Raw genomic sequence first — 345790 nt, forward strand, 5'->3', positions numbered from 1 at the left:
CACCAGCGCGGCTTCGTCGCCAGATTGATCATGTTGGCGATGGTCGGCTTCGGCGGGGCCGAGAGGCCGTTACGGATGTCCTTGTGGCGCTGGCCGAGGATCTGCAGGTCGAGCGTCAGCACTAGCGCCGAGCAGCCGGCGGCCTTGGCGCGCTGGATCAGCCGGGCGATGAAGTCGCGGTCGCGCATCACATAGAGCTGGAACCAGAAGGGCGAGCCGACATGGTTGGCGATGTCCTCCAGCGAGCAGATGCTCATCGTGGAGAGCGTGAAGGGGACGCCGGCCTTGTGTGCGGCACGGGCGGCGAGGATCTCGCCATCGGCATGCTGCATGCCGGTCAGGCCGGTCGGGGCCAGCGCGACCGGCATCGAGACGGGCTGGCCGATCATGGTCGAGGCCAAGGTGCGGTTGGTCATGTCGACCGCGACCCGCTGGCGCAGCTTGACCTTGGCGAAGTCGGTCTCGTTGGCGCGGTAGGTGCCCTCGGTCCAGGCCCCTGAATCGGCGTAGTCGTAGAACATGCGCGGCACGCGGCGCTTCGCCTGGATACGCAGGTCTTCGATGGTCAAGAGCTGGGCCATGGTCGCCTCATCCCGCATTGTCGTCGCCCCGCTCGGTCGCATGGAATGTCGCGGGAGGCAACCGCAGCGTCATGTCACGCCGAGATAGCGGCCCGGCTTGTGGTTGATCGCGAGGTTGAGATTGAGCACGAAGGCGCCGACCAGCGACAGTGCCACCTTGTCCAGCGGCAGCACGAAAGCAGCGGCGGCGAGGATCGCGGCATCGATGCCGAGTTGGACCCAGCCGGCGCGCAGGCCGTGGCGCTCCTGCAGATAGGCGGCGAGCACGTTGACGCCGCCGAGCCCGGTGCGATGCCGGAACAGCACCAGCATGCCGATGCCCATCAGCGAGCCGCCGGCGATCGCGGCATAGAAGGGCTCGACCTGCTCGATCCGGATCAGTTGCGGCGTCGCCCAGCTCAGGCCCGAGACCAGCGCGACGGCGAGGAAGGTCCGTAGCGTGTAGGCGCGGCCCATGCGCAGCAGGGCAAGCCAGTAGAAGGGCAGGTTCAAGAGGAAGAAGCCGGCGGAGAAGGAGGGGCCGCCCGCCGCCTCGACCAGGAGCGCGAGGCCGGCGAGGCCGCCGGTGACCAGCGTCGCCTTGGCGTAGAGCGCGACGCCGAGGCTGACCAGCATGGCGCCGAGCAGCATCGCTATTGCGTCTTCATAAAAGCGGTGCCGATTCGCCGTGCCGATCGTCATCTCTGCCACCCGTCGACGCGTCGCGCTTCAGCTTCCGTTCATGGCCCGGCGGCGAAGCAATGGTTGAGCCATCCGCGCCGATCCTGTACCGGGCGCCCGACCTTCCGAGCAAGCACAAGGCTTCGACATGATTCTGCGGCTCTTTGCTGCACTCCTGACCTGCGGCTTCGCCACCATCGCCTTCGCTCAGCAGGGGGTCGGCTGGAAAACCGGCCCCGAGGCCGCCGCGATCGAGCGCAAGGTCGATGCGCTCATCGGCAAGATGACGCTGGAGGAGAAGGTCGGCCAGCTCCACCTCTCCGGCCGCGGCGAGGGCTTCGACATCAATCAGGTCAAGGCCGGCCGGATGGGCGCGGTGATGAACTTCGTCGTGCCGCAGGAGGTCCGGCAGGTCCAGGAAGCGGTGCGCCAGTCGCGGCTGAAGATCCCGTTGATCATCGGGCTCGACGCGGTCCACGGCTTCTCGACCTATTTTCCGCTGCCGCTCGGCCAGGCGGCGAGCTGGAACCCGCAACTGATCGAGCAGGCGGCCTATTGGACCGGGCGTGAGGCGAGCGCCGCCGGCATCAACTGGACCTTCGCGCCGATGGTCGACATGTCGCGCGATCCGCGCTGGGGCCGGGTGTTGGAAGGCGCCGGCGAGGACGTCCATCTCGCCAGCGTCGTCGCGGCGGCGCGCACAAGCGGCTATCAGCGCGGCGGGGTGGCGGCGAGCGTCAAGCATTTCGTCGGCTATGGCGCGGGCGAGGCCGGGCGCGACTACAACTCGACTTGGATCCCACTGAGCCAGCTGCATGATCTGCATCTGCCGCCCTTCAAAGCCGCCTTCCAGGCGGGGGCGATGACGGCGATGGCGGCCTTCAACGCGCTGAACAGCATGCCGGCCACGGCCCATCGCGGCATGTTGACCGATCTCCTGCGCGGCAAATGGGGCTTTCGCGGTTTCGTCACCTCGGATTTCGGCTCGATCACCGAGCTGCGCCTGCACGGCATCGCCAAGGACGATGCCGAGGCGGCGCGCAAGGCGCTGCTCGCCGGCATCGACATGGACATGATGGGCGACGTCTTTCACAAGCACCTCGCCAATGAGGTGAAAGCCGGACGGGTGCCGGTGAAGGCCCTCGACGAGGCGGTGCGACGCGTTCTCCGGGTCAAGTACCATCTCGGCCTATTCGAGCGCGGCGATGTCGACGTCGCTGCAGCGCCCTCGCTGATGCAGACGGAAGAGGCCCGCAAGGTTGCGCGGCAGGCGGCGCGCGAGGGCGTCATCCTGCTCAAGAACGACAAGGCGACGCTGCCGATCGCGCCTTCGGTGAAGTCGGTCGCGGTGATCGGCGCTATGGCGGTACCTGAGGATGAGCGGGTCTGGACCGATCCGGCCGGTCTCGGCCGCCGCCTGGTCCAGCCGCTGCCGGATGCGCTGCGCGAGCAGCTGCCGGCCGATGTCACGGTCGCTTACGAACCCGCCTTCACCAGGAATTGCGGCACCGAGTTCAAGGACAAGGAGGCGGCCGTGAAGGCTGCTGCCGCCGTCGACCTCGTCGTCGCCATGCTCGGCGAGGATTGCGAGTTCATGGGCGAGGGCGCCTCGCGCACCGATCTCGGCCTGCCGGGCGTGCAGCAGGAGCTGCTCGGGGCGCTGGTCGAGACCGGCAAGCCGGTGGTGCTGGTCCTGGCGACGGGGCGGCCGCTGGTCCTCACCTGGGCCGACAAGCATGTCGCGGCGATCGTCCAGACCTTCCATGGCGGCACCGAGGGGCGCGCGGCCATCGCCGAGGTGCTGGCCGGCAAGGTCAATCCCGCCGGACGGGTGCCGATGAGCTTCCCGCGCTCGGTCGGGCAGATCCCGGTCTATTACGACCAGTTGCCCACCGGCCGGCCGCAGAAGATCCGCCAGCGCTATGAATCGATCTTCATGGACGAGGCCAATGAGGCGCTCTACCCGTTCGGCTTCGGCCTGTCCTATAGCCGCTTCACCTATGCCAACCCGCGTGTCTCGCGCGAGAAGGTGGCGATGGACGGCGCCGTCGAGATCGCCGTCGAGGTGACCAACAGGAGCGAGCGCGACGGGCAGGAGGTGGCTCAGCTCTATGTTCGCCAGCCTGTGGCCGAGCGGTCGCGGCCGCTGCGGCAGCTCAAGGGCTTCGAGAAGGTCTTCCTGAAGGCCGGTGAGACGAAGACGGTGACCTTCCGGCTCGAGGCCGGCACGCTCGGCGCCCATGACGACGCCGGCCGTTACCGGATCGATCCCGGGTTGGTCGAAGTCTATCTCGGCGGCTCGTCTCTGGCCGAGGCTAAGACCCGGTTCGAACTCACGAAACCCTGAAGGGGGTCCACTTTAATTGCCAATGCTTTGATCTCGACAAGCATTCGTTTTCGGTCAATTCTCGATTGGCGCGGCCCCTGGAGAGCAAGTCTCCAGGGGGCTTCGCGAGACCATGGATGCTCCAAAGGATGCGGCGATGGCGACCGGAACCGTGAAGTGGTTCAATACCGAGAAAGGCTTTGGCTTCATTCAGCCCTCTGATGGCGGCAAGGACGTGTTCGTGCACGTCACGGCCGTCAAGGAAGCGGGGATGTTGACGCTGACCGAAGGACAAAAAGTCTCGTTCGAGCTCAAGACCGAACGGGGCAAAACAGCGGCCGGCGCGCTCAAGCTGCTCTGACCGGCTGGCCCATGAGAACGGCGAGGCCCCCGCCGCCCCGGCCGCGATGACGGCCGTGCTCGCAAGCGGCAGGCTTGCGGCAGTCCTACGGACGGTGCAGGCGGCGCGCTTCGGTGCGGCCTTCATCACGGCGCCCGTCCGTCACATCGATCTCGATCATCATGGCATCCCCGGCAGCCGCCATTATGGCGCGCTTCGTCGCGCCGGGGCGCGCGAGCCCTGGCTGCCGTGCGGAATGCTATTGCGCAACGATCGCCAGCTGTCGGCGCTGTGTCCGGACGAGCTCGCCGAGGTCGCCGCTGCGCTCGCAATCGAAGCGCTGCCGCCGCAATGGCTCGGCGGCAACCTCCTGGTCGAGGGGCTGCCGGGGTTTTCGCGGATCATGCCTGGCAGTCGCCTCGCGATCGGCGGCGCCTGGGGCGGCAAGGGGCGCTTCGACGGCACGGCTGTGCTTCGGGTCGAGGCCTATAACGCGCCCTGCCGGCTGTCGGGACGAGCCGTCGCGGCTGCCGCCGGCAGGCCGGAGTTGGAGTTCGCCTTCGTCAAGGCGGCGGCGCGCCTGCGCGGTCTCGTGCTCTCCGTCGATCTGCCGGGGCAGATTGCGCCCGGCGATCCGGTCGTCCTGCTGAAGCCGGTGCAGGGCTGAACGGGGCCGGCGCTATCGCGCGAAGCGCCTTGCGCCGGCGACGCAGGCCACCACGGCGATCGAGGTTGCCACCATCTGCCAGCCCACGGTTTCGCCGAGCAGCAAAGCCGCCAGCAAAAGTCCGAAGAAGGGTTGCAGCAACTGCAGTTGGCCGACCGCGGCGATGCCGCCCTGGACCAGGCCGCGATACCAGAAGACGAAGCCGATCAGCATGCTGAACAGCGAGACATAGGCGAGGCCGAGCCAGGCCGGGATGCCCGCCTGCGCGAAGGAGGCCGGCAGCGTCAGCAATGTGAGCCCGGCCATGATCGGCAGAGACAGGACCAGCGCCCAGGATATCACCTGCCAGCCGCCGAGATGGCGCGAAAGGCGGGCGCCCTCGGCATAGCCGAGGCCGCAGGCGATGATGGCGGCGAGCATCAGGAGATCGCCGACGGGCGAGGCGGCGAAGCCTTGCGTCCAGGCGAAGCCGACGACGCAGAGGCTGCCGAAGCCGGCGAAGACCCAGAAGGCCGGTCGCGGACGCTCGCCGCCGCGCAGCACGCCGAAGATCGCCGTCGCGAGCGGCAGCAGCCCGACGAAGACGATCGAATGGGCGGAGGTGACGTGCTGGAGGGCGAGCGCTGTCAGGAGCGGGAAGCAGACGACGACGCAGAGCGCGACCACCGCGAGCGGCAGCAGGTCGGCAGGCTCCGGCCGCTTCTGCCTGAGCACGAGCAGGAGGGCGAGGCCGAGCAACCCGGCGATGGCGGCGCGCGCGACGGTCAGGAAGATCGGATCGAAATCGGCGACGGCGACGCGGGTCGCCGGCAGCGAGCCGCTGAAGATGATGACGCCGATGAAGCCGTTGAGCAGTCCGTTCGCAGTTCGATCCATGATGCCTCCTGAGGCCGGTCCGCTCTCCTCGAGCCTCTTTCGAGACGCGATCTGCGATCGCTCCTCAGGCTGAGGACTGTGGAAAGGCAGGTGGCCATTTTCGCCATCCTGCATCGCGTGAGATGCCGCAGATTTCCAGAGACAGTCCAATACAGTTCAGGCAAACTGTCCTGATGCTGGAAGCCGTACAGATTAAGGACCCGGTCGCCGGAGACACGCTGGTCGGGCGCGTCATGGCGACGATCCGGCAGCGGATCGCCGGGCGGACATTGGCGCCGGGCGCGAAGCTTCCCTCGATCCGCGGGCTCGCGGAGAGCATGGGCGTGTCGAAATCGACAGTGGTCGAGGCCTATGAACGGCTGGCGGCCGAAGGGGCGGTCCAGGCGAGGCGCGGCTCCGGCTTCTATGTCCGGCGCCTGCCGCCGCTCTCGCTTGCGGATGTCGCGCCGAGGCTCGACCGGGCCGTCGATCCGCTGTGGATCTCCAGGCAGTCGCTCGATGCCGGGGCAGATGATCTGCGGCCCGGTTGCGGCTGGCTGCCGGCCGACTGGATGCCGGAAGCATCGTTGCGCCGCGGGCTGCGCAAGCTCGGAAGCGCCGAGGTCGCGACACTGGCCGAATATGGCACGCCGCTCGGCCTGCCCGCGCTGCGCCAACTGCTCGCTCATCGCCTCGCCGAGCGCGGCGTCGAGGCGGCGCCCGAGCAGATCGTTCTGGCGGAGTCCGGTACGCAGGCGATCGACCTCGTCTGCCGTTTCCTGCTCGAGCCCGGCGATACCGTACTGGTCGACGACCCCTGCTATTTCAATTTCCAGGCATTGCTGCGGGCTCATCGCGCCCGGATCGTCAGCGTGCCCTATACGCCGGCCGGGCCCGACCTTGCCCTGTTCGCGCAGGCGCTGGCCGAGCACCGGCCGCGGCTCTACATCACCAATTCCGCCCTGCACAATCCAACCGGCGCGACGCTCTCGGCCGCGACCGCGCATCGCCTGCTCAAGCTCGCCGAGCAGGCCGGGTTGACCATCGTCGAGGACGACATCTTCGCCGATCTCGAGCCGGAGTTCGCGCCGCGGCTCGCCGGGCTCGACGGGCTGGAGCGGGTGATCCAGATCGGCAGCTTCTCGAAGACGCTGTCGGCCTCGATGCGCTGCGGCTATATCGCGGCGAGGCCCGATTGGATCGAGGGGCTGACCGATCTCAAGGTCGCGCTCTCCTTCGGAGGCGGGCGGCTCGCGGCCGAACTGGTGCTCGGTCTCCTGAAAGACGGCAGCTATCGCCGGCATGTCGAGGGGCTGCGCCAGCGGCTCGTCCGAGCCATGGCGGAGACGGCCGGCCGGCTCGCCGGGCTCGGCATCGAGCCCTGGCTCATGCCGCGCGGTGGATTGTTCCTGTGGTGCCGATTGCCGAGCGAGCTCGATGCCGGCGCGATCGCCCGGCATGCGCTCGCCGAGGGGATCGTGCTCGCGCCGGGTAACGCCTTCAGCCTGTCGCAGACGGCAAGGCATTTCATGCGCTTCAACGTGGCGCAGTCTGCCGATCCGCGAATCTACGGCGTGCTCCGAGAGGCGATGCAGGCAGCGGCATCACGCCAGCCTGCGTAGGCGAAGTGTGCCGAGCCTGTCCAATGTGGCGGAGGAGCTCCCGCGTTTGTTTGATCCGTCGGTGCCGACTGGAATATCGGACAATCAGGCTTGCATCTTCTTCGTGGTTGACATAAAGATATCTTTATATCTTTCACAGATATTCGAGGTGCTCGCCGGTGACTCGCCGCTTCCGCCATTCGCTGCCGATCCTTCTGGCCTCGCTGCGTGCGGCCGGCGAGGAGACACGCCTGCGGATCCTGGCGCTGCTGGCGGAAGGCGAGCTCTCGGTCTCCGATCTCACCGACATTCTCGGCCAGTCGCAGCCGCGCATCTCGCGACATCTCAAGCTGATGGCCGAGGCCGGCTTGCTGCGGCGCTCGCGCGAAGGGGCCTTCGCCTTCTTCCGGCTCGATGACGCGACGCCGGGTGGCGCGCTTGCGCTCTCGCTCGCACGCGATCTCGATCCCGCCGATCCGGTTCTCGCGGCTGATCGCGAGCGCCTGGCGGCGGTGCGGGCCAGCCGGGCCGCGGCGGCGCAATCCTATTTCGCCAATGTCGCGCGTGAATGGGACCAGCTGCGCTCGCTGCACGTTCCCGATGCCGCGGTCGAGGCGGCGGTCGAGGCGGCGGTCGGCGAGCAGCCTCTGCAGGCGCTGCTCGATCTCGGCACCGGTACCGGGCGCATGCTGGAGCGGTTGGCGCCGAAGGCGGCGCGTGCCGTCGGCGTCGATGCGAGCCATGCCATGCTGGCGGTGGCGCGCGCCAATCTGGAGAAGGCGGGGCTGTCGCGGGTCGAGCTCCGGCAGGGCGATATCTATGCTCTGCCCTTCGCGCGCGGCTCCTTCGATCTCGTGATCGTGCATCAGGTGCTGCATTTCCTCGACGATCCCGCGCGCGCCTTGCGCGAGGCGGCTGCGCTGCTTTCTCCGGGGGGGCGGCTGATCCTGGTCGACTTCGCGCCGCACGAGATGGAGTTCCTGCGCACCGAGCATGCGCATCGCCGGCTCGGCTTCGAGAAGGACGAGATCCTCGCCTGGTTCGCCGAGGCCGGGCTCGAATGCGATCTCGCCGAGGAAATCACGGCTGCCGACGGCGGAAGCGGCCAGCTCGGTGTCATGCTCTGGCGCGGCCGCGATCGGCGCCTCCAGGGCGATTTTCCCCTTCGTCAGTTCGATCGTGAGGTTGCGTGATGAACGCTTTCCGCCCCAGCCGGCACGGCTCGCGCCGCCCGCGCGTTTCCTTCGAGTTCTTCCCGCCGAAGAACGAGGAGATGGAAGTCAGCCTCTGGGAGAGCGTGCGCCGGCTCGAGCCGCTCGGGCCGGCCTTCGTCTCGGTGACCTATGGTGCCGGGGGCTCGACGCGCGAGCGCACCCACAACACCGTCAAGCGCATGGTCGACGAGACGGCCTTGAAGCCGGCGGCGCATCTGACCTGCGTCTCGGCCTCCTGCGGCGAGGTCGATGAGGTCATCCGCGCCTATTGGGAGGCCGGGGTACGCCATATCGTGGCGCTGCGGGGCGATCCGGCGGGCGGGCTCGGCACGGTCTATGAGCCGCATCCAGAGGGCTATCACCAGACTTCGGACCTCGTCACCGGCATCCGCAAGGTCGGCGATTTCGAGGTGACGGTATCCGCCTATCCGGAAAAGCACCCGGAAGCGGCCTCGCTGGACGCCGATATCGACGCGCTGAAGAAGAAGGTCGATGCCGGCGCGACCCGTGCGATCACCCAGTTCTTCTTCGATAACGACGTCTATTTCCGTTATCTCGACAAGGTCCGGGCCCGCGGCATCGAAATCCCGATCCTGCCCGGCATCGTGCCGGTGCAGAATTTCAGGCAGACGGCAGGCTTCGCCCGCAAGACCGGCGCCAGCGTGCCGCAATGGCTGGCCGACCGCTTCGAGGGACTGGAGGACGATCCGGCGACACGTCGTCTCGTCGCCGCGGCCGTCTGCGCCGAGCAGGTGCTCGACCTTGTCGACCGCGGCGTCTCCGACCTGCATTTCTACACGATGAACAAGGCCGACCTGGTCTATGCGATCTGCCATCTCGTCGGCCTGAAGCCGGAGAAGGTGCAGGCGCAGCAGGTGGCGGCGGAGTGATTTCGCCATTGCGAGCGTAGGTGCGGCAATCCAGGGGCGGCAGAACCCTACCTCTCTGGATTGCTTCGTCGCTCCGCTCCTCGCAATGACGGGAAGGGCGCTAGCAGCGCCGCAAAGAACCGAGACGAAAGCGTTCCCGATGTCCGACTACAAGCCCACTCCCGCCGACGGCGCCGAGATCGAGCGCGCCCTGCGTCAGGCCGCTTCCGAGCGCATCCTCGTGCTCGACGGCGCGATGGGCACGCAGATCCAGAACCTGAAGCTCTCCGAGGCCGATTTCCGCGGCGAGCGCTTCAAGGGCTGGAACCACGACCTCAAGGGCAATAACGACCTGATCGCGCTGACCCAGGCGGATGCGCTGCGCGACATCCATCTCGCCTATTATCGCGCCGGTGCCGACATCGTCGAGACCAATACCTTCTCCGGCACATCGATCGCCCAGGCCGATTACGGCATGGAGGCTCTGGTCTATGAGCTGAACGTCGAATGCGCCCGCCTTGCGCGCGAGGCCGCCGAGATCGCGCGCAAGGAGGATGGCCGCCGCCGCTTCGTCGCCGGCGCGATCGGCCCGACCAACCGCACGCTCTCGATCTCGCCCGACGTCAACAATCCCGGCTTCCGCGCCGTCAGCTTCGACCAGGTCCGCGATGCCTATGCCGAACAGGTGCGCGGGCTGCTCGATGGTGGCTCGGAACTCCTGCTGATCGAGACGATCTTCGACACGCTCAACGCCAAGGCGGCGATCGTGGCGATCGAGCAGGTCTATCGCGAGCGCGGTGTCCGCCTGCCGGTGATGATCTCCGGCACGATCACCGATCTTTCCGGCCGCACACTCTCCGGCCAGACGGTCGAGGCGTTCTGGAATGCGGTGCGCCATGCCAATCCCTTGACCATCGGCCTCAACTGCGCGCTCGGCGCGCGCGAGATGCGCGCCCATATCAAGGAGATGTCGCGGATCGCCGGGACGCTGGTCTGCGCCTATCCGAATGCCGGCCTGCCCAACGAGTTCGGCCTCTATGACGAGCGGCCGGAGGCGACGGCGGGGATGCTGGCCGAGTTCGCCGATGCCGGCCTGGTCAACATGGTCGGCGGCTGCTGCGGCACCACCCCTGACCATATCCGCGCCATCGCCGAGGCGGTCGCCGGCAAGGCGCCGCGCGCCGTCCCCGCGCCGAAGCGCTATCTGCGCCTGTCGGGGCTCGAGCCGTTCACGCTCGACGAGACCATCCCCTTCGTCAATGTCGGCGAGCGCACCAACGTCACCGGTTCGGCCAAGTTCCGCAAGCTCGTCACCAATGGCGACTATGCGGCGGCGCTCGACGTGGCACGCGAACAGGTCGCCAACGGCGCCCAGGTCATCGACATCAACATGGATGAGGGCCTGCTCGATTCCGAGAAGGCGATGACCGAGTTCTGCAACCTGATCGCCTCGGAGCCTGACATCTCCCGCGTGCCGATCATGGTCGATTCCTCGAAATTCCACGTCATCGAGGCCGGGCTCAAGACGATCCAGGGCAAGCCGATCGTCAATTCGATCTCGATGAAGGAGGGTGAGGAGGCCTTCCTCGAACAGGCCCGCATCTGCCGGCAATACGGCGCCGCCGTCGTGGTCATGGCCTTCGACGAGAAGGGCCAGGCCGACACCTATGAGCGCAAGATCGAGATCTGCACCCGCGCCTACAAGCTCCTGACCGAAGAGGCCGGCTTCCAGCCCGAGGACATCATCTTCGATCCGAATATTTTCGCGATCGCGACCGGCATCGAGGAGCACGACAACTACGGCAACGACTTTATCGAGGCGACGCGCACCATCCGCGAGACCCTGCCATACGCCCATGTCTCCGGCGGCGTCTCGAACCTGTCCTTCTCGTTCCGTGGCAACGAGAAAGTCCGCGAGGCGATGCACTCGGTCTTTCTCTACCATTGCATCAAGGTCGGGATGGACATGGGCATCGTCAATGCCGGCCAGCTCGGCTCCTATGACGGGCTCGATCCGGAATTGCGCGAGCTCTGCGAGGATGTCGTCCTCAACCGCCGCAAGGATGCGACGGAGCGTCTGCTCGAAGCGGCGCCGCGCTTCAAGGGCGATGGCAGCGCCGCCGTCTCGACCAAGGACCTCGCCTGGCGCGATGACGATGTCGAGAAGCGCCTGGAATACGCGCTGGTCAACGGCATCACCGAATTCATCGAGCGCGATACCGAGGAGGCGAGGGCGCAGGCGGCGCGGCCGCTCGACGTCATCGAAGGTCCGCTGATGGCCGGGATGAGCGTGGTCGGCGATCTGTTCGGCGCCGGCAAGATGTTCCTGCCGCAGGTGGTGAAATCAGCCCGCGTCATGAAGCAGGCCGTGGCCTATCTCATGCCCTTCATGGAGGAGGAGAAGCGCCTCAATGGCGGCTCCGTGCGCTCGGCGGCCGGCAAGGTGCTGATGGCGACGGTGAAGGGCGATGTCCACGATATCGGCAAGAACATCGTCGGCGTCGTGCTGCAGTGCAACAACTACGAGGTCATCGACCTCGGCGTGATGGTGCCGGCGCAGAAGATCCTCGATACCGCGCGCAAGGAGAATGTCGATATCATCGGCCTGTCGGGCCTGATCACGCCCTCGCTCGACGAGATGGTCACCGTCGCTGCCGAGATGGAGCGCGAGGGCTTCGACATTCCGCTGCTGATCGGCGGGGCCACGACGAGCCGCGTCCACACCGCGGTGAAGATCCACCCTGCCTATGAGCGCGGTCAGACGGTCTATGTCACCGATGCCTCGCGGGCGGTCGGCGTCGTCTCCAGCCTGCTCTCGCAGGAGCAGAAGGGGCCGTATGTCGAGAACATCCAGGCCGAATACGCCAAGGTCGCGGCGGCGCATCGTCGCTCCGAGGCCGAGAAGCAGCGTCTGCCGCTCAGCAAGGCGCGCGCCAATGCCTTCGCTCCCGACTGGGCCGGCTATCAGCCGCCGAAGCCGAGCTTTCTCGGCACCCGCGTCCTCCAGAGCTATGATCTCGCCGACATCGTGCCGCTGATCGACTGGACGCCGTTCTTCCAGACCTGGGAGCTGAAGGGCCGCTTCCCGGCGATCCTCGAGGACGAGAAGCAGGGCGAGGCGGCGCGCGCGCTCTGGGACGATGCCCAGGCCATGCTGAAGCGCATCGTCGAGGAGCGCTGGTTCAACCCGAAGGCGGTGGTCGGCTTCTGGCCGGCCAATGCGGTCGGCGACGACATCCGGCTCTACACCGGCGAGAGCCGGCAGGAGAAGCTCGCGACCTTCCATGGCCTGCGCCAGCAGTTGCTGCGCCGCGACGGCAAGCCGAATCTGTGCCTTTCGGACTTTATCGCGCCGGAAGGGGCGGTGGCCGACTATATCGGCGGTTTCGTGGTTACGGCGGGCGCCGAGGAGGAGCGCATTTCGGAGCGCTTCGCCCGCGACAATGACGATTACCGCTCGATCATGGTCAAGGCTCTGGCCGACCGTGTCGCCGAAGCCCTGGCCGAGCGCATGCACCAGCGCGTGCGCACCGAGTTCTGGGCCTATGCGCCGGAGGAGAATCTCAGCAACGATGCGCTGATCCGCGAGGAGTACAAGGGCATCCGGCCGGCGCCCGGCTACCCGGCCCAGCCCGACCATACCGAGAAGGCGACGCTGTTCGAGTTGCTCCAGGCCGAGCGCCGCGTCGGCGTCAAGCTGACCGAGAGCTACGCGATGTGGCCGGGCTCCTCGGTTTCGGGGCTCTACCTCTCGCACCCCGATTCCTATTATTTCGGGGTGGCCAAGGTGGAGCGCGACCAGGTCGAGGACTATGCCGCGCGCAAGGGCATGGATATTCGCGAGGTCGAGCGCTGGCTGGCGCCGATCCTGAACTACGACAGCAGCGCCTACGCCCTCGAAGCGGCGGAATGACGGGACCGAAGATCGACGGGCGCCGGCCGGATCGGCAGGCGCTCTCTCCTTCGCCGTCTGGTCGGGGATGAGCCGCGCTGGCCGGCGCTTCGGCTCAGCAAACGTGCAGGACCTCGCGGCTCCCGGGCGGGGTTGCATCGGCTGCGGCGTGGTCCAGCGCCGCGCCGAACAGATGCAGCTGCCCGCGTCCGGCGGCCTTGGCGACGTAGAGAGCGGAGTCCGCTTCGGCGAAGAGCTGCTCCGGGTCGTGATGCCGGCCGGGCCGGATCAGGGTTGCGCCGATCGTCGCGCTGACGTCGATTGCCCGGCCTTTCCAGCGGACCGGGCGGCGTAGCGCGTTCAGAGTCTGTATCAACCGCTGCTTCAGAGGCAGAAGCCCGGCCGTGGAGCAGAGCAGGGCGGCGAACTCGTCGCCGCCGATCCGGGCGATCAGCGGCTCGCCGGGGAGCGTCGCCTCGAGCCGAGCTGCGACCTGGCGCAGGCATTCATCGCCGGCGGCATGGCCGAGCTCGTCATTGATCTGCTTGAACAGGTCGAGATCGATGAGGGCCAGCATGCCGAGCGCCGGGCCGGTTTCGGCATGGCCGCGCAATTCGCGCATCTCCGCCTCGAAAGCGCGGCGATTGGCCAGTCCGGTGAGCGGGTCGCTATAGGCCAGACGTCGCAGCCCCTGCCACATCTCCTTCTCGCGCGTGACGTTCTGCTTCGTGCCGTAGATCCGGTCGGGCCGGCCATGCAGGAAGGAGGCTTCCGCGGTCAGCCGCATCCAGCGCTCCTCGCCGCAGACGCTGCGGATGCGCGCATCGAGCACGAAGCTGCCACCCGAGCGGATGATGCCGGCGCGCAGCCGCTCCATCTCGCGGCGTGACTCGCCGTGATAGAGGTCGACGGTCGAGGGCCGGTGCAGCGTCGAGCCGCGCGGCAGGCCGAAGAGGTCGTAGACGCCGTCCGTCCAGCACAGCCGCGTGGTCGCAAGCTCGCACTCCCAGGCGCCGAGATTCGCCAGCAGAGCAGCCTGGTCGTAGAGGCGTCTGGCCTCGCTGTCGGTGAGCAGATTTCGGGTCAACGACTGTCTCGCGTGGCATGGCGCGGCAGGGCGTCGTTCCCCTTCGCGCTGTGCCAAGACGCTAGGCGGAAATGGTTAATGCATGCCTGCCCCGGACATGGCCGGGCGCATTATTCACGTCGCAGCGCCTCGATGGGGTCGAGACGCGCCGCTTGCCGCGCCGGGTAGAAGCCGAAGAAGACGCCGATCAGCCCGGAGACGCCGACCGCGATCAGGATGGTCTGCACCGAGATCACGAAGGGCCAGCCGGCGAAGCGGGCGATCGCCGTCGCGGCGCCGACGCCGAGGGCGATGCCGACGGCGCCGCCGATGGTGGCGAGCGTCGTCGCCTCGATCAGGAATTGCGAGAGCACGTCGCGCTGGCGGGCGCCGACGGCCAAACGCAGGCCGATCTCGCGGGTGCGCTCGGTCACCGAGACCAGCATGATGTTCATGATGCCGATGCCGCCGACCAGCAGCGAGACGCCGGCGACGGCGGCGAGCAGCCAGGAGAGGGTGCTGGCGGCGGCGGTGGCGGTGTTGGCGATCTCGGTCAGGTTGCGGACGATGAAGTCGTCGTCCTGGTCCTCGGTGAGGCGATGGCGCTGGCGCAGCAAGGCGCGGGTCTGCTCGATGCCGGGATTGATCGCCTCCTCGCTGGCGAACTTGACCATGATGGTCTGGACCGAGCGGTCCCGGGCATAGTTGCGGCCGACGATGCGGCGCCGGCCGGTGTCGAGCGGCACGAAGATCACGTCGTCCTGATCCTGGCCGAGGGCCGACTGGCCCTTGCCCGCCATCACGCCGATGACCTTGAAGGGCACGTTGCGGATACGGAACATCTGGTCGAGCGGGTCGGAGTCGCCGAACAGGTTGCGCGCCACGGTCTGGCCGATGATGGCGACGATCTCGCCGCGGCGAATCTCCTCAGGCTCGAACAGCCGGCCCTCGGCGAGGCCCCATTCGCGGGCGGTGAAGAAATCGAGATCGGTCGCGGTGATCATCGTCGACCAGTTGGTCCCGGCATAGACCGCCTGGGCGCGGGTGGTGATCACCGGGGCGGCCGCGACGACGTCCTCGACCTCGTTGACGACGGCGCGGGCATCCTCGTCGGTCAGGGTCGAGGAGGCACCGGCGCCGAGCCGGACGCCGCCCTGCGTGACGTTGCCCGACTGGATGATGGCGAGATTGGCACCGAGCGATTTGATCTGGCTGTCGACGCGTTCGCGGGCGCCCGAGCCGATCGCGACCATGGCGATCACCGCGGCGACGCCGATGATGATGCCGAGCATGGTCAGGGCCGAGCGCAGCGCATTGGCGCCGATGGCGGAGAGGGCGGAGCGGATGGCTTCCAGCAGGCTCATTCAGCGGCCTCCGGCATGGGGGCGGCGGCGCTGTCATGCGTAGCGAGCGCGGCGCGGGCGTCGGCCGGCTCCTGTCTGATGTCGGCGATGACATGGCCGTCGCGGAAGCGCACCACCCGGCGGGCGTGCCTTGCGACCTCGGCATCATGCGTCACCAGCACGACGGTGACGCCCTCGCGGTTGAGGTCCTGGAAGAGAGCGAGAATCTCGAGCGCGGTGCGGCTGTCGAGCGCGCCGGTCGGCTCGTCGGCGAGCAGCAGGCGCGGCTGGTTGACGAGGGCGCGGGCGATCGCGACCCGCTGCTGCTGACCGCCGGAAAGCTGCATCGGCCGGTGATGGGCGCGCTCGGCGAGGCCGACCCGGCCGAGCGCGGCGAGCGCCCGCTCGCGGCGTGCCTTGCGGTCGACTCCGGCATAGACCATCGGCAATTCGACATTGGCGCAGGCATCGACGCGCGGCAAAAGGTTGAACTGCTGGAAGACGAAGCCAAGCTTGCGGTTGCGCAGTTCGGCGAGTCCGTCGCCGGACAGCGTCTCGACCTCGACGCCGTCGAGCCGGTACTGGCCACCGGTCGGACGGTCGAGGCAGCCGATCAGGTTCATGAAGGTCGATTTTCCGGAGCCCGAGGGGCCCATCACCGCGACGAGCTCGCCCGCCTCGATGTCGAGGCTGACCCGGTCGAGCGCGGTGACGCGGCCGGAATCGAGGTCGTAGACCCGGGAGAGCGCGCGTGCCTCGATCAGGGGCATAGCCGGCGCCTCAGAACAGCCGCGGGCCGCGAGGGGCGGGGCCGCGGCTCGCCGGCGCGGGCTCGGTGCCGCGTGGACCGCCGCCGACCACGACCTGCGTGTTCTCGGTGATCTCGGCGGCGGGCACGATCTGGGTGAACGCGCCGTCGCTCGGGCCGAGCCGGACCGCGACCGGCTTGGGCTGGCCGTTGCCGTCGAGGATATAGACGCGGCCGGGTGCGAAGTCCTGCGCAGTCGGGCGGCCTTCCTGCATCAGCGCCTCGAACTTGGCGCGGCGCTCGGGGTCGAGCACGGCGGCGATCTTGCTGCGCATCTCCTCGCGGGCAGCGCGGAAGGCGGCGCGGCGCTCTTCCTCCGAGAGACCGGCGGTCGGGCGCCGGCTTTCGCCGCGCCGCTCGGCGAAGATCGCCGCGATCGCCTGCTTCTGCTCCGGCGTCGGCTGCACCTCCTCCTCGATGCGCTCGCGCAGCGCGCCAGCGGCGCGGTTTCCGCCGCCGCGCGCAGCCGGCGCCTTGGCGGGAAGCGCCGTCGGGCCGCCGAGCGGGCGGAAACGCAGCGCCGCGTTGGGCACGCGCAGCACGTCCTGCCTGTCGTCGGTGACGATCTGGACATTGGCGGTCATGCCCGGCAGCAGCGCGAGGTCACGGTTCTGGACCCGGACGACGCCGGTATAGGTGACGACGTTCTGGATGGTCTGGGCGCCGAGCCTCACCATCTCGACGCGCCCCTGGAAGCTGCGGTTCGGATAGGCGTTGACGCTGAAGGAGACGGTCTGCCCGGCCTTGAGGCGGCCGACATCGGCCTCGTCGATATTCGCGTAGATATCGATGACGTGCAGATCCTGCGCGATCTGGAACAGCTCCGGCGCCGAGAGCGAGGCGGCGACGGTCTGACCGAGATTGACCTGGCGCTGGACGACGACGCCGTCGACCGGCGAGCGGATATCGGTGCGCTCGAGATCGATCAGGATGTCCTTCAGCTTGGCCTCGCGCTGGGAGATCAGCGCCTCGCCGGACTGGACCTGGCCTTCGGCGAGCGAGATATCGGCATCGAGCCCGCCGATCTCGGCCTTGAGCGAGGCGATCTGGGCTTCGTTGGAGGCGAGCGTCGCGGTCTGGATCTCGACCTGGGTGCGGGCGCTGTCGAGGCCCTGCTGGGCGCCGGCGCCGCGCGTGAAGAGCTCGTTCTGGCGATCGAAGGTGCGCTTGGCATCAGCAAGCTGTGCCCTGGTGCGGTCGCGCTGGGCTTCCAGGTCCTTGACGGTGGAGTCGGCCTTGGTGCGGGCGACCTTGGCGCGTTCCAGCTGGGCGCGCTTGACGACGAGATCGGCCTTGGCCTGGGAGAGGTCGGCGGCGGCGGCGTCGCGGCGGGTCTTGATCTGGTCGCTGTTCAGGCGGGCAACGATCTGACCGGCCTTTACCTGCGAATTATAGTCGGCGAGGATCTCGACGACCTGGCCGGACAGCATCGAGCCGACGACGACGGTGGTGACCGGGGTCAGGGTGCCGGTGGCGCGCACGGAGGCGGTGATCTGGCCGCGGTCGATCGCAGCCGTGCGATAGGCGGCGTCGCTCGCGGCGCCTCCTGTCGGCCGCAGGGCCAAATAGCCGGCGGCGAGCGCTGCCGCTCCGATACCGGCCCCGATCATCCAGAGACGCAAGGTTCATCCTCCTCCGGCAGCACAGCGCGGTCGTTCTGCCATGGCCGCAGCATGCCAGAAGCGGCCGGCGCAGACGAGTTAACTCGCGGCAATGTTCGCGGAGCGCCGCGGCTCTACGCCGTCCGCGCTTCCTGCGTCAGTGCCAGCAGATCGCGCAGGGTCGTGATCGTCGAGCCGTCGGCGACGCCGTCGACCTTCTGTGGCCGCCAATGGCGCTGGAAGGCGGCGACGACCGCCTCCAGGCGCTCGTCATAGACCCCGTCCACCGAAACGCCGTAGCCGAGCATGGCGAACATCGCCTGCAGCGCCTCGACCGGCGGGCCGGCATCGCCGCGGGCGAAGAAGCGGCCACCCTTGATCGGCGCCGGCTCGAGCCAGAGGCCGACGCCGCCCTCGGCGAAGCGACGCCAGGGAAACTTCTCGCCGGGATCGATCTTGCGGCCGGGCGCGATGTCGGAATGGGCGAGCACGCGCTCGGGCGGAATGCGCCAGCGCTCGCAAATGTCGCGGCAGAGGTTCAGCGTCGCGGCGAGCTGCTCCTCCGGGAAATCGGGAAGGCCGCCGGGATGGCCGGGATTGGCGATCTCGATGCCGATCGAGGCGGAGTTGAGATCGGTCTCGCCGGCCCAGTGCGAGGCGCCGGCATGCCAGGCGCGGCGTTCCTCCGGCACGAGCTGGAGGATGTGGCCGTTCTCGAAGACGAAGTAGTGGCAGGAGACCTGGGCGATCGGGTTGCACAGCCATTGCAGCGCCTCGCCGGTGTCGGGCATGCCGGTATAGTGCAGGATCAGCGCGTCCGGACGGCGATCGGTCGAGCCGTCGCGGAACTTGCGCTCGCCATGATTGGGCGAGGGGAAGACCTTGGCGGCGAAGCGGCTGTCGGGCTTCGTCGAAACGCTCATGCCGGCGCCGCCAGCCGGCTGGCGAGGCCGCGCTCCTTCTGGATCGCGTCCCAGGCGGCGTTGATCGCGGCCAGCCGGCGCGTCGCGATGCAGATGGCCTCCTCGGGCAGGCCGCGGGCGATCTCGCGATCGGGGTGGTTCTCGACCACCAGGGCGCGATGCAGCTTGCGGATCTCGGCGTCGCTCATCTCGCGGCTGGCGCCGAGCACGAGATAGGGGTCGTCGCGGCGGCGGACATGGCGCGCCTCGATGCGGGCGAAGCCGGCCTCGTCGATGCCGAAGATCATCGCGACGTCGTGCAGATAGTCGTGCTCACGCTCATGGATGGCGCCGTCGGCGGCGGCGATCAGGAAGAGCCCGTCGAGCACGTCCTCGAGCAGGGCCGGCTCCTCGCGGAAGCTCTCGGCGATCTGGCTGGCATAGGCCTCAAAGCCGGCGCTGGTCTGCTTGGCGAGGTCGAACAGGCGCTCGATATGGCCCTGTTCCTCGGCCGGCACGGTGACGATGCGGCGGAAGGCGGCGACCTCGTCGCGCGTCACGACGCCGTCGGCGCGCGCCATCTTGGCGGCGAGGGCGACGAGGCCGGTGGTGAAGATGAGCTGCCGCGGCGCTGGCCCGAAGGGCGCGCCCTCGCGGTCGACCAGGACATGACCGGCGAGCGCGCCGACCAGCGCTCCGAGCGGGCCGCCGAGCGCAAAGCCGAGGCCTCCGCCCCCCAAAGCGCCCCAGTGGAATGATTTCATCGATCGATCGGCCCTAGAGCGGGATGCGAAAAAGTGGAAACCGGCCTTTCTCCATGCAAGCTGCCCGCGCGCCTCGATACCTGGCGGAAGCGAAGTTCGGGCGGCCGCGCTACGCGCTTCCGCCCGAATATGTCTGGTTCCGCCGGGTGGGCCGAAGCCTATCCGAGCTGCCGATGTGCTCAGCGGCAGTAGAGCCGGCCGTAACGGTCGCGATAATAGCCGTAAGGGCAACCGTCATAATAGCCGTCATCATAGGGCGACGTTGCCGCACCCACGATCGCGCCGCCTGCGGCACCGATGAGGCCGCCTGCGACGGCGCCGCCGGCGCGGCCGGTGGCGAGCCCGCCGATCACGGCACCGGTGGCGGCACCGATCGCAGCGCCTCCGCCGACGCGCTGTTCATGCGGCGTGCAGGCCGCCGCGCCAAGAGCGAGCCCGAGGGCCGCGACTGCCAGCAGTTTATTCATTTCATTCCCCCGTCTCGGGGTCGAACCCGCGCAGCAAGGTGCCTTCAGCGTCGACCCAGCCCATAGCGGCCGTCAATTGCGGTCGCAATGCGGCGATGATTTGGCTCTTTGCCTTGACTGCGTCAACGCCGTGAGGCCCGAATCGTTCCATGCCTCAATACATGATGATTACTTTTGAATGATCTGACCATAAATAATCGATCTTCCGCAATGGAATATAGAATTGCTGAGTGATGTGCCGGATTGTCGTCACATTCATCTATCATTTGGCCCGCCGTTCAATTCGATCAATGTGACATGGGGCTCCCCAATATGATCCGGATCTATGGCAGCGGCTGCGCCGCCTTTGCGATTTGCCTGGGCCTACTGCAACCGGCTGCTGCCGAGATCAACGCCGAGACCGATGCACGCGCCTTCATCGTGCGCGAGGCCGAGATCAAGCGGGCACAGGAGGCGCCGGAAACCGGCCGGCAGCAGGCGCGACATGCGCCGGATGGCGCGGGGGAGATGGTGTCGCCTGCCGCCCAGAAGTCCGCCGCCAAGCCGAACCGAGCGGAAAAGCCGCGCCGTCAGGTGCTGGCTGCGCCGGCCGGCAGCGAGAACCTGCGGGCCCTGGTGGCGCGCCATGCGGCGGCCAATGGTCTGCCCTTTTCGCTGGCCGATGCGGTGGTGCGGATCGAGAGCCGCTACAACCCGCGCGCAGCCAATGCCGGCAATTACGGCCTGATGCAGATCCGCCATCAGACGGCGCGCGGCGTCGGCTACAGCGGCGGCGCGGCCGGGCTGCTCGATGCCGAGACCAATGCCCGCTACGGCATGAAATATCTGGCGCAGGCCTACCGACTCGCCGGTGGCGATACCTGCCGCACCGTGATGATGTACCAGAGCGGCCACATGGCGAAGCGCATGAGCGGCGCGAACCGCGTCTATTGCTCCAAGGTACGCACCATCATCGCCAGCAACTGAGCCGACGCTTGACGCCGGCGGCGCAAGGGCGCACAGGCGATCCCGCCAGTCGGCCGGACGGCCGCTCTCGCTTGCGGGGGAGGAAAGTCCGGGCTCCACGGAAACACGGTGCCGGATAACGTCCGGCGGGGGCGACCCCAGGGAAAGCGCCACAGAGATCGAACCGCCTCCGGCTTCGGCCAGGGGTAAGGGTGAAAAGGTGCGGTAAGAGCGCACCGCGGGCCCGGCAACGGGAACGGCATGGCAAGCCCCACCGGGAGCAAAACCAAATAGGGACGATGCTTTCCGCGCAAGCGGGGAGGGGCCTGTTTCCTGGCCTGGTCGTCCGGGTTGGTTGCTCGAGGCGCGCAGCAATGCGCGTCCCAGAGGAATGGCCGTCACGTCGGAGGAGAGATCCTCCGGCCATCCAGAACCCGGCTTACAGGCCGGCTGGCACCTCAGAACCTTGCGAAGATGCGAAAATGGGCCGGGATCGCTCCCGGCCCTTTCGTCGTCCAATGACCGATCAGAGTGTGTAGCTCCACTCCGCCGGAACGAAGCGAAAGGCCGTGCCGGCCTTCAGCACCTTGCCGAAGCCGGGGAAGGGCATATGCGCGCCGCTGATCAGCAGCTGGTCAGCCGCCGCCATGTCGAGCACGCGCCGGCGCGAGGCGGCCGCCTGCGCGCCATCGGCATCGAAGACGAAGGCGACCTCGGGCCGAGCTGTCTGGATCACCGCATTGTGGATGCAGTCGCCGACCAGCAGCGCCTGCTCCTTTCCGGAGGCGATGCGCAGCAGGCTGTGGCCCGGCGTGTGGCCGGGCGCGTGTTCGAGGCTGAGGCCCGGCGCGATCTCGCCCGGCTTCACCTTGCGGGTGCGGGCGGCATAGGGCGCGAGCGTGCCGCGGGCCGAGGCGAAGAACGGCTTCATCGCCTCCGGCGCCTGGTTGAGGATGCCGTCATCATGCCAGAAGGCGTATTCGGTCTCGTTGATGATCACTTCGGCATTCGGGAAGCGCGCCGCCTTCTCGGCGGTGATCAGGCCCTCGGCATGGTCGGGATGGGCGTGGGTCAGGATCACCGCGTCGATCTGTGCAGGCTCGATGCCGGCGGCGCGCAGATTGGCGTCGAGCCGGCCCATGGTCGGGCCGAAGGCGGTGTTGGCGCCGGTGCCGGTGTCGAGCAGATAGGTCCTGTCCTTGGCGTTGACCACGAAGGCGTTGACCGAGGTCGGCAGCTTCTCATCCTGGCCGGCATTGGCCAGAGCCTGGCGAACGGCGTCGGGGTCGCTGCTGAGGAAGGCCTTGGCGTCGAGCGGGATATAGCCGTCGAGGATCGCGGTGATCTCGATGTCGCCGAGCTTGCGGCGATAGATCCCTGCGACTTGGGTCGAGGCTTGCGGAGCCCGGGCGAAAGCGGGGAGGGCGGGTGCCAGTACGGCCGCGGCGAGGCCGGTGAGAAGATGGCGGCGGTCGATCATGCTGTGTTCCAGAGGCTAGGGGCGAAGGGCTTCCGGAAACGATGCCCGCGCCTCGCGATGCGGGACCTAATCGTCTCACGGTCGGGTCAAGGCCGGCCGTGAGGAGCAGATGGGTGGCCTTGCGTCAGGCCGCAACCGTCAGCTGGACGTCGATATTGCCCCGGGTCGCGTCCGAATACGGGCAGACGATATGGGCCTTCTGGACGAGGTCCTCGAGCTTGGCCTTTTCGATGCCGGGCGCCGCGATCGTCAGCTTGACGGCGATGCCGAACCCCTTGCCGTCGTCGCGCGGACCGATGCCGACATCGGCGCTGACGCGCGCATCGTCCGGGATCTTCACGCCTTCCTTGCCGGCGGCGAATTTCAGCGCGCCGAGAAAGCAGGCCGAATAGCCCATGGCGAAGAGCTGTTCGGGATTGGTGCCGTCGCCGCCGCCGCCGCCGAGCTCCTTGGGCGTGTTCAGCACGAGCTTGACGTTGCCGGTGTCGGTCGCGGCCTGGCCTTCGCGGCCGCCGGTGGCCGAACCATGGGCGGTGTAGAGGATCTTCATGACTGCTCTCCTTGTCGGGCTGGTTTCCGTCGTGGTCGATGGAAATTAAATTGTGCACAATCTAATTGTTGGCAATTCAAGTTTCCGTGAACGGGCGGCGCTCGGGGCGATGAATGCGTATCTTGGTGTCAGCATAGGGGAGACTGTTCCGCGGGCGGGTTGTTCCAATCCGCCCGGACTGTTTCCCCGCTGAGGATCCGTGATGCGGGCAGCTGACGGCAAGGCCATGACGAAGGATGCGAAGGCGCAGCCGGTGCGCGGGCTCGACGAGCAGATCTGCTTTGCGGTCTATTCGGCCGCCCATGCCTTCAACCGGGCCTATCGGCCGTTCCTGGCCGAGCTCGGTCTGACCTATCCGCAATATCTGGTCATGCTGGTGCTGTGGGAGCAGGACGGCCAGAGCGTGAAGGCGATCGGCGAGCGACTGATGCTCGATTCCGGCACGCTGACGCCGCTGCTCAAGCGCCTCGAAGGCAATGGCCTGATCCTGCGCAAGCGCGGCCGCGAGGATGAACGGCAGGTGCTGGTCGAGCTGACCGAGGCGGGACGTGTCCTGCACGAGAAGGCAGGGCGCTCCGCCAATCCGGTGCCCTGCGCGGTCGAGGATAGCGGCGTCCCGCCGGCGCGCCTGTTGGAAGAGGTCCGGGCCCTGCGCGAGGCCTTGCTGCGTCGCGCCGCTGCGGAGGACTAGGCTCGCCGGGGCGAGGTCGGTGGCCTCAAAAATATTTCTCCGCGGGCAGGCTGGTGGGCCCGGCTCGGTGGTCCCATTGCGCTCGCGTCCGCGAGCCCGAAATCGACGTTTTTACGGATAGTTAACCTTAACGGGCTGTGATGTTCGCAGGCTGGCGCCGGGTCGTGTCCGGCTCCCTGAATCCGTTGACGCCCATAACATCCCATGGTATCCCAAATCATCCCGTCGAAACCGACAGGCAAGCGACAGGTCGGGGTCCGTGTGCCGCGCGGATTCAGGCTGAGGGCTTCGCTTTGTCGGGTTCGACGGGAGTATCCGCGGCCGGTTCTGGCCGGCCCGCTCCGCACCGTGGAAACCTGGCCGGGAGGCGGCGTTGACGGACCGCTTCGTCTCCCATTTCACCAACAAGCTCGATGCCAAGGGCAGGGTCTCGATCCCTGCGACCTTCCGCGCCGTCTTGGCGAAGGATGGCTACGAGGGGCTCTACGTCCATCCGGCGCTCGACCAGGCCAGCCTCGATTGCGGCGGGCATGCGCTGCGCGCGACGATCGACGACATTCTCTCGCGCTTCTCGCCGTTTTCGGAGGAGTGGGATTCGCTCTCCACGGCGCTGAACGGAACCTCGGAAGTGTTGAAGGTCGATCCGGAGGGGCGCATCGTGCTGAGCGAGGCGCTGAAGGCCCATGCCGGGATCGGCGACGCCGTCGCCTTCGTCGGACAGGGGCACAAATTCCAGATCTGGGAGCCGGAGCGCTTCCGGGTCCATCTCGATCAGGCGCGGGCGAAATTGCGGGACGTCCGGCGCGCGCTCGGCGCAGGGGTGACCTCGTGAAGCCGGCCGAAGGGGAGGTTGCCGTGCCGCATGTGCCGGTGCTGATGGAGGAGGCGCTCGACGCGCTCGCGCTGAAGCCGGGCGGCCGCTATCTCGACGGCACCTTCGGCGCTGGTGGCTATTCCCGCGCGCTGCTGATGCGTGAGCCGCAGGCGGAGCTTCTGGCGCTCGACCGCGATCCCAATGCGATTGCCGGCGGGGCCGGGCTCGTCGCCGCCATGGCTGGTCGGCTGACCCTGGCACAGGCCCGTTTCGGCGCTCTCGCCGAGGAGGCCGAGCGCTTCGGCATGCTGCCGCTCGACGGGGTGGTGCTCGATATCGGCGTCTCGTCGATGCAGCTCGACCAGGCCCAGCGCGGCTTCTCGTTCCGCTTCGACGGGCCGCTCGACATGCGCATGGAGGCCGATGGTCAGAGCGCCGCCGAGCTCGTCAACGAGGCTGATGAGGGCGTGCTCGCCAACATCATCTACCATTATGGCGAGGAGCGGCGCTCGCGCGCCATCGCCCGCGCCATCGTCGAAGCGCGCCGCAAGGCGCCGCTCAGCACGACCAAGCAATTGGCCGATCTCGTCGCCGGCATCGTCCGGGCCGATCCCAACGGTCCGCATCCGGCGACGCGGACATTCCAGGCGCTCCGGATCGCGATCAATGACGAACTCGGCGAGCTCGTCCGGGCGTTGCACGCCGCCGAGGCGGCGCTGGCGCCGGGCGGGCGGCTCGCCGTCGTGACCTTCCATTCGCTCGAGGACCGCATCGTCAAGCTGTTCTTCGCGCAGCGTTCCGGGAAGGCTCCCGCCGCTTCGCGCCATGCGCCGGCGGCAATGGCGCCTGCCGCGACGTTTCGCCCGGTGACGAAGGGGGCGGTGGCGCCGTCCGAGGCCGAGATGCGCGCCAATCCGCGCGCCCGTTCGGCGAAACTGCGTGCCGCCGAGCGGACCGAGGCCGCAGCGCGCGCGCCCGAGGCCGAACTGGTCACACTCGCGGTCGTGCCCGCCCCGCAAACCCGCCGGAGGAGCTGAGCTTGATCAAGCTGCTGCACGTCATCGCCATCGGGGCGCTGGTCTCCTCGGCGCTCTACGCCTACTCGATCAAATACGAGACCACGCTCGAGGCCGAGCAGCTGCAGAAGCTGAAGGCCAAGGCCCAGCGCGAGCGCGACGCGATCGCCGTGCTGAAGGCCGAATGGCAGTTCCTCAACCGGCCCGACCGCCTGCAGGCGCTGGCCGACCGGCATCTCGATCTGCAGCCGCTGGCGATCAACCAGATCGTCCGGCTCTCCGACATTCCCAATCGCGGGCCCAAGGTCGATTCGATCGGCCGCAAGCTCGAGGATCTCGGCCTCGGCCTGCCGACCGAGACGCCGCGCAACGTCAAGAGCAATAGCTCCACCACGCCGGGAGGCCGCCCATGACGCCCGAGCCAGTCGCGCCAGCCGTCGTCGCCGCGCCGGTGGTCGAGAAGCCGCGCCGGCCGAGCCTGCGCGCCGGCCTGTTGCGCGACATCTTCCGGATGAGCGGGGAGAAGAGCGAGCCGCGGGTCGGTCTCGTCATCCTCGGCTTCAGCGCGCTCTTCCTGGCGATCACCGGCCGGCTGGTGGCGCTCGCCGCCTTCCCGAACGACCAGGTCGGCCTGCGCCGGGCGACCTCGAACGCGATCTCGGCGGCGCGGCCCGACATCGTCGACCGCAATGGCGTGCCGCTCGCCACCGATATCCGGACCGTCTCGGTCTTTGCCGAGCCGCGCAAGATCCTCGACAAGGACGAGGCGACCGAGCTGCTCACCGCGGTGCTGCCCGACCTCAACGCCAAGGATCTGCGCGACAAGCTCGGCACCAAGCGCGGCTTCGTCTGGGTCAAGCGCGAGATCACGCCGCGCCAGCAGGCCGAGGTGCACCGGCTCGGCATTCCCGGCGTCGGCTTCGTGCCCGAGAACAAGCGCGTCTATCCGAACGGCCCGGCCGCCGCGCATGTGCTCGGCTTCGCCAATGTCGACAATGTCGGCATCGCCGGCATCGAGAAATACATCGACTCGCAGGGGCTGCAGGATCTCAACGGCGCCGGTCTGGCGGTGCAGGCCTCCGACCTCAAGCCGGTCGCGCTGTCGATCGACCTGCGGGTCCAGCACCTGCTGCGCGGCGAGCTGGTCAAGGGCATCGAGAAGTATCGGGCCATCGCCGCGGCCGGCGCGATCATGGACGTGAACACGGGCGAGATCATCGCCTCGGTCTCGCTGCCCGATTTCGACCCGAGCAATCCGGTCGATGCGCTCGAGAAGGACCGGATCAACCGGATCAATGTCGGCGTCTACGAGATGGGCTCGACCTTCAAGGCGCTGACCGTCGCGATGGCGCTCGATACCGGCAAGGCCAACATCAATTCGAGCTATTCGACCGCCGGCGGCATGATGCGCTTCGGTCGGCAGGTCATCCGTGAGTACCGGGGCGGCACCGGCCGCACGCTGACCGTGCCGGAAGTGTTCGTCCACTCGTCGAACATGGGCACGGTCAAGATGGCGCTTTCGGTCGGCGTCGAGGGACACAAGGCCTTCCTGCGCAAGATGGTCCAGCTCGACCGCTTGCAGACCGAGCTGCCGGAAAGCGCGGCCCCGATCGTGCCGCAGCGCTGGGGCGAGCTCAACACCGCCACGATCGCCTTCGGCCACGGCCTCGCCGTCGCCCCGATCCAGGCGCTGGCGGCCGTCGCGGCGCTGGTCAATGGCGGCAAGCTGATGACGCCGACCTTCATCAAGCGCTCGGTCGAGGAAGCGGAAGCGGTCAGCACCCGCGTCATCAAGCCCGAGACCTCGGAGGCGATGCGCTACATCATGCGCCTCAACGGCGAGCGCGGCTCGGCCCGCAAAGCCGATGTCGCCGGCTATTTCGTCGGCGGCAAGACCGGCACGGCCGAGAAGGTGATCAACGGCCGCTACGCCAAGAACAAGAATTTCACGACCTTCATGGCGATCGTTCCGGCCGACAAGCCGCGATATCTGTTCCTTTCGATTTATGACGAGCCTAAAGGCTATGCCGAAAGCGGCGGCTATTCGACGGCCGCCTGGAATGCCGGCATCACCACCGGCAAGGTCATCGAGCGGGCGGCGCCGATTCTCGGCCTGCCTCCGCGCTTCGAGCCGCCGGTCGCGCCCTTCCCGTTGATGGCGAGGCTCGGCGCCTGGGGTACACGCTAGAGCCGGATCCGATCAGATCGAAGCGGTCTGATCGGTGAATCCGTCTCTGAACATGAGTGAGAGACCGTTTTTGCCGATTGGCTTGCGAAGCAAGCAGATCGGAACGGGCTCTAGGCGGAAGAAGAGATGGACAATACCGGTTTCAGCCTCGGCCAGCTCTTTCCCGGGGCGTTTCCGGACGATGCCGAGCGTCGCGTCACGGGCCTCGCCTTCGACAGCCGCAAGATCGCGCCGGGCGAGGCCTTCGTCGCACTCGCCGGCGCCAAGGCCGACGGCGCGCAGTTCATCGCCGATGCTGCGGCGCGCGGCGCGGCGGCGATCGTCTCCGGCCAGCCCCGGCCAGCTGGCCTCGCGCCCGGCATCGCCTTCGCCGAGGTCGCCGATCCGCGCCGGGCGCTGGCGCTCGCCGCGGCGAAAGTGCATCCGCGCCAGCCGGCGACCATCGTCGCGGTGACCGGCACCAGCGGCAAATCCTCCGTCGCGGAATTCACCCGCCAGATCTTCATGGCGCTGGGGCGCGAGGCGGCGAGCCTCGGCACGATCGGCATCGTCACCGCGGCCGGTGCCGATTATGGCTCGCTGACCACGCCCGATCCGCTCTCTCTGCATGCCTCGCTCGACCGGCTTGCCGGGCAGGGCGTCAGCCATGTCGCGATGGAAGCCTCCTCGCACGGGCTCGACCAGCGCCGGCTCGACGGCGTGCGGCTGACGGCCGGCGCCTTCCTCAATCTCGGCCGTGACCATCTCGACTACCACCCGAGCGTCGAGGACTATCTCGCCGCCAAGCTCCGGCTCTGGGAGCTGCTTCCTGCCGGGGTGCCGGTGGTGATCAACCGCGACGAGCCCTACGCGACCGAGGCGGCACAGGCCGCTGCGGCCGGCGGACACCCGGTGATCGGGATCGGCTGGGGCGGGGACCGGCTCAGGCTGCTTTCGGTCGCGCGCGAGGGCTTCTCGCAACGCCTGCGCGTTGCCGTCGACGGACAGGATGTCGAGGTCGTGCTGCCCCTGGTCGGCGATTTCATGGCCGGCAATGCGCTGGTTGCCGCCGGGCTCGCCATCGCGGCGGGCGAGGAGCCGAAGGCGGCGGTCGCGGCTCTTTCCGGCCTCAAGGGCGTGCCGGGCCGGCTGGAGCGCGTGGCCGAGCAGAATGGCAGCCTCGTCGTCGTCGACTATGCCCACAAGCCCGATGCGCTGGCGGCGGTGCTGCGCACCCTGCGCCCCTATGCCAGCGGCCGGCTGATCTGCGTCTTCGGCTGCGGCGGCGACCGCGACCGCGGCAAGCGCCCGCTGATGGGCAGGATCGCGGCCGACGGCGCCGACATCGCCATCGTCACCGACGACAATCCGCGCAGCGAAGACCCGGCCGCGATCCGCGCCGAAATCCTCGCCGCCGCGCCGGGCCTCCGCGAAATCGGCGACCGGGCAAGGGCGATCGCTGCAGGTGTCGCCGAATTGCAGCCGGGCGATCTTCTGGTCGTCGCCGGCAAGGGCCATGAAACCGGCCAGATCGTCGGCGACCGGACCCTGCCGTTCTCCGACCATGAGACGGTGCGCCAGGCGATCGCCGAGATCAGCGGAGGAAGATGAGCATGACGGCTGCGCCGCTCTGGACCGGGGGCCGCCTGATCGAGGCGATGAAGGCGCGGGCGCAAGGCCCGCAGCCAGCCGCGATCGGCGGGGCCTCGATCGATACCCGCACGCTCGAGCCGGGCGACGCCTTCTTCGCCATCCAGGGCGAGAAGCGTGACGGCCATGATTTCGTCGCCGCCGCGCTCGAGAAGGGCGCGGCGCTCGCCGTCGTCGACGAGGCGCATGCCGGAGACTTCCCGGCGGACGCGCCGCTGGCCGTGGTTCCGGACGTGCTGCGCGCCATGGAGCAGGCCGGCATGGCGCGGCGCGCCGAGCTGCATGCCGGCGTCGTCGCGGTCACCGGCTCGGTCGGCAAGACCGGGACGAAGGAGGCGCTGCGCCTCGTGCTCTCGCGCCAGGGCAAGACGCATGCGCCGGTCGCCTCCTATAACAACCATTGGGGCGTGCCGCTGACGCTGACCCGGACGCCGGCGGATGTGCGCTACGGCGTTTACGAGATCGGCATGAACAGCCCCGGCGAAATCCTGCCGCTGGCGAAAATGGTCTCGCCCGATGTGGCGATCGTCACCACGGTGCAGCCGGTGCATCTTGCCGCCTTCGAATCGATCGAGGGCATCGCCCGCGAGAAGGCTGCGATCTTCAGCGGGCTGAAGCCCGGCGGCACGGCGATCATCAATGCCGACATCGCCCAGGCCGGCCTGCTGCGCGAACTCGCCGAGGCGAGCCCTGCCGGTCGCATCATCATCTTCGGCGAGAGCGCTTCGGCGGATGTCCGCCTGCTCGGCTGCTCGCTCAAGCCCGAGATCTCGACGGTCGAGGCCAATGTGCGCGGCCGGCCGGTGACCTACAAGCTCGGCAGTCCCGGCAAGCACATCGTGATGAATTCTCTGGCGGTGCTCGCGGCGGTCGACGCGCTCGATGCCGACCTTGCCCTGGCGGCGCTGGCGCTGGCCGAGCTGAAGCCGCCGGCCGGGCGGGGCGCGCGCCAGATGCTGCACGCGCCTTCCGGCCCGTTCATGCTGATCGACGAGAGCTATAACGGCAACCCCGCCTCGATGCGGGCGGCGATCGAGAATCTCGGGCGGATCGAGGCGCAAGGCCGCGGAAGGCGGATCGCCGTGCTCGGCGACATGCTGGAGCTCGGCGAAAGCGGCCCAGCGCTGCACAAGGGGCTGGCCGAGGCGGTCACCGGCAACGGGGTCGATCTCGTCTTCGCCTGCGGACCCCTGATGCGCTCTCTCTACGACGCCTTGCCTTCACGCCAGCGCGGTGCTTATGCCGCCCAGGCCAGCGGCCTCGAGCCGCTGCTGCTCGATGTGCTGCGTGCCGGCGACGTCGTCACGGTCAAGGGCTCGCTCGGATCGCGCATGGGCTCGATCGTGAAGGCGATGACCGCCCGTTTCCCGGTCGTCACGGCCGACGACTAGCGCGCCTTCCGTTCGACCGGAGCCGGTCGAACGGAAGGCGCGCGGACTCAATCTGTTGGCGCATGTTCCGCCTCGCAGAAGTGGTCTCCACTTCTGCAGAGCATGCGCCAGGACAAGGAACAGGTTTCAATGCTGGTCTGGCTAGCCGATTTCGCGGTTCACTTTCCGATCCTGAACGTCTTCCGTTACATCACCTTCCGGGCCGGCGGGGCGACCGCGACCGCGCTGCTCTTCGTCTTCTTCTTCGGCCCGGCCGCGATCTCCTGGCTCAGGATCAAACAGGGCAAGGGCCAGCCGATCCGCACCGACGGGCCGGAATCGCATCTCGCCAAGCGCGGCACGCCGACCATGGGCGGGCTGATGATCCTGACCGGGTTGTTCGTCGCGACGCTGCTCTGGGGCAATCTGCGCAATCCCTATGTCTGGATCGTGCTCGGCGTGACCGCGAGCTATGGCGCGATCGGCTTCTACGACGATTATCTCAAGGTGACGAAGCAGTCGCATAAGGGCTTCTCCAGCAAGGCGCGCCTCGGGCTCGAGATCGTCATCGCGCTTGCCGCCTGCACGGCGATCATGCTGGTCAGCCCACCCTCGATCGCCAGCGGCTTCGCGCTGCCGTTCCTGAAGGAATGGATGATCCCGCTCGGCATCCTGTTCCCGGTCGTCACCGCCTTCGTCGTGGTCGGCGCCGGCAATTCGGTGAACCTGACCGACGGGCTCGACGGGCTCGCCATCGTGCCGGTGATGATCGCGGCCGGCACTTTCGGCTTCATCGCCTATCTCGCGGGTAACGCGATCTTCGCCAACTACCTGCAGATCCACCATGTGCCCGGCGTCGGCGAGCTCGCCGTGATCTGCGGCGCGATGATGGGCGCGGGGCTCGGCTTCCTCTGGTTCAACGCGCCGCCGGCGCAGATCTTCATGGGCGACACCGGCTCGCTCGGTCTCGGCGGCATGCTCGGCACCATCGCGGTCGCGATCAAGCATGAGATCGTGCTCGCCATCGTCGGCGGCCTGTTCGTGGTCGAGGCGCTCTCGGTGATCATTCAGGTCGCGGTGTTCAAGCGCACCGGCAAGCGCGTCTTCCTGATGGCGCCGATCCACCATCATTTCGAGAAGCTGGGCTGGACCGAGCCGCAGGTGGTGATCCGCTTCTGGATCATCTCGGTGGTGCTGGCGCTGGTCGGCCTCGCCACGCTGAAGCTGCGTTGAGCCGATGACACCGGTTACCGTTTTCGCTGGCGAGACCCTCGCCCTGTTCGGCCTCGGCGGCTCCGGTCTCGCGACCGCCCGGGCGCTCCGCGCCGGTGGCACCGAAGTCGCCTGCTGGGACGACAATCAGGCGAGCCGCGACAAGGCGGCCGCCGAGGGGCTCGCCATCGTCGATCTCGCCAATGCCGACTGGTCGCGCTTCGCCGCCTTCGTGCTCTCGCCCGGCGTGCCGCTGACCCATCCCGCACCGCACTGGACGGTCGAGAAGGCCAAGGCCGCGAATGTCCCGGTGATCGGCGATATCGAGCTGTTCTTCCTCGAGCGCGCGAAGCTCGCGCCGGATGCGCCGGTGATCTGCATCACCGGCACCAACGGCAAGTCGACGACCACGGCCCTGATCGCCCATGTCCTGGCTGCTGCCGGCCGCGACGTGCAGATGGGCGGCAATATCGGCACCGCCGTGCTGGCTCTGGAGTCGCCGGCTCTCAATCGCATCCATGTCGTCGAGTGCTCGACTTTCCAGATCGATCTTGCGCCCTCGATCAAGCCGACAGTCGGTATCCAGATGAACCTGACGCCGGATCATCTCGACCGGCACGGCACCTTCGAAGCCTATGGCGCGATCAAGGAGCGGCTGGTCGCCGCCTCCGACCTCGCTGTGATCGGCGTCGACGACGAGCCCTCGAAGCAGATGGCGCGGCGGCGCGCCGCTTCGGGCAAGCCTCTGGTCAAGATCAGCGGCGAGCAGCCGCTCGACGAGGGCGTCTTCGCCGGCGTCACCGCCAATCAGGGCAAGCTCGATACGCGCATCGTCGAGGTCAGGGACGGCAAGCCCAGGGTTGTCGCCAATCTTGCCGGCATCGGCTCCTTGCGCGGCGCCCACAACGCCCAGAATGCCGCAGCCGCCTTCGCCGCCTGCGCCGCGGTCGGGCTCACGGCCGAGGAGATCGCAGCGGGATTCAAGAGCTATCCGGGCCTGAAGCACCGGATGGAGGAACTCGGGCGGATCGGCCGTGTCGTCTTCATCAACGATTCCAAGGCGACGAATGCCGACTCGACCGAGAAGGCGCTGACCTCCTTCCGCGCGATCTTCTGGATCCTCGGCGGCAAGGCCAAGGAGGGCGGGATCGAGTCGCTGCGGCGCTATTTCCCGAACATCGCCCATGCCTATCTGATCGGCGCGGCGAGTGATCTCTTCGCCGCGACCTTCGACGCCGACGGCCGGGTTTCCTATGAGCGCAGCGGTACGCTCGACGTTGCGGTCGCAGCCGCGACCGAGGCCGCGCTGGCGGCACCGGGGGAGGGCGAGATCGCGGTGCTGCTTTCGCCAGCTTGCGCCTCCTATGACCAGTTCCCGAATTTCGAGGTCCGCGGCGATGCCTTCCGGGCGCTGGTCGAGGCGTTGCCGGGGTTCGAGGCGGCAGGAGCCGCTTCCGCTTGAAGGAGCAATTCCCCGTTCCAGACCTCATCCTGCGGAGCCGCGTCAGCGGCGTCTCGAACGATGAGGTCGGGCGGGAAGCCGGAGAGCTCGAACTGGAATCAATCGGTTAACCATTCATTGACAGAGTGATTCGCCGGAACGGGTGACCACGATCTGCCTGTTCGCTGACGGAGCCCACATAGATGACCTCGCGCGCAGAACCCAGCCTGAGCGGCCGCTGGTGGTGGTCGATCGACCGCGTCATCCTCTCGACCATGGTGGCGCTGATGGTCTCCGGCGTCGTGCTGCTAATGGCGGGGGGGCCGCCGGTCGCCGAGCGCCTCGGCCTGCCGACCTTCCATTTCGTCAACCGCCAGGCGGTCTATCTGCTGGCGGCGCTCGCCGTCTTCCTCGCCACCTCGCTGCTGACGCCGCGCCAGGTGCGTCGTGCCGCGCTGATCGTCTTCGCCGTCTCGCTGGCGGGCGTGGTCGGCACGCTCTATTTCGGGGTCGAGGTCAAGGGCGCCAGGCGCTGGCTGACGCTCGGCCCACTCGGCTCGGTGCAGCCTTCGGAGTTCCTCAAGCCGGCCTTTGTGGTCATGGCGGCCTGGGCCTTCGCCGAGGGCGGGCGCCGGCCCGATCTGCCGGGCACGATCATCGCTTTCCTGCTCCTGCCGCTGACCATCGTGCCGCTCGTCCTGCAGCCTGATTTCGGCCAGACGGTGCTGGTCACGCTGGTCTGGGCCGGCTTGTTCTTCGTCGCCGGGCTGCACTGGTTCTGGGTGATGGGGCTCGGCGGCGCCGGGGCCTTCGGCCTGCTGATCGCCTACCAGCTCGTGCCGCATGTCCGCGGCCGCATCGAGCGCTTCATGGACAAGGGCTCGGGCGACACCTTCCAGGTCGACACCGCGCTGGAGAGTTTCGCGCAGGGCGGCTGGCTCGGCAAAGGGCCGGGCGAGGGCACGGTCAAGCGCATCCTGCCCGACGCCCATACCGATTTCATCTTCGCGGTGACGGCCGAGGAGTTCGGCGTCGTCGTCTGCATGGTCCTGGTCGCGATGTTCGCGATCATTGTGCTGCGCGCGCTCTTCGTGGCGCAGCGTGCCGAAGACCCGTTCGTGCGCCTAGCGGTGACCGGTCTCGCCTTGCTGTTCGGCATCCAGGCGGCGATCAACATGATGGTCAACCTGCACATGATGCCGGCCAAGGGCATGACCTTGCCCTTCATCTCCTATGGCGGCTCCTCGCTGATCTCGCTGGCGCTCGGCACCGGCTTCCTGCTGGCGCTGACACGCAAACGGCCAAGGGCCGAGAACTTCGGCCAGACGGGACGCCGGCAGTGACAGCGGGAGCGCAGGCGCCTCTCATCGTGCTCGCCGCGGGCGGCACAGGCGGGCATCTCTTTCCGGCCGAGGCGCTGAGCCATGCGCTGCATGCGCGCGGCCTGCGGGTCGCCCTGATCACCGATACCCGCGCCGCCGAATATGCCGGCAGCTTCCCGGCGGAATCGATCCATGCCGTGCCGGCGGCGACGCCGTCCGGCCGCTCGCCGCTGAAGATGCTGCAGGCGGCGCTGGTTCTGGCAAAAGGCGCCTTCGCGGCGCGCCGTGCGATCAAGGTCTTGCAGCCGGCACTCGTCGTCGGCTTCGGTGGCTATCCGACCGTGCCGCCGGTCTTCGCCGCGGCGCTGATGGGCGTGCCGACCTTGGTCCATGAGCAGAATGCCGTGGCCGGCCGGGCGAACCGCTTTCTCGCCGGACGGGTGAAGGTGATCGCCACCGGCTTCGCCGAAGTCGGCGGGCTCTCCGCGGCGCAGGCGGCGAAGTGCCGCCTGGTCGGCAATCCCGTGCGGCCGGCGGTCCTCCAGGCCGCCTCGCCCTATCCCTCGCTCGATGGCGGGGTGAACCTGCTCGTCTTCGGCGGCAGCCAGGGCGCGCGCGTCATGGCCGATATCGTGCCTCCCGCGATCCAGCTGCTCAGCCCCGAGGAACGGGCGAGGATCTCCGTCGTCCAGCAGGCGAGGGCCGAGGATGGCGAGCGGGTGCGCGGCATCTATGCCGGGCTCGGCGTCAAGGCCGAGATCGCGCCCTTCTTCAAGGACCTTCCGGCGCGGATGGCTGCCTCTCACCTTGTCGTCGCGCGCTCCGGCGCTTCGACCATCGCGGAGCTCTCCGTGATCGGCCGGCCGGCGCTGCTGGTGCCGTTGCCGGGCTCGCTCGACCAGGACCAGGCGGCCAATGCCGCAGTGCTCGAAAAGGCGGGCGGGGCCATCCGGATCATGCAGCCGGACTTCACGCCGCGCCGGCTCGCCGGGGAGCTTTCGGGACTGCTCGCCGACCCCTCGCGCTTGACTGCGATGGCTGCGAGCGCCAAGAGCGCCGGAATCCCGGACGCCGCCGACCGGCTGGCGCGCCTGATCGCCGAAACCGCCCAGATCTGAATTTTCCAGAAGAGTACCGCACCATGAAGCTGCCGCCGAAGCTCGGCTCCATCCATTTCGTCGGTATCGGCGGCATCGGAATGTCGGGGATCGCCGAGGTGCTGCACAATCTCGGCTACAAGGTCCAGGGCTCGGATGCCTCGGACAACGCCAATGTCCGGCGCCTCGCCGAGAAGGGCATCACGACCTTCGTCGGCCACGCCGCGGCCAATCTCGGCGAGGCCGAGGTCGTCGTCGTCTCGACCGCGATCAAGCGCGACAATCCGGAACTGATGGCGGCGCGCGAGAAGCGCCTGCCGGTGGTGCGGCGGGCCGAGATGCTGGCCGAGCTGATGCGGCTGAAGAGCTGCGTCGCCATCGCCGGTACCCATGGCAAGACCACCACGACCTCGCTGGTCGCGACCCTGCTGGACAAGGGCGGGCTCGATCCGACCGTGATCAATGGCGGCATCATCAACGCCTATGGCACCAATGCCCGCATGGGCGAGAGCGACTGGATGGTGGTCGAGGCCGACGAATCGGACGGCACCTTCCTGAAGCTGCCGGCCGATGTCGCGATCATCACCAATATCGATCCCGAGCATCTCGACCATTTCGGCACCTTCGACGCGATCAAGGGAGCCTTCCGCTCCTTCGTCGAGAATCTGCCCTTCTACGGCTTCGCGGTGATGTGCATCGACCATCCGACCGTGCAGGAGCTGGTCGGCCAGATCGAAGATCGCCGGGTCATCACCTATGGCGAGAACCCGCAGGCGGATTTCCGCCTCGTCGACATCGATCTCTCCGGCGGCCAGGCCCGCTTCACCCTCTTGATCCGCGACCGCAAGAACGGACGCGAGGAGGTGATCCGCGACCTCGTCATGCCAATGCCGGGCCATCACAATGCGCTGAACGCCACGGCCGCGATCGCCGTCGCCTATGATCTCGGCGTGCCGGTCGAGACGATCCGCCAGGGGCTCGCCGGCTTCGGCGGCGTCAAGCGCCGCTTCACCCGTACCGGCGAATGGAACGGTGCCCAGATCTTCGACGATTACGGCCACCATCCGGTCGAGATCGCCGCCGTGCTCAGGGCGGCGCGCGCCTCGACCAAGGGCAAGGTCGTCGCCGTGGTGCAGCCGCACCGCTACACGCGGCTCGCCAGCCTGTTCAACGACTTCGCCTCCTGCTTCAACGACGCCGACACGGTGATCGTCGCCGAGACCTATGCGGCCGGCGAGCAGCCGATCCCCGGCGCCGATCGCGACGGGCTGGTCGCGGCGATCAAGGCGCGCGGCCATCGCCATGCGCTGCCACTGTCATCCTCCGAGAAGCTCGCCGGCATGGTCGCGACGCTGGCTGGACCGGGCGACTATGTCGTCTGCCTCGGCGCCGGCAACATCACACAATGGGCCTATGCCCTGCCGGGCGAACTCGCGGCGCTGGGGGGCGGCAAGTGAGCTTCCCGGACATCACGCCCGCTCTCCATGCCGCCGCGCCCGAGCTGCGCGGGCGCCTCGTCGCCAATCAGGAGATGGCGGGGCTGACCTGGTTCCGCGTCGGTGGGCCGGCGCAGGTGCTGTTCACACCGGCTGACGAGGCCGATCTCGCCTATTTCCTCTCACGCCTGCCCGCCGAGATCCCGGTGACGGTGGTGGGGCTCGGCTCCAACCTGATCGTGCGCGATGGCGGCATTCCCGGCGTGGTCATCCGCCTCGGTGGCAAGGCCTTCGGTGAGATCGTCCGCGAGGACGGCGACAGGCTCCGCGCCGGTACCGCGACGCCCGACGTCAAGCTGGCCCGGGCGGCGGCCGATGCCTCGCTCGACGGGCTCGCCTTCTATCGCGGCATTCCCGGCTGCATCGGCGGGGCGCTGCGGATGAATGCCGGGGCGCATGGCGGCGAAACCACCGACGTGCTGGTCGAGGCGCGCGGCGTGACGCGGGCCGGCGAGATCATTACCTTCTCGCATGCCGATATGGGCTTCAGCTACCGCAACGCGACGGTGCCGAGCGACGTCATCTTCACCTCGGCGCTGTTCCAGGGCCGGCCCGGTGATCAGGCCGCGATCCTCGCCGAGATGGACCGCGTCACCTCGGCACGCGAGGCGGCCCAGCCGATCAAGGAGCGCACCGGCGGCTCGACCTTCAAGAACCCCGAGGGCGGCAAGGCCTGGCAACTGATCGATGCTGCCGGCTGCCGCGGCCTGCGCATCGGCGGAGCCCAGGTCTCGGAGATGCACTGCAACTTCCTGATCAACACCGGCGGTGCCAGCGCCGCCGATATCGAGGGGCTGGGCGAAGAGGTTCGGCGCCGGGTCAAGGACAATTCCGGCTACGAGCTGCACTGGGAGATCAAGCGCTTCGGCGTCGCCGCCTGAGCGGATCCGGCCGGGACGGGCTCCTCGGCTATGGCGTCGATTGCCAGCGTGACAGGCGCGCTTCGCCCGCGCTGGCCTGCCGACACGACAAGGCCCGGCTTACGAGCCTTCGCAGATCCAGTGGCGGCTCCCGCCTCGCCAGCCGTGCTGGCAGGGCGAGCTCCGCGCATGTCCTCGAAGCAATGTGCGCGTGTCGGCGCGAGGCTCGCCGGACATCTTTCGCCGGTGCCGGAAACAGGTGATGCGCCGCCGCCACAGCCGGCTCTGCATTAACCGGGAGCGCGACTTCTTAACGCGTCGTTAACCATATCTGGCCAGTTTCGCCGCAGGTGCGGAGCTTGGAGCCAGCATGAGCAAACATGTCGCAGTTCTGATGGGCGGATGGTCCGTGGAGCGCGAGGTCAGCCTGAATTCCGGTGCCGGCTGTGCCGCCGCGCTGGAGCAGGCCGGTTTCCGCGTCACCCGGGTCGACGTCCAGCGGGACGTCGCGGCGGTGCTCGACAAGCTCCGGCCCGACGTCGCCTTCAACGGGCTGCATGGCCGCTTCGGCGAGGATGGCACCATCCAGGGTCTGCTCGAGATCATGGGCATCCCCTATACCCATTCCGGCGTGCTCGCCTCGGCGCTCGCCATCCGCAAGGACAAGGCCAAGATGGTGGTCGCCGCGGCCGGTGTTCCGGTCGCGCATGGCGTCAACGTCTCGCGCTTCGAGGCTGCCAAGCGCCATGTGCTTCAGCCGCCCTATGTGCTCAAGCCGATCGACGAGGGATCCTCGGTCGGGGTCGTGATCGTTAAGAAAGGCCGCGAGCATCCACCCCAGGAAATCGCCCGGCCGGACTGGCCCTGCGGGGACATGCTGCTGGCCGAAAACTTCATCGCCGGACGCGAGCTGACCTGTGCCGTGATGGACGGCAAGTCATTGGGGGTGACGGAGATTCGGGCGGCGACGGGCGAGTTTTACGACTACGACGCAAAATATGCGAAAGGCGGTTCGTTCCATATCTGCCCCGCTCAAATTTTACCGAATATTTACCAGCGGATCGAAGAGTGTGCGTTAACGGCGCATCAAGCAATCGGGTGCCGCGGCGTCAGTCGTTCCGACTTCCGATATGACGACGAGACCGACACTCTCGTCTGGCTGGAAGTGAACACGCAGCCCGGCATGACCGAAACCAGCCTGGTACCCGAACTGGCCGCCCACGCGGGCATGAATTTCAGTGAGCTCGTCACATGGATGGTGGAGGACGCCTCCTTAAATCGGTGAATGCGGTGCTGGCCGGTGCTGGTCCGATGAAGCCGATGCACGCTGCGGGGCCTCAGCTCCTCGTCGGCGAGCGCTCGCGCCGCTGGTTTCGCGGCTCGCGGCGCAGCGCTTTCGCGCTGCCCCTGGCGCAGCGCCTGCCGCGTGGCCTGGGCTCCTGGCTGGCGGTCGGTTTCCTGGCGCTCTCGGCGACGACGGGTGCTGCACTTGGCGGCCATTTCGAGACGCTGCGCGAGACCTATGGCGAACCCAAGCATGCGCTGGCACGGCTGATCGGCCTCGGCATCGACCGCGTGACGATTTCCGGCCTGACCGAGCTTTCCGAGATCGAGGTGCTGGTCGCCGCCGGCATCGATCCGAAGATCTCGCTCGCCTTCTTCGACGCCGATGAGGCGCGCCGGCGGCTCGAATCGACGCCGCTGATCCGCGAGGCCTCGGTCCGCAAGCTCTATCCCGGGGAGATCGCGATCAACCTCGTCGAGCGCGAGCCTTTCGCGCTCTGGCAGTCGAAGGGCGATCTCTTCCTGATCGCGGCCGACGGCACGGTGATCGATCGCATGGATGACGGCCGCTTCGCCCATCTTCCGCTGGTCGTCGGGGTCGACGCCAATCTGCGCGCTCGCGACTATGTCGCCCTGCTCGCCGCGGCCGGCCCGTTCGCCTCGCGCATCCGCGCCGGCAGCCTGGTTGCCGGCCGCCGCTGGAATCTCAAGCTCGACACCGGCATCGACATCCGCTTGCCCGAAACCGAAACCGGCGCTGCGCTGAAGCGGCTGGTCGGCCTCGAGCAGGATTTTCGGATCAGCGAGAAGGACCTTATCGCCATCGACCTGCGCCAGCCCGACCGCGTGACCATGCGCCTGACCGAGGAGGGCGCGGCCGCAAGGGCCGAGCTGCTCAAGAACAAGGGCAAGAAGAAGGGAGGCGAGGCATGAGCCTGACCTCCCAGGGCCTGACGCCGCGGATGCGGCCGCTTTCCTCGCGCAAGAGCGCGACGCTGTCGATCCTGGACATCGGCACGAGCAAGGTCGTCTGCCTGATCGCCGAGCTCAATCCGGCGGAAGCGAACGAGCGCCTGCGCGGCCGTACCCATGTCGCCCGCATCGTCGGCATCGGCCATCAGCGCTCGCTCGGCCTGAAGGGCGGTGCGATCATCGATCTCGACAGCGCCGAGCGCGCCATCCGGGCCGCGGTCGACGCCGCCGAGCGGATGGCCAAGGTCGAGGTGCAGTCGGTCATCGTCAATCTGACCGGCGGCCGGCTGAACTCGCAGCACTACCAGGCCAGCGTTGAGCTGCGCGGCGGTTCCGTCGGCGATTCCGACGTGAAGCGCGTGCTCGCGGCCGCGGCCAACCATGCGATCCGCCCGGGCAAGGCGGTGCTGCATGCCTTGCCGACGGGCTATGCCCTCGACGGTTCGCCCGGTGTGCTCGATCCGCGCGGCCTGATCGGTGGCTCACTCTCGGTCGACATGCATGTCGTCGCCTCCGAGGCGGCCGCGGCGCGCAACGTCATGCTCGCGGTCGAGCGCTGCCATCTCGAGGTCGAAGCCGTGGTCGCGACGCCTTATGCGGCCGGGCTCTCCGTGCTGGTCGACGACGAGGCCGAGATGGGCGTCGTCGTGGTCGACATGGGCGGCGGCACGACCTCGCTCGGCGTCTTCGGCGGCGGTCACCTGACCCATGCCGACGCCATTGCGGTCGGCGGCAACCACATCACCATGGACGTGGCGCGCGGGCTTTCGACCCGGGTCTCGGCGGCCGAGCGACTGAAGACGCTGCACGGCTCGGCGATCTCGAGCCCGTCCGACGATCGCGACACCATCGCAGTGCCGCAGGTCGACGACGATGAGCGCGACATGCCCAACCATCTGGCGAAGTCGCATCTGGTGCGGATCATCAAGCCGCGCGTCGAGGAGATCCTCGAACTGGTGCGCGACCGGCTCAAGGCCGCAGGCTTCTCGGCCGAGGCCGGAAGGCGCGTCGTCCTGACCGGCGGCGCCTGCCAGCTCACCGGCATGCCGGAGGTCGCGCGGCGCGTGCTCGGCGGCCAGGTCCGTACCGGGCGGCCGCTCGGCATCCGCGGCTTGCCCGAAGCGGGCAAGGGCCCGTCCTTCGCCGCTGCGGTCGGCCTTCTGGTCTATCCGCAGGTCGCCCATGTCGAGCATTTCGAGCCGCGGGCCGGCGCATCCTACTTCGCCCATGCTGCCGACGGGTATTTCTCGCGCGTCGGCCGCTGGCTGAAGGAGAGTTTCTGAGTGTTGCGATCCGCATGGCCATCCGGCCGGGCGGAGCGGAGTGAGTTCTTGAGAAACGGGGCCGCGGCCCCTGGCGTGGAATACGGGACGGCGCCCGCCAGGGACCGGACGGAAATTTGAAAGAGGCAATCATGGCGATGAATCTGCAAGCCCCGGACATCCGGGAACTGAAGCCCCGAATCACCGTGTTCGGCGTCGGCGGCGCCGGCGGCAACGCGGTGAACAACATGATCGAGGCCGGCCTCGACGGGGTCGATTTCGTCTGTGCCAACACCGATGCCCAGGCCCTGGCGCTGTCGCGCGCGCCGCGCATCATCCAGATGGGCCTGCAGGTCACCGAAGGCCTCGGCGCCGGCTCGCAGCCGGAGGTCGGGCGCGCGGCGGCCGAGGAGGTTGCCGACGAGATCCGCGATCACCTCGCCGGCGCCCATATGGTCTTCATCACCGCCGGCATGGGCGGCGGTACCGGCACCGGCGCGGCCCCGGCCATCGCCCGTGTCGCCCGCGATATGGGGATCCTCACCGTTGGCGTCGTCACCAAGCCGTTCCAGTTCGAAGGTCACCGCCGCATGCGCATGGCGGAGGCCGGCATCGGCGAGCTCAACGAAGCCGTCGACACGCTGATCGTCATCCCGAACCAGAACCTGTTCCGTGTCGCCAACGAGAACACCGGTTTTGCCGACGCCTTCGGCATGGCCGACCAGGTGCTCTATTCGGGCGTCGCCTGCATCACCGACCTGATGGTCCGTCCCGGCCTGATCAATCTCGACTTCGCCGACGTCCGCGCCGTGATGCGCGGCATGGGCAAGGCGATGATGGGTACCGGCGAGGCGCAGGGCGAGAAGCGCGCGCTGTCCGCCGCCCAGGCCGCGATCAACAACCCGCTGCTCGACGATGTCTCGATGAAGGGTGCGCGGGGCCTGCTGATCTCGATCACCGGCGGCCGCGACATGAAGCTCTACGAGGTCGACGAGGCCGCCACCCGCATCCGCGAGGAGGTCGATTCCGAGGCCAACATCATCGTCGGCGCGACTTTCGACGAGGCGCTCGAAGGCACCGTCCGCGTCTCGGTCGTCGCGACCGGGATCGACAAGCCGGTGAGCTCGCAGGCCGAGGTCGATGCGACCGAGGCGCGCATCGCCGAAGTGGCCGAGCGGCTGAAGGCCGAGGCGCGCCTGCGCTCTGCGGTTCCCAATATCCGCACGAACGCTGTCCCGATGCCGGCCGCCGTGCCGCAGCCGGAGCCGGCCCCGGAACTTCGCCTGCCGCTGGCGCCGGAACCGGTTCGTCAGGCCGCGCCGAGCTTCGCTGCCGATGTCCGCATCGAGCCGGTGCAGCCGCGCCAGGCTGTGGTCGCGCCGCCCATGCCCGCCCCGGCGCCGATCGAGGCCGAGTTGCCGCATCTGGAAGACAGCTTCATTCCGCCCGCGCCGGAGCGCGCCGTGATCCGGCCGACCCGCATGCCGCGGATTGAGGACCTGCCGCTGCCGGCGCAGAATCAGATCGCGCAGACCCGCGCCGCCGTGGCCGCGCCGCCGCCGGCCGTCTCCGCCGACCAGAAGCGGATGTCGCTGATGCAGCGCCTGGCCTCCGTCGGCTTCGGCCGCAAGGAGGAGGAGGTCGCCGAGGCTCCGGCGCCAGCACCGCGTCCGGTGCCGCCGGCGCCGGTGGCGCCGCCGAGCGCGGCTCATGCCGAGTTCATGCGCCGTCCGGCCGCGCCGCAGGCCTCTCGCCCGGCTCAGGGCCAGCTCGATCCGCTCGGCCGCGCCGCTCCGAGCCGTCCCGCCGAGGACGATCATCTGGAGATCCCGGCCTTCCTGCGTCGCCAGTCGAGCTGAGCTCGCGCTGGTCTCGGGACCGGTTTTAAACAACGAGCCCGGCGCAAGCTTGCGCCGGGCTTTTTTTAACGTCAAAAAAACCATGTACATCAATTGGATGGTTAGGTTTTTGGCGCTCCTTGAATCCTGTTACAGAGCGAAAGAAAGCGTGATTTTGAAGCCCCGCCTCCTGCGCTTATCTTGCAGGGCAACACCGGGGAAGACGGATTCGGGGCCATGCTCTGGATCCCTCGTTTCAAGGGAACCGCGATCGATCACCAGATTGGTGGCGCCGCTAGGCGCCGGGCCTGATCGTCGCGCTAAGGATCGGATAAGAGTATGATGGCTGACCGGCAGACGACCCTTCGCTCGCCCGTGACCCTTGAGGGCATCGGCGTTCATTCGGGAGCTCCCGCCTGCCTGTGCCTGCGCCCCTCTGCCGCCAATACCGGTGTCGTCTTCCTCCGCAAGGGGCTCGAAGGCGGTCATGAGCAGTTGATCCACGCCCGCCACAACAAGGTCAGCGCCACCGAACTCTGCACCGTGGTCGGCGAGCAGGCTTCCGGTTCGGTCGCCACCATCGAGCATCTGATGTCGGCCTGCGCCGGTCTGGGGCTGGACAATGTCCTGGTCGAGATCGACGGTCCGGAAATGCCGATCATGGACGGCAGTGCCTCCGAGTTCGTCAAGGCGATCGAGGCGGCCGGAATCGTCGCGCTCGGCGCTGCCCGCCGCTATCTCAAGGTGCTGCGTACGGTCCGCGTCGAGAACGGCCGCGCCTTCGCCGAGCTGTCGCCCGCCGAATCGGGTTTCCGGCTCGATGTCGAGATCGATTTCGACACCACCGCCATCGGCCGTCAGCGCAAGATCTTCGATCTCGATCCGCAGGCCTATGCCAGCGAGATCTCCCGCGCCCGCACCTTCGGCTTCATGCGTGATGTCGAGCAGCTCTGGAAGGCCGGCTTCGCGCTCGGCGCCTCGCTCGACAACACCGTCGCCATCGGCGACGACAAGGTGATCAATCCTGAAGGCCTGCGCTATGCCGACGAGTTCGTGCGCCACAAGGTGCTCGACGCGGTGGGCGATCTCTCTTTGGCCGGCTACCCGATGCTCGGCGAGTTCCGCTCCTATTGCGGCGGCCACCGGATGAACATCCGTATCCTCGAGGCACTCTTTGCCGATCGCGCCAATTACGCGATCGTCGAGGCCGAGCCGGTCTACGCGCCGCGCGCCGTCCAGATGGCGGCCAGCGTGCCGATGCCGGCGGCTCTTGCGCCCGATCTGCACTGAAAATCGGCGACTGAACGACGCCACGCCTTGCATTCGCCGGTTTCCTGTCGGAAGCACGGCGCCGATTGCATTGCATGAAGCGCCCTTCATGGTTGGCGAAATGGCGACTTCTGGAGTAAAGCCATTTTCGCCCGCCCTCGAAAGCGGCGCTGAAGGACGGATGAAGTGAGCGTCATGCGGCTGAAGACATTCAATACCGGCGAAATGGCGGGCGGCGGCAAGCGGCTCGCGCTCGTGTTCTCGCTGGCGGCCGCGCTCGGCGGCTGCGACACGCTGAGCTCGATCAATCCGTTCGACCGCCCGGAAGTCTACAAGCCCGAAGTGCTGCCGACGGTGCCGGCTGACAAACTCTACAATGAGGGCCTGGCGCGACTCCAGAACGGCGACAGCGAAGGCGCCAGCAAGAAGTTCGAGGAGATCGACAAGCAGGCGCCGTTCTCGCCCTATTCGCGCAAGGGTCTGATTCTCACCGCCTATTCGAACTATCAGGCGAGCCGCTGGGACGACGCGATCACCGCTTCCAAGCGCTTCCTGGCGCAGAACCCGGCGAGCCCGGACGCAGCTTACGCGCAGTACATCCTGGCGATGTCCTATTTCAACCAGATCCCGGATGCGACGCGTGACCAGGAGCGGACGGAGCAGGCGCTGCGGGCGATGCAGGAGTTGCTCGACCGCTATCCGAAGTCCGAATACGTCGTCGACGTGCGCGAGAAGATGCTGGTCGCGCGCGACCAGCTCGCCGGCAAGGAGATGAATGTCGGCCGCTTCTATCTCGAGAAGCGCAATTATGCCGGCGCCGTGAACCGTTTCCGCGACGTCATCACCAAGTACCAGACGACGCGCCATGTCGAGGAGGCGCTGATGCGCCTGACCGAAGCCTATATGGCGCTCGGCATCACCAATGAGGCGCAGACGGCTGCGGCGGTGCTGGGGCATAATTTCCCCGACAGCCCCTGGTACAAGGACGCCTATTCGCTCCTCGAAAGCGGCGGATTGCAGCCGCGCGAAGATCGCGGCTCCTATATCAGCCGGCTGTTCAGCGGTTTCAGCCGCACCGTCACCGGCCTGATCCGCTGAACCCGCGGGCGCGCGGAAACGGCCTTGCCGTGCACGCCCCGTCGGCCCGGCTTTCGCTACGGTCCGCTTCCGGCGGCCGCGCCCCGCATCTGCGCACCGGCTGAGTCCGCATCATGCTCGCCCAGCTCTCGATCCGCGACATCGTTCTGATCGACCGGCTCGATCTGGCCTTTCATGACGGGCTCAGCGTGCTCACCGGCGAGACCGGCGCTGGCAAATCGATCCTGCTCGACGGTTTCTCGCTCGCCCTCGGCGGGCGCGGCGATGGCGGCCTCGTCCGCCATGGCGAGACGCAGGGCCAGGTCAGTGCCGTCTTCGATCTGCCGCTCAGTCATCCCGCGCGGGCGCTGGCGCAGGCGCAGGAGATCGACACCGATGGCGATCTGATCCTGCGCCGTGTGCAATATGCCGACGGGCGGACCCGGGCTTTCATCAATGACCAGCCGGTCAGCGTCCAGATCCTGCGCATGGTCGGCGCGGCATTGGTCGAGATCCATGGCCAGCATGACGACCGGGCGCTGACCGACCCGGCCCAGCACCGATCGATCCTCGACGGTTTCGGCGAGCTGACGCGGCAGGCCGGCGAGGTCGCGCAGGCCAGCGACGTGCTGAAGCGTGCCCGCCAGGCCTTGCAGAGTCAGCGCATGCGGGTCGAGACCGCGCGCAAGGAAGCGGATTTCCTGCGCCACGCCGTCGCCGAGCTCGGCAAGCTCGCGCCAGAGCCGGGTGAGGAGGAGGCTCTGGCGGCTCAGCGGCAGGGCATGATGCAGGCCGAGAAGGTCGCGCGCGATATCGCCGAGGCTTATGAGGCGGTCGGCGGTGGCGCCTCGCCGGTTCCGGGCCTGTCCGGCGTGCTGCGCCGGCTCGAGCGCCGCGCCGTGCAGGCGCCGGGCCTGATCGATCCCTCGACCGCGGCGCTGAACACCGCGATCGTGGCGCTGGAGGAGGCGGGCGAGGCGCTCGCGGTGGCGATGCGCGCGGCCGAATATGATCCGCGCGTGCTCGAACGGGTCGAAGAGCGCTTGTTCGCCCTGCGCGCCGCGGCGCGGAAGTTCGACGTGCCGGTCGATGCCTTGCCGGCGCTGGCCGAGACCATGGCCGCCGATCTTGCCGCCCTCGACGAGAGCGAGGGCTCGCTGAAGCGGCTCGAGGCGGAACTGGCCGAAGCGGAAGCCGCCTATATCGCCGGGGCGACCGCGTTGTCTGCCGGTCGGGTTCGTGCCGCCTCCGCACTTGATGCAGCCGTCAAGATCGAGCTGCCGCCGCTGAAGCTGGAGCGCGCCCGCTTCATCACCCAGATCGACAGCGATCCCGAAGCGCGCGGGCCGGAAGGTTTCGACCGCGTCGAGTTCTGGGTCGAGACCAATCCCGGCACGCGGCCGGGCCCGATGATGAAGCTCGCCTCCGGCGGCGAGCTCTCGCGCTTCATGCTGGCGCTGAAGGTCGTGCTGGCCGAGCGCGGCTCGGCGCCGACCCTGGTCTTCGACGAGATCGATACGGGTGTCGGTGGCGCCGTCGCCGATGCGATCGGCGAAAGGCTGGCGCGGCTGGCGGCCCGGGTGCAGGTGGTCTCGGTGACGCATGCGCCGCAGGTCGCGGCCAAGGCGGGACGACATTTCCTGATCGCCAAATCGGCGCAGGCGGGCAAGGACGCCAAGGAGCGCACGGTCACCCGCGTCACGCCGCTGGAAGTGGAGACGCGCCGCGAGGAAATCGCCCGCATGCTCGCCGGGGCGTCGATCACCGAGGAGGCGAGGGCGGCGGCGGCAAGGCTGCTCGCCGCTGCCGGGATACGCGGCTGAGGTCTTCAGGCCGGGACCAAGTCGTATCCGGGCTTCTTTTCGACGACACGCCTGAAACCTTCGATATGACCGCCTGAGACGATCCAGGCTTCGCGCGCGGCGCGTGCGAGGATCGCGCCGCGGGAGGCACGGGCAGTGGCGGCGTCGAAGTCGTAGATGAAGCCGATATCTGGATCGCTGGCCTGCAGATCGGAGAGATGCAGCGCATCGCCCCAGAGCAGCAGGCTCTCCTCGCCCTCGATCAGATAGCCGCTATGGCCGGCGGTGTGGCCGGGGAGAGGGATCAGCGTGATGCCGGGCCGCACGCTGCCTGCCGGGACGGAATGGATGCGGCCGCCATAGTGCCTCTTCACCGCTGCGGTGATTGCAAAGCCTCCCTGCCGGTTCTGTGGTGTCTGCGCGCGATAGCCTTCGTCTCCGAAGAAGACGAAATCCGCCTCGGGCACGATGATCTCGGCTTTCGGAAAACGGGCGCGTTCGCCGTCGAACAGGCCGAGCGTGTGGTCGCCGTGAAGATGCGTGATCAGGACACGCTCGACCTGTTCGGGAACGATGCCTGCCTTGGCCATGGCGGCGGGCGCATGACCCATCGCCTCGCCCCAGGAAGGGCCGGCGCCGGCATCGATCAGCGTGATGCCGTCGGCGCCCTTCAGGGCGAAGCAGTTGACGGGGATGCGGACCTTCGGCTTGGCCCAGCGCGTCACGGCTCCGTCGCGAGCGGCTTCGCCTCCCGCATGGATCAGGACATCGAGCGGCGCCTCGAAGACGCCATCGTCTAGGATGAGCACGTCATAGGGGCCGAAACGCCGCCAAGTCTCGCTCATGTTCACTGGCCCCCTCCGATGCATTCTGCTTAGATCACGTGGCTCTCGCCGCCGACAGCGGCGCTGTCGGCATGGCCGGTCTCCGCGGCCGCATACGGGATGAGCCGATGCTGCATTCCCTTTTCCCGCGATTTCCTCTATGTGCAGCGCAATATCGCGGTGCCGCGTCCGGCGCCGCCCCTCGTTCTGCGTGCTGCCCACCCGCCAGCTGCAATCTAAGGCCTGACATCGATGTCCTTCATCTCCACGAGTGCGCCGCTCGCGCGTGCGCTCGCCGAACGCAATTACAGCGAGCCGACGCCGGTCCAGAACGCGGTTCTCGAAGCCGCGGCGGCCGGGCGCGACCTGCTCGTCTCCTCGCAGACCGGCTCGGGCAAGACCGTGGCCTATGGGCTCGCCATCGGCGAGACGCTGCTTGAGGGCGCCGAGACGCTCGGCCGCGCCGGCAAGCCGCTGGCACTGATCATCGCGCCGACGCGCGAGCTGGCGCTCCAGGTCCAGCGTGAGCTGAACTGGCTCTACCAGCAGGCCAATGCCCGCGTGATCTCCTGCGTCGGCGGCATGGATCCGCGCCGCGAGGCCGCCTTGCTCGACGAGGGTGCTCATATCGTGGTCGGCACGCCCGGCCGCCTGCGCGATCATATCGAGCGGGGGCGGCTCGACGTCTCCGAGCTGCGCGCGGTCGTGCTCGACGAGGCCGACGAGATGCTCGATCTCGGCTTCCGCGATGATCTCGAATTCATCCTGAAGACCGCTCCCGAGGACCGGCGCAGCCTGCTGTTCTCGGCGACGCTGCCCAAGGCGATCATCGCGCTCGCCAAGAGCTATCAGCGCGACGCTCTGCGCATCGAGGTCGCCGGAGCCGATCGTGGCCATGCCGACATCGAATACAAGGCGGTCCGGGTCTATCCGAAGGAGGCCGAGCTCGCGGTCGTCAACCTGCTGCGCTTCCATGACGCTGCCTGCGCGCTGGTGTTCTGCAACACCCGCAATGCGGTGCGCCATCTCGAGGCCGCATTGCTCGAGCGCGGTTTCGCGGCGGTCTCGCTTTCGGGCGAACTCGGCCAGAGCGAACGCAACTCGGCGCTGCAGGCGCTGCGCGATGGGCGTGCCCGCGTCTGCGTCGCGACCGACGTCGCGGCGCGCGGCATCGACCTGCCGGGGCTGACCCTGGTGATCCATGCCGAGCTGCCGAACGATCCCGAGGTGATGCAGCACCGCAGCGGCCGCACGGGGCGCGCCGGGCGCAAAGGCACGAGCGTGCTGCTGGTGCCGCCTTCGCGCCGTCGCAAGGCCGAGATGCTGCTCGGCGCCGCCGGGGTGCAGGCTCTCTGGGGCGGCCCGCCGAGCCAGGACGAGATCCGCGCGCTCGACCAGGAGCGCCTGCTGCAGGATCCGCTGCTCTCCGGCGAGCCGGGCGAGGACGATGCCGGGATGATCGAGGCGCTGCTCGCCGGGCGTTCGGCCAATGAGCTCGCCGCGGCGCTGGTCAGGGTCTATCGCTCGCGCCTGCCGGCGACCGAGGAAGTCGGCGACCCCGGTTTCGGCCGCGAGGCCGGGCGCGCGCTGCGTGCGCCCGAGGACTATGCTAGGCCGCGCGACCGCGCCGGGCCGCGTTTCGACAATGCCGACCCGGATGCTCCGCGCAAGGCCGGGCCGCGTGGCGACACGGTCTGGTTCCGCCTCAATGTCGGCCGCAAGGACGGCGCCGATCCGCGCCAGCTGCTGCCGATGCTGTGCCGGCGCGGCAAGATCACCCGCGACGAGGTCGGCGCGATCCGGATCTTCGACAAGGAGACCAAGGTCGAGATCGATGCTGATGTCGCGGAGCGTTTCGCCTCGCTGACGAGCGCTCCCGACCGCGACAGGGTCGTGATCGAGCTGGTCACGGGCGAGGAAGAGCGCCGGCCGGCAAAGCCTTTCGCCGAGAAGGCGCACCACGGCAAGGCGCAGCGGCGTGACGATGCGCCGGCTGAGCGCGGCTTCCGCAAGCCTTATGAAGGCAAGGGCAAGCCGTTCGGCCGGGAGAATACTCGCGAAACCTACGATCCGGTCAGTCGCGATCGCGAGCCGCCGGCCGATGCGGCGGAGTTCCCGCGCGGCGGCAAGCCGTTCGCCGGCAAGCCGAAGCATGGCGAGCGGGATTTCGGCGGCGCGAAGCCGTTCGGAGCCAAGAAGGCGTTTGGCGAGAAGAAGCCCTTCGCCGACAAGAAGCCCTTCGGCGCGAAAAAGCCGTTCGCGGGCAAGAAGCCGCGTCGCGACGATCGTTGAGCCGTTTCGTCCTAGTCCTTCCCAGTCTCCAGATCGCCGAGCGTCCTATCGGACGCGCGCGGGCGATCTAGAGGCCGCAGGAAGCGGATTCCACTTTCGGTCCGGTGCTCAGCGCAGGCCGAGGAAGGACAGGATCGCGAGGACGACGACGACAAGACCGACGATGTAGATGATGTTGTTCATGGCGGAACCCCCCGTTGGTTGCGTCAAGCCGCTCCGGCGCGGCATCAGGCTGCGGCGTGCCTGCCGCAGCCGTTAGAGAACGCGCTTTCGCGCGCCATTGTTCCCCGCCCGTAGAGCGAGCGCGCCTCGCCTGATGCAATTTGTCGCCGTGCTTTCGTCACCCGATGGCTCGAAGTTCGTGGCGGAGTGGCCGCTCGTTGGTCGCTCCGCTGTCCTTGGCGCAGGAGATGTCGATGCGAACTCAATCCATGGCCGCGGGCGCGCTGCTCGCCTTTGCTCTCGCGGTCGGTCCGGCCGTCGCCGCCCCTCCTTCGAACGCCAAGCCCCTGTCCCAGATCGTCGCCGGCATCGAGGCCGTCAGCGGTTTTGCGAGCATCAAGGAGGTGGATTGGGACAGCAACGGCTACTGGGAGATCGAGTACTTCAAGACCGACGGCTCGAAGGTCGAGGTCAAGATCGACCCCGTGACCGGTTCGCCGCGGCGATGACCGGCTGAGCGTCGGCCGCCGAACCTTTTTGCAAATAAGAGGCGGCCGTCGCCCCGGCGCACGCTCTCGAAGGACCGGGTTCCGATCCTTCCCGATTGCCTGCGCGCTCGGGGACGACGCTAGCGCGGCACGACCTTGCGGTAGATGTGCCAGCTCGCATGGCCGAGGATCGGCATCACCACCATCAGCCCGACCAGCACCGGCAAGGTGCCGAGCACCAGCAGCGCGGTGATCGTCAGGCCCCAGCACATCATCGCGCGCGGGCTCGCCTCGACCGCAGCGATCGAAGTCCGCACGGCGGTGCCGATGTCGACATGCCGGTCCAGCATCAGCGGGAAGGAGACGACGGTCAGCGAGAAGGCGGTGATGGCGAAGAGCAGGCCGAGCGCATTGCCGACGATGATCAGCGTCCAGCCGTTCACGGTGGTGAAGAGCGGCACCAGGAAGCTCTCGGCCGAGGTCAGCGGCACGCTGCCCATCAGCCAGCGATAGAGCAGCCAGGCGCTGAGCAGCCAGGCGATGAACAGTCCGGTCAGCAGGCCGCCGAGCGTCGCGATCGGCCGGATCGCCGGGGATTTCAGCACGGCGAAGGCATGTAGCCAGGACGAGTTGATGTGGAGCTCGCGGCGGCGGCTGATTTCATAGAGACCGACCGCGGCGAAGGGCCCGAGCAGGGCGAAGCCGCCGAGCAGCGGGAAGAGCAGCGGGAAGATGTTGTAGCTCACCGTCAGCCGGGCGATGACGATGCCGGCCACCGGATAGATCAGGGCGAGGAAGAGCAGATGGCTTGGCTGTGCCATGAAGTCGGTATAGCCGCGCCGCAACGCGTCGCCGATGTCGCCGAGCGTCAGGGCACGGACGGGCAAAGCCTCGGCGGGCCCGGTGGCGTGCATGGAACTCATATTGGGGTGCGGGTGGGTGCTGTTGATATCGGCCATGGCGATCATTCCGGTTCCAGCCCGGTTCGCCTCGGTGGCCCTGACGTAATCCCTGGTTCGAGAGCCTTGAGGCGTCGAGCATCCAATTGTCAGCGCGGCAAGCTTACACCCGGTGGGCTCCTGTCACAAATCGACGAGCGGAAACGTGACAAGGGGAGCTTCGCAGGGGATGGCCCCTGCTCTAGAACAGCGCCATGGCTGCCAATGTTCCCACCCCCGTCGAAGACCTGACGCCCGAAGCGGCGCGTGCCGAGCACAAGCTGCTCGCCGCCGAGATCGCCGCGGCCGATCGCGCCTATTTCCAGGACGATGCCCCGATCCTGGACGACGCCGTCTATGACGAGAAGCGCCGGCGGCTCGATGCGCTGGAAGGTGCCTTTCCCGAGCTGAAGGGTGCCGAGGCGCTCTCGGACAAGGTCGGTGCCAGACCGTCAGGCAAGTTCGCCAAGATCCGCCATCGCGTGCCGATGCTCTCGCTCGGCAATGCCTTCTCCGACGAGGACGTCGGCGATTTCGTCACGCGGGTGCGCAGCTTCCTAGGCCGAAAGGACGACCAGCCGATCGCCTTCACCGCCGAGCCCAAGATCGACGGGCTTTCGCTCTCCCTGCGCTATGAGAAGGGCGAGCTCGTCAGCGCTGCGACGCGTGGCGATGGCGAGGAGGGCGAGGACGTCACGGCGAACGCCCGCACGATCGTCGAGATTCCGCAGCGGTTGAAGGGCAACGACGTTCCGGAAGTCGCGGAGGTGCGCGGCGAGGTCTATCTCGGCCATGCCGACTTCGCCGCGATCAACCAGCGCCAGCGCGAGAAGGAGGAACGGGAGTTCGCCAATCCGCGCAATGCCGCCGCCGGCTCTCTTCGCCAGCTCGATGTCTCGATCACCGCCTCGCGCCCCTTGCGCTTCTTCGCCTATGCCTGGGGCGAGATGCCGGTCCTGCCGGCGGAGACCCAGCTCGGCATGGTCGGGACCTTCGCGCGCTGGGGATTTCGCACCAATCCGTTGATGGTCCGCTGCGAGAGCGTGGACGAGTTGCTGGCGCATTACCGGCTGATCGAGGCGCAGCGGGCGACGCTCGGCTACGATATCGACGGCGTGGTCTACAAGGTCGACGAACTGGCACTGCAGGCGCGGCTCGGCTTCGTCGCGCGCGCGCCGCGCTGGGCGATCGCGCACAAGTTTCCGGCCGAACTCGCGACCACGGTGCTGGAAGCCATCGACATCCAGGTCGGCCGGACCGGGGCGCTTTCGCCGGTGGCGCGGCTGAAGCCGGTCACGGTCGGCGGCGTCGTGGTCACCAATGCGACGCTGCACAACGAGGACTACATCCGCGGCTTCGATTCGAAGGGCGAGACGATCCGCGGCGGCAGCGATATCCGCATCGGCGACACCGTCACGGTGAAGCGGGCTGGCGACGTGATCCCGCGTGTCGAGGCGGTCGATCTTTCGAAGCGTCCGGCCGATGCGAAGCCTTATGAGTTTCCGACGAGCTGCCCGGTCTGCGGCTCGGATGCGGTGCGCGAGCATAATCCGCGCTCGGGCAAGGAGGATGCGGTGCGCCGCTGCACCGGCGGGCTGATCTGCGCGGCGCAGGCGGTCGAGCGTCTCAAGCATTTCGTCTCGCGCGACGCGCTCGACATCGACGGGCTCGGCGACAAGCAGATCGAGTTCTTCCACGCCGATCCCGATCTGCCAGTGAAGGAACCGGCCGATATCTTCACGCTGGCGCAACGCGATCAGGCGAACCTGAAGAAGCTCAAGGACAAGGAAGGCTTCGGCACGACCAGCACGAAGAAGCTGTTCGAGGCGATCGAGGACCGGCGCAAGCCACCGCTCAACCGCTTCATCTTCGGGCTCGGCATCCGCCATATCGGCGAGACCAATGCGCGGCTTCTGGCGCGAAATTACGGTTCCTTCGAAGCCCTGCAGGCCGCCTGCCTCGCCGCCGAGGCCCCCGAAAGCGAGGAGCGCGCGGCACTCGACGCGATCGACGGCGTCGGCCCGACCGTGGTCGAGGCGCTGCTGCAATTCTTCGCCGAAGCCCATAATCAGGAGATGCTGGCGCGGCTCCTGACGCAGGTCGCGCCGCAGCCGCTGGAAGAGGTCGCCTCCTCGAGCCCGGTCGCCGGCCAGATCGTCGTCTTCACCGGGGCGCTGGAGCGGATGACCCGCGACGAGGCCAAGGCGATGGCCGAACGGCTCGGCGCCAAGGTCGCCGGCTCGGTCTCCTCGAAGACGAATTTGCTGGTGGCGGGGCCGGGCGCCGGCTCGAAGCTCAAGGATGCCGCCAAGCACGGGGTCAAGGTGATCGACGAGGCCGGCTGGTTCGAGCTGGTGGGAGGGTAAAGCGGCCGTCATGCTCGCCCTCGTGGCGAGCATCCACGTCTTGAACACCGCGCTGCCCGAATGAAGACGTGGATGATCGGGACAAGCCCGACCATGACGGGAAATGCCGCCTAACCGCGCCCCGCCGCCAGCGAGCAGATCATCCGCGCGACCTCGTAGGACTTCTCGAAGGCCGGGACCGGCAGAAATTCGTAGCGCGAGTGGAAATTATAGGCGCCGGTGAAGAAGTTCGGCGTCGGCAGGCCGCGCGTCGAGAGCGCGGCGCCATCGGTGCCGCCGCGCATCGGGATCTGCTTCTTCCGGATCTGTAACGCCTCCAGCGCGGAAAACAGCAGCGCGACCGGGCGCTCGTCCTGCCCGAGGCTGTCATGGATGTTGCCATAGGTGTCGGTGATCAGGCACTCGACGCGGCCGGTCGGATAGAGTGCGGCGATCTCGGCCGCGACCGTGCCGATCCGGCGCTTGCGTGCCGCGAAGCCCTCCTTGTCGAAGTCGCGGATCAGCGCGCCCAGCTTCGCCTCGCTCGGATTGGCGGTGATGCTGTTGAACCAGACATAGCCCTCGCGGCCTTCGGTGTTCTCCGGCGTCTCCTCCCGGTCGAAACGGGCGATGAAGTCCTGCGCCATCAGCACGGGGTTCACCAGCACGCCCTTGGCCGACATCGGATGGGCGCTGACGCCGGTGAGGGTGATCTCGGCGGCGGCGGCGTTGAAATTCTCGATCACGACCTCGCCGAGCTCGCAGCTGTCGATCGTATAGGCGAAGTCGCAGGCGAAACGCGACAGGTCGAGCGCCTTGGCGCCGCGCAGGCCGATCTCCTCGTCGGGCACGAAGGCGACGAGGATGTCGCCATGGGCGTCCTGCGGGCCAAGATTGGCGAGCAGAGTCATGATCACCGCGATCGCCGCCTTGTTGTCGGCGCCGAGCACGCTGGTGCCGTCGCCGACGACGATGTCGGCACCGACCCAGTCGCGCAATTGCGGGTGCTCGGCGACGCGCAGCCGGATGTCCTGCTCGCGGTTGAGGCAGAGGTCCTCGCCTTCGAAGCGCAGGATCTGCGGCCGGATCTCGGGCGAGAGCCCGGCATCGAAGGTGTCGAGATGGGCGATGAAGCCGATCTTCGGCGCATCGGCTATGGTACCGGGCTTTCGCGCCGTGACGGTGGCGTGCCGGTCGAGGACGACGTCTTCGAGGCCGAGCGTGCGCAATTCGCCGGTGAGCAGCTCGGCGAGGCGCTGCTGGCCCGGCGTGCTCGGCAGCGTCACCGCCTTGGCGTCGCTCTGGCTCGCGACGGAGAGATAGCGGAAGAAGCGATCGATCAGCTGCTGGCGAATGCTCATGGTCGTCGGTACTCGTTCGCGGCCCTTCGGATCATGTCCGTCATTGCGAGCGTAAGCGAAGCGATCCAGGAGCGGCAGTGCTCTATGCTTCCCTGGACTGCTCTGTCGCTTCGCTCTTCGCAATGACGGGCAACCCTCCGGCAGGGGAGGCTTCGATCGGCCGCGTCGCGGGGATCGGCGGCTCGGCATGGCGGAAATGGCTCGGCGGCTTGCCGATGACCCGCTTGAAGGCGCGGCTGAACGAGGCTTCCGAATCATAGCCGAGACGGCGGGCGACCACCGCGATCTTCATTCGGTCGCGCACCAGCCATTGCCTCGCCTGATGCATCCTGACCTGGGCGACATAACGGCCCGGCGTCTCGCCAACGATAACAGCGAAACGCTCGGCGAAGGCCGAGCGCGAGGCGTGCATCACTTTGGCCAGCGCATCGACCGTCCAGTCCTCGCTCGGATTGAGATGGATCGCGGCGAGGACGCGCCCGATATCGGGATCGCGGGCGGCAGCGACCCAGCCGGTGGCGCTGCCGCAGCCGCGCTCGACCCAGGAGCGGATCAGCGCCGCGGCGACGACATCGGCAAGGCGCGTCAGGATGCCGCCGGCGCCGACCCGCTCGAGCGTGAGCTCGCAGGCCATGGTGGTCAGGAGCGGCGGAATGGCCGGCTCGTGCACCGCCATTTCGTGCACCCACATCAGCTCCGGCATCATCCTGAGCATCGGGTGCTGGGCGTCGACGTTGAAGCAGAGGCTGGCGCTGAAGAACAGTGTCGCTTCGCTGTCGGCGCTTGCTTCGGCGCCGCCGCCCCGCGCCTCGGCGATCTCGCCGCAGCATGGCCGGAAGGTGCAGTGTCCGAGCGGCGTCGCCGAGGCGTCGGGCGCGCTGGCGAGCACATGCTCAGCGCCGCGGGGCATCAGCACGGCATCACCCTGCTCGAGCCTGACCCAGTCGCCCTCGGGCGTGCGCAGCCAGCAGCCATGCTCGGCCATGAAATGGAAGCGCGCAGCGGCCTGTGCGGGAAACAGCAGGCACCAGGGGGTGGTCATCTGATAGCGGGCGTAGTCGACACCTTCGAGCCGCAAGCCGCGCAGCATCTCGGTCAACGGATCGGCCGATAGGGTTCTGGACGAATGGTCAAGCATTGTGGATTTCCTAACATGGAAGCTCCAGGTCGTCACGCCTAACTCCGGTGTCCGATCTTTCCGGAGCGACCCATGTCGGATTCCTTGTCAGCCACAGCCGATCCCCAACTCGTCGGCATCGCGCCCGATGAACGCAGCATTGCTGCCTGGCCCGCGGTCTTCGCGCTCGGCATGGGCGTCTTCGCCCTGGTCAGCGCCGAGTTCCTGCCGGCCAGCGTCCTGACCTCGATTGCGGCCGATCTGTCGATCAGCGTCGGCGCAGCCGGGCAGACCGTCACGGTGACCTCGCTGGTCGGCGTCGTCGCCGCGATCTTCACGCCGATCGTCACCAGCCGTTTCGACCGGCGCCTCGTCCTGTGGGCGCTGATGTTCCTTTTAGCGCTGTCCAGCCTGACCACCGCCTTGGCCAATGGCTATGCGATGCTGCTGGCGGCGCGCTTTCTGCTCGGCCTCAGCCTCGGTGGATTCTGGTCGATGGCTCCGGCGCTGTCGCTGCGGCTCGTGCCGGCAAGGTCCGTGCCGCGGGCGCTGGCGATCATTTCGGCCGGCGTCTCGGCAGCCTTCATCGGGGCAGGGCCGCTCGGGGCCTATCTCGACGCGCTGCTCGGCTGGCGGATGGTGTTCGTGCTTTCTGCCGGACTTGCCGGCGTCGCGCTGCTGGCGCTGCTGACGACCATGCCGCGGCTGCCGTCGCAGACGGTGCCGCGGCTGGAGACGCTGGCGGTGCTGCTCGCGCGGCCGAGCGTGCGCCTGATGCTGATCTCCGTCCTGGTGACGATCTCGGGTCAGTTCACCGGCTTCACCTATATCCGGCCGTTCCTCGAACAGGTTCCACAGCTCGGCGTCACGGCGATCACCTTCGTCCTGCTCGGCTATGGCTTCGGCAACGTCATCGGCAATTTCGCGGGCGGGGCGGTCGTGGCGCGGGGCGTCAAGCTTGCCATCGTCTCCTTCGCGCTGGCGACGGCTGTCCTGGCGCTGGCCATGCTCCTGTTCGGATCTTCGCCCATTGTCGCGGGCATCGCGGTGGCTCTCTGGGGCTTCGCCTTCGGCTTCGCGCCGGTCGGCTTCCAGAGCTGGATGGTGCGCACGGCGGCCGACCATGCCGAAGCGGCGAGTGGGCTTCTGACCGCCGCCTTCCTGGTCGCGATCGCGAGCGGCGCCGTCCTCGGCGGACTGCTGGTCGACCATGTCGGCGGCTGGGGGCCGATCGGCTACATGGCGGCCGCGACGCTCGCCGGTGCGGTGCTGGTGCTCGTCGCGGGCAAGGAGCCGCCGCGTCCCTGAACAACCGGCGAGGCAAAGCGAGGATGGCGACGCTCGCGTGATCGTCGCCATCACTTTTCTTCAAGACACGGAAGCCGGCATACGCTCTATCTTGCGGCATGGATCTGATCACACAGGGCGAGGCGCTGGAACAGAGCCCGCTCCAGGCGGGGGAGCGGGCGCATCTGTTCACGGCGCGTCGCTTCGACGGGCTGGAGTTCCTGTCGGCGACTTTCCGCACCCACGCCTATGCCCCGCATGTCCACGACACCTATGCGATCGGCACGATCGAGATCGGCTGCGAGATCTGGCATGCGCGCGGCCGCAAGCTCTATGCCGGCCCTGGCGACATCGTCTTCAATCAGCCGCTCGACGTCCATGACGGCTCTCCCAGCGAGGGCGGCTATCGCTACCGGATGAGCTATCCGACGGTCGAGCTGATGCGCGAGGTCGCGGCCTCGCTGACCGGCCGCAACGATATCGGCACGCCGTTCTTTCCCGAGCCGACCGTGTGGGACCCGGAAGGGGCGGCGCTCTTCGGCGCCGCTCACCGCGTGCTGGAAGAAGGCGGCGACGCGCTCGCCGGCGAGGAAGGGCTGCTGCGCGCCTATGGCTGGTGCCTCGCCCGTCATGCCGATCTGACGGTGCGCGGGGTCGGGCGGGAGAGCGGGCCGATCGCGCAGGCGCGGGAGATGCTGGAGCAGCGTTATGACGAAGACCTCTCGCTGGCCGAGCTGGCGAGACGCTCGGGCCTGACGCGCCATCACCTGATCCGTGCCTTCCGCCGCGAGACCGGGCTGACGCCGCATGCCTATCTCGTCGACATCCGCGTCCGGCGCGCCCGCGAGCGCCTGCGCCGCGGCGATGCGCCGGGAGCGGTTGCCGCCGCCACCGGCTTCTGCGACCAGGCCCATCTGACGCGCGCCTTCAAGGCGCGGCTCGGCGTGACGCCGGGCGCTTTCCGCGCCGCCCATCTCGCCTGAACGGATTCCAAAGCAATGTCCTGGACCGATGAAGCCCGCGCAGGGCTCAGCGATATCTGGCCGGCGGCGCTGGCCGCGGTGCCGATCGGCTTCCTGTTCGGCGCGCTCGCGGCCGGCAAGGGCCTGTCGCCGCTCGAGGTCTTCGCGATGAGCGCGCTGGTCTTCGCCGGGGGCGCCCAGTTCGCCGCGGTCGAGCTCTGGGCGAGCCCGGCGCCGATCCTGGCGCTGGTGTTCTCGACGGCGCTGATCAATGCCCGCCATATCCTGATGAGCGCGTCGCTGGCGCCAAAACTCTCCGGCTTCTCGCGGACGCAGACCTTCATCGGGCTCTACTACATGGCCGACGAGAACTGGGCGCTGGCCGAGAAGCGGGCGCGCAGCCACCCGATCACGCCGGTCTACTGGTTCGCGATGGCGATCCCCTTCGTCTGCCTGTGGCTGCTGACCTCGACCGCCGGTGCGATCATCGGCGCCGCGCTCGGCGACCCCAAGCGCTATGGCGCCGATTTCGCCTTCACCGCGCTGTTCATCGCGCTGGTCGCCGCCTTCTGGAAGGGGCGGGTGACAGCCTGGACGGTGGCTTCGGCCGGCATCGCCTCGGCGCTGGCCTATCGCTTCGCCGGTCCGCCCTGGCATGTGTTGGCTGGCGCGCTCAGCGGCCTTGCTGCCGCCTGGATCGCCGCCGGCAGCGAAAGCGCTGCACAACCCCTCGAAAGCCCGGCCGAATGAGCCTCGACCCGATCAATCTCGCCGCCTTTCTCGGCATGGCGCTGGTGACCTATCTCACCCGCATCGCCGGGCTCGCCCTGGTCGGCCGGCTGAACCTGACGCCGCGGGCGCAGGCCGCTTTCGACGCGATTCCGCCGGCCGTGCTGATCGCGGTGATCGCGCCGAGCGCGCTGGCGACCGGCTGGATCGAGACGGTGGCGGCGCTGGTCTCGGGCCTCGCGGCGACGCGGCTGCCGCTGCTCGGCGTCGTCGCCGTGGGCGTCGCGACCGTGGTGGGCTTAAGGGCGTTGTTCTGAGGCAGGCCGTCAGAGCGGCCGGCAGGCCTGCTCCAGCCAGGCCTTCGTCTCGCCTTCGACCAGCGGGCCGATCCTCGCCCAGACCTCGCCGTGATAGGCGTCGATCCAGGCGCGCTCGCCTGCGTCGAGCAGCGCCGGCTCAATCAAAGCGCGCTCATAGGGGCACCAGGTGATCGTCTCGAAGCCGTAGATGGTGCGGTCGCCGCCAGGAATTGAGCGCTCCTCGACCACGATCAGGTTCTCGATCCGGATGCCGTAGGCGCCTTCCTTGTAGTAGCCCGGCTCGTTCGAGAGGATCATGCCGGGCTCGAGCGGCGTGGTGCCGAGCTTGGAGAGGCGCTGCGGGCCTTCGTGGACCGAGAGATAGCTGCCGACGCCATGGCCGGTGCCATGGTCGAAATCGAGCCCGGCCTGCCAGAGCGGCAGGCGTGCGAGCGCGTCGAGCTGCGCACCCGAAGTACCTTTGACGAAGACCGCGCGCGAGATCGCGACATGGCCCTTGAGCACGCGGGTGTAGCGGTCGCGCATTTCCGGGCTGGGCTCGCCGACCGCCATGGTGCGGGTGATATCGGTGGTGCCGTCCTCGTATTGGCCCCCCGAATCGACCAGGAAGATGCCGGGCTCGATCGCCCGGTTGCTCGAATCGGTGACGCGATAATGCGGCAGGGCGGCGTTCGGTCCCGCGCCGGCGATGGTGGTGAAGGAGACGTCCTTGAGCAGGCCGGTGCCGCGGCGCTCGGCCTCCAGCGCCGCGACCGCGTCGATCTCGGTGAGGCCGCCCTTCGGCGCCTCGCGCGCCAGCCAGGAGAGGAAGCGGGCCATGGCGGCGCCGTCGCGCAGATGCGCCGCGCGGGCGCCGTCGAGTTCCGCCTCGTTCTTGCGGGCCTTCATCAGCGCGACCGGATCGGCACCGGCTTCCGGCGTGCCGCCGGCCTCGCGGATCAGAGTCGCAAGCGCCGCCGCGGCCGTCGCCGCATCGAGGCGGACCTTGGCCTTGCCCGCGCCGAGCGCCTTGAGCTGCTCCTCCAGCGCCTGGGGTGGAGCGATCTCGCCGAGCGCGCCGATGGCGTCGCCGGCCTCGTTGGTGATCTTCTCCGGCGAAAGGAAAACGGTCGGCCGGCCCTCGCGCGGCACGATGGCGTAGCCGAGCGGCAGCGGCGTGTGCTCGACATCGCCGCCGCGGATGTTGAAGGTCCAGGCCAGCGCGTGCGGATCCGAGAGGACGAGCGCATCGACCTTGTCCTTGCCGAGCGCCTCCTGGATTCGGGCGAGCTTGCTCGCGGCGCTCTCGCCGGCATAAGCGGCGGGGTGAGCCTTCACCGGCGCCGAGGGCGGGGCAGGGCGGTCGCTCCAGAGTGCATCGATCGGATTCGGTGTCACCGCGACGAGCTCGCCGCCGGCGGCCGCCACCGCCTTTTCCAGTTTCGCGACGCCGTCGACCGTGTGCAGCCAGGGATCGTAGCCGAGCCTGCCGCCGGCAGGCAGGTTCGCCGCGACCCATTTGTCGAGCGGCGTCTCCTCCATCCTGACCGGGGTGATCACGGCGGTGTCGGTCTGCTCGGCGGACTGGATGGTGTAGCGGCCATCGACGATCAGCGCCGCCTTGTCGGCCAGAACTACCACATTGCCGGCCGAGCCGGTGAAGCCGCTGAGCCAGGCGAGGCGCGCCATATGGGCAGGAACGTATTCGCCTTGGTGTTCGTCGGCGCGCGGCACGACGAAGCCCGCCAGCCCCTGGCGCGCGAGGGCCGCACGCAGGGCCGCGACCCGGGGCGCGACCTGCGAGGGATCGCTCGGCTCGGAAAAGGACTGGAAATGGGGAGCGGAGGCCTTGGCGGGGATCGAGGCGGTCATGTCGGGTCCGGAAGCTGCGATATCCGGCCATGCTGGCGTGCCGGCCAGTCAAAAGCCAGTGCAAATCCGGCATTTTCGCCGCGCCCATGCGGCAGGCTCCGGCTGACTTCCGATTGGGCGCTCTGTCGGTTTGTTATGCAATATTTTGCAATGATTAACGGCTCCCAGATTTTGTTATGCGCTTTTTGCATGTTGTGCATATGCGAACATATCTTCTCGCAAGTGCGAAGAGGGCCCATCTTGCTGTCATAAGAGAACGAGGAAGCGACCGGGACTGTCCTTCGTTTTGCTGAGGAGATGGACCCTATGACCTATGTGCTGAACACCACCACGGACCTGCCGGTAGCCACGCGCACCGAGGTAACCAAGAAGGCCACCGGCCCGAGCTTCTGGCAGCGCCTCTACGCCGCCATGATCGAAAGCCGCCGCCGCTCGGCGATGCGCGAGCTGCGCGCCTATTCGTACCTCGCCCGCGAGTCCGAGCTGATCCTTGGCGGCTATCCGAAAGCTTCGCTGCAGAACGACGCAGAGCTGCCGTTCAACCGCTGAAGTTCCGCCCGCTGAATCCTGGCGCGCAGGCTGCGATACGCGCCGCGCCCTGATCGAGGAGAAAGACCATGATCGCTGTGATCAAGTACGTTTACGAGAGCATTGCCGATGCCGCCAAGTTCGCGGCCGCCGTCTGGCACGATGCGCGTGTCATGCAGGCACAGGCGGAAGAGAAGTACGGCCATATCGACTTCTGAGCGCGACAGCGCTCGAAGCAGACGGCCTAACGGAGGCGGCGTGGCCTGGCGGCTGCGCCGCCTCTTTTCATGACCAGTGTCGCCCAGCCCTCGCGCGAGGAGCGCCGGGCGAGGGCGATGCCCTGGTGGCGATAGGCCGAAACCACGCCGGCGACATCCATTTCGAGCAGGCCCGAGAGGATGACGACGCCGTCATCGGAAAGAACCGCGGCGATCGAGGGCGCGAGCTTGCGCAGCGGCCCGGCCAGGATGTTGGCGAAGACCAGATCGAAGCGCCGGGACCGGTTCGCCTTGGCATGGCGCAGCCCGGGCGCGACATAAAGGTCGAGCGCCTGCGGGGCATTGTTGAGACGTGCATTGCGCGCCGCGACCTCGACGGCGACGGCGTCGATATCGCCGGCGACGACCTTGCGCTTGATCTGCTTGGCCAGCGCGAGCGCCAGGATGCCGGTGCCGGTACCGACATCGATGGCGTTTCGCGGGCGCCGCTTCCTCAATTCGGCATCGAGAGCGAGCAGGCAGCCCGAGGTGGTGCCGTGATGGCCGGTGCCGAAGGCGAGCGCGGCCTCGATCTCGATCGCGACATCGTTGATGCGCACGGTGTCGCGGTCATGGGCGCCGTGGACCAGGACGCGGCCAGCGCGTACCGGCTTCAGCCCCTCGAGGCTGTTGGCGACCCAGTCCTGCTGGCTGACCGTGGTGAACGGGGTGCCGTCGATGACCGTGCCGACGATCGGTCGCAGCAGGTCGCGCACTGCTTCTTCATCCGGATGGCTCGAGAAGTAGATCTCGACCTTCCAGGGCTCGTTCAGCGACAGGGTGGTGACGCCGCTCTCGACCTCGAAGGCGGAGATCGCGGTCTCCGTCGGGTCGAAGATCTCGCCGAGCAGTTCGGTCAGGGCGCGCGCCTGCTCGCCGCTGGTCGAGAGTTCGAGAACGGTCGTGACCGTCGAGGGGAGGAGGCCTTCACGCATGGCGCGGGCTTATAGCATTGGACCGAAAAGTGGAATCCACTTTTCGGAAAACTCCGATGCGATAACAAAAAGATAGATCGCCATAACCGGGTCCGTACGGACGCGCGGCGATCTCGCAGCCCATCGGTGGCTTGTCATGCAGCCGCGCACTCGGAGACGTGTCAGGCGCCTCGCTTGGTCGCCAGCAGCAGGAAGCCGGCGAGCCCGGCTGCGGCGCAGACGAGGAAGCCGAGGTCGAAGCGGCCGGTCGCGGCGACGAGCAGCGCGAAGGACGAGGGACCCACGACATAGCCGAGGAAGACGACGATGGTCGCGCCCGAGGCCGCTTCGCGGATCAGCCCGCTCGGCGAGCGCCGGGCGATCTCGGCGATCTGCACGCCGTTCCAGCTGGAGACCGTGATGCCGGCTACCGCCGCCAGCGCATAGAGCAGCCAGGACGGCCAGGCGGGTGTCGCCAGCATCAGCAGGAGCGAGGTTGCGCCGGAAGCGAGGCAGACGATGGCGAGCAGGCGCGTCGCGTCGCGCATCCGGTCGGCGATCCAGCCGAGCAGCACGCGGCCGAACACCCCGGTCGCTTGCATAACGGCGAAGGCGAGGCCGGCGGCGCGCAGGTCGTAGCCGAGCTCGGACACCGCGAAGGTGATGAGATAGGCGAACCAGATGCCCTGGCCGAGGGCGAGGCAGGCGCCGACAGCGGCGATCCGCATCACCGAGGTCGAGCCACGCAGCGCCCGCAGCGGTTCCAGCACATTGCCGAGCGAGAAGAAGGCGCGCGGCGCCAGTGACTGCCCCAGATCGCGTCCGGCATCGAGACGGCGGCGCATCGGCTGCACGACCAGGATGACGGCCACCACCAGTGCGGCCGAGAACAGCAGCGAGGCGCGCCAGCCATAGGCGGTGACCAGCGGCGGCAAAGCGAGGCCGGCGACGATGCCGCCGGCCGGAACCCCGGCCTGCTTCAGCGAGAAGATCAGGCTGCGATGCCGGGGCGGGGCGATGCGGTGGAGGACGTCGCTGCCAGCCGGCGAGGATGGGCCATAGCCGAGCCCGATCAGGAAGGCCCCTGCCATTGCCACCGGCAGCAAGGGCGGCAGCAGGAAGCAGAGCCCGAAAATGCCGAGGGCGAGGCCGAGCTGCAGGGCGCGGATCGAGCCGAAGCGCCTCATGATCGGCGCGCCCATCACCAGAAAGGCGATCGAGCCGACCGTGCTGATGCTCGAGAGATAGCCGATCACGGCGTCGGACCAGCCGAGCTCCGCCGACATGGCTGGCGCGATGGTCGGCGTCACCCGCGTCAGGAAGGCGGTTGCCATCTGCACGACGATCATCGCCGTGAGGGCGCTGACCCAGCCCGGTGTCGCTGGAGGCTCCTTCATGGTCGCGTCATGTCTGCCGGGTCATGTCTGCCGGGGCTCGGCTGTCGGACTTTGGCGGTCTCACGGCGACGCGGCCGGCAGGATCTTGCCGGGGTTGAGGATGTTGTCGGGGTCGAGGCTCTGCTTGATCCGGCGCATCACCGCGACCGCCTCGTCGCCATATTCCCGGCGCAGGAATTTCGACTTGCCATAGCCGACGCCGTGTTCGCCGGTGCAGGTGCCGCCGAGATCGATGGCGCGGTTGACCAGCAGGGCGTTGAACCGCTCGGCCTCGGCGATCTCCGCGGGTGAATCCATCCTGATCAGGAAGCCCATATGGAAATTACCGTCGCCGACATGGCCGAGCGCCGGCACCGGGAAGGGCGCGTCCTTGGTATGCGCCCTCATCTCGGTGATGCAGGTGGCGAGCTCGGAGATCGGCACGCAGGCATCTGTGCCCCAGCTGCTGGCGCCGGGGCGCAGAGCGAGCAGGGCGTAGTGGAGATTGTGGCGGGCCTGCCAGAGCTTGGTCCGTTCCTCGGCGCTGGCGGCATGGCGCCAGCCGCTGCCGCCATGGCCTTCGGCGATGGCGTGCATCGCCGTCGATTGCTGCTCGACGCCGGCCTGCGTGCCGTGGAATTCGATGAACAGCGTCGCGGTCTCGGGATAGCTCAGCCCGTTATGCAGGTTGATGGCGCGCATGCAGGTCTCGTCGAGCAGCTCGACGCGGGCGACCTGGATGCCGCTCTGGATGGTCTCGATGGCGCAGGATACGGCGGCGCCGACATCCGGGAAGGAGCAGACCGCGACCGAGCTCGCCTCGGGGATGCCGTAGAGCTTCAGGGTGATCTCGGTGATCACGCCGAGCGTGCCCTCCGAGCCGACGAAGAGCCGCGTCAGATCGTAGCCGGCCGAGGATTTGCGGGCGCGCCCGCCGGTCTTCAGCACGGTACCGTCGGCGAGCACCACGGTGAGCGCCAGGACATTGTCCTTCATCGTGCCGTAGCGCACGGCATTGGTGCCCGACGCGCGCGTCGCCGTCATGCCGCCGAGCGTCGCATCGGCGCCGGGATCGACCGGAAAGAACAGGCCTGTGTCGCGCAAATGCTCGTTGAGCTGCTTGCGGGTCACCCCCGGCTCGATGACGCAGTCGAGATCCTCGGTGTTGACCGCGACGATGCGCTGCATGCGCGAAAGGTCGAGGCAGACGCCGCCATGCAGCGCGGCGACATGGCCCTCCAGTGAGGTGCCGGCGCCGAAAGGAATGACCGGCACCTTCGCTTGATGGCAGAGGGCAAGGATGCGGCTGACCTCTTGTGTGGTCTGGGCATAACAGACGACATCGGGCGCCTTGGTCGGGTGATAGGATTCGCCATGGCCGTGATGCTCGCGCTCGGATTCCGAGGTCGAGCAGCGCGGGCCGAGCAACTCGCGCAGAGCGGCGGTCAGGCTCTCGAGTTCCGGGTGGCGCGAGGAGGCGGTCTCGGCGGCAGGGGCGTTCATATTGTCCTCAACTTCCGAGCCTGTTGCCGGTGTGGCGCTGCGGCAATTTCGACCGGCTTTTCACGTTCGGCCACAGTCGATGCAGCATGAGCGCTCTGCATCGGGAGGGGAAGTGTCCGACTACAATCGGTTTGCTTCCCTCGGCCCTCATTGAGGAGCCGCGCAGCGGCGTCTCGAAGGATGGACCAGCGGTGTCCGAACCTCCTTCAGCATCCTTCGAGACGCGTTCCTTCTGAGCGCTCCTCAGGATGAGGGGGCGGGTGGGTGAGTGGTTCAGCCCGACTGGTCGCGCCCGGCCAGGCCGAGCAGATATTGCCCGTAGCCGCTCTTCGCCAGCGCCTGGCCGAGCGCGCGCAATTGCTCGCGGTCGATCCAGCCATTCTCGAAGGCGATCTCCTCCGGGCAGGCGATGCGGAAGCCCTGGCGGCGCTCCAGCGTGCGCACGAATTCCGAGGCCTCGACCAGCGAATCCGGGGTGCCTGTGTCGAGCCAGGCGTAGCCGCGCCCGAGCCGTTCGACATTGAGCGCGCCGCGCTCGAGATAGGCGAGGTTGACATCGGTGATCTCGAGCTCGCCGCGGGCCGATGGCTGCAGCCGCCGGGCGATCTCGACCACCTGTTCGTCGTAGAAATAGAGGCCGGTCACCGCCCAGTGCGAGCGCGGCATCTTCGGCTTCTCCTCGATCGAGAGCGCCTTGCCGGCGGCATCGAACGAGACGACGCCATAGCGCTCGGGATCGCTGACGCGATAGGCGAAGACGGTGGCGCCCTGCCGGCGCGCGGCGGCGCGGCGCAGCACCTCGGTCAGCCCGTCGCCGTAGTAGAGGTTGTCGCCGAGGATCAGGGCGGAAGGGCCGCCGGCGACGAAGTCGGCGCCGATCTGGTAGGCCTGCGCCAGCCCTTCCGGCTTCGGCTGTACGGCATAGGAGAGCTTCAGCCCCCAGCGTTCGCCGGTGCCGAACAGCGCCTCGAAGCGCGGCGCGTCCTCGGGGGTCGCGATGATCAGGATCTCCCGGATGCCGGCGAGCATCAGCGTCGACAGCGGATAGTAGATCATCGGCTTGTCGTAGATCGGCAGGAGCTGCTTCGACGTCACCATGGTCATCGGGTGAAGCCTGGTGCCGCTGCCGCCGGCGAGGATGATGCCTTTCACGCGCGTTTCCTTCAGCATTCGGAGCCGGTGAGCAGCCGGGCCACGCAGTCCTCGACGGAGACCTGCCAGGGCGGCAGGCGCAAGCCGTAGCGCGCTGCGAGCAGCCCGCAATCGAGCCGGGAATTAGCGGGCCGGCGGGCCGGGGTCGGGTATTCGGCTGTCGCGATCGGCCTGACCCGCGCGGAAGGGCCGCCGAGCCTCGCCGAGGCCGCGAAGACCGCTTCGGCGAGGCCAGCCCAGCTCGTCTCGCCGCTGCCGGCGACATGGAAGACGCCGCGCAGCCCGGCATCCCGGGGTTCGGCGGCAAGACGGCGTGCAATTGCGATCACGGCGTCGGCAAGGGCCGGTGCATAGGTCGGCGTGCCCAACTGGTCGGCGACGATGCCGAGCTCCTCGCGGCTTTCGGCGAGCCGCAGCATGGTCTTCACGAAATTCCCGCCATAGGGGCTGTGGACCCAGGCCGTGCGCAGGATGGCGTGGTTGTCACCTGCCGCTGCGACGGCCTGTTCGCCGGCGAGCTTGGAGCGGCCATAGGCGCCGAGCGGGCTGGTTGCGTCATCCTCGCGCCAGGGACGGGAGAGGGCGCCGTCGAAGACATAGTCGGTGGAGATCTGGACCAGCGGCAGCCGAAGCGCTGCCGCGGCCGCGGCGACGGCACCCGCACCGGCGGCGTTGATCGCCATTGCCAGCTCCGGCTCGCTCTCGGCCTTGTCGACCGCGGTATAGGCGGCGGCATTGACGATGCAGTCGGGCCGGGCTTGCTCGAGGGTCTTGTGGATCTCGTCGGGGCGCGTCAGGTCGAGCTTGGGCCGGCCGATGGCGACGACTTCGACCTTCGCCGAAGGGGCCATGGCGATCAGGGATCGAACGAGCTGTCCGGTGGTGCCGGTCACGGCAATGCGCATCGTGCCTTCGCCATCTGGAGTGCCGGGCGGCTTCGTTTAGAGCAAGGCTCGGCCGGCCTCAACCGCCGGCCTCCGCCTCGAAGCGGGCCGCTTCCGCGCGCAGCCAGCCGACCAGCGCCTCGATGCCGGGGCCGGGCTGGCCGCGCGGATTGAGGGTCATCCAGCAGCCGACGGCGCTGTCAAAGCCGAGACCGAGCGGATTGACGAGCGCGCCGGACGCCAGCTCCTCCGCGACATAGCAGCGTGGCGCCAGTGCGACGCCGAGCCCGGCCACTGCGGCGCGGATGATCACCGAATAATAGCCATAGCGCACGGTGTGGGCCGGGACCGCGCCGCGCAGCCCATGCGCCTCGGTGAACTCGGCCCAGAAGGCCGGCATCTGGAAATGCTGCAGCAGGGTCATTTTCTGGATATCCGCCGCACGGCTGAAGCCGCCCATCCGCTCCAGCAGGGCCGGGGCTGCGACGAGCGCGACCTGCCGGCCGAACAGATAATGCGCCTCGCGATCCGGCCAGGGACCGGCGCCGTGAACGATGTCGATATCGGGGTCTTCGGTCTCGTTCTCGCTGACGAAATTGGTGAACTGCACGTCGATCTCGGGATGGGCCTGGGCGAAGCTCGGAAAACGCTCCATCAGCCAGCGCTCGCCGGCGATGGCGACGAGATGCAGCCGGATCGGGCGTCCGAGCGCGGTTCGCTCGGCGAGGCGCCGGGCGCCGCGCGCCATCTGCTCGATCGCCGCTTCGGCATAGGGCCGGTAGATCGTGCCGGCCTCCGTCGCCTTCAGCCCGGCCGGGCTACGCTCGAAAAGCGCGATGCCGAGATGCTCCTCCAGCGCCTGGATCTGCTTGGAGACCGCGCTCTGGGTCAGGTGCACGGCTGAAGCGGCCTTCGCCGTCGATCCCAGCCGCGCTACGGCAAGGAAGACCCGAAGCGCCGTGGTCGAGGGCGGGAGATTCGGGCTGGCCAATCAGATATTCCTTTTGCGACTATCCTGCCGGAGATCGTTTCGTTTGCCGGGTTCGCGGTCAAGGGGACAGTGTCGCATCAAGGGGAGACCATCAGCATGAATCAGACCACGCGCCTCTGGGGTGGCCGCTTCCGCAAGCCGCCGGACCCGCGGATGATGCGGCTATCCAGCGCGGCCGGCGCCTATTCGCGCCTCGCGCCCCAGGATATCGCCGGCGGCAAGGCCCATGCGGCCGAGCTGGAGCGGGCCGGGTTGCTGAGCGCCGACGAGACGAAGCTGATCGTGGCGACACTCGACGCCATCGCCGGCGAATTCGCCGCCGGGACGCTGGTCCCCGGGCCCGAGGACGAGGATATCCACACCTTCATCGAGCGCGTGCTGACGGCGCGGATCGGCGCGACCGGTGCCAAGCTCAGGGCCGGTCGCTCGCGCAACGACCAGGCCGCCAACAACCTCAAGCTCTATCTGCGCGAGCAGTCGCGGCTGATCGGCGCAATGCTGGCCGAATTGCTGGAGGCGCTGGCCGGCCAGGCCGAGCGGCATTCTGCGTCCGTCTGCCCCGGCTTCACCCATCTGCAGAGCGCCCAGCCGGTGACCTTCGGCCATTGGCTGATGGCGCATGGTCAGGCGCTGTCGCGCGATGCGACGCGCCTGCAGGACTGGGACAGGCGCTCGACCCAGTCGCCACTCGGGGCGGCGGCGCTGGCCGGCTCGGCGATCGCCCTGACCCCCGAACTGAGCGCGCAGGCGCTCGGCTATGACGGTCCCTGCGAGAACTCGGTCGACGCCGTCGGCGCACGCGACCATGTCGCGGAGTTCCTGTTCGTCGCCGCCATGCTGGCGACCAATCTCTCCCGGCTGGCGGAGGAGGTGACGCTCTGGACCTCGCGCCAGTTCGGCTGGGTCGTGCTCGACGATGCCTTTGCTACCGGCTCCTCGATCATGCCGCAGAAGAAGAACCCGGATATCGCCGAGCTTTCGCGCGGGCGGGCGGCGCGGCTCACCGGCGATCTCGTCGCCATGCTCGGCGCGCTGAAGGGGCTGCCGCTGGCCTATAATCGCGATCTCGCCGAAGATAAGCGCTCCGCCTTCGATGCGGTCGACGTGCTTGGCGAGGTGCTGCCGGCCTTCGCCGGCATGATCGAGACGATGGAAGCGCGGCCGGAGGTGATGCGGGCCCAGGCCGGCGCCGGCTTCGCGCTCGCCACCGAGGTTGCCGATTATCTGGCGCGCAAGGGCGTGCCCTTCGCCGAGGCACATGAGATCTCCGGATCGCTGGTGCGCTATTGCGAGGAAATGGGGCGCGAGCTGGAGCAACTCGAGGCGGTCGAGCTCGGCGCCATTGATCCACGCCTTACGGAGGATGTAAGGGCCTGTCTCACCCTTGATGCTGCGGTGGCCGCCCGCAGCGGTTTCGGCGGCACGGCGCCAGTGCGCGTGGCCGAGCAGATCGCCCGTTTCCGCCTCTGGCTCGCAGCTTTTGAAGATTGGACGCGCGGAGCGCAGAAATGACCAGCGCAGTCGGAATTGGAATAGGGCGGGATATCGCCGGGATCGCCGGCCTGAAGCTCGTGCCGCGCCGCTATTATGGACGCTGGGTCGCGGCCGCGCTGATCATCCTGGTGCTCGCCTGGATCATCAAGGCCTTCGCCGAAGGGCAGATCGACTGGAAGGTGGTCGGGCAGTTCTTCACGGCGCCCGCCATTCTCAGCGGCCTCGTCAACACCATCATCATGACGGTTTGTGCCATGGCGCTCGGCATCGCGCTCGGCGTGATCTTCGCGATCATGTACATGTCGCCGAATCCGGTGCTGCGCGGCGTCGCGCTGTTCTACATCTGGTTCTTCCGCGGCACGCCGCTGCTGCTGCAACTCCTGCTCTGGTTCAACCTGGCACTGGTCTTCCCGACGATCGGCATTCCCGGCGTTATCGAATGGCGCACCATCGACGTGATCGGGCCATTCATGGCGACCTTGCTCGGGCTCGGCATGAACCAGGGGGCCTATACGGCGGAAGTCGTGCGCGGCGGCATCCTCTCGGTCGATGTCGGCCAGACGGAAGCCGCCAAGTCGATCGGCATGACTCGCCTGACGACGCTGCGCCGGATCGTGCTGCCGCAGGCGATGCGGGTGATCATCCCGCCGGTCGGCAACGAGGTGATCAGCATGGTCAAGCTGACCTCGATCGCCAGCGTGATCCAGTTCTCCGAGATCCTGCGCAATGCGCAGACGATCTATTATGCCAATGCCCGTGTCATCGAGCTGCTGATCGTCGCCGCCGGCTGGTATCTGATCGTCGTCACGCTCCTGCAGATCGGCCAGTTCTTCCTGGAGCGCCATTTCTCCAAGGGCCGCGGTGGCCGCCGCGCCAAAGCCCAGGTTGCCGAGGAGGCCGGGGCATGAGCGCTGCCGCCAAGGAGGCCATTGTCACCGCCGCCAACGTCACCAAGCGCTTCGGCGAGTTGCGGGCGCTGAACGATGTCTCGCTGACCATCGCGCCGGGGGCCGTGCAGTGCATCATCGGGCCGTCCGGCTCCGGCAAGAGCACGCTGCTGCGCTGCATCAACCAGCTCGAGAAGATCGACCAGGGCGCGATCTGGGTCGATGGCGAGCTGATCGGATACCGGATCAAGGGCAATGAGCTGCACGAGCTGAGCGATGCCGAGATCGCGCGGCAGCGTCTTACGACCGGCATGGTCTTCCAGCGCTTCAACCTGTTCAACCATATGACGGTGCTCGAGAACATCATCGAGGGCCCGGTCACGGTGCTGAAGCGGCCGCGACAGGAAGCGGTGGCGGAGGCCGAGAAGCTGCTCGCCCGCGTCGGCCTCTCGGAGAAGCGCAATTCCTACCCGATCGAGCTTTCGGGCGGCCAGCAGCAGCGCATCGCGATCGCAAGGGCGCTCGCCATGAAGCCGAAGCTGATGCTGTTCGACGAGCCGACCTCGGCGCTCGATCCAGAGCTCGTCGGCGAGGTGCTCGCGGTGATGCGCGATCTCGCCGCGAGCGGCATGACAATGATCGTCGTCACCCATGAGCTCGGCTTCGCCCGCGAGGTCGCCAGCGACGTCGTCTTCATGGACAAGGGCGAGATCGTCGAGCGTGGCCATCCGCAGCAGGTACTGGTTGCGCCGAGCCAGGCCAGGACCCGCGACTTCATCGCCGCCGTCCTCAAGTGAGTTCAAGCCAGGCCAGTTCAGCCTGAGAAAACAGGGAGATCACCATGCTTCGTCTTTCGCTCGCCGCCGCGCTCCTCGCCGGCACCGCGCTCGCCGCCCAGGCCCAGGCCCTGCCGGACCGCATCAAGAACGCCGGCAAGATCGTCATCGCCACCCAGCCGAACTACGCGCCGATCGTCTACAAGGACCCGGCGACCAACACGATGACCGGCTTCGATTACGAGCTCGGCGAGGCGATCGCCAAGGAACTGGGCGTCAAGGCCGAGTGGCAGGAGACCGCCTTCGCCCAGATGCTGCCTTCGCTGCAGACCGGCCGTGTCGACATGGTGATGGCCGGGATGAGCGACCTGCCGGCCCGCCGCGAGACCGCCGATTTCGTCAACTACCTGGTCTCGGGTGCGCAGTTCTACACGGTGACGGCGCTCGCTGGCTCGATCAAGACGCCCGAGGACCTCTGCGGCAAGACCGTCGGCGCCAGCCGCTCGACCAACTGGCCCCGTCAGATCGGCGAGTGGAGCGAGGCCAACTGCGTCGCCAAGGGCAAGCCGGCGATCAACGTGGTCGGGACGGAAGGCTCGGTCGATGCGCGTACCCAGCTCAAGACGCAGCGCCTGCAAGGCGGCGTCCAGGGCAGCGAGACGATGAGCCACAACCAGAAGCTCGAGCCCAACACCTATGTGGTGCTCGGCACGCCCTTCACCCGTTCGCTCGCCGGCATTCCGTTCCCGAAGACGGCCGAGGGCGGCCAGCTGCGCGATGCGGTCAAGGGCGCGCTGGAGCGGCTGCAGGCGAACGGCACCTATGATGCGCTGATCGCCAAATACGGCCTGCCCGACAACGCCCTGAAGCCGATTTCGGTCAACAAGGGCGAGTGAGCGGACGCGCTGCGCCGGTTTGGGCAGCGCGATCGAAAGAGCTCTCTGACTTTCGCCGCTTCCGACGCGAGTGGCAAACGATATCGCGGCCCGGAACGGTGCAGGACTGGCGCCGTTCCGGGCCGTACTGTTTGGGGCGCCGGCAGGTCAGACGTCCCTGACGAGGCTTGCGCTCGAGACGTTGGGCGCCGAGGAGGGGACGCTGACGTGTTCGCGACAGCGCTGGGAGGAGTAAGGGAATGAAGATGCCGATCTGGGTCGAGGCCGCGATCAACGGTCCCTGGGGCAAGGAGCGCCAGCCCGGCATCCCGATCGCGATCGAGGAGATCGTCGCTGACGGGATCGCGGCCGTCGAGGCCGGGGCGGCGATTGTCCATCTGCATGTCTACGACGTTGAGACCGGCCGTCAGCGCGACGACTGGGGGCTCTATGCCCGGGCGATAGAAGGCATACGGGCGAAGGTCGATGCCATCGTCTATCCGACCATCCCGATCATGGGCTCTGGTTACGCTGGCGACATGCACGGTTCCGGCCGCTACACGCATCTCGAGGAGCTTGCGAAGCGTGGGCTCGTCGAATGGGGCGTGCTCGATCCCGGCTCCTGCAACTGGATGACCTATGCCGGCATGCCCGAGGGCGAGGCCGGCTTCATCTACCAGAATCCGGGCGAGCATATCCGCGAGGGTATGGAGGTGGCGCAGCGCCACAAGGTCCATCCGAGCTTCGCGATCTACGAGCCGGGCTTCACCCGGCTCGGTGCCGGGCTGGCCAAGGCCTATCCGGGCATGCCGATGCCGATCTACCGGCTGATGTTCTCCGATGCCTTCGCCTGGGGCTTTCCGCCGAAGCTCTTCGGACTCGAAGCGCATCTTGCCTTGCTCGACGAATGTGCGCCCGGCGCTCCGGTGATGATCGCCGGGCTCGGCGTCGAGCTCGGCGAGCTGATCCCGCACGCGGTGGCGCGCGGTGTTCATGTCCGCGCCGGGCTGGAGGATGCGCATTTCGGCGAGACGCGCAGCAATCGCGCGTTGATCGCCGAGCTGGTCGCCCGCGTCGAGGCGGCGGGAGGCCGGCCGGCGAGCACTGCCGAAGTGCGCGCCGACCTCAAGGCGCGCGGCTGAACGCCTCGACAAGTTCGGCCAGGATTGCGACGCCGCGCTCGATCTCCTGCGGCTCGACGCTGGCATAACCGATGACGAGGCCGGCCATGTCCGGCCGGGCGGCGGTTTCGGGGGACATGTAGAGCGGGCCGATCGGGTAGACGCCGATGCCGCGCTCGCGCCCCCGCGCGACGAAGGCGAGTTCATCCGCGGCCCCGATGTCGCGGAACCAGAGGACGACATGCAGGCCGGCATCGGCGCCGGAGACGACGATGCGGTCACCGAGCCGGCGGGAGAGCGCAGCGAGCAGGGTGGCCCGCCGCTCGGCATTGCGCCGCCGGCTGCGGCGGATATGGCGCTCATAGGCCCCGCTTTCGAGCAGGATCGTCAGCGCCTGCTGCTCGAGTCCGGGCGCGTGACGATCGGCCAACGCCTTGGCGGTGGTGAAGATGGGGGCGAGGGCCGGCGGCAGGACGAGATAGCCGAGCCGGATCGTCGGCGAGAGCGCCTTGGAGACGGTGCCGAGATAGATGATCTCGCTGCCCTCGGCGAGCGCGTGGAGCGGCGGAACCGGGGCGATATCGTAACGGTATTCGCTGTCGTAATCGTCCTCGACGATACAGGCGCCGCAGCGGCGAGCCCAGGCGAGCAGTTCGAGCCGGCGGGCGACCGGCATCACCCCGCCGAGCGGATACTGGTGCGAGGGCGTGACATAGGCGAGCCGGGCGGAAAGTGAGGCGAGCCGGTCGGTCCGGAGCCCGTCCTGATCGGCCTCGACCGGAATCGCGACGCCACCCGCCGCGGCGAAGACCTGCCGCGCCATGCCATAGCAGGGATCCTCGACGACGAAGCTCTCGCCGGGTTCGAGCAGAAGCCGGGCGCAAAGGTCGAGCCCCTGCTGCGAGCCGTTGACGATGACGATCTGCTCCATCTCGCAGCGCAGGCTGCGGGCCCGCCAGAGATAGCCCTGAAGGGCCTGGCGCAGTTCTTCCGCGCCCGCCGGGGCGTCATAGCTCAGCCGCTGTGGCCGACGGCTCGCCGCCATGGCGACGGCCCGTTTCCAGATATCGGCTGGGAAGTCGGTGGAGGCGAGGTCGCCATAGCGGAAATCGGCGACGAGCCCGGCCGACCCTGGTGGGCGCGCTGGCAGGGCCATCGCCGCGATGCGTTCGCCGAAGCGGGAGAGGGCCGGCCTTGCCGCGTTCACGCCATCGCCGGGCGTTTCCGGCTTGGCTGCTGCGGGCATGGCTGCGACACGGGCGCGAGCGCCCTGGCGGCCGGTGATGAAGCCTTCCGAATGGAGCTGCTCATAGGCGGCCGTCACGGTGGTACGGGATACGCCGAGCTCGGTGGCGAGCGTGCGGGTCGAGGGCAGGCAGGCGCCGGGGCGATAGACGCCGGTGCCGATCTGCGCCTTCAGCGCGGCGTAGATGTCCCGCGCGCGCTGGGGCCGAGCCGAGATCACATCGCCACCTTGTCAACTGGACCAGGTAAAAATCTATAAACTGGACGTTTCATGCGGTCCAGTATCTTCCTATCCTGCGCCTGTTCGACAGGATCAGTCATGTACACACCGCCAGCCTTCCGCGAAGACGATACCGCCGCCCTGCACGCTCTGATGCGCGCCGCCCGCCTCTGCAATTTTGTCACGGCGACGGCGGAGGGGCCGATGGCGACGCCGTTGCCGCTGTTTCTCGACGAGAGCGAGGGGGCTTTCGGCACGCTTTATGGACATATCGCCAGGCCCAACCCGCAATGGCAGGTACCGGTTCTGGGCGAGGCCATGGCGATTTTCATGGGGCCGGACGCCTATGTCACGCCGAGCTGGTATGCGGCCAAGCGCGAGCACGGCAAGGTCGTGCCGACCTGGAATTACATCGCGGTGCAGGCCTCGGGACCGGTCGAGTTCTTCGAGGATCCGGAGCGGCTGCGCGCGGCGGTCACGCGCCTGACGAATCTGTACGAGCGGCCCCGGATCGAAGCCTGGGCGGTGTCGGATGCGCCGGAGCCCTTCATCGCGGCGCAGCTGCGCGGCATCGTCGGGCTGCGCATGCCGATCACGCGGCTCGTGGGCAAGCGCAAGATGAGCCAGAACCGCAGCGCCGAGGACCGCTCCGGCGTCGTCGCCGGCCTGCGCCAGGGCGAGCGCGCTAGCGACCATGTCGTGGCCGAGCTGGTGGCTGAAGGAGGCGTGGCATGAACATCGTCGCATCGGTTTCGGGGGAGCTCGAAGCCCGCTTCGGCTCCGATCCCGAGACCATGTTCAGGCAGAATCTCGCCGCTGTCCGCGAGCGCATTGCCGCGGCCTGCCGGCGTGCCGGGCGCGATCCGGATTCGGTGCGGCTGCTGCCGATCAGCAAGACCGTGCCGGCGCAGATGCTGCGCCATGCCTTCGCCGCCGGCCTCGACCGGTTCGGCGAGAACAAGATCCAGGAGGCGCAGGGCAAGCAGGAGGCGCTCGCCGACCTGCCGGTGGCGTGGAGCATCGTCGGTCATCTGCAGAGCAACAAGGTCCGCAACCTGACCCATTTTGCCGTCGAGTTTCATGCTCTGGACAGCCTGAAGCTCGCGGCGCTGCTCGACGCCCGGCTGGCGGCGGAAGGGCGCAGCCTCGACGTCTATGTCCAGGTCAATACCTCGGGCGAGGAGAGCAAATACGGGCTGCATCCCGATGCCTTGCGCGATTTCGTCGCGGCGCTGCCGGACTTCCCCAGGCTCAGGCCGCGCGGGCTGATGACCTTGGCGCTGTTCAGCGACGAGATGGAGCGGGTGCGACCCTGTTTTCGCCTGCTGCGCCGGCTCCGCGACGAGGCGGTGCAGCTGCATCCGGGCCTCGGCGAGCTCTCCATGGGCATGTCCGGCGATTTCGAAGCGGCGATCGAGGAAGGCGCCGACGTGGTCAGGGTCGGGCAGGCGATCTTCGGCAAGCGCCCGACGGCGAACGGGCATTACTGGCCGGGGCTGGCGCCGGGCTGAGCCGGCTCTGGGGGCGACGAGGGCTGGAGCTTGGCCGGGGCGCCACCTACATTGGCCGGACAAGCCCGCTCAGGCCCAGCGAGACCCGATGTCCGAACGCGATAGCGAAGCCAACCGATTTTCCGCCCGCGCCGCGCGCTATGCCCGCGTCGGCGCCAATGTCGGCGGGGTTGCGGCGCGGATCGCCGGCACGAAGCTGTTCGGGCTCGAAGGCCGCAACGCGACCAATGCCGAGGCGCTGGCCAAGGCGCTCGGCGGCCTGAAGGGGCCGCTGATGAAGGTGGCGCAGCTCGTCGCGACGATTCCGGACGTCGTGCCGCCCGAATACGCCGCCGAGCTGCAGAAGCTGCAATCGGAGGCGCCCCCAATGGGCGCGGCCTTCGTCAAGCGCCGCATGCAGGCCGAACTCGGGGCTAACTGGCGCGAGCGCTTCGGCGCGTTCGAGCTGAAGCCGGCGGCGGCAGCCTCGCTCGGCCAGGTGCACCGCGCCACCTCGCTCGATGGAGCGCCTCTGGCCTGCAAGCTGCAGTATCCCGACATGGAATCGGCGGTCGAGGCCGATATCGCCCAGCTCGAAATCCTGTTCGGCCTGCACCGGCGCATGGGCGCGGTGATCGACACCAGCGAGATCGCCAAGGAGATCAGCGCCCGCGTTCGCGAGGAACTCGACTACCGGCGCGAGGCCAGGCACGTCGCCCTCTACCAGCGCATGCTCGCCGAAACGCCGGAGGTGCGGGTGCCGGGCGTGGTCGCCGAATTGTCGACGCGGCGGCTGCTGACCATGCACTGGCTCGATGGCGACAAGATCCTCGCCCACAAGCAGGCGAGCCAGGCGGTTCGGGACCGGATTTCGACTGCGATGTTCCGGGCCTGGTGGCGGCCCTTCAGCCACCACGGCGTCATCCATGGCGACCCGCATCTCGGGAACTACACCGTCTTCCAGGAAGGCGGCGAGCCTGAAGGCATCAACCTGCTCGATTATGGCTGCATCCGGATCTTTCCGCCGAGCTTCGTCGGCGGCGTCGTCGACCTCTATCGCGGCCTGCTCGAAGGTGACGAGGCGCGTGTCGTGCATGCCTACGAGGTCTGGGGCTTCAAGGCACTGACCAAGGAGCTGATCGACACGCTGAACATCTGGGCGCGCTTCATCTATGGGCCGCTGCTGGAGGATCGCACGCGCCGGATCGCCGAGGGCGTCAGCCCGGCCGAATATGGCCGCAAGCAGGCCTTCCAGGTCCACAGCGCGCTGAAGGCGCGCGGGCCGGTGACGGTGCCGCGCGAATTCGTCTTCATGGACCGCGCCGCGATCGGGCTCGGCGGCGTCTTCCTGCATCTCGACGCAGAGCTGAATTTCCACCGGCTGTTCGAGCAGGAGATCGAGAATTTCAGCGTGGCGCGGGTCGCCGGCGCGCAGGGCGCGGCCCTTTCCGCGGCGGGGCTGGCCGCAGCCTGAGCACCTGCGCCATATTGCCTCATGCCGGCACAAGGCTCGTGCAGTGCGGCAGGGGGCGGACATGGCCAGGCAGGGCGCGGAGGCCGAGGCGAAGACGGGCGGCGAGCGCCGCCGCTACGAATTGTTCGTGCGGCGCGGCCCGGGCGGTTTCGTGCTGAAGCAGAGCGATGAAGGCGTCGGGCTGGACGGTGATCTCCTGTTCTGGAGCACGCCGCAAGGCGAGGTCGCCAGGCCGTTCTCCGAGATCTCCGGCGTGCATCTGTCGACGGTGCATATCGCCCGGCAGGGCGATTTCGGCACCTGTTTGATCGCGTTCTCGGGGGCGCCGCCGCTGATCGTCAGCTCCAATACCGCCTATGGCTATGCCGACGAGGAGCGTAACCAGACCTACCGCGCCTTCCTGGAGGACCTGCACGCGACGCTCGCCATGCGCCTGCCCGGCAAGGTCCGCTATTCCTCCGGGGTCAGCGAGGCGCGCATCGCCTTCATCCAGGTGATGCTGATCGTCATGGGGCTGCTGATGGTCGCTCTGCCGCTCGTGCTGCTGGCGATGACCGGCGAATTGAGCATGCTCTGGGTCATCTTCGTCGGCTTCGCCTTCGTCTCGGGCTATTTCCGCTGGGTCCAGAGGAACGCGCCCCGGACCTATGAGCCGGCCAGGATTCCCGCCGATCTGCTGCCTTGAAGCAAGGTGCGGCGAAGCTTTCCGGCGGCACCCCCTGACGTCACGTCGCTTTCCCCGGTGATTGCCTAGGGATGAGGCAAACGGCATGGTGTCATGCGTTGCCATCGGCCGCGCCAGTGCGCTACAGGGCAACAGGATTTTTATCGAGCAGGGACCATTTTTCATGGCCGACCACGGACAGCACGCCGCCGACATTCCGCAGATGGACTATGCGGAGCACGAGGGCACCTATCATGGCTTCGTGCGCTTCGCCGAGATCGCCACGATCGCCTGCCTAGCCATCGTCACGGCGCTGGCCGTCGGCGGCACCAAGCATGCCTGGGGCACCGCGATCATCGGCACGCTGCTGACGCTGATCAGCACCGGTATCGGCATCGCCGCGCCGTCGGTGGGCTGGCGCGCGCCTGCCGTTCCGTTCGGTCTGATGCTGCTCGCGCTCCTCCTCCTGTAAAGCCTGAAAGGCCCGGCCTCCCATGCGCATTGCTGTCCCCGCGGAAACGCAAGGGGCGGAGACCCGCGTCGCCGCGACGCCGGAAACCGTCCGTAAGTTCATCGGCCTCGGTGCCGAGGTCGTGGTTGAGAAAGGTGCCGGCGCTGCTTCCGGCATCAGCGATGCGGACTATGAGGCGGCTGGCGCAAAAACCGCGGCAGGCGCGGCCGAAACGCTCGCCGGCGCGACGATCGTGCTGAAGGTGCGCCGTCCGGCCGAGGCCGAGATCGCCGGACTGCCCGCCGGTGCGCTCGTGGTCGGCATCATGGATCCCTATGGCAGCGAAGCGCAGGTCGAGGCTCTGGCCAAGGCCAATGTCGCCGCCTTCGCCATGGAGTTCATGCCGCGCATCACGCGTGCGCAGGTGATGGACGTTCTGTCCTCGCAGGCGAACCTCGCCGGCTACCGCGCCGTTGTCGACGCCGCGGCCGAGTATGGCCGGGCGCTGCCGATGATGATGACCGCTGCAGGCACCGTGCCGGCGGCGAAGATCTTCATCATGGGCGTCGGCGTCGCCGGCCTGCAGGCGATCGCCACCGCGCGCCGCATGGGCGCGATCGTCACCGCGACCGACGTCCGGCCGGCGACCAAGGAACAGGTCGAATCGCTCGGCGCCAAGTTCCTCGCTGTCGAGGACGAGGAGTTCAAGCAGGCGCAGACCGCCGGCGGCTACGCCAAGGAGATGTCCAAGGAGTATCAGGCCAAGCAGGCCGAGCTGACGGCGAGCCATATCGCCAAGCAGGACATCGTCATCACCACCGCGCTGATTCCCGGACGGCCGGCGCCGAAGCTGATTTCGGCCGCGATGGTCGAGAGCATGAAGGCGGGCTCGGTGATCGTCGACCTCGCGGTCGAGCGCGGCGGCAATTGCGAGCTTGCCAAGCCCGGCGAGACGGTGACGACCGCCAATGGCGTCAAGATCGTCGGCCATCTCAACGTGCCGGGCCGGCTGCCGGCGACCTCGTCCAGCCTCTACGCCAAGAACCTCTTCGCCTTCGTCGAGACCCTGATCGACAAGAAGGAGAGGAAGCTTGCGGTGAACTGGGATGACGAACTCGTCAAGGCGACCTGCCTGACCAGGGACGGCGCCGTCATCCATCCGAATTTCGCGGCCAAGGCCTGAGCGGTCGACGAGGGAGTGTCAAACCATGGCTAATCCGACCCCCGAACAGGCGCTCGAACAGGCCCGCTCAGCCGCTGCGCTTGCCAAGCAGGCCGCCGAGCTCGCCGAGAAGTACGCCGAGCAGGCGGCGCACGCCGCCGGCGCCGCGACCGGCGTCGACCCGACGGTCTTCCGCCTCGCCATCTTCGTCCTCGCCGTCTTCGTCGGCTACTACGTGGTCTGGTCGGTGACACCGGCCCTGCACACGCCGCTGATGTCGGTCACCAACGCGATCTCCTCGGTCATCGTCGTCGGCGCGCTGCTCGCGGTCGGCGTCCAGGCTGCGCCCGCTTTGGGCGACGGCCCGCTCTGGGCCAAGGTATTCGGCTTCGTCGCCCTCGTGCTCGCCTCCGTGAACATCTTCGGCGGCTTCCTCGTCACAGAGCGTATGCTCGCGATGTACAAGAAGAAGGGCTGAGCGCATGGCCGCGAACCTCTCCGCCCTGCTCTACGTCGTCTCGGGCGTCCTCTTCATCATGGCCCTGCGCGGGCTGTCGCATCCGACGACCTCGCGCCAGGGCAATCTCTACGGCATGGTCGGCATGGCGATCGCCGTGCTGACCACGGTGATCTTCTATCCGCCGGCCGGCTTCTCCGGCTGGCTGCTCGTCATCCTCGGCATCGCCATCGGCGGCGGCATCGGCGCCTTCATGGCCAAGCGCGTGCAGATGACCCAGATGCCGCAGCTCGTCGCCTTCTTCCACTCGCTGGTCGGCCTCGCCGCCGTGCTGGTGGCAGCCGCCGCGCTCTATGCGCCCGAAGCCTTCGGCATCGGCCAGGTCGGCAAGATCAAGGGCGCCAGCCTGTTCGAGATGGGGCTCGGCGTCGCCATCGGCGCGATCACCTTCACCGGTTCGATCATCGCCTTCCTCAAGCTCGACGGGCGCATGAGCGGCAAGCCGATCATGCTGCCGCAACGCCATGCCATCAATATCGGCCTCGGCATCGCGCTCGTGGTGATGCTGCTGATCTTCCTGCAGACGGAAAGCCATGTCCTGTTCTGGCTGATCGTGCTGGTCTCCTTCGCCCTCGGCATCCTGCTGATCATCCCGATCGGCGGCGCGGACATGCCGGTCGTCGTCTCGATGCTGAACTCCTATTCGGGTTGGGCGGCGGCGGGCATCGGCTTCACGCTCGGCAACATGGCGCTGATCATCACCGGCGCGCTGGTCGGCTCCTCCGGCGCGATCCTGTCCTACATCATGTGCAAGGCGATGAACCGGAGCTTCATCTCCGTCATCCTCGGCGGCTTCGGCGGCGACGATGCCGCGGCCGGTCCGGGTGGCGCGGTGGAAGCGCGCCCGGTCAAGCAGGGCTCGCCCGACGATGCCGCCTACATCATGAAGAATGCCGGCAAGGTCCTGATCGTTCCGGGCTATGGCATGGCGGTGGCGCAGGCCCAGCACGCGCTGCGCGAGATGGCGGACCTCCTCAAGAAGGAGGGCGTCGAGGTCAAGTACGCGATCCATCCGGTGGCGGGCCGCATGCCCGGCCATATGAACGTGCTGCTGGCGGAAGCCAATGTGCCCTATGACGAGGTCTTCGAGCTCGAGGACATCAACTCCGAGTTCGGCCAAGCCGACGTCGCCTTCGTCATCGGTGCCAACGACGTTACCAACCCGGCTGCCAAGACCGACAAGTCCTCGCCGATCTATGGCATGCCGATCCTCGACGTCGAGAAGGCCAAGACCGTGCTGTTCATCAAGCGCGGCATGGCGGCCGGCTATGCCGGCGTCGAGAACGAGCTGTTCTTCCGCCCCAATACGATGATGCTGTTCGGCGACGCCAAGAAGGTCACCGACGAGATCGTCAAGGCGATGGCGCACTGAGCGCCCGCCATAGCAATGACGCAAAGGGCCGGCTTCCATGCCGGCCCTTTTTTTGTTGGAAGCTCCATGCCTGAACTGCCGATCCGCTCTTTCGAACCGCAGGACCGCGAGGCGGTCATCGCCTTGCACTGGGAACTCAACCGCCATGAGCAGACCGTCTCCGGCGACCGTGCGCTCGAGCGGGAAGATGCCGAGGCCTGCCTCGCCGATGACGAGAAGCAGATGGCCAGCCGCGGCGGTGTGGCGCTGGTCGCGCTGATTGACGGCGCGGTCGCCGGCTATGTCTGTTGCGTCCTGACCAATGGCGGGCCGTTCCTGCGCGCCGAGCTGCGGCGGCAGGCCTATGTCACCACTCTGGTGGTCGGCGAGCCCTATCGCGGACGCCGCGTCGCTGCGGCGCTTCTGGGCGAGGCGGAGCGCTACGCGCGCGGGCAGGGCGTCGCGGCGCTGGGTGTCGGCGTGCTCGCCGGCAATGCGGGCGCTGAGCGGCTCTACCAGCGCTTCGGCTTCGCGCCGCATGCCGTCGAAATGGTCAAGCGGCTGCGATGAGGCGCCTCCTCGCCATCGTCGCGGTCGCCCTGGCCTGCGCCTATGCCGGCGTGCTGGGCCTGCTCTACGTCAAGCAGCGCGATCTGCTCTATCCGCGCAATCCGGCGCGCGCCGAAATCGCCGCGGCCAATCTGCCCGGCGTCGAGGAGGTCCGGCTGACCGCGGCCGATGGCGAGACGCTGATCGCCTGGGTGGTGCCGCCGCGCGAGGGCAAGCCCGTGTTGCTGTTCTTCCATGGCAATGCCGGGAATTTCGGCGGGCCGGGACGGCAGGCACGCTTTCGGGCGCTGACCCAGGACGGAACCGGGCTGTTCGCGGTGAACTATCGCGGCTATGGCGGCTCGACGGGCGCGCCGAGCGAGGCGGGGCTTGAGCAGGACGCGCTCGCCGCCTATGACGCCGCCATGGCCCGCTTCGGCGCCGACAGGCTGGTCGGATATGGCGAATCGCTCGGTACCGGGGTGATTCTCAAGCTCGCCGCCAGCAAAGCGCTCAGGGCCGTGATCCTCGAGGCGCCCTATATGTCGACGGCCGCTGTGGCACAGCAGATCTATCCCTATGTGCCGGTCGCCCTGCTGATGCACGACCAGTTCCGCTCGGACCTGGCGATCGGCAAGGTGCGTGGGCCGGTGCTGGTCCTGCATGGCGTGCGCGACACCGTGATCCCCTATAGCCAGGGCGAGACGCTGTTTGCGCTGGCGAATGCGCCGAAGCGTTTCGTCCGCTTCCCGGAAGGAAACCATGGAAATCTGGTTTCGCAGGGCTCGGTGCCGGAAATCCGGCGCTTCCTGGCCGATGCCGCGGCCGGTGCGCTGACCGGAAGCGAGATTCTGGTCGCCGCGACGCCTTAGATCGCCGCGCGTCCGTTCGGACGCGGTCACGGCGATCTATCTCAGTGTTGTCGCATCGGAGCTTTCCGAAAGGTGGATTCCACTTTTCGGTCCGATGCTATAGGCCGGCGGCGGCCGACCTGGTGCCGCTACATCCGGAACAGGCCGCCGCCGCCGAGACGGCTCTGGCCGGCGCGGGCGGTCTGGTTGTTGCCGTCGAGGCCGAGCGCGCGCTGATAGGCCTCGCTGGCCTCCGTCTTCTTGCCGAGTTTCTCGAAGGCGAAGCCGCGGCCGGCCCAAGCGTCGGCGTTGCGGTTGTCGACGTTCAGCGCGGCGGTGAAGTCCTCGAGCGCCGATTCATACTTTCCGAGCGCGTTCAGGCTCTGGCCGCGCGCGATATAGGGCGGTGCGTTGTAAGGGTTGCGGTCGATCACCGAGTCGAAATCGGTGACGGCATGCTGGTGCTGACCCTCCTTCTGGTAGACCAGCCCGCGCGCATGGAACGCCTCGGCCGATTCCGGATTGAGGCGGATCGCGGTGTTCAGATCGGCCAACGCCTGCTGGCTGTTGCCCTGAGCGCGCAGCAGATTGGCGCGGCCGATATAGGCCGGGCTGTAATTCGGATTAGCGGTGGTGGCGCGGTTGAAATCCTGCAGGGCGCCGTCGTTGCGGCCGGTCTGGCGCAGGGCCAGCGCGCGATTGGTGAAGGCCGGCGCGAAGTTCGGGTCGAGCTGGGTCGCCTTGCCGAAATCGGAGATCGCGTCCGAATAGCGGCCGATGCGAGCATAGGCGGCGCCCCGGGTATTATACGCCTGCGGATCGTTCGGGTTGCGGTTGATGACTTCGGTCAGCGAGCCGATGTTGACGCTTGCCGTTTCCGTGTTCTCGGTCTGCAGCTCGGCGATCCCGGCGCCGGAGTTCATGCTGACCGTGTCGCAGCCGGCCAGTGCGGTGGCGAGGCCCATAGCGACCAGCCAGTTCCGGCCTCGGAAGATGCTCTGTCTCATCACTCTCGGCTCATGTCCCTTCTTGTGCCGCCCGCTCCCGGCGCAGCGCTGATCCGCGATCAAACGCCGAAAGCGTGACAACTTTTGGTTAACGCGGCTCGAAAAAGCAACAACGCCCGCGAAAGCGGGCGAAGGTCGGATGACGGATCAGGACTGTTCCGGCCGCAGCCGGTGCCGGATGTTGGGGCCGCTCAGGGGCGCTTCGGCTTCACCGGCGCGGGCAGCAGGCCCTCGCGCTGGAGCTTCTTGCGGATCAGTTTGCGGGCGCGGCGGACGGCCTCGGCCTGCTCGCGTGCCTTCTTCTCGGAGGGCTTCTCGTAGTGGCCGCGGAGCTTCATCTCGCGGAAGATGCCTTCGCGCTGCATCTTCTTCTTCAGCGCGCGCAGCGCCTGGTCGACATTATTGTCCCGAACGAGAACCTGCACGTCTTTGGTCCGTGGTTATTGGGTTGGCCGGAATAGTGGGCGGCTGGCCTTCGACGAAAACCTGCCAGAACGGCCGTGCCGATATCAGAATTCCTAGACCCTGTCCACGCCGCAACGCCACGGAAATCGGATGATGACGCCGGATTATCGGGCCTTTCCGAGGCCGTTCAATCGACCGCGGGCATGATGCGCGTGACATGCCCCATCTTGCGGCCCGGCCGTGCCTCGCGCTTGCCATAAAGGTGCAGATGCGCGTTCGGCTCGGCCAAAATGGCGCGCCAGTCATGGACCCGGTCGCCGATCAGGTTCTCCATCGTGACATGGCCGCGCCGCGTTGTGGCGCCGAGCGGGAAGCCGCAGACGGCGCGGATATGCTGGTGGAATTGCGAGGTCTGCGCGCCCTCGCTGGTCCAGTGGCCGGAATTATGGACGCGCGGGGCGATCTCGTTGACCACGACCTGCTCGCCGGAGCTGGTCTCGACGAGGAAGAACTCGACGGCGAAGACGCCGACATAGCCGAGGGCCTCGCCGATCCGCCTGGCTGCATCGATCGCGGTTGCGGCTGCTGCGGTGCCGAGGCGCGCCGGTACGCTGGTCAGCGCCAGGATGTGATCGCGGTGCTCGTTCTCGCAGACATCGAAGGCGGCGAAGCTGCCGTCGAGCCCGCGGGCCGCGACGACCGAGACCTCGCGGACGAAGCTGACGAAGCCTTCGAGAATGGCCGGGAAATGCCCGATCTCTTCCCAGGCCTGAGCGAGATCGGTGTCGGCGCCGATCTTGACCTGGCCCTTGCCGTCATAGCCGAAGCGGCGCGTCTTCAGCACGCTCGGCCGGCCGAGCGCAGCGACGGCCTGCTCGAGCTCGGCCAGCGAATCGACCGGGCGGAAAGGCGCGACGGCGAGCCCGAGCTCAGAGACGAAGCGCTTCTCGCTGAGGCGGTCCTGCGTCACCGCGAGCGCCCGGGCGCCGGGGTGCAGCGGGGTGCGCGCCGCGAGGAAGGCGGCGGTGGCCGCCGGAACGTTCTCGAACTCGTAGGTCACCACATCGACCGCGTCGGCGAAGGTCGCCAGAGCCGCTTCGTCCTCATAGGCGCCGATGGTGTGGCGGGCCGCGACCTCATAGGCCGGGCTGTCAGGCTCGGGTGCGAAGATATGGGCGCGGACGCCGAGATCGGCCGCGGCCAGCGCCAGCATCCGGGCGAGCTGGCCGCCGCCGAGGATGCCGAGCACGGCGCCGGGGGCAAGTCCGCTGGAATTGGGGCGTTTCATTGGCCGTCCACCGGCTGGAGCGCGACGGCCTCGCTCTGGCGCCGGCGCCAGGCATCGAGGCGCTCGGCTAGAGCGCTGTCGCTCAGCGCGAGAACGGCGGCGGCGAGGAGGGCGGCGTTGACGGCGCCGGCGCGACCGATGGCGAGCGTTCCGACGGGGATGCCGGCCGGCATCTGTACGATCGAGAGCAGGCTGTCCTGCCCGGAAAGCGCCTTGGATTCGACAGGCACGCCGAAAACGGGCAGCGGCGTCAGCGAAGCCGCCATGCCGGGCAGGTGGGCGGCGCCGCCGGCACCGGCGATCACGACCTTGTAGCCCCTGGCCTTGGCGCCCTTGGCGAAGTCGAACAGGCGCTCCGGCGTGCGATGTGCCGAGACGATCAGCGCCTCATGCCCGATCTCGAGCGCGGAAAGCGTCTCGGCGGCGTGACGCATGGTCGCCCAGTCGGACTGGCTGCCCATGATGATGGCGACGGGAGGGGTCGGATCGGCCATGAAATGCTCGCTTCCCGGAAGGGAGGGGAAGGGGGCGATCTAGACCGGCGGGGCCGCTGCAAGCAAGGGCGGAATCGGCGGCAGAGCCGAATCCTTCCAGCTCAGGCGATGATGTCGGGGGTGAGCTGGTCCTCGAGATGGGCGATGCGGTCGCGCAGATAGAGCTTGCGCTTCTTCAGGCGCTGGACCTGGATCTGGTTGATGGCGCCAAGCCGTTCCAGCGCGTCGATGGCGCTGTCGAGGTCGCGGTGCTCGTCGCGCAGCCGCACCAGCTCGGCCATCAGGACCTCGATCTCCTCGGCGCTCAACTCGAATCCCATAAGCCGTCTCAACATCGCCGCGATCGCTGCCGACTATGCGCAGGCCGGAGCGGCGCGGCAAGAGCGCCGCGACGGTGACGCAGGGTGGTCCGCTTCGAATCATCGGCTTTGGAAGAAGCCAGGAAGGGATCACGAAAACTCATGTTGCGCTGCACGGCTGCCCCGCAGACGTGAAGCCGGCTCTGTGTCAGAGTTGTCTTGCCAGAACGCTCATCAGGAGGATCCAGATGTCGCTGCAGACCCATCTCGCCGAGCTCGAACGCAAGCATCGCCAGCTCGAGGAGGCCATCGCCCAGGCGGTCGCCAGTCCCTCGTCCGACGATCTCGGCGTGGCCGAACTCAAGCGAAAGAAGCTGCTGCTGAAGGATGAGATCGAGCGCGTGCGGCAAACCATGCCGACACCGACGTTGCATTGAATTCCGGGCGGGCCGCCGGTCCGCATCAATCCCGCGCTCAGGCGCGATCACCGGCCCCGCAAGGGGCCGGCTTTTTTGTGCGGGCGGGCTGTCCGGTCGGCTCCGGGCCTCACAAGGCGTCCGCTCTGCCTGACGTCGTCAGAGCGCCCGCGCCATCTCGCGCAGCTTGAATTTCTGGATCTTGCCGGTCGAGGTCTTCGGGACTTCGGTGAAGACCACGGTGCGCGGGCATTTGAACGAGGCGAGCAGGGTCTTGCACCAGGCGACGATCTCGTCCTGCGTGGCCGTTTGCCCCGGCTTCAGCTCAACGAAGGCGCAGGGCGTCTCGCCCCATTTCTCGTCGGGGCGGGCGACGACGGCGGCGGCCTGCACAGCCGGGTGCTTGTAGAGTGCGTCCTCGACCTCGATCGAGGAGATGTTCTCGCCGCCGGAGATGATGATGTCCTTGGAGCGGTCCTTGAGCTGGATATAGCCGTCGGGATGGACGACGCCGAGATCGCCGGAGTGGAACCAGCCACCCTCGAAGGCGGCCTTGGTCGATTTAGGGTTCTTCAGATAGCCCTTCATCACGACATTGCCGCGGAACATCACCTCGCCGAGGCTCTGGCCGTCGCGCGGGACCGGCTTCATCGTCTCGGGGTCGAGCACGTCGAGGCCCTCCAGCGCAGGATAGCGCACGCCCTGGCGTGCCTTGAGGGCCGCTTGCTCGGAGCCGGGCAGTGCGTCCCAGGCGTCGTTCCACTCGTTGACCACGGCGGGGCCGTAGACTTCGGTCAGCCCGTAGAGATGGACGACCTGGAAGCCCGCCTGCGCCATGCCGGCGAGCACCGCCTCCGGCGGCGGCGCGGCGGCGGTGAAGAAGTTCACCTTCTGGGGGAAGCTGCGGCGCTCGGCATCGGGCGCGTTCAGCAGCGTCGACATCACGATTGGCGCGCCGCACATATGGGTGACGCCATGGTCGGCGAGCGCGTCATACATCGCCTTGGCCCGGACCTGACGCAGGCAGACATGGGTGCCGGCGAGCAGCGAGATCGTCCAGGGGAAGCACCAGCCATTGCAGTGGAACATCGGCAAGGTCCAGAGATAGACCGGATGCCGGCCCATGCCGCCGGTGAGCACGTTCGAGGTCGCCAAGAGATTGGCGCCGCGATGGTGGTAGACCACGCCCTTGGGGTCGCCGGTGGTGCCGGAGGTGTAGTTCAGCGCGATCGCGTCCCATTCGTCCCCCGGCATCAGCCAGTCGAAATCGGGATCGCCCTTGGCGAGGAAGTCCTCGTATTCGACGCTACCGAGGCGCTCGCCCGGGCCGTCAAAGACCGGGTCGTCATAGTCGATCACCAGCGGCTTGACCTTGCAGAGCGCCAGCGCCTCCCTGACCGTCTTCGAGAATTCCCGGTCGGCGATCAACACCTTGGCGCCGCCATGATCGAGCGAGAAGGCGATGATCGCCGCGTCGAGCCTGGTGTTCAGCGTGTTGAGGACGGCGCCGCACATCGGCACCCCGTAATGGCATTCGAGCATGGCCGGGGTGTTCGGCAGCATCGCCGCGACGGTGTCGTTCTTGCCGATGCCGTGCTGCGCCAGCGCTGAGGCGAGCCGGCGGGTGCGGGCATAGAGCTCTGCATAATTGCGGCGCAGCGTGCCGTGGATCACGGCGATCTGCTGCGGGAAGACGGCGGCGGCGCGCTCGAGGAAGGGCAATGGCGAGAGCGGCTGGAAATTCGCGGGGTTGCGGTCGAGATCGGTATCGTAGGGCGATGCGGTCATCGGGGCGCTCTTCTGCCGGAATGTTGCCGCAGCTTTAACCATCGAGGCGCGGCCCTGTAATTCATCCCTTTTGCCGATGCGGCGCAATGTCCGGCCGGGAAGGGGGCGGGCGCGGCTCAGCCGAGGAGCGGCCGCAGCCCCTCATAGATCAGCTTCAGCCCGACTGCGACCAGCAGCCAGTAGATCAGCGTGTAGAAGCGCTCGGCCGGGACGCGCCGCACCAACCAGACGCCGGCGAGCGTTGAGAGGATCGCGACCGGGAAGAGCACGGCCGAGGCGGTGAGGTTCTGCGGGCTGAACTGGCCGAGGATGAAATAGGGCAGCACCTTGATCCAGTTCATCAACGCGAAGAACAGCGCACCGGTGCCGACGAAGACGGCCGGCGGCAGGCGCTGCGGCATCACATAGATCTGGAAGGGCGGCCCGCCGGCATGGGCGATCATGCTGGTGAAGCCGCAGGCCACGCCCCAGAAGGTGCCGGCCGAATAGTTCGCCTTGGTCACCGGGGCCGCGGTGGCTTTGCCGCCGAGCAGGCGGCGCAGCGCGAAGCCGATCGAGATCACCCCGACCGCGAACCCGACCGCGGCGTCGGAGACCTTCGCCGCCAGGAGATAGCCGGCGAGCACGCCGAGCAGCATGCCGGGGATCAGCGTCGCCAGGTTCCGCCGATCGAATTCTTGGCGATAGGACCAGACGGTGACGACATCCTGCACGATCAGGATCGGCAGCATGATCGCCGCCGCCTGCACCGGCGAGACGATCAGCGCCATCAGCGGCAGGGAGAGCAGGCCGAGCCCCGAGAATCCGCCCTTGGAGAGACCCATCAGCACGACGGCCGGGACCATGACGGCAAAGAAGGTGAGATCGAAATTCATGGCCCATCACGGCTGCGGCCCGGCGGCCGGCGGGTGCGGCGCCTCCCATACGGGCTGCGCTGAAAGTCTGACATGCGGACGCTTGCGCCGAAGGGGAGAGAGTGGGCACGATCCGACGCGCCAAATCCGGCCCCCAGACGGCCCGCCCGGAGCCAAGCTCTAGGCCGAAAATCCGGCGAAGAGGAACGCATTTCATGACTGCCAGCCATGCAAGCCGCTACAGCGAAACCTATTCCGCCTGGCGGCGCGATCCGGAAGCCTATTGGGGCGAGATCGCTGGGGGTATCGAGTGGATCAGGCCACCGCAGCGGATCTTCGACGGAGAGGCCGGCATTTATGGGCGCTGGTTCCCCGATGCGAGCTGCAACACCTGCTTCAATGCGCTCGACCGGCATGTCCGCGATGGCAGGGGTGAGCAGGCGGCGCTGATCTACGACAGCCCGGTCACCGGCACCAAGGCGGCTTACAGCTACGCGCAAATGCTCGACGAGGTCGCGACGCTCGCCGCCGTGCTGCAGGAATTCGGCGTCGGCAAGGGTGACCGCGTCATCATCTACATGCCGATGATCCCGGAGGCGGCCTTCGCCATGCTGGCCTGCGCCCGCATCGGGGCCGTGCATTCGGTGGTGTTCGGAGGCTTTGCCGCCAAGGAATTGGCGACGCGGATCGACGACGCCAAGCCGAAGCTGATCCTGACCGCGTCCTGCGGCATCGAGCCGAGCCGCATCGTCGAGTACAAGCCGCTGCTCGATGGCGCGATCGATCTCGCCAGCCACAAGCCGCAGGCCTGCCTCGTGCTACAGCGGCCGCAGGCCGAGGCCTCGATGCATGCCACGCGTGACCGCAACTGGCGCGCCATGGTCGGCGCCGCCCGGGCCAATGGCCGCAAGGCGGAGTGCGTCGAGGTCGCGGCGACCGATCCGCTCTATGTGCTCTACACCTCGGGCACGACCGGCAAGCCCAAGGGTGTGGTCCGCGACAATGGCGGCCACATGGTCGCGCTGCTCGCGACGATGAGCCAGCTCTACGATATCCGCCCGGGCGAGGTGATGTTCACCGCTTCCGATGTCGGCTGGGTCGTCGGCCACAGCTACATCGTCTACGGACCGCTGATCCAGGGTGCGACCTCGATTCTCTATGAGGGCAAGCCGGTCGGCACGCCCGATCCCGGTGCCTTCTGGCGGGTGATCTCGGAATACAAGGCGGTGGCGATGTTCACCGCGCCGACGGCGTTTCGCGCGATCCGCAAGGAGGATCCGGAGGCGAAGCATCTTGCCGCCTATGACCTCTCGCATTTCCGCACATTATTCCTCGCGGGCGAGCGGGCTGATCCCGATACGCTGAAATGGGCGGAAGATGTGTTGAAGGTGCCGGTGGTCGACCATTGGTGGCAGACCGAGACCGGCTCCTGCATCGTCGGCAATCCGGTCGGCCTCGGCCTGCTGCCGATCAAGCACGGTTCGCCAAGCGTGCCGCTGCCGGGCTATGACGTGCAGTGCCTCGACGAGGGCGGAAGGCCGGTCGCGGCGGGGACGATGGGCGCGATCGTGCTGAAGCTGCCGCTGCCACCCGGCGCCCTGCCGACGCTGTGGAACGACGATGCCCGGTTCCGCAGCGCATATCTCGAGGCCTATCCCGGCTACTACAACACTTCGGATGCGGGCTTCATCGACGAGGACGGCTACGTCTTCATCATGGGGCGCACCGACGACATCATCAATGTCGCCGGCCACCGGCTCTCGACCGGCGGCATGGAGGAGGTGCTGGCCTCGCATCCGGCCGTCGCCGAATGCGCGGTCGTCGGCATCAAGGACGCCCTCAAGGGCGAGCAGCCCTGCGGCTTCGTCGTGCTCAAGGCCGGGGTGACGCAGGCGCCGGACCAGGTCGAGAAGGAGCTGGTCGGGCTGGTGCGCGACAAGATCGGCCCGGTCGCCGCCTTCAAGATCGCGATCACCGTCGGGCGCCTGCCGAAGACGCGCTCCGGCAAGATCCTGCGCGCGACGATGAAGAAGATCGCCGATGGCGAGGACTACGCGGTGCCGGCGACGATCGAGGACATCGCGGTGCTGGGCGAGATCGGCATTGCGCTGAAGGGCAGGGGGCTGGGCTGACGCCGCGCCGAAAAATCTGGATCGTAGACGCTCTCGTCATTCCGGCCACAGTGCAGCGGAGCGCCGGAATCCATCGTAGGGAACGGCGCTCTATGGTGGATTCCGGGTCTGCGCCACGTCCGCGGCTAGCCTGGAATGACGGAGAACTTGCCAGTCGCGAGTGATCAAAAGCCGATCGTCGCGCCGTTCCAGCGCAGCAGGCGGCCGGGCAGTTCCAGCCGCATCAGATCCTCGCCGATGATCAGCGGGCCGGCATAGCCGCCGGCACGGATCTCGTCGGCGAGGGCGGCTGTGTCGGCGCTGGGCGGGACGAGATGGGTCAGGGCCAGGGCCCCGGCGCCGGAGCGCAGCGCGAGCCCTGCCACGATCGCCGGGGTCATGTGATAGCTCTGCACCGAAGCGACGGTTTGCGCCGAGCGCACCCCGGCGACGACCGGCATCTGGCTGTCGATGAAGACCTCGCAGACCAGGAGGTCGCAGCCTTGCGCCGCCCGCTCCAGCGAAGGCGTCAGGCGGGTATCGCCGGAGAAGACGATGCGGCTGCCATTGGCCGACAGTTCGAGCCCGAAGGCGGGTTCGACCGGGCGGTGATCGACGAGGAAGGCCTTGACTTGGAGGGCGTCCAGTCCGGCGACAGGACCCTCGTGCAACTCCTCAAAGACGACTTCCAGGCCCGTGGCGTCGGGCCGCTTCTCGAAGGCGACACGCAGGGCGCGCTCGCGGGCGAAGGCCTCGTACTGCCCACGCATATTGGCGAGCGCCGGGGCAGGGGCCAGCACGCGCCAGGGGCGGTCTCGGCCCTGATGCCAGGAGGAGACGACGAGCTGATAGAAGTCCACGAGATGGTCGGAATGTTCATGTGTGACGATCAGCGCGTCGATCCTGGCGCCGGCACGGCCGGCGGCGACGAGGCGCTGGCTGACGCCCGAGCCGCAATCGATCAGGACGCTGGTGCCGCCCGCCTCGACGAGATGCGCCGGGCCGGCCCGGCGCAGGCTGACCGGCGGCGCACCGGTCCCCAGGAAGGTGAAGGCGAGATCGGCTGCGGACGGCGTCATCGCCGGAGATTGGCAAAGCGAAGGGGCGTCGGCAAGCCGGACGGGGCCGGGTTTCCGGTCGCGGTCGGTGCTTTGTTGATTGGTATTTGCGCAGTTTAAATACTATAAGTATTCCAATTGTGATTTCTATAAATACGCTAGAATTACTTATTTCATGATCCTATTCTGTGGTCTCTTCGCAGGAAAGGAATTTGCTCATGAATGCCAGTCGCAGGGACCTTGTTCTCGCTTCGGCCGGACTCCTCGCAGCCACGGTCCTGCCGCGGGCGACGGCGGCCGCCGAGCCGCACGCGGCGGCGGTGGATGCCGGTCTCGCCTATTTCCGCAAGCGCAACGCCGAGCAGAAGCCGCTGGTGGCGGCGCTGACCAAAGCCCTGTCGGGCAGCGATCGCGCGGCTGCCGAGGCGGCCTATGTCGCCTCCCGCGCGCCCTACGAGGAGATCGAGGTGCTGGCGGCGAATTTCGAGGAGATCGACAAGGACATCGACTCCCGCGCCTATGCTCATGATCTCGGCGATACCGATCCGGGCTTCAAGGGCTTCCACAAGATCGAGGCGTTGTTGTTCGGCGAGGGGGATCTTGCGGCGGCGCTGCCGCTGGCACGTGGGCTGGAAGCCTCTGTCGCAGCGCTCGACAAGGCGCTGAACGAGCGTGAGCGCTTCTCGGCCAAGGATAGTTTCAAGGGCATGATCGCGCTCGCGAACGAGATCGGTGCCAAGAAGATCTCGGGCGAGGAGGAAACCTGGTCGGACCGCAGCCTGCTGATCTTCCGCTACAATTTTGCGGGCATCGAAAGCCAGTACCGTCCCTTCGCCGTGAGCGTTGCGGCGAAGAAGCCGGCGCTGGCGCAGGAGATCGACAAGAGCTTGGCTGCGGCGAAGGCGGTGGTCGATGCGCTCTATGGTGGCGAGCCCGGCGGGGCCGCCTATAGCCGGATCGGCGCGCGCGAGCGCCGGGGCATCGTCAAGTCGTCCGTCGCCGTGCGCGACGGTCTGATTGCTGCAAGCGAGGAACTCGGGGCGGCCTGACGACCGCTCCGATCCTGTCCCGGCGCCGGGGAGGGCGACTCAGAACTCGTCGTCCTCTTCGACCGGGCGCTTCATCTGCTTGAGCTTGGCGAAGACGGAGTCGACGTCGATCGCCGCCTCTTCCTCGCGCTTCGGCTTGCTCATATCGGCGAAGGGCTGGCTGGCCGGTACGGGCTCCGGAGCCGTGGTCTCCTCGGCCGAGAGCAGGGTCGAGCCGGTCTCCGCCGCGAGCGCGGCCGGGCGATCCTTGGCGGCGCGGGCGACTTCGAAATCGAGGTCGATCTGCGAGGAGAGGCCGAGGCTGACCGGGTCGACCGGCGTCAGGGTCTGAGTGTTCCAGTGGGTGCGATCGCGGATCTGCGCGATGGTCGACTTGGTGGTGCCGACGAGGCGGATGATCTGCGCGTCCTTGAGCTCGGGATGATTGCGCAGCAGCCAGAGGATGGCGTTCGGCCGGTCCTGGCGCTTCGACACCGGGGTGTAGCGCGGCCCCTTGGCACGCTTGATCTCCGGTACCTTGACCTTGCGCTCGGCGAGCCTGAGATGGTGGTTCGAGTTCTTGGCGGCGCGCTCGAGTTCCTCGCGGGTGAGCTGGCCGGAGGTGATCGGGTCGAGCCCCTTGATGCCGGCTGCGACTTCGCCATCGGCGATGCCACGCACCTCGAGCGGGTGGAGTTTGCAGAACTCGGCGATCTGCTCGAAGGTCAGCGAGGTGTTTTCGACCAGCCAGACCGCGGTGGCCTTCGGCATCAGCGGCGATGTTGACACGGGCTCGTCTCCTGAAGTGTCGCGGGCAAAAGCTCTCATGCGCCGACCGGCCGCCCCGGCCGGTCATCCAAATCATCGACGATGAGGAGGATCGCGGCGTTATAGGCGAACAGCCGGCGACTGTCCACGGCGAGCCGCTTTCTTCTGCTGTTTTCGATCGACCGCCCGGTCTATCGTTTCAGCCTGCGGTCGACTGAGAGCGAGCCCGGTCCTCCCGACATGATCGCGAGCGCCATGGCTGCCCAGGTCAGATGCAGCGGCCAGCCATCGGGGATGGTCAGCTGAATGATCGCGGTCATCAAAAGCAGGCAGAAGGCCGCGAAGCGTGTCGCGAGACCAAGGACGAGCAGACAGGGCAGCGCCAGCTCGGCGATTCCCGAGAGAATCGCCATGAGCACCGGCGCCGGGAACGGATAGGGGCCGCCCGGCAGGTGAAGCATGAATTCGTCGGTGAAGAGCGTGACGGCCGTGTCGCCGATCTGGAGGAAGCCGTCCCATTTCAGCATGCCGGAACGCCAGAACGGTACGGCGAGGGCAAGGCGCAGGGTCAATTGCACGAGAACATGGGGTGCCATTGCGCGGATCGCCGCATTGGCCATCTCGTTCAGAGCTGGGCTGCGTCCGGTTCCCGTGCCGATGGGCTTCGGCTCCGGCAAAGAGGTCATCGGGCGTCTCCGGGAGATAGGGCGGTGACGGCGCCAGCCTCGACGATGCCGGTAAGGGCCGCGGCGATGTCGAAGTCGGGGACGGAAGCGAGGACGGTCGCCATCGCCTCGCCGAGCGTGAGGCCGGTGGCCAAGGCCTCGATCAACGATACGCCGCCGGCTGGAAGGCGTGTGACGATCACGTCGAGGTCCGGCCGGGTTATCAGCCCTTCTTCCGCTCCGGCGGCGTTGATCACCCCGACCGGTTCGGGGGAGCGGTTGGCGGCGAAGATCGTGAGCGCCGCGTAGCGCGAGCGCACCACCCGTGTCGACGGGTGAAGCGCGACCGAAACATCAGCCAGGCTTTCGGCCGGGATGGAGGCGAAGGCGCCCGGCGGCAGGGGCTCGGCATCTGCCGCGTGGTAGGCATCGAGCCAGGCCCGCTCGACGCGGGCCGTGTCGGCCAGCCAGGGCATCGCTTCCGCATATGCGTAACCTGCGATGAAGTCGGGGAAATCGCGGCCGTAATCGAAGAGGAGCGGCGATTTCGGTGGTGTCTGCCGGATGTGGAAGCGCGCCATGGCGCGGAAGAACTCGTCCCCGGTGATGCGCCGTATTGCGGGGTAGATCGCGGCCAGTGCGTCGATCAGGCCGACGGTCACGTTGTTGCGATAGACATTGTAGCGTTTGACCGCCTTCTTGCCGCCCGGACCGGAAACTAGCGCCGGGGTCTGGCGCTCGGGATCGTTCAAGCCGGGCGCGAAGGCCGACGCGTAGGAGCCGTCGCTCCCGGCGGCCGGGCCGATGCGGATATCAGACCGCATGGCGCAAGCTCGCCTGGCCGGCATGGCGATCCAGCAGACGCTGGGCCGCCATCGCCTCGGCCTTGAGTATGGGCCAATCCGGGATCTTGCTGTCCCACTCGATCAGCGTCGGGCGCGGGCCGCAACGACCGAGCACGATCTCGTAGAGCCGCCAGACGCCGTCGGGCACCGGCCCGTCATGGCTGTCGATCAGCAGCAGGGCGTTCTCGTCGTCGCTCTGCTCGGCATGGCCGGCGAGATGGATCTCGCCGACATGGGCGAGCGGAAAATCGGCGAGATAGTCCAGCGCCGACGTGCCGCGATTGGTCGCCGAGACGAACACGTTGCTGACGTCGAGCAACAGGCCGCAGCCGGTGCGCGCGACGATCGCCCGGATGAACTCGGTCTCGCTCATCGTCGACTCCGGGAAAATCAGATAGGTCGACGGGTTTTCGAGCAGGATCGTCCGGCCGATAGCCTCCTGCATCTGGTCGATATGATCGCAGACCCAGGCCAGGCTGCCCGCCGTGTAGGGCAGCGGCAGGAGGTCGTTGAAGAACGTCGCCTCATGGGTCGACCAGGCGAGATGCTCCGATACGAGCGCAGGCTCGTAGCGCTCTACCAGCGATCTGAAGCGCGCCAGATGCTCCCGATCGAGCGGCTCGGGGCCGCCGAGCGACATGCAGACGCCGTGCAGAGACAATGGGTTGTCCCTGCGTATGGCTTCCAGGGCGCGGTGCGGCGGCCCGCCCGCGCCCATATAGTTCTCGGCGTGGACTTCGAAGAAGCCCCTTGGCCCGCTTTCGCTCAGGATGCTGCGAAGATGCTCGGGTTTGAAGCTCGTCCCCGCCAGGCCGGAGACGCCGTGTTCCGGAAAGCGGAGAGGGTGGGCCGCGGGTGCGGGCCCGGATGCGAGATCTGCCGTCATGATGTCCTCTGCGCTTTCCGGTTCGTGGAGACAGCGATCAGAGCGGCTTCAGCGAGCCCTGCTTGCCGTTCGGCAGGGTGATCGAGGCGCAGGTGCCGCCGCGGACGAATTTCCAGGCATTGCCCTGGAAATCGACGGTCGAGGAGCCCTGGCAGGTAGTTCCGGGGCCGGCGGCACAGTCATTCTGGCCCTTCAGGGCGACGCCGTAGCACTTCTCCTTCTTGGCCGCGACGGCGGCCTCGCCTTCGGCCTTGCTCAGCGGTGCGGCACTCGCAAGCGAGGCCAGCGCCGTCGCCATGGCGCTGGCGAGAAGGGCGGAGCTGACGGCAGACTTGACGGACATGGGAATTCTCCGACTAGAGTTGCAATCGTGCCCATGGAGCCGGACACAAAGCCTATACGCAGGTCGGAGACCGGCTGTTACAGCGCCGGGAGCTTTTCTGATTGCGTGCTCCGCAATCTCGGCCGGGTGACAAATCGGGCGCGCGCGGACGAGCGCTTTCGGGCCCCGGGCTGCGACGGACCCGGCCATATGCGACCGATCCAGGCGGGCGCCGTCGGCGAGGGATGTAACAAGTTGCGATCCTGCTTCGTAGGAAGCGGAGAATGAACTTGTCGCTGCGCGAAAATGACTGGGCCATGTGGCTCCGCTTGGCCATGGCTGGCGATGCGGATGCCTATCGACGTTTTCTGCAGGCAATCGCCCCGTTCGTCAGAACGGTCGTCCGTTCCGGCTGCCGTGGCTCGGGAAACGAAAGCGAGATCGAGGACGTCGTGCAGGAAGCGTTGCTGGCCATCCATCTCAAGCGCGGGACCTGGGATCCCGCGCGGCCGGTCGTGCCTTGGATCGCAGCGATCGCCCGGCACAAGCTCATCGATGCGATGCGCAGGCGAGGGCGGCATGTCAGCGTTCCGATCGAGGATGTCGCGGATCGTCTGCCGCTCGACGACACTGCGCCGGAGTTCAGTGCGAGTGAGATCGACAGGCTGCTTGCAGAGCTCAAGCCGGCGCAGGAAGAGATTGTCCGGTCGATATCGATCGAGGGCGTCTCCATCCGGGAAACGGCCGGACGCTTGCGAATGACGGAAGGGGCGGTCCGCGTCGCCCTGCATCGCGCGCTCAAGACGCTGGGCGCGCTTTACCGGGATCGCTCACGTGAAGACTGATGATCTCATCGCAATGCTGGCGAACGATGCCGGCCCGATCCGGCCGTTCCGCTCCGTCCTGGCGCTATCGTTCGGCGCTGCGGTCGTCGCGGCGGCGATCCTGTTCTTCGTCGCGATCGGTGTGCGGCCCGATTTTCAGGAGGCGATGCAGAGCGGGCGTTTCCTGTTCAAATTCGTCGTCACGGCCGCGCTGGCGAGCACGGCCCTGTGGAGCGTGTTCCGGTTGAGCCGCCCTGGCCTCGCCCGGTCCTATCCGGGGCTCCTGATGATGCTCGCGCCGGCGCTGCTTCTCGGCGCCGTGGCCGTCGAGCTGACGTGGCTTCCCGAAGAGCAGTGGCTGCCCAGCCTGATCGGCGAGAACGCAATGTTCTGTCTGACCCTGATCCCGCTGCTCTCCGCGGGGCCGCTCGCCTGCATACTTGCCGGCTTGCGGCAGGGCGCACCGTCTGATCCGGGTCTGGCAGGCGCCCTGGCGGGACTTGTGGCGAGCGGTATCGGAGCGAGCTTCTATGCGGCGAACTGCACCGACGACAGCCCGCTCTTTGTGCTGGCCTGGTATCCGATCGCGGCTTCGATCGTGACCGGCGCCGGTTTTCTGATCGGGCGAAGGCTGCTGCGCTGGTGAGGCTTTCCAGGCAGGCGAGGATCGCGCCGGCCGTTCAGATCGTCAGCACGATCTTGCCGATATGGGCGTTGCTCTCCATCAGCGCGTGCGCCTCCGCCGCCTGCGCCAGCGGGAAGCGGGCATGGATCACCGGCTTGCAGCGCCCCTGCGCCAGCAGGGGCCAGACCTTGGCTTCCAGTTCGGCTGCGATCGCAGCCTTCTCGGCGATGGTCCGCGGGCGCAGCGTCGAGCCGGTATGGGTCAGGCGCTTCATCATCAGACGGCGGAAATCGACCTCGGCCTTCGGCCCGTTGAGGAAGGCGATCTGGACGATGCGGCCGCTCTCGGCCGCGGCCTCGTAATTGCGCGCGATATAGTCGCCGCCGACCATGTCGAGGATCAGATCGACGCCGCGCTTGCCCGTCGCGACCTTGGCGGCGGCGACGAAATCCTCGCTGCGGTAGTTGATGGCGTGGTCGGCACCGAGATCGCGGCAGGCCCGGCATTTTTCGTCCGATCCCGCGGTCGCCAGGACCGTCGCGCCGAAGGCCTTGGCGAGTTGGATCGCCGTGGTGCCGATGCCGGATGTGCCGCCATGAACCATGAAGCTCTCGCCGCTCTTCAAGGCGCCGCGCTGGAAGACGTTGCTCCAGACGGTGAAATAGGTCTCCGGAATGGCGCCGGCCTCTTCCAGCGAAAGGCCGGCGGGAATCGGCAGGGCATTGCTCTCGTGGACGACGAGGTATTCGGCATAGCCGCCACCGGCGACGAGGCCGCAGATCTGCTCGCCCTGCCGGTAGCGCGAGACGCCTTCGCCGAGGCCGACCACGGTGCCGGCGAATTCGAGGCCCGGAATATCGGAAGCGCCGGGCGGAGGCGCATAGCCGCCCATGCGCTGCAGCACGTCCGGCCGGTTGATGCCGGCGAAGGCGACCGCGACCAGCACCTCGCCCGGGCCGGGCCGCGGCACCGGCCGCTGCTGCGGCTGCAGGACTTCGGGACCGCCGGGGGCCTCGAAACCGATCGCGGTCATGGTCTGGGGCAGGGTGGTCATGGCGCTCTCCTGGCGAGGGGCGGTCGGCGCGCGGCTGTGACCACCGAACCGGCATCCACTTTTCCGGACGATGCTTTAGTCTGCCCGCCGCAACCGTTGCAAGGCGAGGCTGCCATGGCTGGATTTATCGAGGACGATCGCCCGGCGCCCAAGCGCGCCCATGAGATCGGGCAGGATCTTTCGCAGCTTTCCGTGGCGGAGATCGACGAGCGGGTGGCCCTGCTGGAGGCCGAGATCGCCAGGCTGGGCGAGGCGCGCCTCAAGAAGACCGCTTCGCGCTCGGCGGCCGACGCCTTCTTCCGGAAGCGGGATTGAGCGGGCGCGCGACGCGGCGGCGTTTCGCCGTCGCTGTCTCCGGCGCTGAGGGCGCTTCGTTCCGATATCTGACGATACTGTGCGGGATTGGTCAGTCGCTGTCAGGTGTGCGCGCCAGCCGCCCGCGGACGGGCAGCGACGGCATGAAGGTCAGGTGCTCGCAACGCTACGGCTGAGATCGCCGGAAACAGGCCTCGTCCTGGCGATGGCGGGCGCGTTTCGCGGCGGGCCCGGCGTTCCGTTCCGGCCAGGCTCGCGCTTGATGTCAGCCGCGGCGCCGGACGCCGCGGCCCGTCCCGGGGCGGATTTGACAGGGCGCGTGCCAGTTTCGGCGCGCACTTCGCCCACCGAGCAAAATACGGGAGGAATCAATGCCCTCGGACGCCGCGTTAACGGGCTCTTAACGATTCTAAATTATGAATCTGATCGTCCAGTTTGTCTGGATGTCGAGTGGCTCCTGCCCACTCTGTTTGACGCCTCCCTGTTGACCTTCGAGCCGCCTCGGGCGGCTCTTTTTTTGGTTCGGAGGAGGTCCGCGGCGCGATCCGCCTCGGCGCCGTCAACCTGCCATTATTAAGGTTAACGAAGCCTTGCCGCGGCGACGACAATGCTATGGCTTTATCTTTGCGGGGCTTCCGGCATGAAACGGCGCTGCGTCTCGCACACGCACGCCCTTGTGCCGAATGGAGACGTGCGATGAGCGATTTTCCGACGCTGAGGCTGGCGGTCGAGGACGGTGCGATCTCGTTCGCGCGTACCTTCGTCAAGTCGGAGGCCTTCATGCAGCTCTTTCGCGAAGGCATGGGCCTGGTCGAGCTGACCGCGAATTATCTCGACGGCGAAGGGCGCTCGGAATCGGCGGCGCTGCCGCGCGAGGTTTCGCTGGTCTATGCGACTGAAAGCATGCGCCTGACCACACGGCTGATGCAGATCGCCTCCTGGCTGCTGGTGCAGCGCGCCGTGGCCGAGGGCGAAATGACGGCGGAGCAGGCGCGTGCCGAGAAGAACAAGGTCCGCATCGCCGAGCCGATGCTGCAGCCGACCAGCGCCGAGGCGGCCCGCCTGCCCCTGCGCCTGCGTGAGCTGATCGCCCATTCGATCCGGCTGCAGGAGCGGATCGGCCATCTCGAGAACCAGATGTCGCAGGCTTTCGCCCCGGTCGCCGCCGTCAATCCGGTACGCGGGCAGCTCGCGAACCTGCAGGCGCGGCTCGGCGCCCTGGCCTGATCGGGGAGGGCTCTGCCCCATGCCGGGGCCGGAGCGCCAGCGCGGCCTGCGGTCGTGGCAGAGCCGGCCGCGGCGCCGCTCCTTGTGAGCGATCGCTCCTGAAAACGCAGTATTCTTCCGCGGCCATTCGTCGCCGCGATGCAAAAAGCCCGGCCGTGAGGCCGGGCTTTTCGATTTCGGGCATCCGGCCCCGTAGGGCCCGAAAAGCCGGGAATTACTTCTTGCCGAGGGCGCCGAGCGCGCCGAAGCGCGAATTGAAGCGCGAGACGCGGCCGCCGCGGTCCAGCATGTGCTGGGTGCCGCCGGTCCAGGCCGGGTGGGTCTTCGGGTCGATGTCGAGGTTCAGCGTGTCGCCCTCCTTGCCGAGGGTCGAACGCGTGAAGTATTCGGTGCCATCGGTCATGACGACCTTGATGGTGTGGTAATCGGGATGAATGCCGGTCTTCATGGCGAATTCCTCAAGTTTCGAAAAGCGGGCGGCCGGAACGCGGCGCGCATCGCCGGCTCTTCGAACAATTCGTACGAGCCTGTCGTGAAGTCGCGTGGCCATAGCGCAGCCTTGGCTGCGGTGCAAGCTTTTCGGGATATGTGAGAGTGGCGAAAGAACTGGTGGAAGACCGCAAGCAGCGCCCGGATTTCAGCGCGCTGCGCTCGTTCTGGCCCTATGCAAAGGCGCAGAAGCGGCGGATCGCCTTCGCTCTGCTGGCTTTGGTCGTCGCATCGGGTGCGACCCTGGCGCTGCCTCTGGCGGTGCGCCGGGTCATCGATGCCGGTTTCTCCGGTGGCGAACAGCAGCTCGCCAACTCCTATTTCGCCCTGCTGATCGGCGTTGTCGCCGTGCTGGCGCTGGCGAGCTCGGCGCGATTCTATCTCGTCATGACGGTTGGCGAGCGCATCGTCTCGAATCTGCGCGCCGATGTGTTCGGCCATCTGACCCGGCTCGAACCGGCCTTCTTCGACGCCAGCCGGGCGGGCGATCTCGTCTCGCGGCTGACCGCTGACACCACCCAGATCAAGTCGACCTTCGCCTCGACGGCCTCGATCGCGCTGCGCAACGCCATCATGTTCCTCGGCGCGCTCGCCATGATGGTGGCGACCAGCCCGCGCCTGTCGGCGATCGTGATCGGCGCGATCCCGCTGGTCGTGCTGCCGCTGGTGTTCTCGGGCCGCAGCGTGCGCAAGCGCTCGCGGGCGGCGCAGGACCGGTTGGCTGACGCCTCGGCCTTCGCCTCGGAAGCGGTCGGTGCGATTCGCACCATGCAGTCCTTCGGGGCCGAGCGCGACACGGCGCGGCGCTTCCAGAATGCCTCCGAGGAGGCCTATGCCGCCTCGCGCGACGCGACGCGCTCGCGCGCCTGGCTCTCGGGCTTTGCGATCTTCCTGGTCAGCGCCAGCGTCGTCATGGTTCTGTGGGCCGGTGCGACCGAGGTCTTCGCCGGGCGGATGAGCGGCGGGCGGCTGTCGCAGTTCGTGCTCTATGCGGTGCTGGCGGCGAGCTCGCTCGGCCAGCTCTCCGAGGTCTATGGCGACATCTCGGCCGCGGCGGGCGCGGCCGGGCGGCTCGGCGAGATCCTGGCGACGAAGCCGGCGATCGCGGCTCCCGCCCATCCCAGGCCGATGCCGCAGCCGGCAGCCGGAGCGTTGTCCTTCGAGAACGTCTCTTTCCGCTATCCCGGGCGGACGAATCTCGCCTTGGCCGATCTCGACATCGCCGTCCGGCCCGGCGAGCGCATCGCGCTGGTCGGCCCCTCCGGTGCCGGCAAGAGCACGGTGCTGCAACTGGCGCTGCGCTTCTACGATCCCTTCGCCGGGCGCGTCGTTGTCGACGGCGTCGCCGGGCCGGAGGCCGATCCGACCGACTGGCGCAGTCGCTTCGCGCTGGTGCCGCAGGAGCCGACCGTGTTCGGCGTCTCGGTCGCCGACAACATCGCCTATGGCCGCCCCGGCGCCAGCCGGGCCGAGATCGAGGAGGCGGCGAAGCTCGCCGCCGCCGATGATTTCATCCGCGCCCTGCCGGAGGGCTACGACACGGTGATCGGCGAGCGCGGCGTGACGCTCTCCGGCGGCCAGCGCCAGCGCCTCGCCATCGCGCGGGCGGTGCTGAAGGACGCGCCGATCCTGCTGCTCGACGAGGCGACCTCGGCGCTCGATTCCGAGAGCGAGCGGGCGGTGCAGGACGCGCTCGACCGGCTGATGCAGGGCCGCACCACTTTGGTCGTCGCCCACCGGCTCGCGACCATCCTCTCGGCCGACCGCATCCTGGTGATGGAAGAGGGCCGCGTCGTCGAGGAGGGCACCCATGCCGCCCTCGTCGCCAAGGGCGGGCTCTATGCCAGGCTGGCGGCGCTGCAATTCGGGCGCGAGGCGGCGTAGGGGCGGTCTCGATCTGACCGGACCGATACAGTCATCAGCGCTTGTCCCGGGCGAGCGCCGCGAAGCCCGGGACCCATGTCTGCGCCTTGATCCGCAAAGGTCAGGCATGGGGCCAAAGCGGGCCTTCAGCCGTGGCTTGCCCCCAGGACGGCTAGCAATCGGTCGCTCAGCCTTGCGGGCGGTGTGACGCGGCCTGAGGCGGCGCAGCGGAAACGGGGTGTTCAGCAATTGCTGCCATGCCGACAGGCATGACTGCTTCCATGCGCAGGATCGTCGTCAAGGCGTCGATCGCGACCGTTCTTTCCATCGCCGCTTCGCTGGGACTCGCCATGAGCGTCGTTCCGCTATTGGGGGGCGTGGTGGACGGCAACGCCTGGCTGATGACGGTGCTATGCCCGCTGCTGATCGCCTTTCCGGCAAGTGCCTATCAATTCTGGCAGCACGAGCGGCTGCGCGCGGCCCGTGACGAGATTGGCCGGCTGCATGGTGAACTGACGAGCGCCCATGCCGCCCTGGCCCAGCGGGCGCGGCGTGACGGTATGACGGGCCTGCTGAACCGGGAGAGTTTCTTCGGCGATGCTTCGCGCCTGTCCGCACAGGACGGAGGTGGCGCGCTGCTGGTCGTCGATGCGGATCACTTCAAGACGATCAATGACCGGTTCGGCCATCCGGTGGGCGATGCTGCATTGCTCGCGATCACCGCGGCGATGAAAGGCGTGCTGCGCAAGGGCGATCTCTGTGGCCGGATCGGCGGCGAGGAGTTCGCGATCTACCTTCCCGGCACGACCGACGCTGAGACGCGGGTGATCGCGGAAAGGCTGCGCGCGGCCGTCGCAGCCGTCCAGTTCGAGGCGCCGGACGGCACCAAGGTTCCCTTGAGTATCAGCATCGGCGGTGCGCCGGCCGGTCCGGGGCGCAATTTCGAACAGGTGATGACCGAGGCGGACCGGCTACTCTACAAGGCGAAGCGGCGCGGCCGCGACCGGGTGGCGTTCGCGGGCCGGGTGGCGCAGGCCGCCTGAGGGCGGCGAACCGCGCCTGTCATTTCGTGGCGGCGCGCGCGAACAATCACTGGTGGACAGGTCTAGGACCCGGTCGACATCGCCGCGACAAGGCGTGCGTTCCGGGGCGGGCCTGCGGCTGGGCCCGAGGGCTCCAGCCGGAATGACGGCGTGGTGGATGTGGCTCTCTACCCCGCCTTCTGCACAAAGCTATCCAGCACCATCTTCCGCCCGGCCTTGTCGAAATCCACCGTCAGCTTGTTGCCGTCGACGCTGGCGACCGAGCCCGGACCGAACTTGACGTGGAAGACGCGGGCGCCGGCCTCATAGGCCGAGCCGCCGGTCGATTTCGCGGTGAGCTCGCCCTCGATCATCAGCGGGCCGCGCTTGCTGCCGCCGAATCCGCGCTGGCCGGAATCGGAGAAGCCCGAGCCTCCGCCCGAATTCAACCTGGCCTTGTTCTCCTGCGCCCGCTGCCAACCCGGCGTCTGGTAGGAGGAGCCGAAGCTCTCCATGCGCTCGAAGCGCGAGGCACCATAGCCGCCCTGGCTGTAGGCGGTCGGCGCCTGAACGACCTCGACATGGTCCTCCGGCAATTCGTCGATGAAGCGCGAGGGCAGGCTCGACTGCCAGAGACCGTGGATGCGCCGGTTCGAGGCGAAATAGAGTTTCAGCCGCTTGCGGGCGCGGGTCAGACCGACATGGGCGAGGCGGCGTTCCTCCTCCAGACCGGCGCGGCCGCTCTCGTCGAGGGCGCGCTGGTTCGGGAAAAGCCCTTCCTCCCAGCCGGGCAGGAAGACCGTGTCGAACTCCAGCCCCTTGGCGGCGTGCAGCGTCATGATCGAGACGCGCGCGCCGGATTCGCCGCCATCGGCGTCCATGACCAGCGAGACGTGCTCGAGGAAGGCCGGAAGATCGGGGAACTCGTCGAGCGAACGGACCAGTTCCTTCAGGTTCTCGAGCCGCCCGGCGGCGTCGGCCGAGCGGTCCTTCTGCCACATCTCGGTGTAGCCGCTCTCCTCCAGCACCAGCTCCGCGAGTTCGCCCTGCCGCATGCTCTCGGTCCGCGCCGACCAGCGGGCGAAGGCCTCGACCAGTTCGCGGAGCGCGGTTCGGGCCTTGGGCTTCAGCTCCTCGGTCTCGACCACGGCCCGCGCCGACTGCATCAGCGAGAAGCCGGTGGCCCTCGCATGGTTGTGCAGGAGCTGGATGGTAGCGTCGCCGAGGCCGCGCTTCGGGACATTGACGATGCGCTCGAAGGCGAGGTCGTCGGTGGCTGAGACGACGCAGCGCAGATAGGCCATGGCGTCGCGGATCTCGGCGCGCTCGTAGAAGCGCGGGCCGCCGATGACGCGATAGGGCACGCCGACATGGATCAGCCGCTCCTCGATCTCGCGCATCTGTGCGGAGATGCGCACCAGGATCGCGACCTCGCCGAGATTTTCGCCCTTGGACTGCATCGCCTCGATCTCGTCCGAGATCAGGCGCGCCTCCTCCTGGCTGTCCCAGGCGCCGGTGATGGTGACCTTCTCGCCGGCCTCGTCCTCGGTGCGCAAGGTCTTGCCGAGCCGGCCCTCATTGCGGGCGATCAGCTTGGCGGCGGTGGCGAGGATATGGCCGGTCGAGCGGTAATTGCGTTCGAGGCGCACCACGACAGCGCCTGGAAAATCGTTCTCGAAACGCAGGATGTTGTCGACCTCGGCGCCGCGCCAGCCATAGATCGACTGGTCGTCGTCGCCGACGCAGGCGATGTTGCGGCGGCCCTGCGCCAGCAGGCGCAGCCAGAGATACTGGGCGACGTTGGTGTCCTGGTACTCGTCGACGAGGATATAGCGGAAGCGCTCGTGATAGCTCGCGAGCACGTCGGGATGTTCGCGGAACAGCGTCAGGCAGTGCAGCAGGAGATCGCCGAAATCGACGGCGTTCAGCGTCTTCAGCCGGTCCTGATAGGCGCCATAGAGCTTGCCGCCCTTGCCATTGGCGAAGACGCCGGCCTCGCCGGGCGGCACGTCCTTGGGGCTGAGGCCGCGGTTCTTCCATGAGTCGATGAAGCCCGCCAGCATGCGGCCGGGCCAGCGCTTCTCGTCGATGCCCTCGGCCTGGATCACCTGCTTCATCAGGCGGATCTGGTCGTCGGTGTCGAGGATGGTGAAGTCCGAGTGCAGGTCGAGCAGCTCGGCATGGCGGCGCAGAAGCTTGGCCGAGATCGAGTGGAAGGTGCCGAGCCAGGGCATGCCTTCGGCGACCGGGCCGACGAGGTTCGCGACACGCTCCTTCATCTCGCGCGCCGCCTTGTTGGTGAAGGTCACCGACAGGATCTGCGAGGGAAAGGCGCGGCCGGTCGCGATCAGATGGGCGATGCGGGTGGTCAGAACACGGGTCTTGCCGGTGCCGGCGCCGGCGAGCACCAGCACGGGCCCGTCGGTCGCCTCGACCGCCTGGCGCTGCTCCGGGTTGAGGCCTTGCAGATAGCCGGCCGCAGGCTGCGCGGCGGCGCGCGCGGCGAGGCCGCCGGGGCGGGGCAGGGGGGCAGAGGTGAATTGGTCTGACAAGGGGCTGGCTTGGGTTTTCTGCGTGATCGTGATTCGTTCACTGTCAATATAGGGGCAGGCGTCCTCAATTGCTCGCCGTCGCGGTCGGTTTTCCGCGACGGCGTCCGGACACCGTAAACCCTCCCGTTCAGCGCGCTGGCAGGAGATGTTTCAGGCCTTGCGTGAAGCCGCGCGGCGCGACTGAGAGATGATCCTCGTCGTCGAGGACCACCGATTTCAGGCTCAGATTGGGGTATTTTCGGCCGCGCAGCGTCGTCTCCAAGGTCCGGTTGTCGGCGACCATGTCGACGCTCTGGCTGTAGCGTCGATCGCCTCTGCGCAGCGCTTCGTATTCGCCGACATAGAGGAAGACCTTGGCCGGCAGGTCGCGTTTCCCGGCGGCGTAGCTCGCCTCCAGGCCCAAAGCGTGACGCTTGTCGTACCAGAGCGACGGGCTGCCGAGGATGTAGCCGCTGAACAGGCCGGGCTCGGTGAAGAGAATCTGCGTCCCCAGCAATGACCCGTAGGAATGGCCGAGGAAAACCGCCCGGGCCGGATCGGCACGATAACGGGCGGCGATGAAGGGCTTCACCTGATCGCGCAGATAAATCTGGTAGGCCCGTCCCTGGCCATGGATCGCGCTGGCGGGCGAAGTGGTCGGCCCGTTCGGTGTCGGCGTGTAGTCGCGCCGGCGGCTGACCGCACCATCCTCGCCCTTGGCGTAGGACAGGCCGACCAGGATGAACTCCTCGACTCTGGGCCCCTCGATGTTCAGGCGGCGACTGATCTGCCGGATGATCGGGAAGGCATAGTCGGCATCGGTGACGTAGAGCACCGGGTAACGCCGCTGCGGCTCCCTGGCATAGGAGGGCGGCAGGGCGACGAAGACCTGATAGCCACGGCCGGAGACCGGATCGGGCACGTCCCAGACCTCGCTGTCGGCGACCTCATAGGGCCGGCCTTCGCCCGGCTGTACCTTCACGGCCGATCGGGGCTGGGCCTTTGCCGGAATGGCGGCGAGGACGAAGCCGGCGGCAAAGGTGACGATCAGGGTACTCAGGGCGCGTCGCAGCACGTCAAGGCTCACTCATAGGCCCGCGCCGGTGATGGCGCGCGCGGCGAGGTGCCGGGTAAACTCGGGCGGCAATCGGGCAGGCTCGCAATTCCGGGGCGCCGGCATAATCTGGTGGTTAATCACGGGGCGGTTCGCGGATCGGAAGGGAAGGCCATGGCCCAGGCATCGCACGCCCACCAGGTCACCAATCAGGTGCCGCCGCTGGCCGATTATGACGCCTATGCCGCCGATCCCGTGTTGAAGGCGGCGGTCAGGGCTTTCGACGCCGGCTGGGCCGATGAGCGGCTGCACGAGGCCGGGCGGACGGTCGGTGCGGCCGAGACGATCGAGATGGCGCGGCTCGCCAACCGGTACGGGCCGGAATTGCGCAGCCATGACCGCTTCGGCAACCGCATCGACGAGATCGCGTTCCATCCGGCCTGGCATGCGCTGATGGCCCGCGCCATCGGCCAGGAGACGCATGCGCTGGCCTGGAACAGGCCCGGCCCGGGGGCGCAGGTGGCGCGGGCGGGTCTGCAATATCTCTGGTATGGCTGCGAGAGCGGCATCTGCTGCCCGATCTCGATGACCTATTCCGCCATTCCCGTGCTCAGGCAGGACCGGGCGCGCTGGGCGGAATGGGGCGGGCTGATCTCCTCGAAAAGCTATGATGGCAGGCAAGGGCCGGCGGCGGGCAAGACGGGCGCCACCGTCGGCATGGCGATGACCGAGACGCAGGGCGGCTCGGATCTGCGCCAGACCCAGACCATCGCCTATGACAATCGCGACGGTACCTATTCGCTGCATGGCAGCAAATGGTTCTTCTCGGTGCCGCATTCCGACGTCTTCCTGACGCTGGCGAAGACGGAGGAGAGGATTTCCTGCTTCGTGGTGCCGGGCTGGCTGCCCGATGGCGCGCGCAACGGCATCGCGATCCAGCGCCTCAAGGACAAATGCGGCAACCGCTCGAATGCCTCCTCCGAGGTCGAGTTCCGCGGCGCCATCGGCCATATGCTCGGCGACCCCGGCCGGGGCCTGCGGACCGGGCTTTCGATGAACCACAATACAAGGCTCGACATCGCCGCCGCCTCCGCCGGTTTGATGCGGCAGGCGGTTGCGCTCGCCGCGCATCATGCCCGGCACCGCAGCGCCTTCCAGCGCCTCTTGATCGACCAGCCGATCATGCAGAACGTCATCGCCGACCTCGCGATCGAGGCGGAAGCCGCCGCTTGGCTCGCCTTCCGGCTGTTCGCGGCGGTCGACCGGCAGGAGCGTTCGGAGAGCGAGAAGCTGCTGGCGCGGATCGGCGCGCCCCTGGCCAAATACTGGGTGGCGAAACGCACGCCGGCGGTCGTGGTCGAGGCGCTGGAGTGCCATGGCGGCAACGGCTTCATCGAGGAGAACCCGATGGCGCGGCATTATCGGGAGGCGCCGCTCAACTCGGTCTGGGAGGGATCGGGCAATGTCATATGCCTGGACGTGCTGCGCTCTCTCGAACGCGAGCCCGGCTCGCTGCAGGCGCTACGGGCGGAGCTGCACGCGGTCTCCGGCCAGGATCGGCGCTACGACGCGGCGCTGCAGGCGCTGGACAGCGACCTGCATGAGCTCATCCGCCATGAGGGACAGGCACGCCTGTTGACCGAGCGGCTGGCGCTGATGCTGCAGGGCGCGCTGCTGATCCGCCATGCGCCGCATGCGGTGGCGGACGCCTTCGTTGCGACGCGGCTCGGCGGGCACTGGTCCGGCCATTTCGGCGGTCTGCCGCATGGCGTCGACGCGGCGGCGCTGGCGCGACGGGCGGTGCCGGAACTGGCCTAGCCTCATCCGTCATGCTCGCCCTTGTGGCGAGCATCCACGTCTTGAACACCGCATTGCAGGAGGGAAGACGTGGATGGTCGGGACAAGCCCGACCATGACGATGACTGCGTTCAACCCGCTTCCGGCGCAAAATCCATCGCGACGCCGTTGATGCAGTAGCGCAGGCCGGTCGGGGGCGGGCCGTCGGGGAAGACATGGCCGAGATGGCCGCCGCAATTGGCGCAGTGGACCTCGACCCGATGCATGCCGAAGCTGTAATCCTCGCTGGTCTCGACGGCGCCTTGCAGCGGCTGGTCGAAGCTCGGCCAGCCGGTGCCGCTCTCGAACTTCTTGTGCGAGCGGAACAGGGGCTGGTCGCAGCCGACGCAGGAGAAGGTTCCGGCACGCTTCTCGAAATTCAGGGCACAGGAGCCGGCGCGCTCGGTGCCGTGGTTGCGCAGCACGTGATACTGCTCCGGCGTCAGTTTCGCCCGCCATTCCGCGTCGGAGAGCTGGAACGGGAAGTCGTGATCCTGCTTCTTCTGCTTGGCGAACATGCTCGTCAGGCCCATGGCGATGCTCCTTTCTGCGCGGCTTGCTCAGGACCGCCGGTATATGGCGATCGGCGAGGGCGATTGCAGCCTGCGGCAAACCTACTCCCGATCACAAAGGCGTCGAGAGGCGGTGGCGCCGCAGCCTTGCCGCGTCACCCAACCGTCACGCGACTCCTCTAGTCGGCTCGCCATCGCAATCATGACATCGAGGCAGGCGTGACGCAGACGGTCAGGGCGGTCAAGCGCAACACCAGCCTCGGGCTCAACAACGCGGTCCATCGCAGCAAGGCGCTGTCGCGCGCCGGTCTGCTGGAGCGGATGTTCACGCTCGCCTTCTCCGGCCTGGTCTATCCGCAGATCTGGGAGGATCCGGTCGTCGACATGGAGGCGCTGGCGCTGCAGCCGGGCGACCATCTGGTCGCTATCGCCTCGGGCTCCTGCAACATCCTGTCCTATCTCACCGCCGACCCGGCGAGGATCAGCGCCGTCGATCTCAACGGTGCCCATATCGCGCTCGGTCATCTCAAGCTCGCGGCGCTGGCCGAGATCGAAGACCAGCCGACCTTCCGGCGCTTCTTCGGCGAGGCGCAATCGCGGGCGAATGTCGAGACCTATGACCGGCTGATCGCGCCCCGGCTCGATGCGCTCTCGCGCGCCTACTGGGAAGGGCGGAGCCTGATCGGGCGGCGGCGGATCGAGGCCTTCGCCCGCAATTTCTACCGCCACGGCCTGCTCGGCCGCTTCATCGGTGCCGGGCATTTCCTCGGGCGCCGGTTCGGTTGCGATCCGCGGATCATGCTGCAGGCGAAGACGATGGAGGAGCAGCGGGCATTGTTCGATGCTCATCTCGCGCCGGTCTTCGAGAAGAAGCTGGTGCGCTGGCTGGTGCGCCAGCCGGCCTCGCTCTACGGGCTCGGCATCCCACCGGCGCAATACGAGGCTCTGGCGGCCGATGGCGATGCCGGAATTCTCGGCGTGCTGCGCCACCGGCTGGAACGGCTGGCCTGCGGTTTCGACCTGCAATCCAATTATTTCGCCTGGCAGGCCTTCGGCCGCGGCTACGGCCCCGGTCCCGAGGCTTCCGTGCCGCCCTATCTCGAGCCGCGCCATTTCGAGACGGTGCGGGCACGTGCCGGCCGGGTCGGTTACCATCAGGGCTCGTCACGGCCTATCTCGCGCAGCAGCCCGCGGCGAGCTGCCATGGCTATGTCCTGCTCGATGCGCAGGACTGGATGAACGATGCCGAGCTGACGGCGCTGTGGACGCAGATCACCCGGACGGCAGTGCCCGGGGCCCGCGTGATCTTCCGCACCGCCGCCGATGAGCGCCTGCTGCCGGGGCGGGTGCCGGAGGCGATTCTGGCGCAATGGCAGTACCATGAAGCCCGCAGCCGCGAGCTAGGCGCGCGCGACCGCTCCTCGATCTACGGCGCCTTCCACCTCTACACGCAGGGCGGGGTTAAGGCGTGAGCGAGGTCCGGCAGAGCGATGATGCCGCCGGGCTGATGGACCGGATGTACCGCTTCCAGCGGCACATCTACGACGCCACCCGGAAATTCTACCTGCTCGGTCGTGATGGGCTGGTCGACGGCCTGCAGCCGCCGACGGGCGGCGCCGTGCTCGAGGTCGGCTGCGGGACGGGGCGAAACCTGATCAAGATTGCGCGCGCCTATCCGCAGGCGCGCTGCTACGGGCTCGACGTCTCCGAGGAGATGCTGGCGACGGCGCGCCGGGCGGTGGCCAAGGCCGGGCTTTCCGGCCGCATCACCCTGAAGCAGGCGGATGCGACCAGTTTCGAGCCGGAAGCCCTGTTCGGCCGGCTCGATTTCGACCGGGTCGTGATCTCCTACGCCCTGTCGATGATCCCGCCCTGGCGCGCCGTGCTGGCGCGGGCGCTCGCGACGCTGGCGCCGGGCGGCTCGCTTCATATCGTCGACTTCGGCGATCAGGCGCATCTGCCGGGGCCGTTCCGGGCTGTGCTCAATCGCTGGCTGGCGCTGTTCCAGGTCACGCCACGGCCGGAGCTCGGAGCCGAACTGGAGCGGCTCTGCGCCGAAGCCGAGGCGAGCAGCGGCACGCGCCGGCTCTATGGCGGCTATGCTGTGCAAGGGCTCGCAACCCGGCGAGGCTGAGCCATCTGGACGGCGCGGCCCTTCGGCTGATACGCCATCCAGATGAGCGAAACGCAGGATCAGGCCGGACCGTCGGAGCGTTTCGAGCGCACCTGCGATCGCCTGCGCCAGCTCTATCACGGCCGCACCCCGGCGGCGCTGCGCTTCCAGTTCGCAACCCTGATCGTCGATCTTCTGATCATCGGTTTCTTCATCGCGACGCCGCTACTGCGCGACCGGCCGGCCTTTCTCTGGCTCGACTATACGGTCGCCACCATCGTGCTGATCGAGATCGTCGCGCGGACGCTGGCCGCCTCCAACATCCCGCGGCTGTTGCGGCAGCCGAGCATGCTGCTCGACCTCTTCATCCTGGCGACGCTGCTGGCGCCGCAATGGCTGGAGAATTTCGGCTTCCTGCGCATCCTGCGGCTCTGGTCGCTGTCACAGCGCGGGCTGATCTGGTCGCAGCTGCGCGAGACCCGCTATCGCGAATGGGAGAATGTCGCGAGGGCGCTGATCAACCTCGTGACCTTCCTCTTCGTGGTCACCGGCTTCGTCTACACCTTCTTCTTCATGGGCCGGCCCGGCATCGACGGCTATGTCGAGGCGCTCTATTTCACCGTCGCGACGGTGACGACGACCGGCTTCGGTGACATCACCCTGCCGGGCATCGGCGGCAAGCTGACCTCGATCGTGGTGATGATCGTCGGCATCTCGCTGTTCGTGCGGCTGGCCCAGGCGGTGTTCCGGCCGCAGAAGGTGACCTTTCCCTGCCCGCAATGCGCACTCCAGCGCCATGAGCCGGACGCCGTGCACTGCAAGGCCTGCGGCCATATCCTGAAAATCCCGGACCACGACGACTGAGGCGTCGGCTGCCCCTGTTCATGTTCCTGTTCCTGGCCCGGCCGGTGCGGCAGCAACGGGGCAGGGCGGCGGCCTCTACCGCGGTGCGAATGTCGAGGTCAGAAGCTCGCTCAGACCCGACCACAGGATCTGCACGCCGAGACAGAACAGGATGAAGGCGGAGAGCCGGACGGCGATTTCCGTGCCGCCTCTCCCGAGCAGTTTCTGTACGCGCACGGCATAGGCGAAGCAGAACCAGATGCTGAGCGCGATCACGAAGATCGCCAGCAGGCTCGCCAGCACGAAGAGGAGCTCGCCGGAGCCGCCGGTGAAGGTCACGCGCGAGAGCCCGATGCTGATCGTGACGGCGATCGTGCCGGGGCCCGTCGTCAGCGGCAGGGTCAGCGGGTAGAAGGCCTGGGACGTCAGGTCGGTGCGGGCGACATCGCCGGCGGACGTCTCGATATCCTTCTGGCTGCCTTCGTTGAGCAGTTTCCAGCCGGACACGGCGACGATCAGCCCGCCGGCCACGCGCAGGATGGGGATCGAGATTCCGTAGAACTGGAGCACGAGCGAGCCGAGAAGGAACGAGCCCATCAGCACGAAGAGCGAGTTCACGGCGATGCGGCGGGCGAGAACGCGCCTGGTTTCGGCCGTCGCGCCCCGCGTCAGCCCGAGGAAGACGAGGGCGGAGCCCGGTGGGTTGACCACGGGAAAAATGGCCGCGAGCACGATCAGGAATGTGTTGACCGCAGCCGGCATGCGAACCTGCCCAAGATCGACAATCCCGGGATTATTGCACGCCGGGAGCGTCCTGCCGAATTCCCGGTCGCGCCCGTCGAGCGAGAGCGACGAGCGCCTGTCGAAAGCTCACGGCTAGTGGCGCGTCTCCCGCTCGCGCTCGCCGCTCATCGCCTCGACCGTGATCGCGGTCTTCACCGGCATGCCGATCATCCGGCCGACGATGGCCGGCAACGGCATGCGGGCATGGGCGGCCTTCATCAAGGCGAGGCCGGCGAGGATATCGGCCGGGAAGGGCGTGACCTTGCGGCTCGCCATGTCGACATGCAGCGAGAGGTTTTCGGAGGTCGCCGCCAGCCAGCCCTCGCTGGCATGGCGCATCTCGAGATAGAAGTGCAGCCGCTTCTGGTCGAAGGCGATCAACTGGGCGGTGACGCGAACCTGGTCGCTCTCGGTCAGCTCGCGCTTGTAGAGGATGTGGCACTCGGCCGCGAAGACCGAGGCATTGCGCGTCTCGACATAGTCCTGGTTGAGGCCGATGAGCGAGAACAACTCGTCCACGGCCCGGTCGAACAGGACGTGGTAATAGGCCATGTTGAGATGGCCGTTGTAATCGATCCATTGCGGCTCGACCCGCATGTTCGACGAGACAAAGGGCGCGAAGAAAAGGGCGGTCGTGCGGGGTTCGTCATGCATGGGCGCCTCCTCTTGCTCTCGCTTCGTCACTCGCGAGTCCGCCCCGGAGCCCTGCGTCACAGACCTGCCCGGCTTCGCAGCTTGGCACTTGCCGTCGCTCACGGCGCGCGGGAAAACAGCGCCATGGCGGCTGCTCGAAAGCCGAACGATTCCAGACTAGGCGATCCTTTCAGGTTATGACAATGCACTCTCCCGACGCGATGGCTCAGACCCCCCCTGTCCCTGCCGCAGAGCTGCCGCCTTCAGCGCAGGCGATAGCCGCCGTCACCCAGGATCTCGCTGCCCGCTTCGGTAACCGTCTGGTAACTAGCCTGGCAGTTCGTCAGCAGCACGGGCACACGCTGACCTGGATTCCGAACCAGCCGCCGGACGCGGTGGTCTTCCCGCAGAGCACCGAAGAGGTGTCCGCCATCGTGAAACTTTGTGCGGCGCACGGTGTTCCGGTGATCGCGTTCGGAACCGGCACCTCGCTCGAAGGCCATGTCAACGCGCCCTATGGCGGCGTCTGCATCGACATGAGCCAGATGAAGAAGGTCGTGGCTGTCCATGCCGAGGATCTCGACTGCGTCGTCGAGGCGGGCGTGACGCGCAAGGAACTGAACGAGCATCTGCGCGACCAGGGCCTGTTCTTCCCGATCGATCCCGGCGCCGACGCCTCGATCGGTGGCATGGCGGCGACGCGCGCCTCCGGTACGAACGCCGTGCGCTACGGCACGATGAAGGATAATGTGGTCGCCCTGACGGCGGTGATGGCCGATGGCGCGATCGTGAAGACGTCGAGCCGGGCCCGCAAGACCTCGGCCGGCTACGATCTGACGCGGCTGCTCGTCGGCTCGGAAGGTACGCTCGGCATCATCACCGAGGTGACGCTGAAGCTGCACGGCATCCCCGAGGCGATCTCGGCCGGCGTCTGCCCGTTCCCGTCGGTCAAGGCGGCGTGCGATGCGACCATCGTCACCATCCAGTCCGGCTTGCCGGTGGCGCGGATCGAGCTCGTCGACGACGTGATGATGCGCGGCGTCAACCTGCACTCCAAGCTCGGCCTGCCGGAGACGACGATGCTGTTCGTCGAGTTCCACGGCTCGGACGAGGGCGTGAAGGAGCAGGCCGAGCGCTTCGGCGAGATCGCCGCCGAGTTCGGCGGCGGACCGTTCGACTGGGCGACCAAGGCGGAGGATCGCACCAAGCTCTGGCAGGCACGGCACGACGCCTACTGGGCGGCGCGCACGCTCCGGCCGGGTGCTGAATCGGTCGCGACCGATGTCTGCGTGCCGATCTCGCGGTTGGCGGACTGCGTCGAGGAGACCAAGCGCGACATCGAGGCGCTCGGGCTGATCGCGCCGATCGTCGGCCATGTCGGCGACGGCAATTTCCATACCCAGCCGATGGTCGACCTTTCCAATCCCGAGGAGGTGGCGGTCTGCCAGGACTTCATCGACCGTCTGGTCAAGCGCGCTCTTGCCATGGGCGGCACCTGCACCGGCGAGCATGGCGTCGGCCAGAAGAAGATGAAGTACCTCGAGGCCGAGCATGGCGCGCCCGCGCTCGCCGTCATGCGCCTGCTGAAGCGCTCGCTCGACCCGCAGAACATCCTCAATCCCGGCAAGATCGTCACGCTGTGAGGTTATCTTTGGCGGCAGGAGGGTTATCTCTTCAGGGAGGTCGTGATCCCGCCGCGACTTGGGTGCATGATCACGCGCGTGATGAACCGAATGTTGCAAGAGCGTGCGTGAGGCCCTGACCTTCCTGGCCGGGCTTTTGGTGGCGGCGTTGCTGGCGGCGCTGCTCGGGCCCGGCTTTGTCGATTGGCGGGAGTATCGTGGCCATTTCGAGCAGCGCATCGGCGCCGCGCTCGGGCTGGAGACGCGCATTGCCGGCGATATCGGCCTGCGCCTGCTGCCTTCGCCGCGCCTGACCCTGCGGGCGGTGAAGCTCGGTACGGCCGATGGTGAAAGCAGCGCCGCGACGATCGAGCGCCTGACTGTCGAGCTCGCCCTGGCGGCGCTGGCGCGCGGCGATTTCCGCCTGACCGAGGCGGAAGCCGACGGCATGGCCCTGACCTTGATCGGCGATGCCGACGGGGCGGTGTCGATGCCGCCACGCCACGGTACGGGGTTGCCGGCGGCGACGGCGATCGACCGTTTCGCGATCCGTCGCTCGGCGATCATCTGGCGCGAGGCCGGCAAGCCAGCGAAGGTGCTCGCGCCGATTTCGGTCGATCTCGCCGCCGCCGGCCTCGGCGGCCCCTGGCGGATCGAGGGCGAGGTGGCGGGAGCTTCGCTGCGGTTCGCCACCGGCGAGGCCGAGGCCGATGGCCGCCTGCGTGCCAAGATCTTCGTCACCGGCGAGCAGAACCAGCTGTCCTTCGATGGCGCGCTCTCCCTGCCAATGGCCGGGGGGCGGTTGCAGCCGTCGCTCCAGGGGGCCTTCACGCTGACGCCGGGCGGTGCGCTCAGCCTGTCCGGTACGGTCGGCGGGGGGGCTCGGCAGCTCGATTTCAGCGGCCTCGCGATCGAGATTGCCGGCGGGGCCGCCCGGCTCGAGGGCGAGGGCCACGTGCTTCCGGCGACGGGCTCCGGCGGGTTTCAATTGCGCGCGCGCCGCCTCGACGCCGACGCGCTGATCGAGGCGCTGGATCAGCGCCCGGGCTTCGAGCGCGCGCTGCAGGCCCTGCCTGGCGCCCTCGACCTCTCGCTCGATCTCGACCAGATCGCCTGGCGTGGCGAGGATCTCAGCGGCTTTTCCTTGCGCGGTCGCCTGGACCAGTCCGGTGTTTCGGGCGCGCGTGCCGGCCTCCGCATCGCCAATGCGACGCTGCAGGCGAGCGGCGACCTCGGTGAGGCCGGTTTTCGTGGAGAGCTTTCGCTGAAGGCCCCGGATGCACGGCGGGCGGCGCTGGCCCTGGCCCGGCTCGGCGTCGAGCCGGCGCTGGCAGATGGCTTCGCCGCCTTCCGCGAGTTCGAAGGCGCCGCGACGCTCGACTGGCGCAGCGGGCAGCTCGGCGTCGAGCGCCTGTCGGTCAAGACCGGCTCCGGCCAGCGCCTCGAGGGCTCGGCGGCGGTCACTCCCGGCAAGCTCGAAGCGAAGCTGCGGCTCGACGGGCTCGACCTCGCCAATCTGCCGCCGGGCGAGAGCCTGACCCGCCTCGCCGGCGGCCGCGATCTTGCGCTCGACCTGACGCTCGGCGGCGTGAGCTACCGGGCCACGGCGCCGGGTTCGGCCCGGCTCGCCTTGACGCGACGGGGCAGCGACTGGCGGCTCAGCCGTTTGTCGGTCGAGGGCTTCGGCGGCGTGCGTGTCGAGGGCCAGGGCGCCCTGCTGCCGGATGGCGGCGAGATCAGCGGCCGGGTGCGTGCGCCACGTTTTGCTGCGCTGGCCGCTCTGGCCGGCGCGCTGCTGCCCGACCAGGCCCGGCGCATCCTGCCGCGCATCGAGGACGGGCTGGCCGGGCTCGACAGCAGCTTCAGATTGACCCGCGCCAGCAGCGGCGAGACCGGCCTCGTCGCGGAGGGAACGGCGCAGGCCGGAAAGCTCAGCCTGAACGCCGGTCTCGATCGGGCAGGAGCCTGGACCGGCGGCGAGCTGCGCCTGGCGCTCGATGATCGCCGCCGGGCTTTTGCCGCCTTCGGCCTGCCGCGGCCGGCGCAGGGCGGGCCGGGCGAACTCAGGCTCGATTTCGGCGCCGGCGGCCCGGCCGGTTCGCTGAGCGGCCCCGGGCTGGCCATGGTTCTGGAAGGAGCGGGGGAAGGCGTGAGGCTGAACCTGCAGGCCGAGGCACCCGGGCTGCTGATGCCCGAAGGGCTGGCGCGCCTGTTGCCCCCTGGCGTGATCGACGCTTCCGGAAAAATCCGGTTCGGCGAGGAGAGTATGCTCGAAGATCTCGTCGTCAACAGCGGCGGGCGCACGGCGCGCGGTGCGCTGGCGCTCGGCGCCGACGGCGCGATCGGCGGCAAGCTGGCGCTGCCGGCTTTCGCCTTGCAGCCGCTGCTGGCGGCCACGCTCGGCAGCGCGTCGCCGGTACCGGGCAGCGTTTGGTCGCCGGCGCGCTTCCAGGCGGCGCCCGGGCTCGGAGAGATCAGGCTTGCGATTACGACGGAGCGGCTCGCGGTGAGCGAGCAGCTCGCGCTCGACAAGGCCGCGTTCCAGCTCGCGACCGGGATTGATGGGCTCTCGATCAGCGATCTGAGCGGGCGCCATGCCGGCGGCGAGGTCAGCGGTGGGCTCTTGATCCGCCGCGAAGGCGGGCTGGCACAGCTCTCGGGCCGGCTCGGGCTGGCGGGACTCGACCTGGCGACGCTGACCGGGGGGGCGCTCACCGGCAAGCTCTCGGGCCGGTTCGAGGCCGGCGGCTCGGGCGAAAGCCCGGCGCGCCTGATCGCCGGGCTCGGCGGTGCCGGCTCGATCAGCGTCAGCGGTGCCGGGATGAGCCGCTTCGACCCGGCTGCTTTGTCTCGGGTGATCGCAGCGACGGGGGAGGACGCGTCCGAAAGCGAGACCGAACGGTTGCAGGACCGGATCGCGACGGCGCTGGAGCAGGCGAACTGGCCGCTCGGCGATGTGACGGTGCCGTTCACCCAGGCGGGTGGCGTGCTGCGTGTCCAGCCGGTCACCTTCGAGCGGGCCGGGCTACGCGCCGAGGCGAGCGGTACGGTCGACTGGCGGGCGATGAATCTCGACCTCAGACTGGCATTGCGTCCGCTTTCCGCGCCGCCGAAGGACTGGCCGCAGCAATTGCCGCAGGTCGGCTTCGCCTGGCGCGGCCCGATCGCGGCGCCACGCCGCGAGGCCGATGTCGCGGCCTTGTCGAATGTCGTCGCGGCGCGGGCGCTGGCCAAGGAGATCGAACGGGTCGAGGCCTTCGAGGCCGATCAGCGCGAGCGTGCCTTCTTCTCGCGGCGGCTCCGGGCCGAGCGCGAGATGCGCGAGAACGAGCGCAAGCTCGCCGAGTTCCTGAAAGCCGAGGAGGAGCGGCGGCTCGCCGAGGAGAAGCGGGCCGAGGAGGCACGCAAGCTCGAGGAAGCCCGGCTCGCCGAAGAAGCCCGCAAGGCCGAACTCGCAAGACGCGCCGAAGAGGCGCGGCAGGCCGAGGAGGCACGCCGGGCCGAGACCGCGCGCAGGCTGGAAGAGGCACGGCTCGCGGAGGAGGCGCGCAAGCTGGAGTTGACGAAGCGACAGGAGGAAGCGCGCAAGGTCGAGGAAGAGCGACGCAGGGTCGAGGCCGAGGAACGGGCCAGGCAAGCGGCGATCCGGGCCGCGATCGAAGGCCGGTCCGGGCCGATGATCCTGCAGGGAGCGCCGCCCTCCTATATTCCGGGTGATCCCTATGTCAGGCCGCGTGGCGAAGCGCCGCCGCTCGCGCCACCGCTGGAGATCCAGCCGGTGCCGCGGCCGCTGTCGCGCTCGCCATTGCCGAACTGATCCGACGCGGTGGCAAATCGATTCAAGTGGGTGCGGCGTCGATTTTGTCACTCAGTGCAAGCTGTTGAATAAAAAGCGCTGTTGCGTTTGCTTCTTGGCTCGTACGGACGCTTCCATGTGAGCCCTCATCCTGAGGAAGCCGCGTCAGCGGCTGTCTCGAAGGATGCTCCGGAACCACCGGTGCATCCTTCGAGACGCGTTCCTTCAGAGCGCTCCTCAGGATGAGGGCTCGTATTGGCAAGGCAGGCCGATCAGACGCCCCGCAGCAGTTTGAAGGCGATCGCCCACATGGTGGCCGCGACGATGCCGTCGAGAATGCGCCAGGCCGCCGGGTTGGCGAAGAGCGGGCGCAGCCAGCGCGCGCCATAGCCGAGCCCGAAGAAGAACAGGAAGGAGGCGGTCATCGCGCCGGCGGCGAAGATCAGTTCCTGCCCGGGAAACTGGCTGGCGATGCTGCCGATCAGCAGGACCGTGTCGAGATAGACATGCGGGTTGAGCCAGGTCAGGGCGGCGCAGGTCGCGAGGCTCGCCGACAGGCTGGCGCCGCCGGCGGTGCCGACCGCCAGGGCCTCGGACGAACGCAAGGCCGAAAGCAGGCTGCGGGCGCCGTACCAGATCAGGAAGGCGGCGCCGCCATAGCGCAGGGCCGGCTCGAGCAAAGGCAGCATCGCCGTTGCCTGCCGCAGGCCGATGACGCCGAGGAGGATCAGCACCGCATCGGAGAGGGCGCAGGTCAGGCAGACCGCGAAGACGTGCTCGTTGCGCAGGCCCTGGCGCAGCACGAAGCTGTTCTGGGCGCCGATGGCGACGATCAGGCTGAGGCCCATGGTGAAGCCGGTGACATAGACGGAGAGGGGCATCGGCGCGGTTTCCGGTTGGTGAGGTTCCGCCTAGGCTCGATACCGGCATTAGTGTAGTTAAATTTGATTATGCGAATTAAGTTCAGCTAAGGTCATGCTCGATTATCCGGCCATGCAGGCCGTATCCCTGGTGGTGCGGACCGGCAGTTTCGAGAAGGCTGCGCAGGCCCTGAACGTCACGCCCTCTGCCGTCTCGCAGCGCGTCAAGCTGCTCGAGGAGCGGATGGGCACCGTGCTGGTCATCAGGGGGCAGCCCTGCACCGCGACCGATAGGGGCGAATGGCTCTGCCGCCATATGGAGCAGCTCGGTCTGCTCGAAGAGGAGCTGATGGCCCGGCTACCCGCGCTGGCTGAGCCGGACCAACCCCAGCGACGCGCCACGCTGCGGATCGCCACCAATGCCGACAGCCTCGGGACCTGGTTCCTCGGCGCGGTCGCGGCCTTCGCCCGGCGCAGCAAGCATCTTCTCGACATCGCCGTCGACGATCAGGATCATACGGCCGAGTGGCTGCGGCGGGGGCGCGTGCTCGCCGCGGTCACGGCGCTGGCCAAGCCCATTCAAGGCTGCCGCGTCACACCGCTCGGCTCGCTGCGCTATCTGGCGACGGCGAGCCCGGATTTTGTCGCGCGGCATTTCCCCGGGGGCGTGACGCTGGAGGCGCTCTCACAGGCGCCCTCGCTGGTCTTCAACCAGAAGGACCGGCTGCAGCGCCAGTGGATGCAGCTCGCCTTCGGTGCGAGTCCGGATCACCCCGTCCACTGGGTTCCTTCGACACAGGGCTTCGTCGATGCGAGCCTTCTGGGCATCGGCTGGTGCGTCAATCCCGAACTGCTGGTGCGGGACCATATCGCGGCCGGACGGCTGCGTGAGCTCGTGCCCGGCACATCGCTCGACATTCCGCTGTTCTGGCAGGTCAACCGGATCGGGTCGGACCGGCTCGCGGACCTGACGCACGCCATGGTCGAGACGGCGCGCCAGGTTCTCGTCAATCCGCAGGGCTGAGCGGCACAGCTCCTGCGCGGGCGCGGTAATGTGCGAGGACATGCAGGCGCAGGGCGGAGGAGAGATTGGCTTCGCCGCGGGCGAGATCGATCTCGGCGACCAGGCCGGCGAGCGGCCGGCCTTCGGCAGCGGCGATCTCCTTCAGCGCTTCCCAGAACGGTTCTTCGAGAGAGACGCTGGTTCGATGGCCGGCAATGGCGAGCGAGCGCTTGTGCAGGCCGCTCATGCCTCGCCCTTGTCGTCCTTCGTCGCGTCGAGGCGGTGCCCGTCGAGACGGGTCGCCTGCAACGTCTTTTCCGCCGCTGTCAGTTTGCGCTCGGCCTTGGTGCGGCCGAATTCGATCCGGTTCTGTGCGGCCTGCGCCTCGGCCGTCGCACGGTCGCGGGCCTTGCGGGCGCGCCGGAGATTGATGATCTCCGCCATGCCTCAGGCCGGGCCGAGCATGTGTCCGGGCACGACCGTACGGTCGAACAGCGCCGCCTCGACGCCGGCGCGCAGAGCCTCCTCGCGCAGCGTCGTGCCGTTGTGGTGGGCCGCCTTGGCGATGGCGGCGGCCTTGTCATAGCCGATCGCCGGGGCGAGCGCGGTGACCAGCATCAGCGAGCGCGAGAGCAGTTCTTCCAGCCGCTCGCGATTGGGCTCGATGCCCTCGACGCAGTTGAGGCGGAAGCTCTCGGCTGCGTCCGCCAGAAGGCGCGCCGATTGCAGAAAGGCCTGCGCGATCACCGGCTTGAAGACGTTGAGCTCGAAATGACCCTGGCTGGCGGCGAAGGCGATGGTCGCCTGGTTGCCGTGCACGCGGGTCGCGACCATGGTCAAGGCCTCGGCCTGGGTCGGGTTGACCTTGCCCGGCATGATCGAGGAGCCCGGCTCGTTCTCGGGCAGGCTGAGCTCGCCGAGGCCCGAGCGCGGGCCCGAGCCCATCAGGCGGATGTCGTTGGCGATCTTGAACAGATCCATGGCGAGCGCGGTCAGCGCGCCATGGCTGTAGGTCATGGCACCATGGCTCGCCAGCGCCTCGAAGAGATTGTCGGCGGTGCGGAAGGGCAGGCCGGTCAGACGAGCGATCTCGGCCGAGAAGGCCTTGGCGAAATCGGGATGGGCGTTGAGGCCGGTGCCGACCGCAGTGCCGCCCTGGGCGAGAGCCAGCAGGCCGGGCAGGGTCTGCTCGATGCGGGCGATGCCGAGCGCGATCTGGGCGACGTAGCCGGAGAATTCCTGGCCGAGCGTGACCGGGGTCGCATCCTGGAGATGGGTGCGGCCGATCTTGACGAGGTCGGCATAGGCCTTGGCCTTGGCGTCGAGCGCGTCCTTCAGCCGGGTCAGTGCCGGCAGCAGGTCCCGCGAGACCGCGAGTGCCGCGGCGATATGGATCGCCGTCGGGAAACTGTCATTGGAGGACTGGCCCTTGTTGACGTGGTCATTGGGGTGCACCGGGCTCTTGGCCCCGAGGCCCGCGCCGAGGATCTCGTTGGCGCGGTTGGCCAGGACCTCGTTGGCGTTCATGTTGGACTGGGTGCCGGAGCCGGTCTGCCAGACCACCAGCGGGAAATGGTCGTCGAAGCGGCCGGAGAGCGCTTCGTCGGCCGCCTGGACGATGGCGGCCTCGAGCTTGTGATCGAGCAGGCCGAGGCGGGCGTTGACGATGGCGGCGGCCTTCTTGACCAGCACAAGCGCGTGCACGAGCGGCAAGGGCAGGCGCTCGGCCGGGCCGCCGATGCGGAAATTCTTGAGGGAGCGCTGGGTCTGCGCCGCCCAGTAGCGGTCGGCAGCGACGGAAATCGGACCGAAGGAATCGGTTTCGCTGCGATATTCGGTCATGGCCGGCTCAGGTCTTCTTGCGGAAGGCGTCGAGGCTGAGAACCTGCGCGCCACCTTCCCCCTCGGCCTCGGCTTCCTTGTCTTCGGCCTGCGCCTCGCCGGTTTCGCTGCCGGGCTTCGCGACGGGGGCCGGCTTCGGCTTGCCGGCGAGCGCCAGGGCTGCCGGGGCGGCGTTCGGCTCGGTGCCGACGGCGCGCGGCCCCTTCGGCGCCTCCTGGGCGTCCGGCGCGGCCTCGGCCTGCGCGTCCTGGGTCTCGAATTTCAGGCCGAACTGCACCGAGGGATCGAAGAAGGTGGTGATCGCATCATAGGGGATCAGCAGCCGCTCAGGCACGCCCGAGAAAGACAGCCCGACCTCGAAGGCGTGCTCGCTGACGTTCAGGTCCCAGAACTGGTGCTGAAGCACGATCGTCATCTCGTCCGGGTGCTTCTCGCGCAGGCGCTGCGACAGGCGCACGCCCGGCGCCGTGGTCCGGAAGGTGATGTAGAAATGATGATCGCCCGGCAAACCGTCGCGGCCGGCCTCGGACAGGATCTTGCGTACCACGCCCTTGAGCGCGTCCTGTACCATCAGGTCGTAGCGGAGAATGTCCTTCGTCATCGCGTCCGGATTCCGTTTCGATCATGTCCTGCATGCCCGGACGCCGGGCATCCGGCACATGCATAAGAGGGCATGCCGCCCTTCATCAAAAAAAGTGGAGGCTTCTGTTGCCAGGCGCCTCCGAGCCCCGCCTTACGCGGCTAAGCGCAAGGGCTTTGGTTTGGGAACCAGCACCGCTTACGCGGCGACAGCAACCCGAGCATTGTTGTCGTTGGCAACTATGCTTTGGCCCGATAACGGCGGAACCATGCCGAGCAAAAGAACGACCTTTACACCCTCGTCGATCCTATTTCGCCCCCGCCGCAGCCCTGCAGCTTCGAGGCTGCAAGTTTCCTGCTGCTCGCGCCGCAGGGCTGGGGTGGAGGCGCCGGGTACCGCCCCCGGGTCCGAAAGGCTTATTCCGACGTCCGTTTATCGCCATAGCCGTTCTTGCGAGCGGCATGGCGAATATAGGCACTGTGATCGCGGGGGGAAAGAGAGCAGGAGGGTTTTCCGGCTCAATAATCGCCCGGCGGCACAAACATGGCCAAATGAAGCGCAACCTGCCGGAAAATCGGCGGAAATGGGCTCAGCGCAGCAGCGTTCCGTCATGCGCATTGATGTCGATGACGCGCTCGTCGCCCGAGCGGTCGCGTCCGGCGAGCTCCCATCGGCCTTCGAGCAGCGCGATTTCCTCGACATGGACGAGGCCGGTATCGAAGGCGATGGCGCGGGCCTGCGCCTCGCTGATCCCCTCCATGGTGATGATCCTGGTTTCCCGTGGTTCGGCGGCGGCGCCAAGCGCCCCGCTGGCCATGAAGGCCGCGACGGCCGCGGCAGCCAGCAACTTCGTTCTGCTCATGATTCAATCCTCATCAGCACGGGCCGATTTTGCGCAGGCCCGAAGCGCCCCTTGTCCTTCATCGGGCTCTCAGATTGGGGCGCGGGTCCGGCAATGCAGCGGGGCAGGGCGTCACAGACGATGCCGTTTTCGTGAGCGCCTGCGCGGGGCTGCGGGGCGGCATGCGCAAACGTCTCTGGACGGCGCCGCCACGGCTCTTTTGGAGCGGGCTCGAATCCGGCTAGATGCCGGCATGCGCCAGTATCACGATCTCCTGAAACGCGTTCTCGACGAGGGTGTCCGCAAGGACGACCGCACCGGTACCGGCACGCTCGCCGTGTTCGGCCATCAGATGCGCTTCGACCTCTCCGCTGGCTTCCCGCTGGTGACGACCAAGAAGCTGCACCTGAAGTCGATCATCCATGAGCTGATCTGGTTCCTGCGTGGCGACACCAATGTCCGCTATCTCCAGGAGAACGGCGTCACGATCTGGGACGAGTGGGCCGATGCGAACGGCGATCTTGGCCCGGTCTATGGCCGGCAGTGGCGCTCCTGGCCGGCGCCCGACGGGCAGACCATCGACCAGATCGCCTGGCTGGTGAACGAGATCCGCCGCAACCCGGATTCACGCCGCCTGATCGTCTCGGCCTGGAACCCGGCGGACATCCCGAAGATGGCGCTGGCGCCCTGCCATTGCCTGTTCCAGTTCTTCGTCGCAAACGGGAAGCTCTCCTGCCAGCTTTACCAGCGCTCGGCGGACGTCTTCCTCGGCGTGCCGTTCAATGTCGCGAGCTATGCGCTTTTGACCCATATGGTGGCGCAGGTCACGGGGCTCGGCGTCGGCGAGTTCGTCCACTCCTTCGGCGACACCCATCTCTATGTGAACCATCTCGACCAGGCGAAGCTGCAGCTCTCGCGCGAGCCGCGGGCGCTGCCGACGCTGAAGCTCAATCCCGCGGTGACCAAGCTCGAGGAGTTCCGTTTCGAGGACATCGTGATCGAAGGCTACGATCCGCATCCCGGCATCAAGGCGCCGATCGCGGTATGACGCTCTCCATTCGCCCGGCCCGGCCCGGCGAGGCCGGTCTCGTGCTCGGCTTCATCCGCGAGCTCGCCGAATACGAGAAGCTGCTGCACGAGGTGGTGGCGAGCGAGGCCGACATCGCCAGGGCGCTGTTCGAGCCCGAACCCAAGGTCTTCTGCGACATCGCCGAATGGGACGGGAAGCCCGCCGGCTTCGCGATCTGGTTCTACACTTATTCGACCTTCACTGGCCGGCACGGCATCTGGCTCGAGGACCTCTATGTGCAGCCCGAGCATCGCGGCCGGGGCATCGGCAAGGCGCTGATGGTCCGCCTCGCCCGGCGCTGCGTCGACGAGGGGCTGTCGCGCTTCGCCTGGTGGGTGCTGAACTGGAACGAGCCTTCGCGGGTGTTCTATCGCTCGATCGGCGCCGTCGCGCAGGATGAGTGGACGGTGAAGCGGCTCGACGGCGAGGCGCTGGCGAGGCTGGCGCAAGGTGGCTGAGCCGATGTCCGCAGACGCAGCGCAGCTGCCCGTCGTCCTGGTCGCGGCGATCGCCGATAATGGCGTGATCGGCCGCGAGAACAGCCTGATCTGGCGGCTGAAGACCGATCTGCGACGTTTCCGCGCGCTGACCATGGGCTGCCCGATCATCATGGGCCGCAAGACCTTCCTTTCGATCGGCAAGCCGCTGCCGGGCCGCGAGACGGTGGTGCTGACGCGGGATCCGGACTTCCGGGCCGAAGGCGTCGCGGTCGCGACCTCGCTGGAGGAGGCGCTCGCGATCGCGCAGCGGCTCGGGGCGCAGAAGGGCGCCGGTGCCGTGATCATCGGCGGTGGCAGCGAGATCTACGCTCTCGCCCTGCCGCTGGTCGACCGGATGGAACTCACCTTCGTCCATGCTGACCCGGCAGGCGACGCGGTGTTTCCGCCCTGGGACCGTGCCGCCTTCAGCGAGACTGCGCGCAGCGAGCATCCCGCCTCGGCCGATGACGAGCATGCCTTCAGCTTTGCCAGCTTCGAGCGGCGCATTTGAGTCCATTCGAGTGCCCACGCGACAAATGACTTACGTCGAAAGGGGCTTGCGTCGTTGACGAATCCGTGGCCGATGCCCAAGTCACAGCCCATCGCGCCGCCCGGCGCTGACAATGAACTGCCGTTCGGTTATTGCACGGTCGGTATTTAAAGTGAGGAACGGCTGAAGAATGCCTTGGAGCAACCAGAGCGGCGGTAGCGGGGGAAGCGGCGGCGGAGGTGGTCCCTGGGGCCAGCGCGGCGGCGGCAATGGCGGCGGTCCCTGGGGCGGCGGTCCATCGGGCGGCAATACGCCCCCCGATCTCGAGGAGATCATCCGGCGCGGCCAGGACCGGCTGAAGAATTTCATGCCCGGCGGCAATCTCGGCGGCCGTGGCGCGCTCCTGATCGGCCTCGGGCTGGTTCTGGTCTGGCTCGCCACCGGCGTCTATACGGTGCGCCCCAACGAGGTCGGCCTCAACCTGATCTTCGGCAAATATGTCGGCAAGACGGGCCAGGGCCTGAACTACAACCTGCCTTATCCGATCGGCAGCGTGATCAAGCCGCAGGTCACCAACGTCATCACCACCGAGGTCGGCTTCCGGACCGTCGAATCCGTGCGCGCCTCGCGCCAGAGCGACGTGCCCGAGGAAAGCCTGATGCTGACCGGCGACGAGAACATCGTCGACATCGACGTGATCGTGCAGTGGCAGATCGACCCCGGCGCGCCGGAGGCCTTCGTCTTCAACATCCAGGATCCGCCGGGAACCGTTAAGGCGGTGGCCGAGAGCGCGATGCGCGAGGTCATCGGCCGGCGCAACATCCAGCCGGTGCTGACCACCGACCGCGCCCAGATCGAGACCGAGGTGCGCCAGCTGATGCAGGACACGCTCAACTCCTATCGGGCGGGCGTGCAGATCAGGCTGGTTCAGCTACAGAAGGTCGACCCGCCGCAGCAGGTCATCGACGCTTTCCGCGACGTCCAGGCGGCGCGCGCCGACCAGGAGCGTCTGCGCAACGAGGCCGAGACCTATGCCAATCGGGTCGTGCCGGAATCGCGCGGTCGCTCGGCGCAGCTGATCCAGTCCGCCGAAGCCTTCAAGGACCAGACGGTCAATGAGGCGCTCGGCCAGATCAGCCGCTTCACCGCTGTCTACGAGCAGTACAAGAACGCACCGGACGTGACCCGCGAGCGTCTCTTCATCGAAACCATGGAGCGTGTCCTCGGGGGCATGGACAAGATCATCCTCGATCAGAACAAGTCCGGCAGCGGCGTCGTGCCCTATCTGCCTCTCTCCGAACTCGGTCAGGTGCGCCGTCCGGCCGGCCAGGCCCAGCAGCAGGGAGCGTCGCGATGAACGGCTTCCTTCGCGTCGGCGCGCTCGCGCTGATCGGCATCGCGGCGGTCGTGTTCTATGTCGCGACCTTCGTGGTGCAGCAGACCCAGTCGGCCATCGTGCTGCGCTTCGGCGCGGTGCGCAGCGTCGTCACCGCGCCCGGCCTCTATTTCAAGCTGCCGGCGCCGTTCGAGCAGGTGGTCTATCTCGACAACCGCATCCTCGACCTCGACCTGCCGGCGCAGGAAATCATCGCCGCCGACCAGAAGCGTCTCGTGGTCGATGCCTTCACGCGCTACCGGATCTCCGACCCGCTGCGCTTCTACCAGGCGGTCAACAACATCCCGCGCGCCAATTCGCAGCTGGCCTCGATCGTCAACGGTAACGTCCGTTCGGTGCTGGCCGAAGCGACCTTCACCTCGATGGTCCGCAATGACCGCTCGCGGCTGATGAACCGCATCCGTGACGACGTGAACCGCGAGGCGGCGCGCTTCGGCATGACCGTGGTCGATGTCCGCTTGCGCCGGGTCGACCTGCCGCAGGCCAACTCGCAGGCGGTGTTCCAGCGCATGCAGACCGAGCGTCAGCGCGAGGCTGCCGAAGCCCGCGCGCTCGGTGCCCAGCAGGCGCAGGAGATCCGGGCCCGGGCCGAGCGCGAGGCGACGATCATCGTCGCCGAGGCGCAGCGCAAGTCGGACGAGATCCGCGGCCAGGGCGAAGGCGAACGCAACCGCATCTTCGCCGAAGGCTTCGGCAAGGATCCGGAGTTCTTCGCCTTCTACCGCTCGATGCAGGCCTATGAAGCAAGCCTGAAGGCGGGCGATACGCGCATGCTGCTCTCGCCGGATTCGCCGTTCTTCCGCTTCTTCAACGATCCGGCCGGCGGCAAGCAGGGAGCGGCGCCTGCCGCTTCGGGCGCTGCTCCGGCGGCCGGCGCGGCCCGGCCCTGATCTCAAGCGGGCGTCGGGGCGGCATGACGGATTTCCTCGCGGCATTGGGCCTGGTCTTCGCCATCGAGGGGATATTGTTCGCCGCGATCCCGCATCTCGCCAAGGACGCGCTGCGCAGTGCCGCCGAGACGCCGCCGGATCGGATGCGCCTGATCGGCATCGTCTCGGCGATCATCGGCGTGCTGCTGGTCTGGCTGGTGCGCGGTTAGCGCCGGCAAGGCCGTCTTACCGATCGGGCCGGCTCGGCCCGATCGTTTTTTCCGGGGCTGCCCTGCGCCCGCAGCTTTCCGCAGCGACGAGAAGCGGCGCCGGCCTCGCCGATCACGCGATCGCGTGATCTTGCGTCGCCCTTCCGCCGTATTTTGGCGTTCTGAGTTGCGTTCGGATTTCGGCTGCGCTGCAATGCCGGCAAGGCGCGACCTTCTCACGAGGACATCGATGGCAAGCAAATTCTCCCATGCCTCCCGCCTGACGCGTATCGCGCTCGTCGCCGGCGTTGCGCTCGGCGTTCCGCTTGCGGCGCCGGCTCTCGGCCAGGCGGCCTCGCCGCAGGTCCAGGGGCAGATCTCGCTGGCCGATCTCGCCGAGCGGGTGATGCCGGCCGTGGTCAACATCGCGGCGGTGACGACGAGCGAGACCCGCGGGCGCACGCTGCCGCAATTGCCGCAGCTCGGTCCCGACACCCCGTTCGGCGATCTGTTCGAGGAATTTTTCAACCGCCGCGGCCAGGGCGGGCAGCAGGGCGAGCGTCAGGCGCCGCAGCAGCGCCGCTCGCAATCGGCTGGCTCGGGCTTCGTGATCGATCCGTCGGGCATCGTCGTCACCAATAATCACGTGATCGGCGACGCCAACGAGATCACGGTGGTGTTCGGCGACGGGCTGCGCCTCAAGGCCGAAGTGGTCGGCAAGGACACCAAGGTCGACCTCGCCGTGCTGCGTGTGAAGCACGACAAGCCGTTGCCCTTCGTCAAGTTCGGCGATTCCGACAAGATGCGGATCGGCGACCCGGTGATGGCGATCGGCAACCCGTTCGGCCTCGGCGGCTCGGTCTCGTCGGGCATCGTCTCGGCTCGCAACCGCGACATCAACCAGGGCCCCTACGACACCTATATCCAGACCGACGCAGCCATCAACAAGGGCAATTCGGGCGGTCCGCTGTTCAACATGGCCGGTGAAGTTATCGGCATCAACACCGCGATCCTGTCGCCGACCGGCGGCTCGGTCGGCATCGGCTTCGCCGTGCCGTCCTCGCTGGCGATGAACGTCGTCGACCAGCTCAAGGAGTTCGGCGAGACCCGCCGCGGCTGGCTCGGCGTCCGCATCCAGAATGTCGACGAGGCGACCGCCGAGGCGCTCGGCCTCGGCACGGCGCGCGGCGCGCTCGTCGCCGGCGTCGACGACAAGGGCCCGGCCAAGCCGGCGGGCCTCGAGATCGGCGACGTGATCGTCAAGTTCGACGGCAAGGACGTCAAGGATTCGCGCGACCTGCCGCGCATCGTCGCGGCGACGCCGGTCGGCAAGGACGTGCCGATGCAGGTGATGCGCAAGGGCAAGGAAGTCACCAAGACGGTCAAGCTCGGCCGGCTCGAGGATGGCGAGAAGGTCCAGCAGGCCTCGGCCAACAACAAGCCGGCCGAAGCCGCCAAGCCCGCCGTGACCTCGGCGCTCGGCCTCGAGCTTTCGGCCCAGAGCGAGGAGCTGCGCAAGCGCTACTCGATCAAGGACGGGCTCAAGGGCGTGGTGATCACCAAGGTCGACAGCAACTCGAACGCCGCCGACAAGCGCATCCTGGTCGGCGAGCTCGTGGTCGAGGTCGGCCAGGAGGCGGTGAACTCGCCCGAGGACGTGACCAAGCGCCTCGACGCCCTCAAGAAAGAGGGCAAGAAGTCGGCTCTGCTGCTGGTCTCGAACGCCCAGGGCGAAGTCCGCTTCGTCGCGGTCTCGATGAACTGATCACGGCCATCGCCGGAAAGTCGCAAAGGGGCGGGCGGAAGTCCGCCCCTTTTGCTTGGCCGGCCGGTGCGATCGCCCTATTGCAATGGTGCCGGGCGCGGGCAGAGGCGGAGATTCCGGCCGCGGCGGGAGGAACATGGCATGCGGATGAGCGAAATCCCCTTCGGGACGACCGACTGGTCGGACATCGAACCGGAATACCATGCCGGGGAGCAGGGCCAGGCGAGCTGGCGAACCCGCCGCTTCGGGCCGCAGGACAATGCGATCCGGGTGCGGATGGTCGAGTATTCGCCGGGCTATGTCTCCGACCATTGGTGCGAGAAGGGGCATATCCTGCTCTGCCTCGAGGGTGAGCTCGAGACCACGTTGGCGGACGGGCGCGTCATGCTGCTGCGCGCCGGCATGAGCTATCAGGTCGCGGACAATGCCGAGCCGCATCGCTCGCGGGCGCCGAAGGGCGCGCGGCTCTTCATCGTCGATTAGCGCTGATCGATTTCGCGCGGCAGTTCCGCGTCATTCCGGGGCGGCCGGCAGGGCCGAGCCCGGAACCCATGAACATCACGCGCGTCCAGCGGAGCGCTGCATCTGCGGCACTCTGACCGGCTTGTTCAGTGTTTATGGGTTCCGGGCTCTTCGCATCGCGAAGCCCCGGAAAGACGGCGTGTTCAGCCGCCTTCAGTCCCTGACGATCTCATCGCCGCGATAGCCCTGGGCGTAGAGCAGGGCGGAGAGGTCGGCATGGTCGAGCCGGGCATCGGCCGCGGCGGCGACGGCCGGCTTGGCGCGATAGGCGGCACCGAGCCCGGCCTCGCCGAGCATGGCGAGGTCGTTGGCACCGTCGCCGACGGCGAGCGTCGCCTCATCGGGCAGGCCGAAGCGGCTGCGCAGCTCGACCAGCGTGTCGAGCTTGGCCTGCTTGCCGAGGATCGGCTCGGCGACCGCTCCGCTCAGCGCCGCGCCGCTGCTGAGCAAGGTGTTGGACCGGTCCTCGTTGAAGCCGATCATGCGGCCGATCGGGCCGGTGAAGACGGTGAAGCCACCGGAGACCAGTGCCGTGTAATGGCCCTGGGCTCGCATCGTCCGCACCAGGGCGCTGCCGCCCGGGGTCAGCGTGATGCGTTCGCGGATGATCTCGTCGACGACGGCGAGCGGAATCCCCTTGAGCAGCGCGACACGCTCGCGCAGCGCCGGCTCGAATTCGAGCTCGCCGCGCATGGCCCGCTCGGTGATGGCCGAGACCTTCTCCTTCAGCCCGACATAGGCGGCGAGCTCGTCGATGCATTCCTGGCCGATCATCGTCGAATCCATGTCGGCGAGGAACAGGCGCTTGCGGCGCGTCGCCGCCGGCTGGACGATAATGTCGACCGGGGCGCCGTCGAGCGCGGGGCGCAGCGCGGCTTCGAGCTTGCGCGCATCGTCCGCTTCCGCGAAGAGATCGGCCGCGATCTCGCCATCCAGGCGTTCGATCCGGGCCGGGGCGGGGGCGGCGTCGCGCAGGCGGGCGAGCAGCGCCTCGCCGAGCAGGGCCTGACCATGGGCGGAGACGAAGGTGGCAACGAGCGTCATGAGGGAGCCGGGCAGGAGGTGAGGTACAGCGCGGTGCTCATCGCAGGTCCGACGGCAAGCGGCAAGTCGGCACTGGCCGTCGCGCTGGCGCAGCGCTTCGGCGGTGTCGTGATCAATGCCGATTCGATGCAGGTCTATCGCGACCTCTCTGTGATCACGGCGCGGCCGACCCGGGAGGAGATGGGATACGTCCCGCACGATCTCTACGGCCATGTCGACGGCGCCAGGAACCATTCGGTCGCGGTCTATGTCGCCGAGGCGGCGGCGCTGCTCGCGGAGTTGGCGCCACAGGGCCGCTTGCCCGTGTTGGTCGGCGGCACCGGCCTCTATTTCAAGGCACTGACCGAAGGCCTGTCCGCAATTCCGCCGGTTCCCGAGGCGGTCCGTGCCGATTTCCGGGCCCATGCCGCCGAGCGTACGACCGGAGAATTGCACGCCGAGCTCGCGGCGCGGGACCCCGAGATGGCAGCAAGGCTGCGCCCCAGCGACCGGCTGCGGGTGATGCGGGCCCTGGAAGTGCTGGCCGCGACCGGCCGCTCGCTCTCAAGCTTTCAGGGCGAGCGCCAGCCGGGGCCGCTCGCAGGTCAAAACCTGTTGCAGATATTCCTGGCTCCGGAACGTGAGCTGGTGCGGGAGCGGATCGACCGGCGCTTCGACGCGATGATGGCGGCAGGCGCGCTGGACGAGGTCTCGGCGTTGCGGGAAAGGCGGCTCGATCCGCTGTTGCCGGTGATGCGCGCCCATGGCGTGCCCGGGCTGATCGCTTATCTCGACGGCCAGCTTTCGCTCGCCGAGGCCGTGGTGCGCGGCAAGGCGGATACGCGCGCCTATGCCAAGCGGCAGGTGACCTGGTTCCGCCATCAAATGGCGGGCTGGCACGCCGTCGCGCCGGAGGCCGGCCTCGCCTTCGCTTTGGCCGAGCTGGCCCTTCGGGACTGAGTTGCGCTCAAGCGGCGGCCGCAATCTCGTCCTCGGCGCAGCGAATGCAGTCCCGGCCTTCGTCCTTGGCCCGGTAGAGCTGCTTGTCGGCGCGAGCGACCAGAGCGCCGAAATCCTCGTCGGCGCGGCGCGTGGCGACGCCGATGCTGGCCGTCACCTGGAGATCGAGCGTCTCGGAGACCGGCAGATGGCTGCGGCGCAGACATTTATGCAGGCGCTCGGCGAAGCGCCGCGCCTCTCTGGCGCCCGTGCGTGGCAGCAGCACGGCGAACTCCTCGCCGCCGAGCCGGCCGACGAGATCGTGCCCGGCGCGCATCTGTCCGAGCAGCAGATCGGCGAAGGCGCGGATGACGGCGTCGCCGGCCGGATGGCCATGCGTGTCGTTGACCCGCTTGAAATGGTCGATGTCGATGATGAAGAGCGAGGTCTCGTGCCCTGAGGCGGCAGCGGCCCGGATTTCGGCGTTGGCCTTCTCGATCATCGAGCGGCGGTTGAGCAGGGTGGTCAGCGGATCGGTCTCGGCGAGCCGACGCAGCTCCTGCTCGCGCTCCTCGCGCTGGCCGAGCTCGTGCGAGAGGGCCCGCCGGGTCGCGCGTTCCTTGCCTATCTCCAGGGCCAGCGTCGCGGCCCGGCTCTGCAGGGTGAGGTTGGCAAGCTTGAGCTCGGTGATGTCGGTCAGCGTCATCACGAGTCCGTCGCCGAGGGGAGCCAGCGCGACCTGCAGCCAGAGATCGCGCCCGTCGACGGTGTAGGACGCCTCGAACATATCGTTGCGGCGGAGTTCCATGACATAGAGGCAGCGGCGCCAGATCGTCTCGTCGGCCAGGAAGGGAAGCGCCTGGCGGCCCTCGCGGTCGACCAGCGCATCTCCGGCCAGGCCGGCCATGGCGGCGGCGCGCCGGTTGGCGGTGATGATGACGGTGCGGTCGATATTGCCGTCCTCGTCGCGCAGGGCGCGCAGGGCGACGATGCCCGCCGGCGAGGTGTCGAGCACGGTCGTCAGAAGTTCTTCGTGAAATTGCAAGGGCTTGCTGAAGACGATCAGCCGGCGCTGGCCATCGGCGCAGGTGGTCGGCAGCACCAGCCGCTCCCACAGGCTGACGCGGACGGTCTTGACGGCGCGATGGATGGAATAGAGCGGCTTGCCGCTGGAGAGAGCCTCGTCATAGCAGGCGATGGTGAAGCGAGCGACCGCCGGGCGCATCTGGGTGACGTGACCGCCGGTGCGGTCGCAGCCGACAAAGCGGATGATGTCTTGGCCGAAATGCTCGTAGCGGTAGTCGCCCGTTCCGGTCGGCGCCATGATCATCAGGTCACGGGCGCAGAAGGAGAGAAGCTCGCTGCTCAGCGCTTCGAAGGAGGCACCGGCGAAGTCGGGCAGCGCTCTGCGATCGAACCGGCCCAGCAGGTCGGCGACTTCGGGCGCGTAGGCTCGCTCGACGATGTTGTGGGTATGGACTTCCTGATGCATCGGGCCCGGCTTCCGTCTCCGGGATCGCTATCAGCCTGATCTTGAGAAAGTGTTCCCTTGGGGCAACAAATCCGCTGGCAATTGCCCGGCGGCCCGAAAATCCGTAGCGCAATCTGCTTGACCGGCCGGCGGCGCTCGTCTAGCGTCCGCCAAATTCTTTCACTGCAAGGGCGCGACATGCGCAAGCTCATTCTCGTAAAGGTGCGCTGGTAGGGGCCGGTTTAACAAACCGGGTGTCCCCAACGCCAGCGCACGCCCAGGCCCCTCAGAGGGCCTTTTTTATTGCCTTTTTTCCAGCTGAACTCGAAAAGACAGATCGCGCAGGAGACCGTTATGAGCGAGATGATGACTGGCGCCGAAATGGTCGTTCGCGCCCTTCAGGATCAGGGCGTCGAGCATCTCTTCGGCTATCCCGGCGGTGCGGTGCTGCCGATTTATGACGCGCTCTTCCAGCAGGAGAAGGTCAAGCATGTGCTCGTCCGGCACGAGCAGGGCGCGGTCCATGCGGCCGAGGGCTATGCCCGCTCCGGCGCCGGCAAAGTCGGCTGCGTCCTCGTCACTTCGGGGCCTGGGGCGACCAATGCGGTCACCGGCCTGACCGATGCGCTGCTCGACTCGATCCCGCTGGTCGTCATCACCGGCCAGGTCCCGACCCATCTGATCGGCTCGGACGCCTTCCAGGAATGCGACACGGTCGGCATCACCCGCTCCTGCACCAAGCACAACTATCTGGTGAAGAGCATCGCCGACCTGCCGCGCATCCTGCACGAGGCCTTCTATGTCGCGGCAAACGGTCGGCCTGGCCCGGTCGTGATCGACATCCCCAAGGACATCCAGTTCGCGACGGGCGCTTATAGCCGGCCGCGCGACAACCAGCACAAGACCTATCGGCCGACGGTCAAGGGCGACCTCGGCAAGATCAAGGCTGCGGTCGAGCTGATCGCCAAGGCCAAGAAGCCGGTGTTCTATACCGGCGGCGGCGTCATCAATTCCGGCCCGCACGCCTCGGCGCTGCTGCGCGAGCTGGCGCGGCTGACCGGCTATCCGGTGACCTCGACGCTGATGGGCCTCGGCGCCTTCCCGGCGGCCGACAAGCAGTGGCTCGGCATGCTCGGCATGCACGGCACCTACGAAGCCAATCTCGCCATGCATGACTGCGATGTCATGATCAATATCGGTGCGCGCTTCGACGACCGCATCACCGGCCGGCTCGATGCCTTCTCGCCGCGCTCGAAGAAGATCCATATCGATATCGACCCGTCCTCGATCAACAAGAACGTCAAGGTCGATATCGGCATCGTCGGCGACTGCGCCCATGTGCTCGAAGACATGGTCCGGATCTGGCGCGAGACCTCGCCGCAGATCGACAAGACGGCGCTGACCGCCTGGTGGACGCAGATCGATGGCTGGCGCGCGCGTAACAGCCTCGGCTACAAGCAGTCCGGCTCGGTGATCAAGCCGCAATATGCGATCGAGCGCCTCTATGAACTGACCAAGGATCGCAACACCTACATCACCACCGAAGTCGGCCAGCATCAGATGTGGGCGGCCCAGTATTTCCGCTTCCAGGAGCCGAACCGCTGGATGACCTCGGGCGGGCTCGGCACCATGGGCTATGGCCTGCCGGCGGCGATCGGCGCGCAGATGAAGAACCCGGACGCGCTCGTCATCGACATCGCCGGCGAGGCTTCGATCCTGATGAACATGCAGGAGATGTCGACCGCGGTTCAGTACCGGCTGCCGGTCAAGATCTTCATCCTCAACAACGAGTACATGGGCATGGTGCGCCAGTGGCAGGAACTGCTGCATGGCGGGCGCTATTCGGAGAGCTACTCCGCTTCGCTGCCGGACTTTGTCAAGCTGGCGGAGGCCTATGGTGGCAAGGGCATCCGCTGCTCCGACCCGGCCGAGCTCGACGCCGCGATCATGCAGATGATCGAGACGCCCGGCCCGGTGATCTTCGACTGCCTCGTTGCCAAGGAGGAGAACTGCTTCCCGATGATCCCATCCGGCAAGGCGCATAACGAGATGATCCTGCCCGATTTCGAGGGCGACACCGGCGACATCATCGACGCCAAGGGCAAGCAGCTGGTTTGATGATGCATCGTCATGCTCGGGCCTGGCCCGAGCATCTCAGGCAGGGAGAGGCGCCGACCAGCGCCTTCTCGCCGGGAGATTCTCGGGTATGCGCTTCGCCGCGCCCGAGAATGACGGCGTCGGCACGATAGGGGGGACCACATGGCGACCATCGGCCTGATCGGCGGGATGAGCTGGGAATCGACGGCGGTCTATTACCGGCTGCTGAACGAGGGGGTGCGGCGGCGCCAAGGCGGGCTGCACTCGGCCGATATCCTCCTGCATTCGGTCGATTTCTCGCCGATCGCCGAAATGCAGGCGGCCGGGGATTGGGCGTCTGCCGGTGCGGCGATGGCCAACAGCGCGCGTCGCCTCGAAAGCGGTGGTGCCTCCTGCATCGTGCTGGCGACCAACACCATGCACAAGCTCGCCGACCAGATCACCCAGGCGACGAACCTGCCTTTCCTGCATCTCGCCGACGTCACCGCCAAGGCGATCCGCAAGACGCAGAGTCGCCGGCCGCTGCTGCTGGCGACGTGCTTCACCATGGAGCAGCGCTTCTATCGCGATAGGCTCGCCGCCTTCGGCGTCGAGGCACTGGTGCCGGACGAGACGGAGCGGGGTGAGGTCCATCGCATCATCTATGAGGAACTCTGTCGCGGCCGGATCGAGCCGGGATCGAAGGCGCGTTATCGCGAGATCGTCGATCGGGTGGTCCAGGAGGAGGGCGCCGACGGCGTGATCCTGGGCTGCACCGAGATCACGCTGCTGCTCTCACAGTCCGATTTCGCCCAACCGGTGTTCGACACGACGGCGCTGCACGTCGATGCCGCTCTCGATTTCGCTGCCGACCTGTCGGAGCAGGTCGCGGCATGAAACTGGTCATCGCCAACAAGAACTACTCGTCCTGGTCGCTGCGGCCCTGGCTGCTGCTGACCGAACTCGGCATCCCCTTCGAGGAGGTCCTGATCCCGTTCGGGCAGACCTTCGACGATCCCGAATGGAAGCGCGCGATCTCGGCCTTCACCCCGGCCGGCAAGGTGCCGGCGCTGCTCGACGGTGAGATCCAGGTCTGGGAATCGCTGGCGATCATGGACCACCTAGCCGAGCTCAGGCCCGAGCAGCCGGTCTGGCCGCGCGAGCGGGCGGCACGCGCTATGGCGCGCTCGATCGCAGCCGAGATGCATGCCGGCTTCGCGGCCCTGCGCGGTGCCTGCCCGATGAACCTCGCCCGCCGGTTCCATCCGCGCGATCGCGGCGCCAAGGTCGCTGCCGATGTGGCGCGCATCACTGTGATCTGGCGGGACGCCAGGGCTCGGTTCGGCGAAGGCGGACCCTTCCTGTTCGGTGCCTTCGGCGCTGCGGATGCGATGTTCGCGCCGGTCGTGGCGCGCTTCGCCGGCTACGGCATCGGGCTCGACCCCGTCAGCGCCGCCTATGCCGAGGCGGTACAGGCGACGCGCGGCTACAAGTCCTGGCGCACGGCCGCGCTCGCCGAACCCTGGATCATCGAGGAGGACGAGGCCGACGAGCCGGTCCTCGAGGATTTTCGCCCCCATCTCAGCCGCAGTAAGGCCCAATGATGAACACGACGCATTATCCGACCGCCCCGACCGCCCAGCCGATCGCCCGTCACACGCTGGCGGTGATCGTCGACAACGAACCCGGCGTCCTGGCCCGGATCGCCGGGCTGTTCTCCGGCCGTGGCTACAATATCGAGAGCCTGACCGTCTCCGAGACCGAGCATGAGAAGCACATCTCGCGTATCACGGTGGTGACCTCCGGCACGGCGAGCGTCATCGACCAGATCAAGGCGCATCTCGACCGGCTGGTGCCGGTGCACCGCGTCGTCGACCTGACCCTGCAGGGCGAGGCGCTGGAGCGCGAGCTCTGCCTGCTCAAGGTCGTCGGCAAGGGCGATCACCGCGTCGAGGCGATGCGTCTCGCCTCGGCCTTCGGCGCCCGCACCCTCGATGCCTCGCTGACCTCCTTCGTCTTCGAGCTGACCGGAACCACCGAGGAAATCGAGCGCTTCATCAAGCTGATGACCGTGGTCGGCCTGACCGAGGTGTCGCGCACCGGCATCGCCGCGATGAGCCGCGGCCCGGACGCGATGTGAGATCGGCCAGCGCGATGAAGGGGCCCTGCATGGTTGATGGATTCGGCCTTTCGGCCTTCGCGGCCGGGAGGGTTGGCGCATGATGATGGGGTTGGAACAGTTCGCGCTCGGCCTCGGCATCCTCGGCCTCGCCTGCTTTACCTGGCCGATCCTGCAGCGGCTTTCGGGCCGGGCCCAGCCCGAGCCTCTCGGCAGCGGCAGGAGCCTGCGCTCGCCGCTGTGGTGGGCCGGGTTCGGTCTGACCGTGATCGCGATCTTCCTGCAGCGGCTTGCGGCTCAGCAGGGCGGCGGCTGAGCCGCGACAAGTAGCCCTTGATCGTGCGCGGCGTTCGGCGGCAAATGGGCCGCATGATCCCTCGCCGGTGCGCAAGCGATGTCGATCCAACTCGAAATCCGCAGCTATCGTGGCGCCGACCGCCATAGCCACGACTACGCTCAGATTCTGCTGCCCATGCAGGGTGCGATGCGGCTCGATGTCGAGGGGCACCGCAGTGTCGTCTCGAGCAATTGCGTCGCGGTCATTCCGCGCGACCACGCGCATGATTTCGAGCCGACCGCCGATTGCAGCATGCTCATCCTCGATGTCGAGGCGAACGCGTTCGCGGGCGAGGCCGCTCCGGCGCTGCTGCGCGACCCCGCGCCGTCGCTGACGCGGGTCGAGCCCTGGCTGTGGCGGATGTTCCGCCAGCTCGGCGCCGAGGTCGAGGCAGGGGCCTGCCGGGCAGGCGATGCGGCGCGCATGGCGTTGGCAGGGCTGCAATTGCTCGAGCCGCAGACATTTTCGCGGCCGTTGTCACGCGCGGAAGGCCGCGTGCTCGAGGTCGCTCATGAGACGCGGCCAGGAAACGTCTCGCAGATGGCGAAGGCGGCGGGCCTCGGTCAGAGCCGCTTCCACGAGCTGTTCCGGGCGACGACCGGGCAGTCGCCGAGACAGGCGCAATTGACGCGGCTGTTCGACGAGGCGGCCGACCGGCTGGTTACGACGGCGCTGCCGATCTCCGAGATCGCCTACGGGCTCGGCTATCAGAACGCCTCCTCCTTCAATCGGCAGTTCAGGCGGCGCTTCGGCCTGACGCCATCGGAGTTCCGCGCGGCGACCCGGCGAGGCGGCTAGTCCCTCACAGCCCTCATCCTGAGGAGCAGCCGTCAGGCTGCATCTCGAAGGATGCTTCAGCTGTCTCAGGAGCCTCCTGGATCATCCTTCGAGGCGGCCGCTCACGCGGCCTCCTCAGGATGAGGACCTGGGAGAGCGGATAAGGAAGTGCAGTTTCGGTCAAGCCGTTCGGAGCTTCGGCTCATCACGGGGTTCCGGGCGCTCGCTATGGTCGACGCGACCCAAGGCCATGAGGAGCACCCGCGATGAAACTCACCGATTTCAAGGTCCTGACCTTCGATTGCTACGGCACACTGATCGACTGGGAGACCGGCATCTGGAACGCGCTGCAGCCGCTGATCAGCGCCGGCCGGCTCGACCTCGGACGCGAAGACGCGCTGGCGCGCTTCAGTCGTATCGAGAGCGAGCTCGAGGAGGCGGCGCCGTCGCTGCGCTATTCGACGTTGCTCGCGGCGGTCCAAGCCCGTCTCGCCAAAGATCTGGGCGTCGCCATCCACGCCGATCTGAACGAGCGCTTCGGCGGCTCGGTGCCGGACTGGCCGGCCTTCCCGGATTCCGCCGGGGCGCTCGCCTATCTCAAGCGGCATTACCGGCTGGTGATCCTCTCCAATGTCGACCGGGCGAGCTTCGCCGCCAGCAATCGCAAGCTCGGCGCCGCATTCGACGCGATCTACACTGCCGAGGATATCGGCTCCTACAAGCCCGATCCACGCAACTTCGCCCATCTGCTCGCGCATCTGGAGGCCGATCTCGGCCTTGAGGCCGGCGAGGTGCTGCACACTGCGCAGAGCCTGTTCCACGATCATGTCCCGGCGGAGCGGGCCGGGCTGGCGCGCGCCTGGATCGACCGGCGCTTCGGCATGGTGGGCAGCGGCGCGACGCAAGATCCCGCGACGCGGCCGCATGTCGATTTCCATTTCAAGAGCCTGGCCGAGCTGGCGCAGGCGCATCGCGAGGAGATGGGCGGCTGAGCTTCAGCCGCTGAAGCCGCCATCGTCGAGGAAGCGCCGCTCCTCGGCCGAGCTCTGCCGGCCGAGGACGGGGTTACGATGCGGAAAACGGCCAAAATCGCGGATGATGTCGCGATGGATCTCGGCGAATTTCACGCCTTCCGGGTCGTCGGCCGCCTCGCAGAGCGCGATGCAGCGCTGCTGGTCGGCGAGGTCCTCCGAATGCATGAACGGCATGTAGATGAAGCGTCGTTCCGGGTTCTCGAAAGCCTGGTCGAAGCCGCGCGCTATGGCGCGCTCGGCCACTGCGAGAGCTAGCGGGTCGGCGGCGAAGGCCTGCGACGAGCCGCGATAGAGATTGCGTGGGAACTGGTCGAGCAGGAGCAGCAGGGCATAGACGCCTTCCGGCGTCTCTTCCCAGGCGTTCAGCTCGCCGCGGGCGGCAGCCTCGACCTCGGCGAGGAAGCGCCGGCGGATCAGCGCGTCGAAGGCATCGTCCTTGGCGAACCATTTCTCCGGGCCGGCCTCGCGCCAGAAATCGAGGATCGCGGTGGCGGCGGGCGGGGTCATCGGCAGGCTCCGTCGGGTTTCGGCAATGTGGTTGGCTCTGCGCCTATATAGGCCGTGCCGCGCCGCAGGGTAGGCCGGCATCCCCCCGCCGCTTTCCGCTTGCACGCCCGCGGGCCCTGGGATAGATCACGGAACCGTAACGTACGGTACTGTTCCGGACCATGGTCGATTCCGCCACCGAAAACCAGGCAGAGGCTCTGACACCGCGACAGCTCGCGGTGCTCGATGCCGTGCTCGGGCTGATGGTGGAGAAGGGCGACCAGCTGACCATGGCCGCCGTGGCGCGGCGGGCGAGCTGCTCGAAGGAGACGCTCTACAAATGGTTCGGCGACCGCGACGGCCTCCTGACCGCGACGGTGCAATGGCAGGCCTCCAAGGTCCGCGCCGGCAATTACGACCGCCAGAAGCTCGACGCGCTGTCGCTGCGCGACAGCCTGATCAGCTTCGCCGCCAACTGGCTGCAAGTGATTTCGAGCCCGACCTCGATCGCCCTCAACCGGCTCGCCATCAGCCATGCCGCGACGCATGAGAGCAATCTCGGCGGCATCGTGCTCGCCAATGGGCGTTTCGCGATCGGCGAGCGGCTGCGGCCGTTGCTGGAGGACGGGCGTGCGACCGGACTGCTCGATTTCGACGATGCCGAGACGGCATTCCGGACCTTTTTCGGCCTGGTCGGCCGCGATGTGCAGATTCGCCTGCTGCTCGGCGACGCGTTGAAGCTCAGCGCCACCGAGATCGAGCGCGATGCGGCGCGTGCCGCCGACCAGTTCCTCGCACTTCACGGGCGGGCGAAACCCGCACCGAAAGCCTGAAGCAAAGAACCCAACCCAAGGAAGGACGCATCCAATGCGCGTTTATTACGACCGTGACGCCGACATCAATCTGATCAAGGGCAAGAAGGTCTGCATCGTCGGCTATGGCTCGCAGGGCCATGCGCACGCGCTCAACCTGCGCGATTCCGGCGTCAAGGAGATCATCATCGCCCTGAAGGCCGGCTCGGCCACCCGCAAGAAGGCCGAGGATGCCGGCTTCAAGGTCATGACCCCGTCCGAGGCCGCCAAGGTCTCCGACATCATGATGATGCTGACCCCCGACGAGCTGCAGGGCGACATCTATCGCGACGAGCTGCATGGCAACATGAAGGAAGGCGCCGCCCTTCTGTTCGCGCACGGCCTCAACGTCCATTTCAACCTGATCGAGCCGCGCAAGGACCTCGACGTGCTGATGGTCGCCCCGAAGGGCCCCGGCCACACAGTCCGTTCCGAGTATCAGCGCGGCGGCGGCGTGCCGACCCTGATCGCGATCCACCAGGACGCGACCGGCAACGCCCATGACCTCGGCCTCTCCTACGCCTCGGCCAATGGCGGCGGCCGCGCCGGCATCATCGAGACCACCTTCAAGGAAGAGTGCGAGACCGACCTGTTCGGTGAGCAGGTCGTGCTCTGCGGCGGCCTGGTCGAGCTGATCAAGGCTGGCTACGAGACCCTGACCGAGGCCGGCTACGCCCCGGAAATGGCCTATTTCGAGTGCCTCCACGAAGTGAAGCTGATCGTCGACCTCATCTACGAGGGCGGCATCGCGAACATGAACTACTCGATCTCGAACACCGCCGAATATGGCGAGTACGTCACCGGCCCGCGGATCATCACCGACGAGACCAAGGCCGAGATGAAGCGCGTGCTGGCCGACATCCAGTCGGGCAAGTTCACCCGCGACTGGATGCTGGAGAACAAGGTCAACCAGACCTCGTTCAAGGCGACCCGCGCCCGCTATGCCGCGCATCCGATCGAGGAAGTCGGCGCCAAGCTCCGCGACATGATGCCGTGGATCAAGGCCAAGGCCCTGGTCGACAAGACCAAGAACTGATCTGGAGGAGGGTGGCGGGGCCGACCGCGGCTTCGTCTCCAGCCCATGGAAAATCAGGAACGGGCGCCCGCGAGGGTGCCCGTTTTACGTTTCGGGAGCGTCTCTGGAACCGGGCTGCCTCGCCGGCGTTGATGCTGCAGTCACAACAGCAGGAGCGTCCGATGATCCACGAGGAGACGCTGACGCAGCGGGCCGTCAGGCACGGCCGCCGACACCACCATGCGGGCCATGGGAGTTCTCATGCCGCCCATCCGATCTCGCGGCAGGAGCGGTTTTTTCTCGCTCTGCTCGGCGGCTGTCTCGGGCTCACACTGCTCGCGAGCGCGATGTTGCAACTGGTGAACGGCTGAATGCGTCCCGGCTGATCGCGGCCTTCGGGCCGCAGAGAAGGGAGACGGCGATGGAACAGGATGTCAGGGAGCGCGAGGCCCGGATTCCGAGGGAAGGCGGCCAGCCGATCCCGCCGATGCGGGCCGATACGCATTCCGATACCGATCCGGCGGTGGAAACGCCGATCGAAGCGCGCCAGGGGTTCCTCGGCAGGCCGGTGCTGATGGTGCTGGTCTGGGGACTGATCCTCGCGGTCGTCGCCTGGATCGCGGTCGAGATGATCGCATACTGAGACGGCGCGGCCGGCGCGGCTTCAGAAAAGAACGGAGATACGGCGAACGAAACGGCTTTCAACAGATGGAGGCGACCATGGAACCGGTGAGAACGCTGCATGAGTCACATGGCCTTCAACTCGGCCTTTCGCATCGGCGCTGGGCGCCTCTTTCGCCCTGCTCGTGATGATCGTGATCGGTCTGCTGTAGAAGGCCAACTCTCCGGCATAGGAGAACTACGAGGCCGGCCGCTTTCGCAGCGGCCGGCCTCGCTCAGTTTCAGAAAGTGATCTTGTCCTTGATGTCGGCCTCGACATTGGCCGGCAGGACGTTGCGCTTCACCAGATCGTCGAAATTCTTGAACTTCGCCTTGGCGCGCTCCTCGATGATCTTCTTCGAGCGAGCCTCGCCAATGCCCTTCAGCGTGTCGAGCTCGGCGGCGCTGGCGGTGTTGATGTTGATCTTCTTGGCGTGGGCCTGCGTCGCGGCGGGCGCTGCGGGTTTCGCGGCCGGAGCGGCGGGCGTCGTCATCGGGGCCGCCGGCTTGGCCGGGGTCGCAGGTTGGGTCGCGGTCTGCGCGAGGGCCGGGGCGGCGGCGAGGGCGACCGCGGCGAGGCCGGTGGCGAAGCGGGAGAGGGTCATGGCATGGACTCCTGTTAAGTCCTGCCCGGAGGATTTCGAGCCGCGCGGATGCCGGGCCGTCCGCGCCGCCGCGTCGGTTGCGAACCGGGTAGGCCGGTCTCGACGCGATGCCCGGACTTTCGGCCGGACAGCCTGAACGGGGTCTGAGACCTCCGTTCAGCTGGCGTTGTGTTTCGGCGGAAGGCTCGGAGGGGCGCCGTCGCTATTTACCGGTGAACTGCATCATCATCTCCGTCGCGCGTCCGGCGCCATAGAGCAGGCCGAAGCCCCAGGCGAAGGAGGCGACGAAATTGGCGAGCTGGAAGAGCCAGAACGGCATCTGCACGATGCCGGCGACAAGCGCGATCACCGCCCGCAGGGGCCCGACGAAGTGGCCGATGATGATGCCGAGAAAACCCCATTTCTCGAAGAAGTCATGGCCCTTGCGCAGCAGATTGGGATTGTCGCGCAGCGGCCAGTAGTCGTCGACACGCGGGCCGAGCAGGAGGCCGACCCAGTAGGACAGCCAGAAGCCGAAGGCCGCACCGAGCGAGGCGGCGAACGAAAGCGGGATCAGGTCGAGGCCGGAGGCGCCGGCGACCGCGCCGAAGGCGGTGAAGAAGAGCGTGGCCGGGACCAGCCAGGAAAAGATCGCGACGCATTCGGCGAAGGCGACGAAGAAGACGATCGGCAGCGCCCATTGCTGGTTGGTGCGCATGAACTCGACGAGAGTCTGAATCCATAGGTCGAGTTGCGCGGTCACCGGCCGGTCTCCTTCAAGGGAATGCAGCGATACAACAGAAGCTTCGGCGTTTCGCTAGCCGGCCGGCGTTAAAAAAGCTGCCGCGGCGCTCTGCTATCGTACGGGTTGCCTTCGTCGGATGATCGCCTACTCTCGCCGCGGACGGGAAAAATCGACCGGGGCAGCCGGCGCCTGCAGGCGCGGCGCTGTACTCGGCGGGGGAAACGACACTGATGCAGTCTGAAGACAGCCCGCCGGATGTGGCGGGCGCGGGGAGTGCCGCCTCGGCACCAGCGGTTCGCCTGAGCGGGCTGGACATCACCTTCCATCTCAAGGGCGGGACGCGCTACCAGGCGGTGAAGGCGATCGACCTCAGTGTCGCCAGCGGCGAGTTCGTCTCGGTGGTCGGACCGACCGGCTGCGGCAAGTCGACCCTGCTCAACGCAGCTGCCGGGCTGCTGACCCCCTCCGCCGGCAAGGTCGACATCTTCGGCAAGCCGCTCGTCGGGCTCAACCGGCGCGCCGGCTATCTCTTCCAGCAGGACGCGCTGATGCCGTGGAAGACGGCGCTCGACAACGTCAAGGTGGCGCTGGAGCCGATGGGCGTCTCCGACGCCGAGGCCGACAAGCGGGCCCGCGACTGGCTGGCACGCGTCGGCCTGCGCGCCTTCACCGAGCGCTACCCGCACATGTTGTCGGGTGGCCAGCGCAAGCGCGTGGCGCTGGCGCAGATGCTGATCCGCGACCCCGAGATCCTCTTGATGGACGAGCCGTTCGGCCCGCTCGATGCGCAGACCCGCCAGATCATGGGCAATCTCCTGCTCGACCTCTGGTCGAGGGATCGCAAGGCGCTGATCTTCGTCACCCATGATCTCGAGGAGGCGATCGCGCTTTCCGACCGGGTCGTGGTGATGTCGGCCGGCCCTGCCGCCGGCATCGTTGCTGACTACAAGGTGCCGCTGCCGCGCCCGCGCGACATCGCCGAGATCAGGCTGGAGAAGGCCTTCCATGAGATCCATCGCGACATCTGGTCGTCGCTGAGGATCGAGGTGCAGAAGGCCTATGCCATGGGCGAGGGCAAGGAACTTGTCGGGGAGGGAAGCCCGTGAGCCGGCTCAAGCTGCTCTTGCTGCAGATCCTGGTGATGGTCGTCGTCCTGGCGATCTGGCACGTGATCAGCAATTTCCCGATCTTCGGCGACGTCAAGACGATCCGCTTCTTCTTTTCGACGCCGTTCGACGTGCTGGCGCGGACCTGGAAGCAGCTCACCGGCGCCGAGATCTACTGGCATCTCAGCATCACCCTGACCGAGACCGTGCTCGCCTTCGTCATCGGCTCGGCCGCCGGCGTCTTCTTCGGCTTCGCCTTCGCCAGGAATGCGCTGCTGGCGGCGGTGTTCGATCCCTATATCAAGGCGGCGAACGCCCTGCCGCGCGTCGTGCTGGCACCGATCTTCGCGCTCTGGTTCGGGCTCGGCATCTGGTCGAAGGTGGCGCTCGGCTTCACGCTGGTGTTCTTCATCGTCTTCTTCAACGTCTATCAGGGCGTGAAGGAGGTCTCACCGACCGTGCTCGCCAATGCCCGCATGCTCGGCATGAACGAGCGCCAGCTCTTCCGCCATGTCTATTGGCCCTCGGCCCTGACCTGGATGTTCTCCTCCCTGCACACTTCGGTCGGCTTCGCGCTGGTCGGCGCGGTGGTCGGCGAATATCTCGGCTCCTCGGCCGGGCTCGGCTACAAGATCCACGAGGCCGAAAGCGTCTTCGACGTTACCGGGGTGTTCTCGGGCATGCTGATCCTGGCGCTGTTCGTGATCCTGATCGACTCGCTGGTGACCATGGTCGAGAACCGGCTCCTGGTCTGGCGCCCCGGGCAGAGCTCGACGACGACCTGAACGGAGACGGGAGGCGAGACGAAGGGCCGGTGGCCTTCGGGAATTGCACGCTGCGTGACCGCGGCCTAGGTTTTGGACAAGGGGCGGGGTCGCAAAAAGCTCCGGCCGGACAATAAGATTTGGCAGGGAAGGAAACCAAATGAACCGCAGACATCTGATCGCTGCCGGCCTGGCACTGGCGGTATTCTCCACGCCGGCCTTCGCCCAGAACGCCGAGAAGCCGAAGCTGACGCTCGGCGTCGGCGGCAAGCCGCTGCTCTATTATCTGCCGCTGACGGTCGCCGAGAAGAAGGGCTACTTCAAGGAGCAGGGGCTCGACGTCGAGATCAATGATTTCGGCGGCGGTGCCAAGTCGCTGCAGGCCCTGGTCGGCGGCTCGGTCGACGTCGTCACCGGCGCCTATGAACACACCATCCGGATGCAGGCCAAGGGCCAGGACATCCGCGCGGTGATCGAGCTCGGCCGCTTCCCGGGCATCGTCATCGCGGCGCGCAAGGACCTGGCCGGCAAGGTCAAGTCGGCCGCTGATTTCAAGGGCCTGAAGATCGGCGTCACCGCGCCGGGGTCCTCGACGGCGCTGACCGCGCAATACGCCATGGTCAAGGCCGGGCTGAAGGCGACGGATGCGCCGATCATCGGTGTCGGCGGTGGTGCCAGCGCGGTCGCGGCGATGAAGCAGGGACAGGTCGACCTGATCTCGCATCTCGACCCGGTCATCTCCAAGCTGGAGGCCGATGGCGACATCACGACGCTGATCGATACGCGCACCGAGGCAGGCACAAAGGGCCTGTTCGGCGGCGCCAATCCGGCCGCCGTGCTCTATCTCAAGGCCGACTTTGCCGAGAAGAACCCGGTGACCACGCAGAAGCTGGTCAACGCGCTGATGAAGTCGCTGAAATGGCTGGAGACGGCCAAGCCCGAGGACGTCGCCGATCTCGTCCCGGCCGAATACCATCTCGGCGACAAGCCGCTCTATCTGCGCGCGGTCAAGAACTCGCTGGAGAGCTATTCGCGCACCGGCATCTCTACGCCCGATGCGATGAAGAGCATGTATGATTCGCTCAAGCTGCTCGATCCCGAGCTGGCGAAGTCGGATGTCGACCTGAACAAGACCTTCATCGACACCTTCGCCAAGAAGGCCGGGGCGGGTTCCTGATCCGATAGGCATCGTCACCGGCGGCGAGCGGCAAGTCGCTTGCCGCCGGTCACGCGATGCTTTCAATAGGGAAGAAGCTCTCCCTTCGGTGACGCAGGTCGCCACTCCAGGTGATATTTGAACAGCGGTACGCGGTTTCTCGATGGTGGCGGCGCGATGGCGGTGGCCATCGCAGCTCATGACTGGACGACGACGCTCGGGCCGCCGGAGAACTGGCCCGCCGCATTGCGGGTGGCGGTCGGGATGATGGTCAATTCGCATTTCCCGAAATGCATCGTCTGGGGTCCCGACCTCATCACCATCCACAACGATGCCTTCCGACCGATCCTCGGCGACAAGCAGGCGCTCGGCCGACCGTTCAGCGAGGTCTGGGCCGAGGTCTGGCCGGAGATCGGTCCGCTCGTCGAGAAAGCCCTCGCCGGCGAGGCGACCTTCATCGAGGATTTCCCGCTCGTCATCGACCGTTATGGTCATCCCGAGCGCGCCTGGTTCACCTTCTGCTACAGCCCGATCCGCGACGAGAACGGCGCTGTCCTCGGGATGATCGATACGGTCGTCGAGACCACCGCCAAGATGCAGTCGGAGCGCAATTCGCGCCTGCTCAACGCCGAGCTGGCTCACCGGATGAAGAATGTGCTGGCGATGATCGGTGCGGTCGCCAACCAGACCTTCCGCTCGGCGAGCTCGCTCGACGAGGCGCAGGTAACCTTCGGCGAGCGGGTCGCCGCGCTCGGCGAAGCGCATACGATCCTGACCCAGTCGAGCTGGAGCGGCGCGCCGATCCGCGCGGTGATCGAAGGCGCCCTGGCGCCGCACCGCATCGCTGCAGGGCGCGTCCTGCTCAGCGGCCCGGCCCTGGAGCTCGGGGCCAAGCAATCCCTGACGCTGGCGCTGGCGATCAACGAACTCGCGACAAATGCGATCAAATATGGTGCGCTGTCGGGTGAGGGCGGCCAGGTCGCGATCTCCTGGCGAATCGGTTCGCCGGAAAGCGAGGAGCTTTTCGCCTTCGGGTGGAGCGAGAGCGGCGGGCCGCCGGTGAGCGCGCCGGCACGCAAGGGCTTCGGGTCGCGTCTGCTCGAGCGGGTCGTGGCGCTGGATTTCCAGGGCAGGGTCTCGCTGTCCTATCGGCAGGAGGGCCTGCGCTACGCGCTGGAGACGACGATGTCGGCGATCGCAAATGCCGAGCCGGTCCACGCGAACTGAGCGCGTGGCGGCGCTGTCCCGGCGCGAGACCGGAAACTGGACTCTCCGAGGCGCGCAGACCACAGTATCGTCCAGACGTTTGGGAATGTGCCATGGGCGAGCACGCCGCCGTCGCCGAACTGATCAGAAGCGCTTACGCGGCCCGCCATCGCGGCGACCTCGATGAGCTGATGGGCTATTTCCATGAGCAGTGCAGCTATCGCCTCGCGGGCGGCCCCACCGCTTCCGACGTCTTCGTCCAGCCGCAGGGGCATGCCGCCGTGCGTGCGCAGATGGCCGCGCTGATCGCCACCTATGTCTTCAGTAACATCGAGGAACTCGCGCTGATGGTCGATGGCGATCGGGCAACGCTGCACTGGCGGGCCGATGTCCGATGCCTTCCGAGCGGCCGCAGCGGCTCCTTCGAGGTCATCGACCTGTTCACTTTCGCCGACGGCAAGCTGACCAGCGTGACGCAGTTCACCGACACGGCCGGCGTGGCCAGATTGTCGGCGTGAGGGGCGTGCAGGCACCCGCAAGATCGCTTTCGATTTGCGACGGGGCCGGGGAAGGCGCTAGACCATGCCCTCCTGCCACGAACCTGTCGTGCCCATGAACATCCTCTCGATCCAGTCGCACGTCGCCTATGGCCATGTCGGCAACGCCTCCGCCGCCTTCTGCATGCAGCGCCTCGGCGTCGAGGTCTGGCCGATTCATACCGTGCAGTTCTCGAACCATACCGGCTATGGCGACTGGAAGGGCCGGGTCTTCGATGGCGGCATGATCGACGAGGTGGTCGAGGGAATCGCCGAGCGCGGCGTGCTGCCTACCTGCGATGGTGTGCTCTCCGGCTATATGGGCTCGGCCGATATCGGCCATGCCATCCTCTCGGCCGTCGAGCGCGTGCGGCTCGCCAATCCCAAGGCGATGTATTGCTGCGATCCGGTGATCGGCGATGTCGGGCGCGGCATCTTCGTGCGGCCGGGGATTCCCGAATTCATGCGCGAGCAGGCTGTGCCGGCCGCCGATATCGTGACCCCGAACCAGTTCGAGCTGGAATTGCTGACCGATGTCGAGGTTCGCAATATCGGCGACGCCCACCGTGCCGTCGAGGCGCTGCGCGATGCCGGGCCGAAGGTCGTGCTGGTCACCTCGCTGATTACCGACGAGACACCGGACGATGCGATCGACCTGATGGCCGCCGATGCGCAGGGCGCGTTCCGGGTGCGCACGCCGAAGATCGACATCAGCGTCAACGGCGCCGGCGATGCCATCGCGGCCTTGTTCTATGTCCACTATCTGCGCGACGGTTCGGCGGCGAGCGCGCTCGCCAAGGCCTCATCCTCGATCTACGGGCTGCTCAAGCGCACCAAGGATGCCGGCTCGCGCGAGATCCTGACAGTCGCGGCGCAGGACGAGTTCGTGGCGCCCTCGCACCAGTTCACGCCCGAGGCGGTCTGAACGCATGCGGCTTCGCCTCGGCACCTTCAACGTCGAGAACCTGCTGACGCGCCACCGCTTCGAGGCCGGCGGCCGCACCGAGACGGCGGCGGCGATGTCCTTGTTCAATTTCCCGCGTGCCGAAGAGCGCGATGCGGTCGAGCGTTCGCTCGCGGTCGCGCTGGAAGACGACAAGCGCCAGATGACGGCGCTCGCCCTCGCCGAGGCCAATGCCGATCTCTGGATGCTGCAGGAGGTCGATTCGCTCGCCAGCCTGCAGGCCTTCTTCGCCAACTATGTCCACCGCATCGCCGATCATCGCTATGGGCATTTCACGCTGATCGACGGCAATGACCGCCGCAGCATCGATATCGGCTTCGCCGCCCGGCGCGACCTGCTGGCGCCTTCGCAGGTCTCTGTCCACTCCTATCGCGAGCTCAGCTTCGCCGAGGCCGGGGCCTTTTCGCCGGCGGTCGCGGCTTTCGGCATCCGCCCGGGCGATCGGGTCTTCGCGCGCGATTGCCTGGTGATCGCGCTCGATTTCGGCGACCGCGAACTGACCCTGTTCGGCTGCCATTTCAAGTCGATGAACAATGGCCGCGACGATGGCAGGCAAGCGACGCTGCCGATCCGCCGGGCTGAAGCGCTGGCAGTGCGGCGCCTCGTGCAGGAGCGTTTCGGCGCCGGCTGGCGGCAGGCGAACTGGGCGATCCTCGGCGATCTCAACGGGTATCGCATCGGGCTCGGGCCTTTGGCGGAGCCGGTCGACGAGGGCGATAGCGGTCTCGAGCCGCTGCTGGACGATTTCGCCGTCGATCCGATGACGAGCCTGCCCGAGCATGAGCGCTGGACGCATTTCCGGCGCTACTGGTCGGATACGCAGCAGAAGCTGCTCGAGAGCCACATGCCACTCGACCATATCCTGCTGTCGCCGGCCTTGGCCGCGGCCAATCCTAAGCCCGTCATCCAGCTGATCCGGCGCGGCCTGCCTTATCGTGTGCCGCTCGATCCGCGCGAGGCCGATCGTTCGATGGGCAAGCTGGCCCTGACCAATGATCGCTATCCGCGCGTCGGCTGGGACCGGCCCAAGGCCTCGGATCATTGTCCCCTGACGATCGAGCTGACGATCCCAAAAGCGCAAGGAAGGTCATGATGCAGCGCCGCTTCGTCACGCTCGACGTCTTCGCTGCTCGCCCGCATGCCGGCAATCCGCTGGCGGTCGTGCTCGACGCCGACGGACTCGACGTCGCGGCGATGCAGGCGATCGCGCGCGAGTTCAATCTTTCGGAGACGGTCTTCGTCCTGCCGCCGACCGATCCTGCGCACCGGGCTGCGCTGCGCATCTTCACGCCGGAGCGCGAGCTGCCCTTCGCCGGACATCCGACCGTCGGCACCGCGGTGCTGCTGGCCCTGCGTGACGCTGCCGAGGGCCGACCCGCGGCGCTGCTCGTTCTGGAGGAGGAGGTCGGCGTCGTGCCCTGCGCCGTGGGCTGCGGCACGGCGCGCTCGGGCTATGCCACCTTCACCTTGCCGCGCCTGCCAGAGGAGGTCGAGCCGGCCGCGGCCCTGCCGCTGCTCGCCGGAGCGCTGGGGCTCGACCGGCGCGATATCGGCTTCGACGCGCATGTGCCCAGTGTGTTCTCGGCCGGGCTCGGCTTCACGTTGGTGCCGGTGGCGACCCGCAAGGCGCTCGCGGAAATCCGCCTCGATACCAGCCTCTGGTCGCAGGCGATGCGACCGGTGGGCCAAGAGAACGCCTTCGCCTATTGCCGCGAGACGGCCGAAGCGGGCCATCATTTCCATGCGCGCATGTTCGCACCAGGCATGGGGGTCGTCGAGGATCCGGCCACCGGCTCGGCCGTCGCCGCATTCGCAGGGGCGGTGATGCGCTTCGAGAGGCCGGGGGATGGCGAGCATCGCCTGGTGATCGAGCAGGGCTATGAGATCGGCCGACCCTCGCAGATTGAGCTCGGGTTGAGGGTGGTCGACGGCACGCTGGTCTCGGCGACGATCGGCGGGATGGCGGTGGTGATGAGCGAGGGACATCTGCTGTGAGGAGACCGGGGCGGTGAACGGCGTTGAGGATGGCAATATTATCGCGCTCCGGGGGGTCGAAGCCCGGGTGGAGCCCTATGAATGGAGCTTCGCCAGCGAGCGAGCCGCCGAGATCGCCGAGCATTGGCGCAGTCTGACCGCGGACAAGCCGGCGATGTTCAACGGCCGCGTCCTGCTGCAGCATCGCGGCGCGATCGAGGACGGGGTCTTCCATGCCGGCTATTTCGGTGCCGATTATGCGGCGCTCCTGGCCTGGCGGAGCTTCGGACTGCCGCCTCCGGCGGTCCGCAACGGTTTCGGCATGGCGGCGCTGCGCGCGGCCGATGGCGGCTTCCTCCTCGGCCGGATGGGCGAGCACACCGCCAATGCCGGCAAGGTCTACTTCGCTGCCGGCACGCCCGATGCGGACGATATCCTGCCCGATGGCACGCTCGATCTCGCCGGCAGCGTCACCCGCGAACTCTGCGAGGAGACCGGGCTTTCGCTCGACGAGATCGCGGTGGCGGAGAGCTGGGACGCGGTGATCGTGCCCGGCCGCGTCGCCTTCATGCGCCCGGTTCGGATCGATCTGCCGGCCGAGGCGGCGCGGGCGCTGATCTTGGAGCGCATCGCCGCGCAGCAGGAGCCGGAGCTCGCCGACATGGTGATCGTCCGCGAACTGGCCGATTGCGGCGAGCATGACATGCCCCCCTTCATGATCGCCTATCTCGCCCATATCTTCGGGCGGGACTGATCCGCCCGGGCGCGGCCCTGCCGCGCCCGGGCGAGCTTTCCTTTCGATCGATGCAGAAGCGCTGAAAGACCCGTTCATGACCGCATCCGAAGCCCTGAACCTGCCGGCCGGCAATCCCTTCGCGCAGGTCTGGGAGACGCCTTTCGGTTTGCCGCCCTTCGCCGAGATCCGCCCGGAACATATCCATGAGGCCTATCCGGCGGCGCTGGACAGGCACCGGGCTGAGATCGAGGCGATCAAGGCCGAGAAGGCAGAGCCCGATTTCGCCAACACGATCGAGGCGCTGGAGCGTTCGGCTCGCGGGCTGAGTCGGCTCGGCGGCGTCTTCTACAATCTCGCCGGGGCGGACACGAACGAGGCTTTGCAGGCGATCGAACGCGAGATGTCGCCGGTGATGTCGCGTCACTGGTCCATGATCATGATGGACGAGGGGCTGTTCGCGCGGGTCGAGGCGGTTTTCCTTCGACGCGAGAGCCTCGGCCTCGACGCCGAGCAGATGCGCTTGCTGGAGCGCACGCATCGCGGCTTCGTCCGCGCCGGCGCGCAGCTCGGGCCCGAGGACAAGGCGCGGCTCGCGGCGATCAACGAGCGGCTCGCCATGCTGGGCACCAGCTTCGGCCAGAACCTGCTCAAGGACGAGGCGGGCTATGCGCTGGTGCTGGAGAACGAGGCCGATCTCGTCGGTCTGCCGCCCTTCGTCGTCGCGGCGATGGCCCGGGCCGCGACAGATCGCGGCGAGGCAGGCAAGCATGCGGTGACCTTGTCGCGTTCGGTGATCGAGCCTTTCCTGACCTTCTCGAAGCGACGTGATCTGCGCGAGGAGAGCTTCGCCGCCTGGAGCAGGCGCGGCGAGAATGGCGGCGAGACCGACAACCGCGCCATCGTCGCCGAGATGGTCAAGCTGCGGGCCGCGAAGGCGCGCCTGCTCGGCTTTGCCACCTTCGCCGATTTCAAGCTCGACGACAGCATGGCGAAGACGCCGGCGCGCGTGCGCGAACTGCTGGAGCTGGTCTGGAAACCGGCCAAGGCGCGCGCCGCGCAGGAGGCCGCCGACCTCGCGGCGCTCGCCCGGGAGGAGGGCGAGAACGGCCCGATCCGCCCCTCGGACTGGCGCTATTACTCGGAGAAGGTGCGGCAGAAGACCTATGCGCTCGACGAGGCGGTGCTGAAACCCTATCTCCAGCTCGACCGCATCATCGCCGCGGCCTTCGACACCGCCGGCAAGCTCTTCGGGCTCGCCTTCGCCGAGCGCAAGGACCTCGCCGGCTACCATCCCGACGTCCGTATCTGGGATGTCACGGAGGCGGCGAGCGGCCGGCATATCGGGCTCTTCCTCGGCGATTATTTCGCCCGCGCCTCGAAGCGTTCGGGCGCCTGGATGAGCGCCTATCGCGGCCAGCGCAATCTCGACGGCGAGGTCCGGCCGATCATCGTCAACGTCTGCAATTTCGCCAAGCCGGCGGAGGGCAAGCCGGCGCTGCTCTCGATCGACGACGCCCGCACGCTGTTCCACGAGTTCGGGCACGCTTTGCACGGCCTGCTCTCGGACGTGACCTATGGCTCGCTGGCGGGCACCTCGGTCTCCCGCGATTTCGTCGAACTGCCCTCGCAGCTCTATGAGCATTGGTTCCTGACCAGAGAGGTGATGCAGCGCTTCTGCCTGCATGCCGAGACCGGCGAGCCGATCCCCGACGCGCTGATCGAAAGGATCCGGAAGGCTCAAACCTTCAACCAGGGCTTCGCCACGGTGGAATACACCTCGTCGGCGCTGGTCGACCTCGCCTTCCACTCGCTGGAGCTGCCGGCAGAGGTCGACCCGCTCGCCTTCGAGGCGGCAGAGCTTGCCCGGATCGGCATGCCCGGCGAGATCACCATGCGCCACCGCACCCCGCATTTCAGCCATGTCTTCTCGGGCGACGGCTATTCTGCGGGCTATTACAGCTATCTCTGGTCCGAGGTGATGGACGCTGACGCCTTCAACGCCTTCATCGAGGCGGGCGATGTCTTCGCGCCGGAAGTGGCCGGGAAGCTGCGGCGCTACATCTATTCGGCCGGCGATACGCGCGACCCGGCCGAGGCCTACACGCTGTTCCGGGGCCGGCTGCCGACGCCGGACGCCCTGCTCGAGAAGCGCGGACTGGCGGGGTAGTCGGGAACTCGGGGCGTCATGCTCGGGCTTGTCCCGACCATCCGCGTCTTTGCTGGTCGCGTGTCGCTACCCAAGACGTCATGCTCGCCGCACGGGCGAGCATGACGGCGGTTGTTCTCACGGATAGCCGAATTTCGACTTGGTCGCGCGCAGCTGGGACAGCGCCCCGGCCTCGTTGCCGCCCGAACAGGTGGCGCGCGCCTTCTCGATCTCGGCGCTGACGCGGACATGGACGTTGCGGGTGGTGTGGCCGGTCTGGACGTCGTTGTCGACCACCGCCTGGAAGCGCTCGATCTCGCCGCCGCAGCCGCTGCCGGTCGGCATGCGGAAGGTGTTCGGGGTCACGCCGGTCGGCGCCTGCTCCGGCGAGGGGGCCGGCGGCGGGCCGGCGCTCTGGCAGGCGGCGAGCGCTAGGCAAAGGGCGGTTGCGAGAAGTCCAGCGCGCATGGTCGGCTCCGAAGCGGGATCGGCCACGAGCATGACCGATTCCGTGCCGCCAGCCAATCATGAGCAGCCTGTGGACACAGTCTCGTCACCGGATTGCCGGATGCTGCCGCCATGACCATCGAAGCCCAGATCGTGCTCGCCGTCTTCGCCGACTATTTCCAGTTCTTCGTCCAGGACGAGGCGGCCAATGAGGATTTCGGTCCACTCTGGACCGATGAGGCGGTCGAGCGCCTGATCGCCGCCGGCGATTGCAGCGTCGGGATCGGGACGGTGCGCAACATGTCAGTACCGGTCGCGCTGACGATCCACCCGGACGAGCCGGAGGATGATTTCCATGAGTGGGACCTGGTCAACGAATGCTCCTTCACGGTGCGTTCGGGCCGGATCGCGATTCTCGGCTGTACGGATGCGTTGCCGGAGGCGGCGCGGATTTCGCTCGCGCCCGGCCCCTATCGGCTGCGGGTCTCATATTCGGGCCTCGACAGCCTGAGCGAGGACGGGCTCGACGGCGACGATTTCTACCGGCTGCAGCTCTGGCCGGCTCCGCTGGCCGGATTGCGGACCTTGAAGGAGAAGGCTGGCGCGAGCCGCTGATCGCGTCTTGCACAGCGGCCCGGTAATCGGTTACACAGCCTCATTCGAAGAGGAACGCCCGTGGCCGCATCCGCCACCCATGCCCTGAAGACCGACCGCGCGACCGCGCGGAGCGACGGCATGCGCGCTTCCCTCGTTCTTGGTCAGCTTCTTCTCCTTATCAGCCCCTGAGGGCCGGCCGGGCATGCATGCCTGGGCGCTCAGGGGAGTGACGAGAACCGAAATCCAGACCCTCCGCGCCGGATATCTCGCATAGCGGCGCGTTCCGAGCCAAGGAACAGCAGCATGACCGTCTCCAATAATGCTTCGTCGAAGGATCGCGTCCTGATCTTCGACACCACCCTGCGCGATGGCGAGCAGTGCCCCGGCGCGACCATGACCTTCGAGGAGAAGCTCGAGGTTGCCGACGTGCTGGACGCGATGGGCGTCGACGTGATCGAGGCCGGCTTCCCGATCGCCTCCGACGGCGATTTCGAGGCGGTCTCCGAGATCGCCCGGCGGATCAAGCGCGCCACCGTGGCCGGGCTCGCCCGCGCCATCACCGCCGACATCGCCCGCGCCGGCGAGGCGGTGCGCCATGCTGTGAAGCCGCGCATCCACACCTTCGTCTCGACCTCGCCGATCCATCTGCAGCACCAGATGCGCAAGACCGAGGACGAGGTGCTGGAGATCATCACCAAGACGGTGACGCAGGCCCGCAACCTGGTCGAGGATGTCGAATGGTCGGGCATGGACGCAACCCGTACGCCGATCGACTATCTGTGCCGGGCGGTCGAGACGGCGATCAAGGCCGGCGCGACGACGATCAACCTGCCGGACACGGTCGGCTATGCGACGCCGGACGAATACCGCGACATGTTCCGCCAGATCCGCGAGCGCGTGCCGAACGCCGACAAGGCGATCTTTTCGGCGCATTGCCACAATGATCTCGGCCTCGCCGTCGCCAATTCGCTGGCGGCGATCGAGGGCGGTGCCCGCCAGGTCGAATGCACCATCAACGGCATCGGCGAACGTGCCGGCAATGCCGCGCTGGAGGAGATCGTCATGGCGCTGCGGGTGCGCGGCGACGTGCTGCCCTACGATACCGGCATCGAGGCGAGCATGCTGACCCGCGCCTCCAAGGCGGTCTCGACCGCCTGCTCCTTCCCGGTGCAGTACAACAAGGCGATCGTCGGCCGGAACGCCTTCGCCCATGAGAGCGGCATCCATCAGGACGGCATGCTGAAGCATCAGCAGACCTACGAGATCATGACGCCGGAATCGGTCGGCGTGACCAAGACCTCGCTGGTGATGGGCAAGCACTCCGGCCGTGCCGCCTTCCGCTCCAAGCTGAAGGAGATGGGCTACGATCTGGGCGATAACCAGATGGAAGACGCCTTCACCCGCTTCAAGGCGCTGGCCGACCGCAAGAAGCATGTCTACGACGAGGATATCGAGGCGCTGGTCGACGAGAACATCGCCACCGCCCATGATCGCGTGAAGCTGCTCTCTTTGACCGTCATCGCCGGGACGCGCGGGCCGCAGCGCGCGCTGATGAAGCTCGATGTCGAAGGTCGCGCCGTCACCGAGGAGGCCGAGGGCAACGGGCCGATCGACGCCGTCTTCAATGCGATCAAGGCGATCGTGCCGCATGAGGCGCGCCTGGAGCTCTATGATGTCCACGCCGTGACCGAGGGCACGGATGCGCAGGCCGAGGTCTCGGTGCGGCTGTCGCAGGACGGCGCTTCCGTCACCGGTCGCGGCGCCGATCCCGATACGCTGGTCGCCTCGGCCAAGGCCTATCTGGTGGCGTTGAACAAGCTGATCGCGCGCGGCGCGCGGACGCACGCGCAGGCCGCGGCCGAATAGGCCGCCCCGCCGAGGGCATGCTCTCAGGGCCGGTGTGCCGCGCTGTGACCGGCGCGGCACACCGGCCTTTTTTCTGGCCGGGACCGGGAACAAATTCTGGATTCGCGAAACGGATGCCGCTCTCATGCTGCGGGGGGCCATCGCGAGACCTAGTTGCCCATGACGTCGCGACGCCTTGTTCTCTTGGGCGCGCTCGCCCTGTTTCAGGCCGCTCCGGCAACGGCCCATACGGCGTTGCCGCCGGCATCCCCGGTCGCGCAGTCCGAGGAATATGCGCAGATCTGCATGGGCGAGATCGAGGCGCCGGACGCGGAGCGCCGCAGCGCCTGCGATGCTGCCCTGCAGGTCGAGTTAGGCCGTGCCGAGCGGGCGGATCTGCTCGCCAGCCGCGGCTGGCTGGAGCAGGGGCGAGGCCGCAGGCAAGCGGCGTTGCGCGCTTTCGAAACCGCGCTGCGGATCAACGCCGGCCATCTCGCCGCGCTGCGCGGGCGGGCGGCGGTGCTCTCCGAGCTCGGCCGGCATCGCGAGGCCGAGGCAATACTCGCCTCAGGTCTCGATGCTGGTCAGGCGACCGCCAGCCTGCTGGTCGACCGGGCCAATCTGCGCGAGCGACGCGGAGACCTTGCCGGGGCGCGCAAGGATCTCGATCACGGCCTGCGGCTCGATCCATCCAGCGCCTGGGCGCGGCTGGCGCGGGCGCGGCTCCTGCAGCGCATCGGTGAGGACGAAGGTGCTCTGGAGGATCTCGACATGGCGCTCGAGATCGAGCCCGCGGTCGCCTCGCATCACTATCGCCGCGGTCTGTCCTTGTCCGCACTGGGGCGTCCGGCCGAGGCGGTCCAGGCGTTCGAGCGCGCCCTGCGTCTCGAGCCGGCGGTGGCGCGGGGCTGGGTCGAGCGCGGCCGGGCCTTCGAATCCCTGCGGCAGATGGAGGCGGCGCTCGCGAATTATGAGCAGGCGCTGCGGCTCGAGCCGCGCAACGAGACCGCCCTGGCGCGTCGCGCTCTGGTGCTGCAACGCAGCGGCAGGCCGCTCCAGGCGATCTCGGCCTATGGCACGCTGATCGCCGCCTATCCGGAGACGGTCTTCGCCTTCAACAACCGCGCTCTGCTGCTGATCGAGCAGGGGCGGCAGGCCGAGGCGCTGGCCGATCTCGATCGGGCGCTGGTGCTGGCGCCGCGAGATGGCAACGGCCTGCGCAATCGCGCCCGCCTGCTGCTGTCGCTCGGTCGCAATGCCGAAGCGCTGCGCGATCTCGATCTGGCCGGCCCCGGTCCCGATGCTTCCGGCTGGAACGCGCTGCGCGCCGATGCGCTGCTGGCGTCGGGGCGGGCGGAGTCGGCCAGGAAAGCCTATGAGGCCGCCTTGCGCGCGGATCCGAAGGACGTGGCGCTGCGCTTTGGCCTGGCGCTGACCGAGGAGATGCTCGGCGAGAGGCTGGTGGCGCTGGCGGCCTATGGCGCGGTGCTGGCGCTCGACCCGTCGCATGAAGGCGCGATCGCGCGGCGGGAGGCGCTGCTTCCGGCGCTCGGACGTTCCATCGAGGCCTGGCCGATGCGCCTGGTCGCCTTTGTCCATGCGGCCAAGATCCAGTTCGGGCGGGAACGCGAGGCCTTCTGGCTCGCCTACAGCGCCGCCCGCACGCCGCCCGGCCCATCCGGCCGGAACGAGCTTGCCGAGCTCGATGCGGCTCTGGCGGTCGACGGGCTCGACCTGCAGCGCCTCGTGCGCCGCGCGCAATTCGGTATCGGCCAGCCACAACGCGAAGCGCAGGCGCGGGAGGATGTCGCGACGGCGCTCGGGCTCGACCCCGGCCACCCCGTCGCATTGATACTGCGGGCGCGGCTGCGTTTCCGCGAGGGTGCCTTCGCGGAGGCCCTCGCCGACGCCGAGACGGCGCTGTTGCGGGCGCCGCGCTCGGTCGAGGCGCTGTTCCAGCGGGCCCGTGCATTGGAGGCGCGCGGGCAGGGCGCGGCGGCCTTGAAAGCCTATGACGATGTGCTCGCGGTTGCGCCCGCCAATCATGCCGCACTGCTCAATCGCGGCCAGCTCCTGCAGCGTTCTCGCCAGTTCCAGCGCGCGCTCGGCGATTTCGACGCGGCGCTCCGGATCGACCGCAGCGATGCCGATGGCTGGCTCTCGCGGGCCGGGATCCGGGTGGCGCTCGGCGAGCCCGAGGCCGCGATCGCCGATTACCGCGAAGCGCTGGCGCTGGCGCCGAACCGCATCGATGTCGCGCTCGGCCTGACCCAGGCGCTGGTCAGCGCCGAGCAGCCGAGCCTGGCCATCGACGAGCTCGGCCGGCTGATCAAGCGCTATCCTGAGCAGGCCGGTTTCTGGAACATGCGCTGCCTGATCCGCGCGGTCAGCGGGCAGGTGGCAGGTGCCCTGCCGGATTGCGAGGAGGCGCTGCGACTTGCGCCGAACCAGAGCGGCGTCCTGCATACGCGCGCGCTGGTCCAGCTCAAGCGCGGCGATCTCGACGGCGCCATCGCCGATTATGACCGGGCGCTCTCGCTGGACGCCCGATTGGGACAGGCCTGGTATGGCCGGGCGATCGCGCATCAGCGCCGCGGTGACGAGGCCGAGGCGGCGTCCGATTTCGCCCGAGCGCGCGCGCTCGATGGCAGCGCCGGCGAGCGTTATCGCGCCTATGGTGTGACGCCCTGAGACGGCGCCGGGTGCGGGCCGCCTCTCAGATCGGCCAGCCGCGATCTGGCTTGATCGTCGCCAGCACGAAGGAGGAGCGCATATCGGCGACGCCGGGAAGCGTCAGCAGACGCTGCATGGCGAATTCGCCATAGGCTTCGATGTCGCTGGCGACGATGTGGACGAGCAGGTCGCATTCGCCGGTCATCGCCTGGCAGGAGATGACCTCGTCGAAAGCCTGCAGCTGCTCGATCAGCTTGGTACGCCAATCCGGATCGGATTGGGCGAGCTTGACCAGGGCATAGGCCTCGACGCCGTGGCCGAGCCTGCGGCGGTCGATCAGCGCCCGATAGCCGGCGATCACGCCGTCTTCTTCCAGCGCCCTCAGGCGACGCAGGCAAGGCGAGGGGGCCATGCCGATCTCCTCGGCGAGCGCGGCATTGCTCAGCCGTCCATTGCGCTGCAAGGCGCGCAGGATGCGCCGGTCGGTCGCGTCGAGGCGTGACGAGAAATTCGTCGGATGGGGCATGATCGGACCTCTTGGCGAAGTCGGCGCGCATATTCTGACGCATCTTCGCGCTGACGCGCAACAGAAAGTCAGGATGTGACTGGAGGAGCGGCGCAGTATGGGACAGCATTGGGAGGTGCGCCATGACAACCGACCCGCTCAGCCGCTCGGGCTTGAGGCCTGACCAGGTTCCGGCCGATTTCGTCGTCGACCAGGGCTTCGACCGCTACAGCGGCGCCGACCACGGCACCTGGGGCCGGCTCTACAGGCGCCAGCATGATCTGCTTCAGGACCGGGTCTGCGAGCCGTTCTTCGCCGGGCTCACGGCACTTGGCATCGCCGCCGATGCGATCCCGGATTTCCGCGAGATCAACCGCGTCCTCAAGGCAGCGACCGGCTGGGAGGTGGTCGCGGTGCCGGGCTTGGTACCAGACCGGGTCTTCTTCACCCATCTCGCCGCACGCCGGTTTCCGGCGGGGTTCTGGATCAGGCGGCCGGAGGAGTTCGACTATATCGAGGAGCCGGACATCTTCCACGACATCTTCGGCCATGTGCCGCTGCTGATGAACCGCTCCTACGCCGATTTCGTCGCGGCCTATGGTGCGGCCGGTTTGCGCTATGCCGATCCGGCCGATCTGGCGCGGCTGGCGCGGCTCTACTGGTACAGCGTCGAGTTCGGGCTGATCGAGACGGAGGCGGGCCTGCGCATCTTCGGCGCCGGCATCGCCTCCTCGCCCGGCGAAACGCTCTATGCGCTGGAGAGCGCCAAACCCAACCGCATCCGTTTCGATCCGGTCCGGGTGATGCGGACGCGCTACAAGATCGACGACTTCCAGCAGAGCTATTTCGTCCTGCCGGGCTTCGAGGCGATGCCCGACCTCGCCCCGGAGCCGCTGGAGCAGGCGATGGTGCAAGCGCGGGCACTGCCCGATCTCGAGGCTGATGCCGTTATCGCAGGCGACAGGCTGGTCACGGCCGATGATCGGCAAAGGCGGCCGGCGGCCTGATCAGCAATGGCGTTATTCGGAGTGCCCGACCGGGCAGTCGAGCGGGGGCTCCCTTCGATCTGCGCCGTCACTCCGGCGGGAGCGAAGCGGAACGCCGGAAACCATCGCAAGGCTCGGTGCTCTGCGATGGCTTCCGGATTTGCGCCGCTGCGCGGCTTGCCCGCAATGACGACAGGGCCGAAGCGGATCTGCGCTCGCTGAAGCAGCCTTTGAGCCGGCGCCCTCGGAGCTCTCCCGGGAGGAGACCGGGTTTTCGGCTGGTTTTGTAACAATGCGCCCTGTTTGCGGTGGACGGCGCCGGCCACTCGCTTGGCGCCGGCCTGATTCTTGCCACTATTGCCTCCCGGTGCGCGCGGGCGCGATGGCTGGGAGCGGGCGAGATGGCTGGCTATTTTCCGAACTGGACTTTGAAGACCTCCGGCGACGTGATGCCGGACGAGCGCCTGCCGACCGGGCAGACCGTGATCGCCGGCTTGCAGCATGTCGTCGCCATGTTCGGCTCGACGGTGCTGGCGCCGATCCTGATGGGGTTCGACCCCAATGTCGCGATCTTCTTCTCGGGCATCGCGACGCTGCTATTCTTCGTCATCACCGGTGGGCGGCTGCCGAGCTATCTCGGCTCCTCCTTCGCCTTCATCGGCGTCGTCATCGCCGCCACCGGCTATTCCGGCTCCGGTCCCAATCTCAACCTGCCCGTGGCGCTCGGCGGCATCATCGCCTGCGGCGCCGTCTATGCGCTGATCGGCCTGATCGTGCAGGGGGTCGGCACGCGCTGGATCGAGAAGCTGCTGCCGCCGGTCGTCACCGGCGCGGTGGTCGCCGCGATCGGTCTCAATCTGACCGCGGTCGCGATCAACATGATCTCGGCCAGCCCCTACACCAAATGGATCGCGCTGTTCACCGTGGTCGCGGTCGCCATGATCGCCGTCTATGGTCGCGGCCTGGCCCAGCGGCTGCCCGTTCTGATCGGCGGCCTTGCCGCCTATATCCTCTATTCTGCGACGGCTTCCGCCTTCGGCGCGCCGCCGATCGATTTCGGCAAGGTCGCTGCCGCCGCCTGGTTCGGGCTGCCGAACTTCGTCGCGCCGGTCTTCGAGCCCAAGGCGATCGCCCTGATCGTGCCGGTCGCGATCATTCTGGTCGCCGAGAACCTCGGGCACATCAAAGGCATCTCGGTGATGACCGGGCGCAATCTCGACAATCTGATCGGGCGCGGCTTCTTCGCCGATGGCGTCGGCACGATGATCGCAGGCTCGGGCGGCGGCACCGGCGTCACCACCTATGCCGAGAACATGGGCGTGATGGCGGTGACGCGGGTCTACTCGACGCTGGTCTTCGTCGCTGCCGGCGTGATTGCGCTGCTGCTCGGCTTCTCGCCGAAGTTCGGCGCGGTGATCGGCACGATCCCCGTCGCGGTGCTGGGGGGACTCGCGGTCGTCGTTTTCGGCCTGATCGCGGCGACTGCCGGCCGGATCTGGGTCGAGAACAAGGTGAACTTCGCCGATCCGAAGAATCTGCTCACCGTCGCGACCGCACTGATTCTCGGTGCCGGCGACCTGAAGCTGCCGATCTTCGGCTATGAGCTCGGTGGCATCGGCACGGCGACCTTCGCGGCCATCGCGCTCTATCATCTTCTGGATCGCCGGAAGACTGCCTGATCACTGAGAAAGCAGCCGAAAACGGCCTAAAAATCGCTCCGGCGTGCCATCTGGCGGATTTGTCCCCAAGGCGTGCCGGAGCTCTTCAAAGAAGTTTGCATATTTCTGTCGTAGACGGGTGGACAGGGCAGGGGGTGTTTGCTACATCGCCGCCTGTCGGGACGCGGTCCACGCCTCGCCGACGACGTCTTCGTGGCGTATGGGTGATTAGCTCAGTTGGTAGAGCAGCTGACTCTTAATCAGCGGGTCGTAGGTTCGAGCCCTACATCACCCACCACGATCTCAAAGGCTTAGACGGCTGGGGCCGTCTGGCGTTTTCAAGAAGCATTGCATTCGTGGCGTGACGCTCGGTATCTGTGCGCCGCCTTCTCTGCTTCGTCCGATCCTCCGTGAAATCCAAAAAGCGCCGGCGGTTGTCGTGCAGGGAAGCCGGGCTGCAGATGGCGGCGCGGGTCTGGCTGCGTGGAAGCGCTATTGCCTTGCGATACCCGATTTTGTCTTCTGATTGTCGGAAGCATCCATTCGTCAGATCGGGACAACACCATGCGCCTTATTGCCGTCGTGCTCATGGCGATTGCGAGTGGTGGCGCTGCTGCCGCCAGCTTCAAGGGCTATCAATGTTCCTCTGACTGCTCCGAGCATCAGGCAGGCTATAACTGGGCATACAATAAGGGGCTCCGAAAGAGCGCCGAATGCCCGGTGATCGTCTGGAGGCAGTCGTTTTATGAAGGCTGCTTGGCGGCCGTAAAGGAGAAGGCATCACGGAGCCGCCGTCCGAAGGGACCCTGAAACCGCGACATGGACGGCTGGATCGCCAGTTCGCCTCCGAGAGGATGCGCGGCGTTTCCGTGTGGGCAGGTCTCTCGCCCGCCGGCGCGCCGGTTATTTCCGCGACGCCAGGAGGCTTGCAAGCCAGCCGCTTTCGGATGTCCGCCCGTCCTGCGGGGTGAACTCGGCAGGGGGCTCGGTCGGAACGCGACACAATATGTCGATCTCCTCGATCGACAGATCGAGGAAGACGAGCAGCATCGGATTGGGAGCGAACACGCCTCCCGCCTTCGGCCCCATCTGATCGTTCAACAGCTTCAGCTTTCGGCATGCCTCATCCCTTTAGGGCCTGCGGCAATCGCCGCAGCAACCCCCATTCGGGTGATGAACGCCAGCGCCGACGGAAAGCGCCGCCGATGGCCGGGCCCGTGACGGCCACCCTGCGGACGGACTCCCGACAAGACGGCGAGTCTCGTGCCGCCCTCTCGCCTGTGCGGAGGCTCGCTGCGCGCCAGCCTCCACGATTCAGCGCTCCTATGGCGCTGGCCTGATGGCACGGCAGCGACTTGTCGTCAGGGCAAGACGGAGGGGTGTAAAAGACTCGATCTCCAATCGAGACGTGGCGGCGTCATTGTTGTTTTCTTGAGTGTCGCTATTTTATTGATGTAACTTCAGTTTAGATGTTGTGGGGTCAAGTATAATCAGGTTTGACAGTCGAAATCTTCCTGTGCGATCTTTTGTTCATGGCGGCGCCGGGCGAGCTTGATCCGGATGCCAGTCATGGCCTTTCGGGAGACTGATCGATGGCGAGTTCGCTGCCTCGGGTGACCTATTCCAATATCGGCGTGGATTTCAGCGCGGTGTTCGCGCGACTCTCCACCAGTATCGAGACGGCGCTGGCAGCGCCGGCGGAACTCCATCCCAACCTGATCGGCGGCGCATGGGACCAGGCCGGTACGCAATACGAGGCGCGCAGCCCGATCGACGGCAAGTTGCTGGGCCGCTTCGTCGAGGCTGGACCGGCAGAGGTCGGTCGGGCCGTGGGAGCGGCACGCCAGGCCTGTCGCGGCTGGGCCGCGACGCCATGGCAGGAGCGTGTGGCTCTGCTCCGGCGCGTCGCGGAGCGGCTGGAGGCCCATAAGTTCGCGGTCGCTGCCGCCTGCCTGCGCGAGGTCGGAAAATCCTTTGGCGAGGCGATGGGCGAGGTCGAGGAAGCCGTCGATCTCGTGAGCTATTATTGCGACGAGATGGAGCGCAATGACGGTTTCCGGCGGCCATTGCAGCGGGCCGTCGCGATCGAGGAAACCTCGGATGTGCTGCGCCCCTACGGCGTCTTCGCGGTCATCGTGCCGTTCAACTTCCCGGTTGCGCTCGGCATCGGCATGCTGACCGGGGCCTTGGTCGCCGGCAATGCGGTCGTGCTCAAGCCGAGCCCATTTGCGGGATTGACCGGCGGCTGGCTCGCCCGGCTGTGCGAGGAGGCCGGGCTTCCCGCCGGGGTGCTCAACCTCGTCTGCGGCGGGGCCGTCACCGGCCAGGCTTTGGTCGATCATCCGGATGTCGCCGGCTATGCCTTCATCGGCTCGCATGCGGTGGGAACGAAAATCCTGCGCAGCGTCGCGGCCGGGCCGTTCAACCGTCCGGTGATCATCGAGATGGGCGGCAAGAATCCGAGTTATGTGACTGCCAGCGCCGATCTGGATGTTGCGGCCGAAGGCGTGATGCGTTCGGCCTTCGGGCTGCAGGGCCAGAAATGCTCGTCGGGCTCCAAGGTCTATGTCGCGCGGGCTGTCTATGACGACTTCATGCGGCGGCTGGTCGAGCGCACGGCCGCCCTGAAGATCGCCCCGCCGCTGCAGCCTGAGGTGTTCATGGGGCCGGTGATCGACGAGAACGCCGCGATGCGCTACCGGAAAGCCTGCGAGGAAGCCGGGCGCGACGGAAAGATCCGCTTCGGCGGGACGCGGCTCTCCGGCGGTGTCCATGATGGCGGCGCCTATCTGCAGCCGACGATCGTCGAAGGGCTCGCCCCGGGCCACAGGCTGAACAAGGACGAGCTGTTCCTGCCCTTCCTCTCGGTGCAGCCCTATGACCGGTTGGAGGATGCGATCGCCGACGGCAATGACGTCCTCTACGGCCTGACGGCGGGAGCCTATGCCACCGACGAGGCGGAGCTCGAGCTCTTCCTCGATCGGGCCGAGGCGGGAGCGCTCTATGCCAACCGCGCCAGCGGCGCGACGACCGGCGCCTGGCCCGGCGTGCAGACCTTCTGCGGCTGGAAGGGCTCGGGTGTCGCCGGCAAGGGCGGGCTCGGCCCCTATTATGTGCCGCAGTTCATGCGCGAACAGAGCCGGACCATCATGCGCTCCGGCAGCGGCAAATGACGGGCTAGATCGCCGCGCGTCCGTTCGGACGCGGTCACGGTGATCTATCTTTTTGTTGTTGCATCGGAGTTTCCCGAAAAGTGGATTCCACTGTTCGGTCCGATGCTAAAAGGGCGCGGCCGCCGATCTGGCGGCTCGCGCCCGCGAGCCGATGGCTCACTGCTTCTTGCCGTCCTTGCCGAACTGCTTGAGGAAGGCCGTCAGATCGCCGATCTCCTTGTCGTTCTTGATGCCGGCGAAGACCATCTTGGTGCCGGGGATCTTGGCCTTGGGGTCCTTGATGTATTCGGCGAAGATCGCCTCGTTCCAGGTGATGTCGGCGCTCTTGTTGGCGGTGGAGTAGCTGTAGCCTTCGACGGCGCCGGTATGCCGGCCGAACAGCCCGTTGAGATGCGGTCCAACGCCGTTCTTCGCGGTCTCGCCGATCTGGTGGCAGGCGCGGCACTTGTTCCAGGAACGCTCGCCGGCGGCGATGTCCTGGGCGTTCGCGGAGGTCGCGGCGAATGCCGCGGCAATCAGGGTCGCGCTGGTCAGAAATCGCATGCTTTGTCCTTGTCTCCGGGGGCTGGAAAAAAGAGGCCGCGCGGGGCGCGGCCTTCAGTCCGGCGCTGCGCGGGAGGTCGCTGCGCAGGTGTTCCTCGTCAGCTGAACATGTCGGCGGTGATGCCGGCATACCAGCCCATGTTTTCGGCCTGGTTCTCCTTGCGCAGCTCGGCGCTTTCGCCGGGCTTGGAGACGAAGGTCTCGGTCGCCGCGATCTTGCCGTCCTTGGGCTCGTAGCGGCCGCCGACCTTGATGGTGTCGTCGGGCGCGACCAGCGACCAGCAGGTGTTGACGTAGCGGGCCGGGAAGGTGCGGGCATTGGTCAGCTCGCCGCGGATCGTCATCGCCGCGACCTTGGCCTGGCTGTTGGCCGAGAAGGCGGATTTCGGCATGTCGCCGGCGATGCAGGCGTCGCCGAGCACGAAGATGTTCGGGTCGACGGTCGATTTCATCGTCGCGGCATCGATGGCGCAATAGCCGCCGGCCGGCGCCAGCCCGGCGCTGCGGGCGATCTCGCCGGCCATCTGCGCCGGGATAACGTTGACGAAGGCGCAGTCCTTGTAGGTCTCGAAGCCGGTGACGACAGTGTTGGTCTTCGGATCGACCGATTTGATCCCGTCATGGATCTTGGGGCCGAGCCATTCGATCATCGACCGGTAGCGCTTCTCCCAATCGGCCTGGAAGACGCCCTGCTTGGAGAAGCTCTCCTTGGGGTCGAGGATGATGATCTTGGCGTCCTTCTTGCCGGCCTGCTGCAGCACATGCGCGAACATCGAGGCGCGCTCATAGGGGCCGGGCGGGCAGCGATAGGGGTTTGGCGGGGCGATCATCACGATGGTGCCGCCATTGGGCACGGCATCGAGCCGCTGCTTGATCAGCTGGGTCTGGCGGCCGGGCTTCCAGCCATGCGGCATCTGCTCCTCGACCTCCTTCGACCAGCCGGGAACGGAATCGTATTTCAGGTCGATGCCGGGCGAGACGACGAGGCGGTCATAGGGCAGGCGCTGCCCGGTCGAGAGTACGACCTCCTTCTTGTCGCGGTCGATCTGGGTCGCCCGCGCCCGTGCCAGCGTGATGCCGTGGTTCTTCGTCAGCGCATCGTAGCCGTGGACGATCTCCTCGTATTTGCGGAAGCCGCCGACATAGAGATTGGAGTGGAAGCAGGTCTGATAGCTCTCGTTCTCCTCGACCAGCGTCACCGCGATGGCGCCCTGGCTGTCCTTGGCGATGTAGCGCGCCGCCGTAGCGCCGCCGGCGCCGCCGCCGATCACCACGACGCGGGGCTTGGCCTGGCCGAGAACGCCCGGTGCTCCCAATGCGAAAGTTCCGGCTGCCGACAGGCCGGTCAGGACGACGGAGCGGCGATTGATCTGCATGTCTCTCTCCCCAGTGCTCGTTCGATCGACATCGTCCTGCGACATCGTCTTGTCGGTAGTCCCGGCGGCCTCTTGCGGACCTGACCGATCTTCATCCGCCCCAGCCGCGGCGCGCAATCGCACGCTCAACGGCTCGGCTTCAGGCTTTCATAATAGGCGGCGAGCGCATCCATCTCCTCGCGCGTCAGGCGTCCGGCGATGGTCTGCATCACCTGGTTGTCGCGCTGCTTGTCGCGATAGGTGATCATCAGCGCGATGAACTGGTCGGCCGGGTGGCCGATAATGGCCGGGATGCCGCCGACCTGCCGGCCGCTGCTCTGATGGCAGGTCGTGCATTCGGAGGAGAGATATTCTCCCAGGGCCTTGTCGCCTGTGGCGCTGGCCGGACCGGCCGACAGCGCGAGCGCCGTCGCGACCGAGCCGAGCCAGGCCGGAACCGGAAAGGTGCCCGCCATCAGTCGACCTTCGGCGCCGATTTCGAATCGGGCGTCACGTCCAGGACCACGGCGCGCCCCGTGATCTTCGCCTCGGTCTTGCAGTTCGTCATGCAGGGCTCCTTGCCCCAGAACGCCTTCTCGGTGGTCTCGCGATCATCGTCGTAGAATGCGGCGGCGTTGGGCAGCTTCACCGAGGTGAAGTTCTTGTCCGTGAGCTCGAACTCCTCATCCTTCACGATGTCGTTCAGGTAGAGCAGATAGGCCGTCAGGGCGTAGATCTCGTCGGGGCTCAACGACTGGGCGTTGCCATAGGGCATGGCGCGCCGGATGTAGTCGTACACCGTCGAGAGATCGGGCCAGAACGAGCCGATGGTCTTCTCGGGCCGGTCGGCCTTGAGCGAGCCCTGGCCGCCGGCGAGCACCGGCCAGCGGCCATTGCCCTGGCCGAACTCGCCATGGCAGCTCGCACATTGCGCCTGGAAGATCTCGTCGCCCTGCTTCACCGTGCCCTTGCCGGGCGGCAGGCCCTTGCCATCGGGACGCACGGCGATGTCCCAGGCCTTGATTTCCTCCGGCAGAGCCGGGCGGCCGAGGCCGAGCGCCGGCGTCTTGGCGGGCGAGGCGTGAGCAGGCGTGGCGGCAGGAGCCTGCGGTTTGGCGGTCTGGGCGATCAGCGGGCCGGCGCCGATAATGGCGAGACCGGCCAGGCCTGCGAGGAGAACCGGCTTAAGCGATCTCGACATTCTCGGTCTCCCCGTTCGCCTTCACATGCCAGGTCTGGATGCCGTTATTGTGGTAGATGGAGTTGACGCCCCGGACCTTGCGCAGTTCCTCCTTGGTCGGCTGAACATAGCCGGTGGAATCGATGGCCCGCGACTGGATCAGCAGCTCCTGGCCGGCCCAGTCGAAATCGACATAGAAGCGGGTCAGCGACTTATCGAGCACGGGCCCGTCGATCCTGGCCGATTGCCAGTTCCTGCCACCGTCGAGCGTGACGTCGACGCGCTTGATCGTGCCGCGCCCCGACCAGGCGAGGCCGGTGAGGACGTTGCGGCCCTTGTGCTTGAGCGGGGCCTGCGGCGAGGGATTGGTCACCACCGACTTGGCGTCCATGATGAAGGTGTAGCGGCGCGAGCGGCCATCGGCGAGCAGGTCGGTGTATTTCGAGGTCTCCTCGCGGGCCTGCCAGGGCATGTCGCCGACCTCGATCCGGCGCAGCCACTTCACCCAGATATTGCCTTCCCAGCCGGGCACCACGGCGCGCAGCGGGTAGCCCTGCTCGGGGCGCAGCGCCTCGCCGTTCATGGCGAAGGCGATCAGCACGTCGTCGAGTGCCTTCATCACCGGCAGGGAGCGGTTCATGCCGGAGGAATCGGCGCCTTCGAGCATCAGCCATTTGGCATTGGGCTTGAGCCCGGCCTCGGCGAGCAGCAGCTTCAGCGGCACGCCGGTGTACATGACGTTATGGATCATGCCGTGGGTGAACTGGCAGCCATTGAGCTGCGCCCCGCGCCATTCCATGCCGGAATTGGCGGCGCATTCCAGGAAGTGGACATGGTTCTGGCGTGGCATGCGCCTGAGGTCTTCCATGGTGAAGACCAGCGGCTTTTCGACCAGCCCATGGATCATCAGCCGGTGATTGGCCGGATCGATATCGGCGATGCCGCCATGATGGCGCTCGAAGCACAGCCCGGAAGGGGTGATGATGCCGTCGAGCTCGTGCAGCGGCGTGAAGTTGACCGAGGATTCGGGAGAGGCCGTCAGCCAGGAGACGTCGCGGCGCATGACATGCTTCTCGAAGCGCGAGGGCGTGCCATAGGGGCGCTTGTCGACGCCTTCGCCGAGATAGCGGTTCCAGTCCTGGACCTCGGTGATCAGCGGATCGGGAGCGGGCGCCTGGGCGCGCGCGGGCAGAGTGCTGGCGGCTAGGCCCGCGCCGGCCACCCCGGCTGCGCCGAGGAAGCGGCGGCGGCTGAGCGGCCCGGCCTGGTTTTCAGAGCTCATGGGCATACGTCCTGGTTGGGCGAGGGCAGGCGGCTCGAAAGACCGCGTCAGGCCCCGGTGACTTTGACGGCGTCGTTCGGCTTGATGGTGATCGTCTTGGTCGCGGCGACATGGTCGCGGACCACGTCCCAGATCGGCGGCCCCTGCGTGCCTTCGTTGACGCTGGCCCAGCCGGAGACGACGTATTTCTTCGCGGCCTCGATCGGCTGGCCGGACTTCAGATGCGTCAGGCCGGAGATGCGGCTGCCCATCGGCTTGCCGACATCGATCGCGTAGCCCATGCCGCCGACCCGGACCATGTCGCCGCCGCCCTGGAAATAGGGGTCCGGGTGGAAGATGTTGTCGGCGACGTCCTCGAGGATCTCCTTGAGCTGGGCGCCGGTCATCTCCATGCGGTAGCAGTTGGGATAGGTGATCGCGGTGGCGTTGGTGACCGCCTCCCAGGTGATGGCGTCGCCCGGCAGCAGGCTGCCGCCCCAGCGGAAGCCCGGCGAGAGCGCGATCTCGGCGTCGCGTTGGCTCAGCATCGCGTCGCAGATCAGATCGTCGAAGGAGCCGTTGAAATTGCCGCGCCGGTAGAGCAGCGACTCCGTCCGGCCGATCTCCCTGGCGAGATCGGCGGCGTAGGGCTCGCGGACCTTCCTGATCAGCGCCGCCATCTCGGCATCCGGGGCGATGGCGTCGGAGAAGACCGGCATCAGCTTGAAGCGGATATCGGAGACCTTGCCGTCCTTCACCGCGATGTCGAGCCGCGACAGGAATTTGCCATGCGAGCCGGAGGCGACGAGCACGGTGTCGCCGACGCGGATCATGCCCGGCATCGCATCATGGGTGTGGGCGGTCAGGATGATGTCGAGGCCCTTGACCCGCGAAGCCAGCTTCTTGTCGACGTCGAAGCCGTCATGGGAGAGCAGCACGACGATGGCGGCGCCCTCGGCGCGGGCTTCCTCGACCTGCTTCTGGATTTCCTCCTCGCGGATGCCGAACTCCCAGTCCGGGAACATCCAGCGCGGATTGGCGATCGCGGTCCGGGGCAGGGCCTGGCCGATCACGGCGATCTTGACGCCGCCCCTCTCGAAGACCTTGCGCGGCGGGAAGACCGGCTCGTTCCATTCCTTGTCGCGGATGTTCTGGGCAAGGAAGGCGAAGGAGGCGCTCTCGGCGATCTCCTTGACGCGCTCGGCCCCGAGGGTGAACTCCCAATGGCCGACCATGGCGTCGGTCTTCAGCGCCGACATCACCTCCACCATGTCCTGGCCCTTGCTCTGGAGCGAGCTCCAGCTGCCCTGCCAGGTGTCGCCGCCGTCGAGCAGCAGCACCTTGTCGTCGCCGCGCTCGGCCCGGATCGCCTTGGCGAGGGTCGCGACGCGGTCGAGCCCGCCCATCCGGCCATAGGTCCTGGCCAGGCTGGTGAAATCATCGGAGGTCAGCGCGAAGGCGTCGGCCGAGCCGGCGGCGATCTTGAAATGCGCACGGAACTCGGCATCGACGAGATGCGGAGGCTGGCCCTTGGCCGGGCCGACGCCGAGATTGACCGAGGGCTCGCGGAAATGCAGCGGCATCAGCTGGGCGTGGATGTCGGTGACATAGAGAAGCGTCACCGTGCCCAGCGGGTCGAAGCGCAGGATATCGGCCTGGGAGAGCTTCTGCTGCGCGGCTGCCCGGCCGAGCGGGCCGAGGCCGGAGGCCGTGGCAATCGCCGCCGCGGCCGCCGTGGCCTGAAGGAATTCGCGTCTCGAGATCATGACTCATCCTTTGGATGCGCGCACATCGCGATCCATGGGCTCTTCAAGTGGCGCTTGGGCCGTCATTGCGAGGAGCGAGGCGACGAAGCAATCCAGGAGCGACAGAGCTCTGAGAGACTGGATTGCTTCGCTAGCGCTCGCAATGACGAGAGGGCTCAGCCGACCGTCAGCTTGTTCTTGGCGGTGTATTCGGAGCCGTCATCATCCTTCCAGGTGAAGGTGAACTCGCCGGATTCCGTCGCCTTGAAGAAGAAGGACTGGTAGGGGTTGGCGGAAATCGCCGGCTGCCAGTCGGCCGAGAAGACCGGCTTGCCGTTGAAGCTCGCGCTGAACTTGTTCAGGATCTTGCGCGGGATCGTCTTGCCCTGCGAATCCTTGCGCTGGCCCGATTCCATCTCGTGCGAAATCAGGGTCTTGATCTCGATCAGCTCGCCGGCGGCGGCCTTGGCCGGCACGCGCACGCGCGGGGTGGGCTTGGTGGTCATGGGGGCATCCTCACCTTGAAGCGTCGTTGTTCTCGTTGAAGCGGCGGCGAAATCAGCCGCCGCAGCCGCCGATCGTGACCTTGATGTTGGCTTTTGCCATGTGCAGCGAGCCGTTCGACATCTCGGCGACGCAGATGATGTTCTGGGTCTGGGCGAGGCGCATGCGGGTGGCGGCCGAGGCCTTGCCGCAGGCCGGCGTGAACGTGTAGCTCACAATGCCCGGCAGCGGGTTGCCGTCGGCATAGATGTGGACGGCCTTGACGTAGTCGGCCTCGGTCATCGGGCTCTCGACCTCGACGTTCACGGGCACGACCAAGCCGTTCTCGGCGATCTCAGGCACGTCGAGCTTGATCTTGCCTTCGCCCAGCTTCTTGTCGCCGTAGAGCTTCTTGATCTCGGCCTCGACGGCCTTCTCATCGGCGAAGGCGAGGCGCGAGCCCAGCAGGCTGGCGAAGGCGGCAATGGCGCCGGCCGTGATCGTGCTGCGGCGCGTAAGCCCTGAAGACATCGGGTTTCCTCCTTTGAAATGTTCTTGTTTCGCTCTTGACGGCGGGGCCGGCTCGCGATCATTCTCACGTATCGTGATATTGTTTTTTGTGAATGTAAAGCCCCTCCAAAGAGAGAGGCGTACAGCACGGGCCGCGAAAACGCGGTTGCGAGAGGGAACGAAAGGGCAAGGGATGAAGCTCCCCATGATCGGGGCGGCCGTGCTGGCTGCCGCCATGACAATGGCCGCAGGCCATCTGACCGCGCAGTCGCCACCGCTCGACGATAGCGAAAAGGAAATCGAGCGCTATCGCCAGATGCTGTCGGACCCGTTCTCCAATCCGGGCTTCCTGGCGGTCGACCGCGGCGAGGTGCTCTGGGCGGAGAAACGCGGCACTAAGAACGCTTCGCTGGAGGCCTGCGATCTCGGCGAGGGGCCGGGCAAGCTCGAAGGCGCCTTTGCCAAGCTGCCGCGCTATTTCGCCGATGCCGACAAGGTGATGGACACCGAGCAGCGCCTGCTCTGGTGCATGGACAAGCTCCAGGGCCTCGACACCAAGGAGGTGGTGATGCGGCGCTTCTCCGGCCCGGCCCGGGCTTCCGACATGGAGGATCTCGTCGCCTTCATCGCCAACAAGTCGAGCGATATGAAGATCCAGCCGCAGCTTTCCCATGCCAAGGAAAAGGAGATGGCGGCGGTCGGCGAAGCACTGTTCTACACCCGCGGCGGCGTCAACGATTTCTCCTGCGCCACCTGCCATGCCGAGGAAGGCAAGCGCATCCGCCTGCAGGGGCTGCCGAACCTTTCGGTGAAGGGAAAGCCCGCGCAGGAGACGATGGCTTCCTGGCCGACCTATCGCGTCTCGCAGAGCGCGCTGCGCACCATGCAGCACCGGCTCTGGGACTGCTATCGCCAGCAGCGCTGGCCGGTGCCCGGCTATGGCACCGACGCGCTGACCGCTCTCACCGTCTTCCTGCAGAAGCAGGCCGAAGGCGGCGAGATCAAGGTTCCGTCGATCAAGCGCTGAAGGGGCACGACATGATGAAGCACATCTTCGCCGGTGCCGCGCTGCTGCTTTCGGCCGGCGCGGCACTTGCCGACGAGCGGCCGAGCCAGGCCGTGATCGACGCTTACCTTGCCGCGACCTTCGGCAAGGCGCCGCCGGAATGGCAGGCCCGGATCAAGCCGGACGAGTCGCTCGCCGTCTGCAACACGACCCGCAACAGCCCGTCCTCGGCGCAGTCCGAGGCGATGTTGAAGCGCGAATCGGCGCGCGTCTCCTATCCCGCCGACGGAAAATTCCTCGGCGACTGGAAGAAGGGCTATCAGGTCGCCAATAACGGGCGCGGCGGCCAGTTCTCCGACGCGCCGAACACCGTCTCCGGCGGCAACTGCTTCGCATGCCACCAGCTCGACCCGAAAGAGGTCAGCTATGGCACGCTCGGCCCGAGTCTCGCCGCCTATGGCAAGGACCGGAAATACGATCCGGAGACGATCAAGGACGCCTATACCAAGATCTACAACTCGATGGCGGTGGTGCCCTGCTCGAACATGCCGCGCTTCGGCATCAACAAGGTGCTCGACGAGCAGCAGATCAAGGATGTGATGGCCTATCTGTTCGACCCGGAATCGCCGGTGAACAAGTAGCGACAAAGGTGCAGGCGGGGGCGATCCGCTCTTGCGGCCGGGAAGACGGTGAAGGCGGGTCGCATCTGCGGCCCGCCTTCTTCGTTTCGGCTCAGCCCGACTTCACCGGATTACGCTTCAGCCAGTCGGGGAAGGGCGCGCTGTCATAACCCTTCTCGCGGACATAGCGGAACATCGCCAGGAATTGCGGCGGCTCGAGCAGGCCGGGCATGCGTGCGACCTCGCGGGCTTGTGGCTTGCGATCCTTCAGCCCGTCCGCATGTTCGGGCAGGAACTGGATCGTCGGGGTGAATCTGACCCCGTAGCGCTCGCCGAGCTGCTTCTCGCCGAGCTTGCCGCCGTCGAAATCGGTGACCTCGCGCGCGCCGATATGGTTGAGGTGCAGCACCTCGAAATTCGCCTTGATGTAGCCTTCGATGGCGGGGTCGGCGAGATGGACCTCGTGCATGCGGCGGCAGGCCGGGCAGCCCTTCAGCCCCCACATGATGGCGAGCCGCTTGCCGTTGGCGGTCGCGCCCTGCAGGTCCTCGGCGAGGTCGAGGAAGCTCTCGAGATACCAGTCGAGATGGTAGAGCCCGTCCTCGCCCAGGATGGCGGCGGCCGCCGCCGGTTTGGCGAGCGTTGCCGCGAGGGCGGTGCCCAGCAGGATTCTGCGCGTCAGCATCAGCCTCTCCCTATCCGATCGTGCCGAGGGCCGGAAATGTCTGGAGCAGCCAGCCGGCCAGCACCGGCATGGTGCCGGTCATGAACAGCAGGCCGGTGACGACGAGGGCCGCGCCCATGGTCTTCTCGACCACCGGCATGTGGCGGCGGAACCGCGCCATCAGATTGAGGAACGGGCCGGCAAACACGGCCGCGAGCAGGAAGGGCACGCCGATCCCCAGCGAATAGGCGGCGAGCAGGGTGGCGCCGCGGGCAGCGGTCCCTTCCGCCCCGGCGACCATCAGCACCGTCGCCAGCACCGGCCCGACGCAAGGGGTCCAGCCGAAGGCGAAGGCGAGGCCGACGAGATAGGCTCCGATCATGCTCGCCGGCTTGCGCTCGGTCTGGAAGCGCGCCTCGCGATAGAGCAGGGGGATCCGCAGCCAGCCGAGGAAATGCAGGCCCATGATCAGGATCAGCGCGCCGGCGATGATCGAAAGCGTTTCGAAATAGGCGGTGACGACGGTGCCGATGGTCGAAGCGGTGGCGCCGAGCGCAACGAAGACGGTGGTGAAGCCGAGCACGAAGGCGCCGGCCATCATCACGATCCGGCGCGACTGGCGGGCCTCGAGCCTGCCGCTGGAACCGGATAATTCGCCGATGCCGACCCCGGCCAGGAAGCAGAGATAGGGCGGCACCAAAGGCAGCACGCAGGGGCTGAGGAAGGAGAGCAGCCCGGCCATGAAGGCACCTGCGATCGAGATGTCGAACACGCCCTGATCCTGCCTCTGGTTTATATATCTGAATACGACTATGTTAACGGGATGAATGCAACCGCCAATGTCATGCGTGCTTTGCTTGTCGCCTCTGCGCTGCTGCTGCCGGCCATGGCGGCGCGCGGCGCGGAGCTCCTGATGTTCGAGCGCGCGGGCTGCGTCTGGTGCGAGCGCTGGGACCGCGAGGTCGCCCCTGGCTACGACAATACGGCGGAGGGGCGGGCGGCACCGCTGCGGCGGATCGACCTCGGCAAGGGCGGCGCGCCTGAGACTGGCCTCGCCAAGCCGGTGCGCTACACGCCGACCTTCGTGCTGGTTTCTGAGGGGCGCGAGATCGGCCGGATCACCGGCTATCTCAGCAACGACACGTTCTGGGGTTTGCTTGGCAAGATGCTAGCTGACATAGAAAAGACGATAGAGCGAACGAGCGGCCTGTCCGCGACAATGGAAAAGCAATGAGCGCGATCGTTTCCAAGGCTCTCGAGACCGAGCTGCGCGACGGCGAGGAGTTCTCGCCCGAGCTCGATGTCCTGATGCGCAAGGCGCGCAAGGCGAGCGATTTCCTCAAGGCGCTCTCGCATGAGAACCGCTTGCTCCTGCTCTGCCTGCTCGCAGAACGCGAGCGCACGGTGACCGAGCTGGAGCATATCCTTTCGCTGCGTCAGCCCATGGTGTCTCAGCAATTGGCGCGGCTGCGGCTCGACCAGCTGGTGACGACGCGAAGGGATGGCAAGGCGATCTATTACAGCCTCGCCAACGACGATGTCAGGCGCGTGATCTCGGTGATCTACGACATTTTCTGCGGACCGCAGAAGCCGGCGAAAGAGGATTGACGACCAAAATGGTTCCCTCGCCTGTGCGCTGAGCCGTGGCGCCGCTCTCCCCTTGGGCTGTGACGCTGGTCGGCGTCGGGATCGGCGCCGCATGCGGCTTCACCGTGCGACGGGCGCGACTCTGCTCTTTCGGGGCGGTCGAGGATTTCTGGATCGGCGGCGATACCCGCCGGCTGCGGATATTCGGGCTGGCGCTCGCCATTGCGCTGTTCGGCACGCAGCTGATGATCTGGCGCGGCGATCTCTCGCCCGCGTTCTCGACCTATGTGCCGGGCGCGCTCGCCTGGTTCTCGATCCTCCTCGGCAGCACCTTGTTCGGCATCGGCATGGCGCTGGTCGGCACCTGCAGCTTCGGCTCGCTGATCCGGCTCGGTGCCGGCGATCTGCGCAGCCTGATCGTGATGATGGTCTTCGGCGCAGTGGCCTATGCGACGCTGCGCGGCATCCTGGCGCCGTTGCGGATCGACGTTCTGGAGCAGGTTGCGGTCGCCGTGCCGGGCTCGGTCCAGGGCGATCTGCCCTCGGTGCTGGAATGGCTGGGGCTCGGGGATCTGCGGCTCGCGCTCGGCATCGTTGCGCCGGCCTTGCTGATCGGCGCGGTCGTGATCGACCGGCGGCTGCGGCGCTCGCCACGCCTGTTGCTCGCGGGGGCGACGCTCGGGCTCGGTGTGGTCCTGGGGTGGTGGGCGACCGGAGTCGCCATCGACGAGTTCGCCCTCAACCCGCGCACGCAGAGCCTGACCTTCGTGTCGCCGGTCGGCCGCGCGCTCTATGCGGTGCTGACCACCCCGGTCGGGCTGTTCGATTTCGGCGTCGGCACGATCGTCGGCGTGATCTGCGGTTCCTTCGTCTCGGCGCTGTTCGACGCGGAGTTCCGCTGGGAGGCCTTCGACGACCATTACGAGATGCGCCGGCATCTCCTCGGCGCGGCGTTGATGGGTGGTGGCGGCGTGCTCGCCGGCGGCTGCACGATCGGGCAAGGCATCTCGGCGGGCTCGATGATGGCGCTGTCCTGGCCGCTGGCGATCGGCGGCATGATGATCGGCGCCAGACTCGGCATCGCCTTCCTGATGGAAGGTTCGATCCGTAACCTCTTCATCTTCCGGCGCTGAGCGGAGCACGTTCGGCGTAACCCTGCGGCGATACGCGCCAGCAGTGCATTCCAGGCGGCTGAAAGCTGCGGCGATCCGGCGCGCCGTGCTGGCGACATGCAGGGCGGAGGGCCCGAAAGTCCGGAAATCGCTGTCTTGTTTGATCGACATCATCGAACGGCTGCTCGATGGCTCGCACAATCATGGTCACGGACCAGCCATGCCGCATAGCGGCCCTATTGACATCCTATAATTCATATATATGAATATAAATATGTTATAACCATGGAGCGGGTCGATGAATGTCGGTGTCCTTGATCGCTGGGTGCGTTTCGTCGTCGGTATCGTGCTTGTCATGGCGGCCTTCGTCTCGCCGCTCGCCGAACTGGTCGCCGGCTGGGGCGCCTGGAAATACGCGCTGACGGTCTGGGGGGTGGTCATGCTGGCGACGGCGCTGTTCCGCTTCTGCCCGGCCTACACGCTGCTCGGCATCCGCACCTGCCCGCACCAGCCGCGCTGAGCGGCGCGGGCATAGCCGAGAACCGGTGAGGGATATCCGCATGAAACGCGAGATCGCCATCCTGTCGGCCATCGTCATGGCCGCCGCAATCTCTTCCGCCTCGGCGCAGGCTCCAGCTGCCCCCGGCGCCGCGCCGGCGGCAGCCTCGGCCCAGGCTCAGGCCACCATCCCCAAGGCCAAGCAGACCTCGCTCGGCCTCTATATGCGGCCGCGCGAGGCGGCCGAGACGATGAGCCGGGAGGGGGCACGCACCTTGTTCGTCGATGTGCGGACCCGGGCGGAGATGATGTTCACCGGCTGGGCACCGATGATCGACGGTCACGTCCCCTTCGTCGAGGTCACCGAGTTCTGGGACTGGGACGACAAGGAAGGGCGCTACAAGCTCGATGCCAACCCGGTCTTCAGCCGAGACGTCGAGCGGCTGCTGGCCGCCAAGGGCCTCACCAAGAACGATCGCGTCATCCTGATGTGCCGCTCCGGCGACCGTTCGGCCCGCGCCGTCGACAAGCTGGCAGAAGCCGGGTTCACCCAGGTCTACAGCCAGTATGAGGGCTTCGAGGGGGATGCTTCCCCTTACGGCCAGCGCACGGTCAATGGCTGGAAGAATGCCGGGCTGGCCTGGACCTACAAGCCCGACAAGGCGAAGTTCTACGCTGCGGGACGCTGAATTCGGGCGGCGCGCCGGCGAGACCGGCGTTGCCGCATGGTCCCGTCGTGCTCAGCCGCCAGAGACGAAGCGATAGGCGTTGCCGTCGCGCTCGACGCGGCCGATGGCGCCATCGAGATGATAGCCGATCACCCGCGCCTTCTCGTTCGCGGCGCGGTCGAGCAGCCTGCGCCGAGTGGCGACGGCGAGATCGGGGTCATGGTCGGAGGCCGGACGCCATTCCGGATGGGCGAAGGAGGCGATCCTGTGCGTCAGCGCATCGCCGAGAACGAAGACCGGGCCGCTCGCATCCTTGAGCTCAAAGGAGACGTGGCCGGGTGTATGGCCGGCCGTGTCGAAGGCGGCGACGCCCGGCACCCATTCCGAGCCGGCATCGTGCAGCTCCAGCGATTCTCCGAGCGCCTTGACGATGCGCTGCGCCCCGGCGGCGAAAGCGTGCCGGTCCTCGGGCAGCTTCTCGTAGACCTTGGCGTCGGTCCAGAAGGCGACCTCGCGCTTGTCGGCATGCCAGCGGGCGTTCGGAAAGAGCGGCGTGTCGAAATCGTCGAGCGCCCCCCAGAAATGGTCGGGGTGGAGATGGGTGAAGAGCACATGGGTGACGCTGTCGGGCGCGATGCCGGCGGATTCCAGGCTGGCGGCGAGCTTGCCGGTTCCAGGCAGGAAGTTGGCGCCCGAGCCGCAATCGAAAACGACGACCTGATCGCCCTGCCTGAAGCAGGTGACGTTGAGCACGCTGACGGTCGGGCCGCTCGCCTTGGTCGCCTGGGCAATCGCGTCGAGCGGGACATCGCGCGCCAGCATCGATTGCGGCATCTCGAAGCTACCGTCGCTGAGGATCGAGATCGCCCGCTCGCCCTGTTTGGCCGTGGCGACCACCTGGGAAACGGCGCCCGAAGCGGAGCCGGCCAGTGCAGCGGCCGTGCCGCCGAGCAGGATGTCGCGACGGTTCAGCATATGACCTCCCCATGATCTTGTTAGATGTATCTTTATCTTTGAATATATCGCCTTTCCGGAGGCGAGCAAGTCAGGCTGCGGCCCTTGTCGCCGGGCGAGCTGCGTCCGGTTGGCTTCCGGCCCGCAGCCGGCCGCATTGACGTTGCTCCGGCCACGGAAGATGGTCCGCGCCGCATCGGAAGGCTGTGGCCGCGGCGGCTGCGCCCTGGAGGCTGGAATGTCGAAGGCGACACGGGCGACGAAAGTGCTGGAGCAGGCGGGCGTCGCCTTCACCGTCCACAGCTATGATTACGATCCCGGGGCCGACAAGGTCGGCCTGCAGGCGGCGGAGGCGCTGGGCGAGCCGCCGCAGCGCGTGCTCAAGACGCTGATGGCGCTGGTCGACGGCAAGCCGGTCTGTGTGATCCTGCCCTCCGATCGCGAAGTCTCGATGAAGAAGCTCGCCGCGGCCTTCGGCGGCAAGTCGGCCCAGATGATGAAGCCGCCCGAGGCCGAGCGGCTGACCGGCTACAAGGTCGGCGGAATCAGTCCTTTCGGCCAGATCCGCCGGATTGCGACCGCGCTCGAGGAGCAGGCGCTGGTGCATGAGCTGGTCTATCTCAATGGCGGCCAGCGCGGATTGCAGCTTAGGATGCGGCCGACCGATCTGGTCTCGGCGCTGAACGCCATCACGGCGCCGGTGATCGCCTGAAGCAGCCGAAATCCGCGCTGTCCCAGCCCCATACGGGGGGAGCGGATAGCTGCGCGCCGGGCTTGAGCACGGCCCGGATGCCAAGCATAGCCAATATCTATTTGCCAGCCACGCCCGTGCCTCAAACAATCACGGGCATATCTAGAAAACCGCATAGAGGGGTAAGAACCATGAAATTCGTCGGAATGACCGCGTTGGCGAAGGTCGCCGCGGTCCTCGGCTGTTTCGCCGCCGTGCCGGCCATGGCGCAGAACAAGGTCCAGATCCGGCTCGGCCATGTGCTGGCCGAGAGCCACAGCTGGAATGTCGCGGCCAAGGGCTTCGCCGAGGACGTCGCCAAGGCGACTGAGGGGCGCGTCACCATCCAGGTCTTCCCGTCGGGCCAGCTCGGCACCGAGAAGGACGTCGTCGAAGGCCTGCAGATCGGCACCATGCAGGGCGGCGTCATCGGCAGCGGCTCCTTCCAGCCGATCGAGCCGCGCATGGGCATCGTCGAGCTTCCCTATGCCTGGCCGACCCGCGAGAAGGCCTTCGCTGCCTTCGACGGCGAGATGGGCACCGAGCTCGCCAAACTGCTCGCGGCCAAGAACATCGTCGTGCTGTCCTGGTGGGAGAACGGCTATCGCCACATCACCACCAAGAAGGCGCCGGTCAACAAGCCGGAAGACCTGAAGGGCGTGAAGATCCGCGTGACGCCCGACAAGGTCCGGCTCGACACCTTCCGCGCCCTCGGCGCCGAGCCGGCACCGCTGGCCTTCGGCGAGCTCTATTCGGCGCTGCAGCAGGGCGTGTTCGACGCGCAGGAGAACCCGCTCTCGATCATCGATTCCTCGTCCTTCGCGGACGTCCAGAAATACGCCGCCCTGACCGGCCATGTCTGGGGTGCCGCCTGCCTCGTCGTCAGCAAGCGGATCTGGGATCAGGTCGGTCCGGCCGACAAGGAGGCCGTGCTGGCCGCCGCCGCGAAATGGCGCGACGAGCAGCGCAAGATGGTCACCGCCTCCGACCAGCAGCTGGTCGAGAAGCTGACCGCCAAGGGCATGACCGTCAACAAGGTCGATCCGACGCCGTTCATCGCCGCGGTCCAGCCGGTCTGGAAGTCGCAGGAGGCCGTTTATGGCCCGGCCCTGATGGCGCTGCTCGACAAGTACCGCAAGTAAGTCCGCAATCGCGGACCGGCAGGACGCCGCCAGGCGAAGGCCTGGCGGCGTCTCGCCTTCCGGCGATCCCATTCCCGCCGAGGAGAGGCTCTCATGACCCCCGACTCATCGCCTGCCGCGTCAAAAGGCGCGCTCGCCCGTGTGGTCGACCTTGTCGACCGGCTGACGTTGGGCGTGTCCTCCCTCGGCGTCGCGCTCTTCAGCGCCGTCGTGGTCTATGTCGCCCTCGGGCGCTATGTTTTCGGCACCACGCCCTATTGGTCCGAGGAGCTGCCGCGCAGCCTGCTGATCTGGAGCGTCTTCATCGGCCTCGTGCCGGCGACGGTGCGTGCCAGCCATCTCAATGCCGGCCTCTTGCCCCTGCTGGTGCGCAATGAACGCCGGCGGCGCGGGCTGGAGCTGGTTGCCCGGCTGTTGACGGCGCTGTTCTTCGTCATCCTCGCCTATACCGGCTGGCAGCTCACCGAAGCCGGCCTCGACAGCCTGACGACCGCGCTGCAGATCCCCAATGCCGTAGTCTACGTCGCGCTGCCGATCGGAGCCGGCCTCTCGGCCATCGTCATCCTTCTGCCCCTGTTCAAGGAGCGCGCCCCGTGACGCTCGGACTTGCCCTGCTGCTCGCCAGCTTCACCGTGCTGGTGGCGCTGGACGCACCGATCGCGGTCGCGCTCGGCCTCGCCTCTGTCGTCTATCTGCTCGTATCCGATCTTGCGCCGCTGATCGTCGTGGCGCAGCGCGTCATCGCCGGCATCGATTCCTTTACCCTGCTCGCGATCCCGCTCTTCCTGCTCGCCGGCCTTTTGCTGCTGCACGGCGATCTGACGCCGCGCATCATCCGGCTCTGCAGCGCCCTGGTCGGGCGCGCCCGCGGCGGACTCGCCATCGTGATGGTGATGGGCTGCATGCTGTTCGGCGCGCTGTCCGGCTCCGGCGTCGCCGATGTCGTGGCGATCGGCACGATGATGCTGCCGGCGATGAAGGAGCGCGGCTACGATACCGGCTTCTCCTGCTCGCTGCTCGGCTGCGCCGGTTCGCTCGGCACGGTGATTCCGCCCAGCATCGTGCTGATCGTCTACGGCACCGCGACCAACACCTCGATCGGCGCGCTCTTCGTCGCGGCCATCATCCCCGGCATTCTGACCGGCCTCGGCCTGATGATCGTCGCCTATATCATCGCACGCCGGAACGACTGGCGCGGCGGCGAGGCCTTCAACTGGGGCGAACTCTGGCTGGCGCTGAAGGATTCCGCGCTTGCTCTGCTCGGCCCGGTGATCATCATCGGTGGCATTCGCGGCGGCATCTTCACGGCGACGGAAGCCGCCGGAATCGGCGTGCTCTATGCGCTGGTCGTTGGCGGGCTGGTCTATCGCAAACTCACCGTCCCGCTGGTCTGGAATCTGGTGAAGCAGACGGCGGAAGGCTCGGCCTCGATCCTGTTCGTCATCGCCTGCGCCAGCATCTTCGGCTGGATCCTGGCGGCCGAGCAGGTGCCGCAGCTGATCGTCAACGCGATCTCCTCGGCGACCAGCAGCGCTACTGTCGCACTCCTCATGATGATGGCCGTGCTGCTGGTCCTCGGCACCTTCATGGAGACGATTGCGATCATCCTGATCCTGGCGCCTGTCTTCATCCCGATCCTGCGCGCCTACCAGATCGACCCGGTGTTCTTCGGCGTGCTGCTGACGGTGAACCTCGCCATCGGCGCCAACACGCCGCCGCTCGGCATCGACCTGATGGCAGCCTGCCGGGTCGGCGGCATCCCGATGTCGGCCTCGTTCCGCTATCTGCTGCCGTTCATCGGCTCGATGGTGGCGGTGCTGCTGCTGATGGTGCTGTTCCCCGGCATCGTGCTCGGCCCGGCGCGACTGTTCGGCCACTGAGAATTTCGAGATAGTCAGGAGAGTGTGATGGCACTGCCAGCGTCTGCGCGCGTCGATATCGAGCGCTATTGGGCGACCCTCGAGCGTTCGGCCGAGATCGGCCTCGGGCGGCCGGGCGGCCTCTCGCGTCTCGCGCTCGGCGATGCCGACAAGCAGATGCGCGACGAATTCGTCGGCTGGTGCCGCGAGGCCGGGCTGACGGTCCGCATCGACGGCATGGGCAATATCTTCGCCCGCCGCTCTGGCCTCGACGACAGCCTGCCGCCGGTGGTGATGGGCAGCCATCTCGACACCCAGGTCAATGGCGGCCGCTTCGACGGCATCGCCGGCGTGCTCGGCGGGCTCGAGGTCTGCCGGGCGCTCGACGCGCTCGGCCACCGCACCCGTCGGCCGCTCGAAGTGGTCAACTGGACCAATGAGGAAGGCAGCCGCTTCTCGCCGCCGATGGTCGGCTCCGGCTGCTTCGTCGGCGCCTACGGGCTCGACTGGGCGCGCGAGCGCCGCGACGACGACGGCAAGTCGATCGGCGAGGAGCTGGCGCGGATCGGCTATCTCGGCGAGATGGAAGAGAAGCCGCACGCCTTCGATGCCTATTTCGAGTTCCATATCGAGCAGGGCTATTATCTCGATCGCGACGGCATGCAGGTCGGTGTCGTCACCGGCGGCTTCCCGAGCACCGGCATGCTGGTCGAGTTCCGCGGCGAGACCGCCCATACCGGTCCCTGGCCGATGGAGCGGCGTAAGAACGCGCTGATCGCCGGCGCGCGCCTGCTGGTCGCCGTCGACGAGCTCGGCTGGGAATATGCCGGCAGCGGCGGCAAGGCGACGGCGGCGCGGCTGATCGCCTGGCCGAACAAGCCCGGCATTCTCTCCGACTGGGCCCAGACCGTCTGTGACGTCCGCCATCCCGACCCGGAAACCGCGCTGGTGATGGCCGAGCGGATGCGCCGTGCGGTCGGCGAGGCAGCTGCGCGGGCAGGCTGCACTGCCGAAATCCTCGACGTCTGGAACTGGGGTGGGGCGATCTTCGCACCGGAGCTGGTCGACCAGGTGCGCAGCGCCTCGCTGGCCATGGGTTACCGGACGCAGGATATCCTGAGCCAGGCCGGGCACGACGCCTATTTCGTCGCGCGCCATGCGCCGACGACGATGATCTTCGCGCCCTGCAAGGGCGGCATCACCCACAACAATGAGGAAAACTGCGACCGGGACGATCTCGAGCCCGGCCTCAATGTGCTGCTCCAGGCGGTGGTCGCGCGCGCCGACCGCTAGAGCCTCGGTCCGAAAAGCGGAGTCCGCTTTTCGGATGAATACGGTGCCATGAGACAGAGATGGATCGCCGTGCGTCCGGAAGGACATGCGGCGATCTGAGTTCGTTGTCGCTCCCGCCGCATGGTCATTCCGGCCCCGAGGGCTCGAGCCGGAATGCCGCGCTTCTCGGGGCAAGCCTCCTCAGTCGAAGGCGAGCTGCACCTTCATCGCCTTCGACTTGTCGGCGGCGAGGTCGAAGGCCTCGACGGCACGCGCGATCGGGATCGAGGCGGTGAGCAGCGGCGAGAGGTCGATCCGGCCCGATGCGATCAGCGCCACCGCCCAGTCGAATTCCTCATGGAAGCGGAAGGAGCCGCGCAGCTCGAACTCCTTGGCGACGACGACGTTCATCGGCAGGGTGAAATTGCCGCCGACGCCGATCTGCACGATGACGCCACCGGGGCGGACGACATCGAAGGCGCCAGTCAGGGCGTGCTGGTTGCCGGAGGCCTCGAACATCACGTCGAAGCTGCCCTTGTCGGCGCCGTAGTCGGCCTTGAGCCGGTCCGGCTCGGACATGACGTTGATCGCGGTGGTCGCGCCCATCTTGAGGGCGATCGGCAGCGGTCCGTCGACCACGTCGGTGACGACGATCTCGCCGGCGCCGGCGGCGCGGACCGCGACGACGGTCAGCACGCCGATCGGCCCCGAGCCGGTGACCAGCACGCGCTTGCCGAGCAGCGGGCCGGCGCGCTTGGCTGCATGCAGGCAGACCGCGAGTGGCTCGGCGAAGGCCGCTTGCGCTGCGCCGATATGGGCGGGGAGCTTCACCGCCTGGCGCTCCTCGATGACCAACTGCTCGCGGAAGCCGCCCTGGACATGGGGAAAGCGCATGGCGCTGCCATAGAACAGCATATCGAGGCAGTGCTGCTGTTGGCCGGTCTGGCAATAGCGGCAGCGCCCGCAGGAGCGGCTCGGATTGACCGCGACGAGATCGCCTGGAGCGACGCGCGAGACCTCGGCGCCGACCGCCTCGACGATGCCGGCGATCTCGTGGCCGAGGATCATCGGCTCACGCACGCGGATCGTGCCGAAACCGCCATGCAGGTAGTAATGCAGGTCGGAGCCGCAGATGCCGCCCGCCTTGATCCGCACGCGCACATCAAGCGGGCCGAGCTCGGGAGTCCTGGTCTCCTCGACGCGGAGATCCTTCTCGGCATGAATGACGACGGCGCGCATGGAAGCTCTCCCTGGGGGACCAGCGGCTATGCGGTCCCGGCGATTGTCTAATCGTTTTAAAACGCTTACCCAAGCCGGGACGAGGTGCCAAGCCACGAGACCGGGAGGATAGGATGTCGCTCAATCTGTTCAAGCTCGATGGGCGTATCGCCCTGGTCACGGGCTCCGGCCAGGGCATCGGCCTCGCCATGGCCGAGGGCTTGGCGGCGGCCGGAGCGCATGTCGTCCTGAACGGACGCGACAAGGCCAAGCTCGAGGCGGCGCAGGGCGCGATCGCCGCCGCCGGGCACAAGGTTTCCATCGCTCCTTTCGACGTCACCGACCAGAAGGCGGTCGAGGCCGGCGTCGCGGCGATCGAGGCCGAAATCGGGCCGATCGACATCCTGATCAACAATGCCGGCACGCAGAAGCGCGGCGCCTTCGTCGACTTCCCGGCGGAGGACTGGCATTTCCTCGTCGCCACCAACCTGCACTCGGTGTTCTACGTCACTCAGGCGGTGGCGAAGCGCATGGCGCCGCGCAATCGCGGCAAGATCGTCAGCATCGGCTCGGTGATGAGCAAGCTCGGTCGGCCGACCATCGTGCCCTATACCGCGACCAAGGGCGCGGTCGCGCTGATGACGCAGGGCCTCGCCGCCGAGCTCGGCAAGCACAACATCCAGGTCAACGCGATCGGCCCAGGCTATATCGTCACCGAGCTCAACAAGGCCCTGATCGCCGACGAGACCTTCTCGAACTGGGTCAAGAGCCGCACGCCGGTCGGGCGCTGGGGTGAGACCAGAGAGCTGATCGGCGCGGCGATCTTCCTGTCCTCGGAAGCCTCGGATTATGTCAGCGGCCATCTGCTGATGGTCGATGGCGGCCTGACCAGCGTGGTGTGAGCGGGCGCAGCAGCGCCGTCAGCGCCGCGCAGCCACATAGGGCACGAGCTCCGTCAGCGCCGAAATGGTGAGATCGGCGGGCTCGCCGAGCTGTTCCGGCTGCATGCGCAGCGCCTTGAACATCGCCGCCGGGCCGATCGCGCCGCTCGTGAGTTCGGCACGCAGCGCGGCGGGCGTGATCCGCTCGATGCGGGCGACGGTGAGGCCATAGGCCTTGGCGCCAGCGATGTCGAAGCCGTTGGAGGAGACGAACAGGATCTCCTCGCGGGAGAGGTCGAGCCTGTCCTCGACGAGGCGGTAGCCGCGCGGATCGGGCTTGTAGGCCCTGATCTCGTCGACGCTGATCACCGTCTCAAGCAGGCCGTCGATCCCCGCCTGCCTGGTGAGGTTGGTCAGCATGGACGGGCTGCCATTGGAGAAGATGGCGAGCCGTGTCGGCGCGAGGCCTTTCAGCGCGTCCAGCGCTTCCGGGTAGAGGGCGAGCGCGTCATAGGCGGCGGCGATGCGGACGATGAGCTCGGGCGTCGCTTCGAGCCCGAGCGTCTTCAGCGTGAAGTCGAGCGATGCCCGGGTGACGCTCCAGAAATCCTCGTAGCGGCCCATCAGCGAGCGCAGCCAGGTGTATTCGAGCTGCTTCAGCCGCCAGATCTGGGTGATCGTGCCGCCATGGCCGGGAAAGGCCGCCTCGGTCAGTCCGGCGACGGACTGCACATCGAAGAGCGTGCCATAGGCATCGAACACCACTGCCTTGATCGTCATACGCGCTCTCCTCCCTCCGCTTGCGCCACCTTAGCGCTCGCCTTGGCCGCGCGGAGCGTGATATCCGCACAAGCACCTTTTCGCAGATGCACAGGTTGCCAAGATGTCCAGCCGTCCCGTCATGCTGATGATCCTCGATGGCTGGGGCTGGCGCGACGACGCGAACAACAATGCGGTTCGTCTGGCGAAGACGCCGAATTTTGACCGGTTCTGGACGTCCTCGCCGCATGCCTTCCTGCGCACCAGCGGGCTCGATGTCGGCCTGCCCGAGGGCCAGATGGGTAATTCCGAGGTCGGCCATCTCAATCTCGGCGCCGGGCGCGTCGTGATGCAGGATCTGCCGCGCATCAACCAGGCGATCACCGACGGCACGCTGAAGCAGGCGCTCGCGGCGAGCGGCCTCGTCGCGAAGCTGAAGGCGAGCGGCGGCACCTGCCATCTCATCGGTCTGGTCTCGCCCGGCGGCGTGCATGCCCATCAGGACCATGCCGTGGCGCTGGCGAAGCTGCTGGTCGAGGCCGGCATTCCGGCCGTGATCCATGTCTTCACCGATGGCCGCGATACGCCGCCGCGTTCGGCCGGTGACTATGTCGCGGCGCTTCAGGCGGCCTTGCCGGAGCAGGTCAAGGTCGCGACCCTGTCCGGGCGCTATTACGCCATGGACCGCGACAACCGCTGGGAGCGGGTCGAACTCGCCTGGAAGGCGATGGCGCTCGGCGAGGGCGAACAGATGCCCGGCGCGGCCGCGGCGATCGAGGCGGCCTATGCCGCCAATGTCAGCGACGAATTCATCAAGCCGGCGGTGATCGCGGGATTCGGCGGCATGAAGGATGGTGACGGACTGCTCAGCTTCAATTTCCGGGCCGACCGCATCCGCGAAATTCTCGCGCCGCTGCTCTTCGCCGAGTTCAGCGGATTCCCGCGGCCGAAGGCGCCGAAGCTCGTCGCTGCGGTCGGCATGACCTCCTACAGTTCCGAGCTCGATCCGCTGATGCCGGCGCTGTTTTCCCCGCAGAGCCTGGCGAACGGGCTCGGCGAGACCGTCGCCAGGGCGGGGCTGAAGCAGATCCGCTTCGCCGAGACCGAGAAGTACCCGCACGTCACCTATTTCTTCAATGGCGGGCGCGAGGAGCCTTATGAAGGCGAGGCGCGCAGCATGACGCCGTCGCCCAAGGTCGCGACCTATGACCTCCAGCCGGAGATGTCGGCGCCGGAGCTGACGGAGAAGGTGGTCGCCGCCATCGAGAGCGGGACCTATGACCTGTTCGTGCTGAACTTCGCCAATCCCGACATGGTCGGCCATACCGGCGTGCTCTCGGCCGCGGTCAAGGCGGTCGAGACCGTCGATGCCGGCCTCGGCAAGATCGCGGACGCGATCCTCGCCAAGGGCGGCGCGCTCTTCGTGACGGCCGACCACGGCAATTGCGAGCTGATGGTCGATCCGGTGACCGGCAATCCGCATACCGCCCACACCACCTTCCCGGTGCCGGCGATGGTGATCGGCAGCGGTGCCAAGGCGCTGGCCGAGGGGCGCCTCGCCGATGTCGCGCCGACGCTGCTCGCCTTGCTCGGACTGAAGCAGCCGGCGGAGATGACGGGCTCGTCGCTGCTGCGCTGAAGGCCTGGATCGCCGCGCCTCCGTTCGGCCGCAGTCACGGTGATCTATCTCATTGTTATCGCATCGGAATCAGCCGGGAGTACCGGCCGCCGTATCCGGGTGGCCGCCCTGATCCTGGAAGAATGAAGCCTGGGCAGCGAGGGCGCGGCTCGCAGCGCGCAGCGATTCCGCCTCGCCGCGCCCTGCCTCGTCGAGGCGGCTCGCGAGTTCGTCCAGGGCCTGCACCGCTCTGCCGGGCTGCTCTGCCGCATTGGCGATGCGCGCCAGTGCCAGCCTGATCGCGTGCGCCGTGGCCGGGGCGAGATCGGTTTCCGCTAGCATGGCGCGCAGGCGCAGCACCGCCATGCCGACCGCGAACACGGCGATGCCGCCATCCTCCTGCGTGCCCGTCCGCTCGCCCGCCTGTTGCGACAGGCGCACCAGCCGCAGCAGCCGGTGATTGAGCCGGGCCCGCCAGGTCGCGGCGCGCAGCGCCGCCTCGGGCGCGCTACAGAGATCCTGCAACTCCCTCAGCATCATGCCGGCGAGCACCTGCAGGCGCTGGCGTGCATCGGTCGGGAAGATGGTGCGGAAGGCGATCAGGGTCAGGAGCGGCGCCGACACGACGGCGAGCGCGGTGAAGACGGTGCCGGCGAGATCCCCCTTGAGCGGCAAGGCGGGCTGCGACAGCAGCAGCAGGGCCATGCAATAGTCGATCGAGCCGAGCATCGTGCGGCGATGGGCCATCGGCAGGGCGCCGAGCATGATGAAGGGCATCAGCATCAGGACGAGCTCGAGCTCGCTCGTCGCATGCGGCCAGACCAGCCAGCGGCAGGCGAGCGCTGCGAGGGCGCCGCAGGCCTGGCCGACCAGCACCTTGCGCATGATCAGCGCCGGGTTCTCCCAGGTCGAGAACAGCGTCACCATCACCGAAGTTCCGAGCAGCAGCAACGCGCCTGCCTGCCAGCCGGTGACCACCCAGAGCGTGCCCAGCCCCAGCATGATGCCGCCGGCGCGCAGGGCGGCCTGCCGGGCGCCGACCCAGTCGCGATGCAGGATGACCGGATGCTCGATGCGCGCCGGTCGGATTTCGCCGTCGCTGACGCCGATCCGCTCCTTCGCGGCGGCCTCCAGGCGCAGGATCGCATCCCGCAGGGGCGGGTGCTCGCTCGCGAGATCGGCCGCCTGTTCGAGCAGGGGCAGAATCTCGGTAACCGGCGCCGCGCCTTCCAGGGCGTCGGCCGCCTGTTCGAGCAGTTTTCCGACCGGCTCGACGCGCAGCGTTTCCGGCGCGGTCCTGAGCCAGACCAGGGCCGAGACCAGCGCCGAGATCAGGCTGCGTATGCTGCGGGCCGAGCGGCGCGAGCGGAGCGAGCCGGCGCCGTGAGGTTCGAGCGCCTCGTCGAGCAAGGCGAGCTGTCGCAAGGTCTGCCGCTGCTCCTCGGCGCCGGGCCGCGTCCCCGAAAGCAGGCTCGTGAGCTGCCGCAGCACGCGGATGGCCAGTTGCCGCGCTTCGCCGGCGACGGCGTCCTCGCCCTCCTTCGGTGCGAAGAGAAGCCCGACGACCAGGGCCGTTACGATCCCGGTCAGCACGGTCAGCAACCGGTCCACAGCCAGAAGGAGAACATGGTCGGGGTGGCCGATGTCGAGCAGCACCACCATTGCCGCCGAGAAACCGGCGATGAGGGCGCCATAGGAGACGAAGCCGCGCAGCAGATTGCCGGCAAAGGCGCAGAGCCCGACCCAGAGCGCCAGCCCGAGCATGACCGGCAGCGGCAGGCCGCCGGAAAGCAGCATCAGGACGACGCCGACCGCCGTGCCGGAGAGCGTGCCGACGCCGCGGAAGAAGGCCTTTTCCAGGAGCATGTTGCGGGCCGGCTGGGCCGAGGCGAAGACGGTCATCGCCGACCATTGCGGGTGCTCAAGCCCGAGCGCCCAGGCGGCCAGCAGCGCGAGGCAGGCGGCGAAGCAGGTGCGCAGCGTGAAGCCGAGGCGCCCGGTGTCGAAACCGAGCCTGGCGAGGGCGGGAAGCGGGTTCATGTGAGTTTTTATCAGATCGCGCGTGCCGCGGCGTGCGGCACGGTCCGCAGTGAGGCTTCTACCATCGCAGCCCGTTTGTCATCGCATGGCGGGGAAAGTCGGATTCATATTGCCGAGCGCGGGGTCAGAAATTGTAGGCGGCTTTCAGCTTCACCAGATGCTGGCTGAAATTGCTGATGTCGAGATCGCCGGGCTGGCCCTTGGCCTTGCCGGCGAGTTGGACATTGTAGGCTGCCGAGATGGCGAGCGCCTTCGTCGCCTGCCAGTAGACGCCGGGGCCGGCGAAGGTGGCGTAACCGAGATTGTCGCCGAGGCCGAGTTCGTTCTGACGGCGCTGATGGCGGATCTCGCCGCTGAGATAGAGCCCGTCGGCGACCTGCCAGGCGAGCGAGCCGGCGAGCGTCAGGGTCGATGAGCGCTGATAGGGGCTCGGGCCGGTCCAGGTCAGATCCTGCGAAAGGTTGAGGGCGGCATAGAGCTTGCCCCGGATGAGCGCCGTGTCGGCATAGAGGCGCAGGCCGGTGTTGTAGGTGGTGAAGGGGCCGGCACCGGTCGGGTCGGTGCGATTGAAGCTGGGATCGACGACGATGGTGAGGCCGAGGCCGTGCAGGTCGCGGCCGAGCAGGCGGTATTTCATCTCCAGGCCCGCGCCGAGCCCGCGCGCATCGGCCTTCATGCCGGCGATGGTCGCGTCGGTGTAGCCGCCGAGCAGGTAAGGGCCGATCTCGATGCAAGGCCAGAGGCCGTAGGAGCCCTGCAATTGCAGTCCGTGCACGGACTGCCGGCCGTCGCGAGCGCCGAAGCCGCCGCCATAGCTCAGGCTGGCGCCGAAGGAGCCGGGGTCGGCGACCTCCGAGCCGGTGGTGAAGCCGAAGGCGTCGATCGGGATGCTGTCGCTTTCGGTGCAGGCCGAGAGCGCAGGCGGGGCGGCCGGTGCCGGCTTCCGAGCGGGCAGGTCGGCGGCTGGTGCGGGCGCCAGGGCGGCCGAAGCGGCGAGGGCGAGGAGAGCGAGCCGGAGCGGCATGCGGCGGGCGCTTTCGAAAGGGCGGCGAACCGGGCCAGCATGCGCCCGCGCATTCGCTGCCGCGAGAGGCCGGCCGGCGCGATTGCTGCATTGCGCCGGATAGTTGCCGCTGCGCAACATCGGCTCGCGCAGGGCGGCCTCGTGGCGGCCCCGAACTCAGGCGGTCTCGGCCAGCCCCTGCAGCCGCGCGAAAGCGACCGGAGCGATCTCCGCCAGCTCCGCGACCGGTTTCCACGCCGCGGCATGAACCTCCTCCTCCTGCGCGACCAGCGGCAAAGCGGGGTCGGCCAGGAAGAGATATTGCAGGTCGTGATGGATATGGGCGGGTTCGCCGCGCGAGGGCTTGCCGGGAACCTCATGGCTGTCGATGGCGAAGGGCAGGTCGCCGCTGCGATGCCAGGGGTGCAGGGAAAGTCCGGCGACGCCGGTTTCCTCCACCGCCTCGCGGGCCGCCGATTCGTGGAAGCGCGGCGCCGGTTCGTAATGCCCGCCGGGCTGGAGCCAGCGGCCGATCACGACATGGTCGATCAGCAGGATGCGGGCGTGGTCCGGCGAGAGCACGAAGGCGCTGGTGGTGACGTGCCCGGGAAAGGTGTCGCGCTCGGCGAGGGCATGACGCTCGCCGATCTGCCAGCGCAACAAGGCCAGATGCTCGCGGGGCCCGGCGACCTCGGAGCGATAACGCGTCACCAGCGGCTCGAGCCGGCCGAGAAAATCGTGGACGGACATCGGGAGACCTCAGGGCAGCGGCAGGCGGTAGCGCTCGAAGCCGCCATTCTTGGCGCCGTCATAGCCGACGATGACATCGAGTCGGTTGCCACGCTGGCCGAGGATCGTCACTGCCTCCGCCTTCAGGCCGGGGCGGGCCGGCAGGTCGCCGAGCAGCCTGGTGGCCTCGGGTTTGATCGGGTCGACCAGCAGGAGCGAATAGGCGAGCGACTGCTCGGCAGCCGGCCCGACCAGGACCAGAAGCCGGCCGTCAGGCAGGGCGGCGAGGTCACGGATGCCGCGGTCGCGGTCGGCGGGAATGGCGATCACGGTCGGCGCGACCGTTGCCGGATCGTGGCCGGGGGCGAACAGGGCGTCGACCGGCGCACCGACCAGGAAGGCCTTGCCCGCGATCGAGGGCGCGCGCAGGCCGGCCCAGAGGATCGGGCCGGTGACGGCGACGCCTTCGAGATTCATCCCGTTCTCGTCATTGAGGGCCTTGCCGAAATAGGGCGCGGCGTCTCCGGCCTGGCGCAGCATGTCGCTCAGGCGATAGGTGAGCTCGATTTTCCCGGACGGAGAGCCGGCTTCGTCGACCCGGAGCCGGGCGAGATGGAAGGCCGAAAGCCGGAACTCGCCCTTGTGACGCGAGCAGCCATGCGAGCCGGCGACGTAGAAGGCTCCGGCGGAGAAGGTGACGGCCTCGCCGTCGAGTTCCGCGAATGCGCCGGCTTCCCTGCAGATGCCGCCGGGCGGCGTGCCGAGCGTGGCGCTGGAGGCCTCGTCGCCGATCAGGGGCACGGTCGCGCCAGGGGTGACGCGGTTCTCGGCGATCTGGGCGAACTGCGCGAAGGAGCCTTCGTCATTGATCACGAGGCAGCGCAGCGTGCCGGTCGCCGACGGCATGCAGGCGAGGCCGCTGAGATCGACCGCGGTCTTGCCGGGCTTCTTGCCGGCGAAGTCGCCATTGCTGCGCAGGCGCTGCTCGGGCGTGAGCGTGTTGGCGGCCGCCGCGGCAGGGCTGAGCAGGGCAGTGGCGAGCAGAATGGCGAGCAGGCGAGACGGCATGGCAAATCCAGGCGGCGAATCGAGCGGGCCGGACTGGCGGACGCCCGAAATTAGCTGACCCGCAGCCTCGCCGATTGCAAGGCTGCGGGTCAGCTTAGAATGAATGCAGCGCTGCGGCGAGCCGCCGAATCCGGGTCATGCTGTCGAAAAAGGCCCGGTTCTCCACGATGCGTCATTAGCGTTGCCGTGGCCGGCCTGCGGGCCGGCTGTGCTAGCCGGGCTTGCGGCTCCAGTCCTCATAGAGCCCGGCCTCGTCGGCGGGGCGCAAGGGTCGCAGCGGGATGGACTGGGCCTGCGGATCCCTGGCCATCTCGGCATAGACCTTGGCGGTGGACAGGCCGAATTCCTCACCATCCTCGTTCGAATAGGCGAAGAAAGCCGCCTTGACGCCGGTCAGGTGCATGGCGGCGATGCACATCGGGCAGGGATGGCCGCTGGCATAGATGGTCGCGCCGTCGAGGCGCGGCGTGCCGAGCTCCGCGCTCGCCTGACGGATCGCTTCGAGCTCGGCATGGGCGGTCGGGTCGTTCGTCTCGTGGGTGCGATTGACGGCGCGGGCGAGAATCTTGCCGTCGCGCACCAGCACGGCGCCGAAGGGGCGTCCGCCCTGTCCGATATTGTCGCGGGCGAGCGCCACCGCCTCGCGCATGAAGCTCTCGTCGGACATGGGCTGCCTCCGATCATCATGGCCCCGGGCCGGGGACGAGCCCGGCCCGGGGCCTTTGTCAACTTACCGGCAGGCGCCAAGATGGCGGTGCCTGTCGCGGGCTTCAGCCGAGCTTGCCATAGGCGGGGACGGTGAGGAAATCCTCGAATTCCGGCGCGAGCGAGAGCTTGGCGAAGAGTTCGATCGCCTCCGGGAAGCGGCCCTTGTCATAGGCCTCGGCGCCGAGCTCGCCGCGGACGCGCTCCATTTCCTCGGCGAGGCAGCGCTTGAACAGATCTGCGCTGACCTTGGTGCCGCCGTCGACCTCGACGCCGTACTGGACGAACTGCCAGATCTGGGCGCGGCTGATCTCGGCCGTCGCCGCATCCTCCATCATGTTGTAGATCGGCACGGCGCCGCGCCCACGCAACCAGGCCTCGAGATACTGCACGCCGACGCGGATGTTCTCGCGGAAGCCGGCCTCGGTGCGGCTGCCCTCGTGCACTTCGAGGAGATCCGCACGGCCGACACTCACATCCTCGCGCTTCTTGTCGAGCTGGTTCGGCTGCGGCATCAGCCGGTCGAACACCTCCATCGCGACCGGGACGAGGTCGGGATGGGCGACCCAGGTGCCGTCATGGCCGTCGCCGGCCTCGCGCTCCTTGTCGGCCTTGACCTTGGCGAAGGCGGCGGCATTGGCTTCGGGGTTGTTCTTGACCGGAATCTGCGCCGCCATGCCGCCCATGGCGAAGGCGCCGCGGCGATGGCAGGTCTTGATCAGCAAGAGCGAATAGGCGCGCAGGAAGGCCTTGGTCATCACCACCTGCGAACGGTCGGGCAGGATGAAGGCCTTGTTGCGGGCGAGCTTCTTGATGAAGGAGAAGATGTAGTCCCAGCGGCCGCAGTTCAGGCCGGCCATGTGGTCGCGCAGCTCGTAGAGGATCTCGTCCATCTCGAAGGCGGCCGGCAGGGTCTCGATCAGCACGGTCGCCTTGATCGTGCCGGTCTTGAGGCCGAGCGCGTTCTGGGCGGCGACGAAGACGTCGTTCCAGAGCCTGGCCTCGAGATGGCTCTCGAGCTTGGGCAGGTAGAAATAGGGGCCCGAGCCCTGGGCCAGCGCCGCCTTGGCGTTGTGGAAGACATAGAGGCCGAAATCGACCAGGGACCCCGAGGCGATCTCGCCGTCGATCTCGATATGGCGCTCGGGAAGATGCCAGCCGCGCGGCCGAATGATCAGGACGGCGGGCTTGTCCTTGAGCTTGTAGGCCTTGCCGGTGGTGGCGTCGGTGAAGTCGATCTTGCCGGCCCAGCGATCCGTGAGATTGATCTGGCCTTCGACCATGTTGGCCCAGACCGGCGAGGAGGCGTCCTCGAAATCGGCCATGAAGACCTTGGCGCCGGAATTCAGCGCGTTGACGATCATCTTGCGGTCGACGGGGCCGGTGATCTCGACACGGCGATCCAGCAGATCGGCCGGGATCGGCGCCACCTTCCAGTCGCCCTCGCGGATATGCCGGGTCTCGGCCAGGAAGTCGGGCGTCTCGCCGGCGTCGAAGCGCTTCTGGCGCTCGGCCCGCAGCGCCAGCAGGCGCTTCCTGGTTTCGTTGAAGCGGCGCTGCAGATCGGCGACGAAGGCGAGCGCCTCATGGCTCAGGATCTCGTCATAGCGCGCGGCGAGCGCACCCTTGACGACGACGCCCTTCGGCAGGGACAGGCTGGGCTCGGTGGCGGACATGGCGGGCTCCTCTCGGCGGTCCAATGCGTGCTGGAGGCCACTATGTCTCTGGATTATTTTATCCGATAGGCGTCAGATTGCCGAGGACTTTTGCCTTTCTGGAAACAATAAGCCGCCGCCCTTGGAAGGGCGACGGCCGGTCCGGACGCGCGGGAGGCGTTCAGAACTTGTAGGTGATGCCGGTGCCGAAGATCCAGGGATCGATCTTCACCTTGCCGCTGACGGCGCCGCCATTCACCTTGACCTTGGGCTCGAGGAAGAGCTTCTTCACGTCGAAATTGATGCCCCAATGCTTGTCGAGCATGATGTCGACGCCGGCCTGCAGGGCGAAGCCGAACGAATCCTTCAGGTTGAAGCTGGTGAAGCCGCCCTTGGCCTTCTCGTCGAAGAAGACGGTGTAGTTGATGCCCGCGCCGACATAGGGCTTGAAGGCGCCGATCGGATCGAAATGATATTGCAGCGTCAGCGTCGGCGGCAGCAGCCAGGCCGAGCCGATGCGCGCGCCCGCGAGCGCGCCGGCGCCCTTCACATTGTGCGGGGTGACGCCGAGGATGAGTTCGACCGCGAGGTTGCGGGTGAAGAAATAGGTGATGTCGAGCTCGGGCACGACCGAGGTCGAGATCGAGACGTCGCCGCCGACGATCGGCGCGCCGCCCATCCGCAGGCTGGCCGATTCCTGCGGCATCACGACGAGGGCGCGTCCGCGGATCATCCAGGGGTTCCAGGGGTCGATGGCGGTCATCGTGGGGGCGGTCTTGCGCGAAGGCAGGTCGGCGGCGGTGGCGCCGAGCGACGTCGCGCCCAGGAGCGCGGCTGCGAGCGAGGCGAGGGCGATACGAGACGTCATCGGAGAGCTTCCTGCACGGAGGGGCCGCATGAGGCGGTGCAGACCGCTTCGATCATGAGCCGGGGCGGCTGATCCTTGACCTCTATCAAAGATCTGGATGCGGGCGGGCGAACCGCGATCGACGTGGCATTTTTGTGACGGCGGCGGCGCGAGAACCGCTCTGAGGCCGACATAGGCGGAAGGCCGGCGGCCATGGACGCTGGTCGACGACCAGAAGGATGCCCTTATGACCGCCCTCCGCCTCGGACTCTTCGCTGCCGCCCTCGCTGCCGGTTTCGCCGCCGGCCCGGCCATGGCGCAGAATCGTTGCGCCGTGACCGACCCGACCGGCACGCCGCTGAACATCCGCGAGACGCCCAATGGCGACATCATCGGCCGCGTCACCAACGGCGTCGGCGTCAGGGTGGTGAATTCGAGCTTCGACGAGCGCGGCCGGCCCTGGGTGTTGATTCGTCCGCGCGGCACGGGCCAGGTCGTGGGCTGGGTCTATCGGGAGTTCGTTTCCTGCTATTGAGACCGCGGCAAACTCTCCTCCGGCGGCCTCAAGGTCTCTCAGTCGGACAGGGTCGTGAACCGCGCCAGGAAGGCCTGTTGCGCCACTTCCGTCGGCTCGGGCTTCAGCAGGTCCAGCACCTCGCGCGGCAGCGCCTGAGGCCTGCCGAAGATGCGCAGCGCCTCGGCCCGCTCGAAGCCGGCGAGTTCGGTCGCCTCCAGGAAGGCGGCGACGTGGTCGGCTTCCTTGGTCTTGCGCTTCACCAGCGCCGGGGGCGACGCCGGCAGAGAAAAACGCAGATGGATCGCGCCGAGCAGGCGCAGCTCGACGCTCTTATAGGCGTCGCCCATCACCGCCTTGAACGGCGAGATCATGTCGCCGATGACGTATTCCGGCGCGTCATGCAGCAGCGCCATCAGCCGCCATTCTCGCGACCAGTCCGGGTTGAGATGGCCGGCGATCGCCTCGACCAGTAGGGAATGCTGCGCGACCGAGAAGGAATGGGCGCCGCGCGTCTGGCCGTTCCAGCGAGCGACGCGGGCAAGGCCATGGGCGATGTCCTCGATCTCGACATCGAGCGGCGAGGGGTCGAGCAGATCGAGCCGCCGGCCCGACAGCATGCGCTGCCAGGCGCGTGGTGCGGCAGGAGCTTTGGCCATCAGGCTGCCGGGCGGGTGTCGCGGGCGAGCGCCGCGCATTCCTCCCAGCGGAAGCAGCCGGTGAGGTGGTCGTTGACCATGCCGCAGGCCTGCATCACCGCATAGACAATGGTCGGGCCGCAGAAGGTGAAGCCGGCAGCCTTGAGCTCCTTTGAGATCGCCTTCGACACGGCGGTCTCCGCCGGTACGCCCTCATGGGTCCGGAAGGTGTTCTGGATCACCCGGCCGTCGAGATGTTTCCAGAGGAAGTCGGTGAAGGGCTGCTTCTCGCTGATTTCGAGATAGGCCCGCGCATTGCGGATCGTGCCCTCGATCTTGCCGCGATGGCGGACGATGCCGGCGTCGGCGAGCAGGCGCTGGACATCAGCCTCGCCGAAACGCGCGACCTTCTCCGGCTCGAAACCGGCGAAACCGGCGCGGAAGGCGTCACGCTTGCGCAGGATGGTGATCCAGGACAGGCCGGCCTGGAAGCCGTCGAGCATCAGCTTTTCCCAGAGCGTGCGGGAATCGTATTCCGGAACGCCCCATTCGCTGTCGTGATAGGCGAGGTAGAGCGGATCGCTCCCCGGCCAGATGCAGCGATATTTGCCGTCTGCTCCCTGGACCGCCTCGCGCCCGCCGGTGAGGTCGTTCATGCCGCCGCTCCGAATTCGGGCTCGCCGGGGAAGGGGAAGCGGATGAAGGCCGGCTTCTCCAGCGTGAAGGCGAGGCCGCCGGCATCGAGTCCGTGGCCGGCGGCGAGCGCATCCGCCACCCGGTCGAGCCGGAGCAAAGCGAGGCCGCGGCCTCCCGCGCAGGAGCCGATGCGGCCGAGCAGCTTGCCGCCGGCGCTGGCCTCGACGCCGTCCTCGGGATTCAGACCCTCGCTGAAGACCACCGGCACGACCCGCGAGCGCGCCGTGCCGCGATGCTGCATGCGCGAGACCACTTCCTGGCCGATATAGCAGCCCTTCTTGAAGGAGACGCCGCCGAGCTGGTCGAGCAGCGCCTCATGCGGAAAAGCGTCGCCATAGACAAAGTCGCGCCCGCCATCGGGAATGCCGAGGGCGATGCGGCGGGCGTGATAATCCTCCATCGCGCCGCCCGCGATCTCCTCGACACCGTCGAGATCGGTGATCGCGCGGTCACCGAGTTCAGGCCGGCGCGGATCGGCATAACGCAGGCCGAGATCATCAGGCAGCCGGCCGCCATCGTCCGCGACGATGACGGCGGTGCTTTCGCTGAGGTCGTCGAGCGCCACCTTGGCGCGCAGCTTGTAGAGTTTCAGGCGCTTCATCAGATCGGCGGTCTGGAGGAGCGGGCAATCGAGCAGGAAGCCGCCGCCATCCTCCTCCGGCACGGCGACGATGAGAAAATCGCCGATGATCTTGCCCTGCGGTGTCAGCAGCGCGCCATAGCCGGCGCGCTCGCTGCCGACCTCGTCCATCTCGTTGGTGACGATGTTCTGCAGGAAGTCGCGGGCATCGTCGCCGCTGACGCGGATGACGCCGCGGTCTACCAGTCTGATCGCCGGCATGTCGAACCTTACGCTTCGTGGTGGCTGCGGCTGGGCGCCGTTCGCAGGGATAGTTAGGTCGCTTCGGCGGCATGCTCAACCGGCCGCGTGCCGACAACCGCGATGACGAGGCGGTTTTCCCTAGGCTCCGCAGGAAACGGGTGCCTGGTGGCCGGGGCGGGGCGAGCCCGACGCACCTTCGCATATTCAGCTGACAATGGCCTGTTTCCTGCCAGAATGGGCCCGCCGACGTCATGGAGCACGCGCCATGCCGAAGCCGCCCTTCGATCAAGCGGAGCTGTTCGCCGATGCGGCACGACGGGCCGCTTCGTTCCGGGAGACCTTGCCGAACCGGCTTCAGCGGCCGCTGGCTGATTATGCCGGGATGCTGCGCCGCCTTGCGGCACCGACGCCGGAAACGGGTCTGCCGGCGGGCGAGGTGATCGCGGCGCTCGACGCGCAGATGCAGCCGGGGCTTCACGCCATGGCGGGCGGGCGCTTCTTCGGCTGGGTCATCGGCGCGTCGCATCCGGTCGGCGTCGCGGCGGACTGGCTGACCAGCGCCTGGGGGCAGAATGCCGGCAACCATCAGGCCTCGCCGGCGGCCGCTGCGGCAGAAGCGGTCGCTTCCGGCTGGCTGCTCGATCTGCTCGGACTGCCGCAGGAAGCGTCCGTCGGCTTCGTCACCGGGGCGACGGTCGCCAACTTCGTCTGCCTCGCGGCGGCGCGCAGCGAGGTGCTGCGGCGCGTCGGCTGGGATGTCGAGGCCGACGGCCTGTTCGGGGCGCCGCCGATCAAGGTGGTGATCGGCGACGACGCGCACACCACGGTGTTCTCGGCGCTGCAATTGCTGGGGCTCGGCCATGACCGCGTCGTTAGGGTCGCGACCGATCCACAGGGGCGGATCGAGGCCGAGGCCTTCGCGGTGGCGCTCAAGGCCGGCGAAGGGCCGGCGATCGCGGTGCTGCAGGCCGGCCAGATCAATACCGGTGCCAGCGATCCTTTCCGCCGGCTGATTCCGTTCGCACACCGGCACGGGGCCTGGGTGCATGTCGACGGCGCCTTCGGGCTCTGGGCGCGGGCCAGCGCGCAGACGGCCCAACAGGTCGATGGTGTGGAGGAGGCCGATTCCTGGGCGACGGACGGGCATAAATGGCTGCAGACGCCCTATGATTGCGGCTATGCGATCATCCGCGACGGAAAGGCGCATCGCCGCGCCATGACGGCGGCGGCGAGCTATCTGCCCGAGGTCGCCGATGGCGAGCGCGACCCCAGCCATTTCGTGCCGGAATTGTCGCGGCGGGCGCGGGGCTTCGCCAGCTGGGCGATGATCCGCCATCTCGGCCGCTCCGGCATCGCGGCGATGGTCGCCCGCCACTGCACCTTGGCGCGCCGGATGGCCGAGCGCCTCCAGGCCGAGCCGGGTGTCGCGATCGTCAACGAGGTCTGCCTGAACCAGGTCGCGGTGCGCTTCGGGAGCGATCTGCCCATGGCGGAAGGCGATGCGCTGACGCATGCCGTGATCGCCCGCCTGCAGGCCGACGGCACCTGCTTCGCCGGCGGGGCGAAATGGCGCGGCCTCGCGATCATGCGGCTCTCGGCGATCTCCTGGGCGACCGACGATGAGGATGCCGACGCCGCGGTCGCGGCGATCCTCCGCGCCTGGCTTGCCTGCCGCGGCTGAGTTTTGCGGCGGCCCTGTCACGCTCGCGGCCTCCAATTCGACGTGCCGACGACGGCGGTTTCCGCTGCTGCAAAAAAAATGCGCCGGGCTCTGAAAAAAGTTTCGGCGGCCTGTCGATCTCGCCGCGCCTCGTTCGACGTGAAGACAGAGGGCAGGAATTCTCCTGCTCCGGACATCAGGGCAAAGCGAACCCCAAGGGCAGGAGAAGACAGATGCGCGTGATGGTTCTGGTCAAGGCCGACAAGGACAGCGAAGCCGGCGTGATGCCGAGCGCAGAGATGCTCACCAGGATGGGCGCCTATAACGAGGAGCTGGTGAAGGCCGGCGTGATGCTGGCGGGCGAGGGGCTCCACCCGAGTGCGAAGGGCCTGCGCATGCGCTTCTCGGGCACGCAGCGGATGATCACCGACGGCCCCTTCGCCGAGGCCAAGGAGCTGCTCTGCGGCTTCTGGATCTGGCAGGTCCGTTCCTTCGACGAGGCGGTCGAATGGCTGAAGCGGGCGCCCTTCGACGGGGGCGCCGAGATCGAGCTGCGGCCGGTCTTCGAGATGGAGGATTTCGGCGAGGTGTTGACGCCGGAACTGCGCGAGCAGGAAGAGCGGGTGCGCGCCGAGGCGGCGAAGCTCGCCAGCTGAACTCATCCCCTGCCAAAGGACGGCCGTCACGGAGCGCGGCCGATCCGTTCCCCACTCAAGGAGAAGTCCGATGCGTTTCATGATTCTGGTCAAGGCGACCAAGGACAGCGAAGCCGGCGCGCCGCCGAGCCAGGAACTGCTCGAAGCGATGATGGCCTATAATGAGGAGTTGGTGAAAGCCGGCATCATGAAGGGCGGCGATGGCCTGCAGCCGAGCGCCAAGGGCGTGCGCGTGCAGTTCGACGGGCCGAAGCGCGCGGTCGTCGACGGCCCCTTCGCCGAGACCAAGGAGCTCGTCGCGGGCTATTGGCTCTGGGAATGCGCTTCGCTCGACGAGGCGGTCGCCTGGGTCAAGCGTTGCCCCAATCCTATGCCCGGCCCGTCCGAGATCGAGATCCGCCCGCTCTACGACCTCGCCGATTTCGGCGAGATCGTCACGCCCGAGACGGAGGCGACCTGGCAGCGCCTCAAGAGCGAGATCGGCGAGTAGAGTCGGCTGCTCGCCTGGCGGGCGGCGCGGCCGGGCGGCTTGCCAGCCGGCGATCCTGATGCTGTCTATCGCAGCCGATGTCGGCGAGCGATGCACACCGCGCCATCGAGGCGGTCTTCCGGATCGAGGCTCCCAGGCTGATCGCCGGCCTCGCCCGTCTCACGCGCGATGTCGGCCGGGCCGAGGAGCTGGCGCAGGACGCGCTGGTCGTGGCGCTGCAGCAATGGCCGGGCGAGGGCGTGCCGCGCAATCCCGGCGCCTGGCTGATGCAGGCGGCCAGGCACCGCGCCCTCGATGGCTTACGCCGCGACAAGATGCTGAAGCGCAAGCACGAGGAGATCGGCCGCGATATCGACGAGGAGGCCGATCCGACCGCCGGGCTCGAGGAGGCGCTCGACGACGAGGTCGGCGACGACCTGCTCAGGCTGATCTTCACCGCCTGCCATCCGGTGCTGGCGGTCGAGGCGCGGCTCGCACTGACGCTGCGCCTGATCGGCGGCCTGACCACCGAGGAGATCGCCCGCGCATTCCTGGTGCCGGAACCGACCATGGCGCAGCGCCTGGTGAGGGCGAAGAAGGCGCTGGCCGAGGCGAATGTGCCCTATGAGGTGCCGCATGGGCCGGAGCTCGCAGAGCGGCTCGGCTCGGTGCTCGAGGTCGTCTACCTGATCTTCAACGAGGGCTATGCCGCGACCACCGGCGAGGATTGGGTGCGTCCGGGGCTGTGCGAGGAGGCGATGCGGCTCGGCCGTATCCTGGCGGGGCTCGCACCGCGGGAGCCCGAGGTGCACGGCCTCGTCGCCCTGATGGAATTACAGGCCTCGCGCCTGCGTGCCCGAATCGGCCAGGACGGTCAGCCCGTGCTGCTGCTCGACCAGAACCGGGCGCTCTGGGACCATCTGCTAATCAGTCACGGCCTCAAGGCGCTGGAGACGGCGCGGGGGCTGGCGCCGTCGCCGGGGCCTTACGTCCTGCAGGCCGAACTCGCCGCCTGCCATGCCCGGGCGCGCAAGGCGGAGGAGACCGACTGGGCGCGGATCGCCGCGCTCTATGGCGCGCTCGGCGCGCTGACGCCCTCGCCGGTGATCGAGCTCAACCGGGCCGTGGCGGTCGCGATGGCGGAAGGGCCGGCCGCCGGGCTCGCGCTCGTCGATGCGCTGGCCGCGGCACCGGCGCTGAAGAACTACCATCTGCTGCCGAGCGTGCGGGCCGATCTCCTGGCCAAGCTCGGCCGCCATGACGAGGCGCAGGCCGAGTTCAGGCGCGCTGCCGGCATGACCAGGAACCGGCGCGAGCGCGATCTGCTGCTGGGCCGGGCGGAGACGGCGCGAAAGGCGGCCGGCTGAAGGTCCTGCCGTCATTCACGGGCGCAGCGAAGCGCGGACTCGAGAAATTCATGACGAGAAGGCGCAGGCCGGAGCCTCTTCCGGCCTAAGATGCAGGGGGCAAGCCCGAGCAAGACGTTCTGTACTATAGCATCGGACCGAAAGGTGGATTCCACTTTTCGGAGAATTCCGATGCGATAACAATGCGATGGCTCGCCGTGACCGCGTCCGGGCGGACGCGCGGCGATCTAGTGGCGCGTGCCGGTGGTGAAGATGCCGGTGCGAAGCTTCTCGGGCAGGGCCTGGGCGAAGACCGCCGTCGCTTCCTCGCCATAGGTCTCGACCAGCGTGCGCATCGCCGCGAACAGTGCGGCATGGGCGAGCGCATCGGAATCGAGCCCGTCCTGCCGGCCCTCGGCGAAGGCGTCCTCGATATAGCAATAGGCGACGCGGCGGGCGTCGCTCACATCTTCGGCGAGCAGCGGATCGAGCGGCAGATCGTCGGAGAGAACGGACATGAAGTCTTCAAAACCCGGCAGGCGTCAACGGGGTGCATTCCCGATCCGGTGCGCGAGAGAACGCATCCGTCTCGAAGCAGTGATGCAATGGTTTATAGGCGGGGCCGGCGGGGGGCGCCATCATGGTCTTTAAGAAAGGTTAATTCCCTGGGGAGAGTTTTGGCGAATTGCGACGATTGAACGCGGCTTATCCGCCGAAGCGCCCGGCCAGGGCCCGTGCCAGCTTCTCGCCTTCGCTGGCGAGCCGGCTCGAGGCCTCCTGGCTGCCCTCGCCGCAGACCCGATGCGTCGCCGAATAGGCCCGAAAACCGCGATTATAGGCGCTCGCCAGCCGCTCGCGTCGCTGCGGGCCGCGGCCCTCCGATTCGAGCAGCGCCGCCATACGCTCGCGCCAGTCCTGCGCCTCGCGGGCGCCGCACAGGGTGCGCAGATAGGCGAGCGAGCCCATAATCTCGGCGAGCTTGAGCAATTGCGGCTCGTAGGGCGGGGGCGGCGCCTCGGGTTCCGGCGCCGGCGCTTCCTGGCGCTGCGAGGCAGGCGGCGACTGTCGCGGCTGATTCGGCTGACCCAGAGCCGGCCCGCTGGCGAGGAGCGCGCAGAGCAGGGCCGAGCCGAGGCGCCGCGCCGTCATGGGCCGCCGGTCTCTCTCGAGAAAATCGCGGCGGCGCGGCGCAGCACGTCGCCGAGCTCGCGCGTCGTCGGAATGCCGCCGAGCCGCAGCGGATCGGCCCACATCACCGCACCGGCTTCCGGCCCCGGCTTCGGCTCGCCTTCCAGCCAGGCGCCGACGAAGGAGGCGACGACGAAGTGATGCGTAACCACCCCTTCCGGATCGCGCCCCATGATCTCGACATGGCGGTTGAAGCCGATGATCCGGGCGCTGACGCCGACCTCTTCCGCCAGCTCGCGCAAGGCGGCCGCCTCGAGGTTCTCGCCGAGCTCGACCTTGCCACCGGGCAGCGACCAGAGCTGGTCGGCCGGAGGCTTGGTGCGGGTCGCGAGCAGCACCTTGCCGTCACGGAAGACGGCGACCGAGGCGGCCAGCACCGGCCGCACCGGCTGCCTGCCGGCCGTCGGGAAGGGGATGACGCGGCGGCCCTGCGCGCTCAAACGTGCTGCCCGCCATTGATGTGCAGCTCGGCGCCGGTGACGTAGCTCGAGGCGTCGGTGCAGAGGAAATAGATCGCCTTGGCGACCTCCTCGGTTTTGCCGAGCCGCTGCATCGGCAGCTTCTCGACGATCTTGTCGGTGCCGGGCGAGAGGATCGCGGTGTCGATCTCGCCGGGCGAAATCGCGTTGACGCGGATGCCGAGCGGGCCGAAATCGGCGGCCATTTCGCGGGTCAGGCTGGCGAGCGCTGCCTTCGAGGTGGCGTAGGCCGCGCCGGCGAAGGGGTGGACGCGCGAGCCGGCGATCGAGGTGACGTTGACGATCGTGCCCTTGGCCGCCTTCAGCTCGTCGAGCAGGCCGCGCGCCAGCATGATCGGCGCGAAGAAATTGACCTGGAAGACCTTGTGCCAGTCGTTGAACGAGGTCGTCGCGGCGCCGAGGCGCGCGCCGCCCTGTCCCTTCGGGGAGATGCCGGCATTGTTGACCAGCGCATGAAGTTTGCCGCCCTCAGCGGCGAGACGCTTCTTGATTTCGGCGATGCCGCGCATCGTGTCCTCGGGGTCGCCGAGATCGATCTGGACATGGTCGTCGGCGCCGGAGGGCCAGGGGCATTTCTCCGAGAAGGCCTGGCGCGAGCAGGAGAGGATGCGCCAGCCCGCCATGGCGAACTGCATGACGGTGGCGTGGCCGATGCCGCGGCTGGCACCGGTCAGCAGCATGACCGGGCGCTTGCCCGGCTCGGTCTTCGGAAAGTCGAATTTGGGCATGGCCATGGAACGAGACTTCCCTCAGGGATAGAGCCGGGTCTTCGTCCAGGCCTCGCCTGGCGAGGCGCGGCGGAAGACGATGCGATCATGCAGGCGGAAGGCGCCGTCGCGCCAGAATTCCATATAGATCGGCGCGATCCGGAAGCCGGTCCAGTGCGGCGGACGCGGAATCTCGCCGACCCCGAACTTCAGCGCATGGGCGGCGACCGCCTTTTCAAGAGCAAACCTGCTCTCCAGAGGCCGCGACTGCTGCGAGGCCCAGGCGCCGATCCGGCTGTCGCGCGGGCGCGATTGGAAATAGGCATCGGCCTCGGCATCGCCGACCACCGAGACCGGACCACGGATCCGGATCTGGCGGCGCAGGCTCTTCCAGTGGAACAGCACCGCGGCCTTGCTCTGGCCGAGCAGTTCCTCGCCCTTCTGGCTCTGCGTGTTGGTGTAGAAGACGAACCCGTCCGGGCCGCGCCCGTTCAGCAGGACCATGCGGCAATTTGGCAGACCGTCGGCGTCGACGGTCGCCAGCGCCATGGCGTTGGGGTCGTTCGGCTCGGAGGTTTTGGCCTCCTCGAACCAGCTCTCGAACAGGGCGAAGGGCTCGCTGGCCTCGGTGAAGTCACCGCTCGTTAACGCATTCACGTGCTTAATCCTCGGAGGTTTCAGGAAGCGTCGGGCGAGCGCGATCCGTAATGCGGTTTGAGTTGCGAGACATATATAGACCCGTGCGGCGTGCGGGCCAGAGCCCCTGTGAGCGCAGCCCGGTTGCGCGCCGGGCATCCTTGGCCGGCGCGCTGCTGCTGGCACTGGCCTCGGCCGGCTGCTCGATGTCCTTTCCGATCCTCGGGCTGTCGAGTAAGGCCGAGGACGAGGTCGCCATGACCACCTCTTCGGTGCTGCCGGCGCGTGGCGGGCCGGAGCGCGGCCCGCTGGTCGCGCTGGCGCCCGATCTCGGCCCGGAGGATTGGCGGCGGGCCGAAGGGGCGATGGCGCTGGCGCTCGACCCGCAGGGCAATGGTGCGCCGGTCTCCTGGGACAATGCCCAGAGCGGCATGAAGGGCACCTTCACGCCGGTCGGTGGCCCCTTCCTCAAGGAAGACGAGATCTGCCGCGCCTTCCTTGCCTCGATGGCGCTGCAGAGCGGTCCGGTCAGGTTGCAGGGCACGGCCTGCCGACCTTCCGGTGGGGAATGGGCGGTCAAGGACGCCAAGACCTGGAAAGGCGCGGCCTGAGCGCAGTCCCCCTGTTGCCAACGCGCCACAGTCACCCCATCTAGGAAGCGCTTCCGGCGTGCTGGGAGACTCAATTCATCAGGGGTGCATGTATGCGTGATCCGTATCAGGTTCTGGGCGTGGCGAAATCGGCGAGCGATGCCGAGATCAAGAAGGCGTATCGCCGCCGCGCCAAGGACCTGCATCCCGACCGTAACCAGAACGATCCCAAGGCGCAGGATCGTTTCGCCGAGCTGAACGGCGCCTATGAGATTCTCGGCGACGAGGCTAAGCGCAAGCAGTTCGACCGCGGCGAGATCGATGCCGAGGGCAAACCGAAATTCTCCGGCTTCGAAGGCATGGGCGCCGGCCGCGGCGGCGGGCGCCAGGGAGGCTTCGAGTACCATTTCGGTCAGGGCGGCTCGCCCTTCGGCCAGGGTGGGGATGCCGGCTTCGACCCGGCGGACATCTTCGGCTCGCTGTTCGGCGATGCCGCGCGTCGCGGCGGCCGGGGCCGCGCGAGCCCGCCGCCGAAGCCGCCGGAGCAGAGCTTCACCCTCGAGGTCGCGCTGGCCGATGCGGTGAAGGGAGCGACGCGCCGGGTCAAGCTGCCGGGCGGCCGGGAGGTCGAGGTGACGATCCCCGAAGGCGTCGCCGACGGCAAGGTGATGCGCCTGCGCGGGCTAGGCCAGCCGCATCCGCTCACCGGTGAGAGCGGCGACGTCCTGATGACGATCAAGGTCAGGCCCGATCCGCGCTTCACCATCGAGGGGCATGATCTGCGCAGCCGCGTCGCCGTGCCGCTTTCCACGGCGGTGCTCGGCGGACCGGTCCATGTGCCGACCCTGTCCGGAACGGTCGAGATGAAGGTGCCGCCGATGACCGGCACGACACGGCAGTTCCGCCTGCGCGGCAAGGGCCTGCCGACCGGGAAGAAGGGCGAGTTCGGCGACCTCTTCGTCGCGCTCGACATCGAGATGCCGGCGGAGGATGCCGAGCTGACGGCGCTGATGAAGGCACGGGCGGGCTGACCGGATTGCGCCGGGCGAAACCCTCACGCCAGCAGTCACGATAGGACGAGGGGACCGGGCGGCATGGCCGGCCGGTATCCTGCTCCGGCTGAATCCGTCTCTTATCCAAAGCGTTGGCACCGACCCGCAGCGAAAAGCGGTTCCCAGTTCTCACCGCCTGCTCTAAGAGACCCTCCGGTTCGTCCAGTTTGAAGGTCCGAGATGGCTGATTCCAGCAGCGTCGCCCCCACCGCCAACCTGCTCAAGGGCAAGCGCGGCCTCGTCATGGGCGTCGCCAACAACCGTTCGATCGCCTGGGGCATTGCCAAGGCGGCCGCCGATGCCGGCGCCGAGCTCGCCTTCACCTATCAGGGAGATGCGCTGAAGAAGCGCGTCGAGCCGCTGGCGAAGGAGCTTGGCGGCCATGTCGTCGGCCATTGCGACGTCACCGACGGCGCGACGATCGACGCGGTCTTCGCCGAGGTCGAGAAGCTCTGGGGCAAGCTCGACTTCGTCGTGCACTGCATCGCCTTCTCCGACAAGGACGAGCTGACCGGCCGCTATGTCGAGACCAGCGAGGCGAATTTCACCAAGTCTCTGCTGATCTCCTGCTATTCCTTTACGGCGATCACGCAGCGTGCCGAGAAGCTGATGAGCGATGGCGGCTCGCTGCTGACGCTGACCTATTACGGCGCCGAGAAGTGGATGCCGCATTACAACGTCATGGGCGTCGCCAAGGCGGCGCTGGAATCGAGCGTGCAATATCTCGCCGCTGATCTCGGCCCTTCCAAGATCCGCGTCAACGCGATCTCGGCCGGACCGATCAAGACGCTGGCCGCCTCCGGCATCGGCGATTTCCGCTACATCCTGAAGTGGAACGAGTACAACTCGCCGCTGCGCCGCACCGTGACGATCGAGGAGGTCGGCGAGACCGCGGTCTTCCTCGTCTCCGACATGTCGCGCGGCATCACCGGCGAGATCATGCATGTCGACGCCGGCTATCATGTCGTCGGCATGAAGGTGCCGACCGCGCCGGACATCTCGCTCGACAAGGGCGAGTGAGCCGGGCCAGTTCGGCCTCTCTGCCGTTTTCCAGGAAACATTGCGTCATCCCGAGGCTGCGCATGCGCTGGCTCGGATGACGGTCGCGGTCACGCGGATCTAGCGGGCAAGCGCGGCCTGCAATCGCAGTGTTCCGGCGTCGTCCTGGCCGATATCGTCGTCGCCGAGCGCGGCCAGCAAGTCCGGGACGCTGCGTCCGGCAATCCGCATTTCCGGCGCGATCTCGGCGAGCGGCGCCAGCACGAAGGCGCGTTCGGCGATGCGCGGATGCGGGACCTGCAGGCCGGGCCGGTCGATCGTCTGGCCGCCATAGGTCAGGATGTCGATGTCGAGCGTGCGCGGCCCCCAGCGCTCGCCACGTTCGCGACCGCTCTTGCGCTCGATGGCGAGGCAGAGGTCGAGCAGATCCTCGGCCGGTAGCGAGGTTTCCAGCAGCACGGCCATATTGCGGAATTCCGGCTGGTCGAGCTTGCCCCAGGGGGCGGTGCGCCAGACAGAGGAGGTCGCCTTGACCGAGACGGCAGGGTGAGCGCGCAGTCGTGCCAGCGCCGCGGCGAAGGCTGCGACGGGATCACCGATATTGCCGCCCAGGCCGAGCGTCGCTTCAAGCTTCACGCTGGAAGTCCAGCTTGATGCCGACCGATTCCATCCGGCCGGGGATGGGCGGCGAGGGCTTGCGCAGGGTGACCGAGACGCGGGTCACCGGCGGATATTGAGCCAGGATCGCGTCGGCGAGCGCGCGCGCCGCGGCCTCCAGAAGCTTGAAGCGCCGGGCCGAGAAGGTGCGGGTGACGAGCGCGACCACCTCGCCATAGTCGACGGTGTCGGACAGGTCGTCGCTGACCGATGAGGTGCGCAGGTCGCAGTCGAGGACGAGGTCCATCGAGAAGCGCTGGCCGAGGCGGCCCTCCTCGGCGAAATGGCCATGATAGGCGTAGAGGTCGAGCGCCTCGATGAAGATCTGACCGGTCGCGCTCATGCCGTCCTCCTGATCGCGGCCCAGATCTTGAGCGCGTCGACATGTTCGTCGATGTCATGGGCCCGGATGATCGCGGCGCCACGCATCACCCCGTAGAGATGGGCGGCGAGCGTGGCCGCGAGCCGCTCGGCCGGGATTGTCTTGCCGGTGACGAGGCCGAGCGTCGACTTCCGCGAGGCGCCGAGCAGGACCGCGCAGCCGAGCGCCTCCGGCAGCCGATCGAGCTTCTCGATCAAGGCGAGGTTCTGTTCCGGCGTCTTGCCGAAGCCGATGCCGGGATCGACGACGATCTGCTCGCGCGGAACTCCGGCCGCGACGGCGATGCCGATGGATTTTTCCAGGAAGCGCAGCACTTCGGCGAGGATGTCGAGACCGGCATCGACGCTGTCGCGATTGTGCATCAGTACCATCGGCGCGCCGAAGCGGGCGGCGACCCCGGCAATGGCCGGATAGCGCTGGCAGCCCCAGACATCGTTGACGAGCGCGGCGCCGGCCTTCAGCGCCGCCTCGGCGACCTCGGCCTTGTAGGTGTCGATCGAGATCGGCACCGGGCTCGCGGCGGCGATCCCGGTGATCACCGGCAGGACGCGGGCCAGCTCGGCCTGCGCATCGAGGCGCTCATGGCCGGGCCTGGTCGATTCGCCGCCGATGTCGACGATGTCGGCGCCCTGCTGCGCCAGCTTCACGCCATGCGCAACGGCGATGGCGGGGTCGGCGAAGAGGCCGCCATCGGAGAAGGAATCGGGCGTGACGTTGACCACGCCCATCAGCAGGGGGGCGGTTCCGAAGGCGAGCCTGCGGCCGTCCGGCAAGGTTAGAGAGGTGTTCATGCGGCGACCTGGAGGGCGAGAGCCGCCTATACACAGGCTGCGCGGTCCCGGCCACCGGAAAGCTCGCATGCATGTGAGGCAGCCCTGCGGCGCTTTCGCCGCTTTGACGCTGCGAGCGCGAGCGTGCATGAGGCAGGGCATGATACGCATGTCGCTTCCTGGTCGCCTTTTCCTCGTCCGCCATGGCGAAACCGATTGGAACCGTGAGGGCCGTCTGCAAGGCTCGCAGGACATCCCGCTGAACGCGCTCGGCCGGATGCAGGCGGCCGAGGTCGCCGATCGGCTGCGGGCGCTGAAACCGGAATTCGCGACAAGCGCCTATGTCGCCTCGCCGATGCATCGTGCTCGCGAGACGATGACCATCCTGCGCAACGAGCTTTCCCTGCCACCCGAGGATTACCGCATCGACGATCAGCTCAAGGAGCTGACCTTCGGGGATTGGGAAGGCTTCACCTGGCGCGAGATCCGCAAGAGCGAGCGCGAGCTCGCCCAGGCGCGCGAGCGTGACAAATGGGGTTTCGTGCCGCCCGGCGGCGAGAGCTACGGCATGCTGGCGGAGCGCATCCGCCCGTCTCTGGAGGCGATGGCGCCGGACACCGTGATGGTCAGCCATGGCGGCGTGGCGCGCGCCGTGCTGGCGCTGATCGGCGCGGTCGACCCGGCGGAAGCCGCGAAGGTCGAGATCTGGCAGGGCAAGATCCTGGTCGTCGAAGGCGACAAGGCGAGCTGGAAGTAACCGAAAGCTGCGCTCCGAGACGAGCCCTTAACCGCGTTTCGGCTTGTCCCTCCGGCGTTCATAGGGCATTCATCGCGAACTGAGCAGTTACGCTCGACGGGGAGCCGCGCGGCTGCGGCGTTCAAGGTCTAAGGTTCGAGCGGGCGCGGGCGCGAAGGGGATGCGTCCGCATCGGCGTGGATGAAGGTGCGGCTTTAGCCGCCGGAGGCCGGGATGCGCAGCGGGTTTTCCGGGCCCGAACGCAACGGCGTCGGTGGTCGCCGCTGCGGGGCAGAATGAACGAAATCAGCGCAATTTCCGCCGATGATGAGCTCGCCCAGGGTGCAAGGCCGCTGGCCATGCTGGCCGGCGAGAAGCTGCCTGAACTGATCCGCGACGAGGTCCTCGCCGAGATATTTGCCGCGACGGTCGCGAGTCGCCCTGACCATCCGGCGATGATCTCCGGTGCGCGCCGTCTCACCTATGCCCAGGTCTGGGAGCAGGCGCAGGCGCAGGCGCGCGGTTTGGCTCTCGCCGGCATCGGCCCGGGCGACATGGTCGGGCTCTGGATGTCGCGCGGCATCGATCTTCTGGTGGCGCAGATCGCGATCACCCTGTCGGGCGCCGCCTGGCTGCCCTTCGATGCCGAGGCGCCGGTCGAGCGCATCGCGACCTGCCTCGACGATGCCAGCGCCAAGGGGCTGGTGACACAGGCCGACTGGAAGGCGAGGGCGGCTGCCACCAACCGCACTGCCTGGTCGCCGCAGGAGCTCGCGGCTGCGAGCGACGGCACCTTGCCGCCGGCCCGGCCGGCCGGGCTGACGCCCGAGCATCCGGCCTATCTGATCTACACCTCGGGCTCGACGGGCGTCCCCAAGGCGATCGTCATCAGCCATCGCAATATCTGCCACTTCCTGCGCTCGGGGAACGTGCTCTACGGCATGGGGCCGGACGACATCGTCTTCCAGGGCGCCTCGGTCGCCTTCGACCTGTCGATGGAGGAGATCTGGACGCCTTATCTCGCAGGCGCGACGCTTTTCGTGGCCTCGCCGGAGATGATGGGCGATGCCGAGAAGCTGCCGGCGATCCTGACCGAAGCCGGCGTCACGATGATCGACACGGTGCCGACGCTGCTCGGCATCCTGCCCGCCGATATTCCGTCGCTGAGGCTGATCATTCTCGGCGGCGAGGCGCTGCCGCCGGCGGTCGTCCAGAAATGGTCGAGGCCCGGCCGGCGCATTCTCAACAGCTACGGCCCGACCGAGGCGACGGTGGTCGCGACGGCAGCGCTGGTCGAGCCCGGCCAGCCGGTGACGATCGGCCGGCCGATCCCGAACTACACCGCCTATATCGTCGACGAGGAGATGAAGCTGACCGGTATCGGCCAGCAGGGCGAGCTTCTGATCGGCGGCCCGGGCGTCGCCAAGGGCTATCATCTGCGGCCCGAGCTGACCGCCGAGAAATTCATCGCCAATCCGTTCGGCGGTACCGAGGATCCGATCCTCTACCGTTCGGGCGACGCCGTCAGCCTCGACGAGAACGGCAACATCGTCTTCCACGGCCGCATCGACGACCAGGTCAAGATCCGCGGCTTCCGCGTCGAGCTCGGCGAGATCGAGACGGCGCTGTCGGACGAAGCCGGCATCAGCCAGGCCGCGGTGGTGCTGCGCACCGATGACGGCATCGAGCGGCTGGTCGCCTTCCTGGTCGGCGAGCCCGGTGTGCAGCTCGAGGGCGCGGTGCTGCGCGCCTCGCTGCGCGAGAAGCTGCCGCCCTACATGATCCCGGCGCATTTCGAGCCGATCGGCTCGCTGCCGCGCATGGTCTCGGGCAAGGTCGACCGGAAGATGCTCAAGGCCGCGCCCTTGACGGCGCCGGCGGCGAGCGGCGAGCAGGAGCCGCCGCGCAACGCGACGGAAGCGACGCTGCTCGACGCCGCCAAGCGTGTGCTCGGTGCTCAGGCCCTGCCGCTCGAGGCGGACTTCTTCGTCGATCTCGGCGGCCATTCGCTGCTGGCGGCGCGCTTCATCTCGATCGTGCGCGAGACGCCGGCCTATGCCGGCATCACCCTGCAGGACGTCTACGGCGCACGCACCTTGCGGGCGATGGCGGCGCTGCTCGACAGCCGTGGCGCGCAGGTCGTCGAGGATCTCTCCTTTACCCCGCCTTCGCTGCTGCGCCGCTTCCTCTGCGGCCTGGCACAGGCGGCGGCGCTGCCGATCATCATCAGCCTGTCGACGGCGCAATGGCTCGGCATCTTCGTCAGCTACATGCTGCTCTCGGGCGAGGAGCTCTCGCTCGGCGGCCAGGTCCTCGCGCTGCTCGGCATCTATGTCGCGATCACCATCATCACCGGTTTCATCTCGATCGGGCTGAAATGGCTGGTGCTCGGCCGGACCAAGCCGGGCGTCTACCCGCTCTGGGGCGTCTACTACTTCCGCTGGTGGTTCGCCTCGCGCGTCGCCGGGCTCGTCCATATCAAATGGCTGCAGGGCACGCCGGTGATGCGCTTCTACTGGCGCCTGCTCGGCGCCAAGGTCGGGCGCGACGTCATCATCTCCGACTATGAAGCCGGCGCGGTCGATCTGATCGAGATCGGCGACCATACGACGCTCGGCTCGAAGACGACCTTCGCCAATGCCGAGGCGGTCGGCGCCAATCTGATCATCGGGCGGATCAAGATCGGCAAGGATGTCTATGCCGGTTCCTCGGTGGTGTTCGGCCATGACTGCGTCGTCGGCGATCATGCCGAGATCGGCGATCTGACGCCGATCGCGCCGGGGATGCAGATCGGCGAGGCCGAGATCTGGGACGGCTCGCCGGCGCGCAAGACCGGAATGGTCGATGTTGCGGCGCTGCCCGAGCAGGCGCAGGCGAGCGGCAAGCGCCGCGCCGCGCTGACGCTGTTCTACATCGTCATGCTGATCGTGCTGCCGCCGATCAGCCTCTTGCCGATCTTCCCGGCCTTCTGGCTGTTCGACAAGATCGACAACTGGGTCGCGACCTGGTCCGATGTCAGCTATCTCTGGTATCTGCCGTTCCTGACCTGGCCGACCGCGATCGGCCTGATCTCGATCACCGTGTTCCTGATCATCGCGCTGCGCTGGCTGATCCTGCCGCGTGTCAATTCCGGCTCCTATTCGATCCATTCCGGCTTCTACGCCCGCAAATGGACGGTGGCGCTGGCGACCGAGGTGACGCTGGAGACGCTCTCCTCGCTGTTCGCGACGATCTACATGCGCTTCTGGTACCGGATGATGGGCGCCGGCATCGGCCAGGGCTCGGAGATCTCGACCAATCTCTCCGGCCGCTACGACATCACCGGCATCGGCGCCGGAAACTTCATCGCCGACGAGGTGATCTTCGGCGACGAGGACATGCGCCGCGGCTATATGCGGCTCGACCTGACCCGCACCGGCGACCAGGTCTTCGTCGGCAACGACGCGGTGGTGCCGCCCGGCGCCGTGATCCCCGACAAGGTGCTGATCGGCATCAAGTCGAAGCCGCCGGCCAACGAGCTGATGTCGCCCGGCGACACCTGGTTCGGCTCGCCGCCGATCAAGCTGCCGACCCGGCAGAAGGTCGATCTGGGTGCCGACTGGACCTACAAGCCCTCGCTCGGCAAGAAGCTGGCGCGCGCCGGCTTCGAGGCGCTGCACACCTCCTTCCCGGCGATGCTGTTCATCACCTTCGGCACCATCGCCGTCGATCTCGTGCTGCAGCAGAAGATCTTCGACCGCGACTGGGTCGGGCTCGGGCTCGCCTTCATGGGCTGTGCGGTCGTCATCGCCATCCTGCAGGCGCTGATCTGCGCCCTGATGAAATGGCTGCTGATGGGCGTCTACAAGCCGGTGATGAAGCCGATGTGGTCGTTCTGGGCGATGCGGACCGAGGCCGTCTCGGTGCTCTATTGGGGCCTCGGCGGCAAGGTTCTGTTCGACTATCTGCGCGGCACGCCGTTCCTGCCCTGGTTCCTGCGCCTGTTCGGCGCGCAATACGGCCAGGGCGTCTGGCTCGACTCGACCGACATCACCGAATTCGACTGCATCAAGGTCGGTGATTTCTGCACGGTCAACGCCCATTCGGCGCTGCAGACCCATCTCTACGAGGACCGGGTGATGAAGGTCGGCCGGGTGCATCTCGGTAAGGGCGTCTGCGTAGGCGCGGGGGCGACCGTGCTCTACGACACCCATGTCGGCGACTACGCCCAGATCGGCCTGCTCACGGTGATCATGAAGGGCGAGAATCTGCCGGCGAACACGCGCTGGGAAGGCGCTCCCGCCGTGCCGGCCAAAGCGGCGCATTAGCGACGGCTGAGTCGGGCCGCCTCGTCGGTCCGGACGCGACGCGAATCCGGAGATGCTCGCAAGGCGGCGCTGGAACTCATGAAAAAGGGCTCGCCGGGCATGGCCTGGCGAGCCCTTTGCGTTGCGGTTGCAGAGCGTCTCAGCCGATCGTGGCGACGCACTCGATCTCGATGTCGAAGGGCAGGGGCCAGGGCTTGATGGCGAGGCTCGTCCGCGCCGGGAAACCGTCGGCGAAGCGGGTCCGGTAGACGGCGTTGACGCCGGCCATCAAGGCGGGATCGGTGACGTAGACCGTCGCCTTGACGACGGCGTCGAGCGAGGAGCCGCCATGGCGCAGCGCGACGTCGAGCGCGTCGAGCGCGGCGCGAGTCTGGGTCTCGATGTCGCCGGTGACGATCTCGCCGGTCACCAGGTCGACCGGCGGCATGCCGCAGGTGAAGAGCAGGTCTCCGGCGCGGGCCAGCGCCGAGGTCGGGGCGCCGAGCCGGCGGATCGCCTCCGAAATGACGGGGACTTCGATGATTTCTCGTTTCATGGCAGGCATGGCCTTCTCGATCGGGTTCCCGGCAAGGCTAGAGCGCTTTGAGCGGGGCGTCAGATAGATATTGGCTATCCGAAGCAGAGGCCGCCCCGGCGCCCGCCGGATCGGCTGCCAGAAGCTGAGCTTCGAAGACACGCTGGAACGCTGCCTCGGCAGCGCTCGGTTCCATTGCCGGGTTGGTGATGAAGTAGAGATCGGCGCCGAGATTCTCGTCCGGGGAGGAGAGATCCCAGAGCGTGCCGGCGGCGAGTGCATCCTGCACCGAGGCAACGGGCAGGATGCCGATGCCCATGCCGGCCGCGATCATGCGGGCGACCTCCTCGAGATGCGGGCTTGAGCCGATGATCCGGCTGCCGAGGCCGACGCCCTGGCGCAGCGACACCATCGGCTCGAGCGCGCCGTCCTGACCGCAGGCGAGCGCGATGAAGGGCTCGTCCTTCATGTCGGCGAGCGGGATGTCCTTCAGCCCGTAGAGCGGGTGGTCGCGCCCGCACAGGATGCCGAACTCCTCGCGCAGCAGAAACCGGCAGGTCAGCCCGGCCAACGGGTTCGGCAGAAGGCAGATGCCGAACGGGCTGAGCTTTTGCGAGACGGCGCGGACAATGTCCTCGCTGGTCGCGACGTCGATGCGGACATTGACCGACGGGTGCTGGCGATTCAGCAGGGTCAGCGAACGATCGAGCATCGGCATGACGACATGGGTGACGACCAGGACGCGGACGAGGCCGGTGAGCTCGTCATGCTCCTCCGACAGCTTGTCGCCGATCCGGGCGACGCTGCGATAGATGTCGACGCATTCCTTGTAGAGCAGCTCGCCGCGTTTGGTCAGCACGAAGCGGCGGCTGTCGCGCTGGATCAATTGGCTGCCGAGCGTCTCCTCAAGCCGCTGCAGCGCGGCGCTGACCGAGGGCTGCCGCACCAGAAGACGGTCGGCGGCCTTGGTGATGGAACGCTCCTCGACGATCACCAGGAAGGTGTGGAGCAGGTTCCAGTTCAGGTGGTGCAGCTTGGGGCGTGTCGCATTCAACGGAGCTCTCCCGCGCCTCGCGGCGAGGCTCAACGGCGGATCGGCCCCATATCGCCCCCGATGCCCGGAGGAGGCAACGGCTTTCTCGGGGGAGCGTCGCGTGGCGGTCCGGAAGCAGCGGCTTGCCGCTCCGGCTCAGGCGAAGGAAGGGGCCAGGATCGCCCGCGTGCGCAGCCAGCTCTCGCGATCGGGCGCGCAGAGCAGGCCGAGCGTCGGGTTTGCCGGTTCGTAGACGCTGCCGTCGAGCATGCGGACATGCCCGCCGGCTTCGGCATAGAGCAGCGAGCCCGGCGCATGGTCCCAGGGGCTGAGGCGGCCATAGAGCAGGAAATGGCCGTTCCCGGCGGCGGCGAGCCGGTATTCATGGCCGCAGCAGCGCAGCGAGGAGACATTGGCGAAGGCGGGCATGCGGCCCGGCAACTCGCTGCGCAGCGGCTCCGGGAAATACTGCCAGCTCATCATGCCGGTCATCTCGGAGGAAGCCGCGCCTGGCGCCACCCGCAGATCGCGACTCTTGCCGTCCGCGCGGGCGAGCCAGGCGCCTTCGCCACGCAGCGCCATGGCGCTGTCCTCGACGACGGGGTCATGGATCACCGCCGCGACGACCTCGCCCTTGACCAGCGCCGCCGCCATCACCGCGAAGAGCGGCAGGTCGGAAGCATAGTTCAGCGTGCCGTCGATCGGATCGATGACGAAGGCGAGCTCGGCATCCGCCAGGCTCTCGAGCAGGGCCGGATTGGCGGCGACGCCTTCCTCGCCGATCAGGGCGGCGCCCGGAAAGGCGCGGGCGAGCTCGGCGCTGATGAAGCGTTCGGCCGCCTCGTCGGCCTCGGTGACGAGGTCGGTCGCCGAGCGCTTCTCGCGGATCTCGCCTTCGGCGAGGTTGCGGAAGCGCGGCATCACCTCGCGACGGCCGGCCTCGGCGAGGATGGCCGCGAGCGTCTCATGGTCCTGGCGTGAAAAGAGCATCTTGGTCCGGTCTCGAATGGTGTGGTCGCTGGCTCGCGGCCTTCAGCCGAGGTCGAATTCGACGAGGATGGGCTGATGGTCGGAGACCTTGGTCTCGACGTCGCAAATGACGGTGCGGGCGCGGGCGGCGAGATCGGGCGTCGCCAGGACGTAGTCGAGGCAGCCGGGCTGGCCATAGGTCTGGTCGAAGAGATTGGCGGTCGGCGGATGCGGCGCCTCGCCCATCACGGAGGGCCAGAGATCGACGAGGGGCGGTACCTCGCCCTCGAAGGGGGCCATCAGGCGCGCCAGAACCGGGTCGTCGGGCCGCATGTTGAAATCGCCGGTGAGCACCGCGCTCGGCGAGCTCGGCGTCATCCTGTAGGTGTGCGGCCCGGCGGAACGGGGCTTCGCATGGCGGGCGAGGGCCATGCGGTGAGCCTCGCGGATGCCCTCGACCTGTGCGGCGCGCAGTTTCGAAGACGAGTATTCGAGATGCGTCGTCATCAGCCTGACCGGGCCGAGCGGGGTCGACGCCATCGCCTCGATCATGATGCGCGGCATGTTGCGCGTCTCGGCGGCTTCCCAGGGCAGGAGATGGCGCAGGATCTGCGCGACCGGATAACGCGTCAGCAGCATGTTGCCGAAGCGCCGGCGGCCGCCCTTGCCGTCATCGACGTCGACGCCGATGCCCTCGATCGCGGTGAAGTCGGGCAGCAATTCGCCGAAGCGGGCGAACTGGTTGGTCTCGTCGTTGAAGTCGAGCTCGGGGAAGTTGTCGGCGACCTCCTGCAGGCAGAGCACGTCGAAATCGGCCATCTGCCGGGCGTGGGCGACGACGCGCGCCGGGTCGACGCGGTTGTCCATGCCGCGGGCCCACTGAATGTTCCAGGTGATCAGTTTCATTGGAATAGCCGTCTCGTCACTTGATGCCAGCGCGCATGAAGCTCTGCACGAACTGACGCTGGAACAGCAGGAAGCCGACCAGGAGCGGGGCCGAGGTCATCAGGGTCGCCGCGCAGATCACGGCCCAGTCGATGCCCTGGTCGGTCGAGGAGAAAACCTGGAGGCCGACGGTGAGCGGCCGCGCCTCGACCGAGTTCGTCACCAGCAGCGGCCAGAGGAAGTTGTTCCAGTGATAGCTGACCGAGACGAGGCCATAGGCGATATAGGTCGGCCGGGCGAGCGGGACATAGACCTTCATCAGCACCTGGAGCGGGCTCGCGCCCTCGACGCGGGCGGCGTCGTCGAGCTCCTTGGGCACGGTCTTGAAGGTCTGCCGCAGCAGGAAGATGCCGAAGGCCGAGGCGATATAGGGCAGGGCGATCGCGGTGATGGTGTCGACCAGGCCGAGCTTGGCCATGGTGCGGTAGTTCTCGACGATCAGCGCGTCCGGCATGATCATCAGCTGGGCGAGGATCAGCGCGAAGGCGACGTCGCGCCCCCAGAAGTCCTGGCGCGCCAGCGCATAGGCCGCCAGCGTGCCGAGCACGAGCTGGCAGACCAGGATCAGCGTCACCAGCACGAAGGTGTTGAGGAAATAGCGGGCGAAGGGCGCCGCCGCCCAGGCGCGGGAAAAATTCTCCAGTGTCAGCGGTGCCGTCAGCTCGAAGCGCGTCGTGAACTCGCTGGGATGGAAGGCCGCCCAGACCGCATAGGCCAGCGGCAGCACCCAGATCAGCGCGAGCAGGATCGCGCCGCAGGATTCCAGCGTCAGCGAAAGGCCTTTGGGCGCGTAAGGATCGGCGCGGCTGATGCCGCCGGCGGGCAGCTTTGCGGGCTTTGCGGCGGCGCTCATCGATAATGCGTCCTGCGTTCGAGCCAGCCATACTGGATGAAGGCGATCAGGGCGAGCAGGGCCAGCAGCACGCAGGTCAGCGCCGCCGCATAGGCCGTGTCCCAGAAGCTGAAGCCGACCTGGTAGATGTAGTAGAGCAGCAGCGTCGTCGCATTGTCCGGGCCGCCACGCGTCATCACGAAGAGATGGTCGACCATGCGGAAGGCGTTGATCATCGCGTTGATCAGGACGAACAGGGTCGTCGGCATCAGCAGCGGGAACTGGATCCGCCGGAAATAGGTCCAGCGCGAGGCGCCCTCGATCGCCGCCGCCTCGCCGAGGCTGGGCGGGATCGTCTGCAGCGCCGCGAGGTAGAAGATCATGAAGAAGCCGGCTTCCTTCCAGATCGCGACGATGGTCACGGCGTAGAGCGCGGTGTCCTGCGAGCCGAGCCAATTGGTCGAGCTGCCGCCGAAGAAGGCGACGATCTGCTCGAGCAAGCCGTATTGCGGCGTGAAGAAGAACAGCCAGATGTTGGCGACCGCGATCATCGGCAGCACGGTCGGCGTGAAATAGGCCATCCGGACCCAGGTTCGCGCCAGGATGCGGTCGTTGACCCAGACCGCCATCAGCAGGGCGAGCGCGATCGAGGTCGGCACCGTGCCGAGCGCGAACCAGAGATTATTGCTCATCGCCTTCCAGAAGATCGGGTCGGCGAGCATCTGCTGGTAGTTGTCGAGGCCGATGAACCGCGCGGGCCGGCGCCCGCGCGGTGTCGAGTAGAAGGAATCGATGAAGCTCGCGACGGCGGGCCAGTGCGTGAAGAGGGCGAGGCAAGCCATGGCCGGCAGCAGCAGCAGCCAGCCATGGAGGGTCGCGGTCGCGCGGCTGTTCATCGTCCGCTTCGTCGTCCGGTCAGCGATAGGGCTTGAGGATGCGCTCGGCCTCGGCCTGCGCGTCCTCCATTGCCTTCTGCGGCGCCTTGGTGCCGGTCAGCGCCGCCTGGAGGCCGTCATTGAGGGCCTTGGTGACGCGCTGGTTCTCATGGGTCGAGAGCTCGGCGACGGCGTGCGGAAGCTGGTCGCGGGCGACCAGGGCCGGCGGGAACTCGGCGGCGTATTTCTTCATCGCGGGGGTCTCGTAGGAATCCGGCCGCACCGCGACATAGCCGGTGTCGATGCTCCACTGCGCCGCGCGCTCGGGCGTGGTGATCCAGCGCACGAACTTGAAGGCGGCTTCCTGCTCGGCCTTCGAGGCCTTCTTGGAGATGTAGAAATTGCCGCCGCCCGTCGGGCTGCCGAGCCGCTTGCCGGCCGGCAGCAGGCCGACACCGAAGGGGAACTTGGCGTTGCTCCTGACATTGGTCAGGTTGCCGGTGGTCGTCCACATCATCGCGACCTTGCGCTCGAAGAAGTCGCGCGGGGTGGTGCCCCATTCGACGATGCCGGTCGGGTGCACCTTGTGCTTCTGCGCGAGGTCGACCCAGTACTGCAGCGCCTCGACCACGGCCGGATTGGCATAGTCGGTCTTGTCGCCCGCCGCATTGGCAAGGATCGCGCCGGCCTGCGTCGAGAGGCCCTGGAACAGCCAGTAGGGGAAGCCGGAGGAGGGGATCTGGATGCCCCATTGCGTGACGTTGCCGGCGGCGTCGCGCTTGGTCAGCTTCTGTGCGAAGGCGAGCTGCTCGGCCCAGGTCTTGGGCGGGGTCTCGGGATCGAGCCCGGCTTCCTTGAACAGCTCCTTGTTCCAGTAGAGGACCACCGTGGAACGCTGGAAGGGGATGCCCCAGGTCTTGCCGCCGGTCTGGCTGTTCTCCATGAAGCCGGGGAAGAAGCTGGCGAGCCACTTCTTGTCCTCGTCGGTCTTCACGAACTCGTCGAAGGGAACGATGGCGTCCTCGTCGATCAGCGTGAACATGTCCGTCGAGAGCAGCACCGAGAGCACCGGCGGCGTGCCGCTCTTGTGCGCGGTCAGCGCCTTGACGATCGTCTCCTGATAGGTGCCCGCATAGATCGGGTTGACCTTGATCCCGGCGTTCTCGCCGGCGAAGCCGCTGGCATAGGCGTCGATCAGCTTGGTGATCGGCCCGCCGACGGCGACCGGATAGAAGAACGAGATCTCGGCGGCCTGCTGCGCACGTGCCAGCGCCGGCATCGCCACCGAACCGGCCAGCGCCATGGCGCCGGTCATGAATTCACGTCTGTCCATGTTCTGAACTCCCTGTTGTCGTGCGATCGCCCGGCTTCTGCGGCCGGATCACCCCGGAACCACCCTTCGCTCGGTCGACTGGTCGAACCAGTGCAGCAGCGATTGTGACAGCTTGATGTAGACCTTGTCGCCGGCCAAGGCCCGGACCTTTCCGGGGCGCCGGACGATGAAGGGATGGCCGTCGATGCGGGTCTCGATCAGCGTGTCGGCGCCGAGATACTCCACCGCGACCGCCTCGGCCGCGATGCCGTTCTCGGCGAGCTCGCTCACTTCGGGGCGGATGCCGACGCTCAGCCTGGCGGGATCGAGTCCGGGAGGCGGAGCGATGTCGCCGCCGCCGGCGAGGAGCGCCGTCAAGGGCACGACGTTCATCGGCGGCGTGCCGACGAAACGCGCCACGAAGATGCTGGCCGGATTCTCGTAGAGCTCGTCGGGCGGCGCGTCCTGCTCGATGCGGCCATTGCGCATCAGCACGACCTGGTCGGCCATGGTCATCGCCTCGACCTGGTCATGGGTGACATAGACCATGGTCATGCCGAGGCGCTGCTGCAATTCGCGGATCTCGCGGCGCATCTCGACGCGCAGCTGGGCATCGAGATTGGAGAGCGGCTCGTCCATCAGGCAGACCGGGGCTCGCGCCACGATGGCCCGGCCGAGCGCGACGCGCTGCTGCTGGCCGCCGGAGAGCTGCGAGGGCTTGCGGTCGAGCAAGGCTCCGAGGCCGAGGATCTCGGCGGCGCGGGCGAGGCGCTCGTCGCGCTCGGCGCGCCCCAGCTTGCGGACCTTGAGCCCGAACAGGATGTTCTCGGCCACCGAGAGATGCGGGAACAGCGCATAGTTCTGGAAGACCATGGCGATGCCGCGGCCCGAGGGCGGCGCCTGGGTGACGTCCTTGCCGCCGATGGCGATGACACCCGAGCTGGCATCCTCCAGCCCGGCGATCAGCCGCAGCGTCGTCGACTTGCCGCAGCCGGATGGGCCGAGCAGCGCGACGAGCTTGCCCTCGCCAACGGTGAAGGTCACCTGGTCGACCGCGGCGGTTCCGCCCCAGTTCTTAGAAACGGCCTTGAGCTCGACTGATACCATACGCTGACCGGCTCTTCCCGATAGACATTGCCCCTGCCCGGCCGAATCCGCAGCGTCCTGCATCTTTTTCCCCGGCTTGCGCGAGCATGCTGGTATTTTGCCGGCGCACAAGCCTTCCTCCACAGGGAGTGCCGCGTGCCGGCGTCGCCTCGGCTCGGAGACCGACTGCCTTCATAAAGCTGTTGCGTGCCGGTGCAAGTGTCCGCTACGCTTATTCCAAGCGATGAGAGAAATGGATCAGATGTTCCATTTTCTTGGAATAAGGTCGCATAGGGAGACGGTGTTGCGGGCCGAACGGCAACAGAGCTTGCGCTCGGGCGAGGCGATCAGCGTGCGCGGTCTGCACGTTGGCTACGGCAACACGCGTGTGCTCCACGGCATCGATCTCGATTTCTCGCCCGGCAGCTTCACCGCGCTGCTCGGCTCCTCCGGCTGCGGCAAGACCACGCTGCTGCGCTCGCTGAGCGGCTTCGTGCCGGTCCAGTCCGGCTCGATCGTGGTCGGAGGGCGCGATGTCGCCGGGCTGCCGCCTGAAAAGCGCGGCATGGCGATGGTCTTCCAGTCCTATGCGCTCTGGCCGCATATGACGGTGCTCCAGAATATCGGCTACGGGCTGAAGCTGCGCGGCGTGCCGAAGGCCGAGATCGCCGCCAAGGTCGCCGCGATGCTCGAATTCCTCGGCCTTTCCGGCTATGAGGGCCGCAAGGTCACGGCGCTCTCGGGCGGCCAGCGCCAGCGTGTCGCGCTCGGCCGGGCGCTCGCCATCGATCCCGGCATCCTCCTGCTCGACGAGCCGCTCTCCAATCTCGACGCCAAGATCCGCATGACGATGCGGCACGAGATCCGGGCGATCCAGCAGCGCCTCGGCGTGACGGCCGTCCATGTCACGCATGATCGCGAGGAGGCGATGACCATGGCCGATCGGCTGGTCATCATGGAGGCCGGGCGGATCGCCCAGGTCGGCACGCCGGAGGAGGTCTATGATCGCCCGGCCAGCGCCTTCGTCGCCAATTTCATGGGGGCGGAGAACATCCTGCCGCTGCGCGTCGAGCATTCTGCGGGCGGCGCCTCGCTGTTCGCCGGCGATGCCGCGGCCGAGCTGCCGCCGGCCCTGCGCGACGCCCTGCCTGCCGGCCGGGCAATGGCCTATTTCCGCGACGATGTCGCGCGCCTCGATGCGGCCGATGCGCCGTCGGCGGGGGATCTGGTGATGGCGGGCCATGTCGCGGCCCGTGCCTATCCGGGTGGGGTCTATCGCTACCGCGTCAAGACCGACGACTGCGAGGTCACGGTCGACGACGCCACCCGTCACGAACTCGGAGCGAAGGTCGGGCTGCGCATTCCCGTGCAGCGCCTTCACATCTTCCCGGCATCCGAGGCCGGGCTTGCTGCCTGACAGGGGTTGATCACATGCGCACGCTCACGATTGCCTGTTCGATCGCAGCGCTGATGGCGGCGACGCCGCTCTCGGCGCAGACACTCAATGTCGCCACGGCCGGCGACCAGAACATGGTCGACTATGTGAAGGACTATCTCGGGCCGATGTTCGAGAAGGCCCATCCCGGGGTGAAGGTCGTCTCGGTCGGGACCGGGCCGGGCGATTCCGGCTCGCAGAAGATCTATGAGAAGCTCGACGCCCAGAAGGCCTCGGCCGCCACGGATTTCGACGTTGTCGTCATCCACCAGAAGGCGGCCGGCACGATGGTCAAGGAAGGGCTCCTCGCCAAGTACACTGGCGGGGTCGACACCGCGAAGCTCGTCTCCAGCGAGGCGGCGAAGAACGCGCTCGGCGCCGACGTCTCCGGCTATGTCCTGCCGATGTTCCAGTCGCAGACCGCGCTGGCCTACAATGCCGATCTGTTGAAGACCCCGCCGAACAGCTTCGCCGAGCTGAAGGACTGGGTGAGCAAGAACCCGAAGCAGTTCGGCTATAACGGCATCAAGGGCGGCATGTCCGGCGTCGCCTTCGTCACCGGCTGGGTCTATGCCTTCGGCGGCGATGCCGACAAGCTGGTCAAGGGTCCCTATGATCCGGCGGTGAAGGCCGGCTGGGACGGCGCGCTCGCCGATCTCAAGACCTTCAACAAGAACGCGGTCATCACCCCCGGCAATGCCGGCACCCTCGACATGCTGAACCGCGGCGAGATCGCCATGGGGCCGGTCTGGGTCGACATGTTCTATTCCTGGCAGGCCGACGGCAAGCTGCCGCCGAACATGAAGCTGAAGCTCGCCGCGCCGGGCATGCCGGGCCAGCCGATGTATTACGCCGTGCCGGAGAAGACCGCGCACCGCAAGCTGGCGGAGGCGTTCATCGCGCTCGCCACCAGCCCGCAGGTCCAGGCCGACGGCATCGTCAAGCGCTTCAACTGGTATCCGGGCATCGACGCCAAGAACCTCGAGGGCAAGCTCGACCAGGCCGCCTGGAACAAGCTCTTCACCGACATCACCCCGGCCGATCTCAGCGCCAAGGCGAAGCCGTTCCCGATCGCGCCCTATTTCAACGACATTCTCGAAAGCTACGAGAAGAAGGTCGCGAACTGAGCCTCACCCCCAATCGCGGCCCGGCTCCCGCCGGGCCGCATCTTTCCCGATGGCGCCCAACATGCTGTCTCAACGCCAACTGGCGCTGATCCTGATCGCTCCCGGCCTGTTCCTCGTCGCGGCGCTGTTCCTCTACCCGCTTGGCTTCTCGCTGGTCTCGGCCTTCACCCGGCCGGACGGCTCGCTGACGCTGGAATGGTTCGCCAAGGCCTTCGAGCTCTATTCGGGCGACATCCTGTTCACGATCATCATCGTGGTGACCTCCTGCGTGCTGACCGGGCTCGCCGCCATCGCGATCGCCGGCACGCTGACGCTCGGCGAGAACCGCTGGGTCGTCGGCACGCTGCGGGCGCTCTATCGCTGGCCGCTGTTCATTCCGTTCATCGTCGCGGCGCAGTGCATGCGCACCTTCCTCGCCAAGAACGGGCTGATGAACAACACCTTCGTCTCGCTCGGGCTGATGGAGCCTCTGAGCGCGACGAGCTTTCTCGACTGGCGCGGCATTATCGCGACCTTCGTCTGGAAGCAGACGCCCTTCGTCGCGCTGCTGCTCGCCGGGGCGCTCGCCTCGATCGACCGGGCGACGCTGGAGGCCGGCCGCAATCTTGGCGCCTCGCGCCCGCGCGTGCTCTTCGAGCTCGCTCTGCCGCAGGTGATGCCGACGCTGCTGGTCGCGCTGGTTTTGTCCTTCGTGACGATGCTCTCGGTGCTCTCGGTGCCGATGATGGTCGCGGGCTCGCAGCCGACCATGCTGACCGTCGACATGGCCTTCCGGATCAACGCCTATGGCGATTACGCGACCGCCAACGCCCTCGGCGTGATCACCTATCTGATCAGCGCCGGTGCCGCGATCCTCTATCTGAAGCGCGGGCTGGCCAAGGAGGGCGCGCCATGATGCGGCTCGTTTCCGCCGCCAGGGCGACCTTCGCCGCGGCCATCCTCGCCGCCTTCGCCTTCGTCCTGATCGGCCCGCTCGCCAATCTGGCGCTGTGGTCCGTGGCCGAGCGCTGGTACACGCCCTACAAGCTGCCGGTGACCTATGGCACCCGCTACTGGGAGCAGGTCTTCCGGCCGACCGGCGACGCCATGGCCTCGCTCGGCACCAGCGTCTGGATCGCGGTGCTGACGGTTATCGTCGCGCTCGCCTTGTCGATCCCGGCCGGCTACGCGCTGGCGCGGCTGAAGCTGCCGATGCGGGCGGCCTTCATGGTGCTCTTCCTGCTGCCGCAGGCCTTTCCGTCGGTCGCGATCTACATCAACGTCGCCCGCGTCTTCTACCAGCTCGGCATCAACGGCACGGTGCTGGGCGTGGTGCTGGTCCATGCCGCGCATGGGCTGGTCTATTCGGTCTGGATCGCGGCCGCGGCCTTTGCCGCAGTCGACAAGGATCTCGAACTCGCCGCCCGCAATATCGGTGCCTCGCCGCTGCGCACCTTCTTCACGGTGACATTGCCCTTGGCGATGCCTGGCATCATCGCCAGCGGCATCTTCGTCTTCCTGGAATCGCTCGACGAGTTCACCGGTACCTTCTTCGTCGGCGTGCCGCAGGTCACGACCCTGCCGCTCCTGCTCTACAATGCGGCGATGGGCGGCAATTACCAGGTCGCCTCGATCACGGCGCTGATCCTGCTGGTGCCTTCGGTGTTGTTCATGCTGTTCATCGAGCGCTTCCTACGGGCGGACGTTCTGGCGAAGGTCGGCGCCTGAGATCGGCGCCGCTACTCCGCCCAGGACAGCAGGATCTCGCCGGCGATGGGCTTCACCGCCCTGATGTCGGCATCGCTTGAGGAAAACTCACTGTCGCCGGAGACGCGATCAAGCGCCGCGGCATTGGCGCCTGGCGTATCGTGGAAGCGGACGAGCAGCCGGCAGCCGCCGCCTGCCTTGGCCAGCTTCCCACCTCGCCAGTCGGTTGCGGTGCCGGCATAGTCCCAGCCGAAGCCGAGGATGGTGAAGGGGCCGCCATTGGCCTTCTCGACCGTCGCGAGCGAGGTGCCGATGCCGATAGGCGTGCCGTCCGGGGTCTGGACGACCTGCGTCGAGCCTTCGCGGATGTAGATCGTCGCCGGGCGCCGCCGTTTCGCGCCGTCATGCCAGATCAGTTCGATGCGGCGCTTGCCGTCGCCCGGGAAGATGATGGCGCCTTGCTGCTTCTCGCCCTCGCCGACCTCGATCCGCGCCCGCCGGACATTCGCCTTGCCGAAGACTCGGATCAGTGAGGCCTCGTCGGCATTGCGGGCGAAGGGACCGGTGCAACTGAGCGGGGCGGACTGCGCGAAAGCCGGGGCGGCGGCGAAGAGCGCCGTTGCGGCCACGGCGTGTCGTAACCGGAAGGGAGAGCATGGGCGCGGAGCGGAACGCATGCTCTATTTAGCGCGCCTTCCGCAAGGGAAGATAGGCCCGTCCTTCAGATGCGTCGCGCCCACTTCCGGCGAACTTTTCAAGCCGCGCAACGTTTCAAGCGGTGAAGGGAGCCTCAGATGACGATGTACCACCAGGCCGCAGGCGAACCCGGCGGCGATCCGCTGCCGCCCCCGCCCATGCCGCCGCCCGAATTGCCGCCGCTGACGCCGGGCGAGGTGCCGCCGGCGCCGCCGGTCGAGACGCCGCCCGATGCCGAACCGATCGGCATTCCGACCGATCCGCCGCCGGAACTGCCGCCGAACGCGCCGCCGGAAACACCGCCGGCGACGCCTGTCGATCTGCCGCCGGCCCGCGATCCGCGCCAGCCGCAGGAGTGAAGGGCCCGTACGGGTCCTCGGTCAAACCAGTCTCAGAGCGCCGGCGTGTTGCCGTCGCCGAGATCCCAGTAGAGCCCGGCCATCATGGCGAGCGCCTCACGGGCGATCGCGACCGGCAGGTGCTCATTGGGGGCGTGCTGCGAGCAGCCCGGATAGGAATGCGGCACCCAGATCGTGCGCAGGCCGAGGATCTCCGAGAAGATGTCGTTCGGCAGCGAGCCGCCGAGATTGGGCAGCAGGGCCGGCTTCTTGTTGGTCGACTTGGCGATCGAGGCCAGCGCCCAATGCACCCAGGCATCCTCGGGGTCGAGGCGGGTCGCGTTGAAGATCTCGTCACGGGCGAGCGTGACCTCGACCATGTCGAGGCCCTGGCGCTTCAGATGGCGGCGCAGGGCCGGGAGCACCTCGTTCGGGTCGACGCCGACGACGAAGCGCAGCTGGCAGCGGGCCCAGGCGCTCGGCGGCACGGCGTTGACCGGGGTTTCCGGCACGCCCGACTTCATCGCCAGAACGTCGAAGGAGCACCAGCCGAAGACCTGCTCGGCCGGCGACAGGCCGGGCTCGCCCCAGTTCGGATCGATGGTCGGGCCGTCCGGGCCGCCATCGACCTCGCAATCGGCGAGCGCCTTGCGGACCGGTTCCGGCAGCTCCTTCGGTACCCATTCATGGATGCGGATCTGGCCGGTCGGGCCGGCGATCGAGGCGATGGCATGGGCGAGCTGGATCGCCGGGTCGGAGAGGATGCCGCCCCAGTTGCCGGAATGGTGGCCGCCCTCGCGGGCATTGATCGAAAGGTCGAAGGTGACGCCGCCGCGCGAGCCGAGGAAGATGGTCGGGCGCTCGGCATTGAGGCGCGGCCCGTCGGAGCCGATCAGCACGTCCGACTTGAACAGCTCCTTCTGCTCGGTGCAGAGCTCGCGCAGGCCCGGCGAGCCGCATTCCTCGCCCATCTCGATCAGGTACTTGGCGTTGAAGCCGAGCTTGCCGCGGGTTTCGAGCACGGCGCGCAGGGCATTGATGTTGATGACGTGCTGGCCCTTGTTGTCGACCACGCCGCGGCCGTACCAGCGGTCGCCGCGCTCGGTCAGGGTCCAGGGTGACAACCCCTCGCTCCATTGAGCGTCGAGGCCGCGGATGACGTCGCCATGGCCGTAGCCGAAGATCGTCGGCAAAGACGGGTCCTCGATGCGCTCGGCGAAGAGGAAGGGCCCCTTGGCGCGCGGATGGGTCAGCGTCCTGCAGGTGAAGCCGAGGCCTTCGAGCAGCGGGCGCATCTCGTTTTCGAGATAGTCGCTGAGCACGGGCGCGCGCTCGGGATTCTGGCTCTCGGTCGGCATGGCGATGAGACGCGAGAGGTCGCGCTTGAGACTGCCGGAATCAAAGTAGTCCTGGGCATGCGCGACGGCCTGGGCGCGGGTCATGGCAATCCTCTCGGTCAATCCAGAAGGTGAAGTCATCCCGGCCGAGCGAAGCGGAGAGCCGGGATCCATGCCGGAACGGTTCAGGCATGGATCCCGGGTCGGCCTCCGGCCGCCCGGGACGACCCGGTGTGGGTCAGGCGGCGGCGGTGCTCGCCGGTTCGTCATAGAGATGGCAGGCGACGAGGCCGGCCGCGTCCTGGCGCAATTTCGGCTCGACGCTGGCGCAGCGCTCCGTCCGCGCCGGGCAGCGCGGGTGGAACGGGCAGCCGCTCGGCGGGTTGAGCGGGTCCGGGAAGGCGAGGCCGAGCCCGGTCTCCGGGATGCCCTTGCCGGGCTCCGGCGTCAGCACGGAAGCGAGCAGCGCCTTGGTGTAGGGATGGCGCGGCGCCTTGAAGAGCGTCGGCGTATCGGCGAGCTCGACGACGCGGCCGAGATACATCACCGCCACCCGCGTCGCGATGTGCTCGACGACGACGAGGTTGTGGCTGATGAAGACATAGGTCAGGCCGAGCTCGCGGCGCAGATCGTTGAGCAGGTTGAGGATCTGCGACTGCACGGAGACGTCGAGCGCCGAGGTCGGCTCGTCGCAGACCACCATCTCCGGATTGAGGATCAGGGCGCGGGCGATGGCGACGCGCTGGCGCTGGCCACCGGAGAGCTCGCGCGGATAGCGGTCGGCGAAGCGGCGCGGCAGGCCGACCTTGTCGAGGATGGCGATGGCGCGCTCGCGGCGCTCCTTGGCCGTGCCGATGCCCTGGACGGCGAGCGGCAGCGCGACGATCGAGGCGATGGTGCGGCGCGGGTTCAGCGAGGAATAGGGGTCCTGGAACACCGGCTGGACCCGCTTGGCCATGCCAAGCCGGCCGAGCTTGCCGACATCTTCTCCGGCGAGTGCGATCTCGCCGCTGGAGGGCGGCAGCAGGCCGAGCAGCATGCGCGCCAGAGTGGACTTGCCGCAGCCGGATTCGCCGACGATGCCGAGCACCTCGCCCTTGGCGATGGCGAGCGAAACGCCGTTGACGGCGTGGAGCTTGCGCTTGCCCTTGAACAGGCCCTGGCTGACCGAGAAGGAGCGGGTGAGGTCACGCGCCTCGAGCAGGATCGGATTGGTCGCGCTCATGCCGCGTCCTCCAGGATGCAGCGCCAGCTATGCCCGTCCGGCCGCTGTCGCAGCGGGGGCGCCTCGGCACAGGCGGGCTTGGCGTGCTTGCAGCGGTCGCGGAAGCTGCAGCCCCTGATCTCGCCGACCAGGGAGGGAACGACGCCGGGGATGACGCCGAGCTTGCCGCCGGGCTCTGTACGACCGGGCACCGGGATGCAGTCGATCAGCCCCTGCGTGTAGGGGTGGCGCGGATTGCGGAAGATCGCCTCGGTCGGGCCTTCCTCGACGATCTGGCCGGCATACATCACCCCGACCCAGTCGGCGATGCGGGCGACGATGCCGAGATCATGGGTGATCAGCACCATGGCGATGCCGAGCTCCTTCTGGAGATCGGCGAGCAGGCGCAGGATCTGGGCCTGGATGGTGACGTCGAGGGCGGTGGTCGGTTCGTCGGCGATCAGGAGGTCGGGCGAGCACATCAGCGCCATGGCGATCATGACGCGCTGGCGCAGGCCGCCGGAGAGCTGGTGCGGATACTGGCCGAGGCGCTGGGCGGCATTGGCGATGCCGACCTTGCCGAGCAGCAGGATCGCGCGCTCGCGGGCCTCGGCCTCGCTCGCCTTGCGGTGCAGCTTGTAGGCCTCGGTCATCTGGTCGCCGATGGTGTAGGCGGGGTTCAGCGCCGTCATCGGTTCCTGGAAGATCATCGCCATGCGGTCGCCGCGCAGCGCGTTGATGCGCTTGGCACCGGCCTTGGCGAGGTCCTCGCCGGCGAAGGAAAGGCGCTTCGCGCTCTTCTTCGCCGCCTTGGGCAGGAGGTCCATGATCGCGAGCGAGGTCATCGACTTGCCGCAGCCGGATTCGCCGACGAGACAGAGCGTCTTGCCCTTCTCGACGGTGAAGGAGAGTTCGCGCACCGCATGCAGCGGGCCGCGCGGGGTCGCGATGTCGACGCTGAGGCCGTCGACCTGGAGGATGGCTTCGCTCATCAGGTGCGCCCCTCCGGCGAGATGACGTCGCGCAGGCCGTCGCCGGCGAGATTGATCGCGAAGATCAGCAAGGCGAGCGCGCTGCCGGGCAGGGCGATGAGCCAGAACGAGAAGAACATGTAGGCCTTGGCTTCCGAGATCATCAGTCCCCAGGAGGGCAGGGGCGGCTGCACGCCGAGCCCGAGGAAGGACAGCGCCGCCTCGAGCAGGATGGCGCTCGCCGCTTCCAGCGTCGCGACGACGATGAGATGCGGGGCGATGTTGGGCAGCACCTCGCCGAGGATGATGCGGCTGGTCGAGGCGCCGGCGGACTGGGCGGCGGCGACATAGTCGAGCGAGCGGACCTGCTGGGTCGCGCTGCGCATCACCACCGCGAAACGGTCCCATTTCAGCAGGCCGAGCACGAGGATGACGATCCAGAGCGAGGAGCCGACGATGGCGACGACGGCGAGCGCCACCAGGATCACCGGCATGGAGAGCCGGGTGGTGACGAGGAAGGTCATCACCATGTCGATCCGGCCGCCGAAATAGCCGGCGAGCAGGCCCATGGTCGTGCCGATCAGCCCGGAGATGATGACCACGCTGATGCCGATCAGCAGCGAGATCCGGGCGCCGTAGAGCAGGCGCGAGAGATAGTCGCGCCCGAGCGGGTCGGTGCCGAGCGGATGCACCCAATTGCCCTTCTCATACCAGAAGGGCGGGATGTTTCGCGCCGTCAGGTTCTGCAGATAAGGATCGTGCGGTGCCAGAAGCGGGGCTGCGAGCGCGATCAGAATGAACAGCACGAGCAGGCCGAAGCCGAAGACGAAGGCCTTCTGGCCGAGGAAGCGGCGCAGCAGCTTGCGGCCTTCGGAGAGCTCGGGCGCTTCGGCGACGGAGAGGGAGGTTTCGCTCATGGTCAGGCCACCCGGATGCGCGGATCGAGCCAGGCATTGGCGATGTCGGCGGCGAGCGTCAGCAGCACATAGACGACGGAAAGCAGCAGGACGACGACCTGCATGACCGGGAAATCCTTGTAGGTGATGCTCTGATAGGCGAGGTAGCCGAGGCCATCGAGCGCGAAGATCGTCTCGATCACCACGGAGCCGCCGAGCAGGAAGCCGAGCTGCACCGCAGCCAGCGCTACGACGGGAACGACGGCGTTGCGCAGCGCATGCTTGAAGATGATCTTGCCGGAGGGCAGGCCCTTGGCCCGGGCGGTGCGGATATAGTCGGCCGAGAGCACTTCGATCATGCCGGCGCGGATCAGCCGCATGAAGGCCGGCGCGGCATAGTAGCCAAGCGCCACGGTCGGCATGATGTAGTGCTGCCAGGTCGCGGAGCCGGAGACCGGCAGCCAGCGCAGGGTGATCGAGAACAGCATCACCAGGATCAGCGCGAAGAAGAAGTTCGGCATCGCCTGGCCGAAGACCGCGACGGCGAGCGCCACCCGGTCGATCCAGCTATTGGCGTAGATCGCCGCGAGCACGCCGAGCGGGATCGAGATCAAGAGCGCGAAGGCGAGCGAGGTCAGGCCGAGGATCAGCGTCACCGGCATCTTGGCCAGGACCAGCTCGGAGACGTCGGTCTTGAAATAGATCGAGGTGCCGAAATCGCCGCGCAGCGTCTTCCAGAGCCAGTCGAGATACTGGACGAGCAGCGGCCGATCGAGCCCGTAGGTCTTGCGGATCACGTCGATGTCCGCCTGCTGCGCGCCTTCGCCGGCGATCGCGACCGCGACGTCGCCGGACAGTCGCAGCAGGAAGAAGGCGATGGCCGAGACCGCGAGCGCGACCATCAGTGCCAGGCCAAGACGTTTGAGTATGAAGCCGAGCATGGGGCTTCCTTCGAAGTCTGAAGGGTTATGTTCGCCAGGCCGGCGAGCGACCGGCCTGGCGTCATGGTCGGCCTCGCGCCGACCATCTCGTGACTGAGAGTCTCGGGCCTACGCTTCGCTGCGCCCGAGAACGACGCTGCGCGTCACTTCCAGCCCATTTCCCAGAAGCGGACCATCTCGTCCGGATAGGCCTTGAAATTCAGGTCCTTGTTGGCGACGTAGTAGACCGGCAGCGAGTAGAGCGGCGTCGCATAGGCCTTGTCGGCGATGATCTTGAGCGCGCCCTTGTAGGCTTCCTTGCGGACCGCCGGATCGACCGAGTTGTTGCCCTTGTTCAGGAGGTCGCGGACCGCCGGATCACGGGTGATGTCCTCGCTGCGGAAGGCGAAGTAGTTCGGGGTCGCGGCCGAGACGTCGTTGACCGAGAAGGAGCCCCAGGTCTGGTGGGTCAGCATCGCCTTGTTGGTGGCGATCTGCTCGCGCATCGCGGCATATTGCAGGAAGCGCAGATTGGTCTTGATGCCGACGGCCTGGAGATAGCCGATCAGCGCCTCGGTCTGGTTGCGCTCGCGATAGGCGACGATGTCCAGGGTCAGGTCCTTGACGCCGGCTTCGGCCAGCAGGGCCTTGGCCTTGGCGGGATCGTAATTGTAGCGCGCCGCGCCCTCGTCGGTGCAGCCGAACTGCGAGGGGAAGCAGATCGTGTTGATGACGCGCGAGCCTTCGCCGACGATGTTCTTGACCATCGCCTCACGGTCGATGGCGTGGATGATCGCCTTGCGGACGCGCTCATCCTTCAGGGCCGGCGCCGGGGTGCCGTCCTGGATGTTCATCTGCATGAAGACGATGCGCATCGTCTCGCCGGAGACGACCTGCAGGGTCGGCACGGTCTTGAGCTGATCGGCCTGGTCCTTGGGGACGTGCATGATCAGGTCACCGCCACCCGAGAGCATCTCGGCCATCTGGGTCTGGCGATCCGGGATGAAGCGGATGTCGATCTTGCCGATCTTGGGCTGCGGCTTCGGCGAATCCTTGAAATAGTCCTTGTTGAGCTCGAGCGTGATCGACTTGCCCGGGACGTAGTTCGAGACCTTGTAGGGGCCCGAGCCGACCGGCTTCTCGTTCTGGCCCTTGGGGCCGACCTTCTCGTAATACTCGTTCGGATGGATCACCACCGGGCCGGCGAGATATTCGATCGCAGCCGGGAAAATCTCCTTGGTGGTCAGGCGGACCTTGTACTTGTCGAGCTTCTCGGCCTTCTCGATCCAGTTGACGTTGCCCTGGGTGACGACCTTGTTCTCGGGCTTGGAGATGAAGTTCAGCGTGTAGACGACGTCGTCGGCGTCGAACTCCTCGCCATTGTGGAACTTCACGCCCTCGCGCAGCTCGAACTCGATGGTCTTGTCGTCGATCTGCTTCCAGCTCTTGGCGAGCTGGCCCTTGTACTCATTGGTGTTCGGGTCGCGATAGATCAGCGTGTCCCAGACATTGGCGCCGATGATCACGCCGATGCGGACATTGTTGAAGAACGGGTCGACGTTCTCGGGCGCCTGGTCATAGGCGAAGCGGACCGTGTTGGCGGCCTTCTGGGCGGAGGCCGGCATGGTGGTCAGGGCCGCCATGGCGGTGCCCGCCAGCGCGACGGCCAGCGTCTTCATCGAAATTCGCATTCTTATCCCCTCACGGCTTCATCGAGCGTGCTGACAAAGCTCCGCCACGGCTGGACTGCCGCAGTTTTGCTTTATTCGAAATCTGCCCAAGGATTGAGCTTGCCGCCATAAGAATGAATCGAAGGGATCGTTGCCGAACCGGCAAAGCTTCTCTAAAGCCGCGCCATGCAGACAGCGGCCCTCCGATATTTCCTGGCGGTGGCGCGGACCGGCTCGGTCAGCGCGGCGGCGCAGCGCCTGCGGGTGGCGGCTTCGGCCGTCAGCCGTCAGATCGCCAATCTCGAAAAGGAGCTCGACGCCGACCTGTTCGAGCGGCGCTCGCACGGCATGATCGTGACGCAGGCGGGCCAGACGCTCGCGGCCTATGCCCAGCGCCTTGAGCTGGAGGCCGAGCAGGTCGTCAACGAGATCCGCGAACTGCACGGCGCCGGCCGGGGGCTGATCCGCCTGGGCGTCACCGAGGGCTTCGCCGTCTCCTTCATTCCCGAGACGATCTATGCCTTTCGGCAGCACTATCCGGACGTCGCCTTCGACATGAAGGTGATGTCGCCACAGGTCGTGACCGAGCAGGTCCGCACCGGCGCGATCGACCTCGGCCTGACTTTCGTGCTGCAGCAGGAGCGCGGCGTCACCATCAATTGGCAATGCGCCGTACGGACCTATGCCTTCGTCGCACCGCCTCATCCGCTGGCGCAGCAGGAAACCGTGCGAATCGAGGACATTTTCGCCCATCCGATGGCGGTGCTCGACAACGAGGCGACGGTGCGCAAGATCGTCGACATCTATTTCTCGGCGCGGGGGCTGACGGTCGATCCGGTGCTGACCTCGACCAATGTCGCGAGCCTGCGCCATTTCTGCAAGCTCGGCGGCGCCGTGATGTTCGCCAGCTCGATCTCCTTCGGCGCCTCGATCCGCGATGGCTCGGTGGTGGCGCTGCCGCTGAAGGACGGCGATCTGCCGCCGCGTAGCCTGCAGATCCAGACCATGTCCGGCCGAGCCCTGCCGAAAGTGGTGACGAATTTCATCGGCACGCTGATCGAGCGGCTGCAAAGCGAGAACGCGGCGGTCGCCGAGGCCGCGCTCGCAGGCGAAGCGGCGAAGCCGGGTGATCGTTCGCAAGGGCTACAGGGATGAGGCTCGATGACGTGACGGGCCAGGGCGCCGCGGCCGACACCATGGTGCCGCATCCGCACCAGCTGGTGGCGCGCGACGCGATCCTGGCGGCACGGGCGGCGGGCAAGCCCGGATTCCTGCTCGGCGATCTCACCGGCCTCGGCAAGACGCTCTCGGCCTGGCTCGCCATCGCGGCGATGCCTGAGCAGGAGGTGCTGGTGATCTGCCCGAAGGGTGCGATCCCGCAATGGCGGCGCACCATCGCCCGTTCCGGCCTGCCGTCGAAAAAGCTGACCCTGATGAATTTCGAGCGGACGAAATCGCTGCTCGCGCCGCCGCCGGCGAGCAACAAGCGTTCGACCAGGGCGAAGAACAACGAACTCGCCAAGCATGGCACGCCGAAGCGCGTCTGGCCGCTGGTGGTGATCGACGAGGCGCACCGCATCCGCAATCCGAATTCGCAGCAGGGGCTGGTCTGCCGGCAGATGGCCGCGGCGGCGCAGTTCACGATCTATATGAGCGCGACGGCCGGACAGGCCCCGCACGAACTCTCCTATCTCGCGAGACTGCTCGCGGAGGCGACCGGTGCGCCCGATGCCGATCTCGACGGTTTTCGGGCACTGATGAAGAAGCTGAAGATCGGCCGTGCCAAGGGGCGCTGGAAGAACTGGAGCTGGGAGCCGAACGAGGCCGACCGCAAGGTGATGGCCGAGCTGCTCTATCGCGGCCGCAACGCCATTGGCCTGCGCCGGCGGCCGGAGGAGATCGCCGGCTGGCCGGAGGTGCAGCGCGAGCTTGCCCCCGTCGCGCTCGATGCGAGCGAGCGCAAGCTCTACGACGCGACCTGGCGCGAGTTCCGGCGCGAGCTCGGTCTCGCCGGCGGCTCGACCCGCAAGCCGGCCGGCTGGGCCGCCGATCTGCGCTTCCGCCAGAAGGCGAGCCTGCTCAGGACGGCGGGCACCGCGGATTTCTGCCAGGATCTGCTCGAGAATGACGAGCAGGTCGCGATCTCCGTCGCCTTCCTCGAAACCGGCGCCATGCTGGCGGAGAAGCTCGCAGGCCGAGGCTGGCGCGTCGGCTCGATCACCGGCGAGCATTCCGGCGAAGCCAATGAGGCGACGCGGATTGCCTTCCAGACCGGCAGGCTCGACGCCGTGATCTTCACCGTGACCGAGTCGATCTCGCTGCATAAGGGCGAGATGCCCGGCGGCCAGCGCGAGCGGGCGCTGGTCGTCCATGATCTGCGCCATAGTGCGATCCAGCTGCAGCAGATCGAGGGGCGCTGCCATCGCGACGGCCAGCACGCGACGATCTTCTACGCCTATGCCGAGGATACGGTGGAAGAGAAGGTCGCCGCGACGGTGCTCCAGCGCATGGCGGCGATGGAAGGGCTGGCCGGCGACGAGACGGCGCTGATCGAGGCGATCGCCGGCGAGATCGAGCAGGCGGCACTGGCGCGGGAAGCGGCGTAGGCTTTTCGACGCTTTCCGTCATGGTCGGGCTTGCCCGCCAGCCACGTCTTGGCCTTTGCCTATCAGCCTCGGTGTTCAGGACGTGGATGCTCGCCGCAAGGACGAGCATGACGGCGTCGTTCAATTCATCTGCGTGCGCGGCGGCGTGTCCGGCGCCCGCTCGCTGACGCGCTTGGCTTCGTCGACCACGCGCTCGGTCGCGCCGACGGCCTTGGACCAGAGGTCGCGCGTATAGGCGCCCTGATGGACCACGGCGTCGTAGCCGATCGCGACGACCGCGATCACCAGCAGAATGCGAAACATGGGTTCCCCCGTCATTGCGATGTCGGCTGGAAGAACGCCTCGGCCGCCGGGCGGTTCCGCATCGCATCGTGGACGACCGGTTGACCGGGCCGGTGCGGCATTGTCCCCTCGCGGCCTGACAACGCTTCGCAGGGCCGCGGGAGAGAAACGGCATGTTCGACGATCTGAAGGGAAAGCGCGTGCTGGTGACCGGCGCCTCCTCCGGCCTGGGGGCGCATTTCGCCCGGCTTCTGGCGGAGCGCGGCGCGCATGTCGCCGCTGCGGCGCGCCGTACCGACCGGCTCGCGGCACTGGCGCGGGAGGCTACCGGCCTGCCGGGGAAGATCGTGCCGGTCTCGCTCGATGTCGGCTCGGTCGCGGCGATCGAGAGCGGCATCGCGGAGGCGGCCAACCTGCTCGGCGGGCTCGACGTCCTCGTCAACAATGCCGGCGTCGGCGAGACGGAGCAGGCGCTTTCGGTGAGCGAGGCGCAATGGGACGCCCAGCTCGACGTCAACCTGAAGGGCTGCTTCTTCGCGGCGCAGGCGGCGGCGAAGATCATGGTGGATCAGGGAGGTGGCGGCGCCATCGTCAACATCGCCTCGATCCTCGGCGAGCGCGTCGCCGGCAGGGTCGCGCCCTATGCGATCTCCAAGGCCGGGCTGATCCAGATGACCAAGGCACTGGCGCTGGAATGGGCGCGCCATGCGATCAGGGTCAATGCGCTGGCGCCCGGCTACATCGTCACCGACATCAACCGCGAGTTCTTCGCCAGCGAGGCAGGCGAGGCGCTGAAGAAGCGCATCCCGATGCGCCGGGCGGGCGAGCTCGCCGATCTCGATGGTCCGCTCCTGCTGCTCTGCTCGGATGCCGCCTGCTACATGACCGGAGCAGTCATCGCCGCCGACGGCGGGCATCTGGTGAGCGGGTTGTAGGCGACCGCTTCTCGGTCATTCCGGGGCTGCGCGCTTTCGGCGCTCGTCCGGAAGGACGGCGAGGAACTGCGGGGCTACCCCGGCAGCAGGTCTTTCAGCCGCAGCAAGGCGATCTTCTCGACCTGGGCGAGAGCCGTCTCGAACTCCTGCTCCGGCGTGCTCTTCAGGCGCGCCTCGAAGGAGGCGAGGATGTCCGCCTTGGTCAGGCCCTTCACGGCGAGGATGAAGGGGATGCCGAATCTGGCCTTGTAGGCCTCGTTCAGCGCGGTGAAGCGGGCGCGCTCATCCGATGTCAGCCGGTCGAGCCCGGCCGAGCCCTGCTCGCCGGCCGATTCCGGCGTCAGATCCCCGGCTGCCGCGATCTTGCCGGCGAGGTCGGGATGAGCGAGCAGCAGCGCCTTCTGCCGTTCGCGCGGGGCAGCGCGCATCACCGCGACCATCGCCCGGTGCAGCGCCTCGGCGCCGTCATGTTGCTGCCCGAGCCCGGCAGCATAGGTCGCCTCGGCGATCCAGGGCGAATGCTCCCAGATGCGGCCGAAGACCTCGACGAACAGCGCCTTCGGCACGGCCGAGGGGCGATAGCCGCCGGCGGGCGGATGCTGCCTCACCCAGTGGCGGGCGATGTCGAGCCTCGTCGCGACCCAGACCCTGTCATGGCTCTGGACATAATCGAGGAAGCGGGCGAGCGCGGCGGCGCGGCCCGGACGGCCGACGAGGCGGCAATGCAGGCCGACCGACAGCATCTTCGGGGCGGTCTCGCCTTCCGCATAGAGCGTGTCGAACGAGTCCTTGAGATAGGCGAAGAACTGGTCGCCGCTGTTGAAGCCCTGCGGCGTCGCAAAGCGCATGTCGTTGGCGTCGAGCGTATAGGGCACGGCGAGCTGGGGCCCATGCGGGCCTTCGAGCCAGTAGGGCAGTTCGTCGGCATAGACGTCGGCGGTGTAGAGGAAGCCGCCTTCCGCCATGGTCAGGGGGATGGTGTTGATCGAGGTGCGGCCCTGATAGCAGCCGAGCGGGCGCTCCCCGGCGAGCTCGGCCTGGATGCGGATCGCTTCCTCGATATGGGCGCGCTCGGTCTCGGCTGGCAGGTCGCGATAATCGATCCATTTTAGCCCGTGCGTGGCGATCTCCCAGCCGGCCTCCTGCATCGAGGCGACGATCTCGGGATAGCGCTGCAGCGCCGAGGCGACGGCGAAGACGGTGACGGGCAGCTTGCGCTGCGTGAACATCCGCCAGAGCCGCCAATAGCCGGCGCGCGAGCCGTATTCGTAGATCGACTCCATGTTCATGTGGCGTTGGCCGGGCCAGGGCGCGGCGCCGACGATCTCGGAGAGGAAGGCTTCCGAGGCCGCGTCGCCATGCAGCGTGCAGTTCTCGCCGCCTTCCTCGTAATTGATCACGAACTGCACCGCGATCCGCGCCTCGCCCGGCCAATGCGGATGCGGCGGGGTGCGGCCATAGCCGACGAGGTCGCGCGGATAGGAGGAGGGGCTCATAGCTTGATTCAAGTCCATGCGGAGGTGATTCAGGAGCGGCGCGTAAGGCGTTGGAAACGGAATCGTTTCGCCTCAGCTGCCGCGATAGGTCGAGTAGCTCCAGGGCGAGGCGAGAAGCGGCACGTGATAGTGCCCCTCCGGCTCGGCGATACCGAAGCGGATCGGCACCTGGTCGAGGAAAGCGGGCTCCGGCTGGGCCGTGCCGACGCCTCGAAAATAGTCGCCGATGCGGAACGTCAGCTCGTAGCAGCCTGTCGTCAGCGTGCCGCTCAGCAAGGGGGCGTCGGTGCGGCCATCGGCATTGGTCTGGGTTTCCAGAACGCGATTGCGCGAGCCGTCCGGGGCGATCCAGTCGAGCGTGAGGCGAACCCCCGCAGCCGGCCTGCCATTCACCGTGTCGAGCACATGCGTCGACAAGCGCCCCATGCCTGATCCTTTCGCCGATGATGCCGCGCGGGCGCGGCCGGAATGATGCTTGCGTTCCGGAAAAGGCCGAACCTAGTCTGGAAGCCGCATGCAAGTTCCATCCCCGAATCTGCCCTGTCAATTCGCGCGCCGAGGCGCCTTCGCGGAGACGCCGCATGCTTGAGGCCTATCTCATGGAATGGGGCGGCATGCTGCTGCGCTGGCTGCATGTGATCGCCGCCATCGCCTGGATCGGCTCGTCCTTCTTCTTCATCCATCTCGACGCCTCGCTCAGGGCGGCGCCCGACGCGCCCAAAAACGCGGCCGGCCAGCCGACCCAGTTCCTCGCCTGGCAGGTGCATGGCGGCGGCTTCTACGCGATGCGGAAATATCTGGTCGCGCCGGAGGTGCTGCCGCAGGAACTGACCTGGCACAAATGGCAGGCCTACTGGACCTGGATCTCCGGCTTCTTCCTCCTGGTCTGGGTCTATTATGCCCAGTCGGAACTCTATCTGATCGACCCGGCGGTGATGGCGCTCTCGCCCTTCGCGGCGGGAGCGATCGGCATTGCGGCTTTGGCCGGCGGCTGGCTGTTCTATGACCTGCTCTGCAAGTCGCCGCTGGGCAGGAACGACGTCGTGCTCGGGTTGCTCGGCTTCGGCTATGTCATCGCAGCGAGCTGGGCCTTCTCCAGTGTCTTCTCAGGCCGCGGCGCGCTGATCCATACCGGCGCGCTGATGGCGACGATCATGTCGGCCAACGTCTTCTTCGTGATCATGCCGAACCAGCGCAAGACCATCGCCGCGATGGTCGCCGGCGAGGTGCCCGATCCGAAATACGGCAAGCAGGCCAAGCAACGCTCGCTGCACAATAATTACATCACCCTGCCGGTGCTGTTCCTGATGCTGGCGAACCATTACCCGGTGACCTACGCCAATTCGGCGGTGATCCCGGTTCTGGTCGCGCTCGTGATCGTCGCCGGCGCGCTGATCCGCCACTTCTATAATGTCCGCCATGCCGACCATGCGAAATCACCCTGGTGGACCTGGGCGGTGGCGGCGCTGGCGCTCTGGCTCGCCTTCTGGGTCGCGATGGCGTCCTCACCCGGTGGGCGCGAGCGGCTCGGCCTGAAACCGTTGCCTGAGGTCAGGCGGATCATGCTGGCGGGGTTGGTGCCGCCGCCGGCCGAGGTCGCCAACATCGTCACCGGGCGCTGCGCCATGTGCCATGCGCCGGAGCCATCCTGGCCCGGCATCGGGGTCGCTCCGAAGGGCGTCTATCTGCACGAGCCGGAGCTGATCGCGCGCCAGCGCCATGCGATCGGCGTGCAGGCGGTGATGACCCATGCCATGCCGCCGAACAATCTGTCGGGCATGACCACGGATGAGCGGCGCCAGCTCGCCGCCTGGGTGGCGCAGAAGCGCTGAACTGTTCGGGGGCGTTGTCCCTCCAGCCCTTATCCTGAGGAGCCGCCCTCGGGTCCGGCCTTCGGCCGGCCCAAGGATAAACTCCGCGGCGTTTCGAAGGATGCTCCAGTTCGCTCTGAGCCTTCCGATCATCCTTCGAGACGCGATCTGCGATCGTTCCCCAGGATGAGGGCTGAGAGCGAGATTCCGCGACCCTGGTAGCGGCGCGTTGACGCTGCCGCGTGAATCTGAACGGCGCGCCGGTTTCATTCAGTTTCGGTTCACGTCGCGGGCCGCATTTTTCCGGCCTGTTCAAATCGGCGTGAACAACCCCCCGGCAAGCGGGCGGTGGGCGCGCCCCAGGGACCGGGGGGTCCAGTTGGACCACGCATCGACCAAGGGCGCCGGCTACAGGCTGGCGGCCGTGCTGTTCCTGTGCGCCTGGGTGGCGCTGTGCTGGCCCTGGCTCTCCGGGGCGGTGACGATTCCATTCGACGCCAAGGCGCATTTCCAGGCGCAGATCCAGTTCCTCGCGCAGGCGCTGCATTCCGGCCAGTCGCCGTTCTGGACGCATAACGTCTTCGGAGGCTCGCCGCAGATCGCCGATCCGCAATCGCTGATCTTCTCGCCGGCGATCCTGCTGGCGCTGATCAACCCTTCGCCGAGCTTCCGGGCGGTCGACGCCTATGTGCTGGCGCATCTCCTGGTCGGCGGCCTCGCCTTGCTGATGTTCTTCCGCGACCGCGGCTGGCATCCGGCGGCGGGCCTGCTCGCGGCGCTGGTCTTCGCCTTCGGCGCCTCGGCGGCCTGGCGCGTCCAGCATGTCGGGCAGATTTCGAGCCTCGCCTTCTTCGCGCTCTCCCTCTGGCTGACGGCGCGCATGCTGCAGCGTTCCTCGCTGCTCTATGGGTTGTTCGCCGGGCTGGCCTCCGGGATGATGGTGCTCGATCCCGACCAGGTCGCGCTGCTCGGCGCCTATGTCCTCGTCGGCATGGTGGTTTCCCACTGGATCGCCGAAGGCAAGGCGGGCTTCCGCGCCAGCCTCGCGCCGATCGCCGCGGCCTCCATCGCCGGTATCGCGACCATCGCCGTGCCGCTGCTCTGGACCTGGCTGTTCGCCGAGGCGACGACGCGCCCGGCGGTCGATTTCGTCGAGGCGGGGAGGGGCTCGCTGCACCCGGCCTCGCTGCTCACCGCTTTCATTGGCGACCTGTTCGGCGCGAGCGACCCGGCCGTCGACTTCTGGGGGCCCTACAGCCCGCAATGGGATGCCAAGGAGCTATTCCTGTCGCAGAACATGGGGCAGGTCTATGTCGGGGCGCTGCCCTTCCTGCTGCTGATCGCGCCGGGTCTCAGCCGTGGCTGGCTCTGGGACAGGGCGATCCGGCCCTTCACCATCCTGTTCGTGCTGATGGTGCTGTTCTCGCTTGGTCGCTACACCCCATTCTTCCACCTCGCCTATGAGTACCTGCCCGGGGTCAAGGCGTTCCGCCGGCCCGCCGACGCGACTTTCCTGATCGGGGCGCTCGGCGCGGTGCTCTCGGGCTATCTGCTGCACCGGCTCCTGACCGAGGAGAAGGCGAAGGCGCCCTGGCGCGATCTCGGCATCGTGGCGCTGGTGCTCGCGGCGCTGATCGCCGGGGCGCTGCTGGTCGCGCAGCGCGAAGGCCATCTTGGCGATGCCTGGTGGCCGAGTGCGATTGCGGGGCTCTGGTTCGCGCTCGCCGGGGGCATCGTTCTCGCCCTGACGCGCTGGCGCGCCGCGATCGGCCCGCTGGCGGCGAGCCTGATCGTCACGACCGCCGTCGGTGCCGATCTCGCCTTCAACAACGGTCCGAACGAGTCGACGGCGTTGGCGCCCGAACTCTACGACGTGCTGCGGCCGGAGACGCAGAACGAGACGGTTGCCGTGCTCAAGCGGCTGACCGCCCAGCCGGCGGATTCGCCGCGGCGGGACCGGGTCGAGCTGCTCGGCCTCGGCTTCGAATGGCCCAATGCCGGCATGATCCACGGCTTCGACCATACGCTGGGCTACAACCCGCTGCGGCTCGCCGATTTCTCGGACGCCGTCGGCACGCGTGATTCGATCGCCGGGCCTGACCAGCGCGTCTTCACGCCGCTGTTCCCGTCATATCGCTGCCGGCTCGCCGATTTCCTCGGCCTGCGCTACATCGCCTCGCGCGTGCCGATCGGCCAGGTCGACCGGACGCTGCTGCCGGGCGATCTCAAGCTCGTCGCCTACACCAAGGACGGCTTCATCTACGAGAACCCGCGCGCCTTGCCGCGCGTGCAGTTCGTCGGCGGCTGGCAGCTCGCCGATTTCGAGGGGATGAAGACGGCCGGCAAATGGCCGGATGCCGACCCGCAGCAGGTCGTCCTGCTCGACAGCGAGCCGGGCGAGGGCGTCGCCGAGGGGCCGAGCCGCGCCCAGGGTGAGGTCAAACTCAAGCGCTACGGCAATACCGAGGTCGAGATCGAGGTCGAAAGCGCCCAGGCCGGCTTCGTCGTGCTCAACGACATCTGGCATCCCTGGTGGCGCGCCGAGCTCGACGGCACGGAAGTCGAGATCCTCAAGGCCAATGTCCTGTTCCGGGCGGTCAAGGTGCCGGCCGGCAAGCACAAGGTCCGCTTCGTCTTCAGGCCGCTTGAAGGCGCGATCGCGGAACTGCGCGACCGTGTCAGCGAGCCGCAGGAGGAGAGCGCCGTGGCCGAGCAGGCGCCGGAAACCGTGCCCGTGACGCCGGCAGCCCTGCCTGTCGCGCCACGCAAGCCGGCTCGCCCGTCGCCCGACCTCACTGCCTCGTCATCGGCCTCATCTTCGGCGCACTGATCGCCGCGCATGCGTCTGAGGGCGCGGCGATCTTTCGATTTCACCGCTGCCGTCATCCCGAACGGACGCGCGGCGATCTAAGAGTCCTTCAAACCCACGTCCTGAGGAGCGCTCCTCGGGACGAGAGTTGGCGGGCTGCCGCAGCTCTCAGGCGACGCCGAGCTTCTTCTGCAGCGAGCTCGACGAGGTCGTGTACTGGAAGGTCAGCCGCTTCTCCGGATAGACGTAGCGGTGGACCTTCTGGGCGGCGAGCGCGGCCTCGTGGAAACCGGACAGGATCAGCTTCAGCTTGCCCGGATAGGTGTTGATGTCGCCGACGGCGAAGATGCCGGGGACGTTGGTCTCGAACTTCTCGGTGTCGACCGGAATCAGGTTCTCGTGGAGGTTCAGGCCCCAATCGGCGATCGGCCCGAGCTTCATGGTCAGGCCGAAGAAGGGCAGCAGCGTCCCGCAGGGGATTTCGAAGGCGGCATTGGCGTTGTCGCGGCAGATCGCGGCCTCGAGCGTCGTGCCGTCGCCGCGCAGGCCGGTGATCTGGCCGATCTTCAGGTCCATGGCGCCGGAGGCGACGAGGGCGCGCATCTGCTCGACCGAATGCGGCGCGGCGCGGAAATCGTCGCGGCGGTGCATCAGCGTGACACGCTTGGCGAGCGGCTGCAGGCTCAGCGTCCAGTCGAGGGCCGAATCGCCGCCACCGACGATCAGGATCTCGCGGTCGCGGAACATTTCCATCTTGCGCACGGCGTAATAGACGCCGCTGCCGTCGCTGCGGTTTTCATAGGCTTCGATGCCGGGGATCGGCGGCTTCTTCGGCAGGAATGAGCCGCCGCCGGCGGCGATCAGCACGGTCTTGGCGTCGAAGACCGTGCCGGCATCGGTGCGCAGCCGGAAGCGCGGGGCCTCGGGCGTGCCGAGCACCTCGACCGCCTCGATCATCTGGTTGAGATGGAAGCTCGGCCCGAACGGCCGGATCTGCTCCATCAGATTGTCGACCAGCTGCTGGCCGGTGACGAGCGGGAAGCCGGGAATGTCGTAGATCGGCTTCTCGGGATAGAGTTCCGCGCACTGCCCGCCGACCTTCGGCAGGATGTCGACGAGATGGGCCTTGATGTCGAGCAGGCCGAGCTCGAACACGGTGAACAGGCCGCAAGGGCCCGCGCCGATGATCAGCGCATCGGTCTCGATGATCTCGCTGGCGGGCAGGTTCTCGTTGGCGGTCGCGGCGGTCATGATGCAATCCCTGTGGAGGCTGGCGGAGGCGCGCCCTCGCCTCGGGCGCCCTCCGTTGCCGCAAATTCAGTCGCAAGGCAATGCGACACGCCGTAGCCCGGCCGTCGCATCGCTGCATGGCTTTCCCGCTGCGGCGCGGCCCGGCTCAGGCGCCGGTGTCGGCGACGAGCCCGGCGGCGGCGATGCCGGCCAGCGCCGCGGCTTCGTCATTGTCGGAGGTGTCGCCGGAGATGCCGATGACGCCGAGCAGGGCGCCGTCCGCATCGCGGATCAGCGCGCCGCCGGGCACCGGAACGAGCGAGCCGCCGATGGCGAGCGAGGCGCCGTTGATGAAATGCGGGCGTTCCAGAGCCATCTTGTTGAGGGCGCGCGGCCCGACGCCGAGCGCAACCGCGCCATTGGCCTTGCCGAGCGCGATCTCGCCGCGCTTCAGGCTGGTGCCGTCCTGCGCGATGAAGAGCTTCTGGGCACCGCGGGCATCGAGCACGGCGATGGCGAGCGGCTTGAAGCCTTGCTCGCGCGCATGCTTGAGCGCGCCGTCGACGATGGTGCGGGCCTGATCGAGAGTGAGCATGGTCATGGCGTATCCCTTGTGGACGGAGGGCTCGCGAGGGCGGGCGCTCCGGCGCCGGTCCGGCAGCTCCGACGCTTCTGCCAGTCTTCCGCGCCGTGCGGAAGCGTTCCCCCCGGTTGGGGCGCGGGCTGGAGTTCTGTCTTGAACTTGTGACGCCGAGCGGGCTTCATGGGCCCCCAGCTACAGGAGGACGTCCCATGGGCTTGTTCAGTTTCATCAAGGAAGCCGGATCGAAAATCTTCGGATCGAGCCCTGCCAAGGCGGCGACCTCCGAGGAGTTGCAGAAGGAACTCGCCAGCCATGGCCTGCCGGCCGGCGTCGAGGTCAAGGTCGAGGGCGACAAGGTCAAGGTCAGCGGCAACGCGGTCTCGACCGAGGAGGCCGAGAAGATCATCCTGGCGCTCGGCAACACGACCGGGGTCGCCTCGGTGGAATCGGAGCTGATCGTCAACAAGGAGGCGCCCGCCGCCGTGTTCTACACGGTGAAGAAGGGAGACACGCTCTGGAAGATCGCCGAGGTGCATTACGGCAAGGGCCAGGGCGCCAAATACACCGAGATCGTCAAGGCCAATACGCCGCCGGTCAAGGATCCCGACCTGATCATGCCGGGCTGGGTGCTGCGCATCCCGCCGCAGGCCTGAGACACGGCATAGCCAATTCGTCGAGCAGGCCCGGTTCCCGGCGGAGCCGGGCTTGCTTCGCGTCGGGTTTGGCCGTCATGTGACTGGACGAGACGGGGCACGCGGCCGGTATGGGCGCGAAAAGCCCTGCGAGGGGCAGACGAAGCGAGCGCGATCCCGGGGAGGGGACCGATGAATTTTGACCGTCGCAAATTCTTGATGCTGACCGGTTCGGCGGTGGCCGCGCCGGCGGTGCTGCGTGCCACGCGGGCGAACGCCCAGGAAGTGACGTTGCGCATGCACCACTTCCTGCCGCCGGTCTCGAACGGGCACGCCAAGTTCCTGAAGCCCTGGGCCGACAAGGTCGGGGCCGATTCGAACGGCCGCATCAAGATCGACATCTTCCCGTCCATGCAGCTCGGCGGCACGCCGCCGCAGCTCTTCGACCAGGCGCGCGACGGCGTCGTCGACATCGTCTGGACCCTGCCCGGCAACACGCCCGGCCGCTTCACCGGCATCGAGGCGTTCGAGCTGCCCTTCGTGCCGAACAAGCGCGCTTTGGTGAACTCGCTGGCGCTCACCGACTATGCCGAGCAGCACCTCAAGGACGAGTTCAAGGAGATCAAGCCGATCTGCTTCTGGGCGCATGATCATGGGCTGATCCACGCCAACAAGCCGGTGAAGACGATGGAGGACCTGAAGGGTCTGAAGCTGCGCTTCCCAACCCGCCTCGCCGGCGAGGCGCTGCGCGCGCTCGGTGCCAACGCCATCGGCATGCCGATCCCTCAGGTGCCGGAATCGCTGGCCCAGCGCGTCATCGACGGCTGCGTCGTGCCCTGGGAGGTCGTGCCGTCGATCAAGGTGCAGGAGCTGGTCAAGAACCACACCGAGATCCCGGGCTCGCCGACCTTCTATGTCGCGACCTTCGTGCTGGCGATGAACCGCGCGAAATATGACGGGCTCGCGCCGGATCTGAAGGCGATCATCGACAAGAACGCCGGTGCCGCGGCGGCCGCGATGGCCGGCAAGGTCTGGGACGAGCAGGCGGTCGTTGTCGCCGAGATGGTGAAGAAACGCGGCAACAACATCATCACGATCGACGAGGCCGAGGCGGCGCGCTGGCGCAAGACCACCGAGCCGGTGATCGAGGGCTGGCTGAAGACCGCCAAGGACAAGGGCCTCGACGGCGAAAAGCTGCTCGCCGCCGCCCGCGCCGCGCTCGCCAAGCACCAGAACGCGGCCTGAACCGACGGATGGCGGACGAGCTGGGCGATAGGCCGCCATCGCGGATCGACGCGGTGGCGGAGGCGGTGGCGCTCATCGGTGGGGCGCTGCTGGTCGGGCTGGCGACCATGGTCGTGGTCAGTGTCACCCTGCGCAGCGACCTGGTCGGCGCAGCCGGCGTGCCCGGCGATTTCGAGCTGGTGCAGATGGCGACGGCGGTCGCCGCCTTCTGCTTCCTACCCCTCTGCCAGCTCCGGCGCGGCAATATCTTCGTCGACACCTTCACGCTCAAACTGCCGCGGCGCTGGCGCGATGGGCTCGATGCGCTCTGGGACGTGGTCTACGGGCTCGCCATGGCGCTGATCGCCTGGCGGCTCGGCGTCGGTGCGCGCTCGGCCTTCGTCAGCGGCGAGAACACCATGGTTCTGCAACTGCCGAGCTATCTGCCGATCGCGGTCTGCGCCGTGCTTGCGGGTTTCGTCGCGCTCGCCGCCTTCGTCAGCGCGAGCCGCCTCATGAGACAGTCGCGATGAGCGGCTTCTCCCTGGCTCTCACCGGTTTCGGCGTGATGCTGGCGCTGATGGCGCTGCGCCTGCCGATCGGGCTGGCCATGCTCGTCGTCGGCAGTGCCGGCTATGTTCAGCTCAACGGGCTCGAGCCCTTCCTGAACTATATCCGCACCACCCCCTACCAGATCTTCGCCAACTACACGCTCTCGGTGATCCCGCTCTTCGTGCTGATGGGGGCTTTCGCCGAGCGCTCGGGGCTGGCGGGGGACCTGTTCAAGGCCGCTTCCGGTTTCATCGGTCACCGCCGCGGCGGGCTGGGCATGGCGATGATCGGCGCCTGCACCGGCTTCGGCGCGATCTGCGGCTCCTCGGTCGCGACCACCGCGACCTTCGCCCGCGCGGCGCTGCCGCAATTGCGCGGCTATCGCTATGATCCGGGCTTCGCCTGCGGCGTCACGGCGGTCGGCGGCACGCTCGGAATCCTGATCCCGCCCTCGGTCATTCTCGTCGTCTATGCGATCTCGACCGAGCAGAACATCGCCAAGCTGTTCCAGGCGGCGCTGATCCCCGGGCTGATGGCGACGGCGTTCTACTGCCTGACCATCGGGATCATGTCGCGGCGCGACGCCACGCTCGGCCCGGCGCATGAGCGCATTCCCTGGCGCGAACGCTGGCCGCTGCTGATCGGTGTCATCCCGGCGCTGGCGGTCGCGGTGATCGTGGTCGGCGGCATCTATGGCGGCATCTTCACGCCGACCGAGGGCGCCTCTGTCGGGGCCTTCATCATGCTGGCGATCGGTCTGTTCCGCCGCACGCTCGGCTTCGAGGGCATCAAGCAGGCGATCCTCCAGACCGCCGAGACCTCGGCGATGATCTTCGCGATCCTGCTCGGGGCCGAGGTCTTCAACGCCTTCCTCGCCCTGACGCAGGTGCCGACCGCGGCGGCCGAGATGATCGCGGCCTCGGGCTGGCAGCCCTATACGGTGCTGATCGGACTGCTGCTGTTCTACATCGTGCTCGGCGGCGTGATGGACGAGCTCGCCATGATCCTTCTGACGCTGCCGGTGTTCTTTCCGATCGTCACCGCGCTCGACTTCGGCATGCCGGTCGACGACATCGCGATCTGGTTCGGCATCCTCGTCTTGATCGTCGTCGGAATCGGCATGACCTGCCCGCCGATCGGTCTCAACGTCTTCGTCGTCGCCTCGCTGGCGCGCGACGTGCCGATCACGCGAATCTATCGCGGGGTGCTGCCCTTCGTCGCCTCCGACATCATTCGCCTCGGCATCTGCGTGGCATTTCCGGCCCTGAGCCTCTATCTGGTCAAGCTCCTGAACTGAAGCGCCGCCGGAGCAAAGGCATGATCGTGAACGACCTCGACATCGACGCCGTCAAGGCAGGGCTCGCCGCCGGCTCCATCCTGATCGTCGACGTGCGCGAGCCGCATGAATTCGCCGCCGGGCGCATCCCCGGCTCGCTGTCGCGGCCGCTCTCGCAGTTCGATCCGGCCGATCTGCCGAATGAGCCGGGCAAACGACTGGTGCTCTCCTGCGCTGCGGGCGTGCGCTCGCTGCGCGCCATGGAATTCGCCCAATCGGCTGGCCTCGATGTCGATAGCCATTATAGTGGCGGCTTCAAGGATTGGGTCATGCATGGTGAGCCGGTCGAGCGCTGAGCGGTCTTCGGGGCCGAGTGAGTTCAAGCGCCGCCGGCTGCAATGCTGGCCGGCAGGATCGGGAATGCGGCATGCCGTCTAGAATCCATCTTCGCTCCGCAACCCTGGCGCTGGCGCTGATGACCTGCGGACTGACGGCGCTTGTTCCGGCTCCCGGCCTGGCCCAGGGGGCAGCCGCTCCGGCCGCGACCCCGGCGGGCGATGCCGGTCTTCAGGCGGCGATCTCGAAGTCCAACGCCTATACGGCCCTGATGAACCGGACGCTGCGCGCCAACCAATCGTGGGAGCGCTATGCGAGCTGGGTCGACATGAAGAAGGGGCCGACCGGCAAGGAACGCTACATCTCCTACGGGCTCTACAGCCTCTACGACGTCAACAGCGAGATCGCGGCGGCCGAGCAGGCGACGGTGCGCGATCCGGCGCTGCCCGAGATCGACCAGACGATCCGGCGCTATATCGCAGCCTATCAGGCGCTGGCGCCGTTGATCACGCGGGCCGAGCGCTATTACGAGCGCAAGGACTATCGCGACGACGGCGCCGCGGAAGGGCGCAAGCTGCACGAGCAGATGGTGCCGGCCGCCAAGGCCTTCCTGCAGGAGCGCGCGACGCTCGATCGCCAGATGCGCGTCTTCAAGCGCGATCTCGACGCCAAAGAGCTGGCGGCGATCGAGGCGCGCGAAGGCAAGTCGGCGCGCTGGCAGGTCCGCAACATCATGATCAACGCTCGTGCCGTCGTCGACCTGATGCCGAGCAATGAAAGCCCGATCGTCGATCTCAAGGCGTTCGACGTAGCGGTCGCCGGCTATGCCGCCGCAGTGCGCGAGATGGACAATTTCAAGGAGCGCGAGCCCAAAGGCGTACCCTTCATCGAATCGCAGGCGAGTTCCTGGCTCGGCAAGGCCAGGGATTTGCGCGAGAAGCTCGGCAAGTCGAAGGGCGATGTCCGAAGGGGCGCGGCCAATGACGCCAACTGGCTGATCACCAATTACAATACCATGGTTTCGCTCGCCGACACCGCGGTGCGGATGGCGCGCTGACGGGCCTCTCGTCCCGAAAAAGGCGCCGCCGGCCTGCGTTGCGTGCAATGGGGCAGGCATCCAGCCGGGGCTGACTGCAAGCCGAGCCTGTTTCAGACTCTCTTTCGAACAATTCCGAGGACACCGCCATGCGCCCCATGAAGTTCGGAGTAGGCCAGCCGGTTCGCCGGGTCGAGGATCAGCGCCTGACCACCGGCACGGGCCGCTATACCGACGACACCGCGATCGACGGCGCGCTGCACGCCTATGTGCTGCGCTCTCAGCACGCGCATGCGCGCTTCAGGATCGTCGACAAGCAGGCGGCGCTGAAGCTCAAGGGCGTCAAGTTGATCCTGACCGGCGAGGATGTCGCCGATCTCGGCGACATCCCCTGCAAGGGGCTGATCAAGGAAATCTCGGGCGAGAACGTCAAGCCGACACATGTCCCGGTCCTGCCGGTCGATACGGTACGCCATGTCGGCGAGGCGATCGCCTTCATCGTTGCCGAGACGCTCGACCAGGCGCGCGACGCCGCCGAGGCGATCGAGATCGAATTCGAGACGCTGCCCTCGATCACCGGCATCGCTGCCGCGCTGGAGAAATCGGCGCCGCAGGTCTGGCCCGGCCGTGCCGGCAATGTCGCCTTCGAGGCCGAGCAGGGCGACCGCGAGAAGACCGAGAAGGCCTTCGCCAGGGCCGAGCGCACCGTCTCGGTGACCATCGTCAACAACCGGCTCGCCTCCAACTACATGGAGACGCGCGCCTGCATCGCCGAATACGACAAGGCGACCAAGCGCTGGACGCTGACGCTCGGCAGCCAGGGCAGCCATGGCACGCGCGATATCCTCGCCAACAACATTCTGAAGGTCGCCCCTGCCCGGATCCGGGTGATCACGCCCGATGTCGGCGGCGGTTTCGGCACCAAGATCTTCATGTATCGCGAATACCCGCTGACCATGGTCGCGGCCGAGAAGCTGAAGCGCCCGGTGCGCTGGGTCGCCGACCGGACCGAGCATTTCCTCGCCGACACCCATGGCCGCGCCAATCTGACGACGGCGACGATGGCGCTCGACAAGCGCGGCAAGTTCATCGGCCTCAAGGTCGATCTCGCCGCCGATATGGGCGCCTATCTCTCGCAATATGGGCCCTTCATCCCCTGGGTCGGCACGACGATGACGCCGGGCTGCTACAATATCCCGGCGGTGCATGTCCGTTTCCGCGGCGTCTTCACCAATACGACGCCGGTCGACGCCTATCGCGGCGCCGGGCGGCCGGAAGCCGCCTATCTGATCGAGAGGCTCGTCGACGCGATCGCTCACGAGACCGGCAAGACGCCGGACGCGGTGCGGGCGCTCAATTTCGTCAAGCCGAGCGAGATGCCGCACAAGACGCAGACCGGCCCGGTCTATGATTCCGGCGAGTTCGAGGGCCATATGCGCCGCGCCATGGAGGTGGCGGACTGGAAGGGCTTCAAGTCCCGGCTGAAGGCCTCGACCAAGGCCGGCAAGATCCGCGGCATCGGTCTCGCTTGCTATATCGAGGCCTGCGGCGGCGGCGGGCCGGAAAGCTCGACCGTCATCCTCGAGAAAGACGGCACCGTCACCGTGCTGATCGGTACCCAGTCGAACGGGCAGGGCCACGAGACCGCCTATTCGCAACTCGTCGCCCAGCATCTCGACATCCCGATGGATCGGATCCGCGTCGTCCAGGGCGATACCGACAAGGTCGCCACCGGCTCGGGAACGGGCGGTTCGCGCTCGATCCCGGTCGGCGGCGCGGCGCTGAACGCGGCAACGGGCATCCTCGCCGACAATCTCAAGAACCTCGCTTCGGAGGCACTCGAGACCAGCGCCGGCGACCTCGAGATCGTCGATGGCGCCGTGCGCATCGTCGGCACCGACAAGAAGCTCGACCTCAAGGCGATCGCCAATCTTCCCGGCGCCAAGGCCGAGCAGCTCAGCGTTCACCAGAGCTGGACACCGCCGGAGGCGACCTATCCGAACGGCAGCCATGTGGTCGAGATCGAGGTCGATCCCGCGACCGGGGAGACCCAGATCCAGAACTATGTCGTGGTCGACGATTTCGGCGTGACGCTGAACCCGATCATGCTGCAGGGCCAGGTCCATGGCGGCGCGGCGCAGGGCATCGGCCAGGCGCTGATGGAGGAGATCCGCTTCGACTCGTCCGGCCAGATGCTGACCGCGACCTTCATGGACTATGCCCTGCCGCGCGCCATCGACATCCCGAACTTCCATTTCGAGACGCGCAACGTTCCCTGCGTCACCAACGCCATCGGTGTGAAGGGTGCGGGCGAGGCCGGAGCGATCGGGGCCTGCCCGGCGGTGATGAACGCCATGGTCGATGCGCTGAACCGGGCAGCGGGCATCAAGGCGATCGATATGCCGGCGACGCCCGCCAAGGTGTTCGCGGCGCTGCGGGAGGCCGGATACGGAGGTTGATGCAAGATCCGGTTTGCATCAGTGCAAACGATTTCACGCGAATGCGACTTGGCGCCGTCATCGTCATCGGTTGATCTGGAAGCGTTCCAAACAGCGTCGATCCCGGCGCCAGCCTTCCAGAGGATACCGCGTATGATCCGCACTGCTCTCGTCGCCCTTGGCCTCGCCATCGGCGTCTCTGCCGTCGTCGCTCAGTCGAACCCGATCGCAGAGCGCAAGGACGCGATGAAGAGCGTCGGCGCGGCGACCCGTGAAGGCGCGGCCATCGCCAAGGGCGAGGCGCCGTTCGACGCCGCCAAGGTGAAGGGCATCTTCAAGGTCTACAGCGACGCGGCCAAGAAGGTCCCGGCCCTGTTCCCGGACAACTCCAAGACCGGCGGCGAGACCACGGCCGCCCCGAAGGTCTGGGAGGACCAGGCCGGCTTCAAGACGGCCTTCGCCAAGTTCGAGGCCGATGCGGCCAAGGGCGCTGCCAGCGCGACGGATCTGGCTTCGTTCCGCGCGGCCTTCGGCGACGCCACCAAGAATTGCGGCAGCTGCCACGAGGCCTACCGCATCAAGAAGTGAGGAGCCTCGCCAGCGAGGTCCTTTGCAGCCGTCATTTCGGACAAGCAGCGCAGGTGCGCAGCTCCGGAATCCATCGTAGCGCATTGAGCCCTATGATGGATTCCGGCGCGCCGCTGCGCTGCGGTCGGAATGACGGCGCTTGTTTTCGACGAGGTGTCGGGCCGTTTTTGACCGACGGGCTTTTCGGCCGGACCTTCTTGGCCGAAACTGCCTTGGACATGACGGGCCACAGATGAGGAACCGATGCGCCGCCTGCTGATAACCCTCCTCGTCTTCGCTCTGGCGGGCATCGCCGGCTTCTTCGTCCTCACCGATCCGCGCGTGGTCTCGCCGGGGCCGGAGATCGGGACACTGCCGCAGCCGGATATCGAGAACGGCAAGCTGCTCTTCGCCGCGGGCGGCTGCGCTTCCTGCCATGCGACGCCGGGCCAGGACGACAAGACTCGGCTCGGCGGCGGGCTCGAACTGGGCTCGCCCTTCGGCAAGTTCCACGCCCCGAACATCTCGCCGCATACGCGCGACGGCATCGGCAACTGGGGCACGGCCGATTTCATCCAGGCGATGGCGGCCGGTGTCTCGCCCGGGGGCCAGCACCTCTATCCGTCCTTCCCCTATACTTCCTACCGGCTGATGACGCCGAAGGCGCTGGCCGATCTCCTGGCCTATATCCGAACCTTACCGGCGGTCGAGGGCAGGGCGCCGCCGCATGAGCTGCCTTTCCCTTTCAACATCCGCCGCATGGTCGGCGGCTGGAAGCTGCTCTTCTTCGACGGGGCGCCGTTCAAGCCCGATCCGACGAAGAGCGATGAGTGGAATCGCGGCGCCTATCTGGTGCAGGGGCCCGGCCATTGCGCCGAGTGCCATTCCGCCCGCAACAGTCTCGGCGCGATTGTCCAGGCGACGCGTTATGCCGGAGGCCCGGACCCGGAAGGCAAGGGCTGGGTGCCGAACATCACGCAGTCGGAGGACGGCTTAAGCAAATGGTCAAAGGCCGAGATCGCCGAGTTGCTGAAATCGGGCTTCACGCCGGAGTTCGACAGCGTCGGCGGCTCGATGGCGGCGGTGGTGCGCAACACGGCGCAGCTTCCCGAGGCCGACCGGCTGGCGATGGCGGAGTACCTGAAATCGCTGCCGGCGGTGCAGGGACCGCCGCGGCCCCCCAAGCCCGCAGCGGGCGGCTGAGGCGCGGTACCGGAGCGTCTTTCCCCGCCGGCCCGGCGCTATTTCAGAGACGCGCCGATGGCGTCGATGTCCTTGCAGTCCCGTTCGGAGGGTTTGTCGCCCGCCCGTTCGTCGATCGCCCTCATCGCCGCATGGGCCTTCCCCAGGCGTTCGATCGTCGCGGGGGACTGGTCCTTCATCAGCATGTCGGACGTTGCTTCCATGACCAGCCCGGCGCGCCTGTTCAGTTCCAATTTGGTGCAGCCGCTTGAAAGCCTCGTCGCCGCCTTGTTATCGCCGGTGCTTGCAGGGGCGCCCGCGTCCGCTGCGGGATCGAGCAATCTGACGGTCGAAACGGCCAGATCGCAGGCCGGTGCGAACTGCTCGGCCTTGTCTGCGCGATAGATGCACTCGAAATTGTAGGCCTTTTCACCGATCGCCGTGAAAACATAGCGCTTGATCTGCGGACGCTCCTTGCTGAAAGGCGGGCGTCCGTTGGAGAAAACCATGTCGACCGCCGGACGGCCGAGCAGGGTCGTCATGGTCGCTGATTTGAGCGTGATCGAGGGGCGAACCGCGATTGCCTTGGTGAAGGCGTCGGCAATGGATTGACGCGTCCGCTCGCTCACCTCCTGGAGTTCGCCGGCATCGCGGGGCCCCAGGAAGGTGATGCGCACGTCACCATTGGCCGGCGACGAAGCCTTGACGCCCGCTACATCGCCCGTCCCATCCGCGAAGAGATGATCCAGGGAGAAACCCAGCGGGTATTCGAAGCTGTAGCTTCCGTCCTGCGCCTTGAAGGTCCTTGTTTCTGCGGCGTCGATGCGCATCGGCGCCAGCGTCATCGGCAAGGCCAGGGCGGCGAGCATCGCCAGGCGAGCCGAAACGACTGAAGACAGCATGTGAGAAAGCCTCGTGGTTCGACGAAACCGCTGCTTCTCCGGCCGTGATCCATCGAGCGGCGCCGCGGTGCGCGTCGCTATGGCGAGGCCGGCTGGAGTCGGACAGGGGGCCCGATAGGGCGGGACGGTTCGCGCTAGTCCATCACCGCCGCTTTGAGGATGCAGACCATCAGGGCAGTGCCCGGCTTGTCGCCGACGCAGCGCACGACATGCTGACGGTCGCAGCGATAGCGCAGGGTCTCGCCGGCCTTGGCGCGCTGGGTGATGCCGCCGACCTCGACCTCGAACTCGCCGGCGCTGACCGAGAGCGACTCGATCGAACCGCGCTGGTGGCCTTCGGAATCGAGCTCGCCGCCCGGCTCGGCGCTGACCTCGTACCATTGCAGCCATTCGACGGTCTTGATCCAGCCGATGATGGCGAGCCGGAGCTTGCCGTCCTCGGAGACCAGGATCGGCGTGTCCGGGCGGACGATCTTCTCGATGAAGGCCTCTTCCTCATTCGAGGAGAGCACCCGCTCGATCGAGACGTCGAGCGCCTGCGACAGCCGCCAGATCGTCGCGAGCGTCGGATTGGTTTCGTTTCGCTCGATCTGGCTGATGATCGACTTGGCGACGCCGGACTGCTCGGCGAGTTCCGAGAGCGAGAGATTATAGGCCTTGCGCAGCCGCTGGATCGTCTTGCCGAGCTGACCGGAGATCACCTGCGCGCCGGACTCCATCTCGCGGCCGCCACGTTCTCTGGTTTCGATGCCCATAGGATCCTTGCCTCATCGCTTCACCGCTCGTTTGGGAAAGCGAACGATCGTTTGTATTGGCGGACAATGCCTCGGATTGCTCCAAGCAGCAAGCAAAGGCTTCCGCGTCAGGTCGAGCGCGAGGGGCCGACCTCGCGGGTCTCGCGCTTCAGCAGGCCGAGCTGCTTCTCGCGCAGGATCACATAGATCCCGGAGGCGATGACGATCAGCGAGCCGGCGATGACCGCTGCTGCCGGCCATTCGCCGAAGAAGAACCAGCCGAGCGCAGTCGCCCAGATCATCGTCGAATACTCGAAGGGCGCGACCAGCGAGGCATCGCCATAGCGATAGGCCTGCACCAGCAGGATCTGGCCGAGGCCGCCGAGCACGCCGATCGTCACCAGCAGCAGGAATTCCTGCCAGTTGGGCATGGTCCAGCCGAGAAAAATCGTCAGCAGGCCGAGCAGGGAGGTCAGCGACATGAAGTAGAAGACGATGGCGCCGGTCTTCTCCGTGCGGGTGAGCATGCGCACCTCGACCGAGGCGAAGGCGGAGCAGAAGGCGCCGCCGAGCGCCAGCAGCGCGCCGATGGCCGGGGCTCCCGATAGCCCCTGCGCGAACGCATCCGGCTTCATATGGGGAGAAAGCATCAAGAGCACGCCGAGGAAGCCGACGCCGACGGCGGTCCAGCGATAGACCCGGACCTTCTCCTTGAGGATCAGGGCGGCCAGCGCCACCAGGATCAGCGGGGCGGCGTAGCCGATCGCCACCGCATCCGAGAGCGGCAGCAGATGCAGGGCGGAAAAGCCGAGGAACATGCCGGTCGAGCCGATGATCCCGCGCTTCATATGGCCGCGCAGATTGCTGGTCTTGAGGGCGCTCGGGAACTCGCTGCGCCAGGACAGCCAGATCACCAGCGGGATCAGGGCGAAGAAGGAGCGGAAGAACACCAGCTCGCCCGTCGGATAGCGCGCGGCGAGCAGTTTGATCGCCGCCGACATCAGCGTGAAGGACAAAGCCGAGAGCAGCTTGAAGCTGATGCCGAGAAGAGGGGACAAAGCGAAGTTCGGGGCGTGGGGGAGGAGTCTTGTACAGGACTGCTTAGACCACGAGGCTGGAGTGGTTCAAAGCGTCGATCTTGCAGAGCCGACCGGCAGGGCGTGGGACGCGCCGGCCAGCGGCAAGGCGCATGTCCTCGCCGGCGGGGTCAGCGCAGCGTGTATTCCAGAACCTCGTCGCCGGCTTCGTCGAAGCCGCCGGTCGAGCGCCAGCCGAGATGCCGGTAGAAGCCGTGGGAGCGCACCTTGGGATCGGCCGAGCAACCGAGGAAAAGCCGTGTGAGGCCGCGCTGCCGAAGGTCCTCGACCATCAGCGCGAGCAGTTTCCTGCCGATGCCCTTGCCCTCATGGCTCGGCAGCAAAGCGAGGACCGCGATCTCGCCGCTGTCGGCATGCCCGAAGCAGTAGCCGACGATCTTGCCGTCCTCGGTGGCGACATGGCCCGGCAGGCTGCCATCGGCGATCGCGTCGCGCCAGCTTTCCAGCGTGATGCCACGCTCTGCAAGCTGCTCGACCGAGAAGGCGTTCTCCCGCGTCATCCCGCGCAGGAGGATGCAGGCAGGCGTGTCGCCGGGGACGGCTTTGCGATAGGCGATGGTCATGGGGGCGGGCCGGATTGGGTGAACGGGCCGGCAGCGAGGCGCGAGCCAGCCCGTCCTTGTCGCGTCAGAAGTTGGCGCGGAACGAGCCGCCATCCATCAGGAAGTTCTGGCCGGTGATGTAGCCGGCATGGACGCTGGCGAGGAAGGCGCAGAGCTTGCCGAACTCCTCGGCCTCGCCGAAGCGGCCGGCCGGGATCTCGGCGCGGCGCAGCTTCATGACTTCGTCTTCCGAAATGCCCTTCATCGCCGCGACGCGCTTGGTCGAGGTCGTCAGGCGGTCGGTGGCGAAGACGCCGGGCAGGATGTTGTTGATGGTGACGTTGGCATGGGCGACCTCGCGCGCCACGCCGGCGAGGAAGGCGGTGAGGCCGGCACGGGCGGCCGAGGAGACGTCGAGCCCGGTCAGCGGCGTCAGCACGCTCGCCGAGGTGATGTTGACGATGCGGCCGAAGCCGCGCGCGATCATGCCGTCGACCACGGCTTGCGTCAGCTCGAGCGGAGTCGCCATGTTCTGCGCGACGCCTTCGAGCAGCGCCTCGCGCGTCACCTCGCGGAAGGGCTTGGGCGGCGGGCCGCCATTGTTGTTGACGAGGATGTCGACCTCCGGCGATGCGGCGAGCAGCGCGTGCTGGCCGGCCTTGGTCGAGACGTCGGCGACGACCGCGATCACAGTCGCGCCGGTGCTGGCGCGGATAGCGCTCGCGGTCTCTTCCAGGGTCTTGGCGTCGCGCCCGTTGACGACGACGGTGCAGCCGGCCTCGGCCAGCGCCTGGGCACAGCCGCGTCCCAGCCCCTTGCTCGAGGCGCAGACGATGGCGGTGCGGCCGGCGATTCCCAGATCCATGGTGTTCCTCCGAATTTCCAGTGTGCGAGCCAAAGCACGGTTTTCCGGCCGCGTCATCAAAGCGTAGTGCAAATCAGACACACGCCGCAGGCATCGCAACAGGGCGGGCCGGTGGCACATGAGCGACGACAGCGACGCCAAGCAGGTTCGCAGCATCTTCATCTCCGACCTGCATCTGGGTACGCGCGGGGCGCAGGCGGATCTCGTTCTCGAGTTTCTGCGGGCCTATGACGCGCCGCGGATCTATCTGGTCGGCGACATCATCGACGGCTGGCGTCTGAGGAACGGCTGGTATTTCCCGCAGGCCCATAACGACGTCGTGCAGAAGCTGCTGCGCAAGGTCCGCAAGGGCTCGAAGCTGGTCTACGTCACCGGCAATCATGACGATTTCCTGCGCGACTACACCGGGCTGCAATTCGGCGGCATCACGCTGGTCGACGAGATCATACACGAGACCGCCGATGGCCGGCGGATGCTGGTGATCCATGGCGATCTGTTCGATCTTGTCGTGCGCAACGCCAAATGGCTCGCGCTGCTCGGCGACTGGGCCTACACCGTAGCCCTCATCCTGAACCACGGGATCAACAAGGTGCGCCGGACCCTGCGCCTGCCGCACTGGTCGCTCTCGGCCTGGGCCAAGCACAAGGTCAAGAACGCGGTCAATTATATCGGCGAGTTCGAGCAGTGCCTGGCCGACGAGGCGAGGCGGCACAAGGCCGACGGGGTGATCTGCGGCCATATCCACCACGCGACGCAGCGCCGGATCGACGGGCTGGACTATATCAACACCGGCGACTGGGTTGAGAGCTGCACGGCGGTCGTCGAGCATGACGATGGCCGCTTCGAAATCATCCGCTGGCCGCAGCATCGCTTCAGGGGCGAGAATCCGGGTCTGTCGGCCGCGACCGCCCCGCAGCGGCCGGTACCGGTGCTGGTTGGCGAGGCCGCCTGATGCGCGTCCTGATCGCCACCGACGCCTGGCGGCCGCAGATCAACGGCGTCGTCCGCTCGCTGGAGCGGATGTTCGAGGCGGCGCCCGATTTCGGCGTCACGGCGCAGATGCTGACGCCTGAAGGCTTCCGGCAGGTCGGCCTGCCGTCCTATCCGGATATCCGGATCGCGCTCGCCAGCCAGCAGCAGGTGGCAAAACGCATCGCCGAGTTCGGCCCCGACCATATCCACATCGCGACCGAAGGGCCGATCGGCTGGCTGGCGCGGGCGGCCTGCCTCGCGCAGAAGCGCAGCTTCACCACGAGCTACCACACCCGCTTCCCGCAATATGTCGCGGCGCGCTGGCCGATCCCCGAAAGCTGGAGCTATCGCTTCCTGCGCCGCTTCCATGCACCGGCGGCCGGGGTGATGGTCTCGACGGCGACGGTCGAGGCCGAGCTGCGCGAGCATGGCTTCGAGCGCATCCTGCGCTGGGGCCGCGGCGTCGATCTCTCGCTGTTCCATCCGCGGTCCGCGAGCGTGCTCGACCTGCCGCGGCCGATCTTTCTCAGCGTCGGCCGGGTTGCGGTCGAGAAGAATCTCGCGGCGTTCCTGTCGCTGCGCCTGCCGGGCAGCAAGGTCGTGGTTGGTGACGGGCCGGCCCTGGCCGACCTGAAGCGCACCTTTCCCGAGGCGCATTTCCTCGGCGCGCGCGAGGGCGAGGAGCTCGCGGCGATCTACGCCTCCTCCGACGTCTTCGTCTTTCCGAGCCTGACCGACACGTTCGGCATCGTCCTGCTCGAGGCCGCCGCCAGCGGCCTGCCGGTAGCGGCCTTTCCGGTGCAGGGGCCGAGCGACGTCTTCGCCGGCAGCAATGCCGCCGTGCTGCACGAGGACCTGCGCCAGGCGGCGCTTTCGGCACTCAGACTACCGCGCGAGGCGGGGCCGCAACTCGCCGCCCGCCATAGCTGGCAGAGCAGCGCCGAGCAGTTCTACGGGCATATCCGCCGGGCCGCGCAGGCGGCGCGGCAAGCGCCGGTGCAGAGCGTCACAGCCTTCGCGAGCGGGCGTGGCGCGGAAGGGAACGGCCGGGCGCGCTCGCCGGCTTGAGCTCGGCGCGGAAGTCGTCGCGGCGCTGATGCACCGAGGCGATGACCAGGCCCATCGGCACGCCGAGCCCGACCAGCGCGGCTTCCGACAATTGCAGGCTGGCCTCGATGGTCTCGGGCACGGCGTCGTTGACGCCGATCTCGTAGAGATGGCGGGCGTGCCTGGCATCGCGGGCGCGGGCGACGATCACGAGGTCGGGCCGCATCTCGCGCGCGGCCCTGACGATCTCGTCGACCGCACGCTGGTTGTCGATCGTCACGATCAGCGCGGTCGCTTCCTGCAATCCGCAGAGGCGCAGGAATTCCGGCTTGGTCGCATCGCCGAAGAAGGCGGGGCGGCCGGCCCGGCGCTGGCTCGAAACCAGGGCGGGATCGGCGTCGACCACCAGGAAGGGCGCCTTGTGCTGCTCCAGCATCTCGCCGACGAGCCGGCCGACGCGGCCGCAGCCGACGACGAGGGCGCGGGCGGCGTGATCGTCGGGCGGCAGGATCTGCGCTTCCTCTGGTAGCTGTACCGTGGGCGCGAAATGCGCCGCCAGTATGCGTGCCAGCCGGGCGGCCAGTGGCAGGGCGATCATGGTCAGCGACACCGCGGCCAGAACGAGGCCCGAGGCCGAGCGATCGACCAGCTCGGCCGCCACGGAGGCGCTGAGCAGGACGAAGGCGAACTCGCCGCCAGGGCCGATCAGGATCGCGCTTTCCAGCGCGGTCGCGCGCCCGAGCCGGAAGAAGCGTGCCAGCAGGAAGGTGATCACCGCCTTGGCGAGAAAAAGCCCGAGCGCGATCGAAAGGATCGCCAGTGGCTGGGCGGCGAGCTGGGCCGGGTCCACGCTCATGCCGACCGTGAGAAAGAAGACGCCGATCAGCAGCGATTTGAAGGGCTCGATCGTGACCTCGATGGCGCGGCGATACTCGGTCTCGGCGAGCAGCAGTCCGGCGATGAAGGCGCCGAGCCCCATGGAGAGGCCGGCGGCGGCGGCGATCAGGCCGGTGCCGAGCGCGACCAGAAGCGTCGCGGCGAGGAAGCTCTCGGAGGAGTCGGTCGAGGCGACCAGCCGGAACAGCGGGCGCATGGCGAAGCGTCCGATCACGATGATGGCGGCGATCGCCGCAGCCGCCTGGAGCAGCGCCTGGGCGAGGCCGGCCAGCAGCGAGCCGTTCTCCTGCGCGCCGAGCACGCTGATCAGGAAGAGCAGGGGAATAACGGCGAGGTCCTGGCAGAGCAGGATCGCGAAGCTGGCGCGGCCGGCGGAGGAGGTGATGCGGCGGTGGGCCGAAAGCAGTTCCACCACCATCGCGGTCGACGACAGCGCCAGCGCCGTGCCGATGATCAGCGCCGCCGTAGCCGGCTGGCCGAAGCCATAGGCGACCGCACCGATAACGCAGGCGGAGAGGCTGATCTGACCGAGGCCGAGGCCGAAGACCAATCGGCGCATCGTCATCAGCCGGTCATAGGAGAGTTCGAGCCCGATGACGAAGAGCAGGAAGGCGATGCCGAGCTCGGCCGGCCCGGCGAGGGCCTTGGCGTCCGAGACAGTGATCGTGCTGAGGAAGGGCACCTTGGCGACGAGGCCGCCGAGGCCGTAGGGACCCAGCACGGCGCCGCAGGCGACGAAGGCGACGACCGAATTGACGCGGAAGCGCTTGGCGAACGGCACGATGACGCCAGCCGTCGCCAGCACGACCACGGCGTCGCGAAAGGTAGAGGGGTCGATCGTTGCGGCCACATGCCCCCCGAAGCGAATTGCCGATTCAGCTGATGGGGAATTTTGCTTGCTGCGCCGCGGCAACACAACAAAATCAAGAGGCTACTTCGCGAAAACTTGCTCGCCCGGGATCTGCCGACTAGACCTCGGTCAGGCTCGCGGCGATGCGGGCCCGAAGGAAGCGGCTTTCTGGCCGCCGATCACGCGAAGGGTCACGCATGCGCTTCACCGGTACCGCTTCTTACGTCGCCACCGAGGATCTCACCGTCGCCGTCAACGCGGCGATCCGGCTGGAGCGGCCGCTCCTGGTCAAGGGCGAGCCCGGCACCGGCAAGACGGTGCTGGCGGAGGAGATCGCCGCGGCGCTCGGCGCGCCGCTGATCACCTGGCACGTCAAGTCGACGACCAAGGCGCAGCAAGGCCTCTACGAATACGATGCGGTCAGCCGGCTGCGCGACAGCCAGCTCGGCGATGCCCGCGTCTCCGACATCGCCAACTACATCAAGCGCGGCAAGCTCTGGGAGGCCTTCGTCTCGCCGGTCAGGCCCGTGCTGCTGATCGACGAGATCGACAAGGCCGATATCGAGTTCCCGAACGACCTCCTGCTCGAGCTCGACCGCATGGAGTTCCATGTCTACGAGACCGGCGAGACCATCCGTGCCGCGCAGCGCCCGGTGATGATCATCACCTCGAACAATGAGAAGGAGCTGCCGGACGCCTTCCTGCGCCGCTGCTTCTTCCATTACATCCGCTTCCCGGATGCAGAGACGATGCAGGCGATCATCGAGGTGCATTTCCCGGGCATCAAGAAGCGGCTGATGGAGGAAGCGCTGCGGCTGTTCTTCGAGGTCCGCGAGGTGCCGGGGATCAAGAAGAAGCCGTCGACCTCGGAGCTGCTCGACTGGCTGAAGCTGCTCGTCGCCGAGGATATCGGCCCCGAGGTGCTGCGCGAGCGCGATCCGCGCAAGCTGATCCCGCCGCTGCATGGCGCCCTGCTCAAGAACGAGCAGGACGTCTCGCTGTTCGAGAAGCTCGCTTTCATGGTGCGGCGCGAGAACCGCTGAGCTTCGCCAGCGGCGGCTCGTCGCAAGGCGGGATGGCCGTTGCGAGATCGATCTTGGGATCGATCTCGCGGACGGCTTCCCTGAGATCGAAATCGCGCATCAGCAGGACATAGTCCTGTGTTTCCGTCGTCCTGAGATAGCCGCTCATCGCGATCGGCTTGCCCGTGAGCTCGCCGAGCCGGCAGGCCTTGTTCGCTCCAAGCGAGAGGCTGCCGCGATTGCCGCTGTTTTGCGGTCCGGCGAACATCTCCTCGCGAAAGGCGCCGAGACGGGCCGCATCGGCCGCGCTCAACTTGAACAGTGTGAAGCGGCGTCCGGGCGATGTCAGGACCGGCAGCTTCGCGAGTTCGACCGCGTCGCGAACCTCTTCCAGCACGGCCTGGCGCTCATGGCGGCCACCGTCCTTCGGTATGGCGACCAGCGTCATGCTGACGCCGCCGGGCAGTGTGCGGATGTCGGCCGGGAGGCTGATTCCGGCACGCAATTCGGCGAGGTTCGTCGTCCGGATGTCGACCTTCGCCAATTTCGGCAGCGAGGCAAGCGGAACGTGGCCGCAGCCGGCGAGCAGGCCGAAAACCAGAAATTTGGCGGGTAGGGCGATGCGCATGGTGGCTCTCGGTGAATGGGTTTGACATTCAGAAATTCATCTATTAGTTTAATTTTGTCAATCAAGGGGTAAAATTTTATGCCGCTCTTCATCAGCTCGCCCGAAGGGCCGCTCGCCATGGCGAGGCTGCGCCGCGTGAGCGCGGTCGCGCGCATCTTCTGCTTGGCGGCGGCGGTGTTGATGGCCTTCGGCACTTTCTGGCTCTGGCGTGATCCGGAGCAACTCGCGGCCTATGCCCGGGGCACGATCGGCGTCAGTGCGCTGCCAGGCTCGCTATCGGAGCGCGGTTACTGGTTCGCGCTTGCGATCGGCTTCGTGCCGGCCGGTCTCTTCGCTGCGGCCATGTTGCGCCTTGCCAGTCTGTTCGGCCGTTTCGGCCGTGGTCTGGTGCTGGAGGAGGAGAATGCCCAGCGGCTGGTGCGGGTCGGCTGGCTGCTGACGGCGATGGGCGTGGCCACGCCGCTGGCGCGCGCGCTGCAGAGCGTGGCGCTGACCTTCGACAATCCGTCAGGGCAGAAGCAGCTGGCGCTTACGCTCGATCCCGGGATGTTCGGTGCGCTGGCGGCGGGCGCCGCACTCGTGGCTTTCGGGCTGGTGCTCAAGGAGGCGGTGCGGCTCGCGGACGAGAATCAGAGTTTCGTGTAGGAGCTTGGCGATGCCGATCATCGTCGAACTCGATGTCATGCTGGCGCGTCGCAAGATGCGCTCGAAGGAACTCGCCCAGCGCATCGGCCTGACCGAGCAGCAGGTCTCGCAGCTGAAATCCGGTAAGGTCCGGGGCATGCGTTTCGATACGCTCAGCCGGATCTGCGCGGTGCTCGACTGCCAGCCGGGTGACCTGCTGCGCTACGAGCCGGGACCGGAGGATCCGACCATGGAAGGCGAGGGCGACGAGGCCTGAGCTGCCCGCTCAGCCGAGCCCGAGCAGCGGCCTGGCATCGAGCGCCGCCAGTAGCGCGATCACGGTGAAGCCGGCATAGGCGGCCGAGACGGCGCCGAGCGCGACGAGCCCCGGGCTCGTCCGGCGCGTCGCCAGCCAGATCAGGAGCCCGAGGACCGGGACGATTTGCAAGGCGTGCAGCGCGAAGAAATGCGCGAGGCGCAGATCGCCGATGCTGAGCGACCAGCCCAGAAGCGGTATGGTCGGATGCAGCACGGGCGGCGTGCCGACGAAGTGGCCGCCGGGGTTCCGGCCGAGCACGATACCGCTCAGCAAACCGAGAACGCAGGTCAGGCCAAGACCGATCACCAGCGACCAGCGCAGCACCGGCGGCATCGGCATGGCATCGCGTCGGGCGAGCCCATAGGCGAGAAAACCCGGCGCCAGGGTGAACATCACGGCGCCGAGGCCCATCAGCACGTAGAGGGCTGTGCCGAGCGGGGTGCCGTTGTAGTGCGAGGCCTCCACCCGGGAGGCGCGCCAGGCGATGTAGAGCACTTCGAGCACGATCGGCACGATCACCGGCCAGACCATGTAGCGCCCGGCCCATGATGCCCGGAAATGCTCGCTGGTCAGGGGCAGGAAGACCGCGAGCGTCAGCAGGTAGAAGGCGACCGAGAGCTCGAATTTCAGCGGCTTCACCCAGGTGCCGACGCCGCCGAACAGGCGTTCGTCCAGGCCCAGGGCAAGCATGGTCGGCAGCGCCAGCGCCAGCATGGCGAAGGCTGCCGCGGCGAGGCGTGGTTCGATCTCGATGTCGCGCAGCCAGCCCGGCAGCCTCGCCTGGAAGCGGGCGATCCGGTCCTCGCGGGCAAGGCGGAAACAGGCGGCGATGAGCAGCCAGGCCAGATAGCCGGCTGGACCGAACAGGAAGGTCAGGATCAGGACTGGCACCATCAGCCAGTGCGGGACCTCTTCTTCCTGCGAGCGCCTGAGAATCCAGTTCCCGAGAAACAGGTCGAAGGCGAGATAGTGCACCCAGCCCGCGAGCAGCAGCGGCCTCGAGCCGAACAGGCTGGAAACTGCGGCGAGCGAGCTGAAGCCGCCTTCGGCGCCGTGCCAGTAGACGGCGATCAGCACGAGGTAGCCGAGCGAGAGCAGGGCCGGAATGATCCAGCCGGCGAGTGCCGCCGAGACGCCGCGCCAGCGCGGCAGCAGGATCAGCGAAAGCCAGCCGACGATGGCGAGGCGGCCGGCGAGAGCGAAGGCGTCATCGAAAAAGCTCGGCATCGCAAGCTCCGATCTTGACGCTGTTAAGTTGTGGTGTCTGCCTATTGCGCTATCTTGACGGCGTCAAGTTCAATTTTGACGTTGTAAAGATATGGAGTTGTCGGACATGGCGATGGGGGTGGCGGGGCGCGGCGGTTATCACCATGGCGATCTGCGCCAGGCGATGATCGACGCGGCCGAGGCGGTCCTGGCCGAGAAGGGCGTCGACGGCTTCACCTTGCGCGAATGCGCGCGGCGCGCCGGGGTCTCGCCCGCGGCGCCCGCGCATCATTTTGGTAATCTCGTGGGCCTGCTGACCGCGGTGGCGACGCTCGGCTTCGACGAGCTGTCCAATGCGATGGAGGCTGCGGTCGCGGAGGCCGTCTCCAGCGGCGACGACCGGCTCGCGGCGATCGCGGACGCCTATCTCGCGACCGCCCTGGCGCGGCCCGGCCGCTTCCGGGTCGTCTTCGGGCGCCTCGGCCTGAAGCGAGGCGACGACGCGCTGATGCGCGCTGGCCTGCGGGCCTTCGGCATCCTGGTGCGCGAGACCAAGTTGGCCCTCGGGCGGCAAGTGACGGACGACCCGCTGACGCGTTTGCCGTCGAGCTATTCCGAGGATGCCGATCTCGGCGCGATCCTCTTCGTCTGGTCGCTGACGCATGGGTTTTCGACCATGCTGATCGACGGGCAGCTTGGCTCATTCGAGACCCTGCCCGGCGGCCGCGAGCGCCTGCTGAGGCTCTATTCCCAGCAACTCGTGCAGTTGCTGGTCGGCGCGGTACGCCAGCGGCGGAGCGATATCGGCTCATAGCCCTCGCAAATCCCGGCGGGCATGGTTAGATGGCGGCCATGCGCCGCCTGATGCTTCTGCGCCATGCCAAGTCGAGCTGGCCCGCCAATACTGCCGACCGCGACCGGCCGCTCGCCGTGCGCGGGCGCGAGGCCGCCCCGGTGATGGGCCGCTATCTCGCCGAGGAGCTGCTGTTTCCCGACCTCGTCCTGATCTCGCCGGCCAAGCGCACGGTCGAGACCTGGGAGCTGGTGCGGCCGATGCTGCCGGAAAAGCCGCCGACGCAGTTCGAGCCGCGGATCTACGAATCGCCGTCCGAGCGCTTGCTGAAGGTGGTGCAGGAGGTCGAGCCGTCGGTGCGGACCCTGCTGATGATCGGCCACAACCCCGGCTTCGAGGAGCTTGCCTCCAAGCTCACCAGTCATGGCGATCGCTATGCGGCGGCACGCATGGCCCAGAAGTATCCGACGGCCGGGCTCGCGGTGATCGATTTCGACATCGAGGACTGGCGCGACCTCGCGCCCCGTTCCGGCCGGCTCGACCGTTTCGTCACGCCCGCCTCGCTGGGCGAGGGGCCGGACGAGTGAGGCGCCCGGCCTGATGGCGTCGGCCTCCTATCTCGACGAGGCCCGCGATGCGGCGCTGGCTTTCGGCGACAGCCTGCTCGGCCTGGCACGGCCGCGGCTGCGCATCGGGGTCACTGGCCTGTCGCGCTCGGGCAAGACCGTCTTCACCACGGCGCTGATCCAGAATCTGGTCGAAGGCGCCAAACTGCCGGTGCTGAAGGCGTCGGCGGAAGGGCGGATCGCCCGCGTGCGGCTGGTGCCGCAGCCCGATCCCGATATCCCGCGCTTTCCCTATGAGGCGCATCGCGCCGCCCTGTCGGGGCCGGACCGGCGCTGGCCGGAATCGACAAGGCGCATCTCGGAGCTGCGGCTGGAGATCGACTATGAGCGGGCACAGGGCTGGTTCAAGGGGCCGGCGACACTGACGCTCGACATCGTCGATTATCCCGGCGAATGGCTGCTCGACCTCGCTTTGATCGGCCAGGACTATGCCGGCTGGTCGGCCCAGGCGGTCGTCGACGCGCGCAAGCCGCATCGCCTGCCGGTGGCGACGCCTTGGCTCGAGGATCTGAAAGCCCGCGATCCCGGCGGGCCTGCCGACGAGATGGCGGCGGAGGCGGCGAGCGAGCGCTTCAAGGCCTATCTCGCGGCATTACGGGCCGACCCCGAGGCCGTCGCGGTGACGCCGCCCGGGCGCTTCCTGATGCCGGGCGATCTCGACGGCTCGCCGGCGCTGACCTTCGCACCGCTCGATCTTCCGCCCGGTGTCCAGCCGGTGCCGGGCACGCTCGCCGGGCTGATGGCGGAGCGCTTCGAGGCCTATAAGCGGGTCGTGGTCGTGCCGTTCTTCCGCGAGCATTTCGCCAGGCTCGACCGGCAGATCGTGCTGGTCGATGCGCTGGCGGCGCTCGATGCCGGTCCGGCAGCGCTTGCCGATCTCGAGACGGCGCTCGGCCAGGCGCTCTCGGCCTTCTCGGTCGGCCGCAATTCCTGGCTCTCCAGCCTGTTCGCGCCGCGTATCGAAAAAGTGCTCTTCGCCGCGACCAAGGCCGATCACATCCACCACACCAGCCATGACCGGCTCGCCAATGTGATGTCGCATCTGGTGGCGCGTGCCGCTGGCAAGGCGCAAGGGGCGGGCGCCAAGGTGGAGGCGATGGCCTTCGCCGCGATCCGCGCGACACGCGAGGTCCGGATCCGCGACGGGCGTGAGGAGCTGCCGGCGATCGCCGGGGTGCCCGAGGCCGGCGAGGTCGTCGACGGCGAGGTCTTCGACGGCCAGACCGAGGCCGCGATCTTTCCCGGCGAGCTGCCGCAGCGGCCGGAGGCGATCTTCGACCCGGCGACGCCGCGCTGGCAGGTGCGCGCGCCGCGCTTCCGCCCGCCGCTGGTCAAGCCCGATGCCGGCGGCCGTCTTGCGCCGCCGCCGCAGATCCGCCTCGACCGTGCGCTCGAATTCCTGATCGGCGACCGGCTGTCATGAGGGGAGGGCAGGGGTGAGCAAGGCGCCACGAGCCATCCGTCTCGACCCGGCTGGGCCGGAGGACGAGCTGTCCGAGCGGCTGGCTGCCGGCGGCGACGTTGCGATCGTACCCGAGCATGAGCCGATCGAGCCGGAGGCGGCGCTTGCTGCGCCGGTTCCGCGTCGGCGTCCCTTCAGCTGGGGCAGCCTGTTCGTCGCGGCGCTTTCGGGGCTGCTGGCGCTTTCCGCCGCGATCTGGACCGAGCAGACGATCAGGTGGCTGCTGGCGCTCAACCCCGCAGTCGGGATTGCGGCGCTGGTCTGTGCCGGCCTCGCCGCGCTGGCGCTTATCGTCATGCTCGGACGGGTGCTTCGCGACATCTTGCGCGAGCGCAGGGTCGAAGCCTTGCGCGAGCGTGCCGTCGCGGCGCTCGCCGAAAGCGACCTCGCCAAGGCGCGGGCGGTCACCGCCGATCTCGAACGGCTCTATTCAGGCCGGGCGGAGACGGCGAAGGGCCGGGCAGAGCTTGCCGCCCATGCGCCGCAATTGCTGGCTGCGCGCGATCTCCTGACCGTCGCCGAGCGCAGCCTGATGACCCCGCTCGATGCGCTCGCCCAGGCGCAGGTGGCGCAGGCGGCGCGGCGGGTCTCGCTGGTCACCGCGGTCAGCCCGCGCGCGCTGGTCGACGTCGTCTTCGTGCTCGTCGCCTGCGCGCGGCTGCTGCGGGCGGTCGCCGGCGTCTATGCCGGCCGGCCGGGGACGCTCGGCCTGCTTCGGCTGGCACGGCAGGTGCTCGGCCATCTCGTCGTCACCGGCGGCATCGCGGCCGGCGATGCGGTAATCCAGCAGGTGCTCGGCCAGGGGCTGGCCGCGAGGCTCTCGGCCAAGCTCGGCGAGGGCGTGCTGAACGGGCTGCTGACCGCCCGGATCGGCCTCGCCGCGATTGCCGTCTGTCGGCCGCTGCCCTTCGTCGAGGCGCAGCCGCCCGGCCTGTCGGACGTGGCCGGGGATCTGTCGGGCTGGGGCGGCAAGGAGAGCTGAAGCGTATTTCTTCGGCCAGCACCGTCATTCCGCAGAGCGCCGCTGCGCGGCTTGTCCAGAATGACGTCGACATATTCGAAGACAACCTAGTGCCGAGACGGACAGGGGCACCCGGCAGAATTTGCCGGTGCCGGACGAATCTGCCCGGTCGGAAGCGCCGGGAAACGCTCTGAAAACCATCCAAGCTCTTGAAATATCTCAGCCCTGGCCGTGGCACGGGGCGTGCAAACTCACCTGCGGTTCGACATGCCGCCCATGGGGGGCGCTGTCCGGGTCTGATGGCCAGGTGAGGTTGCGATGGGTGTTTTCAGTGCGCTGACGACGGCGGTGACGGGCATGCAGGCCCAGTCCTATGCCCTCGAGAATATCTCCGGCAACATTGCGAACTCACGGACCGCCGGCTTCAAGCGGGTCGACACCAGCTTCTCCGACCTGATCCCGGATACGGCGCTGAACCGCCAGATCGCCGGCTCGGTCGCGTCCTATAGCCGCGCCACCAACACAATCCAGGGCGATTTGAACTCGACGCGCATCGACACCAATGCGGCGATCAACGGCGACGGCTTCTTCGTGGTCGACCAGCGCCAGAGCGGCGTCGGCGCCTCGACCCAGTTCGCAAACAGCAATCTCTACACCCGCCGCGGCGATTTCGACTTCGACGCCGACGGCTATCTCGTCAACGGCGCCGGCTACTATCTCAAGGGCCAGAAGATCGATCCGGTGACCGGTCAGGTGATCGGCAGCCAGCCCGACGTGCTGCGCATCACCAAGGACCAGTTCCCGGCCAAGGCGACCACCGAGATCGAATACAGCGCCAATATCCCGGCCTATCCGAAGACCAACAGCGCCGTTTCGACGACGGCAGGCTCCGAGCTGCTGAACGCCGGCACTGGCTTCGGCACCAATCCCGGGACGACGGCCTCGGGCGGCACCGGCACCGTGGTCGGCAGCGATATGACCACTTTCCTCAACCGCTCGATCCCCGGCGGCTCGGTCACGGTTTATGACACGCTCGGCAAGGCGACCAGCGTCGAGCTGCGCTGGGCCAAGGTTTCCAACGCCACGGCCGGCCCGCCGGCCGTGGCCGACACCTGGAACCTCTTCATCGCCGAGAATACGGGAGCCACCGGCTCCACCGTCGCCTACCGCAACGTCAATGTCGACATCACCTTCGATTCGACCGGCAAGATGACGGCGCCCGCCAGCGGCAACATCACGATACCGCCCATGACGATCGGCGGCACGGCGATCTCCCCGGCTACCGCTCCCATCACGATCGTGACCAACGGCACCAGCCTGACGCAGAACGGCGACACCAGCGGCCAGATTGATGCCCGCAGCATCCGCCAGAACGGCTACACCGCCGGCACGCTCGACCGCGTCTCGATCTCGAACGAGGGACAGGTCATCGGCACTTTCAGCAACGGCCAGGTCGTCGCGCTGGCGCAGATTTCGGTGGCCCGGTTCAATGCGGGCAATGCGCTGAAGCGCCTCGATGGCGGCGCCTTCGAGGAGACGATCGAGTCGGGCGCGCCGATCGTCGGTCTCGGCACCTCCCAGTTGATCGGCGGCAATGTCGAGCAGTCCAACACCGACATCGCCGACGAATTCTCGAAGATGATCATCACCCAGCAGGCCTATTCGGCCAACACCAAGGTGATCTCGACGGCGCAGGAGATGCTGCGCGACGTCTTCAATATCATTCGCTGAAGACGTTCGCGCGCCGGCGGCCTGACGGTCCAGGAGGGCCGGGGCGAGACGACAGGAGTTGACGATGGGGCTCGGAACCGCTCTCGACACCGCCATTTCCGGCCTGCGCGGCACGCAGACCGGGATCGGCGTCGTCTCGCAGAACGTCGCCAATGTCGGCACGGCCGGCTATGTCCGGCGCACGGTTTCGAACCTCGACTCGAGCACCGGGCGGACGGTCGGCGTCAACAATCCCAATGTCCAGCGCCTGCTCGACCGGATCGTCCAGCACCAGCTCTGGCAGGAAAGCTCCGGCGCCGCCTATACCGCGACGCGCGCCGAGGCCTTCGCCGGGCTCGACCGCCTCTATGGTGCTCCCGGTAGCGCGACCGCGCTGGATACGATGTTCAGCACCTTCACCAATTCGCTGCAGGCGCTGCGCAACGACCCGTCCTCCTATACCAGCCGTACCGCCGTGCTCGATGCCGCAAGCCAGCTCGCCAGCCGGCTGCGCTCGATGTCGGAGGGCGTGCAGACCCTGCGCAACCAGGCCGAGGCCGGCATCGGCAATGCGGTGGGCAGGGTCAACGAGCTGCTGGAATCGCTGACCAAGGTCAACGCCCGCATCGTCAATGGCGAGGCGAGCTCGGGCACGGCCGATCTGCGCGACCAGCGCGACCGGATCGTCTCGGAGCTCTCGCAATATGTCGAGATCCGCACGAGCGAGCAGCCGAATGGCGGGATCTCCATCACCGCCGCCTCCGGCACGCAGCTCTTCGACGGTCGGCCGACGGTCACCTTCGCGTTCGACCAGCGCAGCGCGCTCGGCCCGGCCGCGCAATGGAACTCGGATCCGGCGCAGCGCGGCGTCGGCACGATCGTCGCGAAGGATATCTCCGGCAACGGCTTCGACGCCATCGCCAACAACACCTTCCGCTCCGGCGAGATCGGCGCCCTGATCGAGCTGCGCGACAAGACGCTGGTCCAGGCACAGGCGCAACTCGACGAGATCGCGGCCCAGCTCGCCAGCGCGCTCTCCGATCGCGAGATCGCGGGCACGGCGGCGACCGCCGGCGCTGCCACGGGCTTCGATGTCGACCTCGCCGGCCTGAAGGCCGGCAACACGGTGACGCTCGACTACAAGGTCACGCCCGGTGGGCAGACGCAGCGCTACACCTTCGTGCGTGTCGACTCCGCCGCTTCGCTGCCGCTGCCCGCCTCGGCGGAGGGCGATGCCAATAACCGCGTCATCGGCATCGATTTCTCCGGCGGTCCGGCTTCGGTCGCGGCGCAGATGCAGGCGGCGGTCGGCCCCGGCTTCACGATCTCGAACACCGGCTCGGTGCTGCGGATCGTCGATGACGGCGCCGGCGGTACCCGAGACGTGCTCGGCCTGACCGCCCGCCCGACCCAGGATCTGCTGAGCGGCGGCACGGCGGAACTGCCCTTCTTCGTCGATTCCGGCCGCGCCAACGGCGCCTATACCGGCTCTTATGAGGGCGGGGCGCAGTCGGTGGGCTTCGCCTCCCGGATCGTCGTCAATCCCAATCTTGCGACCAACCCCAAGGCCCTCGTCCTGGTCAGCCCGAGCACTCCGGACGGCGATACGACGCGGCCGCAATTCCTGCTCGACCGGCTGACCTCGAGCCAGCGCAGCTTCACCAACGCCACCGGCTTCGACGGGTCGCGCAACACCTCCTCGATGACGATGGCGAGTTTCGTCCAGCGCATCGTCGCCGGCCAGGGGCAGGCGAGCGCCGCCGCACAGCGGCTGGACGAGGGCCAGCAGGTCGCGCTGGCCTCGGTTCAGAGCCGCTTCCTCGAGGACTCGCAGGTCAATGTCGACCAGGAAATGTCGACCCTGATCGAGCTCCAGTCGGCCTACGCCGCCAATGCGCGCGTGATCTCGACGGTCAAGGAACTGCTCGACGTGCTGTTGAGACTGTAAGGAAACCGCGCCATGACCATCACCGCCACCGGCACCGGCGCCTATCGCTCGGCCAAGCCGAACCAGTTCGTCTCCAGCCGCGCGCAGTTCGACGATCTGCAGCGCCAGCTCGCCACCAAGAAGAAGAGCGAGACCTTCGCCGGCCTCGGCATGGATCGGGGCAGGAGCCTCGACCTCAACAACCGGCTCTCGACGCTCGAAGGCTATCTGACCGGGATCCAGCGTGCCGACGTCAATCTGAAGCTGGCGACGCAGGCGGTCGAGAATTTCGCCAAGATGACGCGCGAGACGGTGAGCGACACCCGCGCCGGCAGCTATCAGCCGAGCTCGACCGGCCGTACCGCGCCGCAGGTCCTGGCCGAGGAGAAGTTCAAGCAGGCGCTCGACCTGCTCAACACCAATGTCAACGGCCGCTACCTGTTCTCCGGCCGTACCGCCAACGAGCTGCCGGTCGTCGACTATTCGCTGATCATGAACGGCGACGGCGCCGGCAAGGCCGGGCTGAAGCAGCTGATCTCGGAGCGTCGCGAGGCCGATCTCGGCGTCGACGGCTTCGGCCGGCTGACCACGGGTGGGTCCGGTACCGCGGCGACGATCGCCAAGGAGCCGGGCAATCCGCCCTATGGCTTCGACCTCATCGGCGCCTCGACCAGTTCCGCGGCGCTGACGGTGAACTACACCGCAGGCCCTCCGGCCGATGTCGCGGTCGATGTGGTGGGAACGCCGCTGCCCGGCGAGACGCTGACGATCAGGCTCAAACTGCCCGACGACACGGTCGAAGAGATCACGCTGACCGCCCGCGCCGAGGGCACGGACGGCACCGCCCATGGCAGCTTCGCGATCGGTCCGGACAATGCCACGACGGCGATGAGACTGCGCGAGACGATCGACGCGGCGCTGTCACGCGAGGCGAACACCACCCTCTCGGCAGCGTCGGCACAGGTCGCTGCCGAGAATTTCTTCGCGGGCAGCCCGAGCAACCCGCCGCTGCGCGTTCCAGGCCCGCCCTTCGACGCTGCCTCCACCGCGCCAGCGCCCGGCACCGACGCCAACACGGTGATCTGGTACAGGGGCGACGATGCGACGGGCTCGGCGCGGGCGACTTCCAGCGTCCAGGTCGACCAGAGCCAGCTCGTCGCAACCGGCGCGCGCGCCAATGAGCAGGCCTTCCGCATCGGCCTTGCGCAATTTGCCGTGCTGGCGGCCGAGACCTTCCAGGCGAGCGATCCCAATTCCGAGGCGCGCTACGAGGCGCTGACCGAGCGCAGCCGCAATGCGCTCGGCTACCCGCCCGGCACCCAGAATCCGTCCGAGATCATCGTCGAGCTTGGGACGGCGCAGACGGCGCTGGCGCAGGCCAAGGAGCGCCACACCGCAACCAAGAACTACCTGACGACGACGCTGGACGGCATCGAGAACGTCACCACCGAGGAGGTGGCCGTGCAGATCCTGGCGCTGCAGAACCAGTTGCAGGCGAGCTACCAGACGACCTCGATCCTCTCGAAGCTCAGCCTCACCAATTATCTCTAGATCGCCGCGCGTCCGTCCGGACGCGGTTCCGGTGATCTATCTTTTCGGTCCAATGCTATAGGAGGCGGCGCCGCGCTCTGCGCCGCCTGCCGCCCGAACGAAAACGCCGCCCGGGATCCGGGCGGCGTTTTCGTTCGGTGATGGCTGTCGAAGCGGACGCTCAGCGCCCGCGCAGTCCGGCGGCGATGTCGCGGTTGATGTCGACCAGTACCGTCAGGGCGGAGGGCCCGGGATTGGCGGCGACGCGGAAGGTATGGTTGAAGATGAAGTTGGCGAGCGACAGGATGTTGCGCTTGATGTCGACCGGCAGGGGATTGTCTTCCGCGATCACGGCCGAGACCAGCAAAGTCCAGAGCTTGCGGTTGTAGTTCAGCGCTTCGTCGAGCTCGCGCGAGCGGCCAGCCCAGTCGTCGATGATCGACTGAAGTCGAACGCTGGCTTTCAGGAGCAGAGAAGCCTCCAGTTCGCGGGGAGAAGCCGTATTCTGCGCAGACCTGGCCGCTGCGGCGTAGGCATTAAACCCGCTTTGCATTCTCGATGAGCTCCGCCTCGTACGCGATCAGCTTCTTCGCTGATTTCAGACCTTTGTAGAGTTCGGAGCTTAAGATGCAGTTATTGATCTCGGAAACATGAGGCAGAGCGCTCGGGGCGGCTTGGAGGAAGTCGCGCACCAGCTGGAAATAGACCTCGTGCTGATGCGTCGGGCTGCCGGCCAGATACATCAGCTGGATGGCCAGGTAGATTTTCTTGGCCGGGCTGTCGGCAGTCGCCGGGGTGAGGATGTCCTTCTCGCGCAGGATCGGTGCGTCACCCTCGATGAAGAAGCGCGTGCGCTGCTCATCGTTGCGGATGACGACCGAGCCGATGATGATGCGCTCGTTCGGCTTGAGCTCGACCTTGAGGGCCATTGTCGTTCCTGCCTTCTGGCTGGCGGGGAGGGCGGGGCCTTTCGGGGTCAGCCGAAGAGACGCAGCACGCCCTGGTCGGCCTGGGAAGCCAGCGACAACGCCGTCTGCGACAGCTGCTGGCGGGTGTTCAGGGCGAGCAGCTTGGCGCCTTCCTCGTTGGAGTCGGCAAGCACCAGATTATCGGCGCCGGTGGTCAGGGTGTTGACCAGGTTCTTGGTGAAGTCCTGACGGGTCTGCACCACCGAGAGGTTCGAGCCGAGCGTCGAGGAGATAGAGCGCAGCGAGGACAGCGCGCTGGTCAGCGTGTCGGCGACGGTGTTCAGCGAGGTGTCGTCCTGGATGTTGAACTGGCCGGTCAGGGCGGTGCCGCTGACCGCGGTCAGAACGCCGAGATTGGCGGCCGACAGGGTTTCGCCCTGGATGTCGAGCTTCGACTGGTTGGTGCCGGTCTTCTCGTTGAAGATGATCGAGAGCTTGTCGCCGTTGAGCAGGTTCTTGCCGTTGTAGCCGGCATCCTTGGCGAGCTTGTCGATCTGGTCGCGCAGGTCGTTGAACTGCTTGATCAGGTTGGAACGGACGGTGGAGTTACCGCCGGTCGAGGTGATGCCGGCGCCGGCCGAGTTGCCGTCGGCGACGAGCAGGCCGAAGGCGGCGTTCTGGTTGGTTGCGCTCGAGGCGTTGGTGCGGGCCGCGGTCGCGTCGGCACCGGCGCCGATACCGACGCGCAGCGTGTCCGAGCCGGAGCCGGTGACGTTGAGGCGCCCGGAATCGTCGACGGTGGCGGTGGCGATTCCCGACTTGTTGATCTCATTGACGAGGTCGCGGACGGTCGCGTTGGCGCCGAGATCGACGGTGTAGGTGGTCGCACCGGCCGAGACCGTCAAGGCCGTCGCCGGTGTCGCGGTCGCGTTGATCAGGTGACCGACGCTCGAGGCGGTCGCGTCGGCCGCCGGGCCGGCATTGCTGATCCGCTTGTCGAGCGCGATGTCCTTGCGGCTCTTGCCGCTGGTCGCGGTCACTTCGCCGGCATCGGCGAGGACGTCGGACGTGCCGATCCGGTTCGGGCGATTGGCGGCGGCGTCGGCCTGGGCCTGCTTGATGGTCGACTGCAGCGACTGCACCAGCTTGGTGATCGAGTCGATGCCCTGGGAGGCGGCGGTGATGGTCTGGATGCCGTTCGAGATGCCGTCCAGCAGGCCTTTCAGCTCGTTGGCGCGGTCGTTCAGGCCGAGCGAGGTGAAGTAGTTGACGGGGTTGTCGATGGCGGAGTTGACACGCTTGCCGGTAGCGAGACGGTTCTGGATGATGCCCTGCTCGGCAGTGGTCTGCTGGAGGGTCAAAAGATTGGCCCTGACGCCGCTGGTGAGAATCGTGTTGGCCATCTTCGGTCCCCTGAAGGCGCGATTCGGGCGCCATGCGGTTTGCTCTGCGGGGATAATCCTTCGTTAAGACTAACAGCCGGTTAACGGCCCCGAGGCGATGTTTGGCGGGGCCCGGACGGCGAAAAGGCGGCGGAGCTTTCGCTCCGCCGCCTTTCTTTGCTTCGTCCCACTTCTGTGGGCAGGCCCGCTCCTGCGGGACCGAAGGATCAGAACAGACGCAGGACCGCCTGGTCGGCCTGCGAGGCCAGCGACAGGGCCGTCTGCGACAGCTGCTGGCGGGTCTGCAGGGCGAGGAGCTTGGCGCCTTCCTCGCTGGAGTCGGCGAGGACCAGATTGTCGGCGCCCTGGGTCAGGGTGTTCACCAGGTTCTTGGTGAAATCCTGGCGGGTCTGGACGACGGACATGCTGGAGCCGAGCGACGACGCCATCGAGCGCAGCGAGGTCAGCGCGTTGGTCAGCGTGTCGGACGCGGTCTCGAGCGACGTGTCGTTCTGGATGTTGAACGACACGCCAGCCGAGTCGGCGGTGCCGGCCTGGAGGACGCCGAGATTGGCGGAGGTCAGCACCGAGCCCTGCACGTCGAGCTTCGCCTGCTGCGTTCCGGTCTTCTCGTTGAACACGATCGAGAGCTTGTCGCCGGCGAGCAGGTTCTTGCCGTTGAAGCTCGCATCCTTGGCAAGCTGGTCGATCTGCTTGGTCAGATCGTTGAACTGCTTGATCAGGTTCGACCGGACAGTCGAGTTGCCACCGGAGGCGGCGATGCCGGCACCGGCGGTATCGCCGTCAGCGATGGCAAGACCGATGGCACCGTTCTGGTTGGAGGCACTGGAGGCGTTGGTCCGGGCGAGCGGAGCGGTCGTGCTGGCGCCGAGGCCGACGCGCAGCGTGTCGGAGCCCATGCCAGTGACGTTCAGGCGGCCGGAATCATCGACCGAAGCGGTGGCGAGGCCCGAGCTGTTGATCGTGTTGACGAGGTCGCGAACCGTCGCGGTGGCGGCCAGATCGACGGTGAAGGTGGTCGAGCCGGCCGAGACCGTCAGGGCCAGGTTGGTGTTGGTGGTGGTGTCGATCAGGTGACCGGGATCGGAGGCGGTAGCGCCCGCAGCCACGGCGTTCTTGCCGATACGCTTGTCGAGCGCGATGTCCTTCAGGCTCTTGCCGCCGGTGGCGGTGACTTCGGTCGAGGTTGCCAGGGCCGTACCGGTCTTGGTCGGGCGGTTGGCGGCGGCGTCGGCCTGGGCCTGCTTGACGGTCGACTGCAGCGACTCGACGAGCTTGACGGCCGAGTCGAGGCCCTGCGAGGCTGCCTGGATCGTCTGGATGCCGTTGGAGATGCCGTCGAGAAGGTTGGTCATCTGGCCGGCGCGGTCGTTGAGGCCCGCGGCGGTGAAGTAGTTCACCGGGTTGTCGACAGCGGAGTTGACCTTCTTGCCGGTGGCGAGACGGTACTGGCCCTGCTGGGAGGCGGCGGTGGTCTGGGAGAGCGAGGTCAGCGCGCTGCGAACGCCGGCCGAAAGAGAGACGGTAGCCATCTTAGTATACCCTTCTGGTATGATGCCTTCTGGCGTCCCGGCCGTTCTGGCCAGGACCGGGCGACCATCGATCGCCCTCTCGTAACAAGCGGTAAATTCGATCCGGAAAATCGCCGCGAAATCGGCCGGCCTCTGCTTGTGGTTAACGGTCCGTCAAGCGGCGGCAGCCGATCTCCGGCGAGGGCTGCGGCCGCACGAAAACGCCAGTGCCCGCCGGCTCGGCCTTGCGGCGAGCGACGGCGGGCACTGGGAAGTCGGGCGGTGGGTGGCTGCTTCAGGCCGTGCGTTCGACGACGTGCGAGGTGGAGGGGGCCGCCGTCTCGCGTGCGCGCTCGATCAGGTCCCGGGAGAGGGCGCGCAGCTTCAGCATGGTCTCGTCGGGCAATTGCTCGACGGTCTCGCCGGTGTCGGGGTCCCGCTTCTGGAGCACGATGCTGTGGGTCTTGGCGTCGATGACCAGGCGCCGCTCGACGGCCTCGCGCCGCTCCTGCTTCTGATAGGCCGCCTCGGAGCGCTCGCGGTTGACGGCGTCATCCTGATTCTGGCGATGCTGCGCCTGCTCCTGGCGCTTCTCGTCGGACCGGGCCCGGATGTCGAGCCGGACGGCCTCGCCGGCCGCGGCCGACTGCACGGTCTTCTCGGCCGGAAGCTCCACCGGCGCACTGCCCGGCTGGATCGCAATATCGGTCCGAACCGTTGCCTGCACGGCGCCGGTGGCGATCGTTCTGGGTGCCCCGCCGAAATCCATTCTGGACTCCTCTCGCCTGAGACGGACTCAGTTCATGGTAGCGAGACTGGCGGCGAAAGTTGAATCTGCCGTTAGGGAAATTGGTAAATTGTGAAGGATTGGCTGCTAAGGGCCGCTTTTGGTTAAGGAATTTGCGGTCGGTGCCGCGGATGTAGCCGGCCGTTCCGGCCCGGATGGGCCGGAGCTGCGTTAAAGGCTCTTCGAGATCACCATCGGCCCGGCATTCGGCCGGGCGAAGACGCCGGCGCCGACGCTCGCAGCCGGCCCATAGCCTGCCGCCTTCATCGGCCGGTTGGCATCCGTGGCGAGATCCCGGACGATCGATTCCGACACGGCCCGCGCCGTCGCCAGCACTGCCTGGTTGGTCTCGATCAGCTCCTGGAAGGCGAGATGCGCCGCCTTCAGCCGCTTGACCTTCTCGGGTACGAAACGGGCCAGCGCGACGGCGTTCAGCTTGATCTGCTCGACGCCCTTCATATAGACGCCGGCGAGCTCGGATTTGCGCGGCTCGCGCTCCATCGCGTCCTTGAGCTTGCCGGCCTTGACCAGGGCGGTTTCCTCGCCGACGACATGCGACAGCGAGCCTAGCACCTCGATCACGGCTTCGATCAGGCTCTCCGCCTCGATGGCGCTGCCGACGCGCGGGCGCTCGTCGATGACGCGCGGCCTAGCCAGCATTGCCGCCTCCGCCGGTCGTTGCCGTGGCCGTAGTCTTGGCCGTAGCAGTCGCCTTGGCCTGGACCTGGATCAGGTCGCGCAGGATCTGGTCCGACAGGCCGAGGCCGCCGGCCTTCTGCAGGCTGCGGGCATATTCCTGGGTCAGCATCGAGCGATAGACGCCGCCGCCGGTGCCGTTCTCGCCGAGCGGTCCTTCGGTCTCGCTGGAGTTCATGATGCTGTTGGTGAAGTTCTCGAGGAAGACGGTCTCGAACTCGTCGGCCGTCTTCTTGGCCTTGGCCGCCTTGGCGTCGAAGGCGCCGGCGATGCCGCTGGCGAGGTTGACGGCGGCGCCGAGCGCGAGCTTGGCGGCGGGAATGGCGAGGGCAGCACTCATTACATCACCTCGATTTCGGCTTGCAGCGCGCCGGCTGCCTTGATGGCCTGAAGGATGGAGATCAGGTCGCGCGGGCCGATGCCCAGCGCGTTGAGTCCGTCGACGAGCTCGCGCAAGGTCACGCTTTCCTTGACGAGGGCGAGCTTGTTGGTGCCTTCGGTGTCGACCCTGACATTGCTGCGCGGAACGACGACCGTGCGGCCGCCGGCGAATTCGTTCGGCTGGCTGACCTGCGGCTCCTCGGAGATCGTCACGGTCAGGTTGCCCTGAGCGACGGCGACGGTGGAGACGCGCACGTCGCGGCCCATCACGATGATGCCCGAGCGCTCGTCGATGATCACCCGCGCGCCCTGGTCGGGCTCGACGCGCAGCTGCTCGATATCGGTCAGCAGGCGGATCATGTTGCCATGGAAGCGCGGCGGGATCTGCAGCACGACGGTCGAGGGGTCGGTCGGCTCGGCGGAGTCGCCGCCGATAAAATCGTTGATCGCCGCGGCGACGCGCCGGGCGGTCGTCAGATCGGGGTTGCGCAGCGACAGGCGCAGCGTCTTGAGCTTATTCAGGGCGAACTCGATCTCGCGCTCGACCAGGCCGCCATTGGCGATACGGCCGACGGTGGGCACGCCGCGGGTGATCTTGGCGGCCTCGGCCTCGGCCGAGAAGCCAGAGATCGCGACCGGCCCTTGCGAGACCGCATAGACTTCGCCGTCGGCGCCGAGCAGCGGCGTCGCGAGCAGGGTGCCGCCCTGCAGCGACTTGGCGTCGCCGAGCGCCGAGACGGTGACGTCGAGTCGGGTGCCCTGGGTGGCGAAGGGCGGCAGGTTGGCCGTCACCATCACCGCTGCGACGTTGGCGGTGCGCATATTGGCGCCGCGGGTGTTGACGCCGAGCCGCTCCAGCATCGCCTGCAGCGACTGCTTGGTGAAGGGGGCGTTGTTCAGCGTGTCGCCGGTGCCGTTGAGGCCGACGACGATGCCGTAGCCGAGGATCTGGTTGGAGCGGACGCCCTCGACCGAGGCGAGGTCCTTGATGCGCGAGAGCGCGCCGCCGATGCCGGGGGAGGTGCCATGGGTGCCGCCGAAGGAGGCCGGGGCGAGCTTCGCCGGCACGCCGCCGCGCGCCTGGCCCGGGATCGGGGTCGGCGCGAGGTCGGCCGCCCACGCCGTAGCGACGAGCAGCAGCGATGCGGCGGCCTGCGTCAGCAAATGGCGGGTCGGGAAGAGGGCGAACATGCGGCCACCGGTTTCGATCATCGTCGGACTGCGATGGCCCTGCGAACTCCGTGCCAGTTCTAGAAAAAGCAGAAACCGTTCTTAATCAGAAGTTTAATGATCTCCGACCTGATCGTCGGCAGGGCAGGGGCCTGTTCAAACCTGCCGGGCGCGGCAATTCCTGCCGAGTCGTTTACCGCTCGTTAACCATGCCGCCGGCAAGAAGGAGGCAGGGGCGAGCGAGGCCGAAGAGCCGCCATTTCGAACCGTCGCCGAGAGCGCCATGATCCGTATCGACCAGCGCGCAGCCATCACCTCGACCGGCGCGACCAGCCGCGGCAGAGCCGCGGGCGGCACGAGCTTCAGCCTGCCAGGGCGCGAGGCGGCCGCGAGCACGCAGTCCACGACGATAAGCCATGCCGGCCCGCTCGACGGTCTGCTGCTGGTCCAGGAGGAGGAGGGCGGCCAGGAGCGCCGCCGCCGCCAGGCACGGCGCGGCCATGACCTGCTCGACGGGCTCGACCGGCTGAAGGCGGCGCTGCTTTCCGGCCGGGTTCAGCTCGTCGAGCTGGAGCGTCTCAAGGCGATGCTGTCGACGCGTCGGGAAAATACCGACGATCCGCGCCTCGACGAGGTTCTGGCCCATATCGAGCTGCGCGCCGCGGTGGAGTTGGCGAAGCTCGGGCGTTGATGCCTTAGCCCGGTCTCCGCCATGGTCGGGCTTGTCCCGACCACCCCACGTCTCCTGCTGGCGAAGGCTGTGTTTTCAAGACGGAGATGCTCGCCACGGGAGCGAGCATGACGATCCGGAGCAGCCTCTGCTCCCCATGTCGGCGCAGCGCTGGCTGTGGGCCGTGCGTGACGGCCCTTCAGTTCTTCAGCGGATGAACTGGTCGACGTAATCGGCGCCGAGTCCGTTCGCCGCATAATGCGCCCGGCATTTGTCGATGCGGGTGAAGACGTCGTCATAGCCGAGGCACTTGCCGTCGGGGTCGACATAGATCATCGCGCCATTGACCTGGAACATGGTGATCATCTCCTCGACATCGGGATCGACCACCAGGGTGTGGGTCTCGCCGGGGGCCTCATAGACATAGCCCCCCTCGGTCGCGACCCAGTCATGCTCGAGATAGCGCCACTTGCCCTTGAGCACATAGCCATGCACCGGCTGGGGATGGCGATGACGCGAGAGCACGCCGGCGCGCCGGACCTTGAGCAGGTTCATCCAGTAGCCGCGCGTCGCCGAGAGGCAGAGCGGACGGAACCAGACATTGTCGTCGACCGGGACCCAGACGCGCTCATCCTCGGGGATGACGTTGGGGATCACCAGCTCCGGCGGCGATTCCTTGGGCTGCGGATGGCGGTAGGGGGTCCAGCGCTCGGCGTTCGTGGCGGCGACCGGAATCGGGCTGACCTTGTCCATGGCTCGTCTCTACCTTTGAGTTTTCGATTCAGGCCCTTCCTAGACTGAATCCGGAAAGCGGGCCATGTCCTTGATCGAGCGGGGGTTCGTTGCCCTGTTCGGCGTTCGGCGGGTTCGCGTTCAGACCGCGAGATAGCCTCCGTCCACGGGCAGGACGGTGCCGGTGACGAAGCGCGCGGCGTCCGAGAGCAGGAAGACGATAGCGCCGCCGACATCGGAGGGCTCGCCCCAGCGGTTCATCGGCGTGCGCGCCAGGATCGGGGCGGAGCGCGCGGCATCCTCGACCAGCGGTCGTGTCAGCTCTGTGGCGATCCAGCCAGGCGCGACCGCATTGACCCGGATGCCGTCCGTCGCCCAGGCGGCGGCGAGCGATTTGGTGAGCTGGCCGACGCCGCCCTTCGAGGCGGCATAGCCCGGGGCGAAAGGAGAGCCGTGGAAGGTCAGCATCGAGGCGGTGTTGACGATGGCGCCCTTGGCCGCCGCGAGCTTTTCCCTGGCCGCGACGCTCATCCGCATGGTGCCGGTGAGATTGACCTCGACGGTCAGGCGGAAGGCCTCGATCTCGAACTCCTTGCCGCCGCGCTGGATCATGCCGGCACAATTAACCAGCGCGTCGATCCGCTCGCAGCCGGCGACGATGGCGGCGACCTGATCGTCCTTGGTGACGTCGAGCCTGGCATGGCGGATCGCGGCATGGGCAGGCGTGGCGGCGACCTCCTCATCGGTGAGGCCGGTGGCGAGGACCCGGTAGCCGGCCTCGGCGAGGGCGAGCGCGGCGCCGGCGCCGATGCCGCGCGTGCCGCCGGTGACGAGAGCGAATTTCTGGGTGTCGGTCATGGGCTGGCTGCTCTTCATAGGCTGGCTACCCTTGGGCGCGTCGGCCATGGGCTAATCGATTAAAGGCGTAATCTAGCCGGGAGCGCTGCTGCGGGGGAAGCGGTCGGCTCCTCTGCCTTTGCGTGCTCGATCTGCGCCTTTGGTCTGCCGCGCTGCGCGGGGCGGGCTAGCGCGGGCCTAGCTCGAAGCGCAACATTGCCGAGGCGCCGCCTTTGACTTCGCCGCCCGAGAGCGGCAATTCGCGGTTCATCTTCACATCCAGCGTCGTCTTCCACGGCGTATCGGGAGCGAGGCCGAGATCGGTGACGATCTGGAGCTGCGGGGTCAGCCGTGCCTCGGGCATGGCCTGGCTGGCGAAGGCGTAGCTGCTGGCGAGCGCGACCTCGGAGATCAGCGTGACCTTGTCGAACAGGGAGTGGCGATATCCCAGCATCGCATTGGCGTTGTGGCTGCCGCTGCCGGCCATGCCGAAATCGCCGCCGGTGGACAGGCGCCAGCGCAGCCCGTCGCCGGAGGTGGTGGAGCGCCGCGCCAGCGACCAGTCGAGGCGCGTATCCGTGCTCTGCCAGGATCCGCTCCCGCTGACGATCGTGGTCTCCAGTGAGAGAAGCTGCGGGCCGATCCTGAAGCCGACGGCTCGTTCGGTCGCGGCAGGAAGGCCGGGCGCAACCGTGCTGAGGCCCCTCCGGATCGTCGCGGTTTCGAGCTCGGGTCGGGCGAGCCCGGACCGTCGCGCCCGCTCGCGATAGGCGCCGTTCTTGTCGAGCGTGGGCGCGATCAGGGTTGGGATCGCCAGGATGGAACCGGACTCATCCTCCTGTCCTTGCCAGAAGGGCGTGCTCGGCAGGTCGGCGAGCTCATAGGTAATCGCGACCCTGGCGCCGTCATCGACCGGCTTGGCAGCCGCAATCATGGGCGCGAGCAGGCAAAGGGGGGCGCAAAGCAGGCCGGTCCGGACAAAGGCGATGGAGATTCCGCTGGTCAAGGCATCGGGTCGTGGCGCGGTTGACGAAGCGAGCCCTTGTGCCGGCCGATCGTGCTCACAATGCGGCAGTGCAACATAAGATGGCTCGGCCCGGCTTGAGAGCGACCCGTATCGCGCTCCGCGGACGGGCCTGCAGCTCTGCCCCAAAAGGCCGGCTTCCCCCTGCGGCTTTAACCCGCTAGGAAGCGCGCGAGCCTGCTGCGGCCCTCGAGCCGCAGTTCGGGACCGTTCCAGACTGGCCAGAAGCAGGGGTCGTAATCACATGAGCAAGATCAAGGTCGCCAACCCGGTCGTCGACATGGACGGCGACGAGATGACCCGCATCATCTGGCAGAAGATCAAGGACACGCTGATCTTCCCCTATCTCGATCTCGAACTCGACTATTACGACCTCTCGGTCGAGAACCGCGACAAGACCGACGATCAGGTCACCATCGACGCCGCCAACGCCACCAAGAAGCATGGCGTCGCGGTGAAGTGCGCCACGATCACGCCGGACGAGGCGCGCGTGAAGGAGTTCAACCTCAAGCAGATGTGGAAGTCGCCGAACGGCACGATCCGCAACATCCTTGGCGGCGTGATCTTCCGCGAGCCGATCATCTGCAAGAACGTGCCGCGCCTGGTGCCGGGCTGGACCCAGCCGATCGTCATCGGCCGCCATGCCTATGGCGACCAGTACCGCGCCACCGATTTCAAGTTCCCCGGCAAGGGCACGCTCTCGATCAAGTTCGTCGGCGAGGACGGCAACGTCATCGAGAAGGAGGTCTTCAAGGCCCCGGACGCCGGCGTCGCCATGGCGATGTACAATCTCGACGAGTCGATCCGCGACTTCGCCCGCGCCTCGCTGAACTACGGCCTGATGCGCAAGTACCCGGTCTATCTCTCGACCAAGAACACCATCCTCAAGACCTATGACGGGCGCTTCAAAGACATCTTCCAGGAGATCTACGAGGCCGAGTTCAAGGCGGAGTTCGACAAGCTCGGCATCACCTATGAGCACCGCCTGATCGACGACATGGTCGCTTCGGCGATGAAGTGGTCGGGCGGCTATGTCTGGGCCTGCAAGAACTACGATGGCGACGTGCAGTCCGACACGGTGGCGCAGGGCTTCGGCTCGCTCGGCCTGATGACCTCGGTGCTGATGACGCCGGACGGCAAGACCGTCGAGGCCGAGGCCGCCCACGGCACGGTGACCCGCCATTATCGCGAGCACCAGAAGGGCAAGGAGACCTCGACCAACTCGATCGCCTCGATCTTCGCCTGGTCGCGTGGTCTCGCCCACCGCGCCAAGCTCGACAACAATGCCGAGCTGGCTAAGTTCGCGACCCTGCTCGAGAAGGTCACGGTCGACACGGTGGAAGCCGGCGACATGACCAAGGACCTCGCTTTGCTGGTCGGCCCCGACCAGAAGTTCCTCTCGACCACCGGCTTCCTCGACAAGGTCAGCGAGAACCTGCGCAAGGCGATGGCCGCCTAAGCGGTTCAGCCTCGACCGAAACACGGAAGCCCGGCCGTCTGGCCGGGCTTCTTTCGTTTGTGCGATGGGGATCGGCGGCCGATGCCCTGCTGACGCGGCCTGTCCCTGCGGCATGCATTCTTGCCTTCCGCGAGGGAGGACAAGCCATGTCAGCGACGTCGACGACCCTGACCGGCGGCTGCCAGTGCGGTGCGGTGCGCTACCGCCTGAAGGCGCCGCCGCGCGAGGTTTCGGTCTGTTTCTGTCGGATGTGCCAGAAGGCGGCAGGCAGCTATTTCGGCGCCTTCGCCAGCTCGCGGATCGGCGAGGTCGAGTGGACGCGCGGCCGGCCGGCGATCTTCAACTCATCGGAGGTCGCTGAACGCGGCTTCTGCCGCGATTGCGGCACGCCGCTCACTTTCAGCTATCCGAGCCTCGGCTCGCTCTCGGTCTCGGCCGGAAGCCTCGACGATGCCGCCGCGTTCCAGCCGAGCCAGGCCTATGGCGTCGAGGGCAGGCCGCCCTGGTTCGACGAATTCTGCCGGCTGGAAGGCTCGCGCACCGAGGATGATCTCGCGCCGGGTCTGCCGAAATTTCGCTCGCAGCAGCATCCCGACCACGACACATGAGCGGTACCGCTCAGGCGGCGCGGTCCTCGGCGAGCGAGCGCAGGTAGTGCTCGGCCTGCTGGTAGTGGCGTTCCGCTTCGATGCGGTCGCCTGCCAGCGCCGCAGCCTGCGCCAGCGCGAGATAGCGCTCATAAGCCTGGCGCAGGGCGGCCGGGCCGAGATTGCCGCGCTGCGTCCGTAGGGCAGGGCGGGTCATGAGGGCAGGGCGGGTCATGAGGGCAGGGCGGGTCATGGGGATTCTTGGGCGACGATCGGTCACCGTTGCCTCCTGTTAGCCGAGGATTTCCTCGACGATCTTGCGGAGCTCTTCCCGGCTCAGGCCACAGGGTTGCGGCTTCCAGTCGGGGGCAGCCCTCCGCGGCGTCATGGCGATCGTGGCGTTGTGCTGGGGCCGGTTGTTCTTGGTGTTGAGTTCAGTGTGTTTTTTCATTGGAATCCATATCGGCGCCCGGCTGGGCCGGGCGTTAGTCAGGGCGGAAAGGCCGAGCGCAGAAAGAGCGGCTCGCTGCACGAGGCAGCGATCAAACTTCGGAGTTTGCCGCGGCGAAAGGGCTCGTCTCTCGATTTCGAGGACTGGAGCCAGCCGAACTCTTCTGGTCGACGCATCATATCTAGCAACGCAATGTGGCAAATCAAGGTTCCCGGCATCATGCGGGAAAAACACCGGCTGCGGCGTCACTCGACGGTGATCTCCTGCCGGGCGAGCACGCGTGGCCCGCTGAGCGGGGCGTTCATGACATAGCGCAGCTCGTAGACCCCCGGCTCCGCCGGCGCCTCGAGCGTGTCCTCGACATTCTCTGCCGGGTAGAAGCTCGGTCCCTCGGCTTCTGCCGGCTCGCCGGGCTTCACCAGCACGACCCGGTCGCGGTCGCCATTGGGGCCGATGCCGCGAACGGGAAGGGCTTGCGAGCGCCCGACGCGGCGGGGCGCGGCGAGCGTCGCCTCGGGAGCCGTCGTGGTCAGCGTCTGGCGCAGCAGGACTACCGGCTTGCCCTCCGTCTCGGCGAGCAAGCGCACTTCGAAACTGCCGACTTCGCCGGGGGCGGGCAGGGCCAGCACCGAGGCGGAGCCGAGCGGGGCGGCGACGATGGCCGATTCCGGCGGGTCGCCCGGCCGCGCAATGGCGAGGCGGGCACCGGCGGGGGCGCGGCTGACGAAGGTGCTCGCCATCGCGCCCGCCATCAGCGAGCGCGGAGCCGACAAGGCCGGCCCCTGAACCGGGCGGCCCGGCTTCGGAGGCTGGGCGAAAGCGGGCCCGGCGAGCCCGGCCAGGGCCAGCAGCATGTGTCGGCGGTGCAGAATCATGGCGCGAGGCGGTGCAGATGCGCGGCGAGGTCCGGATAGCGGCTGGTCAGCGCCCGGAAATCGATGGGGTCGAGCACCAGGAGCTTGCTCGGCACCTTGGCGCGCGCGGCGAGCCCGCCGCGCGCGGCTTTGGTATCCAGCGGCAATTCGCCGAAATGGCAGCCTTCCTCCAAGGTCTCGCTCGCCTCCTCGCGCATGATCTCGACTTCGCCGCTGGCGACGAAATAGAGCGCCTGCGCCGGTTCCTCGGGCCGCAGGATGACGGCGCCGCCGCGCACGCTCTGCGCCCGCAGGACCCGCATGATCTCGGCGATCTCGGCGGCATTGAGGCCGCTGAACAGCGGCACCCTGGCGATCATGCTCCAGGTCACCACGAATTCGCGGCGATGGATCTCCAGGGCGAAGGCGGTGGCGATGATACCGACAGGCAAGGCGAGCATGACGAGCCCCATGATCGCCGTGATGGAGGCGACGACCTTGCCGAGCGGGCTCGTCGGAAAGACGTCGCCATAACCGACGGTGGTCAGGGTGATAATCGCCCACCACATCGCGTCGGGGATGGTGGCGAATTTCTCCGGCTGGACGTCGTGCTCGGCGAAATGCATCGCGGTCGCCGCCAGCAGCATGACGCCGATCAGGATGACGAGGCAGGCGAACAGCGCCTTGCGCTCGGCGGTCAGGGCGGCGGCGAGGGAGGTCATGCCCGGCGAGTAGCGGCCGAGCTTGAAGAAGCGCAGCAGCCTGAACAGCAGCAGGATCTTGAGGTCGTTATAGCCGAGAAGCGCGGTGTAGAGCGGCACGGTCGCCAGGAAATCGACGATGGCCGGGGCCGAGAGCGCATAGGCGCGCCGGGCCGCATTGTCGCTGAGGCCGCGATAGCGAGCGTGCTCGGGCGCCGTCCACAGCCGCAGGCCGTATTCGAGGGTGAAGATCACGACCGAGACGAGCTCGATCGCAAAGAACAGCCTGCCATGGGCCGCCGCCAGGCTCGGCACCGACTCGAGCACCAGCGCCGCGACATTGACGATGATCAGCAGGACGAGCCCGCCATGCACCAGCCGGACCGACAGATCGTCGCCGGCCCCGCGGTCGATGATCAGATGCGCCCACCGCCGCCAGCTCATGCCGGGCTGCGGGGTGGGCGCCATGACGGCCTCAGCCCATCGCGGCGGCGACGGCTTCGAGCGCCGCCTGCGCCTGGGCCCCGTCCGGGCCGCCGGCCTGGGCCATGTCGCGGCGGCCGCCGCCGCCCTTGCCGCCCAGCGCTTCCGAAGCGGAGCGGACGAGCGCGACCGCGTCGAAGCGTTCGGTCAGGTCGGGCGTGACGCCGACCACGACGCCGGCCTTGCCGTCCTCGGCGACGCCGACGATCGCGACGACGCCGGAGCCGAGCCGGGTCTTGGCTTCGTCGACCAGGCTCTTCAGGTCCTTCATCTCGACGCCGGTGACGGCGCGGGCGAGCAGCTTGGTACCAGCGACCTCGCGGGCCGGATCCTGGGCCTCGCCGCCGCCACCCATGGCGAGCTTCTTGCGGGCCTCGGTGAGTTCGCGCTCGAGCTTGCGGCGCTCCTCGATCAGGGCGGCGAGCCGCGCTTCCGCCTCGCCCGCCGGCACTTTCAGCAGGCCGGCGAGATCGCGCAGGCGGCGGGAATCGGCGTTGAGCTGGCGGCGGGCGCCGGTGCCGGTCATCGCCTCGAGCCGGCGGACGCCGGCCGCGACCGCGCCTTCGCCGGTGACACTGACCAGGCCGATATCGCCGGTGCGGGCGGCATGGGTGCCGCCGCAAAGCTCGACCGAATAGGCCTTGCCGTCTTCATTGGTGCCCATCGAGACGACGCGGACCTCGTCGCCATATTTCTCGCCGAAGAGCGCGCGGGCGCCCGAGGCGATCGCCTCGTCGACGCTCATCAGCCGCGTCGTCACCGGCTCGTTGCGCAGGACGATGGCGTTGGCGAGCTCCTCGACCCGGGCCAGCTCCTCCTCGGAGATCGGCTTGGGGTGCGAGAAGTCGAAGCGCAGCCGGTCGGCCGAGACCAGCGAGCCCTTCTGGGCGACGTGGTCGCCGAGCACGAGACGTAGCGCCTCGTGCAGCAGATGCGTCGCCGAATGGTTGGCGCGGATCGCGGTGCGGCGGGCATGGTCGACGGTCAGCTCGGCGGGGGCTCCGAGCCCGATCTCGCCCGAGGTGACCTTGACCGCATGGGCGAAGACCTCTCCCAGCTTCTTCTGGACGTCGGAGACCTCGGCGCTGAAGCCAGGGCCGGAGATCGTGCCGGTATCGCCGACCTGACCGCCTGATTCGCCGTAGAACGGGGTCTGGTTCAGGACGACGAGGCCGCTCTCACCAGCCTTCAGCACCTCCACCTCGGCATTGTCGCGGACCAGGGCCGTGACCACGCCTTCGGCGCTCTCGGTGTCGTAGCCGAGGAATTCGGTGGCGCCGATGCGCTCGCGCAGCGGGAACCAGAGCTTTTCGGTCGCGGCCTCGCCGGTGCCGGCCCAGGCGGCGCGGGCCTTGGCCTTCTGCTGCTGCATGGCGGCGTCGAAGCCCTCGACATCGACGCCGACGCCGCGGGCGCGCAGCGCGTCCTGCGTCAGGTCGAGCGGGAAGCCATAGGTGTCGTAGAGAGTGAAGGCGACGTCGCCGCGCAGCTTGTCACCGGAGCCGAGGCCCTGCGATTCCTGGTCGAGGATCGAGAGGCCGCGCGCCAGAGTGGTGCGGAAACGGCTCTCCTCGAGCTTCAGCGTCTCGGTGATCAGCGCCTCGGCGCGGACCAGCTCGGGATAGGCGCGTCCCATTTCGCGGGTCAGCACCGGGACCAGCTTGTGCAGCAGCGGCTCCTTGGCACCGAGCAGCTGCGCATGGCGCATGCCGCGGCGCATGATCCGGCGCAGCACATAGCCGCGACCTTCGTTCGAAGGCAGCACGCCGTCGGCGATCAGGAAGGCCGAGCAGCGCAGATGGTCGGCGATGACGCGGTGGCTCGCCGCCATCGGCCCGTCGGAGGGGACGTTGGTCAGATCGGCGACGGCCCGGATCAGGGCGGCGAAGAGGTCGATCGCGTAATTGTCATGCGTGCCCTGGAGCACGGCGGCGATGCGCTCCAGCCCCATGCCGGTGTCGATCGAGGGTCGCGGCAGGTTGGTCCTGATGCCGCCGGCAGCCTCCTCGTACTGCATGAAGACGAGGTTCCAGATCTCGATGAAGCGGTCGCCATCCTCGTCGGGCGAGCCCGGAGGGCCGCCGGGAATATGATCGCCATGGTCGTAGAAGATCTCGGAACAGGGGCCGCAGGGGCCGGTGTCGCCCATGCGCCAGAAATTGTCGGAGGTCGAAATCCGGATGATCCGGGAGTCCGGCAGGCCCGCGATCTTCTTCCAGAGCCCGTGCGCCTCGTCGTCCTCGGAGTAGACGGTGACCGTCAGCTTCTCCTTGGGCAGGCCGAATTCGCGCGTGACCAGGGTCCAGGCGTGGTTGATCGCCTGTTCCTTGAAATAGTCGCCGAAGGAGAAGTTCCCCAGCATCTCGAAGAAGGTGTGATGGCGGGCGGTGTAGCCGACATTGTCGAGATCGTTGTGCTTGCCACCGGCGCGCACGCATTTCTGCGCCGTGGTGGCGCGGACATAGGGACGCTTCTCCTGGCCGGTGAAGACGTTCTTGAACTGCACCATGCCGGAATTGGCGAACATCAGCGTCGGGTCGTTGCGCGGCACGAGCGGGCTCGACGGCACGACCTCGTGGCCCTGGCCCTTGAAGTAGTCGAGGAAGGTCGACCGGATCTCGTTGACGCCGCTCATCGCAATCTTGGCTCTGGTTCTCTGGCAAGGGGCCGGCGCAGCCGGAAAGGGTGAGAGGTTCTAGTCAGCACCGCCGCTACTGTCCAGAAACGCCAACTCCGGCAATGCCCCCGACAAGGGGGTGGAGTCAAAAAGAAACGGACGGCTCGCGCCGCCCGTCTCGTATCGTCGCGCCGAATGCGCCGGAGCAGGGGCCCGCTCAGGCCTCGCCCTCGTCGAGATCCTCGGAGGTCGGATCGGCCTGATCGAGGATGCGATCGGCGACGAGGCCGGAATTCTGCCGGATGGTGGCTTCGATCCTGCCGGCCACGTCCGGGTTGGCCTTGAGGAAGGACTTGGCGTTCTCGCGGCCCTGACCGAGGCGCTGGCTGTCGAAGGAGAACCAGGAGCCCGATTTCTCGACCATGCCGGCCTTGACGCCGAGATCGATCAGCTCGCCGACCTTCGAGATGCCCTCGCCGAACATGATGTCGAACTCGACCTGCTTGAAGGGCGGTGCGACCTTGTTCTTGACGACCTTGACGCGGACCTGGTTTCCGGTCGCCTCGTCGCGCTCCTTCAGGGTCGAGACGCGGCGGATGTCGAGGCGGACCGAGGCGTAGAACTTCAGGGCGTTGCCGCCGGTGGTGGTCTCCGGCGAGCCGTACATCACGCCGATCTTCATGCGGATCTGGTTGATGAAGATGACCATGCAGTTCGAGCGCGAGATCGACGCCGTCAGCTTGCGCAGCGCCTGGCTCATCAGGCGGGCCTGGAGGCCGGGCTGGACGTCGCCCATCTCGCCCTCGATCTCGGCGCGCGGCGTCAGCGCGGCGACCGAGTCGACCACGAGCACGTCGATGGCGCCGGAGCGGACGAGCGTGTCGGTGATCTCGAGCGCCTGCTCGCCGGTGTCCGGCTGCGAGATCAGGAGATCGTCGAGATTGACGCCGAGCTTGCGGGCATAGACCGGGTCGAGCGCGTGCTCGGCATCGACGAAGGCACAGACGCCGCCCTTCTTCTGGGCTTCGGCGATGGTGTGCAAAGCGAGTGTGGTCTTGCCGGAGGATTCCGGCCCGTAGATTTCGATGACGCGGCCCTTGGGCAGGCCGCCGACGCCGAGCGCGATGTCTAGACCCAGCGAGCCGGTTGAAATGGTCTCGATCTCGATTGCCTGCTGGTTCTTGCCCAGGCGCATGATCGAGCCCTTGCCGAACGCCCGTTCGATCTGCGAGAGCGCCGCGTCGAGCGCCTTGGCCTTGTCCATCGAAGAGCCTTCCACGAGCTTGAGATTCGCCTGATTCACGACGTGCGCTCCTTATGGCAGGGGCGCGAGGACATCTCAATCGCGCCGATCAGCAACTATGGTCACTGTTTGTTCTCATGCGCAAGTTCTTTTTTTGTTCCTGTCGAATTGTGCCGGCAGGCCTGTTCGGGAGCGCGTTGCGACGTGAAAAGCCGGCGCGGGGCGGCGCGCCGGCCGCGCTCGCCCGTGCCGGATGCATCATGCATCATGCCGTTCGCTTCGGGGGGCCGCGCTAGTCGCCCGTGGGGGCGCCGAGAAGATAATCCTTCTGCAGGGCCTGATCCGATGACGGGTAGAGCGTCTGGCACTCGGAGTAATAGAAGGACTTTGGCGCGCGATTGACCGGATCGGCGCAGATCGTGGCCAGTTGCGCCTGCCGCGACTGCGAACTCTGGCAGCTTGCCAGGACGGGAGCCGCAAGCAGGGCCAGGCACAGAAGCGAAAGCGTCTTCATCTCGCTGTCCCCCATCTAAAACCGAGCCAACCGCAGAATCGGAACCTGAGACTTGCGACCCCGGATGCTCGCATGACCGATGCGTGGCGACCTTATTATCACAGCCCGAGGGGCGCGGCTTGCCTAGCGTCGGCCACGCGCCCCGGCCGAGAGAAGCGACAAATCTGCGATAGTCGGCTCCCAGCGTCGGCGGCCTCCTCAAGATCGCCGTGCGCCCGTCCGGACGCGGCCACGGTTATCTATCTCATTGTTATCGCATCGGAGTTTCCCGAAAAGAGAATTCCACTTCCCGGCCCGATGCTATAGGACGACAGCATCCGGCCAGAAGGGCCCGCCCGCCGATGCGCACCCGTCTCTTTCGCCTCCTGCTCGTCCCGGTCGATCTCGTCGTCGCCCTCGTCATCGTGCTCGACGAGCTGGCGCGGCCGCTCTACCGGCCGCTTCTGGCCTGGTTCGGGTCGTTCCGGATCGTCGCCCGCATAGAGGCGGCGATCGGTCGCCTGCCGCCCTATGGCGTGCTCGCCCTGCTGGCGGTGCCTTTCGCCGTGGCCGAGCCGCTGAAGCTGCTCTCGCTCGTTCTGCTGGCGCGCGGCGCCTGGTTCGGCGGCATCGTGCTGATGGCGATCGGCCATCTGACGAGCTTCCTGCTGGTCGAGCGCATCTACCATGCCGGCCGCGCGCAATTGCTGACGATCGGCTGGTTCGCGCGCTGCATGGTCTGGCTGGATCGGATCCGGGAGGTCGTCGTCGAGCGGGTCAAGGCGTCGGCCGCCTGGCGCCGGGCGGCAGCGCTGGCGCGCGCCGTTCGGGAACGGGGGCGCGCCTGGCTGGCATGGCTGTCGGGCCGGCGACAGCGGGACCGCAATTCGGGCTGAGGCGAGGGCGGGCGTTAGCCCGCGGGCCTCTCGGGATGCTCCGGCCCGGTCTGCGCCGGCGGCTTCTGCCAGGCCGCGCCGAGGCGCTCCAGTTCCAGTGCGTAGCAGTAGATCGCGAACAGCATGGTGAAGACCAGGATGCAGCGCCAGAGCAGGCCGGCGTCGAGGCTGAGCTGCTGGATGGCAGGCAGCTGGCGCAGGAAATAGATCGAGAACAGGGCGCCGCCGAAAATCGAGGTGAGGCGGCCGGCAAAGGCGAGGAGATGGCCGAGCACCGGGCTGTAGATGCCGTCCGGCTGCGGCACATGCCGCAGGCGCGTCCAGTAGCAGCCCTGGCCGATCAGGATGGCGATGACGACCTGCAGCAGGATCGAGGCGGGCAGGCTGTGCAGCTCGCCGGGCTTCTCGGTGACGATCCGGAAGGCCATGTGGATGTAGAACAGCAGCAGCGCGGCGCAGATGGTCTGCAGCAGGAGCAGGATGCCATAGGCGGAGCGTGGCCGTGCGGTCATGGCGGCAAACTAGTTGCTGGCCGGGAGGCGATCAAACGGCGAGGTCGCGCAAGGCCGAGCCTGCCAAGGCCGCGGCAGCGCGCCCGGCGGCCTCGATATAAGCCGGATCGCGATGGATCAGCATGATTGCGAAGGCGCCGTCCATCAGCAGCACGATCTGGCGCGCCAGTTCCCCGGGGGCAGCAATGCCATGGGCCGCGCAGGCGCCGGCAAGCCAGTTTTCGAAGCCGGCCTTGTGGCGGGCGCCGATCTTGATGGCGGGATGGCCGGGCAGGGCGGCGAGTTCGGCGGCGGTGCGCAGGAAGCCGCAGCCCTTCCAGCGCGGATTGCCTGCGGCGCGCGCGAGATTCTGGAAGATCGCCTCGACCTTCTCCGACAGCCCACCGTCAGCGGCTTCGAACCAGCCGGCCATCAGCTTGAGATTGGGCTGGTCTCGCGCTTCGAGATAGGCGGCGACGAGCTCGTCCTTGCTCTCGAAATGGTAGTAGAGCGTGCGCTTGGTCAGGCCCGCCTTCTCGGCGACCGCATCGACGCTGACCGCGCGGATACCCTCGGCATAGAAGAGCTTGCTCGCGGCGTCGACGATGCGCTTGCGCGTCGGGCTTTCGGGTTCGGTCATGTCGCCATGTATACCGTATAGGTAGTATACGTAAATGGCGTGGCGAGGCAGCGTGGCGGCACCCAAAACCGCTGGAGCCCACCATGTCCGAGATCGACCCTGTCCTCATGCAATGCCGGGAGGGCATCGCGACGCTGACGCTCAACCGCCCCGCCAAACTGAATGCGCTGAACTATGCGCTGATCGACCGCCTGCTCCTGCTGCTGGACCGGATCGAGACCGATCCTGCCATCCGCGCGGTGATCCTGACCGGGTCGGACGAGCGCGCCTTCTCGGCCGGCGGCGACATCGCCGAATTCTCGCGCAGCGTCGCGGCAGGGCCCGATTATGCGGTGCGGGATTTCGTGCGCCGCGGCCAGGCCCTGACGGCGCGGATCGAGGCCTTCCCGAAGCCGGTGATCGCCGCGGTCAACGGGCTCGCCTATGGCGGTGGCTGCGAGGTCACGGAAGCGGCTCATCTCGCGATCGCCAGCGAGCGTGCGATCTTCGCCAAGCCGGAGATCAATCTCGGAATGCCGCCGACCTTCGGAGGCACGCAGCGCCTGCCGCGCCTTGCCGGGCGCAAGCGGGCGCTGGAGCTGCTGCTGACCGGCGACCCGTTCACACCGGAGCGGGCGCTCGAGATGGGGCTGGTCAACCAGATCGTGCCGCATGATGAGCTGCTGCCGGCGGCAAGGGCATTGGCCCAGCGGATCATGCGGCATTCGCCGCTTGCGGCTGCCAGCATCCTGACGGCGGTGACGCGGGGCCTGAACGCCAGCATCGGCGAGGGCTTGCTGATCGAGAGCGAGCAGTTCGCCCGGATGGCGCCGACCTTCGACCTGCGCGAGGGGCTCGATGCTTGGCTGGCGCGGCGCGCACCGAGCTATGCCGGCGCCTGGTCGCGTGCTGCGGCGGCGGAATGAGGGAGGTGCCGATGCAAGCCTTCACCAGCTTCACCCGCAACGCCTTTGCGGCGTTCCGCGCTGCCGCTCGTCCTGGTCCGGTGCAGATGCTCAACCTGATCCGCCTGCATGAGCGAGCGCAGTATCCCGACGAGCGGGAGGCGAGCGGTACCGACGCCTTCGCAGCCTATGGCCGGATCAGCGCGCCGGTACTGGCCGGGCTCGGCGGCCGCATCCTCTGGCGCGGCGATTTCGAACAGGCGCTGATCGGCCCGGACGACCAGCGCTGGGATGTCTGCTTTATCGCGGAGTATCCGAGCGTCGAGGCGTTCGCCGCCTTGTTCCGCGATCCGACCTATCGCGAGGCGATGGCGCATCGGCAGGCGGCCGTGCGTGATTGCCGGCCGCTGCGCTTCGGCGCGGCCGAGGCCGGGGCGGGCTTCGCCGGGTAGGCGCGCACCGGGGCACGACCGAGGCCATCAACGAATTAGTCGGCATTCTCCACGATAACGCCTCGGGCAAGCGCGGAGCCCGAGGGACTGTCATGAAGATCGCGATCGTCGGCACCGGCTTCGTCGCCGACTACTATATGACCACGCTCGCCAATCATCCCGGGCTGGTGCTCGCCGGCGCCTGGGATCGCGACGCTGCGCGGCTCCGGGCGTTCTGCGCCTTCCACGGCGTTTCCGCCTATGCGGATCTGGAGGCGCTGCTCGGCGACCCCGCGGTCGGGATCGTCGTCAATCTGACGACGCCGGAAAGCCATTACGAGATTTCCAGCCGCGCGCTCGCCGCCGGCAAGCATGTCTATGGCGAAAAGCCGCTGGCGATGGATTTTGCCCAGGCACAGGAACTGGTCGCGCTGGCGCGGCAGCGCCGCCTGACGCTCGCTGCCGCACCGGCCAACGGGCTCAGCGACGCGCATCGGCTGGTGGCGCAGGTCCTGGGCGACGGCAGAATCGGCAGGCCGCGCCTGGTCTATGCGGCGATGGAGGACGGGCCGGTCTTTCGCGACAAATGGGCGAGCTGGCGCTCGCGCTCCGGCGCGGTCTGGCCGGGCCTGCACGAATTCGAGGTTGGCTGCACGCTCGAGCATGCCGGCTACGCCCTGTCCTGGCTGGTCTCGCTGTTCGGTCCGGTCGAGAGCGTCACCGCCTTCGCGGCGCTGACCTTCCCGAACAAGGGGCCCGGTACGGAAGCGCTGGCGCTGGCGCCGGACTTTTCGGTCGGCTGCCTGCAGTTCCGCTCGGGCGTGGTGGCGCGGCTGAGCTCCGGCCTGGCGGCACCGCGCGATCGCTCCTTGCAGGTCTTCGGCGATGGCGGCTCGCTCACCGTGCGCGACCTCTGGGACAACCGCTCGGCCGTGCATCTGGAGGAGGTCGGCGCGCCGCGCCCGCTGCTCGGCCGTGTCCTCGGCCAGATCGAGGCCCGGCTCGGCAGCGCGCTGCCCTGGAAGCCGACGCCGGGCCGGCGCCTTGCCTATCCTGCCGCGAGCAAGCGGACGCTGCCGGCTTTCCCCTCGCAGATCGATTTCGCAGGCGGGATCGCGGCCCAGGCCGAAGCGATCGCGGCGGGGCGGGAGCCGGTGTTTTCCGGGGCGCTGGCGTTGCACATCACCGAGCTGGCGCTGGCGCTGAACGGAGCGCGCGCGCTGCCGCAGCCCTATCTCATGCGAAGCTCGTTCTAACGCGCTGCGGCCGCGGGGGGCTGTGCCCGGACCGCCTCGATCATGCCCAGTACGGCGGCGCTTTCGGCGAGCGGCATGGTTTCGCAGCTCGTCGCGCCGGCCCTGATCGCGGCCATCACGGCCTGCGCCTGGAATTGCAAGCCATTGCCGGGAAAGGGGAAGCTTTCACGTCGCACGCCCGGCAGAGGGAGCCGGGCGAGCAGCTTGCGGAGGAGGGCGGGGCCCTCTCGTTCGGGCCATGGCGTAGCAAGGGCGCCGGATGCGAAATGCGTCAGGCGCTGGGCCTTGAGGAAAGGCGCCTCGATCCGCAGCGCGCCGTCGCTGCCCTCGACCAGCAGCAGATTGGCGCCGTCGCGGTCGAAGCCGCAGGAGAGCTCGGCCGTCGCCCCGGGATAGTGCAGGACGAACTCGCTGCGCAGGTCGACGCCGCTCGCCGCGGCGCGCCAGCGCCCTTCGACGCGTTCCGGCCGGCCGAGAAGATGCAGGGCGATAGAGAGCGGGTAGACGCCGAGATCGAGCGCGGCGCCGCCACCCAATGCGGGCTCGAAGAAGCGGCTGCCGGGCTCCTGCGGATGGACATAGGAGAGATCGGCGCGCAGTCGCCGAATCTCGCCGATCCGGCCCGTGGCAAGCCGGCTCCGCAACGCCGTGACGGCCGGCAGGAAGCGGCTCCACAGTGCCTCCATGGCGAAGACGCCGCGTGCCGCGGCCGCTGCCGCGATCGCCTCGGCATCGGCGCAGGTGAGGGCGAGCGGCTTCTCGATCAGCACCGGCTTGCCGGCGGCGATGGCGGCGAGCGCCTGGGGCGCGTGCAGATGGTTCGGCGTCGCGATGTAGACCGCCTCGAGCGCGGGATCAGCGAGGAAGGCTTCGAGGTCGTCATGGGCCGCGCCGCCGCCGAAGCGGCTGGCGAAGCTCCTGGCCTTGTCGAGCCGGCGCGAATGGACCGCGCCGATGCGGGCGCCGGGGACCAAGGCGAGATCGGCGGCGAAGAGCGCGGCGATCGCGCCCGTGCCGATGATGCCCCAGGTGAAGGGGGAGGGCGGCGACGCTGCCCGGTCCATGCTGCCTCGTGCTCCCATGGGGCAGGCCAGGGGCGTCGCTGCCGACCGGCGACGCCGCGGGCCCCGGGGGAGCGGCGATCGGCCGGTTTTCGGCTACAGGCTCTTAAGGTTGCGTGTCCATAGTCGGGGCGGCCGCGCAGGGCGGCCGGACGAGCCCGGTCGGCGGGTTCGCATGGCGGGAGCGGCATGACGGTCGGCGTGAGCGAGACAGGGAGCGGCCTTGCCGCCGGGGCGCATGGCGTCCCGGTCGACGGTCAGCGCCTCGCCGCGGCGCTGCTCAGCGGCTTCGGCCTTTTCGTGATGATCCTGACCTTCCAGCCCTTCGCCGGGGTGCCGGACGCGATCGAACCGGGAGGATCGACCGGCAACATCGTCAACCAGATCGGCTATGTCAGCCTCGCCATCGTTTATCTCGTGGCGATGCTGAAGCTCTGCGAACGCGGGGTCCTGGCGCAGATGGCGACGAGCAGCTGGCTCGTCGTGCTGATGGTCGCGGCCTTCTCGGCCGGGCGGGCGCTGGAACCTGATGCCGCGCTGCGCGCGCTGCTCCTGACCGGTTTCGCCATGGTGCCGGTGCTCGGCGTCCTCGTCTTGCCGCGGCATGAGCGCGATTTCGCCAGCGCGGTGGCGAATGCCGCTCTCGCCGTGCTGGTCCTGGTCTATGTGGCGCTCCTCCTGGCGCCGCAGCTCGCCATTCATGGCTCCGAGGGCGTCGAGGGCGGCCATGCCGGGGATTGGCGCGGCCATCTCACGCATAAGAATTTCGCGGCACCGGTGTTCTCGATCCTCATCATGTTCGGCATCTATTGCTGGCGCATGGGCCTGAGGCTGCGCGGTTTCGCGATCATCGCCCTCGGCGCGATCTTCGTGCTGAACAGCGGCTCGAAGACGACGATGGGCTTCCTGCCGATCGCGATCGCTCTCGTCCTGTTCGGCCGCGCCCTCGGCCGGCCGCTGCTGATCCTGCTGGGCCATGGCGCGTTGGTGCTGCTGATCGCGGCGCTGACGGTCGGCACTGTGTTCTCGCCCGCCTTGCTGCAGCTTGCGAGCGCGCTGACCTCCGATCCGACCTTCACCGGGCGCGACGAGATCTGGCGCTTCGCCAGCGCGCATATCGGCGAGAAGCCCTGGCTCGGCCATGGCTATTTCAGCTTCTGGCAGACACCGCTGGTCACGGCGCTGGAGGAGAATTTCGAGGCGCGCTGGGATATCCGCGGCATCGGCTCGGCCCATAACAGCTATCTCGACGCGATGCTGATGTTCGGGCTTCCGGGGGCGATGCTGGTGATCTTCTGCCTGATGATCCTGCCGCTGCGGAATTATCTGCGGGCGCAGCGCGACCCGGCACGGCAGAAGCTCGCCGATCTCTTCGTGATGATCGTGATCTTCATGACCTATGTCGGCATGCTGGAATCGTTCTTCCTCAACCGCGCCGACCCGCTTTGGCTGCTGTTCGCGCTTGCCGTGCTCGGGCTCGAGCTCGCCAGCCGGCTGCGGACCAAGAGAGTCTGAGCCACCGGGGCGAAGGCCGGGTGGAACTCAGCGCGTCGCCTGCACGATGCCTGCTGCTTCCCTGCCACTGGCGGCTTCGGGCGGTCGGTCGCCGAGGACATAGCGCTTCACCTTGAGGAACGGCTTCTCGACACAGAGCCAGGAGAACAGCGCGAAGGCGGTCACGATCGGGGCGGACACCAGGAACAGGATCAGCCCGTCGCCATGGACGAAGTCGAACTTCGCCACCAGCGCCTGCTGAATCGGAAAGCCGTAGAGATAGATGCCGTAGGAGACGTCGAGCTTGCGCAGCAATTCGGGCAGGCGCAGCGGCAGCAGGCCGATATAGATGACGCAATAGGTCAGGAAGGGCGTGACGAGGAAGGCGAGCTCGCGCGGGGCCGACATCAGCGCGAGCGAAATCGCCAGCGCCGCGAGAAAGAGCAGCCGGTGGATCTTCAGGCGGTCGCGCCACTGGAAGTAGATGCAGCCGACGAAGAAATAGAAGACCACCACGGTCCAGTGATAGTTCGCCTCGCTGACGCCGAAGCCATAGGCGTAGGCCGCTACCGTGGCCGCCGCCGACAGGACGACGACGAAGGAGGTGAAGAGCCTGCGACTCCTGACGATGCCGAAACCGATCATCAGCGCCATCAGGATGTAGCAGTAGAATTCTGGCTTCAGCGTCCAGAGGTTCTGGTTGACCGTGTTCGGCAGCGGGTTGGTCTCGAAGACACCGGGCAGCTCGAAGCGGATGCGGCCGACGATGTTGCCGAAATACTCGAGGAAGCGGATGTCGCGGAAATAGTCCGCCAGCAGGAAGGTCGTGAAGATCGGCCCTAGCACCAGGGCCGACAGCGTCACCTCGACGAGCAGCGCCGGGATGATCCGGATGAAGCGCAGCGTGATGAAGGGCTTGACCGCGCCGGTGCGCAGGGCGCTGCCGGTGACGAGAAAGCCGCTGAGCGCGAAGAAGGCGGGCACCAGGCTGAGCCGGAACAGGCCCTGCAGCCCTTCCCAGTCCTGGCTCGTGTCGGCCCCTGCGACCCAGCCCGAATGCACGGCGAGGATCAGGATGGAGAGGGCGAGCCGCAAGGCATTGAAGCCGGGGCCCTCGCCATTGTTCGCCCTGAGGATGTCCCCGGCGCTGGGCGCGGATCGATAGAAGCTTGGCATGCGCGTCCTGAGCATTTCTGACGGCAGCCCGGGCGGCCAGGCCAGTGTCAGGGTGATGCTCTTGCGCTGATCGCCTTTCAATCGACGAGCGAACTTAACCTTACTGCGGCCGCTCCGAATCGCCCGGCCCGCTGAGTGCGAACCCGTGGCTCGCGCGCGAGCAAGGGCCGTTGCGCCGTCGCTTGCGAGAGCATTGCGGCCGGGGCCGCCGCCGGCAAACCGGGTGCGGGTGTGCTCCACCCGCCGCCGGGCTTCAGCCCATGGTCGCCTTCACCGTCTCGACCAGCTGCTTCATCGTGAAGGGCTTGGGCAGGAAGTGGAATTCCTCGCCCTCGGGCAGGTTCTTGCGGAAGGCTTCCTCGGCGTAGCCGGAGACGAAGACGACCTTCGTATCGGGATTGCGCTGGCGCAGTTCGCCGAGCAGGGTCGGGCCGTCCATTTCCGGCATGACGACGTCGGAGATGACGAGGTCGATCTTGCCTTCATGGCGCAGGAAGATGTCGAGCGCCTCGACGCCGGAGGCCGCCTCGTGGACGGTGTAGCCGCGCGAGACGAGCATGCGGGCATTGAGCGCACGCACGGCGTCCTCGTCCTCGACCAGGAGGATGACGCCGGCGCCGGTATGGTCGGCGGCGACGCGCTTGGGCGCTTCCTTCGCCGCGGCCTCGATGGCGAGGTCCTCTTCGCTGGGAATGTAGCGCGGCAGGAAGATCTTGAAGTTCGTGCCGCGGCCGAGGACGGAATCGCAGAAGACGAAGCCGCCGGTCTGCTTGACGATGCCGTAGACCATCGACAGGCCGAGGCCGGTGCCCTTGCCGACCTCCTTGGTGGTGAAGAAGGGCTCGAAGATCTTCTCCAGATGCTCCTGCGCGATGCCGGAGCCGCTATCCTCGACCTCGAGCAGCACATAATCGGCGGCCGGAAGGGCGGCATGACCGAGGCCGACGATCTCTTCGGCCGCGACATTGCGGGTCCGCACCTGCAGCTTGCCGCCATCCTGCATGGCGTCGCGCGCATTGACAGCAAGGTTGACCACGACCTGTTCGAGCTGGCCGAGATCGGCCTTCACCGGCCAGAGATCGCGGCCCTGGCGGACATCGAGCGTGATCTTGTCGGCGACGACGCGCTTCAGCATCAGCGAGAGGTCGGAGAGCACGTCGCCGAGCGCCAGCACCTGCGGGCGCAGCGTCTGCCGGCGCGAGAAGGCGAGCAGCTGCCGGACCAGCGCGGCGGCCCGGTAGGCGTTCTGCTTGATCTGCATGATGTCCGGGAAGGACGGATCGGTCGGCTTGTGGCTGGCGAGCAGGAATTCCGAGGCGTTGATGATGACCTGCAGCACGTTGTTGAAGTCGTGCGCGATGCCGCCGGCGAGCTGGCCGACCGCCTGCATCTTGCCGGCCTGGTCCATATTGTCCTTGAGCTTGCGCTCGGCGGTCGTCTCCAGCGCATAGACGATGGCGCGCTCGCCATCGCTGTCCTCGGTCGCCGGCACGGGCGAGAGATAGAGCCTGGCCGAGCGGCCCTCTTCGCCGGCGAGCGTGAGGTCGAGCGGGGCGATCTCGCCCTTGCCGGCGAGCGCCGCCTCGAAGGCTTCGCCGAGCGCGCCATTGCCGTTGACGAGTTCCTGGATTGTCGCCGGCTGGCCGCCGCCGGGCGTCAGGCGCGTGAAGGCGGCGTTCGAGCGCAGGATCGCGCCCGTCCGGTCGACGGTGGCGATCGCCATCGGGGTCGCGTGGAAGAAGCGGGCGAAACGTGCCTCCGCATCGCTGCTTGCATCGGCGCCGGCCTCGCCCGCGGCGCGGTTCAGGACCAGAGTGCGCGAGGCGCCGGCACGACCGTCCTGGCCGAAGGCGACCTGGTGATGCAGCCTGACCGGCAGTGACTGGCCGTTGCGGCGGCGCAGATCGACGTCGAGTACCTCGATCCGGACATCGCCGGGCTGGCCGCGAATCGCCTGGATCAGGGCGACGGCGCTGGGCGAGGCGATATCCTCTAGATGCAAGCCCCCCGAGCCGAAACGGGCGAGGTCGTAGTCGAGCCAGCCCGAGAGCGTGGCGTTGAGATAGGGCACCTCGCCATCGGCGTTCATCGAGAGGAAGCCGGCCGGTGCGTGGTCGAGATAGTCGATGGCGTGCTGCAGCTCCTGGAAGGCGTTCTCCTGGCGCTCGCGCTCCGGCGTCACGTCGGACACCGTCCACAGCGAGGCGGGCCTGCCGGCGCGGCTGATCGGCGTGACGCGGACGCGATACCAGCCGACCGCGCCGCGCTCGTTCAGGGCGGGCTCGAGCCGGATCTCCTCGGAGAGACGCCGCCCGGCGCGCGCCGCGGTGGCGAGCCGGTAGATCGCTTCCGAAACCTCGGCGCGGCCCTTGAACAGCCGCTCGACGGGCGCGATCTCGCTGGCGTTGCGGGCGCCGGCCAGTGTCAGATAGGTCTCGTTGGCATAGACGATGCGGTCGTCGCTCTCGGTGACGACGACGCCGTCCTCGGCCCCGTCGACGATGATCTTGGTCAGGTCGTTGCGGGCGGCCCGGCCGGAGAACTGCAGCAGCCCGATCGCAAAGGCGAAGAGGCAGAACACGCCGACCACGGAAAGCAAGGCGAGCAGGCCGAGGATCAGCGGCTGGGCCCATTCATTGGCGATGAAGCCGAGCGCGATCGCGGCGCCGACGAGCAGGCCGGCAACCAAGAGGACGATGCCGACATGGCCCGGCCTGTCGGATCGATCGATCGCGGTCGTTGCCGTGCTTGCGGTCATTGCGGCAGATCCGTTTCCTTGTGGTCCGCCCGCTCCCGGCGGGCAGCGGGCGCGGCGATCCTGCGATCGCGCGCCAGCCCGCGAGTTAGGCGCGGCGGCGCTTCAGGCGCAAGACGTAACCGACGACTTCGGCCACCGCCTGGTAGTGTTCGACAGGAATTTCTTCGTCGATCTCGACAGTGGCATAGAGCGCCCGGGCCAGAGGCGGGTTTTCGACGATCGGAATCTCGTGCGTGCCGGCGACCTCGCGGATCTTCAGCGCAATGGCGTCGACGCCCTTGGCGAGGCAGACCGGGGCGCCCTGGCCGTTCTCATATTGCAGCGCGACCGCGAAATGGGTCGGGTTGGTGATGATCACGGTCGCCTTGGGAACCTGCGCCATCATGCGTGAGCGGGCGCGCTGGGCCCGGAGCTGGCGCAGCTTGGCCTTCACCTCGGGATTGCCTTCGGTGTTCTTGTATTCGTCCTTGAGCTCCTGCTTGGTCATGCGCTGGCGCTGGTACCAGGAGAAGCGCTGATAGCCGAAATCGCCGATGGCGATGATGGCGAAGATGGCGAGCACCCCGGCCATCAGCTTGATGGTCAGGACCAGCACGGCGGGCAGCAGCGCGCGCACATCCATCTGCGCGAAGGCCTGGAGGTGGTCGCGCTCGCCCCAGAGCACCATCCAGACCCCGACGCCGACCAGCATGATCTTGGCGAGGCCCTTGGCGAAGTTGACCCAGGCCTCCTTGCCGAAGATCCGTTTCAGGCCGGCCATAGGCGAGATCCGGTTGAATTTCGGCATCAGCGGCTCGGTGGTCCAGAGCGGCTTGTGCTGGATCAGGGCGCCGGCGAGAGCCGCGACGAGGATGAATCCCAGCGGCAGGGCGAGCGCGGTGAAGCCGGTCATCACGCCCTTGGCGGTGACCTGGAAGAGGGCGTCGCCGCCGGAGGGCACCTGATGTGCGTTCATCAGGAAGGCGCGCAATTGCAGCGTCGCCTCGCGCGCAGCCGAGCCGGCCGCGATCAGCAAGGCGAGGGTGAAGCCGCAGAGCACGAAGAAGGTGCCGATCTCCTGCGAGCGCGGGACATCGCCCTTCTCGACCGCCTGATCGAGCTTTCGCTGCGTCGGCTCCTCTGTGCGGTCGTCCTTGTCCGGTTCGTCGGCCATGTCCCCTCCGCTCAGAGGCCGGTGAGCTGGCGCAGGAAGGCGCCGAGATCTTCGAGGAAGACGCCCATCATCACCCCGATCGCCGCCAGCAGCACCAGCATGCCGCCGAGGATCGAGGCCGGGATCGCCAGGAAGAAGACCTGCATTTGCGGCATCAGCCGCGCGAGGACGCCGAGACCGAGATTGAACAGCAGGCCGAAGGCGATGAACGGCGCCGAGATCTGCACCGCCAGCGCGAAGCCCCTCGCCATCGCCTTGACCGCCAGGCCGAGCAAGTCGCCGACATCGGGAAAGCCGCCGGGCGGCAGCAACTGGTAGCTCTCATGGATCGCGACCAGCGCGATATGGTGCAGGTCCGAGGCGAGGATTAGCGTGATGCCGAGCATCGAAAGCAGATTGCCGATCGAAGGGTTCTGCATGCCGCCGCTCGGATCGACGGTCATGGCGAAGCCGAGGCCCATGGTCTGGGCGACGATCAGGCCGGCGGTCTGCAGTGCCCCCATGAGCAGGCGGACGCAGGAGCCGAGCGCGAGCCCGATCAGGATCTCGCTGATCAGGAGCCCGCCGAGCCCGGCCGGGTCGCTCGGCACGGTGATCGTGCTGCGGGCCATCGGCAACATCACGAGGGCGACGAAAAAGGCGAGGGAGAGCCGGGCCCGCGAGAGGATGAAGCGCTCGCCGATGCCGGGCATCAACATGACCAGAGTGCCGACGCGCGCGAAGACCAGCACGAACAGGGCGCTGATCTCGGGCAGGATGGCGATCTGCATCGGCGGCCCAGGGTTTCCGCGCCAGCGACTGCGCCCATCGGTCTTTCGCCCCGGTATGGGGCGGCCGGGCGCGAGAATCACTCGCCCGTGGCGATTCGGACGGCGACCCTGCCCATATAGCCTGCCAGCGCGTCGCCCATGAACGGCAAAAACAGCAGCAGCGCGCCGAAGACTGCGAGGATCTTCGGGACGTAGACCAGGGTCTGTTCCTGGATCTGGGTCAGGGCCTGGAACAGCGAGACCACGAGGCCGACGCCCAGTGCGATCAGCATCAGCGGCGCACCGGCCTTGAGGAAGACGACGATGCCGTCGCGGGCGACGTCGAGGATGGCTCCGGAGGTCATGGCGCGGTTTCCGAGAAGAGCTGTTTCATTTTGACCGGGGCGCCCGCAATGACAGGCGCGGTTCCAGGAAAATCCGGCCGGTCAGACCGGCATCCGCATGATTTCCTCATAGGCGGCGATGACCCGGTCGCGCACCGCGACCAGTGTCTCGATCGCCGCCTCGCTCTCGGCGACGGCGGTGACGACATCGACGATGTCGGAGCGGCCGGCGGCGACGCTGGCGGTCTGGACATCGGCGGCGCGTGCGCTCTGGGCCGTCGTCTCGAGCGCCTTGCCGAGCAGCGAGGAGAAGTCCGGCATGCCGGCGGCGCCGGCCGTGCCGACGCTGGCGGGCTTCTTCAGCAATCCGCCCGCGCCGATGCCCTGCATCGAGGCATAGGCGCCGGCGGCGAAACTGGAGGTGGTCATGGCTGGCGTTCCGCTTCGGCTTTGAGGGGCTAGGCGCGCAGGATGTCGATGGTGCGCTGGAGCATCCGGCGCGTCGACGAGATCACGTTGAGATTGGCCTCGTAGCTGCGCTGGGCCTCGCGCATGTCCATGCTCTCGATCAGCGAGTTGACGTTCGGCAAGCGGACCTGCCCGGTGGCGTCGGCGGCCGGGTGGCCGGGGTCGAGCTTGGTGCGGAAGGCGCCGCGGTCGCGCGCGACCCGGCCGAGTTCGACCACCTGGGCGTCGAGCTCGCGGTCGAGCCGGCCCTGGAAGGTGACGATCTTGCGGCGATAGGGGTCGACCCCGGCGCGATCCGGCGTCGAATCGGCGTTGGCGAGGTTCTCGGCGATGACGCGCATGCGCCCGGCCTGGCCACGCAGGCCGGAAGCCGCCACCGCGATGCTCTTGAGCAGATCCATAGTGCTTCTCCTCAGCGGCCCAACTCTTAGCGGCCCAATTGCTAGCGCCCCTTGCCGATGGCGATCTTCATCAGCCCGAGCCCCTTGCTGTAGAGCGAGGCGGCGAGCTGATAATCGGACTGGTTCTGGGCGACCTTCAGCATCTCGTCCTCGAGATTGACGCTGTTGCCGCTCGGCGTGGTCTCGAAGCGCTTGGGATCGCGCGGGCCGAAGCCGTTGCTGCTTCCGGCCGGGCCGAGATGGAGCGGTGAGGTCTGTGCCAGCACGACGCTGCCGCCGGGGGGCGAGGGGGCCTTGAGGTCATGCGGCTTGAAGCGCGGCGTATCGGCATTGGAGACGTTCTCGGCGAGCAGCTTCTGGCGGCTCTGGTGCCAGTGCATGCGCGTCTTGAGGGCGCCCATCAGGTTCAGGCCGTTGTTCGACATGGCTCCGATCTCCGGCCCCGGGACGCGCCGCATCAGCGCGGAACTGGGAAATTATTGCCGGGTGCATGGTTAACGCCTCGTTAAGATCGGCAATTGGTGACAATCCGGTTAACCATCCGGTAACCATGTCTCCCGAATTCGCGGGCCTTGTGGTATAGGCTGCGGGTTCATCCGCGAGCAGCCTTTAAAAGCAAGGCTGCGCGTGGCTGTCGCGTCGCTTCATGAGGCAAACCTTGCAGACTTTGTTTGGCTTCGAACTCTCGACCGGCCTGCGCTGGATCATCGCCTTCGCGATCGTGCTCGTGCTGGTGGCCCTTTTCGCCTTCATCCTGCGGCGGATCAGCGGCGGACGGCTCAGGTTCAAGGGCCAGGCCAGCGGCAGGACCCGCCAGCCGCGGCTCGGCGTGGTCGACATCCACGACCTCGACAGGCAGCGCCAGCTCGTGCTGGTGCGGCGCGACAATGTCGAGCATCTCGTGATGATCGGCGGGGCGTCCGACGTCGTCATCGAAACCAATATCATGCGCAGCGGGGCGCGGGTCGCGCCGCCGCTGCCGAGCGAGGGGATGTCCGAGCGTCCGCTGGCGCTCGAGCCGCTGGTGCCGCCCGAATTGCCCTTGCGCCCCGAGACTGCCGAAGAGCCGCGCCGTGCGCCGCCATTGGCCGAGCCGGCGCCGGTGCCCATCCCCATGATGCCAGAGCCGCCGGCACCAGCGCCCGCGATGCCGGCGCCGCCTCCGCGCCAGCAGCCTTTGGCGCCGCCGCCGCGCCCGATCGCTCAGCCGCTGCCTCCGATCCCGCCGGTGCGCCCTGCGCCGCAACCCGTGGTGCCGCCGGTTGCCGCAGCCGCGGTGGTGGCCTCGGCCGCGGTCGCCCAGAGCGCGCGCGAAGCGGCAGCGGCCGGTCAGGCCGAGCTCGGCGACATGGCCCGCCAGCTCGAGGAGGCACTGAAGCGCCCGTTCTCCGCCGTCCGCCCGTCCGCGGCCGGAGCGCGTTCCGAGGTCGAGCCCTCCCAGCCCGCCGCCCCTCCGGTCGTGTCGGTTCCGCCGGCCGCCAAGGTCGCTCCGCCTGTGCCCGTCAGCGAGCCAAAGCCGCCGCTGCCGACACCGGGCATCCCGGCCTCGTCGCGCCCGGTCCTCGACATGGAGGCCGAGCTGGAAATGGCGCTGGGGCTGAAGCCCGGCCCGGCACGCCCGGCGGAGGCACCGATGGTCGTTCCGCCCGTCGTCGCCGCGCCGGAGCGTAAACCGCAGCCCGCCGCTAGCGCCGGGCCTGCGAAGACCGAGCCGGCCAAGGCGGAGACGCCCCGTTCCTCGGCCGAGCCCTCGCACGCAGCCAAGCCGGAAACGCAGGCCCAATCGCCCGAGGCGCCGCCGCCGGTCTTGCCGGCTGCGCCTGCCGCGGAGTCGAAGCCGGCCGAGGCGAAGCCTTCGGAGGCCAAGGCCGTCGAAGCCAAGGTCGCCGAGGTCAAGCCCGCTGACGTCAACCCCGCCGAGCCCAAGCCTGCCGAGCCCAAGCCTGCTGAGGCCAAGCCTGCTGAGGCCAAGCCCGTCGAGGCCAAGCCTGCCGAGCCCAAGCCTGCTGAGGCAAAGCCTTCTAAGGCCGTGCCTGCGGAGACCGTGACCGAGGTCGCCAAGGTCGAGCAGCCGGCGCCCGAAGCAGCCAAGCCGGCCGAGCCGAAGCCGGAGGAGACCGATCCGTTCTCCGTCGATGCGATCGAGGCGGAATTCGCGCGCCTGCTCGGGCGCGATCCGAAGCCGAAGGGCTGAGCGGCCCGGCCGGCCCAGCGCCGGCCAGACGGCAGGGGATGACGGGGCGAAAGCGCTTCGCAGCCCCCCGGAGCATGCACTAGCGTTTTTCCGGCCCGCGCCTTGATTCGGGCAGGGAAGGCGCATGGGCGAGACATATTCCAAGAGGTCGGGGATGAGGCGGCGGGCCGGCACGGCCACGCTTGTCTCGCTGCCGCTCTGCCTGGCGCTGTTCGGGCTGGGGCTGCCCGGCCCGGCACTGGCCCAGACGCTCTCGCTCGATCTCGGTCAGGGCGGCGGCGTCACCGAGCGGGCGCTTCAGTTGATCGCGGTGATCACGGTGCTCTCGCTGGCGCCGTCGATCCTGATCATGGTGACCTCGTTCACGCGCATCGCGGTGGTGCTGTCGCTGCTGCGCTCGGCGATCGGCACGCAGACGGCGCCGCCCAATGCGGTGATCATCGGGCTCGCATTGTTCCTGACCGGCTTCGTGATGACCCCGACGCTGAAGGAGGCCTACCGCGTCGCCGGGGCGCCCTTGATCGCCGGGCAGATCCAGCCGCAGGAAGCCTTCAACCGCGGCATCGTGCCGTTTCGCGACTTCATGCTGAAACATGTCCGCGAGAAGGATCTGACCCTGTTTCTGGAGATGTCGCGCGAGCCGCGGCCGGAGCGGGCCGAGGACATCCAGATCCAGGTGCTGGTGCCGGCTTTCATGATCTCGGAGCTCAGGCGCGCCTTCGAGATCGGCTTCCTGCTGTTCGTGCCCTTCCTGATCATCGACCTCGTGGTCGCCTCGGTGCTGATGTCGGTCGGCATGATGATGCTGCCGCCGGTGACGGTGGCGCTGCCCTTCAAGCTGATCTTCTTCGTGCTGGTCGACGGCTGGGGACTGGTCGCCGGCTCGCTGGTGAAGAGCTATGGGAGTTGAGCGGTTCGGCCGCGCGCTTTTTCGGTTTGCGCCCGAACCACGCCGTCATTCCAGGGCGCCCGCAGGGCGAGCCGGAATGACGGTGCGGTGGTGTTTCAGTGGCGTGCGCGTTCAGCCCTGGCCGGGGCGGGGCGGCGGCGGCGCGTCCGCGTCGTCGGCCTGGGGCTTGTCGCGGACCGCGCTGGAAAATGCCGGATAGCGTTTGCGATAGGCCTTCAGGAAATCCTGCATCGTGTCGGAGCCGGCGGCAGAGCGCGCGACCTCGCGGATGTCGGCCGCGCTGGCGCGGCTCGCCCCGGTGACGAAGGCGAACAGCCGGGCGTCGGGGCTTTGGGCCATCTTGCCGGCGAATTTGGTGCGCAGGCGGTCAAGCGATAGCGCCTCATCGGACATGGCATAGGCGATGGCGGCGCGCATCGCGTCGCCGCGTTCGCCGTCGCCTAGCGGAGCCTCGCCGCGCCAGCTTTCGCCGAGGATGCGTTCCAGCGCCTCGCCGGCTTCGCGCCAGCGGCGGCCGTTCCACAGAATGTCGGCGTGCAGCCGGTCGACCTCCGGCCCGCTCTCGCCTTCCAGCAGGTCGAGCGCCTGGTCGGTGCGCGAGAGGTCGGAGAGCGCCTTGGCCTCGAGCAGCAGGCGGGCGCGCTTGACGTCGCCGGGCAGCTCGGCGAGGCGGGTCGAAACCAGGGCCTGCAGCGCCTCCGCCGGCCTGCGGTTCATCAGCCGGATCATGGCGAGGCGGGCTGCGACGGTGGAGCGCGCGGCGCCGTTCAGGCGCTTCTCCATCTGGTAGTGCAGGATGTCGCCGGCCTGATCGAGCAGATCGAGTTCGACCAGCCTGTCGGCGAGCAGCCGGGTGATCTCGTCACCGCGCCGGCCGACCGGCAGGAATTCCTTGAAGTCGTAGAACAGCGCCAGCGCCTCGAGGCGTGGCAGCTTCTCGATGTCGGGATCGCTGAACAGGGCCTCGAAGCGCTGGGCGGTCTCGTCGTGCAGCAGGCGGGTCGCCGGATGATCGGGGAAATTCTCGTTCGCCCTCCGGGCGATCTGGAAGGCGTCGCGCCAGCGCTGCTGCTGGGCATAGATGCGCCCGAGTTCGGCCAGGGCCTCGATCTCGATCTCGCCGCCGCGCCAGATCGCCGAGACGGTCTCCAGCCGGGCCGCCGCCTCGTCGACCGAGAGCTCCGGCCGCTTCTCGGCGCGGGCGAGCTTGACGGCGCGCAATTGCGCCTCGGCGGCGACCGGCCGGCTGACGGCCTCGAAAAGCGCACGATAGCCGTTGAGCGCCGCTTCCGGTCGCCCGCTGGCGTCGTCGAGCATGGCCTGCAGCAGCGCGAGGTCCTCGGCCGGGACCAGGCTCGCCGGCAGCTCGGCGAGATGGGCGATCTGGCGCTCGGCCACCAGCGTGTCCTGCATGGCGAGTGCGGCGCGGGCCATGGCCGGGCGGAACTGCGCCTGCAGATCGGGCGGATAACCGTCGAGCATCGTCTCGGCCCGCCGGAAGCCGGCGAGGGCCGGAGCGTTGCGCCCGAGTCGCTGCTCGACCAGTGCCCGCCAGAGGCCGATTTCGGCCTCTTCCTTGATCGGGCCGGCCTCGAAGGCCTTCAGCGCCTCGGCATGACGGTGCATCTGCGTGGCGATCACGCCCTTGAGGAAAAGCGCCTCGCGGTTGCCGCGCATCGCAGGGTCGTCGGCGAGAAGGGCGTTGAGCGGGCCGGCCGCCTCGGGCAGCATCTCGTTGGCGACGAGGAAACGGGCCAGGGCCAACCGGGCTTCCGACTTGCGGCCGCGCGAGGCATCGGCGACATCGCGCAGCAGCTCCTGGGTCCGCGCGCGCACGTCGTCGGTGCGCAGGCTCGACCAGCGTTGCGCGTCGAGCAGCGGCGCGGCGGCCCTGTCGGCCGCCTTCTTTTCCGGCTCGTTCGGCTTGTCGGCATCGAGGCTGACGACGAGGCCGCCATTGCGAGCGATCTCCACCTCGTCCGTGCCGGCCCTGACCATGACGTCGTCCGCCAGCGCGCTGACGACGATGCCATGGGCGGTCTGGGGCAGGCCGAACTCGACGAAACGATAGGGCTTGGAGACGGCACGGGTCGGGCCGAGCGCGGTCGCGACCGCCATTGGCGCGCCGCCGTCACGATTCTCGAGCCAGTGCACGCCGGTCATGCCGGGAACCGGGACGGCCACCACGGTCTGGCCGCGCTCATCGGTTTCGCGCCGCGGCGCCAGAGCCGAGGCCGGCTTGCCGAGCTTTTCGCCGAAGGAGAGCGACCAGCTCGCGCCGTCATCGGAAAGACGGGTGATCTGCTGGCTGCGGGTGCGCAGGCGCAGCACGGTGACCTTGGCCTCCCGCGTCACCGTGACGTCGCGGATCAAGGCAGGGAGCAGGCCTTTCAGCCGGTCGGGATCGAGCGTGTCGCGGGTGTCGAAGACGAGCGTCACCAGCCCGGGCTCGGCGAAGGCAGCGGCGCCGGTGGGGCGGGAGAAGCGGAAATCGAGGCGGCCACCATCGCCATTGGCGACGGAGCTGACGATAATGTCCCTCGGGGCCGGATCGACCGCAGCCGGAGCCGCGACTGGCGCAGGGGCTGCCGGTGCAGCCGGTGCCGCCAGCGGGGTCGCGGGAGTGGCGGTCGCGCTCGCGGGCGCAGTCTTCGGTTGCACTGCCGCTGCCTGCGGCGGCGCGGCCGGCTGCGGACCGCGGGCGGCAGTGCCAGCCTCCAGGGCCGACAGCGTCAGCGCCGTCGTCGCTGCCGGGTGCGCGAGATCGACGGTCCAGCCATAGTCCTCGCGAAAGCTGCGCAACTCGCGTTCCTTGGGAACGCTGAAGACGAGCTCGGTGCCGCCGCCTTCGTTCCCGGCGCTTTCCAGCGTGAAGCCCGCCGGCAGCAGCGAACGGATCTTCCCTGCCTCGAGCTGCAGCGGCTGGTCGAAGGCGAGCGTCAGCTGGCCATTGTCGAGCCGGGGGGTCAGTTGCGCCTCGGCAGGCGCGTTGAACATCAGCCGGTCGAGCGTTGGCAGGCGTACGCTGCGGAAGCCCAGCGGCTTCGGATCCGGCGCCGGGGCGCGGGCGGTATCGCGTGCCCGCGACTCGGCGAGGCGCAGGCGCTTGGTCAGCTCGGCGAGGACTTCGGGCGGCAGGCCCGGCAATTGCCCGACCCAGTTCTCGGGCAGGAGGTCGATGAAGGCGCGGTCGCCCGCCTCGAGCAGGTTGGCGCGATAGGTCTTGGCGAGTGCGAAGCGCAGGCCCCGGCCATCCGGATCGACCCGCGCCAGCGAGACATAGGCCGGGAGCTCCCTGGAAATACGGCTGGGGTCGACCTTCACCGGTTGGCTGAAACCGACGACCAGCACTCCGTTGGAGACGCGCGCCCGGGTCGTGACCGGCTCGTCGAAGGTGAAGGCGAGACGACCGAAGCCGGCCTGCATCGCCTCGCCGCGCAGTTCGGCATTGGCGGCCAGGGCCGACTGGCTCTGGCCGAGCGCAAGGCTCATCGCCGCCAGACCGATGCCGAAGCTCAGGGACCGCAGGATACGCAAGACTGCCACTCAACCCCAACGCGACCAGACGGGCATGGAAACAACGCTCCACCCCGGGGGCGACGCTAGCCCGTCAAGGATAACGGCCGGTTAAGGGGCGCCGGCAAGGGATGCGCGGGGAGGGTGGTGGATCCTTACAATGCGCAGGCATCGTCGCCCGACCCGGTTTCCCGAACCATCGCCTGGCTGATCAGGTCTTGGTGAGCGGTGCTCCGGCAATCAGATCCAGAGCTTCGCCATATTCCCGGCGAAGGCGGGCTTGTGCCGTCTGCGGCAGTTTCGAGAGGCGGACCTCGTCGCTCTGGTCCCTGACATCCGCTTCCATCACGAGGCGCGCAAGCGGATTGGCCGTCGCGCGTTCGACATAGGCAAGATACTCCTCCTCTTCGGCGCGCATGAGCGAGGCGATCGCCTCGACCGTCTTCACCGAATAGCCCTCATCGGCCAGTCGTCCGAGCGTCCAATCGGTGCTCCTGACGACGTCGTGCAGAGCGGCGATCACGGCCAGCTGTTCGTGTCCTGCGAAGAGAAAGCCCGCCATGACCCGCATGGGGTGGGCGATGAAAGGCATGCCCGTCCTGTCCTGCTGACCAGAGTGCGCCTCGGCCGCGATCTCGATAGCTCGATTGACTGCTCTCATCCCTCTTCTCCTGCGCATGTTGCCAGGGCAACGGCGGAGAACGCGACGCGAATTGTGCCGGTATCTTCGGCTAAGCTAAGCGTCCTCATGGGTCGGCGAGGTCTGGGCAGTTTGTCGGAAAAATCCGAGAAGCGCAAATCAAGCGGCTCAGCTCGGCTCATCGGCCGTTACGCCACGGCCTCTTGCAGGGCACGGGGCTGCGACCGCCGCCGGCGCCCCGGCCGCCGGTCGTCGTCAGGGCGTGCTCTCGTATTTCCGCGAGGTGTAGGCGCGCGCGCTGCGGGCCAGATGCCTTGCCAGCGCCCGTACCGCAGGTGGCAGGTTCCGGCCTTTCCGCACGCAGATCTTGACGCAGGCCCGCTGTAGATTGCGCCCCTGGATCGGGATGCCGATCAGGCGCCCCTCGGCGACGTCGCGCTGGATCGAGAAGCTGGTCACGACGCTGGCGCCCATGCCGGCTCGGGCGAAGCAACGCAACGACTCGATCGAGTTCGTGACCAGCGCCGGCTTCAGCTCGATGCCGGTCGCCGTGGCGACGTCGTCGACGAGGCGCCTGATGCCGAAGGTCCGGTCGGGCAGGGCCAGACGCAGCGCGCCGATCTCGGCGATGGTCGCCGAGCAGCGCGTTGCGAAGGCATCGCCGGGGCGGACGGCCACGACCAGCGGGTCGGCGATCTCCGCCAGCGAGGCGACACTGCGATGCAGCGTCGGGTTGAACGCCACCACCAGGTCGGCCTCGTCATGCAGGAGGCGCTGCACGAGCTGGTCGGAGCTCGCGATCATCACCTCGAAGCCGACCGAAGGATGCGCTTCGGAAAAACGCGCCAAAGCGGGATAGAAGAAATCGTCGATCGCGCCCTCGACGGTCCAGGCCCGGACATGGCCGCACTTGATGCCCTGCAGCTCCTCGATGGTCGAACGGGCCCGCTGGACGCAGTTCAGGACGGTGCGCGCCGTTTCCAGCACCGCGGCGCCGGCGGTGGTCAGGCGCATGCCGCGCGCCCGGCGTTCGAAAAGGGCTGCGCTGTATTCCTCCTCGAGGCCGGCGATCTGGCGGCTGACCGCCGATGGGGCGACACGCAGCGCGTCAGCCGCTTCACGGACCGAGCCATGATCCGCGACGGCGGCGAAGTATCTGTATCGGGTGAGGGACATTGGGGGGAGCCTTGCGGCCCGACCGCCAGCCGCTCCGAAGGCTAGAGCAGCGTTGCCGGGTCGGCAACGCTCGTTCTGCGATTCCGATCTGGCTGAGCGCTCGGCCGGTCCCTTAAAAAAATGCCAGAGTGTGACGAGGAGCCGATCCGATGTATTCGACCCAATCCAGTCAAGACGGCAGCTACCGGTTCATTCCGGCGGTGTTCCAGTATTCCGGCGGCGTCGTGGCCGAGCCGGGCTTCCGGATCGAGCGGGCGCGCCTGTGCGCGCCGCTTCCGCTGGAGCAGGGCCTGGCGGCGATCGAAGCCCATCTGAAGCGGATTGGCAGGCCGCTGACGGCGTTCTGCTCCTGCGAGCTGCGCTCGCCCGAGCCGTTCTCCGAGGCTGGCTTTGCGGCGCTGAACAAGGTCTATGCCTCGCGGCTCGAGCAGTGGGGCCTGCTTCAGGGCAAGGTCAATCCGGTCGCGCGGACCAATATCTGTCCGGAGCTCGGCAAGCCCGAGACGGTCTCGCTGCATGCCTTCAGCTATACCGTTCCCGACGCTGCGGCGCGCCCGAGCTTCATCGTGGCCGGCAGCGGCGAGGCCCCGGAGGGCGCCGCCAGCTATGCCGAGGGCACGATCCGGCTCGGCGATGTCTCGCCCGAGGGCGTCAGGGCCAAGGCGGAATGGGTGATGGGCGAGATGGAGCGGCGCCTCGCCGGACTTGGCCGGACATGGCGGGACGCCATGACGGTCAACGTCTACACGGCGCAGGACATCCATCCGCTGCTGGCGGACGTGCTGGCCCCGGTCACGGGGAGCGGCGCCGATCTGGTCTGGCATTTCTCGCGGCCGCCGGTGGCGGTGCTCGATTACGAGATGGATGTGCGCGGCCTGTCGCGAGAGATCGTGATCGATACGCAGCTCTGAAGGCCTGTCCGGGTCTCATGCGTTGCCGGAACGGGAACGCATGAGACCCGGATGCATCCTCGCAATTGGGTGGCGTCGGCGCCGCCGCGGGATCGACATGGCCAGACCGGCCTCGGCGAGGCCGCGAGGCGCTTTTTTGTGAGTTTCTGCCCGGAGGAAATCGATGCTGCTTGATCGACGTGCGCTTCTTCTCGCAGGGCTGGCCCTGCCGAGTCTCGCCAGGGCGCAAAGCGCCTGGAAACCGACCCGGCCGGTGCGGCTCATCCTGCCGTTCACCGCCGGCACGGCGATGGACCCGGTCGCTCGTCTGGTCCAGGAGAGCCTCAAGAACGCGTTGGGTCAGAGCGTGGTGGTCGAGAACATCGCCGGCGCAGCGACCGTCATCGCCGGCGCGGAGACGCTGAAATCCCCGGCCGACGGCCACACCATGCTGATGATCGCCAACAGCTTCGCGGCGAACATCACGCTGCGGACACGCACGGCGGACTGGCAGCGTGCCTTCGCCCCGCTGGTCCAGGCGACGGTGGTGCCGCATGTGCTGACGGTCGCTCCCTCGCTGAAGGTCGACTGGCAGGGCTTCCTGGTGCGCCTGCGCGATGCCGGTGCCGGAGCGAGCTATGGCTCGCCCGGAATCGGCACCTCGCCCCATCTCGGCGCCGAGCATTTCCTGCGCCTCGCCGGGGGCAAGGCCGTCCACGTCCCCTATAACGGCACGGCGCAGCTTTTCGTCGACCTCTATGCCGGCCGGATCGACTTCGCTCTCAGCAACCTGCCGGACGTCGTCCAGCCGATCGCGGAGGGCAAGCTCACGGCGCTCGCCGTCACCGCCGACAAGCGCGTGCCCGAGCTGCCGCATGTCCCGACCTTCGCGGAACTCGGCCTGCCGGACCTTCTCTCGGATAGCTGGTTCGGCGTCATGGTGCGCCGCGACACTCCGGCGCCGGCGCGCGAGGCGCTGGAGCGCGCCTGGCTCGCCGCGCTGGCGCGGCCGGAGGTCAAGGAACGGCTGCAAGCCCTGAGCTTCACCGTGCTGGCGCGGCCCGGTGCCGAGTTCGAGGCCGTGATCGACCGCTATGTCACGACCTATGCGACGATCATCAAGGAAAACGGCATCACCGTTCAGCAATAGGCGGCGCGGCCGCCCGGGACGCGGGCGCTCAGCGGCGCCGGGCGGGCTCGATCGCCGGCAATTCGTTCCCGGCTGGTCCCGCAGGCGCCGCCGCAGCGGTCCGCTCGGCGCCGGTGGCGCGGCCGCGCAGGGAGAGCGCGACGGTCAGGCGCTCCGCCGCTTCCGGCGACATCGCGGCGAGCACGTCGGACATCTTGCGCGGGTTCATCTGCTGGACGACCGGGACCATCACGTCGAGCGACAGCCGGTCGAAGACACGGGCGGCGTCCTTGGGCTTCATCGTCTCGTACATGATCACCAGGTTCTTGATCGCCTGGCTCTCCTCGCCGTCCTTCTTCTTCGGCCCCTCGACCTTCTCCTCGAGCGTCTTCAGGTCCTCGACCCGGCCGCCCAGCTTCTTCTCGGCGTTGTCGAGCAGCTTCTCGCGCATGTCGAGCTCGCGCATGCGCGCCTCGATCTCCTCGCGGCGCTTGCTGAGGCGTTCAAGCAGGGCCCGCTCCGAGGCCGAGACGGGCTGTGCCGTCCCGTTCATCAGCCCGGCCTTGTTGCTGGGGTTGGCAGTGGCGGCGGCGTCGCGCCTCGCCTGCTCCTCGGGCGACAGCTTGGGCTCGGGCGGGTCGATGGTGCCGGTGACCATGGGGTCGAGGAAAGTGTCGGGCGCATGGGCGCGGGCGATGATCTTGGCCAGGCCCCAGACTTCCTTCTCGGCCGCGGGCTTGTCCGCCACGGCCTGCTGGCTCGTGGATGTCGGGCCGGGCGAGGGCTCCGCCGTCCAGGCGAGCAGCTTCAGCGCCAGGAGGCCCATGGCGCCGAGGATGACCGCTGGAATCAGGCGGGGCGACTGGATCACGCAGCCTGGCCCTCGAGGCGGCGCGCGGCGCGGGCGCGGATCGCGGCAGCGGCATCGGCGGCGCTCGCCATGCGCGAGACGGTCGGCGTCTCGGCGGGCTGCGGCTCGGCCTTGGGCGCGACCAGGGTGGCGGCGCCGACGATCTGGCCGATGCGGTCCATCACGGTTTGCCCGGCTTCGATCTGGGCGGCGAGGTCGGCGGCATAGCGCTCGGCCGTGCGCAGGCGCTCGGCCAGAGTGCGGTCGCAGTCGCCGAGAGTCAGCTTCAGCCCGGCAATGGCGCGCTCGGCGGTGTCGGTGGCGGCGATCAGCGCGCCGATGGTCTGTCGCATCGAGCTTTCATCGGCCTTCAGGCGTTCGATTCGCTTGGCGAGGACATAGCAGGTGATGATGGTGGCGACGAGCAGGCAGGCGACCAGCGCATCGGCGATCAGGGTGAGGGTCATGTCGGCTGGCTCCCGGCTCAGGCTGTCGGGGTGAGATGGCTGGTGTCGAAGGCTGCCATCGTGGTCTTGGAGCGCCGCAAGGGGCTGACGACCTGGACGGCGATCTTGTCGTCGACGCGGCCGATCCGGCCCTCGCTGACGATGAACTCGCCGCAGCGCAGCGAGGCGACCGCTTCGGGGCGGGCGTCGAACATCAGCGTGTCGCCGATCTCGAGCTTCATCACCCGCTTCAGCGGCATCGTGCATTCGTGCAGCACGCATTTGACCGCGACATCCGCCTGCCAGACTTCGGTGGCGAGATGGTTCTCCCAGATCGCGTCGCGCCCGAGCTTCTCACCCATGAAGCTTTCGAGCAGCAATTCGCGGATCGGCTCGATGGTGGCATAGGGCAGCAGCACATGCAGCGAACCGCCACGCCCCTCCATGTCGAAGCGCAGCTCGACGCGGATCGCGGCGTTGGCCGGCCGCGAGATCGAGACGAAGCGCGGATTCGACTCGATGCGGTCGACCTTGAAGGTCACCGGCGAGAGCGGGCGGAAAGCGGCTTCGGCATCGCCGAGCACCACGCCGATCACTCGCCGCAGCAGGTTCATCTCGATCGAGGTGAAGGGCCTGCCGTCGACGCGGGCCGCGGGCTGGCCGCGCTTGCCGCCCAGCATGGTGTCGAGGACCGAATAGGTGAGGGCGGATTCGATGGTGACGAGGCCGAAATTATCCCATTCCTCGGCCTTGAAGACGGCGAGCATCGCCGGCAGCGAGATCGAGTTGATGTAGTCGCCGAAGCGGACCGAGCGGATGCCTTCCAGCGTCACCTCGACATTGTCGCTGAACAGGTTGCGCAGGCTGGTCGAGAGCAGCCGGACCAGACGCTCGAAGATGATCTCGAGCATCGGCAGGCGTTCATAGGTGACCGAGCCGGAATCGACGATCGCCTGGATGCCGTTGCGGCCGCCCTTGCCGTCTTCTCCGATGGAGAAGCCGAGCATGGTGTCGATCTCGTCCTGAGTCATCAGGCGGTCGATATGAGCTTCCGCCTCGCTCTCGTCGGGAGCGATGTCGGGCATGGCCGCCCATTCCGCCGCCATGCCTTCCGGCGTCAGCGGAGCGTTTTCCTTGGCGGAGGCTTCGAGGTCGAGATCGTCGGTGGCCATGGACGGTGGTCGCCTTGCGGAATTCTTGCGCGGGATCGGGCTATTGGATCAGCAGTTCCTTGAAGAGCACTGCGTCGATCTTGGCCGGGTGGACCGTGACATTGACGCGTCGCAGCAGCTCTTCCTTGAGCCGGTACATGCCGGCCGAGCCTTCGAGGTCCGCGGGCCTGAGCTCGCGCATGAAGACCTGGAAGGCATCCTCGACCCGCGGCAGCAGCGGCTTGATCTGCTCCGACATCTTGGCGTCGGCGATCTCGAGCACGACCTTGATCTTGATGATCGGCTGACGGTCCTGCTGGCCGCCGGCCGAGATGCCGATCATCATGTCCTTCATCTCGACGAAGGTGACGGGCTTCTTGGCGGTAGCGGCGGCCTCGGCCGCAGCGAGCTGCTCGGCGGACGGCTTCTTCAGGAAAAAGAACCAGCCACCGCCTCCGAGCGCGAGCAGGGCGACCGCGCCGACGATCATGACGAGCTTCTTCCTGCCGGGCTTCGGCGCGGCATTCGTGCCGGCTTCGCCCTCCTCATCGCCCTTTTTCGGCTTCTTCGACATTGCGGCCCGCCTGCTTGGAAGGTGGCGCGCGCAGCCGCCGATCCCTTCAGGTGAACCTGACGAATTACGGTTAATACCTCGTTAAGACAGGCAAAATCTGCCGGGTCGTTTCTGCCGCACGAGCCGGTTCATGCCGCCGTCAGGTCCGTCGAGAGTTTTCCATTATTCGTTTTATATCAGTGTCTTGAGCCAGATTAACCATGTTGGCACGGGCGTTGCTGACCTCTTGGCTGCGATTGCCGCGCTGGGGAGCGTCGAGGCGATCGCGGGAAAGATCGGGAGCAGGGGCCGTGGAAAACGCGCTTCTCGTCGGCCTGTCGCGCCAGATGGCTCTGGCGCGGGAGCTCGACGTCATCGCCAACAACGTGGCGAATGTCGGAACGAACGGCTTCAAGGCCCGCTCGGCGCGCTTTGCCGAGTTCATCTCGCCGGGCGCCCGTGCCGACACCTTCCCGTCGTCCGACCGCCGGCTCTCCTATGTGATCGACCGCGGCTCGCCGATCGATCTCTCCACCGGAACCCTCGAGCGTACCGGCAACCCGCTCGATATCGCGCTCCAGGCCGACAACTACCTCGTGGTGCAGACGCCGCAGGGTGAGCGCTACACCCGTGCCGGCTCGCTCGACATCAATGCCCGCGGCCAGCTCGTCACCCAGTCCGGCCAGCCGGTGCTCGGCGATGGCGGCCCGATCGTCTTCGGCGAAAGCGAGAGCAATCCGCGCATCGCCGCCGACGGCACCGTCTCCTCCGACCAGGGCCAGCGCGGCAAGATCCGCCAGGTCCGCTTCGACAATCCCCGCGCCCTGCAGAGCGAAGGCGACAACCTGTTCTCGTCGACCGCCGCGGCCCAGGCGGCCGGCCCGCAGGCCCGGCTCGAGACCGGCGCCTTCGAGCGCTCCAATGTCAAGGCGGTGGCCGAGATGACCCGGCTGGTCGAGGTCCAGCGCGCCTATCAGAACATGTCGGCCCTGCTCGCCAAGACCGACGAGCTGCGCGGCAAGGCGATCTCGCGCCTCGCCGACCAGCAAGCCTGACGCGGAACGGAGACAAGCCCATGCGCGCCCTTCACACCGCCGCCACCGGCATGATGGCCCAGGAACTCAACGTCCAGGTCATCTCCAACAACATCGCGAATGTGCGCACCACCGGCTACAAGCGCCAGCGCGTGCACTTCCAGGACCTGCTCTACGAGCACCAGCGGCGTGCCGGCTCGGCGACCTCCGAGCAGAACACCATGGTTCCCGCCGGGATCTCGATCGGCTCGGGCGTCAAGACGGTCTCGACCGGCCGGGTGATGACCCAGGGCAACATGACGCCGACCGATAAGCAGTTCGACGTCGCGCTCCGCGGCGAGGGCTTCTTCCGCATCCGCCTGCCGGACGGGCGTACCGCCTATTCGCGCGACGGCTCCTTCGATCTCGACGCCCAGGGCCAGCTCGTCACGCGCGACGGCTACCAGGTCGAGCCCGGCATCACCGTCCCGAACAATGCGACCAGCGTCAGCATCAATGCGCAGGGCACCGTCGAGGCGACGATGCCCGGCCAGACGGCGCCGCAGCAGCTCGGCCAGATCCAGCTCGCCCGCTTCATCAACAAGGTCGGCCTGGAATCGCTCGGCGACAACCTGTTCATCGAGACGGCGGGCTCCGGCCCGGCGATCGACGGCGTCGGCGGCGGCGAGGGCTTCGGCACCTTGCAGCAGAACTATCTCGAGGAAGGCAATGTCCAGGCGGTCACCGAGCTGTCCTCGCTGATCGCGGCGCAGCGCGCCTATGAAATGAACTCCAAGGTGATCTCGGCGGCGGACCAGATGATGCAGTCCACCACCCAGATCATCCGCTAGAGCCAGGGAGAGACGCCATGATGCGCTCCATTCTGCTTCTCGCCGCGTTTGGCCTCGCAGCGGATGCGGCCCGGGCCGATCCCGCCGCGCCGGTCGCAGCCCAGGTTCCCGCCAGCGCTGGCGCCCCGCAGGCGGCCACCGGCAAGCCGCGCCTGCGGCCCGATCTGACCCTGAGCCGCGACATCGTCAGCTTCGGCGACCTGATTGCCGGGCTGTCGCCGCAGGATGGCGCCCTGCCGGCCTTCCGCGCCCCGGCGCTGGGCGAAACCGGTACGATCCAGGTCGGCCGGATCGTCGAGGCGGCGCTGAAGAACGGCATCCTGCGCGAGGCGCTCGACCTCGACAGCCAGGGCCTCGCCCAGGTCGTGGTGACGCGGGCAGCGCGCCGGATTACCGGGCAGGACATCGAGTCGGCGGTGAAGACGGCCCTGCTCGAACGCTTCGGCTTCGATGCGCGCGCCTTCGCCCTGGTCTTCGACGGCGGCGCCCCTTCGGTTGCAGTCGAGCCGGAACTGCCTGGCGAGATGGTGGCGCTCGACCTGACCTATGACGCCCGTTCGCGGCGTGTGATCGGTCGTCTCGCCGTGCCCGGCAGCGCCGCGACCCGGTTGAAGCCGGTGCGGGTCTCCGGGCTCCTGGTCGAGACGATCGATGTCGTCGTGCCGGTGCGCCCGATCGCGCGCGGCGAGACGCTCACGGCCGGCGACGTCATGGTCGAGCGGCGGCCGCGCGATCCCGGCACGAACGACCAGCTCAGCGAGATGCGGGCGGCGATCGGCAAGGTCGCGAGGCGCTCGCTGCTCGCCGGCGTCGCGCTGCGCGGCGGCGACGTCCAGCGCGAGGAGATCGTCGGCCGCGGCGAGATGGTGACGCTGGTCTACGAGGCGCGCGGCGTGCTGATCAGCATGCGCGCCCGGGCCAACGAGGCCGGCGCGATGGGCGATGTCATCGCCGTCACCAACCTCAATTCCAAGCGGGTGCTGCAGGGGACCGTCAGCGGGCCCGGCCGCATCAATGTCAGCCCTCCCGGCGGCGGCCATGTCGCTGCGGCGCGCTGAACCCAGGTTTTCAAAGTGCGGATCGAGATCATGACCCGAAGCAACCCGATCGCTGTCCCAGCCGCTCTCGGCCTCGCCTTGCTGCTCGGCGCCTGCGGTGCCGCCGACCGGCTCGCCAATGTCGGCCAGGCTCCGGCGCTCTCGCCGATCGAGGACCCGACGGCGACCAAGGGCTACAAGCCCGTGCAGATGCCGATGCCGGCGATGGAGCACGCCTCCTACGCGCCGAACTCGCTGTGGCGGACCGGCTCGCGCGCCTTCTTCAAGGACCAGCGCGCGCGGCTCGTCGGCGACCTCGTCACGGTCAAGGTCAAGGTCACGGACCGGGCCCAGCTCGACAACACCACCAAGCGCAGCCGCAAGAACGGCGAGGATTTCGGCGCTGCCCGGATCATGGGCTTCGAGAACAAGCTCGATCGCTTCCTGCCCAATGGCTCGAGCGCCGGCGAGCTTCTCAAGCTCGATTCCGAGGGCTCGAGCGAAGGTTCGGGCTCGGTGCGCCGGGCCGAGCAGCTCGCCACCAATGTCGCCGCGGTCGTCACCCAGACCTTGCCGAACGGCAATCTGGTGATCGAGGGCAAGCAGGAGATCCGGGTCAATTTCGAGGTGCGCGAGTTGATCGTCGCCGGCGTGATCCGGCCCGAGGACATCGAATCCGACAACACCATCGAGTCGGCCAAAATCGCCCAGGCCCGCATCGCCTATGGCGGCCGCGGCCAGATCACCGATGTGCAGCAGCCGCGTTACGGCCAGCAGGTGATGGACATCCTGCTGCCCTTCTGAGGACGGCCCCCGAACCACCGAGCCGGCCATCCGAGAAAGGGACGCCGAAGCCGCGATCATCGCAGACACCCGGTGCGACCAGGCGACGCTCCCCACGTCCACGCCCCGCCCCGGGCCGGCGGTCTCTCCCGAGGCCGCCGAACCTCCCGGCCGCCAGCCACGCTCCCCAAGCCAACCGGCTGGCGGCCAGAAGCCCCGCGCCCTCCCGCGCGGGGCTTTTCCACCCTGCGATGCGAGGTTGGCTATCTCGAATCTCCGAACTGGGCCGGGAGTAGACGCATGGAGCGCTTATCCTCAGGTCATTGTTGGGCCTCTTTCGGAGGGACAAGTTGGACGCTGGGAGGTTCGTATATGCATTCGTCTCCAAAGCGAGCTTTGCTTGGCGCCCTAGCGATGCTGCTTCTGGTCGTGACGGGCGTGCATGCCGAGGAGGTCGTCCAGTTCCCATCTGCCACCTATCGCCTGAGCGATTTTCAGAAGGCGCGTGCCAAGGACCGCGGAGAAAGTGGTGAGAATTCTCCGGGGCTTGTGATCACGGGCTATCTCTCGAAGCCAGCAGGGCACGGCAGGCACCCGGCAATCGTTCTGCTGCATGGTTGCGGTGGGTTGAGCACTTTCCATCGGCGCGAGGCCGAAACAATCCGCGACTGGGGTTACGCTGTGCTGGCGCCCGACAGTTTTACTCCGCGAGGCATGAAGGATGCGTGCGTTCCGGAACGACGCGACATGGCCCCGCGGGTCGAGGACGCATTTGGTGCGCTGTCCTACTTGTCAAAGCTCCCCTTCGTTGATCCAACGCGGATAGCCATTCTGGGCTATTCGCATGGAGGCGGTGTCGCGCTCAGGATTGCGATGCAATCGCATAAGACGCTCTATGAAATGCCCGATGATCTCGGGTTTAAGGCGGCTGCAACATACTACCCCCCTTGTGAAATCCTGACCGAGCGCCTGGTCATCCCAACACTCATTCTCATCGGTGACAGGGACGATTGGACCCTCGCATCCGACTGCGAAGCCGCGGCCCGGCGCCAAGTTGGCGGCCCGGTCTCACTGAGAGTCACCGTGTTCCCGGGAGTGTACCACTCATTCAACTTTCCCGGTTTCGCAGAGCCCCGCCAGATCTACGGGCACTGGAGCAAATTTGACGAGGCCGCCAGCGAGCGCGCGATATCCGAACTTCGCGAGTTTCTTGAGCAGAGGCTGGCTAGATAACCTACTCTAAAGGGTCACGCGGGCTTCGAGCCTCTCACCCGAATATCGGTAGGCAGTGTCCGCAACGGGTCGGAAGCCGAACTCTCCGTCACGCCCTGGCGCGGCAAGCAAAAAGGCCCCGCAGTCGCCCGCGAGGCCTTCTGAGATCGTCATGACCCTGCCGCGGCTCAATCGTCGCGGAAGACGCGTTCGTTGCGCTCGTGGCGTTCCTGGGCTTCGAGCGAGAGCGTCGCGATCGGGCGGGCTTCGAGCCGCTTCAAGGAGATCGGTTCGCCGGTATCCTCGCAAAAGCCGTAAGTGCCTTCGTCGATGCGGGCGATGGCGGATTCAATCTTGGAGATCAGCTTGCGCTGGCGGTCGCGGGCGCGCAGCTCGATGGCGCGATCGGTTTCCGAGGAGGCGCGGTCGGCGATGTCCGGATGGTTCTCGCTCTCGCTCTGCAGGGTGACCAAGGTCTCCTTGGCTTCCTTGAGGATCTCATCCTTCCAGGCCTGCAGCTTGCCGCGGAAATATTCGCGCTGCCGCTCGTTCATGAACGGCTCGGTCTCGGAAGGTTTGTAGTCGGGATCGAGGGTGGTCTGCTTCGACATGGGCAGGCTTTCTCAATTCACGCTGCTCGACGCCCCCTCCGGCATTGCCGTCGGGCCGCCGATTTGGCGCCCTTATAACGATTGGTCTCCTTCGTAACAATCGGCTTTCGCAGAGCCGTGATTTACCCTGCAAGTAACCGTAAATTCAGCGAAATCGGTTGATCGCGGCGGCAATGTCGGCCTCGACCAGCCGCGCTATCCCCAGCCTGTAGTGGCTGTGGTCGAAATAGTTGTCCGGCTCGCGATTCTCCGGCCGGTCGATCCGCCAGTCGATCAGGGCGGTGCGCGGGCGGCTCGCCGCAAGCCCGGCGAAAGCGTCGCGGCAGGCAGAATCGGCGGCTGCATCGGCACTGCCCGGCACCGGCAGGGCGCTGACGAAATTCGGCGGGCGCAGCAGCACGACCGGCGTGTCGGGCGCCTGGCGGGCGAGCAGGGCGCGCAGCGCGTCGGCGGCAGGGAAGGGGCCGGTCGCATTGCCGCCGCCGGACTGGATCGGCTCCAGCAGCCGGGCGCGGCGGGCCGGATCATTGTGGAAGCCCTGGACCTCGTAGCCTTCCTCATAGTTCCAGAAGCCGTCCGGGCGGGCGCGTTGCGGTGCCTTGGCTGTCTGGTAGCGCAGCCTGCGGGGGATTTCCTCGATCACGTCGAAGCGCATCAGCCCGGCGAGATAGGCGGCGGGCGAGCGCTCGAACAACCAGAAGGGGAAGGGTTTCTCGACCGGCAGGCTGGCATCGGGCGTGCACCAGCGGACATCGATGCCGATCACCAGCGCCCTGGCCGGTTCCTTGCGATGGCGCAGGAACCAGTCGAGCAGGACGAGGGATTCGCGCGGGCCGGTGGCAGGGGCGATCAGCGAGACGAAGGCGATGCCGGTCTGCTGCTTCAGCGCTTCCGGCGAGACGAGCTGGATATGGGAGTTGCCGAAGATCGCGCCCGAGAATTGCGGATCGCGGCCGCGGCTGGCGGCGGCGGTGCGTGGGCCCTGCGGGCTGACGCCGGGCTTCAGCTTGAGGGGCGAGCGGCCGCTGTCATAGGGATCGACCAGGAAGGCGAACGCCAGCAGCGCCGACACAAGCCCGGCCGCGGCCAGCGCGAAGGTCGCGGCGAAGCCGCGCCAGCGCGTCTCAGAACTGGAAGTAGATGAACTCATAATTGGCGTCGTCGCCGATCTTGAACAGCACCAGCACGAAGAGGACGGCGGTCGCGACGGCGAGCCAGCGGGCCGGCGGCAACCTCCAGGCCAGCGCCCAGGCGGTCGGCCCGATGATCGCCACTGCGGCGGCCGGCAGCAGGGCCCGCCATTTGAAGCCGCCGCCCCACGGGCCGAAGCCGAGCAGCCCCTTGTAGATGGCGAGGGCCGCGTCGAAGGAGGTGGCGCGGAACAGCACCCAGCAGAGCGCGACGAAGAGGAAGGTCAGCACCCAGCCGAGCAGATCGGGCATCGACAGCCCGGCGCGGCGCCAGAGCACGCCGACGGCCAGCGCGACGCCATGGGCGGCGCCCCAGGCAACGAAATTCAGTCCGGCACCGTGCCAGAGCCCGCCGAGCGCCATGGTGGCGAACAGGGCCCAGAGCTGCAGCGGCAGGCCATGGCGCGAACCGCCGAGCGGAATGTAGAGATAGTCGCGCAGGAAACGCGACAGCGTCATGTGCCAGCGGCGCCAGAAATCCTGCAGGCTGACGGCGCGATAGGGCGTGTCGAAATTCTGCGGCAGCACGATGCCGAAGAGCAGCGCCAGGCCGAGCGCCATGTCGGTGTAGCCGGAGAAGTCGAAATAGATCTGGAAGGTGAAGGCGAGGGTCGCCTGCCAGGCTTCACCGAGAGCGATCGCCTTGCCCTGCGCCGCGGCGGCGAAGACCGGATTGGCGTATTCCGCCAGCGGGTCGCCGAGCAGGACCTTCTTGGCCAGGCCGATGGTGAGCAGGATCAGGCCGCGGGCGATGCGCTCGGCCGCGTCGGAGCGCAGATAGGGGCGCTCGTCAAACTGGTGCATGATCTCGCGCCAGCGCACCAGCGGCCCGGCCAGCACCTGCGGGAAGAAGGCGATGTAGAGGGCATAGCGCACCAGATCATAGCGCGGCGCCTCGCCGCGGCGCAGATCGGTCAGATACATCACATGGTGGAAGGTGAAGAAGGAGATGCCGAGCGGCAGGGCCAGATCGAGCTTCGGCGCCGGCAATCCCGGAATCATGCCAGCGAGATCAGCGAAGAAGTTGAAGTATTTGAACAGCGCCAGCACGGCGAGGTTCGCGACGATGGCGAGCGTGATCAGCGCGCCGGCTTTGGTCTTCTGGAAGGCTTCGGCGATCAGCCAGTTGAGCAGGATCGAGAAGCCGAGCAGCGGCACGAAGCGCCAGTCCCAATAGCCGTAGAAGGCGAAGGACAGCCCGGCCAGCAAGGGCAGCCGCCAGGCCGGCGCGAAGCGCTCGACCAGCCAGTGCAGGGCGAGGGCCAGCGGCAGGAAGCCGAGCAGGAAGATGAAGGAGTTGAACAGCATCGGGCGGGCGAGGGCGGCAGGAGAGGGCCGCCTTAGACGATTATCGCCGCGCTGTCATGGTCGGGAGATGAAAGCTGCCGGCAGCGCGCCCGGCTTTCGCGGATATTCCCTTCGCCATTTCGGAAGGTCGACCCGCCCGGAAATCCAAGGCCCTCATCCTGCGAGACAGGCTCCTGCGGAGCGCTCCTCAGGATGAAGGCCGTGGGAATTTCCAGGCGGGGGCTCAGATATTGTCGCCGCGCAGGGCCTCGCAGACCGCGTCCGTCACCTCTCTCGTCGTCGCCTTGCCACCGAGATCGGGCGTGTGCAGGGCCGGGTCGGCGGTGACGCGCTCGACGGCGCGCATCAGCCGGGCCGCCGCGGCCTTCTCGCCGAGATGTTCGAGCATCATCGCGCCGGTCCAGAAGGTCGCGACCGGGTTGGCGATGCCCTTGCCGGTGATGTCGAAGGCGGAACCGTGGATCGGCTCGAACATGGAGGGCGTCCTGCGCTCCGGATTGAGATTCGCGGTCGGCGCGATGCCGAGCGAGCCGGCCAGCGCCGCGGCGAGGTCGGAGAGGATATCGGCATGGAGATTGGTCGCGACGATGGTGTCGAGCGTCTCCGGCTTCAGCGTCATGCGCATGGTCATCGCGTCGACCAGCATCTTGTCCCAGGTCACATCCGGAAACTCGCGCGCGACTTCGGCGGCGATTTCGTCCCACATGACCATGCCGTGGCGCTGGGCGTTCGACTTGGTGACGACGGTCAGGAGCTTGCGCGGCCGCGCGCGGGCGATCTCGAAGGCGTAGCGGATGATGCGCGTGACGCCGGCGCGGGTGAACATCGAGACATCGGTCGCGACTTCCTCGGGCAGGCCCTTGTGCACGCGGCCACCGACACCGGAATACTCACCTTCCGAGTTCTCGCGCACGATCACCCAGTCGAGTTCCGGGCCGGAGACATGGCGCAGCGGGCTCACGATGCCGGGCAGGATCCGCGTCGGGCGGACATTCGCGTATTGGTCGAGCGGCTGGCAGATGGCGAGCCTGAGGCCCCAGAGCGTCAGATGATCGGGAATGTCGGGGGCGCCGACCGCGCCGAAATAGATCGCGTCGAAGGCACGTAGCTGGTCGGCGCCATCGGCCGGCATCATCACGCCATGCTTGCGATAGTAATCGGAGCCCCAGTCGAAGGAGCGGACATCGAGGCTGAAGCCGCCATCGCGTTCGGCACAGACCTCCAGGGCCTGGAGCCCGGCGGCGATGACCTCGGGGCCGATGCCGTCCCCTCCGATGGCGGCGATCCTGTGCGTGCGCATGCTCTTCGTCCGATGCTCTGGTGCTGCTGTGGTGAGGAGGCGGCGCCGGATGCGGGCGCCGCCCTGGTGGTTACTGTGCCGTCACGCCGGCATTGCGGATGACCGGCACCCATTTGTCGATCTCGCTGCGCACGAGCTCGCCGAGTGCGGCCGGGGTCTGGCCGGCCTCGTCCGGCAGTTCGGCGCCGAGATCGAGGAAGCGCTTGCGCGTGGTCGGGTCGTTGAGGGCGGCGCGGGCGGCGGTGTTCAACCGGTCGACGATCTCCTTCGGCGTGCCCTTGGGCGCGAACATCGCGTTCCAGCCGGTAGCCTGGAATTGCGGCAGGCCCTGTTCGGCGGCGGTCGGCACGTCGGGGATGACGGCGAGTCGGTCCTTGACCGCGACGACGAGGCCCTTGCCCTCCTTGGCCTGCACGGTGGGGACGATGGCGACCGTCTGGTCGCAGACATAGTCGACCTGGCCGCCGAGCAGCGCGTTGAGCGCGGGTCCCGAGCCGCGGAAGGGAACATGCGAGGGCTTGGTGCCGAGCAGCGAGTCGAGGAAGAGGCAGGTCAGATGCGAGGTCGAGCCGACGCCGCCGGAGCCGTAATTCAGCTTCGCGGCGTTCTCCTTGAGATAGGCGACGAACTCGCGGAAATCCTTGACCGGCAGGTCCTTCTTGGCAACCACCAGCATCGGCGTCGAGGCCGAGTTCATGATCGGCTCGAAATCGGTGCGCGGATCATAGGCGAGCCTGGGATAGAGCCCGACGCTCGCAGCCTGCGTGCCGAGATTGCCCATCAGCAGCGTGTAGCCGTCCGGCGTCGCCTTGGCGACGCGGGTCGCGCCGGTGGTGCCGCCGGCGCCGGCGACGTTCTCGACGACGATCGACTGGCCGAGCGTGCGGCTCATATGGTCCGCCATCATCCGGGCGACGATGTCGGTGGTGCCGCCGGCCGCGAAGGGCACGACCATGGTGATCGAGCGCGTGGGATAGCCGGGCTGGGCCAGCGCCGGCATCGCCGCCGCGAGCCCGAGCGTCAGTGCGAGCAGCATTCGCTTCATTGCTTTTCCTCCCTGTGCCGGCGCCGTTCGCCGGCGCCTCGACTGCCCTTCCATTGGTGTTCCATGGAAGTTTGCATGCGTTCAGCGTTTCCGGTCAGGGTCGCCTTGTCAAGCTTCCATTCTTGCTTCCATGCAAGCGATCGGCCATGCTCGGACGGTGTTGGAGGTGGCCATGGCCGAGCTTGCGCGGGCGGAAATTGCGGGGGGCGGGGCCAGGCGCGGCTCGCTGGTCGACGAGGCCTATGCCGCGCTGAAGCAGGCGATCCGCGATACCGTCTTCGCCCCGGGCTATCAGGGCTCGGAGCAGGAGATCGCGGTGCGGCTCGGGATGAGCCGGACCCCGGTGCACGAGGCGATCATCCGCCTGCAGGAAGACGGGCTGGTGCGGGTGCTGCCGAAGCGCGGCGTGCTGATCTGCCCGCTGGCCCCGCAGGACATCCGCGAGATCTACGAGGTCGTCATCGCGGTCGAGTCGATGGCGGCGGAGCTGCTGGCGGCGCTGCCGGACCAGGATCGCGCGGCGGTGGCCGACGAGCTCGAGGCCGCGACGGCGGCGATGGAGCAGGCGCTGGCGGCGGAGGATCTCGCCGGCTGGGCCGAGGCCGACGAACTGTTCCACCGGCTGCTGGTCGAGCGCTGCGGCAATGGCCGCCTGCGCCGCATCGCCCAGACGGTGACGGACCAGGCCCATCGCGCCCGCATGCTGACCCTGAGACTGCGGGCCCGGCCGGTCGGCTCGGCACAGGCGCATCGGCTGATCGGCGAAGCGGTGAGGGCCGGCGACGCCGAGGCGGCGCATCGGCTCGCCCGTGCTCACCGCGTCGCGGCGCGCGACGAGCTCGTCCCCCTGATCGAGCATATCGGTCTGCGCCAGCTCTGAGCCACGCCCTGGACGGTGCGGTGCAGGAGCGTCACGCGCCTGCGGGCTGCTTAAGCAGCTGCAGATCGAGATGGAAGATGCTGGAGGAACGCGCACGGCCGGCTGGGCAGGGCGCGCGGCTGGGCAGTGGCTCCTCGGGCCTGAAGGCCGAGGAGCCTTGTCGTCAGCGCAAGACGTTCGGGGGCAGCGGCGGCTCCGCGCCGAGCAGCGTGATCGTCACCCGTCGGTTCGGCGCGATGTAGGGATTGTCGGGGAAGACCGGCTCGGTGTCGGCGCGTCCCACCACGGAGGCGAAGCGGTCGTTCGGGATTCCGGCGCCCGACAGGATCCTGCGCACGGCGAGGGCGCGCCCGGCGGTGAGGCTCCAGGAATCGACGGCCCGCGCCGAGCCCGGGCGCGCGACGGCGGTGTGGCCCGTGACAGACAATTGGTTGGGCAGCCGGCGCAGGGTCGGCGCGAGCACCTCGAGCACGCGACGGGTGCGGTCATAGGGCTCGACCGAGCCCTCGGGGAACATGGAGCGGCCCTCCTCGTCCACGAGGGAAACGTTCAAGCCCTCCTTGGTCGGCTCGATCACAATGTTGCGCGACAGCTCGGCCATTTCGGGCATGTTCTGGAGCGCCTGCCGGAGGCTGGCCGCGGCGCTGTGCTGGGCCTGCGCGCCGGCGGCCGGGCGGCTGACCTGACGGTCGCTGGCGCGGCCTGAGCTCGCCCGGCGCGCTCCGTCTTCCTGCCCGGTGACGCCGCTCGCCGTTTCGCGGGGCGCCGACGACTTGTTGCCTGACTTGTCCAGGGCGGTGCCCATCAAGATGCCACCAGCGCCACTGGTGCTGGCACTCACAGCCCCCGGCGCGAAGTATTCCGCCAGGCCGATCTTCTGCTCCTGCGTCGTCATGCTGATCAGCCACATCAGCAGAAAGAACGCCATCATCGCTGTCACAAAGTCCGCATAGGCGATCTTCCAGGCCCCGCCATGGTGCGCATGGGCGGCCTTCTTGACCTTCTTGATGATGATCGTCTGGGCGGGCTTGGCCATCGAGTCCCTGCTGGAGATTGGGTCAGGCGTTGGCGGGCAGATCGGCGGTTGCCGCTTCCACTTCGCTGAAGGTCGGGCGGACGTCGCTCATCAGAGCCTTGCGGGCAAATTCTACCGCCATCACCGGCGGCTGGCCGCTGATATGGGCAAGGAGGCCCGCCTTGAGCGAAAGGTAGTACTTGGATTCCGCCTCGAAGATGCTCTTGAGCGATTGCGCCATGGGCCCGAAGAAGCCGTAGGCGACGAAGACGCCGAAGAAGGTGCCTACGAGCGCGCCGCCGATCAGATGCCCCAGCACCTCCGGCGGCTCGCTGATCGACCCCATTGTCTTGATCACGCCGAGCACGGCGGCGACGATGCCGAGCGCTGGTGTTCCGTCGGCGATCGACTGCATGGCCGCAACAAGACGCTCCTGCTCCTGGTGGTGCGTTTCCAGTTCCTCGTCCATGAGAGCGTCTATCTCGTGGACGTTGTCGGCGCCCATCGTCAACATGCGCATGTAGTCGCAGACGAACTCGACCGCATGATGGTTCTCTGCAAAGGTCGGAAAGGCATTGAACAGCGTCGATTCGCTCGGATTTTCAATGTGCTCTTCGACCGCGAGCAGGCCCTTTTGCTTTGCAAGTCTGTACAATGAATACTGCATCGCCAGCAGTTCGACATAGTCTTCCTGCTTGTACTTTGAGCCCTTCATGAGCGTGCCGAACATGGTGGGCACGGCCTTGAGCACCGGCGCGCTGTTGCCGATGATGAAGGCACCCATCGCTGCACCGAGGATGATAACAAACTCGAACGGCTGCCAAAGGACGAGGAGCTTGCCGCCCATCGCCGCATAGCCGCCGAAGACGCAGGCAAAGACGATGATTGTGCCGATGATCAGCCGCATGAATCTGCTACCCTGCGCCGCAGCAGGTGCAGCCCGCGCTAGTTCACTACTTGTCTGACGAAGTGACCGATCAAGGTTAAGGGCGAGTTTACAGGCATTGGCCGAGGGCTTTGTAAGCGTCGTCCTCCGGCCGTGGTTTGGGGTGGCAGGGCAGGCCTGGGGGCGAAGACCGGGGGCGATGAGCCTTCGCCAGTCCCGGTGATCGGCGCCGGCGCGTTTGGGTTCGGTGACAAACTGGACGCGCCGCGGTGACGGAAGGTGCGCGTCGATGACAAGCTCTCGGCATCTTGAACGCGAGTCTCAAGATGCAATGATGGCGTCATCTCGGCGTGTTTAATTTCAATGAATTACATCGGGCGATGCTTTTGATCGTGTCGCTATAATGTAACGGAAATGTCACCGACCTGAGCCCCTGATCTTCCTCCAGATTTGAGTAGAGTCCGTCACTCACGGAGACGCTCCTCACGATTCATGGAAGAGCAGATCATCGGGATGCTGAAGGAGCAGGAGGCTGGAGCTGCGAGGGCGGATGTCTGCCGCAAGCACGGCATCCCCACGGCGACCTTCTACAAGTTCAAGGCGAAGTATGGCGGGATGGACGTGTCGGATGCGCGCCGGCTGAAGACTCTCGAGGATGAGAACGCCCGCCTCAAGAAGCTGCTGGCCGAACAGATGCTCGACAACGCGATACTGAAGGATGTCGCCGCAAAAAATGGTGACGCCCGATGCGAAGCCGAAGGCGGTGGCTCATGCCTGCACGGTGCATGCGGTGAGCCAGCGTCGGGCGTGCCTGGCCTTGACGATCGACCGCTCGACGGTGCGCTACGGTCGTTTCCGACAATGGCACCGAGTTCACCTCGATGGCGATCCTGCGCTGGCGCCAGGAGACCGGCGTCGCGTGGCACTGCATCGCCCCCGGCAAGCCGGGCAGAATGCCTTCGTTGAGAGCTTCAATCGACGCTTCCGGGGCCAGTGCTTAAACGACACGCTATCCTCGTTGCGCGCCGAGGCCCGCAGTGCCATCAGCTCATGGAAGGAGGACGGCAACCGACACCGACCCCACTCGGTCCTCGGCAACATCACGCCGCCGAGTTCGTCCTCAAAAAGCCGGGCCGATGAACGCGCTCCGGTGGCGAATTCTCGGAATTTAGGCGCTTTCGTAGTTCCGCTTGGCTGCCGAGGCGTGAATATAAGAGAAGCTAACCCGGTACGCCTTTTTGCTATCCCCGCAACCTAAGTTCCTCTATACGGAAAAACGTTATTTAGGATCTATTTGACACCAAAATCGCCGAGAGGCGCCAGCGCTGTCATGAGGTAAGCAACGAAGGGCATGAACAGAGCACGACAGAAGCGAGCCACTATCAAAGACGTGGCTGATCAGTGCGGGCTTGCACTTTCTACGGTTTCGAACGCGTTATCCGGCACCCGCTTCGTTTCCGAAGAGACACGAGAGAAAGTTCTCAAAGCGGCATCCGAGGTCGGATATCGGGTCTCTTACGTGGCGCGCAGCATGCGGACCTCGCGCACGTACTCTCTCGGTATCCTAGTTGGTGACATTGCAAATCCATTCTTCCCGGAGATCGTACGAGGCGCAGAAGACGTGGCGTCTGCCGAGGGATACAATCTGGTTCTCTGCAACACCGATTACCGGGAAGATAAGCAAAAGGCGTATATTGAGCTTTTGCGTAGCCAGCAAGTTGATGGATTGATTCTTGCTTCCCAGATTCCGAATCCCGCCGGTATTATCGAGCTGATAAACGATGGCGTTCCGCTTGTGCTAATCAACCAGCATTATTCTGGCGTGGAAGCCGACTACGTAGGGGTAGACAACCACAAGGGCATGAAGGAGGTCTGTGATCACCTTTGGCGACTTGGTCATCGTCGCATTGGGTTTATCACGGGACGGATGGGATCCCCCGCTGCACAAGATCGGTTTGAGGGCTTTCAGCAGGCTATCGAAGCGCTCGGAGGGCATTGCGATGAACGACTGGTGAAGCCTGGCGATTACTCCTATGCATCAGGCACGGCTGCTGCTCGTCAGATGCTGGCGATGGTCGATCGCCCAACCGCAATAGTTGGCGCAAACGATCTGATGGCCTTGGGCGCAATCGAAGCCATAGAGGAATTCGGACTTCGGGCTCCTCAGGACATATCCATTATCGGCGTCGACGACATTTTCGTGTCCGCAATGCCCTGGGCCGGGCTAACCACGCTGCGGCATCCGAAATGGACAGTCGGTGCAACGGCTGCGCAGACGCTGATCTCCCGCATCAACAATCCGGGCAACCCGCTTAGCCGGACCATCATCCAGCCGGAGTTCATCATTCGCAGCACGTCCGGAGCCGCGAAGAAAGTAGCTTGATGCGGAATATCAAAATGCCGCAGCCATCCAGGGGCTGTGGCGTATAAACGTAGGGCGGTGCCGGCTTAGGGGCTAAGCGCCGAGCCCTCCCATCAGCATGTACTTGATCTCGACGAACTCATCGATGCCGTGCAGCGAGCCCTCGCGTCCGAGGCCGGATTCCTTGACGCC

General features: G+C 67.5%; 337 protein-coding genes, 1 tRNA gene, 2 other RNA genes and 2 pseudogenes (1 of these 342 only partly in view). 181 read left to right on the top strand and 161 right to left on the bottom strand.

Going from position 1 to position 345790, the window contains the following annotated elements; translation table 11 throughout:
* Together ACWGRX_RS11855 and ACWGRX_RS11860 are read right to left on the bottom strand one after the other, a co-directional pair.
* Positions 1-581 carry the beginning of an alpha-hydroxy acid oxidase gene (locus tag ACWGRX_RS11855; RefSeq protein WP_291647009.1) on the bottom strand. Its footprint begins 592 nt before the window's first position, so the window shows 581 of its 1173 coding nt (coding positions 1-581); it begins with the start codon at positions 579-581; its stop codon lies off the left edge, out of view.
* 69 nt (positions 582-650) lie between these two features.
* Positions 651-1211: a YitT family protein gene (locus ACWGRX_RS11860; protein ID WP_452117706.1), complete on the bottom strand. Its 561-nt coding sequence runs from the start codon at positions 1209-1211 to the stop codon at positions 651-653.
* A 178-nt stretch (positions 1212-1389) separates the two neighbouring features.
* On the opposite strand from ACWGRX_RS11860, the gene ACWGRX_RS11865 reads away from it, so the two are divergent.
* The 3 genes from ACWGRX_RS11865 to ACWGRX_RS11875 all read left to right on the top strand — a co-directional run bounded on the left by ACWGRX_RS11865 (position 1390) and on the right by ACWGRX_RS11875 (position 4574).
* Positions 1390-3588 (top strand): glycoside hydrolase family 3 N-terminal domain-containing protein, encoded by a 2199-nt coding sequence (locus ACWGRX_RS11865; RefSeq protein ID WP_452117707.1) that lies wholly within the window; start codon positions 1390-1392, stop codon positions 3586-3588.
* 136 nt (positions 3589-3724) lie between these two features.
* Positions 3725-3928: a cold-shock protein gene (locus ACWGRX_RS11870; RefSeq protein ID WP_291635407.1), complete on the top strand. Its 204-nt coding sequence runs from the start codon at positions 3725-3727 to the stop codon at positions 3926-3928.
* A 55-nt stretch (positions 3929-3983) separates the two neighbouring features.
* Positions 3984-4574 carry an MOSC domain-containing protein gene (locus ACWGRX_RS11875; protein ID WP_452117708.1) on the top strand — a complete coding sequence of 197 codons (591 nt, stop codon included), beginning with the start codon at positions 3984-3986 and terminating at the stop codon, positions 4572-4574.
* 12 nt (positions 4575-4586) lie between these two features.
* Here the strand turns inward: ACWGRX_RS11875 and ACWGRX_RS11880 are convergent, their stop codons facing one another.
* Positions 4587-5450 carry a DMT family transporter gene (locus ACWGRX_RS11880; protein ID WP_452117709.1) on the bottom strand — a complete coding sequence of 288 codons (864 nt, stop codon included), beginning with the start codon at positions 5448-5450 and terminating at the stop codon, positions 4587-4589.
* 173 nt (positions 5451-5623) lie between these two features.
* Between ACWGRX_RS11880 and ACWGRX_RS11885 the strand changes: the two genes are divergently transcribed.
* The 4 genes from ACWGRX_RS11885 to metH all read left to right on the top strand — a co-directional run bounded on the left by ACWGRX_RS11885 (position 5624) and on the right by metH (position 13026).
* A complete protein-coding gene (locus tag ACWGRX_RS11885) occupies positions 5624-7051 on the top strand; it encodes an aminotransferase-like domain-containing protein (RefSeq protein WP_452117710.1) in 1428 nt (475 codons plus the stop codon).
* A 158-nt stretch (positions 7052-7209) separates the two neighbouring features.
* Complete coding sequence (locus ACWGRX_RS11890) at positions 7210-8223, top strand: ArsR/SmtB family transcription factor (protein ID WP_291635403.1); 1014 nt, start codon at positions 7210-7212, stop codon at positions 8221-8223.
* Positions 8223-9134 (top strand): methylenetetrahydrofolate reductase [NAD(P)H], encoded by a 912-nt coding sequence (gene metF, locus ACWGRX_RS11895; RefSeq protein WP_452117711.1) that lies wholly within the window; start codon positions 8223-8225, stop codon positions 9132-9134. The genes ACWGRX_RS11890 and metF overlap by 1 nt, the downstream gene beginning before the upstream one ends.
* Positions 9135-9273: 139 nt before the next feature.
* Complete coding sequence (gene metH, locus ACWGRX_RS11900) at positions 9274-13026, top strand: methionine synthase (protein ID WP_452117712.1); 3753 nt, start codon at positions 9274-9276, stop codon at positions 13024-13026.
* A 94-nt stretch (positions 13027-13120) separates the two neighbouring features.
* On the opposite strand, the gene ACWGRX_RS11905 is transcribed toward metH, so the two are convergent.
* From ACWGRX_RS11905 to ACWGRX_RS11935, 7 genes are all read right to left on the bottom strand, one after another.
* A complete protein-coding gene (locus ACWGRX_RS11905; protein ID WP_452117713.1) occupies positions 13121-14092 on the bottom strand; it encodes a GGDEF domain-containing protein in 972 nt (323 codons plus the stop codon).
* A 110-nt stretch (positions 14093-14202) separates the two neighbouring features.
* Positions 14203-15435: an ABC transporter permease gene (locus ACWGRX_RS11910; RefSeq protein WP_291647000.1), complete on the bottom strand. Its 1233-nt coding sequence runs from the start codon at positions 15433-15435 to the stop codon at positions 14203-14205.
* Positions 15432-16184: an ABC transporter ATP-binding protein gene (locus tag ACWGRX_RS11915; RefSeq protein WP_452117714.1), complete on the bottom strand. Its 753-nt coding sequence runs from the start codon at positions 16182-16184 to the stop codon at positions 15432-15434. The genes ACWGRX_RS11910 and ACWGRX_RS11915 overlap by 4 nt, the downstream gene beginning before the upstream one ends.
* 10 nt (positions 16185-16194) lie before the next feature.
* Positions 16195-17844, bottom strand: a complete 1650-nt coding sequence (locus ACWGRX_RS11920) for an HlyD family secretion protein (RefSeq protein WP_452117715.1) — start codon at positions 17842-17844, stop codon at positions 16195-16197.
* 113 nt (positions 17845-17957) lie between these two features.
* Complete coding sequence (locus tag ACWGRX_RS11925; RefSeq protein ID WP_291635389.1) at positions 17958-18746, bottom strand: N-acetylmuramoyl-L-alanine amidase; 789 nt, start codon at positions 18744-18746, stop codon at positions 17958-17960.
* A complete protein-coding gene (locus tag ACWGRX_RS11930; protein WP_291646996.1) occupies positions 18743-19489 on the bottom strand; it encodes a J domain-containing protein in 747 nt (248 codons plus the stop codon). The genes ACWGRX_RS11925 and ACWGRX_RS11930 overlap by 4 nt, the downstream gene beginning before the upstream one ends.
* 179 nt (positions 19490-19668) lie before the next feature.
* Entirely contained in the window at positions 19669-19956 is a 288-nt protein-coding gene (locus tag ACWGRX_RS11935) for a glycine zipper domain-containing protein (RefSeq protein WP_291635385.1), read from the bottom strand.
* A gap of 297 nt (positions 19957-20253) precedes the next feature.
* Between ACWGRX_RS11935 and ACWGRX_RS11940 the strand changes: the two genes are divergently transcribed.
* Entirely contained in the window at positions 20254-20922 is a 669-nt protein-coding gene (locus ACWGRX_RS11940) for a lytic transglycosylase domain-containing protein (RefSeq protein ID WP_452117716.1), read from the top strand.
* A gap of 45 nt (positions 20923-20967) precedes the next feature.
* Positions 20968-21359, top strand: an RNA gene (gene rnpB / locus ACWGRX_RS11945) — RNase P RNA component class A.
* Positions 21360-21427: 68 nt separating this feature from the next.
* Here the strand turns inward: rnpB and ACWGRX_RS11950 are convergent.
* Together ACWGRX_RS11950 and ACWGRX_RS11955 are read right to left on the bottom strand one after the other, a co-directional pair.
* On the bottom strand, positions 21428-22381 hold the full coding sequence (locus ACWGRX_RS11950) for an MBL fold metallo-hydrolase (RefSeq protein ID WP_291646994.1): 954 nt from the start codon (positions 22379-22381) through the stop codon (positions 21428-21430).
* A 124-nt stretch (positions 22382-22505) separates the two neighbouring features.
* Positions 22506-22931, bottom strand: a complete 426-nt coding sequence (locus tag ACWGRX_RS11955) for an organic hydroperoxide resistance protein (RefSeq protein ID WP_291635379.1) — start codon at positions 22929-22931, stop codon at positions 22506-22508.
* A 202-nt stretch (positions 22932-23133) separates the two neighbouring features.
* Here ACWGRX_RS11955 and ACWGRX_RS11960 point away from each other — a divergent pair, with 202 nt between their 5' ends.
* From ACWGRX_RS11960 to recN, 20 genes are all read left to right on the top strand, one after another.
* Positions 23134-23622, top strand: a complete 489-nt coding sequence (locus tag ACWGRX_RS11960) for a MarR family winged helix-turn-helix transcriptional regulator (RefSeq protein ID WP_452117717.1) — start codon at positions 23134-23136, stop codon at positions 23620-23622.
* Positions 23623-23995: 373 nt separating this feature from the next.
* Positions 23996-24454 (top strand): division/cell wall cluster transcriptional repressor MraZ, encoded by a 459-nt coding sequence (locus ACWGRX_RS11965; protein ID WP_452117718.1) that lies wholly within the window; start codon positions 23996-23998, stop codon positions 24452-24454.
* Positions 24451-25473, top strand: coding sequence for a 16S rRNA (cytosine(1402)-N(4))-methyltransferase RsmH (rsmH, locus tag ACWGRX_RS11970; protein WP_452117719.1), 1023 nt, complete (start codon positions 24451-24453; stop codon positions 25471-25473). Before ACWGRX_RS11965 ends, rsmH begins: the two co-directional genes overlap by 4 nt.
* A 2-nt stretch (positions 25474-25475) precedes the next feature.
* On the top strand, positions 25476-25865 hold the full coding sequence (ftsL, locus tag ACWGRX_RS11975) for a cell division protein FtsL (protein ID WP_291635373.1): 390 nt from the start codon (positions 25476-25478) through the stop codon (positions 25863-25865).
* Positions 25862-27640, top strand: a complete 1779-nt coding sequence (locus ACWGRX_RS11980; protein ID WP_452117720.1) for a peptidoglycan D,D-transpeptidase FtsI family protein — start codon at positions 25862-25864, stop codon at positions 27638-27640. Before ftsL ends, ACWGRX_RS11980 begins: the two co-directional genes overlap by 4 nt.
* 126 nt (positions 27641-27766) lie before the next feature.
* On the top strand, positions 27767-29230 hold the full coding sequence (locus ACWGRX_RS11985; RefSeq protein WP_452117721.1) for a UDP-N-acetylmuramoyl-L-alanyl-D-glutamate--2,6-diaminopimelate ligase: 1464 nt from the start codon (positions 27767-27769) through the stop codon (positions 29228-29230).
* Positions 29231-29232: 2 nt separating this feature from the next.
* A complete protein-coding gene (locus tag ACWGRX_RS11990) occupies positions 29233-30660 on the top strand; it encodes a UDP-N-acetylmuramoylalanyl-D-glutamyl-2,6-diaminopimelate--D-alanyl-D-alanine ligase (RefSeq protein WP_452117722.1) in 1428 nt (475 codons plus the stop codon).
* 129 nt (positions 30661-30789) lie between these two features.
* Positions 30790-31872: a phospho-N-acetylmuramoyl-pentapeptide-transferase gene (gene mraY / locus ACWGRX_RS11995; RefSeq protein WP_291636790.1), complete on the top strand. Its 1083-nt coding sequence runs from the start codon at positions 30790-30792 to the stop codon at positions 31870-31872.
* Between the two features lie 4 nt (positions 31873-31876).
* Entirely contained in the window at positions 31877-33313 is a 1437-nt protein-coding gene (gene murD / locus ACWGRX_RS12000) for a UDP-N-acetylmuramoyl-L-alanine--D-glutamate ligase (RefSeq protein WP_452117723.1), read from the top strand.
* A gap of 182 nt (positions 33314-33495) precedes the next feature.
* Complete coding sequence (locus ACWGRX_RS12005) at positions 33496-34635, top strand: FtsW/RodA/SpoVE family cell cycle protein (RefSeq protein WP_452117724.1); 1140 nt, start codon at positions 33496-33498, stop codon at positions 34633-34635.
* Complete coding sequence (gene murG / locus ACWGRX_RS12010; RefSeq protein ID WP_452117725.1) at positions 34632-35732, top strand: undecaprenyldiphospho-muramoylpentapeptide beta-N-acetylglucosaminyltransferase; 1101 nt, start codon at positions 34632-34634, stop codon at positions 35730-35732. The genes ACWGRX_RS12005 and murG overlap by 4 nt, the downstream gene beginning before the upstream one ends.
* 23 nt (positions 35733-35755) lie before the next feature.
* Positions 35756-37168, top strand: coding sequence for a UDP-N-acetylmuramate--L-alanine ligase (murC, locus tag ACWGRX_RS12015; protein ID WP_452117726.1), 1413 nt, complete (start codon positions 35756-35758; stop codon positions 37166-37168).
* The gene (murB, locus tag ACWGRX_RS12020; protein ID WP_452117727.1) at positions 37165-38088 is read left to right on the top strand and encodes a UDP-N-acetylmuramate dehydrogenase; all 924 of its coding nucleotides are present in this window, start codon (positions 37165-37167) and stop codon (positions 38086-38088) included. The genes murC and murB overlap by 4 nt, the downstream gene beginning before the upstream one ends.
* A gap of 349 nt (positions 38089-38437) precedes the next feature.
* Positions 38438-39352 carry a D-alanine--D-alanine ligase gene (locus ACWGRX_RS12025; protein ID WP_291636802.1) on the top strand — a complete coding sequence of 305 codons (915 nt, stop codon included), beginning with the start codon at positions 38438-38440 and terminating at the stop codon, positions 39350-39352.
* A gap of 26 nt (positions 39353-39378) precedes the next feature.
* Positions 39379-40284, top strand: a complete 906-nt coding sequence (locus ACWGRX_RS12030) for a cell division protein FtsQ/DivIB (protein ID WP_291636804.1) — start codon at positions 39379-39381, stop codon at positions 40282-40284.
* Positions 40281-41606 carry a cell division protein FtsA gene (gene ftsA / locus ACWGRX_RS12035; protein ID WP_291636805.1) on the top strand — a complete coding sequence of 442 codons (1326 nt, stop codon included), beginning with the start codon at positions 40281-40283 and terminating at the stop codon, positions 41604-41606. Before ACWGRX_RS12030 ends, ftsA begins: the two co-directional genes overlap by 4 nt.
* A 131-nt stretch (positions 41607-41737) precedes the next feature.
* A complete protein-coding gene (gene ftsZ / locus ACWGRX_RS12040) occupies positions 41738-43444 on the top strand; it encodes a cell division protein FtsZ (RefSeq protein WP_291646981.1) in 1707 nt (568 codons plus the stop codon).
* A 318-nt stretch (positions 43445-43762) separates the two neighbouring features.
* Positions 43763-44713 (top strand): UDP-3-O-acyl-N-acetylglucosamine deacetylase, encoded by a 951-nt coding sequence (gene lpxC, locus ACWGRX_RS12045; RefSeq protein ID WP_291636808.1) that lies wholly within the window; start codon positions 43763-43765, stop codon positions 44711-44713.
* Positions 44714-44887: 174 nt separating this feature from the next.
* Entirely contained in the window at positions 44888-45790 is a 903-nt protein-coding gene (locus ACWGRX_RS12050; RefSeq protein ID WP_291636810.1) for an outer membrane protein assembly factor BamD, read from the top strand.
* A gap of 113 nt (positions 45791-45903) precedes the next feature.
* Positions 45904-47592: a DNA repair protein RecN gene (gene recN / locus ACWGRX_RS12055; protein ID WP_452117728.1), complete on the top strand. Its 1689-nt coding sequence runs from the start codon at positions 45904-45906 to the stop codon at positions 47590-47592.
* 5 nt (positions 47593-47597) lie between these two features.
* Here the strand turns inward: recN and aidB are convergent, their stop codons facing one another.
* On the bottom strand, positions 47598-48416 hold the full coding sequence (gene aidB, locus ACWGRX_RS12060) for an AidB family quorum-quenching N-acyl homoserine lactonase (protein ID WP_452117729.1): 819 nt from the start codon (positions 48414-48416) through the stop codon (positions 47598-47600).
* A 231-nt stretch (positions 48417-48647) separates the two neighbouring features.
* Here aidB and ACWGRX_RS12065 point away from each other — a divergent pair, with 231 nt between their 5' ends.
* Together ACWGRX_RS12065 and ACWGRX_RS12070 are read left to right on the top strand one after the other, a co-directional pair.
* Positions 48648-50687: a DEAD/DEAH box helicase gene (locus ACWGRX_RS12065; protein ID WP_452117730.1), complete on the top strand. Its 2040-nt coding sequence runs from the start codon at positions 48648-48650 to the stop codon at positions 50685-50687.
* Between the two features lie 416 nt (positions 50688-51103).
* Positions 51104-51358 (top strand): PepSY domain-containing protein, encoded by a 255-nt coding sequence (locus ACWGRX_RS12070; RefSeq protein ID WP_291636819.1) that lies wholly within the window; start codon positions 51104-51106, stop codon positions 51356-51358.
* A 119-nt stretch (positions 51359-51477) separates the two neighbouring features.
* Here ACWGRX_RS12070 and ACWGRX_RS12075 read toward each other — a convergent pair whose 3' ends face one another.
* Entirely contained in the window at positions 51478-52296 is an 819-nt protein-coding gene (locus tag ACWGRX_RS12075; RefSeq protein WP_452117731.1) for a DUF2189 domain-containing protein, read from the bottom strand.
* A 194-nt stretch (positions 52297-52490) separates the two neighbouring features.
* Here ACWGRX_RS12075 and ligA point away from each other — a divergent pair, with 194 nt between their 5' ends.
* Positions 52491-54641, top strand: coding sequence for an NAD-dependent DNA ligase LigA (ligA, locus tag ACWGRX_RS12080; RefSeq protein ID WP_452117732.1), 2151 nt, complete (start codon positions 52491-52493; stop codon positions 54639-54641).
* A gap of 110 nt (positions 54642-54751) precedes the next feature.
* Here the strand turns inward: ligA and pepT are convergent, their stop codons facing one another.
* Together pepT and ACWGRX_RS12090 are read right to left on the bottom strand one after the other, a co-directional pair.
* Positions 54752-55981: a peptidase T gene (gene pepT, locus ACWGRX_RS12085; protein WP_452117733.1), complete on the bottom strand. Its 1230-nt coding sequence runs from the start codon at positions 55979-55981 to the stop codon at positions 54752-54754.
* An 82-nt stretch (positions 55982-56063) separates the two neighbouring features.
* Positions 56064-57119, bottom strand: a complete 1056-nt coding sequence (locus tag ACWGRX_RS12090; RefSeq protein WP_452117734.1) for an AraC family transcriptional regulator — start codon at positions 57117-57119, stop codon at positions 56064-56066.
* Between the two features lie 72 nt (positions 57120-57191).
* Here ACWGRX_RS12090 and ACWGRX_RS12095 point away from each other — a divergent pair, with 72 nt between their 5' ends.
* From ACWGRX_RS12095 to ACWGRX_RS12110, 4 genes are all read left to right on the top strand, one after another.
* On the top strand, positions 57192-58406 hold the full coding sequence (locus tag ACWGRX_RS12095) for an MFS transporter (protein WP_452117735.1): 1215 nt from the start codon (positions 57192-57194) through the stop codon (positions 58404-58406).
* A gap of 98 nt (positions 58407-58504) precedes the next feature.
* Positions 58505-59368, top strand: a complete 864-nt coding sequence (locus tag ACWGRX_RS12100; RefSeq protein ID WP_452117736.1) for an AraC family ligand binding domain-containing protein — start codon at positions 58505-58507, stop codon at positions 59366-59368.
* A gap of 15 nt (positions 59369-59383) precedes the next feature.
* Positions 59384-60097 carry an AzlC family ABC transporter permease gene (locus ACWGRX_RS12105; RefSeq protein ID WP_452117737.1) on the top strand — a complete coding sequence of 238 codons (714 nt, stop codon included), beginning with the start codon at positions 59384-59386 and terminating at the stop codon, positions 60095-60097.
* Positions 60094-60393: an AzlD family protein gene (locus tag ACWGRX_RS12110; RefSeq protein ID WP_066471812.1), complete on the top strand. Its 300-nt coding sequence runs from the start codon at positions 60094-60096 to the stop codon at positions 60391-60393. Before ACWGRX_RS12105 ends, ACWGRX_RS12110 begins: the two co-directional genes overlap by 4 nt.
* 9 nt (positions 60394-60402) lie before the next feature.
* Here ACWGRX_RS12110 and ACWGRX_RS12115 read toward each other — a convergent pair whose 3' ends face one another.
* The gene (locus tag ACWGRX_RS12115) at positions 60403-62247 is read right to left on the bottom strand and encodes an aminopeptidase P family protein (RefSeq protein WP_452117738.1); all 1845 of its coding nucleotides are present in this window, start codon (positions 62245-62247) and stop codon (positions 60403-60405) included.
* Between the two features lie 306 nt (positions 62248-62553).
* On the opposite strand from ACWGRX_RS12115, the gene ACWGRX_RS12120 reads away from it, so the two are divergent.
* Together ACWGRX_RS12120 and ACWGRX_RS12125 are read left to right on the top strand one after the other, a co-directional pair.
* Positions 62554-62796 carry a hypothetical protein gene (locus ACWGRX_RS12120; protein WP_452117739.1) on the top strand — a complete coding sequence of 81 codons (243 nt, stop codon included), beginning with the start codon at positions 62554-62556 and terminating at the stop codon, positions 62794-62796.
* Positions 62797-62864: 68 nt separating this feature from the next.
* Positions 62865-62993, top strand: coding sequence for a hypothetical protein (locus tag ACWGRX_RS12125; RefSeq protein ID WP_291636837.1), 129 nt, complete (start codon positions 62865-62867; stop codon positions 62991-62993).
* 26 nt (positions 62994-63019) lie between these two features.
* Here ACWGRX_RS12125 and ACWGRX_RS12130 read toward each other — a convergent pair whose 3' ends face one another.
* The 6 genes from ACWGRX_RS12130 to ACWGRX_RS12155 form a co-directional block, all read right to left on the bottom strand.
* On the bottom strand, positions 63020-63967 hold the full coding sequence (locus ACWGRX_RS12130) for a 50S ribosomal protein L11 methyltransferase (protein WP_452117740.1): 948 nt from the start codon (positions 63965-63967) through the stop codon (positions 63020-63022).
* 161 nt (positions 63968-64128) lie between these two features.
* Entirely contained in the window at positions 64129-65343 is a 1215-nt protein-coding gene (locus ACWGRX_RS12135) for an MFS transporter (protein WP_452117741.1), read from the bottom strand.
* A gap of 60 nt (positions 65344-65403) precedes the next feature.
* Positions 65404-66825 (bottom strand): FAD-binding oxidoreductase, encoded by a 1422-nt coding sequence (locus ACWGRX_RS12140; RefSeq protein WP_452117742.1) that lies wholly within the window; start codon positions 66823-66825, stop codon positions 65404-65406.
* A 273-nt stretch (positions 66826-67098) separates the two neighbouring features.
* Positions 67099-67977: a glucose-1-phosphate thymidylyltransferase RfbA gene (gene rfbA, locus ACWGRX_RS12145; protein WP_452117743.1), complete on the bottom strand. Its 879-nt coding sequence runs from the start codon at positions 67975-67977 to the stop codon at positions 67099-67101.
* Positions 67978-67988: 11 nt separating this feature from the next.
* Positions 67989-68882 (bottom strand): dTDP-4-dehydrorhamnose reductase, encoded by an 894-nt coding sequence (gene rfbD / locus ACWGRX_RS12150; RefSeq protein ID WP_452117744.1) that lies wholly within the window; start codon positions 68880-68882, stop codon positions 67989-67991.
* 58 nt (positions 68883-68940) lie between these two features.
* Positions 68941-69852: a LysR substrate-binding domain-containing protein gene (locus tag ACWGRX_RS12155; protein ID WP_291646964.1), complete on the bottom strand. Its 912-nt coding sequence runs from the start codon at positions 69850-69852 to the stop codon at positions 68941-68943.
* A gap of 96 nt (positions 69853-69948) precedes the next feature.
* Here ACWGRX_RS12155 and argH point away from each other — a divergent pair, with 96 nt between their 5' ends.
* The 5 genes from argH (at position 69949) to ACWGRX_RS12180 (ending at position 75026) form a co-directional block, all read left to right on the top strand.
* A complete protein-coding gene (argH, locus tag ACWGRX_RS12160; protein ID WP_452117745.1) occupies positions 69949-71364 on the top strand; it encodes an argininosuccinate lyase in 1416 nt (471 codons plus the stop codon).
* A complete protein-coding gene (locus ACWGRX_RS12165; protein WP_291636870.1) occupies positions 71361-72254 on the top strand; it encodes an amino acid ABC transporter permease in 894 nt (297 codons plus the stop codon). The genes argH and ACWGRX_RS12165 overlap by 4 nt, the downstream gene beginning before the upstream one ends.
* Positions 72251-73030, top strand: coding sequence for an amino acid ABC transporter ATP-binding protein (locus tag ACWGRX_RS12170; RefSeq protein ID WP_291636871.1), 780 nt, complete (start codon positions 72251-72253; stop codon positions 73028-73030). The genes ACWGRX_RS12165 and ACWGRX_RS12170 overlap by 4 nt, the downstream gene beginning before the upstream one ends.
* Before the next feature lie 44 nt (positions 73031-73074).
* Positions 73075-73905 (top strand): ABC transporter substrate-binding protein, encoded by an 831-nt coding sequence (locus ACWGRX_RS12175; RefSeq protein WP_291636873.1) that lies wholly within the window; start codon positions 73075-73077, stop codon positions 73903-73905.
* Between the two features lie 239 nt (positions 73906-74144).
* Positions 74145-75026, top strand: coding sequence for a beta-keto acid cleavage family enzyme (locus ACWGRX_RS12180; RefSeq protein WP_452117746.1), 882 nt, complete (start codon positions 74145-74147; stop codon positions 75024-75026).
* On the opposite strand, the gene pdxR is transcribed toward ACWGRX_RS12180, so the two are convergent.
* Positions 75010-76470: a MocR-like pyridoxine biosynthesis transcription factor PdxR gene (pdxR, locus tag ACWGRX_RS12185; protein WP_452117747.1), complete on the bottom strand. Its 1461-nt coding sequence runs from the start codon at positions 76468-76470 to the stop codon at positions 75010-75012. The two genes, ACWGRX_RS12180 and pdxR, sit on opposite strands and share 17 nt — an antisense overlap.
* Before the next feature lie 99 nt (positions 76471-76569).
* On the opposite strand from pdxR, the gene ACWGRX_RS12190 reads away from it, so the two are divergent.
* From ACWGRX_RS12190 to ACWGRX_RS12235, 10 genes are all read left to right on the top strand, one after another.
* The gene (locus tag ACWGRX_RS12190) at positions 76570-77205 is read left to right on the top strand and encodes an FMN-binding negative transcriptional regulator (RefSeq protein WP_452117748.1); all 636 of its coding nucleotides are present in this window, start codon (positions 76570-76572) and stop codon (positions 77203-77205) included.
* On the top strand, positions 77202-77981 hold the full coding sequence (locus ACWGRX_RS12195; RefSeq protein ID WP_452117749.1) for a YggS family pyridoxal phosphate-dependent enzyme: 780 nt from the start codon (positions 77202-77204) through the stop codon (positions 77979-77981). Before ACWGRX_RS12190 ends, ACWGRX_RS12195 begins: the two co-directional genes overlap by 4 nt.
* Positions 77982-78069: 88 nt before the next feature.
* Positions 78070-79434: an ABC1 kinase family protein gene (locus ACWGRX_RS12200; protein WP_452117750.1), complete on the top strand. Its 1365-nt coding sequence runs from the start codon at positions 78070-78072 to the stop codon at positions 79432-79434.
* Positions 79435-79495: 61 nt separating this feature from the next.
* On the top strand, positions 79496-80119 hold the full coding sequence (locus ACWGRX_RS12205; protein WP_452117751.1) for a hypothetical protein: 624 nt from the start codon (positions 79496-79498) through the stop codon (positions 80117-80119).
* A gap of 163 nt (positions 80120-80282) precedes the next feature.
* Complete coding sequence (locus ACWGRX_RS12210; RefSeq protein ID WP_291636890.1) at positions 80283-80570, top strand: aa3-type cytochrome c oxidase subunit IV; 288 nt, start codon at positions 80283-80285, stop codon at positions 80568-80570.
* A 22-nt stretch (positions 80571-80592) separates the two neighbouring features.
* Complete coding sequence (locus ACWGRX_RS12215) at positions 80593-81732, top strand: Re/Si-specific NAD(P)(+) transhydrogenase subunit alpha (RefSeq protein ID WP_291646952.1); 1140 nt, start codon at positions 80593-80595, stop codon at positions 81730-81732.
* A 25-nt stretch (positions 81733-81757) separates the two neighbouring features.
* The gene (locus ACWGRX_RS12220) at positions 81758-82189 is read left to right on the top strand and encodes an NAD(P) transhydrogenase subunit alpha part 2 (RefSeq protein WP_291636894.1); all 432 of its coding nucleotides are present in this window, start codon (positions 81758-81760) and stop codon (positions 82187-82189) included.
* Positions 82190-82193: 4 nt separating this feature from the next.
* Positions 82194-83600, top strand: a complete 1407-nt coding sequence (locus ACWGRX_RS12225) for an NAD(P)(+) transhydrogenase (Re/Si-specific) subunit beta (protein WP_291636897.1) — start codon at positions 82194-82196, stop codon at positions 83598-83600.
* A 66-nt stretch (positions 83601-83666) separates the two neighbouring features.
* Positions 83667-84149 carry a GNAT family N-acetyltransferase gene (locus ACWGRX_RS12230; RefSeq protein WP_452117752.1) on the top strand — a complete coding sequence of 161 codons (483 nt, stop codon included), beginning with the start codon at positions 83667-83669 and terminating at the stop codon, positions 84147-84149.
* Complete coding sequence (locus tag ACWGRX_RS12235; RefSeq protein WP_452117753.1) at positions 84146-85000, top strand: alpha/beta hydrolase; 855 nt, start codon at positions 84146-84148, stop codon at positions 84998-85000. The genes ACWGRX_RS12230 and ACWGRX_RS12235 overlap by 4 nt, the downstream gene beginning before the upstream one ends.
* A gap of 128 nt (positions 85001-85128) precedes the next feature.
* Here the strand turns inward: ACWGRX_RS12235 and ACWGRX_RS12240 are convergent, their stop codons facing one another.
* The 5 genes from ACWGRX_RS12240 to ACWGRX_RS12260 all read right to left on the bottom strand — a co-directional run bounded on the left by ACWGRX_RS12240 (position 85129) and on the right by ACWGRX_RS12260 (position 88493).
* A complete protein-coding gene (locus ACWGRX_RS12240; RefSeq protein WP_291636903.1) occupies positions 85129-85986 on the bottom strand; it encodes a tetratricopeptide repeat protein in 858 nt (285 codons plus the stop codon).
* Positions 85987-86177: 191 nt separating this feature from the next.
* Positions 86178-86411, bottom strand: coding sequence for a 30S ribosomal protein S21 (gene rpsU / locus ACWGRX_RS12245; protein ID WP_291636905.1), 234 nt, complete (start codon positions 86409-86411; stop codon positions 86178-86180).
* 167 nt (positions 86412-86578) lie between these two features.
* Positions 86579-87679: a 5-(carboxyamino)imidazole ribonucleotide synthase gene (locus tag ACWGRX_RS12250; RefSeq protein WP_452117754.1), complete on the bottom strand. Its 1101-nt coding sequence runs from the start codon at positions 87677-87679 to the stop codon at positions 86579-86581.
* Positions 87676-88173, bottom strand: a complete 498-nt coding sequence (purE, locus tag ACWGRX_RS12255; protein ID WP_452117755.1) for a 5-(carboxyamino)imidazole ribonucleotide mutase — start codon at positions 88171-88173, stop codon at positions 87676-87678. The genes ACWGRX_RS12250 and purE overlap by 4 nt, the downstream gene beginning before the upstream one ends.
* A gap of 101 nt (positions 88174-88274) precedes the next feature.
* A complete protein-coding gene (locus ACWGRX_RS12260; protein ID WP_291636911.1) occupies positions 88275-88493 on the bottom strand; it encodes a YdcH family protein in 219 nt (72 codons plus the stop codon).
* Between the two features lie 227 nt (positions 88494-88720).
* Between ACWGRX_RS12260 and ACWGRX_RS12265 the strand changes: the two genes are divergently transcribed.
* Positions 88721-88909, top strand: a complete 189-nt coding sequence (locus ACWGRX_RS12265) for a YdcH family protein (RefSeq protein WP_291636913.1) — start codon at positions 88721-88723, stop codon at positions 88907-88909.
* A gap of 138 nt (positions 88910-89047) precedes the next feature.
* On the opposite strand, the gene ACWGRX_RS12270 is transcribed toward ACWGRX_RS12265, so the two are convergent.
* Positions 89048-90676, bottom strand: coding sequence for an acyl-CoA synthetase (locus tag ACWGRX_RS12270; RefSeq protein WP_452117756.1), 1629 nt, complete (start codon positions 90674-90676; stop codon positions 89048-89050).
* 116 nt (positions 90677-90792) lie between these two features.
* Positions 90793-91551, bottom strand: coding sequence for a sulfite exporter TauE/SafE family protein (locus tag ACWGRX_RS12275; RefSeq protein WP_452117757.1), 759 nt, complete (start codon positions 91549-91551; stop codon positions 90793-90795).
* Positions 91552-91745: 194 nt separating this feature from the next.
* On the opposite strand from ACWGRX_RS12275, the gene ACWGRX_RS12280 reads away from it, so the two are divergent.
* Complete coding sequence (locus ACWGRX_RS12280) at positions 91746-93662, top strand: propionyl-CoA synthetase (RefSeq protein ID WP_452117758.1); 1917 nt, start codon at positions 91746-91748, stop codon at positions 93660-93662.
* 164 nt (positions 93663-93826) lie between these two features.
* Here the strand turns inward: ACWGRX_RS12280 and ACWGRX_RS12285 are convergent, their stop codons facing one another.
* Positions 93827-94720, bottom strand: coding sequence for an MBL fold metallo-hydrolase (locus ACWGRX_RS12285; protein WP_452117759.1), 894 nt, complete (start codon positions 94718-94720; stop codon positions 93827-93829).
* Positions 94721-94917: 197 nt separating this feature from the next.
* On the opposite strand from ACWGRX_RS12285, the gene ACWGRX_RS12290 reads away from it, so the two are divergent.
* Entirely contained in the window at positions 94918-95748 is an 831-nt protein-coding gene (locus ACWGRX_RS12290) for an EfeM/EfeO family lipoprotein (protein ID WP_452117760.1), read from the top strand.
* 39 nt (positions 95749-95787) lie between these two features.
* On the opposite strand, the gene ACWGRX_RS12295 is transcribed toward ACWGRX_RS12290, so the two are convergent.
* From ACWGRX_RS12295 to ACWGRX_RS12315, 5 genes are all read right to left on the bottom strand, one after another.
* Positions 95788-96516: a DUF1013 domain-containing protein gene (locus tag ACWGRX_RS12295; RefSeq protein ID WP_452117761.1), complete on the bottom strand. Its 729-nt coding sequence runs from the start codon at positions 96514-96516 to the stop codon at positions 95788-95790.
* Between the two features lie 170 nt (positions 96517-96686).
* On the bottom strand, positions 96687-97181 hold the full coding sequence (locus tag ACWGRX_RS12300; RefSeq protein WP_452117762.1) for a DoxX family protein: 495 nt from the start codon (positions 97179-97181) through the stop codon (positions 96687-96689).
* The gene (locus ACWGRX_RS12305; protein WP_452117763.1) at positions 97178-97984 is read right to left on the bottom strand and encodes an HvfC/BufC N-terminal domain-containing protein; all 807 of its coding nucleotides are present in this window, start codon (positions 97982-97984) and stop codon (positions 97178-97180) included. Before ACWGRX_RS12305 ends, ACWGRX_RS12300 begins: the two co-directional genes overlap by 4 nt.
* Entirely contained in the window at positions 97974-98891 is a 918-nt protein-coding gene (bufB, locus tag ACWGRX_RS12310; protein WP_452117764.1) for an MNIO family bufferin maturase, read from the bottom strand. Before bufB ends, ACWGRX_RS12305 begins: the two co-directional genes overlap by 11 nt.
* Positions 98892-98928: 37 nt before the next feature.
* The gene (locus tag ACWGRX_RS12315) at positions 98929-99234 is read right to left on the bottom strand and encodes a BufA1 family periplasmic bufferin-type metallophore (RefSeq protein ID WP_452117765.1); all 306 of its coding nucleotides are present in this window, start codon (positions 99232-99234) and stop codon (positions 98929-98931) included.
* A 263-nt stretch (positions 99235-99497) separates the two neighbouring features.
* On the opposite strand from ACWGRX_RS12315, the gene ACWGRX_RS12320 reads away from it, so the two are divergent.
* The gene (locus ACWGRX_RS12320; protein ID WP_452117766.1) at positions 99498-100058 is read left to right on the top strand and encodes a sigma-70 family RNA polymerase sigma factor; all 561 of its coding nucleotides are present in this window, start codon (positions 99498-99500) and stop codon (positions 100056-100058) included.
* On the top strand, positions 100048-100683 hold the full coding sequence (locus ACWGRX_RS12325) for an NrsF family protein (protein ID WP_452117767.1): 636 nt from the start codon (positions 100048-100050) through the stop codon (positions 100681-100683). Before ACWGRX_RS12320 ends, ACWGRX_RS12325 begins: the two co-directional genes overlap by 11 nt.
* Positions 100684-100717: 34 nt before the next feature.
* Here ACWGRX_RS12325 and ACWGRX_RS12330 read toward each other — a convergent pair whose 3' ends face one another.
* Complete coding sequence (locus ACWGRX_RS12330) at positions 100718-101716, bottom strand: NAD(P)H-quinone oxidoreductase (protein ID WP_452117768.1); 999 nt, start codon at positions 101714-101716, stop codon at positions 100718-100720.
* A gap of 114 nt (positions 101717-101830) precedes the next feature.
* Between ACWGRX_RS12330 and ACWGRX_RS12335 the strand changes: the two genes are divergently transcribed.
* On the top strand, positions 101831-102031 hold the full coding sequence (locus ACWGRX_RS12335; protein ID WP_452117947.1) for a DUF1192 domain-containing protein: 201 nt from the start codon (positions 101831-101833) through the stop codon (positions 102029-102031).
* A 696-nt stretch (positions 102032-102727) separates the two neighbouring features.
* A complete protein-coding gene (rcdA, locus tag ACWGRX_RS12340) occupies positions 102728-103258 on the top strand; it encodes a protease adaptor protein RcdA (RefSeq protein WP_452117769.1) in 531 nt (176 codons plus the stop codon).
* 214 nt (positions 103259-103472) lie between these two features.
* Here rcdA and rpmE read toward each other — a convergent pair whose 3' ends face one another.
* Positions 103473-103706 (bottom strand): 50S ribosomal protein L31, encoded by a 234-nt coding sequence (rpmE, locus tag ACWGRX_RS12345; RefSeq protein ID WP_066471911.1) that lies wholly within the window; start codon positions 103704-103706, stop codon positions 103473-103475.
* Positions 103707-103852: 146 nt separating this feature from the next.
* Between rpmE and ACWGRX_RS12350 the strand changes: the two genes are divergently transcribed.
* Together ACWGRX_RS12350 and ACWGRX_RS12355 are read left to right on the top strand one after the other, a co-directional pair.
* Positions 103853-105631 (top strand): ABC transporter transmembrane domain-containing protein, encoded by a 1779-nt coding sequence (locus tag ACWGRX_RS12350; protein WP_452117770.1) that lies wholly within the window; start codon positions 103853-103855, stop codon positions 105629-105631.
* A gap of 260 nt (positions 105632-105891) precedes the next feature.
* The gene (locus ACWGRX_RS12355) at positions 105892-106653 is read left to right on the top strand and encodes a GGDEF domain-containing protein (RefSeq protein ID WP_452117771.1); all 762 of its coding nucleotides are present in this window, start codon (positions 105892-105894) and stop codon (positions 106651-106653) included.
* Positions 106654-106820: 167 nt separating this feature from the next.
* Here ACWGRX_RS12355 and ACWGRX_RS12360 read toward each other — a convergent pair whose 3' ends face one another.
* Together ACWGRX_RS12360 and ACWGRX_RS12365 are read right to left on the bottom strand one after the other, a co-directional pair.
* The gene (locus ACWGRX_RS12360; RefSeq protein ID WP_452117772.1) at positions 106821-109184 is read right to left on the bottom strand and encodes an ATP-dependent helicase; all 2364 of its coding nucleotides are present in this window, start codon (positions 109182-109184) and stop codon (positions 106821-106823) included.
* 127 nt (positions 109185-109311) lie between these two features.
* A complete protein-coding gene (locus tag ACWGRX_RS12365; RefSeq protein ID WP_452117773.1) occupies positions 109312-110238 on the bottom strand; it encodes an alpha/beta hydrolase in 927 nt (308 codons plus the stop codon).
* Positions 110239-110391: 153 nt separating this feature from the next.
* Between ACWGRX_RS12365 and ACWGRX_RS12370 the strand changes: the two genes are divergently transcribed.
* Entirely contained in the window at positions 110392-112035 is a 1644-nt protein-coding gene (locus tag ACWGRX_RS12370) for an acyl-CoA dehydrogenase family protein (protein ID WP_452117774.1), read from the top strand.
* A 110-nt stretch (positions 112036-112145) separates the two neighbouring features.
* On the opposite strand, the gene msrB is transcribed toward ACWGRX_RS12370, so the two are convergent.
* Positions 112146-112586, bottom strand: a complete 441-nt coding sequence (gene msrB, locus ACWGRX_RS12375) for a peptide-methionine (R)-S-oxide reductase MsrB (RefSeq protein ID WP_452117775.1) — start codon at positions 112584-112586, stop codon at positions 112146-112148.
* A 300-nt stretch (positions 112587-112886) separates the two neighbouring features.
* Between msrB and ACWGRX_RS12380 the strand changes: the two are divergent.
* From ACWGRX_RS12380 to ACWGRX_RS12390, 3 genes and pseudogenes are all read left to right on the top strand, one after another.
* Positions 112887-114037: pseudogene (locus tag ACWGRX_RS12380) on the top strand (BtaA family protein).
* Between the two features lie 44 nt (positions 114038-114081).
* Complete coding sequence (locus tag ACWGRX_RS12385; RefSeq protein ID WP_452117948.1) at positions 114082-114699, top strand: class I SAM-dependent methyltransferase; 618 nt, start codon at positions 114082-114084, stop codon at positions 114697-114699.
* A 42-nt stretch (positions 114700-114741) separates the two neighbouring features.
* Complete coding sequence (locus ACWGRX_RS12390) at positions 114742-115542, top strand: potassium channel family protein (RefSeq protein ID WP_452117776.1); 801 nt, start codon at positions 114742-114744, stop codon at positions 115540-115542.
* A 75-nt stretch (positions 115543-115617) separates the two neighbouring features.
* On the opposite strand, the gene ACWGRX_RS12395 is transcribed toward ACWGRX_RS12390, so the two are convergent.
* Positions 115618-116283 (bottom strand): MarC family protein, encoded by a 666-nt coding sequence (locus ACWGRX_RS12395; protein ID WP_452117777.1) that lies wholly within the window; start codon positions 116281-116283, stop codon positions 115618-115620.
* 114 nt (positions 116284-116397) lie between these two features.
* On the bottom strand, positions 116398-116958 hold the full coding sequence (locus tag ACWGRX_RS12400) for a thioesterase family protein (RefSeq protein WP_291641159.1): 561 nt from the start codon (positions 116956-116958) through the stop codon (positions 116398-116400).
* A 182-nt stretch (positions 116959-117140) separates the two neighbouring features.
* Between ACWGRX_RS12400 and ACWGRX_RS12405 the strand changes: the two genes are divergently transcribed.
* Together ACWGRX_RS12405 and ACWGRX_RS12410 are read left to right on the top strand one after the other, a co-directional pair.
* Positions 117141-118580 (top strand): FAD-binding oxidoreductase, encoded by a 1440-nt coding sequence (locus ACWGRX_RS12405; RefSeq protein ID WP_452117778.1) that lies wholly within the window; start codon positions 117141-117143, stop codon positions 118578-118580.
* Between the two features lie 103 nt (positions 118581-118683).
* Positions 118684-122376: an AsmA family protein gene (locus ACWGRX_RS12410; protein ID WP_452117779.1), complete on the top strand. Its 3693-nt coding sequence runs from the start codon at positions 118684-118686 to the stop codon at positions 122374-122376.
* Positions 122377-122627: 251 nt separating this feature from the next.
* Here the strand turns inward: ACWGRX_RS12410 and ACWGRX_RS12415 are convergent, their stop codons facing one another.
* Positions 122628-123236, bottom strand: a complete 609-nt coding sequence (locus ACWGRX_RS12415) for a LysE/ArgO family amino acid transporter (protein WP_452117780.1) — start codon at positions 123234-123236, stop codon at positions 122628-122630.
* Positions 123237-123330: 94 nt separating this feature from the next.
* Here ACWGRX_RS12415 and ACWGRX_RS12420 point away from each other — a divergent pair, with 94 nt between their 5' ends.
* Positions 123331-124239: a LysR family transcriptional regulator ArgP gene (locus tag ACWGRX_RS12420; protein WP_452117781.1), complete on the top strand. Its 909-nt coding sequence runs from the start codon at positions 123331-123333 to the stop codon at positions 124237-124239.
* Here ACWGRX_RS12420 and ACWGRX_RS12425 read toward each other — a convergent pair.
* The 6 genes from ACWGRX_RS12425 to ACWGRX_RS12450 form a co-directional block, all read right to left on the bottom strand.
* Positions 124223-124465, bottom strand: coding sequence for a ribbon-helix-helix domain-containing protein (locus ACWGRX_RS12425; RefSeq protein WP_452117782.1), 243 nt, complete (start codon positions 124463-124465; stop codon positions 124223-124225). The two genes, ACWGRX_RS12420 and ACWGRX_RS12425, sit on opposite strands and share 17 nt — an antisense overlap.
* A complete protein-coding gene (locus ACWGRX_RS12430) occupies positions 124462-124662 on the bottom strand; it encodes a DUF4169 family protein (protein ID WP_291641170.1) in 201 nt (66 codons plus the stop codon). Before ACWGRX_RS12430 ends, ACWGRX_RS12425 begins: the two co-directional genes overlap by 4 nt.
* Before the next feature lie 3 nt (positions 124663-124665).
* A complete protein-coding gene (gene fumC / locus ACWGRX_RS12435) occupies positions 124666-126060 on the bottom strand; it encodes a class II fumarate hydratase (protein ID WP_452117783.1) in 1395 nt (464 codons plus the stop codon).
* Between the two features lie 7 nt (positions 126061-126067).
* Positions 126068-126661 carry an SspB family protein gene (locus tag ACWGRX_RS12440; protein WP_452117784.1) on the bottom strand — a complete coding sequence of 198 codons (594 nt, stop codon included), beginning with the start codon at positions 126659-126661 and terminating at the stop codon, positions 126068-126070.
* 93 nt (positions 126662-126754) lie between these two features.
* Positions 126755-127140: a transfer-messenger RNA gene (gene ssrA, locus ACWGRX_RS12445) on the bottom strand.
* A gap of 89 nt (positions 127141-127229) precedes the next feature.
* Positions 127230-127502: a hypothetical protein gene (locus ACWGRX_RS12450; RefSeq protein WP_291641176.1), complete on the bottom strand. Its 273-nt coding sequence runs from the start codon at positions 127500-127502 to the stop codon at positions 127230-127232.
* A gap of 232 nt (positions 127503-127734) precedes the next feature.
* On the opposite strand from ACWGRX_RS12450, the gene ACWGRX_RS12455 reads away from it, so the two are divergent.
* The 8 genes from ACWGRX_RS12455 (at position 127735) to ACWGRX_RS12490 (ending at position 134241) form a co-directional block, all read left to right on the top strand.
* Positions 127735-128529 carry a thymidylate synthase gene (locus ACWGRX_RS12455; protein WP_452117785.1) on the top strand — a complete coding sequence of 265 codons (795 nt, stop codon included), beginning with the start codon at positions 127735-127737 and terminating at the stop codon, positions 128527-128529.
* The gene (locus tag ACWGRX_RS12460) at positions 128526-129008 is read left to right on the top strand and encodes a GNAT family N-acetyltransferase (RefSeq protein WP_452117786.1); all 483 of its coding nucleotides are present in this window, start codon (positions 128526-128528) and stop codon (positions 129006-129008) included. The genes ACWGRX_RS12455 and ACWGRX_RS12460 overlap by 4 nt, the downstream gene beginning before the upstream one ends.
* Positions 129009-129012: 4 nt before the next feature.
* Positions 129013-129540, top strand: a complete 528-nt coding sequence (locus ACWGRX_RS12465; RefSeq protein WP_452117787.1) for a dihydrofolate reductase — start codon at positions 129013-129015, stop codon at positions 129538-129540.
* Positions 129541-129709: 169 nt separating this feature from the next.
* Positions 129710-130876 carry an FtsH protease activity modulator HflK gene (gene hflK, locus ACWGRX_RS12470; RefSeq protein WP_452117788.1) on the top strand — a complete coding sequence of 389 codons (1167 nt, stop codon included), beginning with the start codon at positions 129710-129712 and terminating at the stop codon, positions 130874-130876.
* Positions 130873-131805, top strand: a complete 933-nt coding sequence (gene hflC / locus ACWGRX_RS12475; RefSeq protein ID WP_291646916.1) for a protease modulator HflC — start codon at positions 130873-130875, stop codon at positions 131803-131805. Before hflK ends, hflC begins: the two co-directional genes overlap by 4 nt.
* Before the next feature lie 23 nt (positions 131806-131828).
* A complete protein-coding gene (locus ACWGRX_RS12480) occupies positions 131829-132014 on the top strand; it encodes a DUF2065 domain-containing protein (protein ID WP_291635867.1) in 186 nt (61 codons plus the stop codon).
* 229 nt (positions 132015-132243) lie between these two features.
* Positions 132244-133758, top strand: a complete 1515-nt coding sequence (locus tag ACWGRX_RS12485; protein ID WP_291635869.1) for a DegQ family serine endoprotease — start codon at positions 132244-132246, stop codon at positions 133756-133758.
* A gap of 141 nt (positions 133759-133899) precedes the next feature.
* Positions 133900-134241: a DHCW motif cupin fold protein gene (locus ACWGRX_RS12490; RefSeq protein WP_291635870.1), complete on the top strand. Its 342-nt coding sequence runs from the start codon at positions 133900-133902 to the stop codon at positions 134239-134241.
* A 192-nt stretch (positions 134242-134433) separates the two neighbouring features.
* On the opposite strand, the gene serB is transcribed toward ACWGRX_RS12490, so the two are convergent.
* Entirely contained in the window at positions 134434-135324 is an 891-nt protein-coding gene (gene serB / locus ACWGRX_RS12495) for a phosphoserine phosphatase SerB (protein ID WP_452117789.1), read from the bottom strand.
* On the opposite strand from serB, the gene miaA reads away from it, so the two are divergent.
* The gene (miaA, locus tag ACWGRX_RS12500; RefSeq protein ID WP_452117790.1) at positions 135292-136263 is read left to right on the top strand and encodes a tRNA (adenosine(37)-N6)-dimethylallyltransferase MiaA; all 972 of its coding nucleotides are present in this window, start codon (positions 135292-135294) and stop codon (positions 136261-136263) included. The two genes, serB and miaA, sit on opposite strands and share 33 nt — an antisense overlap.
* Positions 136264-136270: 7 nt before the next feature.
* On the opposite strand, the gene ACWGRX_RS12505 is transcribed toward miaA, so the two are convergent.
* Positions 136271-137734, bottom strand: coding sequence for a GGDEF domain-containing protein (locus ACWGRX_RS12505; protein WP_452117791.1), 1464 nt, complete (start codon positions 137732-137734; stop codon positions 136271-136273).
* Positions 137735-138067: 333 nt separating this feature from the next.
* On the opposite strand from ACWGRX_RS12505, the gene ACWGRX_RS12510 reads away from it, so the two are divergent.
* The 7 genes from ACWGRX_RS12510 to ACWGRX_RS12540 all read left to right on the top strand — a co-directional run bounded on the left by ACWGRX_RS12510 (position 138068) and on the right by ACWGRX_RS12540 (position 144014).
* A complete protein-coding gene (locus tag ACWGRX_RS12510; RefSeq protein ID WP_291635878.1) occupies positions 138068-139831 on the top strand; it encodes an acetolactate synthase 3 large subunit in 1764 nt (587 codons plus the stop codon).
* Between the two features lie 141 nt (positions 139832-139972).
* Positions 139973-140686: an aspartate/glutamate racemase family protein gene (locus tag ACWGRX_RS12515; protein ID WP_452117792.1), complete on the top strand. Its 714-nt coding sequence runs from the start codon at positions 139973-139975 to the stop codon at positions 140684-140686.
* On the top strand, positions 140683-141393 hold the full coding sequence (locus ACWGRX_RS12520; protein WP_452117793.1) for a glutathione S-transferase family protein: 711 nt from the start codon (positions 140683-140685) through the stop codon (positions 141391-141393). The genes ACWGRX_RS12515 and ACWGRX_RS12520 overlap by 4 nt, the downstream gene beginning before the upstream one ends.
* Positions 141393-141929 carry an acetolactate synthase small subunit gene (gene ilvN / locus ACWGRX_RS12525; RefSeq protein WP_291635884.1) on the top strand — a complete coding sequence of 179 codons (537 nt, stop codon included), beginning with the start codon at positions 141393-141395 and terminating at the stop codon, positions 141927-141929. The genes ACWGRX_RS12520 and ilvN overlap by 1 nt, the downstream gene beginning before the upstream one ends.
* A 79-nt stretch (positions 141930-142008) precedes the next feature.
* Positions 142009-142224 carry a hypothetical protein gene (locus tag ACWGRX_RS12530; protein WP_291646909.1) on the top strand — a complete coding sequence of 72 codons (216 nt, stop codon included), beginning with the start codon at positions 142009-142011 and terminating at the stop codon, positions 142222-142224.
* A gap of 78 nt (positions 142225-142302) precedes the next feature.
* On the top strand, positions 142303-143043 hold the full coding sequence (locus ACWGRX_RS12535; RefSeq protein WP_291635888.1) for a helix-turn-helix domain-containing protein: 741 nt from the start codon (positions 142303-142305) through the stop codon (positions 143041-143043).
* A gap of 245 nt (positions 143044-143288) precedes the next feature.
* Positions 143289-144014 (top strand): haloacid dehalogenase type II, encoded by a 726-nt coding sequence (locus ACWGRX_RS12540; protein ID WP_452117794.1) that lies wholly within the window; start codon positions 143289-143291, stop codon positions 144012-144014.
* 3 nt (positions 144015-144017) lie between these two features.
* Here the strand turns inward: ACWGRX_RS12540 and ACWGRX_RS12545 are convergent, their stop codons facing one another.
* On the bottom strand, positions 144018-144563 hold the full coding sequence (locus tag ACWGRX_RS12545) for a DUF924 family protein (RefSeq protein ID WP_291635892.1): 546 nt from the start codon (positions 144561-144563) through the stop codon (positions 144018-144020).
* A gap of 161 nt (positions 144564-144724) precedes the next feature.
* On the opposite strand from ACWGRX_RS12545, the gene ACWGRX_RS12550 reads away from it, so the two are divergent.
* The 4 genes from ACWGRX_RS12550 to ACWGRX_RS12565 all read left to right on the top strand — a co-directional run bounded on the left by ACWGRX_RS12550 (position 144725) and on the right by ACWGRX_RS12565 (position 147051).
* Complete coding sequence (locus tag ACWGRX_RS12550; RefSeq protein WP_452117795.1) at positions 144725-145375, top strand: TetR/AcrR family transcriptional regulator C-terminal domain-containing protein; 651 nt, start codon at positions 144725-144727, stop codon at positions 145373-145375.
* Positions 145376-145409: 34 nt separating this feature from the next.
* Entirely contained in the window at positions 145410-146429 is a 1020-nt protein-coding gene (gene ilvC / locus ACWGRX_RS12555; protein WP_291635896.1) for a ketol-acid reductoisomerase, read from the top strand.
* A gap of 161 nt (positions 146430-146590) precedes the next feature.
* On the top strand, positions 146591-146779 hold the full coding sequence (locus ACWGRX_RS12560) for a hypothetical protein (protein WP_452117796.1): 189 nt from the start codon (positions 146591-146593) through the stop codon (positions 146777-146779).
* A gap of 50 nt (positions 146780-146829) precedes the next feature.
* Positions 146830-147051 carry a hypothetical protein gene (locus ACWGRX_RS12565; protein WP_452117797.1) on the top strand — a complete coding sequence of 74 codons (222 nt, stop codon included), beginning with the start codon at positions 146830-146832 and terminating at the stop codon, positions 147049-147051.
* A 259-nt stretch (positions 147052-147310) separates the two neighbouring features.
* Here the strand turns inward: ACWGRX_RS12565 and ACWGRX_RS12570 are convergent, their stop codons facing one another.
* Positions 147311-147673, bottom strand: a complete 363-nt coding sequence (locus ACWGRX_RS12570; RefSeq protein ID WP_452117798.1) for a ComEA family DNA-binding protein — start codon at positions 147671-147673, stop codon at positions 147311-147313.
* A gap of 202 nt (positions 147674-147875) precedes the next feature.
* A complete protein-coding gene (locus tag ACWGRX_RS12575) occupies positions 147876-148415 on the bottom strand; it encodes a DedA family protein (protein WP_452117799.1) in 540 nt (179 codons plus the stop codon).
* A 212-nt stretch (positions 148416-148627) separates the two neighbouring features.
* On the opposite strand from ACWGRX_RS12575, the gene ACWGRX_RS12580 reads away from it, so the two are divergent.
* From ACWGRX_RS12580 to ACWGRX_RS12625, 10 genes are all read left to right on the top strand, one after another.
* Positions 148628-149503 carry an ABC transporter ATP-binding protein gene (locus ACWGRX_RS12580; RefSeq protein ID WP_452117800.1) on the top strand — a complete coding sequence of 292 codons (876 nt, stop codon included), beginning with the start codon at positions 148628-148630 and terminating at the stop codon, positions 149501-149503.
* Positions 149500-150288, top strand: coding sequence for an ABC transporter permease (locus tag ACWGRX_RS12585; protein WP_291635906.1), 789 nt, complete (start codon positions 149500-149502; stop codon positions 150286-150288). Before ACWGRX_RS12580 ends, ACWGRX_RS12585 begins: the two co-directional genes overlap by 4 nt.
* Positions 150289-150427: 139 nt before the next feature.
* The gene (locus tag ACWGRX_RS12590) at positions 150428-151444 is read left to right on the top strand and encodes an ABC transporter substrate-binding protein (RefSeq protein ID WP_452117801.1); all 1017 of its coding nucleotides are present in this window, start codon (positions 150428-150430) and stop codon (positions 151442-151444) included.
* Between the two features lie 156 nt (positions 151445-151600).
* Complete coding sequence (locus ACWGRX_RS12595; protein WP_452117802.1) at positions 151601-152650, top strand: sensor histidine kinase; 1050 nt, start codon at positions 151601-151603, stop codon at positions 152648-152650.
* 92 nt (positions 152651-152742) lie between these two features.
* Positions 152743-153147 (top strand): nuclear transport factor 2 family protein, encoded by a 405-nt coding sequence (locus ACWGRX_RS12600; protein ID WP_452117803.1) that lies wholly within the window; start codon positions 152743-152745, stop codon positions 153145-153147.
* A 94-nt stretch (positions 153148-153241) separates the two neighbouring features.
* Complete coding sequence (pdxY, locus tag ACWGRX_RS12605) at positions 153242-154090, top strand: pyridoxal kinase PdxY (protein WP_452117949.1); 849 nt, start codon at positions 153242-153244, stop codon at positions 154088-154090.
* Between the two features lie 4 nt (positions 154091-154094).
* Complete coding sequence (locus ACWGRX_RS12610) at positions 154095-155222, top strand: endonuclease/exonuclease/phosphatase family protein (protein WP_452117804.1); 1128 nt, start codon at positions 154095-154097, stop codon at positions 155220-155222.
* Positions 155219-156124 (top strand): PhzF family phenazine biosynthesis protein, encoded by a 906-nt coding sequence (locus tag ACWGRX_RS12615; protein ID WP_452117805.1) that lies wholly within the window; start codon positions 155219-155221, stop codon positions 156122-156124. The genes ACWGRX_RS12610 and ACWGRX_RS12615 overlap by 4 nt, the downstream gene beginning before the upstream one ends.
* A 13-nt stretch (positions 156125-156137) precedes the next feature.
* The gene (locus ACWGRX_RS12620; protein ID WP_452117806.1) at positions 156138-156857 is read left to right on the top strand and encodes an NUDIX hydrolase; all 720 of its coding nucleotides are present in this window, start codon (positions 156138-156140) and stop codon (positions 156855-156857) included.
* 76 nt (positions 156858-156933) lie between these two features.
* On the top strand, positions 156934-159006 hold the full coding sequence (locus ACWGRX_RS12625; RefSeq protein ID WP_452117807.1) for a M3 family metallopeptidase: 2073 nt from the start codon (positions 156934-156936) through the stop codon (positions 159004-159006).
* A 117-nt stretch (positions 159007-159123) separates the two neighbouring features.
* On the opposite strand, the gene ACWGRX_RS12630 is transcribed toward ACWGRX_RS12625, so the two are convergent.
* Entirely contained in the window at positions 159124-159453 is a 330-nt protein-coding gene (locus ACWGRX_RS12630) for a hypothetical protein (RefSeq protein ID WP_291635917.1), read from the bottom strand.
* A 111-nt stretch (positions 159454-159564) separates the two neighbouring features.
* Here ACWGRX_RS12630 and ACWGRX_RS12635 point away from each other — a divergent pair, with 111 nt between their 5' ends.
* The 3 genes from ACWGRX_RS12635 (at position 159565) to ACWGRX_RS12645 (ending at position 164565) form a co-directional block, all read left to right on the top strand.
* Positions 159565-160047 (top strand): hypothetical protein, encoded by a 483-nt coding sequence (locus tag ACWGRX_RS12635; protein ID WP_452117808.1) that lies wholly within the window; start codon positions 159565-159567, stop codon positions 160045-160047.
* A gap of 285 nt (positions 160048-160332) precedes the next feature.
* A complete protein-coding gene (locus tag ACWGRX_RS12640) occupies positions 160333-161895 on the top strand; it encodes a 2-isopropylmalate synthase (protein WP_291635919.1) in 1563 nt (520 codons plus the stop codon).
* Positions 161896-162054: 159 nt separating this feature from the next.
* Positions 162055-164565, top strand: a complete 2511-nt coding sequence (locus ACWGRX_RS12645; protein WP_452117809.1) for a tetratricopeptide repeat protein — start codon at positions 162055-162057, stop codon at positions 164563-164565.
* A 25-nt stretch (positions 164566-164590) separates the two neighbouring features.
* Here ACWGRX_RS12645 and ACWGRX_RS12650 read toward each other — a convergent pair whose 3' ends face one another.
* Positions 164591-165073, bottom strand: coding sequence for an Lrp/AsnC family transcriptional regulator (locus ACWGRX_RS12650; protein ID WP_452117810.1), 483 nt, complete (start codon positions 165071-165073; stop codon positions 164591-164593).
* 122 nt (positions 165074-165195) lie between these two features.
* Between ACWGRX_RS12650 and phhA the strand changes: the two genes are divergently transcribed.
* From phhA to ACWGRX_RS12665, 3 genes are all read left to right on the top strand, one after another.
* Positions 165196-166059 carry a phenylalanine 4-monooxygenase gene (gene phhA, locus ACWGRX_RS12655; RefSeq protein WP_452117811.1) on the top strand — a complete coding sequence of 288 codons (864 nt, stop codon included), beginning with the start codon at positions 165196-165198 and terminating at the stop codon, positions 166057-166059.
* 380 nt (positions 166060-166439) lie between these two features.
* On the top strand, positions 166440-167717 hold the full coding sequence (locus ACWGRX_RS12660) for a solute carrier family 23 protein (RefSeq protein WP_452117812.1): 1278 nt from the start codon (positions 166440-166442) through the stop codon (positions 167715-167717).
* A 201-nt stretch (positions 167718-167918) separates the two neighbouring features.
* A tRNA-Lys gene (locus tag ACWGRX_RS12665) sits at positions 167919-167994 on the top strand.
* A gap of 605 nt (positions 167995-168599) precedes the next feature.
* Here the strand turns inward: ACWGRX_RS12665 and ACWGRX_RS12670 are convergent.
* A complete protein-coding gene (locus ACWGRX_RS12670) occupies positions 168600-168764 on the bottom strand; it encodes a hypothetical protein (protein WP_452117813.1) in 165 nt (54 codons plus the stop codon).
* A gap of 524 nt (positions 168765-169288) precedes the next feature.
* On the opposite strand from ACWGRX_RS12670, the gene ACWGRX_RS12675 reads away from it, so the two are divergent.
* Complete coding sequence (locus ACWGRX_RS12675) at positions 169289-170869, top strand: aldehyde dehydrogenase family protein (protein WP_452117814.1); 1581 nt, start codon at positions 169289-169291, stop codon at positions 170867-170869.
* Between the two features lie 156 nt (positions 170870-171025).
* Here ACWGRX_RS12675 and ACWGRX_RS12680 read toward each other — a convergent pair whose 3' ends face one another.
* The 8 genes from ACWGRX_RS12680 to soxY all read right to left on the bottom strand — a co-directional run bounded on the left by ACWGRX_RS12680 (position 171026) and on the right by soxY (position 177967).
* Positions 171026-171412 (bottom strand): c-type cytochrome, encoded by a 387-nt coding sequence (locus ACWGRX_RS12680; RefSeq protein WP_291635929.1) that lies wholly within the window; start codon positions 171410-171412, stop codon positions 171026-171028.
* A gap of 98 nt (positions 171413-171510) precedes the next feature.
* The gene (locus tag ACWGRX_RS12685) at positions 171511-172788 is read right to left on the bottom strand and encodes an FCSD flavin-binding domain-containing protein (protein WP_452117815.1); all 1278 of its coding nucleotides are present in this window, start codon (positions 172786-172788) and stop codon (positions 171511-171513) included.
* Between the two features lie 125 nt (positions 172789-172913).
* The gene (locus ACWGRX_RS12690; protein WP_291635933.1) at positions 172914-173243 is read right to left on the bottom strand and encodes a c-type cytochrome; all 330 of its coding nucleotides are present in this window, start codon (positions 173241-173243) and stop codon (positions 172914-172916) included.
* Positions 173243-173968, bottom strand: coding sequence for a c-type cytochrome (locus ACWGRX_RS12695; protein ID WP_291635935.1), 726 nt, complete (start codon positions 173966-173968; stop codon positions 173243-173245). The genes ACWGRX_RS12690 and ACWGRX_RS12695 overlap by 1 nt, the downstream gene beginning before the upstream one ends.
* Positions 173952-175229: a sulfite dehydrogenase gene (gene soxC / locus ACWGRX_RS12700; RefSeq protein WP_291646882.1), complete on the bottom strand. Its 1278-nt coding sequence runs from the start codon at positions 175227-175229 to the stop codon at positions 173952-173954. The genes ACWGRX_RS12695 and soxC overlap by 17 nt, the downstream gene beginning before the upstream one ends.
* A gap of 47 nt (positions 175230-175276) precedes the next feature.
* On the bottom strand, positions 175277-176974 hold the full coding sequence (gene soxB / locus ACWGRX_RS12705) for a thiosulfohydrolase SoxB (RefSeq protein ID WP_452117816.1): 1698 nt from the start codon (positions 176972-176974) through the stop codon (positions 175277-175279).
* Between the two features lie 155 nt (positions 176975-177129).
* The gene (gene soxZ / locus ACWGRX_RS12710) at positions 177130-177459 is read right to left on the bottom strand and encodes a thiosulfate oxidation carrier complex protein SoxZ (protein WP_452117817.1); all 330 of its coding nucleotides are present in this window, start codon (positions 177457-177459) and stop codon (positions 177130-177132) included.
* A 52-nt stretch (positions 177460-177511) separates the two neighbouring features.
* Positions 177512-177967, bottom strand: a complete 456-nt coding sequence (gene soxY / locus ACWGRX_RS12715) for a thiosulfate oxidation carrier protein SoxY (protein WP_291635942.1) — start codon at positions 177965-177967, stop codon at positions 177512-177514.
* Between the two features lie 214 nt (positions 177968-178181).
* Between soxY and soxA the strand changes: the two genes are divergently transcribed.
* Positions 178182-178973 (top strand): sulfur oxidation c-type cytochrome SoxA, encoded by a 792-nt coding sequence (gene soxA / locus ACWGRX_RS12720; RefSeq protein WP_452117950.1) that lies wholly within the window; start codon positions 178182-178184, stop codon positions 178971-178973.
* A 14-nt stretch (positions 178974-178987) separates the two neighbouring features.
* Positions 178988-179593 (top strand): sulfur oxidation c-type cytochrome SoxX, encoded by a 606-nt coding sequence (soxX, locus tag ACWGRX_RS12725; protein WP_452117951.1) that lies wholly within the window; start codon positions 178988-178990, stop codon positions 179591-179593.
* 91 nt (positions 179594-179684) lie between these two features.
* Here the strand turns inward: soxX and ACWGRX_RS12730 are convergent, their stop codons facing one another.
* Positions 179685-180257 carry a SoxW family protein gene (locus ACWGRX_RS12730; protein WP_452117818.1) on the bottom strand — a complete coding sequence of 191 codons (573 nt, stop codon included), beginning with the start codon at positions 180255-180257 and terminating at the stop codon, positions 179685-179687.
* A gap of 10 nt (positions 180258-180267) precedes the next feature.
* On the bottom strand, positions 180268-180978 hold the full coding sequence (locus ACWGRX_RS12735) for a cytochrome c biogenesis CcdA family protein (protein WP_291647041.1): 711 nt from the start codon (positions 180976-180978) through the stop codon (positions 180268-180270).
* A gap of 81 nt (positions 180979-181059) precedes the next feature.
* Between ACWGRX_RS12735 and ACWGRX_RS12740 the strand changes: the two genes are divergently transcribed.
* From ACWGRX_RS12740 to ACWGRX_RS12760, 5 genes are all read left to right on the top strand, one after another.
* Complete coding sequence (locus ACWGRX_RS12740) at positions 181060-181470, top strand: hypothetical protein (RefSeq protein ID WP_452117819.1); 411 nt, start codon at positions 181060-181062, stop codon at positions 181468-181470.
* On the top strand, positions 181467-181844 hold the full coding sequence (locus ACWGRX_RS12745; RefSeq protein WP_291635949.1) for an ArsR/SmtB family transcription factor: 378 nt from the start codon (positions 181467-181469) through the stop codon (positions 181842-181844). Before ACWGRX_RS12740 ends, ACWGRX_RS12745 begins: the two co-directional genes overlap by 4 nt.
* Before the next feature lie 35 nt (positions 181845-181879).
* On the top strand, positions 181880-182956 hold the full coding sequence (locus ACWGRX_RS12750) for a YeeE/YedE family protein (protein WP_452117820.1): 1077 nt from the start codon (positions 181880-181882) through the stop codon (positions 182954-182956).
* Positions 182957-183233: 277 nt separating this feature from the next.
* Entirely contained in the window at positions 183234-183455 is a 222-nt protein-coding gene (locus ACWGRX_RS12755) for a YgaP family membrane protein (RefSeq protein WP_291635953.1), read from the top strand.
* A 40-nt stretch (positions 183456-183495) separates the two neighbouring features.
* Positions 183496-184122, top strand: coding sequence for a rhodanese-like domain-containing protein (locus ACWGRX_RS12760; protein WP_452117821.1), 627 nt, complete (start codon positions 183496-183498; stop codon positions 184120-184122).
* A 51-nt stretch (positions 184123-184173) separates the two neighbouring features.
* On the opposite strand, the gene ACWGRX_RS12765 is transcribed toward ACWGRX_RS12760, so the two are convergent.
* Complete coding sequence (locus ACWGRX_RS12765; RefSeq protein WP_452117822.1) at positions 184174-185076, bottom strand: MBL fold metallo-hydrolase; 903 nt, start codon at positions 185074-185076, stop codon at positions 184174-184176.
* Between the two features lie 217 nt (positions 185077-185293).
* On the opposite strand from ACWGRX_RS12765, the gene ybaK reads away from it, so the two are divergent.
* The 5 genes from ybaK (at position 185294) to ACWGRX_RS12790 (ending at position 190079) form a co-directional block, all read left to right on the top strand.
* Complete coding sequence (ybaK, locus tag ACWGRX_RS12770) at positions 185294-185767, top strand: Cys-tRNA(Pro) deacylase (protein WP_452117823.1); 474 nt, start codon at positions 185294-185296, stop codon at positions 185765-185767.
* Positions 185768-185937: 170 nt separating this feature from the next.
* Entirely contained in the window at positions 185938-186927 is a 990-nt protein-coding gene (locus ACWGRX_RS12775; protein ID WP_291635961.1) for a TRAP transporter substrate-binding protein, read from the top strand.
* 93 nt (positions 186928-187020) lie between these two features.
* Positions 187021-187524 (top strand): TRAP transporter small permease, encoded by a 504-nt coding sequence (locus ACWGRX_RS12780; RefSeq protein ID WP_452117824.1) that lies wholly within the window; start codon positions 187021-187023, stop codon positions 187522-187524.
* A complete protein-coding gene (locus ACWGRX_RS12785; protein WP_452117825.1) occupies positions 187521-188807 on the top strand; it encodes a TRAP transporter large permease in 1287 nt (428 codons plus the stop codon). The genes ACWGRX_RS12780 and ACWGRX_RS12785 overlap by 4 nt, the downstream gene beginning before the upstream one ends.
* 27 nt (positions 188808-188834) lie before the next feature.
* Positions 188835-190079 carry a Zn-dependent hydrolase gene (locus tag ACWGRX_RS12790; RefSeq protein WP_452117826.1) on the top strand — a complete coding sequence of 415 codons (1245 nt, stop codon included), beginning with the start codon at positions 188835-188837 and terminating at the stop codon, positions 190077-190079.
* Between the two features lie 180 nt (positions 190080-190259).
* Here ACWGRX_RS12790 and ACWGRX_RS12795 read toward each other — a convergent pair whose 3' ends face one another.
* Positions 190260-191297 (bottom strand): L-idonate 5-dehydrogenase, encoded by a 1038-nt coding sequence (locus ACWGRX_RS12795; protein ID WP_452117827.1) that lies wholly within the window; start codon positions 191295-191297, stop codon positions 190260-190262.
* 113 nt (positions 191298-191410) lie between these two features.
* Between ACWGRX_RS12795 and ACWGRX_RS12800 the strand changes: the two genes are divergently transcribed.
* Positions 191411-192178, top strand: a complete 768-nt coding sequence (locus tag ACWGRX_RS12800; protein WP_327522189.1) for an SDR family oxidoreductase — start codon at positions 191411-191413, stop codon at positions 192176-192178.
* An 18-nt stretch (positions 192179-192196) separates the two neighbouring features.
* Here ACWGRX_RS12800 and ACWGRX_RS12805 read toward each other — a convergent pair whose 3' ends face one another.
* Positions 192197-192937 (bottom strand): haloacid dehalogenase type II, encoded by a 741-nt coding sequence (locus ACWGRX_RS12805; protein WP_452117828.1) that lies wholly within the window; start codon positions 192935-192937, stop codon positions 192197-192199.
* A 103-nt stretch (positions 192938-193040) separates the two neighbouring features.
* Here ACWGRX_RS12805 and gpmI point away from each other — a divergent pair, with 103 nt between their 5' ends.
* Positions 193041-194555, top strand: a complete 1515-nt coding sequence (gene gpmI / locus ACWGRX_RS12810; protein ID WP_452117829.1) for a 2,3-bisphosphoglycerate-independent phosphoglycerate mutase — start codon at positions 193041-193043, stop codon at positions 194553-194555.
* A 69-nt stretch (positions 194556-194624) separates the two neighbouring features.
* Here gpmI and ACWGRX_RS12815 read toward each other — a convergent pair whose 3' ends face one another.
* The 7 genes from ACWGRX_RS12815 to ACWGRX_RS12845 all read right to left on the bottom strand — a co-directional run bounded on the left by ACWGRX_RS12815 (position 194625) and on the right by ACWGRX_RS12845 (position 202602).
* Positions 194625-196574, bottom strand: a complete 1950-nt coding sequence (locus ACWGRX_RS12815; protein ID WP_452117830.1) for an FUSC family protein — start codon at positions 196572-196574, stop codon at positions 194625-194627.
* A 124-nt stretch (positions 196575-196698) separates the two neighbouring features.
* Positions 196699-197598, bottom strand: coding sequence for a hypothetical protein (locus ACWGRX_RS12820; RefSeq protein WP_452117831.1), 900 nt, complete (start codon positions 197596-197598; stop codon positions 196699-196701).
* Between the two features lie 156 nt (positions 197599-197754).
* On the bottom strand, positions 197755-198327 hold the full coding sequence (locus ACWGRX_RS12825) for an NUDIX hydrolase (protein ID WP_452117832.1): 573 nt from the start codon (positions 198325-198327) through the stop codon (positions 197755-197757).
* Positions 198328-198336: 9 nt separating this feature from the next.
* Positions 198337-199374 carry a DUF3616 domain-containing protein gene (locus ACWGRX_RS12830; RefSeq protein ID WP_452117833.1) on the bottom strand — a complete coding sequence of 346 codons (1038 nt, stop codon included), beginning with the start codon at positions 199372-199374 and terminating at the stop codon, positions 198337-198339.
* 211 nt (positions 199375-199585) lie between these two features.
* A complete protein-coding gene (locus tag ACWGRX_RS12835; protein ID WP_452117834.1) occupies positions 199586-200041 on the bottom strand; it encodes a nucleoside deaminase in 456 nt (151 codons plus the stop codon).
* Between the two features lie 103 nt (positions 200042-200144).
* Positions 200145-201755, bottom strand: coding sequence for a malate synthase A (gene aceB / locus ACWGRX_RS12840; RefSeq protein WP_452117835.1), 1611 nt, complete (start codon positions 201753-201755; stop codon positions 200145-200147).
* A 160-nt stretch (positions 201756-201915) separates the two neighbouring features.
* Positions 201916-202602, bottom strand: a complete 687-nt coding sequence (locus ACWGRX_RS12845) for an OmpW/AlkL family protein (protein WP_291646860.1) — start codon at positions 202600-202602, stop codon at positions 201916-201918.
* A 226-nt stretch (positions 202603-202828) separates the two neighbouring features.
* On the opposite strand from ACWGRX_RS12845, the gene ACWGRX_RS12850 reads away from it, so the two are divergent.
* On the top strand, positions 202829-203116 hold the full coding sequence (locus ACWGRX_RS12850; protein ID WP_452117836.1) for an SH3 domain-containing protein: 288 nt from the start codon (positions 202829-202831) through the stop codon (positions 203114-203116).
* A gap of 38 nt (positions 203117-203154) precedes the next feature.
* On the opposite strand, the gene ACWGRX_RS12855 is transcribed toward ACWGRX_RS12850, so the two are convergent.
* Genes ACWGRX_RS12855 through ygfZ form a run of 3 tightly spaced genes read right to left on the bottom strand, consistent with a single transcriptional unit; the run spans position 203155 to position 205270 of the window.
* The gene (locus ACWGRX_RS12855; protein WP_452117837.1) at positions 203155-203754 is read right to left on the bottom strand and encodes a YfbR-like 5'-deoxynucleotidase; all 600 of its coding nucleotides are present in this window, start codon (positions 203752-203754) and stop codon (positions 203155-203157) included.
* Positions 203754-204389, bottom strand: a complete 636-nt coding sequence (locus ACWGRX_RS12860; RefSeq protein WP_452117838.1) for a DNA-3-methyladenine glycosylase I — start codon at positions 204387-204389, stop codon at positions 203754-203756. Before ACWGRX_RS12860 ends, ACWGRX_RS12855 begins: the two co-directional genes overlap by 1 nt.
* A complete protein-coding gene (gene ygfZ / locus ACWGRX_RS12865; protein ID WP_452117839.1) occupies positions 204386-205270 on the bottom strand; it encodes a CAF17-like 4Fe-4S cluster assembly/insertion protein YgfZ in 885 nt (294 codons plus the stop codon). The genes ACWGRX_RS12860 and ygfZ overlap by 4 nt, the downstream gene beginning before the upstream one ends.
* A gap of 247 nt (positions 205271-205517) precedes the next feature.
* Here ygfZ and ACWGRX_RS12870 point away from each other — a divergent pair, with 247 nt between their 5' ends.
* From ACWGRX_RS12870 to ACWGRX_RS12885, 4 genes are all read left to right on the top strand, one after another.
* The gene (locus tag ACWGRX_RS12870) at positions 205518-206933 is read left to right on the top strand and encodes a pyridoxal phosphate-dependent decarboxylase family protein (protein ID WP_452117840.1); all 1416 of its coding nucleotides are present in this window, start codon (positions 205518-205520) and stop codon (positions 206931-206933) included.
* Between the two features lie 212 nt (positions 206934-207145).
* Positions 207146-207568: a YciI family protein gene (locus ACWGRX_RS12875; RefSeq protein ID WP_452117841.1), complete on the top strand. Its 423-nt coding sequence runs from the start codon at positions 207146-207148 to the stop codon at positions 207566-207568.
* Between the two features lie 70 nt (positions 207569-207638).
* A complete protein-coding gene (locus ACWGRX_RS12880; RefSeq protein WP_452117842.1) occupies positions 207639-208058 on the top strand; it encodes a YciI family protein in 420 nt (139 codons plus the stop codon).
* Positions 208059-208135: 77 nt separating this feature from the next.
* Positions 208136-209404: an RNA polymerase sigma factor gene (locus ACWGRX_RS12885; protein WP_452117843.1), complete on the top strand. Its 1269-nt coding sequence runs from the start codon at positions 208136-208138 to the stop codon at positions 209402-209404.
* Positions 209405-209631: 227 nt separating this feature from the next.
* Here the strand turns inward: ACWGRX_RS12885 and ACWGRX_RS12890 are convergent, their stop codons facing one another.
* The 5 genes from ACWGRX_RS12890 to pdxH form a co-directional block, all read right to left on the bottom strand.
* Entirely contained in the window at positions 209632-209901 is a 270-nt protein-coding gene (locus ACWGRX_RS12890) for a hypothetical protein (protein WP_291636005.1), read from the bottom strand.
* A gap of 187 nt (positions 209902-210088) precedes the next feature.
* Entirely contained in the window at positions 210089-210532 is a 444-nt protein-coding gene (locus ACWGRX_RS12895) for a TIGR02301 family protein (protein ID WP_452117844.1), read from the bottom strand.
* Positions 210529-211011 (bottom strand): NUDIX hydrolase, encoded by a 483-nt coding sequence (locus tag ACWGRX_RS12900; protein WP_452117845.1) that lies wholly within the window; start codon positions 211009-211011, stop codon positions 210529-210531. Before ACWGRX_RS12900 ends, ACWGRX_RS12895 begins: the two co-directional genes overlap by 4 nt.
* Positions 211008-211784 carry an SDR family NAD(P)-dependent oxidoreductase gene (locus ACWGRX_RS12905; RefSeq protein WP_291636012.1) on the bottom strand — a complete coding sequence of 259 codons (777 nt, stop codon included), beginning with the start codon at positions 211782-211784 and terminating at the stop codon, positions 211008-211010. The genes ACWGRX_RS12900 and ACWGRX_RS12905 overlap by 4 nt, the downstream gene beginning before the upstream one ends.
* A 15-nt stretch (positions 211785-211799) precedes the next feature.
* Positions 211800-212414 carry a pyridoxamine 5'-phosphate oxidase gene (gene pdxH, locus ACWGRX_RS12910; protein ID WP_291636013.1) on the bottom strand — a complete coding sequence of 205 codons (615 nt, stop codon included), beginning with the start codon at positions 212412-212414 and terminating at the stop codon, positions 211800-211802.
* Positions 212415-212554: 140 nt separating this feature from the next.
* Here pdxH and ACWGRX_RS12915 point away from each other — a divergent pair, with 140 nt between their 5' ends.
* From ACWGRX_RS12915 to fabI, 3 genes are all read left to right on the top strand, one after another.
* Entirely contained in the window at positions 212555-213004 is a 450-nt protein-coding gene (locus tag ACWGRX_RS12915) for an RT0821/Lpp0805 family surface protein (protein ID WP_291636015.1), read from the top strand.
* 92 nt (positions 213005-213096) lie between these two features.
* Entirely contained in the window at positions 213097-214014 is a 918-nt protein-coding gene (locus ACWGRX_RS12920) for a DnaJ C-terminal domain-containing protein (protein ID WP_452117846.1), read from the top strand.
* 201 nt (positions 214015-214215) lie between these two features.
* Positions 214216-215055, top strand: a complete 840-nt coding sequence (gene fabI, locus ACWGRX_RS12925; RefSeq protein WP_291636019.1) for an enoyl-ACP reductase FabI — start codon at positions 214216-214218, stop codon at positions 215053-215055.
* Positions 215056-215154: 99 nt separating this feature from the next.
* Here the strand turns inward: fabI and folK are convergent, their stop codons facing one another.
* The 3 genes from folK to folP are packed head-to-tail and all read right to left on the bottom strand — an operon-like array spanning position 215155 to position 216864.
* On the bottom strand, positions 215155-215670 hold the full coding sequence (folK, locus tag ACWGRX_RS12930; protein ID WP_452117847.1) for a 2-amino-4-hydroxy-6-hydroxymethyldihydropteridine diphosphokinase: 516 nt from the start codon (positions 215668-215670) through the stop codon (positions 215155-215157).
* Entirely contained in the window at positions 215660-216034 is a 375-nt protein-coding gene (gene folB / locus ACWGRX_RS12935) for a dihydroneopterin aldolase (protein WP_452117848.1), read from the bottom strand. The genes folK and folB overlap by 11 nt, the downstream gene beginning before the upstream one ends.
* Positions 216031-216864 (bottom strand): dihydropteroate synthase, encoded by an 834-nt coding sequence (folP, locus tag ACWGRX_RS12940; RefSeq protein WP_452117849.1) that lies wholly within the window; start codon positions 216862-216864, stop codon positions 216031-216033. Before folP ends, folB begins: the two co-directional genes overlap by 4 nt.
* 148 nt (positions 216865-217012) lie before the next feature.
* Here folP and ACWGRX_RS12945 point away from each other — a divergent pair, with 148 nt between their 5' ends.
* Positions 217013-217600: a histidine phosphatase family protein gene (locus ACWGRX_RS12945; protein ID WP_452117850.1), complete on the top strand. Its 588-nt coding sequence runs from the start codon at positions 217013-217015 to the stop codon at positions 217598-217600.
* 275 nt (positions 217601-217875) lie between these two features.
* A complete protein-coding gene (locus tag ACWGRX_RS12950) occupies positions 217876-221886 on the top strand; it encodes a Pls/PosA family non-ribosomal peptide synthetase (protein WP_452117851.1) in 4011 nt (1336 codons plus the stop codon).
* 139 nt (positions 221887-222025) lie between these two features.
* Here ACWGRX_RS12950 and ACWGRX_RS12955 read toward each other — a convergent pair whose 3' ends face one another.
* The 8 genes from ACWGRX_RS12955 to ACWGRX_RS12990 form a co-directional block, all read right to left on the bottom strand.
* Complete coding sequence (locus ACWGRX_RS12955) at positions 222026-222421, bottom strand: RidA family protein (RefSeq protein WP_291634213.1); 396 nt, start codon at positions 222419-222421, stop codon at positions 222026-222028.
* A 37-nt stretch (positions 222422-222458) separates the two neighbouring features.
* Positions 222459-223454, bottom strand: coding sequence for a LysR family transcriptional regulator (locus tag ACWGRX_RS12960; RefSeq protein ID WP_452117852.1), 996 nt, complete (start codon positions 223452-223454; stop codon positions 222459-222461).
* A gap of 135 nt (positions 223455-223589) precedes the next feature.
* On the bottom strand, positions 223590-224423 hold the full coding sequence (locus ACWGRX_RS12965; protein WP_452117853.1) for an inositol monophosphatase family protein: 834 nt from the start codon (positions 224421-224423) through the stop codon (positions 223590-223592).
* A 42-nt stretch (positions 224424-224465) separates the two neighbouring features.
* Complete coding sequence (locus ACWGRX_RS12970) at positions 224466-225308, bottom strand: endonuclease/exonuclease/phosphatase family protein (RefSeq protein WP_452117854.1); 843 nt, start codon at positions 225306-225308, stop codon at positions 224466-224468.
* Positions 225309-225324: 16 nt separating this feature from the next.
* Positions 225325-226200 (bottom strand): carbohydrate ABC transporter permease, encoded by an 876-nt coding sequence (locus tag ACWGRX_RS12975; protein ID WP_291634221.1) that lies wholly within the window; start codon positions 226198-226200, stop codon positions 225325-225327.
* The gene (locus ACWGRX_RS12980) at positions 226197-227075 is read right to left on the bottom strand and encodes a carbohydrate ABC transporter permease (protein ID WP_452117855.1); all 879 of its coding nucleotides are present in this window, start codon (positions 227073-227075) and stop codon (positions 226197-226199) included. The genes ACWGRX_RS12975 and ACWGRX_RS12980 overlap by 4 nt, the downstream gene beginning before the upstream one ends.
* Positions 227076-227094: 19 nt before the next feature.
* Positions 227095-228387: an ABC transporter substrate-binding protein gene (locus ACWGRX_RS12985; protein WP_452117856.1), complete on the bottom strand. Its 1293-nt coding sequence runs from the start codon at positions 228385-228387 to the stop codon at positions 227095-227097.
* Positions 228388-228435: 48 nt separating this feature from the next.
* Positions 228436-229473 carry an ABC transporter ATP-binding protein gene (locus ACWGRX_RS12990; protein ID WP_452117857.1) on the bottom strand — a complete coding sequence of 346 codons (1038 nt, stop codon included), beginning with the start codon at positions 229471-229473 and terminating at the stop codon, positions 228436-228438.
* A gap of 331 nt (positions 229474-229804) precedes the next feature.
* Between ACWGRX_RS12990 and ACWGRX_RS12995 the strand changes: the two genes are divergently transcribed.
* The 4 genes from ACWGRX_RS12995 to ACWGRX_RS13010 all read left to right on the top strand — a co-directional run bounded on the left by ACWGRX_RS12995 (position 229805) and on the right by ACWGRX_RS13010 (position 233721).
* On the top strand, positions 229805-230869 hold the full coding sequence (locus ACWGRX_RS12995; RefSeq protein WP_452117858.1) for an ABC transporter ATP-binding protein: 1065 nt from the start codon (positions 229805-229807) through the stop codon (positions 230867-230869).
* 14 nt (positions 230870-230883) lie between these two features.
* Positions 230884-232014, top strand: a complete 1131-nt coding sequence (locus ACWGRX_RS13000) for an ABC transporter substrate-binding protein (RefSeq protein WP_452117859.1) — start codon at positions 230884-230886, stop codon at positions 232012-232014.
* Positions 232015-232078: 64 nt separating this feature from the next.
* Positions 232079-232909 carry an ABC transporter permease gene (locus ACWGRX_RS13005; RefSeq protein ID WP_390893273.1) on the top strand — a complete coding sequence of 277 codons (831 nt, stop codon included), beginning with the start codon at positions 232079-232081 and terminating at the stop codon, positions 232907-232909.
* Positions 232909-233721, top strand: coding sequence for an ABC transporter permease (locus tag ACWGRX_RS13010; protein ID WP_452117952.1), 813 nt, complete (start codon positions 232909-232911; stop codon positions 233719-233721). The genes ACWGRX_RS13005 and ACWGRX_RS13010 overlap by 1 nt, the downstream gene beginning before the upstream one ends.
* 11 nt (positions 233722-233732) lie before the next feature.
* Here the strand turns inward: ACWGRX_RS13010 and ACWGRX_RS13015 are convergent, their stop codons facing one another.
* Complete coding sequence (locus ACWGRX_RS13015; RefSeq protein WP_452117860.1) at positions 233733-234329, bottom strand: hypothetical protein; 597 nt, start codon at positions 234327-234329, stop codon at positions 233733-233735.
* A gap of 165 nt (positions 234330-234494) precedes the next feature.
* Here ACWGRX_RS13015 and ACWGRX_RS13020 point away from each other — a divergent pair, with 165 nt between their 5' ends.
* Positions 234495-234755 (top strand): hypothetical protein, encoded by a 261-nt coding sequence (locus tag ACWGRX_RS13020; protein WP_452117861.1) that lies wholly within the window; start codon positions 234495-234497, stop codon positions 234753-234755.
* Positions 234756-234787: 32 nt separating this feature from the next.
* Here ACWGRX_RS13020 and ACWGRX_RS13025 read toward each other — a convergent pair whose 3' ends face one another.
* From ACWGRX_RS13025 to ACWGRX_RS13050, 6 genes are all read right to left on the bottom strand, one after another.
* The gene (locus ACWGRX_RS13025) at positions 234788-236176 is read right to left on the bottom strand and encodes a M20 family metallopeptidase (RefSeq protein WP_291646835.1); all 1389 of its coding nucleotides are present in this window, start codon (positions 236174-236176) and stop codon (positions 234788-234790) included.
* Between the two features lie 133 nt (positions 236177-236309).
* The gene (locus tag ACWGRX_RS13030; protein WP_452117862.1) at positions 236310-237296 is read right to left on the bottom strand and encodes an ABC transporter ATP-binding protein; all 987 of its coding nucleotides are present in this window, start codon (positions 237294-237296) and stop codon (positions 236310-236312) included.
* Positions 237293-238267 (bottom strand): ABC transporter ATP-binding protein, encoded by a 975-nt coding sequence (locus ACWGRX_RS13035; RefSeq protein WP_291646833.1) that lies wholly within the window; start codon positions 238265-238267, stop codon positions 237293-237295. Before ACWGRX_RS13035 ends, ACWGRX_RS13030 begins: the two co-directional genes overlap by 4 nt.
* Positions 238267-239163 (bottom strand): ABC transporter permease, encoded by an 897-nt coding sequence (locus ACWGRX_RS13040; RefSeq protein WP_291634246.1) that lies wholly within the window; start codon positions 239161-239163, stop codon positions 238267-238269. The genes ACWGRX_RS13035 and ACWGRX_RS13040 overlap by 1 nt, the downstream gene beginning before the upstream one ends.
* Positions 239164-239165: 2 nt before the next feature.
* The gene (locus ACWGRX_RS13045; protein ID WP_291634248.1) at positions 239166-240083 is read right to left on the bottom strand and encodes an ABC transporter permease; all 918 of its coding nucleotides are present in this window, start codon (positions 240081-240083) and stop codon (positions 239166-239168) included.
* A 143-nt stretch (positions 240084-240226) separates the two neighbouring features.
* Positions 240227-241753, bottom strand: coding sequence for an ABC transporter substrate-binding protein (locus tag ACWGRX_RS13050; protein ID WP_452117863.1), 1527 nt, complete (start codon positions 241751-241753; stop codon positions 240227-240229).
* Between the two features lie 165 nt (positions 241754-241918).
* Here ACWGRX_RS13050 and ACWGRX_RS13055 point away from each other — a divergent pair, with 165 nt between their 5' ends.
* Positions 241919-242887, top strand: a complete 969-nt coding sequence (locus ACWGRX_RS13055) for a LysR family transcriptional regulator (protein ID WP_452117864.1) — start codon at positions 241919-241921, stop codon at positions 242885-242887.
* Positions 242884-244338: an SNF2-related protein gene (locus tag ACWGRX_RS13060; RefSeq protein ID WP_452117865.1), complete on the top strand. Its 1455-nt coding sequence runs from the start codon at positions 242884-242886 to the stop codon at positions 244336-244338. Before ACWGRX_RS13055 ends, ACWGRX_RS13060 begins: the two co-directional genes overlap by 4 nt.
* 120 nt (positions 244339-244458) lie before the next feature.
* Here ACWGRX_RS13060 and ACWGRX_RS13065 read toward each other — a convergent pair whose 3' ends face one another.
* Positions 244459-244641 carry a hypothetical protein gene (locus ACWGRX_RS13065; protein ID WP_452117866.1) on the bottom strand — a complete coding sequence of 61 codons (183 nt, stop codon included), beginning with the start codon at positions 244639-244641 and terminating at the stop codon, positions 244459-244461.
* Between the two features lie 152 nt (positions 244642-244793).
* Between ACWGRX_RS13065 and ACWGRX_RS13070 the strand changes: the two genes are divergently transcribed.
* On the top strand, positions 244794-245555 hold the full coding sequence (locus tag ACWGRX_RS13070) for an SDR family NAD(P)-dependent oxidoreductase (protein ID WP_452117867.1): 762 nt from the start codon (positions 244794-244796) through the stop codon (positions 245553-245555).
* Between the two features lie 74 nt (positions 245556-245629).
* Here ACWGRX_RS13070 and puuE read toward each other — a convergent pair whose 3' ends face one another.
* Both puuE and uraH read right to left on the bottom strand, forming a co-directional pair.
* On the bottom strand, positions 245630-247051 hold the full coding sequence (puuE, locus tag ACWGRX_RS13075) for an allantoinase PuuE (protein ID WP_452117953.1): 1422 nt from the start codon (positions 247049-247051) through the stop codon (positions 245630-245632).
* 72 nt (positions 247052-247123) lie between these two features.
* On the bottom strand, positions 247124-247477 hold the full coding sequence (gene uraH, locus ACWGRX_RS13080; protein WP_452117868.1) for a hydroxyisourate hydrolase: 354 nt from the start codon (positions 247475-247477) through the stop codon (positions 247124-247126).
* A 155-nt stretch (positions 247478-247632) separates the two neighbouring features.
* Here uraH and ACWGRX_RS13085 point away from each other — a divergent pair, with 155 nt between their 5' ends.
* Complete coding sequence (locus tag ACWGRX_RS13085) at positions 247633-248883, top strand: urate hydroxylase PuuD (RefSeq protein WP_452117869.1); 1251 nt, start codon at positions 247633-247635, stop codon at positions 248881-248883.
* Between the two features lie 358 nt (positions 248884-249241).
* The gene (locus ACWGRX_RS13090) at positions 249242-251692 is read left to right on the top strand and encodes a hypothetical protein (RefSeq protein ID WP_452117870.1); all 2451 of its coding nucleotides are present in this window, start codon (positions 249242-249244) and stop codon (positions 251690-251692) included.
* Positions 251693-251839: 147 nt separating this feature from the next.
* Here ACWGRX_RS13090 and ACWGRX_RS13095 read toward each other — a convergent pair whose 3' ends face one another.
* Positions 251840-252922, bottom strand: coding sequence for an NAD(P)/FAD-dependent oxidoreductase (locus ACWGRX_RS13095; protein ID WP_291634269.1), 1083 nt, complete (start codon positions 252920-252922; stop codon positions 251840-251842).
* Positions 252923-253067: 145 nt separating this feature from the next.
* Entirely contained in the window at positions 253068-253502 is a 435-nt protein-coding gene (locus tag ACWGRX_RS13100; RefSeq protein WP_452117871.1) for a GlcG/HbpS family heme-binding protein, read from the bottom strand.
* A 191-nt stretch (positions 253503-253693) separates the two neighbouring features.
* On the opposite strand from ACWGRX_RS13100, the gene lysM reads away from it, so the two are divergent.
* The 9 genes from lysM (at position 253694) to ACWGRX_RS13145 (ending at position 262748) form a co-directional block, all read left to right on the top strand.
* On the top strand, positions 253694-254137 hold the full coding sequence (gene lysM, locus ACWGRX_RS13105) for a peptidoglycan-binding protein LysM (RefSeq protein ID WP_066472202.1): 444 nt from the start codon (positions 253694-253696) through the stop codon (positions 254135-254137).
* Positions 254138-254308: 171 nt separating this feature from the next.
* Complete coding sequence (locus ACWGRX_RS13110; RefSeq protein WP_452117872.1) at positions 254309-255361, top strand: TRAP transporter substrate-binding protein; 1053 nt, start codon at positions 254309-254311, stop codon at positions 255359-255361.
* Between the two features lie 8 nt (positions 255362-255369).
* The gene (locus ACWGRX_RS13115) at positions 255370-255873 is read left to right on the top strand and encodes a TRAP transporter small permease (RefSeq protein ID WP_452117873.1); all 504 of its coding nucleotides are present in this window, start codon (positions 255370-255372) and stop codon (positions 255871-255873) included.
* Positions 255870-257189, top strand: a complete 1320-nt coding sequence (locus tag ACWGRX_RS13120) for a TRAP transporter large permease (RefSeq protein WP_291634280.1) — start codon at positions 255870-255872, stop codon at positions 257187-257189. Before ACWGRX_RS13115 ends, ACWGRX_RS13120 begins: the two co-directional genes overlap by 4 nt.
* Positions 257190-257209: 20 nt before the next feature.
* Entirely contained in the window at positions 257210-257524 is a 315-nt protein-coding gene (locus ACWGRX_RS13125; protein WP_291646820.1) for a rhodanese-like domain-containing protein, read from the top strand.
* Between the two features lie 71 nt (positions 257525-257595).
* Complete coding sequence (locus tag ACWGRX_RS13130) at positions 257596-258561, top strand: YiiG family protein (protein WP_452117874.1); 966 nt, start codon at positions 257596-257598, stop codon at positions 258559-258561.
* Positions 258562-258689: 128 nt separating this feature from the next.
* Positions 258690-260999, top strand: a complete 2310-nt coding sequence (locus ACWGRX_RS13135) for a xanthine dehydrogenase family protein molybdopterin-binding subunit (protein WP_452117875.1) — start codon at positions 258690-258692, stop codon at positions 260997-260999.
* Positions 261000-261131: 132 nt separating this feature from the next.
* Positions 261132-261566, top strand: coding sequence for a c-type cytochrome (locus ACWGRX_RS13140; RefSeq protein ID WP_452117876.1), 435 nt, complete (start codon positions 261132-261134; stop codon positions 261564-261566).
* Between the two features lie 243 nt (positions 261567-261809).
* Positions 261810-262748 carry a cytochrome c gene (locus ACWGRX_RS13145; RefSeq protein WP_452117877.1) on the top strand — a complete coding sequence of 313 codons (939 nt, stop codon included), beginning with the start codon at positions 261810-261812 and terminating at the stop codon, positions 262746-262748.
* 38 nt (positions 262749-262786) lie between these two features.
* Here the strand turns inward: ACWGRX_RS13145 and ACWGRX_RS13150 are convergent, their stop codons facing one another.
* The 5 genes from ACWGRX_RS13150 to ACWGRX_RS13170 form a co-directional block, all read right to left on the bottom strand.
* Positions 262787-263629 carry a hypothetical protein gene (locus tag ACWGRX_RS13150; protein ID WP_452117878.1) on the bottom strand — a complete coding sequence of 281 codons (843 nt, stop codon included), beginning with the start codon at positions 263627-263629 and terminating at the stop codon, positions 262787-262789.
* Between the two features lie 134 nt (positions 263630-263763).
* Positions 263764-264384 (bottom strand): helix-turn-helix domain-containing protein, encoded by a 621-nt coding sequence (locus ACWGRX_RS13155; protein ID WP_291634293.1) that lies wholly within the window; start codon positions 264382-264384, stop codon positions 263764-263766.
* A gap of 107 nt (positions 264385-264491) precedes the next feature.
* Positions 264492-265421 (bottom strand): DMT family transporter, encoded by a 930-nt coding sequence (locus tag ACWGRX_RS13160; RefSeq protein WP_452117879.1) that lies wholly within the window; start codon positions 265419-265421, stop codon positions 264492-264494.
* A 149-nt stretch (positions 265422-265570) separates the two neighbouring features.
* Positions 265571-266023, bottom strand: a complete 453-nt coding sequence (locus tag ACWGRX_RS13165; protein WP_452117880.1) for a GNAT family N-acetyltransferase — start codon at positions 266021-266023, stop codon at positions 265571-265573.
* Positions 266024-266087: 64 nt separating this feature from the next.
* Complete coding sequence (locus tag ACWGRX_RS13170; RefSeq protein WP_452117881.1) at positions 266088-266867, bottom strand: SDR family oxidoreductase; 780 nt, start codon at positions 266865-266867, stop codon at positions 266088-266090.
* Between the two features lie 118 nt (positions 266868-266985).
* Between ACWGRX_RS13170 and ACWGRX_RS13175 the strand changes: the two genes are divergently transcribed.
* Complete coding sequence (locus tag ACWGRX_RS13175) at positions 266986-267819, top strand: UDP-2,3-diacylglucosamine diphosphatase (protein WP_452117882.1); 834 nt, start codon at positions 266986-266988, stop codon at positions 267817-267819.
* Positions 267819-268907 carry a glycosyltransferase family 4 protein gene (locus tag ACWGRX_RS13180; protein ID WP_452117883.1) on the top strand — a complete coding sequence of 363 codons (1089 nt, stop codon included), beginning with the start codon at positions 267819-267821 and terminating at the stop codon, positions 268905-268907. The genes ACWGRX_RS13175 and ACWGRX_RS13180 overlap by 1 nt, the downstream gene beginning before the upstream one ends.
* Here the strand turns inward: ACWGRX_RS13180 and ACWGRX_RS13185 are convergent.
* Positions 268846-270633, bottom strand: coding sequence for a cation:proton antiporter domain-containing protein (locus ACWGRX_RS13185; RefSeq protein ID WP_452117884.1), 1788 nt, complete (start codon positions 270631-270633; stop codon positions 268846-268848). The genes ACWGRX_RS13180 and ACWGRX_RS13185 overlap by 62 nt on opposite strands.
* Positions 270634-270830: 197 nt before the next feature.
* Between ACWGRX_RS13185 and ACWGRX_RS13190 the strand changes: the two genes are divergently transcribed.
* The gene (locus ACWGRX_RS13190) at positions 270831-271676 is read left to right on the top strand and encodes an AAA family ATPase (protein WP_291634307.1); all 846 of its coding nucleotides are present in this window, start codon (positions 270831-270833) and stop codon (positions 271674-271676) included.
* Here ACWGRX_RS13190 and ACWGRX_RS13195 read toward each other — a convergent pair.
* A complete protein-coding gene (locus ACWGRX_RS13195; protein ID WP_452117885.1) occupies positions 271651-272283 on the bottom strand; it encodes a hypothetical protein in 633 nt (210 codons plus the stop codon). The genes ACWGRX_RS13190 and ACWGRX_RS13195 overlap by 26 nt on opposite strands.
* A gap of 78 nt (positions 272284-272361) precedes the next feature.
* On the opposite strand from ACWGRX_RS13195, the gene ACWGRX_RS13200 reads away from it, so the two are divergent.
* Together ACWGRX_RS13200 and ACWGRX_RS13205 are read left to right on the top strand one after the other, a co-directional pair.
* Positions 272362-272928: a DUF2975 domain-containing protein gene (locus ACWGRX_RS13200; RefSeq protein WP_452117886.1), complete on the top strand. Its 567-nt coding sequence runs from the start codon at positions 272362-272364 to the stop codon at positions 272926-272928.
* A gap of 10 nt (positions 272929-272938) precedes the next feature.
* Entirely contained in the window at positions 272939-273184 is a 246-nt protein-coding gene (locus ACWGRX_RS13205) for a helix-turn-helix domain-containing protein (protein WP_452117887.1), read from the top strand.
* Positions 273185-273193: 9 nt separating this feature from the next.
* Here ACWGRX_RS13205 and ACWGRX_RS13210 read toward each other — a convergent pair whose 3' ends face one another.
* Positions 273194-274453 carry an ABA4-like family protein gene (locus ACWGRX_RS13210; RefSeq protein ID WP_452117888.1) on the bottom strand — a complete coding sequence of 420 codons (1260 nt, stop codon included), beginning with the start codon at positions 274451-274453 and terminating at the stop codon, positions 273194-273196.
* Positions 274454-274559: 106 nt separating this feature from the next.
* Here ACWGRX_RS13210 and ACWGRX_RS13215 point away from each other — a divergent pair, with 106 nt between their 5' ends.
* From ACWGRX_RS13215 to ACWGRX_RS13245, 7 genes are all read left to right on the top strand, one after another.
* On the top strand, positions 274560-275246 hold the full coding sequence (locus ACWGRX_RS13215; RefSeq protein ID WP_452117889.1) for a TetR/AcrR family transcriptional regulator: 687 nt from the start codon (positions 274560-274562) through the stop codon (positions 275244-275246).
* Positions 275247-275284: 38 nt separating this feature from the next.
* A complete protein-coding gene (locus tag ACWGRX_RS13220; RefSeq protein WP_316017578.1) occupies positions 275285-275812 on the top strand; it encodes a SixA phosphatase family protein in 528 nt (175 codons plus the stop codon).
* A 13-nt stretch (positions 275813-275825) separates the two neighbouring features.
* Positions 275826-277274 carry a YcjX family GTP-binding protein gene (locus ACWGRX_RS13225; protein ID WP_452117890.1) on the top strand — a complete coding sequence of 483 codons (1449 nt, stop codon included), beginning with the start codon at positions 275826-275828 and terminating at the stop codon, positions 277272-277274.
* 13 nt (positions 277275-277287) lie between these two features.
* The gene (locus ACWGRX_RS13230; RefSeq protein WP_452117891.1) at positions 277288-278295 is read left to right on the top strand and encodes a YcjF family protein; all 1008 of its coding nucleotides are present in this window, start codon (positions 277288-277290) and stop codon (positions 278293-278295) included.
* A 297-nt stretch (positions 278296-278592) separates the two neighbouring features.
* The gene (locus ACWGRX_RS13235; protein WP_291634325.1) at positions 278593-280005 is read left to right on the top strand and encodes a flagellar hook protein FlgE; all 1413 of its coding nucleotides are present in this window, start codon (positions 278593-278595) and stop codon (positions 280003-280005) included.
* A gap of 64 nt (positions 280006-280069) precedes the next feature.
* On the top strand, positions 280070-281932 hold the full coding sequence (gene flgK, locus ACWGRX_RS13240; RefSeq protein WP_452117892.1) for a flagellar hook-associated protein FlgK: 1863 nt from the start codon (positions 280070-280072) through the stop codon (positions 281930-281932).
* A 12-nt stretch (positions 281933-281944) separates the two neighbouring features.
* The gene (locus ACWGRX_RS13245) at positions 281945-283462 is read left to right on the top strand and encodes a flagellar biosynthesis protein FlgL (RefSeq protein ID WP_452117893.1); all 1518 of its coding nucleotides are present in this window, start codon (positions 281945-281947) and stop codon (positions 283460-283462) included.
* A 160-nt stretch (positions 283463-283622) separates the two neighbouring features.
* Here the strand turns inward: ACWGRX_RS13245 and flaF are convergent, their stop codons facing one another.
* The 8 genes from flaF to ACWGRX_RS13285 form a co-directional block, all read right to left on the bottom strand.
* Positions 283623-283994 (bottom strand): flagellar biosynthesis regulator FlaF, encoded by a 372-nt coding sequence (gene flaF / locus ACWGRX_RS13250; protein WP_291634331.1) that lies wholly within the window; start codon positions 283992-283994, stop codon positions 283623-283625.
* On the bottom strand, positions 283978-284370 hold the full coding sequence (gene flbT, locus ACWGRX_RS13255; RefSeq protein ID WP_291634334.1) for a flagellar biosynthesis repressor FlbT: 393 nt from the start codon (positions 284368-284370) through the stop codon (positions 283978-283980). Before flbT ends, flaF begins: the two co-directional genes overlap by 17 nt.
* 47 nt (positions 284371-284417) lie before the next feature.
* Positions 284418-285752, bottom strand: a complete 1335-nt coding sequence (locus tag ACWGRX_RS13260; RefSeq protein WP_452117894.1) for a flagellin N-terminal helical domain-containing protein — start codon at positions 285750-285752, stop codon at positions 284418-284420.
* A 206-nt stretch (positions 285753-285958) separates the two neighbouring features.
* Positions 285959-287284 carry a flagellin N-terminal helical domain-containing protein gene (locus ACWGRX_RS13265; RefSeq protein WP_452117895.1) on the bottom strand — a complete coding sequence of 442 codons (1326 nt, stop codon included), beginning with the start codon at positions 287282-287284 and terminating at the stop codon, positions 285959-285961.
* Between the two features lie 274 nt (positions 287285-287558).
* On the bottom strand, positions 287559-288032 hold the full coding sequence (locus ACWGRX_RS13270) for a flagellar protein FlaG (protein WP_452117896.1): 474 nt from the start codon (positions 288030-288032) through the stop codon (positions 287559-287561).
* A 189-nt stretch (positions 288033-288221) separates the two neighbouring features.
* Positions 288222-288710, bottom strand: a complete 489-nt coding sequence (locus tag ACWGRX_RS13275) for a hypothetical protein (RefSeq protein ID WP_291634341.1) — start codon at positions 288708-288710, stop codon at positions 288222-288224.
* The gene (locus tag ACWGRX_RS13280) at positions 288700-289086 is read right to left on the bottom strand and encodes a rod-binding protein (RefSeq protein WP_291634342.1); all 387 of its coding nucleotides are present in this window, start codon (positions 289084-289086) and stop codon (positions 288700-288702) included. The genes ACWGRX_RS13275 and ACWGRX_RS13280 overlap by 11 nt, the downstream gene beginning before the upstream one ends.
* Positions 289086-290339, bottom strand: a complete 1254-nt coding sequence (locus tag ACWGRX_RS13285) for a flagellar basal body P-ring protein FlgI (protein WP_452117897.1) — start codon at positions 290337-290339, stop codon at positions 289086-289088. The genes ACWGRX_RS13280 and ACWGRX_RS13285 overlap by 1 nt, the downstream gene beginning before the upstream one ends.
* Positions 290340-290580: 241 nt before the next feature.
* Between ACWGRX_RS13285 and ACWGRX_RS13290 the strand changes: the two genes are divergently transcribed.
* On the top strand, positions 290581-290988 hold the full coding sequence (locus ACWGRX_RS13290; RefSeq protein ID WP_452117898.1) for a flagellar assembly protein FliX: 408 nt from the start codon (positions 290581-290583) through the stop codon (positions 290986-290988).
* A 186-nt stretch (positions 290989-291174) separates the two neighbouring features.
* On the opposite strand, the gene ACWGRX_RS13295 is transcribed toward ACWGRX_RS13290, so the two are convergent.
* From ACWGRX_RS13295 to ACWGRX_RS13305, 3 genes are all read right to left on the bottom strand, one after another.
* Positions 291175-291720 (bottom strand): 2,4'-dihydroxyacetophenone dioxygenase family protein, encoded by a 546-nt coding sequence (locus ACWGRX_RS13295; protein WP_452117899.1) that lies wholly within the window; start codon positions 291718-291720, stop codon positions 291175-291177.
* A 120-nt stretch (positions 291721-291840) separates the two neighbouring features.
* Entirely contained in the window at positions 291841-292557 is a 717-nt protein-coding gene (locus ACWGRX_RS13300) for an SDR family NAD(P)-dependent oxidoreductase (protein WP_452117900.1), read from the bottom strand.
* Between the two features lie 166 nt (positions 292558-292723).
* Entirely contained in the window at positions 292724-293470 is a 747-nt protein-coding gene (locus tag ACWGRX_RS13305; RefSeq protein WP_452117901.1) for a hypothetical protein, read from the bottom strand.
* A 334-nt stretch (positions 293471-293804) separates the two neighbouring features.
* Between ACWGRX_RS13305 and ACWGRX_RS13310 the strand changes: the two genes are divergently transcribed.
* Both ACWGRX_RS13310 and ACWGRX_RS13315 read left to right on the top strand, forming a co-directional pair.
* A complete protein-coding gene (locus tag ACWGRX_RS13310; protein WP_291634354.1) occupies positions 293805-295019 on the top strand; it encodes an NADP-dependent isocitrate dehydrogenase in 1215 nt (404 codons plus the stop codon).
* A 146-nt stretch (positions 295020-295165) separates the two neighbouring features.
* Positions 295166-295627: a GFA family protein gene (locus ACWGRX_RS13315; RefSeq protein ID WP_452117902.1), complete on the top strand. Its 462-nt coding sequence runs from the start codon at positions 295166-295168 to the stop codon at positions 295625-295627.
* 10 nt (positions 295628-295637) lie between these two features.
* Here the strand turns inward: ACWGRX_RS13315 and ACWGRX_RS13320 are convergent, their stop codons facing one another.
* The 7 genes from ACWGRX_RS13320 to ACWGRX_RS13350 all read right to left on the bottom strand — a co-directional run bounded on the left by ACWGRX_RS13320 (position 295638) and on the right by ACWGRX_RS13350 (position 302469).
* Positions 295638-295859, bottom strand: a complete 222-nt coding sequence (locus ACWGRX_RS13320) for a DUF4167 domain-containing protein (RefSeq protein ID WP_452117903.1) — start codon at positions 295857-295859, stop codon at positions 295638-295640.
* A 39-nt stretch (positions 295860-295898) separates the two neighbouring features.
* Positions 295899-296306, bottom strand: coding sequence for a hypothetical protein (locus tag ACWGRX_RS13325; RefSeq protein ID WP_452117904.1), 408 nt, complete (start codon positions 296304-296306; stop codon positions 295899-295901).
* On the bottom strand, positions 296303-296911 hold the full coding sequence (locus tag ACWGRX_RS13330) for a hypothetical protein (RefSeq protein ID WP_452117905.1): 609 nt from the start codon (positions 296909-296911) through the stop codon (positions 296303-296305). Before ACWGRX_RS13330 ends, ACWGRX_RS13325 begins: the two co-directional genes overlap by 4 nt.
* Before the next feature lie 17 nt (positions 296912-296928).
* Positions 296929-298080: a cyclic nucleotide-gated ion channel gene (locus ACWGRX_RS13335; protein WP_452117906.1), complete on the bottom strand. Its 1152-nt coding sequence runs from the start codon at positions 298078-298080 to the stop codon at positions 296929-296931.
* A 7-nt stretch (positions 298081-298087) separates the two neighbouring features.
* Positions 298088-300730, bottom strand: coding sequence for an alanine--tRNA ligase (gene alaS, locus ACWGRX_RS13340; protein WP_452117907.1), 2643 nt, complete (start codon positions 300728-300730; stop codon positions 298088-298090).
* A 199-nt stretch (positions 300731-300929) separates the two neighbouring features.
* A complete protein-coding gene (recA, locus tag ACWGRX_RS13345) occupies positions 300930-302015 on the bottom strand; it encodes a recombinase RecA (protein ID WP_291646774.1) in 1086 nt (361 codons plus the stop codon).
* Positions 302016-302247: 232 nt separating this feature from the next.
* Positions 302248-302469, bottom strand: a complete 222-nt coding sequence (locus ACWGRX_RS13350; RefSeq protein ID WP_452117908.1) for a hypothetical protein — start codon at positions 302467-302469, stop codon at positions 302248-302250.
* A 341-nt stretch (positions 302470-302810) separates the two neighbouring features.
* On the opposite strand from ACWGRX_RS13350, the gene ACWGRX_RS13355 reads away from it, so the two are divergent.
* Positions 302811-303344, top strand: a complete 534-nt coding sequence (locus ACWGRX_RS13355; RefSeq protein WP_452117909.1) for a hypothetical protein — start codon at positions 302811-302813, stop codon at positions 303342-303344.
* Positions 303345-303358: 14 nt separating this feature from the next.
* Here the strand turns inward: ACWGRX_RS13355 and ACWGRX_RS13360 are convergent, their stop codons facing one another.
* Positions 303359-303856 carry a hypothetical protein gene (locus ACWGRX_RS13360; RefSeq protein WP_452117910.1) on the bottom strand — a complete coding sequence of 166 codons (498 nt, stop codon included), beginning with the start codon at positions 303854-303856 and terminating at the stop codon, positions 303359-303361.
* Positions 303857-303887: 31 nt separating this feature from the next.
* A complete protein-coding gene (locus ACWGRX_RS13365) occupies positions 303888-304475 on the bottom strand; it encodes a TetR/AcrR family transcriptional regulator (RefSeq protein WP_452117911.1) in 588 nt (195 codons plus the stop codon).
* 83 nt (positions 304476-304558) lie between these two features.
* Here ACWGRX_RS13365 and ACWGRX_RS13370 point away from each other — a divergent pair, with 83 nt between their 5' ends.
* The 3 genes from ACWGRX_RS13370 (at position 304559) to ACWGRX_RS13380 (ending at position 307046) form a co-directional block, all read left to right on the top strand.
* Entirely contained in the window at positions 304559-305380 is an 822-nt protein-coding gene (locus ACWGRX_RS13370) for a crotonase/enoyl-CoA hydratase family protein (RefSeq protein ID WP_452117912.1), read from the top strand.
* Between the two features lie 11 nt (positions 305381-305391).
* Entirely contained in the window at positions 305392-305811 is a 420-nt protein-coding gene (locus ACWGRX_RS13375) for a DUF1330 domain-containing protein (protein WP_452117913.1), read from the top strand.
* 92 nt (positions 305812-305903) lie between these two features.
* Positions 305904-307046, top strand: coding sequence for a Gfo/Idh/MocA family protein (locus ACWGRX_RS13380; RefSeq protein ID WP_452117914.1), 1143 nt, complete (start codon positions 305904-305906; stop codon positions 307044-307046).
* Here the strand turns inward: ACWGRX_RS13380 and ACWGRX_RS13385 are convergent.
* The gene (locus ACWGRX_RS13385; RefSeq protein WP_452117915.1) at positions 307043-308110 is read right to left on the bottom strand and encodes a Gfo/Idh/MocA family protein; all 1068 of its coding nucleotides are present in this window, start codon (positions 308108-308110) and stop codon (positions 307043-307045) included. The genes ACWGRX_RS13380 and ACWGRX_RS13385 overlap by 4 nt on opposite strands.
* 198 nt (positions 308111-308308) lie before the next feature.
* Between ACWGRX_RS13385 and ACWGRX_RS13390 the strand changes: the two genes are divergently transcribed.
* On the top strand, positions 308309-309622 hold the full coding sequence (locus ACWGRX_RS13390; RefSeq protein ID WP_452117916.1) for an O-antigen ligase family protein: 1314 nt from the start codon (positions 308309-308311) through the stop codon (positions 309620-309622).
* A 27-nt stretch (positions 309623-309649) separates the two neighbouring features.
* Here the strand turns inward: ACWGRX_RS13390 and ACWGRX_RS13395 are convergent, their stop codons facing one another.
* The 8 genes from ACWGRX_RS13395 to flgB form a co-directional block, all read right to left on the bottom strand.
* The gene (locus ACWGRX_RS13395) at positions 309650-310777 is read right to left on the bottom strand and encodes an acyltransferase family protein (protein WP_452117917.1); all 1128 of its coding nucleotides are present in this window, start codon (positions 310775-310777) and stop codon (positions 309650-309652) included.
* A 253-nt stretch (positions 310778-311030) separates the two neighbouring features.
* Positions 311031-313535 (bottom strand): cell cycle histidine kinase CckA, encoded by a 2505-nt coding sequence (gene cckA / locus ACWGRX_RS13400; RefSeq protein WP_452117918.1) that lies wholly within the window; start codon positions 313533-313535, stop codon positions 311031-311033.
* 85 nt (positions 313536-313620) lie between these two features.
* A complete protein-coding gene (gene flhB, locus ACWGRX_RS13405; RefSeq protein WP_452117919.1) occupies positions 313621-314688 on the bottom strand; it encodes a flagellar biosynthesis protein FlhB in 1068 nt (355 codons plus the stop codon).
* A gap of 11 nt (positions 314689-314699) precedes the next feature.
* Entirely contained in the window at positions 314700-315458 is a 759-nt protein-coding gene (fliR, locus tag ACWGRX_RS13410) for a flagellar biosynthetic protein FliR (RefSeq protein WP_452117920.1), read from the bottom strand.
* Positions 315459-315535: 77 nt separating this feature from the next.
* Complete coding sequence (gene fliQ / locus ACWGRX_RS13415) at positions 315536-315802, bottom strand: flagellar biosynthesis protein FliQ (RefSeq protein ID WP_291634401.1); 267 nt, start codon at positions 315800-315802, stop codon at positions 315536-315538.
* 81 nt (positions 315803-315883) lie between these two features.
* Entirely contained in the window at positions 315884-316210 is a 327-nt protein-coding gene (locus tag ACWGRX_RS13420) for a flagellar hook-basal body complex protein FliE (RefSeq protein ID WP_291634403.1), read from the bottom strand.
* 29 nt (positions 316211-316239) lie between these two features.
* A complete protein-coding gene (gene flgC / locus ACWGRX_RS13425) occupies positions 316240-316650 on the bottom strand; it encodes a flagellar basal body rod protein FlgC (protein ID WP_291646753.1) in 411 nt (136 codons plus the stop codon).
* A 41-nt stretch (positions 316651-316691) separates the two neighbouring features.
* The gene (gene flgB / locus ACWGRX_RS13430) at positions 316692-317075 is read right to left on the bottom strand and encodes a flagellar basal body rod protein FlgB (RefSeq protein WP_452117921.1); all 384 of its coding nucleotides are present in this window, start codon (positions 317073-317075) and stop codon (positions 316692-316694) included.
* Positions 317076-317308: 233 nt separating this feature from the next.
* Between flgB and ACWGRX_RS13435 the strand changes: the two genes are divergently transcribed.
* The gene (locus ACWGRX_RS13435; protein WP_452117922.1) at positions 317309-318844 is read left to right on the top strand and encodes a flagellar biosynthetic protein FliO; all 1536 of its coding nucleotides are present in this window, start codon (positions 317309-317311) and stop codon (positions 318842-318844) included.
* A gap of 154 nt (positions 318845-318998) precedes the next feature.
* Positions 318999-319754 (top strand): flagellar type III secretion system pore protein FliP, encoded by a 756-nt coding sequence (fliP, locus tag ACWGRX_RS13440; protein WP_452117923.1) that lies wholly within the window; start codon positions 318999-319001, stop codon positions 319752-319754.
* A gap of 111 nt (positions 319755-319865) precedes the next feature.
* On the opposite strand, the gene ACWGRX_RS13445 is transcribed toward fliP, so the two are convergent.
* From ACWGRX_RS13445 to ACWGRX_RS13455, 3 genes are all read right to left on the bottom strand, one after another.
* Complete coding sequence (locus ACWGRX_RS13445) at positions 319866-323291, bottom strand: hypothetical protein (RefSeq protein ID WP_452117924.1); 3426 nt, start codon at positions 323289-323291, stop codon at positions 319866-319868.
* A 190-nt stretch (positions 323292-323481) separates the two neighbouring features.
* Positions 323482-323931, bottom strand: a complete 450-nt coding sequence (locus tag ACWGRX_RS13450) for a GTP pyrophosphokinase (protein ID WP_452117925.1) — start codon at positions 323929-323931, stop codon at positions 323482-323484.
* 234 nt (positions 323932-324165) lie between these two features.
* A complete protein-coding gene (locus ACWGRX_RS13455; protein WP_452117926.1) occupies positions 324166-325086 on the bottom strand; it encodes a LysR family transcriptional regulator in 921 nt (306 codons plus the stop codon).
* A 149-nt stretch (positions 325087-325235) separates the two neighbouring features.
* On the opposite strand from ACWGRX_RS13455, the gene cnbZ reads away from it, so the two are divergent.
* A complete protein-coding gene (cnbZ, locus tag ACWGRX_RS13460) occupies positions 325236-325997 on the top strand; it encodes a 2-amino-5-chloromuconate deaminase CnbZ (protein WP_452117927.1) in 762 nt (253 codons plus the stop codon).
* A 163-nt stretch (positions 325998-326160) separates the two neighbouring features.
* On the top strand, positions 326161-327126 hold the full coding sequence (locus tag ACWGRX_RS13465) for a Bug family tripartite tricarboxylate transporter substrate binding protein (RefSeq protein WP_452117928.1): 966 nt from the start codon (positions 326161-326163) through the stop codon (positions 327124-327126).
* Positions 327127-327154: 28 nt separating this feature from the next.
* On the opposite strand, the gene ACWGRX_RS13470 is transcribed toward ACWGRX_RS13465, so the two are convergent.
* From ACWGRX_RS13470 to fliL, 4 genes are read right to left on the bottom strand one after another with little or no spacing between them, the layout of a single operon-like run.
* Positions 327155-327976 carry a MotE family protein gene (locus ACWGRX_RS13470; protein ID WP_452117929.1) on the bottom strand — a complete coding sequence of 274 codons (822 nt, stop codon included), beginning with the start codon at positions 327974-327976 and terminating at the stop codon, positions 327155-327157.
* The gene (locus tag ACWGRX_RS13475; protein ID WP_291646733.1) at positions 327973-328422 is read right to left on the bottom strand and encodes a DUF6468 domain-containing protein; all 450 of its coding nucleotides are present in this window, start codon (positions 328420-328422) and stop codon (positions 327973-327975) included. Before ACWGRX_RS13475 ends, ACWGRX_RS13470 begins: the two co-directional genes overlap by 4 nt.
* 17 nt (positions 328423-328439) lie before the next feature.
* Positions 328440-329573: a flagellar motor switch protein FliM gene (fliM, locus tag ACWGRX_RS13480; protein ID WP_452117930.1), complete on the bottom strand. Its 1134-nt coding sequence runs from the start codon at positions 329571-329573 to the stop codon at positions 328440-328442.
* A 40-nt stretch (positions 329574-329613) separates the two neighbouring features.
* Positions 329614-330126 carry a flagellar basal body-associated protein FliL gene (fliL, locus tag ACWGRX_RS13485; RefSeq protein WP_452117931.1) on the bottom strand — a complete coding sequence of 171 codons (513 nt, stop codon included), beginning with the start codon at positions 330124-330126 and terminating at the stop codon, positions 329614-329616.
* A 290-nt stretch (positions 330127-330416) separates the two neighbouring features.
* Here fliL and flgF point away from each other — a divergent pair, with 290 nt between their 5' ends.
* The 5 genes from flgF to ACWGRX_RS13510 all read left to right on the top strand — a co-directional run bounded on the left by flgF (position 330417) and on the right by ACWGRX_RS13510 (position 335022).
* Entirely contained in the window at positions 330417-331160 is a 744-nt protein-coding gene (gene flgF, locus ACWGRX_RS13490) for a flagellar basal-body rod protein FlgF (protein WP_452117932.1), read from the top strand.
* Between the two features lie 20 nt (positions 331161-331180).
* Positions 331181-331969, top strand: a complete 789-nt coding sequence (gene flgG / locus ACWGRX_RS13495; protein WP_291646728.1) for a flagellar basal-body rod protein FlgG — start codon at positions 331181-331183, stop codon at positions 331967-331969.
* Between the two features lie 17 nt (positions 331970-331986).
* Positions 331987-333027 (top strand): flagellar basal body P-ring formation chaperone FlgA, encoded by a 1041-nt coding sequence (gene flgA, locus ACWGRX_RS13500; RefSeq protein WP_452117933.1) that lies wholly within the window; start codon positions 331987-331989, stop codon positions 333025-333027.
* 30 nt (positions 333028-333057) lie between these two features.
* Positions 333058-333810, top strand: coding sequence for a flagellar basal body L-ring protein FlgH (gene flgH / locus ACWGRX_RS13505; RefSeq protein ID WP_452117934.1), 753 nt, complete (start codon positions 333058-333060; stop codon positions 333808-333810).
* 393 nt (positions 333811-334203) lie between these two features.
* Positions 334204-335022, top strand: a complete 819-nt coding sequence (locus tag ACWGRX_RS13510) for a dienelactone hydrolase family protein (protein WP_452117935.1) — start codon at positions 334204-334206, stop codon at positions 335020-335022.
* 167 nt (positions 335023-335189) lie between these two features.
* Here the strand turns inward: ACWGRX_RS13510 and dksA are convergent, their stop codons facing one another.
* From dksA to ACWGRX_RS13535, 5 genes are all read right to left on the bottom strand, one after another.
* Positions 335190-335612 (bottom strand): RNA polymerase-binding protein DksA, encoded by a 423-nt coding sequence (gene dksA / locus ACWGRX_RS13515; RefSeq protein ID WP_291641819.1) that lies wholly within the window; start codon positions 335610-335612, stop codon positions 335190-335192.
* A 145-nt stretch (positions 335613-335757) separates the two neighbouring features.
* Positions 335758-336762: a hypothetical protein gene (locus tag ACWGRX_RS13520; RefSeq protein ID WP_452117936.1), complete on the bottom strand. Its 1005-nt coding sequence runs from the start codon at positions 336760-336762 to the stop codon at positions 335758-335760.
* Positions 336737-338110 carry an MBOAT family O-acyltransferase gene (locus tag ACWGRX_RS13525; RefSeq protein WP_452117937.1) on the bottom strand — a complete coding sequence of 458 codons (1374 nt, stop codon included), beginning with the start codon at positions 338108-338110 and terminating at the stop codon, positions 336737-336739. Before ACWGRX_RS13525 ends, ACWGRX_RS13520 begins: the two co-directional genes overlap by 26 nt.
* 223 nt (positions 338111-338333) lie before the next feature.
* Positions 338334-339410 (bottom strand): tartrate dehydrogenase, encoded by a 1077-nt coding sequence (locus ACWGRX_RS13530; protein WP_452117938.1) that lies wholly within the window; start codon positions 339408-339410, stop codon positions 338334-338336.
* 70 nt (positions 339411-339480) lie between these two features.
* Entirely contained in the window at positions 339481-340455 is a 975-nt protein-coding gene (locus tag ACWGRX_RS13535; RefSeq protein WP_452117939.1) for a tripartite tricarboxylate transporter substrate-binding protein, read from the bottom strand.
* 172 nt (positions 340456-340627) lie between these two features.
* Between ACWGRX_RS13535 and ACWGRX_RS13540 the strand changes: the two genes are divergently transcribed.
* A complete protein-coding gene (locus ACWGRX_RS13540; RefSeq protein WP_452117940.1) occupies positions 340628-341335 on the top strand; it encodes a GntR family transcriptional regulator in 708 nt (235 codons plus the stop codon).
* A 163-nt stretch (positions 341336-341498) separates the two neighbouring features.
* Here the strand turns inward: ACWGRX_RS13540 and ACWGRX_RS13545 are convergent, their stop codons facing one another.
* Together ACWGRX_RS13545 and motA are read right to left on the bottom strand one after the other, a co-directional pair.
* Positions 341499-342371 (bottom strand): flagellar motor protein MotB, encoded by an 873-nt coding sequence (locus ACWGRX_RS13545; RefSeq protein ID WP_452117941.1) that lies wholly within the window; start codon positions 342369-342371, stop codon positions 341499-341501.
* A gap of 22 nt (positions 342372-342393) precedes the next feature.
* Positions 342394-343257, bottom strand: a complete 864-nt coding sequence (gene motA / locus ACWGRX_RS13550; protein WP_452117942.1) for a flagellar motor stator protein MotA — start codon at positions 343255-343257, stop codon at positions 342394-342396.
* A 471-nt stretch (positions 343258-343728) separates the two neighbouring features.
* Here motA and ACWGRX_RS13555 point away from each other — a divergent pair.
* Together ACWGRX_RS13555 and ACWGRX_RS13560 are read left to right on the top strand one after the other, a co-directional pair.
* A pseudogene (locus tag ACWGRX_RS13555) lies at positions 343729-344494 on the top strand (integrase core domain-containing protein).
* A 93-nt stretch (positions 344495-344587) separates the two neighbouring features.
* The gene (locus tag ACWGRX_RS13560; protein ID WP_291636335.1) at positions 344588-345619 is read left to right on the top strand and encodes a LacI family DNA-binding transcriptional regulator; all 1032 of its coding nucleotides are present in this window, start codon (positions 344588-344590) and stop codon (positions 345617-345619) included.
* Positions 345620-345790 lie beyond the last annotated feature (171 nt).

This window comes from Allobosea sp. NPDC055594, from assembly GCF_053618995.1.

Coding starts and splice junctions, on each gene's coding strand:
- ACWGRX_RS11860 (WP_452117706.1), bottom strand. CDS start 1,211: ATGCTGCTCGGCGCCATGCTGGTCAGCCTCGGCGTCGCGCTCTACGCC.
- ACWGRX_RS11865 (WP_452117707.1), top strand. CDS start 1,390: ATGATTCTGCGGCTCTTTGCTGCACTCCTGACCTGCGGCTTCGCCACC.
- ACWGRX_RS11870 (WP_291635407.1), top strand. CDS start 3,725: ATGGCGACCGGAACCGTGAAGTGGTTCAATACCGAGAAAGGCTTTGGC.
- ACWGRX_RS11880 (WP_452117709.1), bottom strand. CDS start 5,450: ATGGATCGAACTGCGAACGGACTGCTCAACGGCTTCATCGGCGTCATC.
- ACWGRX_RS11885 (WP_452117710.1), top strand. CDS start 5,624: ATGCTGGAAGCCGTACAGATTAAGGACCCGGTCGCCGGAGACACGCTG.
- metF (WP_452117711.1), top strand. CDS start 8,223: ATGAACGCTTTCCGCCCCAGCCGGCACGGCTCGCGCCGCCCGCGCGTT.
- metH (WP_452117712.1), top strand. CDS start 9,274: ATGTCCGACTACAAGCCCACTCCCGCCGACGGCGCCGAGATCGAGCGC.
- ACWGRX_RS11910 (WP_291647000.1), bottom strand. CDS start 15,435: ATGAGCCTGCTGGAAGCCATCCGCTCCGCCCTCTCCGCCATCGGCGCC.
- ACWGRX_RS11915 (WP_452117714.1), bottom strand. CDS start 16,184: ATGCCCCTGATCGAGGCACGCGCGCTCTCCCGGGTCTACGACCTCGAT.
- ACWGRX_RS11925 (WP_291635389.1), bottom strand. CDS start 18,746: ATGAGCGTTTCGACGAAGCCCGACAGCCGCTTCGCCGCCAAGGTCTTC.
- ACWGRX_RS11930 (WP_291646996.1), bottom strand. CDS start 19,489: ATGAAATCATTCCACTGGGGCGCTTTGGGGGGCGGAGGCCTCGGCTTT.
- ACWGRX_RS11935 (WP_291635385.1), bottom strand. CDS start 19,956: ATGAATAAACTGCTGGCAGTCGCGGCCCTCGGGCTCGCTCTTGGCGCG.
- ACWGRX_RS11940 (WP_452117716.1), top strand. CDS start 20,254: ATGGGGCTCCCCAATATGATCCGGATCTATGGCAGCGGCTGCGCCGCC.
- ACWGRX_RS11950 (WP_291646994.1), bottom strand. CDS start 22,381: ATGATCGACCGCCGCCATCTTCTCACCGGCCTCGCCGCGGCCGTACTG.
- ACWGRX_RS11955 (WP_291635379.1), bottom strand. CDS start 22,931: ATGAAGATCCTCTACACCGCCCATGGTTCGGCCACCGGCGGCCGCGAA.
- ACWGRX_RS11960 (WP_452117717.1), top strand. CDS start 23,134: ATGCGGGCAGCTGACGGCAAGGCCATGACGAAGGATGCGAAGGCGCAG.
- ACWGRX_RS11980 (WP_452117720.1), top strand. CDS start 25,862: ATGACGCCCGAGCCAGTCGCGCCAGCCGTCGTCGCCGCGCCGGTGGTC.
- ACWGRX_RS11985 (WP_452117721.1), top strand. CDS start 27,767: ATGGACAATACCGGTTTCAGCCTCGGCCAGCTCTTTCCCGGGGCGTTT.
- ACWGRX_RS11990 (WP_452117722.1), top strand. CDS start 29,233: ATGACGGCTGCGCCGCTCTGGACCGGGGGCCGCCTGATCGAGGCGATG.
- mraY (WP_291636790.1), top strand. CDS start 30,790: ATGCTGGTCTGGCTAGCCGATTTCGCGGTTCACTTTCCGATCCTGAAC.
- murD (WP_452117723.1), top strand. CDS start 31,877: ATGACACCGGTTACCGTTTTCGCTGGCGAGACCCTCGCCCTGTTCGGC.
- ACWGRX_RS12005 (WP_452117724.1), top strand. CDS start 33,496: ATGACCTCGCGCGCAGAACCCAGCCTGAGCGGCCGCTGGTGGTGGTCG.
- murC (WP_452117726.1), top strand. CDS start 35,756: ATGAAGCTGCCGCCGAAGCTCGGCTCCATCCATTTCGTCGGTATCGGC.
- ACWGRX_RS12025 (WP_291636802.1), top strand. CDS start 38,438: ATGAGCAAACATGTCGCAGTTCTGATGGGCGGATGGTCCGTGGAGCGC.
- ACWGRX_RS12030 (WP_291636804.1), top strand. CDS start 39,379: ATGAAGCCGATGCACGCTGCGGGGCCTCAGCTCCTCGTCGGCGAGCGC.
- ftsA (WP_291636805.1), top strand. CDS start 40,281: ATGAGCCTGACCTCCCAGGGCCTGACGCCGCGGATGCGGCCGCTTTCC.
- ftsZ (WP_291646981.1), top strand. CDS start 41,738: ATGGCGATGAATCTGCAAGCCCCGGACATCCGGGAACTGAAGCCCCGA.
- lpxC (WP_291636808.1), top strand. CDS start 43,763: ATGATGGCTGACCGGCAGACGACCCTTCGCTCGCCCGTGACCCTTGAG.
- ACWGRX_RS12050 (WP_291636810.1), top strand. CDS start 44,888: ATGCGGCTGAAGACATTCAATACCGGCGAAATGGCGGGCGGCGGCAAG.
- recN (WP_452117728.1), top strand. CDS start 45,904: ATGCTCGCCCAGCTCTCGATCCGCGACATCGTTCTGATCGACCGGCTC.
- aidB (WP_452117729.1), bottom strand. CDS start 48,416: ATGAGCGAGACTTGGCGGCGTTTCGGCCCCTATGACGTGCTCATCCTA.
- ACWGRX_RS12065 (WP_452117730.1), top strand. CDS start 48,648: ATGTCCTTCATCTCCACGAGTGCGCCGCTCGCGCGTGCGCTCGCCGAA.
- ACWGRX_RS12070 (WP_291636819.1), top strand. CDS start 51,104: ATGCGAACTCAATCCATGGCCGCGGGCGCGCTGCTCGCCTTTGCTCTC.
- ACWGRX_RS12075 (WP_452117731.1), bottom strand. CDS start 52,296: ATGGCCGATATCAACAGCACCCACCCGCACCCCAATATGAGTTCCATG.
- ligA (WP_452117732.1), top strand. CDS start 52,491: ATGGCTGCCAATGTTCCCACCCCCGTCGAAGACCTGACGCCCGAAGCG.
- pepT (WP_452117733.1), bottom strand. CDS start 55,981: ATGAGCATTCGCCAGCAGCTGATCGATCGCTTCTTCCGCTATCTCTCC.
- ACWGRX_RS12090 (WP_452117734.1), bottom strand. CDS start 57,119: ATGCTTGACCATTCGTCCAGAACCCTATCGGCCGATCCGTTGACCGAG.
- ACWGRX_RS12095 (WP_452117735.1), top strand. CDS start 57,192: ATGTCGGATTCCTTGTCAGCCACAGCCGATCCCCAACTCGTCGGCATC.
- ACWGRX_RS12100 (WP_452117736.1), top strand. CDS start 58,505: ATGGATCTGATCACACAGGGCGAGGCGCTGGAACAGAGCCCGCTCCAG.
- ACWGRX_RS12105 (WP_452117737.1), top strand. CDS start 59,384: ATGTCCTGGACCGATGAAGCCCGCGCAGGGCTCAGCGATATCTGGCCG.
- ACWGRX_RS12110 (WP_066471812.1), top strand. CDS start 60,094: ATGAGCCTCGACCCGATCAATCTCGCCGCCTTTCTCGGCATGGCGCTG.
- ACWGRX_RS12115 (WP_452117738.1), bottom strand. CDS start 62,247: ATGACCGCCTCGATCCCCGCCAAGGCCTCCGCTCCCCATTTCCAGTCC.
- ACWGRX_RS12120 (WP_452117739.1), top strand. CDS start 62,554: ATGACCTATGTGCTGAACACCACCACGGACCTGCCGGTAGCCACGCGC.
- ACWGRX_RS12125 (WP_291636837.1), top strand. CDS start 62,865: ATGATCGCTGTGATCAAGTACGTTTACGAGAGCATTGCCGATGCCGCC.
- ACWGRX_RS12130 (WP_452117740.1), bottom strand. CDS start 63,967: ATGCGTGAAGGCCTCCTCCCCTCGACGGTCACGACCGTTCTCGAACTC.
- ACWGRX_RS12135 (WP_452117741.1), bottom strand. CDS start 65,343: ATGAAGGAGCCTCCAGCGACACCGGGCTGGGTCAGCGCCCTCACGGCG.
- ACWGRX_RS12140 (WP_452117742.1), bottom strand. CDS start 66,825: ATGAACGCCCCTGCCGCCGAGACCGCCTCCTCGCGCCACCCGGAACTC.
- rfbD (WP_452117744.1), bottom strand. CDS start 68,882: ATGCGCATTGCCGTGACCGGCACCACCGGACAGCTCGTTCGATCCCTG.
- argH (WP_452117745.1), top strand. CDS start 69,949: ATGAATCAGACCACGCGCCTCTGGGGTGGCCGCTTCCGCAAGCCGCCG.
- ACWGRX_RS12165 (WP_291636870.1), top strand. CDS start 71,361: ATGACCAGCGCAGTCGGAATTGGAATAGGGCGGGATATCGCCGGGATC.
- ACWGRX_RS12170 (WP_291636871.1), top strand. CDS start 72,251: ATGAGCGCTGCCGCCAAGGAGGCCATTGTCACCGCCGCCAACGTCACC.
- ACWGRX_RS12175 (WP_291636873.1), top strand. CDS start 73,075: ATGCTTCGTCTTTCGCTCGCCGCCGCGCTCCTCGCCGGCACCGCGCTC.
- ACWGRX_RS12180 (WP_452117746.1), top strand. CDS start 74,145: ATGAAGATGCCGATCTGGGTCGAGGCCGCGATCAACGGTCCCTGGGGC.
- ACWGRX_RS12190 (WP_452117748.1), top strand. CDS start 76,570: ATGTACACACCGCCAGCCTTCCGCGAAGACGATACCGCCGCCCTGCAC.
- ACWGRX_RS12195 (WP_452117749.1), top strand. CDS start 77,202: ATGAACATCGTCGCATCGGTTTCGGGGGAGCTCGAAGCCCGCTTCGGC.
- ACWGRX_RS12200 (WP_452117750.1), top strand. CDS start 78,070: ATGTCCGAACGCGATAGCGAAGCCAACCGATTTTCCGCCCGCGCCGCG.
- ACWGRX_RS12205 (WP_452117751.1), top strand. CDS start 79,496: ATGGCCAGGCAGGGCGCGGAGGCCGAGGCGAAGACGGGCGGCGAGCGC.
- ACWGRX_RS12210 (WP_291636890.1), top strand. CDS start 80,283: ATGGCCGACCACGGACAGCACGCCGCCGACATTCCGCAGATGGACTAT.
- ACWGRX_RS12215 (WP_291646952.1), top strand. CDS start 80,593: ATGCGCATTGCTGTCCCCGCGGAAACGCAAGGGGCGGAGACCCGCGTC.
- ACWGRX_RS12220 (WP_291636894.1), top strand. CDS start 81,758: ATGGCTAATCCGACCCCCGAACAGGCGCTCGAACAGGCCCGCTCAGCC.
- ACWGRX_RS12225 (WP_291636897.1), top strand. CDS start 82,194: ATGGCCGCGAACCTCTCCGCCCTGCTCTACGTCGTCTCGGGCGTCCTC.
- ACWGRX_RS12230 (WP_452117752.1), top strand. CDS start 83,667: ATGCCTGAACTGCCGATCCGCTCTTTCGAACCGCAGGACCGCGAGGCG.
- ACWGRX_RS12235 (WP_452117753.1), top strand. CDS start 84,146: ATGAGGCGCCTCCTCGCCATCGTCGCGGTCGCCCTGGCCTGCGCCTAT.
- ACWGRX_RS12240 (WP_291636903.1), bottom strand. CDS start 85,986: ATGAGACAGAGCATCTTCCGAGGCCGGAACTGGCTGGTCGCTATGGGC.
- ACWGRX_RS12250 (WP_452117754.1), bottom strand. CDS start 87,679: ATGAAACGCCCCAATTCCAGCGGACTTGCCCCCGGCGCCGTGCTCGGC.
- purE (WP_452117755.1), bottom strand. CDS start 88,173: ATGGCCGATCCGACCCCTCCCGTCGCCATCATCATGGGCAGCCAGTCC.
- ACWGRX_RS12260 (WP_291636911.1), bottom strand. CDS start 88,493: ATGGGATTCGAGTTGAGCGCCGAGGAGATCGAGGTCCTGATGGCCGAG.
- ACWGRX_RS12265 (WP_291636913.1), top strand. CDS start 88,721: ATGTCGCTGCAGACCCATCTCGCCGAGCTCGAACGCAAGCATCGCCAG.
- ACWGRX_RS12270 (WP_452117756.1), bottom strand. CDS start 90,676: ATGACCGCATCGCCCTACGATACCGATCTCGACCGCAACCCCGCGAAT.
- ACWGRX_RS12275 (WP_452117757.1), bottom strand. CDS start 91,551: ATGAATTTCGATCTCACCTTCTTTGCCGTCATGGTCCCGGCCGTCGTG.
- ACWGRX_RS12280 (WP_452117758.1), top strand. CDS start 91,746: ATGACTGCCAGCCATGCAAGCCGCTACAGCGAAACCTATTCCGCCTGG.
- ACWGRX_RS12285 (WP_452117759.1), bottom strand. CDS start 94,720: ATGACGCCGTCCGCAGCCGATCTCGCCTTCACCTTCCTGGGGACCGGT.
- ACWGRX_RS12290 (WP_452117760.1), top strand. CDS start 94,918: ATGAATGCCAGTCGCAGGGACCTTGTTCTCGCTTCGGCCGGACTCCTC.
- ACWGRX_RS12300 (WP_452117762.1), bottom strand. CDS start 97,181: ATGACCTCTTTGCCGGAGCCGAAGCCCATCGGCACGGGAACCGGACGC.
- ACWGRX_RS12305 (WP_452117763.1), bottom strand. CDS start 97,984: ATGCGGTCTGATATCCGCATCGGCCCGGCCGCCGGGAGCGACGGCTCC.
- bufB (WP_452117764.1), bottom strand. CDS start 98,891: ATGACGGCAGATCTCGCATCCGGGCCCGCACCCGCGGCCCACCCTCTC.
- ACWGRX_RS12315 (WP_452117765.1), bottom strand. CDS start 99,234: ATGTCCGTCAAGTCTGCCGTCAGCTCCGCCCTTCTCGCCAGCGCCATG.
- ACWGRX_RS12320 (WP_452117766.1), top strand. CDS start 99,498: ATGAACTTGTCGCTGCGCGAAAATGACTGGGCCATGTGGCTCCGCTTG.
- ACWGRX_RS12330 (WP_452117768.1), bottom strand. CDS start 101,716: ATGACCACCCTGCCCCAGACCATGACCGCGATCGGTTTCGAGGCCCCC.
- ACWGRX_RS12335 (WP_452117947.1), top strand. CDS start 101,831: ATGGCTGGATTTATCGAGGACGATCGCCCGGCGCCCAAGCGCGCCCAT.
- rcdA (WP_452117769.1), top strand. CDS start 102,728: ATGAGCGATTTTCCGACGCTGAGGCTGGCGGTCGAGGACGGTGCGATC.
- rpmE (WP_066471911.1), bottom strand. CDS start 103,706: ATGAAGACCGGCATTCATCCCGATTACCACACCATCAAGGTCGTCATG.
- ACWGRX_RS12355 (WP_452117771.1), top strand. CDS start 105,892: ATGCGCAGGATCGTCGTCAAGGCGTCGATCGCGACCGTTCTTTCCATC.
- ACWGRX_RS12370 (WP_452117774.1), top strand. CDS start 110,392: ATGGCCCAGGCATCGCACGCCCACCAGGTCACCAATCAGGTGCCGCCG.
- msrB (WP_452117775.1), bottom strand. CDS start 112,586: ATGGGCCTGACGAGCATGTTCGCCAAGCAGAAGAAGCAGGATCACGAC.
- ACWGRX_RS12385 (WP_452117948.1), top strand. CDS start 114,082: ATGTACCGCTTCCAGCGGCACATCTACGACGCCACCCGGAAATTCTAC.
- ACWGRX_RS12390 (WP_452117776.1), top strand. CDS start 114,742: ATGAGCGAAACGCAGGATCAGGCCGGACCGTCGGAGCGTTTCGAGCGC.
- ACWGRX_RS12395 (WP_452117777.1), bottom strand. CDS start 116,283: ATGCCGGCTGCGGTCAACACATTCCTGATCGTGCTCGCGGCCATTTTT.
- ACWGRX_RS12400 (WP_291641159.1), bottom strand. CDS start 116,958: ATGCATGACGAACCCCGCACGACCGCCCTTTTCTTCGCGCCCTTTGTC.
- ACWGRX_RS12405 (WP_452117778.1), top strand. CDS start 117,141: ATGCACTCTCCCGACGCGATGGCTCAGACCCCCCCTGTCCCTGCCGCA.
- ACWGRX_RS12415 (WP_452117780.1), bottom strand. CDS start 123,236: ATGCCCCTCTCCGTCTATGTCACCGGCTTCACCATGGGCCTCAGCCTG.
- ACWGRX_RS12420 (WP_452117781.1), top strand. CDS start 123,331: ATGCTCGATTATCCGGCCATGCAGGCCGTATCCCTGGTGGTGCGGACC.
- ACWGRX_RS12425 (WP_452117782.1), bottom strand. CDS start 124,465: ATGAGCGGCCTGCACAAGCGCTCGCTCGCCATTGCCGGCCATCGAACC.
- ACWGRX_RS12430 (WP_291641170.1), bottom strand. CDS start 124,662: ATGGCGGAGATCATCAATCTCCGGCGCGCCCGCAAGGCCCGCGACCGT.
- fumC (WP_452117783.1), bottom strand. CDS start 126,060: ATGACCGAATATCGCAGCGAAACCGATTCCTTCGGTCCGATTTCCGTC.
- ACWGRX_RS12440 (WP_452117784.1), bottom strand. CDS start 126,661: ATGACGAAGGACATTCTCCGCTACGACCTGATGGTACAGGACGCGCTC.
- ACWGRX_RS12450 (WP_291641176.1), bottom strand. CDS start 127,502: ATGAGCAGAACGAAGTTGCTGGCTGCCGCGGCCGTCGCGGCCTTCATG.
- ACWGRX_RS12455 (WP_452117785.1), top strand. CDS start 127,735: ATGCGCCAGTATCACGATCTCCTGAAACGCGTTCTCGACGAGGGTGTC.
- ACWGRX_RS12460 (WP_452117786.1), top strand. CDS start 128,526: ATGACGCTCTCCATTCGCCCGGCCCGGCCCGGCGAGGCCGGTCTCGTG.
- ACWGRX_RS12465 (WP_452117787.1), top strand. CDS start 129,013: ATGTCCGCAGACGCAGCGCAGCTGCCCGTCGTCCTGGTCGCGGCGATC.
- hflK (WP_452117788.1), top strand. CDS start 129,710: ATGCCTTGGAGCAACCAGAGCGGCGGTAGCGGGGGAAGCGGCGGCGGA.
- hflC (WP_291646916.1), top strand. CDS start 130,873: ATGAACGGCTTCCTTCGCGTCGGCGCGCTCGCGCTGATCGGCATCGCG.
- ACWGRX_RS12480 (WP_291635867.1), top strand. CDS start 131,829: ATGACGGATTTCCTCGCGGCATTGGGCCTGGTCTTCGCCATCGAGGGG.
- ACWGRX_RS12485 (WP_291635869.1), top strand. CDS start 132,244: ATGGCAAGCAAATTCTCCCATGCCTCCCGCCTGACGCGTATCGCGCTC.
- ACWGRX_RS12490 (WP_291635870.1), top strand. CDS start 133,900: ATGCGGATGAGCGAAATCCCCTTCGGGACGACCGACTGGTCGGACATC.
- miaA (WP_452117790.1), top strand. CDS start 135,292: ATGGGCGGAGACGAAGGTGGCAACGAGCGTCATGAGGGAGCCGGGCAG.
- serB (WP_452117789.1), bottom strand. CDS start 135,324: ATGACGCTCGTTGCCACCTTCGTCTCCGCCCATGGTCAGGCCCTGCTC.
- ACWGRX_RS12505 (WP_452117791.1), bottom strand. CDS start 137,734: ATGCATCAGGAAGTCCATACCCACAACATCGTCGAGCGAGCCTACGCG.
- ACWGRX_RS12510 (WP_291635878.1), top strand. CDS start 138,068: ATGAGCGAGATGATGACTGGCGCCGAAATGGTCGTTCGCGCCCTTCAG.
- ACWGRX_RS12515 (WP_452117792.1), top strand. CDS start 139,973: ATGGCGACCATCGGCCTGATCGGCGGGATGAGCTGGGAATCGACGGCG.
- ACWGRX_RS12520 (WP_452117793.1), top strand. CDS start 140,683: ATGAAACTGGTCATCGCCAACAAGAACTACTCGTCCTGGTCGCTGCGG.
- ilvN (WP_291635884.1), top strand. CDS start 141,393: ATGAACACGACGCATTATCCGACCGCCCCGACCGCCCAGCCGATCGCC.
- ACWGRX_RS12530 (WP_291646909.1), top strand. CDS start 142,009: ATGATGATGGGGTTGGAACAGTTCGCGCTCGGCCTCGGCATCCTCGGC.
- ACWGRX_RS12535 (WP_291635888.1), top strand. CDS start 142,303: ATGTCGATCCAACTCGAAATCCGCAGCTATCGTGGCGCCGACCGCCAT.
- ACWGRX_RS12540 (WP_452117794.1), top strand. CDS start 143,289: ATGAAACTCACCGATTTCAAGGTCCTGACCTTCGATTGCTACGGCACA.
- ACWGRX_RS12545 (WP_291635892.1), bottom strand. CDS start 144,563: ATGACCCCGCCCGCCGCCACCGCGATCCTCGATTTCTGGCGCGAGGCC.
- ACWGRX_RS12550 (WP_452117795.1), top strand. CDS start 144,725: ATGGTCGATTCCGCCACCGAAAACCAGGCAGAGGCTCTGACACCGCGA.
- ilvC (WP_291635896.1), top strand. CDS start 145,410: ATGCGCGTTTATTACGACCGTGACGCCGACATCAATCTGATCAAGGGC.
- ACWGRX_RS12560 (WP_452117796.1), top strand. CDS start 146,591: ATGATCCACGAGGAGACGCTGACGCAGCGGGCCGTCAGGCACGGCCGC.
- ACWGRX_RS12565 (WP_452117797.1), top strand. CDS start 146,830: ATGGAACAGGATGTCAGGGAGCGCGAGGCCCGGATTCCGAGGGAAGGC.
- ACWGRX_RS12570 (WP_452117798.1), bottom strand. CDS start 147,673: ATGACCCTCTCCCGCTTCGCCACCGGCCTCGCCGCGGTCGCCCTCGCC.
- ACWGRX_RS12580 (WP_452117800.1), top strand. CDS start 148,628: ATGCAGTCTGAAGACAGCCCGCCGGATGTGGCGGGCGCGGGGAGTGCC.
- ACWGRX_RS12590 (WP_452117801.1), top strand. CDS start 150,428: ATGAACCGCAGACATCTGATCGCTGCCGGCCTGGCACTGGCGGTATTC.
- ACWGRX_RS12595 (WP_452117802.1), top strand. CDS start 151,601: ATGGCGGTGGCCATCGCAGCTCATGACTGGACGACGACGCTCGGGCCG.
- ACWGRX_RS12600 (WP_452117803.1), top strand. CDS start 152,743: ATGGGCGAGCACGCCGCCGTCGCCGAACTGATCAGAAGCGCTTACGCG.
- pdxY (WP_452117949.1), top strand. CDS start 153,242: ATGAACATCCTCTCGATCCAGTCGCACGTCGCCTATGGCCATGTCGGC.
- ACWGRX_RS12610 (WP_452117804.1), top strand. CDS start 154,095: ATGCGGCTTCGCCTCGGCACCTTCAACGTCGAGAACCTGCTGACGCGC.
- ACWGRX_RS12615 (WP_452117805.1), top strand. CDS start 155,219: ATGATGCAGCGCCGCTTCGTCACGCTCGACGTCTTCGCTGCTCGCCCG.
- ACWGRX_RS12625 (WP_452117807.1), top strand. CDS start 156,934: ATGACCGCATCCGAAGCCCTGAACCTGCCGGCCGGCAATCCCTTCGCG.
- ACWGRX_RS12630 (WP_291635917.1), bottom strand. CDS start 159,453: ATGCGCGCTGGACTTCTCGCAACCGCCCTTTGCCTAGCGCTCGCCGCC.
- ACWGRX_RS12635 (WP_452117808.1), top strand. CDS start 159,565: ATGACCATCGAAGCCCAGATCGTGCTCGCCGTCTTCGCCGACTATTTC.
- ACWGRX_RS12640 (WP_291635919.1), top strand. CDS start 160,333: ATGACCGTCTCCAATAATGCTTCGTCGAAGGATCGCGTCCTGATCTTC.
- ACWGRX_RS12645 (WP_452117809.1), top strand. CDS start 162,055: ATGACGTCGCGACGCCTTGTTCTCTTGGGCGCGCTCGCCCTGTTTCAG.
- ACWGRX_RS12650 (WP_452117810.1), bottom strand. CDS start 165,073: ATGCCCCATCCGACGAATTTCTCGTCACGCCTCGACGCGACCGACCGG.
- phhA (WP_452117811.1), top strand. CDS start 165,196: ATGACAACCGACCCGCTCAGCCGCTCGGGCTTGAGGCCTGACCAGGTT.
- ACWGRX_RS12660 (WP_452117812.1), top strand. CDS start 166,440: ATGGCTGGCTATTTTCCGAACTGGACTTTGAAGACCTCCGGCGACGTG.
- ACWGRX_RS12675 (WP_452117814.1), top strand. CDS start 169,289: ATGGCGAGTTCGCTGCCTCGGGTGACCTATTCCAATATCGGCGTGGAT.
- ACWGRX_RS12680 (WP_291635929.1), bottom strand. CDS start 171,412: ATGCGATTTCTGACCAGCGCGACCCTGATTGCCGCGGCATTCGCCGCG.
- ACWGRX_RS12685 (WP_452117815.1), bottom strand. CDS start 172,788: ATGCAGATCAATCGCCGCTCCGTCGTCCTGACCGGCCTGTCGGCAGCC.
- ACWGRX_RS12690 (WP_291635933.1), bottom strand. CDS start 173,243: ATGGCGGGCACCTTTCCGGTTCCGGCCTGGCTCGGCTCGGTCGCGACG.
- ACWGRX_RS12695 (WP_291635935.1), bottom strand. CDS start 173,968: ATGTCGAGATCGCTTAAGCCGGTTCTCCTCGCAGGCCTGGCCGGTCTC.
- soxC (WP_291646882.1), bottom strand. CDS start 175,229: ATGAGCTCTGAAAACCAGGCCGGGCCGCTCAGCCGCCGCCGCTTCCTC.
- soxB (WP_452117816.1), bottom strand. CDS start 176,974: ATGATCTCGAGACGCGAATTCCTTCAGGCCACGGCGGCCGCGGCGGCG.
- soxZ (WP_452117817.1), bottom strand. CDS start 177,459: ATGACCACCAAGCCCACCCCGCGCGTGCGCGTGCCGGCCAAGGCCGCC.
- soxY (WP_291635942.1), bottom strand. CDS start 177,967: ATGTCTTCAGGGCTTACGCGCCGCAGCACGATCACGGCCGGCGCCATT.
- soxA (WP_452117950.1), top strand. CDS start 178,182: ATGACAATGGCCGCAGGCCATCTGACCGCGCAGTCGCCACCGCTCGAC.
- soxX (WP_452117951.1), top strand. CDS start 178,988: ATGAAGCACATCTTCGCCGGTGCCGCGCTGCTGCTTTCGGCCGGCGCG.
- ACWGRX_RS12730 (WP_452117818.1), bottom strand. CDS start 180,257: ATGCTGACGCGCAGAATCCTGCTGGGCACCGCCCTCGCGGCAACGCTC.
- ACWGRX_RS12735 (WP_291647041.1), bottom strand. CDS start 180,978: ATGGCCGGGCTGCTCTCCTTCCTCAGCCCCTGCGTGCTGCCTTTGGTG.
- ACWGRX_RS12740 (WP_452117819.1), top strand. CDS start 181,060: ATGAATGCAACCGCCAATGTCATGCGTGCTTTGCTTGTCGCCTCTGCG.
- ACWGRX_RS12745 (WP_291635949.1), top strand. CDS start 181,467: ATGAGCGCGATCGTTTCCAAGGCTCTCGAGACCGAGCTGCGCGACGGC.
- ACWGRX_RS12755 (WP_291635953.1), top strand. CDS start 183,234: ATGAATGTCGGTGTCCTTGATCGCTGGGTGCGTTTCGTCGTCGGTATC.
- ACWGRX_RS12760 (WP_452117821.1), top strand. CDS start 183,496: ATGAAACGCGAGATCGCCATCCTGTCGGCCATCGTCATGGCCGCCGCA.
- ACWGRX_RS12765 (WP_452117822.1), bottom strand. CDS start 185,076: ATGCTGAACCGTCGCGACATCCTGCTCGGCGGCACGGCCGCTGCACTG.
- ybaK (WP_452117823.1), top strand. CDS start 185,294: ATGTCGAAGGCGACACGGGCGACGAAAGTGCTGGAGCAGGCGGGCGTC.
- ACWGRX_RS12775 (WP_291635961.1), top strand. CDS start 185,938: ATGAAATTCGTCGGAATGACCGCGTTGGCGAAGGTCGCCGCGGTCCTC.
- ACWGRX_RS12780 (WP_452117824.1), top strand. CDS start 187,021: ATGACCCCCGACTCATCGCCTGCCGCGTCAAAAGGCGCGCTCGCCCGT.
- ACWGRX_RS12790 (WP_452117826.1), top strand. CDS start 188,835: ATGGCACTGCCAGCGTCTGCGCGCGTCGATATCGAGCGCTATTGGGCG.
- ACWGRX_RS12795 (WP_452117827.1), bottom strand. CDS start 191,297: ATGCGCGCCGTCGTCATTCATGCCGAGAAGGATCTCCGCGTCGAGGAG.
- ACWGRX_RS12800 (WP_327522189.1), top strand. CDS start 191,411: ATGTCGCTCAATCTGTTCAAGCTCGATGGGCGTATCGCCCTGGTCACG.
- ACWGRX_RS12805 (WP_452117828.1), bottom strand. CDS start 192,937: ATGACGATCAAGGCAGTGGTGTTCGATGCCTATGGCACGCTCTTCGAT.
- gpmI (WP_452117829.1), top strand. CDS start 193,041: ATGTCCAGCCGTCCCGTCATGCTGATGATCCTCGATGGCTGGGGCTGG.
- ACWGRX_RS12815 (WP_452117830.1), bottom strand. CDS start 196,574: ATGAACCCGCTTCCCGCCCTCGCCAGGCTCGGTTTCGACACCGGGCGC.
- ACWGRX_RS12820 (WP_452117831.1), bottom strand. CDS start 197,598: ATGCCGCTCCGGCTCGCTCTCCTCGCCCTCGCCGCTTCGGCCGCCCTG.
- ACWGRX_RS12825 (WP_452117832.1), bottom strand. CDS start 198,327: ATGTCCGTCCACGATTTTCTCGGCCGGCTCGAGCCGCTGGTGACGCGT.
- ACWGRX_RS12830 (WP_452117833.1), bottom strand. CDS start 199,374: ATGCCGTCTCGCCTGCTCGCCATTCTGCTCGCCACTGCCCTGCTCAGC.
- ACWGRX_RS12835 (WP_452117834.1), bottom strand. CDS start 200,041: ATGTCCGACGAGAGCTTCATGCGCGAGGCGGTGGCGCTCGCCCGCGAC.
- aceB (WP_452117835.1), bottom strand. CDS start 201,755: ATGTCCGCCACCGAGCCCAGCCTGTCCCTGCCGAAGGGCGTCGTCGTC.
- ACWGRX_RS12845 (WP_291646860.1), bottom strand. CDS start 202,602: ATGACGTCTCGTATCGCCCTCGCCTCGCTCGCAGCCGCGCTCCTGGGC.
- ACWGRX_RS12850 (WP_452117836.1), top strand. CDS start 202,829: ATGACCGCCCTCCGCCTCGGACTCTTCGCTGCCGCCCTCGCTGCCGGT.
- ACWGRX_RS12855 (WP_452117837.1), bottom strand. CDS start 203,754: ATGGCCAAAGCTCCTGCCGCACCACGCGCCTGGCAGCGCATGCTGTCG.
- ACWGRX_RS12860 (WP_452117838.1), bottom strand. CDS start 204,389: ATGAACGACCTCACCGGCGGGCGCGAGGCGGTCCAGGGAGCAGACGGC.
- ygfZ (WP_452117839.1), bottom strand. CDS start 205,270: ATGCCGGCGATCAGACTGGTAGACCGCGGCGTCATCCGCGTCAGCGGC.
- ACWGRX_RS12870 (WP_452117840.1), top strand. CDS start 205,518: ATGCCGAAGCCGCCCTTCGATCAAGCGGAGCTGTTCGCCGATGCGGCA.
- ACWGRX_RS12875 (WP_452117841.1), top strand. CDS start 207,146: ATGCGCGTGATGGTTCTGGTCAAGGCCGACAAGGACAGCGAAGCCGGC.
- ACWGRX_RS12880 (WP_452117842.1), top strand. CDS start 207,639: ATGCGTTTCATGATTCTGGTCAAGGCGACCAAGGACAGCGAAGCCGGC.
- ACWGRX_RS12885 (WP_452117843.1), top strand. CDS start 208,136: ATGTCGGCGAGCGATGCACACCGCGCCATCGAGGCGGTCTTCCGGATC.
- ACWGRX_RS12890 (WP_291636005.1), bottom strand. CDS start 209,901: ATGTCCGTTCTCTCCGACGATCTGCCGCTCGATCCGCTGCTCGCCGAA.
- ACWGRX_RS12895 (WP_452117844.1), bottom strand. CDS start 210,532: ATGACGGCGCGGCGCCTCGGCTCGGCCCTGCTCTGCGCGCTCCTCGCC.
- ACWGRX_RS12905 (WP_291636012.1), bottom strand. CDS start 211,784: ATGGCCATGCCCAAATTCGACTTTCCGAAGACCGAGCCGGGCAAGCGC.
- ACWGRX_RS12920 (WP_452117846.1), top strand. CDS start 213,097: ATGCGTGATCCGTATCAGGTTCTGGGCGTGGCGAAATCGGCGAGCGAT.
- fabI (WP_291636019.1), top strand. CDS start 214,216: ATGGCTGATTCCAGCAGCGTCGCCCCCACCGCCAACCTGCTCAAGGGC.
- folB (WP_452117848.1), bottom strand. CDS start 216,034: ATGAGCGCGACCGGTCAGATCTTCATCGAGGCGCTCGACCTCTACGCC.
- folP (WP_452117849.1), bottom strand. CDS start 216,864: ATGAACACCTCTCTAACCTTGCCGGACGGCCGCAGGCTCGCCTTCGGA.
- ACWGRX_RS12945 (WP_452117850.1), top strand. CDS start 217,013: ATGTCGCTTCCTGGTCGCCTTTTCCTCGTCCGCCATGGCGAAACCGAT.
- ACWGRX_RS12950 (WP_452117851.1), top strand. CDS start 217,876: ATGAACGAAATCAGCGCAATTTCCGCCGATGATGAGCTCGCCCAGGGT.
- ACWGRX_RS12955 (WP_291634213.1), bottom strand. CDS start 222,421: ATGAAACGAGAAATCATCGAAGTCCCCGTCATTTCGGAGGCGATCCGC.
- ACWGRX_RS12965 (WP_452117853.1), bottom strand. CDS start 224,423: ATGCTCTTTTCACGCCAGGACCATGAGACGCTCGCGGCCATCCTCGCC.
- ACWGRX_RS12970 (WP_452117854.1), bottom strand. CDS start 225,308: ATGAAACTGATCACCTGGAACATTCAGTGGGCCCGCGGCATGGACAAC.
- ACWGRX_RS12975 (WP_291634221.1), bottom strand. CDS start 226,200: ATGAGCGCCGCCGCAAAGCCCGCAAAGCTGCCCGCCGGCGGCATCAGC.
- ACWGRX_RS12980 (WP_452117855.1), bottom strand. CDS start 227,075: ATGAACAGCCGCGCGACCGCGACCCTCCATGGCTGGCTGCTGCTGCTG.
- ACWGRX_RS12985 (WP_452117856.1), bottom strand. CDS start 228,387: ATGGACAGACGTGAATTCATGACCGGCGCCATGGCGCTGGCCGGTTCG.
- ACWGRX_RS12990 (WP_452117857.1), bottom strand. CDS start 229,473: ATGGTATCAGTCGAGCTCAAGGCCGTTTCTAAGAACTGGGGCGGAACC.
- ACWGRX_RS13000 (WP_452117859.1), top strand. CDS start 230,884: ATGCGCACGCTCACGATTGCCTGTTCGATCGCAGCGCTGATGGCGGCG.
- ACWGRX_RS13010 (WP_452117952.1), top strand. CDS start 232,909: ATGCGGCTCGTTTCCGCCGCCAGGGCGACCTTCGCCGCGGCCATCCTC.
- ACWGRX_RS13020 (WP_452117861.1), top strand. CDS start 234,495: ATGACGATGTACCACCAGGCCGCAGGCGAACCCGGCGGCGATCCGCTG.
- ACWGRX_RS13025 (WP_291646835.1), bottom strand. CDS start 236,176: ATGACCCGCGCCCAGGCCGTCGCGCATGCCCAGGACTACTTTGATTCC.
- ACWGRX_RS13030 (WP_452117862.1), bottom strand. CDS start 237,296: ATGAGCGCGACCAATCCGATCCTGCTCGAGGCGCGTGACCTCACCCGC.
- ACWGRX_RS13035 (WP_291646833.1), bottom strand. CDS start 238,267: ATGAGCGAAGCCATCCTCCAGGTCGACGGCCTCAGCGTCGACATCGCG.
- ACWGRX_RS13040 (WP_291634246.1), bottom strand. CDS start 239,163: ATGAGCGAAACCTCCCTCTCCGTCGCCGAAGCGCCCGAGCTCTCCGAA.
- ACWGRX_RS13045 (WP_291634248.1), bottom strand. CDS start 240,083: ATGCTCGGCTTCATACTCAAACGTCTTGGCCTGGCACTGATGGTCGCG.
- ACWGRX_RS13050 (WP_452117863.1), bottom strand. CDS start 241,753: ATGCGAATTTCGATGAAGACGCTGGCCGTCGCGCTGGCGGGCACCGCC.
- ACWGRX_RS13055 (WP_452117864.1), top strand. CDS start 241,919: ATGCAGACAGCGGCCCTCCGATATTTCCTGGCGGTGGCGCGGACCGGC.
- ACWGRX_RS13060 (WP_452117865.1), top strand. CDS start 242,884: ATGAGGCTCGATGACGTGACGGGCCAGGGCGCCGCGGCCGACACCATG.
- ACWGRX_RS13065 (WP_452117866.1), bottom strand. CDS start 244,641: ATGTTTCGCATTCTGCTGGTGATCGCGGTCGTCGCGATCGGCTACGAC.
- ACWGRX_RS13070 (WP_452117867.1), top strand. CDS start 244,794: ATGTTCGACGATCTGAAGGGAAAGCGCGTGCTGGTGACCGGCGCCTCC.
- puuE (WP_452117953.1), bottom strand. CDS start 247,051: ATGAGCCCCTCCTCCTATCCGCGCGACCTCGTCGGCTATGGCCGCACC.
- uraH (WP_452117868.1), bottom strand. CDS start 247,477: ATGGGGCGCTTGTCGACGCATGTGCTCGACACGGTGAATGGCAGGCCG.
- ACWGRX_RS13085 (WP_452117869.1), top strand. CDS start 247,633: ATGCTTGAGGCCTATCTCATGGAATGGGGCGGCATGCTGCTGCGCTGG.
- ACWGRX_RS13095 (WP_291634269.1), bottom strand. CDS start 252,922: ATGACCGCCGCGACCGCCAACGAGAACCTGCCCGCCAGCGAGATCATC.
- ACWGRX_RS13100 (WP_452117871.1), bottom strand. CDS start 253,502: ATGACCATGCTCACTCTCGATCAGGCCCGCACCATCGTCGACGGCGCG.
- lysM (WP_066472202.1), top strand. CDS start 253,694: ATGGGCTTGTTCAGTTTCATCAAGGAAGCCGGATCGAAAATCTTCGGA.
- ACWGRX_RS13110 (WP_452117872.1), top strand. CDS start 254,309: ATGAATTTTGACCGTCGCAAATTCTTGATGCTGACCGGTTCGGCGGTG.
- ACWGRX_RS13115 (WP_452117873.1), top strand. CDS start 255,370: ATGGCGGACGAGCTGGGCGATAGGCCGCCATCGCGGATCGACGCGGTG.
- ACWGRX_RS13120 (WP_291634280.1), top strand. CDS start 255,870: ATGAGCGGCTTCTCCCTGGCTCTCACCGGTTTCGGCGTGATGCTGGCG.
- ACWGRX_RS13125 (WP_291646820.1), top strand. CDS start 257,210: ATGATCGTGAACGACCTCGACATCGACGCCGTCAAGGCAGGGCTCGCC.
- ACWGRX_RS13130 (WP_452117874.1), top strand. CDS start 257,596: ATGCCGTCTAGAATCCATCTTCGCTCCGCAACCCTGGCGCTGGCGCTG.
- ACWGRX_RS13135 (WP_452117875.1), top strand. CDS start 258,690: ATGCGCCCCATGAAGTTCGGAGTAGGCCAGCCGGTTCGCCGGGTCGAG.
- ACWGRX_RS13140 (WP_452117876.1), top strand. CDS start 261,132: ATGATCCGCACTGCTCTCGTCGCCCTTGGCCTCGCCATCGGCGTCTCT.
- ACWGRX_RS13145 (WP_452117877.1), top strand. CDS start 261,810: ATGCGCCGCCTGCTGATAACCCTCCTCGTCTTCGCTCTGGCGGGCATC.
- ACWGRX_RS13150 (WP_452117878.1), bottom strand. CDS start 263,629: ATGCTGTCTTCAGTCGTTTCGGCTCGCCTGGCGATGCTCGCCGCCCTG.
- ACWGRX_RS13155 (WP_291634293.1), bottom strand. CDS start 264,384: ATGGGCATCGAAACCAGAGAACGTGGCGGCCGCGAGATGGAGTCCGGC.
- ACWGRX_RS13165 (WP_452117880.1), bottom strand. CDS start 266,023: ATGACCATCGCCTATCGCAAAGCCGTCCCCGGCGACACGCCTGCCTGC.
- ACWGRX_RS13170 (WP_452117881.1), bottom strand. CDS start 266,867: ATGGATCTGGGAATCGCCGGCCGCACCGCCATCGTCTGCGCCTCGAGC.
- ACWGRX_RS13175 (WP_452117882.1), top strand. CDS start 266,986: ATGAGCGACGACAGCGACGCCAAGCAGGTTCGCAGCATCTTCATCTCC.
- ACWGRX_RS13180 (WP_452117883.1), top strand. CDS start 267,819: ATGCGCGTCCTGATCGCCACCGACGCCTGGCGGCCGCAGATCAACGGC.
- ACWGRX_RS13190 (WP_291634307.1), top strand. CDS start 270,831: ATGCGCTTCACCGGTACCGCTTCTTACGTCGCCACCGAGGATCTCACC.
- ACWGRX_RS13195 (WP_452117885.1), bottom strand. CDS start 272,283: ATGCGCATCGCCCTACCCGCCAAATTTCTGGTTTTCGGCCTGCTCGCC.
- ACWGRX_RS13200 (WP_452117886.1), top strand. CDS start 272,362: ATGCCGCTCTTCATCAGCTCGCCCGAAGGGCCGCTCGCCATGGCGAGG.
- ACWGRX_RS13205 (WP_452117887.1), top strand. CDS start 272,939: ATGCCGATCATCGTCGAACTCGATGTCATGCTGGCGCGTCGCAAGATG.
- ACWGRX_RS13210 (WP_452117888.1), bottom strand. CDS start 274,453: ATGCCGAGCTTTTTCGATGACGCCTTCGCTCTCGCCGGCCGCCTCGCC.
- ACWGRX_RS13215 (WP_452117889.1), top strand. CDS start 274,560: ATGGCGATGGGGGTGGCGGGGCGCGGCGGTTATCACCATGGCGATCTG.
- ACWGRX_RS13220 (WP_316017578.1), top strand. CDS start 275,285: ATGCGCCGCCTGATGCTTCTGCGCCATGCCAAGTCGAGCTGGCCCGCC.
- ACWGRX_RS13225 (WP_452117890.1), top strand. CDS start 275,826: ATGGCGTCGGCCTCCTATCTCGACGAGGCCCGCGATGCGGCGCTGGCT.
- ACWGRX_RS13235 (WP_291634325.1), top strand. CDS start 278,593: ATGGGTGTTTTCAGTGCGCTGACGACGGCGGTGACGGGCATGCAGGCC.
- flgK (WP_452117892.1), top strand. CDS start 280,070: ATGGGGCTCGGAACCGCTCTCGACACCGCCATTTCCGGCCTGCGCGGC.
- ACWGRX_RS13245 (WP_452117893.1), top strand. CDS start 281,945: ATGACCATCACCGCCACCGGCACCGGCGCCTATCGCTCGGCCAAGCCG.
- flaF (WP_291634331.1), bottom strand. CDS start 283,994: ATGCAAAGCGGGTTTAATGCCTACGCCGCAGCGGCCAGGTCTGCGCAG.
- flbT (WP_291634334.1), bottom strand. CDS start 284,370: ATGGCCCTCAAGGTCGAGCTCAAGCCGAACGAGCGCATCATCATCGGC.
- ACWGRX_RS13260 (WP_452117894.1), bottom strand. CDS start 285,752: ATGGCCAACACGATTCTCACCAGCGGCGTCAGGGCCAATCTTTTGACC.
- ACWGRX_RS13265 (WP_452117895.1), bottom strand. CDS start 287,284: ATGGCTACCGTCTCTCTTTCGGCCGGCGTTCGCAGCGCGCTGACCTCG.
- ACWGRX_RS13270 (WP_452117896.1), bottom strand. CDS start 288,032: ATGGATTTCGGCGGGGCACCCAGAACGATCGCCACCGGCGCCGTGCAG.
- ACWGRX_RS13275 (WP_291634341.1), bottom strand. CDS start 288,710: ATGCTGGCTAGGCCGCGCGTCATCGACGAGCGCCCGCGCGTCGGCAGC.
- ACWGRX_RS13280 (WP_291634342.1), bottom strand. CDS start 289,086: ATGAGTGCTGCCCTCGCCATTCCCGCCGCCAAGCTCGCGCTCGGCGCC.
- ACWGRX_RS13285 (WP_452117897.1), bottom strand. CDS start 290,339: ATGATCGAAACCGGTGGCCGCATGTTCGCCCTCTTCCCGACCCGCCAT.
- ACWGRX_RS13290 (WP_452117898.1), top strand. CDS start 290,581: ATGATCCGTATCGACCAGCGCGCAGCCATCACCTCGACCGGCGCGACC.
- ACWGRX_RS13295 (WP_452117899.1), bottom strand. CDS start 291,720: ATGGACAAGGTCAGCCCGATTCCGGTCGCCGCCACGAACGCCGAGCGC.
- ACWGRX_RS13300 (WP_452117900.1), bottom strand. CDS start 292,557: ATGACCGACACCCAGAAATTCGCTCTCGTCACCGGCGGCACGCGCGGC.
- ACWGRX_RS13305 (WP_452117901.1), bottom strand. CDS start 293,470: ATGATTGCGGCTGCCAAGCCGGTCGATGACGGCGCCAGGGTCGCGATT.
- ACWGRX_RS13310 (WP_291634354.1), top strand. CDS start 293,805: ATGAGCAAGATCAAGGTCGCCAACCCGGTCGTCGACATGGACGGCGAC.
- ACWGRX_RS13315 (WP_452117902.1), top strand. CDS start 295,166: ATGTCAGCGACGTCGACGACCCTGACCGGCGGCTGCCAGTGCGGTGCG.
- ACWGRX_RS13320 (WP_452117903.1), bottom strand. CDS start 295,859: ATGACCCGCCCTGCCCTCATGACCCGCCCTGCCCTCATGACCCGCCCT.
- ACWGRX_RS13330 (WP_452117905.1), bottom strand. CDS start 296,911: ATGCTGCTGGCCCTGGCCGGGCTCGCCGGGCCCGCTTTCGCCCAGCCT.
- ACWGRX_RS13335 (WP_452117906.1), bottom strand. CDS start 298,080: ATGGCGCCCACCCCGCAGCCCGGCATGAGCTGGCGGCGGTGGGCGCAT.
- alaS (WP_452117907.1), bottom strand. CDS start 300,730: ATGAGCGGCGTCAACGAGATCCGGTCGACCTTCCTCGACTACTTCAAG.
- ACWGRX_RS13350 (WP_452117908.1), bottom strand. CDS start 302,469: ATGAAGACGCTTTCGCTTCTGTGCCTGGCCCTGCTTGCGGCTCCCGTC.
- ACWGRX_RS13355 (WP_452117909.1), top strand. CDS start 302,811: ATGCGCACCCGTCTCTTTCGCCTCCTGCTCGTCCCGGTCGATCTCGTC.
- ACWGRX_RS13360 (WP_452117910.1), bottom strand. CDS start 303,856: ATGACCGCACGGCCACGCTCCGCCTATGGCATCCTGCTCCTGCTGCAG.
- ACWGRX_RS13365 (WP_452117911.1), bottom strand. CDS start 304,475: ATGACCGAACCCGAAAGCCCGACGCGCAAGCGCATCGTCGACGCCGCG.
- ACWGRX_RS13370 (WP_452117912.1), top strand. CDS start 304,559: ATGTCCGAGATCGACCCTGTCCTCATGCAATGCCGGGAGGGCATCGCG.
- ACWGRX_RS13375 (WP_452117913.1), top strand. CDS start 305,392: ATGCAAGCCTTCACCAGCTTCACCCGCAACGCCTTTGCGGCGTTCCGC.
- ACWGRX_RS13380 (WP_452117914.1), top strand. CDS start 305,904: ATGAAGATCGCGATCGTCGGCACCGGCTTCGTCGCCGACTACTATATG.
- ACWGRX_RS13385 (WP_452117915.1), bottom strand. CDS start 308,110: ATGGACCGGGCAGCGTCGCCGCCCTCCCCCTTCACCTGGGGCATCATC.
- ACWGRX_RS13395 (WP_452117917.1), bottom strand. CDS start 310,777: ATGCCAAGCTTCTATCGATCCGCGCCCAGCGCCGGGGACATCCTCAGG.
- cckA (WP_452117918.1), bottom strand. CDS start 313,535: ATGACCGCAAGCACGGCAACGACCGCGATCGATCGATCCGACAGGCCG.
- flhB (WP_452117919.1), bottom strand. CDS start 314,688: ATGGCCGACGAACCGGACAAGGACGACCGCACAGAGGAGCCGACGCAG.
- fliR (WP_452117920.1), bottom strand. CDS start 315,458: ATGCAGATCGCCATCCTGCCCGAGATCAGCGCCCTGTTCGTGCTGGTC.
- fliQ (WP_291634401.1), bottom strand. CDS start 315,802: ATGACCTCCGGAGCCATCCTCGACGTCGCCCGCGACGGCATCGTCGTC.
- ACWGRX_RS13420 (WP_291634403.1), bottom strand. CDS start 316,210: ATGACCACCTCCAGTTTCGCCGCCGGCGCCTATGCCTCGATGCAGGGC.
- flgC (WP_291646753.1), bottom strand. CDS start 316,650: ATGGATCTGCTCAAGAGCATCGCGGTGGCGGCTTCCGGCCTGCGTGGC.
- flgB (WP_452117921.1), bottom strand. CDS start 317,075: ATGTCGAACAACGGCCTGAACCTGATGGGCGCCCTCAAGACGCGCATG.
- fliP (WP_452117923.1), top strand. CDS start 318,999: ATGAGGCGGCGGGCCGGCACGGCCACGCTTGTCTCGCTGCCGCTCTGC.
- ACWGRX_RS13450 (WP_452117925.1), bottom strand. CDS start 323,931: ATGAGAGCAGTCAATCGAGCTATCGAGATCGCGGCCGAGGCGCACTCT.
- ACWGRX_RS13455 (WP_452117926.1), bottom strand. CDS start 325,086: ATGTCCCTCACCCGATACAGATACTTCGCCGCCGTCGCGGATCATGGC.
- cnbZ (WP_452117927.1), top strand. CDS start 325,236: ATGTATTCGACCCAATCCAGTCAAGACGGCAGCTACCGGTTCATTCCG.
- ACWGRX_RS13465 (WP_452117928.1), top strand. CDS start 326,161: ATGCTGCTTGATCGACGTGCGCTTCTTCTCGCAGGGCTGGCCCTGCCG.
- ACWGRX_RS13475 (WP_291646733.1), bottom strand. CDS start 328,422: ATGACCCTCACCCTGATCGCCGATGCGCTGGTCGCCTGCCTGCTCGTC.
- fliM (WP_452117930.1), bottom strand. CDS start 329,573: ATGGCCACCGACGATCTCGACCTCGAAGCCTCCGCCAAGGAAAACGCT.
- fliL (WP_452117931.1), bottom strand. CDS start 330,126: ATGTCGAAGAAGCCGAAAAAGGGCGATGAGGAGGGCGAAGCCGGCACG.
- flgG (WP_291646728.1), top strand. CDS start 331,181: ATGCGCGCCCTTCACACCGCCGCCACCGGCATGATGGCCCAGGAACTC.
- flgA (WP_452117933.1), top strand. CDS start 331,987: ATGATGCGCTCCATTCTGCTTCTCGCCGCGTTTGGCCTCGCAGCGGAT.
- flgH (WP_452117934.1), top strand. CDS start 333,058: ATGACCCGAAGCAACCCGATCGCTGTCCCAGCCGCTCTCGGCCTCGCC.
- ACWGRX_RS13510 (WP_452117935.1), top strand. CDS start 334,204: ATGCTGCTTCTGGTCGTGACGGGCGTGCATGCCGAGGAGGTCGTCCAG.
- dksA (WP_291641819.1), bottom strand. CDS start 335,612: ATGTCGAAGCAGACCACCCTCGATCCCGACTACAAACCTTCCGAGACC.
- ACWGRX_RS13520 (WP_452117936.1), bottom strand. CDS start 336,762: ATGAGTTCATCTACTTCCAGTTCTGAGACGCGCTGGCGCGGCTTCGCC.
- ACWGRX_RS13525 (WP_452117937.1), bottom strand. CDS start 338,110: ATGCTGTTCAACTCCTTCATCTTCCTGCTCGGCTTCCTGCCGCTGGCC.
- ACWGRX_RS13530 (WP_452117938.1), bottom strand. CDS start 339,410: ATGCGCACGCACAGGATCGCCGCCATCGGAGGGGACGGCATCGGCCCC.
- ACWGRX_RS13535 (WP_452117939.1), bottom strand. CDS start 340,455: ATGAAGCGAATGCTGCTCGCACTGACGCTCGGGCTCGCGGCGGCGATG.
- ACWGRX_RS13540 (WP_452117940.1), top strand. CDS start 340,628: ATGGCCGAGCTTGCGCGGGCGGAAATTGCGGGGGGCGGGGCCAGGCGC.
- ACWGRX_RS13545 (WP_452117941.1), bottom strand. CDS start 342,371: ATGGCCAAGCCCGCCCAGACGATCATCATCAAGAAGGTCAAGAAGGCC.
- motA (WP_452117942.1), bottom strand. CDS start 343,257: ATGCGGCTGATCATCGGCACAATCATCGTCTTTGCCTGCGTCTTCGGC.
- ACWGRX_RS13560 (WP_291636335.1), top strand. CDS start 344,588: ATGAACAGAGCACGACAGAAGCGAGCCACTATCAAAGACGTGGCTGAT.